The 461373-nt window shown below is 50.6% G+C and carries 365 protein-coding genes, 6 tRNA genes, 1 other RNA gene, 2 pseudogenes and 1 riboswitch (2 of these 375 only partly in view); of the genes and pseudogenes, 133 read left to right on the top strand and 241 right to left on the bottom strand.

What is annotated here, in order from left to right; genetic code table 11:
* From METLU_RS0106400 to METLU_RS0106390, 3 genes are all read left to right on the top strand, one after another.
* A protein-coding gene (locus METLU_RS0106400) for a DUF2254 domain-containing protein (protein WP_027157498.1) crosses the window boundary here: on the top strand, positions 1-824 show its 3' portion. It extends 514 nt beyond the left edge of the window; only the last 824 of its 1338 coding nucleotides appear in the window; its start codon lies beyond the left edge, outside the window; its stop codon occupies positions 822-824.
* Between the two features lie 12 nt (positions 825-836).
* On the top strand, positions 837-1352 hold the full coding sequence (locus METLU_RS0106395) for a DUF421 domain-containing protein (RefSeq protein ID WP_027157497.1): 516 nt from the start codon (positions 837-839) through the stop codon (positions 1350-1352).
* Between the two features lie 190 nt (positions 1353-1542).
* Positions 1543-1836, top strand: a complete 294-nt coding sequence (locus METLU_RS0106390; protein ID WP_027157496.1) for an antibiotic biosynthesis monooxygenase family protein — start codon at positions 1543-1545, stop codon at positions 1834-1836.
* Positions 1837-2017: 181 nt separating this feature from the next.
* Here METLU_RS0106390 and METLU_RS0106385 read toward each other — a convergent pair whose 3' ends face one another.
* The 3 genes from METLU_RS0106385 to METLU_RS0106375 form a co-directional block, all read right to left on the bottom strand.
* The gene (locus METLU_RS0106385) at positions 2018-2839 is read right to left on the bottom strand and encodes an arylamine N-acetyltransferase family protein (protein WP_027157495.1); all 822 of its coding nucleotides are present in this window, start codon (positions 2837-2839) and stop codon (positions 2018-2020) included.
* Between the two features lie 2 nt (positions 2840-2841).
* A complete protein-coding gene (locus METLU_RS0106380) occupies positions 2842-3492 on the bottom strand; it encodes a glutathione S-transferase family protein (RefSeq protein WP_027157494.1) in 651 nt (216 codons plus the stop codon).
* A 238-nt stretch (positions 3493-3730) separates the two neighbouring features.
* A complete protein-coding gene (locus tag METLU_RS0106375) occupies positions 3731-4033 on the bottom strand; it encodes a DUF167 domain-containing protein (RefSeq protein WP_027157493.1) in 303 nt (100 codons plus the stop codon).
* A gap of 478 nt (positions 4034-4511) precedes the next feature.
* Here METLU_RS0106375 and METLU_RS0106370 point away from each other — a divergent pair, with 478 nt between their 5' ends.
* The 3 genes from METLU_RS0106370 (at position 4512) to METLU_RS0106360 (ending at position 8589) form a co-directional block, all read left to right on the top strand.
* Entirely contained in the window at positions 4512-5663 is a 1152-nt protein-coding gene (locus METLU_RS0106370) for a glycosyltransferase family 4 protein (RefSeq protein ID WP_027157492.1), read from the top strand.
* A gap of 19 nt (positions 5664-5682) precedes the next feature.
* Positions 5683-7842 (top strand): amylo-alpha-1,6-glucosidase, encoded by a 2160-nt coding sequence (locus tag METLU_RS0106365; RefSeq protein WP_027157491.1) that lies wholly within the window; start codon positions 5683-5685, stop codon positions 7840-7842.
* A 339-nt stretch (positions 7843-8181) separates the two neighbouring features.
* Positions 8182-8589, top strand: coding sequence for a hypothetical protein (locus tag METLU_RS0106360; protein WP_027157490.1), 408 nt, complete (start codon positions 8182-8184; stop codon positions 8587-8589).
* On the opposite strand, the gene METLU_RS29135 is transcribed toward METLU_RS0106360, so the two are convergent.
* On the bottom strand, positions 8567-8785 hold the full coding sequence (locus METLU_RS29135; protein ID WP_081679033.1) for a type I restriction enzyme endonuclease domain-containing protein: 219 nt from the start codon (positions 8783-8785) through the stop codon (positions 8567-8569). The two genes, METLU_RS0106360 and METLU_RS29135, sit on opposite strands and share 23 nt — an antisense overlap.
* 450 nt (positions 8786-9235) lie before the next feature.
* Here METLU_RS29135 and METLU_RS28285 point away from each other — a divergent pair, with 450 nt between their 5' ends.
* Positions 9236-9844, top strand: coding sequence for an Lcl C-terminal domain-containing protein (locus METLU_RS28285; RefSeq protein WP_027157488.1), 609 nt, complete (start codon positions 9236-9238; stop codon positions 9842-9844).
* Between the two features lie 526 nt (positions 9845-10370).
* On the opposite strand, the gene METLU_RS0106345 is transcribed toward METLU_RS28285, so the two are convergent.
* A complete protein-coding gene (locus METLU_RS0106345; protein ID WP_027157487.1) occupies positions 10371-10565 on the bottom strand; it encodes a hypothetical protein in 195 nt (64 codons plus the stop codon).
* A 675-nt stretch (positions 10566-11240) separates the two neighbouring features.
* Between METLU_RS0106345 and METLU_RS0106340 the strand changes: the two genes are divergently transcribed.
* Entirely contained in the window at positions 11241-12356 is a 1116-nt protein-coding gene (locus METLU_RS0106340; RefSeq protein WP_027157486.1) for a glycosyltransferase, read from the top strand.
* Between the two features lie 168 nt (positions 12357-12524).
* Here METLU_RS0106340 and METLU_RS24670 read toward each other — a convergent pair whose 3' ends face one another.
* From METLU_RS24670 to METLU_RS0106280, 10 genes are all read right to left on the bottom strand, one after another.
* Positions 12525-13883 carry a porin family protein gene (locus tag METLU_RS24670; protein WP_196806510.1) on the bottom strand — a complete coding sequence of 453 codons (1359 nt, stop codon included), beginning with the start codon at positions 13881-13883 and terminating at the stop codon, positions 12525-12527.
* A 17-nt stretch (positions 13884-13900) separates the two neighbouring features.
* Positions 13901-14500, bottom strand: a complete 600-nt coding sequence (locus METLU_RS0106330) for a polysaccharide biosynthesis/export family protein (RefSeq protein WP_027157485.1) — start codon at positions 14498-14500, stop codon at positions 13901-13903.
* 289 nt (positions 14501-14789) lie between these two features.
* Positions 14790-15986, bottom strand: a complete 1197-nt coding sequence (lhgO, locus tag METLU_RS0106325; protein ID WP_027157484.1) for an L-2-hydroxyglutarate oxidase — start codon at positions 15984-15986, stop codon at positions 14790-14792.
* Between the two features lie 312 nt (positions 15987-16298).
* Complete coding sequence (gene xrtE, locus METLU_RS0106320) at positions 16299-17957, bottom strand: exosortase E/protease, VPEID-CTERM system (protein WP_231383560.1); 1659 nt, start codon at positions 17955-17957, stop codon at positions 16299-16301.
* 88 nt (positions 17958-18045) lie between these two features.
* On the bottom strand, positions 18046-18429 hold the full coding sequence (locus METLU_RS0106315; protein WP_027157482.1) for a VPEID-CTERM sorting domain-containing protein: 384 nt from the start codon (positions 18427-18429) through the stop codon (positions 18046-18048).
* A 418-nt stretch (positions 18430-18847) separates the two neighbouring features.
* On the bottom strand, positions 18848-19492 hold the full coding sequence (locus tag METLU_RS0106300; RefSeq protein ID WP_027157481.1) for a PKD domain-containing protein: 645 nt from the start codon (positions 19490-19492) through the stop codon (positions 18848-18850).
* A 179-nt stretch (positions 19493-19671) separates the two neighbouring features.
* Complete coding sequence (locus METLU_RS26640; RefSeq protein WP_027157480.1) at positions 19672-20661, bottom strand: glycosyltransferase family 2 protein; 990 nt, start codon at positions 20659-20661, stop codon at positions 19672-19674.
* Between the two features lie 200 nt (positions 20662-20861).
* The gene (locus tag METLU_RS24660) at positions 20862-21827 is read right to left on the bottom strand and encodes a glycosyltransferase family 8 protein (RefSeq protein ID WP_051300225.1); all 966 of its coding nucleotides are present in this window, start codon (positions 21825-21827) and stop codon (positions 20862-20864) included.
* Between the two features lie 175 nt (positions 21828-22002).
* Positions 22003-22980, bottom strand: a complete 978-nt coding sequence (locus METLU_RS0106285; protein ID WP_027157479.1) for a glycosyltransferase family 2 protein — start codon at positions 22978-22980, stop codon at positions 22003-22005.
* Positions 22981-23144: 164 nt separating this feature from the next.
* Entirely contained in the window at positions 23145-24875 is a 1731-nt protein-coding gene (locus METLU_RS0106280) for an O-antigen translocase (RefSeq protein ID WP_027157478.1), read from the bottom strand.
* A gap of 897 nt (positions 24876-25772) precedes the next feature.
* Here METLU_RS0106280 and METLU_RS0106270 point away from each other — a divergent pair.
* From METLU_RS0106270 to METLU_RS0106245, 3 genes are all read left to right on the top strand, one after another.
* On the top strand, positions 25773-27371 hold the full coding sequence (locus METLU_RS0106270; protein ID WP_231383558.1) for a LamG-like jellyroll fold domain-containing protein: 1599 nt from the start codon (positions 25773-25775) through the stop codon (positions 27369-27371).
* A gap of 620 nt (positions 27372-27991) precedes the next feature.
* Positions 27992-29143 (top strand): right-handed parallel beta-helix repeat-containing protein, encoded by a 1152-nt coding sequence (locus METLU_RS0106255; RefSeq protein ID WP_155920472.1) that lies wholly within the window; start codon positions 27992-27994, stop codon positions 29141-29143.
* 275 nt (positions 29144-29418) lie between these two features.
* A complete protein-coding gene (locus METLU_RS0106245; RefSeq protein WP_269209187.1) occupies positions 29419-31014 on the top strand; it encodes a glycosyl hydrolase family 28-related protein in 1596 nt (531 codons plus the stop codon).
* 114 nt (positions 31015-31128) lie between these two features.
* Here METLU_RS0106245 and METLU_RS24655 read toward each other — a convergent pair whose 3' ends face one another.
* The 28 genes from METLU_RS24655 to METLU_RS0106105 form a co-directional block, all read right to left on the bottom strand.
* Positions 31129-32349, bottom strand: coding sequence for a glycosyltransferase family 4 protein (locus METLU_RS24655; protein WP_051299804.1), 1221 nt, complete (start codon positions 32347-32349; stop codon positions 31129-31131).
* A gap of 102 nt (positions 32350-32451) precedes the next feature.
* Positions 32452-33915 carry a polysaccharide deacetylase family protein gene (locus METLU_RS0106235; RefSeq protein ID WP_027157473.1) on the bottom strand — a complete coding sequence of 488 codons (1464 nt, stop codon included), beginning with the start codon at positions 33913-33915 and terminating at the stop codon, positions 32452-32454.
* Positions 33916-33987: 72 nt separating this feature from the next.
* Positions 33988-34875 (bottom strand): glycosyltransferase, encoded by an 888-nt coding sequence (locus METLU_RS0106230; RefSeq protein ID WP_027157472.1) that lies wholly within the window; start codon positions 34873-34875, stop codon positions 33988-33990.
* Positions 34876-34932: 57 nt separating this feature from the next.
* Complete coding sequence (gene asnB / locus METLU_RS0106225; protein WP_027157471.1) at positions 34933-36828, bottom strand: asparagine synthase (glutamine-hydrolyzing); 1896 nt, start codon at positions 36826-36828, stop codon at positions 34933-34935.
* Between the two features lie 94 nt (positions 36829-36922).
* Positions 36923-38143 (bottom strand): AGE family epimerase/isomerase, encoded by a 1221-nt coding sequence (locus tag METLU_RS0106220; RefSeq protein WP_027157470.1) that lies wholly within the window; start codon positions 38141-38143, stop codon positions 36923-36925.
* An 81-nt stretch (positions 38144-38224) separates the two neighbouring features.
* Entirely contained in the window at positions 38225-39223 is a 999-nt protein-coding gene (locus METLU_RS24650; protein WP_051299803.1) for a glycosyltransferase family 2 protein, read from the bottom strand.
* Between the two features lie 114 nt (positions 39224-39337).
* Positions 39338-40450 carry a Gfo/Idh/MocA family protein gene (locus METLU_RS0106210; protein ID WP_081679030.1) on the bottom strand — a complete coding sequence of 371 codons (1113 nt, stop codon included), beginning with the start codon at positions 40448-40450 and terminating at the stop codon, positions 39338-39340.
* A gap of 3 nt (positions 40451-40453) precedes the next feature.
* A complete protein-coding gene (locus METLU_RS24645; RefSeq protein ID WP_051299802.1) occupies positions 40454-41506 on the bottom strand; it encodes an NAD-dependent epimerase/dehydratase family protein in 1053 nt (350 codons plus the stop codon).
* 721 nt (positions 41507-42227) lie between these two features.
* Positions 42228-43646: an O-antigen ligase family protein gene (locus METLU_RS0106200; protein WP_027157468.1), complete on the bottom strand. Its 1419-nt coding sequence runs from the start codon at positions 43644-43646 to the stop codon at positions 42228-42230.
* A 64-nt stretch (positions 43647-43710) separates the two neighbouring features.
* The gene (locus METLU_RS0106195) at positions 43711-44433 is read right to left on the bottom strand and encodes a class I SAM-dependent methyltransferase (protein ID WP_196806509.1); all 723 of its coding nucleotides are present in this window, start codon (positions 44431-44433) and stop codon (positions 43711-43713) included.
* Positions 44434-44550: 117 nt separating this feature from the next.
* Entirely contained in the window at positions 44551-45720 is a 1170-nt protein-coding gene (locus METLU_RS26635; protein ID WP_051299801.1) for a glycosyltransferase family 4 protein, read from the bottom strand.
* A gap of 68 nt (positions 45721-45788) precedes the next feature.
* Positions 45789-46841, bottom strand: a complete 1053-nt coding sequence (locus METLU_RS0106185; RefSeq protein ID WP_196806508.1) for a GHMP family kinase ATP-binding protein — start codon at positions 46839-46841, stop codon at positions 45789-45791.
* A gap of 18 nt (positions 46842-46859) precedes the next feature.
* Positions 46860-47456 (bottom strand): D-sedoheptulose-7-phosphate isomerase, encoded by a 597-nt coding sequence (locus METLU_RS0106180; protein WP_027157465.1) that lies wholly within the window; start codon positions 47454-47456, stop codon positions 46860-46862.
* A 641-nt stretch (positions 47457-48097) separates the two neighbouring features.
* On the bottom strand, positions 48098-48658 hold the full coding sequence (locus METLU_RS0106175) for a D-glycero-alpha-D-manno-heptose-1,7-bisphosphate 7-phosphatase (protein WP_027157464.1): 561 nt from the start codon (positions 48656-48658) through the stop codon (positions 48098-48100).
* Positions 48651-49379, bottom strand: a complete 729-nt coding sequence (locus METLU_RS0106170) for a nucleotidyltransferase family protein (protein WP_051299800.1) — start codon at positions 49377-49379, stop codon at positions 48651-48653. Before METLU_RS0106170 ends, METLU_RS0106175 begins: the two co-directional genes overlap by 8 nt.
* Before the next feature lie 52 nt (positions 49380-49431).
* On the bottom strand, positions 49432-50382 hold the full coding sequence (locus tag METLU_RS0106165; protein WP_036242901.1) for a GDP-mannose 4,6-dehydratase: 951 nt from the start codon (positions 50380-50382) through the stop codon (positions 49432-49434).
* Between the two features lie 385 nt (positions 50383-50767).
* Positions 50768-51835, bottom strand: a complete 1068-nt coding sequence (locus tag METLU_RS26630; protein WP_081679028.1) for a glycosyltransferase family 2 protein — start codon at positions 51833-51835, stop codon at positions 50768-50770.
* A gap of 231 nt (positions 51836-52066) precedes the next feature.
* Positions 52067-53812, bottom strand: a complete 1746-nt coding sequence (locus tag METLU_RS0106155; protein WP_027157461.1) for a glycosyltransferase family 4 protein — start codon at positions 53810-53812, stop codon at positions 52067-52069.
* 828 nt (positions 53813-54640) lie between these two features.
* Complete coding sequence (locus tag METLU_RS24630) at positions 54641-55978, bottom strand: nucleotide sugar dehydrogenase (RefSeq protein WP_051299797.1); 1338 nt, start codon at positions 55976-55978, stop codon at positions 54641-54643.
* A 348-nt stretch (positions 55979-56326) separates the two neighbouring features.
* Complete coding sequence (locus METLU_RS24625) at positions 56327-57082, bottom strand: CpsD/CapB family tyrosine-protein kinase (protein WP_036242899.1); 756 nt, start codon at positions 57080-57082, stop codon at positions 56327-56329.
* 65 nt (positions 57083-57147) lie between these two features.
* A complete protein-coding gene (locus METLU_RS0106140) occupies positions 57148-58863 on the bottom strand; it encodes a GumC family protein (RefSeq protein WP_027157460.1) in 1716 nt (571 codons plus the stop codon).
* A 17-nt stretch (positions 58864-58880) separates the two neighbouring features.
* Positions 58881-60080, bottom strand: coding sequence for a DegT/DnrJ/EryC1/StrS family aminotransferase (locus METLU_RS0106135; RefSeq protein WP_027157459.1), 1200 nt, complete (start codon positions 60078-60080; stop codon positions 58881-58883).
* On the bottom strand, positions 60077-61075 hold the full coding sequence (locus tag METLU_RS0106130; RefSeq protein ID WP_027157458.1) for an NAD-dependent epimerase/dehydratase family protein: 999 nt from the start codon (positions 61073-61075) through the stop codon (positions 60077-60079). The genes METLU_RS0106135 and METLU_RS0106130 overlap by 4 nt, the downstream gene beginning before the upstream one ends.
* 162 nt (positions 61076-61237) lie before the next feature.
* Positions 61238-61948 (bottom strand): LbetaH domain-containing protein, encoded by a 711-nt coding sequence (locus tag METLU_RS24620; RefSeq protein ID WP_051300218.1) that lies wholly within the window; start codon positions 61946-61948, stop codon positions 61238-61240.
* A gap of 16 nt (positions 61949-61964) precedes the next feature.
* Positions 61965-63086: a DegT/DnrJ/EryC1/StrS family aminotransferase gene (locus METLU_RS0106120; RefSeq protein ID WP_027157457.1), complete on the bottom strand. Its 1122-nt coding sequence runs from the start codon at positions 63084-63086 to the stop codon at positions 61965-61967.
* Positions 63083-64126 carry a Gfo/Idh/MocA family protein gene (locus METLU_RS0106115; RefSeq protein WP_027157456.1) on the bottom strand — a complete coding sequence of 348 codons (1044 nt, stop codon included), beginning with the start codon at positions 64124-64126 and terminating at the stop codon, positions 63083-63085. The genes METLU_RS0106120 and METLU_RS0106115 overlap by 4 nt, the downstream gene beginning before the upstream one ends.
* A 233-nt stretch (positions 64127-64359) precedes the next feature.
* Positions 64360-64866 (bottom strand): acyltransferase, encoded by a 507-nt coding sequence (locus METLU_RS0106110; RefSeq protein ID WP_027157455.1) that lies wholly within the window; start codon positions 64864-64866, stop codon positions 64360-64362.
* A gap of 230 nt (positions 64867-65096) precedes the next feature.
* A complete protein-coding gene (locus METLU_RS0106105) occupies positions 65097-66227 on the bottom strand; it encodes an exopolysaccharide biosynthesis polyprenyl glycosylphosphotransferase (RefSeq protein WP_036243550.1) in 1131 nt (376 codons plus the stop codon).
* A 798-nt stretch (positions 66228-67025) separates the two neighbouring features.
* Here METLU_RS0106105 and METLU_RS27795 point away from each other — a divergent pair.
* Positions 67026-67184 (top strand): hypothetical protein, encoded by a 159-nt coding sequence (locus tag METLU_RS27795; protein WP_155920467.1) that lies wholly within the window; start codon positions 67026-67028, stop codon positions 67182-67184.
* Between the two features lie 275 nt (positions 67185-67459).
* Here the strand turns inward: METLU_RS27795 and METLU_RS0106090 are convergent, their stop codons facing one another.
* Positions 67460-68926 (bottom strand): MBL fold metallo-hydrolase, encoded by a 1467-nt coding sequence (locus tag METLU_RS0106090; RefSeq protein WP_027157453.1) that lies wholly within the window; start codon positions 68924-68926, stop codon positions 67460-67462.
* 464 nt (positions 68927-69390) lie between these two features.
* Between METLU_RS0106090 and METLU_RS24615 the strand changes: the two genes are divergently transcribed.
* The 6 genes from METLU_RS24615 (at position 69391) to METLU_RS0106045 (ending at position 79264) form a co-directional block, all read left to right on the top strand.
* Positions 69391-70587, top strand: coding sequence for an alpha/beta hydrolase family protein (locus METLU_RS24615; protein ID WP_051299796.1), 1197 nt, complete (start codon positions 69391-69393; stop codon positions 70585-70587).
* A gap of 554 nt (positions 70588-71141) precedes the next feature.
* Positions 71142-72371, top strand: a complete 1230-nt coding sequence (gene glgC / locus METLU_RS0106075; protein WP_027157452.1) for a glucose-1-phosphate adenylyltransferase — start codon at positions 71142-71144, stop codon at positions 72369-72371.
* 447 nt (positions 72372-72818) lie between these two features.
* A complete protein-coding gene (locus METLU_RS0106060; protein ID WP_027157451.1) occupies positions 72819-73487 on the top strand; it encodes a CerR family C-terminal domain-containing protein in 669 nt (222 codons plus the stop codon).
* Positions 73477-75039, top strand: coding sequence for an efflux transporter outer membrane subunit (locus METLU_RS24610; protein WP_051299795.1), 1563 nt, complete (start codon positions 73477-73479; stop codon positions 75037-75039). The genes METLU_RS0106060 and METLU_RS24610 overlap by 11 nt, the downstream gene beginning before the upstream one ends.
* Positions 75036-76172, top strand: coding sequence for an efflux RND transporter periplasmic adaptor subunit (locus METLU_RS0106050; protein WP_027157450.1), 1137 nt, complete (start codon positions 75036-75038; stop codon positions 76170-76172). The genes METLU_RS24610 and METLU_RS0106050 overlap by 4 nt, the downstream gene beginning before the upstream one ends.
* Entirely contained in the window at positions 76169-79264 is a 3096-nt protein-coding gene (locus METLU_RS0106045; RefSeq protein WP_027157449.1) for an efflux RND transporter permease subunit, read from the top strand. The genes METLU_RS0106050 and METLU_RS0106045 overlap by 4 nt, the downstream gene beginning before the upstream one ends.
* Here the strand turns inward: METLU_RS0106045 and METLU_RS0106040 are convergent.
* Complete coding sequence (locus METLU_RS0106040) at positions 79212-79835, bottom strand: hypothetical protein (protein WP_027157448.1); 624 nt, start codon at positions 79833-79835, stop codon at positions 79212-79214. The two genes, METLU_RS0106045 and METLU_RS0106040, sit on opposite strands and share 53 nt — an antisense overlap.
* 31 nt (positions 79836-79866) lie before the next feature.
* Here METLU_RS0106040 and METLU_RS28280 point away from each other — a divergent pair, with 31 nt between their 5' ends.
* The gene (locus METLU_RS28280) at positions 79867-80052 is read left to right on the top strand and encodes a hypothetical protein (RefSeq protein WP_027157447.1); all 186 of its coding nucleotides are present in this window, start codon (positions 79867-79869) and stop codon (positions 80050-80052) included.
* 20 nt (positions 80053-80072) lie between these two features.
* On the opposite strand, the pseudogene METLU_RS24605 reads toward METLU_RS28280, so the two are convergent.
* Positions 80073-80642, bottom strand: a pseudogene (locus METLU_RS24605) (SUMF1/EgtB/PvdO family nonheme iron enzyme); the annotation flags it as partial.
* Between the two features lie 79 nt (positions 80643-80721).
* On the opposite strand from METLU_RS24605, the gene METLU_RS0106025 reads away from it, so the two are divergent.
* Positions 80722-81711, top strand: a complete 990-nt coding sequence (locus tag METLU_RS0106025) for an IS481 family transposase (protein ID WP_027157446.1) — start codon at positions 80722-80724, stop codon at positions 81709-81711.
* A 154-nt stretch (positions 81712-81865) separates the two neighbouring features.
* On the opposite strand, the gene METLU_RS0106020 is transcribed toward METLU_RS0106025, so the two are convergent.
* Positions 81866-82957 (bottom strand): Gfo/Idh/MocA family protein, encoded by a 1092-nt coding sequence (locus METLU_RS0106020; RefSeq protein WP_027157445.1) that lies wholly within the window; start codon positions 82955-82957, stop codon positions 81866-81868.
* 194 nt (positions 82958-83151) lie between these two features.
* Positions 83152-83808: a nitroreductase family protein gene (locus METLU_RS0106015; protein WP_027157444.1), complete on the bottom strand. Its 657-nt coding sequence runs from the start codon at positions 83806-83808 to the stop codon at positions 83152-83154.
* Between the two features lie 577 nt (positions 83809-84385).
* On the opposite strand from METLU_RS0106015, the gene METLU_RS0106005 reads away from it, so the two are divergent.
* Positions 84386-86557 carry a DUF7948 domain-containing protein gene (locus METLU_RS0106005; protein ID WP_081679026.1) on the top strand — a complete coding sequence of 724 codons (2172 nt, stop codon included), beginning with the start codon at positions 84386-84388 and terminating at the stop codon, positions 86555-86557.
* Between the two features lie 888 nt (positions 86558-87445).
* Here the strand turns inward: METLU_RS0106005 and METLU_RS24600 are convergent.
* The 13 genes from METLU_RS24600 to METLU_RS0105930 all read right to left on the bottom strand — a co-directional run bounded on the left by METLU_RS24600 (position 87446) and on the right by METLU_RS0105930 (position 99020).
* On the bottom strand, positions 87446-88114 hold the full coding sequence (locus METLU_RS24600; RefSeq protein WP_036242894.1) for a hypothetical protein: 669 nt from the start codon (positions 88112-88114) through the stop codon (positions 87446-87448).
* Between the two features lie 61 nt (positions 88115-88175).
* Positions 88176-89126 carry a DUF2971 domain-containing protein gene (locus tag METLU_RS0105995; RefSeq protein WP_027157442.1) on the bottom strand — a complete coding sequence of 317 codons (951 nt, stop codon included), beginning with the start codon at positions 89124-89126 and terminating at the stop codon, positions 88176-88178.
* Positions 89127-89313: 187 nt separating this feature from the next.
* Positions 89314-89778, bottom strand: coding sequence for a toll/interleukin-1 receptor domain-containing protein (locus METLU_RS28605; RefSeq protein ID WP_269209183.1), 465 nt, complete (start codon positions 89776-89778; stop codon positions 89314-89316).
* Positions 89779-90610: 832 nt separating this feature from the next.
* Positions 90611-90686, bottom strand: a tRNA-Lys gene (locus tag METLU_RS0105980).
* A gap of 105 nt (positions 90687-90791) precedes the next feature.
* Positions 90792-91367 (bottom strand): HdeD family acid-resistance protein, encoded by a 576-nt coding sequence (locus tag METLU_RS0105975; RefSeq protein ID WP_027157440.1) that lies wholly within the window; start codon positions 91365-91367, stop codon positions 90792-90794.
* A 52-nt stretch (positions 91368-91419) separates the two neighbouring features.
* Positions 91420-91836, bottom strand: a complete 417-nt coding sequence (locus METLU_RS24595; RefSeq protein ID WP_196806507.1) for a hypothetical protein — start codon at positions 91834-91836, stop codon at positions 91420-91422.
* 15 nt (positions 91837-91851) lie between these two features.
* On the bottom strand, positions 91852-92151 hold the full coding sequence (locus tag METLU_RS0105965) for a potassium transporter TrkG (RefSeq protein WP_027157439.1): 300 nt from the start codon (positions 92149-92151) through the stop codon (positions 91852-91854).
* Positions 92151-92963 carry a M90 family metallopeptidase gene (locus tag METLU_RS24590; protein WP_036242890.1) on the bottom strand — a complete coding sequence of 271 codons (813 nt, stop codon included), beginning with the start codon at positions 92961-92963 and terminating at the stop codon, positions 92151-92153. The genes METLU_RS0105965 and METLU_RS24590 overlap by 1 nt, the downstream gene beginning before the upstream one ends.
* 9 nt (positions 92964-92972) lie before the next feature.
* Positions 92973-93332, bottom strand: coding sequence for a hypothetical protein (locus METLU_RS0105955; protein WP_027157438.1), 360 nt, complete (start codon positions 93330-93332; stop codon positions 92973-92975).
* A gap of 114 nt (positions 93333-93446) precedes the next feature.
* Positions 93447-95831 carry a phosphoketolase family protein gene (locus METLU_RS0105950; protein ID WP_027157437.1) on the bottom strand — a complete coding sequence of 795 codons (2385 nt, stop codon included), beginning with the start codon at positions 95829-95831 and terminating at the stop codon, positions 93447-93449.
* A complete protein-coding gene (locus METLU_RS0105945) occupies positions 95824-96993 on the bottom strand; it encodes an acetate/propionate family kinase (protein ID WP_027157436.1) in 1170 nt (389 codons plus the stop codon). The genes METLU_RS0105950 and METLU_RS0105945 overlap by 8 nt, the downstream gene beginning before the upstream one ends.
* 147 nt (positions 96994-97140) lie before the next feature.
* Entirely contained in the window at positions 97141-98163 is a 1023-nt protein-coding gene (locus METLU_RS0105940; RefSeq protein WP_027157435.1) for a class I fructose-bisphosphate aldolase, read from the bottom strand.
* Positions 98164-98393: 230 nt separating this feature from the next.
* Positions 98394-99020, bottom strand: coding sequence for a phosphatase PAP2 family protein (locus tag METLU_RS0105930; protein ID WP_027157433.1), 627 nt, complete (start codon positions 99018-99020; stop codon positions 98394-98396).
* Between the two features lie 720 nt (positions 99021-99740).
* Between METLU_RS0105930 and METLU_RS0105925 the strand changes: the two genes are divergently transcribed.
* On the top strand, positions 99741-100103 hold the full coding sequence (locus METLU_RS0105925) for a hypothetical protein (protein WP_027157432.1): 363 nt from the start codon (positions 99741-99743) through the stop codon (positions 100101-100103).
* Positions 100104-100811: 708 nt separating this feature from the next.
* On the opposite strand, the gene METLU_RS0105920 is transcribed toward METLU_RS0105925, so the two are convergent.
* The 10 genes from METLU_RS0105920 to METLU_RS0105875 all read right to left on the bottom strand — a co-directional run bounded on the left by METLU_RS0105920 (position 100812) and on the right by METLU_RS0105875 (position 112682).
* Positions 100812-101090: an Lpp/OprI family alanine-zipper lipoprotein gene (locus METLU_RS0105920; RefSeq protein ID WP_027157431.1), complete on the bottom strand. Its 279-nt coding sequence runs from the start codon at positions 101088-101090 to the stop codon at positions 100812-100814.
* An 826-nt stretch (positions 101091-101916) separates the two neighbouring features.
* Positions 101917-102007 (bottom strand) — tRNA-Ser (locus tag METLU_RS0105915).
* A gap of 84 nt (positions 102008-102091) precedes the next feature.
* The gene (locus tag METLU_RS24585) at positions 102092-104833 is read right to left on the bottom strand and encodes a hydantoinase B/oxoprolinase family protein (protein ID WP_269209340.1); all 2742 of its coding nucleotides are present in this window, start codon (positions 104831-104833) and stop codon (positions 102092-102094) included.
* A gap of 125 nt (positions 104834-104958) precedes the next feature.
* Entirely contained in the window at positions 104959-106311 is a 1353-nt protein-coding gene (locus METLU_RS0105905) for an IS1182 family transposase (protein WP_027158166.1), read from the bottom strand.
* Between the two features lie 6 nt (positions 106312-106317).
* Positions 106318-107241, bottom strand: a complete 924-nt coding sequence (locus tag METLU_RS24580; protein WP_051299793.1) for a hydantoinase/oxoprolinase N-terminal domain-containing protein — start codon at positions 107239-107241, stop codon at positions 106318-106320.
* A gap of 34 nt (positions 107242-107275) precedes the next feature.
* Positions 107276-108004 (bottom strand): SAM hydrolase/SAM-dependent halogenase family protein, encoded by a 729-nt coding sequence (locus METLU_RS0105895; RefSeq protein ID WP_196806506.1) that lies wholly within the window; start codon positions 108002-108004, stop codon positions 107276-107278.
* Positions 108005-108009: 5 nt separating this feature from the next.
* A complete protein-coding gene (gene ttcA / locus METLU_RS0105890) occupies positions 108010-108870 on the bottom strand; it encodes a tRNA 2-thiocytidine(32) synthetase TtcA (protein WP_027157429.1) in 861 nt (286 codons plus the stop codon).
* 73 nt (positions 108871-108943) lie between these two features.
* Positions 108944-110164, bottom strand: coding sequence for a beta-ketoacyl-ACP synthase I (gene fabB, locus METLU_RS0105885; RefSeq protein ID WP_027157428.1), 1221 nt, complete (start codon positions 110162-110164; stop codon positions 108944-108946).
* Positions 110165-110175: 11 nt separating this feature from the next.
* Complete coding sequence (fabA, locus tag METLU_RS0105880) at positions 110176-110691, bottom strand: 3-hydroxyacyl-[acyl-carrier-protein] dehydratase FabA (RefSeq protein WP_027157427.1); 516 nt, start codon at positions 110689-110691, stop codon at positions 110176-110178.
* An 83-nt stretch (positions 110692-110774) separates the two neighbouring features.
* On the bottom strand, positions 110775-112682 hold the full coding sequence (locus METLU_RS0105875) for a transglycosylase SLT domain-containing protein (protein ID WP_231383555.1): 1908 nt from the start codon (positions 112680-112682) through the stop codon (positions 110775-110777).
* Positions 112683-112732: 50 nt separating this feature from the next.
* Between METLU_RS0105875 and METLU_RS0105870 the strand changes: the two genes are divergently transcribed.
* The 5 genes from METLU_RS0105870 to METLU_RS0105850 all read left to right on the top strand — a co-directional run bounded on the left by METLU_RS0105870 (position 112733) and on the right by METLU_RS0105850 (position 118380).
* Positions 112733-114568 carry an ABC transporter ATP-binding protein gene (locus tag METLU_RS0105870; RefSeq protein ID WP_231383554.1) on the top strand — a complete coding sequence of 612 codons (1836 nt, stop codon included), beginning with the start codon at positions 112733-112735 and terminating at the stop codon, positions 114566-114568.
* 2 nt (positions 114569-114570) lie between these two features.
* Positions 114571-115413, top strand: coding sequence for a PHP domain-containing protein (locus tag METLU_RS0105865; protein WP_027157424.1), 843 nt, complete (start codon positions 114571-114573; stop codon positions 115411-115413).
* Positions 115414-115502: 89 nt separating this feature from the next.
* Entirely contained in the window at positions 115503-116939 is a 1437-nt protein-coding gene (locus METLU_RS0105860) for a glutamate--cysteine ligase family protein (protein WP_027157423.1), read from the top strand.
* Complete coding sequence (locus METLU_RS0105855; protein WP_331271260.1) at positions 116936-117955, top strand: M14 family metallopeptidase; 1020 nt, start codon at positions 116936-116938, stop codon at positions 117953-117955. The genes METLU_RS0105860 and METLU_RS0105855 overlap by 4 nt, the downstream gene beginning before the upstream one ends.
* On the top strand, positions 117952-118380 hold the full coding sequence (locus tag METLU_RS0105850) for a YcgN family cysteine cluster protein (RefSeq protein ID WP_027157421.1): 429 nt from the start codon (positions 117952-117954) through the stop codon (positions 118378-118380). Before METLU_RS0105855 ends, METLU_RS0105850 begins: the two co-directional genes overlap by 4 nt.
* Before the next feature lie 34 nt (positions 118381-118414).
* Here METLU_RS0105850 and METLU_RS0105845 read toward each other — a convergent pair whose 3' ends face one another.
* The 15 genes from METLU_RS0105845 to METLU_RS0105775 all read right to left on the bottom strand — a co-directional run bounded on the left by METLU_RS0105845 (position 118415) and on the right by METLU_RS0105775 (position 131822).
* Positions 118415-118702 carry a hypothetical protein gene (locus tag METLU_RS0105845; RefSeq protein ID WP_027157420.1) on the bottom strand — a complete coding sequence of 96 codons (288 nt, stop codon included), beginning with the start codon at positions 118700-118702 and terminating at the stop codon, positions 118415-118417.
* Between the two features lie 15 nt (positions 118703-118717).
* Positions 118718-119047: a YqcC family protein gene (locus METLU_RS0105840; RefSeq protein ID WP_027157419.1), complete on the bottom strand. Its 330-nt coding sequence runs from the start codon at positions 119045-119047 to the stop codon at positions 118718-118720.
* A gap of 1 nt (position 119048) precedes the next feature.
* On the bottom strand, positions 119049-120008 hold the full coding sequence (locus METLU_RS0105835; protein ID WP_331271259.1) for a YVTN family beta-propeller repeat protein: 960 nt from the start codon (positions 120006-120008) through the stop codon (positions 119049-119051).
* Between the two features lie 10 nt (positions 120009-120018).
* A complete protein-coding gene (locus METLU_RS0105830) occupies positions 120019-120582 on the bottom strand; it encodes an SRPBCC family protein (protein ID WP_027157417.1) in 564 nt (187 codons plus the stop codon).
* A 158-nt stretch (positions 120583-120740) separates the two neighbouring features.
* On the bottom strand, positions 120741-122189 hold the full coding sequence (gene sbcB, locus METLU_RS0105825) for an exodeoxyribonuclease I (RefSeq protein WP_027157416.1): 1449 nt from the start codon (positions 122187-122189) through the stop codon (positions 120741-120743).
* A gap of 23 nt (positions 122190-122212) precedes the next feature.
* A complete protein-coding gene (locus tag METLU_RS0105820) occupies positions 122213-122608 on the bottom strand; it encodes a CBS domain-containing protein (RefSeq protein WP_027157415.1) in 396 nt (131 codons plus the stop codon).
* Positions 122609-122684: 76 nt separating this feature from the next.
* Complete coding sequence (gene nqrM / locus METLU_RS0105815) at positions 122685-122864, bottom strand: (Na+)-NQR maturation NqrM (protein ID WP_027157414.1); 180 nt, start codon at positions 122862-122864, stop codon at positions 122685-122687.
* 4 nt (positions 122865-122868) lie between these two features.
* Complete coding sequence (locus METLU_RS0105810) at positions 122869-123915, bottom strand: FAD:protein FMN transferase (protein WP_027157413.1); 1047 nt, start codon at positions 123913-123915, stop codon at positions 122869-122871.
* 65 nt (positions 123916-123980) lie between these two features.
* The gene (nqrF, locus tag METLU_RS0105805; protein ID WP_036242887.1) at positions 123981-125201 is read right to left on the bottom strand and encodes an NADH:ubiquinone reductase (Na(+)-transporting) subunit F; all 1221 of its coding nucleotides are present in this window, start codon (positions 125199-125201) and stop codon (positions 123981-123983) included.
* Between the two features lie 12 nt (positions 125202-125213).
* On the bottom strand, positions 125214-125822 hold the full coding sequence (gene nqrE, locus METLU_RS0105800) for an NADH:ubiquinone reductase (Na(+)-transporting) subunit E (RefSeq protein ID WP_027157411.1): 609 nt from the start codon (positions 125820-125822) through the stop codon (positions 125214-125216).
* On the bottom strand, positions 125822-126502 hold the full coding sequence (locus tag METLU_RS0105795) for an NADH:ubiquinone reductase (Na(+)-transporting) subunit D (RefSeq protein WP_027157410.1): 681 nt from the start codon (positions 126500-126502) through the stop codon (positions 125822-125824). Before METLU_RS0105795 ends, nqrE begins: the two co-directional genes overlap by 1 nt.
* A complete protein-coding gene (locus METLU_RS0105790) occupies positions 126499-127350 on the bottom strand; it encodes a Na(+)-translocating NADH-quinone reductase subunit C (protein WP_027157409.1) in 852 nt (283 codons plus the stop codon). Before METLU_RS0105790 ends, METLU_RS0105795 begins: the two co-directional genes overlap by 4 nt.
* Complete coding sequence (locus tag METLU_RS0105785) at positions 127343-128542, bottom strand: NADH:ubiquinone reductase (Na(+)-transporting) subunit B (protein WP_027157408.1); 1200 nt, start codon at positions 128540-128542, stop codon at positions 127343-127345. The genes METLU_RS0105790 and METLU_RS0105785 overlap by 8 nt, the downstream gene beginning before the upstream one ends.
* On the bottom strand, positions 128542-129897 hold the full coding sequence (locus tag METLU_RS0105780) for a Na(+)-translocating NADH-quinone reductase subunit A (protein WP_027157407.1): 1356 nt from the start codon (positions 129895-129897) through the stop codon (positions 128542-128544). The genes METLU_RS0105785 and METLU_RS0105780 overlap by 1 nt, the downstream gene beginning before the upstream one ends.
* A 314-nt stretch (positions 129898-130211) precedes the next feature.
* On the bottom strand, positions 130212-131822 hold the full coding sequence (locus METLU_RS0105775; protein WP_027157406.1) for a protein adenylyltransferase SelO: 1611 nt from the start codon (positions 131820-131822) through the stop codon (positions 130212-130214).
* 856 nt (positions 131823-132678) lie between these two features.
* Here METLU_RS0105775 and METLU_RS0105770 point away from each other — a divergent pair.
* Positions 132679-133839, top strand: coding sequence for a D-alanyl-D-alanine carboxypeptidase family protein (locus tag METLU_RS0105770; protein WP_081679025.1), 1161 nt, complete (start codon positions 132679-132681; stop codon positions 133837-133839).
* A 134-nt stretch (positions 133840-133973) separates the two neighbouring features.
* Here the strand turns inward: METLU_RS0105770 and galE are convergent, their stop codons facing one another.
* The 13 genes from galE to queA form a co-directional block, all read right to left on the bottom strand.
* Positions 133974-135023 carry a UDP-glucose 4-epimerase GalE gene (galE, locus tag METLU_RS0105765; RefSeq protein WP_027157404.1) on the bottom strand — a complete coding sequence of 350 codons (1050 nt, stop codon included), beginning with the start codon at positions 135021-135023 and terminating at the stop codon, positions 133974-133976.
* Positions 135024-135041: 18 nt separating this feature from the next.
* Positions 135042-135884, bottom strand: a complete 843-nt coding sequence (locus METLU_RS0105760) for an HlyC/CorC family transporter (protein ID WP_027157403.1) — start codon at positions 135882-135884, stop codon at positions 135042-135044.
* Entirely contained in the window at positions 135881-136342 is a 462-nt protein-coding gene (gene ybeY, locus METLU_RS0105755) for an rRNA maturation RNase YbeY (RefSeq protein WP_027157402.1), read from the bottom strand. The genes METLU_RS0105760 and ybeY overlap by 4 nt, the downstream gene beginning before the upstream one ends.
* Complete coding sequence (locus METLU_RS0105750) at positions 136342-137313, bottom strand: PhoH family protein (RefSeq protein ID WP_027157401.1); 972 nt, start codon at positions 137311-137313, stop codon at positions 136342-136344. Before METLU_RS0105750 ends, ybeY begins: the two co-directional genes overlap by 1 nt.
* Positions 137314-137325: 12 nt before the next feature.
* Positions 137326-138681, bottom strand: coding sequence for a tRNA (N6-isopentenyl adenosine(37)-C2)-methylthiotransferase MiaB (gene miaB / locus METLU_RS24575; protein WP_036242882.1), 1356 nt, complete (start codon positions 138679-138681; stop codon positions 137326-137328).
* A gap of 217 nt (positions 138682-138898) precedes the next feature.
* Positions 138899-140101 (bottom strand): glycolate oxidase subunit GlcF, encoded by a 1203-nt coding sequence (glcF, locus tag METLU_RS0105740; protein ID WP_027157400.1) that lies wholly within the window; start codon positions 140099-140101, stop codon positions 138899-138901.
* Positions 140102-141163 carry a glycolate oxidase subunit GlcE gene (gene glcE, locus METLU_RS0105735; protein ID WP_027157399.1) on the bottom strand — a complete coding sequence of 354 codons (1062 nt, stop codon included), beginning with the start codon at positions 141161-141163 and terminating at the stop codon, positions 140102-140104. It lies immediately after the preceding gene.
* Between the two features lie 3 nt (positions 141164-141166).
* Positions 141167-141697: a CsiV family protein gene (locus tag METLU_RS0105730; RefSeq protein ID WP_231383553.1), complete on the bottom strand. Its 531-nt coding sequence runs from the start codon at positions 141695-141697 to the stop codon at positions 141167-141169.
* Between the two features lie 345 nt (positions 141698-142042).
* Positions 142043-142369, bottom strand: a complete 327-nt coding sequence (locus METLU_RS0105720) for a DUF2845 domain-containing protein (protein ID WP_027157396.1) — start codon at positions 142367-142369, stop codon at positions 142043-142045.
* Between the two features lie 106 nt (positions 142370-142475).
* Positions 142476-143666: an autotransporter strand-loop-strand O-heptosyltransferase gene (locus tag METLU_RS0105715; RefSeq protein ID WP_027157395.1), complete on the bottom strand. Its 1191-nt coding sequence runs from the start codon at positions 143664-143666 to the stop codon at positions 142476-142478.
* A gap of 148 nt (positions 143667-143814) precedes the next feature.
* Entirely contained in the window at positions 143815-144666 is an 852-nt protein-coding gene (locus tag METLU_RS28275) for a hypothetical protein (RefSeq protein ID WP_196806505.1), read from the bottom strand.
* A gap of 431 nt (positions 144667-145097) precedes the next feature.
* Positions 145098-148556, bottom strand: coding sequence for a transcription-repair coupling factor (mfd, locus tag METLU_RS0105705; protein ID WP_027157393.1), 3459 nt, complete (start codon positions 148554-148556; stop codon positions 145098-145100).
* Between the two features lie 210 nt (positions 148557-148766).
* Positions 148767-149786, bottom strand: a complete 1020-nt coding sequence (queA, locus tag METLU_RS0105700; protein WP_027157392.1) for a tRNA preQ1(34) S-adenosylmethionine ribosyltransferase-isomerase QueA — start codon at positions 149784-149786, stop codon at positions 148767-148769.
* A 91-nt stretch (positions 149787-149877) separates the two neighbouring features.
* Here queA and METLU_RS0105695 point away from each other — a divergent pair.
* A tRNA-Leu gene (locus METLU_RS0105695) sits at positions 149878-149964 on the top strand.
* 332 nt (positions 149965-150296) lie between these two features.
* Here the strand turns inward: METLU_RS0105695 and METLU_RS26625 are convergent.
* The 7 genes from METLU_RS26625 to METLU_RS26620 form a co-directional block, all read right to left on the bottom strand.
* On the bottom strand, positions 150297-150881 hold the full coding sequence (locus METLU_RS26625) for an acyltransferase (protein ID WP_051299792.1): 585 nt from the start codon (positions 150879-150881) through the stop codon (positions 150297-150299).
* 172 nt (positions 150882-151053) lie between these two features.
* Positions 151054-151671, bottom strand: a complete 618-nt coding sequence (gene cysC, locus METLU_RS0105685) for an adenylyl-sulfate kinase (RefSeq protein WP_027157391.1) — start codon at positions 151669-151671, stop codon at positions 151054-151056.
* Between the two features lie 52 nt (positions 151672-151723).
* Complete coding sequence (locus METLU_RS0105680; protein WP_027157390.1) at positions 151724-152869, bottom strand: hypothetical protein; 1146 nt, start codon at positions 152867-152869, stop codon at positions 151724-151726.
* A gap of 358 nt (positions 152870-153227) precedes the next feature.
* Positions 153228-153923: a glycosyl hydrolase gene (locus METLU_RS24565; protein ID WP_196806504.1), complete on the bottom strand. Its 696-nt coding sequence runs from the start codon at positions 153921-153923 to the stop codon at positions 153228-153230.
* A 199-nt stretch (positions 153924-154122) separates the two neighbouring features.
* Positions 154123-155277: a sulfotransferase family 2 domain-containing protein gene (locus tag METLU_RS24560; protein ID WP_027157389.1), complete on the bottom strand. Its 1155-nt coding sequence runs from the start codon at positions 155275-155277 to the stop codon at positions 154123-154125.
* Positions 155278-155290: 13 nt separating this feature from the next.
* A complete protein-coding gene (locus METLU_RS0105665) occupies positions 155291-156334 on the bottom strand; it encodes a sulfotransferase (RefSeq protein ID WP_027157388.1) in 1044 nt (347 codons plus the stop codon).
* A gap of 110 nt (positions 156335-156444) precedes the next feature.
* Complete coding sequence (locus METLU_RS26620; protein WP_051299790.1) at positions 156445-160608, bottom strand: glycosyltransferase family 2 protein; 4164 nt, start codon at positions 160606-160608, stop codon at positions 156445-156447.
* 764 nt (positions 160609-161372) lie between these two features.
* Between METLU_RS26620 and METLU_RS0105650 the strand changes: the two genes are divergently transcribed.
* The 8 genes from METLU_RS0105650 (at position 161373) to METLU_RS0105615 (ending at position 172947) form a co-directional block, all read left to right on the top strand.
* Positions 161373-162032, top strand: coding sequence for a calcium-binding protein (locus METLU_RS0105650; RefSeq protein WP_027157387.1), 660 nt, complete (start codon positions 161373-161375; stop codon positions 162030-162032).
* A gap of 68 nt (positions 162033-162100) precedes the next feature.
* A complete protein-coding gene (locus tag METLU_RS0105645; RefSeq protein ID WP_027157386.1) occupies positions 162101-163360 on the top strand; it encodes a glycosyltransferase in 1260 nt (419 codons plus the stop codon).
* Positions 163353-165023, top strand: coding sequence for a type I secretion system permease/ATPase (locus METLU_RS0105640; protein WP_027157385.1), 1671 nt, complete (start codon positions 163353-163355; stop codon positions 165021-165023). Before METLU_RS0105645 ends, METLU_RS0105640 begins: the two co-directional genes overlap by 8 nt.
* An 11-nt stretch (positions 165024-165034) precedes the next feature.
* Entirely contained in the window at positions 165035-166372 is a 1338-nt protein-coding gene (locus tag METLU_RS0105635) for an HlyD family type I secretion periplasmic adaptor subunit (protein ID WP_027157384.1), read from the top strand.
* 18 nt (positions 166373-166390) lie between these two features.
* Positions 166391-169549: a glycosyltransferase gene (locus METLU_RS0105630; protein ID WP_027157383.1), complete on the top strand. Its 3159-nt coding sequence runs from the start codon at positions 166391-166393 to the stop codon at positions 169547-169549.
* Positions 169536-170627 carry a hypothetical protein gene (locus tag METLU_RS0105625; RefSeq protein ID WP_027157382.1) on the top strand — a complete coding sequence of 364 codons (1092 nt, stop codon included), beginning with the start codon at positions 169536-169538 and terminating at the stop codon, positions 170625-170627. The genes METLU_RS0105630 and METLU_RS0105625 overlap by 14 nt, the downstream gene beginning before the upstream one ends.
* Positions 170628-170780: 153 nt before the next feature.
* Positions 170781-171518 (top strand): CatB-related O-acetyltransferase, encoded by a 738-nt coding sequence (locus METLU_RS28935; RefSeq protein ID WP_027157381.1) that lies wholly within the window; start codon positions 170781-170783, stop codon positions 171516-171518.
* Positions 171519-171621: 103 nt separating this feature from the next.
* Entirely contained in the window at positions 171622-172947 is a 1326-nt protein-coding gene (locus METLU_RS0105615) for a TolC family outer membrane protein (protein ID WP_027157380.1), read from the top strand.
* Positions 172948-173240: 293 nt separating this feature from the next.
* On the opposite strand, the gene METLU_RS0105610 is transcribed toward METLU_RS0105615, so the two are convergent.
* A complete protein-coding gene (locus tag METLU_RS0105610; RefSeq protein ID WP_027157379.1) occupies positions 173241-173552 on the bottom strand; it encodes a hypothetical protein in 312 nt (103 codons plus the stop codon).
* A 591-nt stretch (positions 173553-174143) separates the two neighbouring features.
* Positions 174144-175085, bottom strand: a complete 942-nt coding sequence (locus METLU_RS0105605; protein ID WP_027157378.1) for a hypothetical protein — start codon at positions 175083-175085, stop codon at positions 174144-174146.
* Positions 175086-176436: 1351 nt separating this feature from the next.
* Here METLU_RS0105605 and METLU_RS27190 point away from each other — a divergent pair.
* The 3 genes from METLU_RS27190 to ettA all read left to right on the top strand — a co-directional run bounded on the left by METLU_RS27190 (position 176437) and on the right by ettA (position 179112).
* Entirely contained in the window at positions 176437-176646 is a 210-nt protein-coding gene (locus tag METLU_RS27190; RefSeq protein ID WP_020157177.1) for a cold-shock protein, read from the top strand.
* 260 nt (positions 176647-176906) lie between these two features.
* Positions 176907-177380, top strand: a complete 474-nt coding sequence (locus METLU_RS29050; protein ID WP_081679022.1) for an SRPBCC family protein — start codon at positions 176907-176909, stop codon at positions 177378-177380.
* A 64-nt stretch (positions 177381-177444) separates the two neighbouring features.
* Positions 177445-179112, top strand: coding sequence for an energy-dependent translational throttle protein EttA (ettA, locus tag METLU_RS0105585; RefSeq protein ID WP_027157375.1), 1668 nt, complete (start codon positions 177445-177447; stop codon positions 179110-179112).
* Between the two features lie 45 nt (positions 179113-179157).
* Here ettA and tusC read toward each other — a convergent pair whose 3' ends face one another.
* Together tusC and tusD are read right to left on the bottom strand one after the other, a co-directional pair.
* The gene (gene tusC / locus METLU_RS0105580) at positions 179158-179514 is read right to left on the bottom strand and encodes a sulfurtransferase complex subunit TusC (RefSeq protein ID WP_027157374.1); all 357 of its coding nucleotides are present in this window, start codon (positions 179512-179514) and stop codon (positions 179158-179160) included.
* Positions 179515-179519: 5 nt separating this feature from the next.
* Positions 179520-179909 (bottom strand): sulfurtransferase complex subunit TusD, encoded by a 390-nt coding sequence (tusD, locus tag METLU_RS0105575; protein WP_027157373.1) that lies wholly within the window; start codon positions 179907-179909, stop codon positions 179520-179522.
* A 172-nt stretch (positions 179910-180081) separates the two neighbouring features.
* Between tusD and METLU_RS0105570 the strand changes: the two genes are divergently transcribed.
* Positions 180082-181539, top strand: a complete 1458-nt coding sequence (locus METLU_RS0105570; RefSeq protein WP_027157372.1) for a M48 family metalloprotease — start codon at positions 180082-180084, stop codon at positions 181537-181539.
* A gap of 458 nt (positions 181540-181997) precedes the next feature.
* On the opposite strand, the gene METLU_RS0105560 is transcribed toward METLU_RS0105570, so the two are convergent.
* Entirely contained in the window at positions 181998-184313 is a 2316-nt protein-coding gene (locus METLU_RS0105560; protein ID WP_027157371.1) for a TonB-dependent receptor, read from the bottom strand.
* Between the two features lie 228 nt (positions 184314-184541).
* Between METLU_RS0105560 and METLU_RS0105555 the strand changes: the two genes are divergently transcribed.
* Together METLU_RS0105555 and METLU_RS0105550 are read left to right on the top strand one after the other, a co-directional pair.
* On the top strand, positions 184542-185492 hold the full coding sequence (locus METLU_RS0105555; RefSeq protein WP_027157370.1) for a ZIP family metal transporter: 951 nt from the start codon (positions 184542-184544) through the stop codon (positions 185490-185492).
* A 105-nt stretch (positions 185493-185597) separates the two neighbouring features.
* Entirely contained in the window at positions 185598-186254 is a 657-nt protein-coding gene (locus tag METLU_RS0105550; protein WP_027157369.1) for a TMEM165/GDT1 family protein, read from the top strand.
* Positions 186255-186349: 95 nt separating this feature from the next.
* Here METLU_RS0105550 and METLU_RS0105545 read toward each other — a convergent pair whose 3' ends face one another.
* Together METLU_RS0105545 and METLU_RS0105540 are read right to left on the bottom strand one after the other, a co-directional pair.
* Positions 186350-186919, bottom strand: a complete 570-nt coding sequence (locus METLU_RS0105545) for a DVUA0089 family protein (RefSeq protein ID WP_196806503.1) — start codon at positions 186917-186919, stop codon at positions 186350-186352.
* Positions 186920-187170: 251 nt separating this feature from the next.
* The gene (locus METLU_RS0105540; protein WP_155920460.1) at positions 187171-187983 is read right to left on the bottom strand and encodes a helix-turn-helix transcriptional regulator; all 813 of its coding nucleotides are present in this window, start codon (positions 187981-187983) and stop codon (positions 187171-187173) included.
* Between the two features lie 241 nt (positions 187984-188224).
* Here METLU_RS0105540 and gcvT point away from each other — a divergent pair, with 241 nt between their 5' ends.
* From gcvT to METLU_RS26610, 4 genes are all read left to right on the top strand, one after another.
* Positions 188225-189313, top strand: a complete 1089-nt coding sequence (gcvT, locus tag METLU_RS0105535; RefSeq protein ID WP_027157366.1) for a glycine cleavage system aminomethyltransferase GcvT — start codon at positions 188225-188227, stop codon at positions 189311-189313.
* 5 nt (positions 189314-189318) lie between these two features.
* Positions 189319-192213 (top strand): aminomethyl-transferring glycine dehydrogenase, encoded by a 2895-nt coding sequence (gcvP, locus tag METLU_RS0105530; protein ID WP_027157365.1) that lies wholly within the window; start codon positions 189319-189321, stop codon positions 192211-192213.
* Positions 192214-193021: 808 nt separating this feature from the next.
* A complete protein-coding gene (locus METLU_RS29130; RefSeq protein WP_407939109.1) occupies positions 193022-193117 on the top strand; it encodes a sugar transferase in 96 nt (31 codons plus the stop codon).
* 422 nt (positions 193118-193539) lie between these two features.
* Positions 193540-196794 carry a N,N-dimethylformamidase beta subunit family domain-containing protein gene (locus METLU_RS26610; protein WP_051299788.1) on the top strand — a complete coding sequence of 1085 codons (3255 nt, stop codon included), beginning with the start codon at positions 193540-193542 and terminating at the stop codon, positions 196792-196794.
* Between the two features lie 295 nt (positions 196795-197089).
* On the opposite strand, the gene METLU_RS0105520 is transcribed toward METLU_RS26610, so the two are convergent.
* The gene (locus tag METLU_RS0105520; protein ID WP_027157364.1) at positions 197090-198646 is read right to left on the bottom strand and encodes a Rieske 2Fe-2S domain-containing protein; all 1557 of its coding nucleotides are present in this window, start codon (positions 198644-198646) and stop codon (positions 197090-197092) included.
* A gap of 852 nt (positions 198647-199498) precedes the next feature.
* The gene (locus METLU_RS0105515; RefSeq protein ID WP_027157363.1) at positions 199499-200545 is read right to left on the bottom strand and encodes a hypothetical protein; all 1047 of its coding nucleotides are present in this window, start codon (positions 200543-200545) and stop codon (positions 199499-199501) included.
* 88 nt (positions 200546-200633) lie between these two features.
* On the opposite strand from METLU_RS0105515, the gene METLU_RS0105510 reads away from it, so the two are divergent.
* The 5 genes from METLU_RS0105510 (at position 200634) to METLU_RS0105490 (ending at position 205334) form a co-directional block, all read left to right on the top strand.
* Entirely contained in the window at positions 200634-201050 is a 417-nt protein-coding gene (locus METLU_RS0105510) for an HIT domain-containing protein (RefSeq protein ID WP_027157362.1), read from the top strand.
* Positions 201051-201496: 446 nt separating this feature from the next.
* Positions 201497-202513: a beta-N-acetylhexosaminidase gene (gene nagZ, locus METLU_RS0105505; RefSeq protein WP_027157361.1), complete on the top strand. Its 1017-nt coding sequence runs from the start codon at positions 201497-201499 to the stop codon at positions 202511-202513.
* On the top strand, positions 202506-203045 hold the full coding sequence (locus tag METLU_RS0105500; RefSeq protein ID WP_027157360.1) for a hypoxanthine-guanine phosphoribosyltransferase: 540 nt from the start codon (positions 202506-202508) through the stop codon (positions 203043-203045). Before nagZ ends, METLU_RS0105500 begins: the two co-directional genes overlap by 8 nt.
* 18 nt (positions 203046-203063) lie before the next feature.
* The gene (locus METLU_RS0105495) at positions 203064-203810 is read left to right on the top strand and encodes an S-methyl-5'-thioinosine phosphorylase (protein ID WP_027157359.1); all 747 of its coding nucleotides are present in this window, start codon (positions 203064-203066) and stop codon (positions 203808-203810) included.
* Positions 203811-204029: 219 nt separating this feature from the next.
* Complete coding sequence (locus tag METLU_RS0105490; RefSeq protein ID WP_036242872.1) at positions 204030-205334, top strand: citrate synthase; 1305 nt, start codon at positions 204030-204032, stop codon at positions 205332-205334.
* 160 nt (positions 205335-205494) lie between these two features.
* Here the strand turns inward: METLU_RS0105490 and METLU_RS0105485 are convergent, their stop codons facing one another.
* Both METLU_RS0105485 and rimK read right to left on the bottom strand, forming a co-directional pair.
* Entirely contained in the window at positions 205495-205740 is a 246-nt protein-coding gene (locus tag METLU_RS0105485; RefSeq protein ID WP_027157357.1) for a PA3496 family putative envelope integrity protein, read from the bottom strand.
* A gap of 268 nt (positions 205741-206008) precedes the next feature.
* Positions 206009-206947 carry a 30S ribosomal protein S6--L-glutamate ligase gene (gene rimK / locus METLU_RS0105480; protein ID WP_027157356.1) on the bottom strand — a complete coding sequence of 313 codons (939 nt, stop codon included), beginning with the start codon at positions 206945-206947 and terminating at the stop codon, positions 206009-206011.
* A 279-nt stretch (positions 206948-207226) separates the two neighbouring features.
* Here rimK and METLU_RS0105475 point away from each other — a divergent pair, with 279 nt between their 5' ends.
* On the top strand, positions 207227-207766 hold the full coding sequence (locus METLU_RS0105475; protein WP_027157355.1) for a septal ring lytic transglycosylase RlpA family protein: 540 nt from the start codon (positions 207227-207229) through the stop codon (positions 207764-207766).
* Positions 207767-207843: 77 nt separating this feature from the next.
* Here the strand turns inward: METLU_RS0105475 and METLU_RS0105470 are convergent, their stop codons facing one another.
* The 7 genes from METLU_RS0105470 to METLU_RS0105445 form a co-directional block, all read right to left on the bottom strand.
* Positions 207844-208182 carry a histidine triad nucleotide-binding protein gene (locus METLU_RS0105470; protein WP_027157354.1) on the bottom strand — a complete coding sequence of 113 codons (339 nt, stop codon included), beginning with the start codon at positions 208180-208182 and terminating at the stop codon, positions 207844-207846.
* Between the two features lie 23 nt (positions 208183-208205).
* Entirely contained in the window at positions 208206-208802 is a 597-nt protein-coding gene (recR, locus tag METLU_RS0105465) for a recombination mediator RecR (RefSeq protein WP_027157353.1), read from the bottom strand.
* A 1-nt stretch (position 208803) separates the two neighbouring features.
* The gene (locus tag METLU_RS0105460) at positions 208804-209127 is read right to left on the bottom strand and encodes a YbaB/EbfC family nucleoid-associated protein (protein ID WP_027157352.1); all 324 of its coding nucleotides are present in this window, start codon (positions 209125-209127) and stop codon (positions 208804-208806) included.
* A 20-nt stretch (positions 209128-209147) separates the two neighbouring features.
* Entirely contained in the window at positions 209148-210737 is a 1590-nt protein-coding gene (dnaX, locus tag METLU_RS0105455; RefSeq protein WP_027157351.1) for a DNA polymerase III subunit gamma/tau, read from the bottom strand.
* A gap of 39 nt (positions 210738-210776) precedes the next feature.
* An RNA gene (ffs, locus tag METLU_RS27175) (signal recognition particle sRNA small type) lies at positions 210777-210873 on the bottom strand.
* 98 nt (positions 210874-210971) lie between these two features.
* Positions 210972-212081: a GNAT family N-acetyltransferase/peptidase C39 family protein gene (locus METLU_RS0105450; RefSeq protein WP_081679020.1), complete on the bottom strand. Its 1110-nt coding sequence runs from the start codon at positions 212079-212081 to the stop codon at positions 210972-210974.
* Complete coding sequence (locus tag METLU_RS0105445) at positions 212078-213178, bottom strand: DUF2817 domain-containing protein (RefSeq protein ID WP_027157349.1); 1101 nt, start codon at positions 213176-213178, stop codon at positions 212078-212080. Before METLU_RS0105445 ends, METLU_RS0105450 begins: the two co-directional genes overlap by 4 nt.
* Positions 213179-213322: 144 nt before the next feature.
* On the opposite strand from METLU_RS0105445, the gene METLU_RS0105440 reads away from it, so the two are divergent.
* Positions 213323-214876 carry a RimK family protein gene (locus METLU_RS0105440; protein WP_027157348.1) on the top strand — a complete coding sequence of 518 codons (1554 nt, stop codon included), beginning with the start codon at positions 213323-213325 and terminating at the stop codon, positions 214874-214876.
* An 8-nt stretch (positions 214877-214884) separates the two neighbouring features.
* Here METLU_RS0105440 and METLU_RS0105435 read toward each other — a convergent pair whose 3' ends face one another.
* From METLU_RS0105435 to rluC, 6 genes are all read right to left on the bottom strand, one after another.
* Positions 214885-216243, bottom strand: a complete 1359-nt coding sequence (locus METLU_RS0105435; RefSeq protein WP_027157347.1) for an ATP-binding protein — start codon at positions 216241-216243, stop codon at positions 214885-214887.
* A gap of 63 nt (positions 216244-216306) precedes the next feature.
* A complete protein-coding gene (locus METLU_RS0105430; RefSeq protein WP_027157346.1) occupies positions 216307-216984 on the bottom strand; it encodes a response regulator transcription factor in 678 nt (225 codons plus the stop codon).
* Positions 216985-217000: 16 nt separating this feature from the next.
* Positions 217001-217258 (bottom strand): PepSY domain-containing protein, encoded by a 258-nt coding sequence (locus tag METLU_RS0105425; RefSeq protein ID WP_027157345.1) that lies wholly within the window; start codon positions 217256-217258, stop codon positions 217001-217003.
* Between the two features lie 132 nt (positions 217259-217390).
* Positions 217391-218371: a S49 family peptidase gene (locus METLU_RS0105420; protein WP_027157344.1), complete on the bottom strand. Its 981-nt coding sequence runs from the start codon at positions 218369-218371 to the stop codon at positions 217391-217393.
* 7 nt (positions 218372-218378) lie between these two features.
* The gene (locus METLU_RS0105415) at positions 218379-219032 is read right to left on the bottom strand and encodes an HAD family hydrolase (RefSeq protein ID WP_027157343.1); all 654 of its coding nucleotides are present in this window, start codon (positions 219030-219032) and stop codon (positions 218379-218381) included.
* On the bottom strand, positions 219016-219972 hold the full coding sequence (rluC, locus tag METLU_RS0105410) for a 23S rRNA pseudouridine(955/2504/2580) synthase RluC (RefSeq protein ID WP_027157342.1): 957 nt from the start codon (positions 219970-219972) through the stop codon (positions 219016-219018). Before rluC ends, METLU_RS0105415 begins: the two co-directional genes overlap by 17 nt.
* Before the next feature lie 510 nt (positions 219973-220482).
* Here rluC and METLU_RS0105405 point away from each other — a divergent pair.
* The gene (locus METLU_RS0105405) at positions 220483-222744 is read left to right on the top strand and encodes an Rne/Rng family ribonuclease (RefSeq protein WP_027157341.1); all 2262 of its coding nucleotides are present in this window, start codon (positions 220483-220485) and stop codon (positions 222742-222744) included.
* Positions 222745-222800: 56 nt separating this feature from the next.
* Here the strand turns inward: METLU_RS0105405 and dnaE are convergent, their stop codons facing one another.
* The 4 genes from dnaE to METLU_RS0105385 all read right to left on the bottom strand — a co-directional run bounded on the left by dnaE (position 222801) and on the right by METLU_RS0105385 (position 232235).
* Positions 222801-226301 carry a DNA polymerase III subunit alpha gene (dnaE, locus tag METLU_RS0105400; RefSeq protein ID WP_027157340.1) on the bottom strand — a complete coding sequence of 1167 codons (3501 nt, stop codon included), beginning with the start codon at positions 226299-226301 and terminating at the stop codon, positions 222801-222803.
* An 833-nt stretch (positions 226302-227134) separates the two neighbouring features.
* On the bottom strand, positions 227135-231025 hold the full coding sequence (gene hrpA / locus METLU_RS0105395) for an ATP-dependent RNA helicase HrpA (protein WP_027157339.1): 3891 nt from the start codon (positions 231023-231025) through the stop codon (positions 227135-227137).
* A gap of 115 nt (positions 231026-231140) precedes the next feature.
* On the bottom strand, positions 231141-231413 hold the full coding sequence (locus tag METLU_RS0105390; RefSeq protein WP_027157338.1) for a SemiSWEET transporter: 273 nt from the start codon (positions 231411-231413) through the stop codon (positions 231141-231143).
* 87 nt (positions 231414-231500) lie between these two features.
* The gene (locus METLU_RS0105385) at positions 231501-232235 is read right to left on the bottom strand and encodes a metallophosphoesterase (protein ID WP_027157337.1); all 735 of its coding nucleotides are present in this window, start codon (positions 232233-232235) and stop codon (positions 231501-231503) included.
* An 84-nt stretch (positions 232236-232319) separates the two neighbouring features.
* Between METLU_RS0105385 and ispG the strand changes: the two genes are divergently transcribed.
* Complete coding sequence (gene ispG, locus METLU_RS0105380) at positions 232320-233537, top strand: flavodoxin-dependent (E)-4-hydroxy-3-methylbut-2-enyl-diphosphate synthase (RefSeq protein WP_027157336.1); 1218 nt, start codon at positions 232320-232322, stop codon at positions 233535-233537.
* Positions 233538-233582: 45 nt separating this feature from the next.
* Here the strand turns inward: ispG and METLU_RS0105375 are convergent, their stop codons facing one another.
* Together METLU_RS0105375 and METLU_RS0105370 are read right to left on the bottom strand one after the other, a co-directional pair.
* Positions 233583-234758 carry an NnrS family protein gene (locus METLU_RS0105375; RefSeq protein ID WP_027157335.1) on the bottom strand — a complete coding sequence of 392 codons (1176 nt, stop codon included), beginning with the start codon at positions 234756-234758 and terminating at the stop codon, positions 233583-233585.
* Between the two features lie 5 nt (positions 234759-234763).
* Positions 234764-235558 carry a ferritin-like domain-containing protein gene (locus tag METLU_RS0105370; protein ID WP_027157334.1) on the bottom strand — a complete coding sequence of 265 codons (795 nt, stop codon included), beginning with the start codon at positions 235556-235558 and terminating at the stop codon, positions 234764-234766.
* 21 nt (positions 235559-235579) lie between these two features.
* On the opposite strand from METLU_RS0105370, the gene METLU_RS0105365 reads away from it, so the two are divergent.
* The 3 genes from METLU_RS0105365 to METLU_RS0105355 are packed head-to-tail and all read left to right on the top strand — an operon-like array spanning position 235580 to position 237433.
* A complete protein-coding gene (locus METLU_RS0105365) occupies positions 235580-235954 on the top strand; it encodes a VanZ family protein (RefSeq protein WP_027157333.1) in 375 nt (124 codons plus the stop codon).
* Positions 235955-235977: 23 nt separating this feature from the next.
* Complete coding sequence (locus METLU_RS0105360) at positions 235978-236577, top strand: GNAT family N-acetyltransferase (RefSeq protein WP_027157332.1); 600 nt, start codon at positions 235978-235980, stop codon at positions 236575-236577.
* Entirely contained in the window at positions 236567-237433 is an 867-nt protein-coding gene (locus METLU_RS0105355) for a carbon-nitrogen hydrolase family protein (RefSeq protein WP_027157331.1), read from the top strand. The genes METLU_RS0105360 and METLU_RS0105355 overlap by 11 nt, the downstream gene beginning before the upstream one ends.
* A gap of 87 nt (positions 237434-237520) precedes the next feature.
* Here METLU_RS0105355 and METLU_RS27170 read toward each other — a convergent pair.
* From METLU_RS27170 to METLU_RS0105330, 4 genes are all read right to left on the bottom strand, one after another.
* Positions 237521-238310, bottom strand: a protein-coding gene (locus METLU_RS27170; RefSeq protein WP_155920432.1) for an IS5 family transposase whose coding sequence is annotated in 2 segments (ribosomal slippage) — positions 237521-238049 and positions 238048-238310 — 792 coding nt in all. Because the reading frame shifts where the segments join, the coding sequence is not laid out codon by codon here.
* A 7-nt stretch (positions 238311-238317) separates the two neighbouring features.
* Entirely contained in the window at positions 238318-239235 is a 918-nt protein-coding gene (gene rpoS, locus METLU_RS24545) for an RNA polymerase sigma factor RpoS (protein WP_051299787.1), read from the bottom strand.
* A gap of 40 nt (positions 239236-239275) precedes the next feature.
* Entirely contained in the window at positions 239276-240094 is an 819-nt protein-coding gene (locus METLU_RS0105335; protein WP_027157330.1) for a peptidoglycan DD-metalloendopeptidase family protein, read from the bottom strand.
* A 3-nt stretch (positions 240095-240097) separates the two neighbouring features.
* A complete protein-coding gene (locus tag METLU_RS0105330) occupies positions 240098-240592 on the bottom strand; it encodes a DnaJ domain-containing protein (RefSeq protein WP_027157329.1) in 495 nt (164 codons plus the stop codon).
* A gap of 109 nt (positions 240593-240701) precedes the next feature.
* Between METLU_RS0105330 and mobB the strand changes: the two genes are divergently transcribed.
* Entirely contained in the window at positions 240702-241232 is a 531-nt protein-coding gene (gene mobB / locus METLU_RS0105325; protein WP_027157328.1) for a molybdopterin-guanine dinucleotide biosynthesis protein B, read from the top strand.
* Positions 241225-242469 carry a molybdopterin molybdotransferase MoeA gene (gene moeA, locus METLU_RS0105320; protein ID WP_027157327.1) on the top strand — a complete coding sequence of 415 codons (1245 nt, stop codon included), beginning with the start codon at positions 241225-241227 and terminating at the stop codon, positions 242467-242469. Before mobB ends, moeA begins: the two co-directional genes overlap by 8 nt.
* A gap of 6 nt (positions 242470-242475) precedes the next feature.
* On the opposite strand, the gene METLU_RS0105315 is transcribed toward moeA, so the two are convergent.
* Together METLU_RS0105315 and METLU_RS0105310 are read right to left on the bottom strand one after the other, a co-directional pair.
* On the bottom strand, positions 242476-242799 hold the full coding sequence (locus METLU_RS0105315) for a rhodanese-like domain-containing protein (protein WP_027157326.1): 324 nt from the start codon (positions 242797-242799) through the stop codon (positions 242476-242478).
* A 2-nt stretch (positions 242800-242801) separates the two neighbouring features.
* Positions 242802-243968 carry a pyridoxal phosphate-dependent aminotransferase gene (locus tag METLU_RS0105310; RefSeq protein WP_027157325.1) on the bottom strand — a complete coding sequence of 389 codons (1167 nt, stop codon included), beginning with the start codon at positions 243966-243968 and terminating at the stop codon, positions 242802-242804.
* Positions 243969-244076: 108 nt separating this feature from the next.
* Here METLU_RS0105310 and dksA point away from each other — a divergent pair, with 108 nt between their 5' ends.
* The 3 genes from dksA to acs all read left to right on the top strand — a co-directional run bounded on the left by dksA (position 244077) and on the right by acs (position 247418).
* Positions 244077-244511 carry an RNA polymerase-binding protein DksA gene (dksA, locus tag METLU_RS0105305; RefSeq protein ID WP_027157324.1) on the top strand — a complete coding sequence of 145 codons (435 nt, stop codon included), beginning with the start codon at positions 244077-244079 and terminating at the stop codon, positions 244509-244511.
* A 2-nt stretch (positions 244512-244513) separates the two neighbouring features.
* The gene (gene gluQRS / locus METLU_RS0105300) at positions 244514-245416 is read left to right on the top strand and encodes a tRNA glutamyl-Q(34) synthetase GluQRS (protein WP_027157323.1); all 903 of its coding nucleotides are present in this window, start codon (positions 244514-244516) and stop codon (positions 245414-245416) included.
* Positions 245417-245480: 64 nt separating this feature from the next.
* On the top strand, positions 245481-247418 hold the full coding sequence (gene acs / locus METLU_RS0105295; protein WP_027157322.1) for an acetate--CoA ligase: 1938 nt from the start codon (positions 245481-245483) through the stop codon (positions 247416-247418).
* Between the two features lie 47 nt (positions 247419-247465).
* On the opposite strand, the gene METLU_RS0105290 is transcribed toward acs, so the two are convergent.
* The 9 genes from METLU_RS0105290 to METLU_RS0105245 form a co-directional block, all read right to left on the bottom strand.
* Complete coding sequence (locus METLU_RS0105290) at positions 247466-248224, bottom strand: hypothetical protein (RefSeq protein ID WP_027157321.1); 759 nt, start codon at positions 248222-248224, stop codon at positions 247466-247468.
* A 100-nt stretch (positions 248225-248324) separates the two neighbouring features.
* Entirely contained in the window at positions 248325-249800 is a 1476-nt protein-coding gene (locus METLU_RS0105285; RefSeq protein WP_027157320.1) for a lipopolysaccharide biosynthesis protein, read from the bottom strand.
* A 494-nt stretch (positions 249801-250294) separates the two neighbouring features.
* Entirely contained in the window at positions 250295-250528 is a 234-nt protein-coding gene (locus tag METLU_RS0105275) for a ChaB family protein (protein ID WP_027157318.1), read from the bottom strand.
* 53 nt (positions 250529-250581) lie between these two features.
* On the bottom strand, positions 250582-250869 hold the full coding sequence (locus METLU_RS0105270) for a sll1863 family stress response protein (protein WP_027157317.1): 288 nt from the start codon (positions 250867-250869) through the stop codon (positions 250582-250584).
* A gap of 174 nt (positions 250870-251043) precedes the next feature.
* Entirely contained in the window at positions 251044-251187 is a 144-nt protein-coding gene (cydX, locus tag METLU_RS27165) for a cytochrome bd-I oxidase subunit CydX (protein WP_027157316.1), read from the bottom strand.
* A 14-nt stretch (positions 251188-251201) separates the two neighbouring features.
* Positions 251202-252341, bottom strand: coding sequence for a cytochrome d ubiquinol oxidase subunit II (cydB, locus tag METLU_RS0105260; protein ID WP_027157315.1), 1140 nt, complete (start codon positions 252339-252341; stop codon positions 251202-251204).
* Between the two features lie 33 nt (positions 252342-252374).
* The gene (locus METLU_RS0105255; protein ID WP_027157314.1) at positions 252375-253940 is read right to left on the bottom strand and encodes a cytochrome ubiquinol oxidase subunit I; all 1566 of its coding nucleotides are present in this window, start codon (positions 253938-253940) and stop codon (positions 252375-252377) included.
* Positions 253930-254178, bottom strand: coding sequence for a cytochrome oxidase putative small subunit CydP (gene cydP / locus METLU_RS0105250; RefSeq protein ID WP_027157313.1), 249 nt, complete (start codon positions 254176-254178; stop codon positions 253930-253932). The genes METLU_RS0105255 and cydP overlap by 11 nt, the downstream gene beginning before the upstream one ends.
* A gap of 56 nt (positions 254179-254234) precedes the next feature.
* Complete coding sequence (locus tag METLU_RS0105245) at positions 254235-254654, bottom strand: phosphate-starvation-inducible protein PsiE (RefSeq protein WP_027157312.1); 420 nt, start codon at positions 254652-254654, stop codon at positions 254235-254237.
* Positions 254655-255559: 905 nt separating this feature from the next.
* Between METLU_RS0105245 and METLU_RS28265 the strand changes: the two genes are divergently transcribed.
* Complete coding sequence (locus METLU_RS28265) at positions 255560-255733, top strand: hypothetical protein (protein ID WP_196806501.1); 174 nt, start codon at positions 255560-255562, stop codon at positions 255731-255733.
* A 245-nt stretch (positions 255734-255978) separates the two neighbouring features.
* Here METLU_RS28265 and METLU_RS0105235 read toward each other — a convergent pair.
* The 22 genes and pseudogenes from METLU_RS0105235 to METLU_RS0105125 all read right to left on the bottom strand — a co-directional run bounded on the left by METLU_RS0105235 (position 255979) and on the right by METLU_RS0105125 (position 277969).
* Positions 255979-257543, bottom strand: a pseudogene (locus tag METLU_RS0105235) (IS3 family transposase).
* Positions 257544-257569: 26 nt separating this feature from the next.
* Positions 257570-257806, bottom strand: coding sequence for a hypothetical protein (locus METLU_RS0105225; RefSeq protein WP_155920458.1), 237 nt, complete (start codon positions 257804-257806; stop codon positions 257570-257572).
* A 416-nt stretch (positions 257807-258222) separates the two neighbouring features.
* On the bottom strand, positions 258223-259701 hold the full coding sequence (locus tag METLU_RS24540; RefSeq protein WP_196806500.1) for a SulP family inorganic anion transporter: 1479 nt from the start codon (positions 259699-259701) through the stop codon (positions 258223-258225).
* 158 nt (positions 259702-259859) lie between these two features.
* Entirely contained in the window at positions 259860-260054 is a 195-nt protein-coding gene (locus METLU_RS27780) for a hypothetical protein (protein WP_155920455.1), read from the bottom strand.
* Between the two features lie 174 nt (positions 260055-260228).
* Positions 260229-260304 (bottom strand) — tRNA-Asn (locus tag METLU_RS0105210).
* A gap of 22 nt (positions 260305-260326) precedes the next feature.
* A tRNA-Arg gene (locus METLU_RS0105205) sits at positions 260327-260403 on the bottom strand.
* An 85-nt stretch (positions 260404-260488) separates the two neighbouring features.
* Positions 260489-260580: transfer RNA gene (locus METLU_RS0105200), tRNA-Ser, on the bottom strand.
* 8 nt (positions 260581-260588) lie between these two features.
* Positions 260589-260789: a carbon storage regulator CsrA gene (gene csrA / locus METLU_RS0105195; protein WP_027157308.1), complete on the bottom strand. Its 201-nt coding sequence runs from the start codon at positions 260787-260789 to the stop codon at positions 260589-260591.
* Positions 260790-260881: 92 nt separating this feature from the next.
* Positions 260882-262108 carry an aspartate kinase gene (locus tag METLU_RS0105190; RefSeq protein WP_027157307.1) on the bottom strand — a complete coding sequence of 409 codons (1227 nt, stop codon included), beginning with the start codon at positions 262106-262108 and terminating at the stop codon, positions 260882-260884.
* Between the two features lie 17 nt (positions 262109-262125).
* Positions 262126-264738 (bottom strand): alanine--tRNA ligase, encoded by a 2613-nt coding sequence (gene alaS / locus METLU_RS0105185; RefSeq protein ID WP_027157306.1) that lies wholly within the window; start codon positions 264736-264738, stop codon positions 262126-262128.
* Between the two features lie 28 nt (positions 264739-264766).
* The gene (locus tag METLU_RS0105180) at positions 264767-265234 is read right to left on the bottom strand and encodes a regulatory protein RecX (RefSeq protein WP_051299786.1); all 468 of its coding nucleotides are present in this window, start codon (positions 265232-265234) and stop codon (positions 264767-264769) included.
* A 22-nt stretch (positions 265235-265256) separates the two neighbouring features.
* Complete coding sequence (recA, locus tag METLU_RS0105175) at positions 265257-266294, bottom strand: recombinase RecA (protein WP_027157304.1); 1038 nt, start codon at positions 266292-266294, stop codon at positions 265257-265259.
* Positions 266295-266416: 122 nt separating this feature from the next.
* Positions 266417-267571: a lipid-A-disaccharide synthase gene (lpxB, locus tag METLU_RS0105170; RefSeq protein ID WP_027157303.1), complete on the bottom strand. Its 1155-nt coding sequence runs from the start codon at positions 267569-267571 to the stop codon at positions 266417-266419.
* 112 nt (positions 267572-267683) lie between these two features.
* On the bottom strand, positions 267684-268781 hold the full coding sequence (locus METLU_RS0105165; RefSeq protein ID WP_027157302.1) for a DegT/DnrJ/EryC1/StrS family aminotransferase: 1098 nt from the start codon (positions 268779-268781) through the stop codon (positions 267684-267686).
* Positions 268782-268836: 55 nt separating this feature from the next.
* Positions 268837-269772 carry a Gfo/Idh/MocA family protein gene (locus METLU_RS0105160; protein ID WP_027157301.1) on the bottom strand — a complete coding sequence of 312 codons (936 nt, stop codon included), beginning with the start codon at positions 269770-269772 and terminating at the stop codon, positions 268837-268839.
* A 201-nt stretch (positions 269773-269973) separates the two neighbouring features.
* Positions 269974-272769 carry a bifunctional diguanylate cyclase/phosphodiesterase gene (locus METLU_RS0105155; protein ID WP_027157300.1) on the bottom strand — a complete coding sequence of 932 codons (2796 nt, stop codon included), beginning with the start codon at positions 272767-272769 and terminating at the stop codon, positions 269974-269976.
* An 8-nt stretch (positions 272770-272777) separates the two neighbouring features.
* Positions 272778-273977, bottom strand: coding sequence for a porin (locus tag METLU_RS0105150; RefSeq protein ID WP_027157299.1), 1200 nt, complete (start codon positions 273975-273977; stop codon positions 272778-272780).
* Positions 273946-274386, bottom strand: coding sequence for a hypothetical protein (locus tag METLU_RS0105145; RefSeq protein WP_231383551.1), 441 nt, complete (start codon positions 274384-274386; stop codon positions 273946-273948). Before METLU_RS0105145 ends, METLU_RS0105150 begins: the two co-directional genes overlap by 32 nt.
* 124 nt (positions 274387-274510) lie before the next feature.
* On the bottom strand, positions 274511-275014 hold the full coding sequence (locus METLU_RS0105140) for a hypothetical protein (protein WP_027157297.1): 504 nt from the start codon (positions 275012-275014) through the stop codon (positions 274511-274513).
* Entirely contained in the window at positions 275011-277269 is a 2259-nt protein-coding gene (locus tag METLU_RS0105135) for a heavy metal translocating P-type ATPase (RefSeq protein WP_036242860.1), read from the bottom strand. Before METLU_RS0105135 ends, METLU_RS0105140 begins: the two co-directional genes overlap by 4 nt.
* A gap of 48 nt (positions 277270-277317) precedes the next feature.
* On the bottom strand, positions 277318-277527 hold the full coding sequence (locus tag METLU_RS0105130) for a heavy-metal-associated domain-containing protein (protein WP_027157295.1): 210 nt from the start codon (positions 277525-277527) through the stop codon (positions 277318-277320).
* Positions 277528-277771: 244 nt separating this feature from the next.
* Complete coding sequence (locus tag METLU_RS0105125) at positions 277772-277969, bottom strand: hypothetical protein (protein ID WP_155920452.1); 198 nt, start codon at positions 277967-277969, stop codon at positions 277772-277774.
* Between the two features lie 192 nt (positions 277970-278161).
* Here METLU_RS0105125 and hflD point away from each other — a divergent pair, with 192 nt between their 5' ends.
* The 5 genes from hflD to mutM all read left to right on the top strand — a co-directional run bounded on the left by hflD (position 278162) and on the right by mutM (position 282833).
* Entirely contained in the window at positions 278162-278785 is a 624-nt protein-coding gene (gene hflD, locus METLU_RS0105120; protein ID WP_027157293.1) for a high frequency lysogenization protein HflD, read from the top strand.
* Positions 278786-278793: 8 nt separating this feature from the next.
* Positions 278794-279729 (top strand): ABC transporter ATP-binding protein, encoded by a 936-nt coding sequence (locus METLU_RS0105115; protein WP_027157292.1) that lies wholly within the window; start codon positions 278794-278796, stop codon positions 279727-279729.
* Positions 279726-280478: an ABC transporter permease subunit gene (locus tag METLU_RS0105110; RefSeq protein ID WP_027157291.1), complete on the top strand. Its 753-nt coding sequence runs from the start codon at positions 279726-279728 to the stop codon at positions 280476-280478. Before METLU_RS0105115 ends, METLU_RS0105110 begins: the two co-directional genes overlap by 4 nt.
* Positions 280475-281821, top strand: a complete 1347-nt coding sequence (locus METLU_RS0105105; RefSeq protein WP_027157290.1) for a GldG family protein — start codon at positions 280475-280477, stop codon at positions 281819-281821. Before METLU_RS0105110 ends, METLU_RS0105105 begins: the two co-directional genes overlap by 4 nt.
* 196 nt (positions 281822-282017) lie before the next feature.
* Positions 282018-282833: a bifunctional DNA-formamidopyrimidine glycosylase/DNA-(apurinic or apyrimidinic site) lyase gene (gene mutM / locus METLU_RS0105100; RefSeq protein ID WP_027157289.1), complete on the top strand. Its 816-nt coding sequence runs from the start codon at positions 282018-282020 to the stop codon at positions 282831-282833.
* Between the two features lie 106 nt (positions 282834-282939).
* Here the strand turns inward: mutM and METLU_RS0105095 are convergent, their stop codons facing one another.
* Positions 282940-283656: a hypothetical protein gene (locus METLU_RS0105095; protein ID WP_027157288.1), complete on the bottom strand. Its 717-nt coding sequence runs from the start codon at positions 283654-283656 to the stop codon at positions 282940-282942.
* Between the two features lie 166 nt (positions 283657-283822).
* A riboswitch (cobalamin riboswitch) is annotated at positions 283823-284030 on the top strand.
* Between the two features lie 104 nt (positions 284031-284134).
* Here METLU_RS0105095 and METLU_RS0105085 point away from each other — a divergent pair.
* Positions 284135-285973 (top strand): TonB-dependent receptor domain-containing protein, encoded by a 1839-nt coding sequence (locus tag METLU_RS0105085; protein WP_027157287.1) that lies wholly within the window; start codon positions 284135-284137, stop codon positions 285971-285973.
* Between the two features lie 44 nt (positions 285974-286017).
* Positions 286018-286587, top strand: a complete 570-nt coding sequence (locus tag METLU_RS0105080; protein ID WP_027157286.1) for a hypothetical protein — start codon at positions 286018-286020, stop codon at positions 286585-286587.
* Between the two features lie 62 nt (positions 286588-286649).
* On the opposite strand, the gene rsfS is transcribed toward METLU_RS0105080, so the two are convergent.
* Genes rsfS through METLU_RS0105065 form a run of 3 tightly spaced genes read right to left on the bottom strand, consistent with a single transcriptional unit; the run spans position 286650 to position 288901 of the window.
* Positions 286650-286991: a ribosome silencing factor gene (gene rsfS, locus METLU_RS0105075; RefSeq protein ID WP_027157285.1), complete on the bottom strand. Its 342-nt coding sequence runs from the start codon at positions 286989-286991 to the stop codon at positions 286650-286652.
* A gap of 32 nt (positions 286992-287023) precedes the next feature.
* Positions 287024-287644: a nicotinate-nucleotide adenylyltransferase gene (gene nadD / locus METLU_RS0105070; protein ID WP_027157284.1), complete on the bottom strand. Its 621-nt coding sequence runs from the start codon at positions 287642-287644 to the stop codon at positions 287024-287026.
* Positions 287645-288901 (bottom strand): glutamate-5-semialdehyde dehydrogenase, encoded by a 1257-nt coding sequence (locus tag METLU_RS0105065; RefSeq protein ID WP_027157283.1) that lies wholly within the window; start codon positions 288899-288901, stop codon positions 287645-287647. It abuts the gene before it with no gap.
* A gap of 247 nt (positions 288902-289148) precedes the next feature.
* Between METLU_RS0105065 and METLU_RS28260 the strand changes: the two genes are divergently transcribed.
* The 6 genes from METLU_RS28260 (at position 289149) to METLU_RS24530 (ending at position 295856) form a co-directional block, all read left to right on the top strand.
* Positions 289149-289301: a hypothetical protein gene (locus METLU_RS28260; protein WP_027157282.1), complete on the top strand. Its 153-nt coding sequence runs from the start codon at positions 289149-289151 to the stop codon at positions 289299-289301.
* Between the two features lie 10 nt (positions 289302-289311).
* Entirely contained in the window at positions 289312-289845 is a 534-nt protein-coding gene (locus METLU_RS0105055) for a cupredoxin domain-containing protein (protein WP_027157281.1), read from the top strand.
* A complete protein-coding gene (locus tag METLU_RS0105050) occupies positions 289838-291463 on the top strand; it encodes a cbb3-type cytochrome c oxidase subunit I (RefSeq protein WP_027157280.1) in 1626 nt (541 codons plus the stop codon). Before METLU_RS0105055 ends, METLU_RS0105050 begins: the two co-directional genes overlap by 8 nt.
* Before the next feature lie 2 nt (positions 291464-291465).
* Positions 291466-292116, top strand: a complete 651-nt coding sequence (locus METLU_RS0105045; protein WP_027157279.1) for a c-type cytochrome — start codon at positions 291466-291468, stop codon at positions 292114-292116.
* The gene (locus METLU_RS0105040) at positions 292070-294547 is read left to right on the top strand and encodes a cytochrome c3 family protein (RefSeq protein WP_231383550.1); all 2478 of its coding nucleotides are present in this window, start codon (positions 292070-292072) and stop codon (positions 294545-294547) included. The genes METLU_RS0105045 and METLU_RS0105040 overlap by 47 nt, the downstream gene beginning before the upstream one ends.
* A 61-nt stretch (positions 294548-294608) precedes the next feature.
* Positions 294609-295856 (top strand): peptidylprolyl isomerase, encoded by a 1248-nt coding sequence (locus tag METLU_RS24530; RefSeq protein WP_196806499.1) that lies wholly within the window; start codon positions 294609-294611, stop codon positions 295854-295856.
* Between the two features lie 17 nt (positions 295857-295873).
* Here METLU_RS24530 and METLU_RS0105030 read toward each other — a convergent pair whose 3' ends face one another.
* The gene (locus tag METLU_RS0105030) at positions 295874-296431 is read right to left on the bottom strand and encodes a TlpA family protein disulfide reductase (protein WP_036242858.1); all 558 of its coding nucleotides are present in this window, start codon (positions 296429-296431) and stop codon (positions 295874-295876) included.
* Positions 296432-296569: 138 nt separating this feature from the next.
* Here METLU_RS0105030 and METLU_RS0105025 point away from each other — a divergent pair, with 138 nt between their 5' ends.
* From METLU_RS0105025 to METLU_RS0105005, 5 genes are all read left to right on the top strand, one after another.
* Positions 296570-297910 carry a TolC family protein gene (locus METLU_RS0105025; RefSeq protein WP_027157276.1) on the top strand — a complete coding sequence of 447 codons (1341 nt, stop codon included), beginning with the start codon at positions 296570-296572 and terminating at the stop codon, positions 297908-297910.
* A 10-nt stretch (positions 297911-297920) separates the two neighbouring features.
* A complete protein-coding gene (locus METLU_RS0105020; RefSeq protein ID WP_027157275.1) occupies positions 297921-299015 on the top strand; it encodes an efflux RND transporter periplasmic adaptor subunit in 1095 nt (364 codons plus the stop codon).
* The gene (locus METLU_RS0105015; protein WP_027157274.1) at positions 299012-302308 is read left to right on the top strand and encodes an efflux RND transporter permease subunit; all 3297 of its coding nucleotides are present in this window, start codon (positions 299012-299014) and stop codon (positions 302306-302308) included. The genes METLU_RS0105020 and METLU_RS0105015 overlap by 4 nt, the downstream gene beginning before the upstream one ends.
* Before the next feature lie 12 nt (positions 302309-302320).
* Entirely contained in the window at positions 302321-302704 is a 384-nt protein-coding gene (locus METLU_RS0105010; protein WP_027157273.1) for a GFA family protein, read from the top strand.
* A 61-nt stretch (positions 302705-302765) separates the two neighbouring features.
* A complete protein-coding gene (locus METLU_RS0105005; RefSeq protein WP_036242856.1) occupies positions 302766-303632 on the top strand; it encodes a M28 family peptidase in 867 nt (288 codons plus the stop codon).
* 135 nt (positions 303633-303767) lie between these two features.
* On the opposite strand, the gene acnB is transcribed toward METLU_RS0105005, so the two are convergent.
* Positions 303768-306338: a bifunctional aconitate hydratase 2/2-methylisocitrate dehydratase gene (gene acnB / locus METLU_RS0105000; RefSeq protein WP_027157271.1), complete on the bottom strand. Its 2571-nt coding sequence runs from the start codon at positions 306336-306338 to the stop codon at positions 303768-303770.
* A 75-nt stretch (positions 306339-306413) separates the two neighbouring features.
* Between acnB and METLU_RS0104995 the strand changes: the two genes are divergently transcribed.
* Together METLU_RS0104995 and ppdK are read left to right on the top strand one after the other, a co-directional pair.
* On the top strand, positions 306414-307358 hold the full coding sequence (locus METLU_RS0104995; protein WP_027157270.1) for a histone deacetylase family protein: 945 nt from the start codon (positions 306414-306416) through the stop codon (positions 307356-307358).
* Between the two features lie 33 nt (positions 307359-307391).
* Positions 307392-310154 (top strand): pyruvate, phosphate dikinase, encoded by a 2763-nt coding sequence (gene ppdK / locus METLU_RS0104990; RefSeq protein WP_027157269.1) that lies wholly within the window; start codon positions 307392-307394, stop codon positions 310152-310154.
* 323 nt (positions 310155-310477) lie between these two features.
* On the opposite strand, the gene METLU_RS0104985 is transcribed toward ppdK, so the two are convergent.
* Positions 310478-310684, bottom strand: coding sequence for a hypothetical protein (locus METLU_RS0104985; RefSeq protein WP_231383549.1), 207 nt, complete (start codon positions 310682-310684; stop codon positions 310478-310480).
* Positions 310684-313056 carry a DNA translocase FtsK gene (locus METLU_RS0104980; RefSeq protein ID WP_027157267.1) on the bottom strand — a complete coding sequence of 791 codons (2373 nt, stop codon included), beginning with the start codon at positions 313054-313056 and terminating at the stop codon, positions 310684-310686. Before METLU_RS0104980 ends, METLU_RS0104985 begins: the two co-directional genes overlap by 1 nt.
* 192 nt (positions 313057-313248) lie before the next feature.
* Here METLU_RS0104980 and trxB point away from each other — a divergent pair, with 192 nt between their 5' ends.
* From trxB to infA, 4 genes are all read left to right on the top strand, one after another.
* Positions 313249-314202, top strand: coding sequence for a thioredoxin-disulfide reductase (trxB, locus tag METLU_RS0104975; RefSeq protein WP_027157266.1), 954 nt, complete (start codon positions 313249-313251; stop codon positions 314200-314202).
* A 68-nt stretch (positions 314203-314270) separates the two neighbouring features.
* A complete protein-coding gene (gene aat, locus METLU_RS0104970; RefSeq protein WP_027157265.1) occupies positions 314271-314966 on the top strand; it encodes a leucyl/phenylalanyl-tRNA--protein transferase in 696 nt (231 codons plus the stop codon).
* The gene (locus METLU_RS0104965; protein ID WP_027157264.1) at positions 314963-315670 is read left to right on the top strand and encodes an arginyltransferase; all 708 of its coding nucleotides are present in this window, start codon (positions 314963-314965) and stop codon (positions 315668-315670) included. The genes aat and METLU_RS0104965 overlap by 4 nt, the downstream gene beginning before the upstream one ends.
* A gap of 87 nt (positions 315671-315757) precedes the next feature.
* The gene (infA, locus tag METLU_RS0104960) at positions 315758-315976 is read left to right on the top strand and encodes a translation initiation factor IF-1 (protein ID WP_020157601.1); all 219 of its coding nucleotides are present in this window, start codon (positions 315758-315760) and stop codon (positions 315974-315976) included.
* Positions 315977-316014: 38 nt separating this feature from the next.
* Here the strand turns inward: infA and clpA are convergent, their stop codons facing one another.
* Positions 316015-318285 carry an ATP-dependent Clp protease ATP-binding subunit ClpA gene (gene clpA, locus METLU_RS0104955; RefSeq protein ID WP_027157263.1) on the bottom strand — a complete coding sequence of 757 codons (2271 nt, stop codon included), beginning with the start codon at positions 318283-318285 and terminating at the stop codon, positions 316015-316017.
* Between the two features lie 16 nt (positions 318286-318301).
* Complete coding sequence (gene clpS / locus METLU_RS0104950) at positions 318302-318625, bottom strand: ATP-dependent Clp protease adapter ClpS (RefSeq protein WP_027157262.1); 324 nt, start codon at positions 318623-318625, stop codon at positions 318302-318304.
* Between the two features lie 253 nt (positions 318626-318878).
* Here clpS and METLU_RS0104945 point away from each other — a divergent pair, with 253 nt between their 5' ends.
* The 6 genes from METLU_RS0104945 to pckA all read left to right on the top strand — a co-directional run bounded on the left by METLU_RS0104945 (position 318879) and on the right by pckA (position 326487).
* The gene (locus METLU_RS0104945; RefSeq protein WP_027157261.1) at positions 318879-319340 is read left to right on the top strand and encodes an NUDIX hydrolase; all 462 of its coding nucleotides are present in this window, start codon (positions 318879-318881) and stop codon (positions 319338-319340) included.
* A complete protein-coding gene (gene mnmA / locus METLU_RS0104940) occupies positions 319333-320424 on the top strand; it encodes a tRNA 2-thiouridine(34) synthase MnmA (protein WP_027157260.1) in 1092 nt (363 codons plus the stop codon). The genes METLU_RS0104945 and mnmA overlap by 8 nt, the downstream gene beginning before the upstream one ends.
* Positions 320425-320517: 93 nt before the next feature.
* Positions 320518-321885, top strand: a complete 1368-nt coding sequence (purB, locus tag METLU_RS0104935; RefSeq protein ID WP_027157259.1) for an adenylosuccinate lyase — start codon at positions 320518-320520, stop codon at positions 321883-321885.
* A gap of 216 nt (positions 321886-322101) precedes the next feature.
* Positions 322102-323331, top strand: a complete 1230-nt coding sequence (locus METLU_RS0104930; RefSeq protein WP_027157258.1) for a nucleoside recognition domain-containing protein — start codon at positions 322102-322104, stop codon at positions 323329-323331.
* Between the two features lie 4 nt (positions 323332-323335).
* Positions 323336-324625, top strand: a complete 1290-nt coding sequence (gene mtaB, locus METLU_RS0104925; protein WP_027157257.1) for a tRNA (N(6)-L-threonylcarbamoyladenosine(37)-C(2))-methylthiotransferase MtaB — start codon at positions 323336-323338, stop codon at positions 324623-324625.
* A gap of 281 nt (positions 324626-324906) precedes the next feature.
* Positions 324907-326487, top strand: a complete 1581-nt coding sequence (gene pckA / locus METLU_RS0104920) for a phosphoenolpyruvate carboxykinase (ATP) (protein WP_027157256.1) — start codon at positions 324907-324909, stop codon at positions 326485-326487.
* Between the two features lie 67 nt (positions 326488-326554).
* Here the strand turns inward: pckA and METLU_RS0104915 are convergent, their stop codons facing one another.
* Genes METLU_RS0104915 through mtnA form a run of 3 tightly spaced genes read right to left on the bottom strand, consistent with a single transcriptional unit; the run spans position 326555 to position 328934 of the window.
* Entirely contained in the window at positions 326555-327166 is a 612-nt protein-coding gene (locus tag METLU_RS0104915) for an inorganic pyrophosphatase (protein WP_027157255.1), read from the bottom strand.
* A gap of 15 nt (positions 327167-327181) precedes the next feature.
* On the bottom strand, positions 327182-327901 hold the full coding sequence (gene cysZ / locus METLU_RS0104910) for a sulfate transporter CysZ (RefSeq protein ID WP_027157254.1): 720 nt from the start codon (positions 327899-327901) through the stop codon (positions 327182-327184).
* On the bottom strand, positions 327888-328934 hold the full coding sequence (mtnA, locus tag METLU_RS0104905; protein WP_027157253.1) for an S-methyl-5-thioribose-1-phosphate isomerase: 1047 nt from the start codon (positions 328932-328934) through the stop codon (positions 327888-327890). Before mtnA ends, cysZ begins: the two co-directional genes overlap by 14 nt.
* 60 nt (positions 328935-328994) lie before the next feature.
* Here mtnA and METLU_RS0104900 point away from each other — a divergent pair, with 60 nt between their 5' ends.
* From METLU_RS0104900 to METLU_RS0104860, 9 genes are all read left to right on the top strand, one after another.
* Complete coding sequence (locus METLU_RS0104900; RefSeq protein WP_027157252.1) at positions 328995-330332, top strand: TRZ/ATZ family hydrolase; 1338 nt, start codon at positions 328995-328997, stop codon at positions 330330-330332.
* A gap of 56 nt (positions 330333-330388) precedes the next feature.
* On the top strand, positions 330389-331096 hold the full coding sequence (ubiG, locus tag METLU_RS0104895; RefSeq protein WP_027157251.1) for a bifunctional 2-polyprenyl-6-hydroxyphenol methylase/3-demethylubiquinol 3-O-methyltransferase UbiG: 708 nt from the start codon (positions 330389-330391) through the stop codon (positions 331094-331096).
* Positions 331097-331103: 7 nt separating this feature from the next.
* Entirely contained in the window at positions 331104-331784 is a 681-nt protein-coding gene (locus METLU_RS0104890) for an HAD family hydrolase (RefSeq protein WP_027157250.1), read from the top strand.
* Positions 331775-332503, top strand: a complete 729-nt coding sequence (locus METLU_RS0104885; protein ID WP_027157249.1) for an SDR family NAD(P)-dependent oxidoreductase — start codon at positions 331775-331777, stop codon at positions 332501-332503. Before METLU_RS0104890 ends, METLU_RS0104885 begins: the two co-directional genes overlap by 10 nt.
* Before the next feature lie 10 nt (positions 332504-332513).
* Positions 332514-333062, top strand: a complete 549-nt coding sequence (sufT, locus tag METLU_RS0104880) for a putative Fe-S cluster assembly protein SufT (RefSeq protein WP_027157248.1) — start codon at positions 332514-332516, stop codon at positions 333060-333062.
* A 349-nt stretch (positions 333063-333411) separates the two neighbouring features.
* On the top strand, positions 333412-335169 hold the full coding sequence (locus METLU_RS0104875; RefSeq protein WP_027157247.1) for a bacteriohemerythrin: 1758 nt from the start codon (positions 333412-333414) through the stop codon (positions 335167-335169).
* Positions 335170-335336: 167 nt separating this feature from the next.
* Entirely contained in the window at positions 335337-337616 is a 2280-nt protein-coding gene (locus METLU_RS24525; protein ID WP_051299784.1) for a diguanylate cyclase, read from the top strand.
* Between the two features lie 5 nt (positions 337617-337621).
* Positions 337622-338074 (top strand): nucleoside deaminase, encoded by a 453-nt coding sequence (locus METLU_RS0104865; protein ID WP_027157246.1) that lies wholly within the window; start codon positions 337622-337624, stop codon positions 338072-338074.
* A gap of 202 nt (positions 338075-338276) precedes the next feature.
* Positions 338277-339164 carry a GGDEF domain-containing protein gene (locus tag METLU_RS0104860; RefSeq protein ID WP_027157245.1) on the top strand — a complete coding sequence of 296 codons (888 nt, stop codon included), beginning with the start codon at positions 338277-338279 and terminating at the stop codon, positions 339162-339164.
* 56 nt (positions 339165-339220) lie between these two features.
* Here the strand turns inward: METLU_RS0104860 and rluB are convergent, their stop codons facing one another.
* The 9 genes from rluB to METLU_RS0104815 form a co-directional block, all read right to left on the bottom strand.
* The gene (gene rluB / locus METLU_RS0104855) at positions 339221-340066 is read right to left on the bottom strand and encodes a 23S rRNA pseudouridine(2605) synthase RluB (protein ID WP_407939108.1); all 846 of its coding nucleotides are present in this window, start codon (positions 340064-340066) and stop codon (positions 339221-339223) included.
* Positions 340067-340169: 103 nt separating this feature from the next.
* The gene (gene scpB, locus METLU_RS0104850; protein ID WP_231383548.1) at positions 340170-341027 is read right to left on the bottom strand and encodes an SMC-Scp complex subunit ScpB; all 858 of its coding nucleotides are present in this window, start codon (positions 341025-341027) and stop codon (positions 340170-340172) included.
* Positions 340987-341799 (bottom strand): segregation and condensation protein A, encoded by an 813-nt coding sequence (locus METLU_RS0104845; RefSeq protein WP_027157242.1) that lies wholly within the window; start codon positions 341797-341799, stop codon positions 340987-340989. Before METLU_RS0104845 ends, scpB begins: the two co-directional genes overlap by 41 nt.
* A gap of 9 nt (positions 341800-341808) precedes the next feature.
* Positions 341809-342462 carry a site-2 protease family protein gene (locus tag METLU_RS0104840; RefSeq protein WP_027157241.1) on the bottom strand — a complete coding sequence of 218 codons (654 nt, stop codon included), beginning with the start codon at positions 342460-342462 and terminating at the stop codon, positions 341809-341811.
* A 16-nt stretch (positions 342463-342478) separates the two neighbouring features.
* On the bottom strand, positions 342479-343099 hold the full coding sequence (locus tag METLU_RS0104835; protein ID WP_027157240.1) for an L-threonylcarbamoyladenylate synthase: 621 nt from the start codon (positions 343097-343099) through the stop codon (positions 342479-342481).
* Between the two features lie 44 nt (positions 343100-343143).
* Entirely contained in the window at positions 343144-343827 is a 684-nt protein-coding gene (gene tsaB, locus METLU_RS0104830) for a tRNA (adenosine(37)-N6)-threonylcarbamoyltransferase complex dimerization subunit type 1 TsaB (RefSeq protein WP_027157239.1), read from the bottom strand.
* A complete protein-coding gene (locus tag METLU_RS0104825) occupies positions 343824-345743 on the bottom strand; it encodes an ATP-dependent DNA helicase (protein WP_027157238.1) in 1920 nt (639 codons plus the stop codon). The genes tsaB and METLU_RS0104825 overlap by 4 nt, the downstream gene beginning before the upstream one ends.
* A gap of 181 nt (positions 345744-345924) precedes the next feature.
* Positions 345925-346662 (bottom strand): rhomboid family intramembrane serine protease, encoded by a 738-nt coding sequence (locus METLU_RS0104820; protein WP_027157237.1) that lies wholly within the window; start codon positions 346660-346662, stop codon positions 345925-345927.
* Between the two features lie 171 nt (positions 346663-346833).
* On the bottom strand, positions 346834-347490 hold the full coding sequence (locus tag METLU_RS0104815) for a diguanylate cyclase domain-containing protein (protein ID WP_027157236.1): 657 nt from the start codon (positions 347488-347490) through the stop codon (positions 346834-346836).
* A gap of 522 nt (positions 347491-348012) precedes the next feature.
* Between METLU_RS0104815 and METLU_RS0104810 the strand changes: the two genes are divergently transcribed.
* Both METLU_RS0104810 and METLU_RS0104805 read left to right on the top strand, forming a co-directional pair.
* Positions 348013-348258 carry a DUF1496 domain-containing protein gene (locus METLU_RS0104810; protein ID WP_027157235.1) on the top strand — a complete coding sequence of 82 codons (246 nt, stop codon included), beginning with the start codon at positions 348013-348015 and terminating at the stop codon, positions 348256-348258.
* 75 nt (positions 348259-348333) lie between these two features.
* Positions 348334-348741, top strand: coding sequence for a TraR/DksA family transcriptional regulator (locus METLU_RS0104805; RefSeq protein WP_027157234.1), 408 nt, complete (start codon positions 348334-348336; stop codon positions 348739-348741).
* Positions 348742-348885: 144 nt separating this feature from the next.
* On the opposite strand, the gene METLU_RS24520 is transcribed toward METLU_RS0104805, so the two are convergent.
* From METLU_RS24520 to METLU_RS0104770, 7 genes are all read right to left on the bottom strand, one after another.
* A complete protein-coding gene (locus tag METLU_RS24520; RefSeq protein ID WP_081679017.1) occupies positions 348886-350115 on the bottom strand; it encodes an HlyD family efflux transporter periplasmic adaptor subunit in 1230 nt (409 codons plus the stop codon).
* Positions 350108-351568 carry an efflux transporter outer membrane subunit gene (locus tag METLU_RS0104795; protein ID WP_051299783.1) on the bottom strand — a complete coding sequence of 487 codons (1461 nt, stop codon included), beginning with the start codon at positions 351566-351568 and terminating at the stop codon, positions 350108-350110. Before METLU_RS0104795 ends, METLU_RS24520 begins: the two co-directional genes overlap by 8 nt.
* A 3-nt stretch (positions 351569-351571) precedes the next feature.
* Positions 351572-353227, bottom strand: coding sequence for a DHA2 family efflux MFS transporter permease subunit (locus tag METLU_RS0104790; RefSeq protein WP_051299782.1), 1656 nt, complete (start codon positions 353225-353227; stop codon positions 351572-351574).
* Between the two features lie 424 nt (positions 353228-353651).
* Positions 353652-354248, bottom strand: coding sequence for a VPLPA-CTERM sorting domain-containing protein (locus METLU_RS28255; protein ID WP_027157231.1), 597 nt, complete (start codon positions 354246-354248; stop codon positions 353652-353654).
* A 332-nt stretch (positions 354249-354580) separates the two neighbouring features.
* Positions 354581-356344, bottom strand: coding sequence for a sigma 54-interacting transcriptional regulator (locus tag METLU_RS24515; RefSeq protein ID WP_231383547.1), 1764 nt, complete (start codon positions 356342-356344; stop codon positions 354581-354583).
* A 131-nt stretch (positions 356345-356475) separates the two neighbouring features.
* The gene (locus METLU_RS0104775) at positions 356476-356766 is read right to left on the bottom strand and encodes a chaperone modulator CbpM (protein WP_027157230.1); all 291 of its coding nucleotides are present in this window, start codon (positions 356764-356766) and stop codon (positions 356476-356478) included.
* A 1-nt stretch (position 356767) separates the two neighbouring features.
* Positions 356768-357718: a DnaJ C-terminal domain-containing protein gene (locus METLU_RS0104770; protein WP_027157229.1), complete on the bottom strand. Its 951-nt coding sequence runs from the start codon at positions 357716-357718 to the stop codon at positions 356768-356770.
* 242 nt (positions 357719-357960) lie between these two features.
* Here METLU_RS0104770 and METLU_RS0104765 point away from each other — a divergent pair, with 242 nt between their 5' ends.
* The 3 genes from METLU_RS0104765 to METLU_RS0104755 all read left to right on the top strand — a co-directional run bounded on the left by METLU_RS0104765 (position 357961) and on the right by METLU_RS0104755 (position 363878).
* Entirely contained in the window at positions 357961-360384 is a 2424-nt protein-coding gene (locus METLU_RS0104765; RefSeq protein WP_027157228.1) for a Lon protease family protein, read from the top strand.
* 80 nt (positions 360385-360464) lie between these two features.
* On the top strand, positions 360465-362984 hold the full coding sequence (gene glgP, locus METLU_RS0104760; RefSeq protein ID WP_027157227.1) for an alpha-glucan family phosphorylase: 2520 nt from the start codon (positions 360465-360467) through the stop codon (positions 362982-362984).
* 60 nt (positions 362985-363044) lie between these two features.
* Positions 363045-363878, top strand: coding sequence for an esterase/lipase family protein (locus METLU_RS0104755; RefSeq protein ID WP_027157226.1), 834 nt, complete (start codon positions 363045-363047; stop codon positions 363876-363878).
* 118 nt (positions 363879-363996) lie between these two features.
* Here the strand turns inward: METLU_RS0104755 and METLU_RS0104750 are convergent, their stop codons facing one another.
* Together METLU_RS0104750 and nifJ are read right to left on the bottom strand one after the other, a co-directional pair.
* The gene (locus tag METLU_RS0104750) at positions 363997-365016 is read right to left on the bottom strand and encodes a dihydroorotate dehydrogenase-like protein (protein ID WP_027157225.1); all 1020 of its coding nucleotides are present in this window, start codon (positions 365014-365016) and stop codon (positions 363997-363999) included.
* A gap of 2 nt (positions 365017-365018) precedes the next feature.
* Entirely contained in the window at positions 365019-368615 is a 3597-nt protein-coding gene (gene nifJ, locus METLU_RS0104745) for a pyruvate:ferredoxin (flavodoxin) oxidoreductase (RefSeq protein ID WP_027157224.1), read from the bottom strand.
* 283 nt (positions 368616-368898) lie between these two features.
* Between nifJ and METLU_RS0104740 the strand changes: the two genes are divergently transcribed.
* Positions 368899-369165, top strand: a complete 267-nt coding sequence (locus METLU_RS0104740) for a hypothetical protein (protein WP_027157223.1) — start codon at positions 368899-368901, stop codon at positions 369163-369165.
* Between the two features lie 164 nt (positions 369166-369329).
* On the opposite strand, the gene surE is transcribed toward METLU_RS0104740, so the two are convergent.
* From surE to METLU_RS0104705, 7 genes are all read right to left on the bottom strand, one after another.
* A complete protein-coding gene (gene surE / locus METLU_RS0104735) occupies positions 369330-370346 on the bottom strand; it encodes a 5'/3'-nucleotidase SurE (protein ID WP_196806498.1) in 1017 nt (338 codons plus the stop codon).
* Positions 370347-370435: 89 nt separating this feature from the next.
* Positions 370436-371953 (bottom strand): hypothetical protein, encoded by a 1518-nt coding sequence (locus METLU_RS0104730; RefSeq protein ID WP_027157221.1) that lies wholly within the window; start codon positions 371951-371953, stop codon positions 370436-370438.
* A 311-nt stretch (positions 371954-372264) separates the two neighbouring features.
* The gene (locus METLU_RS0104725) at positions 372265-372876 is read right to left on the bottom strand and encodes a nitroreductase family protein (RefSeq protein WP_027157220.1); all 612 of its coding nucleotides are present in this window, start codon (positions 372874-372876) and stop codon (positions 372265-372267) included.
* A 215-nt stretch (positions 372877-373091) separates the two neighbouring features.
* Positions 373092-375185 (bottom strand): endonuclease, encoded by a 2094-nt coding sequence (locus METLU_RS28250; protein WP_027157219.1) that lies wholly within the window; start codon positions 375183-375185, stop codon positions 373092-373094.
* A gap of 133 nt (positions 375186-375318) precedes the next feature.
* Positions 375319-376461 carry a YncE family protein gene (locus tag METLU_RS0104715; protein ID WP_027157218.1) on the bottom strand — a complete coding sequence of 381 codons (1143 nt, stop codon included), beginning with the start codon at positions 376459-376461 and terminating at the stop codon, positions 375319-375321.
* Between the two features lie 504 nt (positions 376462-376965).
* Entirely contained in the window at positions 376966-377511 is a 546-nt protein-coding gene (locus METLU_RS0104710; protein ID WP_027157217.1) for an RES family NAD+ phosphorylase, read from the bottom strand.
* Positions 377508-377873 carry an antitoxin Xre/MbcA/ParS toxin-binding domain-containing protein gene (locus METLU_RS0104705; RefSeq protein ID WP_027157216.1) on the bottom strand — a complete coding sequence of 122 codons (366 nt, stop codon included), beginning with the start codon at positions 377871-377873 and terminating at the stop codon, positions 377508-377510. Before METLU_RS0104705 ends, METLU_RS0104710 begins: the two co-directional genes overlap by 4 nt.
* Positions 377874-378146: 273 nt before the next feature.
* Between METLU_RS0104705 and METLU_RS0104700 the strand changes: the two genes are divergently transcribed.
* A complete protein-coding gene (locus METLU_RS0104700; RefSeq protein WP_027157215.1) occupies positions 378147-379802 on the top strand; it encodes a SulP family inorganic anion transporter in 1656 nt (551 codons plus the stop codon).
* A gap of 193 nt (positions 379803-379995) precedes the next feature.
* Here METLU_RS0104700 and METLU_RS28595 read toward each other — a convergent pair whose 3' ends face one another.
* Complete coding sequence (locus METLU_RS28595) at positions 379996-380136, bottom strand: hypothetical protein (RefSeq protein ID WP_231383546.1); 141 nt, start codon at positions 380134-380136, stop codon at positions 379996-379998.
* 129 nt (positions 380137-380265) lie between these two features.
* Here METLU_RS28595 and METLU_RS24510 point away from each other — a divergent pair, with 129 nt between their 5' ends.
* The 7 genes from METLU_RS24510 (at position 380266) to METLU_RS0104655 (ending at position 399338) form a co-directional block, all read left to right on the top strand.
* The gene (locus METLU_RS24510) at positions 380266-385506 is read left to right on the top strand and encodes a cupredoxin domain-containing protein (RefSeq protein WP_051299779.1); all 5241 of its coding nucleotides are present in this window, start codon (positions 380266-380268) and stop codon (positions 385504-385506) included.
* A 432-nt stretch (positions 385507-385938) separates the two neighbouring features.
* The gene (locus tag METLU_RS24505; RefSeq protein ID WP_051299778.1) at positions 385939-391278 is read left to right on the top strand and encodes a cupredoxin domain-containing protein; all 5340 of its coding nucleotides are present in this window, start codon (positions 385939-385941) and stop codon (positions 391276-391278) included.
* Between the two features lie 643 nt (positions 391279-391921).
* A complete protein-coding gene (locus METLU_RS0104680; protein WP_196806497.1) occupies positions 391922-394102 on the top strand; it encodes a multicopper oxidase family protein in 2181 nt (726 codons plus the stop codon).
* A gap of 178 nt (positions 394103-394280) precedes the next feature.
* A complete protein-coding gene (locus METLU_RS0104675) occupies positions 394281-395111 on the top strand; it encodes a hypothetical protein (protein ID WP_027157212.1) in 831 nt (276 codons plus the stop codon).
* Between the two features lie 133 nt (positions 395112-395244).
* Positions 395245-397176: a YncE family protein gene (locus METLU_RS0104665; protein ID WP_027157211.1), complete on the top strand. Its 1932-nt coding sequence runs from the start codon at positions 395245-395247 to the stop codon at positions 397174-397176.
* A gap of 4 nt (positions 397177-397180) precedes the next feature.
* Positions 397181-397768: an SCO family protein gene (locus tag METLU_RS24500; protein ID WP_051299777.1), complete on the top strand. Its 588-nt coding sequence runs from the start codon at positions 397181-397183 to the stop codon at positions 397766-397768.
* Positions 397755-399338, top strand: coding sequence for a cytochrome c/ABC transporter substrate-binding protein (locus METLU_RS0104655; RefSeq protein ID WP_196806496.1), 1584 nt, complete (start codon positions 397755-397757; stop codon positions 399336-399338). Before METLU_RS24500 ends, METLU_RS0104655 begins: the two co-directional genes overlap by 14 nt.
* On the opposite strand, the gene METLU_RS24495 is transcribed toward METLU_RS0104655, so the two are convergent.
* The 8 genes from METLU_RS24495 to METLU_RS0104610 form a co-directional block, all read right to left on the bottom strand.
* Positions 399307-400002: a response regulator gene (locus METLU_RS24495; RefSeq protein WP_051299776.1), complete on the bottom strand. Its 696-nt coding sequence runs from the start codon at positions 400000-400002 to the stop codon at positions 399307-399309. The two genes, METLU_RS0104655 and METLU_RS24495, sit on opposite strands and share 32 nt — an antisense overlap.
* 454 nt (positions 400003-400456) lie before the next feature.
* Positions 400457-401113 carry an SCO family protein gene (locus tag METLU_RS24490; RefSeq protein WP_036242849.1) on the bottom strand — a complete coding sequence of 219 codons (657 nt, stop codon included), beginning with the start codon at positions 401111-401113 and terminating at the stop codon, positions 400457-400459.
* A gap of 23 nt (positions 401114-401136) precedes the next feature.
* Positions 401137-403065 carry a multicopper oxidase family protein gene (locus METLU_RS24485; RefSeq protein WP_051299775.1) on the bottom strand — a complete coding sequence of 643 codons (1929 nt, stop codon included), beginning with the start codon at positions 403063-403065 and terminating at the stop codon, positions 401137-401139.
* Positions 403066-403413: 348 nt separating this feature from the next.
* Positions 403414-405699 carry an Ig-like domain-containing protein gene (locus METLU_RS0104635; protein WP_036242848.1) on the bottom strand — a complete coding sequence of 762 codons (2286 nt, stop codon included), beginning with the start codon at positions 405697-405699 and terminating at the stop codon, positions 403414-403416.
* Between the two features lie 536 nt (positions 405700-406235).
* On the bottom strand, positions 406236-406757 hold the full coding sequence (locus METLU_RS0104630; RefSeq protein ID WP_027157208.1) for a L,D-transpeptidase family protein: 522 nt from the start codon (positions 406755-406757) through the stop codon (positions 406236-406238).
* A gap of 376 nt (positions 406758-407133) precedes the next feature.
* Positions 407134-407841, bottom strand: a complete 708-nt coding sequence (locus METLU_RS0104625; RefSeq protein WP_027157207.1) for a hypothetical protein — start codon at positions 407839-407841, stop codon at positions 407134-407136.
* A gap of 622 nt (positions 407842-408463) precedes the next feature.
* Positions 408464-410881: a cadherin-like domain-containing protein gene (locus tag METLU_RS0104615; protein WP_081679016.1), complete on the bottom strand. Its 2418-nt coding sequence runs from the start codon at positions 410879-410881 to the stop codon at positions 408464-408466.
* A 65-nt stretch (positions 410882-410946) separates the two neighbouring features.
* Positions 410947-412275, bottom strand: a complete 1329-nt coding sequence (locus METLU_RS0104610) for a hypothetical protein (RefSeq protein ID WP_155920449.1) — start codon at positions 412273-412275, stop codon at positions 410947-410949.
* A gap of 584 nt (positions 412276-412859) precedes the next feature.
* Here METLU_RS0104610 and METLU_RS29125 point away from each other — a divergent pair.
* From METLU_RS29125 to METLU_RS26605, 10 genes are all read left to right on the top strand, one after another.
* On the top strand, positions 412860-413063 hold the full coding sequence (locus tag METLU_RS29125; protein WP_196806495.1) for an IS3 family transposase: 204 nt from the start codon (positions 412860-412862) through the stop codon (positions 413061-413063).
* Between the two features lie 48 nt (positions 413064-413111).
* On the top strand, positions 413112-414749 hold the full coding sequence (locus tag METLU_RS0104600) for a hypothetical protein (protein WP_027157203.1): 1638 nt from the start codon (positions 413112-413114) through the stop codon (positions 414747-414749).
* Between the two features lie 908 nt (positions 414750-415657).
* Positions 415658-416935 carry a DegT/DnrJ/EryC1/StrS family aminotransferase gene (locus tag METLU_RS0104580; protein WP_081679014.1) on the top strand — a complete coding sequence of 426 codons (1278 nt, stop codon included), beginning with the start codon at positions 415658-415660 and terminating at the stop codon, positions 416933-416935.
* A gap of 10 nt (positions 416936-416945) precedes the next feature.
* Positions 416946-417662 (top strand): WbqC family protein, encoded by a 717-nt coding sequence (locus tag METLU_RS0104575; protein WP_027157201.1) that lies wholly within the window; start codon positions 416946-416948, stop codon positions 417660-417662.
* 60 nt (positions 417663-417722) lie between these two features.
* The gene (locus tag METLU_RS27770; protein WP_155920447.1) at positions 417723-418019 is read left to right on the top strand and encodes a hypothetical protein; all 297 of its coding nucleotides are present in this window, start codon (positions 417723-417725) and stop codon (positions 418017-418019) included.
* Positions 418020-418022: 3 nt separating this feature from the next.
* Positions 418023-418985, top strand: coding sequence for a glycoside hydrolase family protein (locus tag METLU_RS0104570; RefSeq protein ID WP_027157200.1), 963 nt, complete (start codon positions 418023-418025; stop codon positions 418983-418985).
* A 3-nt stretch (positions 418986-418988) separates the two neighbouring features.
* The gene (locus tag METLU_RS0104565; RefSeq protein ID WP_027157199.1) at positions 418989-419957 is read left to right on the top strand and encodes a glycoside hydrolase family protein; all 969 of its coding nucleotides are present in this window, start codon (positions 418989-418991) and stop codon (positions 419955-419957) included.
* Entirely contained in the window at positions 419954-420403 is a 450-nt protein-coding gene (locus tag METLU_RS0104560) for a GNAT family N-acetyltransferase (RefSeq protein ID WP_027157198.1), read from the top strand. Before METLU_RS0104565 ends, METLU_RS0104560 begins: the two co-directional genes overlap by 4 nt.
* 83 nt (positions 420404-420486) lie before the next feature.
* A complete protein-coding gene (locus METLU_RS24480; RefSeq protein WP_051299774.1) occupies positions 420487-422016 on the top strand; it encodes a lipopolysaccharide biosynthesis protein in 1530 nt (509 codons plus the stop codon).
* Positions 422017-422041: 25 nt separating this feature from the next.
* Entirely contained in the window at positions 422042-423349 is a 1308-nt protein-coding gene (locus tag METLU_RS26605; protein WP_027157197.1) for a glycosyltransferase, read from the top strand.
* A gap of 109 nt (positions 423350-423458) precedes the next feature.
* Here METLU_RS26605 and METLU_RS0104545 read toward each other — a convergent pair whose 3' ends face one another.
* The 4 genes from METLU_RS0104545 to METLU_RS28930 all read right to left on the bottom strand — a co-directional run bounded on the left by METLU_RS0104545 (position 423459) and on the right by METLU_RS28930 (position 427586).
* The gene (locus METLU_RS0104545; RefSeq protein ID WP_027157196.1) at positions 423459-423770 is read right to left on the bottom strand and encodes a hypothetical protein; all 312 of its coding nucleotides are present in this window, start codon (positions 423768-423770) and stop codon (positions 423459-423461) included.
* Between the two features lie 40 nt (positions 423771-423810).
* Entirely contained in the window at positions 423811-426099 is a 2289-nt protein-coding gene (locus METLU_RS26600) for a C13 family peptidase (protein WP_051299773.1), read from the bottom strand.
* A 246-nt stretch (positions 426100-426345) separates the two neighbouring features.
* Positions 426346-427182, bottom strand: a complete 837-nt coding sequence (locus METLU_RS0104535) for a L,D-transpeptidase family protein (RefSeq protein ID WP_036242845.1) — start codon at positions 427180-427182, stop codon at positions 426346-426348.
* Between the two features lie 179 nt (positions 427183-427361).
* Positions 427362-427586, bottom strand: a complete 225-nt coding sequence (locus tag METLU_RS28930; RefSeq protein WP_155920444.1) for a hypothetical protein — start codon at positions 427584-427586, stop codon at positions 427362-427364.
* Here METLU_RS28930 and METLU_RS24465 point away from each other — a divergent pair.
* Positions 427566-428048 carry an REP-associated tyrosine transposase gene (locus tag METLU_RS24465; RefSeq protein ID WP_051299772.1) on the top strand — a complete coding sequence of 161 codons (483 nt, stop codon included), beginning with the start codon at positions 427566-427568 and terminating at the stop codon, positions 428046-428048. The two genes, METLU_RS28930 and METLU_RS24465, sit on opposite strands and share 21 nt — an antisense overlap.
* 22 nt (positions 428049-428070) lie before the next feature.
* On the opposite strand, the gene METLU_RS0104520 is transcribed toward METLU_RS24465, so the two are convergent.
* The 6 genes from METLU_RS0104520 to METLU_RS0104495 all read right to left on the bottom strand — a co-directional run bounded on the left by METLU_RS0104520 (position 428071) and on the right by METLU_RS0104495 (position 437390).
* Entirely contained in the window at positions 428071-429309 is a 1239-nt protein-coding gene (locus METLU_RS0104520) for a PepSY-associated TM helix domain-containing protein (RefSeq protein WP_051299771.1), read from the bottom strand.
* Positions 429310-429495: 186 nt separating this feature from the next.
* Entirely contained in the window at positions 429496-431928 is a 2433-nt protein-coding gene (locus METLU_RS0104515) for a TonB-dependent receptor domain-containing protein (protein WP_231383545.1), read from the bottom strand.
* Between the two features lie 633 nt (positions 431929-432561).
* Complete coding sequence (locus tag METLU_RS0104510) at positions 432562-433527, bottom strand: FecR domain-containing protein (RefSeq protein ID WP_051299770.1); 966 nt, start codon at positions 433525-433527, stop codon at positions 432562-432564.
* A 6-nt stretch (positions 433528-433533) separates the two neighbouring features.
* A complete protein-coding gene (locus METLU_RS0104505) occupies positions 433534-434037 on the bottom strand; it encodes a sigma-70 family RNA polymerase sigma factor (RefSeq protein ID WP_027157191.1) in 504 nt (167 codons plus the stop codon).
* Positions 434038-434764: 727 nt separating this feature from the next.
* Complete coding sequence (locus tag METLU_RS0104500) at positions 434765-436129, bottom strand: coiled-coil domain-containing protein (RefSeq protein WP_027157190.1); 1365 nt, start codon at positions 436127-436129, stop codon at positions 434765-434767.
* On the bottom strand, positions 436122-437390 hold the full coding sequence (locus METLU_RS0104495; protein ID WP_027157189.1) for a hypothetical protein: 1269 nt from the start codon (positions 437388-437390) through the stop codon (positions 436122-436124). The genes METLU_RS0104500 and METLU_RS0104495 overlap by 8 nt, the downstream gene beginning before the upstream one ends.
* A 583-nt stretch (positions 437391-437973) precedes the next feature.
* On the opposite strand from METLU_RS0104495, the gene METLU_RS0104490 reads away from it, so the two are divergent.
* Complete coding sequence (locus METLU_RS0104490) at positions 437974-439728, top strand: ABC transporter ATP-binding protein (RefSeq protein ID WP_027157188.1); 1755 nt, start codon at positions 437974-437976, stop codon at positions 439726-439728.
* A 284-nt stretch (positions 439729-440012) separates the two neighbouring features.
* Here the strand turns inward: METLU_RS0104490 and METLU_RS0104485 are convergent, their stop codons facing one another.
* From METLU_RS0104485 to METLU_RS0104465, 4 genes are all read right to left on the bottom strand, one after another.
* Positions 440013-440939: a hypothetical protein gene (locus tag METLU_RS0104485; protein ID WP_027157187.1), complete on the bottom strand. Its 927-nt coding sequence runs from the start codon at positions 440937-440939 to the stop codon at positions 440013-440015.
* Positions 440940-441202: 263 nt separating this feature from the next.
* Positions 441203-442180, bottom strand: a complete 978-nt coding sequence (gene egtD / locus METLU_RS0104475; protein WP_027157186.1) for an L-histidine N(alpha)-methyltransferase — start codon at positions 442178-442180, stop codon at positions 441203-441205.
* Positions 442170-443477: an ergothioneine biosynthesis protein EgtB gene (gene egtB, locus METLU_RS0104470; protein ID WP_027157185.1), complete on the bottom strand. Its 1308-nt coding sequence runs from the start codon at positions 443475-443477 to the stop codon at positions 442170-442172. The genes egtD and egtB overlap by 11 nt, the downstream gene beginning before the upstream one ends.
* A gap of 84 nt (positions 443478-443561) precedes the next feature.
* A complete protein-coding gene (locus METLU_RS0104465) occupies positions 443562-444614 on the bottom strand; it encodes an alpha/beta hydrolase (RefSeq protein ID WP_036242844.1) in 1053 nt (350 codons plus the stop codon).
* A 409-nt stretch (positions 444615-445023) separates the two neighbouring features.
* Between METLU_RS0104465 and METLU_RS0104455 the strand changes: the two genes are divergently transcribed.
* Entirely contained in the window at positions 445024-449295 is a 4272-nt protein-coding gene (locus METLU_RS0104455) for a DEAD/DEAH box helicase (RefSeq protein ID WP_027157183.1), read from the top strand.
* Between the two features lie 91 nt (positions 449296-449386).
* Here the strand turns inward: METLU_RS0104455 and METLU_RS0104450 are convergent, their stop codons facing one another.
* Positions 449387-451132 (bottom strand): multicopper oxidase domain-containing protein, encoded by a 1746-nt coding sequence (locus METLU_RS0104450; protein ID WP_027157182.1) that lies wholly within the window; start codon positions 451130-451132, stop codon positions 449387-449389.
* Between the two features lie 718 nt (positions 451133-451850).
* Here METLU_RS0104450 and METLU_RS0104445 point away from each other — a divergent pair.
* Positions 451851-452039, top strand: coding sequence for a hypothetical protein (locus tag METLU_RS0104445; RefSeq protein WP_027157181.1), 189 nt, complete (start codon positions 451851-451853; stop codon positions 452037-452039).
* A 76-nt stretch (positions 452040-452115) separates the two neighbouring features.
* On the opposite strand, the gene METLU_RS0104440 is transcribed toward METLU_RS0104445, so the two are convergent.
* The 6 genes from METLU_RS0104440 to METLU_RS27760 form a co-directional block, all read right to left on the bottom strand.
* On the bottom strand, positions 452116-453090 hold the full coding sequence (locus METLU_RS0104440) for a zinc metalloprotease HtpX (protein WP_051299769.1): 975 nt from the start codon (positions 453088-453090) through the stop codon (positions 452116-452118).
* 2 nt (positions 453091-453092) lie between these two features.
* A complete protein-coding gene (gene ftsH, locus METLU_RS0104435; protein ID WP_407939107.1) occupies positions 453093-454967 on the bottom strand; it encodes an ATP-dependent zinc metalloprotease FtsH in 1875 nt (624 codons plus the stop codon).
* A gap of 303 nt (positions 454968-455270) precedes the next feature.
* Positions 455271-456026: a hypothetical protein gene (locus tag METLU_RS0104430; protein ID WP_027157178.1), complete on the bottom strand. Its 756-nt coding sequence runs from the start codon at positions 456024-456026 to the stop codon at positions 455271-455273.
* A gap of 82 nt (positions 456027-456108) precedes the next feature.
* Positions 456109-456309, bottom strand: a complete 201-nt coding sequence (locus tag METLU_RS0104425; RefSeq protein WP_027157177.1) for a DUF2934 domain-containing protein — start codon at positions 456307-456309, stop codon at positions 456109-456111.
* A 162-nt stretch (positions 456310-456471) separates the two neighbouring features.
* Positions 456472-458619, bottom strand: a complete 2148-nt coding sequence (locus METLU_RS0104420) for a sensor domain-containing protein (RefSeq protein ID WP_027157176.1) — start codon at positions 458617-458619, stop codon at positions 456472-456474.
* A gap of 365 nt (positions 458620-458984) precedes the next feature.
* Positions 458985-459158, bottom strand: coding sequence for a hypothetical protein (locus METLU_RS27760; RefSeq protein ID WP_155920441.1), 174 nt, complete (start codon positions 459156-459158; stop codon positions 458985-458987).
* Between the two features lie 624 nt (positions 459159-459782).
* Between METLU_RS27760 and METLU_RS0104410 the strand changes: the two genes are divergently transcribed.
* Positions 459783-461373, top strand: partial view of a CheR family methyltransferase gene (locus METLU_RS0104410; RefSeq protein ID WP_036243497.1) — the 5' portion only. 1328 nt of this gene lie beyond the right edge of the window; the window shows 1591 of its 2919 coding nt (coding positions 1-1591); it begins with the start codon at positions 459783-459785; the stop codon falls past the right edge of the window.

Genomic DNA, 461373 nt, shown 5'->3' with positions numbered 1-461373 from the left:
CCGAAAATCTTATCGCCGATGTGGGCACGGATTTTCAAAAATCGCTGCCGGTTCTCTTTCCCGAACATATCGGGCAGCCGCAAAGCGACGATGCCAATCTCTGCCAGCTGCCTGATGAAGGCCGATGGCAGGCCGCGCATGTCGTGACATCGTCGAACAACGGCTACTTGCAGGGCGTGGACGACGAACTGTTAATGCGTCTGGCGGCTCAACATGATCTGATACTGAAACTGGAAAAACGCCCCGGCGCTTTTGTAACGAACGAGGAACCCTTGTTGCGCGCGCTGCCGGCTTCGAGCGTGACCGATGACATTGAAAGCCGCTTGCAAGCTTGCTTCAGCCTGGGACGGCACCGCACGCCGCACCAGGACGCGCTGTACATCGTGCAGCAATTGGTCGAAATCGCGGCCCACGCGCTTTCGCCGGGCATCAATGAACCATACACCGCCCTGACCTGCATCGACTGGCTGGGCGCGTCGCTGCGCGGCGTGGCAAGACGCGAACTGCCGACGGTGCTGCGTCAGGATGAAGACGGCCGGTTGCGCGTAGTAGCCTGCACGCTCGATTTCGAGGAACTGGCGCATGCCGCTTTCGACCAGATTCGCCTTTACGGCGCGGACAATCCCGATGTGATGCTGAATCTTCTCAAAATCATCGCCAAAATCGCGCCTGATTTGCACCGCGACCACGACCGTACCGTGTTGGTTCAGCATGCCCGGCTCATCGGCGAGGACGCCGCGCAGATCGTTAATGAAACCGACCGGCGGCGCGTGGCCGATTGTCTTCAAAAAACGTTGAGAACTTTGGTTCAAAGCGGCAGCTAAGGGGTGTAAATCATGTTTTTCAGCGATTGGTTCGGTTTACTGCGTGTAGTCATCGTCGGGGTATTGGCTTATCTGTCTCTGGTATTTTTATTGCGCATTTCAGGCAAGCGCACGTTGTCGAAAATGAATGCTTTCGACTTGATCGTGACGGTGGCGCTGGGCTCGACCCTGGCGACGGTACTGCTATCCAAGGACATAGCCCTTGCCGAGGGCGTTGCGGCCTTCACGCTGCTGATCGGATTGCAATACGTCATTACATGGCTGTCAGTGCGTTCGCGCCATATGTCCAATCTGGTCAAAGCCGAGCCGACACTGCTGTTTTCCGGCGGACGGTTCCTCCATGATGCGCTGCGGCGCGAGCGCGTCACCGAAGACGAAGTGCGCGCCGCCATACGATCGCAGGGCGTGCCGGACATGGAAAGCGTCGCCGCCGTTATACTGGAGACGGATGGCGGCATGACAGTCCTGCACAGCCGGGACGGACAGGCGCTTACATCATTGAAAGGCGTTTCGCGGCGCGGCGAATGAAATCACTGACTACGTTGATTAACCCGGCAATTTGACGATACGATATGCCCGGGGCCAGGGTCCAGACCCTGCGTACTCAACCCCATTTTCACATTTAAGACTAAAGCAGCGTTGAATCAATAACAGGCGACCCACGATGTCCGTTAGGACGGTAAATTGCATCGCGCCGACAATACAATGGAGAAAATCAATGATAACGGTAATTTGGGATACCTGGCTGAAACCCGGCACAGAGGAAGAAGGCCTCCGCCTCACGCGCCAGGTATGGTCGGACATGCGGAGCTTTGACGGCTATATTTCGCATCAGATTTTCATAGATCAGGATGCGCCGGGACACATCATCGCTCTCGCCAAATGGCAGAGCCGCGCGGATGCGGACGCTGTCCGGGAAAAATATCAGGATTCCGAAACGATCCGCCAGCTCACCCCGCTTCTCGCCCGTCCACGGGATCGCTGGATGACGCGCGAGGATCAGGCGTCATAACACCTAATTCCGCGCAACGCCTGTCGGTGGAGAAATGGACCCGAAAAATTAGACAGTAGCTTAGATGATCAAACTGCTCTATTGTGATCGCAAAGCATGAGGAAAAAACAGTAAGCAAGAGAAGAGGAGACACCCGACAGCATTCAAAACCAAAGTGGCGTTAGCGGCATTAATCCGGTACTCACGCCAATTCCTCATCACGTTCAAAGTTCAAACGCGCGGCAATGGCTTCCAGTTTTGCCTGTCCGATCTCAATGCCGAAATTGTCACGAATGATCTTGCCAAGTTCTGCCGGCGTTTCAATGATGCGTGTCACTGACTTACCGGATTGCATTTCAGTGAGATTCGTGTCGAAAAGACTGACGCGCCCGCCCGGCATGCACCGGTTCATCATCAGATGAAACGGGAAAGGCGATTGGTTCCAGCTTGAACAAACCACATTGGCGGCTTCCAGATCGCAGTATCGGACGGAAGCCCGGTCAAATCCGTAAAGTGCAAACCAGCCATCCGGGGTATATTTCTCCACCACCAGTTCATCGAACAGACTATCTTGCCTGAGACGGAAAGTTTCTCCGTCCATCGCTTGTTCCAACCCGGCCTCCAATCGCAGAGGCATCGAAAATCCGGGTCCGCCGAAACCGGCATCGGCCAGCCAAACGCCGCTTTCGGTCTCGACCAGAAAGCACAGGTGGGCGCGAGGCCCTCCTTCCGGCTGCCCCATACGGACACGCGCCAGAATCGGCGTATAGTGAAAGCCAAAAGCACTCAGGGCCTGCCCGAACAAACCGTTCAGCTCGAAGCAATAACCGCCTCGCTGTTTAGAAATCAGTTTTTGGATAATCGCAGCGGTTTCCAAGCATGGAGTAACGCCCAACAGCGGATCAATGTTTTCAAACGCGATGCCTTGAAGTTGTGCGGATTGCAAGCGGACGAGCCCTTCTACTGTGGCCGGAGGCTGACTGATGCCGATTCGGCTAAGGTATTGTTCTTTGTTGAATGGCATGATTAGTCCTCAAATGCAGGAATCACTTCCAGTTCACGCTTGCCGGCTTCAACCCATTCTCTGATGGCCGGATATTCAAGCACCGTATTTACATAGCCTAGCGCTTCCGCGTTGGTACTCAATTGATACGTATGAAAACGCAAAGCCACCGGCGCAAACATGGCATCGGCAATTGTAAACTGGCCAAACAGCCAGGGACCCCTGTCCCAGCGCTGTTGCCGGCATTGCTGCCAGATTTGCCCGATACGCTCGATATCCCTGTATACCTCTTCGGGCATTTTTTTAGTCGCCGGCAATCGTCGGCAATTCATGCCGCAATGCGTACGCAGAGCCGTAAAACCAGCGTGCATCTCTGCCGATATCGAGCGCGCGAACGCCCTTTCCGCTTGATCTTCAGGCCAAGCCTGCGTTTCCGGGAACCGTTCGGCCAGATATTCCATAATAGCCAGCGAATCCCAGACCTTGAGTCCACCATCGATCAACCCCGGCACTTTGCCTGATGGGGAAAAACCAAGAATCCGGCTTTTAGAATCCGCCTGATACAGCGGTATTCTGATTTCCTCAAAGGCTATGCCATGGTATTTCAAGAACAGCCAGGGACGCAGGGACCAGGAAGAATAATTTTTGTTGCCAATAACTAAGGTCATGCTCATGTGGTTTAACTCCTTTTACGCTAAGAATTACAGTTTGTTCGCTGCAGACGCTCAGTTTGCCGCCTTATCCAGCCTACCATAATAAGTCGAAGGGCCAGCGAACGTCGATGAAAATGATGTCTTTTTTATGCGGTAGCCGTTAAAGGATGACAGATCGATTGAGATACGGCTGACTGAGCAACATCCAGCCACGATAAAAAAGCATTTGTAAGCAAAATACGCAGATTGACTGCCGAAGTTATGACCCACGCTCAGGCGGTTGGGGAATAACGGCAGGCAGCCGCCCGGGTGCTGTGATGCGCAGTTGTTTATTGACGTTGTACACGCCGAACACGACCACGATAGCGCTGATATCGACCTGGAACTCCTCAGCCAAAAACTGCACCAGATGCGCCGTAGCCCTGCCTCTTACCGGCATCTCCGCAACATGAACCTCCAGTTGCTTGCCGATGACCTTACCGATCGCCGTGCGTTTGGCGCGCGGCCTCCCCAGAATATTCAGCACCAACGTATCGCCCTCCCAATGGCAGAATGATGTCATTTACACTCCCGATAATATTGATAAAAACACTGCCAATTACAACGTCATAACGATAATAAACGCCATATCTCCGGCGGTTATTGAACAATTGGCTCATAATGGAATCATAAGGATTAATTATCATAGATCAAATTTTTGTTTAAAAATATTGATCAGTTCGAGCCTGATCAACAGGTTTCCATGAATTAATAGGACACACGGATAGTTTTTGCCCTGCTTGCCGTGTTCAGCTCCTCGTTATATAAGCATATAATGAGCCAAAAATTATCCACTCCCAGGAGGCGCCCCCAAAAAAACTTGAAATATGAGGATCTTGTCCCCAGACTACTTAATGTTATGCAGACCCGGCCTTCACCGTTTGCAATACCAATCCTTTTAATCGTACTGCCTTTAAAACCTGCTGCCTGAAGAAAGCCGACCTGTCTATATCATTGCCGAACCCAAACAATTTTTATTAATATATCAAGAGGTTATACAGATGAAAATTGCCCAAGTCGCTCCTTTGCATGAAAGCGTTCCACCAAAAGCCTATGGCGGAACGGAACGAGTAGTTCACTACCTGACCGAAGCCCTGGTGCAGCAGGGCCATGAAGTCACACTCTTCGCCAGCGCCGATTCCCGCACCAGCGCCAAATTACACGCTGTTATTCCGGAAGCCTTGCGTTTGGCTCCTGAGAAACGCGACCCCATGGCTTGCCATATGTTGCAATTAGCTCAAGTAAGCAATATTGCCGAAAGCTTTGACATAATTCACTTTCATACCGACTATTTCCATTTTCCTTTATCGCGGAAGATGCGGACACCGCAAGTAACAACTTTACATGGCCGGCTCGATTTACCCGACCTTAAGCCATTATTCGATGAATTCCTGGATATGCCGGTAATTTCGATAGCCAATCATCAGCGCGAACCTTTATCCATGGCACGTTGGACCGATACGGTGTACAACGGTATTCCGGTTGATTTATACGACTTCCAAGCCAATGCCGGCGATTATTTGGCCTTCCTTGGCCGTATATCACCTGAAAAAGGCGCCGAAGCGGCTATCGAAATTGCCCTGCGCGCCGGGATGCCGCTAAAAATGGCGGCAAAAATCGACGTCGTGGATCGCGAGTATTTCGAAACCCGCATTCGTCCTCACCTTGATCATCCATTAATCGAATTCATCGGCGAAGTGGATGAACAGGGCAAAAACGAATTGCTGGGCGGCGCAAAAGCACTTCTATTCCCGATAGCCTGGCAGGAGCCTTTTGGTCTGGTGATGATTGAAGCCATGGCCTGCGGTACGCCAATCATCGCTTATCCTCGAGGTTCCGTAGCCGAAGTCATGACTGACGGTGTGAGCGGCTACATCGTGGAATCCGAAGAAGAAGCCGTTTCGGCTATAGCCCGTATCGACCAAATCGATCGCGGCGTCTGTCGACGCTATTTCGAGCAGCGCTTCTCGGCGGACCGGATGGCCAAAAATTATGTCAACGCTTATCAAAAGCTGATGGTGCAGCAGGAAAACGCCTTGTCGGATTCCGGCGCATTCCTCCTCAATATGCGTAAAAATCGGAAAACATCGCCAAACGAGATCTGGAAACAACGGCTAGCCACTGCATCGACCGGCACTTCCGACAAACTTTAACGATAAATCGGAGAATGAAATGGAAGGTTCGATACAAATAGACAATAGTTGGTATATTTCGGCCACTTCTTCGCGCGCTGACGATCGGACCAAGGTGCTTAAATCAGGCGACAGCTTTGGAGTTTTCAGCCGTCATGGCGAAATAAGCTGGGTGGGATTCGGCGAACAAGGATTTTATTTTCTCGGCACCCGTCACTTGTCGTTTTGGCATATCAAACTCGCCGAACGCGAACCGATGCTGCTCAATTCCATGGTTCGGCTCGACAACAGCCGACTGGTGGTCGACCAGACCACGCCGGATCTGTTTCGCGACGAAGTGCTTTGGCTTCCTAAAGGCAGTCTGCATCTGCATCGTGAATTGATCGCCCATGACAGTTCTCTCAGTGAGCACCTGAAAATAGTCAACTACCATGATCAACGGCACCGCTTCTGTCTGGAGTATCACTTCGACGCCGATTTTAGCGATATCTTCGAAGTGCGCGGCACGGAGCGCGAGCGCCGGGGCAAGCAGAAAGAACCGGTCCTGGAGCAAAACGCGGTCATTCTGACTTATGAAGGCCTGGACCATGTTACCCGGCGCACACGCATCGGCTTTAACCAGCAGCCCGATCAATTGGTCAACGATAAAGCGAAATTCTGGATCGATCTGGCACCGGGAGAAAGTTACGAATTGGAATCCTTGATTTCATGCGTTAACGGCGAAGCCCGATTTTATCTGCTCGGTCATTCGGAAGCCGTTGACGCTAAAAACCGTGAAATTGCCGCCGACCGGGCGTCCCGCGCGTCGATCTGGACCGATAACCAACAATTCAATGAATGGCTCAACCGTTCAACCGCCGATTTGCAGATTCTAACCACGGCAACCAGCTACGGTCCTTATCCCTATGCAGGAATTCCCTGGTTCTCCACTCCTTTCGGACGCGATGGACTGATCACCGCATTGCAAACCCTGTGGGTGCAACCGGAGCTGGCGCGAGGGGTTCTGGCCTTTCTGGCCGCGACACAGGCCGAATCGGAGGATCCGAAACGAGAAGCCGAACCGGGAAAAATTCTGCATGAAATGCGTGAAGGCGAAATGCCCGCTCTGGATGAAGTCCCTTTTCGCCGGTATTACGGAACGGTGGATGCAACGCCTTTGTTCGTAGTGCTTGCCGGCCGTTATTTTCAGCGTAGCGGTGATCTGGCATTTATCCAGGAGCTTTGGCCTCATATCGAAGAAGCCCTGAACTGGGTCACTACGAAACTGGAGCAAGATGGTTTTCTCAGCTATCGCCAGCATGTGGCGGGCGGTCTGGTCCAGCAGGGCTGGAAAGATTCAAACGATTCAATATTTCATAATGATGGCCGCGATGCCGTACCGCCGATAGCCTTGTGCGAGGTTCAGGGGTATGCCTGGGAAGCCCTGGAATGCGGTGCGGAGCTTGCCGAACGCCTTGAGTTTGAAGACAAAGCGCACTACTGGCGAACCGTAGCCGATCGCCTGCGGGAAGATTTTGAAACAGCTTTCTGGATCGATGATCTCGACATCTATGCCCTGGCTCTGGATGGTACGGGCAAACCCTGTGCAGTCCGCAGTTCTAATCCGGGGCATTTACTTTATAACGGCATAGTCAAGCCGGAACGTGCCGCGCGGCTGGTCAGGCAATTGACTGGGGAAAATGCTTTTAACGGCTGGGGGCTAAGAACCATATTCGCTGGCGAGGCTCGCTATAATCCGATGTCATATCATAACGGCTCGGTCTGGCCACATGATACTGCCCTGGCAGCCGCCGGCATGGTGCGCTATGGTTTTGTCGATGAAGCTTTGAAGTTTGTCGAGGGTTTGTTCAATGCCTCCATTTTCTTCGATCAACACAGGCTTCCTGAACTGTTTTGCGGCTTTAATCGCATGCAGGGGCAAGGCCCGATACTTTATCCGGTCGCCTGTGCCCCTCAAGCCTGGGCCAGTGGCGCAATATTCATGCTGATCGAGGCCATGCTGGGCATTAGCTTTGAGAGCGCCCGCCCGCGACTTCGATTACATCACCCGCGCCTTCCGAGTTATCTCAATTGGCTACGTATCCGGGATTTACGCTACGGCACTGCCACCATTGACCTGGTTGTTCGACGACATGGCAATGATGTAGCCGTCAGCGTGGAACGGCGCAACGGCGAAATTGGGCTGGTCGCTGTACTCTGAGGCCGGGTGGCCGCTTTAGGCTAATTAAGGCGCAGTCTTTGAGCATTTCTCGGTATCCGGTTGTCGGCAGGCAATGGAAGTGATAGAAATTGAACAATTACCACATAATTCAATCATAAAGATTGAGCCTATTGTTTCCGCGCAGAGCATGGGACCATGAATTAGGCAGGGTGTGCATCTATCCCCACGGAGGGGGTTGCATACCTTTTTCATCAGTCTGCTATAAATTCCTGCGGGCTATTACCGGGTCGAATACCCTCCAGGGCACAAATGAATTCGACTCTACAACCGCTATCAGTTGCATAAATACTCAAAACACCACCTGTAAAGGAGGATGAAATGAAAGTATTTTTATTACTGCTCGTCTTGCTACCGACTTCCGCTTACGCTCAGGTTTACAAATGCGCCCCCGGTAAATATCAGCAAGACCCCTGCCCTCATAAGCCTTCCATCCGGCCGATGGTGATCAACGACATTCCCAAGCAGCGACAGCTTGCCGCGCAACACCGCTGGGCCATAAAAAGAGAGGAAATCCGGGTGGCGGATGCCGCCATGGCCGAAGCCTGGGAAAGAGAGCGCGCCTTCCGGATTGAGGAAGCAAAAGTCGCCGCCGTCTGGCTGCAGGCCAATGCAGTCCGACAAGCCGCGCAGGCGCTGGAAGTTCGGAACGATATTGAAATCTTCAAACTCCAGCCGTGGATCCCGCGTTTTTATCCTGATCTCTCTATTTATGATTATCCTTATTAAGGGGAACCCACGTCTTACCCAGTGCCTGCGCCTGTTGTAGGATCAGTTCCACCGCCGACTCCTGTTGAGCCGGCGTATGTTTGAGTTTGCGCAGTATCCGCTTTGCCATCGACCGCAGCTCGGCCCGGATACTTTCGCATTCAGACCAGTCAACGCTGAGATTCTGGCGCAGGCTTTCGGCCGGCTTGTGAGCAATTTCCTTAGAACTTCATCGGATAGCTAATTTAATGCAATAATTAAATTTATCGGTGCAAAGCCAATTAATATCGAAACAGCTTGAAACTGAATGAATATAAAGAGTAAAGTACATTTTGAGACTGATTCAATCCGCTAGGCGAGCAGTTTTGATGTATCAAAGTCCAGAAAGTCTCTATAGGCGCGCATCAACTCGACGATGCTGGTCCTTTTATTACCGCTTTTTGAAAGCTTGCCACGATTGATGTGTCGGTAAATTGTCTGGGGTAGACTCTTGCTGGTTAACTGTTCCGCGTCTATCACTATAACAAATGCTATTGTTTCTGCACTTACTGGAATGACCAAGAAATAACATTCGTGATCCATGACGCTTTATGGATGCGAAGGAGTAGCCGTATAGCTACGGATAACTTCAGACAACCCATCTATACTCTATTATTTGTGATAAAACATGAAAAAAAACAATAAACATTTATTGATATCGATACTGGCAACCAGCTTATTGGCACTGTCTACAGGTAGCCCGGCGGCATCTTTAGCACAACGCACATCTGATCTGATTTACGATAGCGACACCAACAGAACCTGGATGCAAAACGCCGATTTGAATGGGACAATGACCTGGTATCAGGCGATGGACTGGGCGGACAATTTGGTATACGGGGGCTATGATGACTGGCGCTTACCCAGCTATGATGAAATGGATCATTTGTTTTATGTTGAATTGGGTGCTGAGCCGTGGAATACCGAAGTGATCAAGGAGAATAGCAATTACGACTTATTCAGCAATTTCCAGTTTAGTGCGTACTGGACATCTGACGAAGTTCCGGATCCACAGCAATGGGGCGATGCTGCATATATCTATGATACTCTTTACGGCGTACATAACTATTACGTACCTAAGGACGGCACGTGGTATGCCTGGGCTATTCGTGACGGTGATGTAACAGCGCCTTCTTCGGTGCCAGTGCCTAGTGCGATATGGCTGATGGGTAGCGGGCTGCTGGGATTGATGAGCCTGCGGAAACGGCCGGCATCTGGCAAAGATGCGCTATGCTGATGTGCGGCAAAAGTCTCAAAAAGTTATTGTTTGTTTAGCGGAAGCCATTGGTGCGTAAAAGTGCCAAGTATCCTCAAGTATAAAAAAGTAATGTCAAGGTCTTTGGAGCAGTAAAATTAGGGATAAAACGAGGCGTAAATTTAAGCACAATAACCTCGTAGGTCGGGTTACGCTACGCTAACCCGACCAGCAAAATCACCCAGTCATAAATCAGAATTCATACCCTGGCCCTTCCAGTTTCTTCCGATCAACTGATCCGGTTCTTAGCTCGGGCATCGATGAAAGCGAACTTAATCCCTAAATCTGGCAAGTAGCGCGCCGCTGAAATACAGTTCTGCCCAGACCAACTACTAGAATGTTGTCGCTCTGTGGATCCAGTGCGAATTCTTTTTTAACAATTCTGTAATCGCTGCCTTATCCATTTTCTTATTTCAATTTCAAAGTTGCCATTTCCTGCTCCATATTTTATTGATCGGAAGACAGGCACTCTGCCCTTTGGTTTTATCGGGCAATGAGTTAGCTTGAGTTAGCCGTGTCCATAGCGTTCTGTTATTCTTAACGGCTTGAGAACCGGCTTGTGCCGAGGATCAATTATGCGCTGTATGTAATCAAGCATATCAGGCGGGTCATCTCTCCGTAAAAACGTAGGGTTAACAGCAACCGGCATAGCTTTGACTTTACCGGTTTCCTTGTCTAAAACTTCAACGGTTATCAATGACACTTTTTGACCTCCTGCAAGGTTGTAACCCGGATCGGGCGTATTTACAGATGTCTATTGAGCTTCAGTATGATTGACTATACGTTTAATTCAATTAGCGCTAATACTTAAGCACTAATACCTATCAATTGTGCGTAACTGATTTTATTAATTGAGCCGATCCGAACTGTATTGAGTTCCGGGCTATACGACTGCACATATCTCAATAGCAAACGGTGGTTAATCATTCTTAAGCCGAGCCTTAGACTTCTATGTCGACTATATGAAGAGTTTGCGGTTATTCATAACATTAAACCCAAATCAAAGGAGGTCAGAGACGAAATTCACGAAGCAATGAGACTAAACACGAAAAAATCCAGCAGTTGGGTGACTCTCGATTTACCTTAAGCTCAGCTTAGAGTCACATAAGATCTTCCCGAAGGACCAATATATCGTCAATATATCAGCAGAAAGCGGACAGTCATCACATGGAACAGAAGAGTTCTTAAAAAACCCTTAAAATTAGTGCCTATATAGCCCATCTAGTATAAGTTATGCAGTACTGATGTAAATAAAGAAGGTCCACTTATACCTCCTTTGGTAGGCGTAACGCCTATAAAAGCAAGCGGCGGATTAAAGGAGGACGACCAGGTCAAAACTAGCACTCTTCTCCAATCCCGAACCGAGGCTAATCCTTTTATGACCGGATCTTTTGAAAAACCACTGGTAACGTTTGCCGTCTTCGCCTGCAATCAAGAGCCGTTTGTGCGCGAGGCGGTCAAGGCAGCCCTTGCACAAACATATTCCCCCCTCGAGATTATTCTGTCCGATGATTGCTCCGATGACAACACGTTTACCATCATGCAGGAGATGGCGGCAAGCTACAAAGGTCCACATCAGATAAGGCTGAACCGCAATCCCGTGCGTCGCTCCATAGGCGGTCATTTCAATACGGTCGTCGGAATGGCTAGCGGAGAATTTATTGTTGTTCAGGCTGCTGATGACATTTCACTGCCGCAGCGCACCCTGGTTTCCTGGGAGGCGTGGGAAAAATCCGAGCGGCGTGCCACCTCGCTGCACACCGACTTCATTCAGATCGATATCGATGGTCAGGAGATCGATCCCGTTTTCAAAAATGAAGAAAAGTACGAACCGGGGCAACTCATGGCTCAGCTGGTCGATCCTGTCTGCTATGCAAAAACGCTCAAACCGATCCTATTCGGTTGCACGCATGCCTTTTGCAAGAGCCTGTTTAACACGTTCGGAAACTTGCCAGACGATATTGTCCATGAGGATGACGTCATCGGATTCCGGTCGGTGCTGGTAAATGGGCTGTTTTATATCAATGAACCGCTGGTCAAGTACCGCCTGCATGATACCAATATGTATCTCCGCAAGAACCAGTCCGGTTTGGACATCAAGGCCCTGGAACAGAACGAGCAGCGTTTCCGGCGCGACATCAGGAATCGTGAAACCATGTACGCGGCCTTCCTGCTGGATCTGCAGACAGCGAAGAGCCAGGGGCTTATTGATGAACAGGTGTTCGAATCGACTCATCAAGAGGTCGAGCGCTTGCGAAAACAGTACCATCTGATGGGGAAATATCTCGACAGCGGGTTCTTCCGCCGGCTCTATTTCTTTCAACAATTGAAGCAGTCGAGGCAGGGAGACTTTTATTGCACTTTTCTCATCACGAGGCTACTGCCCAGGCCCATTCTGTTCCGTCTGCGGTTGCTGAAGCATCGCTTCGCATTGGTGAACCGGAAGCTTCTATTTTTGAAGGGACTGCCGATAACGAAACGAACGGCTAGTTGATTTGCGGGCTGCAACGCTAACGGCAATAGGATTGACAATCCAAGCAGACAATACCCGGCGAAACGCATAGAGACCGATAATAGTCCTTGCATGTTTTTTTATCCTGAAAACGGGATAATGCTGTTAGCAACAGTGTCAACATTATTTGAAGCGCAACATTGATAATGTTTATTCATAATTACGATTAACTTCTTTTCCAGTTTCTTTTCCAGTTCCTTTTCCAGTTCCTTTACCAGTGGAATTTCGGATTCCATCCCAAGAGTAATTCAGAAAAAGCATCACGGCATTAGAATCGCTCGTTCCCACATTCTGGAAACCTTGCAGATTCTGGAAATTTTGCACATCCAGGTCTTGCTGGTAATCCTGCCAGCTGTATATGTAGCTGCCCTTGAGCCGCCAGTTTCTCGTAGGCTCCCAGGCAATGCCGGCGGCCGTAGTGAAGTAGAGACGATCAAATTGGCTACCGGTCGACTGACTGCCGTTGATCGATTGGTTATTTATGAAATCGCCTGAGAGATCCAGCAGAACATGCCGAGTTAATTGATAAGAATACTTAACGAAGACAGAGTGATTTTGCAGCGTTTGACCGATGGCGCTCGGGTCAACAGAGTTGGAATAACCGGTAGAGAACTTAGTCAGTTTGTCGTTATAACTTAAATTGATATTGACGTTACTGCCTACAGTCCACGAAGAGTCTTGTGCCGGCAGAGTGCCGACTAAATTCTGTCCGGTACCATCAACCCATACCGGTCCCCCACTAGCATTAACGGCCCATTCGCGATTGATTACATAATTCGCACCCAGTTCAAAACCAACCAGATGTTGAGTCGATTCATTTTGAGCCGATGCATTTTGAATCGATGAGTCCAACCCCGTGTATTGGATATTGGAATAATAAATTCTTTCAGTTGAGGTAAAGCGTCGAGTCCACTCATGATTCCCGCCCAGGCTGGCACTGTAGGTATCATTGCCGCTGAAATTGGCGAAAACGTTGTCAGCATCTGAAACAATCCCGCTAGATGGGTTGCTATAGCTTGTCTTGGAGTACAAAGCATTCAGAACCAACTGATCGCGGGCTGTCCACTGCCAGTTCCACTGGGGAGCCACCAGATACTCTTCAGACTGACTATTGGGCACAAGCAACCCTGTATCCGTGATTTGTTGCGCATAGGAACAGCTAACGTTGTATTCAGCACGTAAACCAAACTCGTTGCGCCTGGTCCGATACTCATTGTTCAGTCTTAGCCTATAGTTATCACAGTCCCAAAGCGAATCGTCATAACGGCGAATATCTCCCTGTCCATCAAAGGCAATATCCAATACCCCCGTTTTTCGGCTGGCTTGTACGCTGGGCATCAAAATGTATCCAGCGACAGAGTCATTTCGAACAGTGTTCAATGAAATATTGTCGTTGTACTCAAGTTGTTGCCCCAGATCGCCTGTCAATTCCCATTCGGCCGCGGCTATATCTTTTCCAAAACCAATGCCGGCCAACGCAAGCATTGCCATTTTTCGTCTGTAGTACATGCTTTCCTTAAATTAGTTCAGGGCGCAACAATAGTATCGCCGCTTTGCAATAAAATATTCGACTCTATATTTTCGCCGTCTTCAACATCACCGTACTCGAAAGGAAAGGATTTAGCTTGACCGTCTGCTTCACGCCTCAACACGATAATGCTGTTTTTTTTGGCAAATTCTGTTAGTCCGCCAGCCATGCTCAAGGCTTGCATCACATCTGTGGGCCTTGTCATCACGAATGCTCCCGGATGGGCAACCTCGCCGGTCACATAGATCATATTGCCAGCTGCGGCAAGCAACCTGACGTTTACTTCAGAGTCAGGGATAAACTTTCTAAGACGTTCCCGTAACAAACTGACTAACTCCTCGGTTGTTTTACCGGCTGCGGCGACATGTCCGACCAAGGGAAAAGAAACTGTGCCATCCGGCAGCACCACTACATTCTGTTTTAACTTTTCCTCTTCCCAAACGGTAATTTCCAATTTGTCGCCCGGATTAAGGCGGTAATTGTCATTCGCCAGGGCTAAAGCCTGGCCAGGCAGCCAAAGTATGCAACCGAAAAAGAAAGTCAAGAGACTGCCTTTATAATATGGAAATATCAAACTCTTCAAGGTGAATGTGTTCATTTGCTTGTTCTCCCAAACCGTTACGTTAACTCATCAATATATATTGACCACTAAACTGAGTTGAAAAACTTCAAACCACTAACCGGATGAAAAACCGGCACTTAAACATCTTACCTAACCGCAATAGCTTCTTCTTTTCCAGGGATCGAGGCATAGCCAATATTCCCAACCTACATTTTAATTGCAACCCTAACTTCCATCATAAGCTTATCATCTTTACCGGAAGAGAGTTATTTCTTTCCAGCGGCTTATCGAATGAATGTTCCATCCAGCAACTCTACCCGGCTCTTTAAATCGGCAACTGCCTGACAATGTGTTCGCCAATTGCCAGTGAAGCTGTAGCAGCAGGACTTGGCGCGTTAAGGACGTGCAAGGCATCCTGACGGACCACCAGATGAAAGTCATCCACCAGCTTCCCTGTAGGCATCATCGCTTGCGCGCGAACGCCCGCGCCTCCGGGCGCAAGGTCAGCGATACGAATGTCAGGCACAAGCCGTTGTAGTGCACGGCAAAATTGCGTCTTGCTGAACGACTGGATCAGTTCCGAGCAGGTCATGGCAGGATATTGACGGAGAAAACGCCACAGTCCTGGAAAAAGAAGCATATCCAACATATCACGGAGGTCGAATTTCGTTAATTGATAGCCTTCGCGCGCAAAAGCAAGAACCGCATTCGGACCGGCCTCCACGCCGCCCTGAATCATCCGCGTGAAATGAACGCCAAGGAATGGAAATTGCGGATTGGGCACCGGGTAAACCAGGTTTTTTACCAGATGCCGGGCCTCTGGCTTGAGATGGTAATATTCACCGCGAAACGGAACAATTCTTACATCTCGCGGCTCGCCTGCCATCTTAGCCACGAGGTCGCAGTGCAACCCGGTGCAGTTGATCAGGAAATCGGCATCGAATTCTTCCGTTTTCGTAGCGGCGACCCAAGCGCCGGCTTTGCGTTCGAGGCCTGCAACCCTGGCACCTGTGACAATGCGCCCTCCTCGTTCCTGAATACGCGCTGCCAGTCGATCACAGACCTGCCGGTAATCGACAATGCCTTCTTCCGGCACGTGCACAGCAGCAATGCCATTGACATAGGGCTCGATTTTTCGGATTTCAGCCGCTTCGATTTTCCGCAGCCCTTGCAGTCCATTGGCGATGCCGCGCCGGAGCAATTCGTCCAGTCGCGGCAGTTCTTCGGCCGTCACGGCCACAACGAGTTTGCCGCATATTTCATGCGGGATGCCTTCCGTACGGCAAAATTCCGTCATTTGCCGAATGCCGACGACGGCCAGTTTCGCTTTGGCTGAGCCGGGCGCATAATAGAGTCCTGCATGCAATACGCCGCTGTTGTGCGTACTCTGGTGCGCGCCGACGGCCGCTTCTTTCTCAAGCAGGGTGATGCGCGCCAGCGGGAACCGTTCCAGTAACCGATAGGCAGTTGCCAACCCGACCAAACCGCCGCCGATAATGAGAAAGGTTCTTTGTGTGCCCATAGCGTTATACTCAAAATTGTGGAGATGGCGTGAAAAAGTTTATGTATTTCGATGATTTTCAAGGGACTCTGATGCAAATAATCGATAGGCCACAAGTAGCTTTATTGCAGAAAAACTCATCCTGCAAGAGCGGCAAATTGCTGTAAGCCAACTTCTCTTTATCAATGAACCACTCCCCTTCTCATCATGCGCACTATTTCAACACCATCGTTTTTTGTAGTTTTGCTGATAAACCCGACAGTCCTGATCGGCAATATTATTCAAATCAGCAATTGTGCGACAGAGCTTTATCATCTCTATCTTCATCATCCTTTAAGACCATAATGACCATTTCGCCTGAGTCAGGACAAAAATGGCAATCAACGCGTTAGTCGTCATATGGGCAATAACGGCATCGCCAAGCTGCCCGCGGCGGTATAGAGCCAAAGCATAACCCATTCCGGCCAAGGTCCCGGCAACCCAGCGCTCATGCAGTAATCCGAAAAGTATGGATGTGAGCATGAATGAAAACCATGAGAACTGCCCAAGCGGTACATTTTCGAAGTCTTTCGCAACCAACTTACGAATTAAGTACCCGCGGAAAGCAAGTTCCTCAGCCAAAGGCACGGCGATTACCGAGCCGAGCACACGAAAAATCAGCCAGACCGCTGCCGATCCGCTTGTAAGTTCCGCCAAGCCTTGTGATAACGCGGTCTGGCTGCTGTCGGCATCGGGCTCCAGTAACATCCAGACCAGAAACACGGCAGTCCCGATTGCCGGCGCCTGCCAGGAGCATTGCCAACCGAGGCCATTATAGGCCTTGCGGAAGTAGTAAAGCACCACGGCGATAGCCGTCACACGTAAGGGATATAGCTCGTTAAAGCCGCTGGAGAAAGCTGACGTCAGCATTGAGGCAGCCATCAGAACCAATAAGGGAACGAGCAAAGCGACGGCAAGAGGTTTACGGGTTCTCTCAACTGGAAAGATTGGCTCGGTAATAGCAAAAAACTGCATTCGGTTCGACAAGGCAATCGCCCCGAGGGCAATCAAGGTAAAGGCTATCCAGCCGGCCTGTGCGTGAAACCCCTGTAGCGCCACCTCCGGAGAAAAGGATGCCCCGATCGCAATCAGCATGGCGATGCGCACGGCGTTGGCTAACCAGATGACTGTTATACCGAGAGGAAAAAGCCAGAAGCACTGCGGAAAGCGCAGGTTCTTGCGAAATAACCAAAGATAGATCACAAGAAATATAGTAATCAGCGAAATGCCTTCTATACCTGAACAGGCATAACTGATTTTAACCTGGAAAGAGGCGGTGCCCAACAAGAACCCCTCCGGCTGATAGACGAGGTCGGAATAAACCCAGCCGAGCATGGCATGGACGAGCTGTAAAGTAGGCATGGACAGAGAATTCCAAAATTCTTTTTGACCAAGCGGGGCTTCTTGTCGATTGAGCATCCCCATGAGCATCCAGGCGCCTATTCCCAGCAGACAGCCTATGAGCAGCGTCTTATGTTCCTGGCGGATCAGTCGCAACCAGAAAGAACCGGGAGCAAGAGCAAACAGCCACAGCAACAGAGTTGCGCTTAACAACGCAATCCAGCCATAAAACCAGGGAGCAGAGAGATGAGCGGGATTAATTGGCGTTGTGAATATAAGTGCGGTAACAACCGCGAACGAGGCGAAAGAAAGAACGTGGAAAGCCAGCCACATCAACCAGCGATGCCTGCTTGAGTGCTTTCGTAAATCGCTGATGATACTCCTGATCCGAGGACTGAAGATAAGGAGACAAGCGCCGCTAATCCAGAGGCTTAACGTCCAGATCTCTTTCGAGGAGTAGAACAGGCGCGCTGACCAACTGGCATCATTCGCTAAAAATGGAGACACTTCATACCGGGCGGTCATCGCTATGAGTTCGAACGCCACGACAGTGAAAAGCAACAACCAGCGAATCGCTAATCGCTTCGAGGTTGCGATTACTTGAAATTGCATTACATAGTCAGAAATCATCGCTAAAGTAAAAAGTACCGGATCAGAATATGACTATCTGATCCGGTTTAACGCTCAAGACTAAAAAATGTTAAACACGTCGGGACCGTAACCTTTCGCCCGCCAGCAATAAAACGCCGGTTAGCAAAGCGATCGCACTGGTTCCGGATGCGGCATCAATTTCGGGAGCGACGCCGCGTGTGCCTCCAACTGTAACTCCGCCTGTACCTCCACCGTTAACTGTAGATGCATAAGAATGCTTCGGCTCATAATCCCCAATCAACCACATCTTATTACGCCAGACATGTATCTTATGGTGCCAGGAACTCAGCTTATGCTGCCAAAAATGTACAAGTGTCGATCGAGAGAACCAATTCGACTCATGGTTTGCATCGTTATCCGCATGAGCCCAGGCATTGCCTGTAGTTAAAAACATAACCGTTATACCCGCTAATAATGTTTGTCGAATATTCATATAAACTCCTTCGTTTATTTTCATTTATAGATGAAAAGCCAAACTACTTTCGTTTATAGATACAAAGCCAAGTTATCGACTGAAATTTAACGATATGGCATTCGGCTCCGGGCCGTTACACTCCCGATCTTTTTCTGATATTCATTTTCTTGCCTTTTTTACTGAACTGGGCCACGGCATTGTCAAAATTTTTTCAGAAAAAATGTTTTAACTTCACGAACTTATCCATTTATACTCTAGCGGTCTAACCTAGTCGTCCAGTCTATAGGTACGTTACTCGATAATCATTATTCTTTATTCTTGCTCAACCTTACAATGGGTACCAATACCTAAGTAGTGTCACGTAATGACCTGATCTACAGCCATGCAAAAGGCCACAACGGCGTACGCGTCCGCACTTGCCTTACTCCAGAATTGATCAGTCATGCCTTCGATTGATTCCTTTGGTAGTTCCGCCTGTAGCCTTCACGTTAATCAGGTTCGCCTTGGTTTTGGCGACAGTTTCATTGGGTCCGGTTACCGTCAGACTTACACTGTATGTCCCCGGGCTCGAATAGGTTGCGGTGGCATCCCTGGCAGTTGAGTTCGTGACGGTAGGCGTGTTTGAACCGGGAAAATCCCATTTCCAGCTTGTGGCTGCTCCACTGTTGAGCGGTGTAAAATTCACCACTAACCCCGGATCGCCGCTTGTTGTACTGACGATGAAATCCGCCGCCAGTGACGTTGCGGCAGACACTGTCTTACTGACTTCGCCGGCATAATCACTCTCGGTTTTCCGGCCCGCATCATAGGCCTTCACCGCGAAATAATATCTGGCGCCCTCTTCCAATCCGCACACAGTGAGCATGGTCTTGTTGCCCACATCGATATTCGAGGTGTACTTGCCGCTGGCTTCGCCATACGACACGATATAACCGCCGACATTGGCCGATCTGCTGGCATCCCAGGCGAGGTTCACGTTGGCCGCGAACAGCGGGCCACTACATAAAAACAGCGCGAGTCCGGCCGGCCCAAGGCGCGGAAAAAGCTCGCGCAAGGAAGTACTTGTAAAATAATTGTTCATAATCGTTTCCTCCTTTCTGTACATGTCTACCAACATCTCTTCAATTATTCCGAAAGCCCCCTGAAGGCTACCCTCGCCATGAGATCGAAGTCCTTGGAAAGATTGAAGGCCGTATCAAATAATCCGATTTTCTTTATGGCATCATGGGCTCGGCAGCTATATCCGGAAAACCGTAAGCGTTACTCAGGAATCAGCGTTTGTTTTTTTCTTAACTTCTGGCTCACCCACAGATTTACGTTTACCGGGAAATAAGAGAGTAAATACTTTGCCAGAGAGCGTACTGACCGGTCGACGAAGAACGCCTGTCGGTAAGATCTCCTGGCATTGGCAATATCTCCCTGCTCTAGCAAGAGATTTCCTATCGCACGCCGATTGCTGCTGAACAGTGCGTTCAATGCCTTGCGCTCTTCATGTTTTAGCGTCTGAATCGCTTGCAGTTTCTTGTATACTTTTTCTTCCGATTCCCTGGCCTGAATAGGGGTTTTCCTGATTTGGTCAGTCAGGCACTCGGTTGATTCCTCCCTTCTGTACATATTGACCAACACTTCCCCAATTATTCCGAACGGCCCCTGAAGGGCCACCCTCGCCATGAGATCGAAGTCCTCGGAAAGATTGAAGGTGGTATCGAATAGTCCGGCGTTCTGTATGGCATCGCGATGAAAAACCGTTGATCCTACCTGCCATGGCGAATGCATAACGACAAAACGAAAGGGCTCGGTAACCAACAAATAGTCCCGCCCTTTAAGTTCAGCCATAACCCCATTCATTCGGAAGTAAGTGCACCGGTTGACTTCCCATTCGCAGGTCTGGCAGTCTGTCGTCTGCATGCATATGCCAGGAAACTGGCCTGCCCGCTCCATTTGCATGGCAAGATACTCCGCTCTGAATTTGTCATCAGAATCCAGAAAGGCCAGCCATGTACCGCTGGCGTTTTTTATACCCGTATTTCTCGCAGCGCTTACACCGGAGTTCTCTTGATATATATATTTGATGCTGTTTCCATACCGCTTAAGGCATTCCCTGGTGTTATCCGTGGACCCATCGTCCACGACAATAATTTCATAGTCAGTAAATGTTTGACTCAAGACACTTTCAATCGCCTCACCTACAAAGAGTGCGCGATTGTAAGTTGGAATCACAACGGAAACTAAAGGAGATTTACTGACCATTGGCTTTTATCCTGTTTTATGGTTGAGATTCTCCCGCTCTTAACTAAGTTAAATTATCTCAATAATTGCTAACAGACTTCGATCGGTTAATATTAAATTGCGAAGAGATGTCCAAAGGCATAAAGGAACAATATCCTTGGATCTCTCAGCGGCGCGCAGGTCAAAACTCCAAAGCAAAAATTCAGCAATTTTTTATTCGGCTACGTCCATCTTACCTCTCTAACCTTGCTCCAGATGACTCGAATAAACGGGTATTGTCTCAGAACATCTTTCAATTGATGCCAATAGCCCTGAAGTGTGTCGCATAACTTATCCAGGGGAGTGCGGGCAAAACAAGTCCGGCCTCGAAAGGCATCGTAAAAGGCAGCATTCAAGTTGGGCCTGCTTGGGTCCCAGGGTTTCGGATTACACACAAAGTGCACAATCCCGGGCCGCTGCGCCGGAATCATGTTTGAGAGCCTTTTTTTCTCATAAAAATCCTGGAAGTTCCATCGCGAATCCAGCTTTTTCCACAAGCCGTCGCAGGCGACGTTGAGAGCGTCCTGATCCGAATACGGCGACTGGGGATACTGATTGAGATATGCCAGCGCTTTCTCCGAGATCCGTTCCTTCCGCCAGCGCTGGAGGTCAATGAGAAGAACACCGGCGTTGAAGTACTCCCGGACTCTAGGCACCCCGTCGAGACCTGGCTCTCCCCGCTTAATCAGTGAGTCCAGACCATCCAGTATGGCTCCCACGATAAATCCCTCCAGGGGCGCTTCCCAAAGCGGCTGAAGATCGTCGAGAACAAGGATGTCCGCGTCCAGATACAAGACTCTCGATACGCAGTCAGGAAAAATCTCGGGAATTACAAAACGCGCATAAGTCATTTTGGAAATGTACGACAGGGTCGAGAACTTCCTGAAAAGCGCCAGGTCCACCGGCACCCAGCGGATGGTTGCCGATCCCTTGGGCAGGGAGTTAAGCACTTTCTGTTGCGTATTGTCGGAGAGGCCATTCGCGAGAACGTGAAAATCGAGAGGCCAGCTGTTTTGATTTGCCTCTACAATCGACCTGAGAGTGGTTGCCAAAGGCATCGCATAAGCCTCATCACAAGCAAGCACTATTGGGAGGGGAAGCCGTCCTGAATCCTCTTTTTCATTAGAAACGTTAGCATAGTCAGACATATCTTTATAAAGCCAAGTAGATTTATAAATGGACGTTGAGGGAAAAATAAAAAAAACCAACGTCGTATTATTCACAGGCGCATAGCCTGTTTACATCTTGTCCATACTGCCATTCAGGTACTGAACGTACCGCCCATCTGCCATAGGCCAATTTCGCCTGTCGCTCCAACAGCAATCACTTGCGGATTTTGGCGACAATCGGCTGCAAAGCGCGCCATGTCTCGTAACTCATAGCTCGTTTACAGGCCAGCTTTGCCCATGGCAACGATCTCTTGATTTCCGGGCAAATACCGAGTGCAAATTCAGAAATCGCTTCGGAAACCTCCATTTTGCCTTCGTTAAATGCAGCACTTGCAAAACCAACCGCTTCGCAGGCAAGCAACCAAAGTAATTTGCGATGAAGCTGTTGAGCATTCGGCAGAACATCGCTGCAGGTTTGGAAGAAGATATTAAAAGCGTACGCCCTCTGCTGAAGGTCTGGCAACCAAGACTTGCCCAGATATTCGAGCGACATGTTATCAGAATGGCGACGATAGACCGCCTGATAGGCTTCAGACATTCCGACTGAAGCATGTGCCGCAAACCGCAGCCACATCTCCATATCGCCCGTATGAGTAAGTTCGGCGCGATATCCGCCTAACCGTTTCTGTAGCTCCGTTCTTACCACGACAGTGGGCGCAAATACAATGTTGCGCGCCCCGCTGAGTTCAATGAACTCCAATCCTTTCAATATGCGCCAACTTCCTTCATTCATAATGGGCTGCTCTGCCATTGCGTGATCATTAAGCATAATGGCCTTGCCAAAAGTGAGTCCCACTTCAGGATGATTATCCATTAGAGCAATCGCCCGGCCTAGAGCACCCGGCAATAAATAGTCGTCTGCCGAAAGAAGCAAAAAGTAATCAGCAGAAGCCCATTCTATCCCCTCATTGAAAGTGGCAATGTGTCCTTTATTGGTAAAGTGTCGTAAGACGCTTACTCTGGAATCCTGCCCCGCAAGATCAACCGCGACTTCACTCGTATTATCCGGCGAGGCATCATCAATGATCAAAACACGCACATCAGGCACGGACTGAGACAGAACACTCTTCACGCATTCTCTCAAGAAATGTCCATAGCGGTAGCAAGGCACTATCACATCGATAGAACTCATTCAACAATCCTTCCAAATAGCGCTAGATAAGAAACAATTCCGCATTAATGGAAATGCAGCAGAGCTAGCGTAAATAGTCAACGGCACAGGACAGAGCCGGTTATTCCGGACAGATGCCCGATGTCTGTACTCGCCTTCTTGTATATAACGACCAGAGCCGGACTTCATTTTCTCAAAAAAATTGATAGCAACGTCTCGAGCTTCGACTCAAAAGCTCCCAATTCAGCCGACCATCCATATCCTCCTTGATACCGGTAAATCCACATGGAAAACACAAGGCAGAGCATAAATGCAACTATCAACGCTTTTATGCATGCTGATGGCTTATTGCCCACAATTGTGCCATCCGCCTCCATTTCGCCCATAGGTTCCAGGCCGTCATATTCACTGGAACTGGAAGATATAAGACGGAACCACTGCAGTAACTTCAGCACCGGGCGAGGAATCTCTGCCAGGGAGACAAGATTAAGGAGAACCTGAACCGAATAAACACTGCTCAGCAAAACAGCCAGCGCACCCACCAGCATCGCCAACAATGGCGGCAATACGTAGAAGCTGCTGAAAACCACCCCGATCAAGGCAAGAAAGAGAAAACTTAATTGTATGTTCGCAGCGGACCAGCGAAAACCGCTAAGTCGTCTGACAATTAAATAAACCATAAATACATGAAAAATGTACGATGCAAAGAATGCAATACCGACACCGTTCAAGCTGAAAAAACCCACGCACACCCACGCAAGGCCAAGGTAGACAACAGTCCAGGCCACCTCGGAAAACAGAAAAAAGTTTTGAGCGCCTTTTGCCGCAATAATACAGCCCATAGGCCATGAAATTACACGCAAGGCCATCCCTAAACATAGCCAGCGCAAAACTTCCACGGCACCTTGAAATTGGGGAGTATAGAAAAGCGCTATGACCAGTGGCGCAAATACCAGCGTGGCAATCACGCCCGGCCCCGCCAGCAATAAACTGACATAAGCCTGTTCGTTTACCATACGATTGCAGTCGGTATTGTCATTGGCTACAGCGGTCAAACGGGGATAAAAGTCCGCGCCTATAGCCTGCAAAATGAACCCGATATAGAGTCCCCCTAGCGACCAGGCAGACTGATACAATCCGGCTGCGTCGTAGCCGACTTGGCGAACAACGATAATGCGTACCACATAGGAGGCCCCGGCCATTAACAGGCCACTGGCCATGAATGCGAAGCCGAGCTTCAACAGAGCGGCTGCTTCATGTCCCAATTGAGAGGCTGTTATTGAAGGTGTGAAAATAGGTATTTTCCGGCTGTACCACCATGACGTGAGGATCGTCATCGCGGCAACAAGTACGAGCGCTGGCGCCACCCCCTCTTCACGAAAGAAATATATCATGGGAATACTGATGAATGTGCCGAAGAGCGTCCCCAATATCCCCATCTTGGCCAAATCGGAGATGCGCCGCATCCCTTGAATCAAGGCTCCCTGCCCGGCTGATACCGTACTGAAAAACACAACGAGTGAAAGCAATGTTACGGCGAACTTGTGCTGATCATTCCCAAATGTAAAAGTGGACACGGGCCCGGAGAATACCGCCAGTAAAACAGCCCCAAGTATTCCGAGAAAAATCGATACTCGTCTCAGCACTGTGGCTGTTCGGGCGATCCTCTCTGTGTCGCCGGAACCAACTGCCTCGGCAATCTGCCGCACGCCACTGCTATTAATGCCCATTCCGGCAATATTAATCGTAAGTTCGGTAATCGATGCATACAGTCCCATCAATCCCACGCCCGACGGCCCTAGCAACATTGCCATGGCCTTGGTGCGGATAATCCCAATGGCAATATTCAGCAATGTCGATCCGCCAATTACCGCTGAAGATTTTAAAATCTGGCCGTAGGTATGTTTTTTTGTCATGGCAGTTTCTGGTTAGCGGATTGCTTCAGCCGAATGAATCAAGCATCGTTTCAGGGCTTGGTGACTATAGCCCCACAGGAAAGCCTTCACGTTATGCCTCGGTATCGGAGCGTTAGCCGGAACAGTGGAGCAAGGTATTGCGCGATCGATCTGTCTTACATAAGCCTTCATAAGCCTTCATGCAATCTTGTCGCAATGCACACAACTAAACCCCTGTGATTTAAAGCATTTCTCCAGAATAACCGAGCCAAAGGCTTCGTTAGCAAACTTGGAAACAGGCATCAATTGCCCTGATTGAAGTTGAATACGCTTTATTAACATGACAAGTTCCCGCAATGGATTGGCTACCAAATATAAGCCATCCCAACGCTCAAGGCCTGGGCCTGGCTAACCATCTTGTTAATCAAAAACGATTTAGGTGATTCTACTTAGGTAATTTTGCGTAGATTTAAGAGTGTTTTAATTAAAGCCCCTTACCATGAGTCCTGCTTTAGTTACAAAGAGGAATAAAAATTTACTGTCTTTTTCAACTTAATTAGCGCTTTTAGAAGCTTTTAACATGTTGGGTTCATGGGGATTATCTAGTCAATTGACTGAGTGGTGGAAGCCTTTAAAACCCATTGGCTTTTGTATTACGGCCATAAGCAACGATTTCAATTTTATTATCCGGCTGTTCAGTGGAAATATCCATTAGTACAAACACTTATCAATAGACTGATGCTCAACTGGCTAGCATGAATTTGAATAGCGCCTTTGCTGTTTTTCAAATTCTGTTTTTCGCCTTTATTCATAAAAAGAAAAACGAGACTAGCCTGCATTTTGTTTAGTTGACCTTCCCCATAACATTTTAAAGTCATCTACTAACCTTAAGCCCGATTCCTATAATTTAAGAGGGCCATGGAAATTATTATGAACAATTATTTTACAAGTACTTCCTTGCGCGAGCTTTTTCCGCGCTTTGGGTCGGCCGGACTCGCCCTGTTTTTATGTAGTGGCCCGCTGTTCGCGGCCAACGTGAACCTCGCCTGGGATGCCAGCAGATCGGCCAATGTCGGCGGTTATATCGTGTCGTATGGCGAAGCCAGCGGCAAATACACCGCCAACATCGATGTGGGCAACAAGACCACGCTCACAATCACAGGAGCGAAAGAAGGTGCCACATACTATGCCGCGGTAAAGGCTTATGATGCGGGTCGGAAAACCGAAAGTGGCTATTCTAATGAAGTCACCAAAAAAGTGCCTGCCACAACAACTACCGGAGGAACTACCGGAGGAACTACCGGAGGTACTACTGGAGGCACAACCGGAGGAACTAGCGGGGGCACAACCGGAGGAACTACCGGGGGTACCGGGGGTACTACCGGGGGTAAAGTTACAGCTAACAGTAATAACGGCCTGGTGGCAGCCTATGGATTTGAGGAAGCCAGCGGCAATACTGTCGCGGATGCCTCGGGTAAAAGCAACCACGGCACTATTAAAGAAGCCGTCAGAATCGCTAAAGGTAAATATGGAAAAGCGCTGCAGTTTGATGGCGTGAATGATTTTGTCACAGTCAAGGACAGCGCATCATTGGATCTTTCGACCGGCATGACTCTCGAAGCATGGGTCTATCCACAGTCTCCGCTAACTGGCGGAAGAACTGTAATCGCAAAGGAAAGTCCTGAAGGAGCGGCCTACAACCTTTATGCCAATGATGATGATAATCGGCCTGTTTCCACTTTCGATGACGGAAGTTCTCGCCATGGCCTCTCCGGCTCTAACCAGTTGCCGGCGAATCAATGGAGCCATTTAGTATCGACCTATGATGGACAGTATGGACGGATTTATGTGAATGGCGTCGAAGTCGCCAAAGGCGAGGCAAGTAGCCTGATTCAAGCATCCGACGGCGTACTGCGCATCGGAGGAAGCAATAATTGGGGTGCGTATTTCAAGGGCTATATTGATGAGGTACGGATTTACAATCGAGCTTTGAACGCCAAGGAAGTCCAGAATAACTTGAAGACCGCGGTTAGTGTTTCAAATCCTCCGAAGTTTATTATGGGGGACAAAAACGAAGAACCTTGGATCGAATACGCACCGCAGGGCATTGCACAAGCGTTCCAGACAGTGCCTGCAAAGGCCCGCGTAATAACCCAAGTGAAGGTTTATCTGGACGCCAGCACAACCGCCAAGCAGCTGATTGCCGGTATCTATAAGGATAATAACGGACATCCAGGGACTCTTGTCGCTCAAGGCAAATTGAACACCGTTAAGCCTGAGGCATGGAACTCAGTTCCGGTTGCCGGAGTTGCTGTGAGCCCTGGCAAACCTTACTGGATTGCGATACTGGGACCGAATGGAGAGGTGGGATTCCTGGACCGGGTGGGATCAGGAAAAGGTTTGATGGAAAAGAGCACAGGTCGCACTATGCTGAAGAACTTACCCAAAACATGGGCGGGTTCGAAAGCCGGCTATAAAGCCAATGCGTCAATGTCAATGTATGGAAATGGGTATTAATCCTGAATCACTGACCGTTTAAACGGCATGGCGATGGAGGTTGGCCTCGCTGAACGAGGCCAGCATCCTTCGACTATCCGGCGTGAATCAGAGCTACATAGAAGCTGACTCACAGATAACGTCAAATTTTTGAGAACACTACCTGCCATCAATGAATTGAAGTAATGAAAGCGATTTATCCCATGTATGCAACCCTTATCAATAAACTCCAGACTTATAGTCAGTGCATGAGTAATCATGCCGATTTAAGTTTTAGCGATGAAGACGGATCATTCCGCATCTGTTTCAGCGCCATTGATAAGCACATACGGTGATAAAACAAACCTATAACTATGCAGATCAATATTTGCGCTCGCGGCTTCTAAAAGCTGCCCGGTTTGTGGCATATATTCAGCGATTAAATAAAAGCTGATGTTTTTGCCCTCTTATTGTCCTTGATTCAGCATGAACAGGAGGCTGAAACTCAAGGGATAGCGCGATTGCCCTGCATGACGAAAACCTTAACTTTCAATTGACTACGCAACATGATCATGAATAGCGCATCTTTGATGTTTTATGGTTAATCGTTGTAGGTAATAAAACAAGTAAGCTCATGCAATTAAAGAGCTAGGAAAAATTTTATGAATACATCAACTCTTAAAATCCGTCGTCTTGCGTTCTTATTATTGGGAACAGTTGGCGTAACAAATTACTCAGAGGCTGCGACTATCAATGCTTCGGGCTGCTCCCAGTCAGACGTGCAATCCGCTATAGACAGGGCGGCATCCGGCGATACGGTTTCACTCCCGTCTTGTTCTGCGGACTGGGGTTCCAAGGTAAGCATTCCAGGCTCAAAAGGCATTACCCTTGATGGTAAAGGATCGACGATTACTGGAGCCGTGGATGTAACACAGAATGACGCAACTTCGACACGGGTTACCAACTTTAACTTTACATCGCCTAAGTCTGTTTATTTTCATGGCTCACCTTCAAGCGCCACCGCACGATTGGATCACTCTAAAATATCCGGAGGCGGCACGGCAATCCTGATTGAAGTTGAAGGCAACGCGCCGGTATTAATAGACCACAATGAACTGAGTGGCGGCGGAGCATCCGAAATGATCCATAACTATGGCACCTGGAATGAGAGCGGATGGAATGACGATGTTACTCCGGGCGGCCCCACCATGGTTTTCATCGAAGACAATACCTTCAACAATACAGGCGCAAGCGGCAGCCCGGCTTATTTCTGGGGAACTTCCGCGGTCCAGAGTTACTACAGCGCCAGAACTGTGTTCAGACACAATACGCTGAATATGACTCAGGTCGACCAGCATGGCACGGCAGGCATGGTAGGCGCGAGATGGTGGGAGATTTATGAGAACACTTTTAACGTGGTGGAGAATGGTAATCAGTCGAATTACATGGCCATCCGGGCAGGAAGTGGCGTTATTTTCAACAACCATAAAGCAGGTGCTCAAAATCAGGGCGCAGGCACTATTGAACTCGTCGAGGAGGATTCAGGCTATCCGGCATCCTATCAGATAGGACGCGGAAAGAATCAGTCGCTTGATCCCGCCTATGTATGGGGCAATGACTCATCAATGCGTGTTGGCAGCAACAGTTCCAACGTTCAGGAGAGCCGGGACTTCTATCAATCCGCCAAACCGAACTATAAGCCTTATACCTACCCTCATCCAATGGTATCTGGAACAACCGGCTCAACCGGCTCAACCGGTTCGACTGGTTCAACCGGTTCAATATTGCCGCCAAGCAATCTTAGAGTTTACTGATAGAACCAAAATAACGGTATCGACCGTTTTTATATAGGATCAGGAAAAACTTCAACTCAGGCCAAATCGAGCTGAAGTTTTTCCAACTCGACCAAATCGGTAGAATTTGGAGACAAAATAAAATGAATATTCGTCAGTTTCATAGAAAACTGCTTGCAGGAAAAAATAACTTATTTTTGGTTTTCGTCATTCCGTGCTCTTTTTTTTTGGCTGGGATCACTAACTCTTACGCAGCAATTATCCCATCAGAGCGACAGATAGCCTGGCATCCTGGTGTGCCTGGGGGCATTCCGGCTCGCTCAACGGTCTGCGCGAACGTCGTTACAAAATACGGGGCAGTGGGTGACGGCGTCCATGACGATGCGCCGAACATACAAAACGCCATCGATGCGTGCCCCGTCGGGCAGGTCGTTTATATTCCGGCTGGAACCTATCGCCTGAACTCCCAACTGACAATTACCAAAGGAATCGTGCTCCGCGGCGCGGGACCCAAGGAGACTCATCTGAAAACCTATGCCAACTGGCATGGCATCCAGATAGGAAATTGGCCATCAGCGCCTGTCGCCACGGACGTATCCGGCAGTCCGTCCAAAGGGGCTACGACACTGAGTGTCGCCAGCACAAGCAATCCCTCTCTGTCTGTCGGTGATTATATTGTTATCGATCAAGTAAATGACGGCGTCGAAGTGATCAATGTGGATGACGAAAGCCGTAACAATGGCACCCGGGCCTTAAGCCAGATTACAAAGATTACTGGCGTCAATGGATCGACTCTCACTGTAGATCCGCCCCTGTATCATGCTTATGCCGCCGCGCAAACTCCCCAGGTCTGGAAACTCAATCAAGGCGCGGAGCTGACCACGAATGCCGGCGTTGAAGATTTATCCATAGAACGTATAAGTCCTACGGGTACGGAAGGCTATTCCAATATAAAAATGATGGCCTCCGCCTATTCCTGGATCAAGAACATAGAAAGCAAGAAGGCCCAGTTCAGGCATGTCGATCTGGATCGCGCTTTTCGCAACACCGTGAGAGATAGTTATTTCAATGACGGCATGCACCATGACATGGGCGGATTTGCCTATGGGGTAGTGGCCTCAAACAGGTCGACGGACAACCTCATTGAAAACAATGTCTTTTATCACCTGCGGCATAGCATGGTGGTCAAGGAAGGCGCCGCGGGGAATGTCTTTGGCTATAACTATTCCCTGGCCTCCTATCAAGGCAGCGACTGGCTGGCGCCCGATATGTTCCCCCATGGCGCGCACTCCCATATGAACCTGTTCGAAGGCAACATCGGGGATAAAATCCATGCTGACTTTACTCACGGATCGAGTTCATACAATACCTTTTTCCGAAATCACGCCATCAGGGAGAGTTCCGCGCAGACCATTACGAATGCGCTCAGGGCTGTGGATATTGAAAAGGCTCAGCATTATTACAACTTTGTCGGTAACGTATTAGGCAAACCCAATCAGAACTGGACAAGCTATGAAGATAGCGGACGCAGAACAGGCAGCGAAGCCTATGCCTACAATTGGGGTTATCCGACCGATGGCGGTTCCGAGAGCAGCGATGCCCAGTCAAAAGCGACTGTGCTGCGGCATGGCAATTATGATTATGCCACGCAATCGGTTCATTGGGAGTCGGGTATTGCCGATCATAGTATGTCCAGTTCGCTTTATTTGACGGCTAAACCCGCGTTTTTCGGAGGCCTGCCCTGGCCGTCGATAGGCCCGGATTTGAGTCCGATGGCGGGCACCGTACCGGCAAAGGAGCGCTATGAAGGCCGGGAAATCCCGGGATCAGGCACAGTGTCGACACCCGCTACACCGCCGGCACCGCCCACCAATCTGAGAATACTTCCGTAGGAAGCGGACTCATGCATGGAAGCGCCGATAAAACAGGGAAAGGAATGGGCTTGTAAAGCTTCGCATGGAAAGCCGCAACGGCTGGATGCTTATCTTCAGGGCGCTCTGAGCACTTCACTGTTCAGGGCGCCCTGCTTTCATTTGCGGATAAGGGGCGTTTTTGCGTCCGAGAAGCCGCTCCACAAGATTGATATAGATCTTTTTGTGCGCACTCCAGTTATAGATATTGGCGAATCGCTCTGTCGCATTGCGTGACAGGGCGATTCGTTTACTGGGGTCCTGATAAAGCGCAATGATTGCTTCGGCGAGAGAATCGGCGTTTTCCGCCTCGAAGAACTGCACCATGTCTTCATCGAAATAACGGCAGATCGTCCCCGTTTTAGGCGTTATGCACGGGATTCCCATGGTGACGTATTCGAGCAGTTTAGTGGGAAGCATGATGTCCGTGCCGCTGCTGATTCTCAAAGGAATAAGACCGACATCCGCGTCAAGAATCATCGCCGGGATCTTCTCTACCGGCACAAAGCCTTCACTGAATTTCACCACATCCTGCAGTTCAAGCCGGTCGCGCAGCGCTATCAATTGCTCCCGTTCTTCGCCGGCTCCGATAATGCGAAGCTCCATGCGAGGCACGGTGTTTCTGGCCTTATAGACGGCTTCTATGGCGATATCCAGTCCGAGACGGCGGGCGAGAGTGCCGTGGTAAACCATCACGAAAGGCGCATCCTCGGGTTTGGAAGGCAAACTATCGCGCTTCGCGAAAATACGGTCATCGGGTAAATTCATCAGCACGTGGATTTTTTCACGCGGGATGCCACGCTCAGACAGGATATCCTTCAAGCGATCCTCGACAGTAAGCACGGCCGAGGCGAATTTTCCGGCCCACCGTTCCTGTATTTTCATCAGGCTGACGATCCAGTGCTTTTCTCCCGAAGAGAACTTTTCCACATAGATTTCGGGCATCAAATCGTGTATGTCATGAATCACCGGGACGCCGAGCAGACGCGGCAGGCAGGCCGCGAACACCAGAAAATCGGGCATATTGTTGATATGAATCGCCTGATAACGCAACGGACGCAACGACAAGTGCGCGAAGATCATCAAGAAGAATATGATGTAGTCGACCATGTACTCGACGAACGAAGTGCACTTGTTCTTCAAGCCCGGAGTCTTGATGACTTCCACGCCCTCGATCATCTCACGGTTCGGTTCCCCGTGCTGACGCCGGGCCAGAAACACCACACGGTGCCCGGACTCTGCCAACGCCTCTGCCTCGCGTTTTACTCTGGGATCCCGGCGGTAATTGGTATAGGCTGCCATGAAAATTGATGCCATAAGGTACTCCCTCTGATCGGTCTTTATTCAATTCACGACATGTTCATCGCGTGGATTCATGCCCTGTCCCCATTCATTCAATGCGTCATATCAGTTTCTGATTCATTTTTGCGCAACCTGATTAAAACTTGCGTAAGTTTTCGCGTGCCCTCGCCAGAAGTCATTGATGGTTCTTCCATCGGTTGCCAATCCATCCGTCTCGCGCGTGTAATTGACCATGTCCCAGAACAAGCGGTCATAACCGGGATCGCGCGCGCCTCCGAAAACGATGGGATGCCAGACCGTGGAGACGCATCCCCGCTTGCCGCGGAGGTCGTCGAGCGTATCCTTGATGGCCTCCCACGCGCTTGCGCCTTTCAACCCCAGATAGCCCCGCAATGTGACATCCATAAGAAACAGGTTGAGCTGGAGAACGTCATAAGGACGATCTTCCTCGAGGCAATAAGGGAAATAAGGATAGGAGAACCCGGCACGCGGCCCCGTGCGGTCCGGAAAACCCATGGACATGTCATACCGGATGCCTGCCTGCTCCTGAGCCGTAAACAGGTTGTCATAGTTAAATGAAAGAAAGTGCTGGCGCGAACCTGACGGCTGGCCGAGGCGCCGCGCCAGAAGCGCCGCTTCTTCCGCATACCAGGCGGGATTCTCGGTGGAGCGGTAGCTGCCATGCAGGCACAGGTCGAAACCGGCGTCGGTAATAGCGCGCAGATAGTCGCGGACGCGATCGTCCTCGATCCGGTAATTGACATCATGGGGATGCCTGTGACCGACGGCCACCTGAAACGATGCCTGCGTCCCCAGTTCTGTCTCCCGCTCAATAATCTCGGGCACGCAACCATACGGATCGCGCCCGCGAATCAGTGCAAGCGCCAATCCTGCCGCCGCACGCAGGGCATCGATCGGGTCGCGTTGGCGAACGAGGTGCCGCAGTACGGTTTTTGCGCCCTGTCTGGCGATATCGATGAGGTTGGCAGGAATGAAATCGACATCATGCGAGAGTATGAGCGCATAGGTCGCGCCTTGCGGCCATTCGAGCGGGTTCCATTTCCCGGACCCAAGCCGGTCGCAGAGCGCGTGAAGCTGTCTCATAAGAGAGTCGAGATACTGATCGACGATATCCTGCGGCACGTTCAGACGCGCAAAGATACTGTTCGAATACAGGCTACGCGTCTGTTCCTTGTCCGGACCAAGCCGTTCGGACCAGGAACTCAGGAAATAAAACGCGTTTGCGGCGATGTCGAAGGATATGTCCGACGGCGGCTCGCAACCGGCGGCTCTTGCCGGAAAAATGGTCGTCAAACCATCGATATTAACGGTGGCTTCGATATCGGCATGGCTATCGAGAAATCGCCAGGACTCCGGACAATGAGCGATAGCCAGGCACCGCTTGAACGGCCATGAGGTCTCTCTGGCAGTGCCATACAAAAGCCAGGGGCCGCTTGAGGGCGGCCGGGAAGCATACACCACCGGAACGCCCCGGGCCATGAACAGCGTGTCAAACACATAACGGACTTTGGGCAATAATGCTTCGGTACAGCGCAAGACGATGTGAAGTGGCTCGCTCATGTCAGAGTGTTTCCTTCCGCAGGGTGATGTGTCAATGCCTTTCCAGACAGAATCTTCACGAGCCGGACTAAACTAGCGCTCGAGGCGCGGCAAGCGGCTCGAAAACAATAACCTGAGCCTTTCGAGTTGCTCCTTTCGATAGAATTGCATGAGCTCCACGGAGACCGGCCTCTCGAAGCGGGTCGCCCAGCCCCAGAAATAGCCGAGCAGCAGGGCCAGCCCGCCTACCAGATAAGGTTTTTTGGTCATCTGGAACCCTCCCCGGCAAAGTTCCCAAAGCGGATGGCCGCCCAGGAAGTAGTCCTTCTTTCCGTACTTGAAGCGGGATATGAGCTCATTGCCTCCGGCCGTACCGATTTTTCTATGATGGTAGAACACCCGATCCGCGAAAGAGCGGGTCGTCCAGCCTTTCAGGCGCGCCGTCGTCACCGCCACCCAGTCGACACCGCCGCCCTTGATGGGCACGTATCCGCCAATGTCTTCAAAACAGGCTTTTCTGAAGAGCTGGCACCCTCCATTGACATGGTTGATATTCATATAGCTGTCGTCATATGAATGGAAGTCGCCTTCAATGTAATGCGTGCCGGCTACGCCGAGATCTGGCATTGCCTCAAACTGATCCAGCAAATAGGCAAAGTAGTCTTTGGCGAAAGTAATATCGGCATCCAGGCAGCCGATCACGTCATAGGACAGCGACTTGACCCGTTCGAAGCCGGCATTGAACACTTGTACCTTGGCGGCAAAGTTGCGTTCCTGCCGCTCGGGAAGGTGTATGAGTTCCAGCCATTCCCTGCCGTCCATGTATTTTTTTACGATCTCATCCGTACCATCCGTTGAACCGTCGCTCACGATTACCCAGCGCTTGGGCAGCACGGTCTGTTCAATGACGGACAGGATGGTGTTTTCGATAAAATCGGCTTCGTTGCGGGCCGGTGTGATGAGCACATATTCAAATGACATAGTCTTGTCTCCTGTTCCTCATCCGTTAAGTTATTGTTGAACTTGCAGCGACGCTTCTCATGCCGCGGCGTGATAGCTCGCCGTTTGATTCGAGCGCAGCCACTCCTCGAAGACAATCAGGCTGAAAAGCATCTTGTGATTGTCGGACTTGCCCGAGCGATGATCTTCAAGAAGACGGCGCACGGCTTCCGGGCTCAAGAACTGAAACATCAGCGAAGTGCTGTCCAGCAAATGGCCGTCCATATTGTTGCTCAGCGAGTTATGGAACCATTCGTCAACGACGTTCACGGCAAAACCCCGTTTCTTTCTTCTCAGGATCGCTTCCGGCAGGAAACCTTCGCTAACCTTCCGGTGCAGCCACTTTCGCTGGCCATGCCGGACCTTGAAAGCCGCGGGAAGCCGCTCCGCATACTCGACGATTTCCCTGTCGAGAAAAGGCACTCGCACTTCAAGGCTGTGGGCCATGGAAAGCTTGTCCGCATACATGAGCAGTTCATCGGGCAGGGATGATCTGACTTCCAGGATCTGGAAACCGCCGAGTTCATCGGTGCCCTCCATTTCCGGCTCCAGGTCCCGCCAGAATTCAAAGATGCTGTCCCCTGCGCTTTCGGGAAGCATGCCGCCTCTGAACAGGCCATCAACGCTGTCGCCCGGCATGATCGAGAACACTTGCTGATACCGCTGCATGCGATCCTCAGTACTTAGCGAATAGACGCCCCTCTTCAGGGTTTCGTTCCGTGGAAGATGCGTGACGCCTGCTTCCAGGCCCTTTCTCAGCCAGTCCGGCATACTTCTCCAGTAGCCGCCATAATGGACGCCGAGATGACGGTTGTAGCCGCCGAACAGTTCATCCGGCCCCTGCCCCATGAGCGCGACCTTCACGTCCTGGCGCGCGCGCTCGCAGACGAAATACATGGGCACGATGGATGACGCGGCGATGGGTTCCTCGAGGATGGAAACTATTTTGGAAAGCGATTGCTCGAAACTCGTTCTGCTGAGCTCCACCGATATGTTTTTGGCGGAAAAAATACGCGCCGTCTCGGCCGCATCGGATAGTTCGTCATCCTTATAGGCGGATTTCCCGTACCCTACCGTGTAGGTAAGCCAGTCATTACCATAAAGGCTCATCAATCCGAGCAGGAGTCCCGAATCCACACCGCCGCTCAGGAGGAGACCCAGGGGCACATCGCTGATAAGATGGCGTTTGAGCGCCCGCTTATAGATATCGAGCAGTTCCTCTTTCGCTTCCGCATCCGATTTCGCCGGCGAAAAATGCTGCGGCCTGGCTTGATACCACCGTTCCACGCGCCATGATCCGTTCTCGAAAATCGCCATCGTACCCGGCGCAAGCTTCTGGATGCCCTTGTAGAGCGTCATCGGTGAAGGCGTGTAGCGATACCGGAGGAAGAGGTTCAAAGCCGTCATGTCCACTTCCGGCCGTTCCGGCAAGGCGGCGAGAACCGCCCTGAGTTCCGACCCGAACAGAACGGTTCCGGAATCGACGCGGTAATAGACGAGCTTAATGCCCATGGCATCCCTGGAGAGAATGAGCCGTTTGTGCCTGTCATCCCAGATGGCGAGACCGAACATGCCGTTGAGATGTTTGAAGACATCAGCCCCCCACTGTTTGTACCCATGCACGATCACTTCCGTATCGCACCGCGTGCGGAAGGTGTGGCCAAGCCCCTGCAACTCGCGGCGCAGCTCGGGAAAATTATAGATTTCACCGTTGAAGACCACCCAGACGGACTCATCCTGATCCGACATGGGCTGATGCCCGCCTTCCAGATCGATAATCGACAGGCGCCTGAAACCCAGGCCGACCGGCCCGGAAAGGAAATACCCTTCATCGTCCGGCCCCCTGGGAATGAGGGTCCTGGCCATGTTCCTGATCTTGGCCGGTATGACCGGTTGATGATGCTTGAAATTGTATTGACCGCAAATTCCACACATATGAAGTCCAGAGTTTAAGAGTCAGAATGCAGCATAAATGCCGGCGGAATGCGATGCGCCGTCCGAAAATCATGGAAAGAAATCCATTGATCAGTCATGCGGCCCTCTCGCCTTTCTTCATTGAATAGAGCTGAAAGCAAAGGCTCCTGAATAACTGCGCTTGCGCCCAGCGGTGCATAGGGACGTTGTCCCATCCCAGCAGGAGCCGCCTCGACCGAAAGGAACCGTCAGGCTTCTGCCAGCGGTTCAGCAAGTCATCCAGGGTAGTCCGCACCCGGTCATCGAGTTCTGCTGACTGGCCGTTCAGCAGAGCGCCGAGGTTGATGCACTCGGCGTAGTCATAAAGCTCTTGCCGATATACCGTCAGCCGCGGCGCGCGGGAAAACGGTTTCGGCAAGCCCTTTTCATCGAATAGATGCCGTACATAGTAATCCGTACCTGCCTTGATCGCCTTGCGGCAGCCTTCATGGCCAGTCAGTTGCTCAATCTTGGCGAGCGCCTTCAGAACGAAGCAGGTATGGAAGTGGTCGACGAAATCTCTGACGCCATCGATGGAGTAATACCAGGCGCCATCGGGCTGCTGCGCCCCGAGAACGAAGTTAAGGTTACGTTCGGCAATTCGCCGATAATCATCATGCCCGAACTGAACCGCCGCGCTCATCAGCAGAAAAGCCCGGTAAGCGCTTGCGTTGATCACCCCGCCTTCCGAGTCAAGCGGGTTATAACCCGCCGTGGCGGCGTCCGGGGACAGTTCCCTGTCCTTTATGTCGTTGACCGCATGCTCCGCCGCGGAATGCATGACCTCAAGCCAGCGGTCCTGATAATCCATCTTGTGCACATAGGAGAAGGCTTCATAGACATAGGGAGTCGTCGTGATGAGCGGCGTGCCGGTCTTCATGACCCCGGTTCGCGTGACCCAGTCGAACGGATATCCCCAGCCAGAGTGACTGTAGCCCGGACACCGCGTCTCTTCGAGTACGGTCAGGAAGTGGACCGCGCGGTCGTAGTATTTTTCTTCTCCCGTCACCCGCGCAAGCAATGCGAAGCCCATGGCGTAATGGGCATCGGCAATCGGAAAGCGCTGTTTGCGCCAGAAAAGCCGCCGTGCGGATGGCACGAATGCCTCGCAGAAAATAATCGGCGCAACGGCCATGGTCCCAAGCTTCGGCTTCCGGTAGTACAGCGCCTTGGCTCCGCCTCCCACGGGACCGGCGAAGAAGCTCTGATGATCGTAGGAAGTCTCGCCATAGCTGTCGAGCCAATCGATAAACCGGAGAAGAACCGAGCTGATTTTATCGGTGGACTGCTGGTTCATATAAGCACCTTATTCGTAGGGCTGCAAAAGAGAATATAGCGGCTTTCGCTGCCGTTAAATCCGATTCAAAGCAACCCGCCGTTATTTGCCAGAAGACGCCGTGAGCAATTTCTCGTACTGAACATGAGCGCGTATTTTCATATTCGACTCGATAATGCTCATCTGCTTGGCCGCCTTCCAGCCAAAGAGCGCCTGGACCGGCAGATACTTCCAGTTCAGCCGGGAAGGTTCAAGATAGCCTCCCAGATCCCTGGCAAGCGCGTAGATCTGGCGCAGCAGGTCTTCCCTTTCGGGATAAAAATAATTAAGCCGTCCCTGGAGAAAGCTGACGCAGGCTGCCCGCGTCCTGTCACTGTCTTCAAGCCGCCGCAAATAACCGATGCAGAGGCAAAGCGACAGGTACATGGAGTTGCAGGCCTTTTCAGAGACACTTCTGCTCAGGCTGCCGATATTGCTCTGCCTATAGTAAACCACTGAGTTTTCAGTAAATTTCACATGATCACTGGCGGCGACGACTCTCGAAAAATACTCGCCGTCGTCATCCAGGGAGAGCCGCTCATCCCATAGCCCAGCGATTTCCGTCAATCTTCGGCTCACGAGCCATGATGCGGTATTCATCCACACGCCTTGATCAAATTTTTTCACGAGCCAGTCCACGGGCTGCAGATCGGACCACAGCGAGTTGGGGTAAAATTTCGCCCATTCAGGGCGGATGTAAAACGGGGCCCATGCGGATGAGTAAAGTACCCGATCGCTGGAGCCGGCTTCTCTCTGAGCCATCTGTAGACTGATCTTCTCAGGGGCTAACAAATCATCAGCATCCAGCCACTGGATATAATCCCCTTGGGCGGATTCCAAAGCCTTATTCCTGGCAGCACTGGCGCCGCTGTTTTCCTGCGCTATAACCTTGACAAGCCTGGACTCGAAGCGTTTCGCGACCTGAAGAGTGGCATCTTTTGAGCCATCGTCAACAATAATGATTTCCTTCTTGTTCCAGGTCTGATTCAGAGCTGAATTAATGGTCTCGGCAATCCACCTCTCCGCGTTATAGGCCGGTATTAAAATTGATACTAAAGACATCACAATACTCCTATCACATCGCCATGAGAAAATGGCTTTCTATCTCATTCCTTCAAAGGCCATGCTCTTAAAAAGTCTGGCATTATGAATTTCGACGCCCGGCACATACTATTTTCAACCTTGTATTCGCTCCAATTGCCCGCTTGCTTTTCTATCGCCGTAAATCTGAGCAAATATCTCATCCATGATCCGCGCTGTCAGGATAATTTCCCGGTAGGGAATAGGCGGCGGACCTTCCGTTTGAATACTGTTGTAAAAACAGTTGATCAGCTCTGTCATGCCGGAATCCTGATAGAGTTTTCTGCCCAGGAAATTAGCGAAATTATGCCGCGCATTCCCTAAATGTTCCCAGGCGCCCAGCAGTGGAGGAACAAAGAAAGTCAGATAGCTCTTGAAGCCCCGGTCCCTGTTTCGGACAACGGCGCCACAGCTATGATCCACTATGATCGAGTTCCGGGGGCCGCAAATCAGCAAATGGTTCAGGCCCGGCTTGATCTGTGTGGAAAAGCAGAAATACGCCGTTGTCCCGGCTTTATCCCGCATATGGACCCGCAACTCGTCCAGGACTTCCTCGCCGCCCAAAGCCTGTAGCCGCGGGCTCTGATGGGCGCTGGCCTGAATTTCCGTTATATCGTCATCGAGAAACTCGGATAACTTGGCGATGCCATGACTGATAATGTTATGAAACAATTGTCCCGGCAGTTGCCGCACCCAATGAGCGCGGCTGCCAAGCATCGGGCCAACATAGTTCGTGTCCCCCAGATCATAGGTCCAATGACTTTCCACATGGACCGGCCTGCCGCCAAGGAATTCCTCTTTGACCAGCCGGCGCATTTGAAGCATCTCAAGGGTAAACTGTAAATTATGGCCGGCAGTCATTTTCAGATTGCGGGTTTCAGCCAGCTGAATCAGCGCTTCGGCCTCCCGAGCCGTCACCGTGAAAGGTTTTTCCAGATAAACATGGCTTCCCGACTCCAAACACTGTTGAGCGAGCGAAAAGTGACTCTGGGGCGGCGTCGTGATATGGACGATGTCCGGCGAGACCGACTTCAACATTACGGCCAGATCGGAAAAGCATTCCGAAACGCCTGAACGCTCCCCAAGTTGCCGGGCCATCAGTAACTCCTGGTCACATAGGGATACAATTTTGCAATTGGGGATGCGCTGGATTGCCAGCATATGCTGATCAGCGATTTTTCCACAGCCAACTATAGCGGCACGAAGCATAGTCTACTTACTCCCTGATTCAAATTGGCTCAAAAAAGAGGTCATGGCATCATTAATGTTGACTCGCGGCTCCCAGCCCAGCCTCTGACGGATTTTTACATTAGGGAAGCGGTTCTCTTTCCACTCCGCGGCGCATCGGCGCCGGTTGAAGACAGGGGGCAACTGGCCTTTTGACCATGTGGCATACTTTTCCCACAACACGCATAAGCCATAGGCCAGCGGGTAAGGAATCCAGACTGAGAAAAACCTGTTCACATGCTTCTTGTAAGCAGACAGGAATTGCCTGCCGGTCAGCAGATCATCGTCCACAACGTTGAAGGTTTCGCCTTCAACGCCTTTTTCCAGCCCTGCCAGAACAATGGCTTCCGCGCAGTTGTCGACATAAGTCAGCGGCAGCGGATTCGATCCGCCCATGAGCATAAAGAAACCAAACGTATCGATCCCCACTCGCCCGCTCAAATTCTTTTTGCCCGGGCCGAATACGGTCCCCGGCCGCAGGATCACGTAAGGCAGACCCGATGTTTTTCCGTATTCCCTGACGACTTCCTCCTGCTTGAGCTTTCCGAAGCCATACGCGTCATACCGTTCCTGCGGCGCATCTTCCAATGGGCAGTTCTCGTCGAGCGAAGCGCCCCGCTTCATGTGCAGGTTCGAGTAGACAGCGAACGAACTGACGTTCACGAAGCGCCTGGGGCGCCCCTGCTCCAGGAAAGCCTCCACAAGGTTCCGGGTGGCCAGGGCCGAGTTCATGAAAGCTCCGGCAAATGATTTATCCGACCCGGCTGCAAGATGATAAACAATTGAGACGCCCTTGGCGGCTCGCGCGCAGTCATCCCGTGAAAGAAGATCGCCTGAAACCAGTTCCACGTCTCCCCCTGCCGGATATCTGCGCAAGACATCTTCCAGGCGCCCGATTTGACTGGATGGACGCACGAAACAACGCAGTTTCATAAAACCGTTTGCGAGTAAAGTTTCAACTACTTTTGTACCGATGAATCCATTCGAACCGGTCACTAAAATTCTTTCAGCCTGTAGACTCTGATGTTCTGCATTCATTAGCTTCTAACCAAAATATCCGGGGCTTGATTGAGAACAGCCTTAACATGACAGTCAAGGCTCCGTTTTATGCCGTTATGAGTACGTTCAAAAAATCGTGCAATCTATCTGATGGTCTATAGGGGGCTTTTAGAGCTTCTGCTCCAGTGTATAAATGCTTACCAATTTCTGATAGGCGGCTGTGTCTGTTTTTTAATTTCTGTTGAGTAAAGCTGCAGCCTTTCAACGTATTTAAAAAACTTCCAGCCCCTTGACTTGACCGCTTCAAATTTAGCTTCCCAATTTAGCTGCGTTTTTGTGCATTGCCTTAGGCGTTATTATTCTAGATTCAGACTCAGCCCTACAATGGGTGCGAATACTTAAGTGATGTTACATATTGACCTGGGAATTTGGCTAAAAAACAACTTTCCGGGATGGGCGCATCGCCAGGCAGCCATGGGGCATCGCTCCTGCAACAGCTTTCTTGCTTGGGGGTACGACTAGCCGGGATACTCCATGAAACGACAGAGAATACGAATAAATTCATACTGTTACCCTATAATGTTACTCAGATAATTTATCCATGCACCTGTAGGGTCGAATTAATTCGACCCGAGACGCCTTGCCAGCCATTTAGTGCGAATGAATTCGCACCTACAAGCGCATGGGGCCGCTTTCGGTAAAGGACACTCAAATGTCAAAGCCTTCGCGACCACCGCGCGTTCGTGGTGAACGATTCAAACTAGAGGCTCTTGGGTTCCTTGAGGCCGCTGTTCTTGTAACGCCAGACCAAACGCCTCGGCCTGCTCGTCGGCGTCGCGGGACTGGGCACTGCTTTTGCGGGATTTTGCGAATATGATTGGCCCGGCACCTCAATAGCAAGCACGATCAGCATAAAAAACATCAGGGTCGATGCCTTGTAGGCGCTTTCGGTCACATTGTAGAGAAGAAAAATAACCAATAGCGCGAACCGTACCCTGCCAAAATCGAAGTTTACGATGAGGGATTGCTTTACTCTGTAGAAGGTACTAAACAGAAATCCCCCAAGCAGAACCAGGCCTGCCACGCCAAGCTCAAGATAAACCTCCAGATAACCATTATGAGCCTCATTAACCCGGTGCTTGTATGAAAAAAATGCCAATCTTTCTCCCAGCCAGAAGCTATCATAGCCCACCCCCAGAAGCGGGGCCGTGTCCATCATCAGGAGATCCCTCCAGACAAAGCTTCTATCGGTGAAAGTCATATTGCGGCCCAGAACCTTTGTCACCACATATTCTGTTAATCCGAATACCTGATCGAGAATAAAAATTGTCGATATCGACAAAACGATGAAAGTGCCAATGTATTTTACATTGGCTTTAACGAACGGGAAGCCGAGCCCGATGACAAGGAAAATACCAATGATCATCGAACCGAGCGAAGTCGAGCTATGGGATTTCAACAAAAGCCACAGCGTCATTACCAATAAAGTGATGTTAATGTATCTATTGAGCCTCAAGAGGCCATAAAACTTATCATGCCGTGTCTTGATGAGATCCCAGAAAAGAAACAGTCCGGCAACCAGGCATAACCGGCCAAGCGCATTCTTGTCGGTCGTGACGCCCGCGAGGTACTCCTGGCCTGTCCAGACATTGTATTCAACCGCCATATACCGATAATACTTGATAAGTACCACAGACATCGGAATGAGTATATAGGTACATCGCCTGACGAGCGCCCCTATGGCCGCAATCGGATTGCTTTCCGTCAATACGACAAAAATCACCATCAGACTGCCAATGGCTCTAACCCACCTTTTAAAGGCCACCCAGGGAAAATCCGACCAGGCTATGCTAATTCCACAGAACAACAGGAACAGGAAAAGCCATAAATTACCGCTCCACCACTGAGTCAGGCGAAAATGCCGCTTTCGCAATATGAATGCGGCAAGGCACATCAATACAATCAGAAAACCTTGATCAATAGCGCTTCCTTCTTCCGGATGCAAACTGAACTCGCCACGGGGATTAATCCACTCGCCAACCGGCCTCGATGCCACTATCGCCAGCCAGATCAAGGGAACCCAAAGAGCGTGCGAGACATTGGGCTCCCGGCGATAGTCGGTAATGAACGCGACAACAATACATACGCTGCACAATAGAAGAGCAATGGATGGTGGCATAATGGTTCTCGATTCTCCGCCCTAACCTTGCATGTGCCCGGTTCGCTTAAATTGACAACAGACCTTATGCATAAGCATATAAGTCATTTGATGATTTTCTTAAAAGCAAATAGAGAGGTATCGATTTCACAAGGCTCGAAATCCCATACCTTACGATGAAGCGATATCCATACAGAATCATCCCATTCAGAAGTTCTGATTTGAACTTCACGATCCGAGGGCCTAATAACCGAAAGTTCTCCTTTAATTTTCTGATTGAAGCATTATCCCAGTGAATCCAGTTATCAATCCGCTGACCAGTAAGATTTGTATGCCAGCCGATTATCAGAATCCCGTCATCATTCATAATATCAAGGCATGGACGAATAAAATCATTACCAATAGCCTCCATGTCATCTGTATTGAGCACAGAAAAATCCAATGCCCAAATGATGTCGAATTTGCGCTGTCCGTGAATAATTTCCTCAAATGAAGCGCACTCATACGCTACTAATGGAAATGATGTCCTGGCGGACTCAATAGCAACGCTGGACATATCTATACCCGTCACATTTCCGCCCGCTTCCCTGAGCGCCTCGGAAACGAAACCCAGGCCGCACCCAAGATCAAGGACCGAGGTTTCACCCCTCATCGGACGAAGATTAAAGCTTTTCCATATCTGCTTCACGAGTGACCGCGCTTTCTCCATATTATTCACGGAGATGCCGCACGCCTTCTCGCCAGTCTTATGTTTTTTGTAGATATCATCGTACCAAGACGCTTTGCTGTTCATGTCATTTCTTTCCACAACCAATTCTCCTCACCCAATTTGATATGGGTAGTGTTTTTAAATGTGGATAAAAAGATCATGCCGACAGGGCAATAACCCTGAGAAAGCTTTCCTGCTTAGAAAAGCATAATCGCGCTACTTCATCATGGAATCGTATACCGGGTGAATTATTTTTGCGACTTCCTGCCAGGAGTAATTGCTGTTTCCAAACGCCTGGATATCCATTCTGGCGTTTTCCGAGTCTCTGAAAAGCCTGCTGTCAAAATACCTGTCGATCGTATTAGCCAGTTCGGTGCTATCGCCCGCGCGGCATATCATCCCTGTCCTGCCTTCCAGAATATCCTCGCTGAGCGAGCCGACATCCGTCGCAATCACCGGAAGTCCAAAGTTGTATGACAGGAAAAGAACGCCGCTTTGATAAATAAATTTATAGGGCAAAATCAGAACGTCCGCGGCTTTAAAATAAACCTCCACAATTTCGTCGGGTATATGTTCGATTTTCTTTATTACATGCTCGCCAAGATTGCGCTCCTCTATAGCGCGCTCAATCAAATTCCAGTATTCCTGGCAGCCCTTCACTTGTCCGGCTATTACTAACCGATAACTGTCATCTTTAACCTTCAGGCGATCCAAAGCATCTATTGCACTGTCCAAACCTTTATAAGGAGCGATATTTCCAAAAAAAAGCATTACCTTATGGCGTTCATCCAGTTGCAGTCTGTCTCTCGCCTCTGGTTTTGTCAGTTCAGAACTGGGTACTGTGTTATTGATTCCAAATGGGATGACGCTGACTTTCGCCTCTTTGACGTTGAATTCCTTATTCAACTGATCTTTCATTTTATTTGTATGAACAAAAATATGGTCCATCAAGGTGTATAAAGTCCTTAGGGTGAGCCTGTTGAACAGGCCGTCGCCGCCATCTCTTTCCTTTTCGTTTACATTGTGCGCGGTAAGGATCAACCTTTTACCCAGGAACTTATAATAGAAATTCAATATCACCCGATCCAGCAATGGAAACCGGTTTGTCCACAAAATATGGAATAATCCTGAGTCAGTTGTCGCCGCATACTGCAGAAGCCGAAAATAATATCTCGATACGCGGGCACATTTTTGCAGGACAGATACGTCGGGGTTCTGGCTGCCTCGCAGATTCAAAAAATTGACATTTTCGTGATGCACAATCTCGGCAGTCCCAAGTTCATCACTGCCTATGAAGTCGACAATCATTCCCTTGGATACCAGGGCATCCAATAAGCCTAGTGCGTATGGCTTATCGCCTCCCCCCGTAAGCAACGAAACTTTCAATGACTTCTCCTTAAGCATAAAGGCTAACTCTGGGTCATGAATCGGGCGCGACAATACTGGCTCTACGATTACACAGAGTCGTGTTCCCTGAACTGCTGTATCGGCAGAGACCTCCGCTCCTTTTCCGATGCGGAGAAATCCTGCTCCGAATCATAAAAAATGATCTGGCTGCCCGAGAACTCAAATTTAAAAGGAACATGGATGAAATTATTTAATTTCTCGCGCACTTGTCTTTGGCGATCAGGCGGAACAAACAGCATCATAAAGCCTCCGCCGCCGGCCCCCAGAATTTTCCCCCCAAGCGCGCCCGCCGAAATTGCCCGGCCGTACATCTCGTCAACCTGCGAATTAGTGACTTTGGCGCTGAACCGGCGTTTGATCTGCCACGCTTCATTGAGCAATTTGCCGAACTCCGCAATATCCTGCTCGCTATGCAGGATCGAAATGCCTTCATTGACCATGGCAGTCAGGGCATGCATGAGCTGGCTTTTTTCATCAATATTGTTGACATAGCTTTGCGCCACATCGGATGCGGTACGCTTGATGCCCGTATAGAAAAGCATCAGATGTGATTCCAGTTCCTGGATTCGCTCAGTCGAAAGGGTTAAGGGTCTTACCGAGATCTCACCATTGGGAGAAAATATGATGTGGTTCAAACCTCCATAGGCGGCTGAGGTCTGATCCTGTGATCCGACGGTTTCCCGCAGTATTTCCTGCTCGATGTGAATACTCTCCATCGCTAATTGCTGCTTGCTGGGCATCTTGCCCTTCAGTCCATAGAGCGCATGCAGAAGGCCGACCGTAAAAGTGGAGCTTGACCCCATGCCTCCACGCGCAGGCAGATCGCCGACATGATGGATTTCAAGCCCGCGATCCCAGTTCAGATAGCGCAATACCCCCTTCACGGCAGGATGGGATATCTCATCAATGGATTGGCAGTTTTCACTCTTGATGTAGGAAATGCGGTAACTATGATCAAAGAAAGGCGGGTAATAACGACAGGCCAGGTAACAGTATTTATCTATGGTGGTGACCAGTACGCTTCCCCCGTACTGCCGATACCATGGCGGATAGTCGGTGCCGCCGCCAAAAAAGGAAATCCGGAAGGGTGTTCTGCTCATAATCATTGGCTGGCCCTCTTATTTTCCATCAAATAGGCAACACTCCACCAGATCGCACAATATATGCCCGATCGTAATGTGCGCCTCTTGAATATGCTGGGTGCTTTTGCTGGGAACAGTGATCGCGATATCCATCATGTCGGGAAGTCGGCCACCGCTTCCTGTCAGGCCGATAGTTCGCATGTTGTTTTTCCTTGCGGCTTCCACGGCCAGGATCACGTTTCTGGAGTTGCCGCTGGTGCTGATGCCGATCAGTATGTCGCCCGGAACGCCCAATGTCTCCACTTGCCTGGCGAAAATGCCTTCAAAACCGAAGTCGTTCGAATAAGCCGTCAGAAAGGAAGTGTCTGTCGTTAAAGCGATAGCCTTCAATCCCGGACGCCTGAAATCCTGCGTCAGCGTGCTCGTAAACTCGGCCGCAATGTGTTGACAGTCCGCGGCGCTTCCCCCGTTACCGCACAACAGCAACTTTTCGCCTGACTTGAATGATTCTGCTATCAATTGAGCGGCATTCACTATGGATTCAATGCATTGTTCCGCAACCCGATGCTTGGTCTCCGCACTTTGAATCAGGTGCGCTCTTGCCCTATCGTTTATCTGAATTTGCGTATTCATACCTCAATCTCCTTGATGTTTGCAGCAGACGATCAATCATGATCGCTGCCGGGTCCAAATCAGCAATTGCGCAGTGAAACCGCGCCACTTGATCAGCATCGATTTTCTTATGAATATCCGCACTTCAAGGCCGCTTTAAAAAAGCGCTGTTTCTGGCTCGTATTCCTCGCAAATCCGCTGATAGTCATAATCTTTTTCTGATGCCCTGCTTGCATGTGTTCTTCAATTTCCGTTCAGTAAAGCGGCAGCCCTTCAAATTGTATAAGCACGCTCCGGCTTTTGGGATTTTTCACCCGAACCTCTAGCTTCCCAACTTAGTTGTCCTTGTATTTCATGCAATTGGCTTAGAGTCATTGTTCTTGATTTTTGCTTGACATTAAAGTGGTACGAATACCTAAGCAATATTGCTTAACATCTATTCAGAACAATGGGGAATGGGCTTGATCAGGGGCGGACGTTGTAGACGCGAATTCGCTTGTGTCCCCTAGGGCATTCGCACCGAAAAATAATAGTGCGAATGAATTCGCACCTACATTTTGAACCCGGTACAAATAATCGCCGGGCCGGACCGGAGCTTTTAACGGCTGAGGCCGGGTTGCTCCTCCCCGCCGGTTGCACACGATCAGCTTGGCAATCAAGATTTAGGGAGAACGCTTGTTTTGCAGCAAGCGATCAATCATGATCGCTGCCTGGTCCAGATCGGCAGCCACATAGTCGGGGCGTGCCGCCCGGTTGGCATCGGTCTTCTTTCCATAACCGGTAAGAACCAGGAATGTGGTTGCGCCAAGCCGTCGTCCCATATCGATATCACACTCTTTGTCTCCGATAACAAAGCTATCCCGGACATTGAACCCCAACTCGCTCGCCGCAATATTCGGTAAAGCCACGTTGGGTTTTCGGCAGTCACAGTTGTCCTCGGGCAGATGCGGGCAAAAATAAATGCCATCCAGACTGATATTCTCCTGTTGCAGCAGTTCGCACATCCGGTTGTGGATCTGCTTAAGTCGCAGCTCATCAATAAATCCTCGACCGATGGCTGACTGATTCGTAATCACCGCTAACCCGAGCCCCAGTTCGCTCATTTTTCTTAAACCGCTTGCCGCGCCTGGGAGCAATTGGACTTCAGCCGGGTCCGAAAGATAATTGCGCTCGACAATAAGAGTCCCGTCACGATCAAGTAATACGAAACGACGCTTATTCATGCTGGAGCTTATTGATATTGGCGAAAAAAATCTCCGCCGATGCATAAGATTCAGGCGTGCCGATATCCAGAAAAGGACCGGTCACCTGATAACCGTAGAAATCCATTCCAATCCATCTAGGAAAAATTTCCCGCTCCAGAGAAACTGAACCTGATTCGGGAATCGACTTAAGAAGAGCCCTTTTAATAAGATAAAGGCCGGCATTGATTAAACCGGGTTTCGCGCCTTCCTTTTTTTCGTCGAAGCGGATAATTTGCCCTTCCGCGGCAATCTGGACGCTGCCAAAGCGCTGGGTATCGGGGTTGTTCACCAAAAGCAGAGTCGCCAGCGACCTGCGCAAGCTGTGCCAGCGCCAGAATGCGTCAAAATCCGCCGCGCAGTAAGAGTCCCCGTTCAAAACCAGCACGGTATCGGAATCGATCAAAGGCAGCGCCAGTCGCAACGCCCCGGCTGTACCGAGAGGCGTCGGTTCGCGCGAGTAAGTCAACCGCAGTCCACGATAATCCTGTCCGAACCGCGATTCTATCTGCTCGCTCAGGTATCCGGTGCAAAGTACAACCTTTCGGATTCGCCAGGAGGCTAACTGATCCAAAAGATATTTCAGAAACGGATGCCCTCCGATCCCGGCCAGCACTTTTGGCTGATCTTTAACGACTGACCTCAATCGGGTGCCCAATCCGCCGGCGAGTATGACTGCGGTTATGTCGGATCTATCATTCATGGGATTTCTCGGGAAGAGTTTACGGAACGATTACGGCGCCCTATAAAAAACGCTACAGGATTCCATGCCAGTAATCCAACATATCCTTTAAAGTTTTCTCCAGAGGTATCTCTTGCTTCCAACCCGTTTCTTTCTGGAACTTTTGGCTGCTGCCATAAATAATGGGTTCATCCGTGGGCCTTAATAATTCCGGGTCCTGCCATACTTCGAAATCGAAACTGACAAGCCCTCGCAGAATATCGACGATCTCCCGCACTTCATAAACCTTTTCCCCGCTCAGGTTATAGGCTTCGCCGACCGTTGCGGTATTCATGGCCAGGTCAAATGCCCTGATGACATCTCTGACATCCGTTATCGCCCGTCTTGTCCGTAAATTTCCGACTCTCAATTTTTTCTCAACGTCGATCCCTTTGGCAATTTGCACTAATCTTTTCGTGAAATCCGAGCAGACATCATTCGCTTTCCCCGGCCCGGTTGTGTTAAAAATCCGGACAGCAATCGATTCAATACCAAAATTCTTATAATATTGATAGCCCAGCATTTCCTGTGCAACCTTCGAAACACCGTAAGGGTGTAATGGTTTTAGCGCATGATCTTCTCTCACGGGCACTTCGTCTTCGGTCACAAAACCATATTCCGCGCTGCTGCAGGCATTGAGAATTTTGCAATCCAATCCCAATTTTTTTACGCCCTCAAATATATTTACCGTGCCAGTGACATTGGTTTCAATTGTGTACCAGGGATCATCCCATGAGACTGTCGGATAGCTTTGGGCGGCCAAATGGAATATTTTTTCCGGCTGGAATTCCTTCAAAAGACCATGGACTTTTGCCTGGTCCCTCAAATCGCATTCAACGACCTGCCCTCTTGGATTTGAATTACGCAGATCAGTTGTCGGGCGGAAGTAGGTTGCCAGCACCTCGCCGCCTTTCGATTCCAGCAAGTCTACGAGATGAACACCCATGAACCCCCCATAGCCAGTCACCCAAACTTTATCCCTCATACTGATCCCCTTACAAATTTAGATGTTTAACCCGATTTAAAATCTGATGTTACGCACGGGTAGCTTTTTATGCCGTTTGCCGCTCCCGAGCACTACAACTCTTGAGTCTCCTTGACCGGAAGCGGCCCAATGCATGCGTAGGTGCGAATTAATTCGCACTAAATGACTAACAGGGCGTCTCGGGTCGAATACCCTAAAGGGCACAAGTGAATTCGACCCTACAGGGCACAAGTTAATTCGACCCTACAGGCGCTTGACGTATGGGCCAATTGTCTGCGTAACATCAGTTACACTATTATCTTCACTGCCTAACCCGGCTCCGCACAAAATGCCATTCTTTTTGTGACGACGCCAAAAACAGCTGATGCACAGCCACGATGAATTTTCAGCACCAGTATCGAAGCCAGCGTAGAGGTTGCTTAAGCGGGCGTCCCAAAACTTTCGGCCGAGTGATGGCGGCATGACAAGCCGCTTTGATACTTTTCATGAATCTACCCTCGCGCCAATAGAGTTGTGCAGCGATAAGGCTGAGATCGGCAACCACCCGCTTTTCAGCATGTTTCCAGCCAGAGGATTGAAACAGGTTAAGTAACATATTGAAAGCCGTGGCATATTCGCCAATTTCGCACATTGTCTGTATGCTCCACAGGCATTTTCTAGCCACTGTAGCCTCCAGGGCAACCTCGGTGATACGAAGTTCGTTCAGAATCCCGGGCGTGATTTCCGTGGCCCCGTCCAAAGGGTCGGGCTTTCCGTTTTTCCTCAATGCCGCAGCCGCTTGGGCCGCAAGGCTGCTGACGGCCATTTGTCTGAACTTTCGTACGGTTACCTGATAAGGATGGAGCCTGTACTTCAGTACCACCGCCTCAAGGTTGGCCAATTGATAGCGTTCCGCGACCCGCAGCCACAGGTCATGGTCTTCAGCGTCGATTACGATCTTTCTATATCCACCCAATAAGTCGATAATTTCTTTTCTCATGAAAACGGTGGAATGCCAGAACGGACAATCAGGAAGCGCTGATCTAAGATCCCGATCCTCTGCCGGATTGACACTGGTTCTCAATGATTTTCCGGTAACGTCGATAAACTCGATCGCACCGCCAACGACACCGACCTCTGGATGCCCTTCCATGAATTTCAGCTGCCATAAGAGGCGATCTCTTACAGCGATGTCATCAGCATCCATCCGGGCGATGTACTGGCCTTGTGCCGCCTTGCACCCACGATTCAGGGATTCAACCAGCCCCCTGTTCTCCTGGTGATAGACGCAAATGCGCGGGTCTCTTTTCTGATAAGCATCAAGCAACGGGCCAGTACTGTCTGTCGAACCATCGTCAATGATGATAAATTCAAAATCTCCAAAGCTTTGATTGAGGATGCTATCGACAGCTTCATTCAAAAATCTTTCACCGTTATAGACGCTCATTACTACCGATACTATTGGAGTAGACATATATTTTGTATGTGTTTAGTAGTTTTTAAACAAACGAAGCAATGTACATAAGGTGCCATCAACTGCGGTTCCATCCGCATCATCCTTAATTACTCCTGTACAAACTACAAACCCCGGTCATCGATTCGATGCCCCGGGCCATTCACAAATTCAGCTTTTCAATTAAATGGAGCTTCCGTCAACGATACCTCTTTTAATCCGTATATAGATGCCAATCTCGATACAACAAGTTCATTCTTTCTTGATATGACTGACCGCCTTCAAAATGATACTTCTCGCTCCGCTCAGCATTGTGGACAGAAAGAGACGCCATACCGCCCATCGGTATGGATTATGCTGGATGGCGCGCCACGCAAACCTGCGCGCCTTTGAAAAATCACCGGCCCACTTCGTCACCAGCGAGCTATGAACCAGCACTGCCTCCTCGCCCCCTTCCGAAGTAGCTGTAAAATAAATATTGCTGTGCCCCATCAGGCTCCAATGACTCAAACCGATATCCGCGTCTGTATTTGCACAGATGGACACGGGAATAGGCCGCGGATCGTGCGCCTGCATCAGACGATCGGTGTGCTGATACACGGCAGCCAGCCGATTTAACCAACCTTCGCCGACATGACCTGTTAACAAGCGTTCCCGCAACGCCTTGCCCAGCATGGCTCGCTCCTCCGGTTGCCGGATCAACAGTTCCACCCGCTTCACATACTCCCGCTCGTCCTGCGGATTAGTAAGAATGTCGCTTATTGCCTCATCATGCGCTACCAGCATCGGACACAAAGGCGCATAGGCGGGCACCACCGGAAGCCCGACCAGCGCAGCCTCCAGCAGCGCCGTCTGCGAACCGAACGGGAAGCTTTCCAGGTAGATATCCGCCGCCGCGCGATATAATGACGGATCTTCCACGCTTCCAACGAAATGCAGGCGGTCATGAATTGCACAACGCAAATAAGGCGCAATTCCAGCCGCGGATTCTCCCACCACATAGAGATGGGCGCCCGGTTGACGATTGAGTATCCTGTTGGCAGTCGCTACAAAATCGTAGGGCCCGCAGGGTCGGTATTTCAGGTCGCGGCCGACGCTCAGCAGCACGATCTGATGTTCATCAATTCCCAAAGTCCGCCGGGCATCCCGGCGCGACATATTACCCAAGGTATCCACTAGAGGAATGGGGATGGCGGCATTTCTAGGCGAGCATCTCCGTTTCGCCATGGGTACGGATTCCAACGTTCGCAAGCTGATCAGCATATCTCCCACCGAACTGCCGAGTTCGAACATATGGTCGCACTGGTCGACCACTACCACCGGTGGGCAATCATGGGTTGCGAAGGCAACAGTCGGCACCACGTCCGGCCAGATTGTATGCAGCACGACCAGGTCGGCGCTCTGCTTTGCCATCGTCCTCAGCCATTTTGCCTTCTGGCAAAGGCCGGATTTCGGCGGGAGCGTAACAAGATGGCCGCCGCTGCTTCGAACTGCCTCAAACAACCATAGCGGAACTGGAATATCCTCTGGCTGGTTAACCAGCAATATCGAATGGCAGGAACTTTGATCATTCCTCACCCAGTGGTACATGAGGCGTGTGTGTCCGCCCACCTCGCGCACGTTGAATGTCACATGCAGGACACGACGACGGTCGTCCTTGCTCACAGCCGGAAGCCAGAGATCTCCTGTTCCGGCCGCCAACTTATCCAGATCCGCGCCGATCTCCAACGCTGCATTTTCAATCGTTCCATCAGCGAACCGGCCCGTATGATACATTGCCGCAAAACGCGCCGCTTTCTCTATGCAACAAAGGATTTCCTCGGCTTCCTTTTGTCGATCCAGCGTCTGAATCTTCCCGGCAAGCCATTCGTAGCTTTCACTATTGACCTGCAGGAAAACGGCTTGTGCCGCAGCTTCTGTGTGCGGCAATGTGCCTGTCCGAGCTTCGAGAACCTCTTCCGGAAAATCAGGCTTATTTATATGTGGTAATGTCGACATCGTTTTTTCTCTCTGCCTTAAAGTCCATGTGAATGAAGACTGATCCTTCCGTTTTTAGTATTGCCGAACATTTCGGCTATGCTACCGTTAATTGTTAGAATTTTTTGCTATCCGCGCAGAGTCCTGTTTAATGTTTAATGAGGTTTATGGCCTTTGCCTAAAAGGCTGATCATTTAAGGATTCCTCATTAAACAGGGAAATAGCCAACATTTTTGAACCGCAATAAGTTGACCGGACAAACAGATTCTGAGCAATCGTCGGTGCATGTCGGTCGCAGTTGCGGTTATGCAAAGAACGGTTCCATATCCCCAATGTTCCCTATATAAATCAGGAAGCCTGCATGCGGGTTATTAAATGAGTCTGCATGGCAAAATCCTGATTTAGATATTTTCTGGGGCTTACGAACCTTCTTTATCCTTAGCCCTTGGCAAACAGAATTATCGACATCGCTTTCAGACAGTATTTAGTCTGGGTCATGCTTTCAACTGAAACGTTGATCTAGTATTAGGATCGGCCCCCTTTTTTTACCTGAGGTTGAAATAAATCATATAACAAAAGCACAACAGTAAAATTCGTACGTATACTTAGGTGCTTTTGCTTACAGCATTTTAAGGTGGAAGGTGTATTGATCTAGGACAGGGCGAGAAATAACTTCCCTGAATTTTGACGAGCAACAGGTGTGGAGGCGACTTAAGTCGCCCAGGGCGAATACCCAAAGGGCACAAGTACCCGAAGGGCATAGATGAATTCGCCCCTACATAAGCGCTGATTTCATCGACAAACCGGAAAGTTATTTTTAACCGAATCCTTCCCGAATGAAAAAACACTTCAACGGTTATATGTCGGGTTCACCATGGCGGCAGTCTGAGGGGGAATGCGCTCTACACGCGAAGATCGTCCGATCCCGAAGTAGAGCACTCCAGCGGCTTCGGCTTCATGCTGGTTCCAGAAATTACGGCCGTCAAGCACAACCTCCACACCCGCCTTTCGCCACGCAGCGAAATCAGGATCAGCAAATTCTTTGTGGGCCGTGCTCAGAACAACGACGCGAGCCCTATCGGCCGAGCCTGGTTCAAACCCTGCGTCGCGCAGTTCCTCGTTACTGTAGTAAGGATCTTCGAGCGTAACCCGGGCACCTGATCGCTGGAGTTCGTCCCGCAATGCATAGGTTGGGCTGAAAATGTCCACCTTTACGCCTGGCCTAAATCCCAGCCCCATTATGTGCACTTTCTCTCCTTTCAAGCTCTTCCATCTTGCTTCAACCCGCTCCAATTGCCTGGCAGGCTGGTAATCGTTAATCTCGCGGGCGGCTTCCGATATGCGTTGAGGCAGGCCTAATCGGCGCGATTCCCGTGTCAGAAAATAGGGATAAACCGGCACGCAATGACCGCCGACACCTATGCCCGGCATAAGCAGATTCGCCTCGCCGTCAGTATTCGCAGCCTGGCGAACCCGCTCGAAATCAACACCGGATACTTCGCAGAAGGCCGCAAATTCATTGGCCAGGGCAATGTTCACGTCCCGGTAGAGCATGCCTAACAGTTTAGCCATTTCGGCCGCCTCGATGGTGCCTACGTCGTCGACCGGCGCCCCCAGATATTGTCCATAGAATGCCACCGCCTTTGCGCATGATGCGGCGTCTAAACCGCCCACAACCTTGGGAGTAGTCTCAAGCCGCGCCAATACATGGTTCGCTTTTACCCGTTCCGGACTGTAGGCCACATGGAAGTCCACCCCGGCTTTCAAACCGCTATTTTGTTCCAGGCACGGGATCAGGCATCGCCGGGTTCCGCCGACGGCCACTGTGGTCTCGTACACAACAAGCGTTCCCGGCTGAAGTCCTTTACCTATTTCCTCCGAAGCCATCTGGAGGATACTGAAATTGATATCGCGGTCGGAAGTCAGGTGAGCGGGCACGATGACTACGATAACATCGGACTCGGACGAAGCCTTTCTGGTATTGGTAGTGGCGCTAAGCCGGCCCGCCTTGTGCAAATCATCCATGAGTTCGGGCAGTCCCGGCTCTTCATAAGGGCAAACCCCTGTGTGAATGGAATTCACGAGAGCCTGATTGATATCGCTCACTGTTACGCTTGCTCCGTGCTTGCCGAACATGCAGGCAAGTGGAAGCCCCATCCGGCCACCGCCAACGACTGTAATTTTCATTCTGTGATACTCCTTATGCTTTTTTGAAAATCATGTCTTTGAAATCATCGCAGACTTGTTATTTCCCGACGTGATGCAATAGCTCAGGCCTGTTGACCATCCGCGCCGGGCACTGCGGCTTTTAACGGCGGTAGGCTGGGTTGATAAACCCGGCATTTTCGAAACCGCCCATGCCGGGTTTCCGCTAAAGCTCCAACCCAGCCTACTCATGTTTATCTCGTTTGCCGCGCCGAGCACCGGAGCTTTTAACAGAATAGTGCGAGAACGCGATTCAAATAACGTCGCGCTAGCAACGCCTTGAATAATGCAGTTTAAATTCGAATAACTGCGTAACATCAGCCTTTAATTTCAAACGGCTTCACCTGAGTATTCATACTGGTATACCGGTAACGACTGCCTTGACTTGTTCACAACCAGCCCAAGCAGATTGGTCTGCTCCAGGATATACATGGCATGTTGAAGCTGGTCGGACGTATTCTTTCCATCCTCTACTACCAGTAGAGCCGCATCGATATAAGGCATGAACAATAACGCTTCGTCCCCTGCAAAAAGCGGCGGAATATCGAAAATAATTATCCGGTCTTCATAGCGCGATTTAATCTCCTGAATCAGATTGACCATTTTCCGGGATGAAATCAATTCCGAAGCACTGCTGTCGGAATCCTTGCCAGGCAAAATCACCAGACGCTCGATGTCGGGCTTGACCAGGGCATCCGCCAAAGGCACATTTCCTTCCAGGCAGTCGACCAGTCCGAAATCCCATTCGATACCCAGATACTGGCCTACGCTTGGGCGTCTGAGATCCGCATCAACGATAAGAACGCTTTGATTTCCCTCTATCGCCATGGCAATCGCGAGATTGACGGATATAAACGTTTTGCCCGCACCTGGCGTCGCGCTGGTTATGGCAAAGCTGTTCCAGTTATTTTCCCGAAGCTGCCTGAGGACATTCGTCCGGAGCACACGAAAAATATCCGCCCGAGGATCATTATGGAGCCCCATGACAACCCGATTATCCAGCAACGCATCCGGATCAATAGCGACCGTATGCGTTTTTGTGTATCGGATCGAGTCGAGCGAGTATGCATCAGCACTGTTAATCATCGATTTTTCTCCAATAAGCGCATAACCGCATGATAATTTTCATATTGCTTATCTCTGGGTTTGCTTCATGTTTGCACTGACAGAAGAAAAAATACGGACATTACAACGGAAGCCAACATGGTGAAGGCCACCCCCGCCCAGATCATAATTTTCTTCATTCGATTCTGCCTCACAAGCCGGTCTTCCAACTCGGCCCGGGACTCGATATAGGGGACTACTACCAGCGGCATGAGTCCTGTAACCTCGCTGATCGCCCTGTATCCCCTAACGCCAGGCTCCAGAAAATCAACAAAAAAAGCAATGCCAAGACCTGCAATGATGCCCATGAAAGAACCGCCGATAGCCACTATTCTTCTGATCGCTTTTTCCGGGTTCACAGGAACGACGGGGGGCTCGATGAGAGTGAGGGTTTGCCCTTGCTGCTGCTTTTCCAGAGTTTGAACGAGCTTGGCATCCAGCCATTTTTCCTTGAGCTGCGTATATTTCTTGATGATGTTGTCCCGCTCTCTTATCAAATCGGTATAAGCCAGTTCAACCTGAGGAGCCTGCAAGAGGATATTTTGCGTTTTTTCAAGTTTCGCTTTTAAATAATCCTGCTTCTGCATCAATGACTGAAGTTCTGTCTGGCTGCTTTTGTACTGTGCCTCTATATCCAGATAAGCCGGATTAACGGCACGCATGGACGCATCCTCCTGCTGAGCGCGCGGCGGCATGTTTTTCAATTGTTGCTGCAACCTTTCGATTTGTTTTTTACGCTTGGCTATATCCGGATGATTACCGGCATAGGTCTCTTTCAACAATTTAAGTTCGTCCTTGGCCTCTGCCATCTGCTTGAGAATATCCGACTCGACCGACTGCCCTTCAAAGGCGGGATCCAGGGCCTGTATTTCTCGTTTCAGGCGAACCAGCGACGGGTGTGAAGGCGAATAAATGCTGGAATATCGAAGATACCGCGCCCGCAGGATCCTTAAAGTATCAGCCTTGCTTTGCGGCGCTTTATCATCGAGCCTGGGAGGCAGTTCCTGTCGCGCTCTTGCCAACTCCGCCGCCAGAAAAATCATCCTTTCTTTCGTGGCGCGAATCTGACCATCAGTATCTCTCAGTTCATTCTCCGCACGGTCCATCGCTGCCAGATTCCCTTGCACTTGCTCCGGCAGGCTGAAGTTATGCTGCTCCTTGTATTTCGCGATCCTGGCATCAACTTCCTGAAGCTCCCGGTTGAGTTTGTCCGACTCCTCCATAAGAAAACCGGTCGCCCGGGTAGCGCGCAGAGTTCGGGCCTTGTCATTTTGCTCGATGAATAGAGCCGCCAGCTTGCTCGCTATCTCTTTTGCCTTGATTGCCTGGCCATCTCTAAATGTAATATTAAAGGCGATCTCGGCCATTCCGGAATTAGTCTCTGGCGTTAAAGAGGAAGTGACCAACTTAACTTCAGCGTTTTTTTTGAATAAATTCGCTAATTCATATTTTGGGTAAAGCCCTCTGATATCCGTGTAAAGGCCATTCGAATCAATAATCGAAAGCACGTTATCAGTCGTCATGACCCGTTGATAAATCGATTGAATCTGTTCTTCCGCATATTGGGATACTGTCGATTCGACGAGTTTTGTCGGAATTGGCGCTTCGATCAACATCGTTGCCGTTGACCGATAAACCTTGGGCATGTTATAGGCAACGATTACGGCTGTTAAGCTGATGAGCAGCCAAGTCGCTATAATGTAGTACTTACGCCGTTTTACAAGATCAAGGTAATCGGCGAGTGTTTTAGTCTGATTTTCCATAGCCTTAAACCGAAGGTCTATTCATTTAACATAACAACACGTAAGGCATCATGGAGTGCCGTTACGACATGATCCTGCTGGTCAAGGCCCATTTGAGGAAACAACGGCAGGATAATCGTCTGAGTCTGCGCCTCCTCGCTGTGCCGGAGGCACTGGCAAGATTCCGCCGTGCAATCCGTTCCTGCATTCCTGCCCGCACAAGACCATGCATTGGCCGGATAAGCCGCTTCCCGATGTGAACACATGATGCCCCGGCGGGTCGATACCCCGTCATCCAGCATGGACTGCATCACCTGTCGCTGGTCCGCTCCTTCAGGCAGGCGCACACAAAAACTTTGCCAGGTGCTGCGCGCCCAGTCCGGCTCAACCGGTAAACCGAGCCCTGGTATCTCTGCAAGAAGCGTCTTGTAGCGGGACGCCAGATTCCGCCGCTTGCTGACAATCTCCGGCAGACGCTTGAGCTGCTCCCTGCCAACCGCCGCCTGAATATCAGTCATGCGGAAATTGTAACCAACGATCGGATAGGATTCGAAGATAACCTGGCTCGAGCCATGACGTACGGTATCAGGAACACTCATGCCATGCTGCCGCAACAGCCTGAACCTGGCGTCCCATTCCGGGTTCGCCGTGGTGATCATCCCGCCATCGCCCGTACTTATCACCTTGCGTGGATGAAAGGAAAAGCAGGCGACGTCGCCTTGCGGTTTGCCGATTTTTTCCCACTGACCCTGCCAGAAAATCTCACTGCCGACGGCGCAAGCGGCATCCTCGACAACCGGAAGCGAATGACGGCGCGCTATTTTGACGATTGACGCAAGATCGCAGGGCATTCCGATCTGATGTACGCATAAAATGGCACGGGTACGATCCGTGATAGCGCTTTCGAGCTGCCTGGGATCAAGATTGAACGTATCAGGCTCGATGTCCACGAATACCGGCTTGGCGCCGCAGTAGAGGACCACGTTGGCAGTGGCGATAAAAGAGTGGCTGACGGTAATCACTTCGTCGCCGGGCTGCACGCCTACCGCCAGCAGCGCCAGATGCAAAGCGGTGGTACAACTGGAGACTGCGCAAGCATGCGGCGCGCCCACGTATTCCGCAAACTCTTTCTCGAATGCGGCAACTTCCGGCCCCTGACTGGTCCAGCCGCTCAGGATGACGCGCCGCGCGGCCTCCGCCTCATTCTCGCCCAGCATGGGCTTGGTAATAGGAATCATAACTGCACCTCCATCCTGTTTGTGTGTCTCAACCCCATTTTGTTTGTGAGCCACCAGTCGACCAGCCGCGAAAGTCCGTCTTCCAGGCTGACCTGCGCCCGAAATCCGAGCAGTCGTTCGGCCTTGGTTGTATCCGCCATGCGTCGGGATACCGGGTTTACCTTGCGCTCCGGTCCGTATTCCGGCTGCAGATCCGAGCCCATCACCTTAAGCAGCGCCGCCGCCAGTTCATTGAGGCTGGTTTCCCTGCCACTGGCGATATTGAAGACATCGTCGGTAATATCCGACTCCAGGGCCAGGATATTGGATCGGGCGACGTCCTCGATGTACACGAAGTCCATGGTTTGCGTGCCGTCCCCGAGGATCAGCGGCGGCTGCCCGGCAGCGATGCGCTCCATCCAGCGGATCAGCACTTCGGTGTATTTCCCGTAAATATCCATGCGCGGACCATAAACGTTAAAATAGCGCAAAGCCACGTAGGGCAGCCCGTACATGTCATTGAACGAACGCAGCAGCCCTTCCAGCATGATTTTGCTGGCGCCGTACCAGGTGCGGTTATTGTAAGGGTGATGATCCTCACGCGTAGGAAAGGTATCGGCCAGGCCATAGATCGATGCAGAGGATGCCGCCACCACCTTTTTGACGCCGGCGGCCTGCGCGGCCTCCAGCACATTGAAACTGCCGTCGCACATGACGCCCATCGCCTCGCGCGGCTCGCCCGCGCAGGCGGTAATGCGAAGAGTTGCCATATGGATCACCGCGTCCACGCCCCGCATCGCTCTGTGAGTCGCCTCTACATCACGGATGTCTTCCCGCAACAGTGTGACACGGGGATCTTTCAAAGCCTTCTCAACATTGGCCAGTGTCCCTCGGCTTAAATTATCGAGAATAAGGATGCTTGCGGGCGCATAGTCCCGCAGTAGCAAATCAATGGTTGTGGAACCGACCAGGCCGCAGCCCCCCGTCACCAGTATGTTCGAATTTTTAATGTCCATTAGTCAGCTAGCCTCTCTGTTGTCTTCTTTTTTACTTTCAAAAAATACTGCGATTGAACCGCCACGGCCAATCAAAGCAATGCTGCTGGACAGCCTGTCCTATGCGATTCATGCTGCGTGTTCTACCTGACTCATACACTTGGACATACTTGAACGCGATCATCACTTGCATTTTTTCAAAATGCCCTCCTCCTCTCTTGAAGAAGAAAGGTCAGCGGCGGCAAATAATGGCCGCTTTGAGCGTATTCCAATCTCGCGCGCGGGGTTACCCACAACACGGCTACCGGTCGCGACGCTACTGATAACATTGCTGCCGAAACCGACCAATGCCCCACTTCCGACGCGCAGGCCGTTCATGACGTTTGAGCCGCTGCCGATGTAACAGTTCTCTTCGACAACAGTGTTGCCCGCAATGGTCACGTTGGAGCCTATGAGAGTCCAGTCATCCACGTCCACGTCATGATGGATTACCGTATTCGGCAGAATACTGATATGCGAACCGATACGCGCATTGCTCGTAATTACCACCCCCGCCATGATCAGGACATTACAGCCAATCGAGGCCAGGGGTGATACGCTGGCGGAGGGATGAATGACCCTGGCAAACCGTTCCTCGGCAAGATCCAGGCCTTGAATAATCTCTCTTCGGGACCGGTAGGAAACAGGACTGCCCGGAACCGCTAAAACGCATGCATCCGAAAACAGCGCGAACGCGTCTCTGTCAAACACAGGATATCCGTTCGCATCCACCCCTCTCTTCTGTGGTGTATCGTCCACAAAACCAATAAATCGGTAAGAGTCTCCAATACAATCCAAGGCCTCGATACCGTTGCCGTTATAAGGAAAGATCAACAGCGGCTGTGTTTTTTGCACGTCTGTCTCCTCTTGGTCAAGCGGCATACTCAACCGCTGCCTGTTCCGCAAGCGTCGTGACGGCCTCGCAGACCTCCTGGCATTCAGCCCGGCTTAACTCGGCGAACATAGGAAGGGAAAGCACTTCCTCGGCCGCCTGCTCTGCATGGGGAAAGTCTCCCTTTACATAGCCCAGGTCGGCATAGGCAGGCAGGAGATGCACGGGAATCGGATAGTGGATGCCGGTCTGTATGCCTTTGGCTTGCAGTGCCTGTTGCCATTCGCTTCGCTTCCGGGTGCGGATTGCATAGATGTGATACACATGCCGGGCATAAGACATGGCCTCCGGCGTCGGCACGCCGCTGCCGGATAACAACTCATTGTAATACGAGGCGATTTCCCGTCTTGCCTCGGTCCATGCGTTTAAGTGGCGCAGCTTGACTCTGAGGACCGCTCCTTGAATGCCCTCCAGTCGAAAGTTGTAGCCTTTGAGCACATGCTGGTATTTCTGCTCTGCCCCCCAATCGCGAAGCATTCGGATGGTACGGGTATATTCGGCATTATTGGTAACCACCATGCCGCCTTCACCATAGGCGCCGAGATTTTTGCCCGGATAGAAACTGAAGCAGCCCATATCGCCCAAGCTGCCGACGCGCCGTCCTTTGTATTCGCTGCCGTGGGCTTGACACGCATCTTCAATCACGGTCAGGCCATGTTGTCTGGCAATGTCCAGAATGGGGTCCATGTCCGCCGGATGACCATACAGGTGCACGGGCACGATGGCTTTGGTCCTGCTGGTGATTGCGCTTTCGATCGCCTTCACGTCCATCGTGAAGGTACGCGGATCGATGTCCACAAACACGGGCTTGGCACCGGTGTAGTGAATCGCCGCCACGGTCGCTACAAATGTGAATGGAACGGTAATCACTTCGTCGCCGGGACCTATTCCGGCCGCGAGAAGGGCAAGGTGCAAGGCGCTGGTCCCGGTGTTCACGCCAATTCCGTATTGGCCCTGACAATAGGCGGAGAACTCCTCTTCAAACGCCGCCACTTCGCTTCCCAGAGTGAACTGGCAGGATTCCAGCACGCCCTGGATGGCGGCGTTAACTTCATCCTTAATCCCGACGTACTGAGCTTTGAGATCGACAAATGGAATCATGCCACTACCCTCCCTTGCCACATGCGCGTTCCGTTGACCTTGACGGATCGGCCACGCTCATTCATCGAGCGGGTCGCGGCCTCAATCAATTCCACCACACGCAGTCCCAGAGAACCGTCGGTCAGCGGCGCTTTGCCGTTTTCGATACAATCGACGAAATGCTCTCCCTCAATACGCAAGGCCTCCGTGGTATCCAGTTGCGGCGCCCACATGTCGCCGGTGCGATAGCCGACCCGCATTTGGTAGATCTTTTGGGGGTCATCGGTGAAGCTGACGCCCTTGTCGTAAACTTTGATCTTTTCGCTCGGCTCCAGATCATCGTAAGTGATCATCTTCTTGCTGCCTCCTACCAGGATCTGACGCACCTTCACCGGCGCCAGCCAGCTTACGTTGCAATGCGCGATCATGCCTGAATCGTAAAATAGTGAGATGTACGCCAGATTCTCGGGCGTACCGGGGAAATGATTAGTCCCGGCGACGGATACTTCCACCGGCTGTTCGCCCAGCAGATAGTCAAGAATGGAAAAGTCATGCACAGCCAGGTCGGAAATCACGCTAACGTCGCGCTGGAACAAGCCGAGATTGACGCGGATCGAGTCGTAGTAATAAACATTGCCAAGATCTTCCGCCTGTATGATTTCCGCCATCTTACGTACCGCTCCCGTATAAACGAAGGTATGATCGACGATCAACACACGCTTCCGCTTTTCGGCTTCATCAACCAGCTTGTGAGCCTGCAACGATGTCTCGGTCATAGGCTTTTCTATCCATAGATGCTTGCCGGCCTTCAGAGCCGCCATCCCCAGTTCGAAATGCGTGCTGACAGGGGTCGCCACCGCGATGGCATCGATGGACGGATCCTCAAGCAGGTCCTGAAAGCGCGTTGTGGTTATCACGCCCGGATAACGTTTCTGAACGGTCTCGAGTCGTTTCTGGTCCAGGTCTGCCACGCCAGCCACCTCAAGTCCCGGTGTTTCGGCAAAATTTCGCACCAGATTGGGGCCCCAGTACCCATAGCCAATAATACCTATTTTAAACATGCCTGCTCTCCTTATTAGATGGAAATAACTGCATTGCTTTCGGTATTGCTAAAAAGTTGATCACTTTGCACAGCGCCAGTAAATCATCAAATCCTGGACACGCGGTGATCCGTAAACAGCCTCAAACTTATATTTTCAATTTCGATTTCTCAGGGGAGAAAGGCCATCGATTTCATCTATGCCGAGGCGCAGCAATAGTTCAGCGGCCTGCATTAATCCCCATAGTTAATGGCCTAGGCCAAACTTGTCACTGTTGCAGCCTCCTTCTCCCGCATGCGCACGTCTCCAACAACCCGCGCGGGAACGCCGGCGACGATTGCATAATCGGGCACATCGCGGGTGACCACAGCGCCTGCCCCAATCAAAGCCCCCTCGCCGATAGTGATGCCGCATAGGATGGTCGCATTGCTGCCGATAGAGGCGCGAGCCTTAACGCGGGTTTTAACGACTTGCCAATCCGCCTCTGTTTGCAGATCGCCTTCGGGGTTGACGGCTTTCGGATAAATATCATTAGTGAACATAACACCATGGCCTACGAAGACCCCATCCTCGATGTCAACGCCTTCGCAAATAAAAGTGTGGCTGGATATTTTGCAGCGAGCTCCCACCGAAGCGCCTTTTTGTATCTCAACGAATGTGCCGATTCTGGAATTTTCGCCAATAATGCAACCGTAGAGATTCACGAGTTCAGGATGGTATATGGCAACCCCTTCACCTAAAATTACATTCTCTTTGATCATTCTTTTTTCCTCTAAGTTAGCTTGTCTTGTTATCTTGAAAACAACTTAAGGATGACACCCTTAATAAGTATTAATAATGTTCGGTTCCTTCACACGCGTGCCCCCGTACAACTTAATACTCAAAACGAGACAGCCATTAGTCAGGCCATGCTTAAATATTTAGCCGATGCACACTTACAAAGAAGCTAATGCGCCATAACAAGTTTATCGGCGATTAAATGCCTTGCGCATTACACGGCGCCTCCGCACTTTAAGACGACCTTTACCGTTTTTAATAAAAGCTTTAAATCAAGTATTAAAGACCAGTTCCGAATATACTGAATGTCGAGCCTCACTGCGTCGTCCCATTCTGTTCTGCTTCGTCCCTGCACCTGCCAGAGTCCGGTGATCCCAGGCTTCATCTCTAATATTCGCCTCAGATGCCATGCCTGGTATTTCTCGGCTTCGTAGGCCAGAGGCGGTCTCGGTCCGACCAGACTCATGTCACCCTTTAACACATTAAAAAACTGCGGCAGCTCATCAATACTGGTTTTCCGGATGAATTTTCCAATTCTGGTTATCCTGGGATCGGATTTAATTTTAAAAAATGGTTTTTCCACATCTCCCTGATTGGCTTTTGCACGATCACCATTGATAAAGTCCCGGATATATTCACGGTGTATTTGATCATCCATATTCACATGCATGGATCGAAATTTGTAAAAAGTGAAAGGGGTTCCCTGTTTACCCAAGCGCACCTGTTTGAAAATAACAGGCCCCGGAGACGTTGCTTTGATAGCCAATGCCGTAATTAACATGACGGGCATAAAAATAAGTATACCGATAATCGAACCTACGATATCGATGCCTCTTTTCAATAACAATTTAAACCATAAAGCACCGGTTGCTTTTTCCAGCTCGAAAGGGAAAGTATCTGAATAAATACATCCATTTTTTGCGAGGCTTTCAAATAGGTGGTCAGGATAAGTCGATATGGTGGAAGAGAATTGCGGATTCTTATTTTCATAAAGCAATTTGTCACAGATTTCCTTCGCTCCTTTCTCGTTCGTGTCGGGGAGAAGTACGCCTAAAGTTCTATGATTGACAAAACCACAAATATCAGTATTTCGTGTTTTTGACCGAACAATATCCAGAATCTTATTCATATTAATGTGTTTATCATCAATCTCTTTATCAAGAGTCAACAATATAATTGATAACGTGGATTTAGACCGCTGTGCCCGGAGCTTCTCAAAGCGCAGCTGCTCAATAAAGCCGGAATCATAAAAAAATTCTTCGAAATTATCCCGATAGTGACTCGGATTATCGATTGGGTCGGGAAATGGCGTTGACTCTACTAATAAATCTTCGCTTTTTTTCATTTTCATCCCCATGCTACTGTCTTGGCGACATATATAAATAATTTCTCTTTCCAAATCCTCATTTATAGAAGTCGGCATAGATCCATCGCTCAAAATGCCCATCAAATAAAATCTATATAAATTTTAAATTGATTAAAACCGCAATTACTTTTCTTTTCGTTCCCTCTATTTTTTTCAAGACATGCGTTGTCACACTGAATCTTGTTTTTAGAATTGCCTACTCAAATAATTTTTTAGCGAGTTGGCTTAATCCAAAGATCGCGTACTGAAATACACGGATGCGAGGAAGCACTTTACGCTTAACGTCTTAAGCGCGTTACCAGATGGTTCTTGCTCCTCAATGTTGCTCAACATATTCCTTGTTTTTACTCAACATCACAACTTGGTACAAACACCTAAGTAGATCTGCATACTGGTTCAGTTGCGGAGATCTAATGCTAAACATCCAGCCGTCCCACCTATGCTACGGATGTCAGAACACTTATCTGATACCCGGATTTTATAGACGCTCGACTAAGCGACTTTTTTTGTTTCAAAAGCTTCCGGAATGAGATAGCTAATTGGGAGTGAAGCCTTTTGCGGTGGTAATACACCTCAAACATTTCCTGGCCGCTTTGGCTCGCCAGCCGTTGCTTCGCATGATTCTGGCCCCTCGATGCCGGCTAGCCGGTACACCTTCTGCCTGGAGTCGTCGAGTGATTCCGGGTCAATCTGGCCGGCTTTTCTCATCATCAAAAATGCGTTTAATGGTTTTAGCCAGCCCTAGATTGGCCTGTTTTCTACCGAAAAGCAGCGGTAATGCATGCGTCCAGTCCTACCATCCGGCGCTACTTCAGCTTTAGCGATTCAATGAACTCCAGTGATAGGGGCGGCAGTTCATCAATGCGGCTGTTCGGCCAGACCGGCAGCTTGGCCGGCGTGTCTTTCAGTCAGGTGGCCGGCGTAATGGGCGCCTAAATTTACGTCTGATTTTTACAATCCACAGGCACAATATTCTTCCAGATTCCGGTAGCTCAGCGGATAAGCCAGGTGCCAACAGACACCCAACAGAATAATGGCTTTTTCGACGCGATGGCCTTTGAAGCCGGTCATGTTCGACCATTGCTGTCTATTGGTCGGAGAGACACCCTACCTGAACCTGGGCCTTCTCAGCTAACGCAACAGAACCCACATATGCACGGCAAGAGGATCAAGGCCAAGGTTCCATCCTTTAGCCTCGATCTTTAGATGGCTTATCTGGAAGCCCTGCTGATGCCGATAGCGCTGCGCAGGTCGGCCAGTGTCGCTACGCGCGGCCCATGCAAGGCTGCAATCTGGTCGACATCCAGCTTCAATTTTCGAATGCTTTCATACAGATTCACCGAATACGGATTCGGCACGGCCGGTGCCGGCGCATTGGCTGCGGCAGGCGTATAAGCATCAGCTTCGATCAGGATTTTTTCGGCGGGCAGATAGACCAGCACAAACGCATCATTGTGGCTGTTGTCGGCGAGCGAATGAATCTCGATGTCGCGTTTGCCGTCTGTCAGGACATGTTTGCCGTTAAAGCTTTCAAAGTTCGCTGTCTTGCCTGATTTGGCCAGGCGGTCGGGGTTGATGCTGTGCGGATTGACCCAGATTTTCTGGTAATAAGCCTGGTTCGGCTGATGCGTGACGATGGTGGCGCCTTCGTCGACAAATGTGCGCAGGCCGCCGGCATGGTCAAAGTGGGCATGCGTATTGATCAGATATTTGATGGGTTTGCCGGGGATGGTTTCCTTCAGTTTGGCAATGACGGCTTGCGAGCGTTCCTCGTTTTGCGGAGCCTCGACCAAGACGATGTGGTCCTTCTGCTCGATCGCGACACTGTGATGGGTGCCGCCGGTAAGATAATAAACGCCATCGGCCAGTTTATTGGCGGCGACGCGGGCTGATGGCGCCCTGGAGGCTTCCTGAGGCACGCTTATGTCCACTTGAGGATTGGCTTTGACGGTTGAAACATTGATGTCCAGCACCGGATAACCGCCCTGATTGCGGACGATATGGCCAGGGAACTGGATACCGCCGAAGTCCTTGTAATCGCTATAGCTGGTTTCCACCAGCGTGTCGCCCAGCACCGGGTTGTCTATCCAGGTTTTTACGCTGGTCAGCTGGTTTTTGGCGTTCAGGGTGCCTACATAGCGGTATTTGCCGCCCAGGGTGAACGAGACTTCGGAGCCGCCGCCGACCGCTTCCGTTCTGGCTTGATGAGCGAGCGCCGCCTTCAGGAATCCTTGCGGGCTGGCCCAGATTTCCGCGCTGCGTTCATGGACGGCCGCCGGTTGGGCGCTAATGGTCGGCACGGGATTGGCCGCGGACGAGGCCAGATTCCAGGCCGTCGTGCCACTGATGAATTGTTCGACTTTCTGCTCGACCGGCACCGGACGATTGCGGCCAGGCTCGATGACCTGGCTGCGGGAAATCTGCACTCGGGCGCTGGCTGTATCGTAATTAATGTCGGCCGTGTAGTTTTTGAGGTGGAATGGCGGCCATGGCAAATCCGGGTTGGGGGCCTGGCCGAATTGATACCAGCGGCCAGTGCCTGAAAACTCGATGGCTCTCAGGTCGCCAACGCCGGCGGTACGGCTCGCCAATTGCAGGCTATGAGGTTGCAGCGAACTGCAGCTGATGGTAGTCAATGCCGCAGCCAGAGCGGCGGCGGTGTGTAGCGATCTGTGCATGTAAACTCCTGTTTAGTGTTCTGTCTTCCTGTTGCAGGCCGATTTCGGCGCTTTTTACCGAAGCCCGGTTTGCAACGGCTGAAAGTTGATGAATGAAGCCCTTGCACCGCAAGACACGTGCCACGCGCCTCGGCAGGGCGAAGGCCGGCTGGCTTGCCGGACGAAATGCGGGTTTGGAGCATCTCGGCGCCGCCGCCAGGACGTGATCGATGTTGCCAGCGCAACAGCATCTGCTGATATACTGTTGCGCTAGACGCAGTTGTTGCGGACGGCGAGTGCAAAAATCCGCGATTGCGGCGATTTGAATGACGGCACGGAATCTGCTGAGCTTTAACCATGACGAATCTGCCTTGACGAACGGTCTGGCGTTGTCGAGAAGAAACCAGGCGGAGAGACCTTTGTGTGTAGAAGTTTATCAATAGGGCGAACTGTTCTTCGATTATCGCCCGGGAATATCACCCTGCATGAATAAATCGCTGTTGGCGCTGCTGTTGCTGTTGCCAATCACCGGTTGCGTGCCCAAGGACTATTTTCGGACCGAGATTGGCGATGCGCCTTGCCTGTCGGTTCCGGGCGAAAATTGCGCCGCGGCCAATCTGGTGGTCGACAGTCAGGACGACTATATCCTGGGGTTTGTCGAGATCGACGATCGCGGCCAGTTTTACGATCAGCGGCAGGCGGACACGTTATTGAAACGGTTGAAGAACGAACGGCAGCCGCAATACGTGGTGATCTATACCCATGGCTGGCATCATAATGCCAGCGCCACTGATAGCAATGTCCGCCGTTTCAGGGAAAGTCTGCGGGATATCAAACAGCGTAATCCGCAATATCAGGTGGTGGGCATTTACGTCGGCTGGCGCGGCGAAACACTGGATCTGCCCTGGCTGAGACTGTTGACGTTCTGGGACAGGAAAGCGGTCAGCGAAACCATAGGCCGCAACCAACTGTTGAATTTTCTGTTACAGGTCGAAACCGTGGTGAAAAGCGATGCCGACCTGCGCAACCGTTTATTGACGATCGGCCATAGTCTGGGCGCTACGGTGATATTCAACGCCTTGCAAAGCGTTTTGCTGGAGCGCCTGACTCACGCGGACGGCGCTCAACCGGCCGGCTTCGGCGATCTGGTGGTGCTGGTCAATCCGGCGTTCGAGGCCAGGCATTTTAGCGGGATTCGTGCAGTCGCGGAAAACTATAAGCGTGAATCCCCGTTCGCGGACCAGTCCAATCCGCTGTTGCTGATCGCTACGTCGGAGGCGGACACCATGACCAAGACCGCGTTTTCCTGGAGCAGAGTCGTGCCGACCCTGTTCGAACCAGGGCAAGATTTGAATCCGGATGCGACGCTGGCGGGCGTTTCCGAATGGGAGTTGGGGACCACCGCCATCGGTCATTTCAAACGGTTCATCACTCATCGGCTGGAGTCAAATAACGCATTTGCTGCCGGCAGGGCGTGTGCATCCGGCCCGGAAAGTTCGGCTTCCGCCGGTCTGCAGCTGCGACATCAGGGTAATTCGTCCGCTCAAGACCCTTACTGGGTGATTCAGGTGGACAAACGCATCATACCCAATCATGGTTTCCTGCGGCAGAAGCCTTTCTGGTGTTTTATCGAACAGACGATGGATCTGGCGACGCACAATCAAGGCTATGCCCGAAATTAAACCGTTGTCTCCCGCGATTACGCAGAAGGGGCTCTTTTCACAATAAGTCATATTAATATCTGATTTATCGTTTAGCGTGTATCGGGCAGTTCATCGCTTCTGCTTCGCCAAAGATGATGTCACCTTGCGGGAAGCCGCGCAAATTCCGGTCATAATACTAAAAATCGCATGATTGGCCGGATGCTTCGGCTGCCCATGCCGGGTTTCCGCTTAAACTCCAACCCGGCCTGCACAGACTGTTGGAGGTTTTTCGTGAAATCCGATTCCATCAAGCCGTCGCGCCGGCGACACTTTAATTAAACCGATCTAAATTCAACTAACTGAGTAACATCAGTTACAGAAAAATCAAGGCTCACAAGATTTCAAGACTTTCCCGCTGGAAATAGAGAAAATTTTATATCATGTTGATAAACATAGATCCCATTGGTCAAAATAATGCAGGAGTTGAAGAGAAAACTATGCGGAGACGCACGATGCAAGAAAACTCATCGATTGGGTTGCCTCGCTCCAGACGGGATGTTTTATATTTTTCGGTTAAATTGACGAGGTGACGGATGCTTGATAAAACTCTGGCGATAATTCTGGCCGGCGGCATGGGTTCGCGACTGCATCCATTGACATCCGATCGGGCCAAACCGGCTGTGCCATTCGGCGGCAATTACCGGATCATCGACTTCACGCTGACAAACTGTCTGCACTCCGGATTGCGGCGTGTGCTGGTGCTGACTCAATACAAATCGCATTCACTGCAAAAACATCTGCGCGACGGCTGGGCCATCTTCAACCCGGAACTCTCCGAATTCATAACGGCCGTGCCGCCCCAGATGCGGACCGGCGAATCCTGGTATTCCGGGACGGCCGACGCCATCCGCCAGAATCTGTACCTGCTCGAGCGCAGCAATGCCGATTATGTGCTGATTCTGTCAGGAGACCACATCTACCGGATGGATTATGCCGCAATGCTCCAGTTTCACCGTGACCAGGGCGCGGGGCTGACGATTGCCTGCATGCCCGTGCCGATTGCCAGCGCCTGCTCTTTCGGCATCATGTCGGTGGAGGACACAAGTCAAATTCGCGAGTTCCACGAGAAGCCGAAAAATCCCAAGCCCCTGCCGAACGATCCTCATCATGCGCTGGCATCCATGGGGATCTATATTTTCAACATGGACCTGCTCTGCCGCGAATTGCATGCCGACCACGCTCTTGCTGCATCAAGCCATGATTTCGGCAAGGATATCATTCCAGGTCTCATCAAGACGCATTGCGTTTACGCTTACCGGTTCGGCGGCGAAACCGGCCGCGTCACGCCGGACCGGTACTGGCGCGATGTCGGCACGATAGATTCGTACTATGCGGCGAATATGGATCTGCTCGCGCCGGTTCCGCCGCTGGACCTGTATCAGCCCGATTGGCCTATCCGCACCTACCACGGACAAAACCCGCCCGCCCGCATGGCCCCGGGACCTCTTGGATGCGAAGGGCAACTGGTCAATTCCCTGCTCGGCAGCGGGACGCTTGTCTCCGGCGGTACGGTCAGACATTCGATCCTGTTCCCTCAAGTCCAGGTGCATGAAAATGCCGTAGTCGAGGATTCGATCCTGTTTGACGGGGTGCATGTCGGCGCCGGTACGCACTTGATGCGCTGCATCGTCGACAAAAATGTGCGGATTCCGTCCGGCGAGCGGATTGGTGTTGACTCCGGCGCCGATGCAACTCGCTTCGTTGTTTCGGAATCCGGCGTCACCGTCGTGCCGAAGGGTTATTGCTTCCCGACTAAGGAATGAGCATGGAATAAATCAGGGAAGTGTTAGGTGCGAAATACCCATAGGGCACAAGTGGATTCGCACCTGCGTGGGAAAATCATCCTTTATAGCGATGGCCCGGCATATGCCGGATAAACGGGTCAATGGCCGGGATCGAAATGCTTAAGCCTTGTTCGTCTTCCAGCCAGCGCCGCAGTTCCTTCAGCGTCATCGACGGGCAGTGCCTGGATGGCCGCTAAATCGAGGAAGTAATATGATTAATGATACCTTCCCGGCGTTAACCAAACTGATCAAGTGCTGCCCTGTTGATTTCCAGATTAACTTCGTTCCGGCCAATTTTCAGCAACCGGATTACGGCTATCGATAAATCCTCCGAGGGATACACAAAATTGACAATCAAACGATTGATTGACATGATATCATTCAATCGTTTGATTTATTTTTTGGCAAGCAATTCACCGAGGCGGCATGGTAAAAAACGAAAACACCGAAACAGAAACTCATGATGCGCGCAGCAGACTCATCACCTCGGCATTACGCCTGTTTGCCGAAAAAGGTTTCGAGGCTGCCACCACCAGGGAAATCTGTGAAGCGGCGGGGGCGAATATTTCGGCCATCCGCTACTACTTTGGCGATAAGGCCGGACTTTATAGTGCCGTGTTCACCGAGCCCATGGGTGAGAAAAAATGCTACATCAATATCGCAACATACCTGGATCTGCCTCTGGCCGAAGCACTTGGCAGGTTTTTCGCGGAATTTCTTGAACCCCTGAAAAAGGGCGAGCAGATCCGGCTGGTGATGAAACTGCACTTCCGGGAAATGATCGAGCCGACCGGGAGCCGGCAACAGGAAATAGATGCCGAACTCAAACCGCAACATGACGCTCTCGTTGCGATTCTCAAACAACATTTGGGCCTGCCGCGCACAGATGCGGATGTCCATCGACTGGCTTTTTCCATCATTGGCATGGCCGTGTATTTTTATGTCGGGCAAGAGGTTGTTTCGGCCATTTCACCGCAAGTGCTGAATACCTCCAAAGCGATTGATGTGCTGGCGGAACGTCTGGCCGGTTACGCCGTGTCGATGGTCGAAGGCGAGGTCCGGCGCCGCGTACAAGAGGCAAGGCATGAGCAATAATAATCCGCGGCCACTGAGTCCGAGTCTTCTGTCTTTGCTGCTTTCCGCGTGCGGCTCCGGCGGTTTGCTGACCACGGTGGGGCCGGATTACCAGACTGCGCCCTTGCCGACGGCGGCCAACTGGCAGGCACCCCAGCCTGATGAGAATAACCTGCCCGTTGCGCACCAGGGCGACCCGATGGACTTAAGCCGGTGGTGGGATCGTTTTCAGGACCCGGTCCTGAATCGCTTTTTAGCAGCAGCCCAACAAGTCAGCGACTCCGTGGCCGATGCCAGAGCACGCATCGAGCAAGCCAGAGCCAACCTCGTCGGCGCCGAGGGCGCGTTGTTGCCCGCTTTAGATTTCAAAACAAGCGCCACACGCTCCTCCGCTTCCTTCGGGGGAACTCCGTTCATATGGAACCAATTCCCGTTCGGGCTGCAATCCAGTTGGGAAATCGATCTTTTCGGCGGCCTGGCGCGCCAGGAGGAGGCGGCTCTCAGTCAGCTGGAATCGAGAAATGCGTCCTGGCACGATGCCCGCGTGGCGGTGGCAGTGGAAGTCGCCAATGCTTATCTGGAGTATCGTTATTGTGAGGCTCAAGTGCAAATACTGAAGGCCGATACCGATTCGCGCCGGGAATCGGCCAGGCTCTCGGAAATCGCAGGCAAAGCGGGATTTCGCGCGCCGGGGGACGTTGCGCTTGCCAATGCCAGCGTCGCCGAAGGCAACAGAACGTTGCTGCAACAACAGGCGCAATGCGAGCGTTCGATAAAAGGTCTAGTCGCAATGACTGCCCTGGAAGAAACGGAAGTGCGTAAATTATTGACCGAAGCGCCGGGCTGGGCAGCAAAGCTGCCCAGCCCGGCGGCATTCCGAATTGATTCCCTGCCCGCTCGTGTATTGCTGCAACGGCCCGACGTGGCCGCCGCCGAGCGCGATGTCGCGGAGGCCAGCGCCAAAATCGGCGTCGAGCAGGCCAAACGGTTTCCGAAGCTGAGCCTGTCCGGAAACATCACGCCAACGTTGCAAAACATGAACGGGGCGGCATTTTTTCTCGCGGAAACCTGGTCAATCGGTCCGACGCTGAGCCTGCCGCTGTTCGATGCGGGCAAGCGGGCTGCCGATGTTGAAGTGGCCCGAATCCAGTATCAGGCCGCCGAAAGTAAATTTCGCAGCAAGGTGCGCACAGCGGTAAAAGAAGTAGAGGATGCCCTGGTGCGTTTGAACAGCGTCGTCGAGCGTCTGCCGCAGTCCCACAAAGCCGTCTCCGGTTATCGAACAAATTTTCTGGCTGTCCAGCAGCTTTACCAAACCGGCTTAGGCAGCCTGATCGATGTCGAAACGGCCCGGCGCAACGTCCTGTCCGCTGAAATGGCCGTGAAAGAACTGGAGCAGGAACAGGTGAGCGCCTGGATTGCCCTCTACCGCGCGGCCGGCGGTAGCTGGGATGAACCGGGACATACCCGGAAAGTTGACGCGGCGGCGTCTCCTGCTCCGGGCGACGGCAAATCCGAGAAAACAGATCAATTTTTAAATCATCAAGGCGATTTCACCGGAGGAAAATCATGACAAAAGGAAAAATAGGCGCTCTTCTGACAGCCTTAAGCGTGCTGATCGGCTTTGGTATTATTGCCGGATGCAGCAACGAGCCTGCCGCCGCCAACACATCTTCCGCACCCAAGCCTGCGCTCAATGTTTCGGCAATCCAGCCTGTCATGCGCGATATTCCTATGACACTGACTGCCAACGGTTCGATAGCGGCATGGCAGGAGGCCATTATTGGCGCTGAAGTAAGCGACCTGCGTTTGACCGAGGTAAATGTGCAGGTGGGCGAAGCAGTAAGAAAAGGGCAGGTTCTCGCAGTTTTTTCTGACGAAAGCGTTTTGGCGGATGTCGCCCAAAGCCGGGCGGCGCTAGCCGAAGCCGAGGCAAATTTGGCCGATGCGCGAGATAACGCCGAACGGGCAAAACAGATTTCGGATTCCGGGGCACTAAGCAGCCAGCAAGTGAACCAATATCTCACCGGCGAAAAGACCGCCAGGGCCAAAATGCAGTCAGCCAAAGCGCAGTTGGATTCGCAGTTGCTGCGGCTGAAATATACGCGGGTGTTAGCCAGCGACGATGGCGTTATCTCTTCCCGTAGCGCCACCTTGGGGGCGGTCGCTGCAAAGGGACAGGAATTGTTTCGCATGGTCCGGCAAAACCGGCTGGAATGGCGGGGCGAAGTCACTGCCGCCGAAATGGCGCAACTCAGGCCCGGCATCACTGTCAGCGTCGAGGTGCCCAATGTCGGCAGCATCAAGGGCAAGATTCGCTCACTGGCGCCGACCCTGGATGTCAAGAGCCGCAATGGTCTGGTCTATGTGGATTTACCCGACGCTGCACAACATGGTCTACGCGCGGGGATGTTCGCCCGGGGTGAATTCGAAATCGGCATCAACACCGGTCTCCTTGTTCCTCAGGATGCGATTTCCCTGCGGGAAGGCTTCAGCTATGTATTCAAACTGGGCGAGCAAAACGGCGAACTGACTAAAGTGACTCAGGTCAAGGTGCAGTTGGGTCGAAGAACCGGTGATAGCCTGGAAATACGCTCGGGACTTCAGCCGGATGATCGCCTGGTAGCCAGCGGCGCCTCCTTCCTGGCCGATGGCGATGTTGTGCGGATGGTGCAGCAGGATACTGTGCGGGCGATGCGGCAATGAACGTCTCTGCCTGGTGTATCCGCAACCCCATTCCGGCGATGATGCTGTTTGTAATGCTGAGCTTCGGAGGGATGTTGAGCTTTCAGTCGATGAAGGTTCAGAATTTCCCGGACCTGGACTTGCCAACCGTGACGGTCTCGGCCTCCCTGCCCGGCGCCTCGCCCTCCCAGCTGGAAACCGAGGTGGCGCGTAAAATCGAAAACGCTATCGCCACCTTGCAGGGCCTAAAACACATCACCACTAAAGTGCAGGACGGCAGCGTCACTATTACTGCCGAATTCCGTCTGGAAAAACCCGTGCAGGAAGCTTTGGACGATGTGCGCTCCGCTGTTTCCAAAGTGCGCGCCGACCTGCCCGGCGATTTGCGCGACCCGGTCGTTACCAAGCTGGATTTGGCCGGTTCCCCGATTCTGGCGTTTACTGTCGCTTCCGCCCAGCGCGATGACGAAGCGCTCTCCTGGTTTGTGGAAGACACGGTTGCCAAAAAGTTGCTCAGTGTGCGCGGCGTGGGCGCGGTTAACCGGGTTGGCGGCGCCAGCCGGGAAGTCACCATTGCCCTGGACCCGGTCAAACTGCAATCATTGGGCGCGACGGCTGCCGATATTTCCCGCCAGCTGCGCGAGATACAAAGAGAAAGTGCCGGCGGCCGTACCAATCTGGGCAGCGGCGAGCAGCCAGTGCGCACCTTGGCCAATGTTGCGTCGGTGGACGAAATGCGGCCGCTGCAACTCTCTCTGGCAGACGGCCGCAGTATTCGGCTCGACCAGGTCGCCACGATTGAAGACACTGTGGCTGAACCCCGGTCGCAGGCTTTGCTTAACGGCAAACCCGTGGTGGGTTTTGAAGTCACGCGCAGCCGGGGCGCCAGCGACGTGGAGGTAGGCGCGGGCGTGCAAAAAGCGTTGGCGGAATTACGGCTTTCCAACCCGGATATAGAATTTACTGAAGCGTTCAATTTCGTCACCCCGGTCCAAGAAGAATTCCAGGGTTCCATGATCATGCTCTACGAGGGCGCCTTGCTGGCCGTATTGGTCGTATGGCTGTTTTTAAAGGATTGGCGGGCGACTTTCATCTCCGCCGTAGCCCTGCCGCTGTCGATAATTCCGGCCTTTTGGGGCATGGAGTATTTCGGTTTTTCCCTGAACGGGATCACATTGCTGTCGTTATCGCTGGTGGTCGGCATTCTGGTGGACGACGCCATCGTCGAAGTGGAAAACATCGTGCGCCACTTGCGTATGGGCAAAACGCCCTATCAGGCGGCCATGCAGGCGGCGGATGAAATCGGCCTGGCGGTGGTTGCCACCACGTTCGCACTGGTCGCGGTATTTCTGCCCACGGCCTTCATGAGCGGTGTTGCCGGGCGCTTCTTCAAGCAATTCGGCTGGACAGCGGCGCTGGCTGTGCTGGCTTCGCTGGTAGTGGCCCGAATGTTGACGCCGATGATGGCCGCTTATATGTTGAAAGGTAGCAGCCACTCCGAGCCACCGGAAGGGCGCATCATGCAAAACTATATGAAACTGGCGGCCTGGTGCTTGAAACATCGCCTGACCACGGTAGCCGCGGCGGCGGCTTTTTTCATCGGCTCTCTGTTTCTGATTCCGTTGCTGCCCACGGGGTTCATCCCGCCGGATGACAATCCGCAGACCCAGGTTTTCGTCGAGTTATCGCCCGGCGCGACCCTTGTCCAGACCATGGCTTCGGCGGAAACCGCCCGTCAACTGGTGGCGAACGTGCCTTATGTGAAATCGGTTTACACCACCATCGGCGGCGGTTCAGCCGGCAGCGATCCTTTTGCCGCTTCGCAAGGCAGCGAAGTGCGCAAAGCCACCTTGACGATTCTGCTGGCTAATCGACAGGACAGACCCGTGCGCAAGCAAGTCATCGAGCAGGACATCCGGCAGGCGCTGCAAAGTCTGCCCGGCGTGCGCACCAAAGTAGGCCTGGGCGGGTCGGGCGAGAAATACATTCTGGTGCTGAGCGGCGATGATCCGCAGGCCTTAAGCACTGCGGCCCGTAACGTGGAACGAGATCTTCGCACCATCCCCGGCCTCGGCAGCATCGCCTCCAGCGCCGCGCTGGTGAGGCCGGAAATCGCGGTACGCATGGATTTTGACCGTGCAGCCGATCTGGGCGTCACCACCGCGGCTATCGCGGAAACGCTGCGCATTGCCACATTAGGCGATTACGATTGGTCTTTGCCCAAGCTCAATCTCGCCCAACGCCAGGTGCCGGTGGTGGTGAGGCTGGCCGCGGATGGACGAAGCGACCTTTCGGTACTGGAACGGCTAGCTGTGCCATCAGGCAAGGCAGGCTCGGGATCGGTGATGGTGAATCAGGTGGCCGATCTGGAGCTATCCAGTGGACCTGCGGTTATTGATCGTTATGATCGCTCGCGCAATATCAATTTTGAAGTCGAACTCTCCGGCTTGCCTCTGGGAGAAGTGACGGAGGCCGTGCAGAACTTGCCGAGCATTCGCAATCTGCCCGCCGGGGTAAGGCAGATCAATATTGGTGATGCTGAAATGATGGCCGAGCTTTTCGCGAGCTTTGGCCTCGCCATGCTCACTGGTGTGTTGTGTATATTCATCGTGCTGATACTGCTGTTCAAAGAGTTCCTGCAACCGATCACCATCCTGGCTGCGCTGCCGCTTTCTTTCGGCGGCGGCTTTGTGGCGCTGCTATTGGCCGGTAAAGCCTTTTCCATGCCGTCCCTGATCGGGTTGATCATGCTGATGGGCATTGCCACCAAGAATTCCATCTTGCTGGTCGAGTATGCCATCGTTGCGCGGCGGGATCATGGCATGTCCCAAGCGGATGCCCTGCTCGATGCCTGCCGGAAGCGTGCCCGCCCTATCGTCATGACCACCATCGCGATGGGTGCCGGCATGCTGCCGATTGCGATTGGCGCGGGAGGTTCGGACGTATCCTTCCGCAGCCCGATGGCGATCGCCGTGATTGGCGGACTGGTGACCTCCACCTTTCTCAGTTTGTTGGTGATTCCGGTAGCGTATACCTATCTGGATGATTTCAATAACTGGATCAAGTCGCTTTGGCCGCGCCATGTAGCCGCCAAAGCATCCGATGCGGGATAGGGATTGTCAAGTTGATGGGATAGATCCAACACTCGTGTCGCCAGCCGTCATTTCGATCACAATGCTGATTTGCCAGTAATTGCGGGCGAAACTTTAAATATGCGTCGCGAAAGGAACGAAACAGCCGGGTGGTTTTTTTGTCGCTGGCTGATTTTCTTGCCAGTGCCCGGGCGATTTTGGCGTCTATCAAGGCAAGCTGGCTATCGACATACTGTAAGCAGCGGGTGTTGGTTGTTTCGGATATGCTGGCCAGTGCCTGCAAAGCGAGAATAATGGAAAAAGACAGTAGTTCGTCATTGGCTGGAATGCGGTTATCTTGCGCCGAATTGCCCAGTAGTTCTCGTTGTAGCCGGGAAAAAACCGTATTTCCCCACCATTGCTTATCTTGACGTAATGCCTCACGGCGTTTGCTCAAGGCATTTTCAAAGTCATCGCTGACTATTTGTCGCTGTTTAATCACTACCGGAAATTCAACATGTTTCCCTGCAACAATACAGTCAGCGTCAAACCGCCTGTTGAGCAGCACGATATGCTGCAATGGATCGGGGTAAAGCGCATCAAAAGGCACCATGCCACACATGGCGGGTTTATGACGATCATGAATGGTGCAGCGGTTATCGGCGCCCAATGCCGGGCATTGGTTGCTGGATGTCCTCGCCGGTAAGCGTGTAATGGGTGTTGGCCGCGATAAGTTGTTCGCCCTGTTTGTGGCGGTTGACGCGTCGCAGGCGTTGCAATGGAAGGATACGGTGTCACAGTCGGCGGTCACGATCAATTGTCAGGGATAAGCAAGTGCCGTGTAAAAGTGCTAGCGCTCCCGCTGCACGGTACGGAAGCCGATATGGGCTATCGGCAAGTTTGCCTCATGGGCTTCCCTTGCCGATGGCCGATAGCGCACACAAAAATCACGTCCGCACAGATGCGAGCCCCCTTTAACGACCATCGGCTGCATCGGGCTGACGTCGGTGACGACAAACAGTGGCGGGGCGGGAGAGTGATGCGAGGCCGTGTAAATATCCCTGGTTTGTTCCCAGGCGTTGCCGATCATGTCGTAAAGCTTGGCGGCGTTAGCGGGATAACAACCCACGGGCGCCAGGCCAACATGGCCGTCTTCGTTGCTGTTGTGCCGCGGAAACTGGCCTTGCCAAAAATTGGCTAGCGGTTTCCCATGGCCGTCGCGGGGTTCTTGCTCCAGCTTGCTACCCTGGTTACCCAGCTTGGCAGCGTATTCCCATTCCGCTTCCGTGGGTAAGTCGCTCCCCAACCAGCGGGCATAGGCTTGCGCATCAAGCAAGGTAACCAACGTCACCGGGTAATTGGCCGGTGCAAGGCGTTCGCCGCCATCGGGATGCCGCCAATTGGCCCCTTTTTGATAACGCCACCACGGATAAGGGCTCTAACTGTTTAGTCCCACGATGTGCTGGTGTAAAGTATAGCCAGCTACAACGGGAGGAACTATGGGACAAGTTTTACACGGATGCGCCCGCACGACAGAGGCGGTGCGTCGAGCGATACAACATAGTCAAGAGAGCCTGAACAAACTGGCGGCTCGACACGGGATCAACCCGAAAACGGTTGCCAAATGGCGCAAGCGGCAAACGGTTCAAGATGCCCCGATGGGTCCCAAAGAGGTTCGCTCAACAGTTCTGACAAAAGAGGAGGAAGCCGCCTGCGTCGCCTTTCGGCAGCATACTCTCCTGTCTTTAGACGACTGCCTTTACAGTTTACAAGCCAGCATTCCTCATCTGACACGGTCATCTCTACATCGTTGTTACCAGCGGCATGGGATAAGTCGCCTACCGGATACAAAAGACGCCACAGATAAAAAGAAATTCAAAGACTATCCGATCGGCTACTTTCATATCGATATCGCCGAAGTGCGCACTGAGGAGGGCAAGCTCTACATGTTTGTTGCCATTGATCGTACGTCCAAGTTTGTCTTCGTACAACTTCACGAGACGGCAACCCGTCAAATTGCGGGAAACTTTCTGCAAGAGCTTATCATCGCCGTTCCTTACAAAATCCACACCATTCTCACCGACAACGGAACGCACTTCACCACACCGGGCAATCGGCATTCCACTGCAAAAGATCTCAAAGAGGCTTTGGAGGCCGGGCATATCTTCCGTGCACATGCCTTTGAACTGGCTTGCGCTAAGAACGATATTGATCACCGGCTGACAAAACCTAAGTATCCATGGACAAACGGCCAAGTCGAACGCATGAATCGAACGCTCAAAGAGGCGACTGTAAAACAGTATCACTACGGCTCACATGATCAACTCAAGCAACATCTGCACGCGTTCGTTATGGCTTACAACTTCGCCAAGCGGCTCAAAATGCTCAAAGGGCTGACACCCTACGAATACATCTGTCAGATCTGGACAAAAGACCCTGATCGCTTCAGAATCGACCCCATCCTGCACATCGTGGGACTAAACATCTAGCGCCAAAATAGCCAGATGACCAAAAGTTAATCTGCCGAGGTTCTGCCGCAAAATTTAAACGAATGTAGATAAAACAGGTTTCTCCGCATGCTCGTCAAGCAAGCTTGCCTGCTGTGGCTGGAGTGCCGGCAGGTTTCCTACATGCCATCGCTTTTTAGATCATGATTCTCCGGCCGGTTCTCGCTGATGAGAATATCGTCTCCACGACCCGAATATCGCGCAGCCCTTCCTCGCCAGGCACCAGCAGAGGTTGACTGTGTAAAATAGCGAATGCATCGTCATCCATTTGCCTGGCTTGCTGACTGCCCAGGAAGGCGTCTAATGTCTTGCCATCGCTGGTTGATCCACGGACGCCGCTATACGTCTGAAAGGGTTCCAGTTGATACCAGCCTTTTTCGCAGTCCACGTGCAGGGAATTCATGCTCCTAGCGAAGCTTGTCTCGCAATGCGCCTTGATGCCGCCTGGGAACTCGAGGTCGAATGTCATCGTTTCGTCCACATCCTTGAAAATTTCCGGGCGGTCCGTCGACTGCCGGGCGATCACCGCGATCGGCTCTTCACCACTGCAATAGCGCGCGGCCTGTAGCGGATAAACCCCCATGTCATACATGGCGCCTCCACCCATGCTCTTTTTCTGCCGCCAGTGGTCGGTTCGGTTGTAGTAGAATCCGGCGGCGGCCGATATCGCTTTGAGCGGACCATAGGCTCTCTCCTTGCCGAAGCGGATTACTGACTGGGTATTGGGCTCATGCTGCATGCGATAGCCGATCGCCAGCTTGACCTTGTTATCCCGACAGGCCTTGAGCATCGCTTCACACTCCTTGACCGTCATGGCCATGGGCTTTTCGCACCAGACATGCTTTCCGGCGTTGGCGACGCGGATGGCGTACTCCGCATGCATGGCATTGGGCAGCACGATATAGACGACATCGATATCCGGGTTATCGGCGATCCGATCCATCGATTGATAGTCATAAATATTCCGCTCAGGAATGCCATAGCGCCGTTGCCAATGCTCGACTTTGGCCGGTGTCCCAGTGACAATTCCGGCAAGATAACAGTACTTCGTTCGCTGCAAGGCCGGGGCCAGAAGGTGGGTGCTGTAGCGGCCCAGCCCCACCAAGGCGACGCCCAGACGCTCCCTGGCAGGCCGGGCAAGGATATTGAATGGCGGAAGCGCCAGAGCACTGGCGCCCAAAATCACTTGCTTGATGAATCTTCGACGTGCAGAAGTTTGTTGTTTCATAGAGTCCTCGAAAAATGAAGCGGCACACACGCACACATGTAGATTTTGTCTAAGGAACTGCTAATAACGGTTGAAAGGGAGTAATCCCGCTCCCGTCAGAAACATCAATAGCCTTTTGTAGTTAAATGAAAAGTATGAAAAAAATGGAAGCTTGTCAATTTTTCGACAGAACCGCAAATGTAACTTGCTGCGCTTTAATCCCTGGAGCCACTCTTGGGAAAACCGACTGTCTGCGACAACAATACTTGTTGATCATGGGACAATTCCAGCGCGTCAGCAATGGCGGCACGGTCGATCCATGCGCGAATGACCGTAGACAGGCCGGCGCTCGCGGAAAATAAATAGACATTTTGGGCAATGGCGCCCGCCGCCGCGGAAGCATAGGATTCGCGTTGGGTGACCGGTACCATCGCCATACGCCTGTGATCGGCTACATAAACTAAATCCAACGGCGCTTCATCGACAAAGTCCTGATAACCCGTTATTCGTCTCAGGTCCTGTTTCACCATAAGGTCGAGCGCTTGCCTGCGAGCGTCATACCAATAAGCGCCCTCAGGAAGTGCCACATAAACATCTATCTCTTGGGCATTTAAGGCCGAAGGTGCGGTACGCCCGCCATCGGGTCTATTAACGCCATAAGCCGCCCAAAGCAAGTCGGAAAGTAGCTGCAATGGCAAAGCATCAGGCGCAAATTCACGCGACGAACAGCGATTGAGCAGCGCTTCCATCAGCGGAAGTCCTCCCGTTTTCCGAGGCGGGGGCAGCGCGATCGATTCTGCCGATTTCCTCCGAACGGGACCGGGGCGTAATTGTCCCATCATTCCCAAGACCAATTTAGTCAATGTTTTCACGGTGGTTTCTCCACATTTGTTGAAGTAAGAAGCGCGGAATCGGTTATGCTTTTTTGAGCGCAGTGAGCCTTACAAAATTGCATCAACGTTTGGATTTTTGCTCAAGACCTTCGGCTGTGTGATCACCAATATCAGCTTTTCCCGTGCCGATATTATCTCGAAATTAAAAAATGAATAACCGCCATGCGCCAAAACCGGACAGTCAATTTCTTTCCACAAAATTCCAGACCGTCAAACCAAGCCCTATGAAATAGCGCGCATGACCATGCCATCGGCTTAAGAGTATTGATGCCCAGCGGTGCAAAGAAGACGGCCGATATTCTCGAAAAGGTCATTACCTATGGGCATAGGCAATCGGCCAGGATAACAAGACTTCAATGATCTGATGACTGGTGTAAGCTTGGTAGTACGCGCTCTAACGGATTGATTTTGTAGCCAATGCGCCTAATATCCATCCTTCGTAGGTCAAGGGATGATTTTTTAGGCTGTGGGGATGTCCTTGAGAGCCCTATCACGACTCCTTATCCCCCAAAAGCTGATAACACCAGTTAAATTCACCTTGATATAGGAGATTCTCATGGGCCCCACTCAATACATGAACGTGAACAGGGATGACAGACGGCTAACCGGCATGGCTGCAGGCATAGTCTGTTTAGCTTTGCTATCCCCTCTGGCATTAGCTGGCCCAGTAGCACCCGGCACGAGGGCCCAAGTGCAATCGAATTACGGCAAGCTGCCGCTCAGCTTTGAAGCTAACCAGGGCCAGACCGATGCCCAGGTGAAGTTCCTCGCACGGGGCCAGGGTTATACCCTGTTTCTGACGCCCACTGAAACCGTACTGAGCCTGAAAAAGACCCAAGCCAAGGCCAAGATTTCGCAGTCTTCCGCCAAATCATCATCTACATCCGGGACGATCGGAGCTGTACTACGAATGCAACTTGCCGGAGCAAACCCGGCACCGAAGGTCGTCGGCAGAGAACCCCTGTCCGGGCATGTCAACTATCTGATCGGCAAGGACCCGAGCCAATGGCACACGCAGGTGCCGACCTATGGCAAGGTCGCCTATGAAGGCGTTTATCCGGGCGTGGACCTAGTTTACTACGGCAATCAGGGACAACTGGAATATGACTTCGTGGTAGCGCCGGGTGCCGATCCGCATAATATCAAGCTGACTTTTCAAGGAGCCAATAATATCAAGGTGACCCCGGCGGGTGAACTGGTTCTGCACACAGCAAATGGCGACCTTCGCATGCATAAGCCGGTTATCTACCAGCAGATCGAGGGTGTCCGCCAGCCCATCGCTGGTAGCTATGCGCTCAAGGCTGACCAGACGGTGGGCTTTCAGGTAGCTGCCTATGATGCCGCGCATCCGCTCATCATTGATCCGGTTCTGGTTTATTCGACCTATCTGGGCGGCAGTGGAAATGATGATTCCTCGGGTATCGCCGTGGATCTGCTGGGTCGGGCCTATGTGACGGGGACTACCGACTCGTCTGACTTTCCGACCAAGACAGCCCTGCAGCCGATTAAAAGCGGCGATAAAGATGCCTTTGTCGCCAAGTTATCGACCAATGGCAGAGCGCTACGCTACGCGACCTATTTGGGTGGAAATAGTAGTGACAGTGGCAATGGCATTGCCGTGGATCTGCTGGGTCAGGCTGTTGTGACAGGATTTACCGACTCGCCCGACTTCCCGACCAAGAATGCCCTACAGCCAAACTTAAAAACAGGAATTGTTCTAGGTGATGCCTTTGTCGCCAAGCTATCGGCCGATGGCAGAGCGCTGCACTACGCGACCTATTTGGGTGGAAGTAGTAATGACGGTGGCAATGGCATTGCCGTGGATCTGCGAGGCCAAGCCTATGTGACGGGATTTACCGACTCGTCCGACTTCCCGACCAAAAATGCCCTCCAGCCGACTAAAGATGGCGATACAGACGGCTTTGTCGCCAAGTTATCGGCCGATGGCAGAGCGCTACGCTATTCCACCTATCTAGGCGCTGGCAATGATGACAGTGGCTCCGATATTGCCGTGGATCTGCGGGGGCGGGCTTATGTGGCGGGATTTACCCAATCGCCCGGCTTTCCGACCAAGAATGCCCAGCAGCCAACTATTAATGGACTGGCTCCTGGTGATGCCTTTGTCACCCAACTGTCGGCCAGTGGCTCGACGTTGGGCTATTCAACCTATCTGGGCGGCAGCGATGGTGAGATAGTTGGCAGTATTGCCGTGGATCTGCGAGGCCAAGCTTATGTGACAGGGGGGACACGTTCACCCGACTTCCCCACCAAGAACGCGCTGCAATCTGCTTTGGGCGGTAGTGAGGACGCCTTTGTCGTCAAGTTCTCACCCACTGGCGCACTGCGCTATTCGACTTATTTGGGTGGTAGAGAGGGTGATCAGGGTAGTGGAATCGCCGTGGACCGGCAGGGCCAAGCCTATGTGACAGGAGGTACCGTCTCGTCCGACTTTCCAATCGTCAACCCTCTGCAAGCCAATGTATCGGGTAATGGCAGTGTCTTTGTCGCGAAATTCTCAGACGATGGTTTAACGTTGCGCTATTCCACCTATTTGGGCGGGAAGGAAGGTTCTGCTGGCGGAAAAATTGCCGTGGATCGAAAGGGTCAAGCCTATGTAACTGGGACTACCCAATCGACTGACTTTCCGACAGCCAACGCGCTGCAGCCGACTTTAGGCGGCGGTGTTGATGCCTTCGTGGCTAAGATCGGAAGCAATGATCAGCCATAAGCCTGAGAAACAGCAAGGACGACTACGACTATCTGAAAAATGGAGAAAGATAAGCAGGAAGAACACGATTCCAAGAACTGAAGTTTCATGGGTCAATCAGCATTAAACATTTGCAAGCGGATTGATCATAATACCATCGACCATCGTGTTCGCGTCTGCGGCGCAAATACGCCTTCCCTTGCGTAACAACCCAGTTCTCTGCTGGCGGTTGATCAGAATGACATACAGACAAGTCTACAGCTTGAGTTTGTATGTACTGATATCGATTGGCCGGAAAGGCGATTTGAGTCTTATGCGATGTCGGTTTCGGTGGAAGTCTAAGCAGTGTTAAATGCTGCCAAATTTTCGTTAAACGAGGAAAGTTTCGCGCGGTTTTTAAAAATTGTTGGGTCAAATATCGCGCAAGGCTACAGTCTGGCGAACTGCAACTGTTACGTTCCCGTTGGGAAAATCCGGTTACATATTGGTTACATTTTCAAAGACAATAAAAAAGGGTTACAGATTTTTTCTACAACCCTTTGATTTATATGGTGAGGCGTCAGGAACTCGAACCCTGGACCCATGGCATTAATCCATTGTCCTTTTGTCTAAATACCTTTAAAAATAGTATATAAAAATGATGCCTTACAGCCATGGGGCACTAATGGGACATTTAATAACAAAAAACCTTCAAATTGGCTATTTTTTGGCCAAACTTCATAGGCAATTAAGCCGAGGTTCGTAGATTAGTCTATGCGGGATAAGCGAGTTTTTGAATAGCCGCTTGTGCCATTTCCAGCCTGTCGATAAGTATTTTCGAATGGCAGCTATAAGTCATAAATTGTTCGTACAACGCAAAGGCAAGAGGCGCGGCGCTTAAGGACGCCAAGCGAAGACACCGAACTTGATTTAAAAACCCACCTTCAAAACCGCCATAGGGCGGTGCATCCCTTTGACCGCTGTGTTAAGCCAGCCCTGAATAGCGGCCTTGTAGGATGTGGTGAGGAACGAACCGCATCGTTCGCGATTGATGCGGTTCCTTTCGTCACCGCATCCTACGGCCCTACCTTTCGGCGAGTCTACAGATATTGCTTCTGGCAATACGACTGATAGTTTTTCATCTAATGAAAGCCAACGCTCTATGGCTTTCTTATCCATTACTTCGAGTATTATTTCGCTTTTTCTATGTATGTGATATTCATAGTCATCAGGAATATTCTCATTGACAAATGCTTCTAAAGCAGTAAATGCCATTACAATCGACTCCATAACTCGCTCAATATAATCAAACGACTCGGATGTTGTATTAAATGTCACTTGTTCCTTTATTGAACTATCAATATTCGCTTTTTTTCTAATTTCTTGAGCTTCCTTCCATGCTCTCATAGATGAGCTAAGGCAAAGAGCTGTTGCATTTGGAAGCGCAATACATAACTGTTTCTCTTTAGTTAACTGGGTAATAGAGCGAAACGTTATTTGACTTCCCTTTGGTACGACTTGGCCCGTCCACGGTGACGTCCAGTCCTTACCTGAAAAGTGAACATCCTGCATTCTCCAGTCATTATCTAATTCTTCCATAACTCATCACCTCTGAGTAACATAACGCCAGATTCACCGGCTTGTCCGGTGCAACGCATTGTTATATCTGCTCAAATTCAAGACTGTAATAATCCTCATTCTTTTTGGCTCTCCAGATGCCCAAGTATCCTGCTGAGCAAGCGTGTTTTCCTTGAACATCCGACTTGCTTAAAGTTGATTTCAACCCAAGCAAGCAACTGTTGATGGCGCTAGAGGATAGCCTCATTAGATACAGAGTTTTAGGGTTGCGGCTTAATTTTCCAAGTTCTATTGCTACAGCCACTCTTTCAGCCTCATCTTCTATATTTAACAAATCTACAATGCAGGAATCTTTTGTTCCGCCCGCGCTTGCATATGCTGATGACTTAATCCTTTCTCTAATCCTTGTGTTCGCAACATGATCAATGTTCGGAACGAATACTCTATCCGCTTGCTCCACGCGCAAAACTACTCGATGTTCCTGTTCATAAATCCATTCCTCACTTTTCTGCATGAATATGTCATAAAGCATCCTATCTGCGCCTTCAGCAGAAATGTTCGAGTAGTCATAATCGAATTTATCATTACGATATCGCAACCCTTTTCGATACGACACCGGCTTAGGCTTGCCGTTAAATGGAGACCACTCCTCTCCCCATGAAAAATTTATCAGAGTATCCGCCCTGAAAAGACTGTGAAATATTGATTCGTTAGGGAAATCTGCAATTCCTACAACTAGACCTTTGTGCTCATTGGCGTAATGCGCCCACATCAACAAATTCTCTTTGGTCTCCGAAAGGCTCACGATGCCAATGTGGTGCATTCTGTTCTCTATATACTGAGAAAAAGGAATCTCTCCAAATTCAGGATCGAGCGCCGTGGCATCATCAAAGTGGCTCGTCAATTCATCTAAGCTTTTACGACAAAAGGACGCCTCAAATGGGTCATTAAGAGCTGCTGGCTGAGTTAGGCGAATGAACCCCTCTTCAAATAGATCTCGTGGCTCACTCAAATATTTGAACAGTTGCTTCAAATTCAACCCCTAAACTTAAAGATATAATGTAAAGCTAACCGGGCGCGGTCCGGAAAGCTGAAAAAAACAAAACTGCTATAGCCGCGCTCCGGTTGAGCGCAATGTTAGGCCAGATGCTCACATTTGCCGATAAAAACGGTGGGCAGAAAAGCGTTGCCCACCCTATTTAGCTGTGTGAGCAATAAAGCTAGAGAACAACCAGCTCGGCGATTTTTGCCGCGACCACCTCCATTGAATCTTCTGCAGTGTCCAGGCCGCTTCGGGAGGCGAGCAAAGGGCTGACATTGCGGAGAGCTTCATATGTCGTGTTGTGCACGATGGGAACGAGCTGGTTACCCGCCAGGAGTGCCGAAAGCTCTTTGTCGGCGACGCTCTCTTTTGGGAGGCGAGCCAGCAGCGCAGGGGTCACCAGCACAAGCCCGATTCGCGAATTCGCTAAGCCCTTGTCGATGGCGCGCATCATTGGCACGCCGAGGCCAAGGTCCTTCTCGCTGAACCAAACTTTGACACCAGCTGCCACGAGCAAATTGTGTAGCTCTTTGGCTGCCCCCTGCCGGTCGTCCCATGCGTGGCACAGGAAGACGTCACGAAGGTCAGGTTGCTCCGCTGCTCGCGTCTCAACGGTTTGGCGGATTGGCGTGAGTGACTGCACTTGGGCAGGCGTGTACGACACGGACGAACCCGCTCTCGACCAGCGCGGCCTTGAACTGCTGCTGGACTTGCCACCGCCGCCACCGCTGCTGCTATAGCTAGCCCCGCTGCTGCCCGACGAGGAGTAGGACGAGCCGTAGCCGCCATAGCCGTATCTATTGCGGGAACTGCATGCAGGGCAGGCTGCGGCTGCGGCCGCTGAGCTATGTCCACGTACTGGCGCTGTGCATTTAGCCATGTCGTAATCCTTTCATTTGCAATTGCCCTTTCAAGTAGAGGGTTAAGCAGCAGATGCGCTCTAACAAGTTATTAAACGGTTTCTGTATATCATCCATGATTGCCTCATTCTAGGCAATAAGCTCAGCAATTTCATTCAGATCACTAGCAGTATATTCCCGTATGGATCGTATCCGGTTTCTTTATTATCTTATCGACTGACTGTTATCCGGCAATAACCCGCCACTCGAACAACCGTGGTAAAAGACCGGTTGGGGGCGATAGTTGCTATTCAATAATTCACATATTGGCTCAGTGGTCATATGACGCTAATAAGAACCAGCACCTATACCAAGAAGCATGCCAGCCTGTAAGCTATGATTGGCGAGGCCTGTAGATAGTTGGCACGAAAACCAACTAAGGAAATAATTGTTTACCGTTTGCGACACATCACCACACTAAGGGGCTTTGTCGATGTAGTGAATTTCCAGCGGATTAACCGGGCTGATTATCGGCAACCAGTGCGGCAGGTTTTGAGTAAATGCGACATTTTTGCGACATTTTTTATTCCAGACATAAAAAAAGGCTTGGATTTTCATCTAAGCCTTTGATTTATATGGTGGGGCGTCAGGGACTCGAACCCTGGACCCATGGATTAAGAGTCCACTGCTCTACCAACTGAGCTAACACCCCGAATAGGAAACTAAGTCGTGCATTCTATAGTATTTCCCGTTAAAAATCCAAAATAAAAGCCTATGTACGGCAAGTTTTCTTAATTTCTGTTATGAAATAATCACCTCAGGCGTTTCCGCCATGATGCAGGCTGATCCTGACCAGTGAGCCGCCGAGAAAGATCATGTTAATGCCCAGCAGCATGCCGAGCACCCATGCGGCCGTGCCGGGCCAGCCGGCCCAGACGACGACGGACAGCATCAGGGCGGTAAAGCCGCTGAAAAATACCCAGACCCAATGGGCCAGCGGGCGCATCATGAATGCCAGGGAAATTTTTGCGATGCCTTCCATGGCAAAAAACAGCGTCATCAGCATGGTCAGGGTCAGCACGCCTTTCGCGGGTTGCGCAACCAGATAATAACCGATTATCACCTGTAAAATGCCGATAAAGATCCATAGGTTAAAGCCCGGCATCGCTATAAAACGGACGGCTCTGGCGATTTGAACTATGCCGCCCAGCAGCAGTAGCCAGCCAATGAATAAAGCGATGGCGATGGTGAAGATCTGCGGCACAATGATGGCCGCGATGCCGAGAATGATAAAAAAAGCCCCTTCCGCCAGGAAAAATTTCCAATGCGCCTTGAGAAATTCCTGCATTCTCTGCTGCATCTCCCGTATTTCGATGTCAATTTTTTCGGTCATTGTTCACCTCCTCATGATTATTGAATACAACAGCTGCCACGGTTTTTGAATTTCAGCGGGCGCCCTTCCTTTCCGACTGACCGACAAACCGATCATTTAACCAGCCAAGGTTGCGACTGTGGGTAAGCACCACGACTTCATCATTGGTTCTGAAATCAAAGTCCGAATCAGGAATTTTGAATTTGCCATTCCGGTAAAGACAGATGATCCGGCACTGGTCGGGCAACTCTAGCGAACCGATGACGTCCTCAAGCTCGGGATGGGTAATAAGGGAAAACACCTTTGCTTCATCCTTGATCATTGCGCTTAATTCCAGCAAATCCTGCCCTTCGATCATATCGGCCAGATAACGGCCGATGGTCTGGCCGGGCGCGATGGTGTCTTTCAAGCCCAGCTCCACGCAGATATGCTTGAATTCGGAGTCTTCTATCTTGGTGATAACCCGCTTGAAATCCAGCGAGCGCCCCACCCGGAAATACGGTTCTCATAATTCCCTCACCCGCCTTCCGAACCATGTTTTCGGATATAAGAACACCAGCAAGGCGACAATTTCAAGACGGCCCGCCAGCATGTCGAAACTCAGCACCAGCTTCAATACCGGCTGTAGATCGGCCCGTGTTATGCCCGATGACAGCCCCACGGCGGCAAGCACAGGGACGACCTCAAACAGCGCCAGGACCGGCAATATCACCAGGCCGGCCTGTACCAGTACTAATTGCGCCGAATATTTAAGAATAACAGGGCCGCGTATGGCATACATCAATAGCGAGGCGGGCTCATTCATTAATCCACGGCCTCATGCGTCGTCTGCCCGGCCGCCTTATCGGCGCGAATCCGGTTCAGCGGGTCCTGCCGGTAATAAAGCTGAAGCTGCCGGTAGACATCATGGAAATGCGCATGCAGAATGTCAGGCGCGCAGAAAAAGTATTCGCTGAACACGGCGAAGAACTCGGCCGGGCTGGTCGCCGCATAGGGATCGACACTAACCGGGTGATGATGCTCAAGGCGATCATTCAACTCATCATAGGCCGTGCTGAACGCATCGGTCCAAGGCGGCACAGGCATGGACACATGCAGCGGCGGAATACCGTTGGCGCTGCCATCCAGCATGTCCAGCTTGTGCGCGATTTCATGAATGATCACGTTGTGCCCCTGATGCCCGCGATGCCTGTCCTGCTCGATATCGCCCCAGGACAAAATCACTGGTCCGCGTTCCCACGACTCGCCGCTTAATACCAGATCCTGATGATGAACTACGCCCGCCTCATCGGTCTCATCGCGGCTGACCCGGAAAGCATCGGCATAAATCACGACGTCGCTCCAGGCCGAAAATAGCCCGATTCCCAGGTGCAGAATCGGTAGACAGGCCGTGGCCGCCACATGGATGCGCATCGCCTCGGTCACTTGAAAATCCTGGGCGCCGAAAATCCTTTTCTCGTGCAGAAACAATGCGGTCAGCTCGCGCAGATGCGCTTTTTCCACCGAAGTCAGGCCCTGCAACACGGCCATTTTGCCCGTAACAGCTTCCCATGCCTCATACTTGACAGGGTAGCGATGCAGAACATACCGAACCCGCGCGCGTTTAAAGATATTCATCGGCAAAAATCAGATCTGTTTATCACGCCCTAAAGACATGAGTAAGATCACCAGAAAAATAATGGCCAGCACCGGCCACAAATAAGGCGCTATGATGAAAATTCCCAGCACGGCAAATAACAGCGCTCCCAGAAACAGCATCATGCCGACACCCAAAAACGCCAGCAGCACGAGCAAACCGGTAAACAACATCGCAAGCAGCAAGGTTGGGATCGCGGCCAGTCGGGCCAAAGGATCGGCCACCGGCTGACCATTGATCGTGAGACTGAACTGGCCCAGGCCGGGATGCAGGACATAGCTCAGGCCGGCTATGAGCATGCCGATGGCCAGGAGATTGATGATCAGGTGAGTATTTTTTTTCCGTTTCATAAAGGTTGGTGTTTTCCAATGCCACGTAGCCACGTAGGTCGGGTTAGCGCAGCGTAACCCGACATTTGCAACCCCGATGCGTCGGGTTACGCTGCGCTAACCCGACCTACACATTCACCCTACCGGCCAGGCCCAATTGCGTATCTCCGGCATGTCCTCGCCGTGCTCGATGATATATTCCTTATGCTCGATCAACTTGTCGCGCATGATCTGCTTCACATGAGCGCCGACATAGCGCAGTTTCGGCACCCGGTCGATGACGTCGATGACCAGATGGAACCGGTCCAGATCATTGAGCACGACCATGTCGAACGGCGTCGTGGTCGTGCCCTCTTCCTTATAGCCGCGCACATGCAGATTATCGTGGTTGGTCCGGCGGTACGTCAGACGGTGAATCAGCCACGGATAACCATGATAGGCAAAAATAATCGGCTTGCTGTCCGTAAACAGCGAGTCGAAATCCTTGTCGGACAAGCCGTGCGGATGTTCAGACCTTGGTTGCAGGCGCATCAGGTTGACCACATTGACGACACGGACCTTGAGCTCGGGGAAAAACTCGCGCAGCAGCGCGACGGCGGCCAGCGTTTCCAGCGTCGGGACATCGCCGGCGCAGGCCATCACGACATCGGCCTCGTCATAACGATCGTTGCTGGCCCATTCCCAGATGCCGATGCCGGTCGTGCAATGCTTGATAGCCGAGCTCATATCCAGATATTGCAGTTGCGGCTGCTTGCCGGCCACGATGACATTGACCCTGTTGCGGCTGCGCAGGCAGTGGTCGGTCACCCACAGCAGCGTATTGGCATCGGGCGGCAGATAGACGCGGATCACCTCGGCCTTCTTGTTGACGACATGATCGATAAAGCCCGGGTCCTGATGACTGAAGCCGTTGTGGTCCTGGCGCCAGACATGCGACGTCAGCAGATAATTCAGCGAGGCGATGGAGCGGCGCCATGGAATGTCCTTGGTGACCTTGAGCCATTTGGCATGCTGGTTGAACATCGAATCGATGATATGGATGAAAGCCTCGTAGCAGGAGAACAGACCATGACGCCCGGTCAGCAGATAGCCTTCCAGCCAGCCCTGGCATTGATGCTCGCTGAGCACTTCCATGACCCGTCCGTCATCCGACAGATGATCATCGGTGCTGATAATCTCGCCGGTGAAGACCTTATCGGTGGCTTCGTACACGGCATCGAGCCGGTTCGAGGCCGTCTCGTCGGGTCCCATGATCCGGAAATTGCGCTGGTCCTCGTTGGCCCGCATGATGTCTCTGAGGAATTTGCCCATCACGCGCACCGATTCGGCCGACTCGGTGCCGGGTTTTTTCACCTCCACCGCATAGTCGCGAAAATCCGGCATTTTCAAATCCCGCAGCAGCAATCCGCCGTTGGCGTGCGGATTGGCGCCCATGCGCCGCTCGCCTTCCGGAGCCAGATCCGCCAGTTCCTGCATCAGCGTGCCGTTGTCGTCAAACAGTTCTTCCGGCTTATAACTGAGCAGCCACTGTTCCAGCAGTTTCAAATGCTCGGGATTTTCGGCCAGTTTGGCAAGCGGGACCTGGTGCGATCGGTACGTATTTTCGACCGGCACGCCATCGACCACCTCAGGGCCGGTCCAGCCTTTAGGCGTTCTCAGAATCAGCATCGGCCAGCGCGGGCGCCTGGAATAGCCGTTTGTGCGCGCATCTTTCTGGATATCGGCGATTTCCTGGAGCATGACATCGAGCGTGGCCGCCATTTTCTGATGCATGATTTCCGGCTCGTCGCCCTCGACAAAATACGGTTTGTAACCGTACCCGGTGAACAGAGCGCACAGTTCGTCATTATCGATACGCGCCAGAAAACTTGGGTTGGCGATCTTGTAGCCGTTCAGATGCAGTATCGGCAATACCGCGCCGTCGCGCTCGGGATTTAAAAACTTGTTGGAATGCCAACTGGTCGCCAGCGGCCCGGTCTCGGCCTCGCCGTCGCCGACTACGCAGCACACCAGCAGATCGGGGTTATCGAATGCCGCACCGTAGGCATGGGAGAGCGAATAGCCGAGTTCGCCGCCCTCATGGATGGAACCCGGCGTTTCCGGTGCGACATGGCTGGGAATGCCGCCTGGAAACGAGAACTGTTTGAACAGGTTCTGCAGGCCTTCGGCGTCCCTGGAGACATTGGGGTAGAACTCGCTGTAACTGCCTTCCAGATAGGTATTGGCGACCAGTCCGGGCCCGCCGTGACCAGGGCCTGCGATATAAATGACATTGAGGTCGCGGGCTTTGATCACGCGATTGAAGTGTACATAAATGAAATTCAGGCCGGGCGTGGTGCCCCAATGTCCCAATAATCTTGGCTTGACATGTTTCAGTTGCAACGGCTCCTTGAGCAGCGGATTGTCGAGCAGGTAAATCTGCCCGACCGACAGGTAATTGGCCGCGCGCCAATAGGCGTTAATGCGCGCGACTTCTTCTTCGGAAAGAGGCAGTGCCGATGGGGCCTGATTATTATTCATTATGTCCTCCAATGGTTAATGTATAGGTATGATAAGCGATAATCTGTTCTTCGTTGGTTGGAATCACTCGGACCGAAACAGGGCTTTCCGCGCGGCTGATTTGCGCCGCGTTGTTGTCATTGGCTTCAGGATCGATGTCGATGCCGAGCCAGGCGGCGCCCCTACAGACTTTCTCGCGAATCACGGCCGCCCGTTCGCCGATGCCGGCCGTAAAAATCAACGTGTCGAGTCCGCCCAACGCGGCGGCCAGGGAACCCAGCTCGCGGCAGATATGGTAGACGAAGACTTCGATGGCTTTGCGGGCATCGGCCTGATCGCTGCCGAGCAGGGTTTTCATATCGCCGCTGATGCCGGACAAGCCGGCCAGGCCAGATTGATGGTGCAGCAAGTCCGAAATGGCGTCGATTGTCATGTGCTTTTCACGCAGCAGGTACAGCACGATGGCCGGGTCGATCGAACCACAGCGCGTGCCCATAGGCAGGCCGTCCAGCGGCGTAAACGTCATGGTCGTGGCAATGCTTTGCCGATTCTTCACCGCGCACAGGCTGGCGCCCTGCCCTAAATGCGCGATCACGACGCGCCCGTCGGCTTCGGTTTTCGAATGCTGCGGCAGGACATTGATGATGTATTCGTAGGATAGGCCATGGAATCCGTAACGGCGCACGCCATCTTCATACAGGGATTTCGGCAGCGCGAACGTATGGGCGACCTCGGGTATCGTATGGTGAAAGGCCGTGTCGAAACAGGCCACCTGTGTCATTTCAGGATACAGCTGCCGCAAGGCACGAATGGCGCTCAGGTTATGCGGCTGATGCAGCGGCGCCAGCGGAACCAGCGCCTCAAGGCCTGACATCACAGCCTCATCGATCAACGCCGGCCGGATATAATGGCTGCCGCCGTGCACGATACGATGTCCGACGGCCAGCACCTGCAAATCGTCGTCATGCGCGTCCAGCCAGTCCACCAGGACGCGCAAGGCCTCCTGGTGGTCATGTATCGGCAGCGAGCGGCGCTCATCTTGAACCTTAAATTGCGCCTCGCTGCCGATGCCGGAAATCTGCCCCCGGTACAGCGCCTTGGGATATTGACTGCCGTCGGCGGCGAATAGGGCGAACTTGATGCTCGATGAGCCGGCGTTGATGACTATTATGACTTCCTGCATAAGATGTTCTTTTTGTAATTGAGGTTTGATAATGGGCGCTGTCTATAGGACTGCTTGTTGCGGGGACGGCTTAGGTCACCCATGGGCGAATACCTCTAAGGACACAAGTGAATTCGCCCCTACAGTTCCCTATTCAGTCAGAAGATGCTAATTCTTTTCCATCTCTGCCGTATAACTGCCAGTGCGCGCCGCGCCATTCAATTTAGCACGCTTATAAAGCGCCTGCTGCGCCGCCTGCACATTTTCCGCTCTGCCCTGCCAGGCTTTCAGCACCGGCTCCTGCAATGCCCGTCCATAGGAAAAACTCAACTGCCAAGGCGCATTGTCGGCCATCGCATTCAGAGCGTTCAGATTGGCTGTCGCCTCTTCCGGCGTCTGACCTCCGGACAGAAAATTAATCCCGGGCACGGCAGCCGGCACGGTCCGGCGCAGCTGCGCCAGAGTTTTCTCAGCGATTTCCTCGGGACTGGCTTTAGTCGGCGCGTCCTTGCCCGGCACGACCATGCTCGGCTTCAGTACGATATATTCCGGCTCAACGCGATGTCGATACAAGGCGTGGAAGACCGCATGCTGAACAGCCTCGGTGACTTCAAAGCAGCGCTCGATGGTATGGTCGCCGTCCAGCAGCACCTCCGGTTCCACTATGGGCACGATGCCCAGCGACTGGCAAATGGCCGCATAACGGGCCAGCACTTCGGCGTTAACCTTTATGCCCAGCGCCGTCGGATTGTGCCCGGCGATCGTATAGACCTCGCGCCACTTGGCGAAGCGCGCGCCCTGCTCCTTGTAAGCCACCAGCCGGTCGGACAAGCCATCCAGGCCCTGCGTGACCAGATCGCCCGGCGCATTGGCCAGCGCAACTGTGCCTTTGTCTACTTTGATGCCGGGCACGATGCCCTGCTCGGCCGCCGCTTGCGGCAGAGGTTTTCCGTCAGCGGTTTTCTGCCCCAGCGTTTCTTCGAACAGGATCACGCCGCTGATGAATTCGCCCAAGCCCGGCGTGGTCAGCAGCAATGAACGGTAGGCGCGCCGGTTCTCTTCGGTCGATTCCACATTGACCGCTTTGAAACGCTTGGCGATAGTCGGCAAACTCTCATCGGCGGCCAGTATGCCTTTGCCTTCGACAATCATATCGGAAATGGTGGCTTGTAATTCGCTTTGAATGCTCATTTGAAATCTCCGGGAGTTAAATTCGGCAGTCATTGAGCCTAATCAGGATGTATTTATCCTACGACCGGCGGGAAGAAGCAATTGCTCAAAAAGTCTTTGCCTGTTTCAAGGAGAAAGGGAAGTTGGCTTTCAGCCAATACACCATAGAGTGTATTGGCACAGCTCGGGCGAAACATCATTGTGCTTTGGATTTACCTGTTCAGCCAGAAGTGGCAAAAGATGGATAGTATTTAAATTCGGCGGCTGACAAATCGTGCGCTGGAAAGAAGGGTTAGAGCATTTGCGGCCACCCATCCGCTTACGCCGCCGCACAAATAACCGGCTATGACATCTATCGGGAAATGCGCGCCAACGCTGACGCGCGATATGCCGACCCACATGGCAAACAGGACAAGCAACGCTCTCCATCGGTACCGGCAATAGGGCCAGAAGACTGAAACAATGAGCATTGCAAACGCAGCATGTCCACTAGGAAAGCTGTGGTTTAACTCGCGTTGAGCCAGCACATGAACAGTGCCCAGGGTCATCGCGGCCAATGGGCGAGGCTTGTCATAACCGATTTTTATGAGAGCCACAATCATGGCAGCTAGAACAAAGCCAGCCAGGAAGACCAACATGGTCTTGACAAGCGTGTGCTGCTCCGGAAGCCAATCGATCGCGGCTGATTTAGGGAAAAAACGACGAATTGCGATGAAACAAAGCATCGCGGATATGATCCACGGTGCGTTCCAGAAGTCGCCGATCCTCGTTCCAAGCAACATTATAAAATCAAGGGAATCCCCTCGGATTCCGTTTACGGCATAGAAGAGTTCCCGGTTCAATCCTCTAAGCCAGTCGAGCAGGACTGTGATGGGCATTTTGAACTCCAGCAAACTATCATGATTATAAGGTTTTCATATATCTACCATATTTAAACCTTTAATAACATAGAATAGTAATTAAAAATCAATCTATGAACGGTATCTTATTCTGCCAGAAGCGATAGATTTCTGAATAAATTGATAAATTAGCGATTCCTTCCGAATTGACATTATTACTTATTGGTAATAATCAAATATTCCGATTAATCAATATTCTTTTTCACAAATGGATTTTAACCCCTCTGAAGGGCTTGGTTTTTCAATATTTAACAAAAAACCATGCGCCAGAAACCAATCAGGCGCAAACGATCCCTAATCGCCCTTTTCCAGACTTGTGATCGTGATTATTGAATTCGTCGCAACGAAACGGAAATCTACAGTTTTCCATCCTGACTCACAAAAAAAGGTCAATTCCATGAAAATTCTATTCCTAATATTCCATAAAAATTTTATGCGCTGATTGATTACCTTTTCTCTGAACTCTTAAACCAAACTGATGTTAAGTAAAGATTAACCAGCTGTGCACGGAACCCGTCAGGAAATAGTGATCCGATTGATATCTGCAGGATTCTGGAGCAATTGTTATCGATGCATGAGGCGGGAGTAACGGAACAGCCGTAATATGCAGCTTTACGCAGCTTTCGAGCGCTCCATTCCAGAGCGGTGTTGATCATCTTGGGGGGAGCTAGCCTCAATCGAAAAATCAGCCCGGCAACATTGAATATCATCATCGAAAACCTGATGGGCGATTATGTCCGCATTCAGGACAGACGACTCAGCGTCAGTATCAATGAATTCGGCGAACGCCTGCACCGGCATTGCACTCAGATAATGCCCGGTTTCCAACAATACCAGACCTTGCGGCAGGAACTGATTGCCGCCGAATGTGAAAATTTGCGATTGGAAACGTATCAGGCCAAACCGCTGACCTCATTCGTCCGCAATAAATTGATCAATGAGGCTTATTGCCTCTTATCAAAGATAATCTGGCCAAACAAATGGGTGCAGTCGGCAAAACCAAAAGTACCGACCGATGAGCTTGCTGCTGCTGATTTCGCCGCCCGACTATGGCGACAGTAAAAACTACAGATGGTAATTTGGAGGTTATACTCTACGCAGTCACAAATGCAGAAACTATCAATACTATGGCTGCATCATTAACAAGACATAGCTATTGTTCAAAATCCGCAAGTGTACCCACGTAGAGTATCGTTTACAGCCTAAGCTAAAGCGAACTAACTTTTACGCGCTCTATAAAAGACATAGGTTGTAAAAACACACGTTAAAATATAAACACTTGTTGAAATCAATTTACTGTCCTCATAGTTATTCTTATAACCCTCATCAGTGCATTAGTCAGCGTCTCTACTTTCTCTGACAGACAAACCGAACAACCAGCCAATAGCTTGACTCCATCAGTTGCCGCCTCATCTGAAGCACTCTTCGGTTGAGCATTTCAAGGGAATTAACGCCCTATCAATGCTCCAATTTACCGCACTGCTATTTTCCAGTGCCATAACATAATAACTGTTGTTGATAGTGATTAATATAAAAAACCTATCTCAAGCATGTGAATCAGCGTCCGATATCTTCCCTTTTCGGCTTCCATTTTTTACCGACATGACAATAAATTATCAACTAAAACAATAAGATATTAATTATCGCCAGTCAGTTTTGACTATATTTACCAGTAATTATTCACCGCAGCGTCACAGCTTTAGATAGGCAGAAATCGACCTCAAAAAGCCTAAGCGTTTTTCCCGTCAGGCTACTTTCCGCTCTAAGGATTTATTTCATCATTGATCTTCTGAAATTATTATCCAATTTGTCATTGGTATCTTGGGATAGTTGAGCTGCCCTATTAGCCGCCGCTTCTGCTGCTTCGGCCTTTGCAGCCGCATCAGCTGCTGCAGTTTGTGCATTGGCTGCATCAGCTGACGCCTGTTTAACAGAAGCATCCAAGCCATCAACTTGCGACTGTAAATTTTCAATATCCGAAGTAGTTGCGCAAGCAGTAACCATACTGAAAGCCAGAGTAATCATTGATAATTTTATTATTGTTCTCATATTATTTTTCCTTACTGAAGATTATCATTTCAAAACATTTTATCTATTAAACAGTTTTTAATGTTTTCCACTTTCAGCACCTGTCTTTACCAATTTTTCTCACCAATATTATTAAAAAATAATGAGTCAGTGATTTATATGGTCAATTTTGAGGCTCTTTAATGGCAAACATTGGAGGCTGATGGGCTTAATTCAATAAACTCTTCATATATCCAAAATAACTCGGTTATGCTTAATCTGAGTTATTTGAATATATTTTCATCTTGAAAACTTAATGCGAACTTAACACAGTAAGTTTTAGGGTATTACTCAAATAAATATATCCTATATAAATACCATCCTTATTGCCTCAAAACATCAGGCCAGAATGAAGAACAATTTCAAAGACCTGATGTATTAAGTCTTTTCAGACAAAATAGAGCAAGGCAAAGCTAAGCTATCTGGTCTTAGCCCAGGCTGTAAAAACAAAAAAATTAAGCGGGTAATAGAGAATGCTAAGCGCTGTGAAATAGATTGTTGATTTATCTCTGGCCGCTCAGTAGATTAACTTCCGTTTTAAAGTCATCAATGGATCGATGGTGAAAACTTCTTTGATATTGAAATCTAATGGCAGGAACCGATGGACCCAGGAAGAAAGGCAGCAGTATAGTATTAAGTAAAAACGATTACCTATCGTCTTTATGGAACTGTAAAGCAGGTTTTAAGATTGGCTCATCTATCCGTCTGACCTGTCTTTTTTGACTCGTCCATGATAGATAATTGGTACTGTTAGTTCTGACAAACTAAGCAACTTGCTTGTGCTTAATTTAAAAGGATTTGCAAGAAATGGCGGAGAGACAGAGATTCGAACTCTGGGTGGGCTACAAACCCACGACGGTTTTCAAGACCGCTGCCTTAAACCACTCAGCCATCTCTCCGCGATCCGAATATAATAACCGATCGATTTAAAAAAGCAACTTTTTTATCGTTTTTTATCCCAAAATCCAGCTCATCATTGGCAGTCATCCATAACCGCCACCTCCCGGGGTTTCAATTTGAATCACATCACCGGCTTGAACTTCAATTTGTGCACAGCCCGGTAGGTTTTTTATCGTGCCGTTTTTCAATATAACGGTATTCCGGCCGCATTTTCCAGGCTCTGCGCCATTGACTGCAAATGTAGGCTTGAGCCTGTGGCTGGACAGAACACTGACGGTCATAGGCTCCATAAATCTGATTCTGCGTCGCACACCATTGCCGCCTTTACGCCTGCCGGCACCGCCGCTGCCCGATCTTATCGAGAACTCTTCCAGCAAAACAGGAAACCGCCACTCCAGAATCTCGGGATCAGTTATACGGGAATTGGTCATGTGCGTATGAACGGCATCGCAACCATCAAAATCGGCGCCTGCTCCCACTCCGCCACAGATGGTTTCGTAGTACTGGTATTGACCATTGCCGAAGCTCAGGTTGTTCATTGTGCCTTGTGATCCGGCCAATACCCCTAATGCGCCATACAAGGCATCAACAATATATTGCGAGGTTTCGACATTGCCTGCGACAACCGCTGCAGGATAACGCGGATTCAACAGAGAACCTTCCGGAATAATGATTTCCAGCGGTTTCAGGCAGCCCGCATTCAGCGGGATATCATGCTGTACCAGGGTTCTGAACACATACAGCACGGCGGCTTTACAGACGGCCGACGGCGCATTGAAGTTGCCTGCCGACTGTTTGGAAGTGCCACTGAAATCGATTGTCGCCGTTCCGGCTTGCCGGTTTACGGCGATTGTTACGGCAATTTCGACACCATCGTCCATGCAGTAAACAAATTGTCCGCCGGAAAGCGACTTCAGGACATGGCGCACCGCTGCTTCGGCATTGTCCTGTACATGCTGCATGTAAGCCCGGACTGTAGCTAACGAGTAGCTATCGACCATGTGTTTAAGTTCCTGCAGCCCTTTTTGATTGGCAGCGATCTGAGCCTGCAGATCGGCAATATTTTGTTCAGGATTGCGTGCAGGATATTTTCCTGACAGCAGCCAGTTTCTAACCTGCTGCTCCTGAAAAAGCCCGGCACTGACGATCTTCATGCCGCTGCTGAGCACACCTTCCGTTTCTATGTCCCGGCTATCGGAAGGCATGGAGCCAGGTGCGATACCGCCGACATCGGCATGATGCCCTCGCGAAGCGACAAAAAACCATAGCTCGCCATCTTTATAAACCGGCGTAATAACAGTAATATCTGGTAGATGCGTGCCGCCATGATAGGGAGAGTTCAGCAAATAAACATCGCCGTCCTGCATGGTAGCTCGCTCTGCCCGCAGCAAGGCCTGAACACTTTCGCCCATCGAGCCCAGATGCACGGGAATATGAGGCGCATTGGCGACCAATTGCCCTTCTCCGTCAAAAATCGCACAGGAAAAATCCAGCCGTTCTTTGATATTGACCGAGTGCGCGGTATTTTGCAGCACAAAACCCATCTGCTCGGCAATGGACATGAACAGTTTATTGAATATCTCCAGCATCACCGGATCAGGCGCCGAAGATGCCAGGATGTGTTGCCGGGCCTTGGTTTGCACACGACTCAGGATTAAATCCTGCTGAGCGGTTATTTCGCCCTGCCAATCCGGATCGATGACGATAGTCGAAGTCGGTTCGATAATAATGGCGGGGCCAGGTATCGGCACGCCGGCTATCAATTGTTCCCTGCGGTAAACCGGTGCCTGGTAGAAAGCATTCTGCATAAATACGCGCGTGACGAGCAACGGCTGGTCATGCGGATGCTCTGCATAAAACTGTCTATCTTCGACCCGTTCACTGAGACCGATGACTTCCACTGAAGCCGCTTCGATTACCAGCGGTTTGCCCTGATAAACAAAACCGAATTGTTGTTTGTATTTGCTTTGGAACTCGTCAAACATCGTTTCCTTGTCGGCAAACATAACAGACAAAGCCGTATCGGTTCCCTGATAACGAAGACGCAGACGACCGGTTGCTTCAATACAATCCGCATCGATATGCTGCGCCAGCATCTCCTGACGACCTTGCTGTTCAAGGCTTGCTATGATCGATTGCAAGTCAGTCAACGAAGTCTCCTGCCACGACAACTCCAGCGCCTGTTCTTTCAGCAATCTGACATCAGCCAAGCCCATGCCGTAAGCCGACAACACTCCGGCCAGCGGGTGCAACAGGATACGCTTAACGCCGAGTCTGTCGGCAACCGCACAGGCATGCTGGCCGCTGGCCGCGCCATAACAGCATAAACTGTACTGGGAAACATCATAGCCTTTCTGCACCGATATTTTTTTAATTGCGGCCGCCATGTTTTCAACCGCAACGGCCAGAAATCCCTCCGCGACCTGTTCCGGTGTTCTGTTGTCGCCGGTATTGGTATTTATCTGTTCCGCCAATTCGGTGAACAACTGCCTGACCCTGTCCTGATCCAATGGCAGATTACCCTCGGGCCCAAAAACATGGGGAAATGACGGCAGTTTGCCCAGCAGAATATTGGCATCGGTGACAGTCAAAGGACCGCCGCGGCGATAGCCCGCAGGCCCTGGATTGGCTCCGGCGGAATCAGGCCCTACCCGATAACGTCCGGCTTCGAAATGCAGAATAGAACCGCCGCCCGCGGCAACGGTATGAATATGCATCATCGGCGCCCGCATCCTTATGCCGGCCACTTCCGTTTCAAAACTGCGCTCGTATTCACCGGCATAATGGGCGACGTCTGTAGATGTACCGCCCATGTCGAAGGCAATGATCTTGTCTAGGAGTCTGTCGGACAGGGTTCAGTATTATGATTCTTATTTGACCGATATGGATTATTGGCGGCATTGAGTCTTCGGTTCTGCCCAACCAAGAGCTATTTCGGGTTATTTTTCCGTTATCCGGCCGCCAGCACATGCATTCGCTTTAAATTGAAGGCCATAGTCACCAGTTTCCACTCACCAGCTACCGCATCAAGACCTCTCAGCGAGAATTGGCGGAAGCCCAGTACCTGTTTGATGATCCCAAATACCGGCTCGACCGTGCTTTTGCGTTTACCATAAAGCGTGCGGCCACTCTGGGTTTTGAGTTTCCAGGCCATTTTGACCAGCGGGTCATCGCTTTCAGGTTCCGGTGCATCCGGCGTCAGGCGTTCCGCCAATGGCAGATGATGGGCTTCCCGGCCCAGCGCGATGAGGGGTGTAATTTTTTGCTCCACACAGGCCTGGATGTTGTCTTTGCTGAAGTAGCCGTTGTCGGCCAGCAGCATTTCCGGCTTGCCGAGGCTGTCCGGCAAGGCGTTCAGCGCTTTCAGCATCGGCTCGACTTGCCGCTTGTCGTTGGTATGCTGGCTGAGCGTGGCGGCAACCACCAGCAGGCTGTCAACATCGACGGCCGCCTGGGCATTGTAGCCCTGCACGAAGCCGTCCTTGCTCGGCATGATCCGCGATGCTTCGTCGGTCAGGTTGATCTGGTCCTTAGCTTGGGGGCCGGTTTCGGGCGCCTTGGGCTCCTGGCCTCGGGGTTTTTTGCCCGCCTGGCGCTGGCGCTCCCGGTCAGCCAGTCTCTCCTGGTGGTCTTTTTGGGCTTGTTCGTCCCGTTCTTTAACCCGTTCGGCAATCTTGGCCTTGGCTTCCGCCAAGGCTTTCAAGCGATCTTCCCGACGCGCGACTTCCGCCGGCAAATCGATACCGTCGGCCAATTCTTCCTGATCAACGTCCGCTGCCTTTTTCAGCAGGGCCTGCACTTCCTCACGCAATTGCGCTTCCAGCTTTTCGATGTGGCCATGGGACAAGGCCTTGTGCTTCGAGGCATTGGCCTTGATTTTGGTACCATCCAGCGAAATCTGTCCCAGCTTGACGAGTTTCATCGTCTGCGCCAGTGTCAGCACTTGTACGAACAAGTCCTCCAACTCCACCAGAAAGGTCTTGCGGAAATGAGCCAGGGTGTCATGATCGGGATGATGATTGGCAGCAATGAACCGAAACGCCACTGAATCGTAGGTTGCCCGCTCGATCTTGCGACTGGAGAACGTGCCGGTCGCATAACCATAGATCAGCAGGGCCAACAGCAGTGCCGGATGATAAGCCGCTGAACCCCGTCCAGAATAATGGCCTGTCAGTTTTGATAGATCGAGCTGATCGATCACTTCGACGATAAAGCGTGCCAGGTGGTCTTCCGGCAACCATTCGTCCACGGACGGCGGAAGCAAATACTGTTGGTTACGATCAAACTGAATAAAGCGACTCATCAGAAATCATGGCGGTAAAATGATTGAACTCATCACTATTTTACAACTGATGAGATTTAAATGCTGATAAGTCCGACAGACTCCTAGCCCGGCCTTGGCCGAAACAGCCACGGCACCGACTATACCGCCGGCAGGTCCTGAGAGAATGCTGTCTTTGCCTTGAAAACTTGAGGCATCGGTCAAGCCGCCGTTTGACTGCATGAATAGCAACCGGGCCGCGTGATGACTGCCATTGATGCCACTGGCGACTTGCTTGACATAGCGTCTTAGCAGTGGCGACAAATAGGCATCAACAACAGTTGTGTCGCCCCGGCCGACAATCTTCATCAAGGGGCTGACCTGATGCGATACCGATATTTGCGGGAAACCGATTTCATCGGCCAAATCCCGTAATATCTCTTCATGAGCCGGATACCGCCAGGCATGCATCAGCACAATGGCTATGGAACGAAAGCCGGCATCGTAAACGGCCTGCAGCTGTTGTCTGGCCCGTTGTTTATCGAGCGGAACCAGAATCTCGCCCTGGGCGCTAACCCGCTCATCAATTTCCGAAACACTTCGATAGAGTTGTTCAGGCAAACGGATATTTAAGGCGAAAATGTCAGGACGATTCTGGTAACCGATGCGCAAACAATCCTTAAAGCCACGGGTTATGATCAAAGCAGCAGGCTCGCCATGTCGCTCCAGCAAGGCATTGGTCCCTACCGTCGTACCCATTTTTACTGCCTCTATTATTTCGCCGGGCAATGTCTCATCCTTAACGCCCAATATCTCGCGTATGCCTTGCAAGGCTGCATCCTGATAGCGCTCAGGATTTTCGGACAAGAGTTTTCGGCTGACAAGTGCACCCTCGGGAGTGCGGGCCACAATATCGGTAAAGGTCCCGCCCCTGTCTATCCAGAACTGCCAGCGATTTGAGGATTCGGCCATGAATGTATGTTAGTTAGGATCGGCAGATGCGTTACTAGCTGAAAGAAACGCCAACACCCACTTCAAGATCGAGCTGGTGCCGTGCACTGCCTTGATTGACAGCAATTTCGACCAGTCCACTGGAATTTCTATACCAGAAAGCCTGGTGTTCAGCGACGGCGCTAAAAGTATCGGCCTGCTTCATAACAATCCCGTTAACCGTCAGCGATTTGCCCGCAAGACCTTCATGATAGCGCAAGCCTGTCATTGCATTGCCGTAATGATCAAAATAGATCACTTCAGACAAATCTTCTGGCCAGGCGTCCAGATCATGCCTGGTAAACGGCTTCAATAAACCGTCTGCGGTATTGCAGGCCAGTCTTGCCGAGATCGGCGCGAATAAATCCCGGCCATGAAAACTCATCGAATACTGTTCGGGACGCCAGATAATCTCAAACCACTGCACCTGCCGGGATTGCGCGGCGACAGTGTTTAACAGACCGTTATCGGGTCCGACAAAATACTGTCCGTCGGCATGCAAAACTACGGCTTTGCGTTCACTGCCAACGCCGGGATCGATCACTGCCAAGAAAATACTGTTTCCTGGGAAACTGTGCCGCAACGCGGCCAACAGATAGGAACTTGCACGGGGATTGGCAACGGGCGCATTGCTGAGCAGATTAATAACTGGGTGCATAGGCGCCATTTGCCGCAGCACCGCTTCCACTTGCCCGGTATAAGGCCCGGCCGGGCCGAAGTCAGTAAAAAGAACAATTATTGCCATAGCCCTTATTGAGCTAATACATCTAACCCGGTATTAAATGAAATGATCTGTTCTTCCGCCCCAGCAAACTCGCTACGTTTCAGCCCCGCAAAATCGAACAACTGCGTATCGGCCAACTGCGAAGGCGCCACATTCTGAAGGCTGGTAAAGATGGTTTCCAATCGGCCCGGAAACTGTTTGTCCCAGCCTTTCAGCATGACTTTCATGGCCTGCCTTTGCAGATTTTCCTGTGAGCCGCACAGATTGCAAGGAATGATCGGGAATTTCTTGAATGCGGCAAATCGTTCAATATCTTTCTCGCGGCAATAGGCCAGCGGTCTGATCACGATGTTTTTCTTATCGTCACTGAGCAATTTGGGTGGCATGGCTTTCAACTTGCCGCCGTAAAAAATATTCAGGAAGAAAGTTTCAAGGATATCGTCACGGTGGTGCCCCAATGCTATTTTGGTAACGCCGTTGGCTTCCGCGTAACCGTATAAAGTGCCGCGTCTCAATCTTGAACAAAGCCCGCAGGTTGTGCTGCCTTCGGGAATAATGCGCTTGACGACGCTGTAAGTGTCTCTCTCGATAATGTGGTAAGGAACGCCGATGGATTCAAGATACTCGGGCAAGACATGCTCGGGAAAGCCTGGCTGTTTCTGATCCAGATTGACGGCAATCAGTTCGAATTCAACAGGCGCTGTTTTCTGCAGATTCAGCAGGATATCCAATAAGGTATAGGAATCCTTACCGCCGGATAAGCACACCATGACCTTATCGCCGTTCTCGATCATGTTATAGTCGGCAATTGCATCGCCTACGCCATGACGCAACCGTTTCTGTAATTTGTTAAATTGGGTTCTGGATTTTTTATCTGAATCTGACATGGTCAGAATAGTATTGACTTATAAAACGTAATTAAAGACCGGGGTTCGCTTGGAACCCCGGATATGGAACGCGTTATCCGTTATAACGCTGGAAGATTAATGTTGCGTTGGTTCCACCGAAGCCGAAACTGTTCGACATGATGGTATTTAACGTGACATTGTCCTGACGCTCACGCACGATGGGAATACCTTCCGCATTCGGATCCAGATGAGTGATGTTAGCTGAAGCGCTCAGGAAGTTTTCCTCCATCATCAATAAAGAATAGATGGCCTCATTAACACCGGCAGCACCCAATGCGTGGCCTGTCAGTGATTTCGTTGAACTGACCCAGGGCACATTACCGCCACCAAAGACTGTACGCAAGGCTTCCAGTTCCTTGGTATCGCCAACCGGCGTACTAGTACCATGCGCATTGATATAATCGATCTTGTCATGCACAGTTTCCAAAGCCTGCTGCATACAACGCACAGCCCCTTCGCCAGAAGGTTGAACCATGTCATAGCCGTCAGATGTTGCGCCGTAACCTGTCAGTTCGGCATATATCTTGGCGCCGCGGGCTTTGGCATGTTCCAGTTCCTCAATGACCAGTACACCGCCGCCGCCGGAAATAACGAAGCCGTCCCGGGTCTCATCGTAAGGCCTTGAAGCTGTCGTCGGCGTGTCATTGTATTTGGATGACAATGCGCCCATTGCATCGAACAAGACGGACATGGTCCAGTGCACTTCCTCGCCTCCGCCGGCAAACACGATATTCTGCTTGCCCATCTGGATCAGTTCCATGGCATGACCGATACAGTGAGCGCTAGTCGCACAAGCGGAACTGATGGAGTAATTGACGCCCTTGATTTTATAAGGTGTTGCTAAGCAGGCCGTATTGGTGCTGGACATGGTTCGGGTTACCATATAGGGCCCTACTTTTTTGATGCCTTTTTCGCGCAAAATATCTGCCGCATCCACAAGATTCGAGGTCGAAGGACCTCCTGATCCCATCACCAGACCGGTTCTGACATTTGACACATCCGACTCGGCAAGACCTGCATCATCAATGGCCTGCTGCATGGCAATATAGTTAAACGCAGCGCCATCGCCCATAAAACGTTTTATTTTACGGTCGATAAATTCGTCTTGATCTATATTGATAGGCCCATGAACATGGCTACGAAAGCCTAATTCTTTATAAACATCAGAAAAAACGATTCCAGAACGTCCTTCTTTTAAGGAATTGACAACCTCTTTTCGGTTATTCCCGATACTGGAAACGATTCCTAAACCGGTTACCACGACTCTTTTCATTACAATAGCCTCTAGAAATCTTCTGTAGAAGTAAATAAACCAACCCGCAAATCGGTAGCTTCGTAAATTACTTTACCGTCAACTTCCATAGTGGCATCAGCGATACCCATAACCAACTTTCTCATTATGACTCTTTTCAGATTGACCCGGTAAGTCACTTTTTTAGCGGTTGGCAAAACCTGTCCAGTAAATTTAACTTCACCAACACCTAAAGCCCGCCCTTTGCCAGGCCCGCCCATCCAGCATAAATAGAATCCTATCAATTGCCACATGGCATCTAATCCCAAGCAACCCGGCATCACAGGATCGCCTTGAAAATGACAAGCAAAAAACCATAAATCAGGAGTTATATCCAGTTCAGCAATAATTTCGCCTTTCCCGTAAGCGCCGCCTTCATCCGATATATGGGTAATCCGGTCCATCATTAGCATATTTGGTAGAGGCAATTGCGCATTTTTCGGCCCGTATAGCTCCCCTCTACCGGACTTCAACAATTCTTCGCGCGTAAAACTATGCTGTTTCTCCATAATATTTATGTACCTAAGTTAATAATTATTCTTATTTCAAATGCGCATTATCTAACAGACACTAAAAAAAATCAGCTCAATTTTTAGCCGGGTAGCACATCCAGCATGAAATCCTTTATTTTGAGCGCTTTTCTATGCATGCGCTCCTGATAAATTATGATGTAAGAAAGAACAGCTGATACATATTTACGGGTTTCCTTGAATGGAATGGTCTCTATCCATATATCCGCCGGCACAGTCTCACCGCTAGGCAACCATTGCCCTACCCGTCTGGGCCCGGCATTATAAGCTGCGGTCGCCAGTGCGAAATGGCCCTTAAACCGGTCCAGTAATTGCTTATAATAGAAAGTACCATACTTAACGTTAATGTCGGGATCAAACAGGCTTGCTTCAGATTGCCATTTATCGCGAAGCTCCTGCGCGATTTGCTGCCCCGTTTTCGGCATAATCTGCATGAGCCCTCTGGCACCGACCGGGGACTCGGCATACCTGTCAAACACACTCTCTTGGCGAATCAGGCCGAAAATTACAGCCGGATCAAGATTGTGTCTATACGCATTATTGCTGACTTCACTTAAATAATTGACCGGAAACCGTAACCCCATGTCATCCCAGTAATCGGCCTTGGCCAGCGTAAAAATAGCCACTTGATCCCATTGCCACTGCTGAGCCAATTTGGCCGCAGTCATCAGCCGCTCTTTGGGTAGTTTTTTGACGGCAAACCACCACTGCCGCTGGGCTTCTGGAGTGCGACCCAAAAAATTAAGTTCCCGGGCCATTTTAAAATCACTTTCTTCTGCCAGCGATTCAAGTTCATTTCCTGACAGAAAAATCGGTTTGTCGGCTAAGTGATAAGGCTTACTAACCGTATCCGCAGCAAGAAACCCATAAAAGCTCGGGTCTTCAGCAAGATGATTGTAGATATTCTGCGCCTGCAACTCATCGCCTGTTTTAGCCAAAGAGCGAGCTTGCCAGTACTGCCATCGAGGCTCCAGCCTCTCCTGATCCGTCAGCCCTGCCAGCGCATCGGCAATATGTTGCCAATTCTGCTCGAGCAAGGCTGCCCTGACTTTCCATTCCCTGACTTCCGCATCGACATTGACCAATCGACTCAGGCGTTCATAGGCTTTTTTATTCTTAGTGAATGCCAGGGCCAGCGCGAGTCTTCGTTCCAGCCGCTGATCAGTTTGCGCATCCATCGCGAAATGACGCTTCCGGTCATCCCAGATTTGAATTGCCAACTCAGGATCTGTTTTGGCCATTCTATCAATAGCATGCGCAAAGATACGCCCGCCCTGTTGGTCCGGGTTAATCCATAAAGCATTATTTTCGATTAACGCGGGCTTTTTGTGAATTTGCAGCCAAACATCGGCAGTAACCTGATCCTTTAATAAACGTTTCAGATACTCCGCCAGTTGGACATTATCTTTTTTTAATGCCAATTCAAAGCGCTGCCAGATCAGCTCCTGTGTAAAAAAGGGCGACGTGGTCAATGCTGATATCAATGCATCACAATCTTTAGGCAATGACTTCCCTACTGTCCACAAGCGCTTTGACTCATTCAATGCCAGTTGCGCATCGCCTGTTTTATATTTAGCCCAGTAAAACTGACATTCCAGCGCACTGTTGCCGCTTGCATGATAATGTTGAAGAAATTCATACCAGTTTTCATGCTGCGCCAGATAATTCAGCCATTGAGATCTCAGCAAGCCGGCATAACGCGTATCTTTGTATTCCGATAAAAATCCCAGAATCCTGCTTGTTTGATGCAAGTTATTCTTTAGCCATTGGTATTGCAGATACGAATATAGAGGATAGTCTTTTAAAGACTCACTGATATCCCAAAATGCCTCGTCATCTCCTTGGGCAATCAGTTTTTCCGCTTGTAGAAAATCAGTTCGTTGCTGTTCCAGCGCATTCCCCGACACGGTAACTGGCAAGGTCAGCACACACATTAATAACAAATTTCCGTACCAGTATTTCTTCTTCATATTTTCAACAACAGTTTTAATTATTTTCTTAAAGATGTCGGATAGATATAATGAGGAGTTTCCAGAACACATCCTACCCTATCGTGCAAACAAAGCATCCCTCAAAACAGGCTACGCAATATTACGGCTGGGATTATATCTTTCAAATCGTTTCAGAGCACAAAAAACAACTGATCCATACGCATCTGATCGCGATTCTGGCGACTATCGCCAGCGTACCGGTGCCTTTGTTGATGCCGCTGCTGGTCGACGAGGTTCTGCTGAACAAGCCCGGCATGACCATTGAACTCATCAATTCGCTGACCCCAGCCCACTGGCATACGCCTATCCTTTATATTGCGGCTGTTTTGCTGACAAGCCTGTTGCTGCGCATTATTGCGATTATTTTTAACATCATTCAGGCCCGGCAGTTCTCTGTTATTTCCAAAGACATCATTTTTCGTATCCGTAAAAACCTGATCGGGCGGCTGCAGACGATTTCCATGTCCGAATATGAAAGTCTTGGAACCGGCACTGTAGTCACACATCTGGTAACCGACCTGGATACGATCGATACGTTCATTGGCTCTACCATCAGCAAACTGCTGATAGCCGGTCTGACCATCATTGGCACAGCCGCCATTCTGTTATGGATGCACTGGCAACTGGGCCTGTTTATCCTGTTATTAAATCCTGTCGTGATTTATTTCACACGTGTCGTAGGCTCGCGCGTTAAAGATCTTAAAGGCAAGGAGAATTCCGCTTACGAAGTTTTTCAGCAATCGTTGACCGAAACGCTGGAGGCTATTCATCAAATCCGAGCCAGCAATCGCGAGAAGCATTACTGCCAACAACTGATTGAGTCCGCCCGTTCAGTGAAAGATTACTCAATGAATTTTGCCTGGAAAAGCGATGCGGCCGGCCGAATGAGTTTTCTGGTATTTCTGTTCGGCTTCGACGTGTTTCGCGCCTGCGCCATGCTCATGGTTTTCTATTCCGACCTCAGCATAGGCGAGATGCTTGCCGTATTCGGCTACCTGTGGTTTATGATGGCGCCGGTCCAGGAAGTACTGAATATTCAATATGCGTTTTACGCGGCCAAAGCCGCTTTAAGACGCATCAACCGCCTGAACGCACTGAAGCAGGAGCCCCATTACCCCCATCTGGAAAATCCGTTTCTGAACAAAAAAACCGTTTCCATACGCGTCGACAATCTGCACTTCAGTTATGGCGACGAGCAAATACTGAAAGGCATACACCTGGAAATCAAAGCCGGCGAAAAAGTGGCGCTGGTCGGCGCCAGCGGTGGCGGCAAGTCCACATTGATACAAACGCTCATCGGTCTCTATCCGCCCAGCGGCGGCCGGATTTATTTTGACGATGTTGCCATTGACCGTATCGGCCTTGAGGTCGTCCGGGAAAATGTCGTGACCGTCCTGCAACAGCCTATTCTGTTTAACGATACCATCCGCTCCAACCTTACGCTGGGCAGATCCGCCACGGATGCCGAATTATGGCATGCGCTAGCGATCGCGCAGTTAAAAGATACAGTCAGCGAACTGGAAAAAGGTCTGGATACGGTAGTTGGTCGTCATGGCATGCGACTTTCCGGCGGCCAACGGCAGCGTATGGCTATCGCCCGGATGATAGTTGCCAACCCCAAGGTCGTGATACTTGACGAGGCCACTTCAGCGCTCGATAGCGAAACGGAACATAAATTACATCAGGCCCTCTCGAATTTTTTGAAAGGCCGCACGACTATCATTATTGCGCATCGCCTAAGCGCCGTAAAACAAGCCGACCATGTTTACGTCTTTGAAGATGGCAGAATCTGCGAGCAAGGTCGTCATGAAACTTTAATTAATCAAAAGGGTCTTTACGCCAAGCTTTATGGAGATTACCAATAGTCATGGTTGAAATATACGATTTGCACTGTCACTCAACGGCTTCCGATGGTGCATTATCGCCTACGGAGGTAATAAAACGTGCCCATGAGCAAGGTGTTACCTCGCTGGCTTTAACCGATCATGATACGATAGCCGGGATCACTGAAGCCCGAACTGCCGCAGCAGCGAGTGGCATTAAACTGATACCTGGCATCGAGCTTTCCGCCAACTGGCATGATAAATGTTTCCATATAGTCGGCCTGGGGATCGATCCCGATTATGCTCCATTGGCTCAAGCCACTCAAACCCTGCAAACCGTTCGCCTGGAGCGCGCCGAAAAAATCGCTGAGAAACTCGAGAAAAAGCGCATTCCCGGCGCGCTGGAAGCCGTCAAGAGAGCGGCTGGCGACAGCATGATTACGCGCACGCATTTTGCCGACTTCCTGCTGTCACAGCATCATGTGTCAACGCAACAGGAAGCTTTCGATCGCTATCTGGCTCGAGGCAAACCGGCTTATGTATCCACACAATGGGCCGAATTGGGGCAGGCGATCAATTGGATTACCGAATCCGGTGGCGTTGCCGTCCTTGCTCACCCTCTGCGTTACAAGCTGACAGCCAACTGGATGAAACGACTACTGACGGCCTTTAAGGAAGCAGGCGGCCAAGGTATAGAGGTAGTGACGAGCAGGATCAATGCTGATGAAATTAGATTGGTTGCTGATTACGCCACACGTTTTGAACTGACTGGCTCGATAGGTTCTGACTTTCACAATCCAGAAAATCAATGGGTTGAATTAGGTCGGCTCGCCCCCCTGCCCGTTCATATCAAGCCAGTATGGGAACTGCTGGAAGTCCGGGGCTAACAGAACTGTTTGCATCCGTTGCCAAGCGCATTGACGTCAGCTTCTGAACCGCCGTATGATGGACTCAACTCTGCTAATTTGGTGCAATCATGGGCCAAGAAATCTCTTTAATTCAATTTGATAAGAGCGACTTCGAACGTTTTCATCAGAAACTCAAACAAGAGACGAGCCTGCTCAGCCGGTTGATTGAACAGAATGCCTGCTCCGCTCATCAGCCTGTGGCCGGTTTTGAAATAGAAGCCTGGCTGGTCGATGAAAGCATGCGTCCATCGCCGATTAATGAATATTATCTGACTACACTTAACCATCCGCTGGCTTCGGCGGAACTTGCCAAGTTCAATATAGAATTCAACAGCACACCTACGCCTCTGACGAATGATGTTTTCAGTCTTCTGCACGAACAATTACAGACCACTTGGTCAGCGGCGTATCAGCACGCGCAAACCCTAAACAGCAATGTCGTTATGATTGGCATCCTGCCAACATTGAAGCAGTCAGACTTGAATCTGAACAACATGTCGAACATGAACCGATACCGCGCCTTGAATGAACAAGTGCTGCATGCGCGGCGCGGCAGACCGATACACATAGATATCGCTGGCGCGGAACACCTGAAATTCGACCATGACGACGTTATGCTGGAATCGGCCACCACGTCATTTCAACTGCATATTCAACTGCCGCTAAGAATTGCGCATCATTTTTATAACGCTTCGATCATTGCATCAGCCCCAATGGTCGCGTTATGCGCCAATGCTCCTTTCTTGTTCGGCAAAGAACTCTGGCATGAATCACGCATTCCCCTGTTCGAGCAGGCTGTTGAATCCGGCGGTTATTCAGGCGCTTCGCAAGGTCCGATCAGACGCGTCAGCTTTGGATCAGACTATGCAAGACACTCTATCATCGAATGCTTTCAGGAAAATTTCGATCACTTTCCGGTATTGTTGCCTGTCGAACAAAACGCCGCTCTCGAAGCCTTCGCGCATCTGCGGCTGCATAACGGCACTATCTGGCGCTGGAACAGGCCATTAGTTGGTTTCGATGACGATGGCACGCCCCATATCCGGGTAGAACACAGAGCGCCCGCAGCCGGCCCTAGCGTGATCGATTCGATCGCCAATGCGGCATTTTACTACGGCCTTACTCAGAACATCTGCGATGAGATCATGGCCAAAGGTTGGCCGCTGCCGTTTGCCCAGGCCAAGGATAATTTTTATCAGGCTGCGCGTTTCGGCCTGGACAGCCATATTATCTGGTTCGACGGTAATAAACAGCGCCTGCCGCATTTATTCCAAATGGAACTCTTGTCCAGAGCGATGTCAGGTTTAGAGTCTTTAGGCGTTTGCCGTACTGACATCGACACTTACCTGGATGTTATCCGGCAACGTATCACCCATAAACAAAATGGCTCTCAATGGCAGCGCCAATATATCTACGAACACGATCATGATTTCACGGAAATGACGCGAAACTATCTTAAAAATCAAAATACTGGCAATCCTGTCAGCACTTGGGCAACGACGTGAAAACATTGAGCCTTAATCAAATAGATTACTTGCCCGATGGCCTACTGGAGGCCACTCCGGAAAACCTGCACAAAATATTGCCTGAACCGACCCTGATCCATTTAGCGGGTCGACATGCAGAGCCTGTGTTTGTATCGATATTGCTGCACGGCAATGAATCGACAGGGCTTTTCTCGCTGCAATTATTGCTTAAAAAATATCAAAGCCAGCCATTGCCACGCTCATTGTCCATTTTCTTCGGCAATGTCAGCGCCGCCAGAAAAAACATGCGTAAGCTCGATAATCAACCTGATTACAATCGCATCTGGCCCGGCACTGAACTGCCCGATTGCGCGGAAACCGAAATGGCAAAAGAAATTGTTTCCATTATGAAAAAACGCCGTGTTTTTGCCAGCATCGACGTACATAATAATACCGGTATGAACCCTCATTATGCCTGTATCAACAGGCTGGACAACCAGTTTCTGCAACTGGCTTCTTTATTTGGCCGGATGATTGTCTACTTTATCCGACCTAAAGGCGTACAATCAGCCGCATTCGCGCAAATATGCCCGGCTGTTACCCTGGAATGCGGCCGCCCCGGCCAGCACTATGGCGTCGAGCATGTGCTGGAATATCTGAACAGCTGCCTACACCTTACGGCATTGCCGCCGCATCAGGTTCAGCCTCAGGATCTTGACCTTTTTCATACGGTTGCCCAAGTCAAGGTGCATGAAAAAGTCAGCTTCAGCTTTAATCAAGCCGATGCCGATCTGTTGCTGAATGAAGACCTTGAACGCATGAATTTTACCGAGATTCCAGCCGGCACCGTCTGGGGCACGTCCCGATTCAACTCGCTGATACCGCTCATCGCTCAGGATGAATACGGAAATGATATCACCGATACTTGTTTCTCTATTCAGAACGGCGAGTTACTGACAAACAAAAATCACACTATGCCTTCCATGCTGACGCTGGACGAACATGTTATCAGGCAGGACTGCCTGTGTTACTTAATGGAAAGAATACATTTATGAGCTTTTGGAAAACCAAAAAACTGACTGAAATGACAACCGAAGAATGGGAGTCATTATGCGATAACTGCGGCAAATGCTGTCTGAACAAGCTGGAAGACGAAGATACCGGCGACATCTATTTCACCAGCGTCGCTTGTGACCTGATCGACCTGGAAACCTGCCGGTGCACACGCTATGCCGAGCGCTGCACCGTGGTGCCTGAATGCATCGATTTAAAACAGCACGACTTTGCCGAGTATAACTGGTTGCCGTCAACCTGCGCCTATCGCCTGCTTACCGATGGAAAAGAACTTCCTGCATGGCATCCGTTGATCTCGGGAAATGCCGAAAGCGTGCAGGAAGCGGGGGTTTCAATCAACAGTTATGCGATGAAGGAATCGGAGATTGATGACCTCGAAGATCATATTATCGAGTGGCTGGATTAATTTTCAATCCACCTGCCAACCAACCACCCTGAGACTATTCTTTTTCCATCCACTCTTCCAGCGCCGCGATAATGCTTTTCGCCTGTTCCTTGCTGGAAATATTGAATTTTGACTTTTGCTGGTATTCACCGTTACGTTTCTGGTAACGGCGGATGGTATATTTATCAGGGCCATATTCACCTTTAGCTCGGTCCCAATCCTGGTAACGGAACATGACCGTAGCCCAGGCTCCTTTGGTCAGTACTTTTTTGTCCAGCTCTTTGACCGTCTCGATTCCGCCATCTTCATACGTTACAGTCAATTCATCTACAGTTTCAGCCATATCAGCTCCGCGTTATTACAAATCGGTGAGCAGTGTATCAATTTCGGTCAAATGCGCCAACAAGGTTTGTACATTGGCATCGCCCCGTTTGAAATATTCTTCGGCATATGGTGCTATGGCGCAAGCAGTCGGCAGCGGTGCCGCGTATTCAATCAATTCATGCATTCTCGGCAGAAATATAAATTGCAGCCATTGAGGAAACGCCAATATATCATGACTAAAAGGCAACTCACTCGAAAGTGCCTCAACCGAAGGCAGCGCATCCTGCCAATAATTCAACTGTCGCAGCTGAATTTCTACCTCAAATAATAGCTCAGCGATTTGCTGATATTTATCGGAAGCCATGTTATCTGGCGATAAATTGTCCGAATGCGCGACTGCCTTCTCCGGTTTGGATCGTATCAACCACTTCCAGTGTCTGTGCATCGATCACGGAAACATTACTATCAAACCAATTAGCCACGTAAACATGCCGATCGTCCGGATGCGTATAAATTCCCTCCGGCTTATCGCCAACATCAATCAAGGCGATTTCTTTTAGTGTGACGGTATCAATGACCGAAACAGAACTGTCGTCCTGATTGGTTACAAACAAAAGACTGTCACCGCGTGCCAATGCCGCAGCATATGGCCGGCTATTGACTTTCACTGTTGCGATGCGTTTGAGATGGCTTTTTTCCAATACCGTTATGTCATCGCTTTCGACATTAGCGACATAAATACGCTCGCCTTTACCATCAACGGTCAGACCAAACGGGTGCTCGCCCACCTTGGTCGTATTTCTGATTGTCAGTTTGTCCAAATCAATCTGCGAGACCGAATTATCGAGCCGGTTTGCCACATATAACCAGCGATTATCGGGACTCACCATCAATCCGGACGGCGACTGGCCCACAGCAATAATTTCTATAATCTTCAAACTATCCGCATCAATTACTGATACGGTATTCTTATACCAATCCGCCACATAAATACGCTTGCCGTCAGGCGCTGTGGCAATACCCAGAGCACCGTCACCGACTGCAACCTTAGCAATAACCCTGCGATTTAATGCATCCAGAACAGCGAAGCCTTTCGCTTCCGGGGCGCTAACATAAATTCTGTTACCATCAGGTGCAACGGCAACACCGGCAGGCTTCCCGGCAACGGCAATCGTATCGACTACCGTGCCCTTTTCCGTGTCAATAACGGAAACACTGTCCGCTAATTGATTACTGATGTAGGCGAAAGGCTCGGCCGCAACCGATGCTGATAAGAAGGCTGTAGCGACCGCCATCGCTACAGCCATGTGGTTCACTCGGAACACTCGCTAATCCTTACTTTTCAGCCAGGGCTTTCAGATTTTCCAGACCCGCTTTCAAAATAGCTGTAACTGCAGTGTTAGCTGCTTCTTCGTTCATTTCCGCAGGCGGATTGTTGTTCATGTAAGCGCGGTAATAACCAGCTTTCCAGGATACAACCGATGTATTGCCTTTACCTTCTACATCAATGCTGGCCGCATAATTGTCAACAGGCAACACGGGCACTTTCTCTTCAGCACCAGCATGAGTGATGGTTTTCGCCGTGCTCATTTCAGTAATTTTATAAGCATACGTCATTTTTTTGTCGTCATGCTTTTTCAATTCTTCAGTAATTGTTCCACCGTCTTTCAAAGTCAAAACGCGAACTGAGCCTTTCTCGTTGCCTTTATCAGCTTTGGTATCTTTGATGCCAGGATGCCAAGACATATCACTGAAATCCTTGATGATACCCCAGACTTTTTCGGCAGGCGCATTGATAGTGATTTCTTCTTCAGCTTTCTGACGTACAGGGCCATGCGCATTAACAACTGAAGTAAAAAAGAACAGTAAAGCTGAAACAAATAAAATAATTTTCTTCATAATTAACTTCCTTATGGAAACATATAAACTGAACCATCCATTATATGCTAACTCCCTGCAGCAAGCATTAGTTAGCGCATTCCAAAACCAATCTTATGAGCGGTATGTCCACTTTGACAGACGCAATTGAATGTGAAATGAATTTTGCAGAGCCTTCATCAAATGAACTTAACACCGAACCGCTCCATTTTCTCAATACCATACGCTTCCAGAGCCTTGATCATATCCGAATTAATATTTTTATCGCTTTTTAGTTCCTCGAGACGATCGAAATAATCATCAAGTAGAATCCCGGCGCCGGCCTGACGGCCTGTTATCCGATTTACACAAAACTCATGCCATCGCTGCATCTCTTCATGAGTCAGGGTTTCGGGGTAATTGCGCGCCCGATACCTGAATAACATATCCGGCAAACGGGCATCGGTAAAATCAAAAGCCGCTTTAGCCAGATGCTCCGGCGGCATACCCCTAATCCTTGCCATTTTTTGTTTATCGGATTCAGAGAAAAATCCGCCGCTATAAAGCGCCAGATCCGGATCGTATTCCTGCTCCGAGTAGGCAAGACTAAAAACAGCCGATAATTTTGCCTCCAGACCAGTTGCGACCTTAATCTTTTCAATATTGGCGTAACAGAAAGCCAAATCGATTTCCAGTCGCTGAGCATCATCCGGCCTGATAACGGATACCGGCGCCAGTACCGGACATTTATTAATGTGGACCGTTTTTAGAGGTATTCTTTCGACGCCTTCCTGTAAATCGTCGGTGGATGTAAAAATCCTCTGCTGGATTTCTTCGACAGATAAAGACAGCATGGGTTCAGGGTCGACAGAGAGATCGTAAACAACAATGCCATTGCTATTGGTCGGATGTTTACACACGGGCAAGACTATGGCGAGACAATGCTTAAGCGCTGCATATTTGCCCGAGATATGCACGAGAGGCTTAAAGCTGCCGAGCTGCAGCAAATTATGCACTTCAGCTTTAACCCGGTGCTTTAGTAAAAATTGATAAAGTTTTGGTTGGGCTCTTCTAACTAATCTGGCTATCGCTATAGTGGCGTAGACATCGGAAAGCGCGTCATGCGCGGCTAAATGTTCAATACCGTTCGCCCGAGTTAATTCTTCCAGCCTGAAGCTGGGTCTTCCATCTTCATTAACTGGCCAGTGTATACCTTCAGGACGCAAAGCTCTTGCCGCCCTGACCAAATCGATCAGGTCCCAGCGAGAATTGCCATTTTGCCATTCACGTGCGTATGGGTCGTAAAAATTACGATAAAGACAATTGCGAGTTACTTCATCATCGAAACGAATACTGTTATAGCCGACAGTACAGGTATTTGGCTGAGACAATTGCTGATGAATCAGTCGTGTAAATTCTGCTTCGCAAATGCCTTTCTGTTCGGCAAACTGGGGGATGATTCCTGTAATAACACAAGCATCTGGATGCGGCAGTGAATCCGCCGATGGCTTGCAATAAACGACAAAGGGATCATCTATAATATTGAAGTCATAATCGGTTCGAATGCCGGCAAATTGAACAGGCCTGTCTTTTCGCGGGTCTGCTCCGAATGTTTCATAGTCATGCCAAAAAAACGTGCCGTTTTTCATCCAATGAAAATTAATCCTTAATTTTACTCAAGCGAAGCCAATGCTCTTAAAATATCTGTGCGACTGACAATGCCTACCAGGTCAGTATCTTCAAAAACAGGAAAACTTCTGGCGTCTGATTGCTGAAACTTTTCCGCCAAATCAACAATGAATGAATCAGCATCAACACGAATTACGTCCTTCGTCATATATTCGCCCACTTTACCGCCCATACCTTGATCATAAACATTTTCAGCAACAACCCGCATCACGTCCTTTTCCGAGAACATGCCTACTATGTGATCATGCTGATCAAGCACCGGAGCGCTGGTAATCCTATGAGCCAACAATTTCTTTATGGCATCAAAGACATTGGTTTCTTTAGTCAACGTAACCAAATGTTTGGTCATGTAATCTGCAACAGTAATTTTAGCCAACATAACGAACTCCTCATTGTTATTTATTATTTCACCTTGAGCTTGCCGTCCTGCTTATACAAATTCACACTGAGCCATCCTAAACCTTCCCTTCGGCCTCCAGTTTTTTCCTTTTATCACATTTTTCAACGCAGACGCAATTTCCATTGTTAGCGCCCCCACATGAGCCTTTAATCGCCTTTCTGCCAAAAATAACCCCTATCGCCATAATTGCAATGACAATAAGCATAAATACAAAAGTCACGAGAAAATAAGTCATGTTATTACCTTTTTAATTTTGTAAAGCTAGCAAAGGCTCGAGTACTTTTTTCGTCAAAACCCGAATCTTTTTTAATAATAAAAAATGCCGCTATATTATGACGTTCGGCAAATTTATAACCTTCATCTGGACCTAACACCATAATAGCTGTTGCCAACGCATCGGCTTCCATCGTCGTTTTGCTCAGGATCGTGATGGATGCGAGCTTATGCGTTATAGGCCGCCCTGTTCTTGGATCAATAGTATGAGAAAAGCGCACTCCATTGGCTTCAAAAAAATTCCGATAATCGCCGGAAGTTGCCATGGCTATATCAGTAATGCCAACCACTTTCTCTACCACTCTTTCATTGGATGTGGGTTGCTCGATAGCTATATGCCAAGGCTCGGAACTCGCATTTTGCCCTCTTACTCTTATCTCGCCGCCAATTTCGACCATATAGTCGGTTATGCCATTTTTTTCCAACAACAAACCTACCTGATCCACTGTGTAGCCTTTTGCTATAGCCGATAAATCTACATATAAATCCGGCATCGCTTTTTTAACAGCTAACGACTCTTCTTCCTTAATACTTAGATAGTTATAGCCAATTTTGTTCAATCGTTCCTGTATCAGCGCATCATCAGGCGCGACAAATTTTGTCGGATCAGGACCAAATCCCCATAAATTGACCAGAGGCCCCACAGTTACATCAAAGGCGCCATTAGTCAACTGGCTGATTCTTTGCGCTTCTTTCAACACTGTAAATAAAGGAGCAGAGACAGGCACCCAATCAGTAGAGGTATTTTGATTAAAACTGGACAGTTCCGAATCTTCCAGATAAGTAGACATTTGCCCATTTATTTCATCCAAAAGATCCATAATTTGATGTTTCAATTGCTCTGAAATCACCGATTCAGGCAACTTACTGACTTTAATATGGAAGCTCGTACCCTCTGTTAATCCCGAATAAGTGAACGGGTACTCTTGCTCTGTTTTACTGCCACAGGCTGACAATAAAAAAACGAGGGGCAGACAAAGCCATACTCCTCGTCGTTGTTTGATATATTTCATGTGATTCCACTAGCCTCTCTCCCGCAAGAAATTAGTTCTTGCGGGAGAGAGATACCATGTATTACTTAACCGCCAAAGTCATCCAGGAAGATATTCTCTGGTTCAACACCGTTTTCCAACAGCATGTTAATGACTGATGAGTTCATGATTGGAGGTCCGCACATGTAGAACTCACAATCTTCAGGCGCCGGATGGTTCTTTATAAACTCTTCAAAGAGCACATTGTGAATAAATCCGGTATAACCTGTCCAGTTATCATCAGGCAATGGATCTGACAGAGCAACATGCCATTCAAAGTTGTCATTTTCTCTGGCCAGCATATCGAAATCTTCAACATAGAACATTTCGCGTTTGCTTCGTGCGCCATACCAGAACGTCATCTTGCGCTTGGACTTCAGCCTGCGCAGTTGGTCGAAGATATGGGAGCGCATAGGCGCCATACCCGCACCGCCACCGATGAAGACCATTTCGGCATCGGTGTCTTTAGCGAAGAATTCGCCATAAGGACCGGAAACGATACATTTATCGCCTGGCTTCAAGTTAAAGATATAAGAAGACATGATACCTGGCGGTACAGTATCAGGAGCACCTGGAGGCGGCGTCGCGATACGTACGTTCAGCATGATTTCTTTTTCTTCAGGATAAGAAGCCATTGAATAAGCGCGCAAAGCCGCCTCTTTTACGTCGGAGACATATCGCCACAGGTTGTATTTATCCCAATCCTCATGGAATCTTTCTTCAATATTGAAATCGCTATATTTTGCCACATGCGGAGGACATTCAATCTGAATGTAACCGCCGGCACGATATTTGATTTCTTCACCTTCAGGCAATTCCAACACCAGCTCTTTAATGAAAGTCGCCACGTTGTGGTTGGATTTGACAGTACATTCCCATTTCTTGACGCCGAAAACATCATCTTCGACTTCAATTTCCATATTATTTCTAACCGTGACCTGGCAAGAAAGACGCTCGCCTTCAGCCGCTTCACGTTTAGTAATATGCGATGTTTCAGTCGGCAGAATTTCACCGCCGCCTGAATGTACTTTTACCCGACATTGAGCGCAAGTACCGCCACCGCCGCAAGCTGACGGGACAAACAAGCCGTTATCAGCCAATGCCGTTAACAATTTCGCCCCCACAGGCACATGAATTTTCTTTTCATCATTGATCAGAATTTCAACGTCCCCGGAGGCAACCAATTTATTTTTTGCGCCGATAATAACAAATACCAACGCAATCACGATGACCGTGAAAATAATAATCCCTAATGCAATTTCCAGCATTATGCTACCTTCTTATAGTTGGATTCCAGAGAAAGCCATGAAGCCAAGCGACATCAGACCTGCAGTAATAAACGTAATACCCAAACCTTGTAAACCGGCTGGGATATCACTGTATTTCAGTTTTTCGCGCACACCGGCAATAACCGTAATAGCCAATGCCCAGCCGAAACCACTGCCGATACCATAGGTAACACTTTCACCGAGGTTATAATCACGCTCTATCATGAATAAGCTTCCACCAAGAATGGCGCAGTTCACGGTAATCAACGGCAAGAAAATACCTAATGCCGAATAGAGAGCCGGGAAAAACTTGTCCAGAATCATTTCCAGAATCTGTACCAAGGCGGCAATCATACCGATACAGCTTAACAGCGCTAAAAAGCTTAAGTCCACACCGGTAATGCCCATCCACGACAGCGCATCTTCTTTTAACAGCGTATGGTAAATAATATTGTTGGCAGGCACCGTAATGGTTTGCACAACCATTACCGCTATGCCCAATCCCATAGCCGTCGAAATCTTCTTGGAAACCGCCAGGAAGGTACACATACCCAGGAAGAACGCCAGAGCCAGGTTTTCAATGAAAACCGCTTTTACAAATAAGCTAATATAAGCTTCCATTAGTGATGCCCTCCTTCACCATGAGCTATTGACATGATTTTGAAATCCGCCTTTTCAGCCTGCTCTGGTTTCGCTTGTCGAATGGCCCAAATAATCAAGCCAATGATAAAAAAAGCGCTAGGAGGCAATAGCATTAAACCATTAGGATCATACCATCCGCCGTCTTTTGACAAATGGAATACTTCAAAGCCCAACAATTTGCCTGAGCCCAGGGTCTCTCTAAAGAAAGCCACAAGAACAAGAATCAAGCTATAACCTAAGCCGTTGCCAATGCCGTCCATGAAGCTCGCTAAAGGCGGATTTTTCATCGCATACGCTTCAGCGCGTCCCATAACAATACAGTTGGTAATAATCAAACCCACGAATACTGACAATTGTTTACTGACTTCAAAAGCAAATGCTTTCAGGATTTGGTCAACCACGATTACCAAAGACGCAATAATGATCATCTGCACGATAATCCGTATGCTGCTTGGAATATGGTTTCTGATGGCACTAATCGCCGCGCTTGAGCAAGCCGTTACGGATGTCAGCGCGAGCGCCATAATCAGTGATGTAGACATCTGAGATGTTACCGCCAAAGCAGAACAGATCCCCAGAACCTGCAACGTAATCGGATTATTATTGACCAATGGTTCGGTCAATACTTTTTTTGTTTCGCCAGTTAATACTGCACTCATGATTTATTCTCCCCAGCAGTTCTCACTTTATTTAAATACGGTGCGAAACCTTCTTTACCCATCCAGTATTTAATAAGATTGCTTACACCATTACTTGTTAACGTCGCGCCGGCTAAACCGTCCACTTGATACTCGGAACCCGGTTTATTTTTGTCTACTACACCTTTGATTAAACCTAAAGCTGGTTCTCCGGACTCAGAGTAAACCTTTTTACCGTTCCATAGGGCGCGCCAGTTAGGGTTTACTACTTCACCACCCAATCCCGGTGTTTCGGCTTGATCATAAAAGTTAATGCTTTGTACAGTTTGTCCATCAGCTGCCAAGGAAATAAATCCATATAGAGTTGACCATAAACCATAACCATTTACAGGCAAAATAATGGATTGGATATCATCGCCTTTTTTAACTAAATAAACTTTAGCAATTTTGGCTTTTGCACGGATGTGCGCAATATCTTTATCGGCAGGGATAGCGATACTTTGCGCAGGATCTTTTGCCGCTTTACGTTGATCGTAAGCCGCTACATCCATATTCTCTACGTAGTCACCCGTTTCAATATCGACCAGTTTAGGTTCAATCTGTTCGTCAAAAGCTTTGTCGATATCAGTATCAGCTTCTAATAAACCTGCTACATCAAGAATATTACTCTTCATGTCCAGCTCTTTATTGCCGATTTGCAATGGTTTCAACGCGACAGCCGCGAACGCCACCAAAACCGCACAGAACAAACACAGCGACAATGCGATAGCGATAGTTTTTTCTAAACTATCATTATGCAAGGCCAGGATTTTATCGCGGTAAACTTTAAATTTTTCGTAATGTTCACATTTTTTAACTGCGTTAGGCATGACGTTTCACCCTTCTCTTAATGTTTGCCTGAACGACAAAATAATCAATGATCGGTGCAAACATATTAGAAAACAGAATCGCCAGCATCATGCCTTCCGGGAAAGCAGGATTGATGACGCGAATTATCACTACCATCACACCAATTAATATTCCATATAACCACCGGCCTGTATCGGTTCCAGCCGCTGTTACGGGATCTGTTGCCATATAGACAGTACCAAAAGCAAAGCCGCCTAAAACTAGGTGCCAATACCAAGGTAACGCAAACATCGGATTAGTTTCACTGCCTATGATGTTCAATAACAACGATGACGTTATCATGCCAATCATGACGCCAGACATGATTCTCCAAGATGCCACACGTGTATAAAGCAAGAATGCGGCGCCAAGCAAAATGCCAAAAGTGGATGTCTCGCCCATAGAACCGGGAATAAAACCAAAGAAAGCCTGCAACCAGCCATAACCTTCTTTAATTGCTTCAACGCCGCCCGCTGAGGCAAGGCTCAGAGGAGTTGCAGCAGTGAAACCGTCTACGGCAATCCATACTGAATCACCTGACATGGAGGCAGGATAGGCAAAGAACAAAAATGCACGACCAGTCAATGCTGGATTCAAGAAATTTTTGCCGGTACCGCCGAATACTTCCTTACCGATAACAATACCGAATGAAATACCCAGAGCGACCTGCCATAAAGGTATTTCGGGCGGAAGAATCAATGAATATAACATTGATGAAACCAAGAAGCCTTCGTTAACCTCATGTCCGCGCACTGTAGCGAACAAGACCTCCCAAATACCGCCAACAGCCAGTGTCACAATGTAAACAGGCAGAAAATACAAAGCCCCATGAACCAAGCATGACAATGGGTTGTAAGGACTATACCCGAATATCATCATGGGAATGCTGCGCCAGTTATCCGCCTTTGTCAGTCCCATTGCTTCCATAGCCACATTGGCCTGGTAGCCCGTGTTATACAGGGCCATCAAAATACAAAAAAATGTTGCTATTACAACAAAAGTCATGGTTCGTTTCAGATCGTTACCGTCACGAACATGCGTTGCGCCGCGTGTTACATCAGCGGGTGTATAGATGAAAGTATCCACCATCTCATAGAGACCGTAATACTTTTCAAACCTACCGCCTTTTGTAAAATGCGGCTCTATGCTATCTAAGAAATCTCTAGCCGACATTATCCTTCCTTCTCAATTTTAGTTAAATTCGCTCTCAGCACGGGACCGAAGTCATGTTTGCCCGGATCAACAAAAGTCAATAAGGAGACATCTTCCTCATCAAGCTCCAGACAGCCCAACAATTGAGCCTGGTCCGTATCGCCTACAACCAGCGCTTTTAACAGCGGTGTAGGCAAGATATCCATAGGCATCACGGTTTCATAAATGCCGACAGGAACAATGGCCCGGTTGCTGCCATTTTTACTTGTTGTTAATGGAAATTTGCGGCCAGTTTTGCGATCAACGCTTGAGGTATAAATATCCAATGCGGAGTATTTGTCTTTACCGGGAACGATCCAGCCGAACAATTCACGAGCACGGCCTTCTTGCAACACCGAAATCTGATTGTTGTAATAACCCAAATAAGCAGCCCAGTCCGCAGAGCGATGACCATGTAATACAGAGCCGGAAACCACGCGGCTTTCAACATCATCATCCAATTCGCTGGCAACCAGATCATCGGTATTGGCACCAATACGGGTGCGAATCAGCCTTGGGTTCTTGACGGTTGGCCCTGCCAATGACACGACTCTTTCGACATTGAGCTTACCAGTAGTGAACAATGCGCCAATCGCCATCACTGCCTGGTAATCCAGATACCAGACAAATTTTTCCGCATTAACGGGATCGATAAAATGGATATGTGTACTTGGCAGGCCCGCAGGGTGCGGACCGGAAAATTCGGCAACGACAACTGATGCAGTATTGCCTGTAGCGATATCGGCGCCGGTAGCTTTGCAAACATAGGTTTTACCGGCCGTCAGCTTGGAAACAACTGCTAATCCATTGGCAAAATCATTGCCGCGCGCCTTGATGATAACGGCAGGATCAGCCGCTAACGGACTGGTATCGATTGCAGTCACAAAAATAGAATGAGGTGTACTGTCAATCGCGGGAATTTTGCCATACGGACGTGTACGCAAAGACGTCCACAGGCCTGATGCCAATAGATTTTCTTTAACCTGTTCCGCTGCTAAATCACTTAACCGAGACTCTTCATATTTTGTGAATGACTCTTCCGCATTGCCTTGCAGTTCAATCACGACAGATTGTAAAGCCCGTTTGGCACCACGATTGATTGCTTTCACGACACCCGCCCCGGGTGAAGTAAAATTAACACCAGGATTTTTCTTGTCACTAAAGAGTATCTGGCCCAACTTGACCGCATCCCCTTCACTGACCATCATTGTAGGCTTCATGCCTACATAATCCATTCCCAAAATGGCAACGGACTTAACCGCATTGCCATCCTCAATAACTTGTTTGGGTTCTCCCGTTATAGGTAAATCCAAACCTTTTTTAATAGTAAATTGCATAGTTAATAAGCCTATTCTCCAAGCAATGCTGTAAAACTTTCCCCTTATTTTAAGAACGGCAAAACAAGAGGCGTATTAAGACGTAAAACACTGGCATTACATCATAAAAGAGAGCTTTTCTCAACAAAGACCGACTGATACTGTAAGCTTTTATTACACAATATAATCACGCAATCTTATTCCTTGGTACGCCTCAAAATGCCAGTGATATTGTATAAATCCCCCTGCTTTTATAATGTTAATATTGTTTTTATAATCCCATTACAAACCATTAAAAATCATATATAAAGCCAACAAACTCGGCTTGTCTTTGCCTAGGAACTACACGATAACATCGAACAACCGGCCCGCTGCCTCGCCCAATCAGGACGCTTTACCGCAAACACTTCCTTGTCGACCTGTTCGTCATACGGATGCCGCAACAATTTCAGTAACTCATCAATCATTGAATAATCACCTTGCTCAGCTTTGTCGATAGCCAATTGAGCCATGTAATTTCGCAGCACGTATTTAGGATTGACGGCATTCATGCGCATCCTCCTTTCCTGATCCGGTGTTTCGTCCTTCTGCATCCGCCGCATGTAATTTCTTAACCAATGACCAATGCGCTCTTTATATTCGGAAGTTAATTGCTCCGGCACATAATAAGCTTCCATCAACGGCATTATCAGCACTTCATCACTGATATCATTCGGCGTCCTATTATCGATATCCATCGTAGCCAGCTTGCGATAGAAAATAGTCATATCCGTCTCAACCAACTGCAATATAATCAATAGTTCTGCAGTTAATGAATTATCGAATACGCTCAAGCCCAGCTTACCAGCCATCATATCCTCCCAGCCTTTCTCGAAGCTTTCAGCATAAAGGTTGAGCGCCTGTTGCAATAACTCGGCATCTTCAATCAAAGGATAAATAGCATTCGCCAGTTGCGTCAGATTCCAAAAGGCGATCTGCGGCTGATTGCCGAAACGATAACGGCGCATTGAAGCGTCGGTCGTGTTGGGCGTCCAGTCAGGATCATAATTTTCCAGCCAACCATAAGGCCCGTAGTCGATGGTGAGTCCCAGGATAGACATGTTGTCGGTATTCATGACACCATGAACGAATCCCACTCGCTGCCAGTGCACGATCATCTCGGCCGTCTTACGGCAGATTTCCTCAAACCAGGCCAAATAAACTGTGGGCGAAGGTTCGCCTAAATGTGGAAAGTCAGTTCGAATCGTATAATCCGCCAACTTTTTGAGCAGCTTGATATCACCGCGCGCCGTGAAAATCTGGAAGCTGCCAAAACGCGTAAAGGAAGGCGCCACCCGGCACACGACAGCCCCCGGCTCAGCCTTGGGATTACCGTTGTAGAACATGTCCCGAATTACACATTCACCAGTCAATGTCAAACTCAAAGCCCGCGTGGTCGGCACGCCCAGGTGATGCATGGCCTCGCTGCACAAGAATTCGCGCACTGACGAGCGCAATACCGCCAAGCCGTCTGCCGTGCGTGAATAAGGCGTAGGACCAGCGCCTTTAAGCTGTAAAACCAAACGCTGGCCTTGCCGATTGAGCACTTCGCCCAGATTGATAGCGCGACCATCGCCCAACTGCCCTGCCCAATTGCCGAACTGGTGCCCGCCATAACAGGCCGCATAAGGCTCCATGCCCGCCGACAGTCTGTTGCCTGTAAATACCTCGGCAAAATAATCCGATTCACAAGCTTCCAGGGCCAAATCCAGTTGATCTGCAACTTCTCTGGAATAAGCGATCAGTTTTGGCTTGACTACCTTGGCTGGAGACACATGGGAATAACAAGCGCCGATTACCTGACGGCGATTATTCGAAACTTCAGGATCACCGGGCAATTCGTGTATAAAACGATTATCGAACAGCAACTCATCAAGATGCATAATTTTGGATAGGGAATAATTCATATTGGAATAATTATCGTTAAATCAAAGGGGAGTCATAATCATCGGTTTTTCTAACTCTGCTTCCTCGTCAAGTTGACCGAGATTATTGTACTGGTTTAGCTTGAGCCACATAAACCCTAGCAAGCCTCAGCAGATAAGTAGTTTACCCAGCCAAATAAAGCTATTGCATTGAAAATAAATATTATTTTATTTTTAAAATAACTCATTGATTGAATGCCAATAAATTTTTAAAGACCATCCTTATTCAGAATATTCATAAAACCGGACGTTTTGTGCAAGACCGACTTAAAATAAGCAAAAAATATACCAATATTGCAATAATTATAATTGTAGGCTCTTAGAAGTTATTGGATATTACCTTCATAATTTTCTTAAACCATCATCACCAATTATTCCGATAAAAATAATATGAACGAGAAATTTAGTCTGACAACATCCTTAATTGCACGGCTGAATTATTTGCTTCAGATAATGCCAACCCTTCCCTAAACGGAAAGTTAGTATAAAATTATGTTAACTGCATCACCTAGCCTTACTCGCAGTGAACTATACCGGATTAATACTTAAAACCAGCTAAATGCTAGCGACTGTTAATTTAGCTCCACAGACACACTAGCAAGACAGAATATCTATATCTAATTGTTCTTGATGTAATTATTAGTAACACAAACCAACTAAACACTTAGCCCGGAAAATTTCCGCATCAATCCCGGCAGCATATATCTAGCTCACCTGATATAATGCGAGCTCAAATTTCACTTGTACTATTCGCTAGGTTTAACAAATGCAAAAGTAACCCGTAACCGTGCTTTAGCTATTGATTTCATTAAAAAAAACCATAATATAATTATTAAACGTGAAATTTACTCAACTTATTTTGATACCCGTCCTTTTATTCTTCGTATCTAGCATCAGTTACGGACGGCATGCCGCTATAGTTATCGACGCCGATAACGGCAGCATATTGCATGAACTAGAAGCCAACCAACTTTGGTTCCCGGCCTCCCTTACCAAAGTCATGACGCTCTATATGACGTTTGATGCTTTAAAAGAGGGGCAACTTGGTCTGCAAGATGTACTGACTGCCTCCTCGCACGCCGCACGGCAGCCTAACAGCAAATTAGGTTTGAGGCAGGGAGAAAAATTAACCGTCAGAGACGCTATTTTGGCTGTGATCACGCGCTCCGCGAATGATGCGGCTGTTGTTCTTGGGGAAGAACTAGGGGGGACTGAAGAGAACTTCGGGGCAATGATGACGGCAAAAGCACACTCATTAGGAATGAGCAGCTCCCGTTTCATGAATGCAACCGGACTTCCTAATGATTTGCAAGTCACTACCTCACGGGATTTGGCGGTTTTGGCATGGCGAATCCAGCGTGATTTTCCTGTTTATTATCAATTTTTTTCTGCCCAAAGTTTTGATTACAAGGGCGCCACATTGCGCAGCATTAATGCTTTTGTAAAGAATTATCCCGGCGCAGAAGGCATGAAGACCGGCTTTACCTGCGGTTCGGGCTATAATCTGATGGCTTCGGCACATCAGAATGGTCACCGGCTGATCGGCGTGGTATTAGGAGGAAAGACCAGCAAGGAGCGCTACCAGCTAATGACTCAGATAATGGATGCCAGCTTTGCCAAGAGCTTTAGCACCGACCCATCAAGAGATATTTATTCGATAGAGACCGGTTCAATCACCCCCCCTCCTTATCAACTTGATTGCGGCAGTCATCGAGCGACTTCAAACCTGTTAGCGCAAGGCGATGGCATTAAAAAGCATATAAACCACGCTAGACACGCCAAGAGAGTACAACATCACATCAAGCGCGTAAGCAAAGCCAAGAATACAAAAAGGACCTCGCGAGTCAGCAAAAACAAAAGCGCTACAAAAACCAGAAAGGTAAGCAAAACTAAAACCGCCGCCAAAACAAAGAGCGCAAGAAAATCCAGAAAGACAATCAAAGCCAAAACCGCGCCCAAAACAAAGAGCGTAAGCACGACCAGGAAAACGAATAGCTAGTCCTTTGCTGAAATTCGCAAGGAAACGAAGAAATATCGGTTATAAGATACCCCACAGCAGGGATTCTGTGGGGTCGAGTAAATTGAACTGATCAGCTTTTACAAGGCATCAGCAACATAATCAAAAAGCAAATCTTATGCATACCCTTCCGGGTTTTTGCATTGCCAGTTCCAGGTGTCCGCAATCATATCGTCAAGCCTTTTCTCTGCCTTCCAGCCAAGCTCTTTATACGCCAGTTCAGGATTAGCGAAATATTCGGCAAGATCCCCCGCTCTACGTGGAGCGATTTTATAATTCACCGTTCGCCCCGTTACTGTTTCGAAAGTTTTTATAATATCGAGAACGCTATATCCTCTGCCTGCCCCGAGATTATAAGCCTTGCATCCGCCTGACTTGAATTTCTCACTCTGTAACGCTTCCAGTGCCTTGACATGGCCTTTAACCAGATCAACCACGTGAATGTAATCCCTGATACCGGTGCCGTCCCTGGTTGGATAATCATCACCGAAGACGGATAATTGCGCCAATTTGCCGATCGCCACTTGCGAAACGTAAGGCATCAGGTTATTGGGAATACCATTGGGGTCCTCGCCGATCAAACCGCTTTCGTGCGCGCCGATCGGATTAAAATAGCGCAATAAGGCAATTTTCCATGGTGATTGCGCCCCAATAATTGTATCGGCCGCCGACAGGTCGCGCAGAATCTCCTCTACCATGAATTTGGTCCGGCCATAAGGATTGATAGGGCCTAAAGGAAAATCCTCGGAATACTGCACAGAAGCAGATTCACCATAAACGGTCGCAGAAGAACTGAACACCAATTGTTTGACGTTAGCTTCGGACATTGCTTCAGCCAGTACCAACGTGCCATACACATTGTTGTGATAATAATTCAATGGCTGCTCGCAGGATTCGCCCACGGCTTTTAATCCTGCAAAATGCATAACGGCAGTGATGGATTCCTGAGTAAAAATCTCTGCCAATGCCTTCTTGTCCCGGATATCGGCTTCGTAAAACTGTAGCGATTTACCGGTTATCCGCTCTACCCGATGCAAAGTCTCCACTTTGCTATTGCATAAGTTATCGATGACAACAACCTGATAACCAGACGCCAGTAACTCAACACAAGCATGACTGCCGATATAACCCGCGCCACCAGTGACCAATATTGTTCGTTCATTCATGCCCACCCCTTCCTCCTGTTAATCAATTTTTTTTAATTTTATCAAATGCAAGCGACGGTTATCGGCCCTAATCACTTCAAACCGCAGATTGTCTACAACCAGGCTCTCGCCTTTTTTAGGCATATGCTCCATCTGGCTGACAATGAATCCGCCAACGGTATCGTACTCGTCTGTCGCCAGATGCGTGGAAAAAAACTCATCGAATTCTTCTATCGGCGTTAAGGCTTTTATCATGAACTCGCTCTCATTACGTTGGGAGATATAACCTTCATCTTCCTCCTCATCGTATTCGTCTTCGATTTCACCGACAATCTGCTCTAACACATCTTCAATGGTGACCAAACCGGCCGCCAGTCCGTATTCATCTATTACAATAGCCATATGATCACGATTGGTACGGAATTCTTTCAGCAAAACATTCAGGCGCTTGCTCTCCGGGACAAAATTGACCGGACGCATGATTTCTTCAATTCTAAGATGCTTGTTTTGCAAGGCATGTGCCAGCAGATCTTTTGCCAATAGAATACCGACCACTTTACTGCGGTCATCTTCAATAACCGGAAAACGTGAGTGCGCCGATTCCAAAACCAGCGGAAAGATGGTGTCGAGCTCGGCATCACGCGGCACTACCACCATTTGGACACGCGGGATCATGATATCTCTGACCCGCATTTCAGACACCTGTAAAACCCCTTCAATCATGGTCAGGGCATCGGTATCCAACAATCGTTTTTCCCTAGCTTCTCTCAATATTTCAAGAAGGTCATCCAGGTCTTGCGGCTCCCCTGTCAGCAGATGGCTGATTTTATCTACCCAACTCTTCTGCGGGGAGTTTCTACTTGGGGGTTGTTCATCACTCATGCTTCTGTTACCTCAATATAAGGATTATTTATGTTCAATTTTTTCAGAATTTCTATCTCTTTGCCTTCCATCTGTTCGGCTTCGTCTTCATCGATATGATCATAGCCCAACAAATGCAATACGCCGTGGACTATAATATGCGCCCAGTGATGAATCGGCAGTTTGTGCTGCTCAACCGCTTCCCTGGCGACTACCGGCGCACAAATCACCAAATCGCCCAATAAATTCAAGTCTATGCCGTCCGGTACTTCAAACGGAAAACTGAGAATATTGGTGGGGCCTTTTTTATGGCGGTACTGGTCGTTGAGCTGGGCGCTTTCGGCTTCATCGACAATACGGATGACAATTTCGGTGTCCTGACTGACATCCTCAAGCGCCGCATCAATCCACGCCTGGATTTGCGCTTCATCCGGCTGACCTTCCGATTCAAAAATGCGCTGAATGTCTATCTGGTTCATCAATCCGCCTTATGTTTCTTTTCATACGTTTCATAAGCAGAAACGATACGTTGCACCAAAGGATGCCGGACGACGTCGCGCACATTGAAAAAAGTAAAGCTAATACCTTCAACATCTTTCAAGACCTCAAGCACATGCCTTAATCCGGACATTTTTTCGGACGGCAAATCTATTTGTGTCACATCACCCGTTACTACAGCAGTCGAGCCGAAACCGACACGGGTCAAAAACATCTTGATCTGTTCGGTAGTCGTATTTTGCGCCTCGTCCAGAATAATGAATGCATCATTGAGCGTCCGGCCGCGCATAAACGCTAGCGGCGCCACTTCGATAATGCCACGGTCGATCATCTTCTCGACGCGCTCAAAACCGAGCATTTCATACAGAGCATCATAAAGAGGGCGTAAATACGGATCGACTTTTTGCGCCATATCGCCGGGCAGAAAACCGAGTTTTTCCCCTGCTTCCACAGCCGGACGCACCAGAATGATTTTTCTTACTTTCTCGGTTTGCAGAGCTTCAATCGCACAGGCTACAGCCAAATAGGTTTTACCGGTTCCGGCAGGACCTACGCCGAAGTTGATATCATGCGACATGATCTTGCGCAGATATTCCTGCTGATTGGCCCCGCGACCTTTCAGTATGCCGCGCTTGGTCTTGATCAGAACATTCGGCTTATCCGAGTCTTCAGGTGCTGCCAGAATCTGTTCTATAGAGGCGTCCTGCATGGCCAGATGAATCGATTCGGATGTCAGCGGTTCTTTTTCAGTGCTTTCGAACAATTTCTGCATGACCGCACAAGCGGCTTTTACTGAACTGTCGGCACCGGTAACTTTAAACCGGTTGCCACGATTAGCGATTTCAACCTGAAGGCGGGCTTCTATCTGCCGCAGATGAGAGTCGAACTGACCACAAAAATTAGAGAGCCTGACGTTATCGGCAGGCAACAGGGTAATTTCCTGAGATGTCATAACAGTCAATACTTAATTGTGTTGAATAATTTTATCGACAGAAGTATCCATAATACGACCCCGCAAAGAATTAGCTAGCGCTTCGGTAATCAATACATCGACAAACTGTCCGATCAGCCTGGGATGAGCAATGAAATTGACGACGCGGTTATTTTCGGTTCTGCCCTGCATCTGTAGAGGGTTCTTTTTGGATTGGCCTTCGACCAAAACGGTCTGCACGGTATTGACCATACTGTCCGAAATCGCGGCCGCCATCTCGTTGATACGCTGCTGAAGGCGGTCGAGACGCTGTTTTTTCGCCTCCTCGGGCACGTCATCGGGCATATCGGCCGCCGGTGTCCCGGGGCGTGGACTGTAAACAAAGCTGTAAGACAAATCGAAACCGATTTCTTCAATCAGCGACATGGTCTCTTCAAATTCCGCCTCGGTTTCGCCGGGGAAGCCGATAATAAAATCCGAAGACAGATAAATATCCGGCCTCACTTCGCGTAATTTACGTATTTTTTCGATGTAATCGGCACGTGCATAACCACGTTTCATCAGCTTTAATATGTGATCGCTGCCGCTTTGGACCGGCAAATGCAGATGGTTGACGAGCTGCGGAATTTCGGCAAATGCTTCAATCAGGTTGTCGGAAAATTCAGCGGGATGAGAGGTTGTAAAACGGATGCGATCTATACCGTTCACGGCCGCGACATAGTGCAGCAGTAAAGAGAAATCAGCGATATCGCCATCATCCATCTCGCCGCGATAGGCATTGACATTCTGACCTAACAGGTTGATCTCGCGTACGCCTTGCGCTGCCAGTGCGGTGATTTCGGCAATCACATCATTCAGCGGCCGGCTGATCTCTTCTCCGCGCGTATAAGGGACCACGCAGAACGTACAATACTTGCTGCAACCTTCCATGACCGACACAAACGCTTTCGGCCCTTCGGCCCGGGGTTCGGGCAGCGCATCGAATTTCTCTATCTCGGGGAATGACACGTCAACCACGCGTTCCTGTTTCATGCGCGCCTGATCGAGCAACTGCGGTAAGCGATGCAGGGTTTGCGGACCGAAGACGATATCGACATAAGGCGCGCGTTTCTGGATCGCCGCGCCTTCCTGACTGGCGACGCAACCACCGACGCCGATGATGACATCGGGACGCTTGTCTTTGATTTTTCGCCATTTGCCTAGGGCTGAGAAGACTTTTTCCTGTGCTTTTTCGCGTATCGAACAGGTATTAAGTAACAGAACATCCGCCTGTTTCGGATCATCAATCAGTTCAAAACCGTGTGAAGCCTTAAGTACATCCCGCATTTTATCGGAATCGTACTCATTCATTTGACAACCATTGGTCTGAATATAAAGTTTTTGTGTCATATAGTGTATTAGTAAATCACCCGGAAATAAAAAGCCCGGAATCGACCTGGCTTTATTGCGATGAAATGGCGATTCATGAGCCCGATAATAAAAGAACCCCTGAATATATCAACAAGAGCTTAATAAAAAGCTGACATTATAACCTGAATAGCGCTTAAACAATAAACTCGTACCATGCCCAACCATCGTTCCGGGTTGAATTACATTTTAAGACTATTCAATAAAGCAACAATTCAATCCAGTGCAATACCTTTCCGGAACTGGCCGATTGCAGATGATTTAAACAGCCTATATTGGCTGTCGCAATAAGATCAGGCTCATTCGCCTGTAGCGCCTGTAGTTTATTGCGCAATAATTGCTCGGATAAAGCCGGCTCCAGCAAGGAATAAACGCCCGCCGAACCGCAGCAAAGATGCCCATCGGCAACAGCCGTCAGCTGATAACCGACTTTTTCTAATATCGCTTCCACAATCCCGGTTATTTTCTGCCCGTGCTGTAGCGTGCAAGGCGATTGAAAGGCGACCTTTCTGTTATCGGCCTTAAACACGGCCAGGTCCTCCGACATTAACACGATGCCGACATCCTTGACCAGCATCGAAAATCGCGCCGCTTTTTCAGCGTAATCGCGATCATGCCTTAATAACTCACCGTAATCTTTCACCATGATGCCGCAACCACTCGCTGTCATGACAATGGCCTCGGCACCCTGCTCAATATAAGGCCAGCAGGCATCAATGTTTTTTCGCGCAAACGCCAGGGCTTTTTCATGATCGGATAAATGGTAATCCAGGGCGCCGCAGCAAACGCCCGCCTTTACTTGAATCAAGGAAATACCTAGTTTATCCAGAACCCAGGCCGTTGCCACATCGATCGACGGTGCCAGCGCTTGCTGCACACACCCCGGCATGATCAGCATTTTTCGGGCATGAACTGCCTCAGGCCAACCAGGCACCTTTTCTTTATCAGGGATTTTATTTTTTAGCGTTTGAGGCAAAACCGGCTTGATCAGGCGGGCGCCATGTAACAAAGCACTGAAACGGTTCCGATAAGGCAAAACAGCCGTGATTAATCCCCGCAGTATTTTTTGCCCGGCTGCGCGCCCCACCTGCTCATCCAGCATAACCCGCCCCAAATCCAGCAATCGTCCGTAACGGACGCCTGAGGGACAGGTCGTTTCGCAGGATCGGCAGTTCAGGCAACGATCCAGATGCTGTTGCGTCAGACGCGTGACAGGCTCGCCTTCCAGCAGCTGTTTTAACAGATAAATTCGCCCGCGCGGGCCATCGAGTTCATCGCCTAATAATTGATAAGTCGGGCACGTCGCGTTACAAAAACCGCAATGCACGCAGGCGCGCAGGATGCCCTCCAGTTCGTCGTGCTCTGGCTTTTTCTTAACGAATTCGGCTAGGTTGGTCTGCATTTACCAGTCCCGGTACATTCTGTTCGGATTAAAGATGCCGGCAGGATCGAACGCCTGCTTTATGTTCCGATTGAGTTCCTGAAGCTTACCGTTTAATGGCTGAAAGACATCGCCGGAACGATCTTTGCCTTTGAATAAAACCGCATGCCCCTGCGCGTTTTCAGCAACTGAGAAGACTCGTCGCGGCGGCTCTTCCGATTTCAGCCAACGTTGACCACCACCCCAGTCATAAAGCCAGACGCCTGATAAATCCAGCTCCGCGGTAGCAGGAGGCACGACAATGCGCCATAAATTCGTGTCGCCTTGAAAGAAATCAAGACGCTGCTCGTTTAAATACTTCCAAAACCTGCGGTCAGCCATAGCCGCATCGCCGCCTATTTTACCGATAGCGGCTTTGACGGCTTTTTCCGCACCGGATAGCCTGACATATAAGATACGGCCATTGTAACTTAATCCGGAAACGGGCAGCGATTGCGCGGCCAGCATCGTCATTTTGCTGATCGTATCGGAAGGATTCAGTTCGAAGCATGTCGTCAACTCAAGCACAGGCAATGGCAGCACTTTCAGGGACACTTCCAATAACACACCCAGCGTGCCCATAGCTCCAGCCATTAAGCGCGAGACATCATAACCGGCCACATTTTTCATAACCTCGCCACCGAACGATACGACTTCCGCCTTGCCGTTAATGAGTTTACAGCCCAGAACAAAATCCCGTGCCGATCCGGTAAAGGGACGCCTTGGACCGGACAACCCACATGCTACTGCACCGCCCAAGGTTGCCTTATCCGAGAAATGCGGCGGTTCAAACGCCAGCATTTGGCCTTGCTCTGCCAGGGTTTGTTCTATATCCGCTAATAATGTGCCAGTGCGGGCGGTGATGATCAGTTCCGAGGGATGATAATTGACGATACCCTGATGCTCCAGCGTGCTTAACAGCAACCCGCCCGATTCCCTGCCGAGAAAAGATTTGCTGTTACCGCCGACAATCTTCAAGGGTGCATTGGTGTCAACAGCATGCCGGACGGCTTGCTGCAGAAAAGCTTCGGTTGAATCCTGCATTGTCTATAACTGACTTATCTTTGCGACAACGCCGAATTTGGGATGATCCAGATAATGAACCTCATTCAATTTAATGCGCCGGTTTTCATTTAACCGATAAATAAACGCTTCACTGTTAGCCTGACCGGGCGCGTACTCCAGATCGACAATCAACTGCAACGTCTGACCGCGCTGGATACGAATAAAACCGTTCAATGCCCCCTCCGCGCCCTGAATATGGACAGGACTGCTCGATGCGCCTTCCGCGATGGTCTGAAGCCAGGCAATATGAATGACAGGTTTGTAAACAGGATCTTTCGATAAGGCCGCATAAGCATCGGCAAGCGCCATCGTATCGGCTTGTTTATAAGTTGACAGTTCAGTCAGGCCGGCCGGCCATTTGATTTGGCTTTCGGTTTGATCAAATACCTCTGTATTGGGCATATCCTGCGCAAAAACCATCAATTCAATCTGATAGTCATTACCTTCGGCTAAAACCCGGTTGCTGAAAAAACTCAGCAGCATAGCCAAGCCATAAACCATCAGGTTTTTCATCCTTGCATTTCTTTCATTCAATAGCGGCATTTATCAGCTTAACCCGAAAATGTTTCAACTAACCGGGATATTAAACCTATCGACGTTTTACATCCAGCCTGATGAATATCCGCAAAGAATTTATTCCCCATCCGCAGTCACTGACTTGACTACTCTTTTGGTACCTCTGCCGATTGATTTGGCGGCATCGCGCGTGCCATGACCGATCTCTCGGGTGACATCACGCGAAGTATGCCCTATGGTTCTGCCCGCTTCCTTAAACTCGGCGCATGCTGATAAATACAGACAGCATGAAATGACGATTAGTATTTTCGGAAAGTTTATAACGGGTACGATCATTTATTTTCAGTAGCCATGCTCAAGATCGTTTATCTCTTTCAGTATGCCGTTTTCAAACAATAAGCGTTGCTGAAGCCGTCTCGGCCCGAAGTTGTAAATCCACTCATGAATGATAACTTGTTCAAACTCTTCAATTTCAAGTGAGCCACGAGGATGCCGTAAGCGATTCCCGCGATACCCTATTCGCTCTTCCATATATTGGGGTTCACCGCATTTTTGCAGAACCTCTGTTTCATGATCGCCTTTCGTGATAAGCCAGCTCCCGCATCTGAAAGCTGCCTCGGCCGTGTCGGCGGCAAAGAGAAAACCAGACAGCAGCAATATTTTTTTCATCCTTTTTTCATCCCGCTTGATCATAAAGATTAATGTGATGATTTATTTTAGCCTGACCCGATGAATAGGGGCTGAATAATATTTGCCGCTCTAATCTGACTGTCCCTCAAGCGGTATTGCACTCGATTGGACTCAGCACATGCCCCGCTTTCCGAATAGCCGACATAACCTGTTCCGCTGTTATGGTTTTTGTACATTCGAACGCTCTGGCGGTATTTTTATGATCCGGGCACCAGTTCCAGTCGCCGGGATCGAGCCTGTATCTATTAAAACAACCGCCACATGCCGATTCATCCGCGGCAATTCTGATACAATCTTTCATTTCGGAATAAGGGTATGAAAATCCGCTAATCAGACAGGTCGGACAACCGACAGCCCAGGACAGCCAACTTAGCCCGCTGCCGATTCCTATGAATAGCTTTGCATGTTTCAGGTAATTGACAATCTGTTCAAGGGGACCTTCCGGAATGTAAATGACTCCATCCGGCGCTTTATTGCCCATATACTCGCGACCTTCTTTCGACAGGAGCACGACCTGGTAGCCACTGTCTTTCAATAACTGAACAAGTTCCTGCCAACCCGCCTTGTTGTTCCAATACTTGGCCTGAGCCGTAGCATGCACGGCAATGCAGACATAGTCCTGTACCATGGGCCGAGGTAAGTCCGCATCCTTGATACGAGGCCGGAAACCTGAATAATTCAGGCCGAGAATATCGGAGGCGGTTTCTCCCAAAGGCTGTTCGCGAAAATTCCTGACATTCTTGTTGTAATCAATATTGCCATCGGCATCATAAAACCATCCGATACGGTACATGGCATACAAATCATGCACGACTACGCCAGGCTCAACGAATTCAATATCAGGGTATTTTTCTGCGAATAAATCATTCATGAAGGTCGAACAGACCATTTGGCACGCATGTTTTCCCCTGAATTCCTCCACTGAGTGCAACCAGGCCATCGTGTCACCCAGAGCCCGGGATTCCAGAGCGATATAGACACGCTGGTCTTCACAATCATAGACATGACTGAATACCAAGGCATTATCGGATTTTCTGAAGATATTGATCTTCCATTTCGTAAAATAGCTTCGTGACGTACGAATCCACTGGTTATTCTGTATTTCGCCCTGGTGCACGACTTCATTGTTTGCCGTATCGATAAACTGCACCAGATAGAATTCATGGACGTTTCCAAGTATTTCGATAAGCGCGCCATCGACGAAACTGAAGCGACAAATATTCACCGGCAATTCTTTCTGGAAAGTGGATTGTTTTTTGCGTCTGTTTTTGCCCATGGTGAACAAATCCGGTGATTGTTGGGCGATTCGACAGCGATCTCTGTCAGCGTTGTTGCGATGCTCTCGAACGCAAGAAAAATGCGTCATCCGCATTTGTAATCTCAAGGATATATAAGGATGACGCTGTCTTTATGGATTTATAAAATTATTTCGGCATATTGATGCTCTGCAAAACCTCGTCAAGCGTAATTCCTCCGGCCGGCTCTCCATCACAAGTTGTAGGCTTAGCCTCTCTGACCTTCCAATCCTCAACACGATTCGGATTTCCTTCCATCACAACATTGTAATGCCCGGCAAAGATTGTATGTTGCACGTCGACGCAAGGAATCACCAACAGATTATTGTCAAAACTGACTATCACTTTCTTGCGAAGGTCAGGATCTCTCGTGACCGGCGATGTTCCTGCAGTGCCGGCAGTACCGGCTGTACCGGAAGTGCCATCCGTGCCTTTGATCTCAGAAACGCTTGGCAAGCCTATGGCGGCCAGCACATCGTCGCTTTCAATTTGGTTGTCGAATGGATAATCGCAGACCGGATCTGTTGTCATTTCAGCGCGTTTAAGCTTCCAGTCAAAGCCGCTGCCGTTGCCAGCCAGCGCCATCACTACGTTGTAGTGTCCGTCGAATGGAGAATCTTTCACATCAACACAAGGTATAACTATCAACTTATCACTAAAGTCGGCTACAACTTTTTTCCTGGGCTCGATGTCGCCTGATGTACCGGATGTACCAAATCTACCCGATGTACCGGCTGTACCCGATGTGCCAGTTGTACCTGCCGTACCAGCTGTACCTGCCGTACCAGCCGTACCTGCTGTAGCGAATGTACCTGATGTGCCCGATGTGCCGGCTGTACCCGATGCGTTTGATGGGCTGGATCCATCATCAGCGCCATTCTTTGCGAATAAAGGCGTGGCTACAGCTAATGAACCAGCTATTAATATTGCTATGTTGCTTCTTATCTTCATAAACCCTCTCTTAAAACCGATAAATTTCATGCTAAGAATCACTTAATAGCTATGGAGTTTTGGTAGTTCAAATACTCTATAGTTAATACCTTACAAAAGCTAAAGGTTCAATTTGATATCGCGTTAAATTAACAGGTAACCCTGGAGATTGTTTTGATGAAAAAATAGTGTTTTATATTAATTAGTTAGACCTTTATTTGTTTTGTTCCCTAATAATATTTTCATGCGCAAAAAGAATAGTCCGCAATAGTTTATAAACTCTTAAATACTATTCAGGCCAAACAAATTAAGTGTTTGCTTCAAATTCCTGTAAAAAAAGTCGGCAGTCAGTAACAATCCTGTAGCGGAGGCTTTTATGCGGGAATGGGTATTCATCATGGCTGTCGACGCTGGCATCCATCAACCCTACCTGGACAAGGCGCCAGATAGAGCCGATAGGCTTGAAACACTGCCCGCTCGTTCTATTCAATCGCCAATCGTTGCAGCAGCGCTGAAATAAATTCCAACTTATCCTGTGTCGTGGCAAACGCCTTCACAAACCTTAATTTATCGGCGCCGTCGAATTTATAAATCTGGGCCTCGGTTTGTATTAAAGTGATCAGCTGTTCGGTATTGATAACCGGTTCCGCGCTGAAAACAAGGCGGCCACCGGCTGCGCTGGCCTCGATTTTTCTGATGCCCAGCTTTTCTGCCTGCTGCTTTAATTCGGTAACACTGAATAAAGTTTTTACCGGCTCCGGCAGCAGGCCGAACCGGTCTATCATTTCCACCTGCAGTTCGCGCAGATCGTCCTGCGTTTCGGCGCTGGCTATGCGTTTATACAATACCAGCCGCGCATGGATATCGGGCAGATAATCTTCCGGTATCAACGCCGGCGTCTGTAGATCGACTTCCGGTCCCATATCGATTGGCGCATCAAGTTCCGGCTGCTTGCCCGATTTCAGCGCGTTGACCGCGCGCTCTAGCAGTTCGGTATACAGCGTAAAGCCGATTTCCTGAATTTGGCCGCTTTGATCATCGCCAAGCAACTCGCCGGCGCCGCGGATTTCCAGATCGTGCGACGACAGCATGAAGCCGGCGCCCAAATCGCCCGATGCCTCAACCGCTTCCAGCCGTTTTACCGCATCCTTGCTCAGCAAGGTTTTGGGCGGCACAATGAAATACGCATAAGCGCGATGATGTGATCGCCCTACGCGGCCGCGCAGCTGATGCAACTGCGCCAGGCCCAGTTTGTCGGCACGATTGATAATCATGGTATTGGCGCTAGGGATGTCGATGCCGCTTTCGATAATAGTACTGCAGAGCAACAGGTTGAAACGCTGATGATAGAAGTCCAGCATGATGCGTTCCAGCTCGCGTTCCGGCATTTGGCCATGCGCGATTTCAATGCGCGCTTCCGGCACCAGCTTGGCGAGTTCCAGCGCCATTTTCTCCATTGATTTGACGTCGTTATGCAAAAAGAATACCTGACCGCCGCGCTTGATCTCGCGCAGACAGGCTTCCCTGATCTGCGAATCTATCCACTCGCTGATAAAAGTCTTGATGGCATGCCGATTCGGCGGCGGGCTGGCAATAATGGAAATATCGCGCAGACCGGACATGGCCATATTCAACGTGCGCGGAATCGGCGTCGCGGTCAGCGTCAGCATGTCCAGTTCGTTACGCAGTTTTTTGAAATGCTCTTTCTGGCGCACGCCGAAACGGTGTTCCTCGTCGATGACGACCAGGCCCAGCGCCTTGTATTTGATCTCGTTCGACAGCAGTTTGTGCGTGCCGATCACGATATCGACCTTGCCCTGCTCCAGCTCGTCCGCGATTTCCTTCTGCTGCTTGGGTGTCACAAACCGCGACATGACCTCGACGCGCACGGGCCAGTCGGCGAAACGGTCCCGAAAATTCTGATAATGCTGCTGCGCCAGCAACGTTGTCGGCACCAGTACAGCCACCTGCTTGCCGCTTTGCACAGCGATAAACGCCGCGCGCATCGAAACTTCAGTCTTGCCGAAGCCGACATCGCCGCATATGACACGGTCCATGGGTTGCGGGCTGGCCATATCATCCAGGATGGCTTCAATGGCGGTTTGCTGGTCTGGTGTTTCTTCAAACGGGAAGGCATCGGCAAAAGCCTGATATTCGACATTATCGACATCAAACGCATGACCTTGCTTGATTGCCCGCTTGGCATGAATTTCCAGCAGTTCGGCCGCGACATCCCGGATGCGTTCGATGGCCTTTTTCTTGGCTTTGCTCCACTGATCGCCGCCCAACTTATGCAAAGGCGCGTTTTCCGGGCTCATGCCCGTATAACGGCCAATCACATTCAGTGACGAGACCGGCACATACAGCTTATCGTTATTGGCATATTCCAGGGTCAGAAATTCGGCCGTAACGCCGCCGATCTGCAGTGTCTGCAGGCCCAGATAACGGCCCACACCATGTTCCTGATGCACGACCGGCGAACCAATCGTCAACTCATTCAGGTTATTGACGATATTTTCCAGTTCCCGGACCGCCGATCTCCGCCGCCGGCGCCGCTGCTGCGCTTTTTCGCCGGAAAGCAGGCTTTCAGTGATGACGGCAATGGGCGGATTGTCCAGCCGCAAGCCGTGATCCATAGGCGCGACCACAATGCACGGCGATGTCTCGCTGCGCAGAAAGTCCTGCCAGCTGTCCACCTGCTTGACCTTAATGCCGTATTGTCTCAGCTTCTCGATCAGGCCTTCGCGGCGGCCGGCTGATTCGGCCACGAACAGTATTTTGCCTGCGAACTCGCGGCCAAACTGCTGGAGAGCCTGTGCCGGCTCTTTCTGTTTGGCATCTATCGTTAAATCCGGCAACGCATGACAATTGAAATCAACGCGACTGCCTTCAACGATGACCCCGCTTTCGATAGTAATGCGGGAAAACGAAGCCGTTCTTTGCGCCAGTTCCTGCGCCGACAAAAATAACAGTTCAGGGGCCAGCAATGGCCGCTCGACGTTGTATTTTCTTTGCTGGAACCGGTCTTCGGCTTCGGCATAAAAAGCCTGCGACAAACCGGCAAAAGCGGCGGGCATGACCAAAGTCGCCGAGTCAGGCAGATAATCGAATAATGAGGCAGTTTGCTCGACGAACAACGGCAGATAATATTCGATGCCGCCCGGTGTAATGCCCTTGCTGATGTCGAGGTACAGGAGATTTTTAGGCGAAGCCTGGGGAAAGTAATCCCTGAAAGCCTGACGGAAATGCTTGATCGACTCATCGGTAAACGGAAACTCGCGCGCCGGAAACAACTCGATCTGATCTATTTTTTCCAGCGAGCGCTGGCTTTCAGGATCAAACGTGCGGATCGATTCAATGTCCTCATCGAACAGTTCGATCCGGAACGGTACCTTGCTGCCCATCGGGAATAAATCGACAATCGAACCCCGCACGGCAAACTCGGCATGCTGATAAACCTGCGGCACGCATTGATAACCGACGCTTTCGAGCTTGATCCGGTTCAGCTCCAGATTGAAAGTATCGCCGATCTTGACCACAAAGCTGTGCGCCAGGACATGCTCGCGCGGCGCCAGGCGGTGCATCAAAGTCGTCACCGAAACGATCAGCGCGCCGCGTTTGACCTGCGGCAATAACGCCAACGTTTTCAATCGTTCCGAAATAATTTCGGGCAACGGCGAAAACACATCGTAAGGCAGCGTCTCCCAATCGGGAAAGTGCAGAATCGGATGCTCATTTTGTAAAAAGAACGCTAACTCATGCTCCAGACGCAAGGCGGTCTGGTTATCCGGAGTGACGACGACAAACAGGCGGTTTTCGTTTTTAATCGCGGAAGCCAGCGCCAGCGCATCGCCGCAACCGGTCAAACCGGACCAGACTATGGAGGGACTATCTTTTTGCGGAACAGCGGGTGAGAAAATGAAGTCGGGATTGTTAGCCATTACTTAACGAGCAGTTGATATAAAACGCATCATATAACAATTACTTAGTAATTAATCATAAAATAAATCGGTAATGTAGGTGCGAATTCACTTGTGCCCCTTGCGGGTATTCGCACTGTGCGGATACCAACAGTAGGCGCTTTAGGCGAATCCGCACCTACATAGGAAAACCATCCGCCCAGTTGAGTAAAGATAATTTAATACGGTTCCTTAATGCCTCAGAAACATCGCATCGCCGTAACTGAAAAAACGGTAGGACTGATCGATGGCGTGCCGATAAGCATTCATAATAGGCTCATAACCGGCAAAAGCCGACACCAGCATCAGCAGTGTCGATTCAGGCAGATGGAAATTGGTCAGCATCGCATCAACGGACTTGAACTGATAGCCCGGCGTAATAAACAGATCGGTATCGCCGAAACCGGGCTCAAGCCGGCCGCTTTTAGACGCCGATTCCAACGCCCGGACCGCCGTCGTGCCGATAGCAATGACCCTGCCGCCCCGCTCCCGGGCCTGGCGCACGGCATCAACAGTGCTTGATGGCACGGAGAAAAACTCCTTGTGCATCAAATGCTCGGACAAATCCTCCACCCTGACCGGCTGAAACGTACCGCTGCCGACATGCAAGGTCACGAAAGCTGTCTGCACGCCTTTGGCTTTGATCTTATCCATCATAGCCTGATCAAAATGCAGGCCAGCCGTCGGCGCCGCAACCGCACCCGCCTCTCTGGCGAAAACCGTCTGATAACGGGTCAGATCGGATTCATCATCGGCGCGCGTAATATAAGGAGGCAGCGGCATATGGCCGATTTGCTCCAGTAATTCGAATAAATTCGTCCCTGGAAACTCCAGTTGAAACAAATCATCTTCCCGGCCCAGCACAATGCAGCAATGGCCTTTATCCAATTCAATCACCGTTCCCGCTTTCGGCGATTTGCTGGCCCTAACATGGGCAATGGCATTCCGGGCATCGAGCATGCGCTCAATAAGAACCTCGACTTTGCCGCCGGTTTGCTTCTTGCCAAACAGCCGCGCCGGAATAACTTTGGTATCGTTGAAAACCAGCAGATCGCGCTCATTGATCAAATCAATGAAATCGATAAATTGCCTGTCAGCTATGCGGCCTGATTCCCTGTCCATACATAACAGACGACTGGCGCTGCGATCAGACAAGGGCTTTTGAGCGATTAAATGCTCGGGTAGATGGTAATTAAAATCACTTTTCTTCATGGCGCGCGATATTATCAGTTTTAGGCTGACGAATATACTTAAAAAATAAACTGGACATGACTAAAAAGTCTACATATAATATGCGCTCTTTGCCGGGGTGGCGAAACTGGTAGACGCGTTGGATTCAAAATCCAATTGGGGTGACTCAGTGTCGGTTCGATTCCGACCCTCGGTACCAATTTTAGGTTCCGTGCAGTGCAAAGAACCCTAAAAACCCGCAAGTCGTAAGGCTTAGCGGGTTTTTTATTGCCCGGTAAATACAATCCGATACTCCCCTTTTCTATTTCCAATTATCCCGTTAGCAGGAGGACGACAACCATCCTGATATAGGAGACTGCTTGATTGCTATAATTTGAAAAATAGCTTAAAAACTTTTTACCCGATCATTGATTTAAGGCAAGCATTTTCAGCTAAATAATAATTCCGACACCCATGATGCTTTCAACATAGGAACCGTACGGACTGGTTAGGATTTTCATATGATCAACGGCAATATAGTTAAAATATATTTCAAACCGCCCATTCAATATTGGATTTAACTACTGACGCCGGGTTACCAACTGCAACTGAGTTATTGGGTATTTTGCGCGCGACCACCGCTGCTGCACCGATAACACTGCCATCGCCAATTTCAGCACCTTTCAAAATCAAGGATCTTTCACATAGCCAGACTTTATTCCCGATGACTATAGGCTCCGGGTCATTGATACGCTTTCCGGCAGACAATATTTTGTGGAAATCAGTAGGATATATTCTGACGTCATTGGCAAACAGGCAGTCATCCCCAATCCTCACTTCCGAAGGCTCATTCGTCGCGATATAGACGTCGTGAAAACTATTCCGATTGCCAATCGTGCATTTCAGGCCATTAACACAATGAATCACCAATTTGTTGATGAAGACTGATCCGACATGAAGAATATTGTTGTTTCCAGAAACCGAAATAGAAATATTGCTGTACGGTTCAGCATGGACAGGCTCAGCAAAAATGATTTCATTGTTGTTACCTGAAATGTTCAGGTTGAAATTTGCCACTTTGTAGGACGGATAGATGGTAACTTGATTGTTGCTGCCCTGATCCTGAATAGTTATCACAATAATGGTTTCCTCGGATTAGTTAATTACTTAGGAATTACGCAAAACGCATGAGTAGACGGATTGCGCAGTTCCAGACGAAAATTCAGTAAGCAATAAAGAAGTCCTATCAATATAGATAGGCTGGATGAATCGATAAATGAGTTTTATTAAGGATTTATAAATAAATTAGTTAAAAGTCCTTTATGATTCCACGGACTTTCAACAATTCAATAACTTGATCCACCGAAGCCTGCAAAGACAACTCGCTGGTATTAACTCGCAGCTCGGGATTAACAGGCGGTTCATAAGGTGAAGATATGCCGGTAAAGTTTTTGATTTCGCCCATCCTGGCGCGCCGGTAAAGTCCTTTAACATCGCGTCCTTCACAAACTTCCAAAGCACAATCGCAATGAATTTCCAGAAAATCGGCTTCAGTAACTAAGGAACGCACACGTGCGCGATCAGCCTGAAACGGCGAGATAAAGGCGGTCAGTACAATCACGCCAGCCTCTATAAATAGCTTTGCCATTTCGCCGACGCGACGGATATTTTCTATGCGATCCTGATCGGAAAACCCTAAATCCGCACACAGTCCATGACGAACATTGTCGCCATCCAGCACGAATGTCCGACACCCCATCTGGTGCAAACGTTCTTCCGTTGCATGCGCCAAAGTCGATTTGCCAGCGCCAGATAATCCAGTAAACCAAAGTATAGAACTACGATGATTATTCAATGCTTCACGGTGTTGTCTTGTAATTGTTGCCTGATGCCAGACAATGGCATTTGATGGCGGTTGTTTTGTCATATTTAATTCCAATTCTGACTCATGTTTTGAATTTTTTGTACAGCAACTTTATTTAGTTATTGCAAGAAATTGATGCAATAATGGTCTCTTCCTTAGCATCACTTCCCGTATCTTCAAGCATCAGTTTGATTGTTCTATCGGAAGGTTTCAGAAAAAACCTGAACCTTGCATTTTCCGCATTTGGATTGTCCGGGAATGTTTTCTGCATATGAGGCGACTTGATTCCCCATTCAACAACATTACGCGCTCCACTATCACTGACAGCTACTAATTTCTTAGCTTCTTTTTGAAGCTTGTTGAGAACAACGACTCCCCCAATTTTTACATTGCCCTCCAAATCGACAAAGCGAGGCAAAGTATCAATAAAACTTCTTTCCACATCAACAGACGGAAATATTTCGGATTTTAATTCAACCAGCGACCACGTTTCTTCAAAAGATTTAACCCGAGAAATTTGTCCTTTTAGCTCTTCATAATTTATAAAGTTACTGTATTTATCACTTACTTTTTGGCTTTTCTTACCAAGAACTGATTTTGTGAAAGAACCTTCGCTTTTTATGCAAGATAATAATTTAAGGCCTGATAGTAGATTAAATATCTTTTTCTTTGCAACGGATATCTCCACATTATAGATATCTTCAAAAACTACAGTAATAAAATCTTGTTGTTTATTTTGCAGATACTGACGGATAGTAGCCAAAGTTTTATTGGATGCCTGGGCGTGCATTATCATTTCTTCCACCGGAATTCGTTCCTGGTAGAGACTGCCATCAGGTATTTTACCTTTAAGCATTTCGTTACCCCAAATGCCTGTAACTTGCGCAAAGTGCAATGATATAAGTCGATCCAAAACATTTCTTTGATATAAAAAGAGATGATTGTAACCATGGCGAATTGAGGCATTTACTAAAGCGAGGTTGAATTCAATATCAAATAACTCTACGCAATGCTTTATCAAGACTCCCTGTGAGAAAATTTGATCCAGCTCTGCATTTAATTCTTTTATATTTTTACTCTCCAACCAATTTTTATTTAAGTCTGCGTAAATTCCATCAGAATTAAAAGGCTCATGTTTAGCTTTAGGATAATCCAGCAAATTAAAGACCGCATTTGCTAAATCGGCACCTCCAGCCCTACGGAATGTCCATATAACTAATGGCTTTGATTTGGGTTTTGACTTAGGCTTTGACTTACTCATATCTAATCTATAGATTTTAATTAATTTTCAAACAATTTCGGGGCACAGTCTTTGGTCAAAATCCCATTCCTCAACCAATATAGCTGCATAACGGCGATATTCTGATGCATTATTAAAATATTGACTGCGATTATTCAACAGGGACTTGTTCTTTGAACCCGACATGACACTTGAAATGAGCAAAGTCAGTAGCCATTTCGCGCGTACATCTATACTTTTTTATCCACTTATTGAAGATTTTGTTGTATTAATCAACATGTGCGCGAAAACTCGTTGCCCTCAGTTCTCCACTAAGACTCTTCAGGAATGAAGGCTTCTCGTTATGCATTATTCGATCGGTATTTATTATCGGTATTTATTAATGGAGAAACTTTGCATTTGAGCTCTCAGCGGTAAACTGAGAATAATATTGCCCTAACGGTGTTAGCGTACCATCCTTTTCGAACAGCCTCGAAGTACGTACCTGTTCGTGAGTGAGTGAGTGATTTCCCGCCCCAAACCAGGCATAGCGCTCTACGTATTGCCGCTTTTCAAGCTCAGGCAGCACGCTTTTCATGAAAGCCAGCACTTCTTCTTCTGAATAGCGATTACTCCCCGGCTTGTCTTTCGCCGACCAGTCCGCTACAGCAAACTCGGTGATCCAGATAGGAAGATGGTATTTCTCATACACTGCGTCTATTTTCGCCAGGAACTTCTGTGGATCAGGAGGACTATAGAGATGCACCGCCATGAAGTCCATTTTCAACCCCTTCTCCCGCGCCATGCGGTAGAAACGATCAAACCAGGGGCCTAGCACTCCGGAAGGCGCTGGCGAGCCGAGGCGACCGGCCAAAGGCCCCAACTGGGACCAAGAAAAAATGGCTTTTTGCACTGACATATTTGCCTGATCCCTTCTATCGGGCTCGTTGAACCCCAGCAACACAGGAGCCATGCCGCGTGCCTTCAAAGTAGAAAATTCCTCCTCGAGGCGATGCCCTCCCCAGATCATAGGCACAAATTTCTCTGCAGCCACACCCTCAATGGGCTGCGGCTTCCAGGTGTAATACCAGGCCACATTCAATGCCTTAATTCGATCACCCGCATGCAGGTCAAACAGTCCAACACCCTTCTTGTCGCTAGCTATAACGGAATGTCCTAATATTACCCAAGACAATACAAGCCAAATTATTAACCTTGAATAGAAAAGCCTATTTCTTATCATCAAAATATTTTCTGCATATGTACTTTTTTAAACCGGCTACATTGTGGAATTTTTACAATGCTTCCGCTGGTTTTATCTGAAGGACTAGGCAACGTTCACCCGAAGTGTTTTGCAAATAAAGATCAACAGTTTCAGCCTTTTCTACAACAACATCTTCCGCGTTGAATCTCGCATTTTTAGCTCCGGGATGACTTGGAAAACTATTGGCAAGCTTCGGCGAAGGTAAAAACCAATCACATAACCTGCTGCTGTTATTGTCAACAGATACGTACAATTGCCAGTCTGCGGTATTAGTATCAGCCGTCATTAATAAAGCGCCTTGAAGAACAAACGGAACACCGATTTCTACGCCAGATTCCGGTAAATGTAACCAAAATTCTGCCACAATTGGAGTATTTATCTTGTTTACTTTAATCCCTGCATTTTTTTGTTTATTTTGATTTTCGTTATTCACGGTCAATTTAGCACTTGCCTTTTGCCGCTTTGCTTCTAGATATTCATTCTTTATCGCTTGCAGACTTACGGTCGGAATATTTTCATAATCTCCGCGATAATACTCCAACAATTTATCGAATGACTCATCATTAAGTATCTCCAGACCTAGTTTTGCACCACCTGTTTGCGCGCGGCCTAAAGCCGGTGCGGATTCAGCCAACTCCTGTAAGCCATTACGCATCCAATGCGCTTTAATCTCATCGATAACTTTATTCACATCCGAAATATCAGCGATGCGATTATAAATCGTTAAATCATTCCCCAAAAAATCCAATTGTGGACGCGTATGATGAAAAATACTTTTTTGAACTGTCATATATTTTTCAAGCGCCGTTACTAACATATTAATATCCGGATCAAATTCCAAACCGTCTATTTTTAACTGACTTGCGATGTTTGAATTAGCCGACAGTTCGCGATGATGCAATATCCGGTTCGAATACATGGATATAAATCGTTTAATCGGGTCTCGTGTTATCGCAAAACGAAAAAATGTTTGATATTCCTCCACAGATTTCCTGTCATTCTTGACTATCCGAACATCAGGACATTTACCCAATCCGTAATACTCATGAATATACACATTGGGTTTATTCACACGATCACTATAAGAATGTCCGTACATTGAATTATGCAGCCAGTGAAACAGCGACGTAGACGCAATCTTAGGAGAGTCCTGATAACCGAGTTTTAGTTTTTCTATAATAATCATTTTTTATTGAATGTTAGTTTACAGACAGTTTAGCCAAACATTCTCTTTGGCCGTTTTCGTCTAAAAGAAACAACTCAGCAGCCTCGCCCTTACACATAGAAATCGCTTCACTCTTGAATCGGGAAAACCCAGCATGAGGAAACAAATATTTTTCCCCGACAATAGGTGAAGGCAATCCCCAAACGACTGAACATTCTTTATCTTTATTTACTACAAGCAAGCGATATTCGCCTTCGCCATCAGATCTAAGTACCGCTACGCCGCTCAATATAATCGGCTCGTTTTCGCTAATGGATTCACTAAGACGATCAACAAAAAATTCCACTAAGCTTGCCGGCATTTTCTCTTCTATCAAACTCATTTCCAGAGCTTGTTTTTTGACCGGCGTGGGAACGTAACTATGTTTGACTGCCAAAACCTGATCAACCTTCTCTTCTATATAAGGTGCTCCCAGAAAATCAAACAACTCTTTAAGCCTGCGAGTCCGATTCGTCATATCCTGGTAATCAATCCTGAAAACAAAGTTTTTTTCTTTGCCATAAGCAGAAACTGCTGCTTCAAATTGCTCAAGTTCTTTTTTGGCTTTAACCGTTTCTTCATTTTTCCACCAGGCACTTTGCAGAACTTGATCATGATCCCGTGTGAGAAAAATAAATGCGGGGTTTGGAAAAAGCTTGCTGAGGAAATTCAAATAAGCGTGCAAATTGTTATTGGCAGGAAAATATCGAATTTCTTTAAAACCAATACATTGTGGAAACGTTCCCGCATTTTCTGGCATCAACTGATGATAGACCAATTCCCGAGCATCCTGCAGAAATCGTTGTTCATCCAACCAAGCAGCCCCAAACCATGGGTGAGTAACGGATAGAGAGTACTCGCCCTTATTACTGGGCTGCGCCTTGGTCTCTTGCAATGCTCGATAAGCGAGAAACAGACCATGACACAAATTGTAGTTTTCACCGCGTACTACACAACCCTCGATAGAGTTCAACAAGCCTTGCAATAGAGTTGAACCGCTGCGTCCATAAGTAATAATTAAAACACTCTGAAAATTCATAAAATGTCTTCACACATTTCTTTTAAACCAAGACAAATAAAAATTAAGTTTAATTTGTCAAAAAGGCATCTTTTTAAAGGAATATATATATCGTTAATTTTGTATTGCATTTAACTTATCGCCTTCTGTTTGCTCCGCTTTCGTTGAAAAGAATGGCTTCCGTCGTGCTTGACTGACACACCTTTTTTAAAAAATCCCCCTTTGCCTTCGGCGATCATTACTGTGTAGCGACGGTATTCAGCAGCATTATTGAAGTGTTGCGCACGCTGAATTTCCACTCGAATTTTCTCTTTGAAGCCGGCATGATACTTGAAATGGGCGAAGTAAGCGGTGCGCGTCGATATATTAAGATTAGCCGCGTAATGTATGCCTTGGGAAAGCCTTACCCAAGGTTGATAGCGGATCAGTGCAATTTTTTGTGATACAAAATCATGCGGAACGGCATCCGGGATACTGCGGTGCCTTAAATGATTGACGGAACCAGCCATATTACTGAACCATCCACTGCCTAATAGCCAGGGCACCGTGGCAGGATTATCAAACCAGGGAGCCGCTTCAAAAGGCGACTGTTGTTTGAAATCCGCGTCGTCAAGATCACCCCGAGGATACATATCGATCATATCCGTCCAGACCGCATCAGCGCCCTCGGCTTCGACTTCGTCGATAAATTCCGTCAAAAGGCGGTTTTCGCATCCTGGAAACACAAGCAACTCATCCGCATCGGCCAATAATACCCATTTTCCCAAACATAAATTGCCTAACACGGCTTGCTGCCAGGAAACACCGTAATTGGAATACTTGTACTCGGTATCAGCCGAATATAGTATGACATCCGGTTGCTCAAACAGATATTCGCGGCTACCGTCATCAGAGCAATTATCGACAAAAATAAAGCCTTTCACTCCCAGTGCCCGGTAATGGTCAAGAAAATGAGGCAACATGATCATCTCATTGCGGACAACTGACACCACAAATAAAGTATGGCGTAACAGCTCTATTGTTTTTTCTAAAGGGGTCAACAATTCGAGTTGATTACTATTGAGAGAGATGGTGGGTTTATCACAGGTTGGCCACAATTTTTTGGGCCATAAGGCTTTGCTGGCAATATTCTCATGTGTCAACGCTAAATGACGCTCTGTATCCAAATGCACCACTTTAGTCGGTGTTATTTGGCTGGGAAAAAAAGTATTTTCCCACATGGCTACCGGCATTGCCTCGCCAAAAGTGCGGCGACGTTGATAAGACTCATAATCCTCATTGGACGGCAGAATATGACTTAAAGCCAATAAGTCCCCTACCAATTTGTCTTCCATAAAAGAACAAGCTATCAGACGCTTGCCCGCATCGGTTTTTTTCGCCTTTAGCAATTCCATGATAGCCAGACGGGATAAACTATATCCTCCACCGCCATCGGCATAAATAGCCGGCTCGGGCGATTTATCGATAGCTTTCTGACCATGATGTGTATGCGATTTAGACTGATGCCAAGCCCTGTCCATGCTACCTATACCGCGCCTGAGCACGCGGCCATAGTAAAAATGCTTGCGGTAGCTCAGTGTTTCAAAGAAACGAGCCACATCCAGATAGCAATCATCATCTATCTTCAATACGTATTGAGCATCTGTATTGGTATAAACCCATTCGAAGAGTTTCAATGTCTTCTTAGGCAGGTCTTCGTACTTGTCGGAAACATTCAGTGCAAGAACATCATCCTCTAACGTATCCTCGCCATCTCCGACCAATATTACATAAGGAATGCCGCGATCCTGTAAATCCTGCAGCCAGGTAGTCCTGATCGCGGCGACCCGGCTTTCCAGATATTTACGGCAGGAATAGATAACAACTAGAGTATCATACGGCCAACCCTTGCCCGCGATCGACAAGGTTGGTTTAGCAACCGGCATGAACAATTCATCATGACGATCACCAAATTTATGGCGTAAAACATTCTGTATTTCGCGCAAAAAGCCCCGTAACATTGAATCAGCAGCAATGCCGTTAAGTCTCGACAAAGCCGAACATACCGGGTTAGGCAAATACCAGGTAGCAGCAGCATTATCCTTGGCCTTATGGATGAATTCCGCCAATCTTGGCAAGTAGGCCCCTTCATCCAGACCCGGCGTATCAAAAGCTAATTGATAAACACTAGCCAGAAGATCGACTCCCAAGAACTGGCCTTGCCAATCAGATAAAGCGATTGCTTTAGCGTTTGTTTGGATAAGCGCGTCTTTCAGAGCTGCAATATCCTGTTTATCAGCAGCGGCTTGCGCGGCCAGGAGTGAGGCTGCCGCACTATTTTGCAAATCGTAGACACTGCTTTTGTCACATTCGCTCAATTGCCTTAACGTCTTAAAAATTCCCTCTTGCGTTTCAGGAAAATGAGTTTGCAACGTATTTTCACCTGCTAGCGGGAAGGCGGCAATACGCAAGGCTTCGGTGGGATCGCTAAACAGTAATTCCTCAAGTAAAACCTTGCCAATGGAAGATAAATCCTTATTGAAGTTTGGCAAACTGTTGGTCACCAACTCCCGCAGAACAATCAATGCATCAGGATTATGCTTATGCTGAAAATAAGCGATGGCTTCACGTAATTCTTCCAATCTTTCGGAAGTCGAAAAATCGCGATGCTCCAAAGCATTCCGTAATTTAAACCACATGGCTTGAGCCCGAGTGATCTCATGATCAAGGAACACATTCCCTTGCTCGGCAAGACACTGCCAAAACGTAGGACATAGACCGTAGTGGCGGATGGCTGCAGCCACCATATCCCGTTTGTGATAGTCGGTATATCGTTCGAGATCGGCTAATAGCGCGGTCATCGCTAGAATCAGCTCTCTATCGTGTAAACGAGAAAACCAGTTGCCTTTGAAGCCATCCAGCAATGCTATAAAGGCATAGCGGAATTTCTCGGCCGTAATTAAATCAATATCGCCTTCTGCTTCCAGTTTCTGTACATAAGTTACTGCAAAGCGAACACATTCAGTATTAAGCCAACCACTATCCAACTGTTTCGCCAACCGATACAGTAAATCGCTCGACCGCCCAACATGCCTATCCGCTACCAAAGGCGCAATGGATAATGACATTTCCCAAACATTGTTGCTGTGATCCAAATGAAACAATGAAGCGAAGTCCGCTAACAATCGCAACTGAAAAAACTCATTTTGCCTGCATAAGAGAGGAATGACGCTTAAAATATAACGATGCCTGTATTCGCCACGCAATTCATCGTGGACTGCTTTTACTTGTTCAAAAACAGGCTCTTCCTCTCTATTAATTAATCGGGCATTAAGTCGTTTTAATGCTTTCCAGAAAATTAACGTGTTTGCATCTTCGGTTATGGCTTCTTCTGTTTCATGTTGTTCCAGCGTATCACCAACAAAAACAAAGTCTTCCAGTTGCATTTGTCTGGCAATATTTTGTACAAACAATGCGGTTTCTTTATCAAGTAACGAAGAAAATTGACCATAACGCATATGCTCCAAAACCAATAAAGCCAAATATTGTTTATTTTGGCTTTCGCTCATGCGTCCGATTTCGCTGACCCAATCGGCCGCTTTTTCCCGGGAAAGTTCTATGGGATTTGAAACGAGGTTAAAAAAGCGGTCATAGATTTGTAACTGACATGCTTCATCTTCTGGAACGTCCTCCCAGATATAGCCGGGGATTTCCAGTTCAAAGCCGAACTGAATCGATTCGGACTCATCCACGCCCAGCGCTTCCGCTACATCCTGCCTCTCCTTGCGGATCACCGAGCATTCAACCGGTTTTCCGTTGCAGAGCAATGCTATTGAATTTTCGATCTCTTCATTGACCAACCCCCAGCCGGTAATGATGAATTGATCGCATTTCTCAATTACGCCCTGGCTTTCGATAGTCCGGACTTCTTTTCCAGATAGCCGGGCTGCTTTTTTAATCGATTTTTCAACCTCTTGGGTATTGGCCAACAGCACACCGTTAGCCATAATTCCGATACTGCTGCCATTGTCTTGATCATCATTAATTAAACTGGCAATTTCATCGGGTATTGTGATGATAAAGCCTGATTCGATAAAATCTTCGCCCAAGCTTGCCGCCACATCCGCTCTTTCAGACCATAAAGGAGTAACCGAGTAAACCTTATCTTCAATACGCAAGCTCAAAGCTATCGGCTCATTTTCCCGGTTAATAACCCAGCCGAGGATTTCCCTTGCGCCTATTTGTTCAACGTAGCCTTCAATATTGGCGTTAATTTCCTTTGAATCTTCTTTTAAAAAATAATCTACTGTTGACAATGGCTTATACCCTTTATAACTAACCTATTCAGAGATTGCATATAGTATTCTCTGAACTATTCAAATCATTAATTTTACTTGATACCGATAGCAGTATCTGCCAAAAGGCAAAACGATTAGTTTAGCATAACAGCCTATTTTCGCCAATCGCTTGATAATATAAGAAGTTATAAAGAAACATAAAAATTATATATTATAAAGTTCTAATAAATGGAATTTAGACTTCCTAATGGATATAACTCCTAATTTCATATCAATTTTTCTGCTCATCAATTCTTAATTTATTAACATTTTTAGGTCCGCCTCAATTTTTCACCCATTAAAAATCAAACCTTATATTTTTGAAAACATTCATTTATTGTGACGTATAAGTAATTTTACGTAATTTTTATCTTACATACTGTTAAGCAAGTGTTAAGCCATGCTATACTTGTTAGGGAAATTAAACATGCTGTAGCGGAGCCCTATCTAACTTTTCGCTCATCAAATTCTCAATTTATTGATTTTAAAATTGATATTTTTGGCTACTGAATTTTAGCTGAATATATTTGTGCTTTGTTTATATTGCACAGAAGGAATGAGATGTGTATACGCAATTTTACCTATTCGCTATAACGATTAGTGATAAAAAAAATACCTATAAAATATATGGTTAATAATACTAATCTATTTAGCATGGTGTAATTGCAATGCCGCCAAGCTGAGTAATTTCTGACACTGATTAAACACGCATTTTTATTGAATGGATATATTTTGGGATTTTTATGGCATCTATTAACAACCTCAACGAAGTAGCACAAAACGCCTTGCAAAAGGCAGTAATAATTGACAGCTTGAAGGAAGGTATTCAGGAATTCACAGTGGATGATCTGAAAGTTTTCACATCCTCTGTTAGAGATATCAATTTGAATATCGGTAACGCCAACCATGCTCTCTTAACCGGCGACCAAGACCTTGATATCGTAGGCAACGATAATGACAATTTCATCGTCGGTAACGACGGCAGTAACTGGATCGACGCCGGAAATGGTAACGATCAGATAGCTACTGGCGCGGGTGACGATTTCATCAAGCTGGGTGCTGGCGATGACGTGATTGAAATTGATGGCCCTGGTGATAAAACAGTCAATGGCGGCGAAGGCAATGATCTTTTCGTTATCAAGCCGGGCTTAGGTGAAAATTCTCATGTTACATTCACCAATCTTAACGTTGGCGACAAATTGCGTGTTTATGCCGATGCGAATCAAGACGGCAAAATCACTTGGGACGATGTTGAAAGCGTAGGCCCAGACGCCGACGGCAATACTACATTTGTGTTAAAAGACGGCTCTTCATTTACCCTGGAAGGCGTCGGCAACCAGGATGATATCACCTACACTATCGGTGAAGATGGCGAAGGTAATCTGTACGTAGAATTGTCTTAAGTTTTAATTCTGTAAAAAAAACCCTGCCCAGTTTGTATCGCCGGCAGGGTTTTTTATTTGAGGCATACATGGATAACGCGCAAAACCTTAACATCCTGTTTATCCACTACGATTTACCCGCCCAGTTTGATCATCTTATTCATTACTTCAGCACACAAACATCGCATAAGGTTTACGCTATTTGCCAGTCCAGTGCGCCACTGGCCCGACACAAGAACAACCGGGTTACGCTGTATACTTATCAGCCCAGACCTGCCAATTCAGGCACTCACCGTTATGTCCTTGACCTGGAGCGTTGTGCGATTAAAGGGCAAGCTATCGTCAATATATTGCAAACCTGTAAACGGCAAGGTATTCATTTTGATCTGGCTGTCGCACATACCGGCTGGGGTGAAACGCTTTACTTTAAAGATATTTATCCTGATACGCCATTACTGGGCTATGTCGAGTTCTATTACCATGCCCAGGGTGCCGATGCCGGTTTTGAACCCGAGGATGTTATTTCAACCGATGAGGCCTTGCGTATTAGAACCCTCAATGCCCAGCTACTGCTCGGCATGAGCAGCTGTGATGCCCTGATCACGCCAACAGCCTGGCAGAAAAGCCTGTTTCCGGCCATATGGCAACCGCATATCAATGTTATTCATGAAGGCATTGATATTGACAAGGTTAAGCCTGATCCGGCTATTCGTTTCACCTTGCCGACGGGCGTGACCTTAACCCGCGATGATGAGGTAGTGACTTACTGCGCGCGCAATTTAGAGCCTTATCGCGGCTTTCCCACTCTGCTAAAAGCTGTTGAGCTGATTTGCCAGCGTCGGCCGCATTGCCATGTAATTATCACCGGCGGCGATGATGTCAGCTATAGCAAGCGCTTGCCGGACGGACAGAATTATCGCCAACTGCTGCTCAAAACGGTTAATTTACCGCAGGATCGCGTGCACTTTCTCGGCAGCGTTCCTTATGCAACACATTTACAAATACTGCAATTATCTTCTGCTCATATTTATCTGACTTATCCGTTTGTGCTGTCCTGGTCTTTTATGGAAGCATTAGCCAGCGGTTGCGTTGTAATTGCTTCTGACACGTCGCCTGTAATGGATGTATTGCAACCCGATATTAACGGGCTGACGGTTAATTTTTTTGATTATCAACATATTGCCGACCGTGTCGATCAGGTTTTCGACCATCCTCAGCGTATGCGGCATTTAGGCGAAACCGCGCGCCAGACCATTGAGCAATACTATCAGCATCATTTTTCCATTCGCCGCTACACCCGTCTCTTTCAACAACTGTTAGCGCCAACCGCCGAGTCACACTATGCGTGAATTGTTATTAAAATGCCGGGCTTTTGTGTTTTACACAGGCATTTTTAGTTTTGTAATCAATATTTTATTATTAACGCCGGTTATTTTTTTAATCAATGCGCTAGACCGCGTGCTCTCCAGTCGCAGCCTGGAGACCTTGTTTATGCTCGCCATTATGGCCGTGTCCGCGCTAATGATAGAGGCGTTTTTGGAAAACGTGCGCACCAGACTGCTCAGCCGTTTTAGCTTAACCCTGCACCGCTTACTGGGCCTATCGACCTTAAAAAAGATACTGGAGATTAAACAAAAGGACAATCAGACCCGTTATGGCATGGAAGATGTCGATACTTTACAGAATTTTATTACCACTACAGGCGTTAAAGCCTTGTTTGATTTACCGTGGCTGCCGTTTTATTTAATTATTCTGTACTTTTTTCATCCTTTTCTTTGCTTATATGCGGTTATTGTCGTATTGATATTGATTGCACTGGCCTACTGGGAGCATAAAGCGACCCATCACAATCAGTCGCAAGTGAGCGCTTATTCACGCGGCGCACGTAACTTCCTCGATTTGGCGTTTAGCAATAACGAAGTGGTCAATGCGCTCGGCATGCAGGAACGCATTGCCAAACGCTGGTGGTTAATTAACGAAGACTATTTGGACCGCAAAAACCGGGTCGAGAATAAAATTGCTACGATTCAATCAATAACGCAATTTGTACGTACCAATATAACCATTTTCAGCTTGAGCATCGGCGCTTATTTGGTTATTCATGAAAACTTGTCGCCCGGCATTATGATCGGCGCGAATATTCTGATGGGGCGCGCCATCGCCCCCATCAGTTCATTGATTGCCGCCGGCAAATCCTTTATCGATGCCAGAGCCGCCTATAACCGGCTGGATACGTTGCTGAAAGACTCGGCAGCTACCAATGGAGCACTAACATTGCCCGCGCCTTTAGGCAATCTATTAGTCGAGCGCGTGTTTTTTTTCCTCAACAGAGACCGTAATATCCTGAACGGCGTCAGCTTTAATCTGAATGCAGGCGAATGCCTGGCGGTGATCGGCTCCAGTGCCTCAGGTAAAACATCTCTGGCACGCTTATTGACAGGTTATAACAAGCCGAACGATGGCTCTGTGCGTTTAGACGGTGCTGATGTCAGCCAATGGTCAAAAAATGGCTTGGGCGCAATGATTGGCTATTTGCCCCAGGATGTTCAGTTATTCAGCGGTACGGTAGCGGAAAATATCGCTCGCCTGGAGTCTGTCAAAGAACACGAACATGAAATCATTCATGCTGCCAAACGCGTCGGTATCCACGACATGATCTTGAAATTGCCGCAAGGCTATGACACCGATATTGGCGAGAAAGGCAATAAACTATCCGGCGGACAGCGTCAACGCCTAGGCTTGGCGCGCGCGATATTTGGCGATCCTAAATTCCTGGTGCTGGACGAACCGAACTCCAATCTCGACGGCGAAGCCGAGCTCGAGCTCTTGCGACTGTTAAACACCTTAAAACGACACGGTACGACTATCGTGGTAGTAACGCATAAACCGAACCTGGTTGAAGTCGCAGATAAAATTTTGGTTTTACATGAAGGCAACATCATTAAGTTTGGGCCGAAAACCGATGTTTTATCGCAAAAAACCGGAACTTTATCGCAACTTGAATTGGCATAAGGCTATCTGACATGCTTGCAAAAATACTAACACACAGCCTGCCGCAAGTGCATATCGATGAGTCTGGCGAGTCAACCCGTATCGTACGTGCCGGACTATTTTTTGGCGTTTTGCTTGTCGCCATTTTTGTAATGTGGGGATTTCTTGCCCCTATACACGGCGCGGTGGTAGCTGACGGCATTGTTAAGATTGATTCTAACCGCAAAAGCATTCAACACCTTGAAGGCGGCATCATTAAGGAAATTTTAGTGCGTGAAGGCAGTCGTGTTGAAAAAGATCAGCCTTTGCTGATTTTAGAAGATATTACAACCAGTTCCCAACTTAATATCCTGGAAGATCGTTATCAGGCAGGCAAAGCCAAGGAAGCACGCTTATTAGCACAAAAGAAACATGCGGCAAGCGTTTCATTTCCACAGGAATTGACAGAAGACAATAGCGATAAGACCAGGAAACTCTTGGCCAGCGAAATTGAGCTGTTTAATTCCAGGCGCAAAAACTTTGTTGATCAGGTTAATTTGCTGAACTTTGAAATTACTCAGGCGCAATCCCAGATCAATGGCTTTCGTAATGAAATGGAAGCGATTAAGTCGGGAATGGGTTCTATCAAAAAGCAACTCGACGCCAGCATCATTTTGCAGCGCAAAGGCTATGTTGAAGAATCCAAAATTTGGGAACAAGAACGTCTGCTGTCGGAAAAAAATGAACGGTTAGGCTCAATACAAGCCGAGATTGCCGCGGCTCAAGCCAATATTACAAATACCCGGATAACAATTATCAATCTGGAGAACACTTATACACAAGAAGCGGATGACCAGCTTAAAGAAACGCAAAAAGAGCTGTTGGAAGTCCAGGAACTGTTAAGACCGGCTAAAAATGCCCATGAACGGTCAGCCGTTACCGCGCCGCTCGCAGGTCAAGTGATTAATCTTAAAGTCAGCACGATTGGCGGCGTTATCCGTCCCGGTGAAGATCTGTTGGAAATCGTGCCCCGTCAAAATGAGCTGATCGTAGAGGCGAAAATCAACACCGGCGATATTGATAACGTGCATATTGATCAATTAGCGCATATTCAATTAACCGCTTATAACAGGCGCACAACACCTATGCTGGCCGGCAAAGTGACTTATATTTCCGGTGATGTTCTGGAAGACACGGTGAATCGCGGCACCTATTATTATCTTTGCCATATTCAAGCTGATGAAGCCGCCTTATCGCAACTGGCCGATAACGTTATTCTGTTCCCGGGCATGCCAATTGCGGCATTTATCCAGACTCGCGCCAGAACATTTATCGATTTTCTGCTGGAGCCTATTATCGATAATATGCGCCGCGCTTTTCGTGAAGAATAATAGTTAGTGATAAACGAGATGGAAAAAACAGTAACAGTACCGAGCAAAGCCGATAAAGAATTAAATGTTGGCTCCGATTATAAAGGCCGTGTCGAGAAAATGCTCGACCACGTTATCGTCGGTTGGGCGCACGATCAAAACCAGTTGACACGCCCGGTGCAAATTGATGTGCTATGTGGTACGGAAAAAATTATTACTTTGACGGCTAATCAGGATGCCAAATCGATTGGCCTGGACGATATCGGCGCCTGCGCTTTTAGCCTACCGCTTAATGACCCTTGGCTAGCTGATGCTAAACAGGAGCTGACTTTTGTTTACGCGGATACCCAACAAGTTTTAGCGGGCAGTCCATTTAAAATCGGGCCGGGGCGTTTTGATTCCAAGTTCACGGTAGAGCATGGGACGCGTTTGCTCGGCTGGGTGCAGCAACGCACGCTTGGTGAACATGCTTATAGCCTGACGCTCATGCTGGATAACCAATTATTGTGGCGCGGCGACTACCACAGCGGCGCTCGCTTCGATCTGCGCATTGATTTGCCTCGCCTGGTATTCGATCACAAGCCACACACGCTGCAAATTATCCTGGCCGATGCCGATAATAAACCCTGCATGATCACCACCCGTAAGATTCATCATCAATACCGGGGATATATTGATCACGTAAGTTTTGACAAGCTGACAGGCTGGCTGATCGATACCGCCTACCCCGAAATTCCGGCAATGATTGATGTCGTGATTAACGGCGTCAAGCATGCGACTGTGACTTGTCATCTCAGCCGACCTGATGTTTCTACCAAAATAGCCGCCATGACTGACCGCATTGGTTTTGACGTTACTTTACCAAAAGATCTGATCCTGGATGCGGTAAACAGTATCGAGATTTTTATCGCGGGCACAAACACACGGGTGATTGCCAAAAAATATATTTTAACGCCTAAGGACATCATCATACGTTCGCTGATTTATGCCGCCGAACAATTAAAAGGCGTACCCACTGATAATAATGAGGATGAGCGCTCGCTATCGGCCGGTTTGACAGCGCCCGTTGAAGCACATGCCTGGGTTCGCCAGCATGTTATTACGCCCATGATTCAGCAATTGCGTCAAAATCCTGGATTACCACGTACCTTGCAAATCAATCCGACACATTTTGTCGCTGAGCCTTGTTTGGATAAAGCGCCAATTGTTGACATTATCGTGCCGGTTTATCAAGGTTTTGATCAAACCATAGACTGCATTACCAGTGTGCTGACGGCGCAAATTAATACCACCTTTGAACTGATCGTGATTAATGATCATTCGCCGAATGGACAGTTGACTTACAAGCTAAGAGCCATGGCCAAGGAACTGGGTTTTACGCTTATTGAAAACCCTAAAAACCTCGGTTTTGTGGCAACGGCGAATATCGGCCTGGGACAACATAAAGACCGCGATGTCGTATTGCTCAATTCGGATACGCTGGTTTTCGATCATTGGCTGGACCGTCTGGTCGCCGCCAGCCATCAAAACAGCAATATCGCAACCGTAACGCCTTTTTCCAATAACGCGACGATTTGTAGTTTTCCCAGATTTAATGCCGATAATTCAATTCCGGACGATGTCGATCCGCAGCAATTGGATCAATGGTTCGCTGAATGCAACAGTGGACAGATAGTCGACTTGCCGACAGCGATCGGCTTTTGCATGTGGATCAAACGTGAAGCGCTGGAGGAAACCGGCTATTTAGACGTTCAGCAATGGCAACAAGGCTATGGCGAAGAAAACGACTTTTGCCTGCGCGCTGCAACGCTGGGATGGCGGCATGTGTTGGCCGCCGATGTTTTTGTCCTGCATCACGGATCTGTCTCCTTTGCCGAAAGCAAGCAGCAGTTACTCGCCGAAAATCTTCCCAAATTAAACAAGCGCTATCCGGACTATCCGCTAACTGTCGGACGCTTTATTCAGCAAGATCCGATTGCGGTACTGCGCAATCCGGTCATTAAAAAACTGCTGCAACAGCGGTCTAATCATTACTGGTTATTCGTAATGCACAGTTTAGGCGGGGGCGCAAAAACACATGGCGATCATTTGGCCGAATTATTGGCGCAACAAGGCCAGCCGGTACTGGAATTAAGCGCTTTAACCAGCACGCGATGGGAATTGCGCGATCAACAAGGCGAACTGCGCTTAAGCTATCATTATCCCCAAGACTACCCGCGATTAATAAGCGATTTACGGGAGCTTGGCATAGGGCGTATTCATTTTCATCAGGTTCTCGGATTTCCCAAGGACATTTGGCAATTGCCGGAACTGTTAACCTGCCCTTTTGATTTCACCGCGCATGATTTCCTGCCTCTTTGCCCGCGCATCAATATGATTGACGAAAGTGGACGTTATTGTGAGAAATCGCAATATGATGTGGCAAAATGCCAGCGTTGCATTCAACTCAACGGTTTGCCAGAAGTGGTTGGCCTTGACGATTTATGGCAGCAACACGAGCAGTCAATGGGCAACTGGCGAGAATACGCGGCACAGGTTTTAGCGCAAGCCGAAAATATATTTTGCCCATCATCCAGCACGGCCGGGCTATATCAAAAACACTTCGATTTACATAATGTCGTCATACGCCCTCACCCCATGCCGCCCTTTGTCATCCAACCCAGAACACCGGTTGACAGGGAAAAAGCGGTTAGTGTAGCGATTATCGGGGCGATTGGGCCTCATAAGGGCTATTCGCTCTTATTGGACTGCGCCAGACACGCGCTTAAAGAAGGCCTGCCTTTGCATTATGTCGTCATCGGCTTTACTTGTGATGACGCTTCTTTACAGCAATTAGGTAATGTCACCATTACCGGCGCTTATCAGGACTCGGCACAACTTAGTCAGTTGATTGAGCAGCATCAGTGCCAATTAGCGGCTTTTCTCAGCGTATGGCCGGAAACATTTTGCTATACCTTGAGTGAAGGACTGCAAAATCATTTATATCCAGTGGCGTTAAATTATGGCGCACTGGCGGAGCGCATCAATGACTTAAATTACGGTATGGTTATACCTGCCAATGCAACCGCTAAAACCATCAATCAAAAGCTATTGCTTGCGACCCAAAAAATAAAATCAACACAGCTGTCACTCAACCATCCAGGCGTTGATTATCCCAATTTACTTAAAGATTATTACCAGATCAATGAAGTGGATTAAAAAGCTTTTCACAAAAAATAAGCGCGACCGTCATGAAAGCAATAATAGCGGGGAGCAGGATGCCCCATCGTTCGATGGCACATCATCAGACTCGGCTGCTGTTAACGAACCGATTACTGAAGCAGCAGCGCCGCTGAAAAATAAAACCGATATTTTAGTATTTGATCCCAAGCGACGTATTTTTATCGTAAAAAAACGCCTGCAAACCATTGCCTTATACGATCCGACAGCAAATTTGATACGCATCAAAAGGCATGATGGTACAGAGCAGCGCATACCTTTTGAAGCCGCCCTAAGCGATCACAGTTTACCTTTAGCCGGTTACTGGTATCAGCCTGAACACTGCGACGTCGGTGTCTATTGCTCTGCGCGGGGAGCGTTTTTTCTTAATCATAGCCAGACCGGCAAGCGGCAGACCATTGAAAGCCGAATTTTTAACACCGATAGAATCATGATGCCTGTTGTAGGCGACTGGTATGGCAATGGTATGCACTCTATTGGACTTTATGATACTGAAACCGCGACGTTTTTAATTAAATCCCAAGTCAGTGAAGACAAAAGCGACATCGTGTTTAGCTTTGGTTCGAACCAACACTCAAGCATACCGCTGGCGGGGGATTGGAATGGCGATGGCAAAGACTCGGTCGGTTTGTACTTGCCGGAAGCCGGTGTATTTTTCTTGCATAATACACTGGAAGAATGCTTATCGGCAGACATGAATTTCCACTTCGGCCCACCGAATTCAGACATGCTGCCACTAGTTGGCGATTGGGACGGCGATGGTCTCGACAGTATAGGCTTATATAGTCCCGAACAAGGTTTGTTCTATCTGCATAACAAGAATGAAGGCGCCGATAAAATCGACCATAGCTTTTATTTCGGCCCGGCTCACCCTGGCTTAAAGCCTTTGATCGGCGATTGGAACGGCATGAAAAAGACCAGCATAGGCGTTTTTGACCCCACGTCAGCGACATGTTATTTAGCTAACGCCTTGGCTGGCGGCCATGCTGATTTAGTGCTGAGATTTGATAATGCATCGCCCTTATCCATACCCTTTGTCGTATCATATCTGGTGTAACCGTCTTTCAAGCTTATATTCATCCTGTCAAACTTCGGCCCATCTTCCCTCTACTCGTCTATATGAAATAATCAGAGCAATACGGAACAGTGACTGAAAGGGCTAGCATGAAAAGACTTATAAACCGGACCTTGATCCAAACATTATAATTACATGATTTACATTACACCGGAAAAACTAACCATTCTAAAAAATCATGGATTGGACTTTTATGTTCCGAATCGGCCAATTGCAAGTGATTTCACCTTTGAACCGCCCTGCTCAATTAAATTTACCACAATCGAACAGGCCTGCAGCATGGGCGCGTTCAGCTATATCGTCAGTGGCTTTCTATGTGGTGTAAGTATAGGCAGGTATTGCTCAATCGGAGAAAGTGTGCAGATTGGACGCCAAAATCATCCACTAACCTGGCTATCAACAAGTCCATTTTTATATATGGGAAATAAAAATATTTTAGAGGTAGGTACTCGTTTTGAACCTTGCCTAATGCATAATCCGGCAAATTTATCTGCTCCTGCCACTTCCCTAAAGACCACAAAAATTAAAAATGACGTCTGGATTGGCCATGGCGCGATCATTAACGCAGGCGTGACAATTAACAATGGCGCTGTAGTGGGCGCGGGCTCTGTGGTTACGCGCGATGTGCCGGCCTATGCCATTGTTGGCGGCAATCCCGCGCGGATTATCCGTTATCGCTTCCCTGAGCAAACTATAGCCGCTTTGGAACGAGTACAGTGGTGGCGCTTCAGCCCCAGACAAATTGCCGGTCACCCAAACAGGCTACCGGTTAATGATATTGAACAATTAATCACCAGACTGGAAACATTAAAAGATAATCTAAAAATTTATACGCCTGCCAAGTATCAGCTCAAGAATTTATTAACTTCTTAACCTGTTCACACGCTTCCTGACTTAGCACAACAAGCCAATCTGATTTTATTGCTCGAAAGATGATAAACGGACTCTGAGCTTATTTCTTAAAGTTACATGCACAATGCATAAAAAATACCGCATACTATTTTATGGCTTACTGTTATGGCTCTTGAGCATGCCAGTTGCCGCTCAGGATCTGCTGCAAGTTTATGAACTGGCGTTACAACGTGATCCCATACTTAAACAGGCAGAAGCTAATCGTTTAGCCGTCGGTGAAAGCGATGATCAAGGTATCGCCAGATTATTGCCTACTTTGGATCTATCAGCCGATCATTCCCGGAATTATTTGAACAACACAAAACGACGCCCGACATATCAAGGTTCAGGTGCGCAAGCTTACTGGAATACAGGATTTGAATTAAATTTAACTCAACCGGTATTTCATTGGGATTACTGGGTACAACTTGGTCAGGCAGATAATCAAATAGCTCAGGCTGAGGCGCTATACCAGGCGGAATTGCAAAATCTCATGCTGCGTGTTGCCGAAGCTTATTTCAATATATTGGCAGAACAGGATAACTTAACGTTCACCCAAGCAGAAAAAAATGCTTTTGCCAGCCAGTTGGAAAAAGCCCAGGAAAGCTTCAAAGTTGGCATGATGGCGATGACCGATGTGTATGAGGCACGCGCAGCCTATGACCGGGCTAAAGCGGATGAGATCGGAGCAAAAAATGAGGTAAATAATAGCAAAGAACGTTTACACGAGATTGTCGGACCGATTGAAATTGAACCAGTGGCTCTAGAGCAGCAATTGCCGTTAAAACAACCGGATCCTAATAATATTGATGCGTGGAGCAAAATTGCCGAAAATCAAAATTTGAATATATTGGCAGTATTAAATGAAGCCGAGGTAGCTCGCAAGACTATCGATCTACAACAAAGTGCTCATTATCCTGTAGTGGATATTGTCGGGTCTTATTCGGTAACCGACAATGACAGTTCATTTGGTTTGCGCGGAGATCAGCAGCGGATTGGCTTGCAATTGAATATGCCGTTGTTCACCGGTGGCGCCATCAACTCACGGACCCGTCAAGCTCAGCATGAATATGAACAAGCCCGCGAAAGATTGACTGAGACTCGCCGCTCAGTTGACCGTCAAGTAAAGGATGCTTATCGCGGAGTAATGACCAGCATCAGCCAAGTGGAAGCATTAAAGGCAACCGAGGTCTCCATGCAAAACGCACTTGAAGCGACGCAGGCAGGTTTTTCGGCTGGCACCAGGACAATGGTTGACGTTGTAAGAAGCCAACAGGATTTATACCAGGCCAAGCGTGACTATGCTCGTGCCCGTTACGATTATTTAATTAATGGACTCAAATTAAAACAATCGGCAAGTATCATTACTGCTCAGGATTTAGAATTGATCAATCGATTACTTGGCAAATGATATTAAGCTCAAAAATGTCCGGACAGACATAGGCTGGGCGGAGTAGATTAGCCAGGAGAAATAAAACAACTGCATGGACAAGCTTCACCCCGAGCCACGCTTATCCGGGCGGTCGCCTGGAATCAGAGTTCGACCTGCCGGTCAAGAACAGGCTCCGAGATTCGGTCCGGATTTTTAATTCCCCTACTTAAGCATCAATTCTGCTCGCCGACTATACAATCGACGAGCACAGCCCTTGTATTTTCAGCATCTGGCGTCCATGCCGCCAGATGCTGATCAATAACCCATCAATTTTAGCCACCTTTCTCTTTACGGCGCATGTCTATGTATTCGTGATGTTTCTTCCGAAACGCATCCCTTTCTTCCTTTGTCTTCATCCCATCCAGCTTCAGCAGATAATTGCACCGCTCCTGCTCAGTCATGAAATCAGCACCATAGATATGAGAATAAACAGGCACATCACCTATCCTGCCGGTTAACTCTTGAGGGGGAGCTTTAAAAGATTCCTCTTGCTGCTCTGACTCGGACTGGGCAATGGAGTTGAAAGACAAGGAAACCATGAATAAAGAGGCAAGGAATGACATAAACAGTTTATTTTTCAACATGAAATATCTCCTTAATACTTTAGGTAAATAGCACCTTCTGCTTTAAGCAATAATGAAATATCTCTGGGAAGGCACCGAATCAACATAAGCAGGAGCCGCGATCACTCCAAGGTTAATTCCACGAAAATAAAATCGTACTTATTCAGCACTATCAAAAATACTGAAAGACGACAATTTCCCCTATTACTGTCTTACTTGAATGTGACTGAGCACTTCATTGTTAGTTCATATCTGATTACTGAAGGAAATATCCGGCCATCAAACAGCTGCCCCCATGGCAAATCCGCATAGATCCGGTTACCAAAAGCCTTGAGATTACTTTTTCATTTTTCAATCAACATGATTACCCATGATGGTAGCGCAGCCATGCGCGTGTGATGGTTTTTTAAACACTAGCTCCCTTTATTATTAAACGAGTGACTCGGACGATAAAACGGAGAGCTTATATATTATTTTATGATTTTCAAAGGAAGGACATAATTTTACCGGCTCCTAGCCGACAATAATTTAAGCATGTCGCAAAGTATGTTGTGCGCATGCAGCGCTACTATGGGGAAGGCTTATTTCGCGTTATTATACGCAAGCTCAATTTCATGCAACCCCATAGATAATCTCAAAGATTTCTTCAATTGAGGCGGTTGACTCATCGATTATATAAACAGTATTATTCGGGTAGAAAGCATAAATTTTATCACTCTGATGCTTATAGCGAAATTGATCACCATGCTGGATCATGGGCGTGCCAATACCCTTGTTAATAAAATCCTGAATCGCTTCAAGTTTCGGACTGTAATAATTCTTGACGCCATACACTACATTTTCCAAACGGCGCTCGTTCGGATTATCCAAATTAAGCAAAGCATACAAATCATAATCACCATACATATATCGCATGCGCATGGAACACTGGGCACCTTCCAACTGAGCATGGCTATTCCTCCACCTCGGCATCGTCTTGCCAAAGCAGGGTGACTCATCCTCCGTAGAAATCATCAGGCATCCATAATATTTACTGTTGATGTCGGTATCCACGGCAAAACAGCCTTTCTCGCTGCCGTGCCGCTTAAACATTTTCTTTGATCTTTCATCGGGCGTTTTATCCTTAAGGAAATCGTTCCAGGCCTCGACAGCTTTTGCATACCGTCCTTCCTTGAAGGCTCGTGCTCCCACCAGCGTTGGATCGACCACCAAACCGGCAGTTTTTGCATGGATAACAGGACCGCAGGCAAACGGTATATAAACGTTGCAATCGGCTGTCTTTGCCTTGCAATCTATCGGCTTCGGATACATATTCTTATTGCCTATGTATTTCAGCGATTCGGGATTGGTCGCTCTGACCAGGATAATATGATTGAAGACCAGAGCCGCCGCTTTAAAAACATCAATATCACTCCGCCTGATGCCTAATCTGCTATCGCCCCAATCAAATGGTTTGATTTTCCTTAATACCTGAGCGTGCCTGAACAACTCTTCATGCATCTGGCCGCGGCGGTTTGCCTGTACTTCAGGTCGCGCAAGTTTGTTGTATCTCATTGGCTCTCCATAAATCCTGCTTGCCGATTTTCTCTTCCTCATGCAACTGTCTACCTTAGTCATTGGCCGATAGGTGTGAAAAGCGCACGTTCACTCTCCTCAATTCCAAGCAAATTGCTCATGACAATAGACGACCGTTCAAACTAGTATTTTCCCTGCGATGCGATCATAGTATTTCCGATTTATCCTTAAATCATAATAAGCCTGCGAATCATAGCTAAGCGTAAGCTGCATGAAATCCGTCCATGCCTAATCTGCTTTTCTTCATTCAGTTTCTTTAAAAGCCATTGCTGAATACCTAATAAGCGCATAGGAGATAGTGCATCGCAATCTCGTACCCTCCACATGTTTCAGCATTATCTTCACTTCGATAACGCAGAAACTAGCCACAATCACCAACACTCCGGTATTTTCGAAAAACCGGCCAGAATATCTCATCAATTCGGAACCGGTCGTAAACCAGTCGCCAAAGGTAACGTTCCAACTGACCTGCCAGAAATTTAAAATTGCTCAAAACTCAGTTGATACAGGCTCGGCAATTCCAGAGGGAATCCGAACAATTCATTCCAGATAAGAAGCTGCTCTTTATAATTGTATTTAGGAATTATTAAGAAATTCTTACCTAGCGTAATTACTCAGGTTATTTATATCTCAAGCCAGGATTGTTGCAAGAAAAAACTTATCGCCACCTACAGGGCATTACTGTTGATAAGATTCTGAATTTTGTTTTATGTACTATTTATTGGCGTCTTTTAGTCCCGTTGACTCCGCTATCATCACGCTCTACCTCTGAACTTTAGAAATCACCAAAAACCCATGAGTTACAGCAGAAATGCCAACCGCTAATGGAACTGATGACCGACTTAAGCTTTGGTAATTCTCTTTCCACTGAATCAACCAATCGGCTTGTACGACAACAGCAGAAGCATAGGTAAACTGTTAGAGGCTTTTTTAATCCATTTGGCTTTAATCGAAATCTTTTTACTGAAGTTGATTGACGATTTCGGCAATTACGGAGACTGCTAATTGAGCCGTCTCCAAATACAGAGAGAGCCTTAATAAAAATATGTTTATCGAAGAATTAAATTCATTGCTAAAAAATCTAATTTATCTATACTGTAATCAGCATTTATGCGCATCTTTCTACTGGCTTTGATTTCTCTGTATCCCGCTATAGGCCGAACAACAGGAGTTTTCAGCCCGATCAAAACATTATTGATTAAGTTTTGCTCCGCCAGTATTTTAAGTGCTACCATTGGATGCAGTGAAATGTTTGAGCCGGCTTTATTGTTAAGGCTGGGATTTATAACGCCAACTGAAATTGGCGATTTTTTTAAGTTAAGAGTGTAATATGTCAGAGCAAGTTGTAGGTACCGTTAAATGGTTCAATGATGAAAAAGGGTTTGGATTTATTGAACAAGAAGGTGGCAAAGATGTTTTTGTTCATCACAGTGCAATTAACGGCACCGGCCGCAAAACCTTGCGCGAAGGTCAGAAAGTTACTATGCAGGTAACTCAAGGCCAAAAAGGCCCGCAAGCTGAGAATGTAACCCCAGCGTAAAAACCGTAATTCGGGCCCAAAAGTCTGTTGGCTTTTGGGCTTAATCCGCATACGCAATAATCGCAAATTTACTTTTGATAAATTTGTCATGTTGCATTATTTTGTTAGTTATTATTAACATTCTCCCTTAGCGAGACTGCAAGTTTTTCTTGTAGACTTTCTCGTTGGCCTCACAATTCTCTGATTGCTGGCTGCGCAATTACTGTTTTATCAGTAAAAATCACACTACCAACCCTTTAGCCGGTTACAGAATCTTTGCCATGCCTGAGTTTTCCTTAAACACAAACTGGCTCATACCTGCTCCTATTGAAGCAGTCTGGTCATGTCTGATAGATACTGAAAACTGGCCGTTCTGGTGGAAATATGTAATATCTGTTGAGGAAATAGAATCGGGGGATGCATCCGGCCTTAATAATATCAGGCGCTATTGCTGGCGCACCTGCTTGCCGTATACTCTGACGTTGAATTTGTGCGTCACTGAAATACAACCTTGCCGTTTTGTCGCTGTAAAAGTAGATGGCGATTTACAGGGTTATGGTCGTTGTCAATTATGTTCGGACTCTGCTAACCATTACACTCAGGTTAAATACAAATGGCATGTGCAAACCTGTAAACCCTGGATGAATCGATTTGCGACATTAGCTGCACCGGTTTTTGCATGGAACCATGATCGAGTCATGAAGTCAGGAGAAGAAAGCTTAATCCGATACCTGTCAACTGTTAAAAATTTATAAATAACATGGAATAATAGCTAGCATCAGGTTACCCTTTATCAATTTACAACTGATACGCAAAAATATGGCGCAATACATATATTCAATGAATCGGGTAGGGAAAATTGTCCCGCCCAAGAAATACATACTGAAAGATATCTCACTATCCTTCTTTCCCGGCGCAAAAATTGGTGTGCTGGGTTTAAACGGTTCCGGTAAATCGACACTACTGAGGATCATGGCAGGCATCGATAAAGAAATCGAAGGCGAAGCGATTCCGCAGAAAGGCATCAATATCGGTTATCTGCCGCAGGAGCCGCAACTGGACCCCAATAAAACCGTACGCGGCAATATCGAAGAAGCTGTCGCCGAAACCAAAGCGATTCTGGATCGTTTTAATGAAGTCAGCAATGCCTTTGCCGATCCTGATGCCGATTTTGATGCCTTACTGGCGGAACAGGCAGATCTGCAGGAAAAGATTGAAGCAGCTGGAGCCTGGGAACTGGATAGGAAACTCGAAATTGCGGCCGATGCACTGCGCCTGCCGGACTGGGATGCCGATGTGACCAAATTATCCGGTGGCGAAAGACGCCGCGTCGCCTTATGTCGTTTACTGTTATCCAACCCGGATATGCTGCTGCTGGACGAACCTACCAACCATCTGGACGCCGAATCGGTCGCCTGGCTGGAACGTTTTCTGCATGACTATCCCGGCACTGTTGTCGCAGTCACACATGACCGTTACTTCTTAGACAACGTCGCTGGCTGGATTCTGGAACTGGATAGAGGCTCGGGCATTCCATGGGAAGGCAATTACTCCAGCTGGCTGGAACAAAAAGGCCGTCGACTGGAACAGGAAGAAAAGCAGGAATCCTCACGTCAAAAAGCCATGAAAGCCGAGCTCGAATGGGTGCGCTCGAACCCTAAAGGTCGCCATGCGAAAAGCAAGGCGCGTCTGGCGCGTTTTGAGGAACTGTCATCCCAAGAAGTACAAAAACGCAATGAGACTCAGGAAATTTATATTCCACCCGGTCCACGCCTGGGCGATGTAGTGATCGAAGCCGATGATATCAGCAAAGGCTTCGGTGATCGACTGCTGTTTAACAACCTGAACTTTAAACTGCCGCCGGGCGGCATCGTCGGCATTATCGGGCCTAATGGTGCAGGTAAAACCACACTGTTCCGTATGATGGCAGGTTTGGAACAGCCCGACTCAGGCTCATTGACGATGGGACAAACCGTGCAGTTGGCCTATGTTGATCAGTTGCGCGACGACATGGATCCGAACAAAACCGTCTTTGAGGAAATTTCTGATGGACTGGATATGATTACAGTCGGTAAATATGAAACTCCTTCACGCTCTTACGTCGGACGCTTTAACTTTAAAGGCGCCGATCAGCAAAAACGCATCGGCGAGCTTTCCGGCGGCGAACGCAACCGCGTGCATTTGGCTAAGTTGCTGAAAACCGGCGGCAACGTATTGCTGCTCGACGAACCGACTAACGATCTTGACGTTGAAACCTTGCGCGCATTAGAAGAAGCCTTGCTCGCCTTCCCCGGCTGCGCCGTAGTCATTTCGCATGACCGTTGGTTCCTGGACAGGATTGCCACGCACATGCTGGCGTTTGAAGGCGACAGCAACGTGGTCTGGTTTGAAGGCAACTACGAAGACTACGAAGCCGACCGCCATCGCCGCCTGGGCAGTGATGCGGACAACCCCCATCGGCTAAAGTATAAAAAACTGGCTCAATAGTTCCAATAGCATGGAGTGGAAATGACCCACTCCATGCCTCATCGCTTAACCCGCAAACACAACATCATACCGCTTCATCAGCCCGGCTATGTCTTTTCTGTAAAACTCCTGCACCGGCAGACACAAGTCCCCGGGTTTTAGTCCTCTCTCTTGCAGGGATTCGACTTCCGTATAAATATCATGCACGTCATAGATTTCCAGCGCTTTAAAGATTGCTGCCGTATCCTTCATGCCCACAATATCGGGCTGCTGGCCGTTTTTTAGCTGAAAAACACCATCGTCCAATAAAAGGATTGAGACCTGCTGATCAAACGCCGCCGCGGTCAGAACAATATCAAGCATTTCCTGAACCTGAGCACCGCTGTGTGCCGGTTTGCGCAATACGAACAAATATTTCTTCATTTTTCTCAACCAAATACAATAAAACGGTCTGCTTCCAGCGTAGCCTCAACCAATTGCCCCAGCCCTGAAATACGAAAGCCTTCCGCCAGATCATTATCGACTTTCCCCTGCCTTTTAGTCTCATCGGCACACAATAATCCGCGCCGTTGAGCGGCAGAGATGCAAACGACCAAGTCGATCCGGTGCTGCCGAGCCAGTTCGCTCCACTGCGCCGTGAACTGCAGTTCATCATCCGGCGGCATGGCATACTTAAAGGCATGATAAATGCCATCATGATAAAAAAACACCCGGAATACTTCGTGTCCTTGCGCTAAAACAGCCTTAATAAACTGATAGGCAGTATGGCCTGCATTTGACTGATAAGGGCTGGTGTTAATTTGAATGGCGAATTTCATAATTAAAAAGAATAGTTAAAAATAGAACAAATGCACCCGGAGTTCTAGAAAACAACTTTATTGATAGCGACAATCCAAGCCTATTATAATCCTATGCAACATCAATAATCGGCTAGCACACCATTATTTCATCATTATCGGAACAAATCCTGCCTTGCTCAGTCTCATCGCCATGAAATTTAAACCATTCACTTTAACGCTAGCCTTGAGCCTGGCATTATTCCCTGCCACACAACAAGCTGTCGAGATTGATAAGATCGAATTGCCCGACATGGGCGATTCCTCGGGCACGCTGATTACTCCGATACAGGAACAGGAACTCGGCGCCGCTTTTTTCAGAAGCCTGCACAGCCAAATTACCATCAGCCAGGATGCCGAAATCCAGCAGTACATCCAATCCATCGGCCAAAGACTCGCGACCAATAGCGATACACCGGGCTATCCTTTCCATTTCTTTGTTGTCATGGAAAATCAGATCAATGCCTTTGCTGGTCCTGGTGGTTATATCGGCGTGAATTCAGGACTCATTCTAATGACCGAAGCCGAAAGCGAGATGGCCTCAGTCATGGCGCACGAGATTGCTCACGTGACCCAGCGCCATCTATATCGTGCTTTTGAAGCCGCAAGCCGCTTATCGATTCCCACGGCTGCGGCAACTCTGGCCGCCATTTTATTAGGCACGCAATCTCCAGCAGCCGGACAAGCCGCGCTCATGGCCATACAGGCCGGCAGTGTTCAGCTTCAAATTGATTTTACACGTGAACACGAAGCGGAAGCCGACCGCGTCGGCATGCAAACGCTGGCGGGATCGCAGTACGACCCGCGCAGTATGCCCACTTTCTTCGAACGCCTACAGCAATCCAGCCGTTATTACGGCCAGGATGTTCCGGAGTTTTTAAGAACGCACCCTGTTACCGCTTCACGTATTTCTGACACCCGCGGCCGTGCGGAGACCTACCCTTACAAACAATACCCAGACTCGCTAGGCTATCAATTGACCAAAGCCAAGCTGCGCGTAATAACCGCAACCGATACGGCCGATGCCATCAAATACTTTCAATCACGCTTAACACAAGGCACCGGCGAACAGCGTACGGTTGCGCGTTACGGCATGGGTTTAGCCCAGCTTCATGCGCAAAAATTCAAGGAGGCCGAAGCCATCTTTAAACAATTGGCCAATGAATATCCCGACCAAGCCCAATACGCGGCCGCACTGGCCCGCACGTTGCTTGAAGCGAAGCATTACCCTGAAGCCCTTGCCCTTTATCAAAAAGCGGTCCGACAATTTCCGGACAACGATGCCGTCAAGCTTGAATATATAACGTCTCTGTTAAAAGCAGGCAACGCCGAATCAGCCCGAAAAAATCTATTGGCGTTAAATCCCAAGATCCAGCAACAACCCCTATATCTACAACTTCTGGCACAAACCTATAGCGATTTAAAACAGCCGGCCGAATCGCATCGCTATCTTGCCGAATATTACTATATGACGGGGCAAACCAGGGATGCCATCTTGCAAATCAAATTGGCTCAGAAGTCGAAAGATCTTAATTTTTATCTGTCCTCCATCCTTAACGAGCGACTCAGTTTTTTTATGAACGAGGAAGAAGAAGCCCGGCATAATCGGTAAAAATTGAATAACGACTAACAAAGAACAACCATATGCATCCTTAACAGTTGCTTAATCAAGGGCACTCTTTGCCAGCCATTTCTTACATTAGGAATCTCTAAAATTTCATAACATAATGTATCTATTAACTATTTTCGAGCCGATACCATTTATCTTAAAAAATCATTTTTTTTGATAGACACTAGTATTTTTTTTGATATAGAATCTTCACCAGCTTAACGGAGTGAGCCCGGTTTAACCACCGGCTAAGAGGAGGATTAGCCTTTCAGGCTATTGATAACAATAATAAAATTAAGTAATTCTGCTTGAGTTAAGTTGTACCGAGGATCACATAGTACAACAAGATAATAAAAATAATAACGCTCAATACGCCCGCTTCATGCGGGCTTTTTATTGCCTGAAATTCATACAAAACCCTTCGCATCAGGTTTTCGAGCATCCTTGCTCAATCTGGAGCTTTACATGCTCAAACGCACACCAATCCATCCAGCTCTTGGCGCGCCTGGCGAGACAAAGCGGCCGCTATCAAAAGCATCACCCAAGACTTCATCAGCTTCTCCATAGACGCCGAAAGAGGCATAGTCCTTATCGAAAATATTATCCACTCTGCCGAACAAGGCCAAGTGTTTATTAACTTTATATTCCGCCTTTGCATTAAATAGCCAGTAACCGGCCAACTTTGGGGTCGTATTGGCTTCGTCGCCCCTAAAGAACTGATCGCCGCTGTACAGGCCATCGATACCTAACGACAGACGTTTCCACAAGTCGACACCAATTGACGCCTTGAAGATATGCTCAGGCATGCCCGGAATTCTATTGCCGCGCGTCACTTGGGCAGGCTCGTCTTCATCAAGTGGATTTTGAATAGTAAAGCCATCCATGAATCGAGCATTTAAGTAAGTATAATTGGTCGCAAAATGCCAGTCATCAATCTCGCTGAACAATTGCGCGTAGTTAAGCGTAGTGCCGGCTTCTATGCCATAACGGCGAGTTTGCCCGACATTGCTGAAGAACCCCTCACTAATACTGTCGCCGCCACGGTTAAAGATGATGTCATCATGATTAACGGTATGGAAATAGCCCAGATTCCACTTCATATCGCCTTTTTCCAGGAATTTGTCAAAATTGCCGCGAAAACCGCCTTCCCAGGTTTTGGCCACGACCTGATCCAGCGGCGGATCAGCAACAAACGCATTCGGCAACCGGCAGGGATCATCCTCATCGGCGCAGCTTAACTCCATCGGCGTCGGCGCCCGCGAGGATTCGCTGTAGCTGCCGTACATGCCGACGTTATCAAGAATCTGATAAGTAAAGCCGGCTGATGGATTGAAACGCTCGAAACTATGCTTGCCGCTTAATTTGTCTTCGCCGTCAATGAACTGGTTGGCCATGGTGATGCTGACATGGTTATAGCGGCCGGCCAAGGTGACGGCCAGATCGTCGGTCACCGAGAATGTATCGCTCAGATAGAAGCCATAGGTTTCAGTATTGGTATTCAGGCGTACCCTGGCGTCTCTGACCAGAATGCCGCTGCCTATCGTGCCGCGGTCATCGGTCAGGCGAGCCAGTTCCGTGTCTGAACCAAAATGCACATCGGCATAATCATAGCTGGCACCGACCGTCAGATTATTTTCATGTTCGAACCAATCCTGCTTAAACATCGACTGCAGGGTGCCGCCCCGACTGCGCATATTAGTGGCGCTGGTATTGTTAGTCGCGCCTTCCACGCTGTCATCTTCAAGCACTAGGTTGCCGTTGATATCGACAACCGGAAATTCGCCTGATTCATCGCACAAAAAGCCGCTGTCATCTTCACAGTCATCAAAATCACTGTCATCGCCATTAAAAGTTTTGATCCGGTTCTGACGAAAATAGGCATTACCGCTTACTTCAATGTCATCTGTCAGATCATAGCTGCCGGACAATTCCGAGAAAAACATGCGCGTAATGGTTTGGTCAGGATGCGTGAACACGGCTTTTCTGCCTAGATCCAGCAACTGCTCAGGCGCCGCGCCGTTGCCCTTCATATCGTTATCGTTAGCGGCCAGAGTTAGATCAAGTTCTCCCCGATCATTCTGCCAGCTCAAGGTGCCTAAAACCTGCTTGGCGCGCGTGGGCGAGAAATCCCGCCAGCCCTGTTCACCAAAATTGTGCACATCGACAAAATAGCCCCAGGTGCCGTTATTGCCGCCACTAGTTAATTCCTCCGAATGCCGGTCCCATGATCCACCGTAGACTTCCAACTGATGGCCGGGTGCCGTAAAGCCGGTTTTGGTCTTGAGCGCTATGGCGCCACCCAGCGTGTTCAAGCCATATATCGGGTTGGATCCTGGTACCAATGCCATCGTGTCAATCGCACCTTTGGAGATCAAATCCCAGTTGACTGTATCGCCGAAAGGCTCATTAAACCTGACCCCGTTCACATAGGTCGACAAGCCTTGCGGCAATCCCAGCAATGGCGAGGCGACAAAGCCACGATAGTAAATATCAGGCTGCAACGGGTTGTTCTGCGCTTCATTGACATGCACGCTGCCCAAATAGCGATTAATATATTCATTCAATGACAGGCTCTGCGCCTTCTCCAATTGCTCGGATGTCACCGTCTGGATATTGGCTGGTATCTTAGCGGCATCGACGGCACTGCCCGGCAGTGGCGTAACGCCTACAACATCGATTGTTTCCAGCGTAACTTTTGATTGTTCTTCCGCCATAACGGCAGATAAGGAGGACAGGCTAAAAAGCCCGATCGCTCCGTAAATGAGATTTTTTTTCATTTTCCCCCCAAGTTAAGAGCCGGCATGATAGCCAAATCAACTGGGAAGACATAGCCGCGCTTGAAAAAAAGGAAATATTCCTATCCGCACAATGACATTACGATGCTTCAGGTATAAGGTTTATTGAATTGCTTAGGGCTTTTATAACCATACAACAGCAAGGCATTTAGCTATAATGCCATGCACAATAACTACAATCATCCAGATCAGCTGAGGCAGGCAACGCTTATGACAATCACTATAAATACTGTCAATAAAATGCAACGCTACTTTGAACATCAAATAACCCGCATAAAATCCAGTGAGCATTATCAAAAACTGCTAGCCATGCCGCCATTGAAGCGCTGGAGCATTGTGGCCGGACTGTTTTTGTTGTCGCAGATAGTCCTATTCGGCGCTTTATATCTGATTTTCGACCAGATCGTTGTTATTGGCTTTCTCGCCAGCATACTAGCCGGTCTGGCGACTGGCATCGGCGCTCTGCCCGCCCTGTTTTTTAAAAACATTTCAACCAACCTGTTCAATAGCATGCTCGGCGCGGCAGCCGGTGTGATGCTCGCGGCAACGGCCTTTTCCCTTCTGGTTCCCGGCATGACTTACGGCAACCTGATCTGGCCTGGCAACGGCATCTATGTTGTTTCCCTGGGCATGCTGATTGGAGGGCTGTTTCTGCATTATGCCGATCGTCAACTGCCGCATGTTCATTTCGATGCCATTTCAGATGCGCAACTGACTTCGTTAAAAAAAATCTGGTTATTTATTATCGCTATTACGATTCACAATTTTCCTGAAGGCATGTCGGTCGGAGTTAGTTTCGGTTCAGGAAACATCAAAAACGGAGTGATTCTGGCTGTCGCGATTGCTCTGCAAAACATTCCTGAAGGACTGGCCGTTGCCTTACCGCTGGTGGGTCTTGGTTACAACCGTTGGAAAGCCATAGGCATTGCCACCGTCACAGGGCTGGTTGAACCCGTAGGCGGCTTGCTGGGCATCACCATGGTCACTTTGTTCGAACCGGTATTGCCGATCGCCATGGGATTTGCCGCCGGTGCCATGCTATTTGTCATCAGCGAGGAGATCATTCCTGAAACACATTCCAATGGTCGTTCGCGTTACGCTACTTTCGCTCTCATGATCGGCTTCATCATCATGATGGTTCTTGATAATCTGCTGGGCTAATAAAAAACCCTGCCTATATTATAAATAAATCACATGCATCGGCTGCCCGCCATATCTATATGGCCGGGTAACCGTTAGCCTTCATGCTGTTTACTGAGACAAAAAATGGATGATCTGCATAACTTTTTTCAAAACTATTTACCAGACTTATTATCTTTACTGACTTCCGGGAACCTGGCTGAAATATCGGCCGTCACAGTGACCAGTTTTGCGCTAATCGCGGCGGCTGAAATCGGGGATAAAAGCCAGCTGGTATGCATGACGCTGGCATCAAGGCACAGAGGCCTACCGGTTATGCTCGGCGCCATTGCCGCCTTCGCTTTCTTAAATACCCTGGCCGTGGTTTTCGGTGTCGCCATCGCCAGTTGGCTGCCTGAATATATCGTCGCGGCCACCGTCGCCTTCTTGTTTGGCGCCTTTGGCATTCATGCGTTGCGTGTAGACGAGGAGGATGAAGGCGAGGAAGTCAAGGAAAAAAGTGGTCACGGTATTTTCTTTACCACGTTTCTGTTAATTACAGTGGCTGAATTCGGTGATAAAACGCAACTGGCCGTCGTTGCCTTAAGCAGTACCGCCGCTCCAATCGCTGTCTGGCTGGGGGCTACTGCTGCCCTAGCCTCAACATCGGCCTTGGGTATTCTGGCCGGTCGCACCATTCTGCAGAAAATCCCGCTAGTGCTGCTACACAAGATCAGCGGCGCAATTTTTCTGATATTGGCTGTTCTTGCGGGTTACAGGGCATATATCAGCTATATAAGTTGATATATGCTTTCAAGCATTGAAGAGGCATAAAAACAAAAAAACCGCCTTCGGATACCCGAGAGGCGGTTTTTGTTGGACAATAGCAGCTATAAGATTTATGCCGCTAATGACTGAGCGCGTTTGCGATTGAAACCCAGCAATCCCATTAAACCAGAGCCAAACAGCCAAACAGCAGCAGGAACCGGAACAGCGCTAACGTCGGCACCGTCAACACCATCTAAGTTAACTCTCCAATAAGTTCCTCCAGTTAATGCTATTGGTGTATCACCGTCCAAACCAAAACCATTGGAAATATTGCCGCCGTTCGCGAAATTAGGAAATCTTGCCACAGTGAATAAATAATCACCTGCCGCAAGAAAATTAAATACAAGTCCTGAATCCCAAATGGTTTGACCTGGCGCTATCGAGCCGTTGTCATCGTTTTGACCAATGAGCGCGCCTGTAGTCGCATTCCACACGGCTGTTATTGGATCAAAATTAGTGCCGTTTAACCACGAGTCTGTCCATACTCTGACATTATTTGCATCATTATTGAGCGAGAAATTTACAGTTACAACATCATTGTGATTTACAATATTGCCATCGAAAGTGAATGCAGCAGCATTTGCAGTGTTAGCTCCAGCCAGAGCCAAGCAGAACAAAGCGGAACAAAATATTTTTTTCATGATAATTCCCTTATTGCTCCGGCCCCTTAAAGTTTGAATATTTTCTCTGCAGTCTTGGCCGAAGCCCAATAAATACGCCAACAATGGCATTAGCAGCCTGAAAAAAATTAAAACTTCATATTGCCGGATCTTATAGTAAACAAAAAATGTTATTCCCCACTTTGTTTTAGCGGGTCGCAGAAAGAATATCCTTTTACTCTAGCGCCCGTCATCACCCATTTGGGTGATAAACCTCAAAAAGTTACTATTTTTTATAGTCGCGTCAGCAAAAATATCAAACGCATCAAGTCACCCTGCCGCCGGGTGTTGGTCTTCTCAAACACCTTCTTCAGCTGACTGCGAGCGGTATTGTCGGTGACATCGTATTTGTGACCATATTCGGCCAGTGATAAGCCGTCTGCCAAAGCCAGGCAGAGCCGCAACTCGGCAGCTGTCAAGCTGAATAATTCCTGAAATGCCCCCCATTGCTCCTCGGAATAACAGCCAGGATCGCACAATATCGCCATAATTTTCAGTTCGTCCCCATTGCCCGGTGATTGCTGCATTGGAAAGCAGCTCAATAACAACGGAGAACTGTCGACACGCTCTAACAGCAGAATACAGTTTCTATTTCGCCGATGATTAAGTGCCGAGGGAGCCAAATCGACTGTAGAAGTAACTGATTGCGCCAAACTGTTGATAAATGCCTTGAACTGTTTTGCATTGTGCGAGTCGAGCAAAGTGAATCTCGGCTCCAACCGCAAAGGTATCGTATCGCTATCCAGAAGGGCATCGACTCTTCTTGATCGATACAGCACGTACGCCTGACTGTCTAACAACAAAACATGTCGGCCGAACGTTTCGAACGAGGAAAAAATATTCTGAAAATGCTCGGCCTGATAGTCTGAGGCCCGTCGGAACTGCTTACGGCGTTCGGTTCCCTGATAACCAGAAGTGCCTTGGAATTGATTCCGACGCTCGATTCGTGGCGGATTATTTTCATTTACTGGGTCAGGCGGATCAGCTTTATCAATCATTGGCTTATTACGGTTGCTTTCTGTTGTTGTTTGTTTTTTCGCTAGCACGGATATCAGGCTGTTTTGGGACGTGCAAAGACAGCTTAACATACCTCAGGCTCAACCGATCCAAAGGCAAACTTCTATGAATATCGCACATTTAAATTCCTCTTAATATAGATGTGCTAGAGCTATTGTAGTCCTAAAGTACACATTCGGCATCATGGATTTATTAAGTGTAGTCGATTATCTTGGTTTGACGAGTTCTCGGCGTTACACTAGGATTGTACTGACATGCGGAGACATTATCGTGACCACGTTAAAACAAACGCCGCTTTACCCTCTTCATCTTGAGCTGGGCGCCAAAATGGTACCTTTTGCCGGCTATCAAATGCCGGTGCGTTATCCCAACGGTACACTTCACGAACACCTGCATTGCCGCAATCATGCCGGTTTTTTTGATATTTCCCACATGGGCCAATGCCTGATTCTAGGTGACTCAGCCGCTGGCGAGCTGGAAATACTGACACCCAGCGATATCACCGGACTTGCCTTCTTTCAGCAGCGCTATACCGTTTTGACCAACGACAATGGCGGCATTATTGACGATATCATCGTGACCCGCCTGCCTTCAGGACTCATGGTCATTGTCAATGCGGCCTGCAGGGATAAAGACTTTAAACATTTTAAAACTCATTTATCTGACCACTGTCATTTCAAAGAAATGGCCGATCAGGCACTGTTCGCTCTACAAGGACCTGCCGCGGTAACGGTTATGCAGAAATTTTCCGCGGCGGCCACTCATTTGTCCTTTATGCATGCTTGTGAAGATGGCATCGACGGCATCCACTGTACGATCAGCCGCAGCGGTTATACCGGCGAAGACGGCTTTGAAATCTCGGTAGCCAACGAACAGGCAGACCATCTTGCTCGCTTATTGCTAGCTGAAGAAACAGTGGAGCCCATAGGACTCGGCGCGCGCGACAGTTTACGGCTGGAAGCGGGCCTGTGCCTGTACGGACATGAACTTAATGAATCAATAACGCCCGTGGAAGCCGGCTTGCGCTGGTTGATCAAGAAAGGTCATGACCAATTTCCGGGGGCCGGCAGGATTTTGGCGCAGTTACAACAAGGCACGGAAAAAAGCCGTGTCGGCCTGCTGGTCGAAAGCAAGATACCGATACGCGAAGGCTGCATTATTACCGATGAAACAGACGACGCCATAGGTCATGTCACCAGCGGCGGTTTTTCCCCTAGCCTCGGCCGACCGATCGCCATGGCGATGCTGCACAATCCAGCACCGGGCACTAACCATGCCTTATACGCGCGGGTTCGCGATCATCAGCTTCCGGTCAAGGTTACAGAATTGCCTTTTATCCCCCATCGCTACCGGAGATAAAAACCATGCCCTCACCTCGCCTTAACCTGGACAAACTGGAAATGCGCGGCAATTTCATTCACCGCCACATCGGCCCCAGTCAACAGCAAATTCAGACCATGCTCGCCGAACTCGGCTTGGACGAGCTGGAAGACATCATCAAACAAGCCATTCCGGCCGATATTCTGAGTGATGAACCGCTGAAACTGACTGAAACGATCAGCGAGCGTGCCGTGCTCAAATACCTGCGTAGAATGCGCGCACGCAACCAGGTTTTCACATCCATGATCGGCATGGGTTATTACGGCACGATCATGCCGGCAGTGATCAAACGCAACGTGCTGGAAAATCCCGGCTGGTATACGGCGTATACACCCTACCAGGCCGAAGTCAGCCAGGGCCGGCTTGAAGCCCTGTTAAATTTCCAGCAAATGGTGATCGACTTGACCGGCATGGAATTGGCCAATGCCTCACTGCTGGATGAAGCCACAGCCGCGGCTGAAGCGATGACCATGTCGCGGCGTTTATCGAAAAGCACGGCTAACAGCGTGTTCGTCGATCAGGACTGCCACCCGCAAACCATCGCCGTCATTCAAACCCGCGCGCACTCCCTTGGCTATGACGTTATCGTCGGCGATCCGTATCATGATCTGAAGCAGCACGACTTCTTTGCACTGATCGTGCAATACCCCGGTTCGAAAGGCGAAATCCATGACCTGAGCGACATTACTGCGCTTGCCCATAATAAATCGGCGCTGGTCACGGTCGCGGCGGATCTGTTAAGCCTGGTCCTGCTGAAACCGCCCGCCGCCTTCGGGGTCGATATTGTCGTCGGCAATTCGCAACGCTTTGGCGTACCAATGGGTTACGGCGGCCCGCATGCCGCATTTTTTGCGACGAAGGACGACTATAAACGTTCCGTGCCAGGCCGCATCATCGGCGTATCCAAAGACAGCCACGGCCAGATTGCGCTGCGCATGGCCCTGCAAACGCGCGAACAGCATATCCGCCGCGACAAAGCCACCAGCAATATCTGCACGTCACAGGTGCTGCTGGCTGTTATCGCAGGCTTTTATGCCATCTATCACGGCGCCGACGGCTTGCGCCTGATTGCCGGCCGCGTGCATCGCTATGCGGAAATTCTGGCGGCCGGCATCAGGCAGTTAGGCCATCACGTTCTCAGCGACTGCTATTTCGACACATTACTAGTGCATACGCCTCACCGGGCCAGGCGCATCGCTGCGCATGCCGCCGAAGCCCATATTAATGTGCGGGTTGTAGACCCCGACCATATCGGCATTTCGCTCGATGAGACAACGACGCGCAATGATTTAAGGGCGCTCTGGCAGGTTTTTTCATCGCCTGTCGCCTCTCTGCCCGACATTAATACACTTGATGCATCGATCACCGAATGTATTCCCGAATCGTTATTGCGCACCGACGGCATCCTCGAACACCCGGTATTCAAACGCTACCATTCGGAAACCGAAATGATGCGTTACATGCGGCGACTGGCACGGCGCGACATTGCACTGGACCGCTCGATGATACCGCTAGGCTCCTGCACGATGAAGCTGAATGCGGCCACCGCAATGCAGACCATTTCCTATCATGAATTTAACAGCCTGCACCCGTTTGCACCGCTGTATCAAACTCATGGCTATCAGCAAATGTTCGCCGAACTGGAGGATATGCTCTGCGACCTGACCGGCTTTGATGCTATCTCGCTGCAGCCGAATGCCGGTTCCCAGGGCGAATATAGCGGGTTACTGGTCATCCGCAAGTACCACGAAATTACGGGACAAAGCCAACGCAACATCTGCCTGATACCGGCTTCGGCGCACGGCACGAATCCTGCCAGCGCCACTATGGCGGGTCTTAAAGTCGTCGTCGTGGCCTGCGATGAAAACGGTAATGTCAGCCTTGATGATCTACAGGTAAAAGTCGCCGAGCATCACGACACGCTGGCTGCGTTAATGATCACCTACCCGTCCACGCATGGCGTTTACGAACAGTCATTCCGCGCAATCTGCGATCTGATCCACCAGCATGGCGGGCAAGTCTATCTGGACGGCGCCAATTTCAATGCGCTGGTGGGCTTGAGCCGGCCCGGAAAAATCGGCGCCGATGTCGCCCATCTCAACCTGCACAAAACCTTCAGCATTCCGCACGGCGGCGGCGGGCCCGGCGTTGGCCCGATTGGCGTGCGCGCACACCTGGCGCCGTTCCTGCCCGACCATCCGGTCGTCAAGGACGTCAATCCGGCCAAAGGCAAACACGGCACGATTGGCACCGTGTCGGCAGCGCCGTGGGGATCGGCCAGCATACTGACCATTTCCTGGGCTTATATCGCCATGATGGGCGCGGCCGGTTTGAAACGCGCGACCCTGACGGCCATTTTAAATGCCAATTACATTGCCAAACGTCTGGCGCCCTATTACCCGATCTTATACACCGGCAAAAACGGCTGGGTCGCGCATGAATGCATCATCGACTGTCATGCGTTCAAGAAAACCTGCAATATTACCGTCGACGACATCGCCAAGCGCCTGATCGACTTTGGTTTTCATGCGCCGACCGTCTCGTTCCCGGTCGCCGATACACTGATGATCGAGCCGACCGAAAGCGAGGATAAAGCCGAAATCGACCGTTTTTGTGACGCACTAATTGCGATCCGCCAGGAAATCAAGGCCATCGAAGACGGCACAGCCGATGCTGAAAATAATATACTGCGCAATGCCCCGCATACGCATCGCTTATTATTGGAAGAATGGACGCTGCCTTATTCCAAACAGCAGGCCTTTTTTCCGGCGAGTCATCAGCATGATGATAAATACTGGCCGCCGGTGGGACGCATCGATAATGTTTATGGCGACCGACACGTGGTTTGCACTTGTCCACCTTTGGAGGAATATGAATAGCGGTTTTTGCTAGCCCGTCTAACTGATCTGATTTTATCGGGTAAATTTCGGTTGCTTATTATCCGGCCCACGCCCGTGCCTAAGTTATTTTATCATTGCCCAACCTGACATTTAATCGCTTGATCTTAATGCCGACTTAGCCTTTTTTCATCCATAATCAGAATCACATGCGAGACATCCCTCAGTACGCTGCTCTGAGTCCTTTGCGGGTCCGATATCTATCTTCATCAAAATCCATATCAAGGCCCAAATAGAGTTTCTCTGAAATTTTTGAAGCCAGTACTAAAATATTTACGTAATTGTACCGATAGTCAGAATGGTTAAGCTGGTGTAATGATAGAGCTAACACAACTGTTGCCCACCCGGATATGAGCAGGATTCTGGTCTAATATGCCAACAACTGTAACTTTAAATATATTTTCAGGCGGCCCGCTTTTTTTGAGCCGGTCATGGGACACCGATTGTGAAAACGTTACCAAGCCTTGCAACAGGTGCAGCTGCTACTCTATTTTTTAGCCAGCCCTGTAGCTTATTAGTACTTCAGCCTGACAGGAAGTGTAACTCTACAAAGCACGGGGTCAGGCTGTCAGCATTACTGTTGGCTTGGATCATTCGGGGCCTTCAGGCTTTATGGATGCCGAACAGAAGCAGTTGCCGGGCGCATTGTTTGATAGATCCGTGGTCTATAATGCCGCTTAATTTGGCGACTAGGCAAAATCACCAAAAAACCCAAGGAATATAAGTATTTGAAAGCCTCAATGCCTGACGAGGTGATCGCAAAAGTCGATCAAGGAGATGTGGAAAAACCATTTTTAAAATTAAATCTGACCCCAACATAACCAAGGTTGGAAAATTCATCCGAAAAACCAGTATTGATGAGCTGCCGCAGCTTTTAACGCGTTAAAGGGTGACATGAGAGTCTGGTCGAACCGGGACCGCCTCTGGCCTGCGAAGCCGAGAAATACCAGGCATGGCGTCTGGCGCGAATATTAAAGATGAAGCCTGGGATCCACTGGGCTCTGGCAGGCGCAGGGACGAGGTACCGAGACTCAATATTCGGTATATTCGAAGCGGGTCTTTAATACTTGATTTAAAGCTTTTATTAAAAATGGTAAAGGTCGTCTTAAAGTGCGGGGGTGCCGTGTAATGCGTAATGCATGAATTCCTGGCCAAGGCTATGGGCTTAGTAAAGACGCAAGGCATTTAATCGATAATAACTTGTTACGGCGCATTAGCTTCTTTGTAAGTGTGCATGGGCTAAATATTTAAGCATGCCTGACTAATGGCCGTCTCGTTTTGAGTATTAAGTTGTACGGGAGTATGGATATGAAGAAACCGAACATGAAATATCAATATCTAACGGGTCTCATTCTGACTGTTTTAATTTGGACTGCCTATACTCAAGCTAAGGATACGATTGAAACTGCGACTGCCTATCAGGCGTTTGAAGCTTCTTCCAGGGACCTCGTCGCCTTTAGCTCAGATGGTAATACCTTTGCCAGTGTGGATTCTGATGGGCAAATCATATTATGGGATGTATCCTCTGGCCAAATGCGAGTGACGCTTCCGAGCCAGTTTGTAAGTCCCATCAAGCGTATTGCTTTTAGTCCGAATGGCAACACACTGGCTATCATAAGTGAGAGTTCAATCCGACTATGGAATTTCGTATCCGGTAATATCCACTTATTCCTTCCGGAGAGCGCCGTTATCATCGACCAGGCGTTCAGCCCGGACGGTAAGATTTTGGCGGCCGTGGGCCAGGATGCCCGTATCACGCTCTGGGATTCGCAATCCGGTTCTACAATTCAGGTTCTAACCGGTCATCAAGGTAGCGTTAACGCACTCGCATTAATTCAGAAGGTCCTAACCGGCCATCAAAATAACATTGATGCACTCGCGTTCAGTCCGGACGGCAAGACCCTGGCTACGGGCGGCCAGGACGCTCAGATTAAGCTGTGGGATATAGCCACAGGTCTGGAACAGGCGAGCCTGCCAAGCAAGAGTCATGTCACTGATCTGGTATTCAGCCCGGACGGTAAGACTTTGGCGGCCGTGGGCCAGGATGCCCGCATCACGCTCTGGGATTCGCAGTCCGGTTCTACAATTCAGGTTCTAACCGGTCATCAAGGCAGCGTTAACGCACTTGCGTTAATTCCGGTCCTAACCGGCCATCAAAATAACATTGATGCACTCGCGTTCAGTCCGGACGGCAAGACCCTGGCCACGTGCGGCCAGGACGCTCAGATTAAGCTGTGGGATATAGCCACAGGTCTGGAACAGGCGGGCCTGCCAAGCAAGAGTAATGTCACTGATCTGGTGTTCAGTCCGGACGGTAAGACTTTGGCTAGCCTAAGCGAGAGCGGGCTAGTTTCTTTGTGGGACGTGTCCGGTAAGCTACCCCAGCTTCTGACGGGACATAAGGATTCTGTAATCAAGGTTGCTTTTAGTTCTAATCAGAAGGCCCTAGCCAGCGTGGGTGCAACGGGGAAAGTCATCGTGTGGGACCTGATGACAGAACTAGAACGGTTGTCTTTCGATATATCCGTGACCATTCCCGAATCCCTAACTCAAACAAATCGTCCTGCGCCAGCTTCGCCTACAACATCAGCTCTGAAGCTAGTATCGGCAACTACGAGCTCCCCTACTCCTGCGACTGCTGCGCCAGAGTTCGATACCAAGCAGACATCCGCCGCTGAGGCAAGCGATCCCTGCATGACGCCGTCCAACCCCATCGTAGCCGAGAATTGCAAGCCAGGTAATCCATCAACTGAGTGGGATGTAACCGGTGCCGGTGATCCGAGCATCCAAGGCTTTGCAACGGATATCAGTGTTAATCGAGGACAGACAGTCTTCTTTAAAATCGATACTGATGCCACGAATTATCGTCTCGACATTTATCGTATGGGTTACTACGGCGGTGACGGTGCTCGCAAGATTACTACGGTACAACCCTCGGTGGTCTTGCCCCAAATTCAACCTGTCTGCCTTAATGAGCCGACGACGGGACTCGTCGATTGCGGCAATTGGAAGATCTCGGCTTCCTGGACCATTCCGGTCGATGCTACTTCGGGAATTTATTTTGCGAGAACCATTCGTACGGATACGGGAGGAGCCAGCCATATTGTCTTCATTGTCCGAGACGATGACGGCGGCTCGGATCTGCTCTACCAAACTTCCGATACGACGTGGCAGGCCTATAATGACTACGGAGGCAACAGTCTCTATGTCGGGTCCCCGGCCGGCCGTGCTTATAAAGTCAGCTATAACCGTCCATTTAGTACTCGCGGCAATGAATTCAAAAGAGCCTGGCTCTTTGGCGATGAGTATCCCATGGTGCGATGGCTGGAAGCCAACGGGTATGATATGAGCTACTTCACAGGTGTAGATGCCGAACGCAGGGGGGCGGAGATCCTTGAACACAAGGTGTTCCTCTCCGTTGGTCATGACGAGTACTGGTCTGCTGGACAGCGCGCCAATGTCGAAGCTGCACGGAATGCTGGTGTTCATCTAGCCTTCTTTACTGGCAACGAGATGTACTGGAAGACTCGCTGGGAGCCAAGCATCGATGGCTCCAACACGCAGAATCGCACGCTTGTCACATACAAGGAGACCGAGGCCAACGCCAAGATTGACCCACTGCCGAACATCTGGACCGGCACTTGGCGCGATCCCCGTTTCAGTCCTCCAGCGGATGGCGGCAGGCCCGAGAATCAACTCACAGGCACAATTTTTACTGTCAATTGCTGTCAAGATGCGCTTAGCATTACCGTACCCGAGGCGTACAGCAAGTTACGCTTCTGGCGCAACACGAGCATTGAGACATTGACTCCGGGTCAGGTTGCTGCCCTTCCGCGCGGGGTGTTGGGCTATGAGTGGGATGAGGCCCTTGATAACGGTTTCGCGCCTGCCGGCCTGACCAGAATGTCATCTACTACCGTCAGTCTGGGAAAAGAGTGGTATCTTCTCGATTATGGTTTAATTTATGGTTCAGGCACAGCTACTCATAGTTTGACACTTTATCGTCACAGCAGCGGTGCATTGGTGTTTAGCTCCGGAACCAACCGATGGTCATGGGGGCTGGATGGGCACCACGATTTTGACTCTGCCACACCAAGCGCAAACACAACACCTGATTTGCGAATGCAACAGGCCACAGTAAACCTGTTGGCCGATATGGGTATACAGCCACAAAGTCTGCAACCTGGATTAGTAGCAGCGAGCCAGTCGACCGATACTATCCATCCTGTTTCGACGGTCACCTCACCGGCAGCCGGTTCGACTGTGCAATCCGGGAGCTCTGTCACGATTACCGGCACAGCGGCTGATGCTGGTGGCGGAGTGGTTGGGTGTGTCGAGATATCCGTCGATGATGGAATCACCTGGCATCCGGCCACTGGTCGTGAGAACTGGAGCTATACCTGGAAGCCCAGTTCATCTGGCCTAGTGAAGCTCAAGAGCCGTTCTGTGGACGACAGCGGCAATCTTGAAAGCCCTGGAGCCGGTATTAATGTGACTGTGAATGGTTCACCTCGTACTACTGGCAACGCAATTGCAGTATCTGACCAGGTATTACCAAACTAAACATGTGCGGGCATCTGTGATCGGGCATCCGGGTGAGTCCTATGCCGTGCGGGTGATCGATCAAACGGATGGTTCAACTAATGATGGGGTTCAAACCTTTTCGTTTAGCTCAAAATACCCTGCGGGATATCGAACTCATGCAGAAAAGACGGGTAATCGCGATCGACGGGCAGGTTCTATTCCTTGGCAGCCTGATTCCGCCTGCTGATAGCCCGTCTCGCGCCTGTCGAAAATTAACGCAGCGGAACCAACGCATTCGATCAAATCATTCCACAGTTCCAGCTATGAAACTGACTTATTCAGTCAATGCCTTCCCTTCCACCAGGGTATAAAGATTTACTGTATTATCACCGACCACACACTGCCCCGTATTAAGATCAAATTTCCAGCGATGCCTGGGGCACACGAGATGGCTGTTCGTGACCTGCGCCGATTCCAGGCTTTCGCCCTCGTGCGGACAGAACTTAGGGATGCGGCGTGGCTCACCGTCTACATCGACGATAATTGACTCGCCACATTTCGGCAGACGCATCGACCAGTTGATCAATGCCTGCGCTGACAACTCATCACCTCCATAGCGCAAGAGGTCATGCAGCACTGGATTGAACGTGTCCGGATCTCTTCTGAAGCGTGCTCGTGCGGATAAAAGGATGTCATCAACATTCGACTGCAGGGTCAGGAATCCGTACAGAATTTGTGTCGGCGCCAAAATTTGCAGATAAGGCGGCGACAGAGGATGCTTGTCCGTAAAGCAGACGCGGCGGCGATCGAAATCGATTTCAAGAGACCAGTCCGGTGAATTTGACTCGATCTGGTCCAATGCAGCCACTCCAGACAAAACCAATGGAATATCTACTCGCTGGCCAGTCTTGTGCAATACCCCGGAAAGCCTGTTCACAAAGCGTTCCGCTGCCTGAAGGATTTGTTCCCGGGATGGATTCACCCCAGCTAATGGCTTGCTATAGATATGAGGCCGGGCACGAAACTGCTCCCAATCAAGGATCATCGACCGGGTCAACGCGCCATTATTACATTCGATTGAAGAGAATGGTGCTGGCCAAATCACTGGACCTTCACTTTGCAGTTCGTCAACCATCGCCGACCAGTTGCAGGCCTCAGGGTGCTGATTCAGGTGATTGTTGATCGAGTCACCGTAGGTTACAGGACCGGCAAACGCTACAGAAAGCGCTGGATTCAGGTTCTGCATCGCAAGCCGGAATATGTCTAACGTTTGATCACGCACGGCCTGCATTTTCGAACCGAAATTGGGATCTCCACTGAATAGGTAAGAGATGGGGTAGCCGTTGGCCATGTAATTGAGAGTAAAGAGAAAGACGGTTACTTGATGCTTTCGTGCAATGCGCCGGAGCGTGGCGGTATTCAGACCGCAGTCGTTGGCGTTCAGAACGCAGCCGTCCTCTGTATGAACGAGCAGGATCGAATCTGTGTGGAACGCCGGTTGTTGCATAAAAAGCTGGGCCGACACAGAATCGCCCAGTTGGATGATTTCCCCATGGCGTAAGTACTTAACCTCATGGATTTGAGAAAGATTCCGCAACTCTTTCCGAAACCGCTCATTTTGAAAGTCTCCCACCAGAATTGTCTTGTGGCTTAAGGTTCGCAGAAATTGCGGGTCGAAGTGATCCGCATGGTCATGGGACAAGTAGATATGGGTAGCGCTATCGATTCGCTTTCTGATCCGTTCCACCTCTTCAGCCGTCCATTCCGGAAAGGCGTGCCACGAATTCAAGTGCGCAGGTCCTGAAAACCATGGATCAGACACGATCTCAATGCCTGTTTTATGGCATCGCAGTGCTGTACAGGCTTGGCCAAAGAAATCAATTGTCAGCATGTGCTACTCCGTGATCTATAATTTAATGGTAAATTTAAATAGTCTAAAGTATCTCAATTTTGGCACTGTGATTCAGAATGGCATTGTTGAATAAATCAGCCCAAGCTAAACCAATGATAAGAGCCGACATAAAGGAATAATTATTCTTACATTCCAGTAAAAAATATGCTCTTTTTAGTCAACGCTCAGCTTCCTGCTATCCAATAAGCAGCTTCAAGACTGACCAACAACAACTCCTAAAACATTGTTCTTAATCAGAATTTGTTTTAAGCTTGGCAAAAATCGGCAACAGAAAGTGAAAAATATTGAACGCTGGTCTACGTTTCTACAACGTGGCATAACGAACACATTCGAGTTGATGTGATTGTTATTTATATTGCGCTAAGTTGAATAATTGTTACTTGGTAACAATTATTCATCCTTTTAAATTAAGGTCAATCAGTATATCTACTGATGATATAATAGGTATTTAAGGTCCAAGGGCGACTCAATTTTAAATGCTTCTTTTTATTTATCTATAAATAATAAATAGATCCCGTGCCTTGTTAAGATTGTTAAGAACAGCTTGTAACAAACATCTTCACTTCTTCTGAACCTCCGCCAAATCCATCTTCCGCTGAATACCCTGATTTAAATATTTTTCTCAGGTTGCTGATCTCCGCTATCCGTTGCCCAGTCAAACAGGCAAACATAGCGGCCATACATTAGATCAAGCTACAGGTAATTTATTGCGTCCGAAACAGATCTGATCCATCTCGATACAGGCTGGCACTTCCTTGCCCTAACCAGCCATATTTATGCCGAAAGCTTCTCAACCGTTCGGCATCAAAACGAGCTTTTATCGGCCCTAATTCATTTTGTAAAAGCGATAAAGCGACGATATGGCGAGCCCTGCTTCCAGGTGAAAGCTTCCGTGTAATAATGCATTAAAGCCAGATAGCCCAACAATCCGACGGTAATAACCTTACGGGACTCTATGCCAAAAATAGAATTGGTAATCAAATTAACCGCGGCATCTCCATAGTTCTGCAAAGCAAACGCCAGCACAAAGGAAATCGCAGGCAACACAACAAAAACATGCACGTTACAGCGTGCGGCATAGCGATAGATAAAATTTTGTGGATGCTGGTAATGCTTGTTGTAATCGTGCGTCACGTAGAATACATAAGCCGTCGCATCATGGACCAGCCTCGGCACCAGAATGGCCAGAAAATAATACTGCTGAATGTAAAGATAAAAACTGCTCAGCACCAGCAGGGTATTAGCCCATAGAAACAACTTTCCAAATGACGTGGTGACATAGCGCTGGCACAAAACCGTACTCAAGGCCAGACCGATACACAAACCGGCGGCCGCATGCTTGAGCCATTCGGTCTGTTGCGCATCCAGGGTGTTTTTTAGAAAGATGCCGATATAAACAACGATGCCGGCCGCCACGCTCAACCACAATAACAGATAGAATGCCCATGCCGGCAGGTGACAGATTCCCCGGGCCACGCCATGCTGCTGTTTAAGCACATGGTATACCGTCCAGCACGCGACAAGCACGTAAAATACCAGATAGGGAATAAACAAACTGCCTATGCCGAAAAAAGCCGCTATGGCGACAGTCATTAAAATGATTTTCAGTTTATAAAACTTCAGATATTCCACATTGCTGGCCATGACAATGGCGCTGGCAACAATGTGAGGCGTGCCGAAAACAACTTGGAACACTATGAAATGGTGAGGACTACTCGGTAAATGGCGCTGTAGAAAACCCTGCAACAACCCTACATCAAATAGCTGCAGTAATAAACAAGCGGGAATGATGGCATACAATCCCAGCAGCAAGCGGAATGAGACAGCCAGTTTATTCTCATGGGGCAAGTCTTGAATTGAAATGGTTTGCGCGGACATGAAACTACCTTTTACTATTGTTATATTTGTATTAGTAGTAAATTACACCTATTTTTCCGATCAATTCAAGCATCGCCATCCAAAAACCATGACATTTCAATTACACCCCCGCCTCCGGCAAGACTGCATCGAAGTCGGCCGGTTTGAGTTATGCCAATTGCTGATGATGAACGACAGCCAGTACCCCTGGTTTATCCTGGTGCCCGAAAAAGCGGGGCTGCGTGAGATTTATCAGCTGACAAAACCGGAGCGGGAACTGCTGCTGGAAGAATCCAGCTATCTGGCGGAAAACCTGGCCACGCTTTATAAAGCCGACAAGATGAATATCGCCTCGATCGGCAATATGGTGCCGCAACTGCATATTCATCATATCGTCCGTTACCAGACAGATAAAGCCTGGCCGGCGCCGGTCTGGGGAAAATTTGATGCAATACCCTACACACCACAGCAAATTGCGGAAAACCTCACGCTTATTAAAGACCGTTTAGGAAATCGTCTGAATTAACCAAGAACTCGGTAAAAAACACAATCTCAAAACTTTTACTACTTTCGTGCTTTCCCAGAGTCTTGCAATCGCGGCAATGCTTTCCTGCCGCAATTCTTCTCGCCCTCGGTGGTTTGCAACGTATCAGATGGCCGGCCGCTGGAAAGCCTAATAAGTTCGCGCCATCTTAATGCCGGTAGATGCTTTTTTATGTTTGCAATCGTTTTTTACTCTCGAACATTAATTGAACATTGATCAAAATTTTTCACCTGGTTCGGCCAGATTTTCAGCAAACTTCGGATTCATCTCCAGATACTTTATAATTAGCCCTATTTTTGTTCATCTCCAGCAACTGTATAGGCCGGAATGAGTAAAAAGCCCAATAACAATACAAACAGTGACACAATTAACTCCGTGTAACTCAAAATAGCAGACCTGAACAGGCCTTTTCAAAATAATAACTGGCAATGACACGTAATTACACTATCGGCCCGATCATGTTGGATGTTGAAGGTTTAACCCTGGCGCCGCATGAAAAAGAAATAATCAACCATCCCAATACCGGGGCAGTTATCCTTTTTTCCCGCAACTATGAAAGCCCGGAGCAAGTAACTGAGCTAATCGCGAATATTCGTGCTGCGCGTCAAGGCGATCTATTGATTGCCGTTGATCAGGAAGGCGGAAGAGTGCAGCGTTTTCAAAACGGCTTTACCCGCCTGCCGCCGGCGTCCTGTTATGCGCAAGCCCCTGAACTGGCGGAACCCGCAGGCTGGCTCATGGCCTCTGAACTGTTGGCTGTCGGTGTCGATTTCAGCTTCGCGCCAGTGCTGGATATCGATTGCGGCATCAGTGAGATTATCGGCAATCGTTCATTTTCAACAGATCATGAGCTGACGACCCGCCTGTCAAGCGCCTTTAGAAAAGGCATGCATGCCGCCGGCATGGCCGCTACGGGTAAACACTTTCCGGGCCACGGCGCCGTTGCGCTGGATTCCCATCTTACGCTGCCCGTAGATGAAAGGGACCTGGACAGTATCAGGAATAAAGACCTGCTGCCGTTTAAACAACTCATTGCTGAAGGACTGGAAGGCATTATGCCCGCTCATGTGCTCTACCCGAACATTGACGCCAATCCAGCAGGCTTTTCGCCATTCTGGATACAACAAATTCTGCGTAAGGAATTAAACTTTAACGGTACGGTTTTCAGTGACGACCTCAGTATGGAGGGCGCCGCATCGGTCGGCGATTTCCCCGAACGCGCAAGGCTGGCACAGCAAGCCGGCTGCGATATGATACTGGTCTGCAATAATCCGCGTGCCGCGGAACAGGTACTGGATTCGCTGCCCATCACCCAGGATCCGCTCAGGGAACAACGTCTCGACAGTATGCGCGGCAAACCGCAAATGAACCGCGAGCAGTTAATGAACTGCGAAAAATGGCAAAAAATTTCAGCTCAAATCAATCAAACTTATAATCATGCTTGAAGAAATCAAACACGTACAGGCTACCGCCGATTTACTGTACAGCGAACAAGAGGTTGAAGCCGCCCTGGATAAAATGGCTCAAGAAATCAACACCGAGCTTGCCGATTGCAATCCGTTGTTCCTCTGTGTCATGAATGGCGGCATGGTTACGGCTGGTAAATTAATGACCCGGTTACAGATACCGCTTACGCTTGATGCCATCAATGCCAGCCGCTATCAAAACCAGACATCGGGAGGCCACATCGAATGGATTCTTAAACCAGGGACGCCACTTAGAAACAGAACAATCCTTCTGGTCGACGACATTCTGGACGAAGGCATTACGTTGCAGGCAATTTGCCAATATTGCCTGGAACAAGGCGCGGAGAGCGTCTTCACCGCCGTGCTGATCGATAAAATTCTCGATCATGAAAAGCCGGTAAAGGCAGACTTCATCGGCCTGAAAGTCGAAGACCGCTATCTGTTCGGCTACGGCATGGACTACAAAGGCTACTTACGCAACGCAGCCGGCATTTATGCCTGCAAAGAATAAAATAGAGGAAATCATATTATGACCAAACTGGCCATCATCGGCGGCACAGGACTCACCCAAATGCCTGACCTGAAGATCATCAAGCGGGATCAAATCACCACGCCTTATGGGTCGCCTTCGGCTGAATACATTACTGGAGAATTGAACCATACTGAAGTGGTTTTCCTGGCCAGACACGGCAATCCGCATAGCATACCGCCCCACAAAATCAATTACCGGGCCAATATCTGGGGACTTAAAGAGCTAGGCGTCGAAGAAGTCATTGCCGTGGCCGCGGTAGGGGGCATCGCCGAAGACATGGCGCCCGCTCACATTGCCATTCCGGATCAGATCATTGATTACACTTATGGACGCAACCATACTTTTTTTGAAGACGACAACGATGCAGTGACCCATATAGACTTTACCTACCCTTACAGCCAAAAGCTGCGTTCCCGCTTGATCACTGCCGCGGCCCAAGCCAACATCAAAATCACCCCACTGGGTACTTATGGCTGCAAACAAGGCCCTCGCCTGGAAACATCCGCGGAAATCCGACGCATGGAACGTGACGGCTGTGACCTGGTTGGCATGACCGGCATGCCGGAGGCGGCTCTGGCTAAGGAACTGAATATGGACTATGCCACGATTGCCGTAGTTGCCAACTGGGCTGCCGGCAAAACCGAAGGCGAAATTACCATGGCGGAAATTGAGCAGCATCTGCATAAAGGCATGGCTAACGCTGCCGAAATAGTGAAAGCTTTTATTGCCTTGTCATCAAATTGACATGGTATTGTTGAGTTCCAGTATCAGTATATGAATAATAGATAGCATGTGACTTTTAATACTGAAGTTTTAGGGTCTTTCTGCTTAAACAGTTAACGAAAACTGAAAGTTGGAAGAGAGAACCGGATATAATGAACAATTAGTGAGAGAATAGCATGCAGTAACCGCGATAATTTTTCAATTACAAGGTTACCCATTAGTTTTGGAGATTTAGTATATATGACCGATAGATTAAAGCCGCTAACCCCGGCTATATTGACCCTGGATGATAAGACTTACACATTGCCCACTTATATGGGAATTGAAGGTGAGAAAGCGATTGATATCTCCAAGCTTCGCAGCCAGACCGGTTATGTGACACTAGATGAGGGTTATGGAAATACAGGCGCCTGTGAGAGCGCCATTACCTATATCGACGGCGAAAAAGGCATTCTGCGTTACCGGGGCTATCCTATTGAAGAACTGGCCGAACATTCGCGTTTTGTCGAAGTTGCCTACCTGTTACTGTATGGCGAATTGCCGACTGTCGAACAACTGCAACACTTCTCGACCGCATTGAATGACTCTTCAATCATTCACGAAGACATGCACCATTTTTTCAACGGCTTCCCGCGCGGCTCGCACCCCATGGGAATTCTGGCGACCATGGTCGCATCATTATCGACTTTTTATCCGGTTTTCGACCGCCTCGATGAAGCATCCGAAATACAGATTGTAGCGAATCTGGTTTCGCAAGTGCGCACCATTGCGGCATTTTCCTATAAAAAATCAATAGGTGAACCGCTGGTCTATCCATCCATCAAGTTTACCTATGTGCGCAACTTTCTGAACATGATGTTTTCATCGCCGGTACGCGATTACCAGTTGGACGATGATATCGTGCGCGCGATAGACATGCTGCTGATATTGCATGCCGACCATGAACAAAATTGCAGCACCTCTTCTGTCCGTACTGCGGGCTCGAGCATGGCGAATGTCTATGCCGTTATCTCTGCCGGCATCTCCGCGCTATGGGGGCCGCGACACGGGGGCGCTAATCAGGAAGTGATCAAGATGCTGGAGCAAATACATGCTGAAGGCGGCGATGGCACTGAATTTATCAATGAGGCCAAAAACAAGTATTCATCCAAGCGTCTGATGGGTTTTGGTCACAGGGTTTATAAGAATTATGATCCGCGTGCCACCGTATTGAAAAAACATTGCGATGTACTGCTCAACAAACCCGGCATCAAAGACCCCTTGCTTGATATTGCCAGACGCATCGAAGAAGTCGCGCTGAATGATGACTATTTCATTTCACGCAAACTCTATCCGAACGTGGACTTTTATTCAGGCCTGATACTGCGCGCGGCCGGCATCCCTACCAATATGTTTACCGTTCTGTTTGCTATTGGCCGTATGCCTGGATGGCTGGCCCATTGGCGTGAAATGATACACGGTGACCGTGTTGCCATTTATCGTCCTCGTCAGATCTATGTTGGTGAGTCCATACGTCATTATCGCGATATCAAAGACCGTACCTGACGAAGATGAAGTTTTAGTAGCTGGCTTTAAAACTTGTTTGAGCCATCAAAAGGCCACATGCCGAAGCGGAGCTAACTGTAAACACAATCCTTGGGGCGGCCAGTCAAGTCGGTCGCCCTTCTGAAGATTAAGTTTCGGCAGTTATTTTTTCAATTCATAACTAAAAGTCGAATTCAGACTCATCGAATTCAAACTCATCGAAACCGTCCAACTGCTCTTTTAAACGCTTCTTTTCCCAATAGATCTCAATCTTTCTGCGAGCATCCCTTTTTATCGTTCCCTTTTCAACACCATTGGAAAATGAAGCATATTCGCTATCTTCAAACAAATCTTCGTCATCATGCTCGATGTCTGCGGTATTTTTTGAACTGGTTTTGACAACAGATTTAGAGGATGTTTTAGACATTTTTAAACTCACATTAAAGAACTTTTTAATTCCTACCATGAACACATGGAAAGAAAAAATATTACCGTTACGATTTTAGCCTTAAATAGACAATCAGATTGCATATTTTGTCAATATTTATTTAAGGATTGTTTAAATTATTGCTACAAAGACATCATAATCAAGGATTAGTTTAGCGTTATCCCTATTCGCCTTTGACTCATCTATACAATAAATACCCATCGCCGCCCCGCCAGCTTTTGGTTGACTTTTACAAGCGCGCCAGCGACTAACCCTTACCGCGGGTACGTGTACGACTGGGGTTGAATGGTTTATCCTTGCCTGTTGCCAGCGTTTCAAAGCGTTTTTCAATAAACTGAATGATCAAATCGGCTATATCCTTACCGCTGGTTTGCTCGATGCCGCGTAATCCCGGCGATGAATTGACCTCCATAATCACCGGTCCATGATTGGAACGCAGCATATCCACACCGCAAACATTCAGCCCCATGATTTTTGCTGCCCGCACTGCGGTAGAGCGTTCTTCCGGCGTTAACCGAATCAATGAAGCGGTTCCGCCACGGTGCAAATTAGAGCGGAAATCGCCCGCCGCGCTCTGACGCCGCATGGCGGCCACTACCTTATCGCCAACCACAAAACAGCGGATATCGCTGCCCTCGGCTTCCTTGATAAATTCCTGTACCATGATGTTGGCTTTGAGCCCCATAAAGGCCTGAATAACACTTTCGGCCGCATTATGGGTTTCGGCCAACACCACACCTATCCCTTGAGTGCCTTCCAATAGTTTGATAACCAATGGCGCGCCACCCACTTGAGAGATTAAATCCTCGATGTCATCCGGATTGTTGGCAAAGCCGGTTACTGGCAAACCTATGCCTTTGCGCGCCAACAATTGTACTGAGCGTAATTTATCGCGCGAGCGTGATATGGCTACCGATTCATTCAACGGGAACACATTCATCATTTCAAATTGCCTTAACACCGCAGTACCATAAAAGGTAACTGAAGCGCCGATACGGGGAATAACGGCATCAAATCCTGTCAGGTCTTCGCCCCGATAATGGATGGATGGGTTATGCGATGTAATATTCATATAGCAACGCAGTACATCCAACACCCGTACCTCATGTCCGCGCGCTTCTGCGGCTTCAACCAGTCGAACGGTTGAATATAATTTAGAGTTACGAGACAAAATAGCAATTTTCATAAAAAGGCGGTTCCTCACATATAAGTTAAATCATATTTTGTCATGAAATATCTTGCCAAGCATTAGAAATCAATGCCGCTCAGTAAGAACTGATTGGTCTCTTAAGATAAAACTAAAAATGAAGGTTTAAGATATAGGGTTAAATAAGCAGAAGAGAAAATAAACCGGCAATTATCATTATTCCAATCCAGGTTGAGACAAAAAAGAAAGGCATTTTTTAAATCACTTTCTTTAAAATAAAAAACTGCATCAGACCATTACTAATTAATAGGAAATTGCATGTCCCGGCGAACAGTTTTCTCCCAAATTGGAAAAATATATTTACAGCATGGACGCATCGGGCTGATATTGCTACTTATCTGCCTATTCAGCGGCTGCGCCTCCATAATCCCAGCCCCACCCATCTACAAACCGGCTTATACCTATAAAAAGCCCACTTATTCTCATAACGCGCCTTATAACAGGCCTTACACAGTAAAAGGCAAAACTTACTATCCATTACCTTCAGCAGAAGGTTACAAGGAACGGGGCGTCGCTACGTGGTATGGTTCGGAATCGGGCAATCGCACCGCCATGGGAACCCGCTTTAGACCGAACGGATTATCAGCCGCTCACAAAACACTACCGTTACCGACCAAGGTACGTGTAACCAATCTGCGTAATGGTCGTTACGTTGATGTACTAGTGAATGATCGCGGCCCCTTCAAAAAAGGCAGGTTGATTGATTTATCGAGGGGAGCCGCAAAAAGAATCGGCTTGCGCGGCAAGACTGAAGTTGAAGTCGAGTATCTGGAAGATCAAGCGAGCATTAATAAATAAATCACCTTATTGCAGCGCCTGTCAGCTTTTATGAAAAACCGTCCGCGCCGACAAAAACGCCCATACAGCGCCAAATCTCAGCCCGGCGGCCATTTCATCTGACGTCCGCCCAACAGGTGCAAATGCAGGTGATAAACTTCCTGGCCACCTTGTTTGTTGCAGCTAATGGCCGTTCTATAGCCATTTTCAGCCAAGCCTTCCTGCTTCGCCAATTTTATGACGGCCTGTAACAGACGACCTGCCAATTGGGTGTCATCCAAATCATTCAATGTGGCGATATGAGTTTTGGGAATAACGAGAATATGAACGGGGGCCTGTGGATTAATATCCCTGAACGCCAGAACATGATCATCCTCAAAAACCACATCGGGCTTAATTTCGCCCGCAACCATTTTGCAAAACAAACAATCAGCCATATTTTCCCCCTTGAATTTTGGATTTAGAGCTGTTTTCTTCCGTTAAACGCGTGCGACAAGGTACTGCTGTCAATAAACTCCAATTCACCGCCCATGGGTACGCCATGGGCGATTCTGCTGGCCTGCACATGATATTTTTTGGCCAGTTCACCGATAAAATAGGCTGTCGCTTCGCCTTCCACTGTTGAATTCGTGGCCAATATCAATTCTTTAGCGCTACCTGCCGCGAGGCGTTGTTCCAGCAAATCCAGACCGAGTTCATCAGGACCGATACCGTCCAGCGGGGATAATCGCCCGTGCAAGACAAAATAGCGCCCTTTAAATGCAGTGGCCTGATCAACGATCCAGACATCGGCCGGATTCTCAACGATACAGATGACGGAATCATCCCGTGAACTATCGGCGCAGATTTCGCAGAGATTATCTTCGGTCAGCGTGCGGCACTCGCGGCAATAGCCAATTTCATCGACAGCCCGCAATAGCGTTTCGGCCAGAATTCTGGCGCCATCACGGTTACGCTGCAGTAATTGAAATGCCATGCGTTGCGCGGTTTTCGGCCCTACGCCGGGCAAACAGCATAAATTCTGTATCAACTGTCCCAACAAGCCTCTTTTCTGCATGTTAAAAAGGCATCTGGAATCCGGGCGGCAATGGAATGCCGGCTGTTATATCAGCCATTTTTTCTTTTTTCATTTTTGCCACTTTATTGACAGCATCATTAATGGCGGCCGCAACCATATCTTCCAGCATATCCTTGTCTTCACCCAGTAAAGAATCATCAATAGTGACCTTTCTGGCTTCTCGCTTACCGGTCATCAAGATTGTAACCAGGCCGCCGCCGGCTTCCCCCATCACTTGCATGGAAGCAAGCTCTTCTTGAGCTTTTTTGATGTCTTCCTGCATCTTTTGGGCTTGCTGCATGATATTACCCAGTGCATTTTTCATTATTTCTCTCCTTTGTGTTGTTAAACAGGCTCTATCGTGCCGGGTAGCACTCTGGCATCAAAATGTTCTTTCAAAGCCTGAATATTTTCGTCTGAATTAATAGCATCAATGGCTGCCAGCTGCCTGTCTTCACGCTCTTTTGTCAACTGAACCGCCGGCGAGTCAACCGTTGTTTTTTCGGTATTGATCACCAGCTTCAGTGATGTCCCGCGATAATGCCTCAAGGCATTTTGCAATTTTTCCTCTGTGACCGCACTGCGCAGTTGTTTGTGCCCCGGGTCCAATATTAATGTGCAAACTTTATCATCAATATTTTCCAAAACGCAGTTATTGGCCAGTTCCCGCGTCATGCCGCCAATCTTCATGGCTACAATCATCTCTGCCCAGTTATTATCTATCCTTTCAATTGCGGGCTCTTGCACGGATTCCGGTTTATGAAAAGAGACAACAGGGGCTTGCGGCGTTTTGACCTCCGGCTTGACAATTGCCCGTGAAGCCTGGGCTGGCTTGGCAGGACTCTGTTCCTGCACCACCGGCCTGAAAGTCAGCATGCGCAACATGACCATCTCGAAACCACTGCGCGGATCGGGTGCCAAATCCAGATCTCTTTGCCCTATCAAGCCAATCTGGTAATAAAGTTGAACATCTTCGGGCGTCAACCGCGAGGCTAATGCGGCGATCATTTCAGCATCAAAATCATGATCGATTGCACCGGGCACCTGCTGAATCAATGCTATACGATGCAGGACTCGCAGGATTTGTTGCAAGACATCGCTGAAATCGGGAGTCAAATTGGCGATTTCATTGATTTTATTCAGAATGGCTGCAGCATCACCGTCAGCCAGGGCCGTTAACAGATCATCGACAGGCTGCTGGGCGACAGTACCGAGCATAGCACCGACCTGTTCGGCGCTTACCTTGCCGTTACCGAAGACGATAGCCTGATCCAACAGGCTCAATCCGTCACGCATACTGCCGTCAGCAGCGCGAGCCAGTAGTTTCAAAGCCGCGGTTTCAGATTCAATCTGCTCCTGCTGGAGTATGAATTCCATCTGCTTGAAAATCTGGCCTGGCAGCAGACGCTTCAGATTAAATTGCAGACAGCGGGACAATACCGTCACGGGAATTTTATGCGGATCCGTGGTGGCTAATAGGAATTTGACATGCGGCGGCGGTTCTTCCAATGTCTTCAGCAAGGCATTGAAACTATGCCCTGACAACATATGCACTTCGTCGATCAGGTAGACCTTATACCGCCCTTGATTGGGCGCATATTGGACATTGTCCAATAAGTCCCGCGTATCTTCGACCTTGGTGCGGGATGCCGCATCCACTTCAATTAAATCCAGAAACCGACCTTCATCAAGGTCGCGGCAAACGCTGCATTCTCCGCAAGGATTAAAGTCCTGCAGATTCTGGCAATTGATGGCTTTGGCTAAAATTCTGGCGATTGTGGTTTTGCCTACGCCGCGGGTTCCGGTAAATAAATAGGCATGGTGAAGTCTGTCATGCTGCAAAGCGTTCATTAACGACTTGACGACATGCTCTTGTCCGACAACTTCTGTGAAATTATGGGGACGCCATTTTCTGGCGAGAACCTGGTAATTCATTGCAGGCTCGAAAGATGATTATAGAGAGTTGGGCGGCAACCATGCCAGCCACATCCCGGCACACGAATCTGCTGCTACCGTTGCTCCCTTCCGGGCCTGGCGGGGTTTACAGCGTATCGTTGCGAGAGGACCGACACGGTTACCATGAAACAATCAGCCGTAGCGGCTAAAGAGGTGCTATTATGATCAAACTTACTTAATGATGCAAGCCCTGATGTAATATTTTTTAAAAGTTTAAGTGGGCCAGAGTATGACGGCTGCCCGCAGGCGGTTCTTGCCAAAGCAGGACATGCGATCAAAATCTTCACGTGCAACAGGAATGTACTGACAGTCGACCTCGCTTTGACGCCCTTCTTCCGGGTCCGGATCGTGCATGTACAGACAATCCTCATCAACTCCACTCATAACTACCCAGTGCGGCGCTTTTTTGCGGTCCATTCGGAAGGTACTGATTAGCACCAGCGGTATCGCCCCGGCATTAAACGCATTGATCAGATCGCTTTGGGTAATATTGGCATAATGTATTTTCACACCCTGCTCTTCGGCTTCGCGCTTAAAACAATTATCGACCAATTCGATGACCTGCTTTTTTTCCTCACTGCGCACACCATCAATAAACAGCGGCCCTGTCTGATTAATCCAGGCTTCGACAGCAAAATGCCGTCGTTTTGCCGCCAATGCCAGACCGACCGGGTGACAACCGCCATGGCCGGAGGTCATAAAGATAGTCGTCGCTTCGCGCCATAAATTGAGTTCTTCCTCCTGCGACGGCAAATAGGATTTGTTAAGCCCATGCATAGCCATCATCAGCGAGGCTGGCCCGCAGGTAAAAGGCGTTGTTTGCCTCATCCAGTGCACGGGCCTGTGCTCCAATATTTCCCGATAGCGGCGTATGCGCTTCTGGTAACGCAAGGCGTCTTTATGATCTTCATAGTAATCATGATATACGCCGAATTTCTGGAAGCCCAGCGATTCATACAGGTTAATCGCCGCTATATTGTCGATGCCCACTTCGAGGCGCAGATACAATCGACCATCTTCGATAGCCTCCTGTTCACCCGCTGCCATAAGCAATTTGGCAATACCAGAGCCTCGTTGTTGATGCGCCACAGCGAGCGAATAAATACGAGCCAGACGCGTGCCGGGATGATAGATAATCAGAATATAGCCGACGATCCCGCCCGCCACTTCCGCAACCAGTAAAGCGCGATGTTCCGTCGTTATCCAGTGCCGGAAACTGCGCCTGCTCAGTCTGTCGGTTTCAAAACTGGCATTCTCAAGCGCCACCAATTGGTCAAGATCATCTAATTCGGCATGCCGAATCAGGATATTGTTAATAGTCATGAAGCTGATATACCTTGCAATGCCTGTGTAAATACCTGCCTTGCCCGAAACAGCACCATTTCTTTCCATGCCCGGTCATCAGGGCAGAAATGATGCAACATATGCTTGCTGTGCTCTGAACGGGCCTGCAGATTATCCTGCCGCGCCCACAACTGATGATCGAGCAGCAAGACTTCAAATAGTTGATCGGTTTTAAACGTACCGAATTCCAGGGTGATATAACAACTTCTTTCATTCATGACGGCATGCCAGGCATAATCCAGCAAGCCTAGCTTGGGCACCGAACTGGACGTACCTAAAGCGGGCAAGGTCACTGAACCGCCATACCAGCGGCAAGCCACGCGTGTGCCTGAACTATCCGGCTCATGGTCGCAAATAATTTCACCGTAACCATAAGACCCAAGGCCGGTATGTAAATCAATAACGGCCAAATCGCGTTGTTGCAGACTATATTTATCGATAAGGTCTTCAATGACCCGTCTGCCATGCGAAGGCGCCTGCCCCCCATAAAAAGGGCCGCTGGCATCGACATATTGTCCGGCACTGATAGCGCTTTCAAGCGACTCACGCCCATATTGACGCTCCCAGCCAGCAAAAGCCGCCTGTCTTTGGCTTGCATCGGTTAAAAACAGAGCAGAGCGTAGCGACTCGTAACCCGGATTTCTGGGCAATGGTTTGGAAAAATCGACCATATTCCGATTCAGATCAACACCGTCAGCATCACAGCGACGCAGCCAGGCATAGCCCCAAGGCGTCAATGCATGAATCATTAACACGGCAGTATCAGAAGGCATACGGATGTGTCCGGCGGCAATCAAGCGCAAATGGTCAATTTCCACCGCCGTGCCGGCAAATCCTTCGATTCCATGAGTACCGCCTATCAGCACTACCACCTTGGAAGCGTCCTCCGGACCCAGCCAGGCCGTATCGGTAAATAAATCCTCACCTTCAGGCCCCGCCCCGGCGCAGCGATAAGGTACATGTTTTTTAGAGCAGGACAATTCGGCTAGTGCCGCCTGCCAGCGCCGCCTGCCAACTGCATAGCTGACAGGAAAAACTTCTGTATCAAGAACGGCGACGGGAAGATAAGAGGACATAATGATTACCTAAGAAATTTTCTTTAGCATAGCGCCAGTCAGACCAATATAAAATATTTTTCCAAGTCCTAAAGAAAACCCCTTGTAGAAAAATCTGACTGGTTCCAAAATTATAGTTTATCTTATTTGAGGCTTTTATTTGCTATGGCGCGTACCATTCTGGTTGTTGATAGTCTTTCCGACTGGGGACCTTATTATCCAAGTGATCAGGTGATGGCCTTTGAAACTTATCTGGCGACCGAGCAAAGCGGCTCCCAACTACGCACACGCGTCATCAATCTCTGCAGCAGCTATCGTTACCTTTCAGATGGCTATTACTGTTCTTTGCTGGCCGAAGCCAGAGGGCATCACGTTATCCCCTCTGTCAAGGTACTGAATGATCTGGGCAAGAAATCGTTATATCGTCTTCAGCTTGAAGACTTGTCTCCAACGCTGACGCGCACCTTTAAAAGTTACAGCAAAGAAACTGAAAGCGCTTCATACCGACTGCCGTTCGAAGACTTGTCCCGAACCCTGAAGCGGGCTTTTAAAAGCCAAAACCAGGAAACCGAAGTCACCCTGTTGACTTATTTTGGCACCACGTCCGACCCGGCTTTTAACGAATTGGCAAGGCTATTGTTTGAACGTTTCCCCTGCCCGATTCTGGAAGTCACGCTACGTTTTCGGCAACAATGGGAAATCACCAGTTTAAAAGCCATATCGCATCGCGGACTGAGTGAAGAAATGGAAACGGTCTTTGCCGAAGCCCTGGACCAGTTCAGCAAAAAAGTCTGGCGCAAAGGACGCGCCCGTAAAGCCGCGCGTTACGACCTCGCCATTCTGATCAATCCGGAAGAAAAACTGCCGCCGAGCAACCGTGCAGCCCTTAAAAAATTCATCAAAATCGGCAGGCAACTGGGCATAGAAGTCGAACTGATATCACAGCAGCACTATATACGCCTGTCTGAATTTGACGGCCTGTTTATCCGCGAAACCACGGCCATAGATCATCATACCTACCGCTTTGCCAAAAAAGCCGAGGCCGAAGGCCTGGTGGTTATCGATGACCCGACCTCTATTCTGCGCTGCACCAACAAAGTTTACCTTGCCGATCTGTTTCGCACACATCGCGTCCCGTCGCCCAGAACCTGGCTGCTGCATAAAGGCAATGCCGGGCACCTGGATAAACTGGAAGCCGAAGCCGGCTTTCCGGTGGTCATCAAAATACCGGACGGCTCTTTTTCCCGCGGCATTGTTAAAGTTAATAATCGGCAAGAACTGGATCTTAAGGTCGAGGAACTGTTTCAGAAATCGGCACTGCTTCTGGCTCAGGAATTTCTGTATACGGATTTTGACTGGCGCATCGGCGTATTCAACAACAAGGCTTTGTATGCCTGCCGTTATTACATGGTTAAAAATCACTGGCAGATCTATCGCCATGGCGGCAGTCGGACCGATAGCGGAAATTTTGATACCCTGCCGACTTTTGAGGCACCCAAAGCCGTATTGGAAGCAGCGCTGAAAGCTACTCAGCCGATAGGCAGCGGCCTGTATGGCGTGGATGTCAAGGAAAAAGACGGCAAGGGCTATGTGATAGAAGTAAACGACAATCCGAACATCGACAGCGGTATTGAAGACAAATATCTGGGCGACGAACTCTACGTATTGATCCTGACCGAATTCTTAAGGCGCATGGAGAACCGTAGCAAAGGCTTGTGAAGCCAAAATCATGGTAAATAAACAAGCCAACTCATACCTCCCAATGGTTTGCTTTTACCTCCTTCCAACCTGCCACCCAGAAGCCCCGTTAATTCGTAGACTACCGCCATGCCGATCCCGTGCCCATGAATATTCTCATCGGCCCGAACTCCTCTTTTCAGAATTTCCTTAAGCTTATCGGCAGGAATGCCAGGTCCATCATCCTCAACCCGCAACAACACCGAAAAGCCAGAACCGACCTTTGGGTCATTGAATGAAACGCTGATGCTAATCTTCTGACGACACCATTTGCAGGCATTATCCAACAAATTGCCCGCGATTTCGTAAAAGTCACCTTCCTCGCAATAGATCTGGCAAGGCTCTGGGACATCAACGTCGAAAGCAATGCCTTTATCGATATAAACCTTACTGAGCGATGCGATGATTTTTTTAATAATGACTGCCACATCCACTGTTCGCGTAATTTGATGCTCGCCTTTCGCGGCGGCCCGCTGCAATTGATACTCGACAATCTCATTCATGCGGAAAATCTGCTCTTGCACGGTCTCCTTATTATCGCTGAAAGACTCAGTACAGCCCCGCAGTATAGCCAGCGGCGTCTTCAAGCTGTGGGCCAGATCGGCCAGAGTATTGCGGTACCGCTCCAAATGCGCCCGCTCACTGCTGATCAAGGCATTCAGATTGCCGGCCAGGCCTTGCAACTCCGTCGCATAACGGCCGTCCAAACGGGTCTTTTTGCCTTTTTCTATAGCTTCAAGATCCCTGACTACAACGCGCAGCGGCTTTAAGCTCCAGCGTAACACGGCAAACTGAATAAAAATCAGAACCAGTCCTATTGCCAGCAACCAGAATCTCAACGCCGCTTTAAAACGATCCACCTGACCGCTCACAAACTCGGCATCCTCAGTCACGGTGAACGTATATTCACGCTCTACACGGGCCCGGCTTTCCCAAATCACATCATAATGCAGCGCATAGTAACGCCCTTGCTCATCCAATAAAAAAGCCGACTCACCCGCACTTAATCCAGCAGGCGGCGCCACCGGATCCAGGCCGATTGCCGAAGCCGAATGCCAGACCAATGCCGGCTTTCCCTTTTTTATTTGCTGAATAAATCCGTAAAGACCCGAACCCGGATTGGTAAACCTGGGTTCGGGCAAATCGGCAGGCATAACCAATTGACCGGAATTTTTAAGGTCGGCAGCGGATAAAAGCGAATAAACCTGAACCTGCAATTTTTCCTTCAATACCTGTTCGGCGCTTTCGCGAAAGCTTTGTTCAAGAACAACAGCCACCAATGCAAAGAAGGCGGCAAGCACCAAACCGGCAGATGCCAGCAATCGAAAGCTTAAAGATCTAGTTTGCACTCAACGCCTTTGAGAGAAATGATATGCAAAAGGGCATTAAGCGCCTTTGCAGAAAGAGTTACTTCATGAAGAAATGACCGGCACGCGATAACCTCGGCCGCGCAATGTTTCAATGGGTTTCAACGTACCGTCGGGATCAAGTTTTTTCCTCAAGCGGCCGATGAAGACTTCAATGACATTACTGTCACGATCGAAGTCTTCATCGTAAATGTGTGCTGTCAGAACGGATTTAGAGACAACTTCGCCTTTACGGAACATCAGGTACTCCAGCACCTTGTATTCATAGGCCGTCAACTCCAGTTTCATACCGGAAACGGTGACCTCCTGCGCTACGGTATCCAGTTCTATATTACCGTGGCTTAAAACGGGATGAGCCTGCCCGGCAGAGCGTCTGATCAAGGCATTTATCCTGGCCAATAACTCTTCATAATGAAAAGGCTTGACCAGATAATCATCCGCACCGGCTTCCAGCCCTTCCACTTTCTCCTGCCATCGACTCCTGGCCGTCAGGATCAGGATCGGTATTTTAATATTGTTTTTGCGCAACCGTTTGATCAACTCAATGCCGGAAAAATCAGGAAGCCCAATATCAACAACAGCCGCATCAAGCGGATACTCCTTACCCATATAAAAACCATCGCTGCCCGTATGGGCCGTATCGACGGCAAACCCTTTATCCGCCAGGAACTCTTGAATCTGTTCGCAAAGCGTCACTTCATCTTCGACAACAAGAATACGCATGTTTTTCTTCTTTAAATTAACTGATTACTTCACCGGTCTCGGCATCGATCAGATAATGCTGAATACGTCCATCGGGTGTTAAAACTTTAATCACATGCACTTCCCGGCCGTTGATTATCTCAGTTTGAGCCCCCAGCACTTTTTTACCGCCTTTTTTAATGATTTGCTTTGTAGCCTGATCCAGGCTGACACGCGCCAGCATAATAGCGCTTTCCGCATAGCAGACATTGGAGAATAGCAGGACCAGTGCAAGCAGTTTAATCAAATTTCTCATGGATGATCCAGAGCTCAAGTTATTATTTATTTAGCCATTGCTTAAAGTAACCATGCCCGGACTTATACAATCAGGAGAATACATTGAGCGGAAAGGATTTTAAACCATTATGCTGAATCCAAACTGAATTCGTTACTGCAACGACAATCCTTTGGCCATACTGCCGATAACCTGTCCGAAAGATGCGCCCAATTTGCCTGCGATTCTGTCGAGCAATTGTTCCTGCTGCGTAAAATCAACTTTATTCTCGACGCCAATAATTTCCTTGGCTACATAATCATCGTTACCGAATGCATCGGCCACACCAAGTTTGACACCCTCTTCACCGGTCCAGACCAGTCCCGAAAAGAGTTCGGGCGCATCCTTAAGCCTGTCGCCGCGGCCGGCTTTAACGGCACCGATAAATTGCTGGTGGACCTGATCCAGCAACCCCTGCATATAGCGTGTTTCGTCTTCCTTAGGCGGTGAAAACGGATCCAGCATGGCTTTATGCGTGCCCGCCGTCAGCAACCGGCGTTCGACGCCCAGTTTTTCCATAACGTTAACAAACCCGAAACCATCCATGAGAACGCCTATGGAGCCAATAAGACTGGCCTGATTGACAAAAATCTTATCGCTCGCTGAAGCGATATAGTAACAACCTGAAGCGCAAATATCGCTGACTACGGTATACACTGGCAAGTCAGGACGCTCTTTTTTGATCTTTCTGATTTCATCATAGACATAAGATGACTGAACCGGACTGCCGCCAGGCGAATTGGCATGCAAAATAATGCCTTTGGTATTTTTGTCTTTTACTGCGTTTTTTAGGCTTTTAATGATGCTATCGGCATTGGCATCCTTATCTTCCGCTATCATTCCAACTACATCAATAACCGCGGCGTGCCCCTTACTGCCATCGCCCACCATATTCTCCCTGACATTCGGATACATGAACATGGTCAGCACGACACACAAATACAAAAACACCAGAGACCTGAAAAAAACGCTCCAGCGTCTTGCTCTCGTCTGTTCTGTCACGGCCGCTAAAGCCACTTTTTCAAGAACTTCGCGCTCCCATCCAGCCTCCTGTTTAGCCCCTGCTTTAACTTGACTGTCTTGTTGATTTTCCATTACTTTCTTAACCTCCAATAATAGCTAGTAATTCCGCCGGCTGTTGTAAGCATGTCAACGGATTATATTGTTGCAATATCTCTTTTGAATGTGCCCCGCACGATACGGCAATTGAAGCAATTTGCGCATTAAGCGCCATTTGCATGTCGTGAATCGAATCACCCACCATTAAAGTCCGTTCATTGGCCACCTCCACGTGCTGGATAATGTCCAGAACCATGGCGGGATCGGGCTTTGAAGCGGTCTCATCGGCGCAGCGCGTAATATCAAATAAGTCTTCGGTTCCTGTCGCCTGCAGAGCCTTGTCCAGCCCGGCCCGGCTTTTCCCGGTCGCCACGGCCAGCTGAAAGCCCGCCCGTTTCAGTTGCACCAGCATCTCATACACGCCCGCGAATAAATCATCCCTGCTAATCTGCCTGGCGAAAAATGCCTCAATATAACAGGACATTAATTGATTCCGGGTTTCCTCGTCGGCTCCCGTAAACAAAGTCTGTATCGCATTTTTGGTGCTCAAGCCAATGACATCCTTTGCCGCTTGCCGTTCCGGAATAGTGCAATTGCAAGACACTGCTGCGTGCTGTAAACAGGTGACAATCCAATCAATGGAATCAACTAAAGTGCCGTCCCAGTCAAATATAATTAAATCAAATCTGCTCTTCATGGCTTAATAATTCTTCCAGATCCTGCGGCAGAGGGGCAAAGATTTTCAGTAGCTCGCCGCTGACCGGATGCTGGAATTTCAGTTTTTGCGCATGTAGAAACAAGCGTTTATAGCCTCTGCTTTTAAATGCCTTGTTAACCTCATCCAGGCCATAACGATCGTCACCGACAATAGGATGACCTAACCAGGCGGCGTGAACCCGTATCTGATGTGTACGCCCTGTTTTCGGGGAGGCTTCGACCAATGTCGCATCACGGAATAATTTCAGACGTTTGAAAACCGTTTCGGCCTGTTTGCCGGATTGACTGACGACCACCATGCGCTCGCCGCCTTTATTGACATTTTTTTGCAAAGGTACGGTAACCACGGCTTGCTTTTTAGCCCACTGGCCTGCCAATAGTGCCATATAGGTCTTATGAACCTGATCACTGCGGAAAAGTTCATGCAGCTTACGCAAAGCGCTGCGCTTCTTCGCTATCAACAAGCAACCGGAAGTATCGCGGTCCAGCCGATGCACCAACTCCAGAAAATGGGCCTCCGGTCTTATCTGTCTCAGTCCTTCGATAATGCCCGAGTTTATGCCGCTGCCGCCGTGAACCGCAAACCCCGAAGGCTTGTTCAAAATTAAAAAGGCATCATCCTCAAATAAAATATTTTTTTGCAGGGCATCCCTTAAATTCTGGCCGACAAATGTTTCCTCGGCTTTTTCCGACACCCGAACCGGCGGGATCCTGACGATATCGCCTGCTTCCAGGCGGTACTTAACGTCCACACGGCCTTTGTTGACTCTAACCTCACCTTTGCGAACAATACGATAAATGCGGCTTTTAGGGACGCCTTTCAAGCGAGTAATTAAAAAATTGTCCAATCGTTGATCACTATTTTCTTCCGTAATTTCGACAAATTGAACTTTTGGCGCACTTTGTTCTTCTGAATTCATGATATAGATAATACCAGCATCTCGTTATGATTGATTCTTTAAATTGATGTAGAGCGATAAGGTTGCTATATTAAGCAAGTTTTAATATAAAAAACATACTTTTGCTCGGCAGATTTCCATGATGAAACTGAGCCGGCAACCCAAATGAAGATAAAACAGCCGATTACGGCGCTGAGTCTTCAAATAAGATTTTTCGGGTAGCGTTCGACCCATGACGAACGATTTACAACTCCTGTTTAAGACAGAATTTACAACAAGACTGAAAAAAGAATATTTATTTGCTTAGTAGTTGTCCGTGCCAATTATCGTTGCCTTCACGTCTTGAAGGTCAAGATACCAACTGCAACGCTTAGATGACGGAAAAAACAAAACCGTAAAAAACAAGTCTGATGCGTTATTGGCCAGAAAAATGAATCTAGTTTGACCTTACAAACTTACTTAGCACTAGACCTAAACCCAGTCTGATCAGTAAAGTCTGATAATGGAGCAGGAAACCACAAGGATAATTGAATGAAAAGAATGCTTATCAACGCTACGCAGGCAGAAGAACTGCGAGTCGCATTGGTAGACGGTCAAAAACTGTATGATTTTGACATAGAAGTCCCTTCTAAAGAACAAAAAAAGTCTAATATATACAAAGGCATCATTACTCGCGTAGAGCCCAGCCTCGAAGCAGCATTTGTAAATTATGGTGCTGAAAAACACGGCTTTTTACCTTTTAAGGAAATTTCTCCCGCCTACCGCCAAACTCAAGACGGCTCCGAAACCGAAGGTCGTCGTCCATCCATTAAAGATCAGATTAAAGAAGGTCAGGAAATCCTGGTTCAGATTGAAAAGGAAGAGCGCGGCAATAAAGGCGCGGCCTTAACGACCTATATCAGCCTGGCCGGCACTTATCTGGTACTGATGCCAAACAATCCAAAGGCAGGCGGCATTTCGCGCCGCATCGAGGGCGAAACCCGTAGCGAATTGCGTGAAGTAATGACGGCGCTGGACATTCCGGACGGCATGGGATTGATCGTGCGCACGGCAGGCTGCGGCAAAAATGCCGAAGAACTGCAATGGGATTTAAACTACCTGATGCAGTTATGGGAAGCCATAGAGCGCACTTCCAGCGAACAAATCGCACCGTTTCTGGTATTTCAGGAAAGCAATGTCATCATACGCGCGCTGCGCGACCACTTGCGCGGCAACATTGACGAGATTCTGATAGACAACGAATCCTCGTTCAAGCTGGTGCAAAAGTTTCTGAAGCAGGTCATGCCGCACTTTTTGCCGAAAGCAAAACTTTATCAGGACTCGGTTCCGTTATTCAGCCGCTATCAGATCGAATCGCAGATTGAATTGGCGTACGGCCGCGAAGTGCCCCTGCCTTCCGGCGGCTCACTAGTGATCGATCATACCGAAGCCTTGACTTCGATCGATATCAACTCTGCGCGCGCCACAAAGGGCAGCGACATTGAAGAAACCGCCCTCAATACCAATCTCGAAGCCGCCGATGAAATTGCCCGTCAGCTCAGATTGCGCGACTTGGGCGGCCTGTTCGTCATCGACTTCATTGATATGATGTCGAATAAAAACCAGCGTCTCGTTGAAAATCGCCTGCGCGATGCATTAAAAATTGATCGCGCACGCATCCAAACCAGCCGTATCTCACGCTTTGGCCTATTGGAAATGTCCAGGCAAAGAATGCGCCCGTCGCTGGGTGACTCCACGCAACTACCCTGTCCGCGTTGTAAAGGCCAAGGCACTATCCGCAATGTAGAATCGGTTGCGCTGGCCGTGCTGCGTATTCTTGAAGAAGAAGCCATGAAAAAAGGCACGGAAAAAGTCATTGCCCACTTGCCGATTGAATGTGCCACTTTTCTGCTGAATGAAAAACGTCATGCCATTGAACAGGTTGAATCAAGACTAAAAGTCAGTATTGTCATTCTGCCCAGCAAGCATCTGGAAACACCAGCTTATGACATCGAGCGAATCAAAGAGAAAGATGTGCTCGAAGAAAAACCGAGTTATCAACAGATAAAAGAAGAAGAGATCACAATTCCGGAATTTGCCCAGCAAGTCAGACAAAGAACTGAAAAAGCAGCTATTAGGGAGTTTTTACCGGAATCCCCCGCACCGATGCAAAACAAGAACGTATCGGCCAGCCTGATCAAGCGCTTCTGGTATAAACTAATAGGCCCGAGCATTCTAATAAGTGCAGAGCCCGAGAAGAAAGAAGTCTCAACAGGAGCCCCTGAAAAAACCAGAGGAGCCGACGAAGCCCAGCCGAGTAGAAATCGCGACAGCAGACGCAGTTCCCGCCCCAAGCGTAATGGCCGTGGACAAGACAGAAGCGGTAAACGCAATCCCGAGGCTACCAGTCTGACTGAAACCCAAAATGAGCCGGTTAAAATCGAGCCTGTAGCAGAGCCAGAAGTCATAGAAAAGCCTACCGAAAATGTAGCGCCAGTTGCGGAACAGCAACCGCAGAAACCATCCAGCGGCAGAAGCAGAAGAGGACCTAATCGCAGAAGACCGCGTAATCCCAATTACAAAAGAGCTGAGTCCAATGGCGATACCAATGTCGCTTCAGACGAAGCGCCCAAGGAAGCCGGAAGTGAATCACGGCCTTATGCTCATGATTTTGCTGAAAGAGCGGAACGTCCTGAGCCCCAGACTCGTGAAAATACCAGCAGCCCGGCTTCGGAATCACCGAAACCGGCTCCCGAACCGGTAGCCGCGAAGATAGCTGAGCCCGTAACACAAGAGTCCGGATCCGACTCTTAAACGATCGGTTGTATATTAACTGCCACGAAGCAAAGGCTTATGCTTCGTGGCAATCCTTACTTGTATTTAACTTCCACCTCACTGGCTCCCGGCAGACGCTTCAGGCGTAAAATCAATTCATCGGTTGCCTGTACGCGCCACTCATCGCCGAGACGCACGGTTGCCTTCGCATAACGCGATTGGTAATTTATCAGCACCGGACACCCGCCGCCCTTGAAGGGTTTGAGCGCCACACCTAGTTTCTGCATAAATACATTATCATTTTCTTCCGTCTGCCATGTCAGCTGAATCCCCCGGGCGAAGGCGTCCCTGGCCTGATCCATGCTGTAGAGTTTTTCTACTGTTAGGCGCAACGTGCCCAAATAATCGTCTACCGCTAGCGGGCCTTCGGCGACCAGCAGCGTATCGCGAGCAAAGATATCGCGGTATTTTTCATAAATATCGTTAAAAGCCGCGATTTCAAGCCGGCCGGATCTGTCATCCAGCGTGGCAAACCCCATCATTTTCCCTTGCTTGGTCTGACGGGTTCTGATTTCCACGACCAGTCCGGCGACGCGCGCTTCCATCTTGCCTCTGCCCCGTTGAGGGCCAGAGCGGTCGGCATTCGCGATCAGACTGGCTATTTTCCCATGCGTGAACTCCTTCAATTCCGACTCATACTGATCGATAGGATGGCCGGTCAGAAACAGGCCTAGTGTTAATTTTTCCGCCGCCAAGCGATCCTGTTCGGACCAGGGCTCGACGACTGTCGAATAAGCTTCATTATCCTCGACATTATTCTCGGCATTGACCATCAGGCCGAATAAGTCATTCTGGCCTGTTTGCGCCATTTTGCCGTGTTGCTCGGCCACCCTTAAAACCGTGGGCAACTCGGCCAGATGGCTGGCCCGGTTATCGTCAAATTCATCGAACGCACCGGCGCGGATCAGCGCCTCCAGCACACGCCGATTGACTTTTCTTAAATCGACGCGCTTGCACAAATCATACAAGCCGGTAAACGGGCCGTTTTCATCCCGCTCCTTCAGCATGTCATCAATGGCCGCCTGACCTACGCCCTTGATGGCGCCGATACCATAGACAATATGTCCTTTGTCGTTGACGGTAAAACGGAAATTGGACACGTTGATATTCGGCGGACAAATAGTCAGCTTCATCTGCCGGCATTCTTCTATCAACACCACGACCTTGTCGGTATTATCCATATCCGAGGACAACACGGCCGCCATGAAGGCAGCCGGGTAATGCGCCTTCAGCCAGGCGGTCTGATACGCCACCAGCGCGTAGGCGGCCGAGTGCGATTTGTTGAAACCGTAACCGGCGAATTTTTCCATCAGGTCGAAGATATAGGTCGCGATGCCTTCGTCGATTTGATTGGCGACGGCGCCCTGCGTAAACACTTCACGCTGTTTGGCCATCTCTTCGGGCTTCTTTTTGCCCATCGCACGCCGCAGCATATCGGCGCCGCCCAGCGTATATTGCGCCATTTCCCTCGCAATCTGCATCACCTGCTCCTGGTACAGGATAACGCCGTTGGTCGGCTTCAGAATCGGTATCAGCAAGGGATGCGCGTATTCGGCCTTGGCTCCGTGTTTGACGTTGATGTAATCGTCCACCATGCCCGATTCCAGAGGTCCGGGCCGGAAAAGCGCCACCAGCGCGATAATATCGTCGAAACAGTCCGGCTTGAGCTTTTTGATCAGTTCCTTCATGCCCCGGGATTCGAGCTGAAACACGGCCGTCGTCTGGGCGTTTTTCAGCAACTCATAGGAAGCCGGATCATCTCTGGGAATAGTCGTGATATCGACCAACGGTTCGCCGGCCTGCTGTTTTTTCTGGTTAATCGTCTGCAGCGCCCAGTCGATAATCGTCAGCGTACGCAAGCCCAGGAAGTCGAATTTGACCAGACCGACGGCTTCCACGTCATCCTTGTCGAACTGCGTAACCAGATTGCCGCCGCCCTGCTCGCAATACAGCGGCGTAAAATCGGTCAGTTTAGTCGGCGAGATCACCACGCCGCCCGCATGCTTGCCCGCGTTTCTGGATGTTCCTTCCAGGGCGCGCGCCATGTCGATCAGCGTTCTGACTTCTTCTTCGGTATCGTAAAGTTGTTTCAGGTCGGGGCTGTCTTTTAGCGCCTTCTCCAGCGTCATGCCGATCTCGAACGGGATCAGCTTGGCCAGCCGGTCGACAAAACCATAAGAAAAACCCAGCACGCGCCCTACATCACGGATAACCGCTTTGGCCGCCATCGAACCGTAGGTGATGATCTGCGCGACGTGATCGCGGCCATAGTGGCGCGCCACGTAATCGATCACCTCGTCGCGCCGGTCCATGCAGAAGTCGACGTCGAAGTCGGGCATGGAAATACGTTCAGGATTCAAGAAGCGCTCGAACAGCAGATCGAATTCGATAGGGTCCAGGTCGGTAATTTTAAGCGCGTACGCCACCAAAGAGCCGGCACCCGATCCACGACCCGGACCGACCGGAATCTGATTGTTTTTTGCCCACTGGATGAAGTCGGCAACGATCATGAAATAACCGGGGAAGCCCATCTGAACGATCACATTGAGCTCAACCTCCAGACGGTCATAATAGGCCTGGCGATTTTCCTGATCGGTGCCCTTGCCGACGGCCGGGTATTGCACCAGACGCTCTTCCAAACCCTTTCTGGCCGAATCGATCAGATGATCGCCCAGCGACACGCCGGCCGGCACCGGAAAATCGGGCAGAAAATTCTCGCCCAGCGTCAGCTTCAAATTGCAGCGCTTGGCGATTTCGACCGTGTTTTCCAGCGCTTCGGGAATATCCGCAAACAGTTCCTGCATTTCCTCGCTGCTGCGCAGATATTGCTGATCAGTATAATCTTTAGGCCGTCGGGCATCATCGAGCACGCGCCCCTGGTTGATGCAGACCCGGACTTCGTGCGCATCGAAATCCTGCTGGTGTATAAACCTGACGTCATTGGTCGCCACGACCGGCAGATCGGTAGCCAGAGCCAACTCAACAGCCGCTGCGATGTAACGCTCCTCATCGGGCTTGCCGACGCGCTGCAATTCCAGATAAAAGCTCTGATCGAACAGCGCACCCCATTGCTCGGCCAATCGTTTGGCCAGATCATTGTTTTCCGCCAGTAAGGCCTTGCCGATATCCCCGCTCATCGCGCCCGACAAGGCAATCAAACCGGCATGATTGGCTTCAATCCATTCCTGTCTCAGCATCGGCACGCCCTGATGCTGCCCTTCCTGATAGGCCTTGGAAATGAGTTCGGTCAGCGTGATGTAACCGATGTGATTGTTGACCAGCAAGGTCAGACGGAAAGGCGTCGCAGGCTCTTCCGGGTTGAATATCAGTACGTCGGAACCCGCGATCGGTTTGATGCCCTGCCCCAGCGCTGCCTTATAAAACTTGACCAGCGAGAACAGATTGGCGTGTTCGGTCACAGCGGCGGCCGGCATGTTCAATTCAGCCAGACGCTTGACCAGCGGCTTGATTTTGACGATGCCGTCAACCAGGGAAAATTCGGTATGAAGCCTTAAATGAACAAACGCAGGTTGCATAGGTGTTTTTTATCAGAATCAGGTAAGTGGGGCGTGTGTCAAACCCGGTAAAGCGGCGCTAAACAGACAAAAAGCTTGAAAGCCAAACACATTTTTATCACGAAGCGCATAATTTTTTAGAACGGATTTAAAGCCGGCGGTATGCGTCTTTCATGGACGGATATTATACACTTTCGGCTTTAGACAGGGCTTCAGTTTCAGCAGCCCTCGGATAAAAATATCCGTATTGCCATTTTAAAAAGTTATTCACAAAACCTGTGGATAACTCTGTGGATTGATTGTTTTATCTGCTGCTTAATTACCGTTTTTATTACAGTTTTGTTAAATTGTATAAAAACGAACCAATTCGGTAATTTTATTGTTATCAATAACTTACAGACCAATTCCCCATATATTAGAGCCTAGACGAGCGTGTGCTAAGTCATTGATTTAACCTGTGGGCAACTGATATTGAGTCCAAACCATTTTGATAATCATCAAGCTACTCTTTACCCACGGCTTGTTAAGCTTTTTATAGTGCTTCAGATTGGGAAATGGTATGCGGCTTTTTTTGATATAAGCCTATCGACGGGCATCCGATAGGCTTTTTTGCGGTTATTCACAAAACCTGTGGATAACTTTGTGGATTAATTGTTTTATTCATCGCTTAATTACCGTTTTTATTACAGTTTTGTTAAATTGTATAAAAACGAATCAATACATTTATTTTTTAATTATCAATAACTTAACTTCTAACTTTAAGCCTGATTCAAGCCGGATAAATACGCGCTAAGTTATTGATTTAACCTGTGGGCAACTGATGTTGAGTCAAAACCTTTCATGATCGTCCGGCATTACCCTCTTTCATCCCAGGCTTTTTCCATGCGTTTTGCCGAAACCGGGTAAGCCGTTTTAAGTTGCTGCGCAAACAGCGAAACCCGGAATTCCTCCAGCATCCAGCGGTAATTATCCTGCTCGGGAATAATGGGCTCTTTTTTAGCCTGCTTCTCAACGTTTTTCCAGTAGCGTGTCCAGTAGCGGTTTATTTCCTGTATTTTTTGCAGACTGTTATCGAATTTATCGATGCGGTAGAGGATCGCCTTAAGATAGCGCGGCATGGCTTTAAGCTGCTGGAACGGCGTATGGCGGATAAAGCCCGCATAGACCATAAACTTAAGTTGTTCATTGATGTCCTGAACCATCGGATCGTTGGCATTGAAGCGTTTTAGCTGTGCTTTGATAGCCCCGTACAGTTCCATGATCTCCAGCACAATTTTGCCGGTTTCATTGGCAAGCCCGACCAGTTCTCCCTTGTGCTGCTTTAAACTTTGTTCGAAAGCCTGCTGCGTGCGTATCGTTTTACCTTCGACAAACACCGCATACAGGATCAAATAAAGCATATCGTCCTTGTAAGACGCTGCGGCATCAGCTTCTATGATCGGATGTTTGGGCAATTGGTTATAGGTCAATTCCGCGGCCGCCGACTTGGGCAGGCTTTTGATGATGTACGTGCACTCCTTGCGCAGATAGAGCTGAAACAAACGCATGAGCCCAGCCTGATGCTGGCGCGCGGCTTTTTGCTCGGTATCGAAAATGCGTACGCCGACGGCGTCGGCTTCATCGACAATGGCCGGATAGCCGACGAATGCCTGGCCCTTCTGCATGAATTGCCAGGTATCGGGCAGATCGTCGAAAGCCCATTGTATGCAGCCGGTATGATTCAATTCGTCGGCAGCCAACTGGTCAAAGCTTTCGCCAGCCGTCTGCGTGTATTTGCCTTGCAGTTTTTTCAGGTCGCGGCCGTAATCAAGCAGCTTGCCCTCGTCGTCGATGACCCTGAAATTCATTTTCAGGTGATCCGGCAACGCATCCGGATTCCAGGCATTGAGTGGTATGGCTTCGCCGGTCAGTTTTCTGAGTCGGTTACTCAGCCATTCGTACAACGAGCCTTTAAAATCGGGCTCGATTTCAAGACACTGCTTGACGGTTTCCGGCACGGGCACGAAATGTTTTCTCAGGTTTTTAGGCAGCGATTTGATCAACGCGACCAGTTTTTCTTCCAGCATGCCCGGCACCAGCCAGTCGAACGGCGCCTGCGAAACCTGATTCAGCTGATGCACGGGAATGATGGCCGTGACGCCGTCTTCGTCATGGCCCGGCTCAAACCGGTATTGCAGCACGATCGTCAGATTGCCTATCTTCTTACTGTCGGGAAAATCCCATTCGTTGACCTGATTATCGTGCCCGCGGGTCAGGTCGTCCTTGGTCAGAAACAGGATTTTGGGATTTTCCCGTTCGGCGGTTTTACGCCATTGATCAAGCGCAATACCGCTGACGATATCGGCCGGCAGTTTCTTGTCGTAGAACTGATACAGCCACTCTTCATCCTCGATCAGATCGACACGACGACCCTTATGCTGGATATAGCCGACCTCTTCAAGCAGCTTCTGGTTGGCGACAAAAAACGGTGCATTGGTATGGTAATCCTGGTCGACCAGCGCCGAGCGGATAAAGATCTCGCGCGCGGCCTTGGGATCGACACGCTCGTAAGGCACTTTGCGACCGGCCTGCAAAGTCAGGCCGAACAGCAAGGTGCGCTCATAGACGGCGCTGCGCCCGGCCTTCTTTTCCCAGTGCGGATCGTAATAGTTGCGCTTGATCAAATGCTCGGCGCACTGCTCTATCCATTCCGGCTCGATCCTGGCGACATTGCGCGCATAAACCTTACTGGTTTCGACCTGTTCGGCCGCCATGATCCATTTCGGCCGGGCTTTATGCAGGCCGGAACCGGGAAAAATGAAGAATTTGAGTCCTCGAGCGCCCAGATACTCGTATTGCTCATGGCGAAAACCGATATTCGACAGCAGCCCTGGCAATAACGCGCGATGGATTTCTTCATAGCTGGCCTCGACCATATTCGGCTTCATTTTCAATTCGCCTTTGACCACCTGCATGATCTGCGCGTGGATGTCGTACCATTCGCGCATGCGGATATAGGACAGGAAATTGTCGCTGCAGTATTTGCGCAATTTGTTGTTGGACAGCTGCTTTTTCTGCTCTTCGAACGTATTCCAGATATTCAGGATCGTTAGAAAATCCGAATCTTCCTTGCGGAAGGCTGCGTGTTTGGCATCGGCCTGGTGCATTTTATCGGCCGGCTTCTCGCGCGGGTCCTGAATACTGAGGGCCGACACGATGATCGCCACTTCGGTCAAACAATGCTGTTTTTCGGCCGCAATCAGCATGCGCGCCAGTTTCGGGTCAGTCGGGAACTTGGCCAGTTGCCTGCCGATATCGGTCAGTTTGCCCTGCTTGTCGAGCGCATTGACTTCATGCAGCGCATTCTTGCCGTCACGGATCATTTTATCTTCAGGCGGCTCGACAAACGGGAATTTCTCGATATCGCCCAAATTCAGCGACGTCATCTGCAGAATGACCGATGACAGGTTCGTGCGCATGATTTCCGGCTCGGTAAATGCGGGCCGGGCCAGATAGTCGTCCTTCGAATACAGCCGGATACAGATGCCCTCGGCGACGCGGCCGCAACGTCCCGCGCGCTGGTTGGCGCTGGCCTGCGATATTTTTTCTATCGGCAGGCGCTGGATTTTGCTGCGATGGCTGTAGCGACTGATGCGCGCATGGCCGGTATCGATAACACAACGGATGCCCGGCACGGTCAGCGACGTTTCGGCGACGTTGGTCGCCAGCACGATGCGTATCTTGCCGCCTTTGGGCTTGAACACGCGCTCCTGCTCGCTGACGCTGAGCTTCGAATACAGCGGCAGGATTTCATACTGGGTCGGATGATGCTTTTTCAAAGAATCGGTCGTCTCGCGGATTTCGCGCTCGCCGCTCAGGAAGATCAGGATATCGCCGCGGATATCGCGCTGTAATTCATCGACGGCATCGAGGATGGCCTGCTGTAGATCGTCGCTGGTTTCGTCTTCTTCATCCCGTTGCTCTATCGGGCGATACCGAATCTCTACCGGATAAGTACGCCCCGACACTTCAATGATCGGCGCACTATCAAAATGATTGGCGAATCGTTGCGGATCGATCGTGGCCGAGGTAATGACGAGTTTCAAATCGGGGCGCTTGGGCAGCAGCCATTTCATGTAGCCCAACAAAAAGTCAATGTTCAAGCTGCGCTCGTGTGCCTCATCGATAATGATCGTATCGTATTGGCTCAAATAAGGATCGTTTTGGGATTCGGCCAGCAAAATACCGTCGGTCATGAGTTTAACCAACGACTCGGCATGGGTCTTGTCGTTAAAGCGGACTTTGTAGCCGACTGATTTACCCATAGTCTCGCCCAACTCTTCGGCTATCCGGTCGGCCACGGTGCGCGCGGCGATTCGTCTGGGTTGCGTATGACCGATAAAGCCGGATGCGCCACGTCCTATCGAAAGGCAAATCTTCGGTAACTGTGTGGTCTTGCCAGACCCCGTCTCGCCGCAGACGATTACGACCTGATTGGCTTTGATCAACTCGGCGATATCATCTTTCTTGCCCGTAACCGGCAAATCGGGAAAACTGATCGCAGGAATACTGGCCAGACGCTTGCTGCGCATAGCTATCGATCTTTCAATGCGGCTTCTCAGCGCATTGAGTGGCTCGACCGGATCTTTGCCTTTCTGACAGTCGCTGCGCAGCCGGTCCAGTTGCCGCTTGAAGCCGTGCCGGTCCTGGCCCAGGCATTGAGGTAATCGGGAAGTGAGTTGTTTAATCAGATCGAGAGTCGACATCCAGAACAGTCAAGGCAAATAAAGCTATTATACGTTATGTGCCGTATTTTGAATTTTATCAATGAACAGAATGCGGTTCAGGCCAGCCGCAAGCATTAGCAAGGGAAATAAAGACCTAACTTTTTTTGCAGACCGTATTGTATATCTTGAAGGATAGTATTGAAGCGGCCAGTACCAGCGTTATCGCGTTGGCAAATATGATGGCCGTATCGGAGATATAAACGCCGTAGACAAGCCAGCACAGTACGCCCAGCGTAAATATACTGTACATGCTCAAAGACAGCGATTCAGTGTCCCTGGTTTTTATCGTCAATATAGCCTGCGGTAAAAATGAGGCCGTTGTCAGTGTTGCGGCTATATAGCCAATAATTTCAGGCATTGCTATCATCAGTGTCGTTCTCTATTGATATAAAATTCGTTGTAAATATGCGGAAGCTACCAAGCTATGAAGCTCAATACGCGTTGTTAGAGCCGTTTAAATAACAACGGTTCTATTCAGATCAAAGCCCGGCACTGTTTTTTTGCCAGAATATCCACGAGGGTTGCACAATATTCTGGCACCGGCTATATGGTAATCGGATGGACTGTGCACGTGACCGTGAAACCATGCATCGATCTCGTATTCATACATCAGGGGTTTTAAGTCAAAGTTATTGCAATAGGCTAACTTTTTAAGGTCATTCAGTGGATCATCCCAACTCCATTGGGAAGGCGCATGATGCGTAACTACAACGGTCTTGCCGGGAAATGGCAGGGCTAATTCTCGCTCCAGCCATTCCTTTGAAATCTGGTGCAATTGCGTAAAATCAGTACTGCCGAATGGTTTTCCTGTAAGTCTGATTTTCTTGAAATCATTTAGTGTCCTTCCTAACGCGTCTGCTTTTTCCTCACCTTCGACAAACAGATCGGCCCACATCGTGCAGCCTAAAAAACGCACATCCTGAAATAAAAACTCGCTGTTCTCAAGAAACTGCACATTAGTCCTTCTACATTGTTCCCTAAGCATCTGTAGAGTTTCCTGGTGATCCTGGCCATAAAACTCATGATTACCCGCAACGTAAATAACCGGTTTGTTCAAGGATTTCAGCCATTCAAGGCCTTGTGTACGAATCCCGATATCACCTGCGGCGATGATAATATCAGCATCATTAGCTGGCGCTTCCAATGCTCCGCATTCCAAATGTACATCAGAAAAATAATTAATCTTCACGATTTAATCTGCTCAATATCCTGTATAAGGTATAATTGCGGTTATTCTTTCAGATAACCGTAACCTTTTCCATAAAGATTTTATATGTCAATTAGCCCTAGAAAAATTACTCAGCAAGTATTAATCGGCAATGTTAAAGTCGGCGGTGGCGCGCCTATCGTGGTTCAATCAATGACCAATACCGATACGGCCGATGTTTCCGCAACCGTCAATCAGATTATTGAACTGGCCACGGCAGGTTCTGAACTTGTCCGTATTACGGTTAATTCGGAAGAAGCGGCTAAAGCTGTTGCTGATATCCGCAATCAGTTAGATCAGAAGGGCTGCGATACACCGATTGTTGGGGACTTTCATTTCAACGGACATAAATTACTGGAAAAATATCCGGACTGCGCTGAAGCATTAAGCAAATACCGCATCAATCCCGGCAACGTCGGCCGCGGAAAAAGCCGCGACCCGCAATTCCAGCAAATGATCGAGTTTGCCTGCCGCTACGACAAACCGGTCCGTATCGGCGTCAACGGAGGCAGTCTCGATCAATCGGTGCTGACTCGTTTACTGGAAGAAAACAGAAGCAAGGCGAATCCTGAGGAACTGCCGGCCATCACCCGTGAAGCGATTATTATCTCCGCTCTGGAAAGCGCGGCCAAGGCAGAAGAACTCGGCCTGGCCAAAAACAAAATCGTGCTGTCCTGTAAAATCAGCAATGTGCAGGAATTGATCAGCATTTATCAGGAACTGTCCAGACGTTGCGATTACGCCCTGCACCTGGGCCTGACTGAAGCCGGCATGGGTTCGAAAGGCATCGTGTCTTCGGCCGCCGCGTTATCGGTGCTGATGCAGCAGGGTATCGGTGATACCATTCGCATTTCCCTGACTCCCGAACCCGGCTCGGCAAGAACCCAGGAAGTCATTGTCGGCCAGGAAATTCTGCAAACAATGGGCTTTCGCTCGTTTACGCCTATGGTTATCTCCTGCCCCGGTTGCGGCCGTACGACCAGCGACTATTTCCAGAAACTGGCGCTGGAGATTCAAACGTATCTGCGTGACAGCATGCCGGTCTGGCGCAGCCAATACCCGGGCGTTGAAACCATGGAAGTGGCTGTAATGGGCTGCGTGGTCAATGGTCCCGGTGAAAGCAAAAACGCCAATATCGGCATCAGCCTGCCCGGTACCGGCGAATCACCGGTAGCGCCTGTCTATGAAGACGGTGTAAAAACGGTCACACTGAAAGGCGACCGGATTGCCGAGGAATTTCAGGAAATAGTACAGCGTTATATCGAATCGCATTACGGCGCATAAGCCGCAGTTCACCGGCTGAACGCTGGATTCAGCCGGTGCATTCAACTAACCTTCCTGACCGTCGATCCGGGCCGTAGTCAGTATCGGCGCATAAACAAACACAAACAGTGAAAACGCCGTCAACCAGGATAGCGTCGATACGTATACGAGCATGCCGTACCAATCCGGCAACGCTATCGGTAATAAAACCCTGAACAAGGCTGCCAGATTGATCAGCACAAATCCAATCGCCATGGCGTTTGAAACTCGAAGCGCTCTGCCGGTATGGCCTAACGATACGCGTGCCATCATGCCCAGCGTTAATACGCCGATGCCGCCGACAGTAAAAGCATGCAGGGCCAAAGTCGGCGCTACCAGTCCGTAAGCGGAAAAAGCCGTCAGCGCGAAGCCCAGAATAATCCAGCCATAGCCGATATAGAGCACCCACAATAACGGCACATACCAGATGCGCTGCACATACCAACCCGATACTCTAGCAATATTAACGACGACCGCCAGCACCGCTGTCAATGCCAGGACGACACCTGAAATATTATAGAACTGCAAGCCGAATACCAGCGTCGCCGTTACAATCGACAGGACATCCAGGACCGGATTTTTTAATGCCCGCGTTCCCGGCAAGCCGCGTTCCGTGAAAAAGGGAAAAACGCGGCCGGCAATGACCAGAATCATGATAATGATAGTCGCGACGACCACCTGAATGCCCAGCCATGCGCTGTTTTCCTGGAGACCGAGAATCTCTGCATGTATCAAGCCATTGCCCAAGGACAGCAGAAGCAGAAGCCCGATAAAGATCAGATTTCTGTAATTACGGGCCTGCATGATCGGTTTGCTGACCTGGTAAGCCAGAACCGGCAGGAAGGAAAAATCAATCAATGCAATCAGAGCATCCGGGAGCAGTCCTGCATAAAACGGCACGATGCGCCCATATAGCCACAACAGACACAAACCGGCCAATTGATCGCCGGTCGATGTCGGCTGGTTTGTCCAGTTTCTAACCGCTGTCAATAAAAACCCGGCAATCACGGCGACGGAATAACCGAGCAGCATTTCATGCGCATGCCAGTAGGTATTGGCAAAATAATTTCCCAATTCCAACTCGCCCTTGAAAATAGCGTTCCAGAGCACGATCAGAATCAGCGCCGATAAACCGGCCAATCCGAAAAAAGCCCTAAATCCCAAGGCAAACAGAGGATAATCAAAAATAGTAGGTGATTTCATGTTGATCAATTTTCCAGCCAGTCCAGTTCAGCATTCGAGAAACCTGCAATTATACGCATTTCTCGATTAAATGGACCTTTTGGTTTGCCGCCTTTGTAGTATTGTCTGATCAATGCACGATATTTAGCTTCAGATTCGAAGCCCTGTTGACGGCAGACAAATTTAAACCAATAGGAACCCAACTCCACATGCCCGACTTCATCGGTTAAAATCCGCGTCAGAATTGATACACTTTTGTCGTCGCCCAGTTTTTTGAATTTTTCGATGATGGCCGGGGTCACATCCAGGCCGCGCGCCTCCATGCAACGGGGCACCATAGCCAGCCTGGCCAGTAAATTATCAGCCGTGTCCGTGGCATGTTCCCATAAACCGCTGTGGGCCGGCAGATCACCATAATCAGTCTGCATGGTTTGGAGATGAGCCCGAATCAATGCGAAATGTTGAGCTTCTTCGTCGGCAACGCGCAGCCAATCCTGATAGAATTGATCGGGCAGGCCGCGGAAACGGTAAAGCATGTCCCAGGCCAGATAAACGGCGACAAATTCAACATGCGCAATAGCATGAAAAAAAGCAATGACGCCCCCAGAATTGGTCAGCTTCCGTTGCGGCATTTGGCGCGGAGCCAATAACTGCGGTCGCTCAGGAAACTTTACATTAAGGATCGGCAATACCGGCCGATCGGAATTGAAACTTAAACGTCGCGTTTGCAATAACTGCCAAGCCTGATGCGTAAGCGCTAACTTTTCGTCAATATCAGTCCGATGCAAGCATGCTTCGGCAAACTCGAATATATTTTTCATTAATAAGGTGACATTAAAAGAATGAATAAGATTTTGGATTTCACTTTTCTATTAGCCTATTGCCTGCTTATTTACTGGCTTTCAGATCAACCTTCCCTGCCAGCCCCTCAATGGTTTGTCCATCAGGATAAACTCCATCATGCCGGAGTCTATTTCGTTATGGCACTGCTGGCATGGCGCACCTTCAGGCACTGGATCGATCACCCTATTATACTGCCTATACTGGCCGTTGCCTTTTGCAGTTTATATGGTGTATACGATGAATGGCATCAGTCTTTTGTCCAAGGACGAACTTCAGATGTCGCTGACTGGATCGCCGATACCACCGGCGCTGCCATGGCTATATTTTTGTTTTATAAGCTACGCATCCGGTCACAAGTTCGGATAAAATTATAGTTTTTTATCTACATTTACATCCCATGTCCAAAAATATTCGCATTGAAAGATGTAGCGGCAAAGCCCTGGAACGTTATATTCCGGAACTGGCCCGTTTAAGAATTGAAGTGTTTCATGATTTCCCTTATTTGTATGACGGTACTTATGAATATGAGGAAAAGTACCTTCAAACTTATATCAATTGCCCGGAGAGCGTTATCGTCATCGCATTCGACGGCGATAAAGTAGTCGGCGCCTCCACTGCCATTCCGATGAAATATGAAACGGATGAACTTAAAAAACCGTTTATTGAACATGGCTACAGCCTGGATGAAGTTTTCTATTGCAGCGAGTCGGTATTGAACAAGAATTATCGCGGCCTCGGCATCGGCGTGCGTTTTTTTGAGGAAAGAGAGGCTCATGCGAGGGAGCTCGGCGGCTTTAAGCATATCTGCTTTTGCTGCGTGGAACGGCCTGTTGATCACCCTCGCCGCCCGGCCGATTATGTGCCGCTCGATAAGTTCTGGAACAAACGCGGCTATTTCAAACATCCTGAATTAACGACGACTTACAGATGGAAAGATCTGGACGATGTTGAAGAAACCCCTAAACCGATGACATTCTGGCTGAAACATGAAGGTTAAGATCGCTACCGCCCAATACGACATCAGTTTTCTGGAAAACTGGCAGAATTATCAAACCAAAATTGAGCGCTGGGTCGGCGAAGCAGCCGAACAGGACGCGAAGATTCTGCTTTTTCCCGAGTACGGCAGCATGGAGCTGGCATCACTATTTCCAAAGGAAATTTATTCATCGCTCAGCAAGCAACTGGCATCCATGCAGTCCCTGCTGGATGATTATACCGGCCTGTTTCGGACATTGGCCCAAAAATACGGCTGCTATATCCAGTCCGGCACGTTTCCCGTAGAAATAGGGTCCGGCGCATATCGCAACCGGGCTTTCCTGTTTATGCCCGATGGCCGGTTCGATTATCAGGACAAGCTGATAATGACCCGCTTTGAGAACGAGCAATGGCTGATCAATAGTGGCGAGGAATTGAAATGCTTCGATACCGAATACGGAAGAATCGCGATCAATGTCTGTTATGACAGCGAATTTCCGATGCTTGCGCGAAAACAGGTTGAAGCCGGAGCCAACCTGATCCTGGTGCCCAGTTGCACAGATACGCTCGCCGGCTACCATCGGGTCAAAATAGGCTGTCAGGCAAGAGCTCTGGAAAACCAGTGCTATGTTGTTCAATCTCCAACAGTAGGCGAAGCGTCCTGGTCTGAAGCGGTTGACGTCAATATCGGCGCGGCGGCTGTTTACACCCCTGTGGATCGTGGCTTTCCTGACAATGGCATTCTAGCAATCGGCGAACTCAACAAGGCCCAATGGGTCATGGCTGAAATCTCCCTCAGCGCTTGCGAGGCAGTCCGGCAACAAGGACAGGTCTTTAATTACCGGGACTGGCCATTACAAAAGAAATTCGATTATTAAAAAATCGCCTCGAAAGAATAACCGTTAAACTCCAGGATTTCTTTCAATCTTTTTAATGAATCCATCTGAATTTGTCTAAGAGCTTGTTCAATATCTCCGTAGCAACAGCGCCAGGAAGGCCAGATTAACGAACTGTAAGCTGGTATTGAGCAAGCGCTCAGTGTTCTTCCATAATCTTCGGCACTTCTCCAGCCAGGCAAACGAACGCTCTACTACCCAGCGTTGCGGAATGACAGCGAAGGTATGAAGCTCATGGCGTTTGGCCACCTGCACCGAAGCGCCAAGCAGACTCTGAACAGCTTCGGCGAAGGGTTGGCCACTATAGCCGCCATCGACCAGCAGCGAAGTGACCTCAGTTAAGTCTTTCCAGTTCTGTTCAATGGTTTTTAGCGCCCCTTGGCGATCACTGACGTCCGCCGTGGTGATGGCAATTGCATGGGGTAACCCTTGCGTGTCGACAAAAATATGTCGCTTGATACCTGAAACCTTTTTGCCGGCATCATAACCTTTGCTGCGTGCGCAGTCGGTGTTTTTGACACTCTGTGCATCAACGATGCAGAAACTCGTCCTGGCGTTGCGCCCCTGTCTGGTACGGGCCTCGCCAACCTGATTTTTTTAATGCCTGCTCCAGCAGGCTGGTTCCACCTTCAGGTTTCTCGCTCCATAACGAAAAATAATGATGGACCGTGCGCCATTTCGGAAAGTCGCTCGGCAGCATGCGCCACTGGCAGCCGCTCTTCAGCAAGTACAGAATGGCACAGAACACTTCATACAAGTCCACTGTACGAGGTCGGGTTTTCTTGCGAGCATTTTCTAGCAGAGCTCTGATCGGTTCAAATTGTTCGCGACTGATGTCGCTGGGGTACACTTTTCTCATGCCCTCATTATCTATCATACTCAGCAGATATTGAACAGGCTCTAACACGTTCCCTGGTTACACCCAACTCTTGAGCAACCTGTTCAAGAGTTGCGTTTTCATAACCACAAAGCCCGTATCGGCGACAAATCACTTCACGCTGCTTTTCAGATAATTGAAATACCCAATTGGCAATATTCTGCTTAATGCCGTCTTCCTGTAATTTTTCGGTTGGCGACATACTTTCGGCATCCGAAATCGACTCAACCAAAGGTTTGTCAAAATCCTTGCCGCCGGGTATATCCACCGACGTGACCCGCTCATTGAGTTTGAGCATTTTTTTAACTACACTGACCGGTTTATCTAGATATTCGGCAATATCCTCGGCACTTGGCTCACGGTCCATTAACTGGGTCAAGTGATGCTGAGCTTTGAGATAAACGTTCATTTCTTTAACGATATGAATCGGCAATCGAATCGTGCGGGTTTGATTCATGATGGCCCGCTCAATCGTCTGTCTGATCCACCAGGTGGCATATGTTGAAAACCTGAATCCCTTGTCAGGATCGAATTTTTCAACGGCGCGAATCAACCCCAGATTGCCCTCTTCTATCAAATCCAGTAGCGGCAACCCTCTGTTCAGATAACGGCGGGAAATTTTAACTACAAGGCGCAAATTGCTTTCGATCATGATATTGCGGGCTTTTTCATCGCCTCGCAATGCTTTTTTGCCATAAAACTTTTCCTGATCCGCAGTCAGTAATTGCGATTTCCCCAACTCATTCAAATAGAATCGCGTTGCATCGAAGCTATTATCATTATGAGCCTCCATGGAAATTGCCTCATCAACCTCCATTACTTCGCTCAGCACGGAATCTGTATCAAGTTCGTCTTCAAACGCTACACAAATATCGTCGTCCAATACATCACACATTTCTTCCTGCATACACCCCCCTCTTGGCTAATCGACCTGAGTCGAAGTACCATTATTTTTTTGGTAAATAACTTAATGGATTTACGGATTTTCCATTTTTTCTTATTTCAAAATGCAGCGAATTTTGCTCGGATCCGGTTTTTCCAACATAAGCGATAATCTGGCCTTTTTTTATGGATTGTCCTTCCGAAACTAGCAAACGGCTATTATTGGCATAAGCACTTAAGTACATTTCATTGTGTTTGATAATCATTAAATTACCATAGCCAATTAAACCTTTTCCGCTATACACAACTTTTCCAGCTTCAGCAGCTCTGACTTCCTGTCCCACTTTTCCATTTATATCAATCCCTTTGTTGCCCGATTGAGTAAAGTTTTTTACAATTTTTCCCTCTATCGGCCACTGCCAATTTAACTTTAACACTATTTTGTTAACATTTGAAACAATTAGCTTTTTTTGTGAACTGCGTCCTGTTTTTTTGACAGGGCTCTTACTCGGCTCCTTTGGAATTGATGCCCTATCTTCTTGATTGGAATTGAAGAATTTCAGTTTTCGGCCGGTTACTAAAGTGTAAGGTGGCGCCAGATGGTTCCACACCGCCAGGCGTTGATAGCCATAACCGGAGCGCAGGCCGATCGAATATAGGGTATCACCTTTTTTTACCACATAATATTTCGTTCCGGCGGCAATGACCTGTTTCGCATTATCTCTCGCCTCTGTCTTGGTTTCTGCAGGCTTGGTCTGATTTTCAGAAGATGAGATATCATAGGATTTTACCGGCGCAAAGTTCTCATGTTCCGAGCAGGCGCTCAATAAAAACACCAGTATTAGCCTTACAATAAAAATCGGCCAGGCATAACGGGAATACATATGCTATCTGGCCAGCAAGATCTTCTTTGCCAGATTGATTTTCGCAGCCAAATAATCGGAGCCGCCACGGTCAGGGTGTATTTTTTGCATCAATTTGCGGTGAGCTTCAACGATTTCCTGTTTTGACGCGCCCATTTTCAATCCCAGCACTTCATAGGCCTCTTCAATTGTCATTTTTCCCGAAGGGCTTGATGCACGCTGATATGAAGATGTGCCTTGCTTGGCTGCATTAAACTCAGCCCATAATCTGTGCAGTTGAGGCGCATAATGCAGCAGAACCGGTATTAACCTGAACATGAAAGCAACGGCGACGCCAGCCAGCGCAAAAAGCCAGTTCAAACGCCCGGTCGCACCCAAGTAAATTAAAATCACACCGACAATACCGAGACCGAGAATTTTGGTATAGCGGGCTATTTGCGCGGGCGGCGTTTTTAAAAACCTGCGCAGGGCAAAAAATGAAATGATGATTAGCAATAAAACCAGATAAATTCGAATCAATGTTGTCTCCGGGATTAATATCCGTTTTCGAACCGCTATTTCTTAGTGGTTCGATAAATAATACCTTAGAATAAGCCATCTCACGATAACAGCTTAAATGTTTGATTCCATGCAGAATGCCAAAATTCCAATTCTAGGTTTCGCTGCTTTTAGCGGTACCGGCAAAACAACTTTACTGGCGCGATTGATCCCAATTCTGAAATCCAGTGGCCTGCGCATAGGTTTAATCAAACATAGTCATCATAATTTTGAAATAGACAAACCGGGCAAAGACAGCTTCCGCTTGCGGGCAGCTGGCGCTTCGCCTGTCATGCTGATATCGAAATCCCGGCGCGCCATTATTACCGAAATCACGCCTGAAAAAGAGCCCAGACTGGACGACCAGCTAAAGTTGTTTGATCAGTCCGAGCTGGACCTGATTTTGGTCGAAGGCTTTAAAGCGGAGCCATTTCCAAAAATTGAATTGCACCGTCCCTTGCTCAACAAACCGTTGCTTTATCCTGATGATCCGCACATCATCGCGATCGCCTCGGATTGTGCGCTGGAAACGCCACCCCAGCTGACTCAGCTCGATATCAACCGGCCTGAAGTGATTGCGTCATTCATCTTGAATCAATTCATGAGAAAAAATTATGATTGACCCATGCAGCCTGGATACAAATCCGCTACTGTCGCTCCAGGAAGCCCTAAGCAGAATTAAAGCCGCCCTGCGCCCTGTCGCCGGCTTTGAAAAAGTGACGTTAAAAAGCGCCTTGGGGCGCGTGCTGGCGCAACCGGTTTATTCATCGGTCAATATACCTCATGAGAGAAACGCTTCCATGGATGGCTATGCCTTGGCCGCCGGCGACATAACGCCAAACCAGCCCTTTTCTCTGCATTTAACGGGCACTTCCTGGGCCGGAAGACCGTTTCAGGGACAACTGCAGCCGAGCCAATGCATCCGAATCTTTACCGGCGCGGTATTGCCCGAACGGGCCGATACCGTCGTTATGCAAGAGCATATACGCGCCGATGGACAAACCATACACTTTCCGGCACCAACCCGGCCCTATCAGAATGTCCGAGAAATCGGCGAGGAGCTTCAGCAAGGCGCCTGTTTGATTTCATCCCCTAAAAAATTGGCTGCTGCGGACCTGGGATTGCTGGCCTCGGCCGGCGTTTACGAGATTACCGTCAAACGGCGATTAAACATTGCTTTTTTTTCAACCGGCGACGAACTGGCGTCCATAGGTCAGGCACTGGAATCCGGAAAAATATATGACAGCAATCGCTATATTCTGAACGGATTGCTGGCTGATCCAGGATATAACATGGCGGATAAGGGTGTGATTGCCGATGACAGAGACAAGCTGGAAGAAAGCCTTATTGAAGCAGCCAAAAATTACGATGTCATTATCACGACGGGCGGCGCCTCGGTAGGCGAAGCCGATTTCGTCAAGGACGTACTGGCCAGCTGTGGACAAATCAATTTCTGGAAAATCGCGATGAAACCCGGAAAACCGCTGGCTTTCGGCAAAATCGGCGATTGTTATTTTTTCGGCCTGCCTGGCAATCCGGTTGCCGTCATCGCCACCTTTGATCAGCTAGTCAAGCCCGCTCTCAAGCAACTGGCTGGCGAACCGTTTACCAAGCCCCTACGGTTGACAGCCATTTGCACAAGCTCATTGAAAAAAGCGCCGGGGCGGCAGGAATTTCAGCGCGGCATGCTGGCTCAAAACGATGCCGGCGAATTGCTTGTAGCTTCATCGGGAAAACAGGGCTCGCACCTGCTCGGCTCAATCAGCCGGGCTAATTGCTATATCATCTTGCCGGCCGACTGCACAGGCATAGAAGCCGGCGAACAAGTGATCGTCGAACCGTTCAGCCTGTTTGTGTAGAACCGGCTAGTAGCGCGGCACCGAATTATCACACTCGCAAGACCAGGCGTCGATGCCGCCTCTCAGGTTTGAAACGTTTTCAAAGCCGTAATGATCCAAATAATTTGCAGCCTGCTGACTGCGTATGCCGTGATGACAAATTACAACTATTTTCTGCTGACGGTCCAACTCATCGAGTCTTTGCGGAATTTGATTCAGCGGAATCGACACGCTCTCCTCGATACGGGCATATTGAAATTCATTCGGTTCTCTGACATCCAGCAAAAACAGAGACTCCCCATTTTGAATTTTATTTTTCAATTCAATCGCTGAAATTTGTTTTACAGACATTGTTAACCTTTATTAATAAATCTTTCTAAACGTTGCATGGCAATGGCCATTCTATCTATGGAAGTTGTATATGCAAAACGGATGTAATGATTTGACTCATATTCCCCAAAGTCCTTGCCAGGCGTGATTGCCACCCCTTCAGCTTCTAAAAGATCCAGCGCGAATTGATAGCTGTCATCGGTGAATTTTGCACAATTGGCGTAAACATAAAAGGCGCCTTCCGGCTTGATCGGAATCTCGAAGCCTAATCGCAGCAGCGTGTCGTAGAGAAAATCACGCCGGACGGCAAACTCTGCCCGCCTGAATTCAAGCTCATCAAGCGTACGTTCATCAAAAGCGGCCAAAGCCGCATATTGAGAATGCGTGGGAGTGGAAATGAAAATATTTTGCGCCAGTTTCTCGGTGGCTTCAATAAACTCATCAGGCACAATCAACCAGCCGACTCGCCAACCGGTCATGCCAAAATATTTGGAAAAGCTGTTGATGACAAACAGATCGTCGCTGAATACCAGCGCTGTCGTCGCATTTTTACCATAAACCAGGCCATGGTAAATTTCATCGGAATAAAAACATCCGCCTAGCTGATTGACGGCCTGAATGGATGAATTTAGTACCGCCGGGTCGATAATCGTGCCGGTAGGATTAGACGGCGAGGCAATCAGTACTCCTTTAGTCGCTTCCGTCCAGTTTTCCCTTATCAATTCCGCGGTTAACTGATAACGGGTGCTCGAATCCACGGGCACTGTTCGGGTCTTACCTTCGAACACTTTGACAAAATTACTGTTACACGGATAGCACGGATCCGCCATTAATAATTCTTCCCCTGGATTCAAACTGGCGCCCAGCGCCAGCAAAAAGGCACCGGAAGCGCCGGGCGTTACAAAAATACGCTCCGGGGCTACGGCCACACCGTAACGCTGCCGATAAAAGTCGGCTATTTTTTCCCGCAGTTCGGGCAAGCCTGCGGCCGGCGTGTATTTAATCTCGCCAGTTTGAATATGCTCAATACCAGCGTCAATAATGGTCTGAGGCGTAGCAAAATCGGGCTCACCGATTTCCATATGGATAATATCCCTGCCCTGGCCTTCCAATTGCTTGGCGCGTCGAAGCAATTCCATCACATAAAAGGGAGAAATAGTCTGAGTCCGATCCGCCAGTCGTTCGCTCATATCTTGTCACTCGCCAAAAACTTTTAATGATACCAAAAATCCTTGCCATCTTATTATGATTCTGATAAAAATGCTCAGTTTTATTTATCTTGTCTTAGGAGTTAAAGGATGACCGATAGTTCTAAAACTGACGCATCGCCTTTCAGTTTTACGCCTTATAAAGAAAAAGAAGGCGAGGAATATATGAGTGAGGCTCAGCTGAAGCATTTTGAGACCATTCTGAGAAACTGGAAAGCTGAATTAATGCAGGAAGTAGACCGTACTGTGCACCATATGCAGGATGACGCCGCTAATTTCCCTGATCCTAATGACCGGGCAACCCAGGAGTCGGAATTCAGTCTGGAATTAAGAACCCGTGACCGTGAACGTAAACTGATCAAAAAAATCGATGAATCCCTGAAAGAAATTGAATCAGGCGATTACGGTTATTGCGAGTCATGCGGTATCGAGATCGGCGTACGTCGCCTTGAAGCGAGACCGACCGCCACCCTGTGCATAGACTGCAAAACTCTCGATGAAATTCGGGAAAAACAAATGGGGTAAGTCTGTCGCAGGACAATCAACCTTATATCGGCCGGTTTGCGCCCTCGCCTACCGGCCCTCTTCATTTCGGATCTTTATATACGGCCCTGGCCGGCTTTCTTCAAGCCCGATCGCAACAAGGCAAATGGTTGCTGCGCATCGATGACCTCGACACCCCACGAAATGCCAAGGGTTCGGTCGACCACATCCTGAAAACGCTGGATATTTTCGGCCTGCATTGGGACGATAGCGTTTACTACCAAAGTCATAATCTCGACGTTTACGAAGACGCCCTACATGAATTGACAGAAAACCGGCTTATTTATGCCTGTACATGCAGTCGCAAAATGCTGGCTGAAACACATCCAGAGCAGACTCAGGCCGATATTTATCCCGGCATCTGCCGTGACAGGCCGCCTCCGCCGCATACCCCGCATGCATTTCGCATCAAGACCGACAATCGCACTATCTCGTTTCAGGATGAACTGCAAGGCCTGATCGCGCAGAACCTGGCTGAACAGCATGGGGATTTTATCCTGAAAAGAAAAGACGGCATTATTGCTTATCAATTTGCTGTCGTGATTGACGACCACAGGCAACATATCAATCATGTCTTACGCGGTTTTGATCTGCTCGATTCAACGCCCAAACAAATCTATCTGCAGCAGCAACTGGGGCTTGTTACGCCTCAATACATGCATGTGCCGATCATCATCGATACCCAGGGCTATAAACTCAGCAAACAAACCCTGGCGCAGGCAGTCGACTTAAAAACGTCGAACAAGCTGATCTTTGAACTGCTGACCTTATTAAAACAAGAGCCCCCTAACGAGCTTAAACATGCCGAAGCCGACGAACTGCTTGATTGGGCCATCGCTCACTGGAACCCTACCCTTTTGGAGAAATTGCGTGCAATCAGCCGATAAACTAATTAAAGCGCTTCATACTCATCACTATAGTTGCCTCTGCTTGCCGAATAAGGATTAATACATGTCAGACGTTAAAATTTACGAGGTACAACCGGAAATTGCCGCCAGAGCGCATATTAACGCCGAAACGTATAAAGCGCTTTATCAACGCTCTATTGATGAGCCCGAAGCGTTCTGGGCCGAACAGGCTGAGCAGTTTCTGGACTGGAACAGGCGCTGGGATACGGTTATGGCATTCGATTACCCCAAGGGGTATATCCGCTGGTTTGAAGGCGGGAAACTCAATGTCAGCCTCAACTGCCTGGACCGCCACCTGCCCACGCGCGGCGACCAAGTGGCCATTATCTGGGAAGGCGACAATCCGGCTCATGATAAAAAAGTCACTTATCGTGAACTGCATGAACAGGTCTGTAAATTTGCCAATGTCTTAAAATCGCAAGGCGTCCAAAAAGGCGATCGCGTCTGCATTTATTTGCCCATGATCGCCGAGTCTGCGGTCGTCATGCTGGCCTGCACGCGCGTCGGTGCCGTGCATTCGATCGTTTTCGGCGGTTTCTCCGCCGATGCTCTGAAAGACCGCATACTCGATGCGGACTGCAAATACCTGGTTTGCGCCGACGAAAGCAACCGCGGCGGCAAGACCGCGCCGCTAAAAGTCAATGTCGATCGCGCGGCCGCCAACTGTCCCGGGCTTGAAAAAGTCATCGTCATCAAAAACACCGGCGCGGCCATAGACTGGCACGAGCATCGCGACATCTGGTATCACGAAGCCATGGCCGAGGCTTCCGCCGAATGTCCGGCCGAAGCCATGGACGCGGAAGATCCGCTGTTTATTCTGTACACCTCCGGCTCCACCGGCAAACCCAAAGGCGTTCTGCATACGACCGGCGGCTATCTGCTGTATGCGGCCATGACCCATAAATATGTCTTCGATTATCACGACGGCGATATTTACTGGTGCACGGCCGATATCGGCTGGGTAACGGGCCATTCCTATAGCATTTACGGTCCGTTATGCAACGGCGCCACGACATTGCTGTTTGAGGGCGTACCGACTTATCCGGAAGCCGACCGGTTCTGGCGCATCGTCGACAAGCATCAGGTCAATATCTTCTATACCGCGCCGACCGCCATCCGCGCCCTGATGGCGCAGGGCGACGACTTCGTCACGCGCACTGACCGCAGCAGCCTCAGGATTCTCGGCAGCGTCGGCGAGCCGATCAATCCGGAAGCATGGGAATGGTATTATCATGTTGTCGGCAATGGCCGCTGTCCGATCATGGATACTTGGTGGCAAACCGAAACCGGCGGCATCATGATCACAGCTCTGCCCGGCGCCATTGCGCTGAAGCCTGGCTCCGCCACCTTGCCGTTTTTCGGCATCAAACCCGAGATTCTCGACAATGAAGGCCGTCTGCAAGAAGGCGTAGCCGAAGGCATTCTGGTCATCAGCCGCTCATGGCCAGGACAGGCCCGAACGATTTATGGAGATCATCAACGTTTTGTCGACACTTATTTTAGAAACTATCCCGGCTATTATTTTGCCGGCGACGGCGCGCGCCGCGATCAGGATGGCTATTACTGGATCACCGGGCGCGTCGATGACGTCATCAATGTGTCCGGCCACCGCATGGGCACGGCCGAAGTTGAAAGCGCGCTGGTGCTGCACGAAGACGTCGCCGAAGCGGCCGTGGTCGGCTATCCCCACGATATCAAAGGCCAGGGCATTTATGCTTATGTGACCTTGAACGTAGGGGTGGAACCCACGGAAAAACTCAAGCAAGAACTGGTTGAACTGGTCAGAAAGGAGATCGGCGCTATTGCGCACCCCGATGTGATTCAGTGGGCGCCGGGGCTGCCGAAAACGCGTTCAGGCAAGATCATGCGCCGGATCTTGCGCAAAGTGGCCTCCAATGACATCAGCAATCTCGGCGATACATCTACCCTGGCCGACCCAGCCGTCGTTGACGACATTATCGATCACCGGGCCAATAAATAAGAACAGACACCGGCAGAAAAAGACAACCGACCTTTTTCTGCCGGCTTTTATGGAAGGTTTGTTGCTTGCTCAAACAACGGAATGGTCATGACTTTCAATTCCCGTCCCAGCATGACTCCCAGGCGCAACATATTGGCCGACTTGGCTTCGTCACGACCCGGGAAAAACAGATAGCCGAAAGCTAGTTCGCCGGGCAGCACACGATCGGTACGCAAGGAATGGCTCGCCAGATCATTGAGGATTTGCTGACCGTATTCGTCATGTGTACTGGCTCCACCGTATAAAGCGCCGGCAGCGGCTCCCGCCATGGCGCCTTTGCCGGTCGTATCTCCGAGATTGCTCCCGCTTACGATGCCGATCGCCAGTCCTGCCAGCGCACCGGCCGCACCCATCAATACGGATGGCCTCACGGCGCCTTTTAACGTTTCGCCAATCTCGACATCTTCACTGACTCGGCGATAAGCTTGATCTGTTGTCAGCAAAGGCCATGCCCGGCCCTGATTATCAATCAAAAACGTTTGCTGCGGCTGTAAATTAACTTCTTCCCTGCTTTGGTTATCGATGACCAGGCGCACGGGCAATAACCCCATTCCTCTGACATCGTATCCGAATACTGACTTGGCCTTTTTCTCATTAACATAAGGGATTGCTGCAATCTTGGCGCCTCTGATATTGATATGGCCGATAGAGGTTGACGGCAAAAGTACAGGCGACACACGCTCTTCATAAGTACTGCAACCGACAAGCACGCATCCGGTCAATAACACCACAAGGAGTTCGCAATTCCAAGTTCCCCGATAAGCCATGTCGCACCCCTTATAAAATAAGGATTTGTAAAATTTTTCGCCGTTTTTCAAAAACCGCCAATCTACAATTTACGACACCAGTTTTGGCCGGAGGTTCTGGTCAAGCCGGCTTTAGCGCTACCTTGCGCCCCTCAAAAAGCGCGACGCTTAAAAGATAAACCAGCATCAATCCACCGGCAGACAGCCATGCCGGCCGGCCGGCATCGAGCGGCAATTGATCATGCGCCAGATACAATGCGATGCCGAGACTGGTATAGCCGATCACACGCTTGACATCGTAAGCCACCGGGTAATACTTCCTGCCCAACAGATAAGAGACAATCACCATCGCACCGTAACAGGCCAATGTCGCCCATGCCGAACCGATATAGCCCAGCGTTGGAATCCACCAGATATTGAGCACGATTGTTAAGCCCGCGCCGGCCAACGATACAAAAGCGCCCATCACGGTGCGATCAGTCAGCTTGTACCAGATGGACAGATTGACATAAATGCCCAGGCACAGATTGGCCAGCAACAGTATCGGCACGACTTCAAGCCCTGCGCGAAACTCTTCGCCAATAAAATATTTAAAGAAATCGATGAACAGTGTCACCATCAAAAAAATGAATACGCAGAAAATCACAAAAAACTTGAGGACATCGGCATAGACTTTGCGAGCATCGCTGTTACCCGCATAGGCGAAGAAAAACGGTTCGGCGGCATAACGGAAAGCCTGAATGAACAATGACATCAAAATCGAGAGCTTGTAACAGGCGCTGTAAATGCCGAGCATTTTCAGATTCGTGACTTCATCATACGGCAGCAGGTATTTAAGCAAGGCGCGATCGAGCATTTCATTGACAATACCGGCGAAGCCGATCACGACCATCGGCAGCGAATAGCGCAGCATGCGTCCGAACAATTGCCGGTCGAAGCCCCAGGCCAGCCCTTTAAACTGCGGCGTCAACAGTAAAAATTTGAATACGCTCGCCAACAAGTTGGCGATGAAGATATATCCCACGCCGACAGCCGGATCGTAAACCCGACTTACCCAGGAACCGGGATTCTGCCCAAGCGCCTTGGGACAATAAACGATGAAGAACAGGCTCAGTAAGATCGTTATCATGATCTCGGCCACTTTGATGCTGGCAAAACGCAGCGCTTTGTTTTCGGCCCGCAGTCGTGCGAAAGGAATGGCCGTCATTGCATCCAGCGTCAGAATGATTGCAAACCACAGCACATATTCCGGATGATTGGCATAATGCAGCGCTGCCGATAGCGGTGTATTGAGCCATCGGATAAGCAGAAAAAAGCCCAGATTGACCAGAACGACAAAGATCAGCGCCGTCGAATAGGCCGTATCGCGCCCAGGCGATTCCTTATCGCGGAAACGAAAATAGCCCGTTTCAAATCCGAACAGCAACAGCACGGAAAAAAATCCCGCATAGGCGTAAAACTCCGACACCACGCCATATTCCGCCGCCGAGAAATAATAGGTATAAAGCGGCACCAACAGATAGTTGAGGAAGCGCCCGAAAATACTGCTAATGCCATAGATTGCGGTCTGGGATGCCAGTTTTCTTATAATGCCCATTTAAGCTTGTTGATCAATTAAGGAAATATTCGACTGATGAGCACCGTATCTCAAGCAGCCCTGGAATTTAAGCCGCCATTCGGTTCCGGTTAGCCGGCTAGGCATTATATAACTGATATTGCCACAATGAGGTTTTTTGTCATTTGCCGCGTTTGGCATGCCTGGATCGCATGATTTCACCCCTACAGCACCTTTTTTAATGCCTGTCCGCATCAGAAATGGAGCCCGTGCCGCAAGAAACAATCCGAATCTCGCTCATCTTCAAGACAAACGGACTAAAGATACCGGTTTGTGTCATATCTGGCTGATGCTGGTCAAATAATTAGCCATATTGCACGGCTGCCTTGCTCGGTTTTGATAGCTTCTATCACTGCGGGCTAAAAGAGAGATGTTACGCTTAATCAGTGCAATTTAATTTAACGAATGCGGCAATATTTCAAACCAAGGTGTTTGTTTTGATGGATAGAGCTATTGGCAGAGTGTTTTCTACCAAATTAATCTTCTTTTTCGACCCACTCATCGCCGCGCTTTTCGTATTTCTTTTTTACGGCCGCCCAGGCAACTTTGTGGGCTACTGTCTCCCTGTCATCGTCGCCATAACGGCGATCCTCGGGATCCTTATACTCATCCCAGGCATTATTATAGGCCGCCAGATAGATCTCCTGGCCATGCGTGGGCAAATGATTTTTTACATTATCAGGCAAGTCACTCAATCGCTTGTAAGGCATGATCTTCTCCCGACTTAAGAAATATTTCAGCCGCCGATTGCTAAATCTCTTGATTATTGAAACCTGGCAGTCGCCAAATTCACTGATTCGCCCAGATTATCCGAGGTGGCTTCGACATCAGCCTTAAGGCTTTCCCATACATCATCGCGAGCCTGCTGCAGTTCCTCCAGTTTTTTCTGTGCGATATCCAGTTTTTGCTGCAAATCGCCGATCTGCTTTTCATACTCGACTTTAACATCGGCTTCAGCCTCATCCGCCCTGACTTTCAACTGCTCAATTGCGGCGCTCCACTCGGCCAGCTGTGTTTGCAGTTTGTGCTGATAAACTTCCCGCTGCTTCATGAGGATCTCCCGGCCTGAGTTAATCAGGGTTTGGCAATATTCAGCGCGGCATCAAGCCGGCTGTCTCGGATTCCAAAGTGACTGCCTCCCGGTCGGAGAAGTTCCTTATAAACGAAGATGTTCGAGTTTCAGGCATAAAAGAGGGTTGGTTTTTACGCCAACCCTTTTATTCGGCTACGAATCGCCTTTTTGCACAGCATCGCAAGACGGTTCAATGCCTTCGTTATCAATATCGCAATTTGATTCCAGCCACATGGCATTGATGACGGCAAAAGCCGCAGCGAAGCTGGCGCCCAGCATCCAGGTGAAGTACCACATGTGAGTTTCCCCTCTTAATAAAGTGTGTGTGAATCTTTTAACACGGCCGCTTCGGTGACGCTGCCCCAAATCACCTTGTAAACCCAGCGCGTATAGAACAGTACGATCGGCAGAAACACCACGGTAATCCAGAATGACAGCAGTAGCGTAGTGTGGCTGGCGCTGCCATCCCATACTGTCAGGCTGGAGCGCGGGTCAGTGGTTGAAATCAGCAGGAATGGAAACAACCCCAAGCCCACCGTCAGCAGCACGCCGCTGATGCCGATACTGCTCATCAAAAAAGCCCCGGCCGTGGATTGCCCTTTGCCCAGCAGCCAGGCCAGGGCCAGCCCTGCGAAACCCAGCACAGGCGCAAGCAGCATCCAGGGACTGGCAAGAAAATGATGCAGCCAGCCGGCGCCAGCAGCGACAACGGTTTTGTTGAGCGGATTCGAGGCCGCGGACGCGCCCGCCATCTGTGTAATTTCAGGACGGTCGACAGCCGATACCAGCCATAACGTTGCCATTGCCAGACTGATCAGCAGCAATGGACCAAGCACCGACACGGCCTTCTGAGCGCGGCTATGAATCACGCCTTCCGTGCGCCACTTCAGAAACAGGGCGCCATGAAATGTAGTCACCAGCAAGCCGATCACTCCACAGAGCAATGCAAAGGGACTCAACAAGGCCCAGAACGAACCGTCGTAGAACGAACGCAAATCCTGATCAAGATGAAACGGCAGGCCGAGCAACAAATTGCCGACCAAAACGCCCAACAGAACCGGAGGCAGCGTTCCACCGACAAACAATCCCCAGTCCCAGGCATTGCGCCAGAGCGGATTGTTGACCTTGCCACGATAGTCAAAGCCTGCCGGCCTGAAAAACAAGGAAAACAGCACCAGCAGCATGGCTGCATAGAGTCCCGAAAACAGCGTCGCATACACGGCAGGCCAGATAGCAAAAATAGCCCCGCCCAGCAATATCAGCCAAACCTGATTGCCTTCCCAGGTGGCGCCTACCGTATTGATGATAACGCGGCGTTCGACATCACTCTTGCCCAGAAGTGGCAATAAAGTACAAATGCCGAAATCGAAGCCTTCGGTGAGCGCAAAGGCGATGGCGACGACGCCGATAAACAGCCACCAGATCAGGCGAATGGTTTCATAATCGAACATAATGTGGTCCTCATTAAATATTGTGGCATGGCTCTAGTGGCTTTGAGCGATCAGTAGCTCATGATAATAACGTCCGGTATGAAGGCTGCTGGGGCCTAAGCGCACATATTTGAACATCAGGTACAGTTCGATAACCAGCAATACGGTGTAAAACAACGCAAAGCCGCCAATGCTAAACCAGAGCTGTTCAATGCTAAGGGTGGAAACGCTCATATGCGTCGGCAAAACGCCGGAAATCGTCCAGGGCTGGCGGCCGTACTCGGCGACAAACCAGCCGGTTTCCGCCGCGATCCAGGGCAATGGGATGCTCCAGACCGCCATGCGCATCAGCCAGCGTTTCTGGTCGGCATTGCGGACCGCGCAGTGGTAAAAAGCTGTGGCGAAGATAAACAGCATGGTAAAGCCGCAGACGACCATGATCCGGAAGGTCCAAAACAGCAGGGCTACCTTCGGGATTGTGTCATTGGCCGCCTTCTGGATCATCTCGGCATCGGCATCCACGACTTGGTCGGTGTATTTTTTCAGCAGCAGCCCGTAGCCTAAGTCATTTTTATGCGCATCAAAGCGCTGCCGGGTCTGCTCACTGTTATCTCCGTTGCGCAGCTTTTGCAGCTCGGCATATGCCACCATGCCGCTTTTGACGCGTTCGGCGCTTTCATTGCGAAGGTCTTTCAGGCCTTTCACATCTTCATCAATGGAACGGGTCGCTATCAATCCCAGCAGATAAGGCACTTTTACCGCCAAGTCGGTTCTTTCATTCTCCTGATCAGGCAGGCCGAACACCGTAAAGCTGGCTGGTGCGGGGCTGGTTTCCCATTCCGCTTCGATCGCCGCCAGTTTGATCTTTTGAGTCTCGCCGGAGGTATAGCCGCTTTCATCGCCGAGTACGATCACCGACAAAATGGAAGCCAGGCCAAATGCCGAAGCGATTGAAAACGAACGCCGGGCAAAGCCGACATCGCGTTTATTCAGCAAGTACCAGGAACTGATACCCAGCACAAACATCGAGCCGGTCACATAACCTGCAGCAACCGTATGGACGAACTTAACCTGGGCAACCGGGTTGAAAAAGACATCGGCAAAGCTGGTCATCTCCATGCGCAGCGTTTCGTAATTGAATTCAGCCCCGACCGGATGCTGCATCCAACCGTTGGCAATCAAAATCCACAGGGCTGACACGCTAGTACCTATCGCCAGCAGCCAAGTTACGACCAAATGCTGGACCTTGGAGAGTTTGTCCCAGCCGAAAAAGAACAGCCCAACAAAGGTGGACTCCAGGAAAAATGCCATCCAGCCTTCACTCGCCAGCAGCGGACCGAAAATGTCGCCGACGTAATGCGAGTAATAGGCCCAATTAGTGCCGAATTGGAATTCCAGCGTCAAGCCGGTGGTAACGCCCATGGCAAAGTTAATGCCGAACAGCTTGCCCCAGAATTTGGTCATATCCTTGTAGACCTCGCGGCCGGTCATGACATAGACCGACTCCATAATACCGAGGATAAAAGTCATGCCCAAGGTTAGCGGCACGAACAGAAAGTGATAAAGCGCCGTCAGACCGAATTGCATTCTGGACAGCATAACAACATCATCACCGAACATGGCTGAACTCCTTATAGGATTGAGATGGAAGACTTTGGATTGTTGAAGGTTGCTTGGCGGGCAGCGCAAGATGTTGCGCGATATCGGGTTTTGCCGGCGACGGTTTGCCTTCCCAGCGAAAAATCAGGAACCAAAGGCCAGTCAGTAGAATAATTTTGATCAATAATGCAATGCCGATTTCCCATCGTAGCAATCCGGGATGCGGCAGAATCCGGTTTATCTTGGCTGAACCATTCATGGCTCCTCCTCTATGGATTAATTGTTAAATCGGGAGTTAAAGCGTGACGTACATATTCATTGGTTATTAAATGGTTTACCGATAACGAGCGTTGATAAGGCCAGCAGCAGAATTGATCCGGATATCAGCAGAATCCCCGTATCGGCTTGGTGATGCGCCTGTATATCGGAAATAAGAAGTCTTGATAGTGCCGTGATGGCGATAAAGATCAGGCAGCGCACCGGCATCATGTTGGTTTTGAAGTAAATGCCGACCATGGCCCCCAGTTCAAGATAAATAAACAGCAGTAATATATCGCCTATGGTGGCATGCCCCTGACTGATCATGCCGGCATACGCGACCACTGCCGACCAGACTACGCTGGCGCCGATAACGAATAAGGCCAGATAGTGAAACACATCTATCAGCAAGCTGCCTAACTCATCGACAAACATTTTGCTTGTATCGCGAAACGCGTTAATCCTTTGTTTTTGCATATAACAGCCTTCATACACGTTGTTTATATCCCTCACCAGGGCGTCAACTGACAGAGCGGGCAAACTAGCCTAATTACTGTAACAGCTGAATCTAAAACGCCTCAGAAGCTACAGAACCCATCAGTTGAGTATCTCGGATAGCTTTAAACAAAGGTAAAAGGTAAAAGCTCAAACCCTAACTGAAAAGCATGGATTGCTTCTTTCTCAATATAATATATTAGTATTTTATTATTTACTAACTTTATTTTCCATGTCTGTTTTTTGCTGTTGTTATTTTTTATTTAAATATCTGTCATAAAAGACAAAGGTAAAATCCACTGATAAGCTCTGGCTTCAAAATGAGACAATGGAAAGCTCGTGATACATCATATTGGCTTAATTAAGAACAGCGCCCTATCATGGATTGGGAGAATAAATTGGGTGCCTGCGCTAAGGGATTTTTTAGGAATTAGATCGCCATCACTTCAGTGACATTGGTTCAGCCTTGTCAGCAATGCGCAGAATTTCCCAGAATGGGTAGAGCCTGCCGCCAAATAGAGCGACAGAAAAAATAAAGGACTAATGGTTTCTCATCCTGGGCAGGTGGCCTGTTGGACTGGCCGATATTTTACTTAGGCGATAGCCTCGATTGATATTCTCAGCAGCCTGATGCCAAAATGAACAGAAATACAATTATCATTGGTGCAGGCTCCAGGTGAACTGCAACAGATGCGCAGCAATGAGCGACTGATGACAAACTTTATCACTATATGCTGTTTTAGTTAAAAGTCTATTAAATTAATGTATAAAAATAAGAAACAATATGTATATGTTTTGCAATATTGTTAACGATAAAAGTCTAACGTATATTTGAGCTGCAATTTAAAAAAACCTTTCAAATTTTCTACTTTAATAAGGATTTACACATGAGCGACTTTTATAAAGATATTTTAACTGGGATTGTATTCGCTACCGGCCTTTTAGGCTTTGTTTCAGGAGAATTTATTATCTCATCTACACTGTTCGCAACAGCGGCCATTGCCAGCAATGTCAACCTGAACCGTAAACGGGCCAATGCTGGACACCTGCAATGCGAATAATCAACCTATTTAACAGGCTACCCGGATTACTTTCCCGTGTAGCAACTTAATAACTCCCAAGGCTTAACGGCCTTGGGAGTTTTTTATTTTTAGGCTATTCTTTCACAATTCCTCAAAGCCCTAGGCACTTCTATATTTCCTTTTTTTCGCAAAACCCTGCCTCACCCTTATTAAGTCTGATAAGGATAAATAAGCTGGTAAATCGATCGGTAATTGTCAAAATAACTGTCGCCTCAACAGTTAAATCAGGCCGCTTTTTTCAGCGCCTGCCGAATTATATTTTTGTCCTTCTGGTCAGGGTTCAAATAGACCTCAAGTACAGGCTCCCAATTTCGTGTTTTGTTCCGCCAGCGTTCCGGACGGCGCTTTTTGGCGGCTTCATAGGCCGCCTTTCGCTGTTTCAAAATCGCGAAGTCTTGTCCGCTATGCCGCTGATCTGGCGTGACAAACTGAATGGCGCTGTGCCGATGTTCATGGTTATACCAGTCCACAAAGCCCGCCACCCAGCGTCGGGCCTGATTCAAATCCGCAAAGGGGTGGACCGGATAGTCCGGCCGATATTTGAGGGTCTTGAACAAGGCTTCCGAATACGGATTATCATTGCTCACCGCCGGTCGCGAGAACGACGGCAGGATGCCCAAGGCCTGCAGGGTCGCCAGCATCGTGGCACCCTTCATGGGGCCGCCGTTGTCAGAATGCAAAGTCACCTGCTGACGGGGGATGCCTTCCCGCTGCACGATATCCCGCACAATGTCCGCCGCCCATTCGCTGCTTTCGCGTTCGTACACCTGCCAACCGACAATCTTGCGGCTGTAAACATCCATAAACAGATAAAGATACAGGAATACCCCTTTGACGGCCGTGGGCAGATAGGTAATATCCCAGCTGTACAGCTGATTGGGCGCCGTGGCCTTCAGGGCTTTCGGCTTGCGGCAGTCGGTGGCCGCCCGACTGGCCTGGCGATGCTGAAGTTGCTTCGCCTCGCGCAAGATCCGGTAGAAGGTCGATTCCGAAGCCAGATACTGACCCCGCTCGGCCAGAATCGGCACGATCTGGCTGGGCGCCAGCGCGGCAAATTCGGCCGAATTGGCTACCGACAACACGGACTGACGCTCCTGCTCACTGAGTTTGTTCGCGGGAATCAGCTGGCGGCCGCGACGACCGTCTTCCGCGACTTCACCCGATTGCTGCCAGCGCTGCAATGTGCGCAAGGTGATCCCCAATAAGTCGCAGGCTCGATGCCGACGGGCTCCGGCGGCGTGGGCTTCGTCTAGCCAAGACACAATTTGTTGGCGCTCTGACAGGGAAATCATGCGTCCTTTTCCTCCCAGAGCGCCTGATACTTTTTTTGCAGAACCAGTAAGGCCGCCGCTTCCGCCAAGGCTTTTTCCTTGCGCTTCAGCTCCCGCTGTAACGCTTGATGGCTCACTTGCAGTTCTCGCCAGTCAGCGCGACTGACGGCAGTCTCCGACGTGCCGGTTTCAAAGGCTTTACGCCAGGCGTGTAAATGATGCGGAAAAATCCCTTGTTCCCGGCACCAGGCATGCAATGTTTCCCCTGCCTTGCCCTGACTATCCAGGATCAGTTGAAAACGTTCGCTCTGATTCCAGTCTTGAGGTCGTTTTGTCATCAGGTCGGCTTGGCCCTCAACCACGTCTTTCGGTAATTTCATCCAGTTCTTCAACGTCCAGCTGTTTATGTTCAAGTCATCGGCAATCGCTTGAACGGTACGATCGCCCCGGTTATAAACTTTCTCCAACGCCTGTTGGCGAAAAGCTTTCGTATAATAAGTCTTCTTTTTCAATTTCATTACCTCTAATAGTCAATCAATGAAAATTAGAGGCGACAGTTATCCTGACACAGGGGGCCCTCCTCATAGAGTCCTTTAATGTCTTCCCAGTTGCTCTGGAAGCCTGTTCGAGGGTCGATTGGCTTGATATCTACGGTTACACTTTGTTTATGATCCTTGTTGGCTGTTGATAGATATGCAACTGAAGCGGGAATTCTGCGCGTGGATGGATTCAGGTATGCAACGCCTTCAAAATGATCGTCGACTTCGTCAATATTGATCATGATTTTCCCATCAGTGCTTCCCTGATAGACCCCTAGCCATTGCCCTCTCATTGCTGTTCCCGTCTCAATGCATAATTAACGATTATAAAGTTTCCGCATATCGTCCCTATTTTTAGCTCTTAAGGCAACAACGCTGTGAAGTTAGTTTGTTTATTAGCTATATACTATCCAAACCGGAATGCTATATAGTTCCAGAGATTAAAAATGTAATTAGGTAAAATAATCTGGCGTCGACTTGGCCGTCATCGGCAACTCAAATCTGGATGGCTACATCCAGCATACACCAGACGAAAACTGAAGATATGTGCTAATAGCTAGCACCACTGAATACTTAACCACCTACATCAATCATCAACACACAGCCACTTTGCACTTAAAAATATTAAGCCCATGAGCGCATATGCCATAGACCACTCCTACGCGGGTGTTAATGACAGGGCCGTATCGCTGACAGTCCAGCGGTAAGAGTGCATCAAACCGCAAGCTGATAGCAAACTGGCCGAGCCACTCCAGAGAGCCGCCTTGATAAAATGACGTTCGATAATCGCGACCGTCAACGCGGCCAGGATCATCGCAGTCATAATAAAGCCCTGCTCCAATACAAAGGCACCGTGAATCCAGATGTCCGCCTGCTGAAAGCGCGCTAGCGTCGTATCTGAAAATGCTGGCATGGGAGCGCCACCATAATCTGCCGCTCGGACACCACTTTTCGCCATAAAAGCGCCCCAAGCCGCAATGCCGGGCAGTAATCCCATCACAACCGCCGGTGCATGGTTTTTCGGGGTTTCCTGAAAAGCCTGCGCCGCAATGACAATACCGATCCACAAGACAATCGCCATGCCGGCATCGATCGGAATTGCCCAGGCGATGTAGGACAAACTGCCGGTTAAACAAATCAGTGTGATAAATGCACCGTTTAAAATCGAATAACCGGCGCGAGCTCCCATCGCTTTCCAGCCCGGATGGCCAATGTAAATTGTTGTCGGAAAGCAGGAGCCGAATAAACTGGCCGCTAATGTCCCGATACCATTGATAGCTAATGAAGACTGCGTGGAATAGCTGTCACCCGCCGCTTCGGCAGATTCGATATTTTGTAGGGAGCCAATGAGATTAAACAGCCCCATCAGGATAATGACCGATAGATAAGTTAAACTGTGTTCCGAAGCCAGCACTTCGAATAAATCACCAAGTACCGGTATAGGCAAGTACCAACTCAATTCATTATCAGGCCAGTCGCCGACTGGGGCCAGTCCCATTAGCCAGGCTAATAAGGCTCCTAATACTACAGCTACCAAGCCTCCCGGAATATTGCCGCGAAAACGCAGTCGGCCAAAATAGACTAAGAAAATCACGCCCAGCGTCACCAGGCCGACGACTGGATGCGCATAGGTACGAAATAAAAATCCCAAAGAGATAAACGTTAAAGCGATACCCGATAAAGTCGACAACAAAGCGGCCCGAGGCGTCGCTTTTCTTAACTTTTCCACAACAAAAGCCCCGCCTAATTCAATCAGACCGGAACCCAAACAAGCCAGCAAGCCGGCCTGCCAAGCGATATGCTCCGGATTTTCAGCGCCATTGGCCTCTGCCAGCATTTTTGCCGGCAGCATCACCAGGAAGATATAGGCAAATAAAGACACGGTATTGATACCGTAAGGCAAGGCGCAGACGTCGTGACGCCCTGTTGCCGTTGCCAATTGTTTGGCTTGATAAGCGTAAAAGACATTACCGATCAACAATGAAACTGCAGCGCCGGGCAGAATGTGGCGATAAATCAGCTCTTCTGAAAAACCCAGGACATGTTCACATAACCCCACAATAACCAGCAATTGCACAAGGTTATCCAGAGCCAAGCCAAAAAAACCGTCAAGATCGGCACGTACAAACCATCTCACTGCAAAACATCCCAATAAAAATCAAACAGAACAAAAATTGTGCCTATATAAATTAGGCGGCTCCAGTCGCAAAACAACATTTCTCGTCTGTAGAATCAGCCCAGTTCCTTGACTGGTTAACACCTCAACCACTTCTATCATTTCAGCGTCTCTTGTTGTTATTCATATAGACAAGCGCATTTAAAGCCGTCTTCTTTTAAGGCTAAAGCCCCATAACGCAGTATTTTCCAGCTGATAATTATAAAAGATAAAATCGGAAGGGTATCTCTAAATCCACCAGCATTCATCTTGAATGATGAGCGCAGGTAATATTGTGGAATGATTGTAGTAACCAACGACTGTTCTTCTGACATTGTTTTCTACCAAACGCTTAAAAGTCCGGTATTAAAAACCAATTTAAATTAAATGCTTAAAACAAGTTGGATTTTTTGCGATTTGATGCATTTTGAAGAGCCCCTCAGTTTTCCATAGAAATCTTTGGGCAATAAAAAAGGCCTTGGTAAATTACCTAAGGCCTTATTTTTACTTGGCTCCCCCGGACGGGCTCGAACCGCCGACCTAATGATTAACAGTCATCCGCTCTACCGACTGAGCTACAGGGGAATAAACTTTTCAACTTCGTCAATGGCGCGCCCGGAGAGATTCGAACTCCCGACCGCTCGGTTCGTAGCCGAGTACTCTATCCAGCTGAGCTACGGGCGCCTTATTGATCTGAACATTATCCTTTTTTACATCTTCCTTGTCAACTTTATTTTCTATTCAAAATTAAAATCAACATTCAAACACGTGGCGGAGAGAGAGGGATTCGAACCCTCGATGGGCGATAAAACCCATACTCCCTTAGCAGGGGAGCGCCTTCAGCCTCTCGGCCATCTCTCCTAAAACTGTTACTCTTCTGAACCGGTTAATCCTGTGGACTCAGCCTGTTCTTTTTTAATCCTTTCGTAAATCTCTTCCCTATGAACAGAGACTTCTTTTGGTGCGTTAACACCGATGCGAACCTGATTTCCTTTGACTCCAAGAACAGTGACTGTCACTTCATCACCGATCATCAAAGTCTCCCCTACCCGACGAGTCAAGATAAGCATGGCTTCTCCCTATGTCTATTTAAAAACCACTGTTCTTACACAGCATCCAACCAAGAACGACAATTATAGCAGCTTTTCCAGATAAATAAAGTCTAAGATTCTATTTCTTGATCTAATTTAAAAGCAGCATGTAATGCTCTGACCGCCAACTCCAGATATTTCTCATCAACAACGACGGATATTTTAATTTCCGATGTCGATATCATTCTAATATTTATCCCTTCTTTTGCAAGCGTTTTAAACATGGTGCTGGCAATACCGGCATGAGAACGCATGCCTACGCCTACAATTGAGACTTTTACGATGCTATCATCACCCGTAACCTTTCTAGCTCCAAGTTCTGCGCATACATTTTCCAACAAAGCTTTTGCTCTAGGATAATCATTACGATGCACGGTAAAAGTAAAATCCGTCGTCGCGTCATCGGCAATATTTTGGATGATCATATCGACTTCGATATTTGCATCAGCTATCGGTCCGAGAATTTTAAACGCGACACCTGGCAAATCAGGCACACCGGTAATGGTTAATTTTGCCTCGTCACGATTAAACGCGATTCCGGAAACTAAAGCACTTTCCATTTGTGATTCCTCATAGGTAATGAGCGTACCCTTACCTTCTGTAAATGATGATAATACTCTTAAAGCAACGTTATATTTGCCGGCAAACTCTACCGATCTAATTTGTAATACTTTTGAGCCTAAGCTGGCCATTTCCAGCATTTCTTCAAAGGTAATTTTATCAAGTCTGCGGGCTTTCGGTTCCACCCGGGGATCAGTGGTGTAAACACCATCCACATCCGTGTAAATATGACACTCATCGGCTTTTAAAGCGGCCGCCAAAGCGACTGCGGTTGTGTCAGAGCCTCCACGTCCTAGCGTTGTAATATTGTTGTGCTCATCAACGCCTTGAAAACCGGCGACAACCACTACTTTTCCTTCATCAAGATGAGCTCGCATGCGAATATCTTCAATATTGCGTATGCGTGCTTTCGTATGACTGCTATCGGTCAGGATTTTTACCTGCCCCCCCGTATAAGAGCATGCCGGGCACCCTATCGCATGCAGGGCCATACTTAGAAGCGAAACGGTGACCTGCTCTCCTGTTGAAAGCAGAACATCCATTTCTCTTTCGTTGGGCTGCTGCTGCATTTCTTTTGCCAACGCAACCAACCGATTGGTTTCGCCACTCATTGCAGATACGACGACAACAATCTGATCCCCCAGATCATGTGCTTTTTTTACTTTTTGTGCGACTGCTTTAATACGCTCGACAGAGCCTACCGATGTACCGCCAAATTTATATACATATAATGCCATTCACTATAACCTTATCTTCAAGCATTCATTTGCTCTTTGACCCAAGTCGGAACTTGAGCCAATGCCTCAGCCAACCTGGACGGATCATTGCCGCCGGCTTGAGCCATATCAGGCCGGCCGCCACCTTTGCCGCCGACTTTAGTCGCTACAAAATTAACCAGATTACCGGCTTTGACACGTCCCATCTGATCTTTGGAAACGCCTGCGCACAACATGACCTTGTCGCCTTCGACGACTGCCAGCACGATTGCAGAGCTGCCTAATTTGTTTTTCAATTGATCCACCATGTCGCGCATGGATTTAGGATCAACGTCGTCGAGCTTAATGGCTAATACCTTGATACCGTTAACATCAATAGCCTGAGAACTGATTTCATCGCCTGCCGAACTTGCTAGTTTTGCTTTCAAGCGTTCCAACTGCTTTTCCAGCGACCTGTTTTTTTCTATCAGCTGTTCGACCTTTTCAGACGTCTTTTCCGCTGAGCTTTTCAAAAGCCCTGCAATATTGTTCAACGCCTTGTCTCGACTTTCAATCCAATCAATACAAGCACCTCCGGTTACCGCCTCAATACGTCTGACACCGGCAGCAATACCTGTTTCGCTGATTATCTTAAAGCAACCTATATCTCCTGCCCGCTCAACATGTGTACCGCCACAAAGCTCGGTTGAGAACTCGCCGATTTTTAAAACCCTGACTTCATCACCGTATTTTTCGCCAAATAAGGCCATGGCCCCGGCATTTATGGCCTCATCTTTTGACATGATTTGCGCAGAAACGGAATTGTTCATACGGATCTGTTCATTAACTAAGCGCTCTATAGCAATAATCTCATCAGCCGTCACAGGCTCAAAATGCGAAAAGTCGAAACGCAAGCGCTCCGGATTAACTAGCGAGCCTTTCTGAGCCACGTGTTCACCCAAAATCTGCCTTAATGCCGCATGCAATAAATGCGTGGCCGAATGATTCAGCTCGGTTGCCTTTCTGTCTGCCTCACTGACACGCGCGTCGCACAGTTGCCCTTTGCTCAGTACTCCTGTAGCCACTTTGCCTTTATGCAAAAACAGATTACCGCCTTGCTTTTGCGTATCGGTGACTTCAAATATCGCGCCATCGGCTTCAATTTTACCGCAATCGCCAATCTGACCGCCGGATTCGGCATAGAAAGGCGTTTTATCCAGAACCACAATGCCTTCGTCACCTTCTTCGAGACTGTCAACCGGCTGACCTTTTTGATAAAGGCCAATGATATGCACCTGATCATCGAGTTGTCCGTATCCGGTAAACTCAGTCTGCACATCCAGCTTAATATCCTGATCATAATCGGCCCCGAAACTGCTGGCCAACCGCGCTCGCTCCCGTTGCTCAGCCATGGCCATTTCAAAACCGGCATGATCGACGGTAAGATGATTTTCACGGGCAAAATCAGCCGTCAAATCTACTGGGAAGCCATACGTATCATAAAGCTGGAATACCGTCTCGCCAGGAATCACCGAACCTTCCATTCTGGCTACACAAGCTTCGAGGATTTTCATGCCCTGCTCTAAAGTTTCAGCAAAGCGCCCTTCCTCCTTTTTCAGTACGCGTTCAACTTGCGCCTGGCCATTTTTAAGCTCGGGGAAAGCCTCGCCCATGGCTTCGACCAATGGCGCGACCAATTTATAAAAGAATACGTCGCGAATGCCTAGACGATAACCATGACGAATAGCCCGGCGAATGATGCGCCGAAGGACATAACCACGACCTTCATTTGAGGGCATGACGCCGTCAGCCACCAGGAAGGCGCAGGAACGGATATGGTCGGCGATTACCCGCAACGAGCTTTGCGTTAAATCGTTGGTTCCGGCAATCTCGGCTGCGGCCCGCAACAATTTCTGAAACAGATCAATTTCATAGTTGCTATGTACGCCTTGCATTACCGCGGAGATTCGCTCAAGCCCCATGCCCGTATCGACCGAAGGTTTAGGCAATGCATGCAGATTACCTTCGCTGTCTCGATCATATTGCATGAATACCAGATTCCAGATTTCGATATATCTGTCACCATCTTCTTCTGGCGAACCCGGAGGACCGCCGGCAATTTCTTCACCGTGATCATAAAAAATTTCGGTACAAGGCCCGCACGGCCCTACATCACCCATTGACCAGAAATTATCTTTGGCACCGATTCTTGAAAACCGGTTCGGATCGATGCCGACATCCTGCAGCCATATTTTTTCCGCTTCCGAGTCTTCCTCAAAAACAGTTACCCATAATTTCTGCGCCGGAATTTCCAACTCTCTCGTCAAAAAATCCCAGGCATAATGGATCGCTTCTTTCTTGAAATAATCACCGAAGCTGAAATTACCCAACATTTCAAAAAAGGTATGATGGCGTGCCGTATAACCGACATTTTCCAAATCGTTATGCTTCCCGCCGGCCCTCACGCAACGCTGACTAGTCACCGCTCGGTTGAAATCACGCTGCTCTCTGCCCAGGAATACATCTTTAAACTGCACCATGCCGGCATTGGTGAATAACAATGTCGGGTCATTGCCGGGCACCAGAGAACTTGAAGGCTGTACAGAATGTCCTCGTTCACGAAAGAATTCCAGAAAAGCGGTGCGCAATTCTGAGCTAGTCATTTTTTTCATGGTAATGGTAAATAAATGATTTTTAAAACTAAAATTTATTCTTGTTAATATTCAAATGATCAAACAAAGCGCTGATCATTTCACCAGTAAAGCCGCGATGCAACAAAAATCGACTGCGTTTTGCCCACTCATTTCGATCCAGATTCTTTTTATGATTGTATTTCTTGCTGTAAACCTGCTCCAGCAAATCCATCCAACTATTGGCGGATTCCTGCAAAACTGCGTCTAAATCAATCTCGTCCACGCCATTTTGTCGCAGTTCATACTCAATGCGGACAGGCCCATAGCCTTTCTGCATACGATAGCGGGCATAGTTTTGCGCATAACGCTGATCATTTTGCCAACCTTGTTGTGCTAATTCACCAATGACAGCCAGTATGTCTTCCCTATCAAAACCTTTGCCTGTCAATTTATTGAGCAATTCTTTCCGGCTATGATCTCTGCGCCCCAGTAATCGCAGGCAAGTTTCTTTAATTTCCTTATAAACGTCATTCACAACAGGCGGTGATTAATAAAGACTACTCGCCTTCATCAGTCAATGCTGGCTCTTCACTGAGCCCGGCCTTTCGGCCAAACGCTTCGGCTCGTATTTTGTTTTCGATTTCTTTGGCCTTGTCTGGATGTTCTTTCAAGAAGGCTTTAGCATTGTCTTTGCCTTGACCGATTTTTTCATCGCCGTAACTGTACCAGGACCCCGACTTTTGAATGAAACCGTAATTCACTCCTAAGTCGACCAATTCACCCAGAAACGAGACCCCCTCATTATACAAAATCTCGAATTCGGCCTGTTTAAAAGGCGGAGCGACTTTGTTTTTAACTACTTTTACGCGGGTTTCGTTGCCAATCACTTCTTCGCCTTTTTTAACCGAACCGATACGCCGAATATCCAGTCGCACTGAGGAGTAAAACTTAAGCGCGTTACCGCCGGTCGTTGTTTCAGGACTACCGAACATGACTCCGATTTTCATCCTGATCTGGTTAATAAAAATAACCAGTGTATTAGAGCGCTTAATATTGGCGGTCAATTTCCTTAATGCCTGAGACATCAAACGCGCCTGCAGTCCCATATGGGAATCGCCCATATCGCCTTCAATTTCGGCTTTGGGCGTCAAGGCTGCGACCGAGTCGACGACGACGACATCAACAGCACCGGAACGCACCAGCATATCGGTAATTTCCAGGGCCTGTTCGCCCGTATCGGGCTGAGACACCAGCAGATCGTCAACATTGACGCCGATTTTTTCAGCATATCCGGGGTCCAATGCATGTTCGGCATCGACAAATGCCGCCGTGCCGCCGAGTTTTTGCATTTCAGCAATGACCTGCAGTGTCAGGGTAGTCTTGCCGGATGATTCAGGTCCATAAATTTCCACGATACGGCCGCGCGGCAAGCCCCCACAACCTAGCGCAATATCCAAGCCCAGAGAACCCGTAGAAACCACTTCAATATCACGCGAGGCAGCCACATCACCCATACGCATGACAGAGCCTTTGCCGAACTGTTTTTCTATCTGCATCAACGCTGCACCCAGCGCCTTCTTCTTGTTCTCGTCCATTGTTTATGTCCTGTATATTGGAAAGGAAGTATCACCCAATCAAACTGTTTATTATCACATAGAGATATGCGTTCGGGTAGTTTTGATTTTGAAATCAGGCTTTATCCTCTATGATGTTAAATTTATTCACTTTTAGACAGCATAGTCCAAGCGAGTTCCGCCATGTTTCTTGACCCCCCGCCTTCGCCTAACTGCGCTTTAATCTGAGCCAAATTATCGCGCATCGCGCAGGCATAAACCTTGTCAGTCAAAATCCGATCAACTTCCGCGACCAGATTTGCCGAAGTTGCCTCATGCTGGATAAACTCCTGTACAATCCCCTTGCCGGCGACAATATTCGGCAATCCAATAAACGGCGTGTTCACGAGCCATCTGCCAAGCAGATAGGTTAACGGCGAAAGCTTATAAGTGATAACCATGGGCACGGTTAACAAAGCGATTTCCAGCGTTACCGTACCCGAGGTCGTCATAACCACATCGCAGCATTGAATCACATCATAAGGCTGATTTTTTACCGTGGTGATTTTAATCGGCGACTTGCTCAGAAATTCTTCGAGTAGTGCATCACTGATTGAATCGGCCTGCGGCAGCAGAAACCGGACTTCAGACATACCGGCTTGAATTTTTTCGGCGGCTTCCAGCATGACCGGCAGCATGCGCTTGATCTCATTGGCCCGACTACCCGGCAATATTCCGATAACCGTCTGTTTCTGATCCAGACCAAAACGCGCTAAATCCTCTTCTTTTGAATGCCGGGCATGGACTTTATCCACAGACGGATGCCCAACATAGCGAACCGGCACATTTTCGGCTTCGTAATAAACCGTTTCGAAAGGAAAGATAACAGCCATCATATCGATGACGTCGCCGTATTTTTTGACTCGCCCGGGACGCCAGGCCCACACCTGCGGACTGACATAAAACAGTACTTTGATACCGCATTGCTTGGCGTATCGCGCCAGTTTGAAGTTAAATTCCTTATAATCGACACAAACCAGCAAATCCGGCCGCTCATCCGAAATTATTTTCTGCATGAGCTTTAATGCGCGACGGATTTCGCCATAATGCTTTATCACTTCGACAAGACCAATCACGGCGATATTCGACGAATCATAACGAATATCAATACCCGCCTGAGCCATTTTTGCTCCGCCCATGCCAATACCTTGGATATCAGGTTGATATTTGCGCAACTCCAGAAACATATTGGCAGCATGCTGATCACCGGAAGACTCGCCAGCGCTGAACAGGACAGTGAATGGTTTGTTTTGTGACAAGAAATAACCTATCGAATAAATATATTAGGGACCGCCAAACAAAAGGCCGACTAAAAGTCGGCCTTCATTGATATTGCATCAGTCTTATCGCTTGATCAATCTTGCGATAATTTTAAGCGGTCAAAACCTCGCGAATAACACTGACAATTTCCTTGACAGTCGCATCAGCCAGATAAGGACAGATCGGCAAGGAGAAGCAGTTAGCCGCAACAGATTCGGTCGCGGGCAGACTCAAACCCGCGCATTCCTGTTTGAATACATTTTGCTTATGCAACGGCACCGGATAATACACAGCGCAGCCTATTTGCTTGTCCTGCAGAGCTTTCAAGACATCATCCCGACGATCGCACAGCAAAGTGTACTGATGATAAACGTGCTCGCCAAGGCCATCTTCAAACGGTGCCGTCAATGGCAGATCGGCCATTAATTCGGAATAAAGATGCGCTGCATGACGACGGCCTTTATTGTATTGATCAATACGTTTCAACTTGGCTCTTAAAATCACCGCCTGCATGTCATCGAGACGACTGTTATAACCGATGACATCATGGTAGTAACGCACGTCAGAGCCGTGGTTGCGAAGCCTTTTAATTTTGGCAGCGGTTTCGTCAGAGTTTGTCACAACCAGTCCGCCATCACCGAAGGCCCCCAAGTTTTTGCTCGGGAAAAAGCTGAAGCCGGCGGCATGACCGATAGCACCGGTTTGTTTACCATTAATGCTGGCTCCAAACGATTGGCAGCAGTCTTCAATCAGCTTCAGGTTATGCTGATCGCATAATTTCTGAATTTTAACCATATCGGCCGGTTGACCGAACAAATGCACCGGCATAACAGCTTTGGTTTTTGGCGTAATGGCTTTTTCTATGGCTTCCGGCGAGATATTGAAGGTCTTCGGGTCGATATCGACAAAGACCGGTTTAGCGCCGACGTATTTGATCGCTTCGGCCGTGGCAATAAAAGTGAAGGCGGTAGTAATAACTTCGTCACCTGCGCCGATACCCTCGGCAATTAACGCCAGATGCAGCGCATCGGTTCCTGAAGCCACGCCAATGGCATGTTTGACGCCCAGATACTCGGCCGCTTCTTTTTCAAATGCCTGGACATTAGGCCCTAAAATAAATGAGCAGTTTGCTATTGTCTCAGCCAGACCTTGCTCAATTTCATCTTTAATTTCAGCGTATTGAGCTTTCAGGTTTACCATTGGTATCATGTTTTTATTGCCTTTTATTTATTCAGAAATCTTGTAGCGTAATACAAAAAAGCGGTTATTTATCGCCTAACAAGCGCGTAATCTGTATCGCTGTCTCGAGCGCTCTTTTGCCGGCTTCGCCGGATACCAGAGGATTTTCTCCGGTATGAATGCAATTGATGAAATGCTTAATTTCTTCCAGCAAGGCATCGCCACTTTCAAAAACGGATTCTTCCGTTTCTATTTCGGGAATACCGGGGAACATTTCCTTGGTGCCGGTACGGTGTTTGGTCAGAACACGGTTTTGGAAATCCACTGACACGTATGAATGAGGACGGAACATGCGCATTTTACGTTCCATCTTCATGCTGATACGACTGGCGGTCACGTTTGCTACGCAACCGTTTTTAAACAATAGCCTGGCATTAGCAATATCGGTACCCTGAGTCAGCACTGGCGTACCGCTAGCATCGATGCGCTCTACTTCGGAATCTACCAGCGCCAGAATAATATCGATGTCATGAATCATTAAATCCAGCACCACGCTGACATCATTGGCGCGGGGATTAAAAGGCGATAAGCGGTGAGATTCGATAAACAGCGGTTTTTCCTCGTTATCGAGGCCCAATACGGCCGGGTTAAACCGTTCCAGATGCCCCACTTGCAGAATCAGATTCTTTGCCTTGGCAATCGCTATCAATTCGTCGGCTTCCTCAACCGTTACAGTAATCGGTTTCTCGACCAGCACATGCGCGCCATTTTCAAGAAAATCCTTTGAAACCCTATGGTGCAGCGTTGTCGGCACGACGATACTGACTGCATCGACTTCACCAAGCAAAGGTTTGTAATCTGTCAGCGCCTTGGCACCATATTGTCCGGCAACATCGCTAGCTGCCGCCTCATTAATATCAACAACGGCAACCAGCTCGCAATCAGGCAGTGCTGCGTATTTCTGTGCGTGGAATTTCCCCAAATAGCCTGTACCAATAACAGCGCATTTTATTTTTTTCATGTAATTACTTTATATTTTGTTCAACTTATATCCCAACAAGAAGTCTTGATAACAACAAAGACATCGCGATGTTATCTGCTCTGCTACAGGATAAAATGGGGTATTGTAAACTATCAGGCTATATTCAGAAAATTTTGTACAGCTGTCCCATCCATAAAAAGCTGAATGTTGTTTAGGTTTTTCATCGATCGCCGGGGTAATTTAGCCGCGCTGCGGTTTACCTATATAATAACCTTGTGCGTAATCAATACCGAACTCCTTGAGGATAGTTAAAATAGCTTCATTTTCGGTAAATTCCGCCACTATCTTTTTGCCAAATGTATGCGCAACCCCGGTCAAAGCTTTAACAAATAGCTTATCGTCCTCGCGTTTATCGATTTGCCTGATAAAGGAGCCGTCAATCTTGACGTAATCAATAGGAAAATGCTTTAAACAGTAGAACGAAGAAAAATTGGCCCCGAAATTATCCAGAGCAAAAACAGAACCTAAGGCTTTGATCCTATCAATTAGTATTTTAGTAGCCGCCAAGTTAGAAAACGCCGTTGTTTCAGCAATTTCAAAAATGATCTTTGCAGGATTAACCTCAGGCATATTTAGGAACTGGGAAATATCATCAAAGAACATCGGATCATTGAGTGATTGCCCGGACAAATTGACTGTCAGCTTATAATCCTGACCCTGACGTTCAAGTTCAATATGTTTTTGCACGACTTTTTTCAACACCAATCGATCAATTTGTCCACTTAAGCCTAACTCTTCCGCATGCCCTATAAAGTCCACCGGCATAATCAATTGTTCATCATCCTGACGTAGCCGAATCAAACATTCGAAATGACTGATTGCATTGGTTTTGATATTAAGGATAGGTTGATAGAACAGTACAAACTTGTCATTAGCGATAGCATCTTCGAGGGTTTCGCGCCAATATAGCATCCGGTTTAATCTAATCGGATAGTCAAAATCGGGAGAAAAAATATGGTATCGTCCTCCGCCCGCAGCCTTTGCCTGGCACATGGCAAGATTTGCATTAGCTAATAACTCATTAGGTGTCATGCCATGTTGAGGGAAAATGGCAATACCCAAACTGGCGCTGAGCTGATAATTTTTTTCGTTAAAGCTGAAACCCAGCTCCATGATTACTTCATTAATTTTTTTAGCCATGCGTTCAATGCCCTCTAAATCTCCATGAGGCATGACTAACGCAAATTCGTTACCCCCTATTCGGGAGAATAAATCAGTTGAGCGTAGAGTGTTCTTAAGTTCTCTGACAATGCGCACGAGTATTTGATCGCCAATATCATAGCCACTGCTGTCATTAACATCTTTGAATTTATCCAGATCCATATAAACCAAAGCAACATGATGATCATAGCGCTGGGCCGAAGTCAGAATAAAGGCAAGTTCCTCTTGGAATTTCTTACGATTAATCAAGCCAGTCAAATAATCATAAGTGGGCATTCTGAGGTTTTTTTCTTCAGCAATTTTGCACGCGCTGATGTCCACACCTAAGGTCAAAATCACCGCTTCATTATTATCGTCATTCGATTTCAGCAGTGTGTGCAACCAAGATACATTCAGCAGCTTGCCGGATTCGGTCAATAAAAGCCCGTCAACCTGAAATCGGCCAGAACGCTCGCCCAATCTTAATTGATTTAATTTATTCAGATGCTCCTTATCCGATTCCGGCAGGAAAGCATCAAACACCTTACCGATTATGGATCGGCTATCGGCCTCAAACTCATCAACGCCAGCCTGATTAATCGTCAAAATTATACCGTTCAATTTTTGAGTGATGATGATGATGGGCGCCACTTCAACTAATTGTCGGATAAAGTCCCTTTCTTTTCCGAGGGCTTGACTTTTTTCCAGCAACTTAAGCGTATTGCTGCGCACCTCCAACTCCAGACGTTCCAACTGGTCCGATAAGGTAAAGGCTATATCATTTAACTTATCCAGTTCATCGTAGCCCAAAAAATTAGAAAAGGTTTTAAATGCTATCTGTTTTTTAAATTCCTCATATTGATTCTGCGATAATAAAGGTAAGGCCTGTGAAAGTTGAGTAACACGTCGTAATGATAAATGCAGAACCACTGTCAACAACATGAGTGAGACCAGGAAACTGATAATGCTTTGGAACCAGACTTGCCTCAGATCTTCGTTAAAGCCTTTGAAATCGGCAGTAATATCATCCACAAACAGAAAAAAAGGTGGCCCTGCCGCCTCTTGATGAACGGGGAAAACTCTAACCTCAAAGACAGAATTATCCAATTTTATTGTTTTGCTGTGATCCAATAATTCATCAATCGTAAAATTCTTGGAAATATAGTCGAATACCGGTATATTTTTTTCAGGCAATGTCATTCCGGACAGTTTATACGGCCATTGATGCGCCCCTGTCGCTTCATCAATAATTAAAAGACCGATATCCGAATGCGTTGCACGCTTGTATTTAATGATAACATCAGCGAATGACCGAATGACGCTAAAAGCACCGGCAGTTTCCGAGTCTTTCATGACCGGCGTAACAGCCTGTTGAAAACAGGTGTGAGGACAAAAAATCTGATGCGCCGGCGCTTCATTGCGCAGAACCTGTTTAACAGTCGAATTTACGGTAACCAGTTGACTACCCCAGGACTTTACAGGCTGGGCTTGTTTATCAAAAAAAGTGACATTTTCCATATCCCAACTGAATTGCCATTTCGATAAAGTTTCATCCACCACTGATAATGCCTGATATCGTAGCTTCTCTTGAGATGAGAGCAGATCAATCAATGATAACAGCTCACCAAATTGCTCTAGCACCAGAAATGAGTCTTCAGTTAATGCTTTAGCAACATTGATGTGGTTATTTTGAATTTTTCTCCGATCTATCTCAAAATTATCTATAGCATCCAGATAGGAAAAATAGGAAAAAACACTGTGTAATATCAAAAAGACACTACCAAACAGAATAGCTAACTTCCATCTCAGGCTAATAAAAATTCCTTTAATATTCATTTGCTTAATTAAAACCTAAATGATAGTTGCAATCCATACAAATCCCAGTCCTGCACGGTCGAATTTCTATCGGGATTATCCGCCTGAGGTAGCCATGCGGTGCCATGAACCCGATGATACTCCGCTCTTAACATCCACGATGTCGCCAGATCCCAGCGCAAACCGAACATCCAGTCATTAGCATAGGCGATATGATTAGGCACCCCTAACTCAGTTATACGCCGCCCTCCTCTATCATTCATGTCATTATAAAGAACATCATAGCGAACGTTTGCCTGCAACTGTGGCAAAATCTGATAACCGCCCTGAACGTACCAGCTTTCCGTTATCGATTTAAAATCCGGAAAAGCAGCTCCGAAATCACTGAAGTTGTTCCATCGATAGTCATATTCACCTGTTAATGAGAATTTTTCGCCGTTGTATTGAGCGGAAAATACCAATGGTTGAACATGCGCATTGCCGTTCAAAAACGTCTCACCGGCTACAGACCGATATTCAAGCTCAAGATCCACATAACTCACGGCAAAAACATACTCTCCGCCATTAATCTCATAATTAAGCTGCGCAGCAAAAGCTGGTTGCGCCTGAAATTCACCTTTAGCCTCGGATCCGAGTATGCTTGACCGTATCTCATTGCTATTCCCTGACGGGACGCCGACATTAAATTTAAGGGAGAAATCGCCATAACGCGTACGTTGTTCCGCATAAAGCGAGCCGCCATCCGAAGATATCAATAACGAACGGGAGCGATCGAAATAGATTCCTTGAGGTAATAGTATAGTGGGATGTGTAAAAGAAACATCCCGAGTTTCATTATATAAACCGTACGGTGTCTTGATCCGGCCTGCGCGAATACCGACCCTGCTGCTTTCATAATTTAATAACGTCAAATCGGCCAAACCATAATCAAGACTTACACTGCCTCGATCTACGTCGCCATTACGTCGATATAAACCTTGAGCTGAAAATCTTAATTGATCAATCGGTTGATAAGAGCCATTCAGACCTATTTCAGTCAGTCCGGGCGTTATTCCATCGTCACTTTGCCCAAAAATATTGTTATCAGATGAGTGAAAAAAACCCTGTGTTAAAAAACCATGAAACTCAATTTCATCAGGCACAATATTGGCTTGCGCAATACCGGACACGCAGAACAAGCCCAACAACAAAATACCGTTATTGATATTCAAACAAGCGTATTTTTTCATTGTCCGGTCTGTTATTTAAATACCCGATTGCATAGGGGGTATTGGCTATTTTATCAATCATTTCCTGTTCTGAATCCAGCTGAACGGGTATCGCGCCTGTCCCTGAGAAAAGCATTCTGTCCCATATCCTCCTGAGCTGATGCGGAAACATATTAAGATTATTTTTAACGAAATCCTTATGAAGGAGATCGCTGTCGGATAAAGTAAAAACCTTTATTTGCTCGCCATTAGGCCAGAATCGTTGCCGCATCATAAAGACGGCACGAATGTCTGCCAGTGTATATTGCTTTGAGGGTACTGTTGAATTAACGACTATTTCAGCCGCATTGACCGAAGAACACCCCATTGTCGAGACGATAATGCCGACTCTTATGAAACTAATCAGTTTAATATAGACAAACTGCAGCAACGTCAAGGAATCCATTAATTTTTAAACAGCATGAGTCTTTAGACGAGCTTACCAACTCTGATTCTAGTGTTTGCAGTTATATATCCTCCTCTAACACTAAAAAATTGAGTCCGTACACTAAAGCTTAATGCCAACCTCCATATTGTTTGGTTGGATCACCCTTAAAACCTGCCGTCGTGCCTTTACCGCCAGCCGTTTTGCTTTGCGAAATTGCATTGATCGCCGCTCTAGCCATGTTTTCTTTTGTGACGCCACCGAGATCTCGAGCTGAACGTACTACTAATGAAGACATCGGGGTGATATCCTGTTTTACTGCCGAGGAATCGATAACTACTGCTTCCAGTAATTCATCATGTCCGGCAATTTCCAAAAATACCGGATAAGCAGTGTCAGCCGGAATATTCACCGAATATCTGGACTCTCCATTGAGGGCTACCGAGGTTACTGCAGCGCCATTTTTATCCTTAATTATAATCTTACCGCTGGTTATCGGCCCGTCTTTATCTGTGACGATTCCTTCGATACGGGAATAAGTTCCAGTAGCCGGCCCCCTATCATTTGATGACTCACCGCAACCACCTAATAGCAGCAACATTGCAACAATGCCAGATTGAAATATGCTTTTCATTCTTTGCCCTCACTGAACTTTGTCCAACGCAAACGGTTGGCATTGGAAACCACGGTCACGGAGGACATAGCCATCGCTGCACCCGCAATCATCGGATTCAATAAAATTCCGAAGACCGGATACAACAGACCCGCCGCAACCGGAATACTGATTGTATTATAGAAAAAAGCGCCTAGCAGATTCTGTTTTATATTGAGCAAAGTCGCTTTGGACAATTCGATGGCTTCAGGCACTTTCAATAACGAGCCCTGTAAAATAACCACATCAGCGCTTTCAATTGCGACATCGGTGCCGGTACCGATAGCCAGTCCGACATCAGCCTGAGCCAATGCAGGCGCATCATTGATGCCATCACCCACCATGCCGACGATTTCCCCTTGCTGCTGCAATTCTTTCACCACAGCCGCCTTATCTTGCGGCAATACTTGAGCTCTTACCTCAGAAATGCCTGCCTGGCGCGCAATGGCCTGCGCCGTGACTTCATTATCGCCGGTCACCATTAACAGACGCACACCCTGGCTTTTCAGTAGCTGTACAGCTTCTGCCGAATCTGCCTTGATAGGGTCTGACACGGCGATAATGCCGACGATCTTATGATCTACTGCCAGCAACATCGGCGTTTGGCCCAACGCTGAAAGCTTTTCCAGTTTGTTGTTATATCTGGAATATTTAACACCTTTCTGATCCATCAAGGCCTTATTGCCGAAAAGTACGGACTGTTCATTAACTTGCGCCGCTACGCCATGCCCCACAACCGCTTCAAATTTTTTAACTTTTTCCAGCTTGAGCTCTCTATCTTCCGCAGCCGACAAAATGGCTGCCGCCAACGGATGCTCAGAGCCCGCTTCAATACTCGCAGCCCATCGCAGAATGGCCTCATCGCTGTAGTCGCCGATGGCTTCAATGGTCGAAACGACAGGCTTGCCTTCGGTCACGGTGCCGGTCTTATCGAGGACCATACAGGTCAGCTTGCCTGCCGTCTGTAGAGCCTCGCCATTGCGAATCAAAATCCCCGACTGCGCGGCTCGACCGACCGCGACCATGACCGAAATGGGCGTCGCCAGACCCAGCGCGCAAGGACAGGCAATAACCAGAACCGTCATGGACGTCACAAAGGCATAACCCAATGCGGGCTCAGGCCCCCATGCATACCAGATCAAGAAAGTCAGCAGTGAAAGCGCAACCACTGCCGGCACAAAAACGGCTGAAATTTTGTCGGCCAGACGGGCGATTTCGGGTTTACTGCTTTGCGCCTGACGCACGCTTTTAATGATTTGCGCCAATGCAGTATCGCGTCCAATGCGCGTCGCCTTGAACAGAAAGCTGCCGGTCTGATTTATCGTGCCGGCGACAACTTCCGAGCCGGCTGTTTTTTCTACCGGCAGCGGCTCGCCCGTCAACATGGACTCATCAACAGTGGAATGTCCTTCCAGGAGCACGCCGTCCACCGCGATTTTTTCACCGGGCCTCACTCTCAACGTTTCGCCCAACCCCACCTGCTCGATCGGGATATCCATTTCCACGCCATTTCTCAGCACGCGTGCAGTGCGCGGCTGCAAGCCGATCAGTTGACGAATCGCGCCGGAGGTTTTGCCTCTGGCCCGCATTTCCAGCGCGGACCCGAGATTAATAAAGGCCAGAATGACGACAGCGGCTTCAAAGTAGGCATGTTGAGCCAGAGAAGGCAGCGTATCGGAATAGTCAATAATGATCGTGGAATAAAGCCAGGCCGAGCCCGTGCCCAAGGCAATCAGAGTGTCCATATTGGCCTGCCCCAAACGTAGCGACTTGATGGCGCCGCTGAAAAAATGCCCGCCTGAATAAAACAGAATTCCGAAGGTGATCAGCGCGATTTCCGGCCAGAACCACTGCCCGATCGCCGAACCGATTTCCGGCAGCCAACCGAAATGGTCGCCGAGCATGAGCGGCACGCCAAGCACTGCGGCTGCGGACGCTTTCTTCATCAGATTCCGGTAACGTTGCAGTTCCAACTCTTCCTGTTCGGTTATATCTTCGAGCCCTTCCATTACGGCTGCGTCATAACCGGCTCCCCTGACAGCCTGCGTTAAAGCCTCGGGATCGGCGTACCCTTTTACCATCGCTGAGTGATCGGCAAAATTGACACTGACCGATGCCACGCCTTCTACCGCTCCCAAGGCATTCTCAACAGCACTTACGCAGCCTGCACAGCGCATGCCAAGAATTGACAACCGCAATTCTTTCGCTGCCGAATCAGAAATATCTTGCACGCTCATAAATCACCGCCTGATAAAAATGTTTATGCCCTTACAGCAAATCCGCCGCTACTCTACGCTGAAACCCGCATCAGTAATGGCCTCCGTAATCGCATTCAGATCCGTTTTTTCAGCATTATATTCAACGCTGACTTCATTGTCCTTGGCAGATGCTTGAACCGATAATACGCCTTCGACAGTCATCAGCTTATTTGTCACATTCGATTCACAACCGCCGCATTTCATGCCGGCGACAGTTAATGTTACAGATTCAGTCATTTCGCTCTCCTTAAAATAATACTTTTTACCTTTAATATCATACTCGACTGACAACCGATAAGCATGATATAAATTGATCAGACCAATATATTCATTTGCTTTTATATTTACCCTAATAAAACTGGGAATATATTATTTCCGCTAAAAATAAAAGCTTCAAGCCCACTCTATAGCCAGCCGATTTTTTGATTCAAACAATGATTTTTGTGTTCAACAATTCAGAAATTTAGTTTCTTATCTGAAATTAGAAGAAATAAAACGCTAAATTAAGTATGCTGCTGCGGTCGTCCTTATCGAGCGAACCGCCAGCGGTGCAACAAAATGCGTTGATTAGTGCAAAATGTGCCAGCGACTGCCGATTGATCGGTCTTTTTCCCGCCCCGGACAGCACTGAATAAAATGCTTGCCCGCTATCATTGACGTGCGGCATGACTTCGGCCATATTAACGGGCGAACAGCTGGTCGGAGAAATACCGCAATGCGCCATTAACTATATAATTCAGCCATAGCTTTTCGTGATCCAGATCTAAAAATATCGGTGAAAACTTATATTTAAAGCATCAATTGGGCAAAACATATTCTGAGCTATGTCATATTGAGATAAACTGCCCGGCTTCCACCTCTATAAACAACCATGCAATTAAACACAATTACCAACCAAACTATTGCACTTGCCGGCATCGCGCAAACAGCGGCGCTGGTTCAACAACTGGCGACAACCGGCACGGCCGATGCTGTCGCCATGGAAGCCAGCATCGCCAGTATTTTAAAAATTGATTCCAACAGCGTTATCGATATTTATGGCGGCCTGTCTGGCATAAAACTGGGGCTTGAACAACTCAATGAGCAAATGACCGGTTATAAAATTGTCAATCCTGAGCAGGCGCGTTATTCCGCGTCCCTGGTTTTTCTGGAAAAACAACTGTCCAGCCGGCCGGACATGATGAAAACCATACGAAAAGGCGTGGAAAAAGCCCAGATCCAAAGTGAGCATTTCGGTCCAATGCATGAAAATGTGCTGGCCAACCTGGGCGAGATATACCACAGCACGATCAGCACCCTGCAACCGAGAATCATGGTCAATGGTGATCCGGCTTATCTGTCCAGGCCCGATATCGTCAATAAAATACGCGCATTGCTGCTGGCAGGCATTCGCTCAGCCATATTGTGGAAACAATGCGGCGGCACCCGCTGGAAATTTCTGTTTTTCCGCAAAAAAATCCAAACCGAACTGGAAAACCTGCTGAAACAAGTTTAACCGCCAACATGACAACTCTTATAGAAGCCGAGCATCTGCATCGCTATTACGGCAAACATTGTGCAGTCCATGATGTCAGCTTTACCCTGTCCAAAGGCGAGGTTCTGGGTTTTTTAGGACCCAACGGCGCCGGTAAAACCACGACCATGCAGATGCTTTGCGGCAATCTGGCGCCCAGCGCCGGCCAGATCAAAATCAACGGCTATGACCTGCTCGACCAGCCCAAATCGGCCAAACTGAGCCTGGGTTATTTACCCGATACCCCGCCGCTTTACCGCGAACTTAGCGTACAGGAATTCCTACAGTACTGCGCGCAGTTGCACGGCATTCCGCGCAATTCAATTGCGTCCGCCATTAATAAGGCCAAAGAGCGTTGTGGTCTCCATGACGTTGCCGACCGACTGATCACCAATCTGTCGAAAGGTTTTCAGCAGCGGGTCGGTATCGCCCAGGCCATCCTGCACAACCCGGAAGTCATCATACTGGATGAACCGACCGTGGGCCTCGACCCTATCCAGATCCGCGAAATCCGCGCATTGATCCGCGAACTGGGCCAGGATCACGGTATCATTCTGTCCACCCATATTCTGAATGAAGTGCAGGAATCCTGCTCGCATGTGCAAATCATTCATCAGGGACAACTGATTCTGAATGAAACCATTGCCGGGCTTAAGCAGCAAATGAATACAGGCATAGTACGGGTCACTACGCGCCATATCCCTAATGCGGCAGTGCTATTGACGCTGCCCGGTGTAGCATCCATAGACAAAGTAAGCGAACACCAGATCAAAATCCATCACAGCATGACCGACAACACAGTTGAACGAATTGCCGAAGCCATCATAGCCTCAGGATGGGGCTTGCAAGAGCTGACACCGATAAAACAATCGATGGAAGATATCTTTATTACCTTGACCCAAGAGCCGAAACAGGTCGATTTATGATGCTAGCTATTGCCGCGCGTGAGTTTAAAACGCTTTTTCTGTCGCCGATGGCCTGGACGATATTGGCTATCCTGCAATTCATTCTGGCCTTTTTGTTCCTGTCCCAAGTTGAAACTTTCACCATGCTACAGCCCAAGCTGGCCGCTATTGAAGGCGCGCCAGGACTGACCGATGTGGTCGTCACGCCCTTGTTCGGCAACGCGGCCATTATCCTATTGCTGGTAACTCCACTATTGACCATGCGGCTGATTTGCGAGGAACGCCGAAACAAAACCTTGTCATTGCTGCTTTCAGCGCCCGTTTCCAACAGCGACATTATTATCGGCAAATATCTGGGTACGCTCGGCTTGTTGCTATTGATGATCCTGTTGACGGCACTGATGCCGTTATCCTTGCTGGCGGGCGGGGAACTGGATTTCGGCAAACTGTTCGCCAACATGCTGGCGTTATTGCTGCTGGTATCGGCTTTCGTCGCTACCGGCCTGTTCGTATCCTGCCTGGCCGGTCATCCGACCGTCGCTGCCCTGGGCACGTTCGGCCTGCTGATGGTGCTGTGGATTCTGGACTGGACCACGGGCATCGAAGACCAGCGCAGCGAATTGTTTGAATATCTTTCTCTGTTAACGCATTTCCAGAACATTCAAACGGGCCTGATCAGCAGCGTCGATATCATCTATTTTCTGCTGTTTATCAGTACATTCATACTGCTCAGTATCCGCAGGCTCGATAACGACCGGTTACAAAAATGAAGATATCCCAACGCATACATCAGCGGATACGCTTGAAAAACCTGTTTCTGACCCTGACTTTGTTAGTTGCCATCGGCCTGCTGGCCTGGTTAAGTACCCGCTATACGCTGGAAACCGACATAACCGCCAATTCTGGTAACACACTGTCCCCTGCCTCGGTCAAGCTGCTCGCCTCCATGCCGGACAAAATAGCCATCACGGTTTACATGAAATCCGACCAGCCGATACGCAGTCAGATCGCGCAACTGGTCGATCGTTATAAAAGGCATAAACCCGATCTGAGCCTTACTTTTATAGATCCCGACACACAGCCGGAAAAGACGCGCGAGCTGAATATCGGCGCGGCCGGCGCCATTCTGATCGATTATCAGGGCCGTACAGAAAAATTGACCTTTGTCGATGAATCATCATTGACCAATTCCCTGATGCAACTGGCCAATGCCCATGAACGCTGGATCACATTCCTGACCGGCCACGGCGAGCGCTCCGTTGAAGGACAAGCCAATTTTGATCTGGAGCAGTTCGGCAAGGAATTAGCCCGCCGCAAGATCAATGCTCAAACTATCAATCTGGCTACGCTGCCGGCCATTCCCGATAATTCCGCCTTGTTGGTCATAACTGCGCCGGCCGTGCCGCTGCTGCCCAAAGAAATTGAAATCATTAATCACTACATAGAGCAAGGCGGCAATCTGCTTGTGCTGACCGATCCTGATGCCAAGCATCTGGATACGTTGGAACAACGCCTGGGCATACATCGGCTGCCCGGCTCCATCATGGACGACAACACCAAGCTTTACGGTATCACCGATCCGAGTTTTGTCCTTGTGGCGGCATACGCCCAACATGCCATCACGAAAGGCTTTCAAACCACCACAATCTATCCCGCTGCCGCGGCGCTGGCGACGGATGCGGAATCGAACTTCCAGGCGGAAGCCATGCTCAGCAGCGCACAGCAGTCCTGGACAGAAACCGGCTCTATCAGCGGAGAAGTCCGTTTTGATGCCGACGGCGATGAAAAACAAGGTCCGCTGTCCGTAGCTTATGCGTTGACGCGCACTGTCAATGAAAAAACGCAGCAACGCATAGTCGTAGTCGGCGACGGCGACTTTCTGTCCAATGCTTATATCGGCAATGTCGGCAATCTGGACATGGGGCTCAGAATGGTCAACTGGCTGATTCATGATGACCGATTCATCGACATCCCGGCCAAAACCGCTACCGGTAAAAGCCTGCAATTAACGGAAACATCGGTTGCAGTCATCGGCTTTGGCTTTTTGATTGTCATACCTTTATTGCTAACGGGCTCCGGCTTTTTTATCTGGCGCAAACGCAAACAACGATAAAAAACAGATACAAAATCTCAATAGATTGATTAGTAAAACACGAAGCTCACGAACGACTGCATGGGCAAATATTTGCTCTTAGGCATCGCAGGAGCAGTTGCCGGGAAAAATCAAATGAAACTTCGTTCCTCTGCGTTCTTCATGGTTTTATGCTTTAAGTACAATTAATTACCTTTAAATCCTTAGCTTTACTTTCATGCCCGAATTACCCGAAGTTGAAACAACCCGACGCGGCATAGCACCTTATATTGAAGGGAAAACCGTCAGACATGTCATTATCCGCCAGCCCAGATTGCGCTGGCTTGTACCGGAAAACCTCGCGCAGACCTTGACTGGCCTGCGCATACAGGCCGTTTCCAGAAGAGCAAAATACCTGCTGCTTGCAACCGATGCCGGCACGCTGCTGCTGCATTTAGGTATGTCCGGCAGTTTGCGAATCATTTCCAACGGGCAGGCTGCAGGCAAACACGACCATGTCGACTTTATTTTTGCCGACGACATTATCCTGCGCTTCAATGATCCACGCCGGTTTGGCGCGGTGTTATGGACCACGGAACCGGCCGAACAACACCCCTTGATCAAAAGCCTCGGCCCCGAGCCGTTATTGGAAGACTTTAGCGGCGGCCTGCTCCATGAATTGTCCAGAAACAAGAAAATAGCGGTCAAGTCATTCATTATGGACAGCCACATCGTCGTCGGCGTGGGCAACATTTACGCCAATGAAGCCTTATTCATGGCCGGCATACACCCTGCGCGCCGGGCAGGGAAAATCTCCTTGTCCCGTTATCAGAAACTGGCGGAATGTATTCGCGTGATCCTGCATCAAGCCATCGGACAGGGCGGTACGACTTTGCGCGATTTTGTCAATGAAGCCGGAAAACCCGGCTATTTCCAGCAGCAGCTCAATGTCTATGGCCGGGCCGGACTGCCTTGTACCCGCTGCCAACAGATTTTAAAGGAAATCAGGCTGTCCAACCGTTCAACGGTATTTTGCAGTCATTGCCAGCGGTAGCGGCAATCTGCTCAATTAACATTCAAGTTAAGCGGCGGAATTCGAAAAGATCAGTGAAAGCCATCCGAATTCCGCTCACTTCAAATTGATTAAGGGTAATTGTTGCTCACTGAATTCTAGGGAGAATGATGTTATCCAATTTAGGGATGGGGATGGCTTTCAATCCGTAAGCTCCCGGCAGATTATTGTCGTTATCTAACCGGAACGAACCGGCAATACCGTTGATGTCAAATAAGTAGTTACCATGGCTCAACCCGTAAACAGGCAGCGGGATAGTTCGCTCAAATGGCTCAATGACTTCCGCGCATGCAGCAAAAGTTTGCAATGGAACAAGTCCCAGCGCTACATCGAACTGTCCCGCCGGATATTCAACCCCCGGCTCTCCTATATTGAAAAGTTGTTCAAAGCGCTGGCCGACTTGCTCAACTTCATGGCAGGCATTAGGAAGGTAGCCGCTCACCTTTAAAAATATTTGCACAGGACGAGAGGAAATTTTAATTACCTCGACTTTTTCTACTGTCGCCAATCGGGTTTCTGTCATACCCAAGAACGCCCAAGTATCGTCCTCATTTCGCTTGAACATGGCGTCCTGATATTGCCCGACTTGTTCAGGCGTATCAATATGCGGAATTTTTAAAAAATCATCCTGTAAAACGGGATTATCCCCTGCAAAAACAAGATTGATAGGTAATAAAGCTGTCATTATGGTCAAATTTAGACGCATTAGCTGACTCCTGAAATCAAAAGTGAAATGAATAAGCTTGATAAAGAAATTTAAAAGCAGAATAAGAGTATTGAAATAAAAAATTTCAATATAGCTCATCCTGAATCTTATCCTTTTCCTATCTCAATAAACAATATATCCTTTCTTAATAAATACTATTATTTTGAACCGAAGAGCCATTATCCATCCTGTATTTTTCCGTAAAATCAATCTTTTGAGCCCTATGCTGTTACTATAAATTTGCTTTATCCCCATTACCCCTTATAATTGCCGCCTGCTTTCTGGTTCCATCAGGTTTTATGGCTGATGGTTAAACGGGAAGTCGGTAAGGTCATGCCAAAGCCGACGCTGCCCCCGCAACGGTAGATAAGTAAAAGAATCGTTCAAATGCCACTGTGCCATGCATGGGAAGGTGACGATTCAGGCTCGCGCCACTTATAAGCCCGGAGACCGGCCCGAAAGTATCATTCGGTACAGCGGAGGGCTGTCTACGAAAAGACAGCGCATCTCCGTCGTCTTCTTTTGTCCTCCGTTGTAATAACACAACACCTTGATGCGCGGGCGGCGCAGAGGACACATGCAAAAATTCATAGTCAGTTCATTAATATTGGCCGGTTTTAACAGCCCGTTACAGGCTCAGGAAACTCAGGCTGATGATTCACTCAATTTACCCGAAATGGTCGTTACGGCCACACGAACGGAAACGCCGAAAAACCAACTGGCGGCCGCGGCAACGGTCTATACGCGGGCCGATATCGAACGTCTGCAATCCAAAACCCTGCCGGAGCTATTAAGAAACACGACCGGTATCGATATGACGCAAAGCGGTTACGGCCAGAATACCAGCGTCTACATGCGCGGCACCAATTCCGATCATGTGCTGGTTCTGATCGATGGCATTAAAGTCGGTTCGGCAACTTTAGGTACAACGCCGTTTCAGTTTATTCCCATCGACCAGATCGAACGCGTGGAGATCATTAAAGGTCCGCAATCAAGTCTATATGGCTCGGAAGCGATAGGAGGCGTTATCCAGATTTTTACGCGTAAGGGCACTCAGGAAGAAAAGCCCAGTTTCACTCTGGACGCAGGAGGCGGATCATACGATACGCTTAAAGCTTCCGGCACGGTCAGCGGTAAATGGAAGAGCAGCTGGTACAGCCTGGGAGCCTCACATTTCAACTCTCAGGGCTTTAATAACCGTGAGCCGATTCCGGGGCGTTTTGGCTTCGATCAGCCCGACAAGGACGGCTACCACAACACGGGTTTGAATGCGCGGCTCGGCCACCGCTTTGACAATAACGCCGAAGTGGAAGCATTTTTCATGCGCACCGAGGGGAAAACTGAGTACGACGGCAACGCCCAGAATAAAACCAAATTCGTTGATCAGGTTGTCGGCACATCCGCCAGCATCGATCTGATGGATGACTGGCGGTCAACGCTGCGCTTAGGGCAAAGCCGCGACGACAGCGACCAGTTTGCGCCCGATGGCTCATTCGCCAGCCGCTTTAACACGACGCGCTGGAACACCACCTGGCTGAACGATTTCACGTTATCCGACGCTCATCAATTGATTGCCGGCACGGATTATCGTGTCGATGAAGTGGAAAGCACAACATCTTATAAAGAAACATCCCGCTATGATGTCGGCGTATTCACGGAATTACATAGCCGCGTGCTGGACAATCATTTCATTAATGCCTCATTGCGCTGGGATGAAAATGAGGCTTTCGGCGATTATGTTACCGGCAATTTCGGCTGGCGCTATAACTCAGATTATGGCATCAGCCCTTTTGCCAGCTTTGGCAATGCCTTCAAGGCGCCGAGTTTTAACGATCTTTATTTTCCGAATTTCGGCAATCCCGAACTGAAACCGGAAAAGTCGACCTCGTTTGAAGTAGGGCTTGCCGGCGATCATTGGCTGCAATGGGAAGTACGGGCCTACCATACCAATATCGATAATCTGATCACGCCGGTCATGAATCCGGTCACGTTTGATTTCAACGCGGAAAATATCGGCAAGGCACAAATTGACGGCATGGAAGTCGAAATCAGCAAGCAGTGGTTGGGCTGGAACGGCAAACTGGGCCTCGACCTGTTAAGCCCCAAAAACCGCGAAACTAATGCCCGCCTGCCGCGCCGCGCTGAAAAAACCCTGTCGTTTGACCTGTCCAGGTCATTCGGATCGCTTGACGTGGGCACTCATGTACTGGCCCAGGGCGACCGGTTTGATGATGTGCGCAACCAAACCAAGGTAGCCGGTTATGTCACCGTCGACCTGCGGTCAGCCTATCATTTCAATAAAAACTGGATGCTGAGCGCGCAGCTCAATAATCTATTGGATAAAAATTATCAGACAATCAGTACTTATAATACAGCGGATAGGAACTTCTTCCTTGCTATCCATTATAATAACTGACCATAGGCTGGACTTTAATCACTAACCCATTTGGAGATAACAATATGAACATGAAACAATGGCTGCAAGTCGAGTATTTACCTATCCCGCTGATCGCGCTGATGGCGCTGACCCGCTTTCATCATTTCGGCGATGTCCTGCATCTGCCCGACGCATCGCTGGCGGTTTTTTTCTTTGCCGGTTTTTACCGTAAAAAGGCCTTGTTCGTCTTTTTGTTATTGCTGGCGGGTTTGATCGATTATATCGCTATCGCAAACGGCACCAGCAGCTGGTGCGTATCCCCAGCTTACGTATTTTTGATTCCGACCTATGCGGCCATGTGGGCGGCGGGCCGCTACTGTTCGAAATTCAAATCATTGAACGCGTACGAACTGGCTAGTTCTATCGGCCTGATGACGCTGGCCACGTCAGTTGCGTTCATTATCTCGAACGGCAGTTTCTATCTGTTCTCAGGACGTTATACAGACTTGTCATGGGCTCAATACATTGCTCGCGTAATGAAGTATTACCCGCCTTATGTAGGCTCTGCCATGGTTTACGGATTGGCTGTTTACCTGATCATCAAGCTGTTCAAATCAATACCCGACACGCAGGCGGCGCATAAAGAAGTTTAATTTCTTTTGTCACAGAGGGCTTCAAGCCCTCTGTGACAAAATCATTTTCTTACTCGGATGAATCAGCCCACTTCTTTGGCATGATCAACCGACCACAATTTTTCCAGCTGATAAAATTCGCGTGCTTGAGCGGTCATCACATGAACGATGACATCGCCCAGATCCAGCAATACCCAGTCAGAACCCTGACCACCTTCAATGCCCAGCGGTTTTAAACCGCTCTCTTGAACTTTTTCCGATACATATTCGCATAAAGACTGTATATGGCGGTCGGAAGTACCGGTAGCGATAACCATGTAATCGGTAAAACTGGTTTTGCCCCGCACATCTATTGTGGTGATGTATTGCCCTTTGCGTTCATCCAAAACGGTCTGGACAATGTTTAATAACTTATCTGTTTGCATTCAAATTCCTATACTAAATAATTGTGAGAGTTTTATTTCTCATAAAGCGCGTGCTGCCTGATGTATTCTATGACAGCCTCAGGTAATAAAAAACCCGGGCTGTGTTTTTCCGCAATCATTTCTCTAATAGCCGTTGCCGAGATTTCAAGCTGTGTTACCGGCTGAAAAAATAATCTGCCAGCCGGCGCTTGCGTCAGCTCTTTTATCTGGTTAGCCTTTTTGGCCGTAAAATAATCGTCAAGTTCCTGCAGTTTAAATCCGGGCCGCGTCATGACGACTATATGCGCATAATCGAACAACTGCTGCCATTGATGCCAGGTGGTTAAATTTTTAAACGCATCACTGCCGATAAACAGCAGTAACGGTTGCCTGGGGAATTCCAGCCTGAAGGATTCCAGCGTATCGACCATGTAGGACTGGCCTGCTCTGTCCAGCTCTCGGGTATCAATGACAAACCCCGGCTGATTTTTAATGGCCAGCTCCAGCATCCGCACACGCATCAGCGCCGTGGCGGCAGGCTGTTCGCGATGAGGGGGTTGCGCGCTGGGCAGCAAACGGATTTCGGTCAGCCCGAAAATCTCCTTGACTTCCAGCGCCGAGCGCAAATGTCCATAATGAACCGGATCGAATGTACCGCCAAAGATACCGATCATTTATTGTCGGATATGCCCATCGCCAAGCACGATGTATTTCAGAGAGGTCAGCCCCTTCAAGCCGACCGGGCCGCGTGCGTGCAGTTTGTCGGTGCTGATGCCGATCTCCGCGCCCAGGCCATATTCAAAGCCGTCCGCAAAACGTGTCGATGCATTGACCATGACCGAACTGGAATCGACTTCCCTCAGGAAGCGTCTGGCCCGGGTGTAATCTTCCGTGACAATCGCTTCGGTGTGGCCGGAGCTGTATTGGCTGATATGGTCGATGGCCTGATCCAGCCCATCGACAATCCTGATCGATAAAATCGGCGCTAGGTATTCGGTGCGCCAGTCTTCCTCGGTGGCTCTTGTGCACGTCGGAATCAGGGAGCAGGCCTTCAGACAGCCGCGCAATTCTACGCCTTTTTCGCCATATTCATTGGCCAGTATCGGCAGTACTTTCGCGGCAATACCTTCGGCCACCAGCAGTGTTTCCATGGCATTGCATACCCCGTAACGATGGGTCTTGGCATTGACGGCAATTCTGACAGCCTTCTCTATATCGGCTTTGTCATCGATATAAACATGACAAATACCGTCCAGATGCTTGATGACAGGAATCGTGGCATCCCTGGAAATGCGCTCGATCAGACTTTTGCCGCCACGCGGCACAATCACGTCCACATAGCGATCCATCGTAATCAATTCGCCGACGGCCGCGCGGTCCGCCGTCGCGACACATTGCACGGCTTCTACCGGCAAGCCGGCCGCCGCCAGTCCTTTCGCGATACACGCGGCAATCGCCTGATTGGAATGCAGCGCTTCCGAACCGCCGCGTAAAATGCAGGCATTGCCCGATTTAAGGCATAAGGCCGCCGCATCAACGGTTACGTTAGGACGAGACTCGTAAATGATGCCGATCACGCCCAATGGCACGCGCATTTGCCCGACTTGTATGCCGCTGGGCCGATAGCTCAAATCGCTGATTTCACCGACCGGGTCAGGCAAGGCGGCAACCTGTTTCAAACCTTCAATCATCGCCTGAATGCGCGCCGGCGTTAAGGCCAGTCTGTCCAGTGACGCCGCATCCAGACCGTTCTGCTTGCCGGCCTCCAGGTCCTTGGTATTTTCCGCGATCAGCACGTCCTGATCGGCGTCAATGGCTTCTGCAATCTTCGACAATGCCAGATTTTTCTTGCCCGACTCGGTCCGGCTGATTTCTCTGCCGGCTGCTCTGGCTTTAAGGCCGAGACTGCTCATATATTGTTTGATTTCCATGATTCTCTCTCAAACGGACCCAAATTAACCTCCCATTATAAATCGAATCAACAGGCTTTGACAGTAAGCATTATTACTTAGTTTTTTTCTTATATTTCAAAAAGATAAATATAAATTGACTTTCCATCCGTTTCGCAATTACATTCGGAATTGCCAGTTTAGACAAGCATCCGATCCATCTGCCGAACCGGCCGAATCTCCAGTATTGCACCAGAACCCAATAACAATAAAAAACTGAGGAGAAGCTATGAGTCAGTTAAGCGAAGAAGAACGTGAAAAAATCATCAAAAGCTCGCCCGTAGGCACCTGGGCGCTCATGATCATCGTTAGCGCCAGCATGGTTGCTGCCTGGCTGTTTCTCTATTACGGCGTATTTCTGCCGCGTGGCGCTATAAACTAAAGGTGGCCTTATGCATATCGATCCGTTGGAAAAGAAATGGGCCTATGTGATACTGGCCATGGCCGGCCTGTTTGTCCTCATCATCATGATAGATGCGATTTTTCATAGCATAAATCCCCCCAGTAATGTTGAAACCATTAATTCAACCAGCCTCCATCTGAGCGAGGAATTCGCCGAAGACAATCTGGGCGTTCAGGTGGATGACAAAGGCAACATCACGGTCAGGATAGTGGCCGGACGTTATGGTTTCTATCCCAAACAGATTACCGTGCCTTCCGGTACGCCTTTAACGTTCCGATGGGCCAGCATGGATGTCATACACGGCATCCATTTGCCGATGACCAATATGAGCACAATGATCATCCCAGGCTATGTCGCGCAGCTGACGACAAATTTCCCGAAACCCGGCGATTACCCGTTGCTGTGCAATGAATACTGCGGCATGGGTCATGACCACATGTGGAGCAGTGTCAAGGTCGTCGCGAAAGAACACTGGGCCGCACCGGTAAAGACAGCTTCTAAAGGAGACAGCAGCCATGAATGATACTGAAGAAAAAAAACTGGCGTTAAGCCATATGTGGATTGCTTTTGGAGCATTCCTTATCGCCTCTTTCATGGGCGCCTACCAAGTCCTGGAGCGCAGCGGTTTCCTGCCAGCCATTGAATCGAGCCGGGTTTATTTTGCTTCGATGAGCAGCCACGGCGTACTGATGGCTTATGTCTTAACGGTATTTTTTATACCCGGTTTCGGCTACTACACAGCCACGACCAGCCTGAAGCAGCCGGTATGGAATATAAAACTGGCCTGGGCCGGATTCGGCGTTTCCCTGTTGGGCACAGTTCTGGCGGCCATACCGCTGCTGACGGGAGCAGCTTCCGTACTCTATACCTTTTACCCGCCGATAATGGCGCATTCGCTGTTTTATATCGGCGCAACCCTGTTGCTCGCCGGATCCTGGGTCTGGTGCGTGATCATGATTGTCATGATGGGCCAGTGGAAGCAGGCCAACCCCGGCCAGCCTGTGCCTCTGGCCATGTTTGCAACCGTGTCCAACGCCGTATTATGGCTGTGGACCAGCGTCGGGGTTGCGGCCGAAGTCCTGTTTCAATTGATTCCGCTGGCTTTTGGCTGGATGGATACCCTTGACCCCGGCCTGGCGCGTACGCTGTTTGCCTGGACCTTGCATCCCATTGTTTATTTCTGGCTGATCCCCGCCTACACGGCCTTTTATGTGTTTGTGCCCAAGCAGGCGGGCAGCTACATACTGAGCGATGAACTGGCCAGAGTTTCCTTTATTGTGCTGATCGTCTTCAGCCTACCGATTGGCTTCCATCATCTGTACATGGATCCGGAACAGGCCAAAGGCTGGAAGTTATTGCACGGCATCGCCACCTTTGTCGTGACCCTGCCGACACTGCTGACCGGCTTTGCCGTAACTGCCTCGCTGGAAATAGCCGGCAGACTGCGCGGCGGCAAGGGCCTGTTCGGCTGGATAGGCACCCTGCCCTGGCGTAATCCCATGGTGCTGGCCATGATTCTGGGCCTACTGATGCTGATGCTGGGCGGCTTCGGCGGCATCGTGAACGCCAGCTATGCCATGAACGCCATGATTCACAATACGGCTTGGGTACCTGCCCACTTCCACCTGATCTTTGCCGGCACGACCGTGATCATGTACTTTGCTATCGCCTACTATCTCTGGCCGATACTGACAGGCAAGCCGCTGTTTTCGCAGAACATGGCCTTGCTGCAACTATGGATCTGGTTTATCGGCATGACCGTCCTGTCAACCGCCTGGCATATCCTGGGCCTGTTAGGTCAGCCCCGGCGCATTTCCAGCGTTCAATACAATGACCCGCTCACACTGGCCTGGGATACGTTTGAGCTGGTCATGATAGTGGGCGGCCTGATGATGCTGGGATCGGCCTGCCTGTTTGTCTACAATCTGGCGAAGACCCAGTTAAATACAACCACTGAAGTTTATAAAGGCGAAGTCGAATATGCCGAACCGATTTATCCGGTCACTCGCTTGCCCGAGTTTCTGAATGACTTCAAAATCTGGCACTGGGTCATTGCCGCCTTCATGTTTATCAGTTTCGGCTACCCTATTCTCCAGTTCTTCATTATAGAAACGTTCGGCTCAAGCGCATGGGGGTACTAATTATGAATAAAATGATTCAAACAGTAGTGCTGGGACTTTTTACTGCAAGCCTTGCGCATGCTGAGCCCTCCTCCCAGGTTGCCTGGACACCTGATAAGCTGAATTTCATAAAACAGGCCAACAGCAAGAGCGGTAAGGAATTGGCCGCGCAATGCGCCGGCTGCCATGGCGACAACGGCGTCAGCCCCTCACCGGACTTTCCCTCTTTGGCTGGCCAACTGGCGACCTACACCTATAAACAGTTACAGGATTATAAAAACGGTCAGCGCACTCACACGCTCATGACGTCAATAGCGGCGGGATTAAGTGACCAGGACATGGCCGATATGGCCGCCTGGTACAGTTCTCTGCCGCCGCCCAGAAATAAAGCCGACAAGAAAGATCTGGAAATTGCCGAGCGGCTGGTTTTTGAAGGCGATGGCAGGCGCACGCTGCCGCCGTGTTACACCTGTCATGGCTCAAAAGGACAAGGCGAGAAAATGGATATACCGGCCCTGGCAGGGCAACAGGCCGAATATTTCACAGCCACGCTCATAGCCTATAGAAATAGCGAACGCCACAACGACATCTACAGCCGTATGCGCATACTCAGCCAGCAATTAAGTGATGCAGAAATACAAGAGCTTGCTCAATATTATCAGCAATTACAGTAATGGTGAGACCATGAACCCATTCCATGCAGGTCTTTTAACCACTGTGCTGGCTGCCAGCCTATCGGTCATGCCGGTTCTCGCCCAGGAAGCGCCCAAAACAGGCAATAGTAAAACCTTTAAGGCTAATGAGCAAAAGCCGAAGCACGATTACAACATCACAATCAATTATGAACTGGGCATGCACTGTACCGGCTTTGATTTTTCGTATTGTTGTGTTTTGCCGCCTTACAACTCCATACAAAGCCAGGTCATCAAAACATCCGGAGCCCCGAATCAATTCCCTCGCCTACTGGCCGCCGACCCAAACGATCCAACCGTTCTGGTCGATGGCGACAAGCGCATGAAGCTTGAATACGGCCATATCGACAACACGTTTTCAGAAGGCACCAAACTGGCTTACTGGAACATACCGTACGACGTTAACCACGACGGCAAATACGGCAATAATGAAAATGTCGCTAACGCTTATTTCACGCATCTGTATGTCTACAAGGGATTAAAAGGCGATAATCCCGGCAAAACCAGCAAGGACAGCGAAAAGCAGCGGATCGGCATCGAGATTCCGATCCCTCGCGACATGGGCCCAGCCGGCGCGGCAGCGCCGAGCCCCATGAGAGGCGGACACCTGCATTACACGGGCGATGACGGCACCGTTGTTTATACCAAATCGCCGGTACTCGACAATGTGCCCATTATGCTGACTGATCCGGGTATATGGGATGCGCTTGGCCTGCCGCTGACGCCTTTCTATGACGAAATGATGAAAAAAAGCCCGCTTGAAATCGTGGAAAGCGATATCCGGCCTTATCAGGAAGCCTGGGTAGGACTGGTCGATGCCAAAACCAATCAGCCTATTATCGACAGCCATTCCGGCAAGCCCGTGAAATTCATCGGTACTAATCCGATCGATGTACCTAACTGCGCCAACTGTCATGCCAATGAAAACGCCAATGGCGATACATTTACTTTATATAAGCAGGAGAAAGCATTCTGGAAAGGCTTGGGCGCCAGTGATTACATGGCCGACTTAAAGGCCACATCCATTTCCATTTTACAGATCCACGATGCCCGCCACGGCACCCAGTTTACGGCTAAATACAATCCAGCCAGCCGTGACACGCAAAACCGTCTTGGCGCCGATCCGGTTTTATGCCAGCAATGTCATGCCGATAATGTCATAGGCGTGCTGCAATCGAAAGGCGTCGCCGAAGTCATTTCCGGCGGCCAGAAAATTGAAGGCGACACGCCGATCATGCCACTATCAGAGGCCTTGCATCGGCTCCATCAAACCATTCGTCCCATGCCCGATTCACACGGACGCACCGGCACTTGCGCCGGCTGTCATCCATCGCACCGGCAGGACGGTTCCATGGACGGCTATGCCATCACGCCGGACGGCCAGAATTTTTATGCCTCATCCGATAATCGCGACTCCAAAGGCGGGTGCTTTGCCAGCCGCGATGTCCATTCCAATCCCAACAAGGATGAAGACGGCGCCGGTACACCCGAGCATCTGAATGAAATCGGCAAATGGATACAGACCAATGTCTCTAAAATCGGTACCGGTGAAGGCGGCAACGGCGTCTGGTGCACCAACTGCCATAATCAGCTCTCCAGAGAACTGTATCAACGCGATGATTTGGAAAATGCCTTTAAACAAACCGGCAAAACCATCCGCAATCAATCACTGGATGAAATCGCCAAAGCGATAGGCGTCGACCGCAGAACACTGGAAGAGCAATACCTTGATCCTAAAGTAGTGCCTGATAAGGACGGCCATGATACGCCTGATAAATCCGGCATCCTGAAAAACTGGGCCAAAGATCACATGGTGCCCGATATTGCCGTCATTGCCACGAAAGACGGCAAGCCATTAGTGACTAAGGATGAAGACGGCGATGTCAATGTCTCGATATTATCGGCCAATCCGTCGGTAAAAATGTCCAAACTGACTGTACCGGATGACGCAAACGGTGTCACAGCAGTATCTTATGATGCGGCATCACATGGCCGTGACTACTGGCTGTCACCGGGCGAGCCGCATTGCGCGGACTGCCATGCACCACCCTATGTCGAAGGCCAGGGCGGTGCGGCTTTCCCTATCAATCAGCCCGGCAAATACAGCCTGATGCGCTACTCGAAAGGACATGCCGGCATTGCCTGTCAGTCCTGCCATGAATCTATCCATGGCTTATATCCGGTAACGCCGGTAGTTGACCCCACAACCTATAAACAGGCACCGCAATACAATCCGGACGGCAGCCATGGCCCGCTGTTGTGCGCCACCTGTCACCAAACAAACAAGTATGGCGTGCCGGTTGTCGCGGAAGCACTCACCTGGAACGGCAAGAAAATCAAGGATGACCTGGATGCGGCGATCAGCTGGATACATGCCAATGCGCCTGATTTGGGTGGTAAAAATCCCAAATAGCCGCGATAGGCCGGCAGGAAATTTCCTGCCGGCCTATCGCGCATACGATGAGACAGTTTTTATGCCTATAAAAAAGATCAGCCTGCTATTCTGGCTTTCCTGCGCAATCTGCGGCACCGCCGTTGCCGACACCGTACTGGTCAAAGTCGGCAACGGCCAGGTTACCGAGCAACAGCTGGAAAAAGCCATGAGTGCAGCACCTTTTGCCAGTCAATTCCCATCCATGGACGAAAAAGACCAGGCCTATCTGCGCGGCGATATGCTGATGCGTCTGGCCAGATCGGAAGCGCTTCACCAGGAAGCCGTCGCTTTGGGCAAAACCGAAACCCAGCCCTACCGGCAGGAAATGAGTAATTTTCGCACGTCTTTGCTGGCGCAACGTTATCTGACGCATCTGCGCGAGCAAGTCAGCGTTCCTGCTGCCTTGGAAAGCCGACTGAAAGGCGATTTAAAAAGCAGCAGCGATGCGCTCATTGCGGCCCGCGCCTCGTATGTTGCTCAGCAATTCAAGGATTTGAAGGAAAAACGCATAGCCGAGCTTAAACAGCAAGCCCGGATCAAAACTTATTTCGAGCGCCTGAATAAAGATATAAAAGCCGATACAGTACTGGCGGAAACTGCCGATTACACCATCAGATATGCTGACCTGATGCCGACGCAGGGCAGTATTAACGCAGATCCTCAACAGATCAAAGACAAGGTCAACGAGTGGCTTGAGTTGCTGGTTCTGGCGCGTGCGGCAGTTGCCGAAGGCATCGACGTCGAGGGGCAAATGGCCGATTACGGGCATTATCTGAGCGCAAAAATGCTATTGGCGGACCAGGAACGGCAATGGATACCCGACGACAAGGCGCTGCTTGATTATTTCCGGCAACATCCGAATATCGGCTACATACCCGAACGCCGGCAAATCGGCCAGCTTGTGGCGGCATCCAAAGAACAGGCCGAAGCATTGCGCCAGCGCATACTGGCAGGTGAAAGCCTTTTTAAACTGGCGGCTGAGTACAGCATCGACCCTTACGGCCGCGAGCATGCCGGCGATATGGGCTGGCTACAGGAAGGCAGTGGTTTCGATGCGATCGAACAGGTCCTGAAAAAACTGCCTGACAATCAGGTCAGCGATCTTATTCAGACACCGAAAGGCTGGCATCTGGTTATGATAGTGGACCGCAAGCCTGCCGAGCATAAAGAATTTGCGGCGATAAAAGATAGAGTCAGGCAAGCCCTGATCGCCGAAAAAATGACGGCTTATCTTGAGCGGGTTATGGCCAGGCATCCGCTGGAATGGCAGATACAGGATCATATTTAATGCTTGAGTCCGCCCGATTATTCAAGCAGCGGTTTTACGATCGTCTCGAACGCCTCGTCATTGAATACGCCGATTTGCCTGAAGACCAGCCGGCCTTCACGATCAATGATAACGGTAAAGGGCAGAACAGCCGACGGGTCGCCCCATTGATTCAGCAACGCATAGTGCTGCTCGGGGCCGGTGCGTAAGATTGGATAATTAATACCCAGGGTACGGGCATAGTTGCGTAATTTTTGCGTCTCATCGAGACCGATGCCAATAATCTGCAGCCCCTGCCCTGCATAGTGCTGCTGGTATTTCATAAAGTACGGAATTTCAATCTGGCAGGGCCCGCACCAGGTTGCCCAAAAGTTCAGCATGATGACTTTGCCGCGCCACTCATACAGATTATGCTCTTTTCCATTGAGGTCATTCAGGATTAAGGCCGGTAGAGCCCAGGCTTTGTTTACCGGCTTGGCATTTTCGGCCTGTGCGGCGGTAACAGGCATGGAAAAACTTATATAACCTGACAGCACCGCGGCAATGCCTATGCACGATTTTAGAGACAATTTATCTTTTTTAGCGAATTCAATCATAATGTTATGACTACAGTTTGATAATTTAAGACAAGGGAGAGCAGAGTTGATAGACTATATTAATAAATTCTAATATACTAAATCATATCCAGGCTGATTTTTCCGACCGCAAATAACAACAAAAAAACGGCACACACTATGTTTGATCTATCAAAATGCGCTACCGTCTTATTATTAAGCAGCATAGGCTTTTCCGCCACGGCAGACGCCGAAAACAGCACCCACTATACACTCGAACAGGCCGTCAATTACGCGCTGGACAACAACCCGAGCCTGCAGGTCATGCATGAGCGCATTGCGCAGGCCGAAGCCCAGGTGGGAGAAGCGCTGGCCAGTTTTTATCCGCAAGTCAAAACGCGGCTGTCCTATGAACATTCCGACAACCCTGCCCGCGCGTTCAGCATGATTATCGCGCAGCGACGGCTGGATTTCAGCGGCACCGACTTCAACCATCCGGGCGGTGTCGACAATTATCGCCCCGAAGTAATCGCCACCTATTCACTCTTTAACGGCGGCCAGGATTATCAAAACAAACTAGCCGCCGAGCTGGGCGTGGACGCGGCCGCACTCCAGGAATCGGCGACGCGCAACCAGCTGATCCAATCGGTCACCTCGGCCTTTTACGGTGTGCTGGCCGCCAGAGAAGCGCATAAAGTAGCCCAGCGCTCCATTGACGCAGTAAAAAGCGAGCTGGAGCAAAGCCGCACTCGCTTTGACGCCGGAACCGTACTTAAATCCGATGTGTTATCACTGGAAGTGCAATTGGCCGAAGCCCAGGATGCCGAAATCCAGGCCGCCAATGCCATAGAACTGGCTCAAAGCGGACTTAAAACCCTGATGGGCATCAATGCCAGTGATCCATTCGGTATCGCCGAGACTTCGGCCTGGCAGCCGCCGCAACTCGACAAGACTTTTGAAACCCTGCTAGCTCAAGCTATCGCGCAACGCCCCGAATCGGAAGCCGCCCAAAAACAGATTGAAATTGCCGAGCGCAAACTCAGCTCCGCCAAAGGCGCTCACCTGCCCAGAGCCGATGCCTATGTCAGCTACGGTTCCGACAGCAAGAATCTCGATTACTCGACCAGTCGCGACAATGTCACGGCCGGCGTCCAGGTCGAACTGGACGTCTTCTCCGGTTTCCGCACCAGCGAGAACGTGAAAAAAGCCGAAAGACAACTTGCGGAAGCGCAAAAAATCGCCCGGAAAATACAGCTTGATATCGAGAATGACGTAAAAACCGCCTACCTAAAGCTTCAGGAAGCATTGGATCGGGTCAACGTAACAACCGTTTCGGTCGCATCCGCCGAAGAAGCCTTCCGCCTCGTCAGCGAGCAGCGCCAGGCCGACGTCGTCACCGTCACGCGCTATATTGAAAGCGAAGTCGCGCGCGACAGGGCCAACTCGCGCGTCATCGCCGCCCGTTACGATGCCCTGCAGGCGGAGGCCGAACTCAATAAAGCGTTAGGTAATTGGAAATAAAGGAATCTCTATGACAGACCACAACCCGGCCATGAAACATAAATGGCTTATCCCGGCCGCCGCCATCATAGCGCTTTTCCTGGTCATTCTTTACGCACTGGGCCTTATTGGCGCGGGTGATAAAGTAGAGCCGGGCACTCAGGATATTGCGGCAAAACCTGTTCCGCCCAATGCCCGGACGCTCGTTGTCGGCCAGAGAAAAACCGATGACGTTCAGTTCTGGCCCGGCACGATCCGTTCGCGCACGGTCGCCAGGATTGCACCAAAATACACGACGCGCATCATCAGCATCGAAGTCAATGCCGGCGACAGTGTCAAAAAAGGTCAGGTACTCGCCAGGCTGGACGAGCGCGAAGCGACAGCCAGCCTGAATGAGGCTCATGCGCGACTGGCTGCGGCCAGAGCACAGGCTGCCCAGGCCATTGCCGATGAGAAGAGAATCAGAGTCCTCTATGAAAAACAGGCCGCCACGCGCGAGAATTATGACGCCGTCATTGCCCGCTCCAGAGCCGCGCAGGCCAATGTCAAGCAGGCGGCCAACGCCGTCGAGCAGTTGCGCGTCTCGTTAGGAGAGAACAGCCTGCGCGCGCCTTTCGACGGCATCATTTCCCAGCGCCTGAAAGAGCCGGGCGACATGGGATTGGCCGGCGAGCCTATCGTGGTCCTGCAAAAACCCGAAGATTTGCGCCTGGAAGTCGCGATTCCGAATTTCTGCGCCAGCCGCGTCCGTACCGGCATGGCAGTCGATGTGCGTGTCGACGCACTGGATAAGGTTTTAAAAGCCAAAATCGATGAGATTACGCCCCAAATCGATATAGAAACGCGCACCCAACTGGTCAAGGCCGCGCTGCCGAAGACCGAAGGTCTGCAACCGGGCCTCTTGGCTTGGCTGATGCTCAACTGTTCCGATGAGCATCAAGCCATCCTGATACCGGTATCCGCCGTGCTGCACTACGGCCAGCTCGAAGCGGTCACCATCGTTAAAGACGATCATGTTTATACGCGCCATATCCGCACCGGCAAGCAATACGGTGATGAAGTCGAAGTCCTGTCGGGCCTGCGCGACGGAGAAACCATACTGATCAACAGCGGTTCACCAGAATGAGCGAGCATCAACCCAAGACGGCCCAACCGGCCGACCCTGTAAAAAAAGACAGCTTCACGGTCAGTATCGTCAGACTGTTTACGACCTCGCAACTGTCGCTGCTGTTTCTGATCATCTCCCTGCTGGCCGGTGCGGCCGCATTGATATTGACGCCGCGCGAAGAAGATCCGCAGATCATCGTGCCGGTCATGGACGTGTTTGTGCAATACCCCGGCGCCAGCAGCGAGGAAGTCGAAAAGCTGGTCACGACGCCGGTGGAAGTCCTGCTGCGGCAGATCGACGGCGTGGAATATGTGTATTCGATGTCCAGGCCCGGCGAGGCCGTGATCACGGTCCGTTATCTGGTCGGTGAGGACCGCGAAAACAGCCTGATCAAAACACGCGATAAACTGCTGGCCAACCTGGACATCATACCGGCCGGCGTGGCCGGCTGGGTCGTCAAGCCCGTTGAAATCGACGACGTGCCGGTCGTGATGCTGACCCTGTCGCCGCAAAACCTGCTATATGATTCCATGAGCCTGCGGCGCATTGCCGATGAAGTGATCGAGCGGTTGCGCACGGTGGAAAACGTCGGCAAAAGCTGGGTCGTCGGCGCGGCCGAGCGGCGCATTTCCGTCTATCCCGATCCGGGTAAACTGGCCTCGCGCAACACCACGCTGCTGGAAATCAAACAGGCGCTGACGCAGGCCAACATCAACGTGCAGGCCGGCGCCTTCGAGCATAACAACCGCGAAATCCTGCTGGAAGCCGGCCCTTTCTATCGAACGCCTGAAGAAGTGGCTGCGACGGTCATTAAAAGCATCAATGGCCGGATCGTCTATCTGCGCGACGTCGCGCGCGTCGAGGACGGCCCTGCCGATACGCAGTATTACACGCGCATCGGTTTCGGCCCCGCCTCCGAGCACATGCACACGGTCGGACAGGCGGTAGGCGATCTGCCTCAGGCCGGCGAAGAAAGACAGATGGTGACGATCGCCATCGCCAAGCGCAAAGGCAGCAATGCCGTCAGTGTCGCCGAGGACGTCATTAAAGCCACGGAAGAATTACGCGGCACCCTGATTCCCGACGATGTTCTCGTGACCATTACGCGCGACTACGGCGAAACGGCCGACCATAAGGTCAACGAACTGGTCAAGCACCTGGGCATCGCGATCCTGACCATCATCGTGCTGCTGGCGCTAAGCCTGGGCCTGAAAGAATCGTTCATCGTTTCCATCGCCGTGCCGATGACGTTCGCCGTCACGCTGCTGCTGGATCTGATCTTCGGCTATACCATCAACCGCGTCACGCTGTTCGCGCTGATTCTGTCGCTGGGCTTGCTGGTCGACGACCCGATCGTCGACGTCGAGAACATCCACCGCCATTATAAGATGCGCAAGGAGCCACCGTTGCGCGCGCTGCTTACGGCCGTGGATGAAGTCCGGCCGCCGACCATTCTCGCGACCTTTGCCGTTATCCTGTCTTTCATTCCGATGTTTTACATCACCGGCATGATGGGCCCTTATATGGCGCCGATGGCCTTCAACGTGCCAATCGCGATGCTGATGTCCTTGATCATTGCCTTCACCGTGACGCCATGGGCCAGCTACCGTCTGCTGAAAGGCGATTACGGCAAAGGCCATGGCGAACCGTTCGAACTGAAGAAAAGCGCCGGTTATCGCATCTACAACGCCATTCTGGCGCCGCTGCTGGTTTCGCCACGGCGCGCCTGGCTGTTTATCGGCGTCATCATCCTTGCTTTCATCGCTTCTGCCCTGCTGGCCGCCACGCGTGCCGTGCCGCTCAAGCTATTGCCGTTCGACAATAAAAACGAACTGCAACTGGTCATCGACATGCCCAGGGGCGCGACACTGGAGCAAACCGACGAGGTCGCACGGGCTTTAGGCCGCTACCTGTCCACCGTTAATGAAGTGACCGATTATGAATCCTATATCGGTCTGGCCTCGCCGATGGATTTCAACGGCATGGTCCGGCATTACTACCTGCGCCAGGGGAGTTACGTCGGCGAAGTTCGCATCAACCTGATCGACAAGGAGCACCGCGCACAGCAATCGCATGATATCGCCCTGCGCATACGGCCTGAAGTCGAACGCATCGGCAAAGAGTACGGCGCCAAGCTTAAAATAGTCGAGCTGCCGCCCGGCCCGCCCGTGCTGTCGACCGTGGTTGCGGAAGTTTACGGTCCGCCTGAAGCAAGCTACAAGGACATCATTACCGTCTCCAACCGCATCAAAGCGGCCTTGGCCAAAACCGAAGGCGTGGTTGATGTCGACGACATGGTCGATGCCGAGCATGAAAAAATACACTTCCGCCTGAACCGCGAAAAAGCGGCCCTAAACGGCATCACGGCAGCACAGGTTGCAGAAACCCTGCAACTGGCAATGCAAGGTTCGGCGGCGGGTTCCGTGCATATCATGACCGAACGCAAGCAGCTGGAAATCTATCTGCAGCTGCCCCGGGGCATTCGTTCAACCGTACCCGATCTTTTGTCGCTGCGCGTTAAATCGGCCCAGGGCCATTTGGTGCCTCTAGGTGAAATCGGCAAGATGACCGTCGAATCAGGCGATCCGACCATCTACCATAAAAACCTGCATCGCCTGTCGTACGTGACGGCGGAAATGGCCGGCCGCAGCCCTGTTGAAGCGATACTGGATATGTTCGATTATTTCGACGAGAATCCTTTGCCTGACGGTTACTCAGCGGACATGGCTGGCGAAGGCGAATGGAAAATCACCGTCGACGTCTTCCGAGATCTGGGCCTAGCCTTTGCCGCGGCCATGGTCATGATTTACGTGTTGCTGGTCGGCCAGACCGGATCGCTGGGTATACCACTGGTCATGATGATCGCGATCCCGTTGACCATCATCGGCATCATGCCCGGCTTCTGGCTGCTGAACCTGTTCACGGAACCGGTAGCGGGCTACCCAACGCCGATCTATTTCACGGCCACGGCCATGATCGGCATGATTGCGCTGGCCGGCATCGTGGTCAGAAACTCGATCATCCTGATCGACTTCATCGAGCGCACCTACAACCGCGACGCCGAAACGACGTTGACCGAAGCCCTGATAGAAGCCGGCGCCATAAGGCTGACGCCGATCTTCCTGACCGCCGCCGCGGCCGTATTCGGTTCCGCGATCATCGTGCTGGACCCGATATTTTCGGGGCTGGCCTGGAGCTTTATATTCGGCATCGTGGCTTCCACGTTGTTCTCGCTGGTCGTAATTCCGGTGGTTTATTTCCTGATCAAGCGAAACAAGCCCAAAGAATTGGATATTGAAACGGAACTGTAAAAAGGATCGGTTATGAAATACCAAGGCAGCTGCCATTGCGGCGGGATTCGGTTCGAAGTGGAAGCGCCGGATGATTTACAGGTGGAAGAATGCAATTGCTCGATTTGCGCCAAGTCGGGCTTCCTGCATTTGATCGTGCCGAAATCGAAATTCCGGTTATTCAGCCCGGAAGACAATATCGCCACCTACACCTTCAATACCGGCGTGGCCAGACATACGTTCTGTAAAATATGCGGCATAAAGCCGTTTTATATTCCACGCTCAAACCCTGACGGTTACGATATCAATGTCCGCTGCCTGGATACGAAGCCCCGTTCGATAACCATAGAGCAATTCGACGGTCAAAACTGGGAAAATCATGCGCATAAACTGACTCATAAGAGCCAGGAAACCTGACAAATGCTAACGACAATAGAAAATAGTTAAACTGACCGCCACTGCCGCTGTCCATAAAAGCATGGCCGAGATTTCCGAAGAACGGTTACGAACGCATGTTTATAAGCTTGCTGGTGAAATTGGGCAACGCAACATATTTCATCCGCAAGCATTGGACGCGGCTGCACAGTATATTGCCGGGGAATGGCGCAACCAGGGCTATGAGGTCCGGCCGCTTGTTTACCTGGATCGAGGAGTCGAGCGGACCAATCTTGAAGTCACCCTTGAAGGCAAGAACCGCAGCCGCGAATACATTCTGGTGGGCGCTCATTATGATTCGGTCATCGGTAGCCCCGGCGCCAACGACAATGGCAGCGGCATCGCGGCATTGTTGGAGCTGTCGCGCCTGTTCAGCGAGGCGAAGCCCAATATCGGCCTTCGTTTCGTGGCTTTTGTCAATGAAGAACCGCCTTTTTTCTACGGTGACGACATGGGCAGCATGGTGTATGCAAAAGCCGCAAAGCGGCGCCGCGAGCCGATCCGCTTTATGATCGCGCTGGAAACCATCGCCTGCTACAAGGACAATCCAGGCAGCCAGACCTACCCGCCCATGCTTAAGTACTTCTATCCCGATACGGGCAACTTCATTGCCTTTGTGTCCAACCTGAGATCCCGAAGCGCCATGCTTGAAAGCGCCCAAGCCTTTTGCGCATCGACCGATTTTCCGCTGGAGACGATTGCGGCGCCGGACATAGTGCCGGGTGTCGCCTGGAGCGATCACTCGTCGTTCTGGCGGCACGGTTATAAGGCGTTTATGGTGACCGATACGGCGCTTTACCGGTATCCCCATTACCATATGCCCGATGATACGCCCGATCAGCTCGATTATGAGCCGTTTGCCAGAATGACGCAGGGCTTGTTTTTGATGTTGGCTTCGTTGACGGGTTAATAACAAGCTGTAGGGTCGAATTAATTCGACTCGGGACGTTTTGCTGCTGTTAAACTCTGTAGGTACGCATCGCATACCTTTTCAAAGTTTGTTGACTCTGAAAAGGTATGCGATGCGTACCCTACGCAAGATCTGCTACTTATCTGTCTCTACGGCTTCGGCCTTTTCCCGATAAGCCTTGATCCGGTCGAAGTTCAGATAGCGGTAGGTATCTGCCGCCGTTTCATCGATCTGACGCGCAAACTGCATATATTCCTCAACTGTTGGAATTCTGCCCAGGATCGAGCATACGGCCGCCAATTCCGCCGAGGCCAGATAGACGTTCGCGTTATTGCCCAGACGGTTAGGGAAGTTGCGCGTGGAGGTCGATACTACGGTCGCGCCGTCCGCGACCCTGGCCTGGTTGCCCATGCACAACGAGCAGCCCGGCATTTCCATGCGCGCGCCGGATTTGCCGAAAATGCCGTAATAGCCTTCTTCGGTCAGCTGAGACTGGTCCATTTTCGTCGGCGGCGACACCCAAAGCTGGGTCGGCAGCTGCCCGGCATGCTTATCGAGCAGTTTGCCGGCGGCGCGGAAATGGCCAATGTTGGTCATGCAGGAACCCAAAAAGACTTCGTCGATCTTGGTGCCGGCGACTTCCGACAACGGTCTGATGTCATCGGGATCATTCGGGCAGGCCAGGAGCGGCTCCTTGATTTCATTCAGGTCGATTTCGATGACTTCGAAGTATTCGGCATCGGCATCGGGCTCCAGCAATACCGGATTGTCCAGCCATTCCTGCATGGCCTTGATGCGGCGCTCGATCGTGCGCGCATCGCCGTACCCTTCGGTCAGCATCCATTTCAGCAGCGTGATGTTGGAATTGATGTATTCACGGATCGGCGCTTCGTTGAGACGTATCGTACAGCCGCCGGCCGAGCGTTCGGCCGAAGCGTCTGATAACTCAAACGCCTGCTCGACTTTCAGATCCGGCAAGCCTTCGATTTCCAGAATGCGGCCCGAGAACACGTTCTTCTTGCCTTTTTTCTCGACCGTCAGCAGACCGCGCTGAATCGCCGTGTACGGAATGGCGTTGACCAGATCGCGCAAGGTGATGCCGGGCTGCATTTCGCCTTTGAAGCGCACCAGCACGGATTCTGGCATATCCAGCGGCATGACGCCGGTAGCCGCCGCGAAAGCGACCAGGCCGGAGCCGGCCGGGAACGAAATGCCGATCGGAAAACGCGTGTGCGAATCACCGCCGGTGCCGACGGTGTCAGGCAGCAGCATGCGGTTCAGCCAGGAATGGATGATGCCGTCGCCAGGACGCAAGGATACGCCGCCGCGGTTCATGATGAAATCGGGCAAGGTATGCTGCATTTCCACGTCAACCGGTTTCGGATAGGCGGCGGTATGGCAGAACGACTGCATCACCAGATCAGCCGAGAAGCCCAGACAGGCCAAGTCTTTCAGCTCATCGCGCGTCATGGGGCCGGTCGTGTCCTGGGAGCCGACAGTGGTCATGTGCGGCTCGCAATAGGTGTTGGGCCGCACGCCGGCCATGCCGCAGGCTTTGCCGACAATCTTCTGCGCCAGGGTAAAGCCTTTGCCGGTGTCCGCCGGACTGCCCGGACGGCGGAATACGGTCGATGCCGTCAAGCCCAGCACCTTGCGCGCCCTGTCGGTCAGGCCGCGGCCGATAATCAGCGGGATACGGCCTCCGGCGCGAACTTCATCGAGCAACACATCGGTCTTGAGCGAGAATTCGGCGATGATTTCATCGCTGTCGTGGCGTTTGACCACGCCCTGATAAGGATAAATGTCGATCACATCGCCCATGTGCATGTTCGATACGTCGCACTCGAACGGCAAGGCGCCTGAGTCTTCCATCGTGTTGAAGAAAATCGGTGCGATCTTGCCGCCGATGCAGACGCCGCCGGCGCGTTTGTTCGGCACATACGGAATGTCGTTGCCGGTAAACCATAACACGGAGTTGGTGGCCGATTTACGCGATGAGCCGGTGCCGACCACATCGCCCACATAGGCGACCGGAAAGCCTTTCTGCTTGAGTTCTTCGATCTGCTGCTCGGCATTGGAGATGCCCTCCCGGGGCATTTTCAGCATGGCTTTGGCGTGCAGCGGAATATCGGGCCGCGACCAGGCATCAGGCGCCGGCGACAGGTCGTCGGTATTGGTTTCACCGGTGACTTTGAATACTGTCACGGTCAGTTTTTCAGGCACCTCGGGCTTGCTGGTAAACCATTCGGCCTCGGCCCATGATTTGAGCACCTGTTGGGCGAATTCATTGCCGGCTTCGGCTTTTTCCTGCACGTCATGGAAGGCGTCGAATATCAGCAAGGTATGCGAAAGCGCCTTGGCGGCAATCGGCGCCAGGGCCTTGTTATCGAGCAATTCGATCAGCGGCGCGATATTGTAGCCGCCCAGCATCGTACCCAGCAGTTCGGTGGCCCTGGCGGCATCGAGTATCGGTGAGATCACTTCGCCTTTGGCGATAGCGGCCAGAAAACCGGCCTTGACGTAAGCAGCTTCATCAACACCGGGCGGCACGCGATTGGCCAGCAAATCGAGCAGAAACGCCTCTTCGCCTGCCGGCGGCTGTTTGATCAGCTCAACCAAACCGGCAACCTGCTCTGCATTCAACGGTTTCGGAACTATTCCTTCAGCTGCGCGTTCTTCAACATGTTTGCGGTATTGATCTAGCATGATGCTCCTTGTAAATAAATCAGAAAATCGGTAGAAAAGAAGGTCATTTTAACAGATTCTTGAAAGCGAGGCGTCGTGAAGACACTTTATTACAGCCATGCCGATTTCCTGCTTCACGACACGGGCATAGATCATCCGGAAAGCGCCGACCGGCTCAGGAGCATAGCCAAGGCCCTGGCCGCTCCCGAGTTTTCGGGTTTGATCAGGGCGTCGCCGCCGCCCGGCACCGAGCAGCAAATCAGGCTGATCCATACGCAAGCTCATATCGATGCCATTTTGAATGCCGTGCCCCTGCATGGATTGCGTTATCTGGATTCCGATACGGTACTTTCGCCCGGCTCTGGCAAAGCCGCCTTGCGGGCTGTGGGCACTGTCTGCGATGCGGTCGACAGGATCCTGGCCGATGAAGCCGACAATGCATTTTGCGCGGTGCGCCCGCCCGGCCATCATGCCGAATCCGAACGGGCCATGGGCTTTTGCCTGTTCAATAATATTGCCATCGCGGCCGAATACGCCCGCACGCATCATCAACTCAAACGCATCGCTATCGTGGACTTTGACGTCCATCACGGCAACGGCACGCAGACGGCTTTTTATGAGCAGCCCGCCGTGCTTTATGCCTCCAGCCATGAAGTACCGCATTATCCCGGCACGGGCTATCCGAGTGAAACCGGCGTCGGCAATATCATTAACGTGCCGCTGGCCGCCGGCGAGTCAGGCCTGGAGTTCAGGCAAAAATACAGCCGGATAATTCTGCCGGCGCTAAGAGCCTTCAAACCGGAACTGCTGCTGGTTTCAGCGGGTTTTGATGCGCACAGGGACGATCCTCTGTCATCGATCAGGCTCGTCGAAGACGATTATCGATGGCTTACCCAGGAACTGATGGAGATTGCAGGCATCTATTGCGGAGGCAGGATGATTTCAATACTGGAAGGCGGCTACAACCTGAACGCTCTGGCTGCCAGTGTCGCTGTTCACGTCAAGACGCTGCTGGCATCCGAGGTGCAAGCCGGCAAATAACTACTCATTTTCACTGTTTTTCAGGGAGCAGGCATGACAACTCGATACATTTATTCTTTTCACGAAGGCGACGGTAAAAATAAGGTGTTGTTAGGCGGCAAAGGCGCCAATCTTTGCGAGATGACCCAGATCGGCCTGAATGTGCCCCCAGGATTCGTCATCACGACGGAAGCCTGCCTGGATTACCTGAAAAATCAGCAACTGCCTCCTGGCTTAATGGATGAAGTCAAGCTGCAGACGCGTGTAGTTGAACAGGCGACAGGCAAGAAATTCGGCGCGCCGGTCAGACCATTGCTGATTTCGGTACGCTCCGGGTCGGCGATGTCCATGCCGGGCATGATGGATACGATCCTGAATCTGGGTTTGAACCAAACCACATTGGAAGCGCTAATAGAAGAAACGCAAGATCCGCGTTTCGGCTTTGATGCCTATCGACGCTTTATTCAGCTGTTCGGCAAAGTTGCGTTGGGTATAGCCGATGAAAAGTTCGATGTGCATTTCGACAATATCAAGAAACAGGCCGGCATCAAGGCCGATACAGATCTGGACGCCGGCCACCTGAAACAAATCTGCGAACTGTTTTTACAGGTGGTGCGCGATGAGACCGGCCGGCCGTTTCCCGAAGACGTGTATGAACAGCTGGAACTGTCCATTAAAGCCGTATTCAATTCCTGGATGGGCAAACGCGCGGTCGATTACCGGCGCGAATTCCGCATCACGCCGGCAATGGCAAATGGCACGGCCGTGAATATCGTGGCGATGGTGTTCGGCAACATGGGCAATGATTGCGCGACCGGCGTCGGCTTTACGCGCAATCCGGGCACCGGCGCCAATGAAATGTACGGCGAGTATCTGGTCAATGCCCAGGGTGAGGATGTCGTCGCCGGCATCCGCACGCCCAAGCCGGTTCAGGAACTGGCCACGGAAATGCCGGATATGTATCGGCAGCTGGTTGAACTGCGCGACAAACTCGAAAGCCATTACCGCGAAGTTCAGGACTATGAGTACACGATAGAGCGTGGCGTGCTTTACTGCCTGCAAACCCGCAATGGCAAAATGAATGCCGCCGCCATGGTCAGAACCTCGGTCGAAATGACCAATGAAGGACTGATCGACAAGGAACGGGCGCTATTGCGCATTGATCCGGAATTGCTGGAGCAATTGCTGCATCCGCAACTGGACCCGAACAACAAGATACCCGCGCTGACACAGGGACTGCCGGCATCGCCGGGCGCTGCCTGCGGCAAATGTGTATTTGATGCGAATATTGCCGAAATGATGGGTCGTGCCGGCGAAAAAGTCATCCTGCTGCGCGAGGAAACTAGACCTGAGGACATCCACGGCTTTTTTGCCGCCCAGGGCATACTGACCAGCCGGGGCGGCAAAACTTCTCACGCCGCGGTGGTCGCGCGCGGCATGGGCAAAGCCTGCGTAGCCGGCGCCGAGGATATCAAGATCGATGTCAGGTCACGCCAGGCCATGGTCGGCAATGTCCACATACAGGAAGGCGACATCATCACCATTGATGGTGGCTCCGGCTTGATTTATCTGGGCGAGATCCCAACTATCACGCCGTCTTTTTCCGGTGATCTCCAAACCTTATTATCCTGGGCCGATCACTACGCGGAATTGAAGGTATATGCCAATGTCGATACGCCGGCCGGCGCGCGCCTGGCCATCGATTACGGCGCCGCCGGCATCGGGTTATGCCGCACGGAACGGATGTTCAATGCCAAGGACCGCTTGCCGCTGGTTATCGATATGATACTGGCCGATAATCAAAAAAGCCGCGAAGCCGCATTGAAAAAACTGTTCCCGATACAACGGGAGGACTTTGTGCAGCTGTTTACGGTTATGGCGCCTCTCCCGGTCACGGTACGCCTGCTCGATCCGCCCATGCATGAATTTCTGCCTAATGAGCAACAGTTAAAGGACGAAATACAGGCGCTCCAGCAGTATGAAATTATTGCCAAAGGTCAGCGTGTCACATTGGAGATGCTGGGCGAACATGATGAACTGCCGGCACCGTTCAATCTTCTTGGCAAGGATGCCATTCGCAAAACCATCGCCAAAAAGCAGTTGATGCTGAAAAAAGTCCGCGATTTGTACGAAGTCAATCCGATGCTTGGCCATCGCGGCGTGCGCCTGGGCATGTCTTATCCTGAAATTTACCAGATGCAGATCCGTTCCATCCTCGAAGCCGCCGCCCTCTGCATTCAGCAAGGGCTTAGCATCGCTCCGGAGATCATGGTCCCGCAAGTCATTACCGCACAGGAGCTGAGACGAGTCAGAGAGTATGTCATCGCCATACAGCAGGAAATTGAAGCCGGCTATGGTCTCAAACTGAATTTCAAATTCGGCACCATGATCGAGACGGTGCGCGCCTGTACGCGTGCCGGGCAACTGGCGGAAGTCGCCGAGTTCTTTTCGTTCGGCACCAATGACTTGACGCAGGCGACCTTCTCCTTCTCGCGAGAGGATGCCGAAAACAAGTTCCTGCCACTGTATAACGAAGTCGGGCTGCTTGAGGATAACCCGTTTGAAGTGCTGGATGTCAAAGGCGTCGGCCAGTTAATGAAGATGACCGCGGAACTGGGCCGCAAAACCCGGTCCAATATCAAAATCGGCATCTGTGGTGAACAGGCCGGGCATCCCCAGTCCATCCGTTTTTGCCACTATATCGAACTGGATTATGTCTCCTGCTCGGCACCGCGCATACCAGTCGCAAGGCTCGCCGCCGCGCATGCAAAACTGCTGGAGACTGACTACAGGGAAAGTGAGGAGTCGTGCGATTGATCAGCCATTGTTATTTTGAGTTTTTTTAACCTCGAAGAACACGAAGTTCACGAAGACTTTAAAAAGGCAGGAGATGTCTCGTCATTTCTCTGGATTCGCCACACATGGGGCTTATTCGATAGGGCACCTACCTCCTGCATGAACTGCATGGATGGAGTGAATGCAGATATTGCATAACGCCATGGATGGCGTGTAGTAGAGCAACGCAGGAGCAGTTGCCGAGGAGCAAATATCTGTCCAAGTCGTTCGGGGTTTTATAATTCAAATCAATCGCATTAAGGCGACTGCCAAAATTAGGCGTTTTAAGCGAAGTCGCCTCACATTCATTGGAAAAAATGAAATTTCTGATTCAGGGCATTGGCCAATGCCAAAATAATTATTTGCACAAAAATGAGCCCCCAGAAGTAAAGCCCGAAAAGCACCATCTTTACTTGTGTTTGCGATTGTTCGGTGTGCCGTTTGACAAAAAGAACGCCGCCAATGACGGCAATAGTCACCATGGCGACACCGATGATGGCAAGATTCATCATCAATCCTTGACCGGAGGCGGCGCCAGTACGACTCTTGAGCCATTGGACTCGGCCGGACTGACAACGCCGGCCGCTTCCATATCCTCGATCATGGTGGCGGCGCGGTTATAGCCGACCTTGAAGCGCCGCTGCACACTGGAAATCGAGGCCTTGCGCGATTCGGTGACAAACTGCACAGCCTCATCATACAGCGGATCAGTCTCCGCGCCGCCACCGCCACCACCGCCACCCATGCTGAAGCCATCACTGGAATCGGACGATTCGCGCGTGATTTCATCCAGGTAATTGGCGGGAGCCGTTTTCTTCAAAAATTCGACGACCCGATGAACTTCATGGTCATCGACAAACGCACCATGAGCCCGAATCGGAATACTGGTGCCGGATGGCAAAAACAGCATGTCGCCATTACCCAACAGAGCTTCGGCCCCGCCCTGGTCGAGAATCGTGCGCGAATCGATCCTTGATGAAACCTGAAATGAAATTCGCGTCGGCACGTTGGCCTTAATCAGGCCGGTCAGCACGTCAACCGACGGGCGCTGGGTCGCCAGAATCAAATGGATGCCGGCGGCCCTGGCTTTCTGGGCCAGACGCGCGATCAGTTCTTCGACCTTCTTGCCGACAATCATCATCATGTCGGCCAATTCGTCGATGACGATGACGATGCTCGGCAACGTTGTTAATATCGGAAACTCCTCCCCTTCTTCGAGTTCTCTGACCAGTTGGAACATCGGGTCTCTGATGGTCTCTCCCCGAGCCTCGGCGTCTTCAATCAGCTGGTTGAAGCCGGCCAGGTTCCTGACGCCCATCTTGGACATCAACTTGTAGCGCCGCTCCATTTCGGCAACGGCCCAGCGCAAGGCGTTGCTGGCCTCTTTCATGTCGGTCACGACGGGCGTCAGTAAATGGGGAATGCCTTCATACACTGACAATTCCAGCATTTTGGGATCGATCATGATCATGCGCACCTGCGCCGGTGTCGCTTTATAGAGCAGGCTGAGAATCATGGTGTTGATCGCGACCGATTTTCCCGAGCCTGTCGTACCGGCCACCAGGGCATGGGGCATTTTGCCGAGATCGGCGACGACAGGTGCACCTGAAATATCCTTACCCATAGCCAACGTCAGCAGGGATTTCGATTTTTCAAAATTCTTTGAGGCCAGCAGTTCGCGCAAGGTCACCATTTCGCGTTCGCGATTCGGAATTTCAAGGCCGATAACCGATTTGCCCGGAATCACTTCGACAATGCGCACACTGGTCACTGACAAAGCCCGCGCCAGATCCTTGGACAGACCGCTGATGCGGCTGACTTTAACGCCGGCAGCCGGCTGCAATTCAAACCGCGTAATAACGGGACCTGGCAGCACGCCGACGACTTCCACGACGACATTAAAGTCCTCAAGAATATTCTCGACCAGTCTTGACATTTCCTCCAGGTCGCTGTCGGAGTAACCCTTAACGCGCGTATCACGCTCATCCAATAGCGTTAAAGGTGGCAATACACCTTCGCCAGCAATAGAAAAATCGGTAGGCTGCTGTTTTTTTACTTTGCTTGTTTTTTCAACCTTTTCAAAGATGGCTATTTCCGCCTTTTCAAGAATAGGTACAGCTTTTCCCACAGTCTTTTCAATAACGGGCACTGCTTCGATCGCAGGCAACATTTTCATCTTGGGCTTTTTCTTAACCTCAGATTTCTCAGCGGGAAACTCAGGCGCCTGAACCCGAGAGGAAGGTTTCACTGATATTTCAATCCGATTGAGCGGGCTCATCTGCCAGAGACTCATGATTTTAAGCCCTAGAAAACGGCAGAGTATGACTGTGGATTTACCGATCATATCAAGCAACGTTATCCAGGACAGCCCAGTGAACAGCGTAACGCCAGCCAATAATACGACTAATAGGAATAAAGTCGTACCTGAATTACCAAATACAATCAGCAAAGCATCCCCGGTCTCCTGGCCTAAAATGCCTCCTGTGCTGCCCGGCAATTCAATCCTGACTCTTAACAGATGCAAATAAAATAAAGCCGCTCCCGAAACAATGGTGGCCAGAAGTCCTGACCAGCGCAGTGCCGCAATGACTTTGCTGCCTGTTGACGTGCCCTGTCTGTATATCAGATAACCATACCAGGAGATCATGGCCGGAAACAGATAGGCGGTTAAACCAAAAATACTGAGAGCAAAATCAGAAAGCCAGGCCCCGACGACGCCGCATGCGTTAGTGACTGTTTGTGCCGCGCCGCTATGCGACCAGCCGGCATCCTCATTGCTAAAAGTGATCAGCGAAATTAGAAAGAATAATGCGCCAGCTGAAAACCCCAGTAAGGCGACCTCGCGCAAACCCCGAAAAGTTTTTTCTTCCATCACAGCAGCCATGTAATAACTCGTCAGATAATATTTCTAATAAAACATAATTATAGGCGAATGATCACATATTTTACATTAGAAGTATACCCACTAAGCGCCTGCGCATTTCCTTCGAAACATTAGAGAATAAAGTTTACGAAACAGTATTTCGCCTTCATAATTCTTAAAGATTTGTCTATTTTGCCCTTTGGAGGATTTTTGATGAGTGACGTCAAACACTGCCGTCTTTTGATTCTTGGTTCCGGCCCTGCCGGATACACGGCTGCCGTCTACGCCGCGCGCGCCAACCTGAATCCGGTTATCATCACTGGCATGCAACAAGGTGGTCAATTAACCACTACCACAGAGGTTGATAACTGGCCCGGCGATGTTGAAGGTTTGCAAGGTCCGGATCTGATGGAAAGAATGCGTAAACATGCGGAACGATTCGATACCGAGATTATTTTCGACCATATCCATACAGCCGATTTATCAGCCCGCCCTTTTAAATTGACCGGTGATGCCAGCAGTTATACCTGTGATGCGCTAATTATTGCTACCGGCGCCTCAGCACGTTATCTAGGATTGGAATCGGAAGAAGCTTTTAAAGGCAAAGGTGTTTCGGCCTGCGCGACTTGCGACGGTTTTTTCTATAGAAACAAACCAGTAGCGGTCATTGGCGGCGGCAATACCGCTGTTGAAGAGGCATTGTATTTATCGAATATCGCCTCAAAAGTCACTATTGTTCATCGCCGCGACAAGTTCCGTTCCGAAAAAATCCTGTCCAGCAAGTTGCTTGAAAAAGCGGAAAACGGCAATGTAACCATCGAATGGAATCATACGCTGGATGAAGTTTTGGGTGATGATATGGGGGTTACAGGCATCAGAATCAAAAATACCCACGACGGTTCAACCAAGGAACTGGACGTACACGGCGTTTTTATTGCAATCGGCCACACGCCCAACTCGAGCATTTTTGAAGGCCAGCTTGATATGGAAAATGGCTACATTAAAGTGAAAAGCGGCATTCATGGCAATGCCACGGCAACAAGTGTCGAAGGCGTATTTGCTGCCGGTGATATCATGGATTCCGTTTATAAACAAGCAGTCACTTCAGCTGGAGCAGGCTGCATGGCCGCTCTCGATGCAGAAAAATTCCTGGATGAATTAGCATAGGAGATAGGCAGAAATACAAAGACGCAAGGTAGAAAATGATTTTCCGCCTTGTATCTTTTGTCTGCATTATGCAACTGACAATTCTAGATCCGAATGATCCGGATGAAGATTTCCCGCCATTAAGCAAAGCGCTACGAGAACCCGACGGTTTACTTGCGGTAGGCGGCTGCCTGTCAAAAACGCGATTGCTCAAAGCTTATCGAAACGGAATCTTTCCCTGGTATAATCCTGAAGACCCCATACTCTGGTGGTCACCCGATCCCCGATTGGTCTTATTTCCGGACAAACTGATTGTTTCCCGCAGTTTGCGCAAGACCCTGCGAAAAAACAATTTTTCAATAACCTTCGATCAGGCGTTTGATAAAGTCATCAATGCCTGCGCTTCGCTCCGAAAAAACAGTTCGGGCACCTGGATAACTGATGAAATAACCGAAGCTTATAATGAGTTGTACCGACTTGGCTTTGCCCATTCTGTAGAAGCTTGGTGCGATGGCATACTGGTCGGCGGATTATATGGTGTTGCTCTGGGCCGGGTTTTTTTTGGCGAATCCATGTTTCATACCATGACTAATGCCTCCAAAGTAGCCTTTGTCAGTCTGGTCGAACAACTTAAATCATGGGATTACCAGCTAATAGACTGTCAAGTGCATACCAGTCACTTAGAAAGCCTGGGCGCCCAAGAAATTGACCGAACCTATTTTGTAGAGTTGCTTAATCAATATTGCGATATTTCCGCCAATAAATCTGCCTGGAAACATCAATGACAACGATTTCTATCCCGCTATTTCTGACTCAGGAATACGATTGTAGTTACCTGGATGGTGAACAGGCACAGTCCGCATTCGTGCATCCGACATTTCAATTGACTACGCCTGTCTATTCACAACTGATAGAACAGGGATTTCGTCGCAGTGGTAATCACGTCTATGTTCCCAAATGTCTTCAGTGTTCCGCCTGTATTCCGGCGAGGCTGGCAGTCAATGAATTCAAGGCCAACAGAAACCAGAAGCGCTGCCTGAAAAAGAACAGCCAAACGCGAGTCATCGTTAAACCGCCTGTTTTTGAACGACAGCATTACGATATGTATATGCGTTATCAGAAAATGAGACACGGTGATGGCTCCATGGCACATTCCAGTCCCGATGAGTATCTCGCTTTCCTGGGCAGTTCGTGGTGCGATACCCGTTTTGTGGAATTTTCGATCAATAACGAATTGGCGGGCATAGCGGTAGTTGATTACCTTGATAATGCCTTATCCGCTGTTTATACGTTTTTTGATCCTGAACTTTCCAGCTACAGTCTCGGCGTTTATGCCGTACTATGGCAAATTGAACAGGCAATACGACAACAACTGGAATATTTATACCTGGGCTTCTGGATAAAAAACTGTAAAAAAATGTCTTATAAGAGTGAATATCAACCTTTACAGTTATTTATTGATAATTGTTGGACTGAATTAACCCTTTAAACAAACCCCTCTTTCGATACACACGTTTGTTGTTAAAAACAAGCTTATGCTATCATTGGCGGTTTTATATTACCTGGATCAAAACAAATGGCAAAAGAAGACCAAATTGAAATGGAAGGCAAGGTGATTGACACTCTTCCGAATACCATGTTCCGCGTTGAACTGGAAAACGGTCACATTGTGACAGCGCATATCTCCGGAAAAATGCGTAAACATTACATCCGTATTCTTACTGGGGATAAAGTTAAAGTTGAAATGACGCCCTACGATTTAACCAAGGGCCGCATCACATTCCGCATGCGCTAATCCCATTGTTCATGGGACAGCGCATGCTTCCTGATCGATTAGCTGTTTTCCGGCACACTTAGCTCTCTGCTTTCTATAGCGAAGGCGAGATCATTATTTTCCACATAAATCCGCACATCACCGCCATGCGCCAACTTGCCGAATAGCAAATCATTAGCAAGAGGCTTCTTGATTTTTTCCTGAATCAACCGCGCCATAGGTCTTGCTCCCATTTTGGGGTCGCAGCCATTTTCAGCCAGCCACAATCGGGCATCGGGTTCCAATGTCAGCGCTACATGCTTCTCTGCAAGCAAAGCCTCGAGTTCAAAGATGAACTTATCGACCACATGCCCGACAATTGAAATATCCAGCGGTTTAAACTGGATAATGGCGTCCAGACGGTTACGGAACTCAGGCGAGAAACCTTTTTCGATAACTTTCATGCTGTCGGTGGCATGATCCTGCTGGGTAAAGCCAATGGAGGCACGACTGCCTTCTTCCGCTCCGGCATTCGTGGTCATGACCAGAATGATATTCCGAAAATCGGCCTTACGTCCGTTATTATCGGTCAATGAACCATGATCCATGACTTGCAGCAACAGATTGAACACATCCGGATGGGCTTTTTCCAATTCATCAAGTAACAATACGGCATGTGGATGCTTGGTCACTTGCTCGGTCAGCAACCCTCCCTGATCGAAGCCCACATAACCGGGAGGCGCACCAATCAATCTCGAAACCGTATGCCGCTCCATGTATTCGGACATGTCAAAACGGATCAGTTCGACGCCCAGTACTTTCGCCAGTTGCCGCGTCACTTCGGTTTTACCTACACCCGTAGGTCCTGCAAACAGGAATGCGCCGATCGTTTTTTGCGATTCACGCAAGCCCGCACGCGATAATTTTATCGCCGAAGCTAATGCCGAAATCGCCTCATCCTGGCCGAAAACCAGCATTTTCAGGTTTTTCTCCAAATTCGCCAGCTTATCTATATCATTGGAAGAAACGGATTTTGCGGGAACTCTGGCTATCTTTGAAACAATCTCTTCGATTTCAGCAGCATCAATAACTTCTTTGCGATTAGCCTCAGGCATCATACGCTGCCTTGCGCCCGCTTCATCAATGACATCGATGGCTTTGTCGGGCAAATGCCGGTCCGTGATATAGCGGTCCGATAATTCCGCAGCCAGACGCAAGGCTTCAGCGGAATATTTTACGTCGTGATGGTCCTCAAAGCGGGATTTGAGCCCCTTTAGAATGAGGATAGTATCCTCAACGGAGGGCTCGGCGATATCGACTTTCTGGAATCTGCGCGCCAACGCATGATCTTTCTCAAAAATACCGCGATACTCTTGATAGGTGGTAGAGCCGATACAGCGCAACTGGCCGGAAGCCAGCACTGGCTTAATCAGATTGGAAGCATCCATGACGCCGCCCGAAGCAGATCCCGCCCCGATAATGGTATGAATCTCATCAATGAACAGAATCGAATCAGGCTCCTTCTTCAACTGACTGACCAGGGCCTTAAGACGTTTCTCAAAATCCCCTCTGTATTTGGTACCGGCAACCAGAGCCCCCAAATCCAAGGCATAAATGGTACTATTCAGCAGAATTTCGGGCACATCCTCCTCGACAATTCTTTTCGCCAGACCTTCCGCGATGGCCGTTTTACCAACGCCCGCTTCGCCTACCAATAAAGGATTATTTTTACGGCGACGGCAGAGTATCTGAATGGTCCTTTCGACCTCTAGCTGTCGTCCGATCAATGGATCTATCCGTCCCTGCAGCGCCTCTTCATTGAGATTGACCGCATATTTATCCAATGGACTGCCTGAAGCATCAGGGTCTGAACTGCCAACTTCTGATGCCCGTTCGTCAGAAGACTCTTTCTCCTGCTCTACTTTTGAAATGCCATGCGCCAGATAATTAACCACATCCAGACGGGATATATCCTGCTTGTTCAACAGATAAACCGCATGGGAATCCTGTTCGCTAAACAAGGCTACGAATAAATTGGCTCCGGAAACCTCTTTCTTGTCTGATGCCTGCACATGAAAAACAGCGCGCTGAAGGACTCGTTGAAAACCTAACGTAGGCTGAGTTTCCCGTTGCACGCCTTCCGGAATCAATGACATAGTTTCATCAATGAATTGAGTCAATTGGGCGCGCAGCAACTTAATATCGCATCCACACGCTCTTAGAATCGGCTCTGCAGAAGCATTATCGAGCAGTACCAGCAGCAAATGCTCAACCGTGATAAATTCATGTCGCTTGTCATGCGCATTTTTAAAAGCATGATTCAATGTAATTTCAAGTTCTTTGCTTAACATAATTTATCTCTCCAACCTATGCTTCTTCCATTGAACACAATAATGGATGATGATGCTCTCGTGAATATTCGTTGACTATATAAACCTTGGTTTCAGCAACATCTTTGGAATACGTACCACATACACCCACACCTTGCGTATGCACCTGCAACATCACCTGCGTCGCTTTTTCTTCAGACATAGCAAAAAAGTCCATTAGAATCTCAATTACAAAGTCCATCGGTGTAAAATCATCGTTTAACAAGATGACTTTGTATAAAGGTGGTCGTTTTAATTTAGGCTTGGCTTCTTGGACAACCAAACCGTCATCATTATCTTTAGATGGATCAAAATCAGACATATAAACCAAATAACATTAAGTATTTTAAGAGCCTACCATAGTGCCAATATCAGTAAATTTCAACCCTAAGCATAATAAAATACAGCCACTCTTCCGAATAGCAAAAAATTTATTCCTAAGCGTTAACTATTCGTCTCTAGAAAACACTTGCGACACCAGTTTGACTTATTTCACAAGTAGAGTTCAAAAATCTTTACGAACATAAGATAGCCAAATCAAGTAAAATATCATTTTTCACAGCTGGAATTCATCAATGGTTTGGAAACCACACGTCACAGTTGCTGCCGTGATTGAGCAGAACAATCGTTTTTTAATTGTTGAAGAAGAAACCTCCAATGGCATTCAATTTAACCAACCTGCTGGCCATCTTGAAAAGGATGAGGATTTGATTGCGGCCGTCAAACGTGAAGTTTATGAAGAAACCGCCTGGCATTTTGAGCCGGAGCACATTGTATCGATTCAACTTTGGCGAAAAAATCCGGAATTTCCGAGTTTCGTAAGAGTCTGTTTTTCCGGGCTATGCCATTCGTACAACCTAAACCAGAAACTGGATGACGGCATTATTGCCACCCATTGGTTAACCCGTGACGAAATAGCCGCCAAAGAGCATCGTTTGCGAAGTCCGTTAGTGCTTATCACGGTAGAAGAATACCTGAGCGGGCAACGCCATCCATTATCACTACTAAAATCATTTCTCGATCTTGATCATGCGTAAAAACATAATCGTCGGTATGTCCGGCGGTGTCGATTCATCCGTAACAGCATTACAACTTCTGGAACAGGGTCATCAGGTTACCGGTTTATTCATGAAAAACTGGGAAGAAGATGACGGCACCGAATACTGCACAGCCATGGAAGACCTCGCTGATGCACAACAGGTTTGCGACAAACTGGGTATCGAATTAAAAACCATCAATTTTGCTGCCGAATACTGGGATGAAGTATTTGAAGTCTTTTTGTCCGAATTTCAGGCGGGCCGCACGCCCAACCCGGATATTCTCTGCAATAAGCACGTCAAGTTTAAAGCCTTCCTGAATTACGCGATTGAAGATCTGGGCGCGGAATACATTGCCACAGGACATTATGCCCGAGTCAGCGAGAAAAACGGCGAATACTTCTTATTGAAAGGACTCGATCCCGGCAAAGAGCAAAGTTATTTTCTTTATACACTGGGGCAAAAACAGTTGGCTCGCACCTTATTTCCGATAGGGCATCTGCATAAAACCGAAATCAGGGCTCTAGCCAAAAAGGCCGGCTTCGCCAACCACAAGAAGAAAGACAGCACCGGTATCTGCTTTATAGGCGAGCGCAAATTCAAGGAGTTCCTGCAACGGTATCTGCCGACCCAACCCGGCGAAATGCGCACACCGGAAGGCAAATATATCGGCCCGCACCAGGGCTTGATGTATTACACATTGGGGCAACGCCAAGGCCTTGGCATAGGCGGCGTTAAAGATGCGCCGGACGAGCCGTGGTATGTTCTCGAAAAAGACCTCGAAAACAATGTTCTTATCGTCGGACAGGGTCACAATCATCCGCTAATGTTGCATAATGTGCTGGAAGCCAGCCAGCTGGACTGGTGCAGCAATAAGCCGTTAACCCAGCCAATACGCTGTAGCGCCAAGACGCGTTACCGCCAGCCGGACCAGCCTTGCCGCCTGGAGTCTATAGGCAACGACCGTTGCAAAGCAGTTTTCGATCAGCCGCAAAGAGCCATTACACCAGGCCAATCCGTCGTTTTCTATGACGGCGAAATCTGCCTCGGCGGCGGCATTATTGAATCCAAAGCTAATGAATGACATCTAAAAACCTTTCAGTGCGAAGCCATGCTGCTACTTAGCACCTGCATGGCTTCCTCGTAACAAAAATATCAAAAACATTCGGACTAACCCATGACTAATTTTGCTCTTACCGCTATTTCTCCCATTGACGGCCGCTATGCCGATAAAGTGAAAGAATTACGGCCTATTTTCAGCGAATACGGCCTGATTCGTTTTCGTGTGCAAGTTGAAGTGCGCTGGCTGCAGGCATTGGCTGCTCATCCGCAGATTACCGAGGTCAGCCCGCTAAGTGATTCCGCCAAGCAATTATTAAACAGCATCGTCGATAACTTCTCGGAAGCCGATGCGCAACGCGTTAAAGACATCGAGAAAACCACCAATCATGATGTCAAAGCCGTTGAGTATTTACTCAAGGAAAAAATAGCCGGCCATGCCGAACTGGAAAAAGTCAGCGAATTCATTCATTTTGCCTGCACATCGGAAGACATCAACAACCTGTCTTACGCCTTGATGCTGAAGGAAGGCCGTGCAGTCATTGCCGCGCAAATCGCCGACTGCATCAATGCGATCAAGGCAATCGCCGTGGAAACGGCCGGACAGCCCATGCTGTCGCGCACTCACGGTCAATCGGCCAGTCCGACCACTGCCGGCAAGGAATTCGCCAATGTGGCCGCGCGCATGCTGCGTCAGAAAGAGCAACTGGAAAGTGTCGCCTTATTAGGCAAAATCAACGGCGCTGTCGGCAATTACAACGCTCATGCTGTCGCTTATCCCGATGTGGACTGGGCCGAGTTTGCCAAAAACTTCGTCGAATCCTTGGGACTGCAATGGAATCCCTATACTATCCAGATCGAGCCGCATGACTATATTGCCGAATTTTTCCACGCGCTGTCACGCTTCAACACGATCCTGCTCGATTTCGACCGTGATGTCTGGGGTTATATTTCACTGGGTTATTTTCGCCAAAGAACGATTGCCGGCGAAATCGGCTCATCGACAATGCCTCACAAAGTCAACCCGATCGATTTTGAAAATTCGGAAGGCAATTTAGGCATTGCCAATGCCCTGTTCTCATTTTTGGCCGAAAAATTGCCGGTTTCACGCTGGCAGCGCGATTTGACCGACTCAACCGTGCTCAGAAATATCGGTGTCGGCATTGCTCACACCAGCATCGCAATCCAGGCCAGCTTGAAAGGCATTTCCAAATTACAGATCAATGCCGAAGCCATCGAAGCCGATCTGAATGCCAACTGGGAAGTACTGGCCGAGCCGATCCAAACCGTCATGCGCCGTTACGGCATTGAAAAACCTTATGAGAAATTAAAAGAACTGACCCGCGGCCAGCGCATTACGCCCGAGCAGCTTCAGGCTTTCATCGAAAATCTGGAGATACCGGCCGAAGCCAAAACGGCCTTGCTGGGACTAACACCCCGCAATTACACCGGTTATGCTGAAAAACTGGCCAAAGATATTCAATAACCATTTTTTGTGACCTGAGTCACATTATGAATTACTGATTTCCGAGATAATCCCATGCGATTGTCGTCCAGGTTAACTTTCTCCCTTGTTCAGCTAACTTGACAATCAGACCTTCTGGCTGTGTCGCCGCTCCTGGCACAGCCCCTTTTATTCCAGCAAGACAATCACGGCTTTCCGGCATTACAATAGCGCACAGTTTTTACTCATCGGCCTATCGTGCTCAATATCATCTGGATATTCTTTTTCATCGCCGCTTTTTTCACTGCGCTGTTTAAACTGCTCTTCCTTGGAGATCAACAGGTTTTTGCGCAAATCATGGCCGCGATGTTCAGCCTGTCGAAATCGGCGTTTGAAATCTCAATAGGCCTTACCGGCGTCCTGGCGTTATGGCTGGGCATTATGCGCATCGGCGAGCGCAGCGGATTTATCCAGCTATTGACCCAAGGTCTGACACCGCTATTCAGCCGTTTAATGCCCGATATCCCCAACGGCCATCCCGCGCTAGGCGCCATAGTCATGAATATCTCCGCCAATGCTCTGGGACTGGATAACGCCGCCACGCCAATGGGCATTAAAGCCATGAAGGAACTGCAATCGCTGAATCCGCATCCTGAAACCGCCAGCAACGCGCAAATACTGTTTCTGGTTATCAACACCTCGGGCGTCACACTGTTTCCGGTCACGATTTTCACTTACCGGGCACAGCTGGGCGCCGTTAATCCGACCGATGTGTTTATTCCAATTTTATTGGCGACTTATATTTCCACACTGGGTGGGCTGCTTGCCGTGGCATTCGTGCAGAAAATCAATCTGCTCGACAAAGTCGTCCTGGCTTATCTGGGCGGACTCACCCTGCTTGTAGGCGGCATCATCAGTTATTTTTCAAGCCTGCCCCAGCAGCAAATGCTTGAGCAATCGGCCTTGATCAGTAATGTCATTCTGTACACACTGGTTGTCGCATTTATTTTCGGCGCCATTTATAAAGGCATCAATGCCTATGAGGCTTTTATCGATGGCGCCAAAGAAGGCTTTCAGACTGCGATTACCATCATCCCTTACCTGGTCGCCATGCTGGTCGCCATCGGAGTATTCAGGGCCAGCGGCGCTTTGGACCTGCTCGCAGACCTGGCGCGCTATCTGACGTCCCTGTTCATGATCGACGACCGCTTTATCGACGCGCTGCCCACTGCGCTGATGAAACCCTTCAGCGGCAGCGGCGCCCGGGCCATGATGATCGACACGATGAAAACGATGGGCGCTGATTCGTTTGCCGGACGTCTGTCTTCGATCGTGCAGGGCAGCACTGAAACCACTTTTTACGTGCTGGCCATTTACTTTGGCGCGGTCGGTATCAAAAATATCCGCCACGCTGCCGCTTGTGGGATAATAGCGGATTTTGCGGGCATTTTGGCCGCCATTTTTGTTGCCTATTGGTTCTTCGGATGATTTTATGAATATCCACCTTAAAACGCTCGGTTGCCGTCTTAACGAAGCGGAACTGGAAACCTGGGCTCAGGCTTTTCAAAAAGCCGGCCATCACATAACGCGGCAGGCGGAAGCCGCCAATCTCGTCGTTATCAATTCCTGCGCCGTGACTCAGGACGCCGCCAGAAAATCGCGTCAGCTGATTCGGCGCATACACCGGGACAATCCGGCGGCCAAACTGGTCGTCAGCGGCTGCTATGCCACTTTAAACGAAGATGAAGCGGCGCAGTTAATGGGCGTCGACCTGGTTGTCAGCAATAAAGACAAGGATCAGCTGGTCGAAAAAACCTTAACCGCGCTCAACATGGACAGCATGCCGGCCATGTCGACGGAACCGGGAGAGATTTCCTTGTTCACGCGCGGCCGGCAACGCGCCTTTGTCAAGGTTCAGGACGGCTGCCGCTATCGCTGCACGTTCTGCATCGTGACCGTCGCACGCGGCATCGAGCGCAGCCGGTCTGTCGCGGACGTTATCGATGAAATCAACGCGCTGCACCGGCAGAACATCGACGAAGTCATCCTGACCGGCGTGCATTTGGGCGGCTACGGCAGTGACCTGGGCAATAATCTATCGGACCTGATCAAGGCCATCCTGGCCGAAACAGACATCTCTCGACTGAGACTGGGCTCCCTGGAACCGTGGGAATTGTCGGACGACTTTTTTGCGCTGTTCGATAACCCGCGCTTGATGCCGCACTTGCACCTGCCCTTGCAGAGCGGTTCGGATTCAGTGCTCAGACGCATGGCGCGGCGTTGCAAAACCGACGAGTTTTCCGCCATCGTGAACCGGTTGCGCGCGCATATCCCGCACTTCAATATCACGACTGATATCATCGTCGGCTTCCCCGGCGAAACCGAACAGGAATGGAGGGACAGTTTCGATTTCATCGAGCAAACCGGTTTCGGCCATATCCATATCTTCACTTATTCGCCGCGCGAAGGCACTAAGGCGGCCACGCTGCCTGATCAGTTATCCAATGACATCAAAAAACAGCGCAGTCAGCAGCTTCACGAACTGGCCAACATCATGAAGCGGCAGTTTTTCGAAGTCAATGTCGGCAATGAGTTTCCGGTATTGTGGGAAGGCTATAGCGAAGAGCTCGATGCCGGCAAAAAGCGGGTGTTTGGCTATACGCCCAATTATCTGCGCGTAGGCTGTGTGATAAATCAGAACGAATCGCTTGAGAATCAGGTTATTAAAGCTAGATTAACAGCGGTTGCTGAAAATTACCTTGTCGCCCAACTTGCTGAATAAATGCTTGAACATGGGCACAACACAGCCTGATCTATCCTAATCCGGGAGTTTAGCTTTAAGTTAAAATGATATATCATTTGTCGATAGCTCAACATGCAGCTGTATTAGATTCTGCTCTACTGATTTTAGCATCTTAGGACATCAATGAAGGGAAGCTTTTCAATTGCTTCTCAATCCTTTAGCAAAAATCCTTTAGCAAAAAAGTTGTTGTGGCTGACTAACAAAACCAGTTTAGACGTTAATATTTAGCGATGGCGAAAAACCATCTGTGGGAGGTTTTAATGAGTGGATTGAGCCCAGAAAGTTTGGGATTGAAGAGCGTGGGCACTGTTTATCGTAATCTCAGTTACGATGATCTGTTTAACCACGAAGTCCTCAATAATGAGGGTAAGGTTTCAAGCAATGGGACGATGATGGTCGATACCGGCAAATTTACCGGACGCTCACCTAAGGACAAATATTTTGTCCGGCAACTTCCCTCCAGTGAACATATCGCCTGGGGTAAAATCAATCAGCCTGTATCGGCTGAGATTTTTGACGAACTCTATGCGGACGTCATCGACTATCTTTCCGGCAAGGATATTTATGTAACCGACGGTTACAGCGGCGCCAATCCGCATTCGCGTAAGTCCGTGCGTTTCATTACCGAATTCGCCTGGCAGTCGCATTTTGTCAAAAACATGTTCATCCGTCCGGACGATGAAGAGCTCGAGCATTTCGCGCCCGATTTTCGCGTCTATAACGCCAGCAACATGATCAATGAGAAATGGCAGAAGCACGGCCTCAATTCCGAAGTCTTCTGCATCTTCAACGTCGAAAAGAACATTGCCATTATCGGCGGTACCTGGTACGGCGGTGAGATGAAAAAAGGCATTTTCACAATGATGAACTATTGGCTGCCACTGGATGGCATCCTGTCCATGCATTGCAGCGCCAATGTCGGCAAAGGTGGCGATGTCGCCTTATTCTTTGGCTTGTCAGGTACCGGCAAAACCACTTTATCGACTGACGCCGCGCGCAAACTGATCGGCGACGATGAACACGGCTGGAGCGATGAAGGCATCTTCAACTTCGAAGGCGGCTGCTATGCCAAGTGTATCGGCCTGTCTCCGGAAAACGAACCCGAGATTTATGGCGCCATCAAACGCCATGCCTTGCTCGAAAACGTCGTGTATGACGAAGACGGCGTGGTCGATTTCTTCGACAGCTCCAAGACGGAAAACACACGCGTCTCCTACCCTATCGAGCATATTGAAAACCATGAGCCGACACTCAAGGCCGGTCTGCCGAAAAATATCATTTTCCTGAGCTGTGATGCGTTCGGCGTTCTGCCGCCTGTTTCACGCCTGACCAAAGAACAGGCCATGTACTACTTCCTGTCCGGCTATACGGCCAAGGTTGCAGGCACCGAGCGCGGCATCATCGAACCCCAGGCCACTTTTTCAGCCTGCTTTGGAGAAGCTTTTCTGCCGTTGCATCCCACTGTCTATGCCAAGCTGTTGGGCGAAAAAATGGAAAAACACGGCGTTAACGCCTATCTGGTCAATACCGGCTGGAGCGGCGGCGGTTACGGGGTCGGCAAGCGCATGAGCATTAAAGCGACCCGCGCCTGTATCAATGCGATCCTGGACGGCAGCATCAACAATGCTGAGTTTAACAAGATCCCCTACTTCGGCCTGTTCATTCCGAAGGAATTGCCGGGCGTTGATGATGCTCGTCTCAACCCGCGCGATGCCTGGGCCGATAAAGAGGCTTTCGATGCGACTTCGGCAAAACTGGCGAGTATGTTCATTGAAAACTTCAAGAAATACATCAGCGCCGGTGATGATTTCGACTTCACCAAAGCAGGTCCGCACATCTGATTCCTGCAATTTAAACGTTCAAGGCCGGGTCGATTGAATCGACCCGGCCTTGACGGCAAAAAATGGCTTAATGGTCGAAATGGTTTTTATAATCTTCCATGGCCTTTCTGATCACCTCTTGCGCTTCGTCCCGTCCATAAATGTTGGTTATCTCGCAGGAACTGTCTTCGTCGGGAAGATTTTTATAGGTGAGAAAATAATGTTTCAGGCGGTTGATGTAAGATTCGGGGCAATCCGACACATCACGCCACTGCCCATAAAACTCATCATTTTTCATGACCGCAATAATCTTGTCATCGGCCTCGCCTTTATCGAGCAAGCGAAACCCGCCAATGGGAATGGCCGGCACAATGATATCGCCGTGCGTTATCGTGCGCTCACTGAATACGCAAATATCCAATGGATCGCCATCGCCTCTGATGACCTTTTTACCGGATTTTAATTCCGCAAACTCGGCAATGCTCTCGGCACAGTAAGTCTGCGGAACAAAACCGTAGAGCGCCGGCACCATATTGGAAAACTTCTGCGGCCGATCGATTATAAGATAACCGCTGTTCTTGTCGATTTCATACTTGACCGTATCGGTCGGCACTATCTCGATAAATGCCGTCACAGTGACTGGCGCATTATCGCCGGGACTGATGCCATGCCAAGGATGCGCTTTATATTGCCTATTCATGATAAATCCTTGCTTTCAGCTTTGTTTAACTTCATGAAGATAAATAGTCGCGCCAATGACAGCGGCCGGCGCCACGACAATGTTCAATAACGGTAACGTCAGTCCTGCCATGGTTAAGCCGCCAAAGCTCAAGGCGCCCAGACGCATCTCCTTGGCCAGTTGTTTCTGCTCCGAGAACAGCACGCCTTCATTCTCAAGCGGATAAGCCATGTATTCGAGCGCCATGCCCCAGGCACCGAACAAGGCCCACAGAAAAGGCGCGATCACATTGAGGCCGGGAATAATAGACAGCAGCAGCAACGGCAAAGCCCGCGTGACAAGATACCCGACCCGCTTGACTTCCCCGGTCATGACTTTAGTCAAAGGCTGTTCTTCGACGGCTCCTGCATTCCCTGTGATGATGGCCAGCGTTTTTGCCGCCAGCCTGCCATAAAATGGCGCCGCTATCAGATTCGCCAGTATCGTGAAGGTAAAAAAACCGACAATAAAAAAACTGATAAAAAACAAGGGCCACAATATCCAGTTCAACCATTGCAACCAGTCGGGAATAAATTGCTCAATCAGACTGCCGACATAAAAATAGCCCAATGTCAACATGATACTGTACAGCCCCAGATTGATCAGGACCGGAATGATCAGAAATGCGCGCAACTGAGGGCTGGTCAATAATCTCAGGCCCCTGAAGAAATAGCCGACCGCCAGTACCGGATTATTGCCTTTTTTATTGATTTGCATGCTTTAAACTCCCTACCCCATGTTCGGACGGATTCAATACTACACCCTGCTCGGTTACAATCGCTGAAATCAATTCAGCCGGCGTCACGTCGAATACCGGATTCCAGGCGCTGACCAGTGAATCGTCCTTGATATAACAAGGCGCCAGCAATTCATTCGGATTGCGTTGTTCGATCTCTATGCTGTTGCCATTCTTGATGCTCCAGTCTATTGTCGAGGTTGGCGCAGCCACCATTAGCTTGACGCCATGCTGTCTGGCCAGCACAGCCAGGGAATAGGTGCCGATTTTGTTGGCCGCGTCGCCGTTGGCGGCAATACGATCGGCGCCGACGACTATCCAATCGATTGCGCCGGACTTCATGAGCCAGGCCGCCGCCGAATCGGCGATCAAAGTCGCCGGTATGCCATCCTGCGCCAATTCCCAAACGGTCAGGCGCGCACCCTGCAGCCAGGGCCGGGTTTCGCCGGCATAAACGTTGACCGGCTGCCGTCGATAAACACTACGTATAACACCCAGCGCCGTGCCATAGCCGCCTGTCGCCAAAGCGCCGGCATTGCAGTGCGTCATGATGCCTTTGGCGCCGGCCAGAATATCGGCACCCAATTCGCCCATGGCATGATTGGCGGCGATATCGTCGGCGTGGATTTTTTCGGCGCAGGCCAGCGCAGCCGCTAATGGATCAACCTGCGGCTGATTCAACACCGCCTTCATCTGATCCAGTGCCCAGAACAGATTGACAGCCGTCGGCCTGGAATGAGCCAGTTTGTCGATATCCGCCGTCACCTGCTGCCGCCACAAGTCGGATCCCGCCGAATAATGCCGCATGACAGACAGCACGACCCCGTATGCCGCCGCAATACCGATTGCCGGCGCGCCCCGCACGCGCATGGTGGCAATGGCCTCTGTAACACCAGCGGCATCGCTGTATTCGTCATAAACAATTTTTTCGGGAAGTTGTCGTTGATCCAATACTTTTAAAGCATCGCCTGTCCATTGCAGGGCTTGTACAGTCAATTGATTCTGTCTTGTCATTATTTATCAAAATTTAAGTTAAAAAAGTTATAATTCCGCGTCTAAATAACAGGAATACCTATGATAGTTGATACAGTGATCCATGCGCGCTGGATTATACCCGTTGAACCGGAATCCGTAACCTCTCCTGCCTCCCTATACGAATACCATAGTTTGGTTATCGACGACGGCCGGATTATCGATCTGTTGCCGACGGATATGGCCAGGCAAAAATACCAGGGTACGACAACGGAAAACCTGGAAAGTCACGCTTTATTGCCCGGTTTCGTCAACAGCCATACGCATGCGGCCATGACATTGATGCGCGGCATCGCCGATGACCTGCATCTGATGGACTGGCTGCAAAACCATATCTGGCCCATGGAACAGAAATGGATGAGCGAAGCGTTTGTGCGTGACGGCACCGATCTGGCCATTGCCGAAATGATCCTGGGCGGCACGACCTGCTTCAATGACATGTATTTCTTTCCTGAAATCACGGCGCAACAGGCCATGCATCATGGCATGCGCGCCAGCGTCGGCCTGATCGTGATCGATTTCCCGTCAGTCTGGGCCGAAAACAGCGAAGCTTATATCGAAAAAGGCCTGGCCCTGCACGATCAACTCAGGCATCACCCATTGATTTCGACTCCGTTTGCCCCGCACGCGCCGTACACGGTCTCGGATGAGCCGTTGAGCAAAATCAGAACGTTTTCCGACGAACTCGAACTGCCCGTACATATGCATGTGCACGAGACTCTGCATGAAGTCGAACAGGCACAGCAACAAACCGGGCAGCGTCCGCTGCAACGATTGCATGAACTGGGTCTGCTCAGTCCGTCATTCATAGCGGTCCACATGACCCAACTGACCGATGACGAAATCAACCTGGTCGCCGAAACCGGCGCGCATATCGTGCATTGTCCCGAATCGAATCTGAAACTGGCCAGCGGCTTCAGCCCGGTTGCCAAATGTCTCGCGGCGGGCATCAATGTCGCCCTGGGCACCGACGGCGCGGCCAGCAACAACGACCTGGACATGCTCGGGGAGATGCGTACTGCGGCATTGCTCGGCAAGGCTGTCGCCGGTGACGCCAGCGCCATTCCGGCCATGACCGCTTTGCGCATGGCGACCATCAATGGCGCCAAGGCTCTGGGTCTGGATCATGAAATCGGCTCACTGAGCATCGGCAAAGCCGCTGACGTGATCGCCATCGATCTGTCGCAACTGGAAACCCAGCCGCTATATTGTCCGATTTCACAGATTGTCTATGCGGCTAGTCGTCAGCAAGTAACCGACGTCTGGGTGGCTGGCAAACGGCTGTTAAGGCAGCGCAATCTGACCACGATCGATATAACGGATTTAAGGCAAAAACTCGACGAATGGCGTCAACGCTTGTCAGCCTGTCCTAGTCATTAATGACGAATAACCTACTAATATAGTACACTATAACCATCCAACATACGGTTCATAAGATGACAGCAACAGACAACGTACATCTGCACGAAATCAACAAATTCGGTTCAATGGCCGAACGCTGGTGGGACCCGCAAGGCGAATTCAAGACCCTGCACGACATTAACCCATTGCGCATCCAATTCATCCGGCAGTATGCCGATATTGCCGGCAAACGCATCGTTGACGTCGGCTGCGGCGGCGGCATTTTAACCGAAGGACTGGCCAAACATGGCGCCGACGCGTTGGGCATTGACCTCAGCGAAGAACTGATCGATATCGCCGATCTGCACGGACTGGAATCCGGCGTCAACACGCACTATCAGAAAATCAGCGCCGAAGCGCTGGCGGAGCAACAGCCTGAGAGCTTCGATCATGTCACCTGCATGGAAATGCTCGAGCATGTGCCGGATCCCGGTTCCATTATCGCTGCGTGCGCCCGTCTCGTTAAGCCCGGCGGCATGGTGTTTTTCTCGACCCTGAACCGGCAGCCGAAAGCCTATCTGCTGGCGATTGTCGCGGCTGAGCACGTGCTTAGAATGCTGCCCAAGGGCACGCACGATTTCAAAACCTTTATCAAGCCGTCGGAACTGAGCCAGTCAGCGCGTGCCGCCGGTCTTGAGCTGCAAGGCATGGTAGGCATCGAATACAACCCGTTCACCAAGCGGTTCAGCCTTGGCAAGGACATCGATGTCAATTACCTCGCTGCGTTTAAACGGCCTGAGTAACCTCCCGATGTCGACCGACTTCAAATTAGCCTGCGTGTTGTTCGACCTCGACGGAACACTGGTCGATACCGCGCCCGACTTGATCGCCAGCCTGAACAGGGCTTTGGCCGCGCACAGCTTTGAGACCGTCGCGCCGGACGCTATCCGCCCCTTTATTTCCTACGGCGGCGCCGTTATGGTCAGAGAGAGCGTGGGGGCCGATACCGACAAAGAACTTCAGGCCGCCATTTTAAAAACCATGCTCGACCACTACCAGAGCAATATCGCCGAGCATACGGCATTCTTCTCGGGCATGGCCGAGACGCTGAATATCATCGAGGCGCAGGGATTGAAGTGGGGCGTCGTGACCAATAAGCTCAAGCGCTTTACCGACCCGCTAATGGAAGCATTAAAACTCACCGCGAGAGCCGCCTGCATCGTCAGCGGCGATACCACGGCCAACAGCAAGCCGCATCCCGAGCCGATGCTGGAAGCCTGCCGGCAGGCCGGCGTCCAACCGCAGGAATGCGTCTTCATCGGGGATGCCATCCATGACATTACCGCCGGCAAAAACGTACAAATGAAAACGCTGGCCGCGCTGTACGGTTACCTGAAGCCGGGCGACATGCCGGAAACCTGGGGCGCCGATGCGCTGATAGCATCACCCGAACAAATTCCAACCTGGATAAAGTCACTCACATGCCGTTAACTCATCACGTCATCCTCATTACCGGCGCAGGCGGCGGCTTGGGCAGTACGGCGGCGCTGGCATTGGCCAAACAGGGCGCGCACATTATCCTGCTCGATAAAAGCATTCCCAAACTGGAAAAAGCTTACGACGCCATTGTGGCCGCCAATGCGCCGGAACCGATTATCTACCCCTTCGACCTGGCCGGCGCCAATGAAAGCGACTATCAGGAACTGGCCGACAGAATCGAAGAAAAATACGGTTCCTTGCAAGGCGTCCTGCATTCGGCCGTGGAATTCGCCGCCTTCTCGCCTATTGCCGTCACGAAAACCAAGGACTGGGGACATACGCTGAACGTCAACCTGAACGCGCCCTTTCTGTTAAGCCGTGTGTTGCTGCCGGTGCTGAATAAAAGCGCGCACGCCTCGATCGTCTTCACCTCCGATTCGGCCGCCAGAAACGCGCCGGCCTACTCGAGCGCCTACGGCGTATCGAAAGTAGCACTGGAAGGTCTGGCCAATATCCTGGCCGAAGAACTTGAAGCTTTCGGCAAAATACGCGTCAACACATTGCTGCCCGGCCCTATTGACTCGCCGCTAAGAAAGCGCGCTTATCCGGCGGAAGATAAACACAAGCTGCCTACTATGGAATCCTTAGCCCCTGTTTATGTCTATTTATTTGGCGCTGAAAGCATTGGCATCACCGGCCAGACTATCGACGCCCGCACTTTTAACCTATAACCAAACTACTATGGCAGAAAGAGAAACCGTTGTTTTAACCCGCGATGTCAATGTTGTCACAATACCCGACGGCAATACCGGGACTTTGAGCAAAGGCCACGAGGTTACTATCCACCAGTCTCTCGGCAACAACTACACCGTCGTGACCGAACACGGCCACATGGTTCGCATTGCCGGCGTCGATGCCGACGCGCTGGGCAAGGATATGCATCAACTGCATACCCTGGTATCGGAAACCAGTCCAGAAGCGGTTGAAAAAAACTGCTGGGAAGTCATGAAAACGGTTTATGACCCGGAAATTCCGGTTAACATCGTCGACCTGGGCCTGGTTTATTCCTGCAAGGTCACCCCAGCCGGTGAAGGACTGAACGATGTGCATGTCATGATGACCTTGACGGCGCCCGGCTGCGGCATGGGGCCTGTCATCCAGAGCGATGTGGAAAAATGTATCCGCGCGCTGCCCGGCGTCGCCAGTGTCAATGTCGAAATCGTGCTCGATCCGCCCTGGTCACGCGAGATGATGTCGGAAGTCGCGCAGTTGCAATTAGGCTTGTATTAATCAGGTCTGGACAGGCACCAAACGACAACCAGCCCGAACTTATATTGCCAGCCCCGTAACCGGACCTATGACGCCGGTTTATGCGTAAATGGTTATATTAGCCGACCGCCGTCATATCGTTTATCCAGGCTTATTAACCAAAAGCCGGTTTTTGTGAGGGCAATATTGCCCTCGCAGCGCTTGCGGTCAGAAACTGTTTATCCGGCGCCTCGCTGTTCACCAACCCGTTTCCGGCCTTCACAAATTAGACTGCCAGCATTTACTGACATTATTATAATTCTTGCATGATTGTATAAAGCCATCGGGTACTGTAACTTGGTGCTACCGATCAATTTATACGACATGAACCATGGCGCTCTTCTTCAACTGGGAACAAAAATTTAGCACAGGTATTGATGAGATTGATACCCAGCATAAACAGCTGTTCAATTTAATCAATAAGCTGAATGAGACCATTACCCTGGGTGAATCGCAACAAATTCTGATCAGAGCGATGGATAAACTGGTCGCTTATACCTACTATCACTTTGATGCCGAAGAAAACCTCATGCGCCAAAATGGCTATCCCGAGCCATTCTTTCTTGACCATCAGGTAAAACATCGAGCATTTATTAAAAAAATCGCCAAGGAACAACTCCGGTGCGCGACTGATCCGAAAAAAATCTCAATGGAACTGCTCAATTTTTTTATGAACTGGTTCACTGATCATATACTCGATGCCGATAAACATATGGCATTAACACTGATCGATGGCGGACAATCCATCGGCGAAGCCTCCGCATCCTACATCATCGAAGACCCTCCCCTCGACACTCTACAGGAAAAAGAAAGTCGGTTTATAGCACTTGTCGACTGCCTGCCCGCCTTTATCTGGCTCAAGGATGAACGCAACAGACTTGTTTACTGCAATAAACACTGGCATCAAGTCACCGGTTTAACGTCTTGCGAATGCTCGACCGATGCCTGGCTGAATTGCATCCATCAGGATGACCGGGATCGATTGCTGGCCGAATATGCCAGAGCCTTCAGAGAACGAACACCGTTACAGACTGAATACCGGTTGATTGCCCATGATGGAACTTGTCTGTGGGTTTTAGAGAATGCCGCACCCAGAATCCTTGAAGGTGACGAATTCGCCGGTTTTATGGGCTGTGGCATGAATATTTCCAGACAAAAACAGGTTGAATCGGCACTGGCTCTATCCGTGGAACAACTTGAAGAAATGGTAAGAGAGAGAACGCAGGAGTTACTGCAAACCAATGAACTGCTTAACCGGGAAAAAGAAGCGCAATGGACTTTAAACCAAAAACTGGAAGAAACCAAAAACCATTTAATTCAATCCTGGAATATGGCCGCGATAGGGCAACTGGCCGTAGGCATCGCCCATGAAATCAATAATCCGCTGGACACCATCCATGCCAACCTGAACACATTGAAGCACTATTTGCAGAATATGAATATCATTGCGGATATCGCCGAGCGCCTTGCCGGACAGCTCCCGGATGAAAATACTGAGGCCATGGCATTCGATGCCTTTAAAAAGCAACAGGACCCGGCCTCTCTCATCGATGACTTAAATGGCTTGGCAAATGCCGCAATGGAATCTGTAAACCGATCCCAGAAGCTTGTCCAGAATTTATGCGAATTCTCGCGTATCAATAAGAAGGACAAGGATCTATTCAATATTGAAGAAAACCTTGATGCCATCCTGACCATTATCAATAGTGAACTCACCTATAAGGCAGAAATTGTCAAAGACTATGGAGGAATCAAACCCATTCACTGCATAGGATCACAGCTCAACCAGGTATTCATGAATTTACTCACAAATGCAGCCCATGCCATTGAGGACTTCGGCAGAATTACTGTTAGAACCGGCTATAAAGATGCTCACTGGTTACGGATAGAGATTGAAGATACCGGGACAGGCATCCCGGACTCTATAAAAAGCAAAATCTTTGAACCTTTCTTAACCACTCAACCGACTGAAAAAGTCCTCGGGCTATCGCTTTCCCGCAAAATTATCGAGGATCATCAAGGTGAGTTGATTATCGATTCCACATTAGGTAAAGGGACCCGATTCACAATCCATTTACCGATTAACTGATCGCCGACTACCCCGCCTCACAAATGTGACACTGATGGCTTGATCGGAAAATTAACGCGCAAGAGTCTTAAAAGTTGCTGGACTCGATTAAACGTCTAAAACTTTTTACCTCGTTTCTTATAGTGATACACTGTTTATCCACGCCGATTATCAGCCTGTAATCCACATTGAAAATAGCCGTCTTTGTTTTCCTGATCTTGTTTGGTTCCATAACATCGTCAGCACCATTAGAAAAAGTTACACTTCAACTTGGCTGGAAATACCAGTTTGAATTCGCCGGCTTCATCGCAGCCAAGGAAAAAGGATTTTATAAAGAAGCGGGCCTCGATGTTGATCTAAAGGAACGCAGAGCGGATATGGATGTCGTCGATGCAGTTTTAAACGGCCATGCCGATTATGGTGTGACCGATGCCGACTTGGCCTTCGTCAAGGCGCAAAATAAACCGATTGTGCTATTGGCAAACTACTTTAAGCGCTCAGCGCTGGTATTTATCAGCAAGCAAACCCTATTGACGCCCCATGACCTGGCCGGAAAAAAGGTCATGATTACGGAAGAACAATTGCATAGCAGTTCCTTGGCCTTGTTGTTGAAAACCTTTCACATGAAGACTGATGACTTCCAGATAATTCCTCATTCATTTAGCGCGAATGACTTTATTCGCGGCGATATAGATGCGATGTCCGCGTTTATATCGAATGAGCCCTACCAGATCACGCAATCGAAAACACCTTACAATATCATTGATCCGTCCGCCTATGGCATCCATACCTATAACGGCAATCTTTTTACCACTTATTCAACTGCCGAACACCAAAAGCAACGCGCGCAGAAATTGATCACCGCCAGCAACAGGGGCTGGGCATATGCGCTTGACCATACTGAAGAAATAGCCGAACTTATTTACAAAAAATATTCACAGGAAAAGCCTATGGATGGGCTCCTTTATGAAGCCGCCGCCATCAAAAAATTAATATTGCCTGATATAGCGGAAATAGGTTCTGTTAACAGAGAGTTAGTCCAGCACAACTTTGATGCACTGAAAGCAGCGGAACTGATTGCCCCATCCGCCGACTTAAACAGCTTTTTTTTCGATGCGGCGACTGTATCGAAAGAGCCTTTGTTCTCAAAGCAGGAACTCGCTTACATACAGGCCCTGGAAAAAATATCGCTGTGCGTACACCCGCAGTGGATGCCTTATGAAAGGATTGAACATGGCCGGCATATTGGGATAAGCGCCGATTATTTCAATTTACTGCAAAAAATGATACCGACCCCGATCAGGCTGGTGCGGACGAGCAGCTGGACGCAATCGCTGGAATTTGCCAGGCAGCGAAAATGTGATATTTTATCGCTGGTCGCGCCAACGCCCGAACGAAAAAAATACTGGAATTTCACCCCCCCTTACCTGAGTTCGCCTCTGGTTATCGCAACCAGAACGGATGAGCTGTTCGTGGCCGATATTGAAAATGTGCTTGATAAGAAGCTTGGCATCATCAAGGGCCATGCCTTTTCCGAACTGCTGCGCAACAAATATCCGTCCATCGATCTTATTGAATTTGACACGCTCGATGAAGGTCTGGACAAGGTCGCCCAAGGCGAGCTTTTCGGTTTTCTGGACTCGTTGGCAACCATTGGTTATGCACTACAGAACCATTACATTAGTGAACTGAAAATTGCCGGTAAATTTGATGATAAGCATGAACTGGGTATTGGCATTCGCAATGACGATCCCAAGCTGCTGACCATTTTTGAAAAAATGACCAACGCAATCCCGGCCATCGAGCACCAGGCCATTATCAATAAATGGATTGCCGTCAAATATGAGAAAGGCACCGACCATGGCTTGCTCTGGAAAGCATTGGCGGGCATGGTCGTGATCGGTTTATTGCTGCTGTACCGCCATCTTGTGCAAGCCAAGTACCTGAAGGAAATCGCCAAACAGAATGAATTATTGCTGAAACTGTCCATAACCGATAAGTTAACGCAGGTATACAATCGCGCCAAACTTGATGATATTCTTCAGGAACAATTCGATTTGTATCAACGTTATCGAAGACCGTTCAGTATCATTATGATGGACATCGATCATTTCAAGTCCATCAATGATAACTGCGGCCATCTGACAGGCGACGCCGTATTGATCGATATCGCCGATATTCTGAAAAACCACATTCGGCACACTGATATCGTCGGGCGCTGGGGCGGCGAGGAATTCATGATTATTTGCCTGCACAATACTGTTGAGCGCGCGGCCATTCTGGCGGAAAAACTAAGGGCGCAAATCAAAGCGCACCACTTCAAACATGAGCAGCAAATTACCGCCAGTTTTGGTGTCGCGCAGATAAGCGACGGAATAAATATCGAGCAACTGGTCAAGCAAGCCGATGACGCGCTTTATAAGGCAAAAAATGCAGGCCGGAATAAAGTAATTACAGACAAGGGGTGATCAATATGACGACTAAAGAACAAGACCTGAAATTCATGACCATGGCTTTTGACCAAGCCCAAAAAAGCTACGACGAAGGCGGTCTGCCTATCGGTGCGGTCATGGTTGAAGACGGCAAGGTTTTAGCCGTAGGCCACAACAAACGCGTTCAGGAAGGCGACCCGATCGCGCATGGCGAAATGGACTGCCTGCGCCAAGCGGGACGGCGCAACAGTTACAAGGCCGTCACGCTGTACACGACGCTCAGTCCCTGCATGATGTGCGCGGGCACTATTGTTCAGTTCGGCATTAAACGCGTTGTTATTGGCGAGAATGAGAATTTTGCCGGCAACATTGCGTTTTTGGAAAGCCATGGCGTCGAAGTCGTCGTGCTTGACGACAAACGGTGTATCGCACTGATGGCTCGTTTAATCCAGGAAAAACCCCAACTCTGGAATGAAGATATCGCCGTGGAATAAGCCGGCTGTTTTAAACACTATCAGAAACTGCCTCACATCGGCGGTTTCCTGCTGCCATAAATTGTCATCTTCCTGACACAATCGCATAATCCGGACAAGGAATAAAATTCATAATTTATTGTATTTTATTAACTTTCTTAAAATGGCACAATCCTGGCTTGAGCTAATAGACTAGTAAAGTCCCAAGGTGAGAAAAGGTGATATGGTGAAAAAAACCGTAAACTTGGCCATAGTCAGCAATAACACATTCGAAGCAAGCAAAGCGGCAAGCCCGAACCCTTACGACATCAGCAGCGCGCTACAGACGACACTGGACTTTAGTGAGCTGATCGCCATTTTCAGCGGCAAAATTAAAGCCATGATTCCGCACAGTGCTTTCGCTTATACCCATCCCGGGTTCGGCCTGGAAGTTAAAAGCGGCATTGCTGGCAAGTATGCCTGCAGCTATGCCCTTAAAATCGGACAACAACCGCTGGGCAAACTAAAACTGATGCGTAACCACCGGTTTAGCGATATCGAAATCAAGCTATTGGAAACACTGCTGGGCTGCCTGATCTATCCGCTGAAAAATGCGATGCTATTTCATCAGGCGTTGAGAATGGCTTATATCGACCCGCTCACCCAAACCCATAATAGGACGTCCTTTAACGACATGATAAACCGGGAGATGAAACTGGCCATGCGCAGCTCCAAAAACCTGGCCATTATTTTCCTGGACATCGACTATTTTAAAGCAATTAATGACAATTATGGTCACCACTGCGGCGACCTCATGCTCGCCTCCGTTGCGGCATGGATCAAGAACAGTCTGCGCAGCAGCGATATTGTTTTCCGTTATGGCGGTGAGGAATTCATCATTTTACTGAGCGATACTGATCTGGCCGGCGCGGAGCTACTGGCGGAAAAAATACGGGCTGCCATCGAACGGCATATCCTGGCTTATGGCATGAACGCGATCAAGGTTACTGCAAGCCTCGGCGTCAGTGCCCTGCTGGGCAACGACACGCTTGATTCCTTCATCAAGCGCGCTGATGACGCCTTGTATAAAGCCAAAAACAACGGCAGGAACCGAGTGATATCGGCCCGATAACGTTAAAACGCCACCACACAAAACGGGCCGATAGCAGCAAGCTGGCGCGGCTAACGTTAACGCCGTCTGGGTTTACTGTTTTTCGCTTCTGGTTCGGCTGTAACTGTCCTTTCCTCCCTTGCCATGCCGGCAAAATCAAACAGCAGATCCAGCTCTTTACCGGTCAATTCATAGAAATTTTGCGTTTTCAGACGCTCCGGCAACACCACGGGCCCGTAACGCAGACGTATCAATCGACTGACGGTGACCTCCTGCGATTCCCACAAGCGCCTGACCAGCCTGTTGCGGCCTTCGGTCACGATGACGTGATACCATTTATTGGCGCCCTCGCCGCCGGCAAACTGAATATCGTCAAATTTGGCCTTGCCGTCTTCCAGTTCCACGCCCTGCTTGAGTTTCTCCATCGTCGCGTCCGATACTTCCCCCAGAATTCGCACGGCGTATTCGCGTTCCACGGCTGTGGAAGGATGCATCAGGCGATTGGCCAGTTCGCCGTTGTTGGTCACCAGCAATAAGCCCGAGGTATTGATATCGAGACGCCCCACCGCTATCCAGCGGCCCACATCCAGTTTCGGCATCTTCGCAAAGATGACCGGGCGGCCTTCCGGATCGCTGCGCGTGACGACTTCGCCGGTCGGCTTGTGGTACAGCAGCACACGCGTAGGCTGTTGGCCGAATTTCTCCCAATGCACGACCCGGCCGTTGATCTGCAAAAAGTCGCCGGCCTTTAACCGGGTGCCCGGGCTGACGTCCGCGCCATTCAGCTTGATCCGGCCTTCCTCGATCCAGCGCTCGATTTCCCGGCGGGAACCGACGCCGCCGCGGGCCAGCACTTTCTGAATGCGTTCGCCCTCTACCGGTTGATTCGCATCGATCATGTTGGGCGTCGTGGCCGGTTTGATTTCGCTGAATGGTTTTCGTGTGCCTGAACCGCCGCGAGGCGCGGCTTTTTTATGCCGCTCGCCCGCCGGTGCCGTGCGCTCGGTTCTTTTCGATGCGTTCTTGTTATTCGGCTGTTTCTGCGAACTGTTCGCTGGTTTCTTGCTTCTCACTCTTTACCTGCATGGGTTGTTGCCCGTTATCCATCGACAAATCAAGATTTTGGATCTCCTGTAAAGTCGGCAGTTCATCTAACGAGGCAATATTGAAATAATCCAGAAATTGTTTGGTCGTACCGTAAATGGCGGGCCGCCCCGGCGCTTCCTTATAGGCCACTATCCGCACCCATTCGCGCTCGATAAGCGTTTGCATGATGCTGCTGCTGACGCTGACGCCGCGAATATCTTCAATTTCGCCGCGCGTTACCGGTTGCCGGTAGGCAATAATGGCCAGCGTTTCCAGCAATGCGCGCGAGTACCTGGGTGGTTTTTCCTCAAAAAGCCTTGCCACCCAGCGCGACAGTTCCTGTTTAACCTGAAACCGATAGCCGCTGGCCACTTTTTTCAGTTCGACAGGCCTGAACCGGTATTCCTCGACAATGGCGTCGATGGCCGACTGGATTTCCGGCAGTTCCGGTTGTTCGATCTCGGGGAAAACCTGTTGCACCTGCTTCGCTGTCATCGGCCTGCTGGCGGCGAATAGAATGGCTTCGACTATGCGTTTGATTTCCATGTTGACTTCTGGTTGCTCACTGACGGGCGGCGATACCGGCAATTGTGTTGGTTGACATTGTCTGCGTCGATTCCTGTGTTTGACGTAGGACTTAAGTCTGTCTAAATCGACAAGCGGCCCGTCAACAGCCTCGGGAATAACAGGAATGTTCGGGTCAATCGCATGATTTGGTACCGGCTTGGTTTTTCTGGGCTTAGGCTCTTTCTTTGGTTCAGGAGGCGATGCCGGCGCTTCTGACTCGTAGTTCGGCAATGGCGTCTGACTCGATGATGTCGATGAGTCGCTCTTTGCTGAGCTCGAGGATGGCCAGAAACGAGACAACGACCCCGTGTCGCCCTTCTTTTCGGATAAATAATTGCGAGAAAAGGAGGCTATCCGCTCCTTTAAGTTTTTCCAAAATGGTTGCCATTCGTTCACGGACTGATAACGGTTCTTTGATAATTTGATGGTGACTAAGCTGTTCCACGCGTTTCAGCACATCCTGAAAGGCCAGTAACAGTTCTTTTAACTGCACATCGGGCAGGATTTTTTCAACGCTGAGCGTGGAAACATCGACCGCCGTTTCAAACAGATCACGCTCGATCCTGGGCATCAGGTCGATCTCTTCGGCCGCGTTCTTGATCGCTTCGTATTCCTGTAGCCTGCGGATCAGCGTGGCTCTGGGATCTTCTTCCTCATCTTCCGCCTCCGGCTGCCGGGGCAGCAGCATTCTGGACTTGATCTCCGCCAGCAGCGCGGCCATCACCAGGTATTCGGCCGCCAGCTCCAGGTTCAGCAATTCCATCATCTGGATATAAGTCACATACTGATGCGTAATCTGGGCGATCGGTATGTTCAGAATATCGAGGTTCTGCCTCCTGATCAGATACAGCAGCAAATCCAGCGGCCCCTCGAAGGCTTCCAGAAACACTTCCAGCGCATCGGGCGGGATATAGAGGTCTTCCGGCAACTGATTAAACGGCGCGCCATGAACCATGGCAATGGCTTGCGGCTCTTCCAGAATCTCGGCTGTATTTTGATTCATCTGAAAAAACTACAGCCCGGCAATCGAGAAAAACAGCTGCTGAACAATATACATCGGATAAGCCAGAATCGCGCCCAAAGCACCGCTCGCCAGTAACAGCAACAGGATAATAAAACCGTAACGCTCCAGCTGGTTATATTTCCAGGCCAATCGTGAAGGCAGAATGCCGGTCAAAATACGGCTGCCGTCCAGCGGCGGAATCGGCAGCAGATTGATCAGCGCCAGCACCAGATTAATGGAAATGCCGGCAATGCCCGTGTAAATCAACGGCAATGTTACAACCTCCATGTTCAGCACTACGCCTAAACGCGCGCACAAGGCCCAACCGATCGCCATCAGCAGATTAGAAACAGGCCCTGCCAGCGCGACGATCGCCATATCGCGGCGCGGGTTCTTGAAATAGCGCGGATCGACCGGCACCGGCTTGGCCCAGCCGAAAATAAAGCCGGTGCCGGTCAGCAATAACAGGCCCGGCAAAATGATCGTGCCGAGCAGGTCAATATGCTTTATCGGATTCAAGGTCAGCCGGCCCAGCATAAAGGCCGTGTTATCGCCGTATTTTTTCGCGACCCAGCCGTGAGCGACTTCATGCACGGTGATCGCGAAAACCACCGGCAACACCCAAACCACTACACGCTGCAGCAGCGTCAATTCATTCATCATAATTTGTCTTCCTGTATCAATCGAGCATGGGGGCAAGTCCCTTGCCCTGTCTGACAATCTCGCAGCTATTACCGGAACATTCAATAATAGTCGTCTGTTCGGAGGCAATGACGCCGGCATCGATGACCAGATCCAGCTCATGTTCAAGCCTGTCCCTGATCTCGTAGGGATCGGTGAGCGCCTCGCTATCGCCCGGCAATATCAGCGTGGAACTCAGCAAAGGCTCCCCCAGTTCCTGAACCAGCAATTGCGTGACGGGGTGATCGGGAATGCGTATGCCGATGGTTTTTTTCCTGGGATGCTGAAGCCTGCGGGGGACTTCGCGCGTGGCATCGAGAATGAAAGTAAACGCGCCCGGCGTTAAGGCCTTGATCAGCCGGTAAGCGTCATTGCTGATCTTCGTGAAATTTGATACCTGCGTCAGGTCTTTACAGACCAGTGTGAAATTGTGTTTATCGTCCAGTTGTCTGATGCGGCGGACCCTGTCCAGCGCCTGTTTATCGTCTATATGGCAGGCAATTGCATAGGATGAATCCGTCGGGTAGACGATGACGCCGCCTTTACGGATGATGTCAACGGCACGATGTATCAAACGCAGCTGCGGGTTCTCGGGGTGGATTTCGAAATATTGGGCCATTGCCTGATGCGGTAGGTTGAAAAACGATAAATCATTATAGCGTATTATCGCTCCGATTCTTTCTTTGCGACTTTATCGCGCAAATAAACCGGCATTGCCTGTTCGACATCGACCGCCAGCCCTTGTTCGAAACCGTATGCACCCAATCGCGCGATAGCGCCGGCTCGCGGCAATAAGCCGGGCTCGCACCGTTCGACGAGTCCTGTCAGCCTGGCCATCAAGATGTCCTGATAAACGCCCCAGCCGGAACCGACGCCAACGCCGGCCAGTTCCGGAAATTCGATCATATCGGCCGGCGTGACGGCTTCCTGGCCCAGCAATTCGGCATAGCCCCGCTCGTCGCGCCGGTAAACGCCCCAGAAAATTTCGCCCATGCGCGCGTCCATGGCCGTAAAGGACACATTGTCATCGTAGCTATCGAAAAAATCCTGCGCGATGGCCGCCAGCGTGGACACGGGCACGACCGGCAAATCGGCGCCGAAAGCGATGCCCTGAATGATACCCGTGGCAATGCGCACGCCGGTAAAACTGCCCGGTCCGCGGCTGAACGCCAGGGCGTCGAGCTGTTGCGGTTTCAGGCCGGCTTCGGCCATCAAGGCGTCGATCATCGGCAGGATCAGCCGGGTATGTTTCTGGGGCGATACTTCAAAACGCTCGGCCACGGCCCCGTCTATGAATAGCGCCGCCGAACAGGCTTCGGTGGACGTTTCTACCGCTAATAATTTCATTGTTCAGTCTCTTGTTGAAAAAATGCCCGCACATCCTCGATATCGCGCGTACGCTTCATGGGCGGCACACTGTCTAAAAAAATCTGGCCGTAGGATCGCTTCAACAGGCGTGGATCGCAGACCATCAGCACGCCCCTGTCCTTGACGTCGCGAATCAGGCGGCCTATACCCTGCCTTAACGCAATCACGGCGGCAGGCAATTGGTGTTCGAAAAACGGATTGCGGCCCTGCCTTTCCATGGCGTTCAGGCGCGCTTTCAGCACCGGATCGCCGGGCGATGAGAACGGCAGCTTGTCGATGATCACGCAGGACAAGGCTTCGCCGCGCACATCAACGCCTTCCCAGAAACTCGAGGTGCCCAGCAAAACGGCGTTGCCGGCCACTTTGAACTGCTCCAGCAGCAACCCTTTGGGACGACTGCCCTGCACCAACAGCGGGTAGTCCAGCTTGTCTTTCAGCAACGTTTCGGCCTGTTTCAGCGCGCGATGACTGGTAAACAGAAAAAACGCCCGCCCTTTGCTGGCCTGCAGGACCGGCAGGGCGAAATTCATGATAAGCGGAATGAATTCGGGATCATTCGGCTGCGGCAAGCCTTTGGGATGATAAAACAGCGACTGGTTGGCATAATCGAACGGACTTCCCCAACTGGCGCTGGCCGCATCGATCAGACCCAGGTTATTCGAGAAATGATCGAACTTGTGCGCCACGCTCAGCGTCGCCGAAGTAAAAATCCAGACGGCCTGATGCCGCTGCATGAACGAGCTGAACTCGGCCGCGATATCGAGCGGCGTCCGGCTCAGAGTGAAGGTTTTCTTGTGAACCTCGTACCAGCGAATCCATTTGCCGCTATCGTCATCGATAATGATCTTCAATTGCTGAAGCAGCTCTTCGGCGCGCTTGAAACACGACTCCAGCCCCTTGGTTTTGACCGAAGCCAGCTCCAGCTGGTCGTTCAGGCGCTGCAACTGCTCCTTCACGGCCGTCAGGCCGGCGGCTATTTTGGGGTTGTTTTCAATTTCATGCCATTCGCCGCGCCTCAGCTCGATCCCGAAGGCCAGACGCAGGTCCTTGACTTCGTGGTCCAGATCTTCACAGGCCGTGCGCAAGGCCGGTATGTCGGTCGCATCCTTGAAATACTCGACCAGCGCATCGCTGGCCAGATCATTAAGCTGCCTGCCGCCAATATTAATGCCGAGAAAGTTTGAGGCCGTATCGGCCAACTGATGCGCCTCATCGATGATCACGACGTCGGCGTCCGGCAACAGCTCGCCGAAACCGCTGTCGCGTATCGACCAGTCGGCGCAGAGCAAATGATGATTGACGACCAGAATTTCGGCTTCCTGCGCTTTTTTGCGGGCCTTGACCAGAAAACACTCGGCATAATCGGGACACTCCTGCCCCAGGCAATTTTCCGCCGACGAAGTGGCCTGGTACCAGATAGGATCAGCCTCGGCGACTTCGGACATTTCCGAGACATCGCCGATTTTGGTGCGCTGCGCCCAGGACCGGATCTTTGCCAGCGCCGCCGCGTCTTCCTTGTTGAAACCCAAGGTCGATTCAAACGCGTTCTTCAGCCGATAGGTGCATAGATAATTGCTGCGACCTTTCAGCAGCGCGGCTACAAAAGGCTTCTTGATCGCCTTGCGGATAACCGGCAAATCCTTATTGAACAGTTGATCCTGAAGATTCTTGGTGCCGGTCGAAATAATGACTTTCTTGGCCGATAAAATGGCCGGCACCAGATAGGCGAAAGTCTTGCCCGTGCCGGTTCCTGCCTCCGCTATCAAATTCCGGCTTTCTTCAACGGCACGCGCGATCGCCTCGGCCATCTCAACTTGAGCCGCCCTGGGATGATAACCTGAAATTATCTTTGATAACGCGCCGTCACTGCCGAAGAAAGAGTCTAATTCTGTCACTTGAGAAATAATAAAAAGCCCGTATGGGCGAACACGGAGAAACTCGTACCAATAGAAAAATGTACGAAACAGCCTGATTCGGTTTCAAATTATACCGCGATAAATGAAATACCGGTCGTCTGTTTGACTTAAATTCCGGTTTAAGGAACTTTAATGGCATCGGCCATGAGCGGCGTCTGGCTCATTCTTCGCCGCCCAGGCGGCGATGTTCATCCATATAATCCTGGCGGCGCATGGGGCCTATCAGTATCAGGCCGGCTAAAAAACCGCCGGCATGCGCCCAGAATGCGACATTGACGGGTCCTTCCGCACCGAACAGGCTGCTGAGCAGCTGAATCACGAACCATAAACCGAGCATATACACAGCCGGAATTGTCGCCGTGGTGATAAAAAAGCCTATCGGAATCAAGGTGTAAATAGAAGCCCTGGGATACAGCCGGGCATAAGCGCCCATCACGCCGCCCACGGCGCCTGAAGCGCCAACCATGGGCGTGATCGCTGCCGGATCGGAGGCGATTTGCGCGCCGGCCGCCGCTACGATGCAAGCCAGATAAAAGACTATAAAGCGAACTTTTCCCATCGAATCCTCGACATTATCGCCGAAAATCCACAGGAACCAGAGATTGCTGATGATATGAAACCAGCTGCCATGCAGAAAGGCATGCGTGATCAAGGTTTTGGCACTGCCCTTGCCATCAAGGACGCAGCCTATGTCCTCAACCAATGGAATCGTCGTACCAGGCGGCGCAATACCCAGTAAATCGCCCGGAATCAGGCTGTAAAGGCAAAATGAATTGATCAGAGGCAAAACGTTTCCGCCACCCTGAATAAAAAGCCATACCGCAATGTTAAGACCGATAATGGTGATGGTCGCTACTGGCGAACGGACTGTCGGATTTTCATCTCTGATTGGAAACATAAAAAGCCTTCCTTTAATGATTAGCCTGTTTATAGCTTATTGTGCGGTAAATTAACATGAGTGTCACTACCTATGAACTTGGCAGAAATGACCTGTGCAGCGATGTCAAACGGCATCGACATGAAGGCGCTTTAGTCGATATCTGCACGCTTGAGCCAAGAATGCTCCGGCTTACACGGCAAAATGGTAAGAACGCTTGACAGTATCGGCCTTACCAAGCGCTTTATTCGCTGCCGATAACAATTCATCGAGCGTTTTGCCGTTCTTCGGGTAAATCGATATGCCAACGCGGCTTGATAATGAAATATTTCGGCCTGCCGATTGAATAGTTTCTTCAATGCCTTTAAGCAGTCTTTCCGATAGCAGGCAAAGCTCTTCCTCCGACTGAAAAAACGGCACAAACAAATACAGTTCACCGCTGTCCAGCTTCACTGCAAACTCGTCTTTTCTGCTTAATCTGACAATTGTGTCATGGATCTCGCTTAACAAATGCTCGCATTCCTGCCGGCTCAGCATTGAGTCCATTTTTACGCAATCACCCACAAACACATCAAGAAAAGCTATGCGCATGCCATATCTATCGGCTTTCGTTCTAAAAAAAGGAAATATCCTCTCCAATTCCACCCTGTCGATTAACGCAGGCAATGCCAATTGGTCATCCTGATCCGCTCTCATGGATGTCTGCTCATCGTCAGCGTTCTCTATTTGTTGCTCGTCCGCGGCATCATGCTGTGTTTTTTCGATATTTCTTTTTCTACTTTTGCCAAATAACCAGCCCCAGGCTTTGCCAATATCATCAAGCCCTCGATGTGATGTTTTCTTTTCCATGACTCTCCTTATTCTTTTATAAAGTCTCCTGTCGACGCGACCGCACCAGCGTCTTGATGCTAAAGTCCAACCGGCAGAATTCGCCTCAGATAAAAACCCATCATTCAAATTCACCCATTTCAACTAATCACCCGATATAGTAAAAAACAAATCCGGCCGTTATCTATCCGTATCATTATCTAAGTGATCTTACGAATACTTTTAATGTCCTCAATTCGCTATAAGTACTCCGAACCGGATCGGGTTTTTATTCGCTGAATTATTCATGTTTTTGGGACCCGATTATCAATAATGAGGATTAGCTACGGAATGAAACAAGCCTGCAGCAGTCAGCGGTAGAAGCCATCTTGCAGTTGAACACCGGCAAGATGCCAGCGAACATTAAAGACAACCGCGGAATTTATCGATATGACGACAATCGCTGGCAAAAAACTCAAACCGGCTTATCAATTAAGCGTCTTCCATCCTGATATTAAGCCACGATATTGAAGCATCTCGATCATTAGATTAAGGCATACAACCATGGCTGATCGCATTAATAAACCTCAAGTCGGGGCCCCTGATCCTGAATTAACCACTTCGCCAATCCTTGAAGAGTATCCGTTGGAAGCCCAGGATTTCAAGCTTCAGCAACCCGGCGCCAAGAGCTGCCTGTTCAATAACAGAAGTTATGAACATGGTTCTTATGTCTGCAGTGGCGACAACTTATTGCATTGCGATTATGGCGTCTGGATAAAAGCCGGCTCCTGTGACCCTGATAACGTTTAAACGCCCCGTCTATGTCGCTATTGATCGATGGTTTTTTCAATACTGGACATATCATCATCCTTAAAGGATTCCAATATGCATAAATTATCCGAATTCCAGATCAACAATTTTAAAAGACAATTAAAGTGCCGCTTTATGGAACTGCGCCATGAAATACGCGAGGAACTGCTATCTTATGATAATGAACAATACAAGGAGTTGGCTGGAAGTGTCCATGACTCAGGAGACGAGTCAGTGGCGGACCTTCTCGTTGATATCAATCTCGCCAGCATAGACCGGCATGTACATGAAATCAACGACATCGATGCCGCGCTGCTACGCATCGCCGAAGGCCATTACGGAAACTGCATGGACTGCGACTCGCCGATAGGATTCAAGCGCCTGTTGGCTTACCCTGCTGCAAAACGGTGCATCGTCTGCCAGACACTTTATGAAAAAACTCATGCCGACACTAGAAGATCAGACGTAGAAGTCAACCTGTAAGACACACGCCTGCCTGGATACAAGAGCGGTTATGCTTCTGCATTTACCCATGATAGACTCCAGCCATCCTTGAGAAAGGACGCATCCGCAGTCCGAACATTCAGCTCAACCGCATAGAACTATCCGCGGCCGACCAATAGCCTGTCAACGCTCACTCCTTGCCACATCAGGCAGCCGGTTTTCCTCGATAGTCTTATGAATCAGCTTGTCGGCGCCTTCGAGCTGGGCATCATAGACATCGGTCAGATACGTTCCCGGCGGCGTAGTGGTCAAAGGTTCCAGAACCGAGCGTCCCGGTTTGCTGGTATCGATGCGCGTGATGGCCGAAAGCCCGGGGCGTAGCGGATGCGCGCGCAATTCCTCCGAATCCAGGCCGATTCTTACAGGCACGCGCTCGCTGATGTGAATATAGTTGCCGGTGGCGTTCTCCGGCGGCAGCAGGCCAAATACGCTGCCGGTGCCCGCTCCCAGGCCGAGTACCTCGCCGTGATAGACCACATCCGACCCGTACAGATCGACGGTGATTTCAACCGGCTGTCCGGGCTGCACGTAAGTCAGTTCGCTTTCCAGAAAATTGGCCTCTATCCACAAATAATCCAGCGGCACGATGGCCAGCAGCGGCGTATCGGGGCGTACCTGCTCGCCGGGCTGAATGCTGCGTTTGGCAACGAATCCCGAAACCGGCGCCACGATTTCCTGCCTGACCCGGTCCAGATAGGCCTGCTTGAGGGCGGCAGCGGCCTGCAGGACCTTGGGGTTATCGGCCAGTCCGGCGCCGTGCACCAGCGCCTCGGCCCCGCTCAATTCGGCGCGGATCTGCCGGACCGCTGCCTCGAGTTCGAGAACGGCGAACTGCGTATCCTCGATCTGCTGCGCCGAAACGGCGCCGTCCTCAGCCACGCTACGGTAACGCGCGAGGTCCCGGCGGTTTCGATTGAGCACGGCTTCCTTTTCGGCAAGCCGCTGGCGCAGCGTCTCAGCCTTGCTGAACAGGATTTCAACCTGGCGCACGGATTCGGCCAGATTGGCCTGCGCCCGCTCCAGCGCGACTTGAGCATCCAGGCCGTCGAGGCGCATCAATACATCGCCCTCGTGCACGTATTGGGTATTGTCAATGCGCACGTCCACGATCGTGCCGCTGGTCTGCGCCTTCAACGAAGCCAGATTGCCCGTGACATAGGCGTCGTTGGTTACCACGAAATGCCGGGTGTGGAAGTGCCAGTAACCCAGATAAATAAGCCCTGCCAGGCCGACGATAGAAGTGACTGCCACCAGCCGGCGCGCCCGCAGCGCCTGCCATCGCCGCAAGCGCTTCCGCTCATTTCTCGAAACCGTTTTGAGCGAGCTGATTTTGCTGTCCTGCATGCTATTCATGGTTATTTGCCTTGTTTTCGTATCCGCCTCCCAAGACTTCGATCAACCCGACCGCGGCCTGAAGATGTTCGGCTTGTAATTCGCTGAGTTTCAGTTGCTGTTCGATCAACTGGCTGTCCGCATCGATCTCGCCGTCGCGCGCATTGAGGCCTGCCCGGTAGCGCTTAACGTTCAGCCTGGCTTCCGCCTCGGCTGCGTGCAGCGCCCGCTCCTGGGCGGCATCATGGGCCTGGCTTTTGCGCCAGTGAGCCAGCGCGTCGGCCACTTGCTGCACGGCGGCCAGCAAGGCTTCGTTATAGCCCTCCACGGCCGCATCGTAACCGGCCTGTTCGTTCTTCAGGGACGCTTCCAGGCGTCCGCCTTCGAAGATAGGCAGCGTGACGGTCGGCCCAATCGAATAAGCCACGCTGGCGCCATTGGAAAGGAACAGATCCTTGAGATTCAAACTGTGCAATCCTGCAAAACCCACCAGGTTCACATCAGGATAAAATTCGGTTTCGGCAACTTTCACCAGTTTTGCGGCCGCCTTGACCCGCCAAAGCGCTGCAGCGACGTCCGGCCGGTGAGCCAACAGACCTATCGATAATGATTCGGGCAGCGGGAAAGGTCCGGCAAAGTCATTTTCCGAGACGACGATGTCCTTGCCCCAATCCGGTCCCTGTCCTGCCAGCGCGGCCAATCGATTGCGCAGCACCTGGGCTTCCGCGTACAGGCTGGTCTCCCGCTGACGCACTGCCTCCAGTTTCTGCTCGGCGGCATGGACCGGGTCTTGCGTGTCAATGCCTTTATCCCGGCGCAGCCTGCCGAGGCGCAGCTTTTCCTCGGCATTGGCAACCAGCGTCTGGGCCAGCCGGATCTCGTCCTCGGCCGAGCACAGCCGGAAATAGCCGCGCGCGATGGAGGTGCTTAAAATCAGTTGCGCCACGGCCAGTTCCGATGCCTGCGCCTGCTCCCTGCCCAGCGCCGCTTCCAGCGCGGCCCTGTCCTTGCCCCAAAGATCGAGATGGTAACGAAACACGAGCGGGTCAATGTAAGCCCCCATAGCGGTTGTCCCGCCGGTAGGACCATAGAAATCGGTCTCGGAAAAACGGCGCAGATGCAAGTCGGCGCTGGCACCCACGCTGGGCAACATTTCGGCAGCCTGATAATCGGCCACGGCCTGCGCCTGGCCAAGTCTGGCGCGGGCTACCCGAAGCGCGGGACTTCCGCGCAACGCCGTTTCCACGAGCCGATCCAGTTCCGGGTTCCTGAAGTCGCGCCACCATTGCGCTCTCGGCCATTCTCTGACGCGCTTTTCGGCGGCCTGACCGGATTGTACAGTCTGCTCCAGGCTCGGCATGTCCATCAGTTTTGCCCTGTCCCCTTCTTCCGGAAACAGCGCGCAGCCATTGATCAGTAACGGGCCGGCCAATAACCAGATTATTTTTCGGCGTGTTTTGATTTGCCTGCGCATCGGTTAAGGCTCCTCAACCAGCGCTTCCAGCGCTGTTTTGCGCACAGCTTGCCTGGGCAGGAGTCGGCGCGTAGGGCCTGCCGGGTGCGCAAACCAGACCAGGGCCGCGAGCGCCAGAAATATCCAGGCCGCGATGCGGAAGGTATCATTAAGCCCCAAAATGGCGGCATGCCCGCCGGCAAGTTCGGCCAGCCTGGCCGTGGCGATCTGACCGGGCATGTCGGCCGCATTCAGGCTGGCAATGGTCTCTCTGCCCACTATGTCATAAGGCGTCAGCGTTTCGATCAAACGGCTTTGATGGAACGCGGCGCGCCGCTCCCAGATCACGCCGAGCAGCGGTGACGCTATGCTGCCGCCCAGTACGCGCAGCAGACCGCCCAACTCCACGGCCTGATTTTGACGGCGCGGCGTCAGTCCTGACAGGAACAGCGTCGTGAGCGGCACGAACAACCCGCCCAGACAGAAGCCTTCCAGCACCTGAGACCCGAGCGTATCGCTGAACAAACTGTTGCGCCGAAAAAAATCGTAAGTGCTGGTCCAGAAGCAAAATGCGGCGAAAGCCGCCAGATTCAAACCGGCCAGCCAGCGCGCATCGAAGTAATGGACGATCCGGTGAAAAAACACAGCCATCGGCTTGGCCAGGAATATCAGCGGCAACAGCACGGAGCCGACCATGAACGAGGTATAGCCGGCCACCGACTGCAGGCGCACCAGCAGAATCGACAGCAAGCCGTACATGAGCAGGAAGCTCACGCTCAGTACGATAGAACCGATGGCGAAGTTGCGGCGTGTTAACAGGCGTATATCCAGCAACGGATGACGTTCGGCCAGTTCCCATATAATGAAGCCGGCAAGAGCCAGCAGGCCGATAAGTGCCAGCGATACGATCAGCCCGGAGTTATACCAGTCCGCATCCTGCCCCTGGTTCAGCGCTGTCTGCAAGCAGCCCAAAGCCACAGCCAGCAGCAGGAAACCCATCCGATCAAAGGGCTTATCAGTGCGATTCGATGTCCGGTCGAACAGCAAGGCCCAGACCAATGCCGCCGAAACAAGCGCAAGCGGAAAATTCAGATAAAACAGCCAGCGCCAGCCCAGAGCATCGGCAATCCAGCCGCCCGCCGCCGGCCCCAGCGTGAACGGACTCAGGGCAGCCATGCTCCAGAGCGCGACGGCAAAGGCTTTTTTGGGTTCGGGGTACTCATTCAGCAACAAAGTCTGCGACAAGGGTATCGTCAGCCCGCCGAAAAAGCCTTGAAGAACCCGTCCCAACAGAAACCAGACCAGTTCATCCGCGACGGAGCAAAGCAGTGATCCCAGCGCCATGAGCATCATGGCTACGATAAACAGCCGTACTCTGCCGAAGCGCGCAGCCATCCATGAGCTGACAGGCAAGGCAATCGCCATGCTGATGAAATAATACGTCTGCATCCAGCTTGCATGGCTCGGGCTGACACCCAGCCCGCCGGTGGCGTGTAAACTGATGGAAGCAAACGCGCCGGTATTGAAAAGCACCAGCACGTTGCCCAGCAGCAATGCAAAGTTGAGCAAGAAAAACTGTCCGCCGCTCAGGGCGCCCTGGCTCGCCGCCCTGACCACTTTCAGTCTGTCACGCGGTGACGCCGCCAGGCCAGGTTGCGCTTTCTTGCCGACAATACTCATGATGGAAACCTCTTATTATTAGAATATTATGATATTCAATAAGAGCAATTTCCCTGCCAATCTGGAGCATTTAAAACAAGCTTAATAAAATCAGTGGATTAAGTTCGTCTGCCAGCGGGAAGCCAACCCTAATCCAAAGCAGCGGTTACTCAATATCGTCAAATAACGAAATATCGTGACCCTGTTCCTTCTGCCTTACGTAATCAAATAAAATACTGTACCAAGCCCGCCCAGCATGACAACCAAAGGTGGGCTTTTGCCTCCTCTGCGTTAGCCCGAAGCTGATACCTGCAAGGCTTAACAATCCGGCATTTCAGATGCGCAGGCTGATAGCCTGTTCTCAAGCATTGAAAAATAAAAAAACAATAAAAAACCGCCTTCGGATACCCGAGAGGCGGTTTTTGTTGGGCAATAGCAGTTATATTTATGCCGCTAATGACTGAGCGCGCTTGCGATTGAAGCCCAGCAATCCCGCTAAGCCGGAACCAAACAGCCAGACGGCCGCAGGTACGGGAACAGCTGAAACCGGACCTGAAGCAATGTTATCTACATAAAGGCTTGAATCAAATAGAGTATCACCAAAATTACTGACAACGAACTTAAGATCAGTAAAGTCGTTAAGGGCAGTGAACGTAAAATTCTTCCAGCCGCTGGAGCCAAAATCGCCCACTGTCGCGACATCTGATACTAAATATTCAGTATCGCCTGCGACAAGAGCGAAATCATTCAAAGGCATATAATCACCCGCATTAAAACTATAGCTGAACGAAATAATATCACCGGCTAAAGCATTAACTGTCTGTGATAATATTGAACCATTGGTTCCGCCGTAGGCGCTTGTGTCTGTGCCTGAGATTGTACTTAATACAGCATAACCGCCGGCATCCAGGGTAACATTCCCTTCAGTGCTCCAGCCAGCCAGCCCGGAGTCAAAGTTTCCGTTTGTAATCGTTGCGGAATTCGCAATTTGACTGATAGACAGCAATCCCAAAATAGCCGCCGTTAATTTCACTTTTTTCATTGTACTTCTGCCTTATTATTTAATTTTTAAGAAATCCAGATTTTTTGATGCTTTAAAATCCATGGAACTCCACCCCTATGAGCTATGAAGCGTACATATGCCAAAAAGTCGAATTGCATTACTCGTTAGGGTGCTCCAAAATTGTATTTGTTCTCATCACGCAGTATTGTGATAAACCCCAAAAAAATTATTATTTCCTATAGAAGTTTCAGAAAAAATATTAAGTGCATTAAATTGACCTGCTGTTGGATGGTTTTTCCCGAATACCTTTTTCAGCTGACCATGGCTATCGTTGCCGTAACCCCGCATTCTGGATCAAAATCGGCCAACAGCTACGGGCGGCTTCTGGTTATGCCAAGCTTCAGCATGCGCGAGCGCAAGGTGTTCGGGTTCATGTCCAGCAAGGCGGCGGCGCCCTTGGCGCCCGAGATGACCCAGCCGGTATCCTCAAGCGTGCGCAGGATGTGATTGCGCTCCATCTCTTCCATGGTGGCCGGCTGACCTGCTCCGTCATGGTTATCGGCGTACGGATTGAGCAGTGGGCCGATTTCCAGTACCGTCGACTGGCAGAGGATAACGGCGCGCTCGATCACGTTCTGCAGCTCCCGCACATTGCCGGGCCATGCGTAACGCTGCAGGGAGGCCAGCGAGGCAGCATCGATGTCATTGATGCGTTTGCCGAGCTTTTGAGCGTATTTGGCCAGGAAAAACCGGGCCAGCAGCGGAATATCGGCCTGGCGCTCGCGCAAGGCCGGAAGATTGATGGGAAACACGTTCAGGCGGTAGTACAGATCGGCCCGGAACCGGCCAGCCACGACATCGTCGGCGAGATTGCGGTTAGTCGCCGCGATCACGCGCACATTGACTTTCAAGGTCTCGCTTCCGCCCACGCGTTCGAATTCCTGCTCCTGGAGCACGCGCAGCAGTTTGCCCTGGGCCGCCGGCGGCAACTCGCCCAGTTCGTCCAGCAGCAAGGTTCCGCCATGCGCCAGCTCGAAGCGTCCCTTGCGTTGCTGGGTCGCGCCGGTGAACGCGCCTTTCTCATGGCCGAACAATTCGCTCTCGATCAGTTCGCCTGGCAGGGCCGCGCAATTGACCTTGACCAGTATCGCGCCGCTGCGGTCGCTGAGATCGTGAATGCCGCGCGCAAGCAACTCCTTGCCGGTGCCGGTCTCGCCCAGCAGCAGCACCGGCGTGTCCGTGCGGGCCACCATGCGGGCCTGCTCGAAGACCGAGCGCATGGCCTTCGATCCGCTGACGATCTCGCCGAAATTGTGCTCGTAGTCGATCACTTCCTGCAGATAGCCTTTCTCGAGCTGAAGCCTGTTAAGTTCCTGCTCGGCCAGCCGCCGGTCGTTCACATCGCGCAGGATTATCGTATAAAGCCGCTGTCCGCTGGTTTCCAGCGGCGAAAAAGTGGCTTCGATCGCAAACTCCTCGCCGTCGGCGCGCCGCGCGCTCAGACCTTCCGGCACCCAGGTCGGCGCCTTGACGGCATGCTCGTCAAAGCCGAGGAATTGCCTGAACAAAGTATGGCAATGCGGCGCGATAAAACGCTCGACAGGTTGGCCGATGGCGAGGTCGGCGGCACAGCGGAAAATTCTTTCGGCGGCGGCATTGAACAAGGTGATGCGGTGCTGCTGATCAACCGCGACAATGGCGTCCATGACCGAACCCAGGATAGCCGAAAACCGGTGCTCGCTTTCGGCCAGCGCCTGCATGGTCAGCCGCTGCTCTGTCCGGTCGCGCTGTGTTTCCACGACGGCGACGATTTCGCCTTTGTCATTGACAATGGGACCGGCGTCGATAACCAGATAAAGCCTGCGGCCGTCCGGCATCGGGCACCAGTTCTCCGTATGCAGCGTGCCGGTGTCCGACATGAAATCGCCGGCTTTTTCATAGAGGCTATCCAATTTTCCGAGCGAACGGTCGAGCAGCAGATCGGCCAAGCAGGGACGGGACTCGGCATAAAAGCCCTGCCAATGCCTGCTAGTGCCGATCATGTCCTCGGCCCTGAGCCCTGTCAGCCGCTCGCAGGCCTTATTCCAGATCACGACCCGGTGCCGGGTATCCAGCACAAAGGTCGAAACGGGCATGTGTTGCAGCAAGTGCTCTGCAAAGATGTTTTGTGGCGGTTTTTTCAGCATGGAATAGAATCACAGGGGTTCCGCGGCAGCATCTTGAGCCTGGCGGCAAAGGAGAAGAACACTTTTGAATCAGGTACCGATTATCGCTTTAATCGTTCCATTTCTTCGAGCAAATCCAATATCAGCGCGCTGCCCGGCAGATTGATATCCAGATCCTGCTGCAATCTTAAGGCAATTTGCAGACGTTTCAAGGCATGCGTGTCAAAACGCCAGGTATAAACAGAAGAACCCTCGGGCTCCAGTACCCCTTCTTCAACCATTTCAATCACCCGCTCGGGACTGATCTTGGTAAAATCGCATAATTCGACCAGCGTAAAGCGCATGCTTTCATCAAGCACCGTACCGGAAATCACGACTATCTCTTTTTTCATCTCATACCCCCATTGCCGCGCGCGGATTCATCGGCATCACTTTGGCCATTTGCTCATACAAGGCTTTTGCCTCATCGGTCCTGGCCGATGGCGTGACAATCTTCAATGCTACATACTGATCACCGGCAGGCGCCCCAGGCAGACCGCGGCCCTTCAGGCGCAACTGCTTGCCGGCCTGTGAGCCGGCCGGAATTTTCAATTCGACAGTGCCGCCCAGTGTCGGCACCGGAACGGTAGCGCCCAAAGCCGCCTCCCACGGCGTGACCGGCAGTTCAAGATGAATATCGCGTCCCTCGGCACGAAAATAACGATGGGGCTTGAATTCTATTTCCAGATACAGATCACCGTTGCCGCCGCCGCCAAACCCCGGCATGCCCTGCCCTGCCAAGCGTATGCGCTGCCCGGCCTTGATGCCTTTCGGAATTTTGACATTCAGCGTGCGCACGTTTGAAACCATGCGGCCCTGGCTGTCCATTTGCGGCACGTTCAGGGAAATCAGACTGACGGCGCCGCGGTAAGCATCCTCCAGATCGATCTGGATCCTGGCCTGCTGATCGCTGCCTTGTGCCTGCGTCTGCCTGCCATAGGCGCCGTCTCGTCCCCGCCTGAAACCGCCGCCAAACAAAGCTTCGAAAAAATCGCTGAACCCGCCCCCCGTCTGCGTACCGGCAAAACCCTGGTCAGCGCCGAAATCAAAGCCCCAGTCGGGCGGCGGCGTAAATGGCTGACCCTCCTGCCAGCCGCGCCCTACCTGATCGTAGGCGGCCCGTTTTTTAGGATCCTTGAGCACCTCGTAGGCCTCGCCCAACTCCTTGAACTTTGCCTCGGCATTGGCCTCCTTGCTGACATCGGGATGGTATTTACGGGCCAGTTTGCGGTAGGCCCGCTTTATCTCGTCCGGCGTCGCATCCTTGGAGAGACCCATTATTTTGTAATAATCTTTGTATTCCATAGGGCTGATCAGCTCCGCTTTAGCATGAGGAACGGGTAAATTAAACGCGCCAAACAAACAGGGTTATAATCCGGAAACGAGGCCCGGATAAGGCTAAGAACTTTATAAAGCCATGGCTGTCTTTATACCATGACAATGCCGTTATTTGGAGCCTTTATGACAGGGTAAGTTTCTCCTGCACCTGGATATGAAACGTATATAACAACCAAGAAAAACCAAGGTTTCCGAATAAGGTTCATCCCATGAAAAATACTCCGCTAGCCCCTTCGCAACTTTACAAGCCGTGCAATATCGAACAATTGAAATTCGATTCCACCGACGAGCTTGAAGACATTGACATCATCGTCGGCCAGGAACGCGCCCTAGAGGCCATCAGGTTCGGCATCCGCATCAATAAAAGAGGCTACAACATTTTCGCGATGGCGCCTGCCGGCACCGGCAAGTTCACCACGATCAAGCAACTGGTTGAACACGAAGCCCTCCACCGGCCCGTGCCTTCGGACTGGTGCTATGTCAATAACTTCAGTCAGCCGGCCAGGCCCTCGGCCATCCAATTGGCGGCCGGACAAGGCAGGACTTTCCAGCACGACATGGCGCAGTTGATCGACGAACTGAGCGTGGCCATACCGGCCGCCTTCGATGGCGACGAATACCGCTCCCGCGCCGGCGAGCTCGAAAGCGAATCCCGCCAACGGGAAATCAGTGAGTTGAATCAGCTGCGCGAGGAAGCCGAAATCGCCCATATTCTGCTGACCGAGACGGTGACTGGCTACGCATTCGCGCCGGCCGACGAAAACGGCGTCGGGTTGACGCCCGAGCAGTTCAATAAGCTCGATAAAGAACAGCAGCATAAAATACAGAGCGCAATTTTCGATCTGCAGGAACGCCTGCAGCAACTGCTGAAAAAATTTCCGATCTGGCGCAAGGAAACCAAACGCAAGCTTCAGGCCCTGAATCGTGAAGTCGCCGCCCTCGCCGTCAACCATTCCATCGATGAGCTGATCGAAAAATATGGCAAGCAGCCCGACGTCATCAATTATCTGAATGACGTTCAGAAGGACATTATCGAGCACGTACGGGATTTCATTCCGCACAGCGAAAAAGTGCTGCCTTTCATGGACTTTCAACAGGAATCGAACCCGCTGAAGCGCTATCAGGTCAATCTGATCGTCGATTTCAGCAACAAGCGCGCCGCCCCCGTGGTTTACGAAGACCTTCCGAATTACAGCAACCTGATCGGGCACACGGACCATCAGGCCCACATGGGTTCATTGATCACCGATTTCACGATGATCAAGCCGGGCGCGCTGCATAAGGCCAACGGCGGCTACCTGATTATCGACGCCCGGAAAATCCTGTTTCAGCCCTATGCCTGGGAAAGCCTTAAAAGAACGCTGCAGGCCGGTGAAATCCGTATCGAACCGCTGGAGCGAACGCTCAGCCTGATCACTACCTCTTCATTGGAACCGCAGCCCATACCGCTTGTTGATTTAAAGATCATCCTGTTCGGCGACCCGCTGCTTTATTACCTGTTAAGCGCCTATGACCCTGAGTTCCACGATCTCTTCAAGGTTGCCGCCGATTTCGATGTGTCCGTTACCCGCGAAAACAGCACCCATGAGTATGCCCGCCTGCTGGCCACGATCGCCAGGCGCGAAAAACTGCGGCCGTTGAGCCAGCATGCCGTGGCCAGAGTGATCGAACACAGCTCGCGCATGGCCGGCGATGCCGAGAAGTTACTGACGCACCTGCGCAGCATCAAGGACCTGCTGACCGAATCCGACCATTGGGCCGAAGAAAACGGCCACACCCTGATTGCCAACAGCGATGTCCAGAAAGCCATCGACCACAAGATCCGCCGGCTGGACAAACTCAGGGAAAAGCTCTACGAAAACATCGAGCGCGGCACTGTGCTGATCGATACCGAAGGCAAGGTGGCCGGCCAGATCAACGGCCTGTCCGTGCTGCAACTGGGCGAATTCAGCTTCGGCCAGCCGTCGCGCATCACGGCGACAACGCGCCTCGGTACCGGCAAAGTGGTCGATATCGAACGCGAAACCGAACTGGGCGGCGCCATTCATTCCAAAGGCGTGCTGATCCTGTCGAGCTTCATCGCCTCCCGCTATGCCCGGAACAGCCCGTTCTCGCTGTCCGCCAGCCTGGTGTTCGAGCAATCCTACGGTCACGTCGATGGCGACAGCGCTTCGCTGGCCGAACTCTGCGTTATTCTGTCCTCGCTGGCCCAGGTGCCTTTACGGCAGGACCTTGCCATTACCGGATCGGTCAACCAGCTGGGGTATGTGCAGCCCATCGGCGGCGTCAATGAAAAGATCGAAGGCTTCTTCGATATCTGCGTCAAAAAAGGCCTGACCGGTACGCAGGGCGTAATCATCCCGTCCACGAACGTCAAATTCCTGATGCTGCGCTGGGATGTCGTGCACGCGGTCCAGTCCGGCCAGTTCAATATCTACGCCGTCACAACCGTGGATGAAGCGCTTGAACTGCTGACCGGCATGGAAGCCGGCGCTGCCGACGATCAGGGCAAGTATCCCCCGGCATCATTCAACGGCAAGGTCGAAGCCCAGCTATTGCAGTTTACGACAATTACCAAAGAGCTCCGTCTCAGGGCCGAGCAACAGGAACCCTCCAGAAACAGCAAAGGTTAACATCCGGAGACTTGCAGGGGCGACTTCAGCCGCCTTTACAATCTGTTTTTGACACTACCATTCCAGGGAGCCAATAACGCATGACCATCCCCAAATATTTCCGCCCCGATATGGAGCAGAAGCTCGACGGACTGGACGAGCTGGCCCGGGATTGCAGCTATTCCTGGGTCCATGGCGCCGACGAGATATGGCGCGAGCTGGATGCCGAATTCTGGGCGCAAACCCGGAATCCCTGGCTGGTGCTGCAAACGGTTTCGCGCGCCCGTCTGGAAGAGCTGTCGAAAAGTGAAACTTTCTGTGAAAAACTGCGCACGATCGTCTCGGCCCACCGCCAGTCCCTGTCGGAACAGCGCTGGTTCCAGATGAAACAGCAGCAAGACATAGCCCTGCAAAAAATCGCTTATTTCAGCATGGAGTTCGGCCTCAGCGAGGCTCTGCCTATCTATTCGGGCGGGCTCGGCCTGCTGGCCGGCGATCACTTAAAGGCCGCCAATGATCTGGGTCTGCCGCTGGTGGGCGTCGGCCTGCTCTATCAAAAAGGCTATTTCCGCCAGGCCTTCGATGCCGATGGCAATCAGATTGCCCTTTACCCGGCCAGCGAAATCAGCGATATGCCGATCTCGCCAGTCCGGATCAATCAAGGCGAATGGCTGCGCATACAGCTGCTGACGCCGTCCCGATTATGGGTGCGGGTATGGCAGGCACGCATCGGCCGCATCAAACTGTACCTGCTCGATTCCAATGATCCGGCCAATCATCCGGTGGATCGCTGCATCACGGCTGAACTGTACGGCGGCGGATCGGAATACCGGCTGTCCCAGGAAATCCTGCTCGGCATCGGCGGCTGGCAGGTTCTGCAGGCATTGGGCATCACCCCTGATGTCTGCCATCTGAACGAAGGCCATGCCGCACTGCTGGTCCTTGAGCGCGCACGCCATTTCATGCAAAAACACGCCGTCGATTTCGCGACGGCCCTGACGGTGACGCGCGCCGGCAACCTGTTCACCACCCATACCTCGGTGGAAGCTGGCTTTGACCGCTTCAGCCCCGAGCTGATCAAGAACAGCTTGGGGCTTTATGCCAAGGAACTGAATCTCGATCTCGATGAGCTGCTGGCTTTCGGCAGAATTCCCGGCAACAACAGCCCGGCAGCACCTTTTAACATGGCCTACCTGGCGATACGCGGCAGCGCCGCCGTCAACGGCGTCAGTCGTTTGCACGCAAAGGTCAGCCGGGATATTTTCAATCCCCTGTTTCCGGGCTGGCCGAAATATGAAGTACCGGTCACGCATGTTACCAATGGCGTCCATGTCCCGGCCTGGGATTCCATGGAAGCCGACGAGCTCTGGACCAACTTGTGCGGCAAGAGCCGCTGGTTTTGCGACCCGGCGCATCTGGCCGAACAATTCCGCCGGGTCAAGGATCAGGACCTCTGGCACTTACGCGCTCAGAACCGGTCCCGGCTGGTGCAGTTCGTCAGGGACGAATACAGCCGGGAACTGAATGTGCACAGCAATTTATCGGACAGTGAACTGGAAGATCTGGCGTTGCGCCTTTTCGACCCGAATGTGCTGACTATCGGCTTTGCCCGCCGTTTCGCGACGTATAAAAGGCCCAACCTGCTGCTGACCGATCCCGACCGGCTGACGCGCCTGCTGACCGATATCCACCGCCCCGTTCAACTGGTCATCTCCGGCAAAGCGCATCCGGCGGATTTGCCGGGCCAGCGCCTGATCAAGGACTGGAACCAGTTCATGCGGCGGCCGGAAATCCGCAATCATGCCATATTCCTGAGCGATTACGACATGATCACGGCCGAGTACCTCGTGCAAGGCGTCGATTTGTGGATCAACACGCCAAGACGGCCCTGGGAAGCGTGCGGCACCAGCGGCATGAAAATCCTGGTCAACGGCGGCCTGAACCTGTCGGAGCTGGACGGCTGGTGGGCCGAGGCCTATCGCCCGGAGGTCGGCTGGGCATTGAACGGGCACGAAGCCGAGCATACCGATGCCGACCAGGCCAACATGCTGTACGACTTGCTGGAGAAGGAGATCGTGCCGGCCTTCTATGAACGCAACGGCAACGGCATTCCCGAGCGCTGGATAGCCAGGATGCGCGAAAGCATGACGACCTTGACGCCTTATTTTTCAGCCAACCGCATGGTGCGCGAATACACCGACCGTTTCTATCTGCCCCTGGCCGAAAAGCATCACCATCGCGCCGCAAACGGCGTCCGGCCCGGCCAGTCCCTGACCCGCTGGCTGTCCCGTCTGAGTGATCTGTGGCCTAAAATTCATATCGCGCGCGTCGAGATCGAAAACCGCGAGGCCGAGTATTTTTTCAGCCTGCAGATTTACCTGGGCGACTTAACGGCGCAGGATGTCAGAGTCGAACTGTTCTCGGAACCGGCGGAAAACGATATGGACAACATTCATGAAATGCGCATCGACCATGCGCTGCCCGGTGCCGTCAACGGTTTTGTCTACAGCATCAGCATCCCGGCAATACGGCCGATGTCGGACTATACGCCCAGAATCATACCCAACCATCCCGACGTCAGCGTGCCTGCGGAAGCCCAGCCTATTTTATGGGTAAAATGAGCGATCAACAGAGAAGCCCAGGGATGGGTTTCTCATCACCATAATCTGTTGAGGTGCAATATGAACATAATCCTGACACACGGTCTGCTCGGGTTTGATACCCTGCCTGTTTTACAAGTCGACTACTTCAACGGCATCAAAGAACATCTGGAAAGCCGATTCCAGGCCCGGGTACTGGTCACTCAAGTTCATCCTGTCGGCGGCATTGACGTGCGCGGCGATGAACTGAAGCGGCAGATTCTCAAGGCATTGGGCCAGACCGGCGCACCGCCCGTCCTGGACCCGGACAAAAAAGTGCATATCATCGCCCATAGCATGGGCGGACTGGACGGCCGTTATCTGCTGTCTCCGGCCAATCCCGGCAATATTGCCGACCGGGTCTGCTCGCTGACCACGATCGGCACGCCGCATCAAGGCTCGCCGCTGGCCGATCTTTGCGAATCATTCGCGGACGGTGAATCCAAGATCCCCCTGGTAGGCGCCATCGAGGGAGTCATCCGCGACATAGCCGATAAATTCCATTGGCTTGATGGTTTGCACGATTTAACCGCCGAGCCTATACGCAAATTCAACGACACGTATATCGACAACCCCCGTCTCAACTATTTCTGCGTGGCCGGCAGCGGGCGCGATGGTTCATTGAAGACGTGCAAATTGCTGCTGCCGACCTATGGATACCTCGCAAAAGCCACAGACGGGGAAAACGACGGCATGGTGCCGGTTTCGTCAGCCCTGCGCGTCGGCTGGGAAGCCATTACCCCGCCCTGGCCCGCTGACCATTTCGATGAAATCGGGCATGATCTGGATAAGGGCCTGGACGGCAAGCCTGTTCATTTCGATTATCTGCGCGGATATGAAGAAATTGTGGAGCGTTTACGGAACTGCCAGGTATAACTGAGCTGAAAAGCATGTGTAGGCTGGGTTGGAGCCTTAGCGGAAACCCGGCATGGGCGGCCCCGAAAGGCTGGGTTTATCAACCCAGCCTACACCTGCTGCTGTGCACCTCTGCAAATCAACGCCGCATCCCCGGCGGAGAACTGTAGCTGTCCAGCACGGCAATATAATTGGTGCGTTCGAACGATTCGGGATCGGCGCAAAACTGCTGGCTTAAACGGCCTTTCATTGCCTTGACCGAAGCATACTCATGCTGTTCCATCCAGGCCATCAGACCGGCTTTGATGCGCGTCAGCTGTTCCGGTCCGTGCAGCAGCAGCGTGGCGCACAGATGCGTGACGTCGGCGCCGGCCAGCAGCAGCTTGATGACGTCAGCGGCAGTGTGCACGCCGCCGGTCGCGGCCATCGACAATCTGACCCTGCCGTAAAGAATGGCGATCCAGCGCATGGCCAGCAGCGCATCGGCGGAGGTGGAAAGATGCAGTTGCGGGATGATTTGCAGGTTATCGATATCAATATCAGGCTGGTAAAAACGGTTGAACAGCGCCACAGCATCGACCCCTTCGTTTTCCAGTTCCTTGATAAAATAAGGCAGCGCGCTGAAGTAAGGAGACAGCTTCATCGCAATCGGAATGTCCACCCGCCGGCGCAGCACCCGCAGCAATTCCAGATAGCGGTTTTCCACATCCATGTTGGTCTCATAAAGATCGGTATCCAGGTAGTAGACATTCAGCTCCAGTGCATCGGCGCCGGCCTCTTCGAGTAATCTGCCGTTTTCCACCCAGCCATTCAGGGAAATACCGTTAAGACTGGCGATGACCGGGATGTTCAGCGTATTTTTCAAGGCCGCAAGATGTTCCAGATACTGATCCAGTCCCTGCTGAAAATGACTGTCAAAAGGCAGAAAACTCTCGGCTTCGCCGTGACCTATGGTCTGATGAATCAGAAAACGCGCCGTCATTTTCTCTTCGTTGCGCAGTTCTTCCTCAAACAGCGAGTACATGACCAGGGCCGATGCGCCGGCGTCTTCGAGGCGGCGCGCCGAATCGATGCCGCGCGACAGGGGCGATGATGAAGGCACCAGCGGATTGGCCAGTTTAAGCCCCATATAGTTTGTACTCAGGTCTATGCTGCTCATGATCAGTCTCCTTGTTCATTTTTATTCTGCATGCCAGACGGCTGCTCGGCCTGCAATCGGTAATGCCGATAGCGGTCGTTCACATCGCGCTGGGCCTGGTGCATGAGGCGCTCCGACTGCTCGGCATGCGTGCGGCTCAAAATACTGAATCGCGCCTCGGTCATGGCAAAGTCCCGGTAAGGGATGGACGGTTTCTGGCTGTCCAGGGTCAGCGGATTCTGGCCCTGCGCCGCCCGTCTCGGATCAAAGCGCAGTAAAGGCCAGTGGCCGCTGCGCACGGCCAGATCCTGCTGCCGCAGATTGTTCGACAGGTCGACGCCATGCGCGATGCAGGGGCTGTAGGCAATAATCAGCGAAGTGCCCGGATAGGATTCGGCCTCCAGAAACGCGTGCAGGGTCTGAATGTCCTTGGCGCCAAAGGCGACCTGGGCCACATAGACCTGTTCGTAATCCATCGCCAGCCGCGCCAGATCCTTTTTAGGGGTAGTCTTGCCGGCCGCCGAAAACTTGGCGACGGCGCCCCTGGGTGTAGCCTTGGAGGTCTGACCGCCGGTGTTTGAATACACTTCCGTATCGAGCAGCAAAATATTCACATCGCGGCCGGCAGCCAACACATGATCCAGACCGCCGAAGCCGATGTCATAACCCCAGCCGTCGCCGCCGACAATCCAGACGCTGCGCTTGACTAGGTTTTCCGATGCTTTCAGCAGGCGGCCTGCCGCATCGGAAGCGATGCCTTGCAGCCGCTGGTTCAGCTCGATGACGCGCTGGCGCTGGTCGTAGATGCCGGCCTCGTCGCCTTGGTCGGCATCGAGAATCGCATCGGCCAGTTCCGGGCGGACCTGATCACGCAGGCTTTGCAGCAGCTCGCGCGCGTACTGGGTTTGCTGATCGATGGCGATGCGCATGCCCAAGCCGAATTCGGCATTGTCCTCGAACAAGGAATTGGACCAGGCGGGACCGCGCCCCTCGGCGTTTTTAGTCCACGGCGTCGCCGGCAGATTGCCGCCATAAATCGATGAACAGCCGGTCGCATTAGCTATCACCATGTGATCGCCGAACAGCTGACTGACCAGCCGCAGGTACGGCGTTTCGCCGCAGCCCGGACACGCGCTTGGAAACTCGAACAAGGGCTGAAGATGCATGGCTTCGGGCAGCTTGTTGGGGTGCAGCCGGCGGCGGTCCGGCTCCGGTATTTGCAGGAAAAAGTTCCAGTTCTCGCGCTCCTGAGCGCGCAGCGGCGGCTGCGGATGCATATTGACGGCTTTGCGCTCGGGATTTTCGCGGTCGCGGATCGGGCAGACCTGCACGCACAGGGTACAGCCGGTGCAGTCTTCGGGCGCGACCTGATAACTGATCAAAAGATCGCTGCCGAGGGCCTTGCTTTTGACCGGCACGGATTTGAACGTCGGCGGCGCATTTTTAACGCTGTCGGCGGTAAACAGCTTGCTGCGAATTACGCTGTGCGGGCAAGCGAACACACACTTGCCGCACTGGATGCAGATATCGGGCTCCCAGACCGGAATCTCGAGAGCAAGATTGCGCTTTTCGAAGGCGGCGGTGCCGGTTTTAAAGGTGCCATCGGGATCGAAGCGGCTGACCGGCAAGGAGTCGCCGCGTCCGGCAATCATCTCGGCGGTCAGCCGCTGCACATAATCAGGCGCGTCGGCGGCCACGGCGGACGGCATTTCAATCGCGCTGTCCGCCTGTTGGGGCACGGCGATCTGATGCAACTTGGCCAGCGCTGCGTCGATCGCGTCAAGATTGGCCTGCTGTATGCGCTTTCCGGCCTTGGCGTAGGTTTTCTGCCCGGCGGCCCTGATTTCGTCAAGCGCCTCATCGAGCGGAATAATATGAGACAGGGCGAAGAAGCAGGTCTGCATGACTGTATTGATGTGCCGCCCCAGGCCGCAGTTTCTGGCGATTTCATAAGCATCAATCGCATAGAAAGCGATGTTTTTTTCAATGATAACCTCCTGAAAACGACGCGGCAGACTATCCCAGACCTGATCGGCGGGAACAGAGGTATTCAGCAGAAACACAGCCCCCGGAGCCGCTTTGTCCAGCATGGGATAGCGCTCCAGAAATACCGACTGATGGCAGGCCACAAAACTGGCCTCGTTATCGCCGATCAGGTAGCTGGAACGGATTTTCTCGGGACCGAACCGCAAATGAGAGACCGTGACGGCGCCGGCTTTTCTGGAATCGTAGACAAAATAGCCCTGCGCTTGAAGCTGCGATTTATCGCCGATGATCTTGATCGAATTCTTGTTGGCGCTGACCGTGCCGTCGCTGCCCAAGCCGAAAAACACCGCGCTGACCGTAGCTTGGGCTGCATCGGTGCGAAATGACGGGTCCCAGTCCAGATGGGTCTGCGTGACATCATCGATAATGCCGACCGTGAACGGGTGCTTGGGCCGTTCCCTGGCCAGTTCATTGAAGATGCCCTTGACCATGGCCGGCGTAAATTCTTTCGAGGACAACCCATACCGGCCGCCGACGATTTTGGGCAACCGGGCGAATCGGGGATTGTCGCCCAGATAGTCGCGCGTAATCGCGGTCAAAACATCCTTGTATAAAGGTTCGCCGTCGGCACCCGACTCCTTGGTTCTGTCCAGCACCGCCAGGCTGCGCAGCGCGGCCGGCAAGGCATCGACCAAGGCCTCAGGGGCAAACGGACGGAACAGGCGGACTTTCAGCACGCCGACTTTTTCCCCGCGCGCGGTTAAATGCTGGACGGTTTCCTCGGCGGTTTCGGCACCGGAGCCCATCAGCACGATGACCCTTTCGGCATCCTCGGCGCCGACATAGTCAAACAGGCGATACTGGCGTCCGGTCAGCCCGGCAAAGCGGTCCATCATGGCCTGCACGATACCGGGCATGGCCTGGTAATAGGGATTGGCGCTTTCCCGCGCCTGAAAAAACACATCGGGATTCTGGGCGCTGCCGCGCAGGACCGGATGGTCCGGCGACAAGGCGCGACGGCGGTGCTGGTCTATCAGATCGTCGTCGATCATGGCCCGAACCGTCGCTTCATCGACAGGCTCGATCGTGGCAATCTCATGCGAAGTCCTGAAGCCGTCGAAAAAATGCACGATCGGGATGCGCGCGGCCAGCGTTGCCGCCTGCGCAATCAGGGCGAAGTCCATGACTTCCTGCACCGAATTGGCCGACAAGAACGCAAAGCCCGTGGCCCGGGCCGCCATCACGTCGCTGTGGTCGCCGAAGATCGACAAGGCATGCGTCGCCAGCGTGCGGGCCGCGACATGAAAGACCGTCGACGTCAGTTCGCCGGCGATCTTGTACATATTCGGAATCATCAGCAGCAGTCCCTGCGAGGCCGTAAAGGTCGTGGTCAGCGCGCCGTTTTGCAGGGCGCCGTGCACGGCGCCGGCCGCGCCGCCTTCGCTTTGCATTTCAATTACCTGCGGCTGCGCGCCCCGGATATTCCTGCGCCCTTCCGAGGCCCAGGTGTCGGACCACTCTCCCATAGGCGAGGCCGGCGTGATCGGATAGATGGCGATGACTTCATTGGTCAGGTAAGCGACCTGCGCTGCCGCTTCATTGCCGTCAATCGTGATGGTGGTTGCTTTTGACATCAATCGTCCCCGTAAATAACTGCTGTTGCAGTGCCTCATGGTCCTGCCGCAACTATTCGATGTTGATTCGCATCAATTGATTCCTCTGTGACACCTGGAACATCAAAATATTCGCTCTATTTTCCAGAACAGCCACATAATCATCCGTTCTTTGTACCAAAGCATCTTAAACTCATGAGAAATGAACAGACCTGAAGAGACTCTGTCTTAATCTCAAAGGCGGCTCGATTTTCGCCGAAAAATGTTCCCCGATTTGTCAATCAAGCAAAAACAGAGGTATGTCATGGCATTAAAAGAAGATTTTGAAAAGTTGCTCGAATCCTTAAAAACCGAGCGTGATGAAATCAAGCTGAAACTGCATTTAGGTTCCATGGAAGCCAGGGACGAGTTTGAGGGGGTCGAAAAAAACTGGAACGCTTTTACCCAGAAAGCGGCAGACATCGCCGATGATACGGTGGAAACCTCTGAGGAATATATTGAAAAGGCTAAAGTAGTCGGTGAAGAACTGAAAGCAACCTATGACCGGATCAGGGCGAGATTGTCCAAATAATTGACCAAACTATCTTAGCTCATAGGGCGGAATAGCGTAGCGTATTCCGCCGCATGTTAGCTTCCATTCGGCGCATTACGCTATCGCTAATGCGCCCTACGCGGGCTCATATTCCAACATCATGGAACTGCCCTTTTCCTCATGCAAGGAACGGACATCGCCGCCTATCGCCTCCCCATACCCGTCTTAATATCTATCTTGAGAGGGAAAAGACTCGATGTGTCGGCCGTATAGTCGGGCGTGATTGGCACAACGGTGATGTACCCTTTCGAATACCACGTGGTGTCGGTGCCTGGGAGCTCGGGCGTCTCGTCCGGGGCAATCTCCGTGATCCCGCCCGGGAGCGTGGTGCCGACTGGTACATCGGCGCAAGGCTCACGACAGCCGATGTTGACGGTAACCGTATCGGCACCAAAGCTCACGACCAGATCGTCCATAAAGGTGACCGTGCGACCCTGCCGTGTGACAAGGATGCCGGCGGGCTCGGCTAGCGGCGGGTAGTTGATGTTGAGACCTAATCCTTGTGGCAACAGGCCCTTTTCGCCCGCTAAGGAGCCAGCCTCACGTTCGAGGTGGGCAATGACATTAACGAGAAAGTCCGCCACCTGCGCAAAATGGGCCTCATTCCGTGCACTGCAATCAGGCGTGGACTCGCCGCACAACGGATCGGTGCTGATCGCGATGGCGGGGACAGCGCCATTGAGCATGGGAGACAGCGCGGCAATGGCGGCACCGACTGTACCCGAAAACTGGGTAGCAGCGCCGATGTTGGCGCCGATGTTGATGCCGGACACCAGCAGGTCGGGCAGCCGGCCGGCGCGTTGCCGCGCGATATCGATGGCAACGAGAGCGCTGGTCGCCGGTTCGGCGCCTTCCGTCCCGTCGCCAATGGCCACGGAATACTCGAGCGCACCCTCGTCATCCCGGCGCTTGGTAATCAGGAGGTCCGTCATGTTGAGCCCCGCACTGCTGCTGCTTTGCTCATTGAGCGGGCCAGCGAGGACCACGGTATGGCCGGCGACTGCCAGTGCCCGCTTGGCGGCTTGGATCCCGATTGCATCCCAGCCGTCGTCATCACTGAGGGCGATCGTAAGTGCCCAGATGTCGGGCGAGGACACGAACAACAAGGCGGCGAGCGCAGCGTTGAAGAGTTTGCGGTGTTTACGATCGTTAGGACGCATGGTATACCTCCACGTATCGGTATTTTGCAGCCACGCCTGCGTCATGGAACCTCTCTGCGGCTCTGTGGACGCTCACAGCCGCATACTGGTCAGGGGCTCTGCGGCCGAGCCTTGCCATCGAAGACGATGACCAATGAGGTCAGCATCTGCCTGGAATCGGCACCCCGGGCCGTACCCGGAACAACGTAGTTCCGCTCGATGAATGTCACTGTCTCGCCTTTCGGAATCATCTCCTCCGTGACTTCGAAACAATGGGAGAGCCCTGTGCAGTCGCGCGCGAAGTACTGGACGTAAAACGGGTCGGTGTTGCCGACCGTTTCCGAGAACGCCGACGCAGTCCCTGCGAGCTCTTCGTCGAAGACGTTTCCGATGCCCTGGAGAACCGACGAGCGATTGAGCGCGATGCTTGAGTACGTGGCATTGCCGGTGGCCGTTTTGAGAGTACCCATGACGGCAAGCACTTGGCCCGAATCGATGCTGTAACGCTGGCTGAGCCGCCAGTCTTCGTCCTGGTTGTCGCCAATGCAGTTCATGGGCCGTTCCAGGCAGTGCTGCCCGACGAGATCCACGGCCAGTTCCAAGTTCTGGAACGGCTGCTCGGGAGCGAAGGTCTGTCCCCAGTGCTGTTTGACTGCCTCGATCAGAGCCGCGAATTCACCTTGGAGCCCCAGCTCGGAGCGGGCGATCCGCTCATCATAAGCGGGCTTGGGATAAGGCTCGGTGGGACGCGCCGTGTTCATGTCCCTCACCCGGAGCACGGCCAGCGGAAGCTGCTGACGCCACTGCTCACCGGCTGCCTCGTCCTCCGGACGTGTATAGCGGATGAAGATCGACAGGTCATCCGCCTCGGGCCCTAGCCCTGCCCGGAAAACCTCCGTTGACACGGGAGTGGTAAACACCTGATTGCGATCGGGGACGCCCGCCCGCAGCAGCGCCTCGGTCACTGCCCGCTCCATCACCGCGTCCGGCGTGATGATGAAGAAGCGCTGCTGGTCAAAAGCCGCTCCGGACTGCCGCTCGATGACGACGTTGTTGATGCTGTTGCCGAAGGTCGCGAGCACCTGTGAGCGGGAAGGTGTCGGCGAAGCGGCAAAGAGCAGATCCCGCAGGAAAGGGTCCGTGACCGACTGGAAGACCAGATTCGCGGGGTCGATGATCCCTTCGCGCGAGAAGACGTAGGTGTGCATCCCGAAAAATTTCCCGGGCGGCGGAAGCTGCGCCAGCACGACCAGCGCCTCCCGCTCATCGAGGCGGAAGTTGACCTGGGTGTCCTCCGGCATCGGTCCGAGCAGGTCCTTTATGTGCTCGTCCACGAATTCGTCCGGCCAGAGCGGAACGGAGGGATTGATATAAGGCGACGCGGGGTTGTTCCCGAAACAGTTCCCAACCACGGCGATCGAGAACTGGCAATCCTCGATCGTGAACAGGTCCCAGAAGCCGCGCGTGACCTTGTAGCCCTTCGCCTCGAGATCGGCTTGAAGATTCCGGACCTTCTGCTCGAGCGATTCAGGGAGTTGATTGTTGTTCGAACCGTTATTTGAGTGGCTCATCGCGGGTGCGGAAAAGATCATTGCAACGAGCACGAACCAAAGCAGGCGTAATCTCATAAATCCTCCTCGACCATGATGGTTGGAGTGAAACGGAGCGCGGTGAGATGCGCTCGCGTGTTAGCATATTCTTATGCCGCCGTCATCTAGTTGATGCAAAAGTTGACCCGGCTATCCCGCTTTCGTTCCGCTCACGTGGACAGGCCGCCTTTTAGTTGACTCTAATCAACAGGCTGAAAGGATTTTTTTGCGCTCTCGTGGATTAATCCGCCATCTGCATCCGGATGGGCTGGTTTAATCGCCCTTTCATCAGTGCGTGATGACAGAATGGTCGCCACAGATACGCAAGTTGCCTTGCGTTTTCCCAAGCCTCACGGCTTAGTCGCCAGCGGCGATGGACTTCCCCATTTGCCGCTGAATACAAACTGGCTCAACGGCTTGCGCTGTCTCGGCGCCAGATCGCGCTCTTTCAGATTATCAGGCAGGCCGGCTATATCGCCCTTGTAGCCGATGGCAAGCGCCGTCCACGCCTCCGAATCTTCGGGTATCGCATACACCTCGCGCGCCCGATCCGGCAGAATGCCGATCATCTGGTGAACAACTAGTCCCCTGGCGGTGGCTTCGAACAGCAGGTTGCCTGCGGCAAGGCCAAGGTCGTGAACGGCGGCCCGATTGACCTTGCCGTTGCGCGCGAACTTCAGGCTGACGATGCCCAAAGCCAGCACCGGCGAGGCCTTCGCCCAAACCTGATTGCCCTCAACCAGGCAGGACAGAAGCTCCTGAAACTGCTCGGGATTGTCCTTCGTCGCTATGATATAGCTCCAGGGCTGCTCGTTATAGGAAGACGGCGCCCAGCGGGCCGCTTCAAACAGCGAGCGAAGATCGTCCTCCGGAACCGGCCGGCCCGCGAAGGCGTAAGGGCTCCAACGTGCCGCTATAAACTCGTGTACGGGATAATCAGGTGAGGCTTTTTTGTCGGACATAACGGCTTCTCCGGGTTTTTGAATTGCATTTAGACAATTGACCGATTGCAATATCTCCTAAGTTTTGTAGGGTATGCAGCGCATACCTTTTTCAAACCCTATCTGACTCGTTGCGGCTTTGGAGAGGTACGCAGTGCGTACCCTACGGTGCTACGGTGCTGCGTGCCGGCATCGCCAACAACTCAGTGCGTTCCGGCAGTCCTACTGCTATGCCTTCAGCTTATACCGAGCGTGAACTCGACGTTGTCCGCCCACTCCGGCCGGTCGATCAATGGATTCCGGTTCCCCTGCTTCTCGTAGATGGCCATGTTGCGGTGCTTTTCGTATTCGTCCGGCAGGTTAGCCCTGTGCCAGGCCAGCAGTGTCGGCAGGCGATCCGCCTGCATTTCGCGGCCTTCATCGCCTACTTCGCCGGGGTAACGCAGCATAAAATACAGCGCCGCCCTCGCTACGGCGCCCTTGCCTCTGAGCGGTTCGAACTTGTCGTCTCCTAAACGCTTGCCGCACATGTCCATGACGGCTTCCTCGAAATCGGGAAAATCGTAGTAGGGAATGTTTGAGCGGAAACTGTTGCATCGGGTTTCGCAGGCAAACAGATGATGAAGATCGCCGCGCATCGGCTCGCGCTTGCCGAACCAGGACTGCGGAACCACATGCTCACAATTGTAGGGAGCCTGACTTTCCAGAAAGTCCAGTTCTTCTGCGATTCTTTCAGGAGACGGACTGCTCTCTTTAAGGAGGAATTCGCGCATTTTCGCCGCGCGCTCCTGGTCAATCCTGAAATCCTCGCGGATAAGCGTTTCCGGCTCGAAATCCTGACCTGAATAGATGCTGCGTATCCTGCGGTCCGGATGCAGATCCACCCAGGGATAGACATGGCGCGCCGGTTTATACGCGATCCGGGTCCGGTGCGTGGACCGCAGCAATTGATTAAGCTTCTCGAACAGGCTTGTGCCGGAGATGCTGGCAGGGATATCGGCATAATACGCGTCCGCCGCTCGCGCATCCGTCTCCGCATCGTAATAAGCTCGGGTCTCGGCCAATGCCAGCTCGTTCAGCGCTTCCCGGAGCGCTGCATCTTCTCCGGGCGGCGCGGCAGGCTCTGTTTCAGACGGCTGTTCCGATATCGGGGCAACTCCGGCCGGGACTGCTCTGCCCAGGCTGACATGGATGCGTAGGGGAATCGTCCAGGTCATTCCGCCGTCCCTGTTTAATTCAGGTTGCGATTGGAGCGGAATGCCGGATTTGTCCGCCGATAAATCAACTTCGGGTACATGAATGAATGGCGGAGCCGCTTCGAACATTTCTGTCCGCATCCGCTGCTGTGCGGCGTTCAAACGCTGGTTCTTGATATGAGCCACAAGCCGGCTGACCAGCGCTCCCTCGTTGGCTTTCCAGGCAATGCGGTGCTCTCCCATCCAGGGTTCCCAACGGCGGCCGTCCGTCGTCAGCACATTGCCCTGAGGGTCGCGCTCAGGCACGCCGGAATGGTGGAGCGCGACGACTTCCCACTGGTCGTTGAATACCGGCGAGCCGGAGGAGCCCGGCGCCGTGTCTGTCTGATAGTGCAGGAACCGCTCAAGCTCGTCCACTACGCGGTTTTCACGAAGCGCCAGCTGCTTCGGTTCACCATTGGGATGTTGAATGATGTTAACCCACTCCCCGACCATCAGCTTGCCCGACTCCTGAATGAGGCGAAGCCAGCCGAACTCGGCCAGGCCCGGGTCCGGGCGCAATGCAACAAGGGTATAATCAAGCGTCGGATCGGTCAGAAAGAACTCCTCGGGCGCGAACTGGAAAACGCGGGAAATCTTGAACTGACCATCAAGGCCAACCTGAAAATTGAACTCTGCCAGGCTGGCGGTCGCAGCTTCGCGCGCTTCGAGAACATGATTATTGGTCATCAGCAACCGGGGCGAAACCAGGAAACCCGTCCCGTAGCCGACCACAGCGCCTTGAGAACTCTTGATCTGTACGCGCGCCACAGCGTGAGAGATGGACAGGCCTTTTTCGAGAAAACCGATGCCCATAAAATCGTTCGTGCCCAGTATCCGCTCCAGCGCTATGGGAAAGTTCCGGGGAGGAGGAACACTGGGTTTGGTTGGCGTAAATTTCAATCCTTCGCCGATAATCGCCCTGGCCGTACTGGAATCGGCGTTGAGGCGGGATAATCGGTTTTCAACCAATTCCGGCGGATTTGCCTCAAATATCTTTCCTTCTCTGATGAGCTTGGTCTTTTCGTTCCGCTCCCTGTTTCTATTGAAATAGCGCTGCTCGGTTTGTTTGAGGATGTTCTCGAAGTTCTTCATATTTTCTCCTCGTCAATAATAAGCATTGCCTCTTTCCGTCAAGGATACATGGCCTTGTCATGAAGCAGGCGCAGATTCCCGGCCAGCCGACAGGTTCAAAAATCCCTCCGCTCCTTGTCCTTCTTGGGAGCGGCTACGGCTTGACGACAATATCGATCGGCCGTTTGATGAACGGGTCGCTGATCGTGGTCAGGACCTTATCATCGGACGCATCATTGAGACCGTTGGCGACGATGACCGTTACCTGATTGCCGCGCTCATGGCCTACATAGAGCTTGCTCTGGTCCTCAGTGGACCAGATGGCGTGCGGCTCGCCTTTGAACGCCGGTCCGGTGAGCTGGTTCACGATAGCCCGTGTTGCGCGATCAATAATCACGATCTTCCCCTCGGGGTCGGGATTACCGGGACTGGGCGCCGGCCCGCCAATGGTGACATAGGCCAGGCCGCCGACGAAGAAGATGTGGTTGGCGCGCGGCCCCACATTTAACGTCGTGATGGCGCCAAGATCGCTGGTGCGCAATATCGACAGTGTGCCCGCGCCCTTATGGACGATATACAGTTCCTGGTCGTCAGGCGTCACCAGGCCGAAGGGGCTGAAGGGTGCCGGCACGGCCGCGCTGGCGATGACTTTATGTGTACTGGCATTGATCTTCTGGACCACCGCTTCCTTGCCGGAAACCACAAAACCGAACTGTCCGTTGGAGGTGAAGGAGACCATCGATGGCCCGCGCATGGTGCTGATGGTATTTGTGATTTCCATGCGATCGGTGCGCCGCAGGCCGGGCTTGAAGAGATCATCGTCGTCAAGCTTCAGCACGTCGATATAGTCCTCGCCGCGAACTGCCACCCAGGCCTCGTCCCCGTTCGGGTGTACGGTGGCAAGATGAGGCTCCCGGCCTACGGGTGTATAGCCGAGGACGTTGTTGGTCGCCGTATCGATGGCTACGACAGTCCCCGAGATGCGGCAGGCCACGAGCAGGATCGAACCGTCGGGCGTGAGCCACAGCCCGTGCGGGTCCACATGCCCGTTATAGAAGGGTTTGTGATGGTCGGCTTCGCCGTTTAACGGTCCATCCGGCTGCGGCGTGCCTGTTATGGCGGGGTCCGAGCCCAGACCGATGGTAGCGGTTACGGTGTCCGTGTTTGTATCGATTACGGAGATAGTGACACTCTGCTCGTTGGCGACATAGGCCGTATCGGCCCATGCCCTTGGCGCCATGATCAGTATCATCAGCAGAGCAACGAGGAATACCGGTTTTGTTCTATGGGTCTGCATAGCAAGCCGCCTTTCTTCCCGCGGAAGATGTGATGGCAGAACCTTTTAAGGTCGGACTCATGATCCCTTACCCTGCGCGGCCTCAAGAGATCATGACATTTTGGCTACTTCGCCGATTTCGACACGATTATTTGAATTGTGTTAGCAAAGTAGAACATTCAATCAATATTCTAATTATCACAATCGGGGGCATGACCAATTGATTTCTGTCATGGGAACTGATGTTACGCACGGGCAGCTTTTTTATGCCGTTTGCCGCTCCCGGGCACTACCGCTCTTGAGCCGCCTTGACCGAAAGCGGCCCAATGCGCTTGTAGGTGCGAATTCACTTGTGCCCTTTGGGTATTCGCACTATTCGCACTCAATGACTAACAAGGCGTCTCGGGTCGAATTAGTTCGACCCTACAGGCGTCATTTGACGTAGGGGCCAATTGTCTGCGTAACATCAGATGGGAATACGAGTCTGGAATCTGAATTTTTAAAAAATCGCTTTTAAATTCATGTCTACTTATCAACCTCCACCCCGCCAGCCCACGAGTCAGGCGTCTTCGGCAGCCGGCCCAGATCATCGATGACCTGCACCGAGTGAGGCTCCGCATCCGACCATCGCCACAACACCAGGTTATGGTTGTCCGTCGAGCAGCCGGGCGCGAAGCTGCGCACCCGAATGCCGGCGATGCCGCAGGCCTGCAGTCGATCGGCCAGCAGCCAGGTCGGCGGCTCCAGGTTACGGAAGGCCATGTCCTCCCAGGCGCAGCCTAGCGGGCAATCGATAAACTGTTGTATTTTGTGATCATTCAGATCGGCGATATGGGCGCAGTCAACCTGGTACGCCACCAGCGTCATGGGCTGGGGCTTGAACGGGAAACCCTGTTGCGCTTCCATCCAGGCTGTGGTCGGGTCCAGTGAGGTGTAGAGTGCGCTGTTGCCGGGCCGGTTGAAGCGCCCGCCGTGCCTTTTTGCGCCCTCCCCTGAGAGGGGCGTGTAGGCCCACATGGGATGATGGGCTCGATAAACTATTCCGGTGAATTGGCTGGTGGGTACTTTCAAGCGTAGCCGCCGTCGGCGATGCGGGAGAGATAGGCTTTAACGGCGGCCGCGCGGCCTTCCTTGACGAGATCCTCGGCGGTTTTATCGCCGAACGAGGGCAGCGGCTGGGAACGGAACCAGGCAAAGGCGCGGCCTGCGCCGCCGGACCATTCCGCTACATGATTGATGATTTCGACGGTGTCCCGCAATCGGGCCTGTGTCGTTTTGCTCTTGACCCGGTTGCTCTTGGAAACGGAGTCGCGCGACAGCCCCGTCACCTCGGCAAGGTCATGCTGCGTAATGTGAAGAACCCTGGCCAGCGAATTCGCGGCCACATAGCCTTCATCGTTAATAACCTCATGTAAAAAATCCACGCTTGCCATAAATGCCTCGCTATTTGCCCGTTATGTTGGTCCTATTATAGGGCCATATCCGATAATCTAAAGTCACAAATCAAAAAAATCAATACGCAATCCCTTGCTGCCCTATCCGCTTCGTCGACAAAGCCGGTAATAAGCTATAATTCGACAACTCTGCCACCTAAGTCAGGCGCATCGGTTGCAAAGGCTACCGCAAACCGGTCATTCATGGCAGACCGACTTAAATATACAGCATCCCAATTCCTGGGAATCCGATTCTTAAAATAAGACCAATTTATGAATAAACCTATGCAATCTAGTTTACCCAAGACCGGTTTGGCAGGCCTGGCGGAAAACTGGCGCCGCGATCTGGCCTCCGGTTTCCTGGTTTTTTTACTGGCCTTGCCGCTGTGCCTGGGCATTTCCCTGGCCTCCGGCTTTCCGCCGGCCGCCGGCATTATCTCCGCCATGGTCGGGGGCCTTCTGGTATCGCGGATCAACGGTTCGCATCTGACCATCAACGGCCCCGCCGCCGGCTTGATCGTGGTGCTCTACAGCGCCGTGCAGGCGCTGGGAGAAGGCGATGCGATGGCCGGCTACCGCTATACGCTGGGCGCAATCGTCATTGCCAGCGTCCTGCAAGTGTTGCTGGGCGTCTATCGGGCCGGGCAATTGAGCTCGTTTTTCCCGACGTCCGTCGTGCATGGCATGCTGGCCGCGATCGGCCTGATTATCATCGCCAAGCAAAGCCATGTCCTGCTGGGCGTCAACCTGGAATTCGGCAGTATTCTTTCAACCATTGCCCAGATTCCGCACAGTATGCTCTACCCTACTCACGCGGTTGCCTTCATCGGCCTGAGCGGACTGGCGATTCTGATTGTCTGGCCGCTGCTCAGGCACCCGACCTTAAAGAAAGTGCCGGCGCCGCTGGTTGTGCTGATAACCGGCATGGGTTTGGGGCAATTTTTCGGTCTGCAACATGAACACATCCACGCTTTCTTTCTGGACAAAGCCTATCTGGCCAATCACGCACATCTGATTCAGCCGCAATTTCTAGTCGACATTCCCGACCAGTTTACGTCCATCTTCTATTTTCCGGACTTTTCCAAGGCCATGACCGTTGAATTCTGGGAAGCCGTAATCGGCATCTGCCTGATAGGCAGCCTTGAGACTCTGCTGGTTGCCAGCGCCGTGGACAAACTCGACCCGTATAACCGCACCAGCGATCTCGACCGTGATCTGGCCGCCGTCGGCATGGGCAATGTGGTCGCCGGTTTGCTGGGCGGCGTGCCGATGATCGCCGAAATCGTGCGCAGCTCGGCCAATATCGAAAGCGGCGCCCGAACCGGCTGGGCCAATTTTTTCCATGGTTTGATTTTCCTGGGATTTTTTCTGCTGTTTCCGCATGTCATCCATAGCATTCCGCTGGCGACACTGGCCGCGCTATTGGTCTATACCGGCTATCGCCTGACATCGCCCAAAACCTTCCAGCATGTCCTGTCTGTCGGCGTGGAACAGCTGTTCCTGTTCGTCATCACGATTGTCGGCGTGCTGGCGACGGATTTGCTGATCGGTGTGGCGCTCGGCATAGCCGCCAAGCTGGCGATTCAGGTCATGCGCGGCGTCTGGCTGGATAATATGTTCCGCATTTATTTTAAAATTGACCGGCCCGACCGCCAGACCATCGTCGTTAAATTGCTGGGATCGGCGCTGTTTTCGAATTTTCTGCCGCTGAGAAAAGCGCTGAGCGAACTTGAAGGCGGCAAAACCCTGGTGTTCGATTTTTCAAACGGCTACCTGATCGATCATACCGTCATGGAATTTATCGACGACTTCAGCCGGGACTACGAAGCTCAAGGCGGAAAGTGTCAACAGGTCGGCCATGCCCTGGAAAAATTCTCCGACCATAAACTGGCGGCGCGCTTGATGACCGCCGATGACAGGCTAAAGTAAAGCTTGCATGGAAGCCGGGCAAGGCTGTTTATAGAAAGCGGCCCGGACGTTCCCACTGCCTGCAACGACAGTCAATTCCCGAACGGAAGCGGAGGCTAAAAAACAGCCGCTTCCGGCCTCGGCCCGCCCAGCCTCCTCCACTGGGAACAGGCATATCCGCGCGGCTTTGCCCTTTAAGTTTAAGGGTAAGCCTTCAAAGCGCAATGTCATTTTTAAATGACTTATGTATAGCCTTATGCTTTCCTGCCACTTCCCATTCACTTACCTTCTCAAGCTGTAACTCATCAAATCGGATATTCCTGAGTAAAAAATCAGGGTTTGACCCGATTTTCATACTGTACCTCTACCTTATAAAATCAACCCGCTATTTAATAATTTCTTAAGGTATTGCTGCGCGGGAAAACGAGGACTCAAGGATACTTTTAAGCGGCGATGATTTATTCAATTTAAGTAGGGAGATGTCATGAAATTTCAGCACATCAGTGACAAGCGGGAAAAAGCCTGCAACATACCCAGACGCTGGCAGGTGACCGGCGGCGCCTGTCTTCCATTACTCGTCGTGGCGCTGGCCTATGCCGGCCCGGCACAGGCCAATTGCAAGACTACGGTATCGGCCGATGTGATCGCCCTGGATCATGTTTTTTACTATAACCGCCTGGGCGCGATGAACCCCTCGGGCATGATCTACGCGCTGAAGTCCGATGTGGTCGATCTCTCGGGCGGGCCGAATCCGGGCCCCGGCAATGCCAGGCTGCGGGACGACAAGCGCCCCAGGCCGCTGACCTTGCGCGTGAACGAAGGCGATTGTCTGCAGGTCCACTTCACCAACTGGCTGAGCCCGAACCTGAACGGCTCTCTACAAGTCCCCATTCCGCCCAGCGATCCTCCCAACAGCACGCCGGTGCGCAATGACGACGGCCCCGCCACGCGCAAGGCCTCGTTTCATGTCATCGGCATGCAGCCGAAAGACATCATCTCCGACGCCTCCAATGTCGGCAATAATCCCAGCGGGCTGGTCCCCCCCGGCGGCAGCCTGACCTATACGTTTTACGCCGAGAAGGAAGGCACGTTCCTGGGCTTTAGCGCCGGGGCCATGACCGGCGGCGAAGGCGACGGCGGCTCGCTGGCGCACGGCCTGTTCGGCGCGGTCAATGTCGAAAACAAAGGCGCGGAATGGTACCGCAGCCAGGTCACAGAACAGGATCTGGCCCTGGCCGCGACATCATCTACCCTATCCAAGGCCGATGGCAAATTCTATCCGGTCATCGACTATCAGGCCGTCTACCCGGCCGTGGACACCCGCAAACCGCAGGAAAAGCTGACACTGGCCGCTATACCCGGCGGCTTTAAAGCGACGATGAGCCGCCTGACCAGCGATGCCGGCTTCATCCCCGGCGATCAGGGCAAAAAACTGATCGCCGCCGGTCTTGAGGGCACCATCACCGCCGTTAATCCTGATGGTTCAGCCACCGTCACGGCAACATTGGCCACCACCCTGGAAGCACCTCCCTATGCGTGGCGGATCGAAGGCGCGACGCCGCATCCGCTGGCCGGCCGGCCCATCCTGAGCCTGCTCGACCACAACAACAAGATCGTCCACGCGGACCTCAACGCCATCATCACCGGACCCAACCGGGGCAAATTCAGCCCGGCAGTCGAGCCCAGAAATGCCGCGTATCCGGACCGCCTCGATCCGTTCCGGGAATTCACGGTCGTCTTCCACGACGAAGCCAAGGCCGTGCAGGCGTTTCCGGATTGGTTCAACGATCCGGTACTCCGCCACACCCTGTTCGGTGTCCGGGACGTCTTCGCCATCAACTACGGCACCGGCGGCATCGGCTCGGAAGTCATCGCCAACCGTCTGGGGCTTGGCCCCATGAAGGACTGCGTCGATTGCAAGTACGAGGAGTTCTTCCTGACCTCCTGGGTGCTCGGCGATCCGTCCATGGTCGTGGACGTGCCCGCGGGCATCAACTCTGACGGAAACATGGGCGTCGTTCCCAATCCGGAATTCGCAACCAAGACCTTTTTCCCCGACGACCCGTCCAATGTGAACCACAGCTATCTGAACGACCGGGTCAAATTCCGCAACCTGCATGCCGGTCCCAAGGAGCATCACATCTTCCATTTGCATGCCCACCAATGGCTGCACACGCCCGACAGCGACAACTCGACCTATCTGGACAGCCAGAGCATCGGGCCGGGCGGCGGCTACACCTATGAGATCGCCTATCACGGCAGCGGCAACCGCAACCGGACAGCCGGCGATTCGATCTTCCACTGCCATTTCTACCCGCACTTCGCCGGCGGCATGTGGTCGTTATGGCGCGTTCACGACGTGCTGGAAACCGGCACCGTGCTCGATGCCGACGGCCGGCCGGCGCCCGGCGCCCGAGCGCTGCCCGACCGGGAGATCAAGGTCGGCACGCCGATCCCGGCTGTCGTACCTGTGCCGACCATGGCCATGGCGCCGCAGCCCGGCGCCAAGGTGGAAATTGCCGACGGCCAGGTCAAATTGCCTGACGTCGCTTCCGGCAATCCCGGTTATCCGTTTTTTATTCCCGGCATTGCCGGCCATCGGCCGCCACAGGCGCCGCTGGATCTGGTCGAGGACGGCGGCCTGCCGCGCCATGTGATCGCCGACGGCACGGCCGTCAGTGAACAGAACCGTCTTAGCTTCGACAAAAACATGACCACCCTGTCGGCCATCAAACTGCCCGCCAACGGCACCCCGTGGGAACGGAAAGCCATGATTTTCCATGGCGGCGATGGTGTGACGCCGGGCCCGAAAGCCTACAGCACGCCGAAACCGGAAGGCGGCACGGGCGCTTTCAAGGTCAACGGCCTGCCGGCCCAGCCGGGCGCGCCGTACGCCGACCCCTGCGTCAGCGACAAACAGCAGCCCACCGGCAAGCCCCGCTTCTACCACGCCGCCGCGATTCAGCTGGACGTCAAGATGAACAAGGTGGGCTGGCATTTCCCGCAAGAGCGTATCCTGACCCTGCGGGATGATGTCGAAGACACGCTCGATGAAATCAAACCGCCCGAACCCATGTTCATGCGCGCCAACACCGGGGACTGCGTTACTTTCCAGCACACCAACCTGGTTCCGCATCTTTATGAGCAGGATGAGTTTCAGGTGGCGACGCCGACCGACACCATCGGCCAGCATATCCATCTGGTCAAGTTCGACGTCACGTCCTCGGACGGTTCCGGCAACGGCTGGAACTACGAAGACGGCACCTTCAGCCCCCAGGATGTGCTTGAGCGTCTGACAGCAATCAACGCTCAAGGCGGCGATTGGCAGGACACTGAAAATCCCAATGCCGGCAAGCCGCCGGTCTGTTCCCTGGGCGACTTCCGGCGCGGCGGCGGTACCTGCGTGCAGACCACCGTGCAGCGCTGGTTTGCCGATGATCTGCTGAACAATCTCGGCCAGGATCGCACCCTGCGCACCGTGAAAACGCACGACCACTTCGGCCCGTCCACCCATCAACAGGTGGGACTCTACGCCGGCCTGGTGATCGAACCGGCCAACTCGGTCTGGAAGCACAATGAGACTGGCGAGGTCCTGGGCGGCCGGGCGGACGGCGGCCCGACCACCTGGCAGGCCATCATCGAGCCGGGCGGCGGCAAGGACGCCTATCGCGAGTTCCTGCTGCACCAGGCCGATTTCTCGCTGGCCTACCGCGACGATGAAACCCCGGTCAATCCGCCCGCCAAAGCGGAAGCCGGGCTCCATGATCTGCTAAAAGTTGCCGAAAACTGTCCGGGCGGCGTTCCCCGGCCCTGCCCCGAGGCCATCTCGGCCGACGATCCCGGCACCATGACCGTCAACTACCGCAATGAGCCGATCGCGCTGCGGGTCAACAACGGCGCCAACGTCCAGACCCCGGGCCGGGCCGGCGACCTGTCGTTCGCGCTGGAATCGCGTACGGACCGGGCCATTGCCGCCCTGAACAGCCAGCCGGACTTTTTTGCCCAGCCGTTAACCCGGGATGTCCTGCCCGGCGATCCGTTCACGCCGCTGCTGAAGACTTTTGCCGGCGACAAGGTCCAGCTCCGGGTTATTGTCGGCGCCCATGAGGAAGGTCACAACTTCAGCGCGCATGGTCTCAGGTGGCTGTTCGAGCCCTCGCTGAAAGACTCCGGCTATCGCAACTCGCAAATGATGGGCATCTCCGAGCACTTCGAGTTCGAGGTAAACGCCATTGACTCCGTCAGTCCGGGCACGCCATTTGTCGATCTGGCCTATTTCCCGGGCGCGGCGACCGATGATATCTGGAACGGCCTGTGGGGCATCATGCGGACCTACAACGATAAAGGCACTTACTCGAAGCGCTACCCGAGACCGACGTTGGCGAAACTGCCGAGCAATCCGGAAGGCACCGTGCTGCCGGTCAACTGTTCCCTGGACAAACGTGGCCGGCAGAGCTGCATCACGACGCATGGCGTCTGCCCGGCGAAGGCACCCAAGGTCAACTTCCAGGTGCATGCGTTCCTGGCCAAAGACCTGCTGGGCGGCCCGCTGGTCTATAACGAACGGGCCGGGCTGGAAGATCCGGGCGCCATCCTGTTCGTGCGCGGCACCGATCTGGACGCCTCCAGGAAAAAACTGAAACCCGGCGTGCCGGTTGAGCCGCTGATCCTGCGCGCCCGCGCCGGGGACTGCATTAACCTGACCCTGTTCAACCACCTGCCCGCCAACCTGGGCAACACGCAACAGGATGGCTGGAGCACGCTACCGATGATCGTCGAAGGCTTCAACAACAACGACATCCGGCCCTCCAGCCATATCGGCCTGACCCCGCAACTGGTGGAATTCGACCCCGTACGCGGCGCCGGTCTGAGCATAGGCCAGAACTGGACCCTGCCGGGCGGTGATACAGTCACCGCCGCCCCCGGCAAAGTGGCCAGCTATAAATGGTATGCCGGCAGGACGACACCCGCGGCCTATCCCGATGCCAGGTCGAAACTGAAGAAGCTGTTTGCCGAGCCGGTGGAATACGGCGCCGTCAACCTGATACCGTCCGATCGCATGAAGCAGGTCAGCAAGGGCGCCATCGGGGCCCTGATCATCGAGCCGCAGGGCGCGAAGTGGCAGGAGGATGCCGACATGCGCGCCTCGGCCACGGTCACGCTGGCGAACGGCAAGTTCTTCAGGGAACACGTGCTGCTGTTCCAGGATGACCTGAACCTGCAGCAAAACGGCGAGGCCGTGCCCAATCTTGCCGAGACGGAAGATCCCGAGGATAGCGGCCAGAAAGCCTTCAACTACAAGACCGAGCCGATGTGGACCCGCATACCGTTTGAGCCGGATACCCCGTTGTCAGTAACGCGCGGCTTTGACTTCAGCAATGTGCTGACCGGCGAGGCGGAAACGCCGACTTTCACGGCCAAGGCCGGCGATCCGGTCCGGCTGCGCGTGCTGCAAGCCGGCGGTCATGCGCGCAACCATGTGTTCCAGCAACATGGGCACATCTGGCTGGAGGAGCCGTTTACCAACGGTTCAACGGTGATCGGCACCAACAGTTTCTCGGAATGGCATGGCTCTCAATCCGGCATCGGGCCGGGCAGCCATTTCAATTTCCTGTTGGCCAACGGCGCCGGCGGTATCTTTAATACGCCCGGCGATAACCTCTACCGCGATCAGGCATCGTTCCTGTTTGACGGCGGCTTGTGGGGTAAATTACGGGTCAAATAGCATCCCGTAAAGCGCATTGGAGTGCAGCCGGTTTGCGGCTGCACTCTTTTTATTATCGACAAGCCTATCCGCACAGTGCGAACCGGGCACAAGTACCCAAAGGGCATAAATGAATTTGCACCGGCAATTTCCCCCCGCTCATCATATGTTCAATCGATAAACCGCCAGCGGATTATCAGCCATTCTCGGTTTTGCTACCAAAGCGCGATGTCATTTTTACTTCCTGTCCATCCGCCTTTCAATCCGGAACTCACCAAATCGGGTATTTCCTGAGTAAAAAATCAGGGTTTGACCCGATTTCATACTCCGTTTCCACAAGCTAAAGTCAGGGCACCCATTAATAATTCTTAAGGTATTGCTGCGCGCGAAAGCGAATGACTCAAGGATACTTTTAAGCGGCGATGATTTATTCAATTTAAATAGGGAGATGTCATGAAATTTCAGCACATCAGTGACAAGCAGGAAAAAGCCTGCAACATACCCAGACGCTGGCAGGTGACCGGCGGCGCCTGTCTTCCATTACTCGTCGTGGCGCTGGCCTATGCCGGCCCGGTACAGGCCAATTGCAAGACTACGGTGTCGGCCGATGTCGTCGCTCTGGACCAGTTTTTTTACTATAACCGTCTGGGCGCGATGAACCCCTCGGGCATGATCTACGCGCTGAAGTCCGATGTGGTCGATCTCTCGGGCGGGCCGAATCCGGGCCCCGGCAATGCCAGGCTGCGGGACGACAAGCGCCCCAGGCCGCTGACCTTGCGCGTGAACGAAGGCGATTGCCTGCAAGTCCACTTCACCAACTGGCTGAGCCCGAACCTGAACGGCTCTCTACTGGAACCGGTCAAGCCCAGCGATCCCTCCAACAGCACGCCGGTGCGCAATGACGACGGCCCCGCCACGCGCAAGGCCTCGTTTCACGTCATCGGCATGCAGCCGAAAGACATCATCTCCGACGCCTCCAATGTCGGCAATAATCCCAGCGGGCTGGTCCCCCCCGGCGGCAGCCTGACCTATACGTTTTACGCCGAGAAGGAAGGCACGTTCCTGGGCTTTAGCGCCGGGGCCATGACCGGCGGCGAAGGCGACGGCGGCTCGCTGGCGCACGGCCTGTTCGGCGCGGTCAATGTCGAAAACAAGGGCGCGGAATGGTACCGCAGCCAGGTCACAGAACAGGATCTGGCCCTGGCCGCGACATCATCGACCCTATCCAAAGCCGATGACAAATTCTATCCGGTCATCGACTATCAGGCCGTCTACCCGGCCGTGGACACCCGCAAGCCGCAGGAAGTGCTGACGCTGGCCGCCATACCCGGCGGCTTTAAGGCGACCATGAGCCAACTGACCAGCAATACCGGCTTCATCCCCGGCGATCAGGGCAAAAAACTGATCGCCGCCGGTTTTGAAGGCACCATCACCGCCGTTAATGCCGATGGCTCAGCCATCATCGTTCAAACAGATGATAGATCGACTGTTAAGTCTGATGATTCAGCCAACCGGAGTCCCGACGACTCGGACACTGACAATGCAGATGATTCAAGCGGTTCATTGACCGCTGCGGCCACAAGACCACTGGAAGCCGCCCCGTATACCTGGCGGATCGAAGGCACGACGCCGCATCCGCTGGCCGGCCGGCCCATCCTGAGCCTGCTCGACAGCAACAACAAGATCGTCCACGCGGACCTCAATGCCATCATCACCGGCCCTAACCGGGTCAAATTCAGTCTGGCGGTCGAGCCCAGAAATGCCGTGTATCCGGACCGGCAAGATCCGTTCCGCGAGTTCACGGTCGTCTTTCACGATGAGATCAAGGCCGTTCAGGCGTTTCCGGACTGGTTCAATGATCCGGTCCTCAGCCATACCCTGCACGGCGTCCGGGACGGTTTCGGCATCAACTACGGCACCGGCGGCGTCGGCTCGGAAGTCATCGCCAACCGCCTGGGGCTCGGCCCCATGAAGGACTGCGTCGATTGCAAGTATGAGGAGTTCTTCCTGACCTCCTGGGTGCTCGGCGATCCGGCCATGGTCGTGGACGTGCCCGCGGGCATCAATGCGCAAGGCATGGGTGTGGTTGCCGACCCGGAATTCGCGACCAAGGCCTTTTTCCCCGACGACCCCTCCAACGTGCACCACAGCTATCTGAACGACCGGGTCAAGTTCCGCAACCTGCACGCCGGTCCGAAAGAGCATCACATCTTCCACCTGCACGCCCACCAATGGCTGCATACGCCCGACAGCGACAACTCGACCTATCTGGACAGCCAGAGCATCGGGCCGGGCAGCGGCTATACCTATGAGATCGCCCATCACGGCAGCGGCAACCGCAACCGGACACCGGGCGATTCGATCTTCCACTGCCATTTCTACCCGCATTTCGCCGGCGGCATGTGGGAACTATGGCGCGTGCACGACGTGCTGGAAACCGGCACCGTACTCGATGCCGACGGCCGGCCGGCGCCCGGCGCCCGAGCGCTCCCCGACCGGGAGATCAAGGCCGGCACACCGATCCCGGCGCTCGTACCCCTGCCGACCATGGCCATGGCGCCGCAGCCCGGCGCCAAGGTGGAAATTGCCGACGGCCAGGTCAAGCTGCCTGACGTGGCTTCCGGCAATCCGGGCTATCCGTTTTATGTCGCCGGCATTGCCGGCCATCGGCCGCCGCAGCCGCCCCTGGATCTGGTCGAGGACGGCGGCCTGCCGCGCCATGTAGTCATCGGCGGCAGCGCCACCAGCGAGCAGAACCGCCTCGACTTCAGCAAGACCATTAACACCCTGTCGGCCATCAAACTGCCCGACAACGGCACGCTATGGGAGCGCCAAGCCATGATTTTCCATGGCGGCGACGGTGTGACGCCGGGCCCGAAAGCCTACAGCACGCCGAAGCCGGAAGGCGGCGCGGGCGCCTTCAAGGTCAACGGCCTGCCGGCCCAGCCGGGCGCGCCGTACGCCGACCCCTGCATCAACGACAACCAGCAGCCCTCCGGCAATGATCGTTTCTACCATGCCGCCGTGATTCAGCTGGATGTCAAGATGAACAAGGCCGGCTGGCATTTCCCGCAGCAGCGCATCCTGACCCTGTGGGACGACGTCAAGGATACGGTCGATGAAATTAAACCGCCGGAACCCATGTTCTTCCGCGCCAACACCGGGGACTGCATCACCTTCCAACACACCAACCTGGTGCCGAACGTTTACCAGCAGGATGATTTTCAGGTGACGACGCCGACCGACACCATCAGCCAGCATATCCATCTGGTCAAGTTCGACGTCACGTCCTCGGACGGCGCCGGCAACGGCTGGAACTATGAGGACGGCACCTTTAGTCCCGAGGAAGTGCACGAACGCCTGGAGGCTATCAACAAACAGGCGGGCGAATGGCTGGAGCCGACCGGCGAGCAAGCCGACAAACCGCCGGTCTGTAGCCTGGGCGACTTCCAGCGCGGCAACGGCGCCTGCGTACAGACCACCGTGCAGCGCTGGTATGCCGACGACGTGCTGAACAATGCCGGCGAGGACCGCACCCTGCGCACCGTGTTCACGCACGACCACTTCGGCCCGTCCACCCATCAGCATCCGGGCCTCTATGCCGGCCTGGTGATCGAGCCGGCCGGTTCCACCTGGAAGCACAACGAGACCGGCGCGGTGCTGGGCGGCCGAACCGACGGCGGCCCCACTAGCTGGCAGGCCATCATCGAGCCCGGCGACGGCAAGGACGCTTACCGCGAGTTCCTGCTGGAAATGGGCGACTTCTCGCTGGCCTACCGGAGCGACGACACCGCGGTCAATCCGCCCGGCAAACAGGAGGCCGGCCTTCATGATCTGGTAGAGCTCGCGGTTCCCTGTCCGGGCGGCGTTCCACGCCCCTGCCCCGAAGCCATTTCGGCCGACGATCCCGGCACCATGACCGTGAACTACCGCAACGAACCGATCGCGCTGCGGGTCAATAATGGCGCCAACGTCCAAACCCCGGGCCGGGCCGGCGACCTGTCGTTCGCGCTGGAATCGCGCACGGACCGGGCCATTGCCGCCCTGAACCGCCAGCCGGACTTCTTTGCCCAGCCGCTAACCCGGGATGTCCTGCCCGGCGATCCGTTCACGCCGCTGATGAAAGCCTATGCCGGCGACAAGGTCCAGATACGGCTTCTGGGGGGCGCCCATGAGGAAGGCCACAACTTCGGCGCGCACGGCCTCAAATGGCTGTTCGAACCGGACCTGAAAGATTCCGGTTACCGCAGTTCGCAAATGCTGGGCATCTCCGAGCACTTCGAGTTCGAGGTAAATGCCGTAGACTCCGTCAATCCGGGCACGCCATGGATCGATCTGGCCTATTTCCCGGGCATGGCGACCGATGATCTCTGGAACGGCCTGTGGGGCATCATGCGGACCTACAACGATAAAGGCACTTACTCGAAACGCTACCCGAGACCGACCCTGGCGAAACTGCCGAGCAATCCGGAGGGAAGCGTACTGCCGGTGAACTGTACCGTGGATAAACGTGGCCGGCAGAACTGCATCACGACGCATGGCGTCTGCCCGGCCCAGGCACCCAAGGTCAACTTCCAGGTGCATGCGTTTCTGGCCAAAGATCTGCTGGGCGGCCCGCTGGTTTACAACCAGCGGGCCGGGCTGGAAGATCCGGGCGCCATCCTGTTCGTGCGCGGTGCCGATCTGGACGCGAGCCGGAAAAAACTGAAACCCGGCGTACCGGTCGAGCCGCTGATCCTGCGCGCCCGCGCCGGCGACTGCATCACGCTGGACCTGTTCAATCACCTGCCCGCGAACCTGGGCAATACGCAACAGGATGGCTGGAGCACGATGCCCATGATCGTCGAAGGCTTCAACAACAACGACATCCGGCCTTCCAGCCACATCGGCCTGACGCCGCAACTGGTGGAGTTCGACGCCCTGCGCGGCGCCGGTCTGAGCATAGGCCAGAACTGGACCCTGCCGGGCGGCGATACAGTCACCGCCGCGCCCGGCAAAGTGGCCAAATACATATGGTATGCCGGCAAACTGACGGCTAAACCCTATCCTGATGCCAGATCGAAACAGAAGAAGCATTTTGCCGAGCCGGTGGAATACGGCGCCGTCAACCTGATGCCGTCGGACCGCATCAAACACGCCAGCAAAGGCGCGATCGGCGCGTTGATCATCGAACCGCAAAGCTCAAGCTGGCAGGAAGACGCCGCCATGCGCGCTTCGGCCACGGTCACCCTGGCGAACGGCAAGTTCTTCAGGGAACATGTGCTGCTGTTCCAGGATGACCTGAACCTGCAGCAGGACGGCGTGCCCGTGCCCAACCTCGCCGAATCGGAAGATCCCGAGGACAGCGGCCAGAGAGCCTTCAACTACAAGACCGAGCCGATGTGGACCCGCATACCGTTTGCGCCGGATACCCCGTTGTCAGTAACGCGCGGCTTTGACTTCAGCAATGTGCTGACCGGCGAGGCGGAAACGCCGACTTTCACGGCCAAGGCCGGCGACCCGGTCCGGCTGCGCGTACTGCAACCCGGTGGCCATCCTCGCAATCATGTGTTCCAGCAACACGGGCACATCTGGCAGGAAGAGCCGTTTACCAAAGGTTCAACGGTGATCGGCGACAATAGCTGGTCGGAATGGCATGGCTCTCAGGCCGGTATCGGGCCGGGCAGCCATTTCAACTTCCTGTTGGCCAACGGCGCCGGCGGTGTCTTCGCGACGCCCGGCGATTACCTCTACCGCGATCAGGCATCGTTCCAGTTTGACGGCGGCTTGTGGGGTAAATTACGGGTCGAATAGCGCCCTTTAAAGCGTATAAGAGTGCAGCCGGTTTGCGGCTGCACTCTTTTTATTATCGACAAGCATATCCGCACCTAATACTTTCCCGGCTTAGGATGCGGCAATTAATAACTTCCCTAAATTTCAATGAATACATATATTTGTGGGGGCGACTTAAGTCGCCCTGGGCGAATGAATTCGCCCCTACATAAGAGCTAATTTCATTCGCAAACCGGGAAATTATTTTTAACCAAATCCTTACTTCATGCGCATGACTTCACATCTGTTCAATCGATAACTCCAGCGGATTATCAGCCCCATCGCTACCTGTTCACTTACCTCCTCAAGCTGTAGCCCACCAAATAAGGTACTTCCTGAGTTAAAAATCAGGGTTTAACCCGATTTCATACGCTGCTTTTACAAGCTAAAGTCAGTTCATCCTTTAATAATTTCTTAAGGTATTGTCGCGCGGCGATGAACAGGCTGTTAAAGGGACAGGGGTGAATACAAAAACCATGCCCGGTTTATGCATGACGATGATCCGGGCTTGGTTCCCTGATATTGAACGAGAATCTTACCTAACCTAATTTTTTCTTCTTTATCATATGCTTATGTTTAATCTTAAACATAAATTTTTTAACTTGGCGGTATTGAGGGTGTCTGCATGTCTAATAAAGTACATGAGTACAATAATAAAATAACCGGCAACGATGCTTTTTTCTTGACGGCAGTCCAATCGCATAACCCGAGAAAGCTGCCCGGCAAAACGGTGAAGTACCGGGAAAAAGCCAGGCAAAAAGCCTTATGTCCATTCAAGCGGCGGACTCTGGCCGGAGTCGGACTGATGCTTATGTTGCCATGGATGGGGAGCGCTGCCTGGGCGGCAGTGCCGGGCGGCACGCTGGATCCAACTAAAGTTCCCAAGTATATCTCCCCCTTGTTTGTTCCGCCGTCAATGCCCGAGACGCTGGATGGAAACGCTTCCGATGTCGACTATTACGAGATCGCCGCGCGCCAGATTGAACAACAGGTTCTTCCTGCACCGCTGCCTAAAACGACGCTGTGGGCATACGGTTCCGGCAATGATCCAGGCACCTTTCATTCCCCTTCCAATACCATCGAGGCGAAGTTCAACCGTCCGGTACGGGTGAAATGGATCAATGATCTCAAGGACAGCAATGGAAACTTCCTTCCCCATCTGCTGCCGGTCGATCAAACCGTACACTGGGCCAATCCGGCCGGAGGGCCTGGCGGTCAGGACAGCATGGGCATGGACCCGAATCCGTATGCCGGACCCGTGCCCTTGGTTACGCACCTGCATGGCGCGGATGTCGTTCCGGGCAGCGACGGCTACCCCGAATCATGGACTTTGCCCGCGGCATCGGATATCCCGGCCAATTATGCCTTCCGGGGAACCCATTGGGCACAGATTGATGGCGCGGCTGATGAGCCTGGCGCTGCGACTTATCAATATTCCAACGACCAACGCGCCACGCAGTTATGGTTCCATGACCATACGCTGGGCATGACCAGAAACAACGTCTATGCCGGTTTGAGCGGAAATTATATCTTGCGCGGCGGCGCATCGGACCTGCCTAGCGTATCATTGCCGCAAGGCGCCTACGAGATTCCCTTGACGATCCAGGATAGAGCCTTCAATAAAGACGGCAGCCTGTTCTATCCCGGCAATCGGGCGTTCTTCGAAGGCGTAAAGAAGAACAACCTGAAAATCCCCTTCATTCCAGAAAAAACCGCAACCGGCGGCGACAGCGATGTGTCCCCCATCTGGAATCCGGAATATTTCTCTAACGTAATGCTGGTCAACGGAAACAGCTGGCCGCGGCTTGACGTCGAGCAGCGCCGTTATCGCTTCCGCATTCTCAATACTTCCGATTCGCGCTTCCTGATTCTGAAAATTGCCAGCGACCCGACAGCCCGGCCCATAGCAGAAGCCGTACCGTTCTGGGTGGTTGGAGGCGATGGCGGCTTTCAAACCCGGCCGGAACAGTTGGGTTCGCTCCTGATCGGGCCGGCCGAAAGAATCGATGTGGTCGTGGATTTCACCAACGTTCCGAGCGGAACACCGCTCTACCTGATCAATGAAGGCCCCGACGAGCCCTTTGGCGGCGGCGTGGGCGGCGTGGATTATGCCTTCGCCGATCCGGACACCACCGGCCAGGTCATGAAGTTTACGGTCGTGCCTGCTGCTTCGGCGGATGAATCGATTCCTCCGCAACAGATAACCCACTTGTTACCCGCCGAGAATCTGGGCAGTCCTCTGACTATACGCAAAGTGTCCGTTAATGAAATGGAGTCCGGAACCGTTTTCGCGAGTTTCCAAACCAACGCCCATGACAGCCTGCGGAATATTGTCGAAGACCCCGCCGGCATTCCCTTCGGCCCGACCACGTCCATGCTCGGCACATTGGATGGCGATGGAGCTCCCGTGCCCTTCGCCTGGATGGATCCGGTTACCGAAAATCCCGGCAATGGCGCCACGGAGATATGGGAAATCTACAATTTCACCGAAGATGCCCACCCTATCCATATGCACCTGGTGCAGTTCCAGGTTCAAAATCGTGAGCCACTGCAATCTGACTTGAACGATATGCCCCTGCTTCCGGCAACGGCAGTAGGCGCCGCGCGCGGCCCCGAAGCCTGGGAGCTGGGTTCCAAGGATACCGTGATCGCCTACCCGGGTGAAGTGACGCGGGTAAAAGCCAGATTCGACCGTCCCGGCCTGTATGTCTGGCATTGCCATATTTTGTCTCATGAGGACAACGACATGATGCGGCCGATGTGCGTGGGCAATGACTGCCCGGTTCCGCTGGCAACCATTAAGTGAAGGGCCGGCATGGATCAGGTTTCGTTCCTTTTCGGCAAAGTTTTTATGAAGTGTTCATATCAAATGACGCCTGTTAAGCATCGGAGTGCGGCCGGCCTGCGGCTGCACTCTCTGGCGTGCCATGACAGCGAAACAGGCAGTACTCCGCTCTATCAATCAATAATACCGGAGAATTCCCATGAAAAAGTATGCACTCTTAATAATCTCGTTTATGCCATTCATGGCTCAAGCCGCTGGCGGCGTTTGGAACGCAACCCCGGTAAAACGATTGGAATGGTTCACGAACAAGCCGAAGATGCCGCCGCTGAACTCACCTTACCAGTTTGCCCGCAAAACAACCGACGAGCTTAATAATGGGACCAGCAGCATTATGGCGCTGATCTATGAGCAAGGCGAAACGAACAACACGGTTTATCCCTGGCCGTTTTATTTGCAATTGGATACATCCCACGATTACGGCCACGCGGTCGGCATCACGTCCCGGCTGTATAACCGGGGAAATGGATGGTCCGTAGCGCAGCACAGCGAAGGGATTTCGTACGGCACCGGCGATACGATCGGCTTTAACGCCGAAATGTCGCCCATGACGTCATCGGACGCGCGCATCATCGGCATCAATTTAAATGCGCGCGATGGCTACGGGGACGAACATCCGGGCAAATGGAGCAATACCGCGGTCAATATCCAGAGCGAACCCGGAGGGGGATGGGCTGAAGGCGTGCGCTTCGACGACGGCAGCAATATGTGGGCGGGCCTGCACTGGGCTTCGGACGCTTACGGCACCTTCGGCATAAAAATGGATTCCAGGCATTTGATCGTGGGCCTCGATACAGGAGCGACGCCGACTGCTATCCGCATGAAAGCCGGCTCCAAGGTCTGCCTGGAAAGCACAGACGCTATTTGTATAAAGTATGATGCGAAAACACAGAAAATCTATTTCCTGAATGGCAAGGCTAAGTTGGGGCATCTCAATACCAATGTCCAAAGCGACAAATGCCTGAACTGTTAAGTCAGGAGAAAATCCAGCGGCTTGAATTCAAGCCGCCGGAGGGTTCAAGCATCAAACTTCAGGCAAGCATCATCTTCGGATTCATACATGCGGGTTATCGTTATCGGACACTATATAAAACAGAGACATGACTATGAGAATAAACAATTATAGAAGTTTAGCTTTGTGCCTTACCGTGCTGGCCGGCCTGGCCTTCGCGTTCAGCGATCAATGGCCGGCGCTGTTGAAGAATAATCCGCCAGCCAACGCAGTGGTCAAGGAAGGGCTGTCCATCGCCCTGGCCATCGATCCGGTCCAGGCCGGCAAGAGCCCGGTCGCCGTACTGCGCGAGGGTCAGCCGGCGCGCCTGCAATTCACGGTCCGGGATACGTCCGGCAAGGAACCGGTCAAAGGTCTGCACCCGGCCGTCTGGCTGGACCGCGAGAACCCGCAGGAACAGAACCTGTCCTGCAAGGACCGCATCAATTCCTTTCTGCAAAGCCAGCTGGCTTTTCAGCCCGAGGTCAACCTCAACTCCTATTTCGTGCTGACGCTGAACAACAAGGCCAGCATTTCCGTCATCGATCCGATCAACGGCTTCGGCGGCAGCAAGCTGATCACGCGCATCAAACTGAACAGCCCCGGCGTGGACTGGGTCTTGAGCAAGGACCAGAAAAAACTCTATGTCGCCACGCCCTTGAGCCGTGAAGTGGCGATTATCGATACCGACACCTGGAAAACGACCGCCTTTCTGCCGTTTAACGCCGCGCCCACCCGGCTGGCGCTGCAACCGGACGGCCATTATCTGTGGGTGGGCCTTGAAGCGGCCGACAACAAGTCTTCGGCCGGCGTCAGCGCCGTCGATACGGAAAAAGCCCAGGCGGCCGGCTCAATCGCTACCGGCAAGGGACGCCATGAGTTTGCCTTCAATGCCGACAGTCGCACCGCTTACGTCAGCAATGCCGACGACCAGACCGTGACCGTCATCGACATCGCCCGACTGTCCAGCCACAAGGCCATCAAAAGTGAGGCGCGGCCCGCGGCGCTGGCTTTCTCAATATTGAGCAAAACCCTGTACGCAGCCACCGAAAACGGCCGCCTGCTGGTCATTGATGCGGACGGGCAAGCCGGTATACCTATAGAGACCGGCAAGCCCCTGAAAGCATTGCGGTTCAGCCCCGATGGCCGCTGGGGCTTTGCGCTCAGCCAGACGGACAACAAGGTGTTCATCATCGATGCTTCGCTGAACCGCCTGGCCCAGACCGTCGAAGTCGGCTCCGCGCCGGACCAGATCACGTTCACGGATCATTATGCTTACATCCGCTCAACCGGCAACGAAACCGTGAGCCTGGTGCAGCTGGATGCGCTGGCCAAGAATACGCCGGCGGCAGTGTCGACCTTTCCGGGCGGCCAGGCCGCCCCGGGCTCATCCGGCCTGCTGCTGGCCGATGCCATTGTGCCGACGCCGGAGCGCAATGCCGTGGTGGTCGCCAATCCGGCCGATAAATCCGTCTATTACTACACGGAAGGCATGGCCGCGCCGATGGGCAATTTCGAGAACTTCGGCCTGAATCCGATGGCGGTCATGGTCGTCAACCGCAGCCTGCAGGAAACCGCGCCCGGCGTTTATACGGGCACCGCGCAGCTGCCGCCGGCCGGCCGTTACAGCGTCTCGGTCCTGCTCGACAATCCGACGGTCTATCATTGCTTTACCGCCGACATCGCGCCTGATCCTGAGCTCGCCAAGGCAGGCGGACAGCCGGTCAAGGTGGAGTATCTGCTGAACAGCAAGGAAGTGCCGGTCGGCAAATCGGTGCCAATCCGGGTGAAGATCCATCATGCGGCTCAGGACAGCGTCAACGACCTGCAACTGCTGATCGTCCGCGTCCCTGGCCTGTGGCAGCAGCGGCTGCTGGCGAAACCGCTGGGCGGAGGCCAGTATCAGGCGGATATCACGCCACAGGAGACGGGCGTTTATCAAGTGTTTATTCAGTCACAGTCACTGAGCCTCACCTTTGAGCAACAGCCCATGCTAATCTTCCGCGCCGTCCGGCCGGCCCTCGCCACAGCCCAGATCAAGGAGTAAGCCTATGACTATCAAATTCAGAACCGGCGTCATCATCACCTTGCTGGCAACCGGCGCCCTGATTGCCGTCGTGCCGGACCCGGCGCCCGAGGCGGTAGCGGCCCCGGTCGAATTGCCGAATGCCGAGCTGTTGGACCAAAACGGCGCCCCGGTCCGGTTTGCCAGCGATGTCGCCGGCAACCGGATCATGGCGCTCAGTTTCATCTATACCGATTGCCAGACATCCTGCCCGGTCGTCTCGGGCATTTTCTCGAAGCTGCAAGACCGGCTCGGCGACAAGCTGGCCCGGGACGTGCGCCTGGTGTCGCTGAGCATCGATCCGGCCACGGATACGCCCGAACGTCTGAAAGCCTATGCGGAGCGTTTTCATGCCGTGCCCGAATGGCTCTGGCTGACCGGTGAGAAGGCCCAGGTCGACGCCTTGCTCAAAGGGCTGGGCGTTTATAGCGCCGATTATGCCAACCACGCGCCGGTCATTCTGGTAGGCGACCCGGCCCGCGGCGAGTGGACGCGCTTTAACGGCCTGTCCAGCCCGGACACCATCGCCGCAAAAATTGATGAACTGCTGAATGCCCGCCATGAAAAATCCTGATGCCCCACTAAACGGGTTGAATACGATCGGCTTTACGCTGTTATCGGCCATGTTATTCAGCCCTTCCCTGTCGGCCGCGCCGCTGACGGCTTCGGAGGCGCGGGGCAAGCAGCTTTACCTGACCGGCGCCAGCCCTTCCGGCCAACCGGTCAAAGCGCTGGTAGGGCCTGAATCGACGGAACTGTCGGGGACTGATGTGCCTTGTGCCGGTTGCCATGGCGAGGACGGACGCGGGCGGCCGGAAGGCGGCATCGTACCGACCGATATCTCTCATGACTATCTGACCCTGGCCTATGGGCACAATCATGACAACGGCAGAAAACATGCCGCTTTCACGGCCGATACGATCATCGCGGCTATTACCGTGGGCATCGATCCGGCCGGCAACCGGCTGGATTCCATTATGCCGAGATACGCATTGTCCGCCGGCGACGGCGCTGATCTGGTCGCGTACCTGAAGCGACTGTCGACCGATGCCGATCCGGGGCTGAGCGAGTCGACTATCCGGCTGGGCACATTGCTGCCGACGCGCGGGCCATTGGCGGGCATGGGCCTGGCCATGAAGGACATGCTGTCGGCTTATTTTGACGAGATTAACGCGCGAGGCGGCATTTACAATCGCAAGATTCATCTGGAAGTCGCCGAGTTCACCGGCAGAGCCAACTCGACAATAAAGAGCGCGCGCCACCTGCTCGAAGCCGAGCCGGTATTTGCCCTGATAGCGCCGTTCGCCGGCAACCTGGAGCAGGACATTCTATTACTGAGCGAGAGCCGGAGCGTTCCGCAGATTGGCCCTTACACGCTGTTTCCCGAGGAGAACACGCTCCGTAGCCGGGCGGCTTTCTATCTGCTGCCGGGCCTTAAAAACGAGGCTCGCGCCATGGTGGATTACGCAACTGATGTATTGCACATGAAAAATGCCGCGTCGGTGGTCATCGGCCCCGAAAACGTCAATATTCAGGGAACCGCCGAAGCCATCGAACAGCAAAGCCGGCACCGCGGCTTAGGTCCTGTCGCCCGGTTCGCCTATCCACCGCATCAACCCCAGCCCCAGGCGTTTGCCGCCGAACTTAAAAAACAGTCGCCGGAAGTGATTTTCTTTTTTGGCGCTGATGATGAATTGAACTTGCTATTGAAGAGCGCCGAACAATTGAAGCCGAAACCTTACGTATTTATCTCTGGTTCACTCACAAGACCTAACGCGCTAAATGAGGCGTTTAGCGACAGGCTTTTTCTGTCCTTGCCTTCTTCGCCTCCCGATCAAGCGGGCGCGGATGAATTTTTCCGGCTGATAAAACGCAACCATCTTTCAACGCACCATTTAACCGCGCAAGCCGTATCCTATAGTGCGGCCAAACTGTTAACGGAAGGACTGCAAAGGACAGGCAGGGAATTGAGCAGAAAAAAACTGATCAAGACACTGGAAACAATTTACCAGCTTAATACGGGGACGATGCCCTCTCTCTCCTACGGGTCGAATCGACACATAGGTTCAACGGCGGCCACTATTGTTTCAGCATCCCCGGATGGTCGTCATGTCAGTCCGCCAATTGGTAGCTATAAGAAATAGACTGGAACTGCCGCGTGCCAGGCTGAACAATGCCTATCTCGCCCGCCACTGATATCAACTCGGCCACATTATGCACATTGAGTTTTTTCATCAGATTAGTCCGGTGTGTCTCCACTGTCTTTAAACTGATGCAAAGACTATCCGCTATCTCTTTATTCTTATAACCTTCGGTTATCAACTTAAGCAGCTCGCGCTCACGCGTAGTCAGAATGTTGTGCAAATGATTGGTCGATCGCATTTTTTCCACGCGAAGATACCGGTTCATGATCTTCGGCAAAATCGCATCCGAAACGTGGTAATGGCCCATCAAAACGTTCTTTACGGCGGAAATCAGTTCCTCCGTCGTGGAACTCTTCAGCAGGTACCCGTCAGCACCGGCCTGGAATGCGTCAGAAATGCTCTCTTCCGTGTTTTTGGACGTGTAAATCAATATTTTGGCGCCATGCCAGCGCTTTTTGATCTCTTCTATGGCTTCCACGCCGTTCATCTTGGGCATGACCATATCCAGCAGCACCAGATCCGGCGGAATAAGCCAGGTTTGCCGAAACAAATCAATGGGATTATTAGATTGGGAAACGACGTTAAACTGTGGTTCCTGGCTCAGCACAGCGTACAATCCTGCTCTTATAATCGTTTGGTCCTCAACTATTGCAATCTTATACATTTACAATTCTCCACTCCTGCGAGACTTCCAAAAACATTGAAATCCGTAAGAAAATGTTTTTAAAAGTTTGCCACAACAAGTTTCATTAATGCCATACGGATAAAATATGCCTCATCATGCAGACGCATAATAAACACGGTCCCCGCTCTCAGATGTATCAGCGTATTAAAAAACGGACATGCTTCACTTTATTTGAAAGAACGTGTTGTTTTTTATTCTTTTTGACTTGACACATTGCGACTTTATGCTACTGCTTGTGTCAGACGTGATAAATAAGCACTATTACCTAAACATTATCTTTTTCTAATGATTATTTGAGTAAAAATTAATCCAAGTCCATGATATTATTGATATTATTTTTATTGCATTCAGATTTTTTAAGGTATTTTTAAGGTAATATTGAGTTATTGATGAGTCATGCCATCCGTGGCGCTGTTATCTCCATAGTTGCGGATCAACCGATCATTTCCGGCTGCTTCGGTCTTTGACCATGAGGTTCCATCCAGTAAACATATTCGGCGATGTATTTGGGATTGCCCAGGGCCGGGCATGTCCCCCAGCGTTCCAGCGGCTCGATGCCGTACTTGACGACGCCTATGTGCTGGGTCTTGTCCTGGTCCAGCACGGGGTCCGAGAAAAAAAAGCCCAGTTGCCGGCGCAGCAATTCGATGTCATTTTTCCGGCCTGTCAGGAATTTCCATCCCGGCTTGACCCTGAACAGTTCGGCATAGGCTTTCAGCGTCGACGGCGTGTCATGTTCCGGCTCAAGCGTGATTGAATACATGAAGATATCGCGCCCTGCCCGGTCGCCGAATGCTTTCTGCACCCGCTTCAGATTCGCCGTCATGCCCGGGCAGATATCGCCGCAGCGCGCGTACATGAAGTTGATGAGCACAGTCTTGTCCTTGATCAGATCATCGTAAAATCGCACGACTTCGCCCTCATGCGTGATGAGCGGCACATTCGGGAAGGATTTTTTGCGGCGCTCGTCCCGGCTCATCCTGACCGGATGAAAACTGCCTGCGGCGGTCGAGTTCGAAGGCAAGGCGCTCAATGCGGCGATGCCAAGAGAAGCACCGGTTATCTTTTTGATAAAATCTCGTTTATTCATGGCTTTATCCTCGCTCAATCGCGTTACTTGCCGGCTTTCGAGTCATCAGGCGGCACGATGCGGAAAAGGATCATCATGGCATGGTCTTCATGCACGACGTTGTGGCAGTGCAAGGGATAGTCCCCGTACCAGTCACGGAATTGTATGTAATAACTGACTTCGCCCGAGCCCGACGTGCCGACGGATCCATCGCCGATTCTTACCACGTCCTTGCGGGACTTGTCATCGATCGCCAGATTCTCGGCTTTGCCGTTGCGGCTGAGCAGTTGAAATTCCTCGTGATGCGTGTGCACCGGATGAGACCAGCCGCCGCTCGAATTCAGCGTCCATTGTTCCGCCGTGCCCTCCGCCGGGTAGGCGCTGATTCGGGAGGGATCGAATAACTTGCCGTTGACCGTCCAGGCGCCATTGCTCGAATCAAATTTGAACCGGCGCTGGACCTTGACCGGATTGGTTCTGGCCGACAACGGCACCATGACCTGAGACTGAAGTGTACTCAGCGGCGCGCTTTCATCGACTACCGGATCGCCGGATACGATGAATTTGAGGAGCTGCGTTTTGCTGCCGGAACGCAGAATCTTGCCGCTGGTCCCCTTGCCGTTGAGCTGTTCCAGCCGGTTTTCCAGGTAAATCACCGTGCCGGGCGCATATTGGCTGAAGTCGACGATCACGTCCGCCCTTTCGGCCACGCCCAGCCTTATGCTGGAAACGACTTGCGCCTTGGGCAGCAGGTTGCCGTCATTGGCGATGCGCGTGAATTTGGCGCCATTGCTCAGAAACAATTCGATAAACCGCGAAGGGCCGGCATCCAGGCAACGGAATCGGTATTTGCGGCGTTTGACATCCATATAGGGCTTGATCTTGAAATTGACCGTTTGCTGGTCGCCGACGATGCCTTCCAGATTGAAGTTGTCGAAGAACATCTGCCCGGTCTGGTCGAACACCTTATCGGTGAATAGCAGAGGGACGTCGTATTCGCCGCCGGGCAGCCTGAGACCGGTCGTTTCATCACCGGTATCGAGGTTGATATCGTTGCTGAACAGTGTGTAGAACGAGGCCATCCCCTTATAGACATTGGCGGCAGTGAAATCGAAACGGTGATCGTGAAACCACAGCGTGCTCTGGGTTTCCTTCCAATCACCCGGACACCATAGCCCATTGTAATAAGTGCCGTTCCTGTGCGTACTGGCGAAGCCTGCCCGCACATTGGGATACCAGTAGTCCCACCATTCGCCGGAATCGAAGAACCGGGTCGGCCCGCCGTCGGATTCGGGGGGATTATGGGCGTTATGCAGGTGCGGCGAGCACTGGTTGATGCCGAACCCCTGATTGTCCTTGTCATCCTCGGGCAAGCCGTTGTACATGCGCATGAGCACCGGCTGGCCATAGTGAGCATTGATGCGCAACACGCCGACGGCATCCGAATTCATGTCGACATAGGTCCAGACCTTGGAGTTAAAGGCCGGGTATTCTTCCGCCGGATAAAAATTCCAGTCAATCTCCCTGACCATCAGCTCGTATTTCGTGCAGGCATCCAGGCCGCCCAGCTCATCCCAGCGCTGATGTTCCTCGTCGCGCGCTTCCTTGAAATCGTCGAACTCATTTTTTCCCGGATTCCAAAGCGTCTGTTTTTCAGCGCATTGACCTTTTTCCGGCGTAGGGCCGGCGTAAGATCCGACCGATTGGCAAGCCTTCGGGATCGGCAGCGGCTCCGTCCAGGGCTTTTTGCAGGGCGGGCTGATCAAAACTTCGTCCGCGGCTTCAGCCAGATTGGGTAGAAAGTGACGCCCGCCGATCGCGGTCAGGCCGCCCACGCCGGCTGTCAGCCCCATCTTGAATAATTCGCGCCGGGTAATGCCGGCTTTCTGAATATCGTTGACCTCCTGCATATACCGGGCGATGATCCTCTCGCGTTGGCTGTAATTCGTTATTTTGACTGTTTTCTTAAACATGACACCCCTCACATTACTTTGAAAAACCGCGCAAAGAAATTATGTTTCAGTGCTTTTCTGTTTGCTCAATGCCCAACAGTGAGCCCGAATACTGTGGGTTGATATGACTGCTGTTTAAATCAATGACTGATGTTATGCACGGTAGCTTTTTATGCCGTTTGCCGCTCCCGAGCACTACAGCGGTGTAGGTGCGAATTCATTCGCACTAAACAAAAAACACAATCGGCGTCTCGGGTCGAATGAATTCGACCCTACAGGCGCTTGACGCAGGGGCCAATTGTCCGCGTAACTCAGTCAATGACTTTAGAAAACCGGCCCCTTGCGGAGCCGGTTTCTGATTCCCGGCGCTTACTTGATAGTAACAGCGATGTTTTCCCTCCTGGCGCCTGTCGCCGACGAAACCAGGCTGATCGGCGTCCTGCAGGCGGGTCCCGGTTTTGCCCTGAAGTCCCATGCACCGGCAGCAACAGGGACCGCCGCGCCCAGTTTATTGGTATTCAGATCGGCTGGCACAGATGCCGTCAGGTACAACTGGATGTTGTTGTTAGTTGATACCGAACTGGTTCCGGCGACTCGCCATTCTCCCGAAGCGGCATTAATGACCTTGCACTGCGCCGCGGTTATCTGGATGTTTTCAGGGTTAACAACTGTCACCGTAACATGCGCGGGCAACGAAACCTGGCCGTTGTCATTGGCTACCGTGTAATCGAAGCCGAAATCACCGGCCGTAGCGCCGGCCGCGAAAGTCACCCTGCCGGCCGCATCGGCACTCGCCGAGCCGCCGGTAACGTTGGAGACCGTTACTGACCCCGTATTCAGCGTACCGCCGTTGCCAGAGTCGTTAGCCAGCACGTCGATCACAACCGACTGGTTGATGGCCACATTGACCGGTCCATCGGGATTGACGATCGGCGCAGGACCCTCTGCGGACGGTGCGACCGTAACGGTCACTGTCGCCACATTGGACTGACCGGCGCTGTTGGTTGCCGTATATTGGAAAGTCACGTCGCCATTTACAGGACCCGGTGTGTAAGTGATGCCTGTGCCATTAACAGCCGCCGACCCGGAACCGGCCGGAATCGCAGGTCCAACCAATTGCAAGGACGTGATGGGAGCCGTTGCGTTCACAACATCGTTAGCGGTAACCGGGATATCAATTGCCGGACCGCCCGCTTCCGCCACTGCGCTGTCATCCAGGACAAGCGGCACGCCAGGACCGGGTACAGCGTTTCCTGTCGCCCGATTGCGCGCCACGGGGAAGATCTCACTGCCATTGGCGGACGATAGAACGGTAACGGTATCCGGCGGCGTGCCGATGCCGGTCGCCGTCAGTATCGTTTCGGCAGGATCGTCGGCGTTATTGCTGGATACTGCCGCATGGCTGGGGTACTTGTTTCCGTCGAGTCTTAGTTTAGGCGGCAGATCGGTTTCGAAGCCCTTATCGCTACTGGTCGCAATGACGGTCAGCGTATCAGTGATGTAATCGTAATCCGCCGAAGTCGCTGTCACGACATCGACCGCATCCTTCGTCACTACACTGGGCGGCGTGTCGGAGCTGTTGATGACCGATACAGGACCGGGCAGAGCGCCGCTGGGATCCACCAGGCCCTGGGTATGGAACTGGCCGAGACCGGCCGGGCCGAACGGAATCATCTTGACAGGCGGGATGTTTGCCGCTGCCGCTGTCAATGAGGGATCAGGCTGATTGGGTAATAATTTGGTGTTGCGGGCATACACATCGACTTGCGTGCCGCTGGCGTCACGTTTATAGAACCCGTTATAGATCTCCAGCGGGCTGGGGATCGGATTCGCCACAAAATCGTGCAGACGGCCCATCAGGCTGAACTGGTCGGAACGAACACACGTACCGTTCGCGCCCTGGTCTCCCAATACAATGGGTGTGCCGTCGTCACGGACGCCGCAGATCTCGAAATAGTTGGTGCCGAAAGGGCTGCCGGTAACGAATTCCGTATTGAGCCCGTCCGACAGGAATTGGGCGCCGTTAAGCGTGACCGGTCCGAGCGGAGTTCCCAGACTGTCGGCTCGTTCCAGGAAAGGCCCGACACGGCTGTTCAGCGCACCGTTAAATTCGCCGCGCGCCACGCCGACGTCTTCGCTGAAGACGATGTCGCGATTGCCGCCGGAAACGGCGTCAACCGGGAAGGTTTCGACGCCGTAAGGATGCGTCACGGTGTAAATGCCGGGTTCCGGAACACCCGCAAACACACGGATTCGAGTGAATACCACTTGATCGCCAACGGCCACGGGGCCTATCGAGAAAGCCGCCTCCAGCGCCAGCACCAGGGTGGCGCGCTTGGCTCCCGGCACAACATCCATCACGGATGTGGCATTAAAGTAAAATGCCTCATCGGGAAAGTTGTCCGGAAAACTGTAAGGAGGATCGGGCAAGCCGGGTCCGACCAATAAACAGGCATTCTGCTGCGCAGCGCCGGGATCATCGGCATCCGGCAAGCACAGATCCAGAACCATGCCGTTCAGGTCCTGATACCAAAGAGGAAAGCCATTTCCAGGCGGAGACGGCACGTTAACAGGCCCGACCCGAGCCAGATCGGCATGCACGGATAAGCTCGCGGTAGCGAGCGCGACTGCAATAGCGGTATGTCTCATTTTCATGTTTAAACCTCGTTATAGGATTTACTTTCACTAGGCGGTAGATCCATGAATTGCTATATGAAGATTATTTCCAGTACCAATAATCCTCGCCCATTCCTCAACTAAAGCTGTGCCTGATTAATGTCCGGCATGAGCACCGGACATCAGCAAACTTGTATTGAGGACCACAATGGCAGCCAGACTGAACTGCACTCGATTCCAGCGTATAGCAAAAGCAAATCAAAAAAACTCGGGTGGACACCTGATATTGAGCTACATGAATAATGAATACATGATTATAAAAGCGGGATTTACTTTTTAATTCAGGGGCGTCCGCGGCCAGGCAACAATGCAAAAAGCAATCGAAAAATTCGCGCGGCAATGGGGATGGGGCTTACAACTGTAGACGTACATTAAAGTTTGAAACTTTTGAATGCCGACAGTATTTAATAAATGAAAATGAATAGCCGCTATGTGCCATAAAGAGACGGACAGGTATTGGTTGTTAACGGCAAGTATGAGACACAAATCGGTCGTTTAAAGCTACCGCTGAGCTCTCATGGTTTCAGCTCGACAAACGTACCGTCCGGAACTGTCCGCCATAACTCTTCCATTTCTCTATCGGTAACGGCTACACAGCCAAGCGTCCAGTCAGTCAATCGGTGTAGCTTGCCAATCCAGCCAATACCGTTCCGAAGACCATGAATCATGATGTCCCCGCCCGGAGACGCACCTTCCTTATGGGCTATTTCAGCGTCGGCTTGACTTGGATATGAAATATGCAAAGCGCGGAAGTAGCCGCTGTTGGCTTTTCGGTAATCGATCGTGTATCGCCCTTCAGGAGTCTTTTTGTCACCCTCTCTACGTTTTGGACCAACAGGCTCTCGACCTAGAGCTACTTTGTAGGTCTTCAGCGGCTTACCTTGGCTGTATACCGTAAGCTCACGCTTGGACTTCTCCACGACGACTAAGTCTGCTCGTACGTCATTCAGAAGTGGATTATCTAGATGATTCGCCCACCCAATCACTACACTTAACGCCACTAGCAGCACGGCCAACAATGTGAACCACCGTTTCATTCCGCTCCTTTTTCAGCGCGTAGGATGCGCTGAACGCAGTGATGCGCATCGATCGCGAACGATGCGGTTCGTACCTCACCGCATCCTACCGCGCTGCGATAATTCTTTGGTAAAACTTGAATCCATTTTTCTCGTTTTCGCCAGAACAAAATTTACCTCTTAACAAGTGATTTCTAAATCTGCATATCTTACATGCTGGACCGCAACATAAAAAATTTCTAATTATCGCCATTCAAAAAGCTCGTAGGTTGGGTTGGAGCTTTGCGGAAACCCAGCTTTGGCGGCTTTGAAATGCTGGGTTTATCAACCCAGCCTACGGGCTGGATGGGGTTGCAAACCTCGTCCAGCTTGGGCTAAAGAGAGGAGTCATGCCAGACTACTCTATGAAAGGAACACCTAATCCCGAATTTAAAGTATAACTACGAGTCTTAGGATGGCCAGTTACATACTCAAACAACCTAAGCGGCTTATTCTTGTTAAAAAACTGTGGGTTTGCCAAGTTATGGGCATGTTTCTTTCTTGCCTCAGCAAGATTATGGTATTTATCAAGCCAGTTAATTAGCACTTCTTGACCGTTGTTTAATGGTAAAGCGACACGTTCCATTTCGTGTCGATCTTCCATGTCCAGCTTACCTTCAGCATTCCGACGCGTATAGGTCACGGTTATGTCAATATTACGTATTAAAAACTCCACAGGAACCAGATCGATACTAATCGAGATAGTCTCTCCAGGTTCTGGAAAAGCGTCTTTACGCTGTGGAAGATAGATTAAAAAACCATGCTCAGGATTCTCAATTACAGTGACATCTAGGTCGATAAATAAGTCTTGAATTGCTTCGAATCGATCTAGTTTTTGAGGGGACGGCCGAAGATAAGGATCCCACGCATAAAGAAATCCCTTTTCCAACCTCGCTACAAATTTATTCTCCTGAGATCTTCCTTGAGACTGCCAGTTAGCGCAGAGAACATAATATGAAACGATAGGCATCACGAAGTTATGCCTCTCACAAAAACGTCGATCTGGACGCTTGCTATTGAAACTATTGCAGTTTTCGCAGTGTTCCCCATAATCTCCCATTCCCATATTAAACTCCTGACTATATTGATCCGAATGATTATTTAAACCCACGTATCTTACGCGCTACCGTAAACTCAAACTTAACATTTTTGAGATTGTTTGCTGGACTAGCTGAATGCAATTGCACAAATAAGGAAGCATTAAAGATAACTCTACTTCAATTTTGAAAGGTAACTATTTGATTGGATTTCATCAGTCAATCTATAGGCAAAAATTAGCAAACTGAGACCATCAATGTTAGGTTCCGTCCAAAGGAATGTTTGAAGTTGTTAGATCAAATTCAGAGCTCGTAGGATGCGCTGAACGCAGTGATGCGCATCGATCGCGAACGATGCGGTTCGTACCTCACCGCATCCTACCTCGCTCAAAACGACCGAGCTCAGATGCTGCCAAAAACGCAGCTCGTAGGCTGGGTTGGAGCTTTGCGGAAACCCAGCTTTGGCGGCTTTGAAATGCTGGGTTTATCAACCCAGCCTACGGGCTACGGCCATGGTGTCCGGCGCGGCAAACGGGATGAGACGCCATGCGCAACATCAGCGAATAAATAAAAAGCCACCGCACCGGAATGTCGGAATCGATCACCCGGCACGGCAGCTTATTTCCCTGCTGTTACGCTAAAACCGCGTTATTACCTCCCGATGTTGACAGGGACGGTCAGCTTGCCGCCGCCTGACGAAACGACGGTGATAGTCGTATTGTCTCCTATCGGGACGCCGCCGCGGCTATCGAAACGCCATCTGCCGCGCCGATCCGCCGTCGCAGTGCCAATAACAGCTCCAGTCTCGGAACCGAGATGGATGGTGACGGTGGTATTTATCCCTGACGTGCCTCTGACCGTCCAGCGGACGGCCCTCGTCCGGAAATCGGCTACGGTCACCGTGACCTGGTCGGTTACGGCAACGGGATTGACCGTCACCGTTACTGTGGCTGTAGCCGTCAGCGTACCGTCTGAAATGGTGTACTGGAACGTATCGGTGCCGCTGAAGCCAGCGTTCGGCGTATAAATGACGCTGGTAGCGTTAACGGTAGCCGAACCACTGGCAGGAGAAGTGACAGCCGTTACGGTCAGGGCGTCACCGTCCACATCGCTATCGTTGCCCAATACAGGAACAGTGACCGCGGTGCCGGCATTGGTCGTCGCCGTGTCATTTACCGCGACCGGAGCATCGTTGACCGCTGTCACGGTAACGGTGACGGTGGCCGCAGCCGAGCCGCCCTTGCCGTCGGAAACGGTGTAGGTGAAGCCGTCCGTACCGTTGAAATTGGCATTGGGCGTATAGTTGACCGTGTTATCCGCATTGACAGTCGCCGTGCCGCTGCTGGCAGGCTGATTCAATGCCACGGTCAGGGGATCGCCGTCCTCATCGCTGTCATTGGCGAGCACCGCTATATTCACTGCCGTATCCTCGGCCGTTGTCGCACTGTCATCCGCTGCTACCGGAGCGGCATTCACCGCACTGACATTGATGGTCACGGTTGCCAAGCCGGATGAATTGCCGTTGCCGTCCTGCGCCGTGTAAGTAAAGATGTCCTGGCCGGTAAAGTCAGTGTTGGGCGTATAGCTGAACGAACCGTCCGTGTTGAGGACCAGCACGCCATTAGCGACATTGGTGCCCAAAACAGCGGTCAGCGGCGAGCCTTCGGGATCGCTGTCATTGCCCAGCACGCCGGGAGCGGCAATTTCAAGCGGGATATTTTGCAGTGTGCCGTAGGTATCGTTGGCGGCCACCGGCAATAGACCCGCGACAATGGCGACATTCTCGATGTCCGACCCGCCGGCGGTGGAAATCACCCTGACTTTGGAGGGCGTCACTGTCAAATCGGGAATGGTCAGCCTGCCATTGGTCAGATTGCCGAGCCCGAAAGCCGTGAGCGCCGGCGGGTTGAGCAGATCGCTGGAGACGGCTTCTATGGTCAGGGCCTTCGATTCCAGATTATATTCCGCGCGCGTAATATCGACTTTATCGGTCAACAGACTCAGCAACCGGGTAGGACCCTTGCCGGAGCTATTGGCCGTCACACTGACCACTCTCGGCAATGTGGCGGCATTGTCCAGAAGCAGGCTGGTGTAAAACAGACCGTTGCCATCGCCAATCAGCGGATTTTCGCCGGTCGGCAGGTTCGCGCCGCCGCTGACCGTCACACCGGCCAATGCGTCCGAAGTGGCAAAGATGTCCACCTGACCGGCGCTATCGGCCTGGCGGGCATAAGTGGTCCTGGTGGTCACCAGCGCGGTCGGTTCAAGTTGTGTGAAAACTTTGCCGGAGACGGCGAACAGGTTGTTCTGCACGCTGCTGGTGCCACCGATGCCGTCGCTATCGCCCGGGTCGATATTGAGCGGCGTCACGCCATCCAATTCAACAGCCTCGATGCGGAAGAAATTGGTGCCGCAAGGGCTGCCGGTAACGGTATGGAGCACGGCCGGATTGCCGATGTATTCCGCTCCCTGCGCATCAGTGATCGGCAGGTCGGAATCCCACTGCAGAATCGGCCCGATGCGACCCTGATGCACGGAATTGGCGGCAAATGAAAAATCGAAGCTCTCGTTGATGGCGCGATCGCCCGGTGTTTCGATCGTATAGCGCTCCTGTCCCCAGGGATGGGTTATCGTGTAGATGCCGGGCAGCGGAATATCTACGCGGATACGCAGGCGCGTGAACGGAAACTGGTCGCCGTCCCTGGGCGTTTCAGTCAAAAAGGCGGCCTCGACGCCGGTTATCAGGCGCGCGTCAATGCCGGCACCCGTAGTAATAGTGGTGTCGGCGGAGGCCCAGAAGCCTTCGGCGCCAAAGCCGATCTGCTCAGAGAACACATTGCCTGCGATGGGCGGGTCCGAGATACACAGGGTCGGGTCCAGGCACATTTCCACAGTCAATCCGCTGGAATCCTGGACAGTCAAAGGAAAACCGTTCTGGGGGTTAATGGGACCGATGTTCATGGGCGTCGCCCCTTCGATCGGACAGCCGTCGGGAACCGCTTGAGCGGTCTGAGCGCAGGCAAACAGCGCGAGGACGGCAACAATACTCATATTAAGCCTTGAATTCATGAGGTTTCTCCGTATTTTTTATCAGTCGTTGCAAGAGTGGGCACAAGTCAGGTATTGCCGCACCTTTACCGGACGATGGTTATATCTTCGCTGTCTGTTCCCCCTTTTGCCGAGGTCACGGTGACTTTTGCGGGTGGGGCTATCACATTGCTGAATGTGCCATTGCCATTGCTCAGATCGCCGAACCCGAAGACCGTAAGGGCCGGATTGGTTGCCTTGTCGCTGGAGTTCGCCTCGATGGTCAGGGTTTGTAGTGTCACGTTATACTCAGCCCGGGTAATATTCACGGCATCGGTGAGCAAGCTGATGTGCGTGGCATTTGCATTGCCGCTGTTCTTGGCCGTTACTTCCACTGAATCTGGCAACACGTCGGCCTGCACGGGGATGCTCTTGAAAAACAAGCCTTGTCCATTGCCATCCAGCGGCACGTCATCCGGAGGCAGATTGGGCTCCCCTCTTAACGTGACTTCGGCGGAGGGCGCCGAAGCGACAAACGCGTTGACTTGCCCGGCATCGTCGATCGCCCGCGCATAGTTGGTGCGGTCTACCACTAACGGCGCCGGTGCATTGCCGCTGAAAATCTTGCCGGAGACGGCGAACAGGTTGTTCTGCACGCTGCTGGTGCCGCCGATGCCGTCGCTATCGCCCGGGTCGATATTGAGCGGCGTCACGCCATCCAGGCCGACGGCCTCGATGCGGAAGAAATTGGTGCCGCAGGGGCTGCCGGTAACCGTATGGAGTTGCCCGGGATCGCCGATGTATTGCCCGCCCTGGCCGTCATCGATCGGCAGCCCGGAATCCCAGCGCAGAATCGGCCCGATGCGGCCCTGATGCACGGAATTGGCGGCGAATTCGATATCAAAGCTCTCGTTGATGGCGCCTACGCCCGCCGTCTCGATCGTAAAAACCTCCTGTCCCCAGGGATGCGTCACGGTATAAATGCCGGGCAACGGAACATCGATGCGGATACGCAGGCGCGTAAACGGAAACTGCTCGCCGTCCCTGGGCGTTTCGGTCACGAAGGCGGCCTCGACGCCGGATACCAGACGCGCGTCAATGCCCGCACTCGTAGTAATACTGGTATCGGCGGAGGCCCAGAAGCCTTCGGCTCCGAACCCTATCAATTCAGAGAAGGCATTCCCTGGAATCACCGGATCGGAGATGCACAGGTTCGGGGCCGCGACCGGGTCCGGATCCAGACACATTTCCACGGTCAGCCCGGTAGAGTCCTGGACATAAAGCGGAAAGCCGCTGTCCGGGGAATTGTTGAGAGGGCCGATATTCATGGGTGTCGCCCCTTCGACCGGACACCCGTTGGTAATCGCCTGCGCTGCTTGAAAAAAACTGAACGGCAACAGTACGAAAGGAAGAAAAATAGTACGCCTTGATTTCATGATTTTTTCTCCATGCATTTGGAAAATTGCGATTGGCGAAAAAGACACTCATTCCTTTACCCAAAAAATAAGAAAGCGGGTGTTTGTAGTGATTAAGCGGGTGTTTCATTATCGAAATCATGAAACCGGAATATCGTGCCTTTTAATGCTTGCTCAAGCACATTAAAGGCAAAGAGAAAAAAGCGCTATCGGGTGAAAACTGTATTTTAAAGGGTGAAAATACCTTAGTTTTTCTAGGATTTATAAAACCGATGTTACGCACGGGCAGCTTTTTTATGCCGTTTGCCGCACACGGGCACTACAGTTCCTGAGTCGCCTTTACCGAAAGCAACTCAATGCGCTTGTAGGTGCGAATTCACTTGTGCCCTTTGGGTATTCGCACTATTCGCACTGAATGACTGGCAAGGCGTCCCGGGTCGAATACCCTATAGGGCACAAGTGAATTCGACCTTACAGGCGTATTTGACGCAGGGGCCGCTTGTCCGCGCGGATCAAGCTGTTCGCTCTGAAACCTAACCATATCCATAGACAAGATAATCAGTGACCAGAGAGGTGATACAATCTTTCGCGGCGGTTTCCTTCGGTTGACCCGACCACCGACCAAACGATTTTTCCGCAGCTTGAAGCATGAGCGACTCAACTGCGAAAAATTCAAAACCCAAGAAACGGCAAAACTGAATGTGATCGATTATCTGGCTTTTTACAACGGCCGCAGATCACGCTCGACATTGGGCTGTCAATCCCCGGCCGAATTCGAGCGGTATTTTTTAGAAACGCTGCCTGAGTAGGTATCCGGTCTTTATTGACCATTACACCACTATCTCGGAGTAATCCATATGGACACGTTTTTTTTGAAATTTAAAAAATATTTGGAATATCCGGTTTATATTCTTTTTATATTTATTTATCCGTTTCTATTCATTCGATACGGCTTGGATTATACCGATGGCCCTTTTACGTATATGGGTTACTCAGGGCATGGGTTTGAATATTTCAATGTGGCGTTTTTATCAGTCTTAATAGGATCATGGTGGGGAAATATTTTTGGAGACAGCATTATATCGTTTCGAATATTTGCAACTCTATTAAATATTATATCCATAATAATCCCGGTATTTTTTTTATTAAGAAATGATTACATACTGAAAATAAAGCTGCGTTATCTGGCGCTGGCTGTAATTTTTTCCACCACATTCAATAGTTATATATTGAATTACGATACCATATCGTTATTCTTCTTATCGTTGACGGCAACGGGTTTTTTACTTTATTTGAGAGATGGCGGATATTTACTTTTGCTATTGGCAGGCGTTTTAACGGCATTAGTTGCATCAGCCCGATTACCAAGCATAGTTGTGATTTTTCCAGTAATGTCTGTTTTATGCCTTCAGATTTACAGTAAAAAATTGTCCGCCAGGAATGGTATTGTTTTGACGGGGTGTTACATAATTACTTCTATTGCGGTCTTTCTGCTATTAAGAAAACTGTTTATCGCCGCGGGAACATCGTCGCCCCAGCTCGGAGCCACCCATTCTGTATTTAATGTATTAAAGTCTGACTTGCGAGACGGGATTATACTGTTTGAAATGATGGCGGTTTTATCTCTTCTGGCCCTGATTTACGATAAACTCAGAACATCCTCTCTATCCGCGAATTATATCCGCGTCATACTTTCCATAATTATCATCCTTTATTTTCGGGTCCGTATAATTCCGCCTGCGTATAACTGGAACATATCGTTATTTTATTCCGCGATTATTTTATGGATTCTGTTAGTGCTGTTGTACGATTCCTACCATAAAAATAATCAGGATGATATTGCGGTCTATTTATTCTGCATCATGTTAGGGTTTGTACCTGCTCTCGGTTCCGACACAGGCCTGCTTAAACTGAGCACCGGATATATATTCCTGATGCCTATTTTACTTTATAAATTCAGATATATTCTCCTGCGAAAGGAGGACGTTATTAATATACGTTTGCTGGCTCTTTTGGTAATCGGCTTATCGATTTTCAATAAAGCAGGACTAGGCAAAACATACGAGGACCAACCTATAAGGCAATTGACTGCGGAGGTTGATCATAAGAAGTTAAAATGGATTAAAACCAGCAGGGAAAGAAAAGATCAGATTGAAAGCGTAATATCAAAGGTAAATGAATTACGGGAATCCGATCCCCATTCCAATTTTATGTTTTATGGCAGCAAGGCCTATTTGTTTACTTATCTGACGGATTCAAGGATTCCTTATTCGACCCCTTTTTACATGACCTATCATGGCAAGGAAGACGAACAAAGAATGTCAAACTATCTATTTGAAAACAGTGCGAAACCCTATGTGTTTCTAATATTTGATTATCCTGATAAGCCTGTGGATATGGATGGATATTTAATTGCCGCGAGCCTGAAGAAGCATGGATATAACCTAACCTATAGCGGTTTAAATTATCAGATTTATACAATTCACAATAAATAAATATTTTTCAAAATATTTATTTATTGGGGCAACGGACGAAATGGAATATAAACCCTGTTGTTGAGTTTTTGTTATCAGGTTCCGCTGACATTTCATAATCATCCGGCAAGGCCCCTGCCCTTTTGAGGCAGAAATGATTGACAGAAAGAAACTGACCGATGGTCAATGGGAAACTTTTTAATTCGCACTGAATGACTGGCAAGGCGTCCCGGGTCGAATTAATTCGACCCTACAGGCGCTTGACGCAGGAACCGCTTGTCCGCGCAACATCAGCGACTACTTTCTTCAGCGCCTGCTTTACCAGACTGGGTGCAAAAATAATTACGAAAAATAAAGCCATAAATATTTTTCATGGCCAAATCCGATGCTGTTTACCGGCAAATATTCAAAACCGGACAACATTATTCCGGGTATTTTAATACATCAAAAATTCTCTAAAACTCATCATTTTTTCATCAAATCGATTTCTTTTCTCAACAAAAATACTGATAGTGCAAATGAGCCTGTTCCATAGCTCCCTGACTGGGTGACTTAAGTTTCAGGAACTGGCCCATTCTTGAATAATGATCAGCATGAAAACGACCAAAAACAAAAAGTTAATCCTTCGATTGCTCAATGAACCGATTGAAGATTATGACGCCTCCACCGAGTGTCGGGACAGGTTCGCATACGCTCAGAAAGTCCTTTGTTGGTAATCGGATCCAGATTTTTTAAATGAAGTGCTAATGTTTGACATCACTGACAACCATCATGATTCCCAGGCCGCCTGATTAAAGCGGCGGGATCAGCGGCGGCATGTGGACGAATACAAGTTCGTATGCCATGCCACTTGAAAAAGTTGTCGTGCGGACCTTGGCTGTAGTGCATTTGATTATTTCAATGTTAACTTTTGTACATTAGGAGGAGTCATGCAACACTTTGAGTCCCGCTCCGATTCCGATCTGGCTCCGTTTGGGCCACCGCCGGCGTTCCTTGAACCGCTGCCGGCCGGCCGGCCGAGCACAGCAAGAGGAATCACAAAATACTTCGAGTCCCGCTCCGACCTGGCCCTGTTTGGGGCACCGCCGGCATTCACAGAACCTCTACACGTCGGCCGACCGAACATAGGAAGCCGAAAAGCTTTTCTGTCGTACATGAATGAGATTTTTAGCCGGCGCTGGCTGAGCAACAACGGCCCACTGGTCCAGGAATTCGAACGTCAAATTGCAGACTTCCTCGGTGTGAAGCATTGCGTGGCCATGTGCAACGGTACGGTCGCACTGGAGATTGCCATACGCGCCCTGGAACTGAAAGGCGAAGTGATCATGCCGTCCTTCACTTTCGTTGCGACGGCTCACGCACTGCAATGGCAAGAGATTACACCCGTGTTTGCGGATATCGATCCCAATACACACACGCTCGATCCGGATGCGGTGTTTAAAATGATTACTCCGCGAACCACCGGAATAATCGGTGTCCATTTATGGGGGCATAGCGCTCCGGTGGATGAGTTGCAGACAATTGCCGATGGGTGCGGATTGAAGCTAATGTTCGATGCTGCTCATGCTTTCGGTTGCTCTTATAAAGGACGAATGATTGGCGGCTTTGGAGAGTGTGAAGTTTTCAGCTTCCATGCCACCAAATTCTTTAATACCTTCGAAGGCGGTGCAGTGGTCACCAATAATGATGACCTCGCCGGCAAAATGCGGTTGATGAAGAACTTTGGGTTCTCGGGGTATGACAATGTGATCTATCCCGGCATGAACGGGAAAATGACCGAGGTAGCTGCGGCAATGGGTCTGGTGAATTTCAGTGCCATTGGTGAATTTGTCGAGGCTAACCGTCGTAATTACGAGCAGTATTCCATGCGGCTAAACGGGATAGAAGGGATATCGGTCCTTCCTTATGACGGCCGTGAGCAAAACAATTACCAGTATGTGGTGGTTGAAGTCAGCAATGATTTACCCGTAAGCCGGGATGAAATCATTAGCGCTCTCCAGGCGGAGAATGTGCTGGCAAGACGGTATTTCTGGCCCGGATGTCATAACATGCAACCCTATAAGGCCTTTTATCCCAATGCGGGATTGATGCTGCCAAACACTAAAGCCGTGGCGGATCGGGTCATCGTGTTGCCGACAGGAGCAACCTTGCCTGATAGCGCAGCAGATGTAGTTGCTTCAGTAATACGCTTGCTGACGTCAGCGTAGGACAGCGGAAATGATTGTAACAATCATGCAGCCCTACCTTTTTCCATACATCGGATACTTTCAGTTACTGGAATGCAGCGATGTATTTGTCGTCGGGGATGATGTGCAGTACATAAAAGGAGGATGGATCAACAGGAATCGCATCCTGGTCAATCAGGAGCCTTCCTGGTTGACTGTCCCCGTTCAGGGAGGCTCGGGGTATTTACCTATAAACCAGAGATCTTACGTCGAAGACCAGGATACGCGCGATAAGCTGTTGCGGCGTATCGAGTGCGCTTATCGAAAGGCGCCTTATTTCAGGGATATTTACCCCATTATTGCGGACATAATGAACTTCGGCTCAAACAATGTCAGCGAGTTTAATACCAACGCTATCCGACGTTTGAAAGACCTGTTGAAGATTCAATGCCAAATTCTGTTATCGTCAGAACTGGAAAAAAACAACGCGCTGAAATGTCAGGATCGTGTTATCGACATCAATCGCTGTCTGGGTTCCTGTCACTATGTAAATCCGATAGGAGGAATCTCTCTCTACCAAGAACAAGATTTTGTTGAATATGGGATTGAACTGAGTTTTCTTCGGCCTGATTCTGTTCAGTACCATCAGTTTACTGAACCTTTTACCCCTTTTTTATCAATTATTGATGTATTAATGTTTTGCCCATTAGATGAAATTAGAAGGTTCCTGAAACAATATCGATTGATAAAACACTCTGAAATAACGTGATTCCTCGCTTTGAAAGTCATGAAGAAATGACTGATAACGGCAATATGGATCGGGATGTTTATGAATAATATTATTGGCGAGCTACCCCCCAAAATCATGGGCGGCTATTTTGAGCGGAACTTCCACCTTAAAGACAGCAGCCATATTCAAACGCATTGTATTTTCAATCGTCGCGCATCAGTTTTTTCGTTATTCATTAAGAAGAAGCCGAACAGGGTCGGGATGCCTGTTACTGAATTTTATTTGGCGCACGATGGTGGCAATCGCTCCTGTGCATATCTGTCCCGTGGATTGCGATATTTTCCGAGTTGCCCAACATCAAAACTTTGTATTTCGACTAACCATGAGTTGATCTGAATTATGTTTAGGTGGAAAAAATTAGGCAAAGTGTTCACGCCGCAAGAAGTGGAAGGACGCAGCTGGTTGAAAGAATTCGCACAAGCCCCGGCGACATTGGTGTTCGACGATTTCGTGCGCATCTATTTTTCCTGTCGCCCTCCGGCGGACGGGAACGGCCAGTATGTGAGTTACTCCGCCTATGTCGATCTGGACCGCGCGGATCTGTTCAAGGTGCGGCATGTCAGTGAACAGCCGATTCTGAATCTTGGCGGGCTGGGGGAATTCGATGAGTTCGGCACCTACCCTGTTTCCGTCATTCGCAACGGCGACGAAGTACGCGCCTATTATGCGGGTTGGACGCGTTGCGAATCAGTGCCTTTCAATGTGGCAATCGGCATGGCGCTCAGCCGCGACGGAGGCGATACCTTCACCAAGCTTGGCACTGGTCCGGTGCTGCCGTATTCGCCGGATGAGCCCTTCGTACTGAGCGGACCGAAGATCAGGCGTTTCAATGATACCTGGTATCTATGGTACATCGCCGGGCGCAAGTGGAAGATGGTGGATGGGCGAGCGGAGCCGGTCTATAAGATACGCATGGCGACATCGGCTGACGGTATCCGCTGGAACAGGATCAACAAGGATCTGATCGAAAGCCGCGTCGAGGAAGATGAAGCGCAAGCCAGCCCGGACGTATTCTACGCCAATGGCAAATATCACATGTTTTTCTGCTACCGTTACAGCAGCTATTACCGGGGCAAGGACTACGGCTATCGCATCGGTTATGCGTCCAGCACGAACCTGATCGACTGGATGAGGGATGACACGAAAGCAGGCATCGACGTGTCGGAGGAAGGCTGGGACGCTGAAATGATCAGCTATCCGCACGTTTTCGATCTGGATGGAAAAACCTATCTGGCCTACCTTGGCGATCAGGTCGGCCGCCACGGCTTCGGTCTGGCCGCCCTGGATGGAAAACTGGAGTAAGCGATGAGTGCGATGAAATGGAATAAGCTCGGCAAGATCTTTGACCCGACGCATCATAAATTGCCTGACAACTGTGCGCAATTCGCGCAATCGCCGCAAGCACTGGTGTTCGACGATTTCGTGCGCATCTATTTTTCCACCCGCTCGGTAGATAAGAACAACGGGAAATATTTAAGCCATATCGCCTTTGTCGATATGCGGAAGAACTTGCGCGATGTGATTCGCGTGTCCGACAAAACCGTCATTCCGCTCGGCGGGCTGGGTGCCTTCGATGAGCATGGCATCTTTCCGATGAGCGTCATGCGCCACGGCGATGCCGTGTATGGCTACACCTGCGGCTGGAACCGGCGGGTGTCCGTCTCGGTGGATACCGCCATCGGTCTGGCCATCAGCCTCGACGACGGCCTCACCTTCCAGCGCATCGGCGATGGGCCGGTGCTGTCGGCCTCCCTGCATGAGCCCTGCCTGGTCGGCGACGGTTTCGTGAAAGTCATCGGCGATGTGTTCCACATGTGGTACATCTTCGGCACCGGCTGGAAAAAGTTCTCTCCGGACGCCGCGCCGGACCGTACTTACAAAATCGGCCATGCGACCTCCAGCGACGGCATCAGCTGGACCAAGGAAGAGGCGCGGCAGATCATTCCGGACAGACTGGGGCCGGATGAAAGCCAGGCACTGCCGACAGTAATCGGAATCGACGGCCGTCATCACATGTTCTTCTGCTATCGCCAATCGTTCGATTTCAGGCATAACAGGGATCGCGGCTATCGTATCGGCCATGCTTTCTCGGACGACCTGGCGAACTGGACGCGGGACGATAATAATCCGCTGCTTGACGTAACGCCGGGTGACTGGGATGCGGATATGCTGTGCTATCCTCATGTGTTCGAGTGCGACGGCAAGGTGTATTTGCTCTATAACGGCAACGAGTTCGGGCGCTACGGATTCGGGCTGGCCGAGCTGGGAACATGAGCAAACCGGTCAAGTACCGTTTGGACAGGGCATCCGAGGCGGAGATCGCTGAGCACCTCTTGAGCTGCGACGCCGATTTCGTGCCGCCCCTGAGCGGCCGGGTTGAGATAACCGACTATGCCAAAAAGATCGCCGGCAAGGCAGCGAGGTTCGAAGCATGGTCTGGTGACAAGCTGGTTGGGCTGGTGGCTGTCTATTGCAACGATCCGAAGAAGCGCATCGCCTATATCACCAGCGTCAGCGTGCTGCGTGAGTCGACGGGCAAGGGCATCGCCAAGAGCTTGATGAGACAGTGTATAGCGCGCATAAAAGCCTTGGGGATGCACCAGGTCAGACTGGAGGTGGCGAGCGGCAACATGCCTGCCATCGGGTTATATGAAAAGAGCGGGTTTGTTGCCGGCAAGACTAAAGCGCCATTCGTTACCATGGATCTTTATTTGAAATAAAAGACGGGGAAGAGAATGAATAGCAAAGACGGTTGCCATTGCGCGGATGTTAGAGCTGGAAAAACCCTGCTTGAGGTGGAAACATGTCCTTAACCCATAAGTCTCTGTCAGCAGTCTTTTGGAGCGGTGCGGATATTTTTTCGCGCCAGGGACTTCAATTTTTTGTTTCGATTCTGCTCGCGCGATTGCTTTCTCCTGAAGAGTTTGGTTTGCTGGCTATACTGTCCATTTTCACAGGCATCGCGACTCTGTTTATCGACAGCGGTCTCAACTCGGCCCTGATACAGCGGCAGGCTATTTCGCGCAAGGATGAATCCACGGTGTTCTTCTTCAACCTGGTTGCCGGCCTGCTTGTAGCGCTGGCGCTCTGTCTGGCGGCTCCGTGGATTGCCGCGTTTTTTGAGCAGCCGGCCTTGCAGGAAAAAAACCATGGCATGGCCTCGACTCTATTTACAACACCATGGATTGCCGGTTTCTTCGAGCAGCCAATCTTGCAGAGCCTGACCTATGTGATGGCCCTGAATCTATTCGTGGGATCATTCGGATCCATCCAAGGAGTGCTGCTGACCAAGGCACTTGATTTTAAGACTCTGATGAAGGCCAATGCGACAGCCTCGCTGCTGTCCGGTGCGTTAGCGGTGTTCCTGGCGTGGAAGGGATTTGGCATCTGGAGTCTGGCACTGCAAATCCTGGTTTCGACATTGATTTCGGTGACGTTGCTATGGCTGTGGCATCCGTGGCGGCCACAATGGATATTCAGCCTTGTCTCCCTGCGCTCACTGTTTCGTTTTGGCGGGTTCATGTTGCTCTCGGGTCTGTTGGATACGCTATATACCCGCCTTTACAGCGTGATTATCGGAAAGCTGTATTCCGCCCGGGAACTGGGTTTCTACACGCGCGCCGACAATATTCAACAGTTGCCCGTGGGCGTGCTGACCAACGTACTCAATCGGGTGGCCTTCCCTGTGTTTTCCGCCGCCGCGGCCGACAAGGCCCGGTTGGCGCTGGGTATGCGCAAGGTCCTGCGGATAATTATGCTGTTCAACATTCCGGCCATGCTGGGCTTGATGGCAGTGGCCGAGCCTCTCGTGATCACGCTGATCGGCGAGAAGTGGCTGCCGAGCGTGCCGATTCTGCAAGTGCTTTGCCTCGCCGGGATGATGTGGCCTCTGCATGTGCTTAATCTCAACGTACTCATGGCGCAGGGACACTCGAACCTGTTTTTTCGTATTGAAATACTGAAGAAGATCATTGCCATCATCACCATTGTAATAGCCAGTTTCCACGGCGTACTGGCTATAGCCTGGAGCCAGGTTGCCGCGAGCGTTCTGTGTTTTCCGATTAACGCGCATTACACCGGGATTTTTCTCGGATATTCGGCCTGGAAACAGACTCTGGATATTCTGCCCTATCTGGCTGTTTCCGTATTGATGTTATTAGTCATCTGGCCCATTCATATTTATTTCACATTTCATCCAGCCATTCAGCTTGGGCTTATGATTGGATTGGGTGCGTTTGTTTATCTGCTAGCCTGCCGTTTATTTCGTTTAACAGCATTTAATGAGTCATGGACTTTGTTAGTCCGACGCGGAAGCCCCGTGCGGAACCTTTGACCTTTACCTTGAGGAGCATGAACAAATGAACCAAGAAGCGACCGGTGAAATGAAGTACAACGAAGTCAGTGATCCGGCGGTCATGAAATTAACGCCTGTTGTCAGCGTCAATATGGTGACTTACAACCATGGCGCGTACTTGGCCGAGGCTATCGAGGGTGTGATCGCGCAGAAGACCGACTTTCCCATTGAACTGGTCATTGGCGAAGATTGTTCAACCGATAACACTCGCGAGATAGCGCTGGATTACCAACGCCGTTATCCGCATCTCATCCGAGTGATTTATCCGGATCATAATGTCGGGATGCATGGAAATTTTCGTCAGGTCAATGCTGCATGCCGGGGAGAGTTTATAGCATTTTGCGAAGGAGATGATTACTGGATTGATCCCGGGAAACTACGTGAACAAGTGGCTGTGCTTTCGAGATTGAAAAACATCGATATCACTTTCCATAGTTGTTATATCAAATTCGAAAAACAACAAACAAAAATCCTGTCCCATGTCCACTCTTCAACTGACAAGGTATTTACGCTATCAGAGGTGATTGACGGCGATATACGTTTTGCAATGGGTTTTATGCCTACAACAAGCATCATGGTTCGCCGAAGCCTGATAATGTCGATTCAAGATTGGTTTGATCCAACGATATCTCCCGTGGGCGACCATGTCGTGCAAGTTTTTGGTTCGCGGAACGGAGCCTATTATGTAAACAGGCCAATGGGTGTTTATCGTAGAGATGTAGACGGATCCTGGTCAAAAAGAATGAAAAATGATGCGGCTGCATGTGTCGAAATGCACTTGCAATTCCTTTCCATGCTGATGAAACTGAAACAGGCAATTCCTGAACAGGAAGAAGCCTTCCTGCGTCGTATTATTTATAGTTGCGCCCATTTATTAAAAACCGGAACACATAAAAATTTTACACACATAAAAGAATCAATATTACCGGTTCTCAAGGATATTTATACACCGGAAGCAATTAACGACCAGAGCATCGGAAACGAGCAATCGGAATGGGATCTTTTTATAAAACTTGCCGTTGATAGCGGAAAGACCCTGGATTTGGCGGATCAGAAATGCGGGGTGTTTCGGCAATTTTTCAGGGTAGCGAAATCAGTCCTTGATTATGGAATATTGATGCTGAAAATGATCGGCACGAAACCTTCCGATTCAAGTGACGGTGAAAGACAAATAGCGAAGTGGAAAGCGGAAGCGCAAAGGAGTTATCTGTTTGCGCGATGGCAGCGCTTTCGCAAATTGATAATTGAGAAAGTAAGATCAGTTCTAGAGGCAGCAACCGGTACATTCGCTGCGAGACGGGAAGCCGAGTAGTCCCCGGAAGCGATAAGGCTGGACGTTTTCCCGCAGCGTTTTTGGCGTAGGGAAAAATACAAAGACCTATAGAACAATTGCCCAAAGAACACTTCATTAAGAACTGATGTTACGCGGATGATTTTATCCCGTTAGCCGCGCCGGGCACCACAACTTTTAGCGGCGGTAGGCTGGGTTGATAAACCCAGCATTTCGGCCGCCCATGCTGGGTTTCCGCTAAAGCTCCAACCCAGCCTACACAGGCTGGACGTTTTCCCGAAGCGTTTTTGGTGTAGGGAAAAATGCAAAGACCTGTAGAACAATTGCCCAAAGAACACTTCATTAAGAAGTCAAAAAAGTAATCTTCGTCAAGATCAGCTCCAGGTTCTTCTCCATGCTTCTCGAATAGCTCTATGACTTTAATGGCCGTGGCTTCGCTCATGGCTGACAGTAACAACTACAAATCGGCTGATAGCAAAACCTTAGCCGGGCAATGTCATATCGAAAAAAACCGGCAGGATGCTTAACTCGTTCGGGAGCGGGGGCAAGCTTAATATGCGTAAGGAATTGCCGTAACACTGTGCCGTATTAGTTGCAGGTTTATAGTCTACATTTTCAATCCCGCCGTCCTGCATGATATTTGCGACCAGGATGAATTTTTCCGTACTTGCATCGGGTTGTTTGAGACAATCCGTTAACGACTTGGACAGGACGGCGTTTATGGCCGGAAACACGTTCTTTTTTACATATTCCAGCGCCGTCGCGTCCTGCTCGAAGCGCCGGCCTTGCTGGACGCGCTGGTCGAAGGATAAGCCTGCTTCGAGCAATCCCTGCTGGACAGGTCCCACTGTATTACCGGGGGCGACTTCCAAATTCCGCAAGATCCTGGCGATATTGCGTCCCACATCGATTTGCGGGCCGGACGCATCCAGACCCTCGCTTTGCTCCCGTTCTTGTATCAGATGGCGCGCCTGGTCGAAGGCCGTAATAAATGAATCGCCGGTCGCAAGCGCCTTGACGAAGTAGGACTCGGCGAAGTAGGTATAGCGGGTAAAATCGCCGCAGCCGTATGAGACATGGTCGCGGCTGGAGGCGGTCATTACCAGAGTGTTATCGTCTTTCAGCACATCCAGAAAACCGCCCGAATAACAGGCCGAGACCACGATTATCCGGTTGCGTATGCCGGCATTGTCCAGCATGGCCTTTAAATTCTCGGCTGTCAGATCGTTCAGGCTTAACGGCCAGAACGAGACAGACAGTCTGTGATCCTTGGCGCCATGGGAACTAAGATAAAGGAACAGCACATCTTCGTTCTTATCCATGCGCTGAGCAATTCCCTGCAAAACGGCCTCCAGGTTGTGCCGGTTGGCGAGCGGTGCGCTGTACACGGTATCGGTATTATTCACCAGCACCAGAGAGCGGCCAGCAGTGTTAAAGCGGCGGTCCAGCAAATTTCTGGCAAAGCTGACGTCATTGAAAAATACCCTTTCTTCCGCTTGCCCGGCAAAACCAACAAAATAAAGGTCTGTCTTTCCTTTACGCTGAGTTTGCAACGCCCCCAATTCATCACCGACCAGCCCCGGTTGCCGATAAAACAAGTCTTCCTCATCCAATTGGCTTGCCGCCTCGTACTCCGCGGAACCATCGTCGGCTTCCGAAGTGTAATACAAACGATGCGACGGTAATAATCCAGCCAAGGATAGGGTAAAAAAGGCATAAATACTGATCAAAAGTAGTGCGGAAGGCGCTGGCTGACAATACAGCTGCCGTATGATTCTGAACACAGCTGCCAATGTCCAGACTACAGCCGCTATGTATAATCCCCACAGCACTTTCGGAAAATCCTGCAACCAACGTTCGGCGGCCAGCCAACTCGAAAAGTAGATTAGATGGATAACGATTTCCGACGCGGAAATGATGACCAGCAGCCGCAGCATATTCGCGCGTTGCATCAGCAAATTGCTGATGCAGGCGACGCCACCTAGCATCAATAAAGTGGCGGTGCCGAATTTACTCAACCCGTAAAGATTGAATTCCGGAGCCGGCCTTGCGTCGATGTAGTCCACGATGCCGATGCACAGCAGGTTCAACAGCAGCAATTGCAGGAATATGCCAAAAGAGACGCGGAAAGAACGCGGGTCATAATCGGTGAAGAACACGATGCGAGCCGCCTGCAGCAGGTTCGTAACCAGTGCCTCGGCCGAAACCAAATTCCGGGGCGAAGGTAGTGTCGGCAGTGTTTTTTCGGCGTTGTCGGGATGCGACGACCATAAATCACGCACCTTTTCGGCAAAATTATCGACATTGGCCTCGTCTCCCAATGCCAGGCGAGGAATGGGAATGGCCACATCGCGGCGCAGGTATAAATACAGATCGGATTCAGAGACTTCGAATCCAAGTATTTCGGGCCAGGCATAAAAGCTCATGCCTCCATTCGGCGCCTTGTAGGAAATGCCGGCAGGCGTCAGATTGAGCAGGTAGTTCCCCACATACTGTTCCAGCCAGCCCTGCCCGTATTTGGATTGTTGCCAGATCCGCCGCCAAACCACCGAAGCGAAAAACAGCACAACGGGCAATAGCCCCATTAAATAGGGGTACCAATTTCCGTTCTCTCGTTCATGCAAACGTAATTCAAACGAAACAATGACACCAATAAACACCCCGATTCCTATACGCTGGGCCATTCCGCCAGTCTGCTGACGCAGGCGCAGCAGCAAATGCCGGCGCAAGTTTTCCAAATCGGATCCCTGCAATTGATAGCTGATTTCCATGTGTGTACCGTATATTTTTCCTGGTTGACTGTTAAGAATAGCACTTCAACCTTTGATGTCTACACGGTATAGCCAACATTTCATGGATGATAAACGGGGCGGGATAATTCCCAAAAGCTACATTTCGAATGACTGAACAAGACTCTCAACTGACATTAAAAATTTGAATCAATTGGCTGATTTGGGTCGATCTTGTCGATTCCAACATTCCAGTTCAAATCGAAGCAAACACGCCAGACTGGGCGATCATAGCCCAGCGGCAGCCACCGGCTTCGGCCTAGGCGAGAGGGCTTTAATTTCGCGTGAGATCCGCGAATAAAGCTCCGGGGTCCATGCCGGGAGTCCTTCGATGTCAGCTTTCAAAGGGAAAGTTCTGGGGTCGTGCGGGGCAATCACAACTTTCACATTTTCGGCGCCCGCGTGCGCGGTCAGGACGAAAAGCTCCTCTATCGTTTCATCGTCCATGGCCAGGCAGCCGAGGGATTTGGCCTTGCCATGAATAAAAATATCCGTCCCCGGATCGGCGCGCTCCTCCTGCCAGGCATGGAAGAGGTCGAATTCGTTGGGGTAGTTTAATTTCATCGACAAGTGGAAATGGCTGTTCGGATTCAGTCCCGCGATCCGGTAAACGCCTTCCGGCACCTGCATGTCGCCTTCACGCAATTTGGGGCCGGACACACCGCTGGCGGCGCGGATGCGATAATCGCGGATGAAACGGAACTCGCCGCCGTCCCTGGCCCAGAGCTCCAGCTTCATTTCCTGTTTCAAGGCGATGAAGGTGACTTCCCGGGGAGGATAGCTTACCTTCGCCTTGTCGAAATGGGATTTGAGTTTGCCCGTTGCGTAGGGGCCATAAATTTGCAGAACATCTTGCACGGTCCGTTGGACGGGCAGTTTATTAGGCGGGATGTCATGGATCTTCCGCGCGGCTTGAACTTGTGACTTGACGACCATGGCGTTGGCTGAGGGGACGGCGGGCTTGTGTCCGGAACAGGCGTTGAGGAGTCCTGTCGCGGCCAAGCCGACAATGATTCTGGCGGTTGATTTAATCATAAGCGCTGAAAATGAAGTGGTGGTCGGCATAGTTTAGGTAACCCTTAACCTGTCCGCAAGCTCAAGATTTACCCGTCGCAGCGGGATTAAAATAGCCGACTTTGCAAGAGGGTGATAGCCCCTTACTCTAGGCATCCTGGCCGCGTATGTGAAAATCATACGGTGTGAAGTGCAGGCCATGTCGCCGATCTTTATTCTGGAATCTCCAATCATTCGATGAATTCGCAATCCGTGACATAGTCCTCCGAACCGATAACCGTGCTTATATCTTGTTTGCCTTTGACTTTGATATGCAGCGCGGTAGGATGCGGTGAGGCACGAACCGCATCGTTCGAGAAGCCCAACCGGACAAGCTTAATCCATAACTGAATATCGCCGTTTTCGATACCCTTGGAGGCACCTGGTTTTTCACTGTGAACCTGGCCGAGCGTCATGGCAACGGCCTATTGATAGACCGGATTGACACGTTACGATCCGCTTTTGCTCATGTAAAAAGCAAACATTCATTCGAGATAGTGGCTGCGGTTATATTGCCGGATCATTTGCATTGCATCTGGACATTACCCGATGGCGATTCTGACTTTTCCGTTCGATGGAGCTTAATCAAGGCTTATTTTTCTCGTCACATCGAAAAAGGCGAAAAAATTTCCCAAAGCCGGAAAAAACGGGGAGAAAGAGGCTTGTGGCAGAGGCGGTTTTGGGAGCACCTTATCCGTGACGAAACGGATTATCGACAGCACGTCGATTACATTCATTGGAATCCGGTGAAGCATGGATACGTAAAATGCGTTAAAGAATGGCCTTATTCCAGTTTTCACAGATATGTCGCGCATGGGATTGATCCTGAAAGTCGGGGTGATGCGGTCGAGTTATTTCCGGCAATGGCTGGAGAATAACTCGATCGATGCGGTTCGTGCCTCACCGCATCCTACCGCGCTTTGCCGCTCGCCGCTTTTGCAGCCAGCGGATCACGCCGGTGACAAACAACACTGGACAAATCAGCCCTGACAAAAACACCAAAATTCGCCCTGTTACACCAAACGCCTGCCCTGAGTGCAATGGCCATTGCCAATGCGTGAACACCTCTCCCGCCGTGCCAATTGCAGGATCGTCAACATCAAGGATTACCCCGCTGTAACGGTCGATCACCACACATCGCCGGTGTAACAAGCTCCCCGGTTCTTCCACGCCGTCTTTACAAACGGTATAAGTCCCGGTCGGCTCGGTCGCGCCATAAATCCAATCGGCTCGCCCTGTGGGATAGCGTTTTTCGGCAATGTTTACCGCATCCGCCATGGTAATCGAAGATTTCTCGGGTGTTGGTTTTGACTTAAACCAGTAACGATAAGTTACTGGCGAAAATAGCTCCAATACGGGCACTACATGCTGTGGAACGTCCATATAAACGCCTGAAAACAACACTGGAATAAGCACGATTATCGAATAAAATCCGAAAGTCTTATGCAAATCGAAGTTCAACCTTTCAGTGCTGGCCTTGAATTTGATCGTGACGGCCTGCCGCCATTTTCCGGTCAGCGGCCACCAGACGATCAGTCCGGTCAGCATAGAAATGATCAACAAAGCCCCCATGATGCCGACAATCAGATAACCAGGGTCTTCACCTAAAAATAGGGCGTAATGCAACTCGAAAATAAAGCCTATAAAGGTCTTTGGGAATGGGCTGTCGGAAGAGCCCATCAAGCGTTTGCCGACGATTTGCGTGGTATAAGGGTTGACATAGACTTCCCAACTTTCGGTCACGCCTTCCTGTCTCCCCGTCAATGGCAGGGAAAAATGCAGTTTAAAAGCCGCTTCATTATTGCGGGGATAATTGGCAAATGTATGTGCGGCATTTTCGGGCATCGCTGCCCGGCCCGCCTGGAAAATCTCTGCCAACGGTTTGTAAACAGGGTTAGCTTCGGGCGCTTTCACCGTCAAAAGATTCGGGTTCAACAATTCATTGATTTCGGCATGAAAGACCAGGATGCTACCGGTGATGCCGAAAATGGACAAAAACAAACCCAATGCCAAACCCAACCATAAGTGTACGTCCAGCCAATGCTTGCGGCGGGCTTTAAGTTTTGTTAGACGGTTTCGTTTGGCATCCGGGCTTTTCACAGCTTCGCCTTGCGGTAAATTATGGTCGAATAATTTCATGGTTTTGCTTATAGCTCGGGCTGACTATGCGCGCAACGCATCCAGTCTAGTTGTTGTCAAGCACGTAGCCCGTATGCAGCGCAGCGGAATACGGGAATGGCGCGGGCTACGCTGTTTTATCGTTAACCCAACACATCCCAGCCATGATTGTTGGGTTGTTACACAGCAAGCAACCCAGCTTTATACTTAATATCGATACTCGAAGCCGCCAAACACCATGCGTGTCGGGCCGGGATTAAATAGGGCTGCATCCAAACCATTGGCATTGCCAGTAACAAAAACTGAAGACGCGTAAAACTCGTTGGTAAGATTACGTCCGTCGACAAATACTTTCCAATGCTTGCCGTCGTCCCAACCCATTCTGGCATTCAATAAAGTATAAGGTCTGGCGGCTAAGGTATTAGTAAAATCCACCCAATTTGAGCTGGCGATCTGTGCGTTTGGCCCAATGTAGAAACCACTGGGATGCTGATAGAGTGCCTCAACACGCGCAATATGTTCAGGAATACCGGGCAAACGATTATCGCCTAACCGCTTATCACTATCGAAATGGAAGTTATTCCAGGTGTAATTTCCACTTAGCCTGAGTTGGTCGCCCGATGTAATGACATCTAGCGGTACTGTACTTTCAAGCGCTAACTCAATGCCGGTATGCTGGGTTTTTCCAGCGTTGGCAGTCGTGAAGTCTCCGCTACCAAAAGGAGGGGTGGGGGTAATGAGAATTTCATCATTCAACCAGGCGTGATAAAAAGCCAAATCCCATTTCAGCCAGTCCACTTGACCACGGGTACCGATTTCTACGGTGCTGGCTGTCTGGCTAGTTCGGGTTGGCTGTAGAAACATATCACTTAAATTAATCATAGGGGGTGTTTCTGCGCTGCGACTTAAGTTGCCGTACAGTTGCGCTTCTTTTGTGGCTTGCCAAGTAAAGCCCAGCTTGGGATTGAAGTTAAAAAAGTCCTGATCAGCCTGACTGCTCGGACTTTCTGGGCTAGGCACATAGCCTATCTCCCGCTTGTAGTCTACCTTGCGATAGTTGATTTGCCCGCCAACAACCAAAGTAAAGGCATCGGTAAGACTTAATTGATCTTCCAGATAGGCTTCCACGTTAGTCCAGTGGTCTCGTTCTTGATTCAATAAGGGGCCTCTCTGGATGCCCCCGTCTGGAGTTGTAGTGCCATCAAAATTGCGGTCTTTAATCCACATCCATTGATTTAGCCCACCCCAAACCACTTTATTCTTCAAGCCAAATACCTCGCCGTTGATCTCATGTCGCCATGAAAAGCCGGCATCCTGCCAGTGATCTCGAAAATAACCAAAAGGAAAGGAGAATGAAAAATTTTTGTCGAAGTAATAAGCGCCAATATCAAAACGATCCCCATCGTCTAACTTTATCGAATGACGTAAATCGACACGATAAACAGGAAAACCGGTGGGTGGTACGGCTGTCGTAGGGTTTTGATTGGGATTATCGCTGACTTGTTGTTTCGTTATCGGATCTGGATACAGGTAATTATGATTTTGGATGTCAACGGAGAGTCGGGTTTCATGGTTCTCGTTCCAACGATAGCCAATGTTTCCATAACCCAAGAACTGCTCCTGCTGATTGTTTGCTCGGGTAGTATTAGTGTCAATATAGGAGAACGATCCAAAGGCATCAAAGCCTTTTCCCAAAACGCCGCCTGCACTAATGGAAGGTCTTACATAGCCGTTAGTGCCGTAAGTCATGCCTACCTTGAGCCGATCAGCGGTATAACCGGTGGGTGTGATGAAGTTGATTGCACCACCCAAACTGCTGGAGCCATATTCAAGGGCGCTGGCACCTCGGTAAACATTAATATGATCAATCGCATAATAATTAAGCGATTCCGTATCTGTGTCTCCGTTAGCGTTGGTAAATGGCAGTCCGTCGCGAAGAATTTTTAAACCCCGTATCGGCGAAATGAACGAATTGATGTCGGAACCCCGGATGGAAATGCGCGACCCACCGGTGGCCCCACTACCAAGGTCTCCCACATAAACACCTGCTGTGTTCGCCAGTGCATCGCTTACAGTCAGCGCTGCACCTTCTTTAATGCGTTCTCCGTCAATGACGGTTGTTGCGCCAGGGACACGGTTTAATTTTCGTTCAGATTCTACTATCGAGCTGTTAGTGATGCTATAGCTGTAGTTATAAGGATCATTCACATCTAGCTCCATGTCCCCCGTCACCATCACTAGCGGTAAAGTCACAGGATTGGCTTGACTTTGTTGCTCTGCAACTTTCAATGTCACCGTATTACCCGCGGTAAAAACATGAACCAATCCACTACCCGCCAATAGCTTTTGGAAGCCTTCTTCCACCGTGTATTCACCATTCAATCCCGGACTGCTTTTACCATCAGTCAATCGGGCATCCGCCGATAACAGGATGCCTGCACTACCGGCAAACTGGCTGAGCGCATGGCTTAACGTACCGCTACTGATGTGGTAATGGCGCTTGGTGGCGTTATCGCTATTACCTTCCGCCATGGCGGAAGGTACGACGATTAAAGCAGAAGCCAATAGCAAACCGTTGATGGTTTGCTGCAAGCGGGACGATTGTCGCCCGAGACTCCGGTTGTTTTTTCGCTTTGACATGGTGTTTTCCCTTTTAAAAAAATGTTGCTCTCATCCCTATTGCCAATCGAAAACGAAAAAAGGGAACTCAAAAATGGAAAAAATTTAAAATAATTTTTAACCTATTGTTTTTGCATGAAAAATAATTTTAAATCTTTATCTCTCGTGAGCTTTGCTGGATGATGGTCATCACCCTGATAGTGAACAGCTGATGTTACTCGCGGCGCCTTGTCATCTGAACAGTGGTACGCATGTGTAGGTGGGAATTCATTTATGCCCTGCCTCGGGGAAGAGCTTCGGGTCGAATGAATTCGACCCTACAGTTCACTTTCTAAATCCGTTTCAATTCAACTGATGCGTAACATCAGTGAACAATATGCCCATCAAACACTGGCGGCCAGTGTGTTACATAAATATGTTTCGGGTAGTTTGCGTGATCTTTCGGCAATGAAATCGCTTGAGTGAACGGGTGCCAAGCAATCTTCCCGTCTAGCCCGCGGCTTGAGCTCGGCGCGCCGCAAAGCCGTTTTCAACGCTGTCCTTGGTTGCGCCTATGCCGGCAGGTATCGGCGCGCGAGCCGTTTCGACTTTGGTGTTGAATAAGACTCCCGTAATATTCCTCTGATCGGGTCGACGAGCATCCTTGTATCAGTCCTAACGCGGCAATACTTTCACCCACAGCGGCAGTGGGTTTGAGATCTTGACTGGCAGGGTTTCTTCCAGCATGGCCAGAACGCGCCCGGTATCGTTGAGCGGGAAGGCGCCGACGATGCGCAGAGCGGCAATCTGCGGATCGCAGGTGATATAACCGTGCCGGTAGCGGTTGAGTTGCAGGAGAAATTCGCTGAGAGGCATGTTGTCGGCCAACAGAAAGCCTTGCGTCCAGGTAGGGCGGTCAGCACGCATGGCGGTTGCGGCCTCGATCTGTTCCGCATTGAAACGCGTGGTTTGTCCGGCATGCAGGGTTAGTTTGCTTGATTCCGGTTCGCTCGGTTGAATCTCGACGGCATCGGCAAATACGCTGACTTGGCTGTTGCCGGATAACTGCCTGACGCTGAAACGCGTGCCTAACGCACGAACCCGGCCTTCCTGGCTATCGACGACAAAGGGTCGATATAATCCGGCATTGTCTGGCGCGGTTTCGATGTAGATTTCGCCGGATACCAATTGCAGTTTGCGTAGGTCGGGCGTGTATTCCACATTGAAGGCGCTGTCGGTATCCAGGATAACTTTCGTGCCGTCGGCCAGGGTGATGGTTTGTATGGCGCCTATCGCCGTTTGGTAATCCGCCGTCCAGGCCTGTAAATAGCGGCCTTGGGAAATTTGCCAGCCGAACAGGCCAACAGCGCTAAATATTGCCAAGGCTTTTAGTGTACGTCGACGGTAAAGGTCAGGCTGATCAAGGGCGGCAAAGGCTGCTTGCGATGGCAGGTTTTGTAATTTGCGGGTAAAAAACTCGACCCTTGACCACGCTGCCTGATGGTCGGGGTGGGCGTTCAACCATGCCTGCCATTGCTCAATTTCGGTTTCGGATACTTGGCCCGAACCTAATATTGCAAACCACTCGGCGGCTTCCGCAAGAATGCTGGGATGAATGTCTGTGCGGTCGGACTTTAACACTTGTTTTTAAAATTCCGTGGTCAGAAGATGGAGCATGGCGCTGGACATGTATTTTTTGACCATGCGATCCGTTACGCCCAGTTGCTTGCCAATTTCGACATAGGTCAGGCCATCCAATTGTGCCATTAAAAATGCCTTGCGCACCTTGGTCGGCAGTTGATTGAGCAGATCATCCATTTCCTGAAGCGTCGCCAGGATAATCGCATTCTCTTCAGGCGATGGCATCAAGGCTTCGGGATAGGCGGCGATTCTCTCCAAATAGGCCTGTTCTATCGCCGATTTGCGCCAATGATTAATGAGCAAGCCTTTGGCGATGGTGATTAAGTAGGCACGCGGCTCGCGTATGTCGTGAACACCGTTTGAGGCGATAACACGCATGAATGTATCGTGGGCATGATCCTCGGCCTGCAAGCGGCACTGTGCCCGCTTCTGCAGCCAGCCGAGCAGCCAGGAATGATGCTCGCGATAAAGCTGAGCCAGCGCATCATTGGCAACTAATTCAGTCGTCATTGATAATGCCCGTCCATGGTTGAATCACTTGATTTGAATGCATAATACCGATTATTGATCATGATCCTTGTTATCCTGCTTCGTTCTGTTGATTGCTGATTTGGCCGTCCTCGAACAGTTTGGATTTTGAGCAAAAAACATTCCATGAATTCGCTGTCGCGTTTTAGTCTTGAGGGTGGCTTGGATATTTGTCTAAAAAATCAATTTATTACAATATTTTTGGCATTGAAGCCAATTGGCCGTGGCAACGGTTTTCCAGTCACAGCCGAAAAGTCAATAACGAAAAAGTGTGTCATATCACCTATTTTTTATTTAAAAATAGGTGATATGACGTAAATATTGAGAAAAAATGAACGCCATTATCCGGCTGGATAATGGCAGTGTTTGAAGCCGTCGCCAAGGTCATGACCAGCACTCAGTGTTCCGGCATTGGGAAATTGTCGTTTGTGACGGTGGTGTAATGAACGATTAGTGATTTTGGAGTCGGCAATTTTCGTGGTTGCTCAATGGCGGGTAATGACTAGGCTGACAACGTTTCCTCTATGTCTTCAACGTCGGGATGCTATCAGCAACCCGACGCTCAAAGAGCGTTATATTTTCTTCACTGACTGTCTGAAAATGGCACAACTCTGCCTATCAGCCTCAGATATCATTGAACCTAATTTTTGCATCTGCCAAATAATGAAGTATGGATTCTTACATCATGTTGTTACCAAATTTCATGCTGTTAATCGGGAGATTCCAGAAGCTTGTCGGCCGGTTTATTGACAGCCAGCATCAGTTCGGCGCGCTGTTTTTCCAGGATCAGCAATTCAATTTCGCGGCGTAGATACTCGTCCGATTTTTCAGTGGCTTCGAAACGTTTTTGCTGTTCCTTGATTTCGGCTTCCAGCTGCATGCCTTTCAGACGCGACTCGTACTCAATTTTGTCCGTCTGCAGTTTCTGCTGCACTTTGCTTCTTTCCCGCTGCTGACGTTCCTGAGCCATGAGTTCAGCCTCCAGATCCATTTGTTGCAGGCGCTGCTGCTGTTTAAGGCTTTCGATATGCATCTTTTCCTTGGCCTCGTTCCAGCGCGCCTGCTGCTTTTCAAATTCCCTGATCTCGGCCTCCAGCGCGGTTTCCTTTAAACGCGCCCCGTGAGCCAGCTGATTGAGCTGGTTTTGCTGCTCGGTTTCGCGATGCAGGGCCTGCCGTTTTTCCTGTTCCTCGACTTCAGCCCGCCATGCCATCTCTTTCAACGCGTTTTCGTGTTTGATTTTTTCGGCATGCAGGCGCTTTTCCATGTCAAATCGCTCGGCTTGTAATTTTTCTTCGTCCTTTAGAAGCAATTGCTGGTTTTCAGCATCCTGAATGGCTTTCAGCCTTCGCAGTTCCTCTTCCCTGTTCAGTTGCTGCAATTGCAGTTGTTCATGCAGCAATTTCTGGTTTTCCAGTTCCTGCTCCTGGCGCTGCTTCTCCTGCGCCTGTTTTTCACGGAATTCGAAATTCTTTTTAACCACGCTCAGATAAACGGATTCCTGCGCAAACCGGCCGTCCAGTCCCGCATCGTCAGGAAATTCTTCGAAGGCAGGCTTCAGTGTGCAAAAAGTCCGGCATTGGATGTTGCGCACCATCAGCAACTCGTTGACGGCGTGGGCTATTTTCTGTTCCGTATCCTTCAGGCCTGATTGTATCCAGGCGCCGTCGTCCAGATTTAATAGTTCCCTGTCGATAACATCCCTGACCAGGCCTTCATAGGCCGCTTTGATATGCCGGTTGATATCGGGCAACAACTCCCAGTTGGCGGTAGCGTACTTGACCGAGGCCTGAAAGCGAATATCGAGCCGCGTCGTTATCGTGCAGAAACCATCATAGAGCTTGTTATTGGCCGTTAAGGACCAATCGGCTATTGTGAGCGGATAGACGGTATGATAAAAGCGTTTGACGAATTTCTCCGGCCGGCTGAACAGCTTGCTGTAAAAGCCGAGCCGGCTATGAACGATGCGCCGCTCAGCTTCAAAGCCGGGGTCCCAGTTTTCCTGCCCGATCGTTTCCTCGTGGAAACCAAATCCGCCCAGCCATTTTTCCAGATCAGTGTTATCGTTATTCATGGCCGGCCTGCTGCAATGCTTCCAGTTTAACGGGGGATTCAGCCTTGATGGCGCGGATTTTATCCCCCATGCGCTGAGCGATCAACGGATACAGGTTGGGCGCGAATTCGACAGTTCGGGCATCGACCTTGCGCAGAAAACCGCGGCTCAGCAATAATCCGACGGCAAACATTCTCGACCAGTCGGAATAGCGCCTGGCCCGTTCCAGCTCGCTTTTCTCGATCACCATTTCAAGCTCGTCGTTTTCATTGATCCGAAACTCGGTGAATTGCCTGAGGCACTCGAAAATCAGCTCCTGCTCCTGTTCGGTCAAAGGTCCGGGCGCCGTCATCTCCAGCCGGTACGAAAGCAGCACCGTAAAAAATTCGATCATGGATGCGCAGATAAACGCAAATGGAGAAAAGTCTTTCCACATCAGGAACGACGGCTGCACGCCTTGCACAAACTGCGCATAGGACATCACAACGGGCACTTCGGGCACGGCATGGCCTAAACCTGTCGCCAGCTGGTTGAATCTGATCTGTACGTCGTTGAGGCTCGACAGCACCGTCTGATAGGCGCTGCTTTCATCCTGCCCGAGGCTCACCTGCCTGAGGCCGGCCTGCAACTTGCGCATGTCGTCGTCCAGCTGCTGGAAACCCTGTTCGAGCCGGGCCAATTGCTGCGTTTTAGCCTGGTAAAGATCGTTATAGCGTTTCCAGAACGGTCCCTCACCGACCTGGTTTCTGTACTCGACGGCAATCTGCGGGTGCGTGCCGAAATAGGCTTGCGAGACTTCTTTCGACGCCACCTCCAACTGCGCGCGCTGCTGTTCGAGAATCCCGGTTTTTACGGCCAGGATTTTGTTCAGGTAATTATTAACCTCCTCCCTTACCTGATTCAGTCGGTTGATGTGCAGATTTTCCTTTTCGGATATTTCGTAAAACTGAAAATAAGAAAATGAAACCGAGGCGATGATGGCGACTAAAAGAGAAGCTAGCACGCTGATATAGCGAATCCGGTTGGCTTTCCAGTGGATGCCGGCAATTTCGAGCGAACAGATGACGATGATGGACTGAACCGCCACGGTAATGATCAGCGCGATCCATGGCGTGATGAAATGGGACATGCCGTAGTAAGTCGTAAACCCGGAGGCAAGACTCAACAGCAGGACAATAGGGATCGTCCATATCCTCAACAGGCCGATGAACAGCGTCTGGATACGATTGATGATGCCCCCGGTACCGCCCGAGCCCATATCGCGAAAATTATTTATGTTCATGCCTCACACCTTGATGAGTCTTACCGATGCGAGAATTTGCGGGATATGTTTCAGCTACTTTCATATCGGTGTTTATGTGACTGGTTATTATTAGTAGGCATTGGGATCAAGGCCTTTATGTCTGTATTTCAATAGGTTAAGTATGAATACTTATAGCCGGCTTTGAGCCGTGCGGTCAAGATAATATTTAAGACCGCGCTTCCCGAAATCTTGCAGCCGGCCGGGGCTTGTTGCCCCGGCCGAAACGTTTGGCGTCGGTCAAGCACGCTACTTGCTTCAGACAGCGCGGAAACGTTAGAGACGGGGTTACAAACCCCATCCTGCTTGAGCATTGCAGTTCCGGGAAGGTACGTGTTGCTCACCCTACCGCTGTTCTGTCACTTTTAACGATGGCAGGCTGGGTTGGAGCGTTAGCGGAAACCTGGCGTGAAGAGCCCGCAATGCTGTCTCGGGTCGAATAAATCCGACCCTACGGAGATGAGGTTGCAAACCTCGTCCAGCTTGGGGTTATATAAAAAACAACAGAGGCTCAAGTTTATAAAATGGTACATTAATCGCTCGAAAAAGCATTAAACAGCACACAATGGACATTATATTCAAAGAGTACGGCCGGGTTGTCTGGCAGAAAAAATGGTATTTCCTGCTGGCCCTATCCGCTTTGACCTGCGCCGTCGTGCTGGATTTATCGGCCCCCCTCTATTATAAAAACATCGCCAACGGGCTGGCGGCGCCCTACTCCGACGCGACCCTGGCCTCTTTGCTGGACAACCTGAAAACGATCGCCATGATCTACGCCGGCGTCTGGCTGTCGTGGCGCCTGCTGGAAGTCGCGATCGTGCCGCTCGATGGCGGCGGCGTCAATCTGCTGGAAAAACGCTGCTTCGAGGTGCTGAAAAAACAGAAATACGCCTTTTTCGAGAACAGTTTTTCAGGCAGCCTAATCAAGCAGGCCAATCGTTTCTCGCGGTCTTTCGAAATCATCATGGACTGGTTCCTGTTCCAGTTCTTCATGAATATCGTCGCGGTCATTATTTCGTTCGTGATTTTCTACCGGCAGCAGCCGCGGTTCGCGGTTTATTTTTTGGTCTGGGTGGTTCTGTTCGTGACCTGGAACATCGCCTACTCGATCTGGAAACTGCGCTTCGACCAGGCCGTGGCCAAGGCTGATTCGAAAGTCGGAGGCGCTTATTCCGACGCCATCAGCAATATCTTCATCGTCAAAAGCTTTGCCCTGGAAGCCAAGGAGCAGGCTCAGATCAACCAGGCTTCGGATTTCGTCTACCGCAGGAAGAAGATCGCCTGGCTGCTGATGTTCATTTCCTTCGCCGTGCAGGGCTTGATGACGTTCGGCATAGAGCTGCTGCTGGTTTATCTGATGATCCAGAAATGGCAGGGCGGCAACTTCCAGGTCGGCGAGTTCGTGCTGTTTCAATCGATCATGCTCATGCTGATTCAACGGCTGTGGGAATTCGGGCGCAATTTCCGCAATTTTTTCACGGCGCTGGCCGATGCTACCGAAATGGCCGATGTTTTCAGGCAGCAGGACCTGGAAGTCGATGCCAGTGATGCCAGACCGCTGAACATCACGAGAGGCGCAATCCGCTTTGACAACATCAGCTTCAGCTATGACCCGTCGAACCCCAGCCAGCCGAAGCTGTTCGAGCACTTTTCGCTGTCCATCAAGGCCGGCGAGAAGGTCGCCCTGGTCGGCTCTTCCGGTTCCGGCAAATCATCGTTGACCAAACTGCTGTTTCGCTTTCTCGACCCGCAACAGGGCAGCCTGTCTTTCGACGGCCTGCCGGCCAAAGCTTTTACGCTGTCAGCCCTGCGCCAGCAGATCTCCATGGTGCCGCAACAGCCGGAGCTGTTCCATCGCTCGGTGCGCGACAATATCACGCTGGGCGATGACATCCCGGAAGCGCGGCTGGTCGATGCAGCCCGGAAATCGCGCAGCCTGGAGTTCATAGAAAAATTGTCCGAAGGATTCGACACGCTGGTCGGCGAGCGCGGCGTCAAGCTGTCCGGCGGCGAAAAACAGCGCATCGCCATTGCCCGGGCGTTTCTCGAGGATGCGCCGATCGTCGTGCTGGACGAAGCCACCAGTGCGCTCGATTCGCTGACCGAAAAACAGATCCAGGTCGCCATTTTCGAGCTGATCAAGGACAAGACCGCCATCGTGATCGCGCACCGGCTGTCCACGATATTGAACATGGACCGCATCGTCGTGCTGGACAAAGGCAAAATCATCGAACAGGGCACGCACGAACAGTTGCTCGCCCAAAAAGGCAAGTACCACGCCATGTGGCAGCATCAACGTGGGGATTTTCTGGGTGAATGATGCGGTATTTTTGACCTGAGCCCGGGAGAAGAGGCTTTTGTAATAAAAGGAAAAGACGCTTTCGATGCTCATTTTTTCCCAAAACGCAGCATCCTTGAACCGGTCAATGATCAACTCAAGGCGACCGGCACTCCTGAGCACTCGCGGCCTCGTTCTTTCGCTCGTTATCTGGGCCGTAGCATCGCCAGCCTGGCCGCTGATGCCCATCAAGATAAAAACCGGCTCTTCAATGGCTTGAGGCCGATTGACTGCCATGTCTCCAAGCGGCTTAAACCGGACCGAGGTTAAGAAGAAAGATTTTTGAGTATGTCTTTTAGCGAAACAAGGTTCAACGTGATTCTGAATAAGACGTCATTGTTTTGTAACAACCCGTAACAATTATAGGTCCGTCGCATGATATTGGTCTGGTTTAAGGTATTGTTCCTTGATTCCGGGCGTTGATCCACCAGAATATGCAGCTTTTCATTATTTTTAAGCGAGCTTAAATAGTGCCGATCCACTGAAATTTCATGAGACGTATAAACCATGGGATTAAGTTTAAAGTCATGATTTTCTAATTGCGCTTTTTCCAGCAAGGCACCCGAGCTCAGGCTGCAGGGAAATATCTCCGGATACTGCGCAATATGCCTTAACTCGTCGAAATAATCGGATTGCTCGGCGAACGACCCGGACAGAAAATTTTTAACCGCCCCGTTGTTCAGATATTTCCGTTTAAGAAAATAATCAGTGCCGGGAACGATGGTGCAATCCGGAACTTCATTAAGATCGGGCAGACTGTCAAGTTTGGTGTCAGCTAAAAATAGCGGCGCCTGGGTTTCTTTTTTAAAGCCCAGCAGCACGGTTTTGTCGTCCGATTTCATGACAATGCGATTGCTGAGGGTCAAGGTGGGGATGGTATTAATCAGTGTTTTTTTAATATCCAGATAGACTGGTATCCGAGGGCGGACGGCGTTGACAAAAGTGACTTGATAATTGCTGAAGCGCAGATTATTTTCGGTGATTACCCTATTTTCACGATGCGCTTCCCGATACAGGCGCAGTTGATATTCGATGAGGGTATTGAGTTGAAAACCCAACACTATAGGGCCTTTGAACGGGTTATGCACAATCTGTAGCCATTTGTACTTATCATGGAACAAATTGAAGTCATCTGAAGCGTTTCGTGCTACTTCTATATGCAGCTGTTCGAAGATAAACGGGTAATTATTCATTGTTTTTTTAACACTATTTTATAAGTTTTTTTGTTTGCTGGTGAAGTTGACAGCATCTTGCGCGCTTTATCCCTCTGCCGTATTCGTTCCAGTTTACCAGCGTTTGGTCATTTGCTCAGCGATTAACGTTGCACATGTTTCAGGCAAAACAATTGTGTGTTCAGTCTGGGCTGGTTTTTGTTGGAAAAGGTGAACGTCGAAAACGTCTTTTTCTTTTATAACAAAGACCAGCTCTTTTTTCTTATCCCGAACCGAGACTCTATTTAAGAGGCTCTAACGGCAAAGTAGTGCACGCAAAACAGGCTGTCCCGATCGCACCAGCAGCGGTCCGGTTCGAATCCGGCGTTATGGGCCAGCGTCTGGAATTCCTCGATCCCGTATTTATAGGAACTCTCGGTATGGATTGTTTCACCATCCAGAAAATTAAACGTCTCGCCGGCCACGATGACCTGCTGACGGTATTCGCTGCACAAATGCATTTCGATGCGTCCTCGCAGCTCATTGTAGAAAGCTTGGTGGTGAAATCGATCAAGGTCGAAATTTGCCGCCGCTCTGGCATTAATGTAGCGCAGCAGGTTCAGATTGAACTGGGCCGTCACGCCAGCGCTGTCGTTGTAGGCCGCATTCAAAATAGCGGCATCCTTTTTCAGATCGAAGCCGATCAGCAGGCCGCCGTCGGGCTGCACGCACTGTGCTACGCTGCGCAACAGGTTTTCCGCCGCCGCCGGCTCGAAGTTGCCGATACTGGAACCCGGAAAGAAAACGATCTTCCTTTGCGCATCCGACAAAAACGGCAACGCGAAACGCTGCGAATAATCCAGGCAGGCTGCATGAATGTCCAGCCACGGGCAATCGGCTGCCAGCGCGCGACTGGCAGTGAGCAGATGCTCTCTGGCAATGTCGACCGGGATGTAAACGGCAGGCTTCAACGCCTCCAGCAACAGCCGGACCTTGCGGCTGTTGCCGCTGCCCAGCTCAATCAGGGCGCCGCCCTGCCCCAGCGTTCGGGCAATGCTGTCCGCGTGTTCGGTCAGAATGCCCACTTCGGTACGGGTCAGATAATACTCGGGTAAATCGCAGATCGCCTCGAACAGCCGGCAGCCTTCGGGATCATAGAAAAACTTCGGCGACAGGGCCTTCCGCGGACGCCGCAGCCCTTCGACGACCTCGCGCCGGAAATCGGCCGGCGGCGGCTTCAGGTCGGAAAAGCGCAGACGCGGTTCGACCAGTTCAGTCCGCATCGGCGGCCAGCCTTATGCCCATGAACTGCCAGCGGTCGGCAGGGTAAAAGAAATTGCGGTAAGTGGCCGCGATGTGCGACTGCGGCGTCACGCAGGAACCGCCGCGCAGCACCAGCTGATTGCACATGAATTTGCCGTTGTACTCGCCCAGCGAGCCGTTCAGCGGCTGAAATCCGGGATAAGGCCGGTAGGGGCTTTGCGTCCATTCCCAGACATCGCCGAACAACTGAACCGGCCCGTTTCCTGCGCCGGATTCAGCGGCCACGGGATGCAATATACCGGCTTCGCGCAGATTGCCGTGGACCTCGCGGTCCTGCGCTGCGACCTCCCACTCCGCCTCTGTCGGCAAGCGTTTGCCGCACCAGCGCGCGTAGGCATCGGCCTCGTAAAAACTGACATGGCAGACCGGCTCGTTCCGGTCCAGGCGCCTGAGCCCGGCCAGCGTCATGATCCACCATTGGCCGTCGATGTTTTCCCAGTACAGCGGCGCCTGCCAGTTTCTTTGCTGCACGGCCGCCCAGCCGTCGGAGAGCCACAGGTCGGCGCGCCGATAGCCGTCATCCTCGATAAAAGCCAGAAACTCGCCGTTCGTCACGAGGCGCGAGGCCAGCTGAAAATCTTCCAGATAGACCTTGTGCCGTGGCATCTCGTTATCGTAAGCGAAATCCGTGCCCGAGAAACCGATCTCGCGCAGACCGCCGTCATAGGCCAGCCATTGCAGCGGAACCGGCGCTTTCCCGGCATGGTCGGGCGCTGGCCGATAAGCCGGGCGCAACGGATTGAACGCGAAGTTGTATTTGATGTCGGTCAGCAGCAGTTCCTGGTGCTGCTGCTCGTGGTGCAGTCCCAGCACGGTACGGAAAATGATCCGGTCGCGTTGGGGAGCGTCAGCGATGGCTACCAGCTCCGCCATCGCGCTATCGACATGGGCGCGATAGCGGCAGACTTCCTCGACAGTCGGTCTGGACAGCAAACCGCGTTGCGGGCGCGGGAAAAAACTGCCGACGGTTTGATAATAGGAATTGAACAGGTAGGCGAAGCGGGGATAGAAAACCTGGTACCCGGGCAGAAAAGGGACCAGCAGAAAGGCCTCGAAAAACCAGGCCGTATGAGCCAGATGCCATTTCGGCGGGCTGACATCGGGCATGGCCTGGATGCCATAATCCTCGATGGCGAGCGGCTCACACAACTGTTCCGTTTCACGTCTGACGGCCCGGTACTGAGCCAGCACTTCGCTCGAAAGGGCCTGATACGGTATTGCCGAATTGCGGGGAACTGCAAAGTCGGTACGACGCATGCCGAACTCCTTATCAGAGTTGAACTGACAGGCATCCTAAATCCGAATGCTTTTCAAGTCAAACCGAAAAAACCTCATATTTTTTCAGGAACTGTCATCCTCTCTGGCGGTCGCCAGTACCTGTTCGGCATGTTTGTCGGCGCCGGAAGGCAGCGGCTCTCCCGATGATTTGATCCAGGCGACGATGTCTTTCCATAAAACCGGAGCCTGCAGATCGCGCAACAGCATGTGATAACCGTTTTGATAGAAGGCGACTTTTTTTCGCTGCTGCTGACGGTTTTGCAGAAAATCCTGCAGGAAACGCAGTGTGGGCTGTTTCGGAATAATATCGTCTTTTTCGCCATACAGAACCAGCGTATCAGTTTGTATTTCCTTGGCGCTGTGCAGCGCCGCATCCATCAGATTGGTCAGGCCGTAAAGCGCTTCGACACGCGTAGACTTAATGACCAGCGGATCGCGGCCGAGCTCTCTGAGCATCTCGATATTGTCAGAAGGCGTGACTTTGACGACGCCTTTGCCGGTCAGTGTCAGCCAGGGCATGGTATGTGACAGCGCCCACAGTAGTGTCTGCTGATACCAGGGCATCGTCTCCCGGCCCCATACAGCCGGCGCGGCCAGAATCAATCCATCCACGGGTGTTTTCAAGGAGCGCGCCATTGTCGCAATGATCACAGCTCCGCCCATGCTTTCGCCCAGCAAGTAAACCGGCAGGCCCGGGTGCTTATCCCGGACCAGACGCACGAACAAGTCCAGGTCCTGCACATAGGCATCAATGCCGCTCCACAAACCCCGGCGCGGGCTGCCGCCGAAGCCGCGCTGATCATAAGCGTAACTGGCAATGCCTTGCTGTCGGAAAAAATCACCGGGCTGCTGCAAAAAATGGCTGTAGTCGTTGAACCCATGCAGCGCAATCAGCACCGCTGAAGCCTTATTATTCTCGGGCAGCCATTGTCTGAGCGGCAGTTCGATGCCATCGGGCGTCACATAGCGGTTTTCCAGTATCTGCCCACTGGTGACATTGGGGCCGGGTTTGTAAATTCCTGGGCTACAGGCTGAAAGGGTACAGGTTGAAATTACAGCCAGCATTAACATAAACAAGCTGAGCATCGAGGGGAAAATAACAAGGCGTTTGATCATTCGGAGGGATTACTACATTCTTAAATCAATTGGGACGCTCTATAGAGAGCTAATCGAAGCACAAGTTGCAACAGAGGCTGAGAAATATGACGGAAATATTAAAAAGATTTCCAATACAATGATTTCCAACAGCTTGAAGTGATAAATATTTTTCACTAGGACCCCATGAAGCGCTTTACCGTCCCGGCCTTGTTAAGCCACAAGAGCCGGTAAATGACAGAACCATTTCCTGTCCATACAATCATCCGGGTCCTCTATGACTATCAATGCAGAACAGTTCCGGAAACTCTGGACAATAGCCAAGCCGATGCCCTCTTTCAGTGCTAGACTATACTGCGATTGAAGCTGAGTTCTGTATGCCGCTGAACTCCTTACCGAACTATTTTATCCTCTCCAGTCAGTCAGTGCCATGCCTTTAACATCGTTTCATCCCGTTATCGCCCAATGGTTCAAAGCACATTTCAATGCGCCCTCGGACGTGCAATGCCAGGCCTGGCCGGCCATACATGCCGGCAAATCCACGCTCATCGCGGCGCCTACCGGCTCGGGCAAGACGCTGGCGGCGTTTCTAGCCGCCATCGATCAACTGGTGCGGCAAGGGCTGGAATCGCCGCTGCCCGATGAAACGCGCATTCTGTATATCTCGCCGCTGAAGGCACTGTCAAACGATATTCACAAGAATCTGGAAGAGCCGCTGAGCGGCATCCGCGAGGGCTTGGCCGCCTTTGGCCTGCCCGATGTGCTGGTCCGCGCGCAGACGCGCACCGGCGACACCTCGCCGGCCGAACGCCACGCCATGAAGCGCTGGCCGCCGCACATTCTGGTCACGACGCCGGAATCGCTGTATATCCTCCTCACATCGGATTCGGGGCGTGCCATGCTCAGCACCGTGCGCAGCGTTATCGTCGACGAAATTCACGCGCTGGCCGGCAGCAAGCGCGGCGCTCATCTGGCGCTGTCGCTGGAACGCCTGACGCAGCTGACCGCGACGCCACCCGTGCGCATTGGCCTGTCGGCCACGCAAAAGCCCATCGAGACGATAGCGCGCTATCTGACCGGCACGGCAGCAGCCGATTGTACGATCATCGATACGGGCCACGTGCGCCAGCGCGACCTGCAGATCGAAGTCACCGGCTCGCCGCTGGAAGCGGTCATGGCGGCCGAAGTCTGGGGCGAAATCTATAACCGGCTGGAGGAGCTGATCGGACAGCACCGCACGACCTTGATCTTCGTCAACACGCGGCGCCTGGCCGAGCGCGCGGCCGCGGCCCTGGCCGAACGCCTGGGTGAACAATATGTTACGGCGCACCATGGCAGCCTGGCCAAGGAACACCGGTTGTCGGCCGAGCAGCGCCTGAAACAGGGTTCTTTGAAAGCACTGGTCGCGACCGCGTCGCTGGAACTCGGCATCGACATCGGCGACGTTGATCTGGTCTGCCAGCTCGGCTCGCCGCATGCGATTTCAACGTTTCTGCAACGGGTCGGGCGTTCCGGCCACCGGCTCGGCACCGTACCGAAAGGCCGCCTGTTTCCGCTGTCGCGCGATGATCTGGTCGAGTGCACGGCCATGCTGGCCGCGATCGAGCGCGATGAGCTGGATCGCATCCAGATGCCTGAGGCGCCGCTGGACGTGCTGGCGCAGCAGATCGTGGCCGAGGTCGCCTGCCGCGAATGGCAGGAAACCGAGCTGTTTAAAGCTTTCGCTAACGCCTGGCACTACCGAGAGCTGAGCTGCAAGCAGTTTCTCGACGTCGTCAGGATGCTCAGCGACGGCTTCCACACGCAGCGCGGCCGGCGTAGCGCCTACCTGCACCGCGATGCCGTCAACGGCCTGCTGCGACCGCGCAAGGGCGCCAAACTGACTGCGCTGATGAACGGCGGCGCCATACCCGACCAGTTCGACTACGATGTGATCATGCAGCCGGAAGGCCTGTTCGTCGGCACCCTGAACGAGGATTTCGCGTTTGAAAGCCTGCCCGGCGATATCTTCCAGCTCGGCAATAATTCCTATCGCATGCTCAAGATCGAGCAGGGCCGCGTGTATGTCGAGGATGCGCACGGCCAGCCGCCCAATATTCCGTTCTGGTTCGGCGAAGCGCCGGGCCGCAGTGATGAATTGTCACAGGCAGTATCGGATCTGCGCGCGACGCTGGACGTCAGACTCGAACTCAGCCAGGAGGCGGCCTACCGTTATCTGGCCGACGAGCTGCAGCTGCCTGCCGCCGCGGCCGAACAACTGCTGCTGTATCTGGCCGCCGCCAAAGCTGCACTGACCGTGCTGCCGACGCAGCAGCGCATTGTGTTCGAGCGTTTCTTCGATGAAACCGGCGACATGCACTTCGTCGTTCACTCGCCGTACGGCTCGCGCATCAACCGGGCGTGGGGGCTGGCGCTGCGCAAACGCTTCTGCCGGCGCTTCAACTTCGAGCTGCAGGCCGCGGCCAGCGAAGACAATATCGTATTGTCGCTGGGACCGACGCACAGTTTTCCATTGGAAGAGCCCGCCCAGTATCTGAAAGCCGCGACCGTAAAGGACATCCTGGTTCAGGCGCTGCTGGCCGCGCCGATGTTCCCGACGCGCTGGCGCTGGGTCGCCAACACGGCGCTGGCCGTGCCGCGCAACCGCGCCGGCAAGAAAGTCCCGGCCTATTTCCAGCGCAACAATGCCGAGGATCTGATCGCGGTGATTTTTCCCGATCAGCTCGCCTGCTTCGAGAATATCGCCGGCGACCGCGAAGTGCCAGACCATCCGCTGGTCAACCAGACCTTGTCCGATTGCCTGCATGAACTGATGGACATCGACGGCCTGGAGCGCCTGCTGGCCGGCATCGAACAGGGTACGGTCGACATTGTCGCGCGCGATCTGGCCAGCCCTTCGCCGCTGGCGCTGGAAATCCTGAACGCGCGCCCCTATGCGTTCCTGGACGATGCTCCGGCCGAGGAACGGCGCACGCTGGCCGTGCAGCAGCGCCGCTTCATGGATCCGCAAACGGCCGCCGAAACCGGTCATCTGAATCCCGAAGCGATTGCGCGCGTATGCATGGAAGCCTGGCCGGAGGCGCACACGCCTGACGAATTGCACGACGCGCTGGTGGTGCTGGGCTTTCTGACCGAAACCGAAGGCAAGCGCGGCCCGCTGTCAGCTTTCACGCACGATTGGCCCGTGCTGCTGGAAACACTGATGAAAGCCAAGCGCGCTACGGTCATGACCATAGCCGACGACACGCGCCTGTGGGTCGCGGCTGAACGGCTGAAAGCGCTGCAATGGGTCTTTCCTGACGCCCCAATCGACCCGTTGATCCAGCCTGTGGATTCGAATGAAGCCGAAGACCGCGACGGCGCGCTGGTCGAAATCCTGAGCAGCCGGCTGGAAGGACTGGGACCGGTCACGGCCGCGCAACTGGCCACATCGATGCGGCTTGATCCGTCAGAGATTGAGCTTGCCCTGCTCGCCCTGCAACAGGAAGGCAGTCTGATTCAGGGCCGATTCACACCGGCAGCCGAGACTACGGAATGGTGCGAGCGCGGCTTGCTGGCGCGCATCCACCGCTATACATTGAAGCAGTTGCGCAGCGAGATCGAACCGGTCGCGCCGGCCGATTTCATGCGCTTCCTGTTCCGTTGGCAGGGACTGGACGATCCGGGCGCCGGAGAGACCGCTCTGCAACAGCGCTTATTGCAGCTTGAGGGTTTAAGTCTGCCGGCCGCCAGCTGGGAAGCCGATATTCTGCCGGTGCGCATCAAACCTTATGCTGCGTCCGATCTCGATAAACTGTGCGGCGCCGGCAAAGTCAGCTGGCTGCGCCTGCACCTGCCCGCCGGCGCCCCGAAACGCAAGAGTCCCGCCGGCAAGACCACGGCTTTCAGTTTCATTGCCCGTGCGCATCTGCCGCACTGGCGCGCTTATGCGCCGCTGCCCGATATCGAGGCGCTGGAATTGTCGGGCAAGGCCGAAAAAGTCCACGACGCTTTTAAGCAATGGGGCGCCAGTTTTTTCGAGGAACTGCTCAGCGAAACCGGCCTGCTGAAGTCGCAACTGGAAGAAGCGCTGGCCGAACTGAGCGCCTGGGGCCTGGTCACGGCAGACAGTTTTCAGGGACTGCGCACGCTGATTACGGCCCAGAAAATCCAGCACCGGCTCAGCCAGCGTTATTCATTCTACGATCCGTTCGCGGCGGCGGGCCGCTGGTCACTGATCCGCTCGCCTGTATCGGCCGGAACCGACCGCCATCAGCATTGCGAGCACATTGCCCTGGTTTTGCTGCGTCGTTATGGCGTCGTGTTTCGGAAAGTGCTGGAACAGGAAAATAACCTGCCGAGCTGGCGGGAGTTGCTGTATGTGTTCCGGCGCATGGAAGCGCGCGGCGAGCTGCGCGGCGGGCGTTTCGTGCAAGGCTTTGCCGGCGAACAGTATGCGCTGCCAGAGGCCGTCAGCGTTTTGCGCGACATCCGCAAGCAGGCAAAACGAGGCGATCTGATCGCCATCAGCGCAGCAGATCCGTTGAATCTGACCGGCATCATTACGGCCGGAGTGCGCGTGCCGACGCAGGCAAGCCGGCGCATTCTGTACCGCGACGGCGTCCCGACGGCCATTGGCGCACAGGGAAAAATCAATTTTCTGGAAGACATCGAGCCGCAGGACCAATGGCAGCTCAAGAATGCGTTATTGCGCAGACGCTAGAGGACATAAAAAAAGCCACCGCCGGTATGCCGGCGATGGCTTTTGTCTGGCTAAGCACCGGATTTTAATCCGGCGCTTCAGGGTTACACCTTTACTGTTGTTTTGTCAGCTTGCGCAAGTGATCGAGAATGAACTTCCGTTTGACAATCAGCACATAGCTCAACAGTCCCATCAGGATACCGTAGAACAGTCTGCCAGCGGCTGAGCTTTCTTCAACAGCCGGCGCGGACGCTGCCGCCGCCTGCTTCACAGGCCCTGCTGCTTGTACAGGAGTCGCGGCTTTCTGATCGCCGGTGCCCTTCATCTCAGGCAAGCCTAAACTGCGCCATGCATCATAGTCCTGCCAGATCGGGTAATTTTTCTGCCAGAAACCTTTTGTGAAGTAAGGTGCGAGACTCATGCCATGCGATTTGGGAATGCCTTTTTCATCAAGGAAGTCTTTATAGACCACCAGGCTGATATCGCCGCCCTCGCCCGTGCCGTTGGTTGTAAAGGATTTCTCGACGTGGTCGTGGAACATCCAGATACCCTGGCCAAAGCTGTGCAGACCGTCGTCGATACCGCTGAGTTCCAGATCGATCCGTTGAGCGGGAACCATGGCATGTACATCGCGCATGATATATGAGCTCGGGCCGTTATCGACGCCGTCATAATGGGTGATCGTCGGTTTGTGGCCGTGAATGTGCATAGCGAATGCTTCGGTATGGCCATTCAAAATACGCAACTTGACCTTCTTATCGGTCTCCATTTCAATCAGCGATTCCCTTAATGTATAAGGGAATGAACGGCCATTGAGCATGAAGTAATCATCGGTGGCTTCAGTTACGTCATAATCGACATTCAGGTGCTTGGCAAGCAGGCGCGGATCATTGGCCGATCTGGCAACAATTTCATGCAATTCCTTATCCGCGGACTGGTAATGCAAGTCGTATTCACGGGAATATTTTTCAAGGACAGCAACAGATGGATGACGAACCTGGCCGTTGCCGACGTTGAAAGTTTGCGGCCAGTTGTTCGGGCGGTTTTCCTCAATAATAAACATCCCCTGCAAGCCCATGGGAATATGCGTATGCGGCTGGACATGGCAGTGATAATACATGGTGCCCGGTTGGCGCGGCTTGATCACATAGGTTTTGGTTTCTCCCGGCATGGTATCCATGTTGCTGGTCTGGCCTACACCGTCGTTGCCATGGCCGCCATGATCCATGAACGGATGGTCGATGCCGTGCAAGTGGATGGAATGCGGCAGGTAATGGGTGTTTTCCAGCACCAGCCAGATTACGTCATCCTGTTCGACGCGAATCGCCGGAGACGGCGCACGCAGCAGCGGATTGGCCTGGGGTTCGTACAAACTCAGGGTGGACATATCGCGTGTTTTAGGGGCGAAAACCCAGAAAGTCGGCTGTATGCCCGGTGCTATATCAAATTGGGTAGTCAACTCAGGGCTATCGGGAGAATGACCATTCAGTTCAACGACTTCAAGTTTAATGACAATCTTGTCAGGGTCGCCATCGCCGTCCATGTCGTCCGACATAGTAATGGCATCAGCAGCCAGTTGAGTTTCCATCAAGGTTTCCATGGAAACGCCGTTTGTGCCTTTGACAAAAGCGGCGATATCGGCAGGATTATCAGGGTTGCATAACCGCGACTCTTGTATCGATACCCCATCAATAACCTGTTCCTGGCGCCATTCTTTTGGCGTGAAGTCAGAACATACCTCTTCCACCTCTCCCATTTCAACTTTGGCTGAAGGTGGTAAATCATTAGCTGCCTGTATCCAGGGAGGCATAAGGAGCATCGCGGTGCCCCAGCTAATGGCAAGAAGTTTTTTACGCATAAGATGACCTCAGAAAATTTCACTTATAAAATAACTTGCCGCTATATAAAACGGAAAGAATACTAACGCAACTATTTTAAACGAATATGGCGCAAAATTCTTTCTTAACGCCTGAATAAAATAAATATGGCAATGGTTTGAAGATTTTGTGATGGGTGTATGAATGATGATCAAACTCTTGGGGTGTAATCTGACAACTGCTTAGTGGGTTTTTAGAGGACAGACTATTTATCCTCTACTTTATGATTGATTACCCGCTTAGCCGGCATTAACCGACGTTGCAACTTCTCTCTCATCCTTAACAGACATTCTTTACTTTTCACAATACATCCGGTCCGCGCCTGTTGCATTGTATTAACAAAACCTTCGACTTAAGCAGTTAAAAACAGTTCCCGCCAAACACATATCCATTAAATGAAGCTTATCAGCCTGCTAAAAAATTAACCAGTAAAAAATTAAGGTTATTTTTATCTTGCTCCGCTACGTTTTCTTGCATTTTTACTGAAAAAGACGGGTTTTTCTTCCTTCCTTTAGTCATGCGGCGCGATCGGGAACATAGGTTTTATATCCGCTGGGGCGAATATCGTCATATCCATGTTGAAGCAGTTTCAACGCTAGCCTGTGTGATTATAGAATTGCCGATTTCTTATCAAAGTGAAGGAAAAAATTTTGAAACGCTTTTCCGTTATGCTCTGACGCTTGCCAAAGAAGGAGAGCAATGGAAGATATGCGCCGGCATGGCAAGCGTACCGTACGGGACTGGAACATACTCATTTCCTTAGTAAAAAGCCATCCCCAGCGGGAAGCATGGGGATTTGGCAGGCTTCCTGCATTTTTGATTTCATCGTTTGACGCAGCAAAACTATTGGGGCGGGAGTTCTCGGATATTTCTAAGAAACATGCATAAAATTACTTCCTCAAGTGCGCGAATGAATTCGCACCTGCAATTCTTTGATTGTTCCATGTCATTACCAATTCCAGAATCAATACCACATACCGCCTATTCTCCAGCGTGGTCTGCGTTGAACCCTTTGTATATGCAAAGGAATAGTAAGCAGTTTGGAATCATCGGAAGCATCATTGAGAGGATTTTTGCTTATTTTGAAATGTGATTTTAGACGTTTCATCCGTTCCTCAGTGGTAGGATGCGTTCTCAGCAGAGACGGTTCGGGTGTGCCATGCCCGGCCAGGAACAACCATTCGAATAAGCCTGCGCCGTAATATTCCATTTTGAATAAAGCGCTCGCCAATCCGTCCGGATCGCCTGTCAGGTAAACGGCATTCGTATCCGCATCAAACTCGCGTGTTTTCGACAAAGCAAGCTGCAAAAGGCTATTAATAATCGGAGCGAAGAGCATCATTGTGATTACCGACCAGGGCACTATAACACTGTCCAGGAGAAACATCGGCAGATTGATCAGCAACAATAATTGGCCGAAAGTAGACAACAAACTGGTCATTCGGCTGAGCATATCGGCAATGCTCATTACCTGGCTGTCATTATTGCCGATATGGGTGATTTCGTGAGCCAGAACCCCGGTGAGTTCACGCCGGTTCAACGTACGCAGCAGGCCATCAGTTAATACGATACAGGATTTGTCGTGGTTGCCTGCAGTAAATGCATTCATGGTGCGACTGGGCACATAGTACAGTTGCGGCACGGCCGCGAGTTTGGCATGATCCGCCAGTTCCGAGACCAGCTTCTGCAAGCCGGGAATTTCATCATGAACAACCGGTTGTGCCTTATACAGTTTAAGAATCATTCCCGGCGTGCACTTGATGCCGATGAGCAGCAGGACTGCGCCAAAAGTCACGGCCCACTTCAACCCTTCCATACCCAATAACAAATAACTGATAAGAACGACTAGGAATAGCATTGAAACGAATAAAATCAGCGACTGAAAAAAATTGCTCAGGCGGTGATGATTGAGTTGTTTTTGCTCCAGAATTGCTTGCATATTCACTGTTTCATCTCGCTTTTAAGTAGGTCTGTAATTTCTTCTCTGTTAACGACTTCTTTTTCTTGTAATAAATTCGCCAGTTTGTCCAGTACCTCTCTGTTGGCAGTAATTACTCCACGGGCACGCGTTTCAGCCTCCTCAATCAACGCCATGACTTCGGTATCAATAAGGCGGGCAGTCTCGTCACTGTAATTGCGGATTTCCGGTGTCTCTGTTTCCAAAAATTGCAGCTGTTGCCGTTTGCCGTAAGTCAACGGCCCCAGTTTTTTGCTCATGCCCAGACTGCAAACCATATTACGTGCAATTTCGCTGGCTTTTTCCAGGTCATTCTGGGCGCCGGTCGAAATGGTTCCAAAGGTGAATTCTTCAGCAATGCGTCCACCCATTAAAATGGCTAACTGGTCCTTGAGCTCATTTTCAGTCGATAGAAACTTTTCCTCGACGGGCAATTGCAGCGTAAAGCCCAGGGCTGATACGCCGCGGGGGATAATCGAAATTTTATGCACCGGCTGCCCGGTCGGCACATGCTCGGCAACCATTGCGTGCCCCGCCTCATGGTAGGCGACCCGGCGCTTTTCGTCGGGACTCAAGGCGCGATTTTTCTTTTCAGGGCCGGCCAGTATGCGATCTATGGCCGCTTCGAAATCTTCCATTTCGACTTTGTTGTGGCCAACCCGCGTCGCTATGATTGCTGCTTCATTGGCGATATTGGCAAGGTCGGCGCCAACCAGTCCCGGCGTGCGTTTGGCAATCACTGTTATATCTATATTTTCAGACAGGATCATCGGCTTGGTATGCAGCTTGAGAATCTCGATACGATCCTTCAAGTCCGGTTTATCGATAATAATCTGGCGATCGAACCGTCCGGCGCGCAGCAGCGCTTTATCCAGAATTTCCGGACGGTTGGTTGCCGCCATAACCACTACGCCGACCGACGTATCAAAGCCGTCCATTTCAGTCAGCAACTGGTTCAAGGTCTGTTCACGTTCATCATGACCGCCGATCATCACAGGCCCGCTACGCGACCGGCCGATGGCATCGAGCTCGTCGATAAAGATAATGCAGGGCGCTTTGTTGCGAGCCTGTTCGAACAGATCTCGAACTCGGGCGGCGCCTACCCCGACAAACAGTTCGATGAATTCGGAACCGCTGATATTAAAGAAAGGTACGCCTGCTTCGCCGGAAACCGCTCGCGCCAGCAGCGTTTTACCGGTACCGGGCGCGCCTACCAACAATAAGCCTTTAGGCATGCGCCCGCCCAATCGCTGAATTTTTTCCGGCGATTTCAGGAAATCGATGGATTCCTTAAGCTCCTGTTTGGCACTGTCGGCGCCGGCCACATCGTCAAAGGTGATTTTGGGCAGCGTATCCTGATGGATACGAATTTTATTGCCCAGATTCAGGAATTCTCTTTGTCCGCCGGTGGTACGGCGAATAATCCAGGACCAGATAAACACGAATATTAAAATCGGTATGACCCAGTTGAACAGAATATTGGTCAGCCAGTTTTCTCCGCTTCTGACCACATATTCAACGTTATTTTGTTCCAGCATATTAGCCAGATCATCTTGCAACAACGGAATGGTCATGAAAGGCCTGGACGGCTCACTCGGATCGTCCGATTTAATCACGCCGGTAATATAGCGGTCGGTAACAACAGCCTTTTCAACCTTTTTTTCTTTTACGTACTTCAGAAACTGGCTATAAGGGATTTCATCCCGTTGGATTTCCTGGATACTGTTAAGCACGGACAATGACACGATGAATAACAGCACCAGGTAAATGATTTTGCGCTGTTTGGAGAAAGGTGTTTTTTCATCAGCCGGTTTGTTTAGCTCCAACTCCGGTTTTTCCTTAGAACCGGAACCGGTCATTAACAAATTCTTCAGGTAGTTGTATAGATTGCTAAATAGATTCTTAATACTGTCTTCCGGCTTATCCATTGGAGTGCCCCTTCAACCTGAACGTTGTATTAAAGGCGACACAATTTTAGTGTGGAGTGGCCGTCGCCCAAAGACAGATATCTGCCTATCCATGAACCTGAAGAATATTAATAAGTCCGGTTCCACATCAGCAACGCTTTCTTGGCAGAGAAAAAATAGCTTTTTAACCACTTTGGAAACTCATGATAATTTTGCCATCCAACAACTTATCTCCAGCAAAGCAGTCCCTCCAGTTCAAGCATATCTCACATAGCGATCGGGTTGAGATATCTCATCCGCAAAATCATTCATATCCGTGGATTCAAGCACAGCAATAACCTCCTCGCAGTTAATCGTATCTTTGTCAGAATCGATAATATGATTGGCCAGTTTGGAAATCGCTTTCCAGTTTTCATAATCGTTTACAAAGTCAAAGGCTACATTAAACAACTCATCCAGTTTCTCATCTTGCTGCCGTTTATTGGGCGAATAACTCTGTAAATACTCATAAGCTGTTGCGATATCGGAACGTCCGCCATAATTCTTCAATGCACTTATATTGACCAGACGATGATTGAATAGCTCGTTATCGGTATCGGCGATATATTTGGCTTCGGCCAGGGGACCCACAAGCAAGTTGACGATGTCCGCCTCGAAAGCGCTGACATAGTCTTCTACTGCGTGAACCATGACATCATCATGTGCCACCAATTTATCCAGGAAGGCATCCATGGAGTCAGGTAATGATTGAATTAACCGTCCTCCTTCCACTCTTGCAATACAATCATCATGGATGATGTGATAAGTATTTTTATGGTTTTCCGAAGACCCGCTTCTATCTTTGAATAAGATTTGAAAGAAAACCGGAGGAAGATTCTGAGCCTTGTTGTTCAAATAGATCGCCGCCGCATGCCCGGCTTCATGAAAAGCGACGCATTGCTTGTGTTCTGTAAGTTTGTTGTCAAAACTTGGAACGTCAATTATTTTGTTTCGCTTCATATCTAATACCATGTGTAGATTCCGTGTGTTTACGCATCACTTAATATGTTTGGAATAAAAAAGATTAAAAATTAAAAATTCCTTTTTAATAAAGTCACTCCATATCTTGAAACCAGTAGAAACATTGATTTTTAATTTCCAGTTCGGCTTCAAGCCAGTCTTCTAGTTCGTGCCCTTCTGCAAAACCTCTTTTTTCGGCTTTACAATAAGCGCGTTCCGCCACCATTTCCCGAAGCGTATCAGGATCGACAGATGTCTTGGGTATTTGTTGTACGGACTTACAATCGTTTCTCATCTTTCTTCCTAAAAATGCGAAGAAATATTCATTAGAGTCTATTTTATGAACAGACGGAGATCACAACAATCCGTACAATTACCTAGCAAATCAAACATTTAGAATCAGCGGCAAAATAAAAAACATTGTTTAATTTCATTAAATTGTATCATTTTCACAACATCATTTAGCGAAAAAATTTGCGCTTGGCAAAGCAGGTAAATGGTAAAAATGACCTTGTCCCATATCGCAATCCAATTCTGTCAGCCGCTTTTGCTGGGCTTCCGACTCAATTCCTTGAGCGATGACTTTTAAATTCAAACTGTGACCCAAGGCTATCACGGAACGGAGGATGTCTTCGTAGTTGGGATTACGCAACATTTCGGATACGAATGAACTGTCAATTTTCAGTTTTTTAACGGGAATACGTTTTAAATTAAGAAGTGAAAAATTACCCTTGCCAAAATTAGTAATGGTCAAGTCTATCCCTGCCTCGGCCAGACCATTCAGCACTTTGATGATCGGTTCGACATTGTCTGCAAAGCTGCTCTCGCTAATTTCCAATTCAAGACAATGAGGCGAAAGCCCGTGCTCGTGCAATATGCGTTCAACTGTTGCCACAAAATCGGAACGCCGCAATTGAACCGCCGATACATTCACCACTATTTTATTTACCGGCGCCCCTTCATCCAGCCAATGCCGCATCTGCTTGCAAGCCGCTTCTACCATCCATTCGCCCATGGCCAGGATGAAGCCGCTTTCTTCGGCTATGGACATAAAGCGCGCTGATGGTATCAATCCCATGGTCGGATGCTGCCAATGCACCAATGATTCAATACCGACGACGTTTCCGGTATTAAGGCAGACTTGCGGCTGGTAATACAAAATCAACTCATCTTTGTCTATCGACTGTCGTAAATCACTTTCCATGGCCATTTTCTCAAAGGCCTGTGTCGTTAGCTCCGGATTGTAGTATTGAAAGTTATTGCGCCCCTCTTTTTTGGCACGATACATCGCCGTATCGGCATTCTTGATTAAGCTGTCAGTGTCGTCCCCATCCCGAGGAAACAAACTGATACCTACGCTGGTGGTTATTTGCAGACTATGGCCTTTGACTTCCATCGGGATATTAAATATTTCGATCAGCTTTCTAGCCAACTTGGCAGGGCTTTTGGCATCGGAAAAGTCTTCCATCAGCACGATAAACTCATCACCGGCATAACGTGACACCGTATCTTCCTTTCTGACCAGATTTTTGATCCGCCTTGCCACTTCTTTTAATAGACTATCGCCAACGGCATGCCCATAGGTATCGTTAATAATCTTGAAGCGGTCAAGATCAAGAAATAATACGGCCACCTGAGAGCCTTCCCGGCGCGCATTTTGCAGGGAATGATTGATGCGATCCCTTAATAACATCCGGTTGGGCAATTGAGTCAGCGGATCATGATAGGCCAAAAACCCGAGGCGATTCTGAGCCTTTTTAAGATGGGTTATATCCATGACCACATAAACATAATGCGTTGTCTTACCGTCTGCATCCTTGACCTGGTTGATAGTCGTCCAGCAAGGAAAATCGTCACTGTTTTTACGCCGATGCCATATTTCACCCTGCCAACTATTTCCATTCTTTCTACTATTATGTAATTCCTCGTTAATTTTTATGGCATTTTTTTTGGATTGCAGAAAATAGGCTTTCTTACCGAAAACATCCTGCCGGGAAAAACCGGTTAAAATCGTGAAAGCTGGATTGACTGAAATGATTTTATTGTCCTGATCGGCGACAATGATGCCTTCACCCGTATTGTTAACGATAACCGATGCCAGATTTAACTCCTTCTCGGCCAATTTTTGCTGGGTAATATCGGCCAAGGTCATAAAGACCTGATGCGGCCGCCGCTCTCCCGGACGAAATTCCGGCACAGAACTGGTCATTAACCAGGTATGATTTTGGCGTGCGTGATCAACAAGCCCCATAACGACATTTTCCACAGGTTTTCCGGTACGCAAAGCCGACATGACCGGATGCTGTTCATGCGGAAGAACCGAACCGTCTTCCCTGACAATCCTTGAGCAAGTCTCGGACAGTGGGCGCCCCATCATATTATTCAAATGTAAACCCAGAATTTGCTCGGCTGCCTGATTGGCAGAGATGATTGTTCCCGCATTATTCAGGTACACAACACCCAGATCCATATTTTCGAGCAAATTCCGATATCTGGCTTCGCTAACTCTTAATGCTTCCGCTACCAGATTGCGATTAACCAAACTCTGCATAAACAGAAAAAATGAATTAATATTCTGTGGCTCATCCTTAAATAAATTAAGCATAATTGTTTACTCCTTCACCACTTTGCATGCAAAGGCCTCACTGTGTCCGAATGTTTCAAACCTATCTGGTAATTTGGTATGACGATAGCTATATTGGATCAACATATTGACGCTTCCCACTTGAGTCCCCCCCAGCATTGACGCAATCTTTTCAAGCCCTTGCTTGCGATACGAAAACTGGGATTTCCTCCGACTGGTGCCCAATCGGAGCAGGGAAAACAGCGCTGTCTAATTAGTTTCTTTAATGATCATTTTGATATGCCCCCCGACTTACTCTTACAGCCAGACTCATTCTCCTGACAATCAGGTTAATGCACGGCTAGATTTATTCGACTGATGCTCAGCCTTACAGAATTTCGCTTATTTTATTTCTGTATGTCATGACGGGCTTTTTTCTTCGATTTGGTTTTTGTGGATTTGTAATACTCAAATTCATCATCCATGAATTTTTTTTCTTTTAACTCAATATCAACCCCGTCAATTTTATAATGCCAATCAAAATTTTTCTGTTGTTTAAATGCTTTTATGTTTGCCGCCATTTTGCACTCGCTATTTCATCTGAATTTTTAACAACCATTCATAAATTGGGAATCTATTTAATGTACCGCTTACATACGTTTATAAAGGCGTCACATACAGATACTCAATGTAAACATAGTCTTTTAAAAGCTAAACTTTAGACTATCTAGATGGTCTATTTATATTTATAAAAGAAAAAAGTTAATTAAAAAATTCGTATATTCACCTAAGTGTTTTTACGCATATATAGCTACTGGTAAATGTAGTAATTTTCTGACATGAAAGGGGCTGAGACTCTGTTTCGAAAAAACGGGTCCGCGATTATTGAAAAATATTCATTCTGGAAAGTTCATAGATTAACTCGATTTCCACCTTGCAGGAGACACCGGTTCTGATGCTTCCTTAATTACGCATGTAATTGAATTGATTCTGCGAACCCTCTCAAACAGGGCGCCAAGGCTCTAGATAATCGCTTGTTTTTAATGTTAATCGGGTGTTAAGCTGAATTCGTAAAAATAATATGAAAAAACAAGCCAAAACTCCAATTATAATTCAGCAAGGTAGCAAATCAGAGGACCAATTCAGTGAAATCAGGCGGCAATAAAGTGGGGCCACAAATCACATCTAAATTTAGCATTCATGATGTGCCACATAAAAAGCATTTAGTGGGTTCTTTGTTACCTGTGGTTGGCATTGGGGCTTCGGCCGGTGGACTGGAGGCATTGGAAGCATTTTGTTCCAATCTGCCGCCGCATAGTGGTTTCGCTTTTATCGTAGTATCTCACCAACAGCCCGGACACCTTAGCCTACTGCCTGATTTACTGGCCAATTTTACTAAAATCCCCGTTACTGCCGCCGAAGACGGCATGATGTTGAAAAAAGACCATATATTCGTATGCCCGCCCGGGAAAAATCTGGCGCTATTCCATCGTCGAATCTATCTTATGGAAACAGCCAATCATGAACCGATGCATCTGCCCATTGACTTCTTTTTACATTCCCTGGCGGAAGATGTAAAAGAGATGAGTGTTGGCATTATTCTTTCAGGTACCGGTAAGGATGGCACTTTGGGCCTTAAAGCCATCAAAGGCGCATCAGGCATGGCCATGGTTCAAGACCCTGAAACCGCAAAATTTGACGGCATGCCCAACAGTGCAATAGCGATGAGTGATGTTGATTTTGTACTGCCTGCTGAGGAAATGGGGCAACAACTGCTTCAATATATTGAAGCGCCTTGTTTCAACAATTTTCAGAAGCTGGAACCGGCGGAAATGTTAGCGGCCACCGAACCATTACAAAAAATCTTTATTCTGCTGCGCAACCGTACAGGTCATGATTTGTCGGCCTATAAGCCTACTACGGTCAACCGTCGTATAAGCCGGCGCATGAATATCCATCAAATCAAAACCATGGACTCTTATGTGCAGTTTCTTCAGGAGAACCCTGTGGAAATAGATAAGCTGTTCAAGGAACTATTGATCAATGTCACTAATTTTTTCAGGGACGAGCCCGCATTCACAGCACTAAAAGAGATCGCCTTGCCGAAACTGTTTGAAGATAAACCCGACAATTACGAAATGCGCGTATGGGTTCCGGGATGTTCCACCGGCGAGGAAGCCTATTCTCTTGCCATTCTGCTTAAGGAATATAACGAAACACATGGCAAAACTTACAGCTTTCAGATCTTTGCCACCGACCTGGATGAGTCATCCATCATTCAAGCACGGGAAGGCATTTATCCGAACGGCATTGATACCGATGTTTCACCAGAGCGCCTGGCGCGCTATTTTGAACAGGAAAACAACCAATATCGTATCGCCAAGGAAATTCGTGATACTGTAATATTTGCCACGCAGAATCTGCTTCAGGACCCGCCGTTCACGCGCATTGATTTGATCAGTTGTCGTAACCTGCTTATTTATCTGGACGGCGAACTGCAAAAGAAGATTGTTCCACATTTCCACTATACCTTGAAACCAGGCGGACTTCTGTTTCTTGGCACATCCGAGTCAATTGGCAATTTCGATCACCTGTTTTCAATTATCGACAAAAAAAGCAAGATCTATCAGCGAAAATATATCCAGGCCGGTTTGCCGATATCCAAACCCCGCTTGCTGCCGACAAGCGCCAAAAATATATCGTCAATGGAACAGGAATCGCACAAACTTGCCTCTCAACCCGGCCAGATAGCCCGACAAATAGAAAAGTTATTGCTGGAACGCTACACCCCGGTCT

This window comes from Methylobacter luteus IMV-B-3098 (assembly GCF_000427625.1).
Classification (GTDB): Bacteria; Pseudomonadota; Gammaproteobacteria; order Methylococcales; family Methylomonadaceae; genus Methylobacter; species Methylobacter luteus.
This window is presented reverse-complemented; position numbering and strand designations above follow the sequence as displayed.

Excerpts from the sequence above, each read along its gene's own strand:
- METLU_RS0106395 (WP_027157497.1), top strand. The coding sequence starts at position 837 with ATGTTTTTCAGCGATTGGTTCGGTTTACTGCGTGTAGTCATCGTCGGG.
- METLU_RS0106390 (WP_027157496.1), top strand. The coding sequence starts at position 1,543 with ATGATAACGGTAATTTGGGATACCTGGCTGAAACCCGGCACAGAGGAA.
- METLU_RS0106385 (WP_027157495.1), bottom strand. The coding sequence starts at position 2,839 with ATGCCATTCAACAAAGAACAATACCTTAGCCGAATCGGCATCAGTCAG.
- METLU_RS0106380 (WP_027157494.1), bottom strand. The coding sequence starts at position 3,492 with ATGAGCATGACCTTAGTTATTGGCAACAAAAATTATTCTTCCTGGTCC.
- METLU_RS0106375 (WP_027157493.1), bottom strand. The coding sequence starts at position 4,033 with ATGACATCATTCTGCCATTGGGAGGGCGATACGTTGGTGCTGAATATT.
- METLU_RS0106370 (WP_027157492.1), top strand. The coding sequence starts at position 4,512 with ATGAAAATTGCCCAAGTCGCTCCTTTGCATGAAAGCGTTCCACCAAAA.
- METLU_RS0106365 (WP_027157491.1), top strand. The coding sequence starts at position 5,683 with ATGGAAGGTTCGATACAAATAGACAATAGTTGGTATATTTCGGCCACT.
- METLU_RS0106360 (WP_027157490.1), top strand. The coding sequence starts at position 8,182 with ATGAAAGTATTTTTATTACTGCTCGTCTTGCTACCGACTTCCGCTTAC.
- METLU_RS28285 (WP_027157488.1), top strand. The coding sequence starts at position 9,236 with ATGAAAAAAAACAATAAACATTTATTGATATCGATACTGGCAACCAGC.
- METLU_RS0106340 (WP_027157486.1), top strand. The coding sequence starts at position 11,241 with ATGACCGGATCTTTTGAAAAACCACTGGTAACGTTTGCCGTCTTCGCC.
- METLU_RS24670 (WP_196806510.1), bottom strand. The coding sequence starts at position 13,883 with ATGTACTACAGACGAAAAATGGCAATGCTTGCGTTGGCCGGCATTGGT.
- METLU_RS0106330 (WP_027157485.1), bottom strand. The coding sequence starts at position 14,500 with ATGAACACATTCACCTTGAAGAGTTTGATATTTCCATATTATAAAGGC.
- lhgO (WP_027157484.1), bottom strand. The coding sequence starts at position 15,986 with ATGGGCACACAAAGAACCTTTCTCATTATCGGCGGCGGTTTGGTCGGG.
- xrtE (WP_231383560.1), bottom strand. The coding sequence starts at position 17,957 with ATGCAATTTCAAGTAATCGCAACCTCGAAGCGATTAGCGATTCGCTGG.
- METLU_RS0106315 (WP_027157482.1), bottom strand. The coding sequence starts at position 18,429 with ATGAATATTCGACAAACATTATTAGCGGGTATAACGGTTATGTTTTTA.
- METLU_RS0106300 (WP_027157481.1), bottom strand. The coding sequence starts at position 19,492 with ATGAACAATTATTTTACAAGTACTTCCTTGCGCGAGCTTTTTCCGCGC.
- METLU_RS26640 (WP_027157480.1), bottom strand. The coding sequence starts at position 20,661 with ATGGTCAGTAAATCTCCTTTAGTTTCCGTTGTGATTCCAACTTACAAT.
- METLU_RS24660 (WP_051300225.1), bottom strand. The coding sequence starts at position 21,827 with ATGTCTGACTATGCTAACGTTTCTAATGAAAAAGAGGATTCAGGACGG.
- METLU_RS0106285 (WP_027157479.1), bottom strand. The coding sequence starts at position 22,980 with ATGAGTTCTATCGATGTGATAGTGCCTTGCTACCGCTATGGACATTTC.
- METLU_RS0106280 (WP_027157478.1), bottom strand. The coding sequence starts at position 24,875 with ATGACAAAAAAACATACCTACGGCCAGATTTTAAAATCTTCAGCGGTA.
- METLU_RS0106270 (WP_231383558.1), top strand. The coding sequence starts at position 25,773 with ATGGAAATTATTATGAACAATTATTTTACAAGTACTTCCTTGCGCGAG.
- METLU_RS0106255 (WP_155920472.1), top strand. The coding sequence starts at position 27,992 with ATGAATACATCAACTCTTAAAATCCGTCGTCTTGCGTTCTTATTATTG.
- METLU_RS24655 (WP_051299804.1), bottom strand. The coding sequence starts at position 32,349 with ATGGCATCAATTTTCATGGCAGCCTATACCAATTACCGCCGGGATCCC.
- METLU_RS0106235 (WP_027157473.1), bottom strand. The coding sequence starts at position 33,915 with ATGAGCGAGCCACTTCACATCGTCTTGCGCTGTACCGAAGCATTATTG.
- METLU_RS0106230 (WP_027157472.1), bottom strand. The coding sequence starts at position 34,875 with ATGTCATTTGAATATGTGCTCATCACACCGGCCCGCAACGAAGCCGAT.
- asnB (WP_027157471.1), bottom strand. The coding sequence starts at position 36,828 with ATGTGTGGAATTTGCGGTCAATACAATTTCAAGCATCATCAACCGGTC.
- METLU_RS0106220 (WP_027157470.1), bottom strand. The coding sequence starts at position 38,143 with ATGAACCAGCAGTCCACCGATAAAATCAGCTCGGTTCTTCTCCGGTTT.
- METLU_RS24650 (WP_051299803.1), bottom strand. The coding sequence starts at position 39,223 with ATGTCTTTAGTATCAATTTTAATACCGGCCTATAACGCGGAGAGGTGG.
- METLU_RS0106210 (WP_081679030.1), bottom strand. The coding sequence starts at position 40,450 with ATGCTTCGTGCCGCTATAGTTGGCTGTGGAAAAATCGCTGATCAGCAT.
- METLU_RS24645 (WP_051299802.1), bottom strand. The coding sequence starts at position 41,506 with ATGAATGCAGAACATCAGAGTCTACAGGCTGAAAGAATTTTAGTGACC.
- METLU_RS0106200 (WP_027157468.1), bottom strand. The coding sequence starts at position 43,646 with ATGCCACCATCCATTGCTCTTCTATTGTGCAGCGTATGTATTGTTGTC.
- METLU_RS0106185 (WP_196806508.1), bottom strand. The coding sequence starts at position 46,841 with ATGAGCAGAACACCCTTCCGGATTTCCTTTTTTGGCGGCGGCACCGAC.
- METLU_RS0106180 (WP_027157465.1), bottom strand. The coding sequence starts at position 47,456 with ATGAATACGCAAATTCAGATAAACGATAGGGCAAGAGCGCACCTGATT.
- METLU_RS0106175 (WP_027157464.1), bottom strand. The coding sequence starts at position 48,658 with ATGAATAAGCGTCGTTTCGTATTACTTGATCGTGACGGGACTCTTATT.
- METLU_RS0106170 (WP_051299800.1), bottom strand. The coding sequence starts at position 49,379 with ATGAATGATAGATCCGACATAACCGCAGTCATACTCGCCGGCGGATTG.
- METLU_RS0106165 (WP_036242901.1), bottom strand. The coding sequence starts at position 50,382 with ATGAGGGATAAAGTTTGGGTGACTGGCTATGGGGGGTTCATGGGTGTT.
- METLU_RS26630 (WP_081679028.1), bottom strand. The coding sequence starts at position 51,835 with ATGTCTACTCCAATAGTATCGGTAGTAATGAGCGTCTATAACGGTGAA.
- METLU_RS0106155 (WP_027157461.1), bottom strand. The coding sequence starts at position 53,812 with ATGTCGACATTACCACATATAAATAAGCCTGATTTTCCGGAAGAGGTT.
- METLU_RS24630 (WP_051299797.1), bottom strand. The coding sequence starts at position 55,978 with ATGAAAATTACAGTCGTTGGCGGTGGCCGGATGGGGCTTCCACTTGCC.
- METLU_RS24625 (WP_036242899.1), bottom strand. The coding sequence starts at position 57,082 with ATGATTAACAGTGCTGATGCATACTCGCTCGACTCGATCCGATACACA.
- METLU_RS0106140 (WP_027157460.1), bottom strand. The coding sequence starts at position 58,863 with ATGGAAAATCAGACTAAAACACTCGCCGATTACCTTGATCTTGTAAAA.
- METLU_RS0106135 (WP_027157459.1), bottom strand. The coding sequence starts at position 60,080 with ATGATTCCTATTACCAAGCCCATGCTGGGCGAGAATGAGGCGGAGGCC.
- METLU_RS0106130 (WP_027157458.1), bottom strand. The coding sequence starts at position 61,075 with ATGGACATTAAAAATTCGAACATACTGGTGACGGGGGGCTGCGGCCTG.
- METLU_RS0106120 (WP_027157457.1), bottom strand. The coding sequence starts at position 63,086 with ATGATTCCATTTGTCGATCTCAAAGCTCAGTACGTCGGGATTAAGGAT.
- METLU_RS0106115 (WP_027157456.1), bottom strand. The coding sequence starts at position 64,126 with ATGTTTAAAATAGGTATTATTGGCTATGGGTACTGGGGCCCCAATCTG.
- METLU_RS0106110 (WP_027157455.1), bottom strand. The coding sequence starts at position 64,866 with ATGATCAAAGAGAATGTAATTTTAGGTGAAGGGGTTGCCATATACCAT.
- METLU_RS0106105 (WP_036243550.1), bottom strand. The coding sequence starts at position 66,227 with ATGAAAAAAAGCGAAGATTTATTAGTAGAGTCAACGCCATTTCCCGAC.
- METLU_RS27795 (WP_155920467.1), top strand. The coding sequence starts at position 67,026 with ATGCATGCGTCCAGTCCTACCATCCGGCGCTACTTCAGCTTTAGCGAT.
- METLU_RS0106090 (WP_027157453.1), bottom strand. The coding sequence starts at position 68,926 with ATGCACAGATCGCTACACACCGCCGCCGCTCTGGCTGCGGCATTGACT.
- METLU_RS24615 (WP_051299796.1), top strand. The coding sequence starts at position 69,391 with ATGAATAAATCGCTGTTGGCGCTGCTGTTGCTGTTGCCAATCACCGGT.
- glgC (WP_027157452.1), top strand. The coding sequence starts at position 71,142 with ATGCTTGATAAAACTCTGGCGATAATTCTGGCCGGCGGCATGGGTTCG.
- METLU_RS0106060 (WP_027157451.1), top strand. The coding sequence starts at position 72,819 with ATGGTAAAAAACGAAAACACCGAAACAGAAACTCATGATGCGCGCAGC.
- METLU_RS24610 (WP_051299795.1), top strand. The coding sequence starts at position 73,477 with ATGAGCAATAATAATCCGCGGCCACTGAGTCCGAGTCTTCTGTCTTTG.
- METLU_RS0106050 (WP_027157450.1), top strand. The coding sequence starts at position 75,036 with ATGACAAAAGGAAAAATAGGCGCTCTTCTGACAGCCTTAAGCGTGCTG.
- METLU_RS0106045 (WP_027157449.1), top strand. The coding sequence starts at position 76,169 with ATGAACGTCTCTGCCTGGTGTATCCGCAACCCCATTCCGGCGATGATG.
- METLU_RS0106040 (WP_027157448.1), bottom strand. The coding sequence starts at position 79,835 with ATGGTGCCTTTTGATGCGCTTTACCCCGATCCATTGCAGCATATCGTG.
- METLU_RS28280 (WP_027157447.1), top strand. The coding sequence starts at position 79,867 with ATGGTGCAGCGGTTATCGGCGCCCAATGCCGGGCATTGGTTGCTGGAT.
- METLU_RS0106025 (WP_027157446.1), top strand. The coding sequence starts at position 80,722 with ATGGGACAAGTTTTACACGGATGCGCCCGCACGACAGAGGCGGTGCGT.
- METLU_RS0106020 (WP_027157445.1), bottom strand. The coding sequence starts at position 82,957 with ATGAAACAACAAACTTCTGCACGTCGAAGATTCATCAAGCAAGTGATT.
- METLU_RS0106005 (WP_081679026.1), top strand. The coding sequence starts at position 84,386 with ATGGGCCCCACTCAATACATGAACGTGAACAGGGATGACAGACGGCTA.
- METLU_RS24600 (WP_036242894.1), bottom strand. The coding sequence starts at position 88,114 with ATGGAAGAATTAGATAATGACTGGAGAATGCAGGATGTTCACTTTTCA.
- METLU_RS0105975 (WP_027157440.1), bottom strand. The coding sequence starts at position 91,367 with ATGACCGAAAAAATTGACATCGAAATACGGGAGATGCAGCAGAGAATG.
- METLU_RS0105965 (WP_027157439.1), bottom strand. The coding sequence starts at position 92,151 with ATGAATGAGCCCGCCTCGCTATTGATGTATGCCATACGCGGCCCTGTT.
- METLU_RS24590 (WP_036242890.1), bottom strand. The coding sequence starts at position 92,963 with ATGAATATCTTTAAACGCGCGCGGGTTCGGTATGTTCTGCATCGCTAC.
- METLU_RS0105955 (WP_027157438.1), bottom strand. The coding sequence starts at position 93,332 with ATGAAACGGAAAAAAAATACTCACCTGATCATCAATCTCCTGGCCATC.
- METLU_RS0105950 (WP_027157437.1), bottom strand. The coding sequence starts at position 95,831 with ATGAATAATAATCAGGCCCCATCGGCACTGCCTCTTTCCGAAGAAGAA.
- METLU_RS0105945 (WP_027157436.1), bottom strand. The coding sequence starts at position 96,993 with ATGCAGGAAGTCATAATAGTCATCAACGCCGGCTCATCGAGCATCAAG.
- METLU_RS0105940 (WP_027157435.1), bottom strand. The coding sequence starts at position 98,163 with ATGAGCATTCAAAGCGAATTACAAGCCACCATTTCCGATATGATTGTC.
- METLU_RS0105930 (WP_027157433.1), bottom strand. The coding sequence starts at position 99,020 with ATGCCCATCACAGTCCTGCTCGACTGGCTTAGAGGATTGAACCGGGAA.
- METLU_RS0105920 (WP_027157431.1), bottom strand. The coding sequence starts at position 101,090 with ATGAGAACAATAATAAAATTATCAATGATTACTCTGGCTTTCAGTATG.
- METLU_RS0105905 (WP_027158166.1), bottom strand. The coding sequence starts at position 106,311 with ATGAGTCGCTTTATTCAGTTTGATCGTAACCAACAGTATTTGCTTCCG.
- METLU_RS24580 (WP_051299793.1), bottom strand. The coding sequence starts at position 107,241 with ATGGCCGAATCCTCAAATCGCTGGCAGTTCTGGATAGACAGGGGCGGG.
- METLU_RS0105895 (WP_196806506.1), bottom strand. The coding sequence starts at position 108,004 with ATGGCAATAATTGTTCTTTTTACTGACTTCGGCCCGGCCGGGCCTTAT.
- ttcA (WP_027157429.1), bottom strand. The coding sequence starts at position 108,870 with ATGTCAGATTCAGATAAAAAATCCAGAACCCAATTTAACAAATTACAG.
- fabB (WP_027157428.1), bottom strand. The coding sequence starts at position 110,164 with ATGAAAAGAGTCGTGGTAACCGGTTTAGGAATCGTTTCCAGTATCGGG.
- fabA (WP_027157427.1), bottom strand. The coding sequence starts at position 110,691 with ATGGAGAAACAGCATAGTTTTACGCGCGAAGAATTGTTGAAGTCCGGT.
- METLU_RS0105875 (WP_231383555.1), bottom strand. The coding sequence starts at position 112,682 with ATGAAGAAGAAATACTGGTACGGAAATTTGTTATTAATGTGTGTGCTG.
- METLU_RS0105870 (WP_231383554.1), top strand. The coding sequence starts at position 112,733 with ATGAGGAGTTTCCAGAACACATCCTACCCTATCGTGCAAACAAAGCAT.
- METLU_RS0105865 (WP_027157424.1), top strand. The coding sequence starts at position 114,571 with ATGGTTGAAATATACGATTTGCACTGTCACTCAACGGCTTCCGATGGT.
- METLU_RS0105860 (WP_027157423.1), top strand. The coding sequence starts at position 115,503 with ATGGGCCAAGAAATCTCTTTAATTCAATTTGATAAGAGCGACTTCGAA.
- METLU_RS0105850 (WP_027157421.1), top strand. The coding sequence starts at position 117,952 with ATGAGCTTTTGGAAAACCAAAAAACTGACTGAAATGACAACCGAAGAA.
- METLU_RS0105845 (WP_027157420.1), bottom strand. The coding sequence starts at position 118,702 with ATGGCTGAAACTGTAGATGAATTGACTGTAACGTATGAAGATGGCGGA.
- METLU_RS0105840 (WP_027157419.1), bottom strand. The coding sequence starts at position 119,047 with ATGGCTTCCGATAAATATCAGCAAATCGCTGAGCTATTATTTGAGGTA.
- METLU_RS0105830 (WP_027157417.1), bottom strand. The coding sequence starts at position 120,582 with ATGAAGAAAATTATTTTATTTGTTTCAGCTTTACTGTTCTTTTTTACT.
- sbcB (WP_027157416.1), bottom strand. The coding sequence starts at position 122,189 with ATGAAAAACGGCACGTTTTTTTGGCATGACTATGAAACATTCGGAGCA.
- METLU_RS0105820 (WP_027157415.1), bottom strand. The coding sequence starts at position 122,608 with ATGTTGGCTAAAATTACTGTTGCAGATTACATGACCAAACATTTGGTT.
- nqrM (WP_027157414.1), bottom strand. The coding sequence starts at position 122,864 with ATGACTTATTTTCTCGTGACTTTTGTATTTATGCTTATTGTCATTGCA.
- METLU_RS0105810 (WP_027157413.1), bottom strand. The coding sequence starts at position 123,915 with ATGAAATATATCAAACAACGACGAGGAGTATGGCTTTGTCTGCCCCTC.
- nqrF (WP_036242887.1), bottom strand. The coding sequence starts at position 125,201 with ATGCTGGAAATTGCATTAGGGATTATTATTTTCACGGTCATCGTGATT.
- nqrE (WP_027157411.1), bottom strand. The coding sequence starts at position 125,822 with ATGGAAGCTTATATTAGCTTATTTGTAAAAGCGGTTTTCATTGAAAAC.
- METLU_RS0105795 (WP_027157410.1), bottom strand. The coding sequence starts at position 126,502 with ATGAGTGCAGTATTAACTGGCGAAACAAAAAAAGTATTGACCGAACCA.
- METLU_RS0105790 (WP_027157409.1), bottom strand. The coding sequence starts at position 127,350 with ATGCCTAACGCAGTTAAAAAATGTGAACATTACGAAAAATTTAAAGTT.
- METLU_RS0105785 (WP_027157408.1), bottom strand. The coding sequence starts at position 128,542 with ATGTCGGCTAGAGATTTCTTAGATAGCATAGAGCCGCATTTTACAAAA.
- METLU_RS0105780 (WP_027157407.1), bottom strand. The coding sequence starts at position 129,897 with ATGCAATTTACTATTAAAAAAGGTTTGGATTTACCTATAACGGGAGAA.
- METLU_RS0105775 (WP_027157406.1), bottom strand. The coding sequence starts at position 131,822 with ATGAATTATTCCCTATCCAAAATTATGCATCTTGATGAGTTGCTGTTC.
- galE (WP_027157404.1), bottom strand. The coding sequence starts at position 135,023 with ATGAATGAACGAACAATATTGGTCACTGGTGGCGCGGGTTATATCGGC.
- METLU_RS0105760 (WP_027157403.1), bottom strand. The coding sequence starts at position 135,884 with ATGAGTGATGAACAACCCCCAAGTAGAAACTCCCCGCAGAAGAGTTGG.
- ybeY (WP_027157402.1), bottom strand. The coding sequence starts at position 136,342 with ATGAACCAGATAGACATTCAGCGCATTTTTGAATCGGAAGGTCAGCCG.
- METLU_RS0105750 (WP_027157401.1), bottom strand. The coding sequence starts at position 137,313 with ATGACATCTCAGGAAATTACCCTGTTGCCTGCCGATAACGTCAGGCTC.
- miaB (WP_036242882.1), bottom strand. The coding sequence starts at position 138,681 with ATGACACAAAAACTTTATATTCAGACCAATGGTTGTCAAATGAATGAG.
- glcF (WP_027157400.1), bottom strand. The coding sequence starts at position 140,101 with ATGCAGACCAACCTAGCCGAATTCGTTAAGAAAAAGCCAGAGCACGAC.
- glcE (WP_027157399.1), bottom strand. The coding sequence starts at position 141,163 with ATGCAGGATTCAACCGAAGCTTTTCTGCAGCAAGCCGTCCGGCATGCT.
- METLU_RS0105730 (WP_231383553.1), bottom strand. The coding sequence starts at position 141,697 with ATGAAAAACCTGATGGTTTATGGCTTGGCTATGCTGCTGAGTTTTTTC.
- METLU_RS0105720 (WP_027157396.1), bottom strand. The coding sequence starts at position 142,369 with ATGAAAAAAATATTGCTGCTGTCTGGTTTTCTCTTTGCCGCCGACACG.
- METLU_RS0105715 (WP_027157395.1), bottom strand. The coding sequence starts at position 143,666 with ATGGGCAAAAACAGACGCAAAAAACAATCCACTTTCCAGAAAGAATTG.
- METLU_RS28275 (WP_196806505.1), bottom strand. The coding sequence starts at position 144,666 with ATGAAATTTATCGGTTTTAAGAGAGGGTTTATGAAGATAAGAAGCAAC.
- mfd (WP_027157393.1), bottom strand. The coding sequence starts at position 148,556 with ATGGCTAACAATCCCGACTTCATTTTCTCACCCGCTGTTCCGCAAAAA.
- queA (WP_027157392.1), bottom strand. The coding sequence starts at position 149,786 with ATGAAGAAAAGTGATTTTAATTACCATCTACCCGAGCATTTAATCGCT.
- cysC (WP_027157391.1), bottom strand. The coding sequence starts at position 151,671 with ATGACAAAACAACCGCCATCAAATGCCATTGTCTGGCATCAGGCAACA.
- METLU_RS0105680 (WP_027157390.1), bottom strand. The coding sequence starts at position 152,869 with ATGAGTAAGTCAAAGCCTAAGTCAAAACCCAAATCAAAGCCATTAGTT.
- METLU_RS24560 (WP_027157389.1), bottom strand. The coding sequence starts at position 155,277 with ATGATTATTATAGAAAAACTAAAACTCGGTTATCAGGACTCTCCTAAG.
- METLU_RS0105665 (WP_027157388.1), bottom strand. The coding sequence starts at position 156,334 with ATGAATTTTCAGAGTGTTTTAATTATTACTTATGGACGCAGCGGTTCA.
- METLU_RS0105650 (WP_027157387.1), top strand. The coding sequence starts at position 161,373 with ATGGCATCTATTAACAACCTCAACGAAGTAGCACAAAACGCCTTGCAA.
- METLU_RS0105645 (WP_027157386.1), top strand. The coding sequence starts at position 162,101 with ATGGATAACGCGCAAAACCTTAACATCCTGTTTATCCACTACGATTTA.
- METLU_RS0105640 (WP_027157385.1), top strand. The coding sequence starts at position 163,353 with ATGCGTGAATTGTTATTAAAATGCCGGGCTTTTGTGTTTTACACAGGC.
- METLU_RS0105635 (WP_027157384.1), top strand. The coding sequence starts at position 165,035 with ATGCTTGCAAAAATACTAACACACAGCCTGCCGCAAGTGCATATCGAT.
- METLU_RS0105630 (WP_027157383.1), top strand. The coding sequence starts at position 166,391 with ATGGAAAAAACAGTAACAGTACCGAGCAAAGCCGATAAAGAATTAAAT.
- METLU_RS0105625 (WP_027157382.1), top strand. The coding sequence starts at position 169,536 with ATGAAGTGGATTAAAAAGCTTTTCACAAAAAATAAGCGCGACCGTCAT.
- METLU_RS28935 (WP_027157381.1), top strand. The coding sequence starts at position 170,781 with ATGATTTACATTACACCGGAAAAACTAACCATTCTAAAAAATCATGGA.
- METLU_RS0105615 (WP_027157380.1), top strand. The coding sequence starts at position 171,622 with ATGCATAAAAAATACCGCATACTATTTTATGGCTTACTGTTATGGCTC.
- METLU_RS0105610 (WP_027157379.1), bottom strand. The coding sequence starts at position 173,552 with ATGTTGAAAAATAAACTGTTTATGTCATTCCTTGCCTCTTTATTCATG.
- METLU_RS0105605 (WP_027157378.1), bottom strand. The coding sequence starts at position 175,085 with ATGAGATACAACAAACTTGCGCGACCTGAAGTACAGGCAAACCGCCGC.
- METLU_RS27190 (WP_020157177.1), top strand. The coding sequence starts at position 176,437 with ATGTCAGAGCAAGTTGTAGGTACCGTTAAATGGTTCAATGATGAAAAA.
- METLU_RS29050 (WP_081679022.1), top strand. The coding sequence starts at position 176,907 with ATGCCTGAGTTTTCCTTAAACACAAACTGGCTCATACCTGCTCCTATT.
- ettA (WP_027157375.1), top strand. The coding sequence starts at position 177,445 with ATGGCGCAATACATATATTCAATGAATCGGGTAGGGAAAATTGTCCCG.
- tusC (WP_027157374.1), bottom strand. The coding sequence starts at position 179,514 with ATGAAGAAATATTTGTTCGTATTGCGCAAACCGGCACACAGCGGTGCT.
- tusD (WP_027157373.1), bottom strand. The coding sequence starts at position 179,909 with ATGAAATTCGCCATTCAAATTAACACCAGCCCTTATCAGTCAAATGCA.
- METLU_RS0105570 (WP_027157372.1), top strand. The coding sequence starts at position 180,082 with ATGAAATTTAAACCATTCACTTTAACGCTAGCCTTGAGCCTGGCATTA.
- METLU_RS0105560 (WP_027157371.1), bottom strand. The coding sequence starts at position 184,313 with ATGAAAAAAAATCTCATTTACGGAGCGATCGGGCTTTTTAGCCTGTCC.
- METLU_RS0105555 (WP_027157370.1), top strand. The coding sequence starts at position 184,542 with ATGACAATCACTATAAATACTGTCAATAAAATGCAACGCTACTTTGAA.
- METLU_RS0105550 (WP_027157369.1), top strand. The coding sequence starts at position 185,598 with ATGGATGATCTGCATAACTTTTTTCAAAACTATTTACCAGACTTATTA.
- METLU_RS0105545 (WP_196806503.1), bottom strand. The coding sequence starts at position 186,919 with ATGAAAAAAATATTTTGTTCCGCTTTGTTCTGCTTGGCTCTGGCTGGA.
- gcvP (WP_027157365.1), top strand. The coding sequence starts at position 189,319 with ATGCCCTCACCTCGCCTTAACCTGGACAAACTGGAAATGCGCGGCAAT.
- METLU_RS26610 (WP_051299788.1), top strand. The coding sequence starts at position 193,540 with ATGAAGAAACCGAACATGAAATATCAATATCTAACGGGTCTCATTCTG.
- METLU_RS0105520 (WP_027157364.1), bottom strand. The coding sequence starts at position 198,646 with ATGCTGACAATTGATTTCTTTGGCCAAGCCTGTACAGCACTGCGATGC.
- METLU_RS0105515 (WP_027157363.1), bottom strand. The coding sequence starts at position 200,545 with ATGTCCGCGCAAACCATTTCAATTCAAGACTTGCCCCATGAGAATAAA.
- METLU_RS0105510 (WP_027157362.1), top strand. The coding sequence starts at position 200,634 with ATGACATTTCAATTACACCCCCGCCTCCGGCAAGACTGCATCGAAGTC.
- nagZ (WP_027157361.1), top strand. The coding sequence starts at position 201,497 with ATGACACGTAATTACACTATCGGCCCGATCATGTTGGATGTTGAAGGT.
- METLU_RS0105500 (WP_027157360.1), top strand. The coding sequence starts at position 202,506 with ATGCTTGAAGAAATCAAACACGTACAGGCTACCGCCGATTTACTGTAC.
- METLU_RS0105495 (WP_027157359.1), top strand. The coding sequence starts at position 203,064 with ATGACCAAACTGGCCATCATCGGCGGCACAGGACTCACCCAAATGCCT.
- METLU_RS0105490 (WP_036242872.1), top strand. The coding sequence starts at position 204,030 with ATGACCGATAGATTAAAGCCGCTAACCCCGGCTATATTGACCCTGGAT.
- METLU_RS0105485 (WP_027157357.1), bottom strand. The coding sequence starts at position 205,740 with ATGTCTAAAACATCCTCTAAATCTGTTGTCAAAACCAGTTCAAAAAAT.
- rimK (WP_027157356.1), bottom strand. The coding sequence starts at position 206,947 with ATGAAAATTGCTATTTTGTCTCGTAACTCTAAATTATATTCAACCGTT.
- METLU_RS0105475 (WP_027157355.1), top strand. The coding sequence starts at position 207,227 with ATGTCCCGGCGAACAGTTTTCTCCCAAATTGGAAAAATATATTTACAG.
- METLU_RS0105470 (WP_027157354.1), bottom strand. The coding sequence starts at position 208,182 with ATGGCTGATTGTTTGTTTTGCAAAATGGTTGCGGGCGAAATTAAGCCC.
- recR (WP_027157353.1), bottom strand. The coding sequence starts at position 208,802 with ATGCAGAAAAGAGGCTTGTTGGGACAGTTGATACAGAATTTATGCTGT.
- METLU_RS0105460 (WP_027157352.1), bottom strand. The coding sequence starts at position 209,127 with ATGAAAAATGCACTGGGTAATATCATGCAGCAAGCCCAAAAGATGCAG.
- dnaX (WP_027157351.1), bottom strand. The coding sequence starts at position 210,737 with ATGAATTACCAGGTTCTCGCCAGAAAATGGCGTCCCCATAATTTCACA.
- METLU_RS0105450 (WP_081679020.1), bottom strand. The coding sequence starts at position 212,081 with ATGACTATTAACAATATCCTGATTCGGCATGCCGAATTAGATGATCTT.
- METLU_RS0105445 (WP_027157349.1), bottom strand. The coding sequence starts at position 213,178 with ATGTCCTCTTATCTTCCCGTCGCCGTTCTTGATACAGAAGTTTTTCCT.
- METLU_RS0105440 (WP_027157348.1), top strand. The coding sequence starts at position 213,323 with ATGGCGCGTACCATTCTGGTTGTTGATAGTCTTTCCGACTGGGGACCT.
- METLU_RS0105430 (WP_027157346.1), bottom strand. The coding sequence starts at position 216,984 with ATGCGTATTCTTGTTGTCGAAGATGAAGTGACGCTTTGCGAACAGATT.
- METLU_RS0105425 (WP_027157345.1), bottom strand. The coding sequence starts at position 217,258 with ATGAGAAATTTGATTAAACTGCTTGCACTGGTCCTGCTATTCTCCAAT.
- METLU_RS0105420 (WP_027157344.1), bottom strand. The coding sequence starts at position 218,371 with ATGGAAAATCAACAAGACAGTCAAGTTAAAGCAGGGGCTAAACAGGAG.
- METLU_RS0105415 (WP_027157343.1), bottom strand. The coding sequence starts at position 219,032 with ATGAAGAGCAGATTTGATTTAATTATATTTGACTGGGACGGCACTTTA.
- rluC (WP_027157342.1), bottom strand. The coding sequence starts at position 219,972 with ATGAATTCAGAAGAACAAAGTGCGCCAAAAGTTCAATTTGTCGAAATT.
- METLU_RS0105405 (WP_027157341.1), top strand. The coding sequence starts at position 220,483 with ATGAAAAGAATGCTTATCAACGCTACGCAGGCAGAAGAACTGCGAGTC.
- dnaE (WP_027157340.1), bottom strand. The coding sequence starts at position 226,301 with ATGCAACCTGCGTTTGTTCATTTAAGGCTTCATACCGAATTTTCCCTG.
- hrpA (WP_027157339.1), bottom strand. The coding sequence starts at position 231,025 with ATGTCGACTCTCGATCTGATTAAACAACTCACTTCCCGATTACCTCAA.
- METLU_RS0105390 (WP_027157338.1), bottom strand. The coding sequence starts at position 231,413 with ATGATAGCAATGCCTGAAATTATTGGCTATATAGCCGCAACACTGACA.
- ispG (WP_027157336.1), top strand. The coding sequence starts at position 232,320 with ATGTCAATTAGCCCTAGAAAAATTACTCAGCAAGTATTAATCGGCAAT.
- METLU_RS0105375 (WP_027157335.1), bottom strand. The coding sequence starts at position 234,758 with ATGAAATCACCTACTATTTTTGATTATCCTCTGTTTGCCTTGGGATTT.
- METLU_RS0105370 (WP_027157334.1), bottom strand. The coding sequence starts at position 235,558 with ATGAAAAATATATTCGAGTTTGCCGAAGCATGCTTGCATCGGACTGAT.
- METLU_RS0105365 (WP_027157333.1), top strand. The coding sequence starts at position 235,580 with ATGAATAAGATTTTGGATTTCACTTTTCTATTAGCCTATTGCCTGCTT.
- METLU_RS0105360 (WP_027157332.1), top strand. The coding sequence starts at position 235,978 with ATGTCCAAAAATATTCGCATTGAAAGATGTAGCGGCAAAGCCCTGGAA.
- METLU_RS0105355 (WP_027157331.1), top strand. The coding sequence starts at position 236,567 with ATGAAGGTTAAGATCGCTACCGCCCAATACGACATCAGTTTTCTGGAA.
- rpoS (WP_051299787.1), bottom strand. The coding sequence starts at position 239,235 with ATGCAGGAAGAAATGTGTGATGTATTGGACGACGATATTTGTGTAGCG.
- METLU_RS0105335 (WP_027157330.1), bottom strand. The coding sequence starts at position 240,094 with ATGTATTCCCGTTATGCCTGGCCGATTTTTATTGTAAGGCTAATACTG.
- mobB (WP_027157328.1), top strand. The coding sequence starts at position 240,702 with ATGCAGAATGCCAAAATTCCAATTCTAGGTTTCGCTGCTTTTAGCGGT.
- moeA (WP_027157327.1), top strand. The coding sequence starts at position 241,225 with ATGATTGACCCATGCAGCCTGGATACAAATCCGCTACTGTCGCTCCAG.
- METLU_RS0105315 (WP_027157326.1), bottom strand. The coding sequence starts at position 242,799 with ATGTCTGTAAAACAAATTTCAGCGATTGAATTGAAAAATAAAATTCAA.
- METLU_RS0105310 (WP_027157325.1), bottom strand. The coding sequence starts at position 243,968 with ATGAGCGAACGACTGGCGGATCGGACTCAGACTATTTCTCCCTTTTAT.
- dksA (WP_027157324.1), top strand. The coding sequence starts at position 244,077 with ATGACCGATAGTTCTAAAACTGACGCATCGCCTTTCAGTTTTACGCCT.
- acs (WP_027157322.1), top strand. The coding sequence starts at position 245,481 with ATGTCAGACGTTAAAATTTACGAGGTACAACCGGAAATTGCCGCCAGA.
- METLU_RS0105290 (WP_027157321.1), bottom strand. The coding sequence starts at position 248,224 with ATGGCTTATCGGGGAACTTGGAATTGCGAACTCCTTGTGGTGTTATTG.
- METLU_RS0105285 (WP_027157320.1), bottom strand. The coding sequence starts at position 249,800 with ATGGGCATTATAAGAAAACTGGCATCCCAGACCGCAATCTATGGCATT.
- METLU_RS0105275 (WP_027157318.1), bottom strand. The coding sequence starts at position 250,528 with ATGCCTTACAAGCGATTGAGTGACTTGCCTGATAATGTAAAAAATCAT.
- METLU_RS0105270 (WP_027157317.1), bottom strand. The coding sequence starts at position 250,869 with ATGAAGCAGCGGGAAGTTTATCAGCACAAACTGCAAACACAGCTGGCC.
- cydX (WP_027157316.1), bottom strand. The coding sequence starts at position 251,187 with ATGTGGTACTTCACCTGGATGCTGGGCGCCAGCTTCGCTGCGGCTTTT.
- cydB (WP_027157315.1), bottom strand. The coding sequence starts at position 252,341 with ATGTTCGATTATGAAACCATTCGCCTGATCTGGTGGCTGTTTATCGGC.
- METLU_RS0105255 (WP_027157314.1), bottom strand. The coding sequence starts at position 253,940 with ATGTTCGGTGATGATGTTGTTATGCTGTCCAGAATGCAATTCGGTCTG.
- cydP (WP_027157313.1), bottom strand. The coding sequence starts at position 254,178 with ATGAATGGTTCAGCCAAGATAAACCGGATTCTGCCGCATCCCGGATTG.
- METLU_RS0105245 (WP_027157312.1), bottom strand. The coding sequence starts at position 254,654 with ATGCAAAAACAAAGGATTAACGCGTTTCGCGATACAAGCAAAATGTTT.
- METLU_RS28265 (WP_196806501.1), top strand. The coding sequence starts at position 255,560 with ATGAGCGACTTTTATAAAGATATTTTAACTGGGATTGTATTCGCTACC.
- METLU_RS0105225 (WP_155920458.1), bottom strand. The coding sequence starts at position 257,806 with ATGATCAATATTGACGAAGTCGACGATCATTTTGAAGGCGTTGCATAC.
- METLU_RS27780 (WP_155920455.1), bottom strand. The coding sequence starts at position 260,054 with ATGTCAGAAGAACAGTCGTTGGTTACTACAATCATTCCACAATATTAC.
- csrA (WP_027157308.1), bottom strand. The coding sequence starts at position 260,789 with ATGCTTATCTTGACTCGTCGGGTAGGGGAGACTTTGATGATCGGTGAT.
- METLU_RS0105190 (WP_027157307.1), bottom strand. The coding sequence starts at position 262,108 with ATGGCATTATATGTATATAAATTTGGCGGTACATCGGTAGGCTCTGTC.
- alaS (WP_027157306.1), bottom strand. The coding sequence starts at position 264,738 with ATGAAAAAAATGACTAGCTCAGAATTGCGCACCGCTTTTCTGGAATTC.
- recA (WP_027157304.1), bottom strand. The coding sequence starts at position 266,294 with ATGGACGAGAACAAGAAGAAGGCGCTGGGTGCAGCGTTGATGCAGATA.
- METLU_RS0105165 (WP_027157302.1), bottom strand. The coding sequence starts at position 268,781 with ATGATACCAATGGTAAACCTGAAAGCTCAATACGCTGAAATTAAAGAT.
- METLU_RS0105160 (WP_027157301.1), bottom strand. The coding sequence starts at position 269,772 with ATGAAAAAAATAAAATGCGCTGTTATTGGTACAGGCTATTTGGGGAAA.
- METLU_RS0105155 (WP_027157300.1), bottom strand. The coding sequence starts at position 272,769 with ATGAATATTAAAGGAATTTTTATTAGCCTGAGATGGAAGTTAGCTATT.
- METLU_RS0105150 (WP_027157299.1), bottom strand. The coding sequence starts at position 273,977 with ATGAAAAAATACGCTTGTTTGAATATCAATAACGGTATTTTGTTGTTG.
- METLU_RS0105140 (WP_027157297.1), bottom strand. The coding sequence starts at position 275,014 with ATGAAAAGCATATTTCAATCTGGCATTGTTGCAATGTTGCTGCTATTA.
- METLU_RS0105135 (WP_036242860.1), bottom strand. The coding sequence starts at position 277,269 with ATGAGCGTGCAAGATATTTCTGATTCGGCAGCGAAAGAATTGCGGTTG.
- METLU_RS0105130 (WP_027157295.1), bottom strand. The coding sequence starts at position 277,527 with ATGACTGAATCTGTAACATTAACTGTCGCCGGCATGAAATGCGGCGGT.
- METLU_RS0105125 (WP_155920452.1), bottom strand. The coding sequence starts at position 277,969 with ATGGCCGAAGTCATGCCGCACGTCAATGATAGCGGGCAAGCATTTTAT.
- hflD (WP_027157293.1), top strand. The coding sequence starts at position 278,162 with ATGCAATTAAACACAATTACCAACCAAACTATTGCACTTGCCGGCATC.
- METLU_RS0105115 (WP_027157292.1), top strand. The coding sequence starts at position 278,794 with ATGACAACTCTTATAGAAGCCGAGCATCTGCATCGCTATTACGGCAAA.
- METLU_RS0105110 (WP_027157291.1), top strand. The coding sequence starts at position 279,726 with ATGATGCTAGCTATTGCCGCGCGTGAGTTTAAAACGCTTTTTCTGTCG.
- METLU_RS0105105 (WP_027157290.1), top strand. The coding sequence starts at position 280,475 with ATGAAGATATCCCAACGCATACATCAGCGGATACGCTTGAAAAACCTG.
- mutM (WP_027157289.1), top strand. The coding sequence starts at position 282,018 with ATGCCCGAATTACCCGAAGTTGAAACAACCCGACGCGGCATAGCACCT.
- METLU_RS0105095 (WP_027157288.1), bottom strand. The coding sequence starts at position 283,656 with ATGAGCTATATTGAAATTTTTTATTTCAATACTCTTATTCTGCTTTTA.
- METLU_RS0105085 (WP_027157287.1), top strand. The coding sequence starts at position 284,135 with ATGCAAAAATTCATAGTCAGTTCATTAATATTGGCCGGTTTTAACAGC.
- METLU_RS0105080 (WP_027157286.1), top strand. The coding sequence starts at position 286,018 with ATGAACATGAAACAATGGCTGCAAGTCGAGTATTTACCTATCCCGCTG.
- rsfS (WP_027157285.1), bottom strand. The coding sequence starts at position 286,991 with ATGCAAACAGATAAGTTATTAAACATTGTCCAGACCGTTTTGGATGAA.
- nadD (WP_027157284.1), bottom strand. The coding sequence starts at position 287,644 with ATGATCGGTATCTTTGGCGGTACATTCGATCCGGTTCATTATGGACAT.
- METLU_RS0105065 (WP_027157283.1), bottom strand. The coding sequence starts at position 288,901 with ATGGAAATCAAACAATATATGAGCAGTCTCGGCCTTAAAGCCAGAGCA.
- METLU_RS28260 (WP_027157282.1), top strand. The coding sequence starts at position 289,149 with ATGAGTCAGTTAAGCGAAGAAGAACGTGAAAAAATCATCAAAAGCTCG.
- METLU_RS0105055 (WP_027157281.1), top strand. The coding sequence starts at position 289,312 with ATGCATATCGATCCGTTGGAAAAGAAATGGGCCTATGTGATACTGGCC.
- METLU_RS0105050 (WP_027157280.1), top strand. The coding sequence starts at position 289,838 with ATGAATGATACTGAAGAAAAAAAACTGGCGTTAAGCCATATGTGGATT.
- METLU_RS0105045 (WP_027157279.1), top strand. The coding sequence starts at position 291,466 with ATGAATAAAATGATTCAAACAGTAGTGCTGGGACTTTTTACTGCAAGC.
- METLU_RS0105040 (WP_231383550.1), top strand. The coding sequence starts at position 292,070 with ATGCAGAAATACAAGAGCTTGCTCAATATTATCAGCAATTACAGTAAT.
- METLU_RS24530 (WP_196806499.1), top strand. The coding sequence starts at position 294,609 with ATGCCTATAAAAAAGATCAGCCTGCTATTCTGGCTTTCCTGCGCAATC.
- METLU_RS0105030 (WP_036242858.1), bottom strand. The coding sequence starts at position 296,431 with ATGATTGAATTCGCTAAAAAAGATAAATTGTCTCTAAAATCGTGCATA.
- METLU_RS0105025 (WP_027157276.1), top strand. The coding sequence starts at position 296,570 with ATGTTTGATCTATCAAAATGCGCTACCGTCTTATTATTAAGCAGCATA.
- METLU_RS0105020 (WP_027157275.1), top strand. The coding sequence starts at position 297,921 with ATGACAGACCACAACCCGGCCATGAAACATAAATGGCTTATCCCGGCC.
- METLU_RS0105015 (WP_027157274.1), top strand. The coding sequence starts at position 299,012 with ATGAGCGAGCATCAACCCAAGACGGCCCAACCGGCCGACCCTGTAAAA.
- METLU_RS0105010 (WP_027157273.1), top strand. The coding sequence starts at position 302,321 with ATGAAATACCAAGGCAGCTGCCATTGCGGCGGGATTCGGTTCGAAGTG.
- METLU_RS0105005 (WP_036242856.1), top strand. The coding sequence starts at position 302,766 with ATGGCCGAGATTTCCGAAGAACGGTTACGAACGCATGTTTATAAGCTT.
- acnB (WP_027157271.1), bottom strand. The coding sequence starts at position 306,338 with ATGCTAGATCAATACCGCAAACATGTTGAAGAACGCGCAGCTGAAGGA.
- ppdK (WP_027157269.1), top strand. The coding sequence starts at position 307,392 with ATGACAACTCGATACATTTATTCTTTTCACGAAGGCGACGGTAAAAAT.
- METLU_RS0104985 (WP_231383549.1), bottom strand. The coding sequence starts at position 310,684 with ATGATGAATCTTGCCATCATCGGTGTCGCCATGGTGACTATTGCCGTC.
- METLU_RS0104980 (WP_027157267.1), bottom strand. The coding sequence starts at position 313,056 with ATGGCTGCTGTGATGGAAGAAAAAACTTTTCGGGGTTTGCGCGAGGTC.
- trxB (WP_027157266.1), top strand. The coding sequence starts at position 313,249 with ATGAGTGACGTCAAACACTGCCGTCTTTTGATTCTTGGTTCCGGCCCT.
- aat (WP_027157265.1), top strand. The coding sequence starts at position 314,271 with ATGCAACTGACAATTCTAGATCCGAATGATCCGGATGAAGATTTCCCG.
- METLU_RS0104965 (WP_027157264.1), top strand. The coding sequence starts at position 314,963 with ATGACAACGATTTCTATCCCGCTATTTCTGACTCAGGAATACGATTGT.
- infA (WP_020157601.1), top strand. The coding sequence starts at position 315,758 with ATGGCAAAAGAAGACCAAATTGAAATGGAAGGCAAGGTGATTGACACT.
- clpA (WP_027157263.1), bottom strand. The coding sequence starts at position 318,285 with ATGTTAAGCAAAGAACTTGAAATTACATTGAATCATGCTTTTAAAAAT.
- clpS (WP_027157262.1), bottom strand. The coding sequence starts at position 318,625 with ATGTCTGATTTTGATCCATCTAAAGATAATGATGACGGTTTGGTTGTC.
- METLU_RS0104945 (WP_027157261.1), top strand. The coding sequence starts at position 318,879 with ATGGTTTGGAAACCACACGTCACAGTTGCTGCCGTGATTGAGCAGAAC.
- mnmA (WP_027157260.1), top strand. The coding sequence starts at position 319,333 with ATGCGTAAAAACATAATCGTCGGTATGTCCGGCGGTGTCGATTCATCC.
- purB (WP_027157259.1), top strand. The coding sequence starts at position 320,518 with ATGACTAATTTTGCTCTTACCGCTATTTCTCCCATTGACGGCCGCTAT.
- mtaB (WP_027157257.1), top strand. The coding sequence starts at position 323,336 with ATGAATATCCACCTTAAAACGCTCGGTTGCCGTCTTAACGAAGCGGAA.
- pckA (WP_027157256.1), top strand. The coding sequence starts at position 324,907 with ATGAGTGGATTGAGCCCAGAAAGTTTGGGATTGAAGAGCGTGGGCACT.
- METLU_RS0104915 (WP_027157255.1), bottom strand. The coding sequence starts at position 327,166 with ATGAATAGGCAATATAAAGCGCATCCTTGGCATGGCATCAGTCCCGGC.
- cysZ (WP_027157254.1), bottom strand. The coding sequence starts at position 327,901 with ATGCAAATCAATAAAAAAGGCAATAATCCGGTACTGGCGGTCGGCTAT.
- mtnA (WP_027157253.1), bottom strand. The coding sequence starts at position 328,934 with ATGACAAGACAGAATCAATTGACTGTACAAGCCCTGCAATGGACAGGC.
- METLU_RS0104900 (WP_027157252.1), top strand. The coding sequence starts at position 328,995 with ATGATAGTTGATACAGTGATCCATGCGCGCTGGATTATACCCGTTGAA.
- ubiG (WP_027157251.1), top strand. The coding sequence starts at position 330,389 with ATGACAGCAACAGACAACGTACATCTGCACGAAATCAACAAATTCGGT.
- METLU_RS0104890 (WP_027157250.1), top strand. The coding sequence starts at position 331,104 with ATGTCGACCGACTTCAAATTAGCCTGCGTGTTGTTCGACCTCGACGGA.
- METLU_RS0104885 (WP_027157249.1), top strand. The coding sequence starts at position 331,775 with ATGCCGTTAACTCATCACGTCATCCTCATTACCGGCGCAGGCGGCGGC.
- sufT (WP_027157248.1), top strand. The coding sequence starts at position 332,514 with ATGGCAGAAAGAGAAACCGTTGTTTTAACCCGCGATGTCAATGTTGTC.
- METLU_RS0104875 (WP_027157247.1), top strand. The coding sequence starts at position 333,412 with ATGGCGCTCTTCTTCAACTGGGAACAAAAATTTAGCACAGGTATTGAT.
- METLU_RS0104865 (WP_027157246.1), top strand. The coding sequence starts at position 337,622 with ATGACGACTAAAGAACAAGACCTGAAATTCATGACCATGGCTTTTGAC.
- METLU_RS0104860 (WP_027157245.1), top strand. The coding sequence starts at position 338,277 with ATGGTGAAAAAAACCGTAAACTTGGCCATAGTCAGCAATAACACATTC.
- METLU_RS0104845 (WP_027157242.1), bottom strand. The coding sequence starts at position 341,799 with ATGAATCAAAATACAGCCGAGATTCTGGAAGAGCCGCAAGCCATTGCC.
- METLU_RS0104840 (WP_027157241.1), bottom strand. The coding sequence starts at position 342,462 with ATGATGAATGAATTGACGCTGCTGCAGCGTGTAGTGGTTTGGGTGTTG.
- METLU_RS0104835 (WP_027157240.1), bottom strand. The coding sequence starts at position 343,099 with ATGGCCCAATATTTCGAAATCCACCCCGAGAACCCGCAGCTGCGTTTG.
- tsaB (WP_027157239.1), bottom strand. The coding sequence starts at position 343,827 with ATGAAATTATTAGCGGTAGAAACGTCCACCGAAGCCTGTTCGGCGGCG.
- METLU_RS0104820 (WP_027157237.1), bottom strand. The coding sequence starts at position 346,662 with ATGTTTCCAATCAGAGATGAAAATCCGACAGTCCGTTCGCCAGTAGCG.
- METLU_RS0104815 (WP_027157236.1), bottom strand. The coding sequence starts at position 347,490 with ATGGAAAAGAAAACATCACATCGAGGGCTTGATGATATTGGCAAAGCC.
- METLU_RS0104810 (WP_027157235.1), top strand. The coding sequence starts at position 348,013 with ATGGCTGATCGCATTAATAAACCTCAAGTCGGGGCCCCTGATCCTGAA.
- METLU_RS0104805 (WP_027157234.1), top strand. The coding sequence starts at position 348,334 with ATGCATAAATTATCCGAATTCCAGATCAACAATTTTAAAAGACAATTA.
- METLU_RS24520 (WP_081679017.1), bottom strand. The coding sequence starts at position 350,115 with ATGAATAGCATGCAGGACAGCAAAATCAGCTCGCTCAAAACGGTTTCG.
- METLU_RS0104795 (WP_051299783.1), bottom strand. The coding sequence starts at position 351,568 with ATGCGCAGGCAAATCAAAACACGCCGAAAAATAATCTGGTTATTGGCC.
- METLU_RS0104790 (WP_051299782.1), bottom strand. The coding sequence starts at position 353,227 with ATGAGTATTGTCGGCAAGAAAGCGCAACCTGGCCTGGCGGCGTCACCG.
- METLU_RS28255 (WP_027157231.1), bottom strand. The coding sequence starts at position 354,248 with ATGAAAAAAGTGAAATTAACGGCGGCTATTTTGGGATTGCTGTCTATC.
- METLU_RS24515 (WP_231383547.1), bottom strand. The coding sequence starts at position 356,344 with ATGCCCGTTTCGACCTTTGTGCTGGATACCCGGCACCGGGTCGTGATC.
- METLU_RS0104775 (WP_027157230.1), bottom strand. The coding sequence starts at position 356,766 with ATGAAAAAAGAGATAGTCGTGATTTCCGGTACGGTGCTTGATGAAAGC.
- METLU_RS0104770 (WP_027157229.1), bottom strand. The coding sequence starts at position 357,718 with ATGGAATACAAAGATTATTACAAAATAATGGGTCTCTCCAAGGATGCG.
- METLU_RS0104765 (WP_027157228.1), top strand. The coding sequence starts at position 357,961 with ATGAAAAATACTCCGCTAGCCCCTTCGCAACTTTACAAGCCGTGCAAT.
- glgP (WP_027157227.1), top strand. The coding sequence starts at position 360,465 with ATGACCATCCCCAAATATTTCCGCCCCGATATGGAGCAGAAGCTCGAC.
- METLU_RS0104755 (WP_027157226.1), top strand. The coding sequence starts at position 363,045 with ATGAACATAATCCTGACACACGGTCTGCTCGGGTTTGATACCCTGCCT.
- METLU_RS0104750 (WP_027157225.1), bottom strand. The coding sequence starts at position 365,016 with ATGAGCAGCATAGACCTGAGTACAAACTATATGGGGCTTAAACTGGCC.
- nifJ (WP_027157224.1), bottom strand. The coding sequence starts at position 368,615 with ATGTCAAAAGCAACCACCATCACGATTGACGGCAATGAAGCGGCAGCG.
- METLU_RS0104740 (WP_027157223.1), top strand. The coding sequence starts at position 368,899 with ATGGCATTAAAAGAAGATTTTGAAAAGTTGCTCGAATCCTTAAAAACC.
- surE (WP_196806498.1), bottom strand. The coding sequence starts at position 370,346 with ATGCGTCCTAACGATCGTAAACACCGCAAACTCTTCAACGCTGCGCTC.
- METLU_RS0104730 (WP_027157221.1), bottom strand. The coding sequence starts at position 371,953 with ATGAGATTACGCCTGCTTTGGTTCGTGCTCGTTGCAATGATCTTTTCC.
- METLU_RS0104725 (WP_027157220.1), bottom strand. The coding sequence starts at position 372,876 with ATGTCCGACAAAAAAGCCTCACCTGATTATCCCGTACACGAGTTTATA.
- METLU_RS28250 (WP_027157219.1), bottom strand. The coding sequence starts at position 375,185 with ATGAAGAACTTCGAGAACATCCTCAAACAAACCGAGCAGCGCTATTTC.
- METLU_RS0104715 (WP_027157218.1), bottom strand. The coding sequence starts at position 376,461 with ATGCAGACCCATAGAACAAAACCGGTATTCCTCGTTGCTCTGCTGATG.
- METLU_RS0104705 (WP_027157216.1), bottom strand. The coding sequence starts at position 377,873 with ATGGCAAGCGTGGATTTTTTACATGAGGTTATTAACGATGAAGGCTAT.
- METLU_RS0104700 (WP_027157215.1), top strand. The coding sequence starts at position 378,147 with ATGAATAAACCTATGCAATCTAGTTTACCCAAGACCGGTTTGGCAGGC.
- METLU_RS28595 (WP_231383546.1), bottom strand. The coding sequence starts at position 380,136 with ATGAAAATCGGGTCAAACCCTGATTTTTTACTCAGGAATATCCGATTT.
- METLU_RS24510 (WP_051299779.1), top strand. The coding sequence starts at position 380,266 with ATGAAATTTCAGCACATCAGTGACAAGCGGGAAAAAGCCTGCAACATA.
- METLU_RS24505 (WP_051299778.1), top strand. The coding sequence starts at position 385,939 with ATGAAATTTCAGCACATCAGTGACAAGCAGGAAAAAGCCTGCAACATA.
- METLU_RS0104680 (WP_196806497.1), top strand. The coding sequence starts at position 391,922 with ATGTCTAATAAAGTACATGAGTACAATAATAAAATAACCGGCAACGAT.
- METLU_RS0104675 (WP_027157212.1), top strand. The coding sequence starts at position 394,281 with ATGAAAAAGTATGCACTCTTAATAATCTCGTTTATGCCATTCATGGCT.
- METLU_RS0104665 (WP_027157211.1), top strand. The coding sequence starts at position 395,245 with ATGAGAATAAACAATTATAGAAGTTTAGCTTTGTGCCTTACCGTGCTG.
- METLU_RS24500 (WP_051299777.1), top strand. The coding sequence starts at position 397,181 with ATGACTATCAAATTCAGAACCGGCGTCATCATCACCTTGCTGGCAACC.
- METLU_RS0104655 (WP_196806496.1), top strand. The coding sequence starts at position 397,755 with ATGAAAAATCCTGATGCCCCACTAAACGGGTTGAATACGATCGGCTTT.
- METLU_RS24495 (WP_051299776.1), bottom strand. The coding sequence starts at position 400,002 with ATGTATAAGATTGCAATAGTTGAGGACCAAACGATTATAAGAGCAGGA.
- METLU_RS24490 (WP_036242849.1), bottom strand. The coding sequence starts at position 401,113 with ATGAATAAACGAGATTTTATCAAAAAGATAACCGGTGCTTCTCTTGGC.
- METLU_RS24485 (WP_051299775.1), bottom strand. The coding sequence starts at position 403,065 with ATGTTTAAGAAAACAGTCAAAATAACGAATTACAGCCAACGCGAGAGG.
- METLU_RS0104635 (WP_036242848.1), bottom strand. The coding sequence starts at position 405,699 with ATGAAAATGAGACATACCGCTATTGCAGTCGCGCTCGCTACCGCGAGC.
- METLU_RS0104630 (WP_027157208.1), bottom strand. The coding sequence starts at position 406,757 with ATGAAACGGTGGTTCACATTGTTGGCCGTGCTGCTAGTGGCGTTAAGT.
- METLU_RS0104625 (WP_027157207.1), bottom strand. The coding sequence starts at position 407,841 with ATGGGAATGGGAGATTATGGGGAACACTGCGAAAACTGCAATAGTTTC.
- METLU_RS0104615 (WP_081679016.1), bottom strand. The coding sequence starts at position 410,881 with ATGAATTCAAGGCTTAATATGAGTATTGTTGCCGTCCTCGCGCTGTTT.
- METLU_RS0104610 (WP_155920449.1), bottom strand. The coding sequence starts at position 412,275 with ATGAAATCAAGGCGTACTATTTTTCTTCCTTTCGTACTGTTGCCGTTC.
- METLU_RS0104600 (WP_027157203.1), top strand. The coding sequence starts at position 413,112 with ATGGACACGTTTTTTTTGAAATTTAAAAAATATTTGGAATATCCGGTT.
- METLU_RS0104580 (WP_081679014.1), top strand. The coding sequence starts at position 415,658 with ATGCAACACTTTGAGTCCCGCTCCGATTCCGATCTGGCTCCGTTTGGG.
- METLU_RS0104575 (WP_027157201.1), top strand. The coding sequence starts at position 416,946 with ATGATTGTAACAATCATGCAGCCCTACCTTTTTCCATACATCGGATAC.
- METLU_RS27770 (WP_155920447.1), top strand. The coding sequence starts at position 417,723 with ATGAATAATATTATTGGCGAGCTACCCCCCAAAATCATGGGCGGCTAT.
- METLU_RS0104570 (WP_027157200.1), top strand. The coding sequence starts at position 418,023 with ATGTTTAGGTGGAAAAAATTAGGCAAAGTGTTCACGCCGCAAGAAGTG.
- METLU_RS0104565 (WP_027157199.1), top strand. The coding sequence starts at position 418,989 with ATGAGTGCGATGAAATGGAATAAGCTCGGCAAGATCTTTGACCCGACG.
- METLU_RS0104560 (WP_027157198.1), top strand. The coding sequence starts at position 419,954 with ATGAGCAAACCGGTCAAGTACCGTTTGGACAGGGCATCCGAGGCGGAG.
- METLU_RS24480 (WP_051299774.1), top strand. The coding sequence starts at position 420,487 with ATGTCCTTAACCCATAAGTCTCTGTCAGCAGTCTTTTGGAGCGGTGCG.
- METLU_RS26605 (WP_027157197.1), top strand. The coding sequence starts at position 422,042 with ATGAACCAAGAAGCGACCGGTGAAATGAAGTACAACGAAGTCAGTGAT.
- METLU_RS0104545 (WP_027157196.1), bottom strand. The coding sequence starts at position 423,770 with ATGAGCGAAGCCACGGCCATTAAAGTCATAGAGCTATTCGAGAAGCAT.
- METLU_RS26600 (WP_051299773.1), bottom strand. The coding sequence starts at position 426,099 with ATGGAAATCAGCTATCAATTGCAGGGATCCGATTTGGAAAACTTGCGC.
- METLU_RS0104535 (WP_036242845.1), bottom strand. The coding sequence starts at position 427,182 with ATGCCGACCACCACTTCATTTTCAGCGCTTATGATTAAATCAACCGCC.
- METLU_RS28930 (WP_155920444.1), bottom strand. The coding sequence starts at position 427,586 with ATGACGCTCGGCCAGGTTCACAGTGAAAAACCAGGTGCCTCCAAGGGT.
- METLU_RS0104520 (WP_051299771.1), bottom strand. The coding sequence starts at position 429,309 with ATGAAATTATTCGACCATAATTTACCGCAAGGCGAAGCTGTGAAAAGC.
- METLU_RS0104515 (WP_231383545.1), bottom strand. The coding sequence starts at position 431,928 with ATGTCAAAGCGAAAAAACAACCGGAGTCTCGGGCGACAATCGTCCCGC.
- METLU_RS0104505 (WP_027157191.1), bottom strand. The coding sequence starts at position 434,037 with ATGACGACTGAATTAGTTGCCAATGATGCGCTGGCTCAGCTTTATCGC.
- METLU_RS0104500 (WP_027157190.1), bottom strand. The coding sequence starts at position 436,129 with ATGAATAACGATAACACTGATCTGGAAAAATGGCTGGGCGGATTTGGT.
- METLU_RS0104495 (WP_027157189.1), bottom strand. The coding sequence starts at position 437,390 with ATGAACATAAATAATTTTCGCGATATGGGCTCGGGCGGTACCGGGGGC.
- METLU_RS0104490 (WP_027157188.1), top strand. The coding sequence starts at position 437,974 with ATGGACATTATATTCAAAGAGTACGGCCGGGTTGTCTGGCAGAAAAAA.
- METLU_RS0104485 (WP_027157187.1), bottom strand. The coding sequence starts at position 440,939 with ATGAATAATTACCCGTTTATCTTCGAACAGCTGCATATAGAAGTAGCA.
- egtD (WP_027157186.1), bottom strand. The coding sequence starts at position 442,180 with ATGCGGACTGAACTGGTCGAACCGCGTCTGCGCTTTTCCGACCTGAAG.
- egtB (WP_027157185.1), bottom strand. The coding sequence starts at position 443,477 with ATGCGTCGTACCGACTTTGCAGTTCCCCGCAATTCGGCAATACCGTAT.
- METLU_RS0104465 (WP_036242844.1), bottom strand. The coding sequence starts at position 444,614 with ATGATCAAACGCCTTGTTATTTTCCCCTCGATGCTCAGCTTGTTTATG.
- METLU_RS0104455 (WP_027157183.1), top strand. The coding sequence starts at position 445,024 with ATGCCTTTAACATCGTTTCATCCCGTTATCGCCCAATGGTTCAAAGCA.
- METLU_RS0104450 (WP_027157182.1), bottom strand. The coding sequence starts at position 451,132 with ATGCGTAAAAAACTTCTTGCCATTAGCTGGGGCACCGCGATGCTCCTT.
- METLU_RS0104445 (WP_027157181.1), top strand. The coding sequence starts at position 451,851 with ATGGAAGATATGCGCCGGCATGGCAAGCGTACCGTACGGGACTGGAAC.
- METLU_RS0104440 (WP_051299769.1), bottom strand. The coding sequence starts at position 453,090 with ATGCAAGCAATTCTGGAGCAAAAACAACTCAATCATCACCGCCTGAGC.
- ftsH (WP_407939107.1), bottom strand. The coding sequence starts at position 454,967 with ATGACCGGTTCCGGTTCTAAGGAAAAACCGGAGTTGGAGCTAAACAAA.
- METLU_RS0104430 (WP_027157178.1), bottom strand. The coding sequence starts at position 456,026 with ATGGTATTAGATATGAAGCGAAACAAAATAATTGACGTTCCAAGTTTT.
- METLU_RS0104425 (WP_027157177.1), bottom strand. The coding sequence starts at position 456,309 with ATGAGAAACGATTGTAAGTCCGTACAACAAATACCCAAGACATCTGTC.
- METLU_RS0104420 (WP_027157176.1), bottom strand. The coding sequence starts at position 458,619 with ATGCTTAATTTATTTAAGGATGAGCCACAGAATATTAATTCATTTTTT.
- METLU_RS27760 (WP_155920441.1), bottom strand. The coding sequence starts at position 459,158 with ATGGCGGCAAACATAAAAGCATTTAAACAACAGAAAAATTTTGATTGG.